The organism is Streptomyces sp. NBC_01384 (assembly GCF_045040035.1).
GTDB lineage: Bacteria > Actinomycetota > Actinomycetes > Streptomycetales > Streptomycetaceae > Streptomyces.
The window spans coordinates 1-461,373 of the sequence record NZ_CP109559.1 but is presented as its reverse complement, the minus strand read 5'-3'; the positions used below and the strand labels follow the sequence as shown (position 1 = coordinate 461,373).

Genomic DNA, 461,373 nt, shown 5'->3' with positions numbered 1-461,373 from the left:
TCCCCGCCGTGGCCCTGAAGGTCGCCCTGGCCGTCTCCGTCGATGTTGAGGCGGCGCACCGTTCGGGGGCCGTCGGCGGGATACTTCCACGCTCCCGTGTGTACCGTCCTGTCGCGCCAGCGCACGTCCTTCGGCTGCCCCACGTTGACTGAGAGCAGGGTTGCCATCTCATCCTCCCGGTACGGCGCCGCCGCACGGCGAAGCTGGTCGCCTGAACATGCTGCTCGAATCGATCGGACGTCTCCCGGCAGAGGGGGAGGACACGACCTCCAGATCATCGAGCTTAGTGGTCTGGCTGATCGGCGCCCGGCTTCGGAATATGAACCTTGGGGAGGCCTGGGCCAGATTCTGCGAATGGTGTGCACCGGGGCGTCGTCGCCATCACGGCGACGCCTTCCGACGCGCTGGTCGCACGATTCCCGGCCGATCTGCGTCGTCGTGGTCTGCCGGTCGTCCATACCGCCGCCCGGCCGCGTCTCACACTCCGGCAGGGGAGGCGAAGGAGCCCACAAAAAGGTACAAAAGTAGTGTGAGTAAGAATCCTGAAACCCCGCAGAGCATGGAGAAATGGGCTGACCGGATCCGGACGGTCTCCTCGACTTCCGATCCTCAGGCCGCCCGTAAGCTGGCCGGCGACATCTACCGTGCCGCACAGGAAGAACTTGATGCCGAACGTGCCCGGGCGGAGTTCGAACGCGAGGAATAAGCCTGGCCGCCCCTGCCGACACCTCACGCCCCACGGTGAAGGGGGCGACCTTCGCCGTGGGGCTACGCCGTCCCGTGGCACACTCCTGAACCGGCGGGAGCTTCGAAGTCCGGCTTCCCTGCTCGGCCGGGTGGTCCGCACGATCACCGTGTCCCCCGAGCGCGCCTCCAGGGTGCGCGACGTGTCGCGGATGCCGATGCGGTGACAGGGGCGCTTGATACGGCTGCGGGCCCCATGCCGGGGCGGAGCGCCGACAGTACGGATCATGACTGCCCCCTGGCGGGCCCGGACGGCACGGTCAGCTCCCGGGCTTTCCGCGTCCAGCCGACCGGCGGGAGCGCTGCAGCCTGGCCCAGGACACAGATGCGGTGACCACGAGCGTGATGCTCATGACGATGCCCCAGTTGAGAACGTAATTCAGCGGCAGCACGGTCGCGTTGGCGGACTTCCCGGCGCGCAGCATCATCGGCAACGCGATCAGCGACAGGCAGCCTGCGCTCAGGAGCCCGCCTCGCAGTACCGCGCGAACGGGCGAGTCGGTGACGAGCAGTCCTACCGCCAGGACCGCGGGGACCAGGAGCCCGTCGTGTATGGCGACGGCACCTGCCAGCCACTCCAGGACCTCGACTGCGTCACCCGGGCCGGGAGCCGTGCGGTCGACGAACTGGAACACCCCGAAGCCGCACAGCCCGAGCCCCAGCAGGACCAGGAGCGTTCGCAGGGCAGTCAGGGATCTCATGTCAGCACCTCCAGCCGGGTGACCCACTTGGTCTGCAGAACGCCAGGCCTGTTCGGCGCGATGACGCGGGCCGGGTAGCCGTGGTCCGGCGCCAGCACATCACCATTGAGGCGCAGCGCGAGCAGGGTGAGGTCATCACGTGTGTAAGGACGGTCCATCTCGCTCACGCCGTAGCCGCCGTGGCGTTGCAGGGACACGATGCGCAGGCGGGCGCCGTCTTCGACGCCGGCGCGGACCAGGAGGTCTTTGATCCTCACCCCTTCCCAGTGCGCCGACTTCGACCACCCCTCCACGCAGGCGATCGGCAATTCCACCCGATGCTGAGGCATCGCCCTCAGCTCGTCCAGGGTCAACGTGTAGGGCCGCGGCCCGTGTACCTCGAGCCTCCAGTTGCTGACAGCGTCGGCCGTGATGCCAGCCGCCTTTGCCGTCCGGTTGACCGGAAGCCCTTGCGGGCCGACGTCGGGATCGCGGGGGGCCAGCAAGTCGGCATCCTTCAGGGGGGTCACGGACTGTCCCGCCGTGACGACGGTGACCGCTCCGACGGCAATGGCCACCCCTCGCAGCAGCGAACGCCGGTCCAGTTCGTCGCGCCCCGCAGCGGCAGTACTCACCGCCTGATGGGGGTGCGGACCAGGCTGCGGCCCCGCGGATCGCCGCCAGTGCTCGGCGATCAGAGGTGCCTTCACCGCGAGGTGGACCAGCAGGGAGCCGACGATGACCCACGCCAGGGCCCAGTGGACCTGGCGGAAGGAGAACGGCCAGACGTACCACTGCAGGGTATTCAGCAGCCCCATGAACACTTCGAGCAGCGTGGCGGAAACCAGCACGGCAATGGACAGCCGTTCCGCGGCGTGGGCCGGGGACTTGACGGGCGGCCACACGAACAGCCGCGGATACACGGTCCACAGCTTCACCAGGAGCAGCGGCACCGCGGCGATTCCGCTGATCACATGCAGTCCCTGGCTGAACCGGTATCCCCAGACGGGACGCGTGGGCAGATGCCCGGACAGCCAGCCCGGGGGCTCTTGCAGGTAGTGACTGAGTACACCCGTCACGAAGCAGACGAAGATGGCCAGGCCCAGCAGGCGCCCGACCACCGTGGCGGTTCTCGGGTCGTGGAGTCTGCCGCCGAAGTGCGGCCGGGGAAGCGCAATACGCATACCCGTATTCCACGGTCATCGCTGCCCCGGGCGGAAGGATTTCCCGCCTTACGAAAGCCTGACGTCCCGGTCCTGGAACGCTTGAACGGCGGATACCGGCCTCCCTGCCGGAGTCCGCGGCACGCAGCCGGTGCTGGGCCGCCTTGGCGCTGTTGCCGCAGCGCTGCGGCGAGCACCATGTGTGGGGTCAAAGGCCGCGCCAGTTCGGCGAGGGTGTCTACAGCGACGTGGCGCCTATGGCCTGCGATCTTCTTGCCCGCGTCGATACCCTGGCCCGTGGCCGGCATGTTCGCGGAGGTCTCGGGAGCGAGCGGACGTACGCGCAGCCTTCGAACGGAACATGACGCCGCCGAGGTCGTGGTTTCCCAGCCGGCGGTGTGGTGCTGCTCCCCAGCCACGGGTCATGGTGCGGCGTCCTCGGGGTGATGTCCGGTGGCGGTCGCCTCAGCGCTCCAGGACCAGGGCCAGGCCCTGCCCGACACCGATGCACAGCGCGGCCAGGCCCGTGCCCGAGCCCGCTTCCGCGAGCTGGTGGGCGACCGCTGCGGTGATGCGAGCACCGGAGGCACCGAGGGGATGACCGATGGCGACGGCGCCGCCCTTCGGGTTCAGGATGCCGGAGTCGAGTTCGGGCAGGGCGGCGAGGCAGCCCAGCGCCTGCGCGGCGTACGCCTCGTTGAGCTCAACGGTGTGCAGGTCGGCGAACGTGCGTCCCGCCTTCGTCAGGGCCTTGCGGATGGCGTCGACCGGGCCGAGGCCGAAGTACTGCGGCTCGATGCCGGTCACAGCACTGGCGCGGATCCTGGCCAGCGGCTCACGGCCCGTCTCGGCCAGCCCGGCCTCGTCGGTCAGCAGCAGGGCTGCCGCGCCGTCGTTGAGGGGCGAGGCGTTGCCGGCCGTGACCGTGCCGCCCTCGCGGAAGACCGGTTTGAGGCGGGCCAGCGCCTCGAGGGAGGTGTTGTCCCGGATCCCCTCGTCGCGGGGCAGGTCCACTCCCTCGACGGGGACCACCTCGGCGTCGTACGCACCGCCCTTCCACGCCCGGGCGGCTTTCTCGTGGCTGGCGAGCGCGAAGGCGTCCTGGGCCTCGCGGGTGATTCCGTACCTGTCGGCGATCAGCTCGGCGCTCTCGCCGAGCGGGATGGTCCACGCATCGGGCATCCGGGGGTTGACCATCCTCCAGCCGAGGGTGGTGGAACACAGCTGCTGGTTACCGACCGGGAAGGCCCGCTCCGGTTTGGGCAGGACCCATGGGGCGCGGCTCATGGACTCCACTCCGCCGGCCACGGCGACGGAGGCGTCGCCGAGCGCCACCGCGCGGGCGGCCTGGATGACCGCCTCCATCCCCGAGCCGCAGAGCCGGTTGACGGTGGTTCCGGGGACCGTCACGGGAAGACCGGCCAGCAGGACGGCCATACGGGCGACATCACGGTTCTCCTCCCCGGCTCCGTTGGCGTTTCCGAAGAACACGTCACCGATGAGGGACGGGTCCAGGGCGGGGTTGCGGTGGAGCAGTTCGCGCAGCACTCCGGCGGCGAGGTCGTCGGGGCGCACCGAGGACAGGGCACCGCCGTAGCGGCCGATCGGTGTGCGGACGGCGTCGACGACGTAGACGTCCCGCGGGCGCTCGTTCATCGGGACTCCTTGTGGTGGGGAGGGAGTTCGGAGGGAGGAAGGTGAGCCCGCCGGTCCGGGTACTGTCCGGGAAACCCGGCCGGCGGGGTTCATGGGGCCGGCCAGGGGCCGGCCGACGGGATGCTGACGCGGGTCAGCCGACGGGGTCCGGCACGCGTACGGGTGCGGCGGTACGGCTGACGACGTCGTCCGTGCTGACGCCGGGCGCGGTCTCGACGAGGACGAGGCCGTCCTCGGTGACGTCCAGGACGCCGAGGTCGGTGATGACGCGGTCGACGCACGCCACGCCGGTGAGGGGCAGGGTGCATGCGGCGACGAGCTTCGGGCTGCCGTCCTTGGCGCAGTGGTCCATCACGACGACCACCCGGCGGGCGCCGTGAATGAGGTCCATCGCACCGCCCATGCCCTTCACCATCTTGCCCGGGATCATCCAGTTGGCGAGGTCTCCGGTGGCGGAGACCTGCATGGCCCCCAGAATGGCGGTGTCGATGTGACCGCCCCGGATCATTCCGAAGGACAGCGCGGAGTCGAAGAAACTCGCACCCGGCAGTACGGTGACCGTCTCCTTGCCCGCGTTGATCAGGTCGGGGTCCACGTCCGCCTCGGCCGGGTACGGCCCGACGCCGAGGACGCCGTTCTCCGACTGGAGCACCACGTGCACTCCTTCGGCCACGTACTCGGGCACCAGTGTGGGCAGTCCGATGCCGAGGTTGACGTAGTCGCCGTCCTGGATCTCCGCCGCCGCGCGCGCGGCCATCTCGTCCCTGGTCCATGGCATCAGTGCCGCACCGTCCCTCGTGCCGGAGGCGCGGAAACAGTGCGCCGTTCGATCTGCTTGTCCGCGGCCTGCTCCGGCGTCAGTTCGACCACGTGCTGGACGAACACGCCGGGGAGATGGATCTCGTCCGGGTCGAGCTCGCCGGGCTCGGCCAACTGCTCGACTTCCGCGATCGTGACGCGGCCGGCCATCGCGGCGAGCGGGTTGAAGTTACGGGCCGAACGGTGGAAGACGAGATTGCCGTGGCGGTCACCTCTGGCGGCCCGCACGAGTGCGAAGTCGGTGGTGATGCCGTGCTCCAGCACATGACGCCGGCCGTCGAACTCGCGCACCTCTTTGGGCGGTGAGGCGACGGCCACGGTGCCGTCGGGTGCGTAGCGCCAGGGCAGGCCGCCCTCGGCGACCTGGGTACCGACACCGGCGGGCGTGAAGAAGGCGGGGATGCCGCATCCGCCGGCGCGCAGACGTTCGGCGAGCGTGCCCTGCGGCGTCAGTTCGACCAGCAGTTCACCGGAGAGGTACTGGCGGGCGAACTCCTTGTTGTCGCCGACGTATGAGCCGGTGACGCGGGCTATACGGCCCGCGGCGAGAAGGATGCCCAGGCCGCCGCCGTCCACGCCGCAGTTGTTGGACACCACGCTCAGTCCGGTCACGCCGGTGGCGTACAGCGCGTGGATCAGCACGTTGGGGACGCCGCTGAGGCCGAAGCCGCCCACGGCCAGGGACGCTCCGTCCGTGACGCCGGTCAGTGCCTCCTCGGCCGTGGCAACCACCTTGTCCATGTGTACTGCGCTCCGTTCCGGTCCGGCAGACTCGCCGCGAGCGGCGTCTGCCCCTGTTCGGGTTTCCGTATGGGTATGGGTATGGGTTGGTGTGTGTTGGTATGCGGGGGCCGCGCCGTGGTCGTCAACGGTGCAGTACGGTCCTCAGGGCTTCGAGCAGCTCGCCGTATGCCGCGGAGTCGGCGTCCGGCGCCGAGGAGGTTCGCCAGGCGATGTGTCCGTCCGGGCGGACGAGCAGGCAGCCGTCCTCGGCCACCTCCGATTTCCGGCGCCATTCGCCGTAGGCGTCGCGGCTGTCCTCGGCGCCGATGCGGACGCACCTCAGGGGAATCCCCAGGGTCTGAGCGCAGTCGGCCGCGGCCGCCTCCCACACGCCACCGGACACCCCGGTGACCAGCGTGAAGGTTCCTTTGCCGACGACGTCCAGCGTGGACAGGCGGTGGCCGCTGCCGTCGACGAGCCAGGCGTGCGGCAGTTTGGCGCCGGGGCGGGTCGTCGGCTGGTGGAACAGCTCCGGATCCCGAGCCCATCCCTCGGCGGCGCCGGTGTCCTGGATGACCGCGGAGGAGTCGTAGCGCTGGTTCATCTCGACGCCGTGGGCGTTGAACTCGTAGTTCTTGAGCTGGATGGCCTCTTCGAGCGCCTGCCGACGCTTGGTGCCGTCGGCCGTCTCGGTGCGGCACGCGGCGAGACCGTCGGCGATGTCCGCCTCCTCGCTGTACTCGTCGAGTCCGAGTGCCTGGAATATCGGGCCGAACTGGTCACGGCTGAGGTTGGCGCGATCGACGATCTGCCGGCCGACCGGTGCCCGCTCCGCGGTGTACGTGTCGAGGAGCTCCGGGCCGGCCTGACCGCGGATGACCATGGCGAGTTTCCAGGCGAGGTTGTACGAGTCCTGGATCGAGGTGTTGGAACCGAGGCCGTTGGACGGCGGGTGCCGGTGCACCGCGTCCCCGGCGCAGAAGACACGCCCGGCCGAGTACGTCGTGGCATAGCTGTGGTTGACCGTCCACAGCGAGCTCGACGTGATCTCTACGGGAATGTCGCGGTCGCCGATGAGGTCGTGGACGATGTCCCGGGCGGTCGCCTCGTCCATGTGGGGCGGGGGCTGGTCGATGTCGTATCCCCACACCAGCAGCCATTCGTTCCACGGCCGCACCATGCGCACCAGCCCCATGCCGATGCCGCCCATGTGGGCGCCGGGACGCATCACCCAGTACAGAACGCTCGGGCGGTGGGCCACGTGCCGGGACAGGTCGGCCTTGAAGACGATGTTCATGCTGCCGGCCTTGCCGCTCTGCCCGGCGATCGGCAGTCCGATCTGCTCCGCCACGCTGCTGCGGCCGCCGTCGGCACCGATCAGGTAGCGGGCCCGCACGGTGAACTCGTCTCCGCGCACCCGGTCCCGGAGCCGGGCGGTGACGCCGTCGGTGTCCTGTTCCAGGCTGAGGAACTCGGTGTCGAAGCGGACCTTGGCTCCCCGCGCCGCGGCGTTCTTCACCAGGATCGGTTCCAGATAGGTCTGGGGAAGGTCGATCATCTGCGCGGGGCTGGCGGCACCGTACTCGGTCGCCGCGTGCGGGCCGGTGCCCCAGCTGCGGATGCGGCCGATCTCCTCGCCGGCCAGGGCCGTGCACAGAACGGTGTCGCCCATGAGCTCGGCGGGGCTTCCGGCCGCGGCGGCCTCGCCGTCCACGCCGAGGTCGCGCAGTACCTCCATGGTGCGCTGGTTGGTGATGTGCGCGCGGGGGGTGTTGGCCAGCCAGCCGTACTTGGTGACGAGCAGGGTGCGAATGCCGTACGTGGCCAGGAGCAGGGCCGCGGATCCACCGGCGGGGCCACTGCCGACCACAAGTACGTCGGTGTCGTAGGTGTGGGTCGAGTCCATGAGACTGCTCCAGGTCACTGTGCGGGGCCGTCGGCCAGGCGGGCGATGCGGAAGGTGAACTGCAGGCTGCGCCACTCCCCGTCGACGGCACGGCCGTCCGGGGTCGGCCCGGCCTGGGGCGTGAAATCCACGACCAGGCCCTCCTTGACGCCGAACACGGTGTCGGAGTCGATGTAGTGGCCGCCCTTCACGAACAGCTGGGTGACCAGTCGCTGGTGGCCGGCGGCGGAGATCATGAAGTGCAGGTGGGGCGCGCGGTAGGGATGACGGTTGACGGCTTGGAGCAGCTGTCCCACCGGTCCGTCGTCCGGGATCGGGTACTCGGCCGGCAGGGTCGTCCAGAAGCGCAGGCGTCCCTGCTCGTCGGTGCGCAGGCGGCCGCGCAGCACCGGTCCGTCGAACTCGGGCAGCTGGACGTCGTAGAACCCGTCCTTGTTGGCCTGCCAGACGTCCGCGACGGCATCCGGTACGGGCCGTCCGTCCGTGTCGGTGATGAGGATGTCGGCCCACAGCGGAGTGCCGGCCACGCCCTGCGAGATGTCGTCGCCCTGCGCGGTCTCCGGCGGACCGTCCGTGTAGAAGGGCCCGAGGACCGCCGACGGCGTGGTCTGCGGGGTGCGCGAATGAGTGAGCAGGTCGACGATGCTGGAGACACCGAGCGTGTCGGACAGCAGCACGAACTCCTGGCGGGTGCTGGTGCAGATCTGCCCGGTACGGGTCAGGAAGTCGATGGCGTGCTGCCACTCGGATTCGGTGACGTCATTGCTTGTCACGAACTGGTGCAGGTGTCGTACGAGGTCGCTGAGCAGCTGCCCGACCCGCGGATCGGGTGCGTCCGCGAAGCTCGCCACCACCTGGGCGGTCAGGCGCTCCACATCCGAAGCCACTTCGTGCGTCGCGGGGGCCGGTGTCCCCGGGGCCCGCGTCGCGGGAGTCGTCGCCGTGGGAACCGTCGGACGGCGGCCCTGCCAGGCATCGCGCAGCAGGCTCTCGATTCCCGGGAGTGACAGCTCCCGGGGGTTGGGGTACGGCGTGGCGACGGCCAGCCGCGCGGCCCGCGGCAGATCCGCTTCCGCCATGCCCAGCTCGCGTAGCGAGGTGGGGCCTCCCAGCGAGGTGATCAGGTCGAACATCCCGCTCGGGGCGTCCGGCACGCCGAGTGCGCCGGCGATGCGGCTCATGACGTCCCGCGCGGCAGGGGCGTTGTAGGCCATCGCGTGCGGCAGGATCACGGTGTGCGTTTCGGCATGCGCCAAGTCGAACGTACCCCCCAGCGTGTGGCACAGCTTGTGATGCAGACCCATACCGACGGAGGCGAGGCAGGTACCAGCCAGCCATGCGGCATGCAGGAGGTCGGCACGTGCCGCGGTGTCGGACGGCTCGGCGACGAGAGCCGGCAGGGCGCGGGCGCTCATCGCGATCGCATCGAGCGCCATGGCGTCGATGACGGGGTTCGCCTGTGGCGCGTACAGGGCTTCCACGGCGTGGGCCATGGCGTTGACCGCGCTGGTGACCGACATGCCGACCGGCAGGCCGCGGGTGAACTCGACGTCGTAGACAACGGTCTCGGGCAGGATCGCGGGCGAGGTCACCGTGGTCTTGCGGCCGTCCTGCGTCTCCCCCAGGACGGGGGTGACTTCGGAGCCGGCGTAGGTGGTGGGAAGGATCAGTTGCGGCAGATCGGTGCGGAACGCGAGTGCCTTGGCCAGGCCCGTGGTGGAACCGCCGCCGACAGCCACCAGGCAGTCGGCGGAGTGCTCCCGAAGGACGTCGAGGGCTTGTTCGGTCACGTCCACCGGAGTGTGCATGGCGGCACCGTCGAACTCCGCCACGATGACGTCACCGAGGACATCACGTACCCGGGCGGCGGCCTTGGCCACCGACAGACTGGACAGCAGGAGGACTCGGGAACAGCCGAGCCGCTCGACTTCGTCGCGGATCTGGCTCACCGTTCCGGTGCCGAAGATGATCCGCGAGGGGTGGGAGGTGTACACGAAATTCCGCATGGGGTCCGCCTTCGCCTGTGCCGTGGGTCCCTGAATTTCTGACACTGAGTGTGGGGACGGCGGGCACCTCGTTTCCTGCACGTTTCACGCGTGTTTCTGCATGATCGGCGCGGCGCCGTGGTCCTTGAGCGGGTATGGCACCGGCGTCCGAGCCGGATGGGAGCGCAGGCGGTGCTTGAGGCGTGGCGAGCGTGCGGTGTTCGACGGGCGGGGGGCGGGCCGCGGAATGCGACGTCAGCCCGCGCGCCGGACCGCGGCGGGGGTCGTGCCGAGCTTGGCGCGCATCACGCGCGTCAGGTGTTCCTGGTGGGAGAATCCGCAGCGGACGGCCACGTCGGGGATGGGCAGGGCCGTGGTGCGCAGCATCCGGCGTGCGTGGTCCAGCCGCAGTTGCAACAGGAACTGGTGGGGAGACTTCCCGGTGCTGGTCCTGAACTGCCGGCTGAACTGGCTCGCGCTCAGACCGGTGGCCGCGGCCAGCTCGGAGACGGGCAGCGGATCGGAGATGCGCTGCTCCATCAGCTCCCGTGCGGACACGAGCTGCTGAGTGGTCAGCCCCGACATCGCGCCGGCCGGGACCGCGGGTCGGCCGGCCGTGTGCGCGTGGGCGAGCTGGGCGGCGAGCATGCCGACGAGGTGATCGACGTAGGTGCGGGCGGAGGGCTCCCACTGCCGCACGACGCCGTCCAGAGCCAGCATGACCTGCTCGATCAGGGGATCCGAGCTGCCCAGTTCCTCGGCGAGTTCCACCGTTTCGCGACCACCGTGCGCTTCCTGGAGGGCTGAGTCGCTGAGATAGAGGTGGACGGTGTCGAGTCCCCCCTGGAGTTCGACATCCAGCGCGCGACCTGCCGGGTGGACAAAGAGCCCCCCTGCCGGAATCCGCTGGGCCCGCATCGAGCGGCCGAACCGACGTCGGACGGTCACCGGCCCGCTCAGGTGAAGGATCAGCAGGTGAGTGGGGGCACCATCGAACGTCGAGTGGTACGGCCTTTCCCACTGGGTGGACACATACGCGTGCTCCCAGCCCAGACCCGAACTGGTCCGGTCCGGGGCCACCCATGCCTGGCGCAGGATGCCACTGGTGTCGTGGAGCCCCAGCTCAGACATCCTTCCCTCCCCGAGCTCGGCGGTGGTGCTCATGCGAGCCTCCCATAGGGTCCGCGATCAGGTGCATATTGTTGAGTGCTAAATCACGGTCGGGTATTCCCGCCGGCCCCAGCGCGGTCCGGCGAGAGCTCATGACGGTGGCTGGTCAGCCTGGAGACCGCACGCGGGGCCTGCGGTGTGCGGGCAGATGCGCGGTGGATACGGCAGCCGTTCGAGTCCTCAACGGTCTGCGGGGCGGGACAAGAGGTCGGTGACCTGTTGGCAGACCACTTCCCAAGCCGTGGAGTGAAGCGCGCCGACAGCCGTACGACGCAGGTCGTCGAGGACCTGTCCGGAGTCGGCATCGCACTCGATGCTCTCAGCGAGCACCTCGTATCCGTCGCGGACGGCGACACGAAGGCGGGTTCCTCCGCCGTCGGCGGCGTGCAGAGCGGCGGCGACGACGAAAGGCGGCGGCCCACCCGCTTCGCCGGTCAGTTTGCGGTATCCACTGGCGATCGGATCATGCCAGCGGAGGCTGAGCAGCAGGTGGCCCTTGGCCAGAACCTCGGCCAGATCGGTCTCGACGATGCTGTCCGGTTCCAGGATCACTGCACGGGCGTCCAGTACGAGTGCTGCGGGCAGCAGGCAGCGCAGCGTGCTGCCGACGAGATTGCCGCCGACGGTGGCCGTCCGGCGCACGGCTCCGGTCCCCACAGTGGCGGCCGCCCGTTGCAGCGCCTTCGGCACGCGGTCGTCGATCCGGTTCAGCACCACGGCCGCGCCGAGCGCCTCGCGCCCGATCACATTGGCCTCCGGCAGGTCGCGCAGCGACATGGCCTGCTCGGGAAAGCCGTCCCGCTGCCAGGTGGCCCACACCAGCGTCGCCCCACCTATCGGCACCGCACCCTCGGCCATGCACTCCTGTGCTTCCGAAACGGACGTGGGCAGACGCAACAGCACGGCAGCCGACCTGCTTTCTGGAGAATTGGCGGCGGGGTACCTGATACCTCAGCCACATGAACGTCGACATGGCGCATTTTCCCCGCGCCCGTGGGGGCGCGTACAGGGCTCACTCCTTCACCCGGTGCGCCCCTCGTTTGCGGGCGCGCACTGCGGAGTCGGCCATGTGCCATGCGCTGACAGCACCGGGCGGGGTCGGTCTCACGTGTGGTGTCCGCCCCTGAGCTGCTGGGCGACGCACTCGCGGTCGCCCGCGCCTCCGAGACGACCCTCCCGGAGGGTATCCGCTTCGAACGCCGCCCCTTTCCACGCGGTGTTCGCGACCACCGACCAGAAGGAAGGCATGAGCGCCTTCATCGACAAGCGCCCGCCCCACATCACCCACCGCTGACCCGCGCGTCATATCCGATCGATGCTCACACCCGGGTGGCCCGTCAGGCAGGACAGTCCCACAGCACATGCAGAGTGGGGGGCTTGCGGAAGACCAGACCGTACGGAGCGGTGGGGTGCTCCGGGTCGAGGCGCAGGGCGGGGAGGCGTTCGAGCAGGCGCTGGAGGGCGATGCGGGTTTCCAGGCGGGCCAGGTGCGCGGCGAGGCAGTGGTGCGGGCCGTGTGCGAAGGCCAGTTGGAGACGCGCGTTCTCGCGGCGGACGTCGAACCGATCGGGGTCGGGGAAGGCGGCCGGGTCACGGTTGGCGCCCGTCAGGGAGACGGTGACCAAGTCACCCCGGCGAATCGTGGCGGGGCCGAGGACGGTGTCACAGGTGGCGTAGCGGTCCACGACCGCTGCGCCGGGTTCGAGGCGCAGCGACTCCTCGATCACGCCGTCCAGCAGATCCGCGTCCGACCGGACAAGGGCGAGTTGATCGGGGTATCGCAGCAGATGCAGCAGCGCGTTGGTGATCATCGCCTCGGTGGTCTCGATGCCTCCGAACATCAGCACCGCGGCATTGGACGCCACCTCGGGCGCTGCCAGCTGCGCGGCGGCGGAGACCAGGAGCGAGGAAGCGTCCCGGTCGGCGACGGTGGCTTCCACGGCGGCCCGTAGCTGTGCGTAGGCCGCGGTGCCGGCGGACCCCGCCGCGTGTCCTGCGGTGATGTCCGAGACGGACCGCACGATGGCGTCGTACCAGGAGAGCACCCTGTCCGCGGTGGTGCCGATCAGTCCCAGCGCCTCGGTCACGACGGCGACCGCGAGCGGTCCGGCGAAGGCACGCCGCAGTTCGACGGCGCCCGCCGGTTCCAGTGCGGTGATGAGCCGGTCGGTCTCCCGCTCGATGAACGAGGCGAAGCCCTCACGCACCGCGCGGGGGCGGAAGGGGGCGGCGAAGGGCTCGCGGTGGCGGGTGTGCCGGTCACCGTCCAGGGAGAGCATGCTCGGCCCGACGACCTGTGCGGTGGAGAACCGGGGGTCGTCGACAGTGAAGGTCGCGGCGTCCCGCATCACGCTCAGCGCGAGGTCGCGACGGGTCACCAGCCAGCCGCCCAGCTCGGGCAGCCAGGACACGGGCTCCCGCGCACGGAGCAGAGCCAGTCGCGGATGCGGATCCCGGGCGAGTTCGGCGAGCGTGGTCGCGGCACCGAGCGGGAAGGAGTCGACGACGCTCATCGCGCACTTTGGCCGCGCAGGGGGAAACCGATCACACCATGGAGGCTAACAATCGCTCCGCAGGCGAGGCGGATGGGGTCTCCGTGCTCCGAGGCGTCGAACTGCGTCCGGTCACCGTTGCCGCCGGGCCGGCCCTGGCCGGTCGTGCCGTCGGCGCCCCACAGGTCGTGCGGGAGCAGGACGAAGGTGCCGCCCAGGGCGACCGTCCGCTTGTACTGGGCCAACGTGGAGTTCCAGCGGGTCCGGTGGTCGGCGAGGCTGGTGGCGTAGCCGCCGCTGTTGAGCTGGGCACCGCCGGCACGCATGTAGTGCCACTTGATGTCCTTGAAGAAGTGGTCCTGCGGCAGCGAGCCGTCCGGGGTCATCCCGTAGATCATGCCCGAGGCGTGGTACGCGGGTGCTCCTCCGGCGGAGGCGAAGTCCACCGTGACGAAGGTGTAGGCGTCGGTCACCTTGGCGGCGCCCGTCAGCGTTGGCGGGGTTGAGCGAGTCGAAGAGCAGGGCGATGAAGCGGGCGCGCGGAGAGGGTGTGGTGCAGGGGAGCGCGAGGCCTGCGACCGCCATGACGTGGGAACGGGGCGCGGTCACCCGCTGCGCCTCGCCCCGCGGGCCAGGAGCTTGCCCAGTTCCCACAGGAGCAGGAGCACGACGGCGGACAGCAGTGCCCAGCCGAACTGGCGCAGGTTGATCTCGGTGGTGTCGAGGATGCGGCGGAACCCGTCCATCTGGGTGACCAGCACCGCGAGTACGAACTGGGCCAGCGCCACCCAGTTCATCTGCTTGCTGTCGAACGTGCTGGTCGTCAGTACCGAATCGGTCTCGCTGCGGCATTCGAACGCGGCCACGATCAGGCAGAGCGCGAAGGCGGTGAACGCCATCGAGCTGCCGATGCGGACGCTGCCGAAGTGGGACCCGCCCAACTTGATCAACCCGAGCAGAATGACGGTGATCGCCAGTCCGGCGAGCCCGACCGTCACCAGCACGGGCCGGGTCAGCACCGACTCCCCTCGGGGACGCGGCCTGCGCCGCATGAGCCCCGGGCTCTCCTGGTCGAAGCCGAGTGCGAAGCCGAACGAGGCGTTGACCACGAAGTGGATCCACAGCACCTGCGGCGGAGTGAAGGGTTCACCGGCCGCGATGTTGAAGACGGTTGCTCCGAGGAAGGTCAGGACGAAGGTGACCAGCAGCAGGAGGACGAACCGGATGTACTTGGTCAGGTTGTCGTAGAGCTTCCGGCCCTGTTCCACGGCGTACACGATGGTGGCGAAGTTGTCGTCGGACAGGATCATCCGCCCCGCGTTCTTCGCCACGTCGGTGCCGCTGCCCATGGCGATACCGATGTCGGCGGACTTGATGGCGGGCGCGTCGTTGACGCCGTCGCCGGTCATCGCCACGACATCGCCCTTCTTCTTGAGCGTGGCGGCGAGCAGCACCTTGTGCTCCGGCGCGACCCGCCCCACCACACCGATGTCGTCGATGCGGGCCACTTGCTCGTGCTCCGGGAGCGCGGCGAAGTCGGCGCCGAGGACGGCTTCACCGGGGATCCCGAGCTGCCGGGCGATGGCGGCACCGGTGGTGACATCGTCCCCGGTCACCATGCGGACCCGGATGTGGGCGTCCTGGGCGCTCGCCACGGCGGCCCGGGACTCCTCGCGCGGTGGATCGACCATGCCGACCAGGCTGGTCATACGCAGATCGGTGACGTAGGCGAGCAGGTCGGCGTCGGGATCGAAGCCGGCCGGGTCCAGATCCCGGGTGGCGGCCGCCATCACCCGGCGTCCCTCACCGCCCATGCGCTCGGCCTGCTCCTGGGCGCGCCGCGTCAGCTCGGCGTCCCACGGGATGGTCCTGCCTGCCGAGAGCGCCGTGGCCGCGCGGGCCGTCACCGCCGGAGCCGCGCCCTTGACGAAGCAGCGCACCACCGGCCGGCCGGAGGCGTCGACGGTGGAGTTGAAGGTGGCCATGAGTTTGTAGCTCGGGTCGAACGGCAGCGTGGCGATGCGGGGCAGCCGCTCGCGCGTGGCTTCGATGTCCAGCCCGGCCTTGTGGGCCAGTACCAGGAACGCGCCCTCGGTGGGATCGCCCACGAGCTCGCCGTCCACCAGCTTGGCGTCGTTCGCGACGAGGTACGGGAGGATCGCGTCCTCGATGCCCGCGGAGGAGCCCGCGGCGTGCTGGATCCTCCCGTCGAGACCGTAGCCCGTGCCCGCGACGGTGTACCGGTCGGTCGGGGTCACGACCTCGACCGCCGTCATCTGGTTCATGGTCAGGGTGCCGGTCTTGTCCGAGTTGATCGCCGACGTGAACGCCAGGGTCTCGACCGACGGCAGCTCCTTCACGATCGCGTTGCGCTTCGCCAGCTTGAGGCTGCCGACGGAGAGGATCGCCTGGGTCACCGTCGGCAGGGCCTCGGGAATGGCGGCGATGGCCAGCGAGACCGCGCTGACGAACAGCACGTCCCATGCCTGGTCGCGGCTGCGCCCGAGGGCGAACATCACGATCATGGTCAGGCCCGCGGCGGCCGTGATCCACAGGGTCAGCCTGTCGAGCTCCTTGGTGAGCGGCGGCTCCTCCTTCTCCGTCGCCGACAGCATCTCCGAGATCTTTCCGAGCTCCGTGTCCTCGCCGGTCGCGGTGATGATGACGACACCGCTGCCGTGCGTGACCGGGGTGTGCATGAACGCCGTGTTCGACTGGTCCCCCGGACCCAGCCGGGTGTCCGGCAGCGTTCCGGCGTCCTTCGCGGCGGGGACGCTCTCGCCGGTGAGGGCCGACTCGTCGATCTGCAGCGCGTGAGCTTCGATGATCCGCCCGTCCGCCGGGACCTGGTCACCGGCGGAGATGAGCACGACATCGCCCACGACCAGCTGTTCCGCCGGGATCTCCGACTCGGCTGCGTCGCGCCTCACCCGGGCCGTCGTCGTCAGCATGGACTTCAGCGCGTTCATCGCGCTCTCGGCCTTGCCCTCCTGGCGCAGGCCCACGATCGCGTTCAGCAGCGTCAGCGCGATGAGCAGGATCGCTGTGCTCCACTGCGCGATCAGCAGTGAGACCACCGCCGCTGCCACGAGGACGATCTGCATATAGCTGCGGTACTGCTCGATGAACCGCCGCCACGCCGGACTCGGCTTCTCCTCCGGCAGCGCGTTCGGTCCGTTCACGGCCAGCAGCTCGGCGACCCGGGCCGCACAGAGCCCGGACGCCGGATCGACATCGAATGCCGACGCGACTTCCTGCGGAGAACGCGCGTACCAAGACACCGGATCGACGGGCCGCTGGGCCGGCCGTTTCGACTGCATCCCCATCTCAAGCCTCCGATCCGGATCAGGTCGTCCCGACGGGCCCTAGGTTTGCATGCCCTTCTTGGTCCGCCGCGCCGCAGCGGACGAATGCTTCCGCTTCGCGCTACGGCCGGTTCGGTACTGTTCTCCGCCGGCTTCGGGCATCGGATGCACGGCCGCATACGGATCGGTCGGCGCGCCCTCAGGGGCCTCGGCCTCCAGCTCTTGCCTGGCGGCCCGGAGGTCCTTGCGCGCCTCCTCGCCGACCACGGGGTAGCGGGGGTCGATGTCCATCAGCGTGTGTGCCAGCACCGCTGCCGTGCAGATACGCGCGAACCACTTCCGGTCCGCCGGCACGACGTACCAGGGCGCCCACGGCGTACTGGTCGCCGAGAGCATCTCGGAGAACGCGCGCTGGTAGTCGTCCCACCGCCGGCGCTCCCGGACATCGGCGGCGGAGAACTTCCAGTTCTTCTCCGGCAGGTCGAGCCGCTTCATGAAACGGGTGCGCTGCTCTTCCTTGGAAAGGTTCAGGAAGACCTTCACCACCTTGAACCCGTTGTCGGTCAGATAGCGCTCCCAGTTGTTGATGTCCCGGTAGCGACGGTCCCAGATGTCCGCCCCTCGCACGTGCTCCGGCAGCCGCTGCCGGTCGAGGACCTCCGGGTGCACCCGCACTACGAGGACCTCCTCGTAGTGCGAACGGTTGAAGATCGCGATGTCGCCGCGCGCGGGCAGCCTGGCGGCGTACCGCCACAGGTAGTCGTGGTCGAGCTCTTCGACGGAGGGTTGCTTGAAGCTGCTCACCTTGACACCTTGCGGGTTCACCCCGCTCATGACATGCCGGATCGTCCCGTCCTTGCCTCCGGCATCGAGCGCCTGCAGACAGAGCAGCACTCCGTACGTGTCCTGGGCGGCCAGACGCTCCTGGTACTCGGCGAGCAGCGACACACCCGTGTGCAGCAGCTCCACACCATCCTTCTTCTTCAGGCCGGCCTTGTAGCGGGGATCGAAGTCCTTGCCCAGGCGCACCCGTGATCCCGGCTTCACCCGCAGTGGCTCGATGAGCTTCGCGATGCGTTCGGCCCTGGCATCCGTCATGACGACCCGCCTCTTTCCTGTCACGCCGAGTGCCACACGGTCACGTGCGCTCACCACGGTCAGGGTCCACGTCCGACGTGTGCGACGGCCGGAGCCTCCCGGGCCACCACCGACTGCGCAGGAGAGAGCGCGTCATGTTCCCGGCCGGTGGCGCCGAGCGGGATCTCATCGCCAAACCGCCCGCGCGCTCGCAAGACCCAGGTCCCAAGGGTCGGAGACTTCATGGCCGATGGCCCCTGGACCCGACACCCCCCCCGTGACAGTCATGCGTCGACTGCGAGGCCGCCACTCTCATTCTCCGGCCCCCCGGTCGAAACCGCCTCACGGACGAGGCCGACGAGGGCGGCATTCGGGTGGCGGGGGATGGGGCGCCATAGCCGTCAAGGCTCCTCTCTGTCGCGCGCGGCGAGGCAGGGGGATTTCTCCGAGGGACAGGGGAGTGTCCAGAGGCATGCGTGTGTCCGTGGCCGGGAAGTGGGGGGCTCAGGGTTGCAACGGGCTGCACAACAGGGCGGCGGGGCCCGCGGTGCTGCCCGCGCGGGTGGTGAAGGCGATACCGGCGGCGTACTCGTTGGCGGAACACTGGCCTTTGTAGGCGCCGTAGGCGAATTCGCCGCCGGCCATGTCGGTGGGACGGTTGTCGGAGCGGTCGAACCAGAGAGTCCGTCCGGTGACGCCCAGAGGGGTGCGGCCGGGCGTGCACAGGGCCGCCGACAAGCGGTCGTCGCGGCGGCTGTAGCCGATGATGAACTGGCCGGCAGGGCATTGGAGTTTGGTGTAGCCGCCGGCCCAGTCACCGCCTGCGGGGACGTAGCGTTCGTCGGTGACGACTGTCTGGGCGTTGCCTGCGGCGCGCAGGTCGCCGGCGGTTGTGTCGGTGCACAGGCCACGGCCGGCGGAGTGGCTGAGGCCGATCAGCCGGAGGCCGTCGGGGCAGGCGGCCTTGTAGGCCCCCGGATCCCAGTCGCCGCCGGCCCGTACCCGCAGAGACTGCACGGAGTCGCCGTGGTCGGTGGTGAGCATGCGCCAGACGGGTACCGGTGCGATGTACCCGGTGCGTGACGGAGAGGTCATGAGGTGATTCCAGGCGGTGCCGCGCCAGTCGCCCTGGTCGAGGATGCCGTACCGTCGCCCCGCGGGGTCGTAGCGCAGCAGGGCCCAGTCGTCGTGCCCCTCCCAGCCGACCAGGGGCCAGTAGGCGAAGTCGGCGTCATGGTCGGCGAAGTAGTCGGTGATGTTGCCGAACCAGGTGCGGGCGGCGGTGCCCGTCTCATTGGCTCCGATGCCGAATTCGCTGATCCATACGGGTGCGGTGTAGTGCTGTCCCTCCGTGGTGACGAAGAAGGCCTGGTCGGCGAGGACCTGGTACAGCTGGTCGCGGGTCAGATCCTGGTAGCGGGCGTCGTGGGTCTCGCCGATTCCGGTGGCGCCGCTGTGCCGGGGGCCGGTGTAGCCGTAGAAGTGGGCGGAGTAGACCAGCTTGTGGGCGTCCACGAGGGTGTGCGAGAGCGTGCGCACGGGTGTGAGGGTGGGGCGGTCGTGCGGCAGCCCGTCGACGGGCACGCCGGTCCAGTTGATGCCCTCGATGACGATGAGGAGATTGGGGTTGGCTTCGGTGAGGATGCGGTCCGCGGCCTGCTGGGCGGCCGCGTACCAGTCGTGGCCGTCGCCCATGCCCCAGTTGGGGTCGTCCAGTACGTCGCGGCGTACCTCGTTGTACAGATCGGCGCCTACGACACGTGAGTCGGTGGCGTAGCGGCGGGCCATGAAGACCCAGTCGTCCGTCCACTGTTGGGTGGACTGACTGCTGTTCCACCGTTCGTTGCCGTCGATGCCACAGCACCAACGGGAGGTGTTCGTATGGTTGTTGAGGATGACCGCGAACCCGCCCTGGGTGAGGGCGGCCACGACGGCGTCGTAGATCTGCAGGGGCGTTCTGTCGCGCAGCTGCGGGTTGGCCGCGACGGCTGCGTCCGGCACGGGCGCCGTGGCGTGGATCATCTCGTTGGAGAACGGCAGCCGGATACTGTTGATGCCGAGTTCGTGGAAGTCGGCGAGCAGTTCGGGCAGAGAGGCGCGGTCCAGGCCGAGGGGGATGCCGTAGGAGTCCTGGCCGGCGTGGTGGTTGGCGGGGTCGGCGATGCTGCCGCTTCCGGTCCATGAGCCCTGTGCGCCGTCCCAGTTGGCCGACTTCAGCCGGAAGCGGTTCCCCTGGGCATCGACGATGAAGCGGCCGTGGGTCGAAAGCGGCGGCTGCCAGGTGTCGGCCGCCGGGGCGGCGGCCTGGGGGAGGGCCTTGGAGGCCTCGGGCGCCGGGACGGCGGCGACCGCCGTCGGCGGCGTGGTCAGCAGCGCGAGAGTCGCTGTGATGAATGTCAGGTACTTGACAAATCTGATGGTCGGCATCCGATCCTCTGCGGGAGTGTTGTGGTGAAGTCGACGAGTCGATGTCGCGAGGGACGGGCGCCAGGGCGAGCGGCACCCTTTCCAGAGTGACATCAATGCCGGACCAGGTCACCGGTCTTGGCACTGGCTGCCAGCGTACGAAGGGAGGGCGGCCCGGTCGACGTCAGTTGTTGCAGCCATCCTTTTCTTGAGCAGATGTCGAGGGCGCCGGGAACTGTCGTCGAATGTCACGCCCGCATCAGCGGCGATGCGCTCGACGTAGGCGGTGATGTCTGTGGAGATGTCGCGGAGGGGCTTGAGGAGCAGGACGATATCGAGAGGGGGGTAGCCCCACAGGGCAGGCGCGGCGACGGAGTCCCAGCCGTGCGGGTCCGGAACCGGGGACTGCGGGCCCTCATGGACGGGACCATGCGGCACTGTGCGGTTCGGGTGAGAGTGGGAAAGCTGGGACGCGAGCGAGGGGAGCGCCGCCCGTGATCTGACGGAAAGTGGTGAGCGCCGTGGCTGGGATCGAAGGGAACGGCGCCGGGCCGGCCATGTCACGGGTCGATCCCATGGGAGATCCCTTTCTGCGCACGCGGTTCGCCCTGCCGACGAGGCCCATCACGTTCCTGCGGCGGGAGCGGCTGGTCAAACATCTCGGCCAGGCTCTCCTGACACCGTTGACGATGATCAACGGAGCGGCCGGGGCGGGTAAGACCCTGCTGGTGGCCGACTGGGCCGCGGGACTGAGGCAGCCGGTCGCCTGGTTCACCGCCGAGGCGGCTCAGCGTCCCGGAATGTTCTGGGCCTACGTGCTCCAGGCCCTGCGGGCCTCGGGTGTGCTGACGCCCAGCGAGCTTCGCTGTCCCGCCGACGCGAACTGGGTGGACCGCAAGCTGCTGGCAGGACTCGCCGCCGAGCTGAGCGGACGCGACCGGCCCGCGATCGTCGTGCTCGACGAATACGACCGCGTGACCGCGCCGGAGATCGCGGAGCAGCTGGAATTCGTCCTGCACCATGCCGGGCCGGGAATGCGCCTCGTCCTCGTCACCCGCACCGAGCCGCTGCTGCCGGTGCACCGTTACCGGGCGGCCGGCGATCTGACGGAGATCCGGAACGCGGAACTGGCTTTCACGCCCGAGGAGGCGGCCGTACTCCTGGAGCTTCACGGCCTGCGCCTTCCCGCGCACGCTGTGCGGGCGCTCGTGGACCGTACCGGGGGATGGGCGGCGGGCCTGCGACTGTGCGCCCTGGCCGCACGGGAGAACCCGGATCCGGAGACCTATCTGAAGGAATTCGAGGCAGGGCGGAGTACGGTCGCCGACTACCTCCTGGCCGAGGTGCTCAAGCGGCGAACGGCCGAGACACAGGACCTCCTGCTGCGCGTCAGCGTCCTGGAGCGCCTCTGCCCCGATCTGGCCAACGCGCTGACGGAGCGCACCGACGCCGAGCCCATTCTGGCCGAGTTGCACCGCGAGAACGCGTTCGTCGAGGACCTCGGACACTCGTGGTACCGCCTCCACCCGCTGTTCAGGGAGATCCTCCGGGCCCATCTGCGGGTGCGCTCTCCTGGACTGGAGCCCGAACTCCACCGGCGGGCCGCCCAGTGGCTGCTGCGCTCCGGATTCCTCCCGGAGACGATCGCCCATGGCGCCGCCGCGGGCGACTGGGAGTTCACCGCCGGTGCCTTCGTCGACGACCTGGCGATCGGGCAGCTCTTCACCGGTCTGCGCCGCGACGACCTGGCCGAGCTGTTCTCCCGGATGGGACCCGAGGCCACGAGCCCGGCAACGGACCTCGTCCGAGCGGCCCGGGACCTGTCCCAGTGCGACCTCGACCGCGGCCTGGCCCGTCTGCACCATGCCGAGGCGAGCCTGGCCACGGAGGTGCTCGACCCGGTCACGGACATGCCCGGCCCGGCCGCGGCACGGCTGAGCTGCGCGCTGCTGGAAGCCCTGGCGGCCCGTATGGCAGGTTCCCCGCACAAGGCGGAAACGGCCGCGGAGGAGGCCGAGGAACTGCAGCAGGCGGTTCCCGCCCACCTCTTGGACCAGCATCCCGAACTCACCGCTCTGCTGCTGACCCATCTGGGCTCGACGCGCCTGTGGGCCGGGCGTTTCGAGGACGCGCGCACCGCGCTGACCGCGGCGGCGGGCTGTTCCGGCGGAGCCTCGACGGCGCTCCCGCGAGAGGAGTCCTTGGGCCATTTGGCACTGATCGACTATCTGAACGGCTGGCTCGGCAGGGCGGAGCGCAAGGCCTTGGCGGCGATGACCGATTCGGAGCGGTTCAGTCTGTGCGGGCCGTCCGGCTCGGACATCGGGCGGGTGGTCCTGGCCGCCGTGGCCGTCGACCGCAACGAACTGGGTCAGGCCCAAGCCCTGCTCGACGAGGCGGTCGGCTCGCGCCCGCCGATGCGGGACCCGGTGATGGCTGCGGGCCGGTCCATCGCGACGGCACGTCTGCTGCTGGCCCGAGGCAAGACCCGAGCCGCCCTCGCGGCAGTGGACCCGGCGCTCTCCACGGACGTGGCGTCACCCTGGGCTCAGGCTCATGCCGCTCTGGTCGCCTCCGCCGCCCACCTGGCCGAGGGCCGGGTGGACCTGGCCGCCGAAGTGCTGCGACAGGTGCCGGACGACCAGCCGGCCTGTGTCGTGGAGGCCGCACGGGCCCAGCTCGCGGCGGGCCGCCCCGCCGCCGCGCTCGACCTGCTCGACCGTCTCCGCACCGAGGGCCCGGCCGGTCCGGCGGTGACCGTGCGGGCCACGCTGGCACGGGCGCAGGCCACACTGGAGGCGGGGGACCCCGCCGCCGCCGGCAAGCTCGTCGGCCAGGCGCTCCTGGAGGCCCGGCGCGAGCGGCTGCGGCGTCCTTTCCTCGAGGCCGGACCGTGGATCCGACGCCTCCTGGGCACGGCGCCGCTGCAGGCACTGGCCGCGGATTGGTTCACGACCGGTGAGCCGCCCCGGCTCGAAGCGCCCGCACCGCTCGTCGTGCAGGAGCTGAGCGAACGCGAGCACGATGTTCTCGAGCGACTGGCCCAGATGATGTCGACGGAAGAGATCGCGGCCGACCTCTGTGTGTCGGTGAACACGGTCAAGACCCACCTCAAGAGCGTCTACCGGAAACTGGCGGTGAACCGGCGCAGCGAAGCGGTGCGCCGGGCGCGCGAGCTGCGGCTGCTGTGAACCCATGTCGGTGAATACCCCATGTCGGTGATTACCCCCGCCACGCTCCCGCCGCGCTGTTCCCACCAGCCCGGGGCAGTGCCCTCCGTTCGGCACCCTCGCCCGTCACGGGTGAGGCGCGGGGCGAGCCGTTCGGACCCGCCACGGCACGCCGCGCCCCGCCCTCAGGCTCGCCGGCCTGGATCCCGCCGCGCGCTACCGGGACGCCGCAACCGGCGCCGTGCACCACGCCTCCGTACTCACCGGATACGGGATCACGCCCGAGCTGCCGGCCGGTGACTGGTCCAGCACGACTCTGCACCTGATCAGGGTCGACGACGTGGCGGCCGACGGCACTAGTCCCCTCTGAGGCTCCGATTTCCTATACGATTTCGGCCCCGATCCGACCTGATGACGGCGGCCGGCGGATCGGCGTGACCGGATTATGGTGCTTCCCCGCACGTCTGATTGCCCGTTGACTGGTGCCTTGAGCTGGCATGTCAGGGTTACCGTCATCGATCGTGCGGTTCAGGGGGTTGACGGGGGACGGTGTCTGGCTGAACATCGCCTTACCGATTTCCTATTTGATTTTGGGGAGTGGTGGAGATGCGTCCCCCGACCCGTTCCGTTCTGTCAGGAGCTGTCGCAGTCGCTGTGCTCATGGCGGGATCGGCGGCCTGCACCATCAAGTCCTCCGGTACCTCTTCCGGCACCCGGTCCCAGGCCCCCGCGTCCGGTAAGTCCGGTACGGGCACCGCCGAGTTGGCCGATGGGTCGGGCACCAAGGTGGCCCTCGTGCCCGGCGGCGCCCATCCGTACTTCCAGCCGTGGAAGGCGGCGGGGGCCGCAGCGAAGAAGAAGTACGGCCTCGGGGACGTGACCTTCGACGAGACCTCCGAGTGGGACCAGCAGAAGCAGGACAACCTGCTCTCCACGCTGGCGGCCCGCGGTTACAACGCGTTCGGGATCTTCGGGGTCTCGCCCACCGACATCAACACCACCTTCGCGGACCTCAGGTCACAGGGTTTCGCCGTGGCTTCGCTCGCTTCCTGCCCGGCCGGCGGCACCGACAAGGCCGACTTCTGCCTTTCCACGGACGTGGAGGTCGCCGCCTACAAGGCGGCCGAGGCTGCGATCGCCGCCATGGGCGGCAAGGGCACGCTCGTCCACCTCACCGGCAACAACGTGGACGCCAACACGCAGCTGCGCATCAAGGGCGTGACCAGGGCGGTACGGGAGACCGGCGGCAAGGTGAAGCTGCTGCAGACCATCACCGACGTCGACAAGGACCTGCAGACCGCGCAGAAGGCGATCTCCGATCTGCTCGCGGCCAAGGGCAACCAGATCCAGGGCATCGTCACCACCGCCTACAACCCCGCCGTCGCCGCCGCCGACGCGGTCAAGACCTCCGGCTCCAAGGCCAAGGTCGTCGCCATCGACGACGACGCCAAGATCCTCAGCGCGATCAAGGACGGCTCCGTCACCGCCACCGTGGTGCAGAACCCCGTGGGACAGGCCGAGGTGGGGACCTGGGCGCTGGCGCTGCTGCAGACGCAGCAGTGCACCATGCGCCACCCGGGCCAGATCATCGACTCCGGCTCGTTCGTGGTCACCAAGGCGAACGTGGGCACCTACGACTCCGCCAGGAAGGCGAAGACCGAGCAGCTCAAGAAGCAGTTCGCAGACACGTTCCTCGTCTGCAAGTGACCGCCGACGGCACTACGGAAAGCGGACCTCGCACGATGACCATCATCACGACCGCCACGGCACTGCTCGCCGACATCGCGGTGGAGAAGGACCGCACGGACGCCGTGCAGGCCTTCGTCAAGCAGGAGACGATCCTCGTCGAGATCACCACCTCGGACGGCCTGCGGGGAACTGGCTACGCCTACACGATCGGCACCGGCGGGTCGTCCGTCCTGGCCTTGCTCCGGGAGCACCTGCTGCCCCTCCTCGTCGGAGCGGACGCCCGCAACGTCGAAGCACTGTGGCAGCGGCTGTTCGCCACGACGCGGGCCACCGCCACCGGAGCCATCACCTCCCTCGCCCTCGCCGCCGTGGACACCGCCCTGTGGGACCTGCGGTGCAAGCGCGCCGGTGAACCGCTGTGGCGGCTGGCCGGCGGCCACCGCCAGGAGGTCCCGCTCTACGACACCGAGGGCGGCTGGCTCCACCTCAGCACCGACGACCTCGTCCGCTCGGCACTGAAGGCACAGAAGGCCGGGTGGGCGGGCGTCAAGATCAAGGTGGGCAAGCCGCACGTGGCCGAGGACGCCGAGCGGCTGCGTGCCGTCCGCGAGGCCGTCGGCCCGTCGATGCACATCATGACCGACGCCAACCAGTCGCAGACCATCTCCTCGGCGCTCCACCTCGCGGCCGCCCTCGAACCCCACGGCCCGTACTGGCTCGAGGAGCCCCTGCCGGCCGACGACGTCATCGGACACGCCCGCCTGGCAGCCGCGACCAGGATTCCCGTCGCCGTCGGCGAGTCCCTGTACTCCGCCATGCAGTTCCGCGCGTACCTGGAGTCGGGCGCCGCCTCCGTCGTCCAGGTCGACGCCGCGCGCGTCGGCGGCATCACCCCGTGGCTGAAGGTCGCGCACACGGCGGAGAGCCACAACGCCATGGTCTGCCCGCACTTCCTGATGGAACTGCACGTCAGCCTGGCCGCCGCGGTGCCCAACGGCATGTTCGTCGAGTACATCCCGCAGCTGAGGGCGGTGACCCGCACCGAACTGACGGTCCGTGACGGACGGGCGGTGGCACCGGACGTGCCGGGCATCGGGATCGACTGGGACATGGACGCCGTCGACAACAGGAGGGTGGCATGAAGGCTCCCGCCACGACACCGGAGAACGACAGCCGGGCCGAGGGGGCCGATGCCGCGCCGCGGCCCGCGCAGCGGCTGCCGTTCTGGGTGAACCAGCGGCTCGGCCTCCTGGTGCTCACCGTCGCTCTCGCCGCGCTGTTCGACGTCCTGCGGCCCGCGTTCCTCGACGAACGGCTCGTGCTGTTCCCGCTGCTGCGGGACATCTCGACACTGACCGTGGTGGCGCTCGCCCAGATGGTGGTCCTCTCCGTGGGCCACATGAACCTCGCCGTCGGCCGGATGGCCGCCTTCGGCGCCCTCTTCGCGGGCCTCGGCTACGACCGGCTCGGTCTGCCGCTTCAACTCGGTCTGCTCCTGTGCCTGTTCGCCGGGGCCGCCATCGGCGCCCTGACCGGCTGGATCATCGCCCGTACCGGCGTGAGCTCCTTCGTGGTCACCCTGGCCATGGACTTCGCCCTGCTGGGACTGGTCTCCCTGCTCTACTCGGCGCTGACCGAGAACGCGGCCTTCACCACGCAGCCGAGCGGGCTCATGGACCTGCGCTCCACCTCGCTCGCCGACATCTGCGTCGGTCCCGTCTGCGGATCCCCGGCCGTCCCGCAGCTGGCCCAGTTCACGGTCCTGGCCCTGGGCGGCCTCGGCTTCCTGTACAGCCGCACCCGCATGGGCCGGGAGCTGCTGCTGACCGGTGCCAACCCGGCGGCGGCGGAGCTGTCGGGCATACCCACGGGCCGCCGCGTGATCCTCGCGCACACCCTCTCCGGACTGCTCGCCGCCCTTGCCGGCTTCATGGCCGCCGTCAGCACCGGCACGTTCCGCGCCTCCATCGGCGAGGACTTCATGCTGCCCTCGTTCCTCGGCGCGGTCCTCGGCGGCACCCTCCTCACCGGCGGCGTCGTCTCCGTACTCGGCGTCCTGCTGGGCACGTCGCTGGTCGGCGTGATCCGCAAGGGCCTGGATCTGCTCGGCGTCGGCCTGGAGAGCCTGAACATCTACCTCGGCTGCGTCCTCCTGCTGGCCCTGTCGGCCGACCGGGTGCGCACCGTCGTGTCCTATCGCAAGGTGGTGCGCTCCACGTGATCACGATCAACGGCCGCGGAGCCCGTACCGGCGCGGCCGCCCTGCGCCGCTTCTCCCGCTCCACGACCATGACACTGCTGTGCGTGACACTGGCCGGATACCTCGCCCTGGGAGTGGCCTCGTCGGGCGAGTTCTTCCAGGGACCGTCGGTACGGACCTTCCTCCAGTACCTGACCACGCCCATCCTCATCGGACTGGCCCAGATGGTCGCTCTGTGCGTCGGACAGCTCAATCTCGCGGTCGGTGCCCTGGGCGGCTTCACGGCCTGTCTGACGGGCGTCCTCATGGCCGACGACGGTGTCCCGGCGCCGATCGCCGTCGTGGCCGGCGTGCTCGCGGCGACGGTGGCCGGTCTGGCGACCGGTGTGTTCATCGTGGCGACGCGGATCAACGGCTTCATCGTCACGCTCGGCACGATGACCATCCTGCTGGGAGCCCAGTACCGGCTGGCCGGCACGCGCACCGTCGACGGCTACTCACCGACCCTCAAGCACCTTGGCCGGGCGGCCCCGCTGAACCTCCCGCTGGTGTTCCTCACGGCGCTCGCCGCGGCGGCCCTGCTGGCCGCGTTCCTGTACCGCGCGACCGCCGGTCGTCGGCTCCTCGCGGCAGGCGGCAACCCGCTGGCGGCGCGACTGTCGGGCATCTCCACCGACCGGCAGATCGTGCTCGCCCACACGCTGTCCGGCCTCCTGGTCGGCGTCGCCGCCGTGACCGCGACGGCGTCGCTGCCCGGCGTCAACCGCAGCGTCGGCGGAGACTGGCTGCTGCCGAGCTTCGCCGCCCCGATCATCGGAGGTGTCGCACTGAACGGCGGATCCGTCGCGGTGTTCGGCACGGTGCTGGCGGCGTTCGTCATGCGGCTCATCGACGCCGCGCGCGCCCAGTTCTCGCTCGACCCGAGCTGGGTGAACTTCCTCATCGGCCTGGTCGTGCTCGGCACGGTGGTCGGCGGCCGCATCCACCAGACACACGTGGAGAAGAAGGGCAAGGGGCGCACCGGGCAAGGCCGTACCCCGCAGGCAACGGTCGGCCGAGGACCGACGGGCGACGCCGCCCTGCCGAACGCGGGAGGTGCCCGATGAGCGACGTCCTTCTCGAAGGCCAGGAGATCGTCAAGGTCTTTCCCGGAGTACGGGCCCTGGACGGCGTCGGCCTGCGCCTGACGGCCGGATCCGTGCACGCGCTGCTGGGCGAGAACGGTGCGGGGAAGTCCACCCTCATCAAGGTCCTGACCGGCGTCCACACGCCCGACGGCGGCCGGCTCACCTGGCGCGGCGAGGAGGTCCACCTGCGCTCGCCGCTGGAGGCCACCCGGACCGGAATCGGCGTCGTCCACCAGGAACGCAACCTCATCCCCGACTTCTCGGTGGCCGAGAACATCACGCTCCAGAACCCTCCCTCGCGCCGCGGGCTCGTCGATCGGGAGGCCATGAACGCGCCCGCCCTGCGCTGTCTGGCGGAGCTGGGTCTGGACCTCGACCCGCTCCGGCCGGTCCGTGAACTGTCCGTGGCCCAGCAGCAGTTGGTGGAGATCGCGAAGGCGCTCCACACCGAGAGCGAGGTGCTGCTGCTCGACGAGCCGACCGCCTCGTTGTCCCCGCAGGAGGCCGAGCGCCTCTTCGACGTCGTCCGGCGGCTGACGGCCCGTGACACGTGCGTCGTCTTCGTGAGCCACAAGCTGGAAGAGGTCTTCGCGATCTGCGACACCGTCACCGTGCTGCGCGACGGCAGGTCCGTGCTGGAGTCCTCACCGCTCGCAGGCCACACGCACGACGACGTCGTGAACCTGATGGTGGGCCGCGCACACACGGCGACCGAGATGCGGCCGCGCACCCCGGACCGCACGGCCGCCCCGGTCCTTGCGCTCGACGGGATCTCCACCGCCGACGGTCACCAGGATGTCTCCCTGGAGGTGCGGCCCGGTGAGATCGTCGGTCTCTACGGACTCGTCGGCGCCGGGCGCAGCGAACTGGTCAAGGCCGTACTGGGCCTCGACCGGGTCACCGGCGGCGAGATCAGGGTGCACGGCAAGCCGGCCCGGATCGCTTCCCCACGCCAGGCGCTGCACGAGTTCGGCATCGGCTACCTGACCGAGAACCGCAAGGAAGAAGGCGTCTTCCTCGAACAGCCCATTCACCGGAACGTCACGGTCACCGTGTGGAAGAAGCTGGCCAAGGCCCTCGGGTTCATCTCCGCCGCCGAGGAACGGAACGTGGCGCAGGACCTGGTCGAACGCCTCGGCATCCGTGTCTCCGGGCTGGAGCAGAATGCCGGTGAACTGTCCGGGGGCAACCAGCAGAAGGTGAGCCTGGCGAAATGGCTCGCGGCCGACACCCGGCTGCTGATCGTCGACGAGCCGACCGTGGGTGTCGACGTACGTACCAAACACGGCTTCCACGAACTCCTCTGGGAGCTGGCCCGCGGAGGCCTGCCGATCCTGCTGATCAGCAGCGACCTCACCGAGATGATCACGCTGGCGGACCGTGTCCTCGTCATGGCCGACCATCGCATCCGCGGCGAGGTCGACAACGACCGCGACTACGACCGGATGAGCGGCCGGATCATCCGCATCATCCACGACCGTGCGCTCTCGGCAGTGGCCGCCGAGGTGGACGAGGTGGACGAGGTGGATGACGTGGACGAGATGGATGAGGTGGACGCGGAATGAGGCGCGTGGCGCAGGTGATCCGGGTCCGCTCCGAGCAGCTGGAGAAGTACCGCGACCTGCACCGCGACGTGCCCCAGCCGGTGCTGGACACACTGCGGGACTGCCACATCAGGAACTACTCGATCCACCTGCTCGGCGACCTGCTGTTCGGCTACTTCGAGTACCACGGTGACGATCTGGCCGCGGACATGGACCGCATGGCCGCCGACGAGGCGACGCAGGCCTGGTGGCGGCTCACCGCACCCTGCCAGCAGCCGGTGGAGGAGGCGGCACCGGGGGAGTGGTGGGCCTCGATGGAGCAGGTGTTCCTCATACCGTGAGATCCGACGGACGGTGTGCGGCGACATACGGCGCCGGGCACGACGCGCTCACGTCCCGTGCACCTGCACGTCCTCGTCGTCGAGGACCGACCGGAGAAGGAGGAGGAAACCGCATGAGCGACACGCCGCTCGTCGATGCCCACCACCATGTGTGGGACCTGGCCGTGCGGGACCAGGCATGGATCACCGGTCCCGAACTCGCGCCGCTGCGCAGGACCTTCTCGCTGTCGGATCTGCGTCCGCTGGCCGAGCGGGCCGGAGTCGGCGCGACCGTGATGGTACAGACCGTGACGGTCCCGGAGGAGACCCCCGAGATGCTGGCGCAGGCGGCCTCCGACCCGCTGGTCGCCGGGGTGGTCGGATGGACCGACCTGACAGCTCCCGATGTGGCGGACACGCTGGCCCGGCTGCGTGAACTGCCCGGTGGCGGCCGGCTGGTGGGCATCCGGCACCAGGTGCAGTCGGAACCCGATCCGCGGTGGCTGGTACGGGAGGATGTCCTGCGGGGGCTGTCCGCGGTGGCCGACGCCGGCCTGGCCTATGACCTCGTCATCCTCCCGCACCAGCTGCCCGCGGCCGCCGCCGCGGCCCGCCGTCTGCCGGGCCTCAGGTTCGTCCTGGATCACGTCGGCAAACCCGCCATCGTGGCGGGCGCGCTCGAACCGTGGGCTTCGGAACTACGGGCCCTGGCGGCCGAACCCAACACCTTCTGCAAGCTGTCCGGCCTTGTCACGGAGGCCGACTGGCACGGATGGACAGTCGACGACCTGCGTCCTTTCGCCGCGACGGTCCTCGGCGCCTTCGGACCGGACCGGGTCATGTACGGCTCCGACTGGCCCGTGTGCACCGTGGCCGCCGACTACACGGAGGTGCTCGATGCCGCCCGTGCTCTGACGGTCGGGCTCAGCGTGGACGAACGGGCCGGCGTTTTCGGCGGCACCGCCGTGAACGCCTACCGGCTGCGCGTGCCCTGAAGCCGCCGACGTCTGCGGCACACAATCCCCCGGAGAGGAATACCAGAGAGGAACAAGAGCATGAAGTTCATGCGTCTCGGAACGGTCGGCGGTGATCAGCCCACCGTCCACTCGGACGGCGGACGCCCGAGGGATTCCACACCGCTGACCACAGACATCACCGCTGAGTCCCTCGCCTCGGACGGCGACCGAGCGCCGCCGGGCAAGGCCCTCACGTCGGTAAACTGCTCTCGTCCCGACACTCCCGGAGCAGCAGGAGGAGGAGAACGGATGCCACCGCGTGACAGTTCCTCTGCCAGGGCCCCGGAGTCCGAAGGAAGAAGCCAATCCGCCGGTCCTGGTCGCCAGGTCCTTTCTGACAGCGTCTACGAGCAGATCAAGGCCATGGTCATGGACCATGAGATCGCCCCTGGCGCACGCGTGGGGATCGAGGCGCTGTCGCGTGCTCTGGGTGTCTCGCCCACGCCCGTCCGCGAGGCGCTGGCCAGGCTCGAGTCCGACGGACTTGTGGTGAAAAGGTCGCTCTCCGGGTACCGGGCGACCGAGTTGCTGACCCGCGAGGGCCTTGAGGAGCTCTTCGAAATGCGACTCCTCCTGGAACCGCGAGCGGCGGCGCTCGCCGCCATCAACGCCACCGAGGAGCAACTCGACTCCGTCGAGCGGCTCGTGGAGGAGATGCAGACTCATCCGGGGCCGACGGGGCGGTACGCGGACTACCGCGACTTCGCCGCTCTCGACCAGCGTTTTCACGACGCGATCGCGATGGCCTCGCAGCGTCCGCTGCTCGCCGATGCGGTGGAGCGGCTCCACTCCCATCTGCATGTCTTTCGACTCAGAAGTGTCAGGAGCGCCGACGACCCGACGCTGGCGGAACACGAGCGCGTCGTACGCGCGATACTGCGCCGCAAGCCCGACCGCGCCGCGGAAGCCATGGCGGAGCACCTCACACGCAGCCTTCAGCGGCAGCTCAGTCAGGACCCGAAGTCCTGACCGGCGTCGCGGAGGCCCTGCACCTGCGCCCCGTCGACGATGCGGCGAACCCGGACAGCGGTGACGCGGCGCTAACGGCGGCCGCAGCCGCCGTGAGCCAGTGCCTGAGGTGCAGAGTCGCAGGGCACGATTCACCCCCCCCTCGCGCGATCGGCGGATTCGGCGGGGGTGGCTGGGCACGCTGAAATAACGTTATCGCGAACGATTGCCGGTGCCCTGCGCGTCCGTCAAGAGGCCAACACGGGGTCATAACCCCTGAACATCAGGCCCGCACCTCGCCGGACCCGCGGACCTTCAAGGTGACCGGGACGATCACGGTCTGCACCGGCCGGCCGGGGTCGGCGATGCGTGCGCGCAGCAACTCGACGGCGGTCTGGCCGATCTTGGAGGTCTCCTGGGCGATCACGGTGAGGGCGGGCTGCAGCAGATCGGCGAGCGGCACCTCGTCGAAGCCGACGACGGCTAGCCGGGAGGCAGCCTGCGGCCCGAGGTGTCGCAGCACCGTGAGCGTGGTGTCCAGGTTGCCGGTGACCAGGGCGGTCGCCGGGTCCGCGCCCCGCAGTGCCGTGTCCAGCGCCGCGGCCACCCGCTCGGCGGTGATCTCGCCGGGGTGCACCAGGCCTTCCACGGCCTCGCCGTGGGCCCGCAGAGCCGCACGGAACGCCGCGGCCCGCTCCCGGCCGGAGAAGACGCGCTCGCTGTCGCCGATGTAGGCGATGCGGCGGTGCCCGTGCTGGTGCAGGTGGTGGAACGCCATGCCGATCCCGGAGGCGTTGTCGGACATGACGCAGTCCACCGAGATCCCGCTCATCGGCCGGTCCATGGCCACCAGCGGCATGCCCGCCTCCAGCTCCGGCTGCAGATAGCCGTGGTTCTCGCCGAACGGCTCGACGATGATGCCGTCGAGGCGCTGCCGGCACATGGATATCAAGATGTCGCGCTCCCTGGCCTCGTCGAAGTCCGTGGACGCGGCCAGGAGGGCCAGCCCCGAGTCGCGGGCCGTCCGCTCGATGGCGGCCAGCGCCGGGTTGACCTCGGCGATCCGCCGGACCGCGGCGCCGATCGTTCCGGTGACGCCGGTACGCAGCTGCCGGGCGCGCTCGTCCGGACGGTAGTTCAGCGCCGCGATCGCGGCCTGGACCTTGGTGACGTACTCCGGGCCCACCGTCGGGTCGTTGTTGACCACCCGCGAGACGGTGCGCAGGGCCACCCCGGCCTCGCGGGCGACGTCGACCATCGTCGGACGCCTGGGTCGTTCCCCGTTCCCGCGCCGTGCTCGGCTCATCCGGTAACTCCTCGTCGAAACATTGGACCGATATCAGACCGGCCCTTGACACATTCCCGCAACGCGCTTCTATCCTCGCGATAACGTTATCTCGAAGGGTGACGCGGCGTCGACCCGCTCCGGTCTGCCCCCATCCATCGGGTCACCTCCATCCATCGGGTCACACCGTCCCTCCAGGAGACTTCATGCGGCACAACCGTCTGACCGCTGCTTGCCTCGCCGCAGGGCTCGCCCTCACCGGATGCTCTGCCGCGTCGACCGGAAGCGCGAAGGGTGGCACCACCCTGACCTACCTCACCTTCGAGACCCCCAGCCTGACCGCGAAGTTCTGGGACACCTCGATCGCCGACGCCAGCAAGAAGGTCCCGGACGTCACGATCAAGAAGATCGTCGCTCCGAGCACGGACCGGGACGCGTACGCCAAGCAGCTTCAGGCCTCCGGGCAGTTCCCGGACCTGCTCCAGTCGATCACCCCGTCGACGTTCGCGACGGCCGGGCTGCTCAAGCCGTACGACCAGAAGTGGGTGAACGCCAACTTCATGCTCCCCATGGGCAACGCCTACAAGGGCAAGGTCTACATCCCGCCCACCAACTCGCAGATCATCCCCGAGGTGTTCTACAACAAGAAGCTGTTCGCCAAGGCGCACATTGCCGCGCCTCCCCGGACGTGGGCGGACTTCATGGCCGTGTGCGCCAAGCTCAAGGCGGCCGGCATCACCCCGGTCGAGCTGGGCGGCGGCGACCCGTTCGCGGCGTCGATGCCGCTGGTCGGCATCCTGTCCGCGGACGTGCTGGGCAAGGACCCGGACTGGCTGAAGAAGCGCTACGCCGGAAAGGTCAAGTTCACCGACACGAACGTCAAGGCGGCGGTGGCCAAGTACCGGACGATGGTCAAGAAGGGCTATTTCGAGGACGGCGCCCTGGGCGTCAAGTACGCCGACTCCATCACGAACTTCACGTCCGGCAGGACCGCGATGTACATGATGGGCAGCTGGTTCCTCGGTTCGGTGCCCAAGGACCACGCCGATGACTTCGGCGCTTTCCTCACCCCCACCGACGACGGGTCGCTCGTCGTGCCGTTCGCGGTGGGCGGCTCCATGGCGATCAGCGCCAAGACGGCCGACCCGGCCAAGGCGACCGCGTTCGCCGAAGCCTGGTCGCTGGGCCCGGCCAACTACAAGGCCCTGATCGAGGGCGACGGCGCGTTCCCGATGCTCAAGGGCAAGACCCTGGCCGACTACGGCGTCGACGTCACCCAGGTCTTCAAGGACTCCTACTCCTATGTCACCAAGCAGAACACGAAGGTCTCGGCGTTCGGCTGGGCGACCAACGACGACTCCATGCCCTCCGGACTGAACAACGCCGTCTACTCGGCCAGTCAGGCGCTCTTCTCGTCGGACGACATCAACGGGCAGCTGGCCAAGCTGGACGCCGCCTGGGACGCGGCGACCAAGTAACCCCCGCACCGGCGCCGGGATTACCGGGTCCGGCGCCGGGCCCGATCCCGCAGACCTCCTCCGAGGGAAGAGCCATGACCACCCGAGTCCGCCCACGCCGTGGCGACCCCGCCCTGGGATCGATCGCGCTTCTCGCGCTGGGCCTGTACGTCCTGTTCATCATCGTCCCTGTGATCATGAGCGGTTGGAAAAGCCTGACGAACGAGAACCCGCTCCTGGCGCGAGCCGACTTCGTCGGCGTCTCCAACTACACGGAGATGACGCACGACAGCGCCCTGGCCGCCAGTCTCGGCTTCACGCTCCTCCTGGCCGGCGCGGTGACGATCGCGGCCAACGTCGTCGGCATCGGGTTCGCGATGCTGCTCGACAAGACGTCGCTGAGCTTCCGGATGATGCGTACCGTCGCGTTCCTGCCGCAGGTGCTGTCCGGCGTCATCGTCGGCTACGTCTGGCGCTACATCCTGGCCCGGGACGGCATCCTCAACAACGTCCTGGTCTCCATGGGGATCATCGGCAAGCCGATCACCTGGCTCGGCGACCCCCACCTGGCCATGTTCTCCGTCGGGCTCGTCGCGGCCTGGGTCCTGACGGGCTTCACCACCGTCGTGCATCTGGCCGCCCTCCAGTCGATCCCCGTCGAGCTGTACCAGGCCGCGATGGTGGACGGAGCAGGGCGCTGGCAGCGGTTCCGGCGGATCACGTTCCCGATGCTGGCCCCTGGCACCACCATCAGCGTCACCATCTCACTGATCACGATACTGAAGCTCTACGACATCATCGCGGTGCTCACCTCGGGCGGCCCGGCCAACTCCACGCAGTCCACCGCTCTGTACGTCATCCAGCTCGCCTTCACGGACGACCGCTACGGCTACGCCTCGGCCGTCGCGATGCTCCTTCTCGTCGTCTCCACCGTCATCGCGCTGTCCGTGACCGCCCTGCTGCGCCGCCGGGAGGTGGACCTGTGACCGCATCGACATCGCACCGGCCGACGCAACGACCGACGTCCCGGAGCCGAACCGCCCCGCAGGCCGCGCCCGCGTCGCGCACCGACCGCCGCGCCTGGGCCGCGAAGGGGCACCTCGTCGTGGCCGGACTGCTCACCCTGGCCTTCGTCAGCCCGATCTACCTCACGATCGTCAACGCCTTCAAGACGCAGGACCAGATCATCCGCGACCCGGCGGCTCCCCCCGCCCCGCCGATGACGCACAACCTGACCGACGCCCTGGCCCGGCCCGACCGGATCGTCCAGATCGGCCTGACCAACTCCGCGGTCACCGTCGTCGCCTCGGTGCTGCTGATCATCCCGCTGGGCGCCGCCCTCAGCTTCTGGCTAACCCGCCGCTCCGCCCGCTTTCGCCGGATCGTCCTGGCGGGCTTCGCCGTCGGCCTGATGATCCCGCCCGCGGTGGTCCTGCTGCCCACCATCCGCGTCCTGACCTTTCTGCACCTGGACCACACCTATCCGGGGCTGATCCTGGCCAACGTCGGCGGCGGCTACCTGTCGTTCGCCGTCTTCGTCTACTCCGGCTTCCTGCGCTCGATCCCCGGGGAGATCATCGAGGCCGCGACCGTGGACGGCGCCGGGACGCTGCGGATCTGGCGGACGATCGTGATGCCGCTGCTGCGCCCGGCCACCGCGACCGTCGCGATCTTCCTGTCGCTGTGGATCTGGAACGACTTCATGAACCCGCAGTTCATCCTCGGTCCGTTGCACGGCCAGACCATCACCACGGGGCTGTATCTGTCGGTCGGCCAGTACTCGACCAACTACGCCCAGCTGTTCGGCGTGATGCTCTTGGCGGCGGTCGTCCCCGTCGCCGGCTACCTCGCGTTGCAGAAGCAGTTCATCGCCGGACTCACCTCGGGAGCCACCAAGTGACCACGAAGACCGCCGCCGGACCCGTGGACATCGGCAAGACCGGCGTCCCTGACCTGGACGATGTCGCGGGGCACTGGGTCGGCCTAGACGAGATCGCGCACCTGCCCTCGCTGCGCAACCAGCAGGGGCAGGGCCACGTCAACCACGACCTGACCTCCCTGTCCTGGCTGGCCGCCCCGCCATTCACCTTCGGCTACCACACCGGCGAGTTGCATGTGGACGGCGCGACCCCGGCCGCGCAGCGCTTCCTGTGGAAGCCGTGGGGCGTGACCCGCGAGCACCGCGGCGACGGGCTGCTGCTGACCACCGACACCCGGATGGCGTTGTCCCGGGATCTGCTCCTGTGGCGCATCGTGGTCACCAACGAGACCGGCGAGGCCAGGACGGTCGAGCTGTCCCAGGACCTGTTCGCGATGGTCGCCTACTCCGAGGTCGGCTACGGCTGGCTGTACGACGGCCCGTGGAACCATGGCCAGTACCACGACTTCATGGCACTGGAGCGCATCCGGGCAACCACCGGCGGACGCGCGAAGTCCTCTCTGCTCTCGCCGGCGTCCCGGCGGCTGCGGCTGGGCAAGCCCCGCATTCCGGGGATCCAACGCGACGAGGACCACGGTCCGATGCTCCTCGACGACGCGCTCCCGGCGCACGTCAGCCACGACAAGGAGCCGCAGCCGCGGATCGGCGTGGCCGCGACCGTACGCGGACTTCGGGTCGAGGCGGCCGACGGCGGCGTGATCCTGCGGGCGGACGAGGCGATCGCGCTGGCGCCGGACGACGAGGCGAATCTGGACGCCTTCGCCCTCGCCCCCGGCCTGACGATCGCCTTCGAGCTGCGACTGGATGCGACGGGCCAGTCCGGGACCGTCCTCACCCACGGCAACCACCCCGACTCCCTCCAGATCGGTGTCGATGACGGCCGGCTGTGGCTCGGCATCACAGGGGAGCGGGAGTTCACCGACACCGAACTCTCTGTCGGGGACTGGCACCGCGTCGACGTGTACATCGACGCCGACCACGTCGTGATGCGACTCGCGGGCGCCGAGATCGTACGTACCCGGCACTGGACCGAGTCGCGCCGTTGGGTGTCCCGCATCGAGGACGGCTCCGTCACCTTCGCGGACTCCCGGTCGCCGGCGCGCGCCGCCTACGCCTTCGCCTGGCCGCCGCCCGAGCTCCGGACCGAGGGCGCCGGCGGCCGCGCGACCTGGACGTGCCGGATCGAGCCCGGTCAGAGCATGACCATCGGGATCACCTGCGCGTACGGAACCGACTTCGACGCCGTCCTTGCAGAGGCCCGCGCCGCCGCGGAGGACCTCGGGACGACGATGCGCGCAGGGGAGGACGGCTGGCGACGGCTCTGGACCAGCATGTTCACCCCGGGCAACCCCGACTTCTCCGGGCACCTGCCGACCTTCACCACCGATGACGCCGGACTCGCGCGCACCTACTACATGGGGGCACTGCAGGCGCTGTACATGCGCAGCATGCGCATTCGGCCCGGCGAGCCGGTCTTCCTCACCGGCGGCCCCCGACTCGGGCCGACCACCACCTACTTCTGGGACCACTGCGAGTGGAGCCGGGTGTACGCCCTGCTGGAACCGGCCGGCCTGCACTCCTGGCTGCTGCGCGTCCTGGCCGGGCCCTACCGTGACTCCTTCGGCGTCGAGGCTCTCAGCGGCGGACCCCTGGGCAACGCCTACAGCGCCAACGACTACGCCCTGTTCCGGCTGATAGAGCACTACGTCTGCGTCACCGGCGACATCGCGTTCCTCGACGAGACGACCGGCGCAGCGACCGTCCTGGAACACCTGGAGCGACTCGGGCTCGGGTGGCGCGACAAGCGCAACCTGGCGACCGGTGGTGTGCTCGCCGACTTCGGTGACGATCCCTGGAGCCTGCTGGAATGCGTTCCCAACTACACCGGGGTCGTCGCCTCCTTCAACGGCGCCTACGTCGGCTCGACGCGCTCGCTGGCGGGACTGTACCGGCGGCTCGGCCGCCAGGGGGACGCCAGTCGGGCGGAGGCCGAAGCCGGCCAACTGGCCGACGCGCTCCTGGATTTGTATGCGGGATCGGGTCGCTGGCAGGTACGCCGCCCGGACGGGACCGACACGATCGGGCACTGCCTGGACTTCGGCCTCGTCGCGGCAGCCCTCCACCGCGACCTCCCGGACGAGACACGGCGGGAGATGGCCGACTTCGTCACCGACCGTCTGCTGGTGGGGGGTTGGATGCGGGCGCTGAGCCCCGACGATCCGATCGCCGCCGCCTCCGACCGCCCCGACCACGGTGCGGCCGGCGCCTTCTGCGCCTGGCCCGGCGTCACCGCCCACGGCCTGGCCCGCCTCGGCTACCGCGACCGGGCGATCGCCCTGCTGGGCGACCTCTCGTCCGCCGCCTCGGGTGGGCTGTGGGGCCAGGCCATGGAGATCGTCACCGGCCCGGACGGACGGTATCGGGCCCGGGTGGCCGAGCGAGGCGTGGCCACGCGCGAGTGCATCGCGGGCGCATCCGGAGCCGAGGCGGTGCTCTCGGCCCTCTTCGGGATCAACCCGACGTTCGCGACCGGCGGGCCCACCGGGCTGCCCGCCACCTTGTCCGTCGAGGGTGTCGGGACGCTCACCGAACTGGGCCGGAGAACTCCGAGTTCCGGAACCCCTCGACACACCTCGGCACACTCGAAGAAGGACTGACATCGCCATGTCGCCCGTTCGTGGCTACGAAGCCGGACCCTGCCACAGCATCACAGGAGAGGTCGGTGTCGGATACCGCAACGCGGTCGCCGGCATCGCGCCAGGGCTGGTCCTCGCCGTCGACGGCCCCATGGCTGTCGACTGGGAGACGGTCTCCGCCGAGATCTGCGACGCGCTGGCCGCCCGCGACATCACGGCGAAGCAGATCGACATCCGCGAGCACTTCGCCGCGTGGCCGGACATCCTCGCCCTCACCGCGTCCGCGGTGCTGGAGGACGACCCGGACTTCGCCCCGTTGTCCCGGGCCGGCCTGGCCGACTTCTTCACCGAGCTGCCGCAGCCCGAGGCCGCTGTGAGCGCCGTCACCGTCGTCTTCGGCCCGGGGGCGGCACTGGTCACGCACGACACGCTCTGGTACGCGGACCTGCCCAAGCGGTATGCCGAGGCCGCGATCACCGGCGGGTCGGGCCGCAATCTGGGGCAGCCGGCCGACACCGGACCGGGGACGACCCGCCGCCTGTTCTACATCGACTGGCCCGTCCTGGACCGGCACCGCGACACCCTCGTCGCCGACCTCGACCTGTGGCTGGACACCCAGGACCCCCAGGCTCCGGCCTGGCTGGAAGGACCCGCGCTGCGCGACGCCCTCGCCGATCTGGCCGCCCGGCCCTTCCGCACCCGACCCACCTTCAACACCACCTCCTGGGGCGGCCACTGGGCCCAGAAGCAGCTCGGCTTCAATCCCACGGCAGCCAACACCGCCCTGGGCTACGAGCTCATCGCGCCGGAGAGCGGAATCCTCGTCGGCACCCCGGACGGCGCGCGCGTCGAGGTCCCGTTGCAGGCACTGGTCGCTCTGCACCCCGAGGAGGTCCTCGGGGGGCCTGTGCACGCGACGTTCGGCACATCGTTCCCGATCCGCTTCGACTACCTCGACACCGTCGGCGGCGGAAACCTGTCCGTCCACTGCCACCCGCAGTCGGACTACATGCAACGGGTCTTCGGCTGGCCCTACACCCAGCACGAGACCTACTACATGATGGTCGGCGGGCCCGACCGGCAGGTGTTTCTGGGCCTGCGCCAGGACGCCGACCTGGAGGCTTTCCGAAGCGAGGCGGACCGAGCGGTCCACGACGGCGTGCCGTTCGACATCGAACGCCACGTCCAGACCTTCCCCGCCGACCGGCACCAGCTCTTCCTCATCCCGGGCGGCACCCCGCACGGCAGCGGCGAGGGCAACGTCGTACTCGAAATCAGCGCGACGCCCTACCTGTACAGCCTCCGCTTCTACGACTGGCTGCGCAAAGACCGTGAAGGCAGGCAACGGCCCGTCCACGTCGGCCACGCGTTCGAGAATCTCGACCCCGCCCGGTCGGGGGAGGCCGTGGCAAGGGACCTGGTCCAGAAACCGCGGACCCTGCGCTCGGGCGACCGCTGGCGCGAGGACGTCATCGGCCGCCTCCCGGAGATGTTCTTCGAGGTCCGACGCCTCGAACTGGACGCGGTCGCCGCTGTGGACGACGACACGGACCACCGGTTCCACGTCATCAACGTCGTGGAGGGCGACGGGATCCAGATTGAGACAAGCGGCGGACACCGCTACGTGCTGGCCTACGCCGAGACGCTGACCGTGCCCGCCTCCGTCGGTGCCTACCGGGTGCGGGCCCTGGGCACGGGCCCGGTCCGCTACGTCAAGGCACTGGTGCGATGAACCCGGGCAACGGGACCGTCGTATCGGTGATGGACGTCGGCGGCACACACGTGACCGCGGCGAGTGTGGACGTCGAGACCCGCAGCCTCCGGTCCGGCCGATCGTTCCGTGAGCCACTGGACGGCGACGGCAGTGCCGAAGAGATCCTGTCGGCCCTCGTCCGGTGCGCCGCTCGCCTGCCCGCGCAGAGCGCAACCCGGTGGGCTGTCGCACTGCCCGGCCCCTTCGACTACGAACGCGGCATCGGATGGTACGAAGGGGTAGGCAAGTTCGACGCGCTGCGTGGCTTCGATCTCCGAGCCGCTCTGACGGCGTCGCTGCCCGACGCCGCCCGCATCAGCTTCTGCAACGACGCGGACGCTTTCGTGCTCGGTGAATGGTGGGCCGGGGCGGCGCGTGGACACCGCTCCGTTGTCGGGATCACCCTCGGAACCGGTGTGGGCTCCTGCTTCCTGCGCGACGGCCGCATCCTGCGGCACGGGCCCGGAGTCCCCCCTGAAGGGCGGCTCCACGCCCTGCGGTACGCGGAGCGGCCCCTGGAGGAGACGGTGTCCAGACGAGCCCTCCGGCGAACCTACGCACAGGCCACGGGCGAAGCGCCGCCCGATGTCCGGGAGATGGCACAGCGAGCGCGACAGGGGGACCGCGCCGCCGCCCGCGTCTTCGCCGAGACGTTCAGGGCCCTGGGAAGAGTACTCGGCCCGCTGCTCGCGGCATTCGAACCGACGGTTCTCGTCGTCGGCGGTTCCATCGCGGGGGCATGGGATCTGATGGCCGGACCACTGCGAGCGGGAATCGCCGAAACCGATCCGGTCGGCACCGCAGGCATCGTCGTCACAGCGGTGCAGCACCCGGCCGAGGCTCCACTGCTCGGCGCGGCGTACCTGGCCACGGCTGCGGTCGCGACGACCGAGACGCATGGTTCTCGACGGCCGACTCCGTGAGTACGGGCCCTCGGCGGCGGATGTCCGGCAGCCGATCCGAGCTGCACCGGCTGCACCGGCCTGGACAAGGACCGGGTCACCGCCTGGACCTCAGGGCACCCGGCGCCCCGACCGCGCGGCCGTACCAGGCCGCCCTGAAACGCCCGCTCACACAAGGGCGGGGCAGCACACCACCGGATGAGACGAAAGGTCACACCGCAGTGAGATCCCAGCTCCGCTACCGGCGGCGCGTCAGTACCCTGATGGCCTCGACCCTCGTGGCCATCGGTCTGACTGCCGTTCAAGGCGGCTCGCCCGCCGCCGCACAGACCGTCAGCGATCCCACCTCGACTCAGGCTCTGCGCACGGTGGCGCAGTTCCAGGGTGAATGGAGTTCCCCGCCCACCACCTTGTCGAACGGCGAGACCGTCGACGCCCCGCTGATGGGCAACGGCGACGTCGGCGTCGCGGTCGGCGGCTCGATCGACGACCAGACGTTCTATCTCGGCAAGAACGACTTCTTCTCCACCGCCACCAACGGCATCGAACCGCTCGGCCGGATCGTGCTGTCCGTTCCGGGCCTGGCCGGCGCCGGCTACCACGCCGTGCAGAACATCGCCCAGGCACAGGTCGAGGGCACCTACAACCTCGGCGGCGAGGAGCTCGCGTCCACGAGCTGGGTCTCGGCGACCGAGAACCTGTTCGTCACCACCCTGCGCCTGTCCGGTTCGCGCTCGCAGGCAGCGACCATCACCCTGCAGGACGGTCTCGGCAAAACCCCGACCACCTCGGCCGGCGGTGGCGTGCTCGACGCCGACGTGCAGGCCGGCACCACCTCCGCCCCCGGGAACCCCCACGCTCGTATCGCGGCGACCGTACTGGGCAGATCCGCGAGTCTGTCGGGCAACCGGATCAGTCTGACCCTCGAACCCGGCGTGACCTACACCGTCGCCGCGGCGATAAAGAGCAGCCACGACACGTCCCGCTACGAGTTTGCCGCCCACCACATGGCTTCCTCGCTGACCGGCGGCTCGCTGGCGGAGCTGCACGCCGCACACGAATCCTGGTGGCGGAACTACTGGTCCCGGTCGTTCGTCCAGATCCCCGACCAAGCCGTCGAGAAGAGCTGGTACGGCTCGCTCTACCTGCTCGGCTCGGTCTCGCGTGCCGGGAAGTACGCCCCGGGCCTGTGGGGCAACTGGATCACCGGGGACATGAACTGGTACGGCGACTATCACGCCAACTACAACTACGAAGCGGCGTTCTACGCGGCACTGTCGACCAACCACATAGCCCAGATGGGCTCCTATGACGACCCCGTTCTGGACTGGATGCCCAGGGGCAAGGCGAAGGCCGCGGCCTACGGCTACAAGGGTGTGCTCTACCCCGTGGGCATCTCACCCAACGGCACCAGCGCCGCCGATGACCTGTACAACCAGAAGTCCGACGCCGTGAACCTGGCCAGCGACATGGTCATGGAATACGAGTACTCGCACAGCGCCTCCTACGCGCGCAAGGTCCTTCCCTACCTCGAACAGGTCGGGCTGTTCTGGCAGGACTACCTGACCTGGGACGAGGCCACCGGCACGTACAACATCCACAACGACGCGCCGCAGGAGGGCGGCGTCTACCCGCAGACCAACAGCATCCTCTCGCTCGGCCTGGTACACCTGCTGTTCCAGGGCCTCATCGACATGAGCAGGGACCTGGGCGTCAACCACTCACTCATCCCCGCCTGGCAGCGCATCGACAGCAAGCTCGCGCCGCTGCCCACGATGACGAGAAACGGACAGACCGTCTTCAGGCAGACCTCCGAAGGCGCCGGCTGGGCCGGCGACGGCAACGACGTCGCCATTCAGGCCGTCTACCCCAGCCTGCAGGTCGGGCTGAACAGCCCGGCAGACCTGCTCCAGACCGCGCAGAACACCATCACGCAGCTCGACAACTGGCACAGCGACAACTCCCCGGCCACCTTGTACGCCGCCGCGGCGATGGTCGGCTACAACCCCAGCACGCTGATGGACGAACTGCACGCCGAGGCCACCGACCACTCCTACCCGAACATGGCGGTGCACCACTACGGCGGCGGCGTCGAGAACCTCAACGTCACCACCTCGGGACTCGACGAGATGCTCCTGCAGTCGTTCCAGCACGACATCAAGGTCTTCCCGAACTGGCCCGCCGACTCGAACGCCAAGTTCGGCGGCCTGCTCGCCTACGGCAACTTCCTGGTCTCCAGCAGCATCCGGAACAACGCCGTCGAATACGTCCGGATCACCAGCCAGTCCGGCGGGAATCTCACGTTCACCAACCCGTGGCCCGGCCGGTCCATCGAGTACTACGCCAACGGCGTCCGCACGGGAACCCTCTCGGGCACCAAGATCAGGCTGAACACCTCCGTCGGTGAGACGATCGACCTCGCCCCGCCCGGAACCAGCCTGGCCACCATCCGCACCGAGCTGGCCCAGCCGGCCAAGCCCTCGACCACCGATTCGTTCTCCACGAGCTTCGAAGCCGGACAGACCCAGCCGACCTGGACCGACACCGTCGACACCGTCGACGCCAAGGGCGCGGGCAACTACGGCGTCACCGGCCTGTGCTGCGGACTCTCGGGCCCCCAGGCAGCCCTGCGCACCGGCGAACGGGCCCACACAGGCGACGCTTCGCTGATGTACTCGGGCTACGCCAACGGCGGGTCCTACGACCACGCGTACATGCAGGTCTACGGCTTCAACGGCTCGCCGCTCACCGTCCGCGGCGACACGACGCTGAGTTACTGGATCTTCCCGCAGTCCGACGCCACCACTCCGTGGGTGGCAGCCGGCTCCGACGACAGTACCTGCGTCGCCATCGACATGATCTTCACCGACGGCAGCAACCTGCGGGACTCCGGCGCCACCGACCAGTCCGGCACCGACATCCATCCGGCCGAGCAGTGCGGCCACCTCAAGCTGGATGAGTGGAACCACGTCACAGTGAACCTCGGCACGGTCAAGGCGGGGCAGGCGGTCAGCAAGATCCTCCTCGGCTACGACCGACCCGGCGCCACCGGCGGCTACCGCGGCTACATCGACGACGTGAGCATCGACTGATGCCGTAGAACCCGGTTGGCCGGCTGCAACCCGCCGCCGGTCAACCGGGTCCGGGCCTCGGGGCCGGTCCGCGCGGCCTTCGCCGGACGAGAGTGAAACACCGAGGCCCGACCCTACTGAGGGCTTCCGGGGATCACCAGGCCGCACTCGTACGCCAGCACCACCGCCTGGGCGCGGCTCCCGAGATCGAGCTTGGTCATCGTGCGGTTGAAGTGGGTCTTCACGGTGGCCTCGCTGATGAAGAGGCGGTCGGCGATCTCGGGGTTGGACATGCCCGTCGCGATGAGCTTCAGCACCTCACGTTCCCGGGCGGTGAGCACCTCCAGGTCCGCCGGAGCGTCCGGGACTGGGCCGGAGGCGTGAAAGTAAGCCTCGATCAGGCGGCGGGTGACGCTCGGGGCGAAGAGCATGTCACCTCCCGCGACGGCCGCGACGGCGGCCAGTAGGCGTTCGGGGCCGGCGTCCTTGAGCAGGAAGCCGGAGGCGCCGGCGCGCAGTGCCTCGTACACGTACTGGTCGAGGTCGAAGGTGGTCAGTACGAGGATCCGGGGCGGCTCGGCGCCGTCCGGGGCGGCGGAGGCGGCGGTCAGGATGCGCTCGGTGGCAGAGATGCCGTCGGTGCCGGGCATCCGGATGTCCATGAGGATCACGTCGGGCCGGACGGAGGCCGCCGCCTCGACGGCCGATTCCCCGTCGGTCGCCTCGCCGACCACCTCGATGCCGGGGGCGGCGCGGAGCAGGGCCACCAAGCCTGCGCGGATGAGGAATTGGTCGTCGACGACGAGCACCCTGATCATCCGCGTCAGTCTTCCCTCCGCTGTACGTCCCGGACCTCACGGGCCGATGTCGGCAAGGTGAGGTGCACGCCGAATCCGCCCTCCGCCCGCGGGCCGATGGTCACGGTCCCGCCGTAGAGCCTGGCCCGCTCTCGCATTCCTATCAAGCCGTGGCCGCCGGTCGGCTGGATTCCGGTCGTCGCGCCCGCCGGTGTGGCCGGATCCGGAGAGCTGCCGTCGTCCGTGACGCTCACCGCCAAGTGGTGCGGCAGGTAGTCGACCAGCACCGTGGCCCGGGCGGCGGGGCTCGTGTGCTTCAGCACATTCGTCAGCGCTTCCTGCACGACGCGGTACGCGCACAGGCCCACGCCCGGCGCGAGCGGTCGCGGTTCGCCGGTGATCCGCAGGTCCACGTCGACGCCCGCGCCCCGGATGCGTTCGACCATCTCCCCCAGCGCCGCGACCGACGGCATCGGGTCGTACGACGCCGAGCCGCCGTCCGGCTCGTCCGCGTCCGCCCTCAGCACCTTGAGCATCCGGCGCATCTCCTGGAGCGCCTCGCGGGTGGTGGCCGTGATGGTCCGCAACGCACCACGCGCGGTGGCCGGGTCGGACGTGAAGACGTAACCGGCCATGCCCGCCTGCACGGAGATCACCGACATGTGATGCGCCACCACGTCGTGCAGCTCCCGGGCTATCCGTCCCTGCTCCTCGACAACAGCCCGGCGGGCCCGGTCTTCCTGCTCGGCACGCAACCGCTCCGCCATGGCTGCCAGTTGATCGGCGCGTTTGGCCGAGACGCGGGCGGCGACGCCGAAGCGGATCATGACTGCGGAGAACAGTATGCTCTGGGCGACGTACGTCACCATCGAGGTCTCTCGTGCGGTCGCTCCTGCGTACCACCACACGGAACTCATGATCAGCGCACAGCCGACCGCAACGCGCAGCGACCGCAGCGACGCCACGGTGTAGAGCGCCAGCAGCGGGGCCAGGCAGTTCACGACCGGCCAGTATCCCGCGTCGACGAACACCGCCCACATCCCGGATACGAAGACGATGACGGTTACCGGGGTCCGGCTGCGGGCGGCGATCGGCAGGTTGACCAGGAGCGTCAGCACATCGCCGTACGCGTTCAGCCCATGCCAGCCGGCGAGCGGCGGCGGCTTCTGCCCCAGCAGCAGGCTCACCGCGGCGAACGCCAGCGCCAGCGCCGCGTCCAGCGCCGGCGGGGGCAGGCGTACGCGCGCCCATCGCATGTTCCGCATCGGCGCAGCGTAAGCCCGACCCGGAAGCCGCGTCGTCCAACGACGGTATTCGCCGTGCGTACCACGGAAGTTGCAGGAACCGGTGTCGTACTGCCGCGGTCACGGCCAAACCTCAACCCGCCACGGGACGACCGGCGCACCGCCGGCCTCGTAACTTCTCAGGGACAGCAACGAGGGCCGGCCATCGGGGGATCGGCTCCGGGAGGGACACGAATCATGTCTGCACGAAAGAGCGCTGCCGCCGCGGTCATGGCTCTCGCCATCGCGGGCGGGGTGGCTGCGGAGACGACGTCGGCATCGGCGAACACCTCGCAGGGGTACATCTCTGCGGGCACGGGGGCCATCACCACCGACTGGGCCGGTGAGGGCAACCTCAGCACGAGTTCTCACGCACACAGCAACGCGACCGCCCTGTGGCAGGCCGTGCTCTGGGCCGACGGCAAGCTGACGAAGGCATCCCAGATCGACTGCCGGTTCGGGCCGACCACGAGGAACGCCACCAAGGCATGGCAGTCGGCGAACGGCCTCGCCAACGACGGGATCGTCGGCAACAAGACGTTCTCGAAGGCGGACAACAAGCTGAAGTTGGACTCCATCTCGAGTAACAGCACCTACGTTGACCACTACCACGGCTCCAAGCACGACGTGTGGTTCAAGGTGGTCGGTTACCGTTACCAGATCCGGGTGAAGACCAGCGTCGGCTACAGGACCGCCTACTACAACTCCGCGTCCGCCTGCGGCTGAGCCGCCAGGACACGGGGAACCAGGGGGCCACGGGGGACGCACGGGGGTACGGGGGAAGACGGGCGGGTCAGCGGCTGAGTGTGGCCGCCGACCCGCCCTTCGTCGCGGCACCCACCGCCGTCAGTACTTTCCGCTCGGCGTCGTCGGCGCCAGTGCGACCATCTCAGAGGGCACATTCAGGATTCCGGGCCGACCTGCAGGTCGGCCATGACGGCGGCCGGTACCTCGTGCTGCTCGGCCTCATCGCAGAGGCCCCGGCCCAAGGAGCACTGAGCGAAGTTGCAGGTGAGGACTGCGTAGTCCCGGAGGGTCCGTACCGTCCGTGAGACGTGTGTGAGACGACGAAGCTCCGCCGGGGCGGGGCTTCGTTGCGCAAGGGGCTACGACGAAGCCCCGGGAGTTCGTCCTCCGACATCCCAGGGCTACGTGCTCTCGACTCTCACCACATTGAGAATTTGCGCAGCCTGGCCGGTCTCTACCTGCTTCCCGGCCCGTCCTCTCGCGTCCGCCGGGCGCGCGGCTGCCCGGTGCATGCGGATCACCGCGTACGTCTCGCCGTCCCTCGGCGGCCGCGTCCATGAACGGGTGATGAATGTGTGCAGCCGCCCGTTCACGATGGCATGACGCGGCAGAGACGCACCGAACTCCCCGGCCACCGCTTCCAGCAGCGACCGTTCCACCTCGGCCCCGTCCTCCAGGGCGCCGAAGAACCGGCTCGGATCCAGCGCCCGCGGTATCTCCCCGCTCTGCCGGATCTCCCCGTCCACGTACGTGCATGCGTACTGCTCGGCACCGTCTCGCGCCACCGAAAGGTGGAAGAACGGCTCCCCGCGCCATGTCCTCAGACCGCTCCACACCACCACCGCACGGGTGCCCTCGCTGGCGGCGGCGGCCGGGGAGACGAACCGCCGCCGGTCGAACGGGGCGGGATCGCCGTCGAAGGCGAAGCTCCAACCGGTGCCGGCCCGGCCGACCGCCATGAGAGCCCTGTCGTCGTAGGACGAGAACTCCCTCTGGCTGTGCAGCGACCTGTGGCGCGCCTCCCAGAGGGTCATGGGTTCGTTCAGCACGGTGCCGTCCCCATCCGCGAGACGTCCGGGCAACTCCTCCGGCTCCACCCCCTCCACCAGGACGAACCGGTAGGACGTGCGGTTGTTGCCCGGGTCCGGCTCCGCGAGCCACGCCGGGTCGCTCGGGTCGAGCCCGGCCGTCGGCCTCGGTGCCTCGCCGGCCTGCCCGCCCCTTGGAGTGGACAGCAGCTCGCGGCCCCGCTCCGGGGTCAGCAGCGGCCCGAGCACGGGGTCGGCCACCCACCCCAGTGGCGCCAGGTGGTCTGGTCCCAGCGGCTCCCACAGGGGCAGAGCGTTCCTCAGCGTCCGCCATGCCCCGTCGGTTTCTCCCCACCGCGCCAGCTCTCGCGCCCGCTCGACCGCTTCCCCGAACGGTCCGGCCGCCGTGTACCGGTACGTGCCGTTCCTCACCTGATCCAGCGTCGCGTAAGCCAGTGACACCAGGTCGTCGTCGGCGCCCCGCAGATGGAACGTCAGCGTGGAGTCGTCCCGGTACGAGTGCGCCGCGTGCTCGGCGACCAGCGATGGCAGCAGCTCGGGAGCGTACTGCGGGTCCGTCGCCAGTCCGTCGAAGTACACCATGTAGGTCTGTCCGAGCAGGCGGCGTATCTGGTCGCCCAGCCCGGCGGCCCGCGGTCTGCCGTACTCCTTGGCCTCGTCCAGCGCCTTCCCGGCCCGTTCCCAGCCGCCGCGCAGCGCCTCCAGCCGGGCCTCCTCCACCAGGGCGTCGAGCTTTCGCGTCGTGTCGTTGGCGAACACCGGCTCCCCGTCGCTCCGGTGCGCCCGAAGGCTGTGGAACTCCCGGTACATGTCCCGCATGAACTCAAGGAAGTTCGCGTGCCGCTCGGGCGGCGCGGCCCGCCAGCTCGCCCACGTGTAGACGGCCCACTCGCCGTCCTCGTCCACGTCCTCGGGATCCATGAGGACGTGGGTGATGTCGGACTCCACGTCGAGCTGCAGCCCGCGCCGCCAGATGTCCGCCTCCCGCCGCTCCTCGGGCCCGGCATCCTCGTCCAGGTACTCTTCGAACATGTCCGCGAGTCCCGACTCGTTGCTGTGCCAGCGCGCGTCCTCGGTCCCCGCCAGCAGCCACACGAAACCGCCCGCGTGCCGCCACCCGTCGCTGACCTTGAGGAACTCCCGGTACGACGGGGGCATCCGTCGGCCGAGACGCTCCTCCATGGCCGCGATCCGCTCCTCCGAAGCGGGTGGAAACCCCAGCCACCGCGCCCGTCGCGCGGCCTCGTCGTCCTCGCCCCGCGTCTCGCCGTCCGGCAGGGAATCTGCCCACTCCCCGCTCCACCTGAGCAGGAAGGGCCGCCAGTCGAATGCCGTGGTGTCCGTCATGCGCCCGATGCTGCCACCCACCACTGACAGCGCTCCGCTGCTTGCTGCGGCCAACGGGACCCTCTCGTACGCGACCGGCCCGGCAGGCTGTGCCGGCGTGCTCGCGCCCTGTTCGGTCGATGGAGAAGTCGGCGAACTCCACGTCGGTGAAGGCGATCCCAAGGCTGTGGGCGCCTCTCCCTCCGTCCCGAAGCAGGCGTGCCCCAGTGCACGGGCGAGGATCACCATCTGCTGCTCGCCCGTGCAGGCGTCCCGGGGCAGTCCGACCCTGACCGACGCCGGGCATGCCGTGACCGCACGGGTGTTTCTCGACGAGCGCGGCGCGCCCGTCGACTTCCACGCCGACCGGTACGCCACGCTGCCGGGCGGCCTGACTCTGGCACGCTGGCGGACACCGGTGACGCGGTGGGACACCGCCCCGGGACGGCGACCGCTGCCCGGCCCGGCACAGGCACTCTGGGACCTGCCCGATGGCCCGTTCCCCTATATAGAGGGCCGATTCCTGCCGGACAGCCTGGCCTGCAACATCCCACCCGGCCATCGAGTCTGAGCCCCATGCCTGACGCTGCGAGTCATGTGACCCTCCCCTACGGCTCCTTTGCTCACGGTTACGGAGCTGAAGGCCACCGCCCGTTCGACGGAACACGTGAGAGGAATAGTCAAGACCTGTGGATCAAGTCAGTCGCGGTGGTGTCGCTGACGGAGTCGGCGACTGGCATCAGCGCGGACGCGTCGGGTTCTTCCGTCCTCGGCGAGCAGGGCGAGAACGGCAGGTGAGGACAGGGTCTCGACGGCCTCACGCTGGAACCAGTCGGAACCGGGCGGACTGCCCGGCGCCGATCCGGTGCACTACCGGCCTGTCATCCCCGACGTGGTCTACACACCAGCAGCAGACCTCAAGGGCGTCGTGCGTCAGGTTGGGGCCCGGCCGGGGTGCGGTGCCGGTCAGGCCCCGACGGCTGCCGTCAGGGGCTGTCCTCGCCGCCCCCTTCCGCCAGCCACTGCGCGTAGTTGACCGCGGCCAGGTAGACCGAGAAGGCGTTCTGCCGGGCCGTGGCAGTGGTGACGGCCGCCGTGCCCGCCGCGGCAGCGAGTCCCGATGCCGGGGTGTACATGGCCTCGTTGAAGACCGATCCGCTGGGCGCGGAGGCCAGCGCGAAGACGGGGTGGGCAGTCCCGCCGGAGAAGGAGGTCGAGATGTAGTCGCCGACCATGGTCCCCTGCGTGGTACTGGCCAGCCAGGAGTGCGTCATCGGCCCGGCCAGCTGGGTCGGTGCCGTCCAGGTGGTGCCGCCGTCGGTGGACGAGACGTACCCGACGTCCAACTGGCAGGTGGTAGCGGTGCAGTTGGCGACCGGGTGGTAGTAGTACGCCAGTGCCAGGTGCGCGGCGCTGCCCGATGTCCCCGGGTCGACCGCGAGGCCGGGGATGAAGTGGTCGACGGTGCTGGTCGTGGCGTCGATCGGGATGCGGGCCACCGACGACCAGGTGGTTCCGTTGGTGGTCGTGGACATCACGATGTCGTTCGAGGTGCAAGAACTCCCGCTGGCCCGGAAGCGGCAGTCCTGCCAGACCACGTAGACCTTGCCCGCCGCGTCGATCTCGGCCGAGGGCAGCGGACCGCTGCGCAGGGAACCGCTCACGGTGTACGAGCTGACGGTGGCGACGGTCGTGGTCGACGTCCAGGAACTGCCGCCGTTGGTGGACCGGAAGGCGAGGATCGACGTCTCTGAGGCGTTGGAGGCGGGCACGATCACGGTGCCGTTGGGCTGCACGACGGGCTGGCCGCCGAGGCCGGTGGCGCTGTTGCCGGTGTTCTTCGGCGTGCCCCAGGTGGCTCCGCCGTCGCTCGACGTGGTCATCTTGAGGCGGTCGCCATCGCCGTTGTTGTCGTACTCGGTGTAGCAGTTGCCGTAATAGACGCTGGTCGAGGTGTTGTCGCAGGCGATCCAGTTCTTGTCGAGGCTGGAGCCGGTCGCGGTGGTCACCGGATTGCTCCAGGTGAGTCCGCCGTCGGTGGAGCGGCTGGTGAAGACGGCGGGCACGGCCACGGACGAGGTGATCGGGATGGTGGAGATCAGCCAGACGTTGTGCTTGGCGTCGTAGGCCACCGACGGGTCGCTGACCCGTGCATACGAGCCGCCACCATAGGTGGTGATGCCTGGCAGGAATCCCTTGGTCCAGGTGGCACCGCCGTCGGTGGAGGTGGAGAAGCCGACGTTGGAGGAACCGCCGTCGGAGAACCGGCCGACCTGGAAGGCGGAGACGATGGTAGAGCCGTAGGAGAAGGTGTCCGGCTCAAGCTCGGTGGCGTGCTGGCTACTGGAGTTGGTGTACGGATCGGCGCTGATCTGGGTGAGTGCGGGTGCGGCGGTGGCGCTGCCGGTCGATACGACCAGCGCGCCGGCGGCCAGGGCCACCGTCACCAGGCCGGGTCTAGCCAGGCGCAGAAGTAGGGACGACAGGGACATGGTCCGTTCCCTTTCTGAGACGGGACACGTCTGGCATGGCGCACTATGCGGTGACGACGGATCAAACCCGGCACACGTACGGGAGGTTGGGGCAGGTAAATCCGGCCGAACCGAACACCGAGCAGGACGTGCGCAAGGACGCTCACCAATATCCCGAGATGGGCATGACCACGTCAATCAAGGGAGGTTCAAGGCTCCCGCACCCGCAGGAAATGGCGCAAGGGGACATCGTGCCTGCGCCCCACCCTCACGCTCATCACCGCGGCCCTGGTCATCCCGTTCCTCGTGCTCTGGAACTCACCCGTCCGCGGATTGGGCACGGCCGCCCCCCACGTCCCTGACCGCTACCGAGGAACCTGCGAGCCCGTGACGATCAACAACCCGGCACCCCCCGTCTGCGGCTTTCCTGAAATCGGCAGCGCCGTTCGCTGAAAGACGGCGATATCCACGTCGACTTTGCCCGCCCGGGCCCGCCCCCGCCCGCACCCGCAGAAAACCCTCCATGCCTGCACGACCGCTGCTTGCCTCTTCACCCGCACCCACTTCTGAGACCGCCATACGCGCCGCGTTCCTCAACGTCAAGGACGCGGCCGCGTACCTCGGCCTCTCGCCGCAGGCCCTCTACGTCTGGCGCCACCGACGGCAGGGCCCGCCGAGCTTCCGCATGGGCCCTCGCGGCCGCGTCATGTACCGGCGGGAAGCCCAGGGCTGATCGTGGTCGACTCCCGACGAGCCGGTGGTGCTGTGCACCTAAACCGTCAACGACCCCTCGGTGCGCCTCGCGGTGAAGCCGGGGTTCACAGAGGTGGAGCGGTTCGAGGAGTACGGCGCTCAGCGGTGGTTCGGCGTGTGGTACTCGTCGTCCGGCTTCAGGACCGGACACGGAACGGGGCGGGCAGGGCGTAGGGCGACGTCACGGGGTATCTACTTCACGGCCGGTTTTCTGGTCGTGGGCCAGGGCGTGGGTGACCGCGGTGGTGCTCTCGTACAGGACCCGGTACTGGGTGAACCGGCGGTCGTAGACACCCGCGGTGGCGGGATCGGGCCGGACCACCGATTCCGCCGGATTCCAGGCCGCGATGTCCGGTCGGCCGATCAGCCCGGCGGCGAGGAAGGCGGCACCGTAGCTGGCACCGATGGTCGTGCGGGCGACGATCTGTTCGAGACCGGTGACATCGCTGACGATCTGAGGCCACAGTCCGCCCCGGGTGCCGCCGCCGACCGCCACGATCCGCCGGATGTCGGCGCCGGCCGCGAGCATCGTCTCGACGTTGTGCCGGACACCGTAGGCGGTGGCCTCCAGCGCCGCCCGCATCAGGTCGGCCCGGGTGTGACCCAGCGTCAGGCCCGCGATCACGCCCCGGGCGTCGGGGTCCATGACGGGTGTCCGTTCCCCGGCGAAGTACGGCAGCATCACCAGGCCGTTCGCACCCGGGGGCGAGGCGGCCGCCTCGTCGAACAGCACGCCGAGGCCGACATCGCCGAAGAGGTGCCCCAGCCAGTCGGTGACGGCTCCGGAGGTGGCCATACCGCCGGCCAGGCAACGGGTGCCGGGCAGGGCGCCGACCGTGGACCACATCGACGGGCTGGTCACGAGCCGGTCGACGGTGTTCACCAGGAACATCGTGGTGCCGTACATCAGCATCAGGTCGCCGACGCCGTGGCCGCCGACGCTGATGGCCTCGCTCCAGGCGTCGATCGTCCCCACGATGACCGGCGTCCCGGCCGGGACGCCCGCGACGGGCGTGCTCACCCGGCCGGCCTCCTCGCCCGGCCAGCGCAGCGGGGGGAGTTCGATGCCGGGTGCGATGTGCTCGGCCCACTCGGGGATCCAGCGTTGCTCGTGGATGTCGAACAGCGGGGTGCACTGGCTGGCGGAATGCAGGTCCAGCACGTAGGCGCCGGTCAGCCGGTGGGCGAGCCACGAGGCAGGCATGAGGAGGCGGCGGGCGCGTGCCCACACCCCGGGCTCCCGCTCTCTGATCCAGGCGAGTTTCGGCCCGACGGCCTGGGACGACAGCGCCGAACCGCACCTGCGGAAGACGGTGTCCGACCCCAACTCCCGGTTCAGCCGGGCGATCTGTTCCTCGGTGCGGGTGTCCACCCCGTACAGCACCGCCGGACGCACCGGCTCTCCCGCGTCATCGACCAGAAGGGTGCACGGGCCCATGCCGCTGACTCCGACGGCGCGGACGGTGACGTCGTCGCGATCGAGCAACTCGGCCGCGAGCGAGACGAACTCGTCCCACCACACATGTGCGTCCATCTCGACGTGCCCCGGCCGGGGACGGTCGACCACGTGACTGCGTACGGCCTCACCCAGGATGCGGCCGGCAGTGTCGACCACCACGCCCTTGGTGCTGGAGGTGCCTACGTCAACTCCGAAGACGACGTCGATCATGTACTGCCTCCCTTGGCGCCGGGTGCGCCACCGTAGGTTGTCGCTCGGTCCGGCGGGCGGCCGCGGTTCAGCCGGACGGCTGCCGGAGATGTCGTCACATCTGTACCTCGGACGAGCGCGGCGGCGTCCCCCCGGGGTCTCCATGGCAGAACCCAAATACCGGATCCGCGCCCAGTACACGGACTTCTTGGTCTGCTGGTGGTACAGAGGTAGCGCATCGCTGACCAGCGCAAAAGACGCCCGTCGAGACTTTGGCAGGATCGCTGGCCCGGAAATGGTCCGGATCTTGACCGATGCGGTCCCTCGGACTGGGTGGCCGCCCGCGGCGCCACGCAGCGGTCGGAGCCGGAAAACGGCGCGGGGCGGTCGGGGCCGCGGCGAACCGGGCGACGGCAGGTGGGGCGGCCGTGGGTGTGTTCCGGGGCATGGTGCTCAGCGGCCCAGGGCCTTGTTCCAGCGGTCGGTGATCGGCTTCCGCTGGTCGACGACGTCCTGGGAGACGGGGACGAGGTAGGTGGTCTTGGCCGGTACGTGTTTGGCCAGTTCGGTCAGGCTCGCGGTGCAGCCGTTCGCGGGCTTGAAGTGGTTCATCGACGCCTCCATGCCCGCCGCGCACATGACCTGCTGGCCGGCGTCGCTGTAGATGTAGTCCAGGAACAGCTGGGCGGAGGCCGGGGAGGCGGCACCGGCGGTCTGGGTGATCACGCGCGGGGTCAGCGGGGTGGCGTCGCTCATGTAGCCGTAGGCGATCAGGCCTTTGTACTGCGGGACGACGGCCTGGGCCAGGCCGCTGGAGAGCCATCCGGCGGAGGCGCCGCCCTGGACCAGGTACTGCAGGCCGTCCAGCCCTTCGTCCAGGGTCTTGGTGTGCGGGCCGTACGTGTTCAGATAGCTGTTGACGGTGTCGGCTCCCAGGATGTGGTTCAGGCCGTAAACCGCCTCGTAGCCCAGTGGGTTGTCGGGCGAGTAGCTGACGAGGGGGTGCCGGGAGGGGGCCTCCCTGACGTCCGCGGAGAGACCCGCGTAACTGGTGGGGATCTGGTTCTTGGACAGCAGCTTGGTGTTCCAGGTGACCAGCACCGGGTCGGGCGACATCACGTACGCTCCGTGCCCCTGGTTGGTGTACGCGGGGAAGTCTGTCAGTCCCTGTGGGGTGACGTTGGCGAAGAGGCCGTTCTGCTCGCCCTGCACCACCTGCTGGATCGAGTCGGAGATCAGCAGGTCCCCGGTGTGGGCGCCCTGGGCGTGCTCGGACTGGTACTTGCTGTAGACCTGGTTGTCCGAGAGCTGCGAGTACGCGGGCTTGATCCAGGGATAGGCCTTGGTGAAGGCCTTGAGCAGCGGCTGGATGACGCCGGCGGGCGTATTGCCGTAGATGATCAGCCCGGTTTCGCCGTGCGCCTTGGACACCAGGTCGGCCACCGCCGCCGGGGCCGCGGGGCTCGCGGAACCGGTGGCGGACGTCTGGCCGGTGCCGGCGGACGAGCAGGCGGCGAGCACCGCGCCGAGCACCATGGCGGCGAGCCCCGCACGGGTGGCTGAGCGGGAGGAACGAGCACGCATGACGACCTCTTTCCGGGCAGGCTATTTGCTATAGCGGACGCGGCGGCGATGCTCCCGAGCGGCCTGCCAGTAGGTGTTTGTGGGGTCGGCACCGGTGTTTCCAGGGGTGTCAGGGCTGCCGGAACCCACCGGTGATCTCTCTCCAACCTGCCCGAAACGACGGCGTGGCGCGAGGGTCGACGGTTAAGCGAATCGAAAGGTTGGCGCTCCTAGCTTCGGCGGGCGTCGCCGGTCTGTCCGTGGATCCGGCCTGTTCTCGGAGGTGGATCTCGTGGAACGCTTCGCCGCGTTCGTCATGCGGCATCGGATAGGGCTGGCCCTGGCCTGGGTCGTCGTGACCGTGGTCGGGGTGCTGATGGCGCCCCATGTGGCCGATCGTCTCAAGAGCGGCACGACGGTCAACACGGCCAGCTACCACGCCAACGCCGCACTGCAGAAGGAGTACGGCGGGGTGAGCGCCAACCCCAGCGTGCTGGTCGTCGACCTGCCGCACGGCACCACCGCCGACAGCCCCGCCGTCAAGGCGGGTCTCGCCGCCGCCGACAAGGTCGCCGCGTCCGTGCCCGGGGTGCACGACCTGTCGTACGCCGGCACCGGCGACCGTGCCCTGGTCGGCACCGGTGGAACCTCGACCCTGGTGATGGTCTACCCGCCGCAGCAGGGCACCGAGGTGGCACCGCCCGTGCTGGACTCGATGAGTTCCGCGATCACCCACGCGGTGCCCGGCACCACCGTGCACCAGACCGGCATCGAGCAGCTCAGTGCGGGCGGTTCCAGCTCCGGGTCGAGCGTGCTGACCGAGATGCTCGTCGGCGTCGGGCTCGCCCTGCTGGTGCTGGCCTGGGTCTTCGGCTCCACGCTCGCCCTGCTTCCGCTGCTGGCCGCCATCGTCTCCGTGCTGACCATGCAGCTGGCCATCTGGGGGCTGACGTATGCCACCAACATCGCCATCAACCCCTCGGTGCAGTTCATCGTCGCCCTGCTGGGACTGGGCCTTTCGGTCGACTACGCGCTGCTGCTGGTCAACCGCTGGCGCGAGGAACGCGACCAGGGCGCCGACAACAAGCAGGCCGTCCTGCGGTCATTGCACCGCGCCGGGCACTCGGTCGCCTTCAGCGCGCTGATCGCTTCCCTCGGCCTTTTCGCGCTGATTGTCGTGCCCGTCTCATTCCTCCAAGGGGTCGGTCTCTCCGGCCTGTTCATCCCCTCCATCGCGGCGCTGGTGGCGCTCACCACCATCCCCCTGTTGCTGTCCACGATCGGGCCGCGCCTGGACAAGGTCCGCCTCCGCCGACGCAAGAGCACCGGACCCGGAACGATGTGGACGCGCACCGCACGCGCCATCGTGGCCAGGCCCAAGACCGCGGCCCTGCTGGGAACCGCGATCCTGGGCACCCTGTGCGCCTTCGGGCTGACCATCAACAGCGCCGCCCCCGCCTCCACCTCGCTGGCCGCGAGCGGCCCGGCGGAACAGGGACTCAAGGCCCTGCAGCACGACGGGTTCCCCACCGGGGCACTGACCTCGATCCCGATCAAGCTCCCGGCGGGAACCGACCCGTCCGCCACCGCCGCGACCCTGCGCGGCCTGCCCGACATGCACGGTGTGCTGGTCGCCGACAGCCCGGCCTGGCACCACACCACCAGCTCGGTCATCATGGCCCTGCCCAAGACCGAGATCGGCACCGCACACCCGGGAACCGCCCTGGCCGAGCTGCGCACGGCGGCCCCGCACAACTCGATGATCGGCGGCGACCTGGTCCAATCCACAGACGTCGCGCACATCATGTCCAGCTGGTTCCCGGTGCTGTTCGCCGTGGTCGCCCTCGTGACCTTTGTGCTACTGGCCCGGGGCATGCGCTCGCTGCTCCTGCCGGCCAAGGCCGTCGTCCTCAACCTGCTGTCGGTCGGCGCCGCCTACGGCGTACTGGTCCTCGTCTGGCAGCACGGCTGGGGCTCCAACACCCTGTGGGGCATTCCCGCGACCGGGTCGATCAGCCCGTTCGTGCCGATGCTGCTGTTCGGGTTTCTTTTCGGGGTCTCGATGGACTACGAGGTGTTCATCCTGGCTCGTATCCGTGAGGCGTACGACCGCACCGGACGTACGAACGACGCCGTGGTCGAAGGGGTCAGCCGCACCGGCCGGCTCGTCACCAGCGCCGCCCTGATCCTGTTCCTCGCCCTGCTCTCGCTGTCCTCGACCCCGGACGTGACCATCAAGATGATGGCCACCGGTATGGCAGCGGGCATCCTGATCGACGCCCTGGTCGTACGCACCCTGCTCACCCCCGCTCTGGTGGTTCTCTTCGGCCGGGCCAACTGGTTCCTGCCCGCCTGGGCCGCCCGTCTGCTGCGGGTCAGGCCCGCCGCCACCGGCGAAAAAGCGGAACACCACGACCGGGACGACGCCGGCACGCCCAGCCCGGCAGGCCCCCATGCCTCCATGCATGCTTGAGTCATGCGTACCGTGATCGAGAACCGCGTGGCCGCGGGTGCGCCGCCTACCTCACGGTCGGCGGCACCGCCCGGCGCCGCGTCGCCCGCGCCGTGGACTGCCGCCCGAGGCCCACCGGACCGGTCACCGCGCACATCACGGACACGCTCGCGGGCCTGCGGGTCCCCACGGGGAAGGCACGGCTGAACATCGCGCCTCCCGACAGCCACGCACCTGTCCTCCAGCTCTCCATCCCGCACACCAACAGCCTGTCCAAGACCGCTGCCGCACCGGCCGGCACCCGCTGCTCCCACACCAAGGCATAACCCCCATGCGTATCCTGGTGATCGAAGACGACGAAGCCCTCGGCGCGTCCCTGACCTGGGGACTGCGGGCCGAGGGCTACGCCGTCCAACTGACCGCCGACGGCTCCGAAGGACTGTGGCAGGCCACCGAACACGACTTCGACCTGATCATCCTCGACGTCATGCTCCCCGGCCTGGACGGCTACCAGATCTGCACACGGCTGCGCGAGGCCGGGAACTGGACGCCGCTCCTCATGCTCACCGCGATGGACGCGGCCCTCGATCAGGCAGAGGGCTTGGACCTGGGCGCTGACGACTACCTCACCAAGCCCTTCGAGTATCCCGTCCTGCTCGCCCACATTCGCTCCCTGCTGCGGCGCGGAGCACCCCCGCGCCCCGCACTGCTGCAAGCCGGCGACCTGACGATGGATCCGGCCACCCGGACCGTACACCGCGACGGCCGGGCCATCGCCTTGACACCCGGCGAACTCGCGGTCCTGGAGTACCTGTTGAGGGCGGAGGGCCGCGCGGTGTCCAAGAGCGAGCTGCTGGAGCACTGCTGGGACGCGGCCTCCCAGGCCGACCCGGCCGTCGTCGAGGTCCGCGTCCATCACCTGCGCCGGAAGATCGACCAGCCGTTCGCCACCCGCACCATCGAAACGGTCCGAGGATCGGGGTACCGCATTGACCCGCAACGCACCTAGACGCGGTTCGCTGCGCCTGCGGCTCACCCTGCTGGCCACCCTCGCCATCACCATGACCGTCGCGATCGTCACGGCCGTCCTCGCGTTCACCCTGGTCACCTCCGTACGGTCCAACGTGACCACCACACTCAACGCCTACGCGGACTCCGTCGGGCAGTCCGCCACCGCCGAGCGCCTGCCGACCACCCTTCCTCCCTCCCCGGGCGATGCGACCGTGTGGGCCCAGGTCGTGGACTCCTCCGGGACCGTGATCGCCTCGACCGCCAACGTCGCGGGCCAGCCCGCCCTCTACACACTCCCCTCCGGCCGCACCACACCCCAGCCCGCGCCGGGTTCGTCGTCCGGCCGCGGGGACGAACGGGTCATCGCGCAGCGCTACGTCACCGGCACCGAACCCGTCGTCGTCTACGCCGGCGGCTCCACCCAACTGCTGGCATACCTGGACCACGACCTCCAAGGACACCTTCTCTACCTTCTGCCTGTGGTCCTTCTGGGTGCCGTCGGCGTCTCCTGGCTGCTGATCGGCCGCACCCTGCGCCCGGTCGAACGCATCCGCGCCGAGGCCGCCGAGATCACCGGCAGCGATCTGCACCGGCGCATCCCCGAACCCGGCAGCGATGACGAGATCGGTCGCCTCACCCGCACCCTGAACGGCATGCTCGACCGTCTCGAGTCGTCCGCCGAGCGCCAACGGCGCTTCGTCGCCGACGCCTCCCACGAACTGCGCACACCCCTCGCCGCCGTACGCACCTCCATGGAGGTCGGGCTCGCCCACCCCGACCAGGCCCCCTGGCCCGAACTGGCCACCCGCGCCGTGACCGAGACCACCCGGCTGCAACGCCTGGTCGAAGCACTCCTGCTGCTGGCCCGCTCCGACGACGACACCCTGCTGCGCCACCGCGTACAGGTCGACCTGGCCACGCTCACCCAGGCCGCCATCGACGCCGCACCGGCCCGCGTCCCCGTCGCAGTCCATGCCGCGGAGAACGTCCGCGTCACCGGCGACCCGGACCAGCTCACCCGCCTGATCCGCAACCTGCTCGACAACGCCGACCGCCACGCCGCGCACACCATCGAGGTGACCCTGACCACTGACGGCCCGGCGACCGCAGTCATCCGGGTCGCCGACGACGGCCCCGGCATCCCGCCCGCCGACCGCGAGCGCGTCTTCGACCGCTTCGTGCGCCTGGAGACGGCCCGTACCCGTCACGCCGGCGAAAGCACCGGAACCGGCCTGGGACTGTCCATCGCCCGCGACATCGTCACCGCTCACGGCGGAACCATCACGGTCACCTCAACGGTGCAGCGACACGACGGGCAAGAACGCGGAGCCACCTTCACGGTCCGCCTGCCCGTCGCCGGCCCACCATCGGAAACCGCGTGACCGGCGCAGCCGAAACCGTCAAGGAATGGTCAGGTTCAGCGGGGCGGAACCGTCAAGCAGCAGAGCTTTCCCGGGGCTTCGCTCCCCGGCGAAGGCGTTGACCGGCGCCTCAGCACAGTTCGGGCAGTTTCATGGCCATCAGCGGGGCGTACTGCTGTCCGGCGTAGCAGTCGCTGTCGCGGAGGTCGCCCTGGATGGTGGGGCGGGGGAGGGAGACCTTCACCGCGAGGGCGAGGGGGTGGTTGACGACGAGGACCTGCTCCTCGTGCGTGCCGAAAAGGCCGGCGAAGAGTTCCCGGTTGAGGAAGCCGGTGTCGACGAGGGCCTGGTAGGTGTGCTCGTCGTGGCACATGAAATCGAAGGTGAGGGTGAAGGGCCCGGCGTTCTTGGAGCGGACCAGGGAGCAGTAGTCGAGCAGGGTGGCCATGGGTTACAGCTCCTCGGTGGTGGTGCGGAAGAGTTCGAAGGGTGTGACGCCGGTGGCGACGTGGTTGAGGGTGAAGCGGTAGAGCGGGCCGCGGTCCATCTCCGGCGGCGAGTACGGGTAGGCCAGGGTGGAGACCAGCCCTTCGTACTCGGGGATGGGCAGATGGCTGCTGGCGTGGGCCACGAAGGTGGAGATGGCGTGTGCGGTCGCCTGGTCCGGGGCGGTGACCGTGATGAGCACGCCGATCTCGGCGGGGTCGAGTTCGTCGGGTTCGTGGTCGGCGAGGACGGCTCCCGCCCCGTAGAGGCGGTAGTTGATGTCGACGGTGCCGGGGTCGACCTGGCCGTCGAAGACGTCGAGGATCTTCTCTTCGAAGTACTTCTCGGCGAACGACAGAAGGTCGGGCAGGCGCTGGATGACGACTGTGTCGCGTACGCCGCCGATGATGACGGTCTGGTAGCCGACGAGCTCGGCGCCTTCCAGCTTGTTGGTGTAGCCGTCCGCCGGCACGTACCGGGCGCCGCGGACGCGGACGGTCTGCTCGTCGACGGCCTCGTAGGTGGCGTGTGTGGTGTCCAGCGCGCCGGACGGCTCCAGGATGTGGAACGGGTCGGCGTTCTCGTACAGGGTGTGGGCGGCGACCGAGCGCGGGGTGAGGCGGCTGCCCTCGGCGAGCGTGGTCACGTCGAAGTGGTCGTCGCGCAGATGCACGAGCAGGCCGTTGGCCGAGGGCGGTATCGCGCATGCGGCGCCGCATTCGACGGTCTTGGCCATGTGCCAGGTCAGGCCCGGCTCCGCACCCTGCATGTGTGGCAGCGCGGCGAACAGCGCGGTGTCGCTGGCCCGTCCGGCGAGGATGACGTCGCACCCGTCGGCCAGGGCCTGCTGGATGGGCTCCACGCCCATCATGGCGACGGTGTGGCTGCGCGCGAAGAGTTCGCGGTCGAGTTCCGGGGCGTTCGGCAGCGGCCGGATGCGGTCCTCGTCGTACAGCTTCTGGAGGCGCTCCGCCGGTTGGTCGCAGTAGATCAAGCCGAGCCTGAAGTGGAGGGCTTCTTCGGCTGCGATGGCGCGCGCGAGCCCCGCGACCCAGTCGACGCCCGCGTCACGGCCGCTGGTGCCGCAGGAGCCGATGATCAGCGGTACCTGGAGCCTGTCACGGGCCTTGAGCAGTAGACGCAGGTCCCGCATGACGGCCTGGGCGGAGAGTTTCGGGGTGCCGGAGCCGAGGGCCGCTGGACCGCTGTCGGTGGATCCGGCGTCGCAGGCGATGACATGCGGGCGGGCTTCGACGCCGCGGTGGAAGGCGTCGGCGTCGAATCCGGCGCCGAGGGCGCCGGTGGGAGTGAGGATGCGGAATTCCATGGGTGCTGTCTCTCTGTGCGTGCGGAAGTGGCCCCGCGCCCGCCTGGATCAGGCGGTCCGCGCGGAGGCGGCTGTGCGGCGGGCGAGGCTGGTGAAGACGGCGAAGGTGATTGCGGCGAACACCGCTGCGTTCAGGAGCATGGAGCGCCAGCCGGTCAGGTCCATGGTGATGCCGAGCAGGGCCGGGCCGAGTGAAATACCCGATGCGGAAGCGATGGTGTACAGGCCCGTGTACGCGCCGAGGACCCGGTCGTTGGGGGCAAGGTTCCACAGGGCGACCAGGGCGACCAGGGCGTTGACGGCGAAGACGGCGTAGCCGACGGAGGAGATCGCCATGGCGGCCGCGGTCATGGACGCGTTGGGCGCGGCGAAGCCGGTGAGCAGGCCGGCGACGAACAAGGCCACGCCGCGGCGGATGGCGCGGACCTGGCCGACGCGGCTGGACAGGTAGGCGATGGGGACGACCGCGATGAGGAAGGCAATGGCGCCGGGGAGAGCGATGGCTCCGGCCTGGCCTCGGGACATCCCCAGTACCTCGATGCCGTACGGGGTGGTCATGGCGCGCAGCGCCGACCACATGCCGGCGAAGCAGAAGATGCCCACCATCAGCAGCCGGGAGCGGCTGGGGTCGCGGACGACATCCTTGATGACCGCCCAGGACGAGGCCGACTCGTCAAGCCCGTGGGCGGCGGCATCGGGCTCCGCCTCGTCCTGGGCGGGCAGGCGGCGACGGGCGTGGTCGCGGCCCGGAAACCAGCTGGCCAGTCCGATGGCGATGAGCATCACCAGCGGTGGGATGGCGAAGGCGGCCTTCAGGCTGTGGTCGACGACCAGCAGGCTGATGAGCGAGGAGACGACGATGGTGAGACTGACACCGGCCTTGATGAACCCCTGCGCTTTGCTGCGGTTGCCCGCGGCGACGTAGTCGGACACCAACGTCTCGGTGACACCCTTGAACGCGTTGGCCGTCAGGCCGAAGCACACGACGCACATCATCAGGGCGGGCAGACTCGTGGCCCACGGAATCAGTGTGAAGGGGATCGCGGCCAGACACGCGCCGGCGACGATGATCGGCCACCGGCCGAAACGATGCCGGGCCCGGAGGTCGGAGAAGCGCCCCATGACTGGCTGGACGAACACACCGAAGGCGGTGTCCATGCCCATGATCAACCCGATCAGGGTCGCGGACGACAGGTACCCACGCAGTTGCGCCGGCACCTGGGCCTCGTAGAAATTCCACACTGATTCCTGCGCGAAGATCGCGATCGCCACCCAGGCGCCGGCGCCGGCGCTCATCCGGGTGGGGGTGATGGCCACCTTGTTCAGGGTGGTCGGCGCTCCGCCTGGGGAGGGCGGACGCGTGTCGTGCATCATGGCGGCTCCTTGCCATATGCTATAGCAATGATGCTGTCGGCCGACCGCCTCCCGCGCGGGACCGGCGAGCGGGGGCCGGGAGGGCGATCAGATGCTGGAGAGCTGGATCAGCGCCTCGCGGTGGTGATGCATGGCGAGCTGCTCGGCTCGTTCTTCATCCCGGTCCAGGAGGGCGTCGAGCAGGTCGCGGTGTTCGCGGTAGCGGCGGCGGAACGCTTCAGCCCGCTCGGGGGCGAGCTTCATGGTCAGGTCCAGACGCTCCTCGTCACTGAAGGCGCGGGCCTGGTGCAATAGCCCCTCCAGGACGGGATTGCCGACGGAGGCTTCCACCTGGTGGTGGAACTGCCGCAGCATCCGGAAGAGGGCGGTGAGCGGGTCGGTCACCGCAGCATCCGCCCCCTGCTGAGCCAGCACCAGCTCCAACTCCGCGACCAAGCCGTCGGCCCGGTCCAGCAACTCGGCCAGCTCGGCGAGTTGGGCATCGGTGGCGTTGCGAGCGGCGAGGCGGGCCATGAGGGCGGAGAGGCGCACTTCGGCCTCCACGACCTCTGAGCGCGCGGCGGGGGGATGGTCCGCGATCCGCAGAGCCCGGGTACCGACCCGCTCCACGACCTTCTCGTGCACCAGCTGGCGCAGCGCTTCGCGCACCGGGGTGGGGCTGACGCCGAGGCGGGCGGCGAGATCGCGCTCGGTGATCTTCTCACCCGGGCGCAAGGTGCCCTCGCGCACCGCGTCACGGAGCCGCTGATAGGCCTGGTCGGCCAGTGACGCGGTCTCCATGGGACCGAGGGGGTTACGCATGGCCGTAAGCGTGGACCCTGCTATAGCAAACAGTCAATAGGTTCGTTGTGAGGTGTTTTCCGGGACGTTGCAAGTGGACCTCCCCGCTTCCCGGGACGAGAGACTCGCCGGCCGGGGTCCCTTTCGCGGGCCCTGGCCGCGCGCACGATCATGGAGACCACCGAGACAACCCCGTTGAGCCCTCGTCGGCATCGGCCCGGACCGCCAGTGCGGTGAACACCCGCTCGCACTGATCCGAACGAAACCGCCGAGGTCCATGCCCGTTCAGCTGGACAGCGACAGGCCGTTGAGGAGCACTTTGGCCACGTTCTCGGCGTAGAGCCGCACGCGCGTCTCCTCTGTCGACGTCAGCTCCGGGTTCATCATCGAGGCGAGCGCGATCTGGCCGTAGAGCGCGGAGCCGCCCGAAGTGAGCAGGAAATAGAAGGTCTCGTAGGGGACTTTCTTGATTCTGCCCTGGTCGTGCGGGAGTTCAAAAACGGGGATGAAGCGCGACCTGATGGGCTCGATGTAATGGTGGTAAAGATAATCCAGACGATCCGTGGCGGCCGCGCCTTCCAACGTGACGAGGCGAGCCAGGTAGGGGCGTGTTGCCGAGTACTCGATGAAATTCCGGATCAGCATTCTCAACCGCACCATAGGGTCGGCTGCTTCGTCGTCCGCGGCCACCGGGTAATCCACCAGAGGGCGAAAGGCCCTGGGAGTCCTTGTCGATCTTCGGTAGCTCCGAAAGCCCGAGCAGCAGGTTGGCCTTGAAGCCCTCGACCACCGTCTCCGGGTACCACGGCGGCTCGACGCCCATGAGGTAACCGACATAGCGCCAGTGATGCATCATCGCTTCCACGTCGGCGTCAGTGGGACGGTAGCCGAGCAGCTTCAGCTGCATCCCGGGGGCGAACGAGCTGAGCAGCAACGTCCCGGTCCGCGCGAACTGGCTGATGGGCATGCCCAGTCGGTCCCGGTCCCACTCGGGGTGCGGTAGCAGGGTGTGACGGATCATCGAGTGCAGGGTGCGCACGAGCACCGCGGAGCGGCGTCCCACGGCACCGGGCTCGGTGGTGTCGGTCCAGAGACGGGAGGTCTCCAGAAACCGGCGAACGCCGATCCGCCGGTGTAGGCGCCGGTCAGCGCGAGCGGCTTGGCGACGGTCTCCAGACCGTACGCGTTGAACGTCGACATGCCGAAGTACGGGTACAGCTCCTTGTACCGCCGGAAGACCTCCGCACCGTGTTCGACCTTGTCCCAGTCCACCCACTCGGGATCGGTGTTGATCTGGTCGAACAGTGCCACCAGCTCCGGGGATGGATCGCTGACACTCTTGATGCCGCTGTGCAGTGCCAGCTCGACGTCCTTTCGGGCGCGGGACCTGCCCTTGGGCGAGGCGAAGGAGGCGTCGATATAGGCGTCGCCCAGCCGGTCACCGGTTGGCCAGTTCGCCGGCCAGATCGCGGGCGACGCGGAGAGCGGCTGCTTCGTCCGCCAGGGATGCGTCGCGGCGCATCAGTGCTGTGGGGAACGCCGCGCCGCGCAGGTCCGGCAGGGGCGGGCCCAGCAGAATGTGGGTGTGCGGACTGCCCTCGCCGAGGGAGTAGGTGTAGACACGTTCCGAGTCGGTCACCCGCGTCACCGCCGCACTCAACCGGTGGAGAAGCGGGCCGAGTTCGCCGGCCTCGGCGTCGTCCAGATCGGCGAGTCCCTCGGTGTGCCGCAGCGTCTGGACAGCGACCCAGCCCGGTGCCGGCATCGCCGGGTGCATGGACACTCCCCAGTGCCCGGTCCGCACCAGCGAGCCGGGATCCGAGTCCGTGAGCGCCGCGGCCCGTCGGCAGAGAACGCATCCGTCGCTCGTCATTCCCCCCCCTGCCGAGTCCCGTCCTGGGGCGGAGCGATCGTGCTCGTCAGCGTGCCGATCCTGGCGAGGGTGACCGACACCACGTCGCCCGCCGTCAGGAATCGCCCGTCCGCGACGCCGGTGCCGCCCGGGGTTCCGGTGAGGAGCACGTCACCGGCTTCCGGGGTCAGGAACGAGCTGACGTACGCCAGGAGTTGAGGGACCGAGAAGATGAGCTCGGCCGTCGAGGAGCGCTGGCGTACGACTCCGTTGACCTCGGTGGTGAGGGCCAGCGCGGCGTGCAGGCGCAGTTCGTCCGTGGTGAGCAGGGCGGGCCCGAGCGGTTTGAAGCCGTCGAAGCCCTTGGCGAGGGCCGGGCTGGCCATCGGCAGCGCCGGATTCTCTCCCGCCTGGACGTCTCGCGCCGAGAGGTCGTTGGCGACCGTCCCGCCCGCGACGAAGTCCCAGGCGTTCGCCTCTGGAATGTCGCGGCCGGTGCGCCCGATCACGACGGCGAGTTCACCTTCGTAGTCGACCCGCTTCGGCGCGGAGTCCGGCAGCCGGACGGCGGTTCCCGGGGAGGTGACGGCGGAGCCGGGTATCAGGTGGAAGCGGGGACGGGCGGGCAGGGGGCTGTCCGTCTCGGCCGCGTGGTCCCGGTAGTTGAGGCCGATGACGACGATCTTGCCGGGACGCCGTACCGGAGTGCGATCGTGGCGTGCTTCCGGCTGATCTCCTTGCGGATCCGCAGGCCTCGCACCTCTGCCAGCCTGCCCGCGACGATGAAGTCCTCCAGAGATCGGCCGGGGGCGTCGAGGAGTTGCAGTGCGTCGGGACCGACCCGTGCGAGGCCGTCGCCGGTCTGTGCGAGCAACATGGTGTGTCTCCGTTCCTCCGTGCTCGGCGGTTGCTCAGCCCTTGGCTGTTCCGCAGTCGCCGGCCGACCGACCCATGACCTGGTCCACGAGGGCGTCGGTGTCCGCCGGGCAGGTGTCACCGCGCCAGGCGACGATGCCGTCGGGGCGTACGAGTGTGATGGCGAATCCGTACGTCCGGCAGGCGCCGTCCGCGCCGATCCACTCCTCGTCGAGGGCTATTCCCCGGGTTCGGAATGCGTGGGCCAGAGCCCCGCTGTCCACGGCGGGGGCGAGGTTCAGCAGGGCGAAGTGCCCGCGGAAGAGGTCGAGGACGGATCTCCCGTCGGCCAGCGCGACATGCGGGGCGCGATGCCCGGGGTGGGCCGTGGGCACGTACTCCTCCGGGTTCTCGGGGAGTTCGGGGAGTTCGGGGTTCCCGTCGGAGACGATGAGGGGCGACTGCGGGTAGTGCACGCCGAGTTGGACGCCGAGGGAGCGCCACTCGGTCTGGCGGGTGGCCACGATCCGCTCGCCGGCCAGGTCGCGCGTCTCCTTCTGGGCCGGGTCGTCCAGTGCCGGGTCGTCCAGTGCCGGGTCGTCCAGTGCCGGGTCGGGCAGGATCGCGTTGTCCGCACGGTAGTTGTGCCAGGCACGGCGGACGATGCGATCCGCACGTCTTCGCCCTTGACGCTCAGCGTGGAGCCGTTGCGGTCGTCGGTCCACGTCAACGCGGGGGTGCTCAGGCGGAGGAGGTCCGTGCCGATCTCGACCTGGGCGAGGGGGCGGATGTACTCCGTGGCGCGCGAGGTGCCGGTCGTCGTGACTAACCTGCCGCTTCCCGTAGGCGCGCCGCTGTCAGATGCGGTGCCGTCCAGGGGTGCCGGAGAAGCGCCATTCTGATGCGATTGATGCAGGTGTCATCGCACCTACTGGTCGGCCTCGCCTGGGCGGCGCCCGTACCGCCGGCGCGGCGGAGGTGGGGAGACCGGTCCGATGGTGTGCCACCGAACTACGCGAAGGCGACTGTGACACGAACGAACTCGTCCACGGCCGGGACAGACGAACTGCAAAGAGGCCACGCGCCGCCTCGGGTGTCCCCGGGGGCTGGTGTGAACATGGATGACTGGATTCGCCACGCGCCCGAACTTCCCGCCGTCTGCGTGCGTTTGGCAGGCCACATCGTCGGTGTCGACGAGGCCGAAGAGTGATTGCCGGGAGCAATGCCTGCCCAAGCACGAAAGCGTCCTCCAGTGCTTCGAGGCGGGGCTGGTGGCGGGTCAGCGAGCGGTGAGGACGTGTGCCCACGGCTCATCGATGTCGGCCAGACCCAGCACGGCGACCACGTTGTCGAGCATTCCGGCGCCGAACCAGCGCCGCACCGCGTCGTCGTCGCCCAGCAGTTGCTGAACGGTGTCTACCTGCTTTGCGTAGCACCGGCGCACGGCCTGTGCCACCAGTGGCTCGCCGGTGGCACAGTTCGCGTGCATGAGGAATCGCAGGATGTTCCGGTCCGCGACGAGCGCGGAGTAGGCGTCGCGCACCGCGTCCAACGCCGCCTCACCCGACGCCGGTGAGTGCGCGGCCAGGGTTTCGGTCATCACGACGGACACATGGTCGACCGCCGCCGCGAACAGTGCCTGCTTGTTCGGGTACAGGCGGTAGAGATACGGCTGGGAGATGCCGACCCACTCGGCGATCTCGTGTGTCGTCGTGCCGTAGAAACCCTTTTGCGCGAAGCAATCGATCGCGGCGGCCATGATGGCCTGACGTCGTTCGTCACTCTTCGTGCTGGTACCGGCGGCGGGCATGGGCGTCAGTCAAACACGGGTACCCCTCAGCCTCCAAAGTTCACGCTGAGGTCAGGGTCGGACGGCACATCGTGGGGTGTGAGCGCCTCGATCGCCACCAGCGGGTTCCAGTAGTCCAGGTAGTGGGTGATGCGCGCGTCGTCATCGGTCCGGACAACGGAGATGCACGTCTGCTCGTACGGCTTGCCGGTCGGCACCGCAGTGCCCGTCGAGCGGAACTCGGCGATCACGAGACTCGGATCGACGGTCTCGTGGAACACCAGGTCGATGAACTCGACGTCAAAGTTCTCGGGGAAGTGACTCATGTGCGCGAACAGTGCATCTCGTCCCGATATCACTTGAGGTACGCCGTCCGGCGCGTACGGGAACTCGAGCACCGCGTCCGGGGCGAACAGTGCCACCCATTCGTCGACGCGTCCTGCGGCGGTGAGGCGCAGATGCTCGGCCACGGCGTGCTGGGCGGCGGCGCGGCGGCGGGCGTCGTCTTCCTCGGCTGTCATATCCACTCCTGCATTAGTGGTCGACCTATAACCTACCATTCCATGGAGACCGTCGCCGGTGGTCGTGGGGGAGTTGGCGCCGGCGGATTCTGGTCCGGATCGCGAAGAGGTCGGCGCCAGAGGGCTGAGCGGGTCGTGGTCCGGTGGGCGGCCGAGATCGAGCGTCCGGCCGGGGCGGACTGCACGCCGGGCCGCCAGGACCGACCCTCGGCAGGCTCGACGCGTGGCGCCCGACTCGTCGGCGCTACTGGGTCGTTGATGGCGTTGCAGTTGGTTGTCGTCGACGTGGCCACCGCGAGCTGGGGCCGCTTAGGTTCGGATCCACAAGCCGCCTATGAGGTCGTCGACCACCTTGTTCGAGGGGCCGGGGCCCAAGGTGGCCTGTCTGTCGTCGAGTGGGCCCTGGCGCTGCTCGCTGTGCCTCGCCATGAGCCTCAACTACCTGGACCATGCCGTCCAGAGGGGCATCCCGGCGACGGCCGAGCCGACCGTGTTCACCAAGTTCCCCAGCTCCTGTCGGGGCCGTCAAAAATGTGCCACTGCCGCCGGGCTCTGTCGGCTGGGAGACGGAACTGGTGGCGGTCGTCTCCCGGACCGCCTATCGCGTCGACGTCGACCGGGCAACGGGACCACGTGGCGGGTCTGACGGCGGGCCGGGACCTCTCCGAACGGCAGTCGGACGGTTCTCGGCAGGCGGACCGTGGCCGAGGTCTGGAGCTCGTCGAAGATGCGGGCTCTACCGGGACATCGACGGCATCGAGGTGCCCGATCACGGTCGCCCACGCACGCTCCAGGTCGGTCAAGTGAGCTTGTTGTCGATGTCGAGCGAGACGACGATCGATCGCAAGCTGGCGATGAGCTCAGCGATGGAGTCGGCGCAGGCATCGGTGTGGTCCTCGGCGCGGCTGATCGCACAGATCCGGATGCATGCGACCGCTTACGCCGATGTCGCCGCCATCGCGCTGTTGGCCACCGATCTCGACGCGGCCGGTGATTTCGTACGACGTGAACTCGGTGAACTCGCAGCCCGCAGTGCATCGATGGAGGCTTTGCGGACCACGCTGTACCACTACATCGGCGCGGAGCGCAGCCTGCTGGATGTCGCGCGGCGCCTGCATGTGGCCAGGGGGACCGTGACGTACCGCGTGAGGCGGGCCCAGGAGGTTCTTGGCCACGGCCTCGACGACCGCCGCTTCGCGCTCCACACCGCCCTGGCACTCGCCGAGGAACTCGGGGACGCGGTCCTCCTGCCGCCCGACATCGAGAGATGAGCCCGGTGGGCCGGTCACGGCCCGGACCGACCCGGCAGGCCAACAGGCGACGCGCTCGGTCGCAGACATGGGCGGACCCGCGCCGCTCCTGACGGAATCGGCGCGGGTCCTGGACCGAAGGCCGAGGATTTCAGACCGGCCCGCGTCAACGCCCGGTCGACGTACGGCTGTCCCTGACCTCACGGGCGTAGGGCGTGGCTTCCCCGGGCGCGGCGCCGACTGAACCTCCGGAGCTGTCCCTGCGTATGAATTCCGCAGGGACAGCTCCGGTCTCTGCCATGGGACGGAAGGAGAGCACCGTGCCCACACCGCCTGCGTCCGACGCACCGGACGACCGCACCGCGCTGGAGCCCATCCACGTGCTGCGCCCGCGCCGCACCGACGCGCTGGCCCAGCTGCTCGACGAAATACGCCAGGACAAGGACTACCGCAGCCACGTAGCCGTGGCCGCACCCGTCCCACACACCCCGACCGACGGCGAGACAGAGGAACTCCCGCCTGTCCCCGGCGGCAAGACGGAGGAACTCCCCGCACCCGACGGCGACACCCGCCTGCCGCGTCCCGTAGACCGCCCGCGCCTGGGGCCCGGACAGCGCCGGGCGGCCGTGGTGATTGCGGTCGTCGCGGCGGCCGTCGTCGGCTTCGGCTGCTCTCTCCTGATCCCCAGCCCTATCAAGGCCACCCCGACCGCTCCCTCGGCGAGCGCGTCGGCTGCCCCGACATCGGCCGCCCCGGGCGCGGTCGGGGTTGCCGACGTCCTGACCAACCCCGGCTTTGAGTCGGGCGGCCTCTCGCCGTGGAGCTGCGCCGGCCACCCGGGCTCGATCGTTTCCTCCCCCGTCCACGCGGGCTCCAAAGCCCTCCAGGGGAGGGTGAGTTCGAGCGATACCGCGCAGTGCAACCAGACCGTCGCGGTACGGCCGAAGACCACCTACTCACTCAGCGGCTGGGTCCGCGGCTCCTACGTCTACCTGGGCGTGAACGGCGGCGTCTCCACCTGGACCACTTCCCCCTTCGGATACAGCCCACTGACCGTCTCCTTCACCACAGGCGCCTCCCAGACCAGCGCGACGATCTACGTGCACGGCTGGTACGCACAGGGCAGCTACTACGCCGACGACATCACCCTGAACGGGCCCGGTGGCGGCGGTCACACGTAGAGCCTGTCATCAAGTGATCCTGCGTGTTGGATCTCACGTCGGTGGACATGTCAACAGTCTGCCGAGATAGACAAGGCTCGTCGCCTCGTTTTCGATGCAGAACCTAACCGGTGGGCCGGGGTGGGGCGACTTCGTAGAGTTGGCCGTCGCGGATCAGGACCCACAGGACGTTGACTCTGCGGCGGGCGAGGGCGATCACGGCCTGGGTATGGCGTTTGCCCTCGGCGCGCTTACGGTCTTAAAACGCCCGGGAGTTGGGGTCGTAGCGCACGCTCATCAGGGCGGACACGTAGAAGATGCGCTGAAGACCCCGGTGGTAGTGGCGCGGCCGGTGGAGGTTGCCGTTCCGCTTCCCGGAATCGTGCGGTGCGGGAGCCAGACCGGCGAACGCCGCGAGCCGGTCCGGACTGGTGAAGTCCGCCAGATCATTGCCCACCGCGGCGAGGAACTCGGCACCCAGCAGCGGACCGATGCCGGGCATGCTGGCCACGATCTCGGCCAGCTCGTGCGTCCGGGACCCGGCCTCGATGAGCCGGTCGACCTCGGCGACCTTCTCGTTCAGGGTCTCGACCTCCTGGGCGAGCGTCCGAACGAGCTGGGCGATCACCGCCTCCCCGGGAACGGAGGTGTGCTGCCGCTCGGCGGCCTCCATGACCTTCTTCGCCAGCCCGTCCGGACTGCGGACGCCGCGGGCACGCAGCCATCGGGTGAGCCACGCGACCCCGAGACGCCGGAGGGCTGCCGGCGTCTGATAGCCGGCCAGCAGGACCAGTGGTCCGTCGCTGGTCAGGACGAGCACGCGTTCCAGCGCAGGGAACATGCCGGTCAAGGCGGAGCGCAGTCGGTTGATGGACCGGGTGCGGTCGCGGACGAGGTCGGTGCGGCGGTTCGTCAGGAGCCGGAATTCGATGGTGGCCTCGTCCTTCATCTTCGTGATGCCTCGTAAGCCTCGCGGATGGCCGCAGGGATACGCCCACGATCATTTACGAGATAGCCGTTGGTGCGTGCCCAGAGGCGTATCGGCTCGTCTTCCGGACGAGGATCGAGCCTACGGGGTCTAGCAGACTTGCCGGGGCCTCTCCAGTCTCCCGAGGAGACCCCTTCCAGCCGGTCCGCTGCCTCTTGGAAGAAAGCGAACAACGAGGCGTATACGCCCTCCTCGGGACCGTATGCTTCAGCCCACGTTCCGATGGTTCCGTTGAGCGTGTCCAGAAACGTCCCGTAGAGACCGTCGCGCTCCGCGGCGATTGGCACCCACTCACGACGCCAGAACGGATAGTCAGGGTCTGCGGACGGCTGCATCTCCTCCAAGGCCATCTGGCTGAGGTAGACCCGCTGAATGTCCGTCAGGCCAAGAAGGAGATGGCCGCCGGGGATGGCTACCTCGCACCCCAGCGCCACCAGACACGATTGGCCATCGGGTTGTCTGCCGGCATCGATGTCGTTCGCCAGCAGCCACTGCCACATCTCCCGAGGCAGCTTCAGAGCCATGCGCAGTTCGGCTTCGCTTATGGCCGCCTGGCTCCCCGGGCCGCCGAGCGCAGCGAGAGCTTCAGGGTCGTTCCGCTCAAGCCACGCGGTTACCCGGCCCCACGCCTCTCGTACGTCTCCTGCCTCGTGCATCGGAGTTTCGCTCACGTGTGATCTCCACCCCGGCAGGATGCGCACATATGCGGAGCACGTCCACCCATATCGCTAGCTCTCAGGGAGCGTTGCCCGGTCTCCCGGACTGTGAAGTTGTCCTCTTGGTGAAGCGACGACCGCTGATGATCCATTGGAGAACCGTATGCGGGACCACTGACAGTGACTGACGCGGAACGCGTTTCTGCAGACCATCTACGGCGCACAGCTGGCCCCGCTGAGCACGCCACCAACTTCTAAAACGCTCACTAGGCGCGTACCGGGGGCAGGTCGTAGCGGCTGACGGCCAGGTACGTCTCAGGCGTCGCCGCTTCGAGGAGACCCGCGTCGCCCTCCAGATCAAGCTCCGGCTCCTGGGGACGGCGCAGCAGGTCGCTCCAGTCGCTCGTTGCACCCCGCTCGTAGGCATCGCGGAGCAGGGGGCGCAACCGGGGGCGGGCTTCCTCCTGCTGCTCGCGGAAGATCTGCCGCTGGGTGATTCGCGGTTCTTCCTGAGCGTCGTCGCTGAGCTCCTGGGTCGGCGATGGTGTCCCGCCAAGTGGTGTAGCAGCGATCACCGCGGAAGTGCAGGTCGTGGGCCAGATGCAGGCAATCGCCGACCGGATAGACATGACGCTGCGTCAGTTTGTAGCGCCCAGGGCGCGGCGCTACCGACTTTGACGCGACCTTCTCCGAGGCCAGGACCATGGGGTGCGCGCCGACCATCTCGGCCAAGCCTCGTACCTGACAAGCAGCCAGGTCAGCAGGGGCGTCGTGCAGGCTGATTGGGCACGTGACCTGCAGCTTCGTCGTGATCGTTGCTACACCACATTGCGGGACACGACCTCCCCAGGCCGCCCGCACATCCACGGCGTGCGAACCATTGTGCCCCGCAGCCCCCGGGGCTGATGCGTTCTCAGTCGGCGAGATGAGCTGATCGCCTGCGTACGCGCCGTCGTGGTCGGTTCGCCCAGTTCGGCAACGAGAGACGCGACCCCTGATGACCAGGGTTCTCGAAGCCTTTGGTCACGAACAGGCCGATTGCCTCGGGCCCTTGGACGAGGAGGCCGAGGCGGAGATGCGGCGCCTGCTTGGCATCGTTCCGATGGGGCGTCAGGTTTGGTCTCGTACTGCCGGCGACTGGGCTTGCGGCGACGCTACGGGCGCCGACCGTGCGGGGCTCCCTGCCGCGCTCTGTCACCGGTGAGCGTCTTGGTGGTCCACCTGCCGTCTGCGCTGCCGGTCCAGGTTGACGCGGCCGTCGGTGGGAAGGGGCCGTCACCTGTGGCAGGGCAAGAACTTGGTCGGCGCGTACGAGCAGCCTGCCGCAGTGCTGTGTGACGCCGACTGTCTCGCCACCCCTGCCCGCCCGTGAACGAACCGAAGCATGTGCTCCAACGTTGTCTTATGGCGCTCAGGTTCCGAACGGACGTCGCGGTGGTTCAAGTGCGTGCTGTGTCGGTTTTCCTAAGCTTCGACGGCAGAGGGAACACCCGGGCTGTTCCTGGACGGATACACACCAAAGACGAGAAACTCGTGAACCAAGAGAATTCCGGCCGCGTGGCCGTCATCGCAGGTACCGGCGCCGACATGGACATCCCCAACGGGGTGATCGGCAGTGTGCGGATCGCAGGCCCGCCGGATCAAGGTGATCGTTTGCCATCGGGTCACCTCGGTGTCCGTCAGCACCAGCAACGCCCACACCAGCAGGGGCGCGTGGCGGGCCTCCGTCCGGACAGCCATGCTCCACTGGAGCCCGCTCGCTGCTGATCAGCCGGTTCCACGCCTTCTGCGCGCCGAGCCCGGACGCGGCTGGGCGACCCACAGGGCTGACGCGAAGACAACCATCCTCACTTTTAGAACCCTTTAGCACATAAGCATAATCAGCTCCTTGATCGTCGAGGAGCTGATTTTCTGAAATCCGGTGGTCGGACAAGGCTGCCGTGGAAAGCGGAGACATGATGGGCAAGAGTCCTTATGACTATGTCGTGGTGGGAGCGGGGACAGCGGGATGCGTGATTGCCTCCCGGCTTTCGGAACGCCCCGGCGTGCGGGTGTTGCTGCTGGAGGCCGGAGCCCGGGACGCAACCGAGACGATGGCATCTCCTTGGGGTTTCCTGGGGTTTGACCCGTCATCCCTCTGGCTGGGCGCCTCGACCGTGCAGGCCGGTACAGGCAGGGCCGCTGACGTGCTGCGCGGCAAGGCGCTCGGCGGATCGTCGAGCATCAACGGCCTCTACCACCTGCGGGGGCACCGCTCCGGCTACGACGAATGGCCCGGCCTCGGTGCTCCAGGCTGGGGTTTCGACGATCTGCTGCCCTATTTCCGCCGCAGCGAGAGCACTCGCAGCCGTAATGCCTCCGTGCGGGGCACGGACGGGCCGGTCGCGGTCGCCCCGGTCCCGGAACCCCATCCCCTGGCCACGGCGGGCGTCGACGCCGCGGTGGAGGCTGGGTTCGCACGCGCCGATGACATCGGCAGCGGACTGGAGACCGGGTTCGGGTGGAGTGACATGAATCTGCCCGGCGGCGCCCGCCAGAGCGCGGCCGACGCCTACATCCGTCCGTTCCTCGACCGGCCGAACCTGGACGTCGTCACGGACGCGACCGTGCAGCGGCTGCGCACCACCGCGGGCCGCTGCACCGGCGTCGAGTACACCATCGGTGGGGAGCACCTGTCCGTCGACAGCGCCGAGGTGGTACTGACCGCGGGAGCCATCGGTTCCGCGCACCTCCTGATGCTGTCAGGGATCGGCCCGGCACAACACCTTGAGGAACACGGTATCGACGTCGTCGCCGACCTGCCGGGAGTGGGCTCCCATCTGCAGGACCATCCGATGGCGGGCGTGGTGTACGAGGCCATCCAGCCCGTACCGTTCATTCCTGCCAACCCGCCGGCCGAAATGATGGGCCTCCTGTACAGCGACCCCGCCGCGGCCCGGCCGGACCTTCAGGTCTACATCGTCGCCGCACCGCTCCCGTCGGCATGGGGCCAGCCGCCGGCCAACGGCTACTCCATCGCTTTCTCCGCGATGGCTCCGCACAGCAGCGGCACCGTGCGCCTGGCGGACGCCAATCCCGGCAGCGCTCCCGTCGTCGACCCCGGCTACCTGAGCGACGACCGTGACCTGGAGATCATGCGCAAGGGCCTGGCCCTGGCACGCCGCATCGGGGAGGCCGACGCGTTCGCCGACTGGCGCAAGCAGGAAGCGGTGCCGGGCTCCGGGACGAGCGGCGAATCCGTGGACGAGTTCATCCGCAAGGCCACCGGCCCCTACTTCCACTTCACCGGCACCTGCCGCATGGGAACCGACGCCGATGCCGTCGTCGACCCTGCGAACCTTCGCGTGCACGGAATAGCCGGACTGCGGGTCGCCGATGCCTCGGTGATGCCGTCCATCCCCTCGGCCAACACCAACGCGACCGTCTACGCCATCGCCGAACGGGCCGCCGAACTGCTCGACTGAGCCTTCTTCAGCGCCCACGGCGCTTCCACAACGCGCTCATCCCCGACGCCTGGATCGCCGGCAGCTGGTCGGAGTCTTCGACCAGCTGCCGGCATCCTGCTTGCCGAACTCAAGGCGGCCGGCGAGCTCGGCGGGTCCAGGCCCTGTGTGGACGGCTGCCACATACGGGCGGAAGTGGGGGGAGCTGACGCCGGTCCGTCGTCGGTCGGCCAGCGGAAGGCGGCTGGCAAACACCACCCAATGGTGAGCCACGGGGCGGTGGATCACCTCTCAGCTCGCCGGGAACCGCCGAGGTCCTGAAACGACCGAGGGCCCCGCGGGCAGCGCCGACGAGGTCACCCAGACCCGCGCCCTCATCGACAACATCCCGCCGCGGTCACATGCTCAGGCCGCCCACAGCGCCGCCCTGCCTTGCTTGGGACACGAGTAGGCGGCATCCGCTGAACTGCGGTCGTACCTTTGGTCACGCGCTTTCGGCCGGCCCGTGGCCCGGCGGGTGCCGGTTCGGCGAGAGCGAGGCTGCTCCGGTCGAGCGGGCGTACTCGGTGGGAGTCTGACCGTAGTGCTTCTTGAAGGTCCGGGTGAAGTGGCTGCTGTCCGCGAACTGCCAGTGTGCGGCGAGTTCCGAGATACTCAGGCGACCTGACGGCTCGGTGAGGGCGAGCCGGGCCTCTTGCAGTCGCCGGTGGCGGATGTAGGTGGCCACCTGCTCTCCCACCGCGGCGAATGCCCGGTGCAGCGTACGGACGGAGACGTTGAGTTCACGCGCAAGCATCGCCGGAGAAAGTTCGGGATCAGCGAGCCGGCGGTCCGCGAGGTCCTTAGCTGCCTGGGTGAGCGCGGGAGCCAGCCTGGGTTCTACGTCGTCGAACCGGCCCTTCGTCACCGCCTTGGCCAGCTCGATCAGGGCGGCGTGGGCGGCTTCCACACCGGCCGGGCCGAGGTCGGCCACGGTTATGTGGATCATGTCCGTGAAGGCCGTCAGCAGGCGTATCTCGGCCGAGTCCGCCGGCCCGGTGATGACCCGGTTCCCGAGCAGGGGTTTGAGCTCGCCGGGGGGCAGGACGAGGAACTTCGCCGTGAGGTGCGCCGTCGTCTCGAAGGCCGTCAGGCGCCCGAGGTGCCGGACGAGGAACTGCCCGGCCGATACGGTCTGGTCGCCGCAACCGGGCGGGCCGCCCAGAGTCCATGCGCCGCGCTGCACTACGTACATCGCCACCAGATCCTGATCGCCGCCCGGGACGTCCGCGGTCCGGGTTGCCGACGCGGCGTGAAGATCGGCGATCGCCGCGCCCTGCACCTTGGCCACGTGGCCCTTGACCCGGAAGTCACCGATCGTGTCCGGACTGAAGGCCGGCAGTTGGAAGACATCGTCGCCGATCTGCGTCTCCCACCCGCGCCGGAAGGCGTCGAGTCCCCGCGGTGCGGCGCCCGGGGCGGTCGAGTCCACTGATAACACCCCGCGCGCGCCGTCGACCTCCGCTCCAGTACTGTTCATCACTCTCCGATCCCTCACATTCATTGCTTCAACGCGGTGCTCGTGTTCCGTACGGACGTCGCCGTGGTTCATGTGGGCGCTGTGCCAATCTTCCTACAGACGGCCCGCATGGCAGCGGTCGAGGGGCACTGCAGGCCCGCACCGCCGGGGCCGGGCACGGCCGCCGTGAGATCCGCCGTCTGAAGGTCTGCACCGTCCGTCCCGGCCTGCTCTTCCCGCACGCTGTCCAGGCCATGCAGATCAAGCGCCGCCGCACCCACCACAAGACCGGCAAGGTCGAGACGAAGACCGTCTACGCGATCACCAGCCTCCCGCCCGAACAGGCCAGCCCGCCACAACTCGCCGAACTCGCGCAGAACCACTGGTCGGTTGAGGCCTTGCACCACATCCGAGACGTCACCTACGACGAGGACGCCTCACGAATACGCACTGGTGCCACACCCCGTGCCATGGCCACCCTGCGCAACCTTGCCATCGGACTCATGCGCCAAGCAGGCTGGACCAACATCGCCGCCGCAGTCGATCACTACCGGGCACGCCCCCAGCACGCGGCCGCCATGCTCCGGCTCACAGCCTGAGAACGCATCGCCCCTGGGCCGGGTGGGGATCTTGACCTCGGTCGAGCGGACCGCGTACCCGCAGTTCAAGCGGCTGGCCATCCCCGTCGGGGTACCGCATAGCACTGGGATACACCCACCAGCGACATCACAGTTGCCCTGAACCGATACCTCGTAGTCGCTGAGCTTCACGCGGTGTTGTCCAGACCGACGAACACCTTAGCGATACGCCACTCGCCTTCGGCATGCTGCAGAGTGAACGTGTAGAAGCCCGTCGCGATCACGGCCGCGCTCCCGCCCGCGTTCGACGTCAGCATCAGGTAGGCCCACACCACTGCCGTGTCGGCGTCCGCACGGCGGAAGACCATGTTGATCAGATTGTGCCTTCGCTGATCGGTTTGCGCTTCCGTTGCATCTCGCACCAGGTCGAGAATCGCCGCGCGTCCGACGAAGGGGCCCTGCTCGACCTCACCGGCGATGTTGACCGTCCAGGTGGCGTCTTCGGTCAGAACGCCCGCCAACGTCACCAGATCTCCGTGATCCAGGGCGAAGGCGTAGCGTGCCAGCGTCTGCTGGACGGCGAGCCGCTCTGCAGGGTCGAGATCCACCTCTCCCGCCGGCGTTGTGTTGAGGTGGCTGCTTCCCCAGCCGAAAGCCGCAGTTGTCGTCATATCAAGCCTCGCTCGTGCTCGGTTGTCGGGTGAAAGATCGGGCGCGCACAGCGACAGCGGCCATCTGGTGTGCGCCGGGAGGGCGCAGGACGTGACATGAGCGGTGCGCCGCCTTGCGACCGACCGCTCCACCGTCAGGGCGCCGGACCGCTGCCGCCGGCGACGGTGATGTGCCGGCCAGTGATGTCGCCCTTCCGCCGGCATCAGGAATGCGACCGTCTCGGCGATCTCCTGCGGCGAACCGAGCCGACCCGTGCGGTCGGCTCGGTTCGCCGTTGCGAGCATCGTGGCCGCGTGGTCGCCAGGATGCGCCCCAAGTTCTCCGCGTCGGCGTCTCGATGGCCGCCGGTGCCCCGCGGACGGGCGCCGGACGCGTCGGTGAAACGGCTCGTTCCTAAGCGACCGTGAGCACGATCTTGCCCTGGATGTGCCCTCGGGCGGCGCGTTCGTGCGCGGCTCGGGCATCCGCGAGCGCAAACGTGCTGTCGATCGCGACGTGGATTGTGCCCGCGTCGAGCAGGCGCCCCAGTTCAGCGAGTTGCGCGCCGTTCGAGCGGACCTGGGCGCTCGAGACCGTGACGCCCAGCTTCGCGGTCTCTTCTTCGTCGAAGTCCCCTGGAAGTACGGGGAACTGGACGCCGCCGCGCTTAAGCGTGCGCAGGAAGCGTTTGCTGTCGGGGCCGCCGACGGTGTCGAGCACGAGGTCGACGTCGTGCACGAGTTCCTCGGGACGACTCTTGGTGTAATCGATGAACTGGTCGGCGCCGAGTTCGCTCAGGAACGATTCATGCGCGCCCGATGCCACCGCGATGACACGTGCGCCCTTCCATTTCGCCAGCTGTAGTGCGAAGTGCCCCACGCCGCCCGCGGCGCCGTTGATGAGCACCGTCGTGTCGGCGTCGAGTGCCGTCGGGCGATGCCGTGCCTCCTGGAAGGGCGAGGGGTGATCGTGTCCGACCTCGATCAGGAACTGCCACGCGGTGAGCCCGGCCATGGGAGCCCCGGCGGCGTGTACGTGGTCGATGCCGGCCGGCTTGCGTGCGAGGTCCGACGCGGGCGCGGCCACGTACTCGGCGTATGCGCTGCCGTTGAAGCTGGGAAAACGCAGAAGACCGAAGACTTCATCACCTACGGCGAGGCCGTCCACGTCCGCGGCGACGGCCTCGACGACGCCCGACATGTCCGTCCCCGGAATCACCGGCAGGCTGACCGTCGATTTCGTCTCCCCGGGCATCCTGGTCAGCCCGCCGCGCAGGTACCAATCCGGAGGATTGATGCCGACCGCGTGAACCCGAACGAGCACTTCGCCCGGCCCCGGCTCGGGAATCGGCACCTCGTCGTAACGCAGAACTTCAGGGCCGCCGTGCTCATGGAGCCGGACCGCCCTCATCGTGTGTGTCGGCATCGTTTTCTCCTGCCCGCGCTGCGAGATAGTCTTATTCGGATCAGTGATCCATATAAATGGACCACTGATCCGAATATATGGACCACTGATCCGGATAGTCAAGGGGGACAGATGCGGGCCGACGCCAGGAAGAACCGCGACCACCTGCTCGCAGTAGCGGGCACCGCCATCACCGAGCAAGGCGTCGACGTGTCACTGCGCGACATCGCGCGCAGGGCCGATGTCGGGCTCGCGACGCTGCTGCGTCACTTCCCGACGCGCGAGGCGCTGCTCGATGCCCTGCTCCGCACGAGCTTCGACGAGCTGGCGGCACAGGCGGCCGAGCTCGAAACGTTGAGCTCACCCGAAGATGCTCTCGTTTCATGGCTACGCGACTGCGTCGCGTGGACAACCGAGTACCGGGGCGTGACCGTGCTGATGGCAGCCGCCATCGAGGACACCGAATCCGCACTCCACGCTTCGTGCGTCACTCTGCGCGCGGCCGGTGCGCGGCTCCTCACCCGTGCCCAGGCCGCGGGCATGGCGCGGAGCGATATCGATGGCGCCGATTTGTTTGCGCTGGTGGCCATGCTCGCTTGGCTCGGCGATCAACCCTCGCTCGCGCCACGCGCCGACCACCTCTTCGAGGTTGTCGCGAGCGCGATTCTGACGAGCGCAGGGAGCAGCGATGCCGAGGAGGAACGCCGCCCTCGGGCCCGTAGCTGAAATCGTCGCGCAAGCGGACCAGTACACGAGAGGCGTGCTCCACGTCGGCGCCAAGTCCAGTCGTTCAAGGGGAGGCGGTACTTCACTCTTCCGAAGGGAGGGAAGACCCGCGTCGTCGATATGCCCTCCTCGGTGGCCGAGGAGCTGAAGCACCATATCGAGGCGTTTCCGCCTGTGGAGGTGGAGCTCCCGTGGGAGAAGCCGGAGGGACAGCGGAGGAAGTACTCCCTGCTGCTCACTACACGACTCGGCAACGCCATTGCGGTCGTTGGGTGGAACACCAACACCTGGAAGCCTGCGCCGGCCGAGGCCGGCATCATTCCACCGCGCCCAAAAGGGGCAAAACCTTGGCAGTGGCAGGCGGCGCCGAGGGACGGGTTTCATGTGCTGCGGCACACCTACGCCTCGATCATGCTGGAGGCGGGGGAGTCCGTGGTGACGCTGGCGCGATGGCTCGGGCACTCTTCGCCCACTGTCACGCTTGGTTACTATGCCCACTTCATGCCGGAGGCTGGGAGTAAGGGGCGCACCGTCATTGACGGACTGCTCGGGAGGCAGGGGGATCGGCCTGCCAGTCGAAACTCCCCAGATTCTCCCCAGGGCTGATCGTGGTGGACTCCCGACGCTGTGCGCCGGGCACGCGAGCTGCTATTGCTATGACCTGTTCACGGCTCCGCCGGTCCGTGGTCATGGCCGCGCGGTAGCAGGCTCGCCCGTGGCGGGTGAGGCGCCGGACGGGCTTCTGAGCTGGGATGGAGGGGGCGGCCGGTCGGCGGCGGTCGCTGCCCGGGTGACGCCCACCGGCGTCCCGGGCCGACTCGGCGAGGTGGACACGGTGGCACACTGGCGGGCTCTGATCGTCCTGGGGACGGCCCAGTTCCTGATGGTTTTGGACACGTCCGTCATGAACGTCTCCATCAGCCAACTGGTCGCGGACTTCGACACCGAGGTCACCACCATTCAGGCCGTCATCACGCTCTATGCCCTGGTCATGGCGGCGTTCATGATGATCGGCGGCAGGCTCGGGGACATCCTGGGCCGTCGTCGTCTGTTCGTCCTCGGACTCGTCGTTTACGGCATCGGGTCGGCCCTGACCGCCATCGCTCCCACCGTGTGGGTCCTCGCGCTGGGCTGGTCGGTCATCGAGGGACTCGGCGCCGCGATGGTGCTTCCGGCCATGGCGGCCCTCGTCGCGGAGTCCTACCACGGACGGGAGCGGGCCGTCGCGTACGGAGTCATCGGCGGACTCGCCGGAGCGGGGATCGCGGTCGGCCCCCTGCTGGGCGGCTGGGTGACGACGTACCTCACCTGGCGCCTGGTCTTCGCCGGTGAGGTCGTGGTCGTCGCGGCCATCCTCTGCTTCCACCGGGTGGTCGCGGAATCCGTCCGGGCCGACCCGCGGCCCCGGCTGGACGGTGTGGGTGCCGTACTCTCGGCGGCCGGACTCGGGCTGGGCGTGCTCGGTGTACTGCAGAGCAGCTCCTGGGGATGGGTGAAGCCCCAGAACCCGCCCTTCACCGTGCTGGGTTTCGCCCCGACGCTGTTCGTCATCGGTGCGGGGGCGGTCGTCCTGGACCTCTTCGTCCACTGGGAACGGAGGCGGGATGCCCACGGCGCCGATCCGTTGGTGTGCCTGCCCCTGCTGAGCAGACCCCCACTGCGGGCCGGCCTGATGACGCTGCTGAGCCAGAACCTCATCCTGCTGGGGCTGTTCTTCACCATCCCGCTGTACTTGCAGGTCGTGCAGGGTTTCGACGCGTTTCAGACGGGGCTGAGACTGCTCCCGGTGTCCATCACCATGCTCATCACCTCCATGGGCGCTGCCAGGCTGGGACGGGTGGCGGGACCGCGCCGGGTGGTCCGACTGGCCCTGGTGATCCTGGCGGCGGCCATCGTGTGGCTGCTGGCCACCATCGATCCGGTCATCGACGACAATCAGTTCGCCGGAGCCATGGCCCTGCTCGGCGTGGGCATGGGCCTGCTCGCCTCGCAGCTGGGGAACGTCGTTCAGTCCAGCGCCGACGACGAGGAACGCAGTGAGGTCGGAGGGCTCCAGTTCACCGCCCAGAATCTGGGCTCCGCGCTGGGTACCGCGCTCATCGGATCGCTGCTGATCGGCGCCCTGGCCCAGGCCTTCTCCACACAGGTGGAGCAGCACCCGTCCCTGTCGAACGAAGCCCGGCAGCAGACCGCGGTCGCTCTCGAAGCGGGGGTCGAATTCGTCCCCACCGACCAGGTGCGCTCGGCGGCCGAGCGTGCCGGGCTGCCGCCGTCCGAGGTCGACGCCCTCACGGATTCGTACGCATCGGCGCAGCTGGGCGGCCTGAGGGCGGCGATCCTCGCCACCGGCGGAGTCACGCTCGCCAGTTTTCTGGTCACCACGCACCTGCCGACCGGGCGGGCGAGCCGTCCGAAGCATCCCGAATCCGGCGATTCGGCCGATGCCCTCGGTCCGGTGCACTGAGTCGGAGGGAAGGCCCTGATGTCCCGTACCGAACCCGCCGCGGCCTCAGCGGCCGACGCCGAGCACCGGGCCCATGCCGACTACACCGGTGGTGTCTACGGGTCCATGCTCGCCGCGTCCGTGGTGATCGGCGCCGGCACACTGGGCTCGTTCCCACGCCTGGAGCTGGCGGTGCTGCTGCTCGGCACCGGCGTGGCGTTCTGGATCGCGCACGTGCACGCCCAGCTGTTCGGGGCGCGTCTGGCGCGGCAGCCCTTGGGCTGGCGGGCCGTTATGGAGGTGTGCCGTGCCGAGTGGCCGATCGTCAAGGCCGCCGTCCCGCCGACCGTTGCCGTGGGCGTCAGCCAACTCCTGGGCCTCGACCTGAAGGGCACCTTCTGGCTGGCGCTCGCCGTCGCCGTGGCCGGGCAGGTGGGCTGGTCGGCGGCCGCGGCACGCCGTGCCGGAGCCTCCTGGCGCCTCACGGCCGCCACTGCCTTGGTCAACCTGCTGCTCGGCCTGCTGATCATCTCGTTCAAGGTCGTCCTGACGCATTGAATCGTCCTGAAGCGTCGACCCGGATGGTCGGCGTTGCCGGGCGATGGATCACCTGTTCGGGGTGAGGGCGGACGACGCGCCGAGACGGAGGATCGTAGGGAAGGGCGCCGTTCGCCTGCCCCGGCCGCCCGCGGGAGCAGCTCATGCGCTACGAGATCCGTGTCGACGGACACATGACGGAGACGCTGACCAAAGCCTTTCCGGAGATGGATCACGTGGTGATGTCCGGCCAGACCGTCCTGTTCGGCCCCGTTGTGGACGAGGCGCACCTGTACGGGCTGTTGGCCCGCTGCCAGTCGCTGGGACTGCACGTCGTGGAGATGCGCCGACTACCGGAGTGACCGGCCGTACGCCGCCCCTGTGCCCGTGCCCGTGCCCGTGCGCAAGGCTCCGCGTCGGTCTGGTGGGCGCCGTCAGAGGCGCTCCGCGGCGATCCGGCCGTGACAAGGACGGCTCGGGCAAGGGCCGCGGCCGGCGCCCACCGACCATCTTGCGTCTCTTCGTTCTGTCTGTTCCGTCAGTTCTGTCGTCAGTTCCCTCTGCCCCGCCGGGAATCGGAGAAGGCGTCCCGCTCCACCTCATCGCCCCGGCGGTATGGACGATCACCCGCCGGGGGTGACCCGGCAGCCGACGGCGCGCGGGACGCTGGCCCGGTGAGGTCCCCGCGCACCGTCCCGTCGGCGGTCCGGCGACGACCCGCTCGAGCGCGTGAGGAGGAGCCATGACCGAATCGCGTGGTCCGGCGCCGCGTACCGGACCGGGGTCCATGCCCGACGGGGCGGCCTCCGTTCCACCCGCCGACCCCGAGGAACTGCTGGCGGGGCTCGGCCGCTCATGGACCTGGATCCTGGGTTCGGCGATCTCGACGCTGGTGCCCGGCGTCCTGGTACTGGTGTGGCCGGACGAGACTCTGCACGTCCTGGCGGTTCTCATCGGTCTGTACCTGATCGCGACCGGGGTGTTCCGCTTCGTGGCGGTCTTCGGTCGGGAGGAACACGGCGAGCGACTCCCCGGGCTGCTGCTTTCGGTGCTGTTCGTCCTGGCCGGGGTGCTGTGCCTGAGGAATCCGCTGCAGACCATCGCCGCGCTCTCGCTGATCGTCGGCGTCGTCTGGCTCGTGTCCGGGATGCTGACCGCCTACACGGCCATCGCCGTGAAGGACCTCCCGCACCGCGGCGTCGTCTTCTGCGCCGCGGCGCTCGGCATCGTCGCGGGGATCGTGGTGCTGGCCCTGCCGACCGAGTCCGCCCGCGCTCTGACCCGGCTGCTCGGCCTGTGGCTCGTGCTGCTCGGCCTGGTCGAGCTCGTCCTCGCCTTCGCCTGGCGGGCCGCGCTCCGCCGGTCACGTGCCGCGGACCCGTATGGACCCGCCTCGTCGCTCTGAGACGCCGCGCGGACGATCACACCTTGCCGCGCGTGCCGGCCGTTTGGGTGCTCGTGGGCACCTCGCCGCTCGTGGCTCGGAGCCACTGGAGCGGCTGTCATGTGTCCGGTCCGGGCCGATCACCGCGCTGTCGGTGGCTGCCCCGGGGCAGACCCGCCGCGAAGCGGTCGCATGCTCCCGGCGTCGGCCGAGGGCAGCACGTGGCACGCATGTTCACCCGCCTCGGGTGAGGCCGCACGACCCTTGCCGTGCGCATGCTGAAGGGGGAGGAAACGACTGCCGGGCCGGCGCCCGGGATGGAGGAGTGGCATGAGCACGCAGATGTACCTCGCGTACGACTATCCGCTGCTGAGCGTCTTCTGGAGCATGTTGTGGTTCTTCCTGTGGATCATGTGGTTCATCCTGCTCTTCCGGATCATCGCCGACATCTTCCGTGATGACTCCCTCGGCGGTTGGGGCAAGACCGGCTGGCTGGTGCTCGTCATCGTCGTGCCCTTCCTGGGTGTCCTCATCTACGTGATCGCCCGCGGCAAGGACATGGGCCGCCGGGAGATACATCAGGCCCGTGCGCAGCAGCAGGCCTTCGACGCCTACATCCGCGAGACCGCGGGCGGCACCGCCACCACCGGCAGCGTCGACGAACTCGCCAAGCTGTCCGAGATCCGCGCCCGCGGCGACATCACGGACGAGGAGTTCCGCAGGGCGAAGGAACTGGTCCTGAGTGGTCACGGTTCGTCCGGCGGCTCAGGCACGGCGACCTCCGGTCGCTGAGCGCCGGACGACACGTGTCCGCTCACAGTCTGAGGGTGAACCAGGTGGTCTTGCCGTCGTCGGTGGGGCGTACGCCCCAGCTGTTGGCGAGCGCGCGGACGAGGATCAGCCCGCGCCCGGATTCGTCGTCGTCGGCCGCGAAGCGGGGCTGGGGCAACTGCGGACTGTGGTCACCGACTTCGACAGTGAGGTCCGTGGTGGTTCGGCACAGGTGCAGTTCGATGGGGCCCTGGGCGTGTTGGACGGCGTTGGTGAGGACTTCGGACAGCAGCAGCCGTGCGTCGTCCGCCTTCGTGGTGCAGCCCCAGGAGGTGAGGGCCTTGCTGAGGAAGGCTCGGCCCTCGGGGACGGAGTCGGGGACTGCCGGGAGGTCGAGGGTGACGGCGGCCAGCGGCGCGTCGGGCAGCCGAGTCAGCAGCAGGGTGACATCGTCGTTGTGGCCTTCGGCGTCGGGCAGCAGGGTGGTCAGGACATGGTCGGCGGCCACTTCCAGGTCGGGAGCGGTGGTGAACAGGTCGCTCAGAGTGTCGGTGAGCTGGGAGAGCTGGTCCTCGATGTCGCTGCCGGGGGTTTCGATCAGGCCGTCGGTGTAGAGCACGAGGGTGGCGCCGGGCGGGATGACCGCGCTGGACTGCTGGTAGAGGACATTGCCCACGCCGAGGGGCGCGTTGACGGGTGCGGGCAGCGCACGGGCGCCGTCGCCCGGGGTGGCGACCAGGGTGGGCAGATGTCCGGCCGAGCAGATCGTCACCTCACCCGCGTCGGCGGCGATCACCAGATAGCAGCAGGTGACCAGTTGGTCTGGGACGTCGAGGTCGGCGACGGCGGCGTCGAGGGCCTGCATGAGCTGGCGGGGCTGCATGCCGGTCTTGGCCAGGGCGTGCGCGGCGGAACGCAACTGGCCCATGACGGCGGCGGCTTCCAGCCCGCGTCCCATCACGTCGCCGATCAGGATGCCGACGCGGCCGGCGCCCAGCGGGATCAGGTCGAACCAGTCGCCGCCCACCCCGGCCCCCTGGGTGGCGGGCCGGTAGCGGCTGGCGGTCGCGAGACCGGGGATGGCGGGCGGAGTGCCCATCAGACTGCGCTGCAAGGTCAGGGCGATGTGCCGCTGTTGTTCGTACAGGACGGTCAGCTCCGCTTCGGCCCGCTTGCGGTCGCTGATGTCGCGGACGATGGCACACGCGCCGATGACCTCGCCGTCCGGGGTACGGGTCGGCCACAGTGTGATGTCGACGTCGAGCAAGTCGCCGCGGCGCGTGACCCGCAGTGTCTCGAAGTGCTCGATCCTTTTCCCGTTGCGCAACTGGTCCATCAGGACGTCGATCTCGTTGCCGCAGTCGGGCGGGGCCAGCAGGGACACGTGTCGGCCCATGACCTGGGACCGGGTGTACCCGTAGAGACGCTGGGCTGCGGCGTTCCAGTAGGTGATGTGGCCGTCGAGGGTCTTGGCGAGGATCGCGTCCTGGGAGGACTCCACGAGCGCGGCCAGCTCGTTGATGCGTGCTTCGGCCCGCTTGCGGTCGCTGACGTCGCGGACGGCGGCGGAGACGAGGAGGCCGTCGGTGGTCTCCAGGGGGCTGAGGCTGATCTCGACGGGGAACTCGGTGCCGTCCTTGCGTAGTCCGTAGAGTTCGAGCCCGGCGCCCATCGGACGCACTTGACGATTGGCGGCGTAGCCGGCGCGGTGCAGTGAGTGGTGGGCTCGGAAGCGGCCTGGGACCAGCAAGTCCACTGAACGGTCGAGGAGTTCCTCACGGCCGTAGCCGAAGAGCGCTTCGGTCTGAGCGTTGACAAGTCTGATCGTCCCGGTGTCGTCCACGATGATCATGGCGTCCGGTGCCGCCTCCAGCAGCCCCCGAAATCGATCCTCGGCGGCCTTGCGGTCGCTGACGTCGCGGACGGCGGCGGAGACGAGGAGGCCGTCGGTGGTCTCCAGGGGGCTGAGGCTGATCTCGACGGGGAACTCGGTGCCGTCCTTGCGTAGTCCGTAGAGTTCGAGCCCGGCGCCCATCGGACGCACTTGACGATTGGCGGCGTAGCCGGCGCGGTGCAGTGAGTGGTGGGCTCGGAAGCGGCCTGGGACCAGCAAGTCCACTGAACGGTCGAGGAGTTCCTCACGGCCGTAGCCGAAGAGCGCTTCGGTCTGAGCGTTGACAAGTCTGATCGTCCCGGTGTCGTCCACGATGATCATGGCGTCCGGTGCCGCCTCCAGCAGCCCCCGAAATCGATCCTCGGCGCCTCCCGAACCGGCACCGCACTCCCCGGCGCAGCACGCAAAGGCCGTACAGCCGGCCGCTGGGTCCGGTGCGGCCGAAGGTGTACTGATCGTCTCTCTCACGTTTGCCCCCCCACGGACCCGTCACATGGGGTCGCTTGGGTCATCTCAGCGCACTCGGGCCGCGATCACCTGGGCATGTTTCATTCTGGCCGCACCGCGGTCGATCGTGTCCGCCGTGAGCGCGGGCAACGTCCGTCTGCAGACACGTTCCGTCGTGTGTCGGCCCCCGCGGGCGTGAGAGCAGGATGCGGTCCGTGCATTTCCGGAGTGGGGCGAGGCCCGCAACGGCTGGGAGTCAGGGCGCGCGGGCCGCGACTCGGTCCGCTCCGAGGTGTGCTGTCGCACCGCGCCCATCAAGGCGCCAGTTGGGCGCGGCGCGGCGAGCCGGTGTCCAGTGCCTCGGAGGTGTCGTCCGTCCGGTGGCTCAGCTGTTCGGTGACGTCCACCACTCCGTCCACGCCTCGGCACAGCCGCACGGCGACGGGAATGAGGGATTTCCGTTCGACGATTCCGCTCAAGGCGACCCGGCCGTCCACGACATGCACGGTCACCGAGTCGGGGGCGATGCCCAGCGTGCGGATCAGTACGTCCCTGGAGATCTCCTCGCGGATGGCACGGTCACCGCGCAGGAACACCCTCAGCAGGTCGGCGCGGCTGATCACGCCGACCAGCCGCTCGGCCTCGTCCACCACCGGCAGCCGCTTGACGCGGTAGCGGTCCATCACCTGGGCGGCCTCCACCACCGTCCATTGCGGCCGGGCCGTGATGGCCGGGCTGTTCATCAGGCCTTCGGCGGTGGTCGCCTCCTGCTTGGTCCGGTCGGCGGGGCGCGGGTGCAGGACCGGCAGCAGCCCCGCAGGGTCCAGCCGGCCGGCCTCCTTGCGGAGCAGATCCGCCTCGGAGACCACGCCCACGGGCCGGTCGTCGTCGTCCACGACCGGTACCGCCGTGATGTCGTACTCGGCGAGCAGCTTGGCGATCTCCTTGAAGCCGGCGTCCTTCCCCACTCGTACGACCGGCGTCGTCATCAGATCGCTCACCATCCGGTGCTGCATGACTCCCGCCTCCTTCGTCACGTGCGTTCCCTTCCACTGTGCGCTGCTCGGGGCCGTCGCCCCAGGGGCCGGTCGGCCCCGGCTCCGGCCGACCGGCCCGGAGGGTGCAAAACATTTCGTACGTCCGCGGCGGGGAACTCTGTCACTCCAGTGCCCGGTGCAGGAGTGAGGTGCGTGGACCGTGGGCTGTCGCGACGAGCAGGACGTACTCGGGCGTCTGTCCGGGCCGGAGCCGGGCGCGGTGCGTCGGTCATGGCTCGCCGTGCGCTGAGGTCACGCAGGGGGAGGTGCTCGAAGGCGTCCTGCGGCCCCACTGCCGTGGACCGGACGGCGGCGTCCTCGACCCCGTCCCGGTTCGGCCGGCGACGGCTGTCGGTGCCGCGTTTTGGGCCGGCGTGGTGGGTCGCGTTACGTGTTCGCGTCCTTCATGGCGGATTGCTCTGTGACGAGGGGTGCGGCATCCGAGCCGTCGGAGAGGTCGCACTTGACATCGACCACACCCTCGACGGCCCGCACCAGGCGGGCGGCCACGGGTGCCAGCGAGGGGTCGTCGGTCGTCCCGGTGAGTGTCACGACGCCGTCACTCACCCGCACCCGTACCGGTTCGGCCGGATCGGGGAAGACGTACGCGACCACCTCGTGTCGGACCTCTTCGGCGATCTCTTCGTCCGAGCGCAGGAAGACCTTCAGCAGATCGCCCCGGCTGACGATGCCCTTGAGCATGCCCTCGCTGTCGATGACCGGCAGTCGTTTGACCTTGCGCCGGGCCATGATGCGGGCGGCCTCGGAGAGAGTGGCGTCGGCGTGGACGGTGACGGCGGGGGCGGCCATCAGCTCCGCGGCGGTCACGGCTCCCGCCTTTGCGAGGTCGGTCAGGAGACTCAGCCGGGCGGCCGGGGGGCCCTCGGCCGCCCCGAGCCGAGACTGGGGGAGGCCCGGGGCGCTGTCACGGAACTCTTCCTTGGGCAGCAGATCGGCCTCGGAGACGACGCCGATCACCCGGCCGTCGCCCTCCAGCACCGGCACGGCGCTGACCCTCCACTCCTCCATGGCCTCGACGATCTTCTTGAACGGGGCGTCGCGGCTGACGGCGACGACGGTGCGGGTCATCACATCGCTCACGGTGTGGGGGCTGCCGTGCATGGTCTCCTCCTCGGGACGTCATGTGCGGACGATGGTGAGATCGAGGAAGCGGCGGGAACAGGAGACGCACGGATCGTGTCGGCGGATGACCCGCTCGCACAGATGCGTAAACGCCTCGTCACCGTCTTGAGTGTGCGTACTGGGGGCTGGTAGCCCCCACCATGGGCGCACGGCAGCGGCGGCACCACGGGCCGCCCGGTCCCGAAGCGGGGTCGTTCGGCCCCACCGCGCGCCGCACGCCCTTACGCGGGTACTCGGTGCCGTACCCCTGTATCTCGTTCGGCCGTACTCACCAGCCGGGCGCAGGCGGATCGGCAGGTCCGGTCAGCTGCACGATGTCGTCGGAGGCGACGTCGTGCAGCCGGATGGCCAGATCCTCCAAGGCGCGGCTGGCGGCGAGCTCGTCGCCGATCTCCGGGATGGGGCGATCGATCGGGTTGCGCCGGGCCACGCCTCTGCCGGTGACTGTCGATGTGTCCGGGGTGGTGAGGACGGCGCGGGCATGGGTGTCGTCGTCCTCCTCGGAGATATAGATCTGAACGGACCACTGCTTGACTTCCATCGTGATCACTCCTGCGTGGAGGAGATGGGCGGGGCGGATGTACGTCGGGTGGGGGCGCTGCCCCGCTGAGCCGCCCCGGCCGGGCGATGTGTCATCCCTCGCCCATTCCTCAGCGTGCGCCGGACCGCGCCGCCGGTCCAGTGCGAAGGGGCCGTGCTCCGGCACGAGCACCGGTTCAGGCCGTCCCCCGCCGGAGCCGGAGCCGGAGCCGGAGCCGGAGCCGGAGCCGGAGCCGCAGTCGCGGCCGCGGCCGCGGCCGCGGCACGGTGGAGAGGTGGGGAAGAGACGGACGTCGCGGCAAGCCGGTGGACCTGCTGCGGAGGGAGGGGCCAGGACCATGAACTCGCCGTCCGAGACGTGCGGTTCGAGTTCGCCGGGGCCGGCTGGTCCATCTGGTCACGGACGTCCCGCCGCGAGGGCCGGTCGGCCCTCGCGGCGGGACGTCCGTGGGGCGATGCTGAAAGGGGTGACGAAGGGAGCCCGATGTCCGAGCGCCCAGACGTGGCCGCCGAGGAAGGCCGACGCGGTCTCGTGCGGCCGTCGGCCCCTGGTCTCGCCGTACTGGCCGGCTACCGCCGCTCGTGGCTGCGTGGCGACCTGCTGGCCGGAGTGACCGTCGCGGCGTACCTTGTTCCGCAGGTCATGGCCTATGCGGGCCTCGCGGGACTGCCGCCGGTCGCGGGGTTGTGGGCGATCCTCCCCGCCCTGCTGCTGTACACGCTGCTGGGTTCCTCGCGGCTGCTGTCCGTCGGGCCCGAGTCGACCACCGCACTGATGACGGCCACCGTGGTGGGGCCGCTCGCCGCGGGCGACCCGGACCGCTACGCCGTGCTCGCCGCCGGACTCGCGGTCGTGGTCGGGTTGATGTTCCTGGTGGCGTGGATGGCGCGGCTGGGCTTCCTCGCCGACCTCCTGTCGCGGCCGATCCTGGTCGGCTACATGACGGGCGTGGCGCTCATCATGATCGTCGACCAGCTGCCCAAACTGACCGGTGTCCGCACCTCGGGATCCGAGTTCTTTCCTCAACTGCTTTCCTTCATGAGGAACCTGGGAGAAGCGCATCCCGCCACGGTGATCTTCTCCGCGGCGGCGATCGTGTTCCTCTTCGCGGTTGCACGGTTCTTCCCCCATGTCCCGGGTCCGCTGCTGGCCCTGGTGCTCGGCACGGCGGCCGTCGCGGTCTTCGGGCTGGAGGACCACGGCATCGCCGTCATCGGCGCGGTACCGGCCGGGCTGCCGAGCCCCGGCCTGCCGACGCCGGGCGACCTGCCGCAACTGGTACTGCCGGCGATCGGCGTGCTCCTCGTCGGATACACCGATGTCATCCTCACCGCGCGCGCCTTCGCGGTCCGGGGCGATGAATTCGACCCCAACCAGGAACTGTTGGCCCTGGGGGCCGCGAACCTGGGCGCGGGCGTGCTGCACGGCTTCCCGGTGAGCAGCAGCGCCAGTCGCACCGCGCTCGCGCACTCGGCCGGGGGCCGCACCCAGGCGTACTCTCTCGTAGCCGGTGCCGCGGTCCTGGCCGTCCTGCTGTTCCTCAGCCCGCTCCTCGCGCACACGCCGTCGACCGTGCTGGGCGCCCTGGTCGTCTACGCCGCCGTCCACATGATGGATCTGGCCGGGTTCCGGCGGCTGGCCGCCTTCCGGCGCCGGGAGTTGCTGCTGGCCCTGGGCTGCCTGGCCGGAGTGCTGGCCCTGGACATCCTGTACGGCGTGCTCGTCGCGGTCGGGCTCTCGGTCGTGGAGCTGCTCACCCGGGTGGCCCGCCCGCACGACGCGATCGAGGGCATGGTCCCGGGCCTGGCCGGGATGCACGACGTGGACGACTATCCGCAGGCCCACACGGTCCCCGGTGTGCTCGTCTACCGCTACGACTCACCCCTGTTCTTCGCCAACGCCGAGAACTTCAAGCGGCGAGCGCTCGCGGCGGTCGACCAACACGAAGGTCCCGTCGACTGGTTCGTCCTCAACACCGAAGCCATCGTCGAGGTGGACATCACCGCGCTCGACGCGGTCGACGCCCTGCGTCAGGAATTCGAGCGGCGCCACGTCGTCTTCGCGCTCGCCCGCGTCAAGCAGGACCTGCGCGATGACCTCGACGCCTACGGGCTGACCGAGGCCATCGGCACCGACCGGATCTTCCCGACCCTGCCCACGGCCATGTCCGGCTACCTGGAGTGGCTCCGACGCGGGGGCGATTACGGGGCGAAAGAGAAGTAGTTCTCTTCCTCCTGAGTGAAATGCAGGTGCAGCACGCTGTACGGGCCGTACAGACAGGCGCGCAGGTCGTTCAGTTGTTCGGGGTGGTGGTCTCGGGGCCGCCGAGCGAGGAGGCGAGGGCCGGGTGGAGCTGGTGCTCTCCGGCGTACTCGTGCGGAAGGAGCCGCTCGGTGAGAAGCCGGTGCACCTCACCCACGTACCGATGCGAGGGCTGAGGGCCTCGGTGGTGGGCTCCGGAGACGGCCGCCCTTCCGGTCGACGCACAGGGCGCGCAGCGCGCTGAGGTTGAGGATGACGGCGACGTCGATGCCCTCCTGGAGCAGGGCACCGGGGGGCCGGAGGCGGCAGGCCGCAGGCGGCCACCGCCATCGCGGCGAGCGACATCAGCATGCCGCCGAGCGCGCTCTGCACCGCGCTGCGCCGGGCCCGTACGGCCATGGTGACGGCGTCGCGCGAGGCGGTCCACCCGGTCGGTGGGGCGGTGGTCAGCACGATGTCCGCGGCTTCCGAGGAGGTGCTGGAGCCGCGGGCTCCCATGGCGACGCCCCGGGGCCGGAGGCGGGTGCCCCGGGGTGCCACCTCCGCCCGCAGTGCCACGGACATCCCGGTCGACAAGCCCAACAGGCCTCGCAGATAGGGCCGTTCAGCCCCACCGTTACGGCCCTTCGGCATCCGGCACCAGCTGTCCCCCACCACCAGAGTGGTTGCTGTCGGGCACCGGTCCGACACTCTCCGATTCCCCGAAAGGATCACCACCATGGCCGTGCACGAGCACCCTCACCGGAGCCCGGGGTTCCACCTGCCGTCCTTCCGCAGGAACCGGACCGCGTCCACCTCTGGGTCCGCCGTGTCGGCGAGCACCGACACGCACACCCTGCGGGCCTACTCCTTCGCGTCGCTGCGCCTGCTGACCGGGTTCGTGTTCCTGTGGGCGTTCCTCGACAAGACCTTCGGGTTCGGCTACGCCACCCCGTCCGGCAAGGGCTGGATCGACGGTGGCTCGCCGACCAAGGGCTTCCTCAGCGGTGTCGCCGCCGGACCGATGGAGTCCACCTTCCACTCCTGGGCCGGGGACACCTGGGCGGACTGGCTCTTCATGGCCGGACTGCTCGGCATCGGGCTCGCCCTGATCGGCGGGATCGCCCTGCGGCTCGCCGCGGTCGCGGGCACCGCGATGATGGCGCTGATGTGGGTAGCCGAGTGGCCTCCGGCCCAGCACCTGTCCGACGGGTCGGCGAGCATGTCCACCAACCCGTTCGTGGACTACCACCTCGTCTACGCCGTCGTCCTCATCGCCCTGGCACTGGCCGCGGCGGGCGACACCCTGGGCGTCGGAAAGCTCTGGGCCAAGCTGCCGTTCGTCCGAGACCACGGATGGCTGCGCTGACCACGGAGTGGAGGGCGGCAGCCGGACAGGGGCCGCCCTCCCACGCCGGCCACGGGTCCATAGGGCCGATCGGCCCCCGCCGGGGACCTGCGGCCCCTGCACCACGAACCCCCACGACACGACGCTGGAATCGGGATCGAGCGATCCTGATTCAGGAGGTGGAGATCATGCCCCGCACCGTCACCGTAGGCCTCGACGGCTCGGCCGAGAGCCGTGCCGCCGCCGCATGGGCGGCTCGGGAGGCGAAGCTCCGCGGGCTGCCGCTGAAGCTGGTCAATGTCTGGGAGCCCGCCCTGGACCCCATCGCCCAGGCCCCGCTGCTCGGCCCCGAGACGCACCAGCACTGGACTGAACGCATACCGCGTGAGGCGGCCGAGGGACTGCGGGCGGACCACCCGGAGGTCGACGTGCTCGTGGAGCAGGTCACCGGGCGGCCGGCCGAGGTGCTGTCCGGCGCCGCGCGGGACGCCGAACTGCTGGTGCTCGGATCCCGTGGGCTGAGCGGGGTGGGCGGTTTCGCGGTCGGCTCCGTGGGCCTGGCCGTCGTGGCGCACGCCGAGCGCCCCGTTGTCCTCGTACGGACCGGAGAAGACATCTCAGGCACCGACTCCGCCGTCCCGCCCTCCCGCCCCGTCGTGCTCGGGCTCGACACCACGACCCCCGACGACACCCTGATCGGCTTCGCCTTCGAGGAGGCCCTCCTGCGCGGCACCTCCCTGCGCGTCGTCCACGCCTGGAACGAGCCGCCCTACATCGCGTACGGCATGCCCCCGGACCTGGAACTCAACGCCCAGCTCGGCGCGGAGGAGGCCGCCTCCGTGAGTGAGGCGCTGCGGCCGTGGCGGCAGAAGTTCCCGACGGTGGACGTCGCTGAGGACTCGCTGTCCGGGAAGGCGGCCAACCACCTGGTGGACGCCTCCCGAGAGGCCTCCCTGGTCGTCGTCGGCCGCCGTATCCGCCGTTCTTCGCTCGGCGCCCACATCGGGCCCGTCACCCACGCCGTACTGCACCACGCCACCGCCCCCGTCGCCGTCGTCCCGCACGACTGACCACCCGCCACGACGGATCACCCGCCACGACGGATCACCCGTCACGACGGATCACCCGAGGAGAGACACCCATGAAAGCGGCAGTCGTACGAGCGTTCGGTGAGCCCCTGGTCATCGAGGAGCGCTCCGACCCCGAGCCGGGCCCCGGCCAGGTCCGCATCCGGGTGGAGGCGTCCGGGCTGTGCCACACCGACATCCACGCCGCGCACGGCGACTGGCCGGTCAAGCCGAACCCGCCGTTCGTCCCCGGCCACGAGGGCGTCGGCCTCGTCGAGGCACTCGGCGACGGCGTCACGCACCTCGCGCTCGGCCAGCGGGTCGCGGTGCCCTGGCTCGGCTCGGCCTGCGGACGGTGCGAGCACTGCCTGTCCGGCTGGGAGACGCTCTGCGAGCAGCAGGTCAACACCGGGTACGGGTGCGACGGCGGCTACGCCGAGAAGATGCTCGCCCGGGCCGACTTCGCCCAGCCCGTGCCCGACGGGATCTCCCCGCTCGACGCGGCCCCGCTCACCTGCGCCGGGGTCACGACGTACAAGGCGCTCAAGGTCGCCGGCGTCGGGCCCGCTCAGCTCGTCGCCATCTCGGGCGTCGGCGGACTGGGCCATCTGGCCGTCCAGTACGCGAAGATCGCCGGGGCGACGGTGGCGGCGATCGACGTGACCGACGAGAAGCTCGAACTCGCCTCGGAACTCGGCGCCGACCTCGTCATCGACGCCCGCAAGCACGACCCGGCCGAGGTGCTCAAGCGGTTCGGCGGCGCACACGCCGCGATCGCGCTCGCGGTGAACGAGTCCGCGTTCTCCGCCGTGTACGGGGGACTGCGGCGCGGCGGGAAGCTCGTGATGGTGGCGTTGCCCGCGCACGGGACGATCCAGGTCCCGATCTTCGACACGGTGCTGAACGGCACGTCGGTGATCGGTTCCATCGTGGGTACCCGGCAGGATCTGGCAGAGGTCTTCGAACTGCACGCGGCGGGCCGCACCCGGGTCATCCGGGAGTCCCGGCCCCTGGTCTCCGTCAACGAGTCCATCGACGAGGTGCTGCGCGGTCAGATCAAGGCCAGGATCGTCTTCGACTTCGGTGAAGGACGGTGAGGACGGTGGAGCTGCCCCTGGTCGTGGGCGTCGACGGCTCGGAGCCCAGCCTGCGTGCCGTGGACTGGGCGACGGACGAGGCCGCGCTGCGCGGTGCACCGCTGCGCCTGGTGTACGCCTCGCTGTGGGAGCGCTACGAGGGCGCCGCGCTCGCTGAGGGCCTCGGCAGGTCCTCGGAGCAGGTGATGGCGGACAACATCGTGGAGGCCGCCGCGCGGCGCGCCCACCGCCGCGCCCCCGAAGTGAAGATCAGCACCGACGTCCTGCCCGACGACGCGGTGAGCATGCTGCTGAACGAGGCGCATCTCGCCGCCGCGGTGGTCGTCGGGTCGCACGGCCGCAGTGGCCTTGCCGAACTGCTGCTGGGCTCGGTGAGCCTCGCGGTCGCCGCCCGCGCCGCCTGCCCGGTGATCGTGCTGCGCGGCAGCCATGACAACCGGGCAAGGGCGGGGACACACGGGCGGGTGGTCCTCGGAGTCGGGGAGGAGCCGCACGATACGGCGGCCACCCGGTTCGCCTTCGAGGAGGCCGAGGTCCGCGAGGCGGCCCTGGACGCCGTACGGGCCTGGCGCTGCCCGGCGTACGAGAGCACCGACCACCCCCTGCTCGCGGGCGAACCGGCCCGTTTGCACGAGCAGCGGGCCGCGGAGATCCTGGACTCGGCGCTGAGCACGGCCGCGTCCCAGCATCCGGCCGTCGAACTGCGCCGCAGGACCGTCGAAGGCACCACCCGCCGGGTCCTGCTGGACGCCTCGGCCGACGCCGACCTGCTCGTCGTCGGAGCCCAGCGGCGGCACCACGGACATACCGGGCTCCAGCTCGGCAGGGTCGCCCACGCGGCCCTGCACCACTCCGCCTGCCCGGTCGCCGTCGTGCCGCAACAGGGATGAGCGGCTCAGAGGGTCGCCGCATGGTCGGGGACGTACGTCTGCAGATCGCGCGGCGGGCGCACATAGCCCGTCGACGGCGGCCGGGGCGGCAGTTCGAGGACCGGCGGCGACACCTCGTGGTACGGAACGGAGCCGAGCAGGTGGGCGATCATGTTCAGCCGGGCCCGGCGCTTGTCGTCGCTCTCCACGATGAACCAGGGCGCCTCCGAGACGTCCGTGTGGACCAGCATCTCGTCCTTGGCGCGGGAGTACGCCTCCCAGCGGGTGATCGACTCCAGGTCCATCGGGGAGAGCTTCCAGCGCCGCGTCGGGTCCTTCAGCCGACGCCGGAACCGCTTCTGCTGCTCCGCGTCGCTCACCGAGAACCAGTACTTGCGCAGCAGGATCCCCTCCTCGACCAGCATCCGTTCGAAGATCGGGCACTGGCGGAGGAAGAGCTGGTGCTCCTCCTTCGTGCAGAAGCCCATGACCTGCTCGACGCCGGCGCGGTTGTACCAGCTCCGGTCGAACAGCACGATCTCACCGGCGGCGGGCAGATGCTCGACATACCGCTGGAAGTACCACTGGGTGCGCTCACGCTCGGTCGGCGTGGGCAGCGCCACGGTCCGTGCGACGCGCGGATTGAGGAGCTCCGACACCCGTTTGATCGTGCCGCCCTTGCCCGCCGCGTCCCGGCCCTCGAAGACCACCACGAGCCGGGCGCCCTCGGTGCGCACCCACTCCTGAAGCTTCACCAGCTCCGTCTGCAGGCGCAGCAGTTCCCGCTCGTACACCTCAAGCGGCACCTTCGCCGTCTTCTCGTCGGCCATGCCGTCTCCTCCGCTCGATCACGCACACCGATGCCACGCCCGGCGACACACCTCGTGACGCACCTCGATGACTTACGGAGTCACCATGCCCAAGGTCGAACCGCCCAAGGTCGAACACCAGGACAGCACCGTACTGACCACCGACGAACTGCGCACCCTGGACGCCCACTGGCGCGCCGCCAACTACCTTGCCGTGGGGCAGATCTACCTGCTCGCCAACCCGCTGCTGACCGAGCCTCTGACCCCGGCGCACATCAAGCCGCGGCTGCTCGGCCACTGGGGCACCTCACCCGGCCTCAACCTGGTGCACACGCACCTCAACCGGGTGATCAAGGCCCGTGGTCTGGACGCGCTGTGCGTGTGGGGCCCCGGTCACGGCGGCCCCGCGGTCCTCGCCAACTCCTGGCTGGAGGGGACCTACAGCGAGACGTACCCGAGCGTCTCGCGGGACGCGCCCGGCATGGAGAAGCTGTTCCGGCAGTTCTCGTTCCCCGGCGGGGTACCCAGCCACGTCGCGCCCGAGACACCCGGCTCGATCCACGAGGGCGGTGAGCTGGGCTACTCGCTGGCGCACGCGTACGGCGCCGCCTTCGACAACCCGGACCTGCTGGTCGCCTGCGTGATCGGCGACGGCGAGGCGGAGACCGGGCCGCTGGCCGCGTCCTGGCACTCCAACAAGTTCCTCGACCCGGTCCACGACGGCGCCGTACTGCCGATCCTGCACCTCAACGGCTACAAGATCGCCAACCCGACCGTCCTGTCCCGGATCCCGGAGGCCGAACTCGACGAGCTGCTGCGCGGCTACGGCCACGACCCGATCCACGTCACCGGCGACGACCCGCACCAGGTCCACCGCGCGATGGCGGACGCCTTCGACCGGGCCCTGGACCGCATCGCGCTCATGCAGCGCACCGCCCGCGAGGACGGCGTGGCCGAGCGGGTGCGCTGGCCCATGATCGTGCTGCGCACCCCGAAGGGCTGGACGGGACCGGCGGAGGTCGACGGCGTGCCCGTCGAGGGCACCTGGCGCGCCCACCAGGTGCCGCTGGCCGCGGTACGTGAAAACCCCGAGCACCTGAGGCAGTTGGAGGCCTGGCTGCGCTCGTACCGGCCCGAGGAGCTCTTCGACGCCCAGGGACGGCCCGTCGCCGACGTCCTCGCCTGCGTGCCCGCCGGCTCGAAGCGCCTCGGCGCCACCCCGCACGCCAACGGCGGTCTGCTCGTCCGCGATCTGCCGATCCCCTCCCTCGACCGCTACGCCGTGCCCGTCGACAAGCCGGGCGCCACCCTGCACGAGCCCACCCGGGTCCTCGGCGACCTCCTCGAACAGGTCATGAAGGACACCTCCCACCGCCGGGACTTCCGGCTGGTGGGGCCCGACGAGACCGCCTCCAACCGGCTGGGAGCCGTCTTCGGCGCCACCGGCAAGGCCTGGCAGGCGGGGACCCTCCAGGTGGACGAGCACCTGGACCGGCACGGCCGGGTGATGGAGATCCTCTCCGAGCACCTCTGCCAGGGCTGGCTGGAGGGCTACACGCTGACCGGCCGGCACGGACTGTTCTCCTGCTACGAGGCGTTCGTGCACATCGTCGACTCGATGGTCAACCAGCACATCAAATGGCTGAAGACCTCGCGGGAGTTGGCGTGGCGAGCCCCGATCGCCTCCCTCAACTACCTGCTCACCTCGCACGTCTGGCGCCAGGACCACAACGGCTTCTCGCACCAGGACCCCGGTTTCGTCGACCACGTCCTCAACAAGAGCCCCGAGGTCGTCCGGGTCTACCTGCCGCCGGACGCCAACACCCTGCTCTCCGTGGCGGACCACGTGCTGCGCAGCCGCGACTACGTCAACGTCGTCGTCGCGGGCAAGCAGCCCTGCTTCGACTGGCTCTCCATGGACCAGGCCCGCGCCCACTGCGCCCGCGGCGCCGGCATCTGGGAGTGGGCGGGCTCCGCGGGCGGGGACCGCGAACCGGATGTCGTCCTCGCCTGCGCGGGCGACGTCCCCACCCAGGAGATCCTGGCCGCCTCCGACCTGCTCCGCCGCCATCTGCCCGAACTCGCCGTCCGGGTCGTCAACGTCGTCGACATGACCCGGCTGCTGCCGCGCGAGGAACACCCGCACGGGATGGGCGACTTCGAGTACGACGGACTGTTCACCAGCGACAAGCCGGTCATCTTCGCGTACCACGGCTACCCCTGGCTGATCCACCGGCTCGCCTACCGCCGCACCGGCCACGCCAACCTGCATGTACGCGGCTACAAGGAGATGGGTACCACCACGACCCCGTTCGACATGGTCGTCCGCAACGACATGGACCGCTACCGCCTCGTCATGGACGTGATCGACCGTGTCCCCGGCCTCGGCGTGCGCGCCGCCGCCGTCCGCCAGCAGATGGCCGACGCCCGCACCCGCCACCACGCCTGGATCCGCGAACACGGCACCGACCTGCCCGAGGTCGCCGACTGGACCTGGACCGGCTGAAATCCCCCCGGCACGGGCTGAAATCCCTCACCCGCAAAGGAGTTCACCCCCCATGACCGTAGGCGTCGGCATCAACGGCCCCGCCGCCCGGGGCCACCCCAACCGGCTCCTCGACCTGGCCGCACCGGCGGCCGACGGCCGATGAGCACGGAGCGCAACGGCACGGCCCGCGTACCCCGTGTGCTGCGGGGGACGCAGGCCGTTGTCCTCGACACCGACGGCGTCATCACGGACTCCGCGCGGGTGCACGCCGCCGCGTGGAAGACGGCCTTCGACGCCTTTCTGCGCCCACGCGGCGAGCGCCCCTTCGACCCGCACGAGGACTATCTGCGGTACGTCGACGGCAAGTCGCGCCTCGACGGGGCCGCCGCCCTCCTCGAAGCCCGCGGGCTGCGGCCCTCCGAGGCCGAGGTCCGGGCCGTCGCCGCCCACAAGGAACAGCTGTTCACCGAGAGGCTGCGCGCCGAGGGCGTCGACGCCTATCCGGGCACGGTCCGCCTGCTGCGAGCCCTGCGGACCGCAGGGATCCCGCTGGCCGCCGCCTCCGCCTCCCGGCACGCCGGTGAACTCCTCGACCACGCGGGAGTGCGCGGCCTCTTCGACGCTCTGGTGGACGGCGGAGAGGCAGCCCGGCTGGGCCTGCCCGGCAAACCCGACCCCGCCCTCTTCCTGGAGGCGACCCGCCGCCTCGGCGTCCCCGCCGAACGCGCCGCCGTCGTCGAGGATGCCCTCGCCGGAGTCGAGGCCGGGCGGCGCGGCGGATTCGGTCTCGTCGTGGGCGTCGACCGCGCCCGCACCCCGGCCACCCGGACCGCACTGCTGAAGCACGGCGCGGACCTGGTGGTCGACGACCTCGCGGAGCTACTCGCACAGGAGGACTGAGGATGCCCGACTGGACCTGGGCGTACGAAGGCTACGACCCGGCGCAGGAGCAGCTGCGCGAAGCGCTGTGCACCCTCGGCAACGGCTACTTCGCCACCCGTGGCGCGGCCCCCGAGTGCGCGGCGGACTCCGTCCACTACCCGGGCACGTACGCGGCGGGCTGCTACAACCGCCTCACCTCGGACGTGGCGGGACGCCGGGTCGAGAACGAGGACATGGTCAACCTCCCCAACTGGCTGCCGCTGCGCCTGCGTACCGCCTCCGGGACCTGGCTCTCGCCCGACACCCACAAGCTCCTCGACCACCGCCAGAACCTGGACCTGCGCGCCGGCACCCTGGAACGGACGCTGCGCTACGAATACGTCGAGGACGGTGTCGGCCGGTGCCTCGCCGTACGGCAGCTGCGACTGGTCCACATGGCCGACCCCCATCTGGCCCTGCTGCGCACGGAGTTGACGGCGGAGGGCTGGTCCGGACAGATCGAGGTCGAGTCGGCGCTCGACGGGACGGTCGCCAACACCGGAGTGGAGCGCTACCGCTCCCTCGCCTCCCGGCACCTCACGGACGTCCGCACCGGCACCGCGGCGCCGGACACGATCTGGCTGGAGTGCCGGACCAGTGCCTCCGACATCAGGATCGGCCTGGCGGCCCGCACTGTCGCCGTGACCGGCGCGGACGCCGTCGACGCGCACGAGGAGGCCGCCGTCGTCGAGACCGCCGACGCGCACGAGGACGCGCGGGCCGCTCAGCTGCTGCGGCTCTCCCTGACCGACGGCCGGACCGTCACGGTCGACAAGACGGTCGCCCTGCACACCTCCCACGACCCGGCCATCAAGGACCCGGCGTACGCGGCCCTCGACCGGGTCGGCCGCGCCCCGGATTTCGGGACGCTGCTGGAATCCCACCGCACGGCCTGGCAACAGCTCTGGCGCAACGCCGAGTTGGACGTGCCGAACAGTACGGGCCCGGTGCTGCGCCTGCACCTGTTCCATCTGCTTCAGACGCTTTCTCCGCACACCGCCGAGCTGGACGTGGGCGTCCCGGCGCGCGGTCTGCACGGTGAGGCCTACCGGGGGCACGTCTTCTGGGACGAGCTGTTCGTCCTGCCGTACCTCAACCTGCACTTCCCCGAGGTCTCCCGCGCCCTGCTCGGCTACCGCCACCGCCGCCTTGAGCAGGCCTGCCGGGCGGCCCGCGACGCCGGGTGCACCGGTGCGATGTACCCGTGGCAGAGCGGCAGCGACGGCCGGGAGGAGACCCAGCAACTGCATCTCAACCCGCGCTCCGGGCGCTGGCTGCCCGACCATTCACGGCTCCAGCACCACGTCGGCTCGGCGATCGCGTACAACGTGTGGCAGTACTGCGAGGCGAGCGGCGACACCGAGTTCCTGCACACCAAGGGCATCGAGATGCTCGTGCAGATCGCCCGCTTCTGGGCCGGCCTCGCGGCGTACGACGGGACGCTCGGCCGGTACCGGATCCGCGGCGTCGTCGGCCCCGACGAGTACCACGACGGCTACCCCGGCGCGGAGCGGCCCGGGCTCGACGACAACGCGTACACCAACGTCACCGCCGCCTGGGTGCTCACCCGCACTCTCGACGTCCTGTACGACCTGCCCGAACTGGCGCGCAGAGACCTCTGCGAGCGCACCGGCCTCGACGCGGCCGAACTCGACGGCTGGCAGGACGTCTCCCGGAAGCTGTACGTGCCCTTCCACGCCGGAGTGATCAGCCAGTTCGAGGGCTACGGCGCACTGGAGGAGCTCGACTGGGACGGCTACCGCGCACGGTACGGCGACATCCGGCGGCTCGACCGGATCCTGGAGGCCGAGGGCGACACCGTCAACCGCTACCAGGCGTCCAAACAGGCGGACGTCCTGATGATGGGCTACCTCTTCTCGCCCACCGAACTCGGCGGCCTGTTCCGCAGGCTCGGGCACGAGGTGGACGACACCGTCTGGCGGCGCACCGTCGACCACTACCTGCGCCGCACGAGTCACGGCTCGACGCTCAGCAGCCTGGTGCACGGGTGGGTGCTGGCCCGGGCGCGGCGCGCGGAGGCGTGGGCGTTCGTGCACGAGGCCCTGGCCGGGGACATCGCCGATCTGCAGGGCGGCACCACGGGGGAGGGCATCCACCTCGGTGCCATGGCGGGCACCCTCGATCTCGTCCAGCGCTGCCTCACCGGTCTGGAGACCCGGGGCGGCGCACTGCGGTTCGATCCGGTGCCGCTGCCGGAGCTGTCCGAGTACGGCTTCTCGATCCGCTACCGCGGCCATCGCGGGATACAACTGCGTCTGACCGCCGACCAGTTGATGATGGCGGTGCCCGAGTCCGACCAGGACCCGATCGACCTCGCCCTCGCGGACCGCACCGTGTCCGTGGCGCCCGGAGAATCCTGTGCCCTCACCCTGCCGGACCGGTGACCGGGTGGGGCACCGTCAGCGCGGAACCACGGCCACCGGGCACTCGGTGTGCTCCAGCACGGCATCCAGCGTGGGACCGAGCGTCCGGCCCGCGCGGCCGACCACCAGGAGCCCCGCCGAGGCCGACGCATGAACCAGGGCGGCCGGCGGGCTCTGCAGGCGCACGTCCTCGTAGACGTCCGCCCGCGGATACTTCTCCCGCCACGGCCGCAGCGCGTCCGAGAGCAGTTGCACCTCCTGGTCCTCCCACGCTCCCCGGTCCTCCTCCGGCATCGCGTACGGCATCCACCGCTCGGCGAGGGAGGGCAGCCGCCACGCGTGCACGGCGTGCAGCCGGGCACCGCGGCGCCGCGCCGCGTCGAACGCGAAGTCCATGACGGCGCTGACCGGGTCGCGGGCATCCATGCCCAGAGCCACCTGGTCCGTATGCCACTCGCCGTCCGTACGGCCGAGGCCGCCGCCCGGCACCAGCACCACCGGCCGGTCCGAGCGGGCTGCCACCTCACGGGCCACGGAACCCACGGCCGACCCCGGAACGCCGCCCGCGCCGCGCAGTCCGAGGACGGTGCAGGAGGCCCGCGAGCCCAGCGAGAGCAACGCCGCGGCGACCCCTTCGGTCGGGTCGGCCCCTTCGATGTGCACGACCCGCAGTGGCAGTCCGCGCAGCTCCGCGTCACCCGCCGCCCACTCGGCCGCGGCCCTGCTGGGCGCGGAGGCGTCGACCCCGACAACGATCGGATGGGTCATGGCAGTTCGTCCCTCCATGCGTACGGGAGCCCAGAGTGTCCACCATCCGCCGCGGACCGGCCCGCGAGACAGGGGCCGACCGGCCCATGCGGTGCACCCGATCAGCCCCTGGGGCGGGCCCGTGGATCGCCGGATGCTCGAACTGTCGAGAGTTTTTCGAGGAGGCCCCAGATGACGGACGACGAGCGCGACCGCCCCACCGTGCACGCCCTGCTCGCGGACGGCACCACTGTGTGCATACGTTCCGTGCGGCCCGGTGACCACGAGCAGCTACGAGGGCTTTACGAGGAGATGTCACCGGAGAACCTGCGGCTGCGGTTCTTCGCCGCGAGCCGCCGCTCCGCCGATCTGGCCGCCGACCGGGCCTCGGCGCCGACGCGCCCCGGCTACCGGGCACTGCTCGCCGAGATACAGGGCCAGGTGATCGGCCTGGCCGAGTACGAGACCGGCGACGACGCGGACACGGCCGAGATGTCGATCGCCGTGGCCGACGGACTGCACCACCGGGGCGTCGGCACCCTCCTCGTCGAACACCTCGTCTCCGCCGCCCGCGCGGACGGCGTCACCACGTTCACCGCCGACGCGCTCAGCGAGAACTACGAAGTACTCCGGCTCTTCACCGACCTGGGCCTGCACGCCGGACGCCGATTCGAGGGCCCGGAGGTGCGATGCACCATCGCGCTCGACGAGGACGACACCTACCTGTCGGCCGTCGAAGCCCGTGGCCGGGCCGCCGACGTCGCCAGCCTGGAACCGCTGCTGCGCCCCGAAGCGATCGCCGTGGTCGGTGCCGGGCGCAGGCCTGGATCGGTGGGGCGGGCCCTCCTGCACCATCTGCACGAGGGCGGCTTCACCCGCCGGCTCTTCGCGGTGAACCCCCACGTCTCGTCGATCCTCGGCGTGCCGTCCTATCCGTCGGTCAGCGCGCTGCCCAAGGTCCCCGATCTCGCGGTCCTCGCGATACCGGCCGACGCCCTGCCCGCCACGGCCGAAGAGTGCGGCAAGGCCGGCGTACGGGCGCTGCTCGTGGTGTCGGCCGGGCTCGACAGCGACCAGGCGCAGGCGCTCATGGCCGCGTGCCGCACGTACGGCATGCGGCTGGTCGGCCCCAACTGCCTCGGCATCTCCAACACCGACCCGAGGCTCCGCCTCGACGCCACCTTCGCCGCCGACCACCCACGCCCCGGCACGGCGGGCGTCGCCGTGCAGTCCGGCGGCGTGGGCATCGCCGTGCTCGACGGGCTGTCCCGGCTCGGTATCGGCGTCTCGTCCTTCGCGTCGCTCGGTGACAAGTACGACGTCAGCGGCAATGACATGCTCCAGTGGTGGGAGAGCGACGGCCGCACCGACCTCGCCCTGCTGCACCTGGAGTCCTTCGGCAACCCGCGGGCGTTCTCCCGCACCGCCCGGCGTGTGACCCGTCGGATGCCCGTCCTGACGGTCGACGCGGGCCGTACCGAGCCCGGTCGCCGTGCCGCCGCCTCGCACACCGCGGCCGCCGCGACCCGGACCATGACCCGGCAGGCGCTGTTCACCCAGGCGGGCGTCACCGCCACCCGCTCGGTGGGCGAACTCCTCGAAACCGCCGCCCTGTTGCACTCCCAGCCGCTCCCGGCCGGGACCCGCGTGGCGATCGTCACCAACGCGGGCGGCGCGGGTGTCCTCGCGGCGGACGCGTGTGCCGAGGCCGGACTGTCCCTGCCTCCCCTCACCCCCGAACTGATCGACGACCTGCTCGCCGTGCTGCCCGAGGGCGCCGCCGTGGGCAACCCCGTCGACGCCACCGCCGCCGTCACGGAGGACCAGCTCAGGGACTGCGTGGACCGGCTCCTGCGGTACCCGGGCATCGACACCGTGCTGCTGGCCCTCGTCCCCACCGCCGTCGCCGTGGCGACCGGCGACGACCTCGTCCGGGCCCTCACCGACGGACCCGGGCGCCGGGCACGGCCGGTCGCCGTCGTACGCCTGGAGCAGGATCTGCCGGTCAAGCTGCTGCCCGCGCGGGAAGGCGGCACCGTCCCGTCGTACGCCGAACCGGGCGCGGCGGCACGGGCCTTGGCACACGCCGCCCGTCGCGCGGCCTGGCTGAACCGGCCGGCCGGCACGGTCCCGGAGCTCGCGGAGGTCGACACGGCCCGGGCGCACGCGGTCGCCGAGACCTACCTGGCCGCCCATCCGGACGGCGGCTGGCTCGACCCGCGCACCTGTGCCGACCTCCTCGCCTGCTACGGCATTCCACAACTGTCCTGGGCCTGGGCCGAGACCGAGGACGACGCCGTCATCGCCGCCGAACGGCTGCGCGGTGCCGACGGCCGCGTGGTCATGAAGGCCCACTGGCCCGGCCTCGTCCACAAGACCGAACAGCACGCGGTCCACCTCGACCTCCAGGGCGACGCCCAAGTACGCGCCGCCTTCCGGGACTTCGAGACCCGCTTCGCCGGACTCATGACCGGAGTGGTCGTCCAGCCACTGGCCGCGCGCGGCACCGAGCTGTTCGCGGGGGTGGCGCAGGACGAGGTCTTCGGCCCGCTGGTGCTGTTCGGTCTCGGCGGTACGGCGACCGAGGTGCTGGCCGACCACGCCGCCCGCCTGGCCCCGCTGACCGACCACGACGTCCACGATCTGATCACCGCACCGCGCTGCGCGCCGCTGCTCCTCGGCACGCACGGCAGCCGGCCGGCCGATCTCCAGGGCCTCGAACAGCTTCTGCTGCGGCTGTCCCGCATGGCGGGCGACCTGCCGCAGCTCGCCGAGGCCGACTTCAACCCCGTCCTCGCGACACCCGCCGCGGTCACCGTGCTCGACGCCCGCGTCCGCCTGCTGCCGCGCCGGGCCCAGGACCCCTATCTGCGCCGACTGCGCTGAGGAGGAACAGACATGAGGCAGAACAAGGTCGGATCGGTGATGGCGACGGAGGTCGTCACGGCCCGGTACGGCTCCCCGTTCAAGGAAGTGGCACGGCTGCTTGCCGAGCACCGCATCAGCGGGCTGCCGGTGGTCGACGAGGACGAGAAGGTCCTCGGTGTGATCTCCGAGACCGACCTCATGGTCCGGCAGGCGGACATCCCCGACCCCTACGAGACGAAGCCCCGCTTCCGGCTCGCCGGGCTGACCCGCGATGCCCGGCGGCAGGCCGCGAAGGCACACGCCCGGACCGCCGGACAGCTGATGTCCGTGCCACCGGTCACCGTGCACGCCGACGACACCATCGCCGAGGCCGCCCGGACCATGGCACACCACCGCGTGGAGCGGTTGCCGGTGGTGGACGAGGAGGACCGGGTCGTCGGCATCGTCACCCGCCGCGACCTGATCCAGGTCTTCCTGCAGCCGGACGACGTGATCCGCCGCGAGGTGATCGAGGAGGTGCTGGTCCGCACACTGTGGCTGACCCCCTCGACCGTCGAGGTCGACGTGTACGAGGGGGTCGTCACCCTCGTCGGCCATGTGGAGCGCAGGAGCGAGGCGGAGATCGCCGTCTCCATGACCGACCGGATAGACGGCGTGGTCGCGGTGGTCGACAAGCTCACCTATCGGCTGGACGACTCGCACCTGCGGCCCGACGAGCCGGCCGTGCACGGTGTCGCCGAGGAATGGCTGCGCAAGCTGTGAATCAGGTCCTGAGAGGAGGCGTACCGCCATGCTGAGCAAAGTGCTCGTCGCCTACGGGACGACGAACGGATCGACCGCGCGGATCGCCGAGACCATCGCGGAAGTCCTGCGCAAGGAGGGCGTGCCGACCGAGGCGGTGCCCGCTCGCTCTGTGACGGACGTCGAGTCGTACGACGCCGTGGTCGTGGGCGGCGGACTGTACGCGGGGCGCTGGCACAAGGACGCCCGACGCTTCGTCCGGCGTCACGGACGCGTGCTCGCCGGGCGTCCGCTGTGGTTCTTCAGCAGCGGTCCGCTCGACGCCTCGGCCACGGAGAAGGACCTCCCGCCCGTCCCCGGCGTGCGGCGGGCCATGACCCGGCTCGACGTCCGTGGGCACGTCACGTTCGGGGGCTGCCTGGAGGACGGGGCCAGGGGGGTGATCGCCCGGAAGATCGTTTCCTCCGGGAAGGGCGGGGACTTCCGTGACTTCGAGCAGATCGAGGCGTGGGCCGCGCGCATCGGCACCGAACTGGCGTCCGGAGAACAGAGGGGCTGAACCCTGTGCCGCTAGCGGATCGGGCGCAACCGGGACCCTTCCGGTTGCGCCCCGATGCCGACCCGAAGCCCGGTGTGATCCGACCGGGCCCCGGCGATGCACGGATTGCTTGAACTGCGTTCGGGATTCCTGTGATCGGAGCAGTGCGTGGTGATGCCGCGGCCTTCCAGGCAGTACGGTGGGGGCAGGCGAACCGGTGCGCGGTCTCTTGTCCGCCGAATCGGCCGGAGGAAGCGATGGGCGCGGACTCACGCGCGGGATCCGAGCAGCATGTGCCCAAGCTTCGGCTCGACGAGCTGCTGGGCGAACTACAGGTACGCATCGACGCCGTCCGCGGCACCCGGGACCGCCTGCACAGTCTGCTGGAGGCCGTCCTGTCCGTCGGACGGGAGCTGGACCTGCCGCAGGTGCTGCGCAGCATCGTCGAGGCCGCGGTGGTCCTGGTGGACGCCGAGTACGGGGCCCTGGGCGTGATCGGCGCCGACCGGACACTGTCCGCGTTCATCACCGTCGGCATCGACGAGGAGCGACGGGCCGAGATCGGGGAGCTGCCCAGCGGGCACGGGCTCCTCGGCGAGCTGATCCGGCACCCGGTGCCCCTGAGGCTGCCGGAGCTCTCCGAGCACCCCGAGTCGTACGGCTTCCCGGCCCACCACCCGCCGATGCACTCCTTCCTCGGCGTACCGATCCGGGTGCGCGACGAGGTGTTCGGGAACCTGTACCTGACCGAGAAGCGCAGCGGCAAGGAGTTCGACGCGGAGGACGAGTCCGTCCTGTCGACGCTGGCGGTGGCCGCCGGGGTCGCCATCGAGAACGCGCGACTGTACGAGGAGACCAGGCTCCGCGAGCGCTGGCAGCGGGCCAGCGGGAAGGTCACGAGTGTCCTGCTGACCGGCGCGCCGGGCGCGGAGGTGCTGGAGCTGATCGTCGTCGAGGCCCGGAAGATCGTCTCCGCGGACATGGGGCTGATCGCGGAGCGCGTACCGGGCGAGGAGGCGCTGCGGCCGGCGCTCGCCGTCGGGCTCGGCGCGCAGGAGCGCGGTGGACTGGTGATGCCGGCCCGGGACGGCCTCGTCGGAGCCGCGCTGAGCTCCGCGGAGCCCGTGGTCAGCGCCGACATCGAACACGATGCCCGCGTGGGCGAGGGCGAAGCCCAGTGGGCCGGGCTCGGACCCGTGGTCGCGGTGCCGCTCGGCACCAGCGGGAAGGCGCGGGGCGTGCTGTTGCTCGGGAGGGTGCAGGGCGGTACACCGTTCGGCGACGCCGACACCGGACCGCTGCTCGGGTTCGCCGACCAGGCCGCGCTGGCGCTGGAGCTGGCCGAGCGGCGGCGGGACGCGGAACAGATCGCACTGCTCCAGGACCGCGACCGTATCGCCCGTGACCTGCACGACCTCGCCATCCAGCGGCTCTTCGCGGCCGGCATGACACTGCAGAGCGCCCAGCGCTTCATGGAACACCCCGAAGGCATGGAGCGCCTGACGCGGACCGTCGACGACCTCGACGACACCATCAAGATCATTCGCTCCACGATCTTCGGCCTGCGGACGCACGGCGGGGGCGGCAGGGAGGGCAACGGTCTGCGCGGCCGGGTCTCCGAGGTGGTCACGGCCTCGGCCATATCGTTCGGTTTCCCGCCCGCGCTGCGCATCGAGGGGCTCGTCGAGACCAATGTCCCCGGCGACATCGCCGACCACGCCGTCGCTGTGCTCGGTGAGGCGCTGAGCAACGCGGCACGGCACTCCGGGGCACAGGCCGTGGACGTCCGAGTTCAGTGCACCGGGGGCGAGTTGACGCTCACGGTGACGGACGACGGCTGTGGGATGTCGGGCGACGTGCACCGCAGCGGGCTGAAGAACATGGAGGAGCGGGCCGTTGCTCTCGGGGGCGCGCTGACGCTCGGCGAACGGTCCGAGGGTGGTGGCACTCGGTTGGTGTGGCGGGTGCCGTTGGGCTCACCCGATGCATCGCCGGGTGGCGTACCGGCGAACGGCTGAGACCGTCGGCGCCCTGTATGTCCGGGGGTTCTTCGTGTCCGGGGTTCTTCGGCTGCGGCTGGGTGGGGGCGGGCCGCGCGGTTCCCCGCGCCCCCAGCGGGGCATGGGTCAGCGTGCGGGGCGGTCGGCGGTGTCGGGGTTCTCCGGCCGGCCGGCACCGCCGCCTGGATGCTGCGCTGGACTCCGAGTTCGGCCGGCAGCCGGGAGATGTGGCTCGGGAGCGAGGGCCGGGCCCTCGGTGGGGTCCGCGCGCAGCGACCTCATCGGCCGGGCGGTCGTCGTGGGGTCCAGCTCCGGCCGTGATCGCGTCGAGCAGGGCCTCCTCGTCGTCGAACGACGTCAGCATCGGACAGGCGGGCTCCGGCTCCCGTCGCCGTCCGGCAGACGTACGTCCAGGACCGCCACGTGCGGGCGCGGCGCCGACCCGCGCACCGGCGCGTGCTCGACGCCGCCCGCGTCGCCGACCACCGAGATGTCCGGCTCGGCGGCCAGGAGATCGGTCGGACCGTGGCGCGCACCAACTCGTGGTCGTCCAGCAGGAGGACCCGGACGGGGTTCTGTTCCGTGAACGTGGGCGCCTCGGCCGATCATCACGCTCCGGGGCCGATCGCACCGGGGCCGACCGGCCCGACCAGAGCGCAGTTGTCCGTTCGGCCACCGGTCACGGCTACGGGTGGCGGGGTGGGCCCGTGATCTCGAACTCCACGTCCACCACGCCTTCGACGGCCCGTACCAGGCGCGCGGCCACGGGCACCAACGAGGTGTCCCGGACCTGTCCGGCGAGTGTGACGACGCCGTCCCGCACCCGTACGCGAACAGGGGACAAGGGTGCATGGAACAGGTACGACACGACCTCCCTGTGGACCTCCTCGGCGATGTCCGCGTCGGCCCGCAGAAACACCTTGAGAAGATCGCCGCGGCTGACGACGCCTTCGAGTTTGCCCAGCTCATCGACGACGGGGAGCCGCTTGACCTTGGCGTGCGCCATGGTCCGGGCGGCCTGTGCCAGGGTCGCGTTCGCCTGGACGGTGACCGCCGGGGACGTCATCAGCTCCCCGGCGGTCACCGCGCCGGCCTTGGTGAGGTCCGAAAGGCGCCGCAGTTGTGTGTACCGGTCCGGGTCACCGTCCCGGAACTCCTCCTTGTGCAGCAGATCGGCCTCGGAGACGACGCCGATCACGCGATCCTCGCCCTCCAGGACCGGAAGGGCACTGACCTGCCACTGCTCCATCAACTGCACGATCTCCTTGAAGCCGGCCCCACGGCCGACGGCGGCGACAGTGTGGGTCATGACATCGCTCACGATGTGCGGGCTCCCATGCACGGTGACTCCTTGGTGGATTCCGACGCGGTCAACGGAGACTTCCGCTGCCGTAGGGCGCGTACAGGTCCAGCAGCCGGGTCCTGGCCGTCCGCAGGCGGCGGGCGACGGTGTCTCCCACCCACTGGCTCACGACCATGCCCAGCGCGGGATCGGCCTGGCACATGGCCCGTACCACCTCGGCGTCGAACTCGTACGCGCGCACCGGGCTCGTGGCCTCGGCACCCAGATGCCAGGTGTGCGGTGCGAACAGCCAGGACCAGCCGACGAGTTCGTTGTGCCCGAGGGTCTCGATGACGGCCGCGCGGCGGCCGGGCACACGCATGTCGAGGGCCACCGTGCCGGTACGGATGATCCAGAACCGGTCCGCGCGCCGTCCCTCCTCGAACAGGCGGGCTCCCTGCGGGAACGACACCTCCCGGGCGATGTGCATCAGTTGCTCGGCGTGCTCGGTGGGCAACGCCCGCAGCATGCTGGAAGTGGGAGAAGCGTTCATGATCCTGTCCTCTTCCTGGTGCGCGATTCTGCCACCTCCAATCTCTCCTCGAAGCCACGCTTTCACCATGGGCCGACCGGCCCCGAGGCCGGGCCGCACGGCGTGGCGGTGGGACGCCACTTGGGCCGAAGGGCCCCTCGGTAGGGCCTGCCCGGCCCCTGCACCCGGGCTCACCCCGGTATCAGGCTCGACGGGAGAAAGGGAATCCATCGACATGCAAGCAGGAGGTGCGGATCATGCTTCGACACGTCGCCGCGGGGATCGACGGTTCTCCCGAAGGCCTGGCCGCCGCGCACTGGGCGGCCAGGGAAGCCATGCGCCGAGGCATGGCACTGCGCCTGGTGCACGCCTGGCAGTGGCAGCCGCGGCCGACCCCGACCGTGCCCGCGGACATGTCGCAGCGCTCCTGGGCCGAGGACATGCTGGCGGAGGCATCGGACAGTATGCGCGCCGCGCACAGCGGCCTGCAGGTCATCAGCCACTCGGTGGCCGACTCGCCGGTCGGGGCCCTGCTGGCCGCGGCCGAGGAGGCCGATCTGCTGGTCCTCGGCTCCCGTGGAATCGGCGGCGTCGCGGGGTTCCTGACCGGGTCGGTGTCGCAGCGGGTCGTAGCCAGGTCACCGCGCCCTGTGGTGCTGGTGCGGGCAGGAGAGTGCACCGCCGACGAGCACCTCTCCGCGGTGGACGGGATCTCCCCCGAGGAGATACCCGAGACCCCGTACCGCGATGTCGTTCTCGGCCTCGACACCGACCGGCCCTGTGACGAACTGATCGAGTTCGCCTTCGACGCCGCCCGTCGCCGTGCCGCCCCGCTCCGCGTGATCCATGCCTTCAGCGGCCCGCCCGCCTACGCGGCGGTCGACAGGCTCGCTCCGGTGAACGGCCCCGAACTGCTCGCCGAGCACGAGCACGCCGTGGTCGCGACGCTGCGCCCCTGGTGCGAGAAGTTCCCCGAGGTCGCCGTGACCGAGATCGTCACCGAAAGGCGCGCGTCCGGCGAGTTGATCCGGGCCTCGGCCGGCGCGGCCCTCCTCGTGGTGGGACGCCGGGTGCGGGAAGCCAGTCTCGGCACCCACCTCGGCTCCGTCGCGCACGCCGTGATGCACCACGCCCCGTGCCCCGTCGTCGTCGTCCCGCACGCCTGAACAGACCGGGAGGAGTGGAGAGATGATCCGGCTGGGACTGCCGGTACCGCTCGGGTTCACCGTCACCGTCACCGCCGACGCCTGCCGGGAGTACCTGGCCACCGGCGAGGAACCAAGGGGAGGGACAGACATGACCACCCGTCATGTGACCGTCGGCGTGGACGGCTCGCTCATCGCCGTACGGGCGCTGGACCGGGCCGCCGAGGAAGCGGTGCTGCGCGGCGCCCCGCTGGACATCGTGTACGCCGTGCCCGACCTCGACGAGGCCGGTCCGGTACTGGCGTCCGCGACCGCACGGGTACGCGAACGGCACCCCGGCCTGCCCGTCACGGCCTGCGCCTTCGAGGGCGGACCGGTCCAGGCGCTGGCTCGGCACGGTCGGGACGCGGCGCTCACCGTGGTCGGCACGCGAGGGCTCGGTGGCTTCGCCGGCTTACTGTTCGGCTCGGTGAGCCTGCGGCTGGCCGCGCACACGTGCGGTCCGCTGCTCGTCGTACGGGGGAACCACCGATCCGCGGGGCACGGCGAGGTGCTGCTCGGCCTGGAAAGCGACGCCGACGCGGATGCCACGGCGTTCGCCTTCGCCGAGGCGGAGCGTCGCGGGGTCCGACTGCGCGTGTGGCACGCCGCGGTCCCTCGGCTCCGGACGCCCGCACCACCGGCCCTGATCCCCGCGGATCGGGTGCGGGACGACGCTGTTGCGCAGGCACTGATTGAACAGGCTGCACCGCGCCGCGTGGTGGCCGGGCTACGACAGCGATATCCCCAGGTCGAGGTGGCGACCCTCACGTTCGACTCCGGCCGGATGCACGCACTGCTGGAGGCGACCCGCGAAGCCGCCGTCGTGGTCGTCGGTGCCCACGGCCATCCCCACCGCATCGGCCCGCAACCGGGCCCGGTCGCCATCGCCCTGCTGCACCACTCCCACTGTCCGGTCGCGATCGTCTGAACGGTCCCTCGGACAACGACCTTCGGCGCCACCGCCCCCGGATCCGGAAGCTCTCCCAACTCCCATGTCTGCGCCGGGGCCTGGGACAGACGGTACGCGGTTGTCGGCCGATGTGACCGAGAGGCCTGGACCGGCGTTCCCGCGGCAACGCGGGGACGCCCCTCTCATGTGCGCGAATCCGCTCGGTCCGTCGCTCACACATGCCTCAACGGGGCTGCGGCACCGAGGACTTGTGCCTTCGTATCGGCGCTGCCTTCCGCGTACGTGGGGCGCGTGCCGCATGGGCCGGTCGGCCCCGGGCCGGGACCTGTGGCCCCTGCTGACGCGGGCTTCCCGCCCGGAGACTGAGTGGCATCCCCTTGAGGAGGTCCGCACATGTCCCCCAACGTCACCGTCGGTCTGGACGGTTCGCCCGAGAGCACCGCCGCCGCAGACTGGGCTGCCCGCGAGGCGCTGTCGCGCGACGCGACCCTGCGCCTCGTGCACGCCTGGCAATGGCAGCCCTACACGTACTCCCCGTTGGCGGGCGCCTCCGTGCCGCCCGTGGACGACCCGCGGGGCGAGTGGGCCGAGCGCCTGCCGCGGGAGACCGCGGCCAGGCTTGCCGAACGTCACCCCCGTCTGCACATCATCGCCGAGCGGATCCCGGAGCAGCCCGTCACCGCCCTGCTGGCGGTCGCCGAGGATGCCGACCTCCTGGTGCTCGGGTCCCGGGGCCTGGGCGGAGTCACCGGGTTCCTGGTCGGCTCCGTGGCACTCGCCGTCGTGGCCAGGACCGAGCGGCCGGTCGTCCTCGTACGGGCCGGCGAACGCGTCGAGGACGACCACCTGACGGGCGATGTCGTGCTCGGCCTCGACCTGGAGAATCCGGACGATTCCGTGATCGGGTTCGCGTTCGAAGCCGCTTCTCGGCGCGGGCGGAACCTTCGTGTCGTCCACGGATGGAGCCTGCCGTCCTCCTACGGCTACGGTGGCGCCTTCGACCTCGAGCTCAACGCGGAACTGCGCGCGCAGGTACAGCACAAGCTGACCGAGGTACTGCGGCCGTGGAGGCAGAAGTTCGCCGGCGTCGAGGTGAACGAGCAAGCGGTGGTCGGCAGCGCGGGCTCCCACTTGGTCGACGCCTCCCGGGACGCGGCACTGGTCGTGGTCGGGCGTCGCAGCCGTCGTACGCAGGTCGGCGCACACATCGGACCGGTGACGCAAGCCGTACTGCACCACGCCGCCGCCCCGGTCGCCGTGGTCCCGCACGATTGACCGAGCAGCGGACCAGGGCCGCAACACGCTCTCGGGAAAGTGCTCGTCGGCTCACCGGAGCCTCCCTTCGCGAGTCGGCGAAACCTTGGGCGGGGCCCGCTCCTCGGTCGGTGCGGGACCTTCGCGGTGGACTGCCCGCCGGGAGAAGCGGCAGTCCGTGCCCGGTCACTGATCGGGCGGACTGATGCGACGCCCCGTGAGGTGTGTGGGCCGGATCGACACCCACATATCGCGTTCGCCTCCCGCCCATGGCCTGCTGTGGGCGTGATCAGCCAGCCGTCGCACCGCGTCGGGCTCGGTGACCACCCGGGCGGGGCCGACGGCCAGCACACTCCAGCCCTGGCTCATGGCCTCGTCCACATGGTCGACCTCGAAGGCGACATCCGTTTCCCCGGCCGCGGCCGGGGCCGAGTTCGGCCTGGTTCGGAAGACGATCGCGTCGTCGACGACCTCGTAGTTCACCGGGATGACTGCCGGGCCGTCGGCGGTCGACACCGCGACGCGCCCCAAGCCATGCGTGGAGAGCAGAGCGCGGCATTCATCCGGGCCGAGGTCCCGCAGCTGGGGGTTGAGGAGTCCCTGGCCCTGGCCGGGCGGCAGATCGATTCCGCCGCCGCGCAGGGCGGCGACGGAGGTGCCCAGCGCGGCGGCCAGTCTCATGAGGGTTGCCAGGCCCGGGTCGGCCGACCGCTCTTCGAGGTACGCCAGGTACTGCGGCGCCATTCTGGCGCGGCGGGCAGTCTCTGCCCGGGTCAGTCCCTGTCGCCGACGTTCGGCAGCCACGCGTCGGCCGATGTCACCTGGGTGGCACCCCCCGCCCGGCGGGGGCGTGCCGGACCCGGCACCCGCCTGCGGACGTGCCTCGTCCGTGCTCAGCCGGGAAAGCTGGTCAGGGCTCCCTCCTGACCCGTGCTCGAGGTGACGGATGTGCGCGTCGGGCCCGGGGAACACGAGTGTCACCTCGTCCGTGTCCGACCAGTGCACGTCGTAGGGAGGGGTTCCGTCCTCGTGGTGGAGGCCGACAATCTCGCCGTCGCGCCTGGTGGCGCCGGTGGTCCGGCTTTCGACAACGAGTTGATCGCCGAGGTGAGCTCGCATGATCGCCGCCCCTTCCTCAGAATGGTGCTGTACCCAACGTGCCACGCGCGGAGTACCGCCGCATGGCCCGGGCAGCCCCGACCGGGGGAGCCGAACGGACCCTTCTCCGGCCGACCGGGCCCCCAACAGGTGTCGGGGGCGCCGCACCTGCGGGCGGCCGGTTCCTGACCCGGTTGAGCTTCATCACCGGGCGGCCGTCGTACTGGACCATCTTGTAGGCGGAGTCCAGGAACGGGGCATCGGCCGAGACTCCGACGCGGGTGCCGACGGCGTGGATGTCGAGCGGTGCCGCGGAGCGCACCAGGTCGTCCACGGCGTACTCGTCGAGACCGCCGCCGACGACGATGCGCACGTCCGGCAGTTCGACGGCGCCGAGGATGGCGCGGGCCCGTACCGCCAGGACTCCGAGGGCGCCGACCATCGGGTGTCCGGCGGCGGCACGACGAGTTGGGCCCCGGGTCCCCACCACGGTCGAACGGCGGCGGACCCCGGTCATAGGGCCGAAGGACCTCGGCGGGCGGCCATTCGGGCCACCCGGGTCACGCAGCGACGGGGTCTGCCCCCGGCCGGGTCGGCCGTCATGTCTGCGGAACGAACGTGACCGGACACGGCGCCCTCGGAGGGCCGTCGAGGACCTCCTCCCCGGGCCGGCCTCCGCGCCGGTCCGAGCCCTGTCGCACCGGAGTCCGCATGCGCCGCAAGCGGATTTCGGGTACTCCTCGGATAGGAAGCAACCGTGCCCGAGCGGCGGCGCAGACGAACGCGCATCGAATGCTCCTTGCCGTCGCCCGCACGGCCACCGACGGGGCGTGGGACGGACAGCAGTCCGGACAATCGGACTCGCTCACCGCCCTTCCGGTTTCTTACAAGACGGAGGCAGCCGCCATGGAGTCAGTGGTCACCGTGGGTCTCGACGGCTCACCCGAGAGCCTTGCCGCCGCCCATTGGGCCGCCGACGAAGCCGAGCGGCGGAAGTTCACGCTGCGCCTGCTGCACGCGTGGCCCCTGCTGGTGCCGGAACCGACCCGTATCCCCGCCGAGGTGGATCAGAACTACTGGGCGAAACGGATCGTGCACAACGCGCGGGCGGAACTCCAGGCGCGCCATCCAGGCCTCTCCATCGTCGGCAATCTCGTAGCCGACGACGCCCAGAACGCACTGCTGCAAGCGGCATCGGAGTCCGACATGACCGTGCTCGGTTCGCGAGGGCTGGGGGCTGTCGGAAGTTATTTCCTGGGAGACATCAGCATGCCCGTTGTAGCACGGGCCGAGCGGCCGGTGGTCCTGGTGCGTGCCGAAACCCGCGAAGCGGGGCCACCGTCCGGACCGCATACGGCACGCGGCGTAGTGGTGGCACTGAAACTGCACGGCCCGTGCGACGATCTGCTTGAATTCGCCTTCGGCACCGCCGCGGCGCGGGGCGTGCCCCTGCGGGCCGTCCACGGCCGGAGCCTGCCGCTCCACGCGCGCGTTCCCTGGGGCACGGACCACGCCATCGCCGAAGAGATCACGCAGGACGCACAGAAGCACCTGAGCCAGGCCCTCCGCCCCTGGCGAGAGAAGTTTCCAGGCGTGGAGGTGGTCGAGAGCATCGCACTCGAAAGTCCCGCCAAGGCCGTCATCCAGGCCGCCGACGGCGCCGGGCTGCTGGTCGTCGGCCGGCGCACGCACCGTCCCGGCCCGGCACCACGCCTGGGCCCCGTGGCCCAAGCCGCAGCCCACCACGCGCGCTGCCCTGTCGCCGTAGTCCCCCATGTCTGAGCCGAGCCGCCCGCGTGCAGAGGTGCACGAGACCCATACCTCCGTGGTGTTCTTTGTCGGGGACCGCGCCTACAAGGTCAAGAAACCGGTCGACCTCGGGTTCCTGGACCACACCACTGTGGCGGCGCGCCGGGCCACCTGCGAGCGAGAAGTCGCCCTCAACCGTCGCTTCGCCCCCGACGTCTACCTCGGCCTGGGGGAATTCCACAGCCCCGACAGGGACACGCCCGAACCCTTCGTCGTGATGCGCCGCATGCCCGCGGAGCGCCGCCTCTCCCGCCTGGTGAGAGAAGGCGCGGCCGTCGACGATGTCCTGCGCGCGGTCGCCCGGCTGCTCGCCACCCGTCACGCGGACGCTTCCCGCAGCCGGGACGTGGACGAGCAGGGGACGCGGGACGCTCTGTCGGCGCGCTGGGAAGCGAGCTTCGCACAGGTCCGTGCGCTGGCCGACGACGGCCTCGCGCTCGACGGCGTGGAGGAGGTCGAGCGACTGGTGCGCCGCTATCTGTCCGGCCGCAGGCAACTGTTCGACACGCGCATCGAACAGGGGCGGGTGGTCGACGGCCACGGCGACCTGCTCGCCGAGGACATCTTCTGTCTCGACGACGGCCCCCGCGTCCTGGACTGTCTGGAGTTCGACGACCGGCTGCGCCATGTCGACGGCCTCGACGACGCCGCCTTCCTCGCCATGGACCTGGAACAGCTGGGTGCCCCGGAGGCCGCGGCGTTCTTCCTCGCCGAGTACAGCGAGTACTCCGGCGACCCGGCACCGCCCTCCCTCCGGCACCACTACGTCGCCTACCGCGCGTTCGTCCGGGCCAAGGTCGCGTTGATCCAGGCACGCCAGGGCGCGCCCGGCGCGGAGGGGGTGGCAGGCCGGCTGATCACGACGGCCCTGCGGCACCTCCGTACGTCCGCTGTCGGTGTGACGCTCGTCGGCGGGCTCCCGGGGAGCGGGAAGTCCACGCTCGCCGGCGCACTGGCAGACCGTCTGGGAGTCACACTGCTCAGCAGCGACCGCCTCCGTAAGGAGCTGGCGGGCATCCCGGCCGAGGAGCCCGCGGCCGCCAGGTATGGCGAAGGCCTGTACTCGCCGGAGTGGACCGACAAGACCTACGCGGCCCTGCTCGACCGCGCATCCGCCCTGCTGTCCAGTGGAGAGTCCGTCGTCCTGGACGCCACCTGGTCCGGTGCGGGACAGCGTGCAGCCGCCCTGCGCGTGGCCGAACGAACCAGCGCCGACCTGGTGGCCCTGCACTGCCAGGTTCCGGGCGATGTGGCGGCGGCCCGCCTGACCACCCGTACGGCCGGAGCATCCGACGCCGGCCTCGACGTGGCCACCACCATGGCGGCCACGGAACCGCCCTGGCCGGAAGCCGTCATGGTCGACACGAGCGGCCCCTTGGAGGCTGCGGTCGTCCGGGCGCTGGCGGCCGTACGTCCTTACGGCGTCCGCCAGGCCCAGGTCTTCCGCCGCCCCTACATGGAGCCGGATTAGGAGGCGAGCCGCGACGACGCAGCCGACGACCTGTGTGCCGGAACGGACGGTCTGTTCAGAGGGCCCGGATGACCTGAGCGGCCGCCCCCCTTGAGGGGCCCGACGGTCTCTGTTGCCCCGAAGTCCTTCGCGGGCGACGGTGGAAGGCGGCAGCTGAGGGAGCACCATGCGAGCACTCGTCCACCACGGCCCCGAACGGACCTCCTGGGACACGGTCACGGTCCGGCGATCGAGGACCCGGCCGACGTCATCGTGCGGGTCGACGCCACGACTGTCTGTGGTACCGATCGGCACATCGTGCGCGGCGAGCTCCCCGAGGTGAAGCCAGGGACGGTGCTCGGCCATCCGGAGCCTTTGACCTCCTCGGCCGGTGGCCGGCGCGGCACCGATGAGGGCCAGGACGGACAGGAGCGGGCTGCCGAGAGCGCCCCGGCAGCCGTTCGTCCGGAAATGAGGACAGCGACACACGCACTATTGCCGGTGCATGGTCTCCAGCGCGCTTGCCAGTACGTGAGGATCGTGGTGGCCGTGGTAGACTTCGGGCGGCCGCTTGTCGAGCTTGAGGAGCTGGGCCACCGCCGTCCAGGCGGTGCGTACGGAGTACTCCACGGTGAAGACGACGTCGTCGGGCACATCGGCGAACTGCCCGATGAAGGCGAGGTTCACCGATCCCTCGGGCACCACCTTGGGCCGGTCGTCGCCGCGGCGGACCAGGAACTGGCTGGTGATGTAGGGCATCAGACAGGGGACGACGGTGGACGTCTCAAGGACGCGAGCCGCCACCGGCTCCTCGAAGCCGAGATGGTGCAGGAGCTCCTCGAGAATTTCGCGGCCGGAGCACATCGTCATCGGCTTCGCGGTGTGGTTGCCCGCCCGCCCGGGGAACAGTCCGTAACCCCACCAGACCGACACCCCCTCGGGCTGGTCGCGGTAGACGGGCTGGCGGTTGGCGACGATGGAGAGCAGCCAGTTGGAGTCGGTGAAGGTCATCAGGCCGCCCTTGCCTGTCTCGCGGCCGCTGAAATCCTCCAGCGCGTCGAGGAAAGCCGGGTCCTTGGAGGTGACGGTGAACGACTCCCACCGGGACTCCTCGACGTGCTTGTCGAAGACGTCCGGGTTGCCGAAGTCCTCACGTCCCCTGGCCAGCCGGTGCCAGAGCAGCCAGGCGTCGGAGGACCGGGGAGGCGCCGGCGGTGCGGAGGTGTGCGAGCCGAGGCTGGAGGCGTCGGTCATGGAGCCGTTGGTGACCAGGACGAGGTCCTCGGGGGTCACGTCGATCTGCTCGTGGTGTCCCTCGTGGGACACGTAGATGAGGTTGACCGAGGTGCCCTGGTCCCCCGGCACGAACCCGAGGTCGGTGACGCGGTATCCGGTGTGGACGACGACGCCGCGTTCGAGCAGCCAGTCCGTCAGCGGCCGCACGATGGAGTCGTACTGGTTGTAGCGGGTCCGGTATATGCCCGACATGGATGAGAACTCGGGAAAGAGATGGATGAAGCGCCTGAGGTAGCGGCGGAACTCGATGGCGCTGTGCCAGGGCTGGAAGGCGAAGGTCGTGCACCACATGAACCAGAAGTTCGTGGTGAAGAAGTGCTCTCCAAAGCAGTCGGTGATCCGCTTTCCGTCCAGGTGCTTCTCGGGGCTCGCCATGCACCGGACCAGGTCCAGTCGGTCCCGTTCGGAAAACCCCATCGATCGGGTGTCCACGATCTTTCCACTCCCGTCGACGAGGCGGGAGATGTCGTCCCAGGCGAAGTCCTCGTGTCCGGCGAGGATCTCCTGCGTCACCGACACCGAAGGGTCGTCGAGCGAGGGAATGCCGGACAACAGGTCGTACGTGCAGCGGAACTCCGCCTCGAACATCCGCCCGCCGCGCATGCTGTAGCCGGTGCCGACCGTGCCGCCCGCGTCCAGGCTGCCGCCGATCTGTCGCTGCTCCTCGAAGAGATGGATGTCCGATCCGTCGAGACCGCCGTCGCGGATCAGGAACGCGGCCGCGGCCAGCGCCGCGATACCACTGCCCACCAGATATGCCTTCGCCATCACTCAACTCCTCGTTGTCACGGGTCGATCGGGAACCACGCACCCCACGGTTCCCTGCGGCGGTGGCCGCTGTCAGGGGGCCGATGGTCATCGGTGTGGTCCGGTCGGCCCCAAAGGCCTTGCGCACTGCCCCCATGCGGGTGCGTGCAGGGCGGCGGCGCGGCCGGTGGACCGTCACCGGCCGGGCATGGCCCGGTCGGCCCCGGCCGGGGACCCGGTGGCCCCTCCCCGTACGGGCGCCCTGCCGGGGACGCTGGTCATGAGGAACCGATCGAGTGCTGGAGGTGTGCGTCATGCTGTCGCCCGTGATCGCCGGAGCCGATGGATCCGCGGAGAGTCTGGCCGCCGTGGAGTGGGCGGCCCGTGAGGCCGAGCGCCGCGAACGGCCGCTGCTGGTGGTACATGCTTGGAACTGGAGCCCGCCTTCCGCCGACGGCGAGTCGGCGCACGCGGCTGAACGATATCTGGCCCGACGTGCCCTGAGGCAGGCCGAGGAACGAGTCCGCGAAACGTGCCCCGGCGTGCGCGTCGACGACGAGCAGGTCGAGGGGCCCGCGACACGGGCCCTGCTCGATGCGGCCGACCGGGCCGACCTGCTGGTACTGGGATCGCGAGGGCTGAGCGGCTTCACCGGATTCCTGGTGGGCTCGGTCGCACTGGGCGTGGTGGCGCGGGCCCTGCGTCCCGTCGTCCTCGTACGGGCCGGGGAAGAGGCGGAGGACGAGCATCTGCCGGCGGCGGACGGGAGCGCGTCCGCCCGTACCGGGTACCGGGACGTGGTGCTGGGTCTCGACGTCGCCGACGCATGCGACGAGGTGACGGCGTTCGCCTTCGAGGCCGCCCGGCTGCGCCGGGCGCGTCTGAGGGTCGTCCACGCTTGGCATGCGCCGTCCCCGTTCGGCCTGGGCCCTGGTGAGGTCGGCCTGCTGAACGACCGGCAGCGCGCGGAGGAGTGGCAGGGGGCCCTCTCCGCAGTGCTCCAGCCGTGGAAGGACAAGTACCCCGAGGTCGACGTCGTCGAGTCGGTGCCGGAGGGCAAGGCGTCGAGCGCGCTGATCCGGGCCGCATCCGGAGCGAGCCTGCTCGTCGTCGGCCACCGCATCACCGAGCGCCCGGTGGGCGGGCGTACCGGCCCCGTCACCCGCGCCGCCGTCCACCACGCGAGCTGCCCGGTCGCCGTGGTCCCGCACGACTGAGGCGACGCGTCGCAGTCGTGCTCATGCCGACCCGAAGCCGAAGGAAGTGACCCGCCATGTACGGGAACCGCTACGGCATGAACGGATGGGACTGGTTCGCGATGTCGACCGGCACGGTCCTGATCTGGGCCGTGCTCATCACCGTCGCCGTCCTGGTCTTCCGCGCCCTGAACCGGGCCCCCGCGCGGGGGCGGCAGCCGCACACCCCCGCCGCGCCCTCGGCCGAACAGCTGCTCGCCGACCGGTTCGCCCGAGGGGAGATCGACGAGGAGGAGTACCGCCGCCGCCTGGCGGTACTGCGCGAGGACAGCGCCGACCTCACCGAACACTGACCACCGCGGTCAGTGCTGCACGATGTCGCCGGAGGCGACGTCGTGCAGCTCACGGCGAGGTCCTCCGAGGCGCGGCTCGCGGCCAGTTCGTCGCCGTCCTCGGTGAGGTAGATCTGAACTGTCCACCACTTGGTCTTCCTGGTGTCCATCATGATCACTCCTGTACGGAGGACGCGGGCCCGGAGATTCCGGCGGAGCCGCGCGGGCCCGCGCCCGCGTCCCCACCTCCTGGCCTGCGCCGGTGACCATGGCCGGTCCAGGGCCCAACGACTTAACCCCGGGTGTCACACCGGCGGGATGCGGAGCCCGGTGCGGTGGCTGGCGTGGGGCACAGGGATCCCGCTACTGGTGCGCCGATCAGGACCGGTCCTCCTGGGAATCAGGTTCGGAGCCGCCCATGTCCAGGCGGAAGGGCGGGTAGGTGTCCGTCATCAGGGCGGCGTACGCGGCGACCCTGAGCGCCCACCGGTTGAGGCCGAGGATCAGGTCGTACAGGGCCTTTGGATATTTCTCGGTGAAGGCCATGATCACGGCGGCGATGATCGTCAGGACCAGGATGAGTCCGCCGTACCACATGCCGAGGCGGACGCCTCCGAGGAAGAAGCCGATGACGATGTACTGCGGGATGGCCAGCAGCCACCACTTCACCAGCACCAGACCGCGGGAGAGGCGCTCCGGGTAGGCGATGTCCAGCCGCGCCGGGTACTGCGGTTCCTCGCCCAGGCTGAACGGCGGGTACTGGTCGGTGCCCAGGGCGCCGTACGAGTAGTAGGCGACCCGCCAGGTCCAACGCAGCACTCCCAGGTTGAAGTCGAACAGCGTGCGCGGATAGCGCTCGGTGAAGAGGATGGTGAAGAACGCGATCACGCTCACCAGGGTGAACGCGATCCAGAGGAAGAACAGCACCAGGTAGTGGGGGATGGCGAGGATCCACTTCACCAGCCACAGCCACCGGGACAGCGGCGCGTCCAGACGTGCGTTCACCCGGACTGGGCTGTCCGGGAATCCCACCAGGGTCGTCATGGCGATCAGCTCCTTCACTCCGGCGCGTGAGGCGCCGGGTTGGGCTGCTGACCAGCTTGACCGCTGCCCGCGCGGCGTCGCGAGGGCCGTGTGGGCCCGACCGGAAGGCCTGGCGGCCCACGCTTTCGCCGGGCTCGGGGGAGGCGCACGTGACGACGGGGCGACCAGGTCGAGGTCGCCCCGCACACTTGCCCCGGCCTGGACGTGTTCCCGGCCAGGGGGTCGGCGTTCTCGTGCGCTCGTTCGATCTCACGTGGTCTTGCGCCGCCACTGCGGTCCGACCTCGCCCCACTCACGGCCCCACTGGTCGTAGCGCCGCTGGTCGAGCCGCCACCGTGCGGCGCGCCCGGCGGCGAACGTCAGGCCGCCGAAGGCGAGCGCGGCTCCGGTGCCGAGCGCGGCTGCCTCGACGTCGGCCGCCGAGGCGGTCGGCGGCTCCGTGGTGAGCTGCTCCTTGCTGTTCAGCCAGACGGCGACCTTCGATCCGGCCTGGTGCCCGGAGTCCACCAAGGCCCGGCCGGTATGGGTGGAGCCGTCCGTCGCCGTCCAGCGGACCGTCGCCCGGACGCGGTCGTAGGGCGTGCCTGCCCCGATCGCCACGGTCTGGGCCGTGCTCTCGACGAGGACGGCCTGGACCGAGTGCCGCTCGCGGCGAACCTGCGCGAAGGACTCGTCGGCGGCATGGGCCGTCACCACGCCGGTCAGGGTGCCGCCGATCGCGGTGACCGTCCAGACGGCCAGGACGATCCAGGCCTCGACGACGTCGTCGCGCCGTCGCAGGGGATTGCTCCGCCACCGCCACAGTCGCTGCCTCACACGCTTGGTCCTGCGCATCTGACCGCACCTCCTCGTCGTCGTCATGGACAGGACGGTGGCATCCGGGAATGCCCGGCGGCAGGGGCCGACCAGGCGGCATCGCGGGGCCGTCCGGTGCTCACCGGCGTCCGGCGTGGGGCCGTTCGGCCCCTGCCTGCGAGCGAGGACGACACCGGGTGCGTACGCGAGGCGGTCGCTCGACCCGATGGGCCTCGCCCGGTCCCGCAATGGGGACCGACCGGCCCAAGCGGACAGCAACCGTCACGCCCAGGATGGATATATGTGGTCAATCCGTGCGCGAGGAGATCGTCGAGGAGTGTCCCACCACCGTCGGAGTCGACGACTTCGACGGGAAGCGGTGGTCGCACGCCAGGTGGCGCCTCGCCGTCGGCCCCCGCAACCGGCGTCCGCCAGACCCAGGAAGGGATCGTCATGAAAGCACTCGTATTCCACGGTTCCGGAAAGTCCGCGTGGGAGGACGTCGCGGACCCCGGAATCCAGGATGCCACCGACGCGATCGTCCGCGTCGACACCGTCACCATCTGCGGGACCGACCTGCACATCCTCAAGGGCGACATACCGGAGGTACGCCCCGGCACGGTGCTCGGACACGAAGCCGTCGGGGAGATCGTCGACGTGGGGAACGACGTCCGCACCGTCCGCCCCGGCGACCGTGTCCTGGTTTCGTGCATCACAGCGTGCGGCCGCTGCCGCTTCTGCCGGGAAGGCACCTACGGGCAGTGCCGCGCCGGCGGGGGCTGGATCCTCGGCCACTTGATCAACGGCACGCAGGCCGAGTACGTCCGCGTACCGTACGCGGACCTCTCCACGTATCCGCTGCCCGGTGCGGTCGACAGCAAGGACGCCGTGCTGCTGGCCGACATCTTCCCCACCGCCTATGAGGTGGGCGTGCTCAACGGGCGGGTACGGCCCGCGGACACCGTCGTGGTGGTCGGAGCGGGGCCCGTAGGGCTCGCCGCCATCGCCACGGCACGGCTTTTCACGCCCGAGCGGATCATCGCCGTGGACCTGGCGGAGGCCCGGCTGGACGCGGCCAAGCACCTCGGCGCCGATGCCGTCGCCGTGGGTGGTGAGGAGGCCGAGGCGCTGGTCGCCGACCTCACCGAGGGCCTCGGGGCCGACGTGGTCATCGAGGCGGTGGGGGTGCCGGAGAGCTTCGAGGCATGTACGCGCATGGTGCGGCCCGGTGGGCATGTGGCCAACGTCGGCGTGCACGGCCGGCCCGCGACACTGCACCTCGAAGACCTGTGGATCAAGAACGTGACGATCACCACCGGCCTGGTCGACACGTACTCCACTCCCACCCTGCTGCGCATGATGGCCGCCGGGCAGTTGCCCACGTCGTCACTGGTCACCCACGTCTTCCCGCTGGACGCGATGGAGGAGGCGTACGACGTCTTCTCGCGGGCCACCGACACCGGCGCGCTCAAGGTCGTCCTCGGCGGGCCGCAGCACGACGTCCTGACGGTCAGGACGCCTTGACACGAGGAAGTGAACGGCCATGTCCGAACAGACACCGCCGAACGCGGTGTCCGCCACCGCGGACAGTGCACGGGGCGACATCGGGCGTCGCATCGCCAGGCGACGCGAGGAACTCGGGCTGACCCGGGAGGAGGCGGCCTCCCGGGCGGGCACGGCTCCTGGCTACGTCCAGTACCTGGAGGAAAAGTCCACCGCCACGCCGGGCATCGGCGTTCTCATCCGGCTTGCGGACGCGTTGGAGACGAGCGTGGCGGCCCTGCGCGGCGGCGACGCCGATCTGCCACCCGGCTGGGGTCGGGCCGCCCGCCATCCCGAGCTGATCGAACTGAGTGCCGAGGAATGCCGGGCCCGGCTTTCGAGGCACGGTGTCGGAAGGCTCGCGATGGACACGCCGGACGGGCCGATCATCATCCCCCTCAACTACAACGTCATCGACGGTGTGGTCACCTTCAGGACGGCACCTGACGCCCTGCCCGCGACAGCCGTCGAGGCGCACGTCGCCTTCGAGGTCGACCACATCGACGAGGCGCTCAGCGAGGGCTGGAGCGTGCTCATACGCGGCTTCGCCCGGGCCGTGACGGAGCCCGACGCCGTGCGTCGGCTGACGGCGCTCGCGTACAGCGGTCCATGGGCGGGCGGCGAGCGCGACGTATGGGTGCGCATCGAGCCTGTGACCACCACCGGACGCCGGATCGCGGTGCGCTGACCTCCTGGTCAGGAGCAGGCTTCGAAGGGCGGCCACTCTCCGGCCGCCCTGGACCGAACGGCTCTCGCCCCTGTCCCTCGCCGCCCCACAGGATGAAACATGTACCGCCGTACCCCGTGAAAGTTGAACCCGGTGATGAATCCCAACGACGGCTTCCGTGAACTCGACCGCCAGGAGTGCCTGCGCCTGCTGGAGCGGGCACCGATCGGCCGTGTCGTCCACACGCGCCACGCCCTGCCCGCCGTCCTGCCGGTCAACTTCTGCCTGGACACCGATTCCGCGGTACTGATGCGCACCGCGGCCGACTCGGAACTGGCCGCCGCGATCGACGGTGTGGTGATCGCTTTCGAAGTGGACGAGGTGGATGCGGCGGCGCACTCCGGCTGGAGTGTCGTGGTCACCGGCCGCGCCACGGTGGTGACCGATCCCGTCGAGCACGGCCGGCTGACCCGGACCGGCCCGCGCTCATGGGTGGCCTCGCCCGAGGAGGTCTTCATCCGCATCGAGCCCGAGCTGGTGACCGGCCGTCAACTCGTCGCAGGACGCACGGTCTACGGGATCGACCTGACCTCCTGACCGGCTCCGCCGCACGCACTCGCCCAGCGGGATCGGACGGCTTCGGACGGCTACTGACAAGTGACGGCCCCCGGTTCGGCTGCGCAAGGGCCCTTCAGACCTGAGGTCGAGCCGCTCGGCTCATGTGTCCTGTCCCGTATCGGAGTTGGATGAGGTGTGGGACACGACACCGACTCGAAGGGAGTTGAGGACAGTGGGTACAAGCCTCACACCGCAGTTCTGGGAGATGTTCGCCGTGCTGCTGGTTGCCGCCATGGGCGTGACGTTCGTCGCCACGGCTGCGTTCGACGCGATCGCCGTCCGGCTGCTGCGGCGTCACGCACACGAGCCGGCGGCGGCAGCGCCGTCCCGGTCGGCGACGTCGGACCACCGTATGCCTGTCGGCCACTGACGTATGTGTACCGAGCCCGAAGCCCGGAATGCCGAGCGTCCTGAGTCCTGGCCCAAGGCGGCGGCACCGTAGGGACCTGATGCCGCCGTTCGTCGGCCGACACCAAGCGGCCGACTGCCTCCGGGCCACGCTCCGCGTCCGCCACCCTGACCACCGTACCGGCGACAACCCGATCGGGCAGACGGGTGAGCAGATGGCGCATCGGCGCGGGATCGAGCGAGGCTGCGGCCGATGCCCTCAACGGTCGGCCAACCGCAGAAGATGCCGTTGAGGCGGGGATCGCCGCACCGACTGTGATCACGGGCGGTGGCGGGGCGTCGAGCTGGGGCTTCACGGTTCGTTGCGTGGCCTCCCGGGGCCACGTGCCCTCGTCCGGCAGGGACGCGTCAGTCTCGGTGCGACGCCCCCTCCGCGCCGCCCGCCGACCTGGGGTGCCGGTAAGAACCGTGTCACCAGCCGCAAACGACGGTCTTGCCCCGTCGCCTGTGCAGGTCGGGGCAGTTCAGCGTGGCCGTCGCTGCGGTGAGCGCGGGCGGCGTCTATTATCTAGGGCTCCCGGAGAGCGTCAGGCGCGTGAGGCAAGTAGCCGTTCTCGTACTTGCCTCACAAGTATCCGAGGGTTCGTCAGGCACGTTGGGTGACCGCCCGCCGGGCCTCCCTGTTGCCAGCAGTCTTGACGGCAACTGGCGACGCATGGTTGGGTCGAACCATTTCCGATGTCCCCGGCCGTCGGGACCAGTCGCGCAGTCAGTATCGATGAGATTGATCTTGGCCTTGGAAGCTGGCCAGGGCCCGGCATCGCGCCTTCGGTTCTACGGTCGTACGGCCAGACACTCTCGGCCGATACCCGAAGAACGTGCCGTTCGGCTGTGGGGACCAGTGGTGCAGCCGATATCGGCTGCACCACTGGTCCCCACAGCCGGTCCCACTTGTCTCACGTGCCTGAAGCCGCAGTATCCGGCCTTGACCTGCGCGCAGTGGGTTCGAACCCTAGATAAAGCCGGCAGCCCAGGTATACCCCGAGGTCGTCGAGCGGGCTCACGCCGACTTTGCCGCCCTCCAGGCCCAGGAGGTTCCTCACCCCTGCCCGGCCGAAGTGCTCCAGCCCGCGAGCGAGAAGCGTTGAGCAGGGGGTACCGGCTACGGCTTGTACACGTACGGGGTCGTGGTGCTCAGAGCGGCGAAGCCGAGCCGCTGCAGGATCGGGCGGCTCTGGTCGGAGGCGTCCACCTGCAGGTAGCGGTAGCCGTGCTCGGCGGCGATCTTGGCGCGGTGCGCAACCAGCGCCCGGTAGATCCCCTGGCCGCGCCAGGCGGGTACGGTGCCGCCGCCCCAGAGGCTGGCGAACTCGGTGCCCGGGTGTAGTTCCATCCGTGCCCCGCAGACCGGCATGTCGTCGGCCATCGCGACGACCATGCTGACCGTCCCCGGGCTCTCGGCCAGCATGTCGAGCAGGCTCGGCCGCAGCCAGTCCGCAGTCGTCTCGAACGCCCCCTCGTGCGCGGACAGCATGAGCTCCACGTCGGCCGGGGTGGTCACCGGGTGCAGCCGGACACCCTCGGGCAGTCCGCCGCCATCGGGCAGGTCGGCGATCCGGGCGATCATCAGGGCCTCGTCGGGCTCAGCCTCGAACCCGGCCGCCAGCAGCAGCTCGCCGAGATCCTCCGGCTGGTCGTGCGAGTAGAGCTTCCACTCGAACTCACGGCCCAGCTCGGTGAAGTACTGCACCTGCTCGGCGATAGCTGGCCGCGCCGTGGCCTGGTCCAGGCCGGACCAGACGACCGCGCTCCAGCCGCCCTCGACGCCGAGCTGCCGCACCACCTTGCCGACCCGCTCGACCCGGGCGCCGGGCGCGTCGGCGAGGGTATCCCGCCGCATCTGACGGTCGAAGAGGGCGAGTACTTCAGAAGTATCCATCCGCGCATTTCAGCACGGTCGAGAGGGCTCACCAAGCGGATTTCCGCCCACCTGGAGGGGGAGCCGGATCAGCGGCCGCAAAAACAACGGATATCGCTGACCTGGGGCGATGCCGTGGTTACTTTGCCGACTGCGCTGGGCGGGGTAGTGTGGCTGCCCCTGTCGGCTCGGCGAGCGCGAGTCGTCCGCCCTTCAGCTCGGGCACGTACTTGTAGATCGTGTTGCGGGAGACGCCGAGGAACTTGGCGATCGAGGAGACGGTGTTCTCCGGGCGAGTGAGCAGGTCGCGGGCGTGGCGTACCTGTTCCTCGATCATGGCCGGCGGGCGGCCGAGTCGGGCGCCGCGGGCGCGGGCGGCGTCCAGGCCCTCGTTAGTGCCCTGCACGATGAGTTCGCGGATGAACTCGGCGAGGGCGGCGAAGACGTGGAAGACCAGGCGTCCGCCGGGCGTGGTGGTGTCGAGCGCCTCGTGGAGTGAGGTGAAGCCGATGCCGCGCTTGCGCAGGCCGGAGACGATGCCGATGAGGTCCTGGATGGAACGGCCAAGCCGGTCGAGCGACGGGACGACGAGGGTGTCCCCGGGCCGGAGGTAGTCGAGCGCGGCCCGCAGTTCTTCGCGTTCGGCGTTCTTGCCGGACTTCTTGTCGGCGAAGATCCGGAGGCATCCCGCTTCGGCGAGTGCGTGGATCTGTCGGTCGAGCAACTGCCCCTTTGTGGACACACGTGCGTATCCCACAAGGTCACCGGTCCGTTGGGCCGGGACGGGGGCGAGAAGGTCGGCGGTGCCGTCGTCCAGAGGCTGTCGCACCTCCGAGATCGTACAGAAAAGGGCAGTCCTCAAGTTCTTGAGCACGCCAACTTTTTGACACCGTTTTACGGGCATGATCCGACGTCGGTCGGGCGGTGAACCCGCATCTGCGGATCTTGCTCATCAATCGGTCGATTCATGAACACCCATCCCCGCCTCCCTCCGCCAGCCAGCGAGATGGCCACGCACGTCCAGGGTGTAGGGGTGGAATAGCCCTAGTACCCGCACTAGATCTGTCACCAGTTCCTCCAACCCGGCGACAGCACCGGCCGCATCCCCCGCCATACCCCGCAAGTGGGCGAGGTCCCTGCGGGTGTCCAGGGTGTGGGGGTGGTCCTCGCCCAGCACCTCCACTGCGTCCGTCACCAGTTCCTCCAACCCGGCGACAGCACCGGCCGCATCCCCCGCCTCCCCCCGCCAGCAGGCGAGGTTGGTGCGGGTGATCAGGGTGTTGGGGTGGTCCTCGCCTAGTACCCGCACCAGGTCTGTCGCCAGTTCCTCCAACTCGGCGACGACACTGGACGGGTCACCCGCACTACCCCGCCGCTTGATGAGGTTGCCACGCGCGATCAGGGTGTGGGGGTGGTCCTTGCCCAGTACCCGTGCCAGGTCCGTCACCAGTTCCTCGAAGGCGTCGACGGCACCGGCCGCATCCCCCGCCTCCCCCCGCCAGCAGACGAGGTGGCCACGCGCGGCCAGGGTGTTGAGGTGGTCGGGGCCGAGGTAGCGGGTTGCGGTTTCGGTCAGCCGGTGGAAATGGGCGGTTGCGGCGGTGGCCTGGCCTCCTTCGCCGAGGCTGCGGCCGGTGCGGTACAGCACCCAATGGATATCGGGCTGGTGCAGGGCGTCTTCGGCGTGGGCGGTGAGGACGGCGGTGTTGGCGCGCAGGGTCTGGGCGAGGGCGGGGTCGCGTTCGATGCCGGGCCAGGCGGTGGTGAGGGCATCGGCGGCAGTGTGGGCGAGCTGGTCGTGCCGGTCGAGGGTGAGAGTGTCGCGGGCGGTGCGTTGGACAAGCTGGTGGACGCGGATCGCCCGGTGCGGGCTGCTGGGGGCGTCGTCGATCAGGCTCAGGGAGTGCAGCGCCTCCAGCGCCCCTACTGCGTCCTCTGTGGTGACCTCTTGCTCTTGCGCCCGATCCTGTCCGGCGCCAGCACGAGAGCGGTGCTGGGTGAGGTAGTTGAGGGCGGGTGGGCTGGTCAGGACCGCGTCGGGGATGCCGTTGGGGTCAAGCATCGCGGCGAGCTGGAGCATGGGGCGGGCCAAGCCCACCGGGCGAAGCTCGTCAGCATGATGAGCTGCTCGGTGACCTTCTTCTCCGCTCGCGCCCCGATCCGGTGCACTGTGGAGATCAGCAGCTCCACCAGCGTGTCGGCGATCTCCCGCTCCCGCTCGTGCAGGAGCGCGGCCAGCAAGGTCACCCGTAGCGGTACCGGGTGCGTCCGTAGATGGGAAGGCGACTCCACTGCGGCTCGCGCCCGCCAGCCGGCCACGACCTTCGGCGCGACGACGATGAACAGATCCCGTGGCAGACCGATCGCCCGCACCGCCAGGAGCTTGTCGATCTCGGTGAGCATCGTCGCCAGGCTCACGTTGCCCGGCGCTTCCTTGACCTTCGCCAGCACCGGCGGCGCGTCCTCGCCCTCCGTGCCGCCGCCCGCGGGTCCGGCGTCGTCCTGGTCGGCGCTGGCCACCAGAGCCACGATCCGCTCGATGCTCTCCACGGTCAGCCGCGAGGAGATCAGGGCAGTCAGTGACTCCTCGGCCGCCCGCAGGGCAGCCGCCACGATCCGGTCGCACCGGCCCGACGTGGGCGGCTCGACGCTCTCCGTGCGGCAGCGCGCCAGCAGCTCCACCCGGACCTGCTCGGGCCTGCGTTCCTTGTGCGCTACGTGCTCGGCCAGATACGCGGTCAGCTTCTCCGCGTCCGCGACGCTGCACTCGCGGAAGCCGAGATACTCCCGGATCTGCGCACGGTGATACTTGACGGTTCGGCCCGTCCAGTCGTAGGACTCCAGCTCCAAGGCAGGAACCTGCACCTGCCGGGCGATGAATTCCACGGCCTCACCGGGCAGCTCTGTCCGGTTCCGGGGAAACCGGCCGTACTGCGTGTAGAACTTCAGCAGCACGGCGAAGCCCAGTCGCGTTGCACCACGCTTGCCGGACACGAGCGCCTGCTCGTCCTTCAGCAACGTCCAGTGCTCGACGAGTTCATCCAGGTCCAGCGGAGTACGGGCCACGATCGACGATGGTCCTCGCAGAGCTTCACCCACCGCAGCCGTACAGCCCAGGACTCACCCACACGGGTGACGCCCTCCCAAGATCACCGCCGTTTGCGGCTGATGACACGGTTCTTACCGGCATCCCGACCTGCGGGCGCGCGCTAGGAGAGATACAAGTGAGGAAAGGAGCCGACGCGACGGGATGCGATGTTTCGCCGCCTTGCGGCCTCGGCTGTGTCTCCCCAGGGCCCGAGAGTCTGGGGGCAGGATGGGCGATGAATGGACATGGAGAATGTCGGCCCCCTTGGAAACGGCGTCGGTCAGCTTCCGGATCCGACGGCTTCGGCCACGGCAGTCGTCGACGCGCGGGGGACCGTGACGGGGTGGAGTGCCGGCGCACAGCGGTTGCTCGGGTATCCGCACGAAGACGTCGTAGGGCGTCCCGCGACGCGTCTGCTCGGCTGGAACGCCGACGCCGTGGCGGATTTCTCCGCGGTTCTCGAGCGACGGGGCGAGACGGCCCCGCTGCGACACCGGGACGGCCACCACATCGAAGCCGAGCTGCAGGCGTACGCGTCACTCGACCGCGAGGGCAACGCACAGTGGCTCATCGTGGCCACGCTCCAACAGCAGCCCCGTCTGCGTCAGGACCCACCTTCACGTAAGGGCGAGGCGACGACAGAGGAAGCCTTCGCGCAGAACTACCTGCCTGTGATGATCTACGACGCCGAGTTGCGGGCCCTGCGGGGGAGTGCCGGCGCGGTCCGCGAACTGGGTCTCACGGAGGGGCAGATGCGCGGTCGGCGTGTCACCGACATCCTGCCTCCCCATATCTGCACCACGGTCGAAGAGGGGATGAGCCGGGTGTTCGAGACGGGAGAACCGGAGCGGTTTCACGTGCACGGCCGACCACGGCGCGGAGCCCACGACAGGTTCTGGGCCGTCACCGTGTCCCCCCTCAGGAATCCGGCAGGGGAGGTGCGGCATGTGCAGCTCATCGCGCTCGACGTCACCGAACAGTACCGGGCCCGAGAGCGGCTCGCCCTGCTGAACGACGTCAGCGCACAGGTGGGCAGCACCCTCGACGTCACGCACACGGCCCAGGAGATGGCCGATGTGGCAGTGGGGCGGCTCGCCGACTTCATCACTGTCGACCTTCTGGACTCGCTGTTCCGCGGCTTCGAGCCCAGTCCCCCCACCGAGGGTTCCATCGGACTGCGTCGCGCCGCGCAGCAGTCCGTCCTTCCCGGCGTCCCCGAGTCGGTGATCCGGCCGGGAGACGTGGACTATTATCCGGAAGCCTCGCCCCCCGCCCGCTGCCTGGTCACGGGTCTGTCCTCGCTGCACCGCACCCCGGACGAAGCCGTCGAGAGCTGGCAGACGGCCGACCCCGAGCGCGCGGTGAAGGTCCGCACCTTCCGAATGCACTCGATCATGGTCATCCCGCTGTGCGCCCGAGGCATCACGCTCGGGGTGGCCGTGCTCGTCCGCCACCGGCGCCAGGAGCCCTTCGACGAGGACGATCTGCTCCTCGCGGAGGAGATCGCAGCCCGCGCCGCCGTGGCCGTGGACAACGCCCGCCGCTTCACCCGCGAGCGGACCACCGCCCTGGCCCTGCAACGAAGTCTGCTTCCCCAGCGGCTCGCTGCCCAGGATGCCGTGGAGGTGGCCCACCGCTACCTCCCGGCTCGTTCCCGGGCCGGGCTGGGTGGTGACTGGTTCGATGTGATCCCCCTGTCGGGCGCCCGGGTCGCCCTGGTCGTCGGAGACGTGGTGGGCCACGGTCTGCGCGCCTCCGCCACCATGGGGCGGCTGCGGACCGCGGTACGCACTCTGGCGGACGTCGACCTGCCTCCCGAGGAGCTCCTCGTCCATCTCGATGACTTGGTCACCCACCTCAGGGCGGAGGAGGGCACGGCCACGGATTCGGAGCTCGAAGTCGTCACCGATCTCATCGCCACATGCCTGTACGTGGTCTACGACCCGGTTTCGCGCCGCTGCACCGCGGCGGGGGCAGGCCATCCCCCGCCCGCCGTGGTGACGCCCGACGGCACGGCGGAGTTCATCGACCTGCCTGTCGGCCCTCCGCTGGGAGTGGGCGGACTGCCTTTCGAGGCGGTCGAATGGGAAGTGCCCAGAGGCAGCCTTCTCGCGCTGTACACGGACGGCCTCGTCGAGGTCCCCGAACACGACCTCGGCAAGGGCATGGCGCTGCTGCGCCAGTGCCTGGAGCGGCCCGCTCGCTCGCTGGAGGCCATCTGCGACGACCTGATCCAGACCCTGCTCCCCGCACAACCGTCGGACGACGTCGCCCTGCTCGTCGCGCGCACCCGGGCCCTCGACACCGGCCAGGTCGCCACCTGGGATCTGCCTCCCGACCCGGCCGCCGTGGCGGGCGCACGGAGCGAGGTCTCCCGTCGCCTGGCGGACTGGGGACTGCACGAGCTCGCCTTCACCGCCGAGCTCGTGGTGAGCGAGCTGGTCACCAACGCGATCCGCTACGGCGACCCTCCCATCCAACTGCGCCTGATCCGCGACACCGTGCTCATCTGCGAGGTCTCCGACGGCAGCAGCACCGCCCCGCACATGCGGCGGGCTCGCACCTTCGACGAAGGCGGGCGCGGGCTGTTGCTCGTCGCCCAGTTCGCCGAGCGTTGGGGCACGCGCCACCTGGCCGGAGGGAAGTCCATCTGGGCGGAGATCGGCATTGAGAACGAGCGATAGTGACGGCGCCCGAACGCCTGCGCTCGCCGTCCGTCCATCCGGCCGTACGGCCCCCCCGCCACCCCGCCCGGAGCGGCCCTGGCACTCGGCCCAGGCATCTGCGCCCCCGTGCACGTGCCACTCGAGAGAACGTCACGCACGAAGCCGGCCGGAGCACGACGAGACCGCAGGGCCCGGCACGGAGCCTGTGGTGCCCTGCGATCCCTTCCGGAGATCCGCGTGTGGGCCTGCCGAAGCGGGGTCAGTCGAAGGAGACCGTGACGTCGGGTGGCAGTCGCAGGGTGTTGTGCACGGTGCAGTGGTCGACCCCCGCGCGCAGCCCCTCGCGTCGAGTGGGGCTCAGTTCGACGGGCAGCAGGATCCGTATGCGGATGGACGCGACGCGGGCGGGCCGGTCGTCGGCCATGCTGAAGTCCGCCCTGACTCGTAGGTGTTCGTAGGGCAGGTGGGGGCGGCGAAGACGTCTCCGGCCGGCAGTGTCTGCACGGTGGGGCCTGCCTCACCGGTGGGAGGCGGCCCGTGGCCACTGTCGCCTTCCGGCGTCAGAACGGGAGTTCCGGTTCTCATCCTCGGGCACCCTGTCTGTGTCGCGTCCGGGGCACCGGGTCGCCCCCGCTGCCACTTGCGTCGGTTCACGTGCCATACGAAGAACTGTTCTCCGACGGTGGGCCCGGTGGCTCCTCGAGGACACTCCAGGCAACGGGCCCGAGAAGGTCGCCCAGTCGTTGGAAGACGTCGAGGAGGAGGTCGTCCACCGTCAGCATTCCCACAGGGCGGTGTCCGTAGAGGACCGGCAGGCGGCGCATACCGGACCGGCGGAAGGTGCGATACGCCGTGTGCACGTCGTCGGACACGTCCACGGTGACGACCTGCGGTGACATCACCTCTTCCACCCGCGCCTGCGCGTCCAGGCCTCGGCCCAGCCCACGCACCGCGAGGTCGCGGTCGGTGACGATGCCGCGCAGCGCCCCGCTCTCGACGACGAGCACGGAACCGACCCCGTGCTCATCCATCTGCCGTGCCGCCTCGGCCAAGGCGGTCTGCGGGGTGACGACAACCGCTGGAGCGCTCATCGCTTCGGAAACTTTCATACGGCGGCTCCCCAGAGTGGGCCGGAGCACGAGTCGTCGTCGGCGACGGGGACCACCGAGACGTCCTTGTTCCGCAAAAACCAGGCGACCTGTTCGAAGGACGAGCCTGGGTGTGCCGTGACGACACGGTGTGTCATGACTTCAGTGACAGTCCGGTGCCGCATACTCCGTACTCCTTCCGTGCGTACTCCGCACCGGGTCCGCGAGCCTGGACATCCCTCTGCCCGCCAGGGCGGGTCGACTACGGATCACAGGGTCTGCTGGGCCCCGCCTGTGGCTCCGACACGTCCAGTCCATCGCGTCGTCCTCGCCCGCGCTGGGGTCGAACAGTCCGCCGGGGAGGTCCGAAGGTCCCTCATTGCGACTCCCGGACGCCGGTCGGCGGACGCCAACACGGCCCCTTCTGGAATCGCCAACACTGCCTCTTCTGGAATAGTCATCGCCTGTTTGTAACGGATCGGGACGAATATTTCCGAAAAGGGCCGAACTGCCCCTCGCGTAGCCCCCTGGTGGGCGCGACCGTGGCAGTAGGCCCGTGCTGGTGCAGGTATGCGAAGCCGGACGAAAGGCGGTGGGGGCCATGGAACTGCCCCTGGTCGTAGGCGTGGACGGATCGGAATCCAGCCTCCTGGCGCTGGATTGGGCGATCGACGAGGCGGCCCGGCACGGCCTGCCGCTGCGGCTCGTGTACGCGTCCCGGTGGGAACGTTACGAGGGCGTCATGCCCTCGGGCAGTCCGCAGCGCCCGTCACACCAGGTGATGGCGGACGACATCGTCGCGACCGCGACGGAGCGCGCACGGCGCCGCAATCCGGACGTGCAGGTCACCGGCGACGTCCTGCCCGAGGACCCGGTGTACGCACTCCTGCGCGAAGGCGACAACGCCAGGGCCGTGGTGACGGGATCTCGTGGCCGTGGTGAGCTGAAGGGGCTGCTCCTCGGCTCGGTCAGCCTCGCTGTGGCCGGCCGCGCTTCCGGGCCGGTGATCGTGGTCCGCGGCGACAAGGCAGGGCTGGAGGGCACACATGAGCGGATCGTGCTCGGCGCCGGAGAAGCCGGCACGAGCGGCACGGCCCTGCGGTTCGCCCTCCGTGAGGCGGCGGCGCGGCACTGCCTCCTGGACGTGGTCCGCACCTGGCGCCGCCCCAGGCACGAGCCCGTCGAGCACCCCCTGCTTGCCGGAGATCCGGCGCACTATGACGAGGAGCGGGCATCCACACTGATCGACGCTCTGCTGCTCGACGCCGTGGCGGACCACCCGGATGTCCGGGTGATTCGGTCCACGGTCGAAGGGCCCGCCCACAGGGTTCTCGTGCACCGCTCGGCCGCCGCGGACCTCGTGGTCATCGGCGTGCGCCGCGGCCGCGGCTCGGGAGGACTCCCATGGGGCCGGGTGGGACACGCGCTGCTGCATCACGCCGAGTGCCCGGTGGCAGTCGTACCGGAAGTGCCGTGAGTCGTTGAGTACAGCTGATTCCACTACGTCGGCTGCCTCGTACCCCTGGTTCCGTGCGATCGACGTGCTGATGCCGTGTCCGAGGGGCCATGGAACGCCGTGTCCGAGGGACCATGGAATGAGGAGGCCGGTGTCGTGCAAGCGGAACCGCAGTGGTGTCGGCCGCTCTCCGCGCACCCGGGAAGTGACCCGCGAGGGAGTTCCCCTGTCATCGTCCCGCAGGGTCCCGCAGGTCCCGCGCCGCCCGGCGATGTGTGGGCGTATGACGTCGGCCTTGTCGGAGGAGGCGGTGCGTTGTGATCACGCGAACGCGGATGCCGCACCTGCATCTCACACCACCGCCGGCCAAGTCCGGGCCGCCGAGGGAGCCGCCGAAGCCGCCCACGCAACAGCGGCCGCGGTCGGGTCGGCCGTGGTGGATCTTTCCGTTGCTCTGGGTGGTCTTCCTCGGTGTCCTCCTGCTCGTGCGCGCCCCGTCGGGGACCCCACAGGCGCACCTGTCCTACAGTGACTTCGTCGCCAAGGTCGGCGTGGGCCAGGTGAAGACCGTCGACATCAACGACAAGGGCGCGGTCAGCGGCGCTCTGAAGAACGGCACGAAGTTCACCACCCAGATCCCGACCGCGCTGGGTACCGGGCCGCTCCAGCAGCAACTCCAGGCCGAGCACGTGCAGATCAGCGCCTCCCAGAGCAAGAGCGGCACCCCTGCGTTCGTGTCCGTCGCGGTCGCCTTCCTGCCGGTGCTGCTCCTCATCGGTCTCTTCTGGTGGTTCGGACGCCGCGCCGCAGGTGCAGTGACCGGCGGGCTCAGCGCCATCGGCCGTTCCCGAGCGAAGATCATCGAGGCGGAGCGGCCCACCACCAGGTTCGACGACGTTGCCGGATACGAGGGGGTCAAGCAGGAGATCAGCGAGGTCGTGGACTTCCTGCGCAACCCGGCGCGGTACGCGGCTGCGGGTGCCAAGGGACCACGCGGAGTGATCATGGTGGGGCCGCCCGGCACCGGCAAGACTCTCTTCGCCCGGGCCGTCGCCGGGGAGGCGGACGTGCCGTTCCTGTCGGTCACCGGGTCGGCCTTCGTCGAGATGTTCGTCGGGGTGGGCGCGTCCCGCGTGCGGGACCTGTTCGACGAGGCCCGTAAACGCGCGCCCTCCATCATCTTCATCGACGAGATCGACGCCGTCGGTGCCCGTCGCGCGGTCGGCGGGCGGGCCGGCGGCAATGACGAGCGTGAACAGACCCTCAACCAGCTGCTGGCCGAGATGGACGGCTTCGACCAGTCCACCGGCATCGTCGTACTCGCCGCCACCAACCGGCCCGAAGCCCTCGACCCCGCCCTCCTGCGTCCCGGACGCTTCGATCGCCAGGTCACCGTCCCGCTGCCCAGCCAGGCCGAGCGCGCCGCCATCCTCCAGGTCCACGCCCGCGGAAAGTTCCTCGCCCCCGACGTCGACCTCGACATCGTCGCCCGCGCGACTCCGGGCTTCTCGGGTGCGGACCTCGCCAACCTGGTGAACGAGGCCGCCATCAACGCCGTCCGTGCCGACCGCACCCTGATCGAGGCGCATGACCTGGACGCCGCCCGCGACCGCATCCTGCTCGGCCGCCGCGAGGCGTCCAACGCCCTGCTGCCCGAGGAGCGCCACGCGGTCGCCGTCCACGAATCGGGCCATGCCCTGGTCGCCGCACTGTCCGAGCACGCCGACCCCGTCGCCAAAGTCACCGTCCTGCCGTCGGGCATGACGCTCGGGGTGACCGAGCAGCTTCCCGAGGCCGAACGCCACCTGTACAGCGAGGGCTACCTGACCGACCTGCTGGCTGTCCGGCTCGGCGGCCGGGCCGCGGAACTCCTGGTCTTCGGCGAGGGATCCAGCGGCGCCGCCAACGACCTGGCCGGGGCCACCCACATCGCCACGCGGATGGTCCGCGACTTCGGCCTGTCCCCGGCCCTCGGCCCCGTCGGCTACGCCCCGGCCGGCCCGCGCCATCTGGGCGAGAGCGCCGAGGAACCCGTTTTGCAGCCGTACTCGGAACAGACCCAGAGGGTCATCGACGAAGAAGCCGCACGCCTGCTGCGCGAGGCCGAGGAGCGGGCCACGGTTCTGCTGCGCGACCACCGCAGGGCCCTGGATCGTCTCACCGACCTGCTGGTCACCCGTGAGACCGTCGACGGCTCCGCCGTCCTCGATGTGCTCCGGCAGGAGCGGCGGGAGGGAGGCCCGGGCACTCCGGCCCGCGACGCCGCCGGCCCGCGGCCGGTGCCCCCGCGGGCCCGCCCTTCCGGCGCGGAAATCCGGTCGGTCGGCTCGGCGGCGGACCGAGAGGAGTCCGGCAGGGTCGGCGGCGGACCGGACGGGGCGCCCTGACGAGAACGGCGCGGCCGTCGTCGCGCGGAGTTGTCCAGCCGGGGTCGGGGCACCAGGAGGACCATCACATGGGGGAGCAGGCGGTCAGGAGGCAGGCGGTCGATCTCGCGCTGCCCGACTCACGCGAGCGTATGCGGCACCGCGATGACGGGACAGCGGGCGTAACGCAGCACGCCCTGGCTCACCGAGCCCAGCAGCATGCCGGCGAAGCCGCCGTGTCCCCGGGTCCCCACCACCAGGCCCAGCGCGTGCGCGGACGCCTCGGTCAGCACCTTCACGGGATGGCCACTGACAAGCTCGTGGTGCAGCTCCACGTCCGGGTACGCCGCGCCGCGGCCGGCGACGGTCTCGGCGAGCACACGTCGGCACTCCTGCTGCGGCGCGTACTCGTCGAATATCCCGAGCGGCCCTGGTTGCCACACGTACAGCGCGCGCAGGGCGGCGCCCCGCAGCGCGGCCTCCTCGAAGGCGAGGTCGACGGCCGCGGCGCAGCGCGCACTGCCGTCCACGCCGACGACGAAGTACGCGGGCTGCTGGGTGATGTGTTCCGGCTCGGGCACGACGACCACCGGGCAGGGGGCGTGCGCCATGACGGGCAGGGCGACCGAGAGGGCGCCGAAGACCTCCTTGACCCGGCTCAGATGCCGCGACCCCAATACGACGGCCCTGGCGTCATGGCTCTGGTCCCGCAGGATCCACGCCGGGTCGCCCTCCGCCAGTAGCCCGGACACCTCGACCTGCGGTTGCCGGGCCTCCGCGAAGGACACCGCCGCCTTGAGCACCTGCTCCCCGGCAACGTGCAGTACCTGGTCCAACTCCTCCCAGGACGGCGGCATCTCCCCTCGCCGGAACTTCACGGTCGGCATGCCCTCTGCGTGGACCACACGCAGGGGTACCCGGCGCCGTGCCGCCTCATCGGCAGCCCATGCCAGAGCCATGCGCTTCGCGGGATCGGGGTCGACACCGACCACGATCGGCCGGTGGTCATGGGGTGGGGTCATCGTGACCTCCAGGAGTTCGTTCCCGACGCGTCGACGAACCCTCATGAACCGTGTTCATCGGGTGTCGGTTCACCGGGTGCCGGGGGTATCCGCCAGGTGCAGTACAGCGTCACCCGTCCCGTGTCCGCCCGGCGCACGTCGTACGGCGGACTGCCGTCCGGGTGGTGCACACCGGCGACCTCGCCCTCCGGGCGATGACGCCGATGGCGATACCGCGCACGACGATCTCGTCGCCGACGTGGGCACGCATGCCGTTGCCCGTCGCTTCCGTTTTCATGAAAGGCCCGACAGTGTGGAGTATCCCAGGGGCCGTCCGTCCCGGCCCGGGGTCCGGTCGGCCCTACCGGCCGTGGTCCGCGGGAGGCCGCGGACCACGGCGCAGCGTGCCGTCGACGTCGGCGTCGTCGTAGAACGGTTGGGCCGGGCGGTGTTTCGGCGAGCCGCGTTCGTCGGCGTTCATCGGCACCGGGCGAAGTGGACGGTCACTTCGTACAGATCCGTGGTGGTGGCATCGGACATGGTGATCGCCACTGACGGTGCTCGGGGAGGCCCGGCGTGGTGCGCGTATGTCGATCGTTCGCAAAAACCTCATGTGTGGACGGATCGAACGGAAGGGACTTCCGGGACCCCGAGGATGGGCCGTTCGGCCTCAGCGGGGAGGCGGCGCGCGCGGTGGACTGGGGGGTGTCAAAGCCGCAACCACAACCACAACCAAGGAGACACGGCGATGACCACACTCACACGCAGGCAGAAGTTCCCGTTCCCGGAGCTTCCCGAGTGGTTCGAGACGTTCCCCGCGCGCTTTGCGATGCCCACGATGGGCGACCTCTACACGATCCGCATCGAGGACTACATGGAGGACGACCGGTACGTCATGCGGGCGGAGCTTCCGGGGATCTCACTCGAGGACATCGACGTCGTCATCAGCGACGGGGTGCTGACTGTCAGGGCCGAGCGCACCGAACGCGATGTCGACAAGAACCGCAGCGAGATCCGTTACGGCTCCATGAGTCGCAGCGTGACCCTGCCGCCGGGCGCCAATGAGGACGACGTCAAGGCCGACTTCACCGACGGGATACTCACCGTCAGTGTGGGCCGCGCAAGCGAGAAGGCCGAGGAGAAGCACATCGACGTCAAGCACGGTGCGTGACCTCCCTACCCGCATGGGTCCCGGACGGGCGGCCCCACGCCCGCCCGAGCCCGCAGGTTGACGCCCGGCCCCTGGTGCGCGGGGACGGCGTGGTACGGCTCAGTCCCACCGCTCCCGAGCGGGCTCGCACGGGATGGGCCGTATCGCCGCTCCACCAGGGCCGTTCGGCTCTTGGCCTGCGGCGGTGGAGCGCAAGACTGGGACGGTAGGCAGTCCGACGGAGTCCGGAGGCCGTCGTGAACAAGCGTGAGAACTATTCCTCGGGCGCCGACGCCCGCGGTGCCGTGCCGTCGCACGCCTGGCGTCCCAGCGAGGAATCGAGGCAGGACCTGTTCCTGCGCTACCTGGGTGCCGTCGCCACGGTCTCGGCCGAACAGGCGAGCGCCGAGCGGCAGACCGCGCCGGCCCCGTCCGGCACCACGAGACGCCCAAGCCCGGCAGCGGGAGCCGAGCCAGGCCCGTTCCCGAAGGCGGAGCAGGAACAGAGGACCGGCGGCTCTGCTGAGGAGAGGCTCCCGGAGCCGTCAGCAGAACCCTCGGCCCCGCTGGTGCGGGACGTGATGGACGTACCCGCCGTGTCCATGCAAGACGACCTGCCGTACCGCGAGATCGCACGGCTGCTGGCGCGCGAACGCGTCGGCGCGGTCCCCGTGGTGGATGCCGACGACCAGGTGGTCGGTGTGGTGTCGGAATCCGACCTGCTGGCAAAGGCGGCGTTCGAAGCCTCTGGCCACCGGCCCGGACGCATCGGCAGGCTGCGGGAACGGCGACTGTACGAAAAAGCCCGGGGCGAGACGGCGGCGGACCTGATGACCAGCCCCGCGATCACGGTGCTGCCAGGTGCGACCGTCGCGGAGGCCGCCTGGCTCGCGGCGCTGTCGCGTCTGAAGCGGCTCCCCGTCACCGACCACGACGGCCGCCTGGTCGGCGTGGTCCGCCGTGACGCCCTGCTGCAAGCCCTCGTCAGGGACGACGCCGGAATCCGGCAGGAGATCGAGGCGAAGATCAACGCCTTTTGCTCCCCGGCCGACCGTGACACCGTCGAGGTGTACGTGCGCGACGGCGTGGTGGAACTGACGGGCCGGATGTCGGAGGCCTCGGTGTCCCGGCTGATGGCGGAGGTGCAGCACATCGAGGACGTGGTCGAGGTCAACAACCGCCTCACCGCGTCACCGGCCGCGCCACGGCGGTGACCGATCCCGTCGAGCACGGCCGGCTGACCCGGACCGGCCCGCGCTCATGGGTGGCCTCGCCCGAGGAGGTCTTCATCCGCATCGAGCCCGAGCCGGTGACCGGCCGTCAACTCGTCGCAGGACGCACGGTCTACGGGATCGACCGCACCTCCTGACGAACCCCGCGGCACGCAACGGCCCCGTGCTCCGTTTCCCCGGCCACCGGAGAGGCGGAGCACGGGGCCGTTCGGGGACGTTCCGAACGGGACCAACGGCCCCGGCGGGGGACGGGTGGCCACTGACCACGATCGCGGCCGCCGAGAAGGATCGTCCACGGATCGGCTCACCGCCTGCGTCCCCAGCGACCCGCACAAGGAGCACTTTCATGTCCAGGACCTCCAGGACCCCAAGAAGCGGCGAAAGGCCGGGCCCCGCGGCGGCACTCGGCCTCCCCTCGGCGACCGCGCTCGTGATCGGCAGCATCATCGGCACCGGAGTCTTCGCGCTCCCCTCGGCCCTCGCACCGTACGGGCCCATCTCGCTCGTGGCGTTCGGAGCCGTCACGCTCGGCGCGCTCGCGCTGGCGGTGACCTTCGGGGCGCTGTCGAAGCGCGTTCCGGCGAGCGGCGGCCCCTACGTCTACGCCCGCGAAGCCTTCGGTGAGTTCGCCGGGTTCCTCAACGCCTGGTCGTACTGGATCACCGCGTGGGCCGGGAACGCCGCGATCGTGGTGGCCTGGGTCGGCTATGTCGAGGTGTTCGTCAACACCGGCCACCGCATCGCGGTCTCGGTGCTCATCGCACTGATCGGGCTGTGGATCCCGGCCGCGATCAACCTCACCGGCGTACGGAACATCGGTGCCTTCCAAGTGATCACCACCGTACTGAAGTTCATCCCGCTGGTCTTCATGGCCACGATCGGGCTGCTGTTCATCGACCCGCACAATTTCGGTACCTTCAACGCCAGCGGCCAGTCGGCGCTGGGCGCGATCTCGGCCGCCGCGGCCATCGCCCTGTTCAGCTACCTCGGTCTGGAGGCCGCCTCGGTGGTCGCCGGCCGGGTCCGCGAGCCGGGCCGCAACGTGCCGCGCGCCACCGTGTACGGCACCCTCGCCTGCGCCGTCATCTACATCCTGGGCACCCTCGCCGTCTTCGGCACCGTCTCGCACGGCGAACTCGGCGCCTCCTCCGCGCCGTTCACCGACGCCGCGAACAACATCTTCGGCGGCAGCTGGGCCGGCGACACGGTCGCGGTGGCCGCCATCATCTCCGGCATCGGCGCCCTCAACGGCTGGACCATGCTGTGCGCCGAGATGCCGTACGCGGCCGCCCGCGACGGACTCTTCCCCGGGGCCTTCGCGAAGCTGCGCGGCGACAACGGCGTCCCGGTCTTCGGCATCGTCGCCTCCACCGTCCTCGCCTCGCTGATCACCGTGTTCAGCTACACCCGCTTCGACGACGTCTTCACCAAGATCGTGCTGTTGAGCGTGCTGACCGCCGTGATCCCGTACCTCTTCTCCGCCGCCGCCCAGCTGTACTGGCTGCTGGTCCGCGGACGCGAGAGCCTCAGCCCCGGGCGGCTGGCCCGGGACGTCACCGTCTCCGCGCTGGCGATGGCCTTCTCGTACTGGTCGATCCAGGGCAGCGGCTACCAGACCGTGTACTACGGGCTGTTCGTCCTGCTGCTCGGCCTGCCGGTGTACGTGTGGCTGAAGCGCGACCGCGGGGAGTACGGCGAGGCGGGCGCCCCGCAGCTCGCGGTCGAACTCGGCGAGGCGCGGGCGCCGGAGACTCCCGTGACCGACGAGCGACTCTCCCGCGGCCCGCGCACGAGCCGAACCGGCGGCTTCCGGAAGAACCCCCTCAACCACCACGACTGATCTCACTGCCTCGCCCCGCCGGCACCCGCCCGACCACAGGAGCAGCCCCGCCATGAACACCTTCCACGTCGACTCCGAAGTCGGCCGCCTCCGCCAGGTGATCCTGCACCGCCCCGGACTCGAACTCTCCCGGCTGACCCCGCGCAACGTCGACGCCCTGCTCTTCGACGACATCCTGTGGGCCAAGAGGGCCCGCGAGGAGCACGACGCCTTCGCCCAGGTACTGCGCGACCACGGAGCCCGCGTGCACTACTTCGCCGACCTGCTGGCCCAGACCCTCGACGTCCCGGAGGCCCGCGACTGGCTCCTGGACCGGGTCGTCACCCCCGCGACCGTCGGCCCCGCCCTGCAGGACCCGGTGCGCGAGCGGTGCGCCGAGCTGGACGGCGAGACCCTCGCGGGGTACCTGATCGGCGGCATCCTCAAGAACGACCTGCCGCTCGCCAGCCCGCACAGCCTGGTCTGGAACGCGCTGGACGCCGAGGCCTTCGCGCTCGCCCCGCTGCCCAACCACCTCTTCCCACGCGACAACTCCTGCTGGATGTACGACCGGTTGTCGGTCAACCCGATGGCCAAGCACGCCCGGCGGCGCGAGAGCCTGCACGCCGAGGCCATCTACCGGTTCCACCCCATGTTCGCCGCCACCGCGCCCGCACCGATCCTCGACGGGCCCGTGGGCACCCTCGAAGGCGGCGACGTGCACGTCCTCGGCAACGGCGCCGTCATGGTCGGCATGGGGGAGCGGACCACCGCCCAGGCCATCGAGAACCTCGCCGCCCGGCTCTTCGCCGACGGCACGGCCACCCGGGTGATCGCCGTCCAACTCCCCGCCACTCGCGCGTACATGCACCTCGACACCGTGCTGACCATGCTCGACCGCGACACCTTCGCCATCTACCCGGGCCTCGCCGACGCCCTGCGCTCGTGGACCCTGCGGCCCAGCGACGCCCACGGGACCGGCTTCGACGTCACCCCCAACTCCGACCTGGCGACCGCGCTCGCCGAGGCACTCGACCTGGACAAGGTCCGGATGCTCTCCGCGCCGCAGGACCTCGCGGGCGCCGAGCGCGAGCAATGGGACGACGGCAGTAACTTCCTCGCCCTCGCACCCGGAGTCGTCGTCGGCTACGAGCGCAACGTCACCACCAACACCTATCTCCGCAAGCAGGGCATCGAGATCGTCACCATCGCCGGCGCCGAACTCGGCCGCGGCCGGGGCGGCCCACGCTGCATGAGCTGCCCGATCGAACGCGACCCGGCCGACTGAGCGATGCCGTCGCCGACACGGCCGTACGCCACGACGGCACCCAAGCACCCGTCCGCACCAGCGAGGAACCCCATGACCACAGACCTGCGAGGCCGCTCCTACCTGAGCGAACTCGACTTCACCGCCGCCGAGATCCACCACCTCCTCGACCTGGCCGCACACCTCAAGGCGGCCAAGCGCTCCGGCACCGAACAGCCCCGCCTGACCGGCAAGCACCTCGCGCTGATCTTCGAGAAGACCTCCACCCGCACCCGCTGCGCCTTCGAGGTCGCCGCCGCCGACCAGGGCGCCGCCACCACCTATCTCGGCCCCGGTGACACGCACGTCGGCAGCAAGGAGTCCATCGCCGACACCGCCCGCGTCCTCGGCCGGATGTTCGACGGCATCGAGTACCGCGGCTCCGCCCAGTCGATCGTCACCGAACTCGCCGCCCGCTCCGGCGTCCCCGTCTACAACGGTCTGACCGACACCGCGCACCCCACCCAGAGCCTGTGCGACGTCCTCACCATGCGCGAGCACAGCCCCAAGACACTGCCGGAGATCAGCTACTGCTACCTCGGCGACGCCCGCAACAACATGGGCAACTCGCTGCTGTCGATGGGCGCCCTGCTCGGCATGGACGTACGGATCGCCGCGCCCAAGGCGCTGTGGCCCGGGCCCGAGCTGGTCGCCGCCTGCCGGGCGGTCGGCGAAGGCAGCGGGGCCCGGATCACCCTCACCGAGGACGTTGAGACCGCCGTACGCGGCGCGGACTTCCTGCACACCGACGTCTGGGTCTCCATGGGCGAAGCGGCCGACACCTGGCGCGAGCGCATCGAACTGCTGCTGCCTTACCAGGTCAACGACAAGACGCTCGCCCTCACCGGCAACCCGGACGTCAAGTTCATGCACTGCCTGCCCGCCCTGCACGACCACCGCACCCGCCTCGGCCGCGAACTGCTCGACACCTACGGCCTCGACGGCCTCGAAGTCACCGACGAGGTCTTCTCCTCGCCCGCCTCCGTCGTCTTCGACCAGGCGGAGAACCGGCTGCACACCATCAAGGCCGTACTCGTGGCCACCCTGGAGGACTGAGCCATGCGTATCGTCATCGCCCTCGGCGGCAACGCCCTGCTGCACCGCGGTGAACGCCCCGACGCGGCCGTCCAGGAGGCGAACATCGACCGGGTGACCACCGCGATCGCCGCCCTGGCCCACGAGCACGAGATCGTCATCACCCACGGCAACGGCCCCCAGATCGGGCTGCTCGCCGTGGAGAGCGCCGCCGACCCCGCGCTGAGCGCCCCCTACCCGCTGGACCTGCTCGGCGCCCAGACCCAGGGCATGATCGGTTCCCTGCTGGCCCGCACCCTGCACGACGCCCTGCCCGGACGCCGGATCGCCGCGCTGGTCACCCACACCCTCGTCCGGGCCGACGACCCGGCCTTCGACCACCCCACCAAGTTCGTCGGCCAGGTCTACCCCTACGAACTGGCGTCGACGCTCGCCCGTAAACGCGGCTGGCACATCGCCGCCGACACCACCGGCTGGCGCCGCGTCGTCCCCTCCCCGGCACCCGAACGCATCCTGGAGACCGAGACCGTTCACGAACTGCTGAACAGCGGCACGCTCGTCATCTGCGCCGGCGGCGGAGGCGTCCCCGTCACCGCCGACCACGACACCGGCGCGCTGACCGGAGCGGAAGCGGTCATCGACAAGGACCTGACCGCGGCGCTGCTCGCCGAGGACCTGAAGGCCGACTTCCTGCTCATCCTCACCGACGTGCCCTGCGTCTACGCCGGCTACGGCACCCCCGACGAGCGGCCCGTCCTCGGCGCCACCCCCGCCGAGCTGCGCCGCGGCGGCTTCCCGGACGGCTCGATGGGCCCCAAGACAGAGGCCGCCGCCCGGTTCGTCGAACGCACCGGGGGACTGGCCGCGATCGGCGCCCTGGACGCGGCGTACGAGATCGTCCACGGCAGGTCGGGCACGCTCGTCCGGCCGGACCTGACGGTCGGGTGAGAGCCCCCGAGCGGAGACCGAGGCCGAACGGCCCCCGGCCGGGGGCCGGACGGCGGCGTCCCGGGCCCTGCCCGGCCCTCCCGGCGGCCGTCGCGCCGCACGAGCATCGAAACGAAGGCATTCCAGTGCGCAGCAAGGGAGAGCACCGGCGATGACAACAACGGTGACAGTGACAGCCGGAACACGCGTGCCCGAGGCATGGCGCGGGTTCGCCGGTACACAGTGGCGCGAGGGCGTCGACGTACGCGACTTCATCCAGGCCAACTACAGCCCCTACGAGGGCGACGCGGCCTTCCTGACCGGCCCGACGGACCGGACCCGGACCGTGTGGGAGAAGGTCAGTGCCCTCTTCCCGGAGGAGCGGCGCAGGGGAATCCTCGACGTCGACACCGCGACCCCGTCGACGATCACCTCGCACGCGCCCGGGTACATCGACCGCGAGCGCGAGCTGATCGTCGGTCTGCAGACCGACGCCCCGCTGAAGCGCGCGATCATGCCCAACGGCGGCCTGCGGATGGTCGAGAACGGCCTGAAGGCGTACGGCTACGAGCCCGACCCGTTCGTCAGCCGCGTCTTCGGGACCTACCGCAAGACCCACAACGACGGTGTCTTCGACGCCTACACCCCCGAGATGCGCGCCGCCCGCAAGGCCGGGATCATCACCGGACTGCCCGACGCCTACGGCCGAGGCCGGATCATCGGCGACTACCGGCGGGTGGCGCTGTACGGCACCGCCCGGCTGATCGAGGCCAAGCGGGCCGAGCGCGCCCTGCTGGACGCACGGCCGTCCACGTCCGACGTCATCCGCGACCGAGAGGAACTGGCCGAGCAGACAAGGGCGTTGGACGAACTGACGCGGATGGCGGCCTCGTACGGCTGCGACGTCACCCGGCCTGCTGCCACCGCACATGAGGCCGTGCAGTGGCTCTACCTCGGCTATCTCGCCGCCGTGAAGGAGCAGAACGGCGCCGCGATGTCGCTCGGCCGCACCTCCACCTTCCTGGACGTGTACCTGCAACGGGACTTGGCGGAGGGGATTCTCGACGAGACCCGCGCCCAGGAGCTGGTCGACGACTTCGTGATCAAGCTGCGGATCGTACGGTTCCTGCGCACCCCCGAGTACGACGCGCTGTTCTCCGGCGACCCGACGTGGGTGACGGAGTCCATCGGCGGCATCGGTACGGACGGCCGTCCGCTGGTCACCCGCACCTCCTTCCGCTTCCTGCAGACCCTGTACAACCTCGGCCCGGCCCCCGAACCCAACCTGACCGTGCTCTGGTCGCCCCGACTGCCCACGGGTTTCAAGGAGTTCTGCGCCAAGGTCTCCATCGACACCAGCGCCGTCCAGTACGAGTCCGACGAGCAGATGCGTCCGCGCACCGGGGACGACACGGCGATCGCCTGCTGCGTCTCGGCGATGGCGGTCGGCAAGCAGATGCAGTTCTTCGGCGCACGCGTCAACCTGGCCAAGGCGCTGCTGTACGCGATCAACGGTGGCCGGGACGAGATGACCGGCGAGCGGATCGCCCCCGAGGCACCGGCGCTGACCGGGGAGTACCTGGAGTACGAGGAGCTGTCCGCGGCCTACGACCACATGCTCGACTGGCTGGCGGCCACGTACGTCAACACGCTCAACGTCATTCACTACATGCACGACAAGTACGCCTACGAGCGCATCGAGATGGCGCTGCACGACCACCCCGTGCACCGCTTCATGGCCTGCGGCATCGCCGGACTGTCGGTCGCCGCCGACAGCCTGTCCGCCGTCAGGTACGCCCGGGTGAAGGTGATCCGGGACGACACCGGGCTCGCCGTCGACTTCGAAACAGAGGGAGACTGGCCGGCGTACGGGAACAACGACGACCGCGCCGACGCACTCGCGGTCGGCCTGGTCGAGTCCTTCATGGCGAAGGTGCGCAAGCACCCCACCTACCGGGGCGCCGAGCACACCCAGTCCGTCCTGACGATCACCTCGAACGTCGTCTACGGCAAGCACACCGGCAACACCCCCGACGGCCGGCGCGCCGGACAGCCCTTCGCGCCCGGCGCCAACCCCATGAACGGCCGTGACCGGCACGGCGTGGCCGCCTCCGCGCTCTCGGTCGCCAAACTGCCGTACGAGCAGGCCCGCGACGGCATCTCACTGACGACGACGATCACCCCGGAGGGACTGGGACACGCGCCCGGCGAGCGCGCCGGCCATCTGGTCGGCATCCTCGACGCCTACACGGCCTCCGGCGGCTTCCACATGAACGTCAACGTCCTGGACCGGGCCACGCTGGAGGACGCGATGGAACACCCCGAGAAATACCCGGAGTTGACCATCCGTGTCTCCGGGTACGCCGTCAACTTCGTCCGCCTGACCCGCGAGCAGCAGCTCGACGTGATCAGCCGCACCTTCCACGGATCGCTGTGACAACCACGGCGACCGGCCGGATCCATTCCTGGGACCTGTCCACCGGCGTGGACGGTCCCGGGACCCGATTCGCCTGGATGTTCCGTTCGAGGAGACCCTGGCTCGGCATGCCACCGAGCCGATCGCCGGCGCGATCGGCGCGGAGGCGCTGCGTGAGTGGTACCGGCCGCTGGACCTTGCTGGCGAGGTTGTCGAAACCGGCATCGCATCGGCCACTGACAACTCCTGCCGGGGTGGCGGGCGGCCCGTGCCGTGTCCCGATCCGGCGGTTCTCAGAATCGGGGCTGGACTGCCGCCCGCACGGATCGCGGCGAGGCAGTCGGCCCCCGCGTGTTGATCGAGGTCCTGCTGCCGGCGAGGTGGCGGGAACACGAAGGCTGACGCGGTACTGATGGCAGCTGCCCCGGGGCGCATCGGGCAGACGGTCTCGCTCATCTTCACCGGCCTGGCAACGCCCGTTCGTCCCGTCCGGCCGGTCAGGCGGGCGCGCCGGCCAGGACCTCCACCTTGCCGGTATCGAGCGAGTAGTAGCCGCCGACCACGGCAAGGGCGCCCTTTCTCACGAGGGGGGCCAGGTCCTGATTGGAGCGCAGGTCGGCAGCGGTCAGCGTGACCTGTGCGCGGGCCATGGACTCGACCGGGTCGGCACCGCCTTCACGGACTGCCTGCTCGTACGCCGGCCGCAGAGCCTTGGCGATCGCCTGCAGATTGCCGGGCAGTGGTTTGCCGTCACGGAGGGACTTGTACGCCGCCTCGACGGCACCGCAACGCTGATGCCCGAGGACCACGATGAGCGGAGTGCCACTCGTCATGGGCCCGTACTCCACGGAACCCGTGACCACCGGGCCGACCGCCTCCCCGCCCGTGCGCATCACGTAAAGGTCACCCAGCCCGGTGTCGAAGAGGAGTTCAGGCGGTACCCGCGAGTCGATGCACGCGAGGATCGCCCCGAAAGGTTTCTGCTTCTGGGCTACGAACTGGCGCCGGTTCGGATCCCGGTCGGGATGCCGAAGATCTCCGCTCACCCAGCGCTCGTTGCCTTCCATCAGCCTTGCGAACGCCGCGGCGGGCGTGGTCGGCCGCGCTTCCGGCGAAGCGCTGTTCGTCGATGGGGCGGCGCTCGTCGGTGAACACCCAGCAAGCGCGGCCGTGGCTACCACAAGTCCGCCGGCGAGCAGAGCTCTGCGATCCGGATGTCCCGCTCTGTCCATCGGTCCTGACCCCTCAGTCCGCTGAGACGTCTCTGTACGTCTTGACCAGGGTGATTGTGCAGTGCGGTGGTGGAGCTGGACGGCAGGCACGAGCGGCGTGGGTTGCTTTGCCACCGATGGCCCACAGAATCGGCTCAGGCGGCGGGGTGGCCGGGGCGGCGGTAGTGGCCGGATACCGGCGGACCTGGTAGTGGTCGAGGCCGGCCTCATTCTTGGCGGTCGGGACGCGTTCCTCAATCGCCCAGCGGGCTCCCGCGGCCTGGAGGATCTCCGCCGGCGGGGTGCCGGCCGGCGCGTGCGGCAACCCATTGCGCGTGGGTCGTGCCTCCGCACCGCGCCTGGACCGCCGAACCCGCCGGCCAAAGGTTGTCCCGCTATCGGTCGGGGTACTGGTTGGACGGCGTCAGCGGCCACCTGAGAATGTGCGATGACACCGCGACGGACAGGACAGATTCCGTTCCAACACCTGGTGACGGACCACTACTCCGCCGCGCGGACAGCGATCGCGACGGTCGTCAGAGACCAGGAGACCAGGAACGGTCTGTGGCGGAGCGTCACAGCCGACAGGATGCCTCCGCCGCGGTCGCCCGACTTCCGTGTGGAGATCGTTAGCCAGGGATCCCTGCGGTCGCCGAACGCCTCATGGCGGGCCGGGCGTCGGGTGGGGCCGGGCGCAGCGAGAGGGCACGTCCGCGCGGTGGACGACGTACTCTCGCCCCGGACCGCCCGGCGGGACAGCACGGTGCTCCGACGAGGACATCGGCGGAAGTGGCCCGACTCACATGGCACAACAGGGGCGTCACCGACAGCATGGTCCTCGTCACCGGCAGGCCGAAGGGATCCAGGATGTTCCGCAAGGTGCTGGTCGCCAACCGCGGCGAGATTGCGATTCGCGCGTTCCGCGCTGGCTATGAACTGGGCGCGCGAACCGTGGCCGTCTTCCCCCACGAGGACCGCAACTCGCTGCACCGGCTGAAGGCCGACGAGGCCTACGAGATCGGCGAGCCGGGGCACCCGGTGCGGGCCTATCTCTCCGTGGAGGAGGTCGTCCGTGCCGCGCGCAAGGCGGGTGCGGACGCCGTCTACCCGGGCTACGGGTTCCTGTCCGAGAACCCGGAACTGGCGCGCGCCTGCGAAGAGGCGGGCATCACGTTCGTCGGCCCGGACGCCGCCACTCTCGAGCTGACGGGAAACAAGGCCCGCGCGGTGGCGGCCGCCCGGGCGGCCGGTGTGCCGGTCCTCGGCTCCTCGGCGCCCTCCAACGACGTCGACGAACTGGTCCGTGCCGCCGAGGACGTCGGTTTTCCCGTGTTCGTCAAGGCGGTCGCGGGCGGCGGAGGGCGTGGCATGCGGCGGGTCGAGGACCCGGCCGCGCTGCGGGAGTCCATCGAGGCGGCCTCCCGCGAGGCGGCCTCCGCGTTCGGCGACCCCACCGTCTTCCTGGAGAAGGCCGTCGTCGACCCGCGCCACATCGAGGTGCAGATCCTCGCCGACGGACAGGGCAACGTCATCCACCTGTTCGAGCGTGACTGCTCGCTGCAGCGCCGCCACCAGAAGGTGATCGAGCTGGCGCCCGCGCCGAACCTCGATCCGGCGCTGCGGGACCGGATGTGCGCCGACGCGGTGCGGTTCGCCCGCGAGATCGGCTACCGCAACGCGGGCACCGTGGAGTTCCTGCTCGACCGGGACGGCAACCACGTCTTCATCGAGATGAACCCGCGTATCCAGGTGGAGCACACGGTGACGGAGGAGGTCACCGACGTCGACCTGGTGCAGGCTCAGCTGCGCATCGCCGCCGGCGAGTCGCTGGCGGATCTCGGGCTCTCCCAGGAAACGGTCACCCTGCGCGGTGCCGCTCTGCAGTGCCGTATCACGACCGAGGATCCGGCCAACGGCTTCCGCCCGGACACCGGCCGGATCAGCGCCTACCGTTCGCCGGGCGGCTCCGGTATCCGCCTGGACGGCGGTACCACCCACGCGGGTACGGAGATCAGCGCGCACTTCGACTCGATGCTCGTCAAGCTCACCTGCCGGGGCCGGGACTTCAAAGCCGCGATCGGCCGGGCCCGGCGTGCCGTGGCCGAGTTCCGCATCCGGGGCGTCGCCACGAACATCCCGTTCCTCCAAGCCGTACTGGACGACCCCGACTTCCAGGCCGGACGGGTCACGACGTCGTTCATCGAGCAGCGGCCGCACCTGCTCACCTCCCGCCACTCCGCCGACCGCGGCACCAAGCTGCTCACCTACCTCGCCGACGTCACGGTGAACAAGCCCCACGGCGAACGCCCCGAGCTGATCGACCCGGCCACCAAGCTGCCCCCGCTGCCCGCCGGTGAGCCGCCCGCGGGTTCCCGGCAGCGCCTTGTCGAGCTCGGCCCCGAAGGCTTCGCCCGCCGGCTGCGCGAGTCGCCGACCATCGGCGTCACCGACACCACCTTCCGTGACGCCCACCAGTCCCTGCTCGCCACCCGGGTGCGCACCAAGGACCTGCTCGCCGTCGCCCCGGCCGTGGCCCGGACCCTGCCCGAGCTGCTGTCCCTGGAATGCTGGGGCGGCGCCACCTACGACGTCGCCCTGCGCTTCCTCGCCGAGGACCCCTGGGAACGCCTCGCGGCCCTACGTGAGGCCGTGCCCAACATCTGCCTCCAGATGCTGCTGCGTGGCCGCAACACCGTCGGCTACACGCCGTACCCGACCGAGGTGACCGACGCCTTCGTCCAGGAGGCCGCGGCCACCGGCATCGACATCTTCCGCATCTTCGACGCGCTCAACGACGTCGGCCAGATGCGGCCGGCCATCGACGCCGTACGGGAGACCGGGACGGCGATCGCCGAGGTCGCCCTGTGCTACACCTCCGACCTGTCCGATCCGTCGGAGCGGCTGTACACCCTGGACTACTACCTCCGCCTCGCCGAGCAGATCGTGGCAGCCGGCGCGCACGTCCTGGCCGTCAAGGACATGGCCGGTCTGCTGCGGGCGCCCGCGGCGGCCACGCTCGTGTCGGCGCTGCGCCGCGAGTTCGACCTGCCGGTGCACCTGCACACCCACGACACCGCGGGCGGCCAGCTCGCCACCTACCTCGCCGCGATCCAGGCCGGCGCCGACGCGGTGGACGGCGCGGTCGCCTCCATGGCGGGCACCACCTCGCAGCCGTCACTGTCGGCGATCGTCGCCGCCACCGACCACTCCGACCGTCCCACCGGCCTGGACCTGGGGGCCGTCGGCGACCTGGAGCCGTACTGGGAGAGCGTCCGCAGGATCTACGCGCCCTTCGAGGCGGGTCTGGCCTCGCCGACCGGACGCGTGTACCACCACGAGATCCCCGGCGGCCAGCTGTCCAACCTGCGCACCCAGGCGGTCGCCCTCGGCCTCGGTGACCGCTTCGAGGAGATCGAGGCGATGTACGCCGCCGCCGACCGCATCCTGGGCCGCCTGGTCAAGGTCACTCCCTCCTCCAAGGTCGTCGGCGACCTCGCCCTGCACCTGGTGGGTGCCGGGGTGGAGCCGGAGGACTTCGAGGCGACACCGGACAGGTTCGACATCCCCGACTCCGTCATCGGCTTCCTGCGCGGCGAGCTGGGCACCCCGCCCGGCGGCTGGCCGGAGCCGTTCCGCACCAAGGCGCTCCAGGGCCGCGCAGACGCCAAGCCCGTACAGGAGCTGACCGCCGAGGACCGCACGGGCCTGGAGAAGTCCCGGCGCTCGACACTCAACCGGCTGCTGTTCCCCGGGCCGACGCGTGACTTCGAGACCCGCCGCCAGGCCTACGGCGACACCAGCGTGCTGGACAGCAAGGACTTCTTCTACGGGCTGCGCCCCGCCAAGGAGTACGCCGTCGACCTCGAGCCCGGCGTGCGGCTGCTCATCGAGCTCCAGGCCATCGGCGAGGCGGACGAACGCGGCATGCGCACCGTGATGTCCTCCCTGAACGGCCAACTGCGGCCGATCCAGGTCCGTGACCAAGCGGCGGCTTCCGACGTACCGGTGACCGAGAAGGCCGACCGGGCCAACCCTGGGCACGTGGCGGCTCCGTTCGCCGGTGTGGTGACGCTCGCGGTCGCCGAGGGCGACGAGGTGGCGGCCGGTGCGACCGTGGCCACCATCGAGGCGATGAAGATGGAAGCCTCCATCACCGCCCCGACGGCCGGCCGGGTGACCAGGCTGGCCATCAACCGGATCCAGCAGGTGGAAGGCGGCGACCTGCTCATCGAGGTGGGGTGAGGCCCCTCGTCGGGGCTGAGACCTGGCCCCGCCCCCGACGGTGAGGGGACGGGGCCAGGCCGAGGCGGGTTGCCACGGTCACGACGTCACGCCGGAGGGGGCGCTGGTCGGTCTTCGCGTCCATGACGACGCCTGCGTCACGGCGTTTGTGCAGAAGCCCGACTACGGGGTGACGACCAACGGCCCGTTTCCGCAGACCGGGTGCTTCGAGCCGCCCTACGGCCACGGACCAGCCCCCCTCCGGCAAGACTCGCAGACGGCTCGGGATCCCCTTCCGCAGGCGCTGTCACCCGACGGGGCCGACTGCGACTCTTACGTCCTCGCCGGTACCGGCCGCCGGAGCAGGTAGACGGCCGAGGTCGAGACCAGGACGGCCATGCACGCGATGAACACCAGCCCTGCGCCCTCCAGACCGATCGGACCCGCCAGTACCCCCACACCGATCACCGGCACCGAGATGCCCGCGTAGGCCACCACGAACAGCGTCGAGATCACCGCCGCGCGCCGGTCCGCGGGAGATGCCTCGGCCACTGCGGACAGCGCCCCGCGGAACGCCAGCCCCTGCCCGCCCCCGCCGACGATCGCGCTCAGCACCACCAGCGGCAACAGGTCCCACCGCAGCGCGCCCGCGAGCAGCGCCAACCCGGCGAGGAGTCCGGCGCAGCCCAGTGGCAGCGATCGCCCCACCCCGACCCGCCCGACGGCAAGCTGCCCAGCGGTCGAGGCGAAGAAGGCCAGCGCGACGACCAGCCCGCTCACGGCGTGGTTGTGCACGTTCAGGGACTGTGCGAGGAACGCCGGGCTGACCGACGTGAACACCCCGAACAACGCGAACCCCACGAACGAGGCGATCGCCGCCGGCCCGAACACCGTCCGTACCTGCGTGGGCAGGCCGGGCCGCTGTGGCCGTACGGTGCTCAGCGACCGCCGCTCCCGTACGGTCTCCGGAAGCCGCAGCAGGACGGCGGCCGAGCAGGCCACCAGGGCGAGGTGTACGGCGAACGGCAGGTACAGCGGCCAGGCAGCGTACTGCGCGAGCACTCCGGCGAGCAGCGGACCGCAGCCCAGCCCGCCCATGTTGGCCGCTGTCGCCACGAGCGTGGCCCGGGAGGCGCCGCCGTACGGTGCCAACTCCATCACGTACGCCGTGGCAGCCCCGGTGAACAGACCGGCGGACAGTCCCGACAGCAGCCGCCCCACGTACAGCCAGTCCAGCCCGGTGGCGCACAGGAAGCAGACGGCGCTCGCCGCCGCGAATCCCAGGCCCCACAGCAGCACCGGACGCCTGCCCACGGCGTCCGAGGCGTTGCCCGCCAGCAGCAGTACGCCGATGACCCCGAAGGCGTACACGGCGTACACAACGGTGACCGTCAGCTCGGAGAACCCGAACTTCTCCTGGTAGAGGCCGTAGAGGGGAGTCGGCAGCGTGGTGCCGGCCATGCACACGGCGAACACCGCCCCGCCGAGCAAACACTGACGCCACCCTCGGTGATCTCCGTCCATGCCGCCGACGCTAACCCCGCACGGCGCCCCGGCAGGGTGGGCGGCGCGCCCGATCACGGGGGGACCGGACGCGGCGGTTGTACGTCAACGGGGTACAGGAGGCCGCTGCGCAGGGGCCGGATGAGCTGCCCTGCGTCGTGGTTCCGCAGGCCCTGGACACCGCCGAACGGCCCACGCGAGGGAGCCGTTCGGCACCTGTCCGCACCGACCCGTGCCGTACGACCCTGGAAGTGCCCAAGACGTGGGCGTGCGGCTGCCAGGGTGCGGGCCAGGGCTGTCGTCCCGCCCTCCGTGCTCGTGCGCTGAGGAAGTGAACTGCCATGTACTGGAACCACGACATGAACGGATGGGGCTGGTTCGCGATGTCGACCGGCACGGTCCTGTTCTGGGCCCTGCTCATCACCGTCGGCGTCCTGCTCTTCCGCACGCTGAACCGCACCCCGGATCGCCCGCGCACCCCCGGCGCGTCATCTCCCGAGGGGTTGCTGGCCGACCGGTTCGCCCGAGGCGAGATCGACGAGGAGGAGTACCGGCGCCGCCTGGCCGTCCTGCGCGAAGACGGCCCCAGTCTCACCAAACAGTGACCGCGGGCGGTCGGCTGCGCAGGCCCGGCCTGAGCACGAAAGAGCCCGCCCACGGCCTGCCCGAGATCACGGTCGCCGCCGTGGCGGCCGCTGCGGGCCGAGGTGTCCCGCGTGGTCGGACGGCACACGTGCACGCGTGCCGTCACCCTCCTCGGCGGCAACAAGACAGGGCGCCGCAGGGCCGGGCCCATCTCCCCGAGGGGAGGTGCGCGTCTCACCGACATCGAAGCGGCACGCGGAGGCACTGCTGGGTGGCCCCGCGACGTCGAAGGGTGCGACACCCCGCACCCCGAGCGATTCGGGGAATTACGGCAGCGGACCCGCATCGGTGCAGAGAACGCTTCGCCGGCCCGCGCGGGCGGCCGTGGGACCTGCGCAGGGTGCCGAGGGGACCGAACGGTCCGATTCGGGGGACCTACGGCCCATGACCGGACGGAGCGGGGCGGCGACCTTGGAGTCAGGAGAAAGTTCGAGAAGGGCGGCACCGATCATGTCCGTGTTCTGCGGGCGCCCGGGCCACGCGGCGAACTATCTCGTCCGCGCCGCCGTCACCGCACCCTCGCTGCACCACACGCAGTCCTGGACCTTCGTCGAGGAGAGCGGCGACCGTGGCATCGAGGTGCACGCGGATGCCACCCGGCGTCTCCTCCTCACCGATCCGTACGGCCGGGAGATGGTCATCGGCTGCGGCGCGGCCCTCTTCAACATCCGTCTCGCCATGCGGCACCTCGGTTTCAACCCGGTGGTCGAACCCTTCCCGCACACGGGGGACCCGGCCTTCCTCGCGCGGGCGAGCTGGGGAGCGTATGGTCGGCCCACGCATGACGAAGAACGCATGTACGGCGCGCTGAGCCGACGGCACACCGTCCGCGGGCCGTTCCGCCCCGATCCCCTCCCGACCTCGCTGATCGACGCCCTGCGCGAGCACGCCTCCGACGAGGGCGCCACGTTGCACTACATCGACGCCGATGACGAGCGGCAGCGCCTCGCCGAACTGGTCAGGGCTGCCGAGGACGTACACGGGACCGATCCGGGACATGTCGCCGAACAGGTCCGGTGGACATGGCGGGGCGCCCGGCCAGGCGGGGTGCTCGCCGACGCGGTGGTCACCCATCCGGACCGCACGACCTACGCCGGCCGTGACTACACCGACCTCACCGGGACATTCCCCTTGCCGCACCGCCAGAGGCCCTCACGGACCGGGCTCGTGGCCGTGTTGTGCACGGACCGCGACGACCGAGTGGACTGGCTCCGGGCCGGCCAGGCTCTCGAACGGATCCTGCTGTACGCGGCCGCCCACGGGGTCATGGCGGCCTTTCACACCCAGCCCCTCGAACTTCCCCGTTCGAGGGCTCGCATCCGGGAGTCCTTCACCGCGGGAGCATTCCCGCAGATGATTCTGCGCCTGGGCTACGCGTCGTCCGTCCGTCCCCTTCCACGGCGCCCCGTTGCGGACGTGTACCTGGCGAACGACGACCGAGCCGACGGCGTTGCCCACTGACCGCTCGAGAGCACGCCGTCCGTGTGCTGGGTGGCCTCCCGACTCCTCAGGTCGCGGTGTCCGTCCGGCTGTCGATCGCCGACGCCCAGGTGCCGGCGTGTGTCGCGGACCGCTCTCAGCGGACGGCGTGCCACGCCTTCCTCGATGCGGGCGACACCCCCGTGGTCCCCTCGCTCGACCGCTACGGGCCGATCTCCTCCAGTGGCAGCCCCAGGTGCTTGGCGGCACCGATGAACGCCGGCCGCTCGACCGCATTCTCGCCGTGCACCCAGTACCCGGCCGCGGTCCGCGCGGCCGGCAGCAGCCCGGCGCCGTCATAGAAGCGCAGGGTGACGGTGTCCGTGAGCGCCGACCGCCGGGCGACCTTGCGTCAGGCCACCGATAAGGCGGTCATCACAGACCGCCGTTGCCGGGGTTCCCGTACAGGTCGAGCAGCCGCGTGCGCGCCGCGTGCAGCCGGTGAGCCAGCACCCGGCCGACCCAGTGTTCGACCGCCCGGCCGAACTGCGGATCGTCCTCGCACATCAGCCGCACGGCGACGGCGTCGAACTCGTACGCGCGCAGCGGGGTCACGGTCTCGGCGCTCAACTGCCAGACGTGCGGCTCGAACAGCCAGGACCAGCCGACGAGGTCGCCGACGCCGAGGGTCTCGACGACCGGCGGGCGGTGGCCGGGCACGTGCATGTCGAGGGCGACCGTGCCCTCGCGGACGATCCAGAAGCGGTCGGCGCGTCGGCCCTCCTCGAAGATCCGGGCGCCCTGCCGGACGTCGACCTCGCGGGCGATCCGCAGCAGCCGGTCCCGGTGCGCGACGGGCAGGGCGTGCGTCATGCGCAGCGTGATGGACGGGTTCATCGTTGCGTCTCCGTTTCGTGTGCGGCACGCGGTGTGGCGACTTGCTCCGTGACGGCGATGCCGGCCGGGCACCAGGCGCCGCGCCGCGCACAGCCGACGCGCCCGCAGGTGCCGAACTGACCGCGCCAGGCGAAGAGTTCGGCGATCCACTGCCGGTGGCGGCGGTGCGTGAGCGCGGCACCGTCCTCGCGGGGGACCAGCCGGTAGCGTCCGGTGTCCAGCCCGTCGGGGTCGAGCACGGCCCGGGCTCCGGGGGGCTGCCACGTTGATCCTCCTTGTCCGGGGCGGCTGGCTCCTCCACCGCCAGGGTCGAGCGGCGGCGCGGTCTGCGGCAGGGGCCGTACGGACCTGTCGGCCGGCCGATAGGGCAGTGGCATGGGACGAGGGGTCTCGAACGGGCCCTCTCCAGTGGCCGGCGGGCTCGGTTCTGCGGGTGATACGGGGGTACGGCCTTCCGGTGGTCCTGGGTACTGTCCCTCCGGTGGCTCCGGGCCGGCCTCCGGGTGCCTCGGGGCAGCGGCTCACCCAACTCCTCCTCCGCCGTGCCCGTCATCGCCCGCAGCACGCCGAGCGGCCGCGCCTCCGCCTCGTCGACCTGGGAGTGCGGCGAGGCGTCGGTCAGTCAGCCCGTGGGATCGGGAACCTGTACAGAGCGGGGTGGTGGCGGGAGAGGCGGATAAGCAAGACAGCGTGCCGGCAGGCGAGGACGCCGTAGGCGACGATCTCCACGCGTTTCCGCCTCCGTTCACGGTGCCGTCCGGCGTATGCGGCGGGTGCCCATGGTGACGGTGGCGGGGCAAGGGATCATACGGTGGGTTCGGGATCCCGCCGCTTCACGTCGCCGTCCTCCGGCTGCCCTGCACCGCATGCGGCGCGCGGCGGAGTGCGGCCGGACCTGGGTAGACCCAAGGAAGGGACAGCGACCGCGTCACAGTGTCCGGGGGTCGACCGGCGCTCCGTGCGATGCGCTGTCCATCTCGGCCTTGCTCTGCGCGATGATCTCCTGCACACGCCGCTCGATCTCCTCCGGGTTGAGACCGAGCGTCTTTCCTATGTGCACCGACCATACTTCCGAGCGCAGATTGGTCTCGAAGTCCAGATCGGCGCGTACGTTTTCGCGTGCTGCCTGGCGGTTCTGGCTCACCATGACGAATGTCGACAGGAAGATCGCCTCCAGGCTCACGATCATGGTGAGCAGCCCGAAAGGATAGGGGTCGAACACCCCTACCTTCCCGAACAGGCCCTCGTTCAGCACGATCCACACCGTGAACCAGACGGCGTGCAGGTAGACGAACTGCATCGTCCCCGCGAACGAGGTGATCGCGTCCGCGACGCGGTCCTGCGAGCTGCGCGTCCGGGAAAAGACGACTTGCTCACGGGGAAGGCGGGCCAAGGCGTGGCGGGGCTGATGGCTGCCGGTCTGACCGGCGGATTCCGAACTCATGCCGCACATCCTGTCCCGCCCGGGAACGCCTTTCAGGCGGTAGCCTACCCCATGGGAAATGCGGGACCGCGGTGCTGCCAGGGGGCCGGTTCCGCCGACCGGGACCAGACGGACCGGCCCCGAGACCGGAGCGAACGGCGCTCACTCCCAGGCTCTTCGGTGCCCGCGGTGTCGCCGGGACGGGCGCAGCACGTGGCATGTCACGGGGCCCCCGGCAGCCCAACGGGGCTTGCGGAGAGGGCAGATGAGCCCCGTGCGAATGGGCCTTCGGCATTCCGGTACGGCCCGTCCCACGCCGCCAGAGCGGGCGGCGTCATGCACCGACCGGCATCCTCCGATTCCCCGAAGGGACCACTTCGATGGCGCTGCACGAGCACCCTCACCGGCGCACGGGGTTCCACCTGCACGGGGTTCCACCCGCCCTCCCGGCGTGGGCATGGGACCGCATCCACCCCTGAGACCGCCGTGCCGACGAGCGGCGAAGGCCCGCACTCCGTGCGGGCCTTCGCCTTCGCGTCGTCGAACTCCGCCTCCCGTTGAACTCCGCGGCCGGGCGGCGTCGACTGCCCGGCGACGTGCCTCGCCGTGTCACCCCGGCGGGCACGGACTCGTGTCGCGCCTCCCAGAGAGGCGCGAGTCCCGCGAACGAACCCCCAGAAGTTCCGGTCTGACGCCGTGGCACATCTCGCGGCTGTTCAGTCGTCGGCATCAGGGCCCGCGATGACGGGCCGAAGGTCCCGCGATCCACCCCCGTACGGCCCACGTCCCACCCGGTTCGGATTTCGCAGGCTGGTCCCACACCAGTGACCGATCGGGAGGACAACGGACATGACCGTGCGGGTAGGAATCAACGGCTTCGGGCGCATCGGACGCAACTACCTGCGCTGTGTCCTGGAACGCGCCGAGGCCGGGGCCGGTACACCGGTCGAGGTGGTGGCGGTCAACGACCTCACCTCCCCGGCGGCGCTGGCCCATCTGCTGGAGTACGACTCGACCTACGGGCGGCTGCACCGCACCGTCGAGCACGATGACACCTCCCTCACCGTCGACGGACACCGCATCACGGTGACCGCCGAACGCGACCCCGCCGCGCTGGCCTGGGGCGAACTCGGCGTCGACATCGTCATCGAGTCGACCGGCCGGTTCCGCAGCCGCGAGGACGCCGGACTGCACCTGAAGAGCGGCGCGCGCAAGGTACTGCTGTCCGTCCCCGGCAAGGGAGTCGACGCCACCGTCGTGATGGGCGTCAACGAGAGCACGTATGACCCGGACAACGACCACGTCGTCTCCAACGCCTCGTGCACCACCAACTGCGTGGCACCGATGGTGAAGGTCCTCGACGAGGCCTTCGGTATCGAAAAGGGCCTGATGACCACCATTCACGGCTACACCAACGACCAGGTGGTGCTGGACGGCCCGCACAAGGATCCGCGCCGCGGGCGCACCGCGGCGGTCAACATCATCCCGACCAGCACCGGAGCCGCCCGTGCCGTCGGCCTCGTACTGCCGGAGATGGCGGGTACCCTCGACGGCCTCGCCGTCCGCGTCCCCGTCGAGGACGGCTCGCTCACCGATCTCACCCTGGTGCTCGACCGGTCCGTCACCGTCGACGAGGTCAACGCCGCCTTCCGCGGGGCCGCCGACGGGCCGCTGAAGGGCATCCTGCGGGTGTCCCACGCCCCGATCGTCTCCCGCGACGTCGTCGGCGACCCCGCCTCCTGCGTCTTCGACGCCCCGCTGACCCAGACCCACGGCAACCTCGTGAAGGTCTTCGGCTGGTACGACAACGAGTGGGGCTACACCAACCGGCTCCTCGACCTCACCGAGTACGTCGCCGCCCGGCTCCCGGCGCACTGAGACTTCAACGGTCACCGCCACGCGGTGAATGGCCGCCGCCCCGGATCGACAAGACGGGTCGGCGGCCACTTGCGCTCCTCCCCGGTTGTCAACGAAATCGGCTTGGCGGGCGGGCTGGAGGACAATCCGGCTTGGCGGCCCACCAGTTCACGGCTGACCGTCCAGCCTTCCTTCGATGGACACATGGTGGCGGTGGGTGAGGCGCGCCCCTCAGACGCGCCCGCCCGGTGTGAGACCTTGAGCGCCTCTGCGGCGGACAGGGCAGGGCCGTTGACTGAGTGGGCCGTCCTCGTGGGGATCACCGCCGCGGGCGCCCTGGCTCACCGAACGGCTCACACGGCCACCGAACGCCTCACCCGGGCCGCGGACCCGACAGCGAGAAACGGCCGACCTCGCCGTCCGGTCCTCCGGCGCCGCGGCCCCCGACGCCCAGTCCGTGGCCGGCGGCGCCGCACTGGACGGCCGCCCGTACATGATCGGCGGCTGCGGCAGCACCTGCGGCGTGACCACCACCCAGGCCTACGACCCCGCCACCGACAGCTGGCGGACGCCGGCACCCGACCCTCTGCCCATCTCCTACCTGGCCTGCGGCGGCGTCGACGGCCACATCATCCGCGCGGCGCGGCGGCGGGCCCGTACAAGGCCGGCGTCGGCGGCACCGACATCGCCTGGCTGACCGAGAGCACCATCACGGTCACGGTCCGACCGCACTCATCGGTGACCATCCAGGTCACGCTGAACGCCACGCGCCCGGAAACCAGTCCCTTCGCGGTATCAGCGCGGGGACGGGCAGCCGTGCCGACATCGGCTGCCCGCGCCGCGCGGGCGGAAGCGCGGGAGAATCGGAAGGTGAGGTTCCGTGGCGGCCGGGCAATCTCCTGGCGAGGGCGGACCGTATATATGGGTATGTCGAGGTTCCGGTTCCCCGTGGGCCGTCTCCCGGACGAGGCTCTGCTGTCCGGGCTGGCTACCGGCGATCCGGAGCTGGCCGTCACCTTCGTACGGAGGTTCCAGCACACGGTCTTCGGTGTCGCCGTCGCCGTCACCGGGGACCCGCAACTTGCCGAGGACATCGCCCAGCAGACGTTCGAACGTGCCTGGCGGCATGCGCAGATCTACGACTCGCGGCGCGGTTCGGTGACGACCTGGCTGGCGACCATCGCACACAACCTCGCCATCGACGCCGTCCGCGCGCGGCGGCCGGAACCGGTGGCCCCCGAAGACCTCGACGCGATCCTGGGAGTCGTCAGTGACACCCCCGAACAGCACGTACTGGACGACGAGGCGTCCTCCCGGCTACGGGCCGCGGTGGCGGAACTGCCCCGGGAACAGGGTCGTGCACTGGTGATGGCGAGCATCTACGGCATGACGGCCCAGCAGATCGCCGACTGGGAGAACATCCCACTGGGCACCGCGAAGACGCGCATCAGGACGGCGATGGCAAAGCTGCGCACCACGCTCGCGTCCCCGAAGCGAGGCGACCATGTCCAGTGACATGACCTGCGTGAAAGTGAGGGAGATCGGCGCCGAGCTCGCCCTCGGCGTACTGCCGGGACGGGAGCGGGCCGGAGCCGTCGCCCACCTCGACCGATGTGCGGACTGCCGCGAGTACGTCGAGCAGCTGACACTGGTCGGCGACCGGCTGATCGGACTGCTGCCGGGCAGTGAGCCGCCGGTCGGTTTCGAGACCCGGGTGGCGCAGGCGCTGACCCAGGGGACGCCGACCCGGGAGGGCCGGGCGCGTGCCCATGGGGCGGGCGTCCGGCACAGGGGCTTCGGAGGCCGGGTCCGGCTCCGGCTCGCCTCCGTGGTGGCCGCACTCGTCCTCGCCGTCGGATTCGGCGGCTGGGCGGTCGGAACGGCGATCGAAAGCGCGCTGGCCGGTGCCCCCCGGTCCACCGGGGAGGAGGCCATGCTGCGAGGCGAGCTGACCCCGGCCGCGGTCCCCAGGCAATCGGCCGGCGAAATATACGCCCACCCCGGCTCCCCAGGCTGGATCTACATGACCGTCGACCTCGCCGGCGCGCCCACTCCGTACAACGGCACGGTCTCCTGCCTGCTGGAGCGCGGCGACGGCAGCACGGTCCGGGTGGGCACCTTCACCCTTCACCAGGGCCGCGGCTTCTGGGGAGGCCCGGTGTCCGTCGCTCCCTCGGCCCTGTCCGGCGCCCGGTTGACGACGCCCGACGGCACCGTGCTCGCCTCCGCCGACTTCACGAGGGCCGCCGAAGCGTAGCGACGTCCTCGGTTCTCGGGTTCTCGGCTGCGGGCGTGTGGGGCCCGTTCCCCGGGAGGGTCGCGCCGAGGGACGCGGCCAACTCGGTGACCGTTGGCCGATCCGAGGGGGTCCATGCCACGTCGGCGGCGGCCGTCAGCGGTCCGCCGCGCGCCTGCGCGGGGGCGAGGTAGCAGAACGTGCCCACCCCGGCCGGCGCGGGCCCGGGCGGCCGCGCCACGCTGAGGTCGAGCACCTTAGCGTGGCCGCAGTCCACCACCACGTTGGACGGCTTGAGGTCCAGGTGCAGCAGGCGGTAGTGGCGTTACCAGTCGAGTAGCCAGGGGCGGTTCGAGCCGGGGTTGATCTGGGCGAGTTGCTTCGCGCGCTGCTCGGCGCGTTGGGGGGGCTTTGCCTAGGCTGTCCTTGCGGCGGAGGTTGGCCATGTGCCGCCCGACGGGCACGAGTTCGTCCCCAGCGTCGCCCCGGGTGCTGTCCCGCCGGGGCGCGAGGTGGCCGTAGGCCCGCCAGTCGGAGCGCAGCGCGGCGAGCTTGTTCCCCCAGGCCTTTTCGCCGGATTCCCCCACCATGCAGGTCTGCCGGAGCAGCGCGACGACGCGCTGGTCGTCCGCCCGGACCATGGTCGACGTGCACGTCGCTCATTGGCTCGAGGGCGGCGTGGTGAGTGTGGTGGGTCCGTCGGTCGCGGCGTTGGCGTAGCGGCGGGCCAGATGCGCGAAGGCGGCGGGATGCGCAACGTTGCCAGTTGTGACGTGGAGAAGCAGATCACCGTACTCAGGGCGCATCCGTCTAAGAACGCGGCGTTCGCCTGGGTGCTGGGGATCCGGCCTTCCGATGTTCCCGGCTATCTGCGAGCCCTTACTCCGGTGCAGCTCCGAGCGGATACCCGGGTCACCAACCACGGTTACCGCAACGGTTCCGCCACCGGTTATCAGTCCGTGCTGCAGGCGGGGACCGCGGTCCTGGTCGATGACCGCGGGGTGCCGCGGGTGCGTTGCGCCTGCGGGAACCCGCTGACACCGCCGGCCGCCCAGAAGGGCACGTTCAGGAAGGTGGGCCGTGCGTGGTCCGGCTACCGGCCGACGGGTGTCGTCGTTGTCGCGCCTGCGCCTCATCCGGTGAAGAAGTTCGTGATGGCGGGTCCGCAGAAGGGGGACTGGTTCACCCGGGACCCGGGCGATCACCGGGGCACGCACGACAGGAAGACGGCCGCGCCGGTGCAGAAGCCGCCCGTGCCGGGCAAGGAGTCGACACCGGCGACGGACGGCTCCTCGCCGGGACCGGGCAAGCCGTCCTCGCCGAAGGAGTCGAAGCCATCGGAGTCGGGGTCACCGTCTGTGCCGGGCAAGGAGTCGACGCCGTCGGACGGCAGGTCTTCGCGGGAGCCGGGCAAGCCGTCCCCCTCCTCTTCCCCCTCCTCGTCTTCCTCGTCCGGGCCGTCGTCTCCCTCCTCGTCCTCGTCGTCTGAGCCGTCCTCGCCCGGGGTGTCCTCGTCGTCGGCGCAGACGTCGCCGTCGTCGTCCGGGGGTCCTCGCAGCCGGAATCCCCGTCTTCCGCCCAGCCCAGCCTCGTCGTCCACGGGCGTTCCGACGCCACCCTGAACAGGATGAGCGTCCGGCTCGGAAGCGCCGAGTCCGCATCCACCGTCTCTTCGTCTATCTGGATCCGGACTACGCCGGAAAGGACACCGCCCGCTACCCGTGGCTCGCCGATCAGATGAAGTGACACGGGCGGTGTGTTCTCTCCGGTCGTGCTGTCTCAGCCGGCCGACCCCGTGGACGTGCGCTCGGCGTCGCGGGCGGCGACCAGGGCGGCGTGGGTCGGCGCGTCGGGCACGGTGGCCGGCCGGTTCTTGGCGAACTCCTTCCGCAGGACGGGCACGACCTCTTCGCCGAGGATGTCGAGCTGCTCCAGGACGGTCTTCAACGGCACCCCGATGCCGTCCACGTTGAACAGCTGGCGCTGGTAGTCGCCGAAGTTCTCACGGAAGGTCAGCGTCTTCTCGATGACCTGCTGAGGGCTGCCGACGGTCAGCGGTGTCTCGTCCATGTACTGCTCCAGCGAGGGTCCGCCGCCCATCTGCGGTGAGCCGTCGAAGTAGGGGCGGAATTCGCGTACGGCGTCCTGGGAGTTGTGGCGCATGTAGATGTGGCCGCCGACGCCGACGATGGCCTGTTCAGCCGTCCCGTGGCCGTAGTGCGCATAGCGCTCGCGGTAGAGGTTGATCAGCTTCTGGAAGTGTTCCTTGGGCCAGAAGATGTTGTTGGCGAAGAAGCCGTCGCCGTAGTAGGCGGCCTGCTCGGCGATCTCGGGGGAGCGGATGGAGCCGTGCCAGACGAACGGCGGTACGCCGTCCAGCGGGCGGGGGGTGGAGGTGAAGGACTGAAGCGGCGTACGGAACCTGCCTTCCCAGTCGACGACGTCCTGGCGCCAGAGCTGGTGCAGGAGGGCGTAGTTCTCGATGGCGAGCGGGATGCCCTGGCGGATGTCCTTGCCGAACCAGGGGTAGACCGGGCCGGTGTTGCCGCGGCCCATCATGAGGTCGACGCGCCCGTCGGCGAGGTGCTGGAGCATGGCGTAGTCCTCGGCGATCTTCACCGGGTCGTTGGTGGTGATCAGCGTGGTGGCCGTGGAGAGGATGATGCGGTTGGTACGGGCCGCGATCCAGCCGAGCATGGTGGTGGGGGAGGAGGGCACGAAGGGCCGGTTGTGGTGCTCGCCGGTCGCGAAGACGTCCAGGCCGACCTCCTCGGCCTTCTGCGCGATGGTGACCATCGCCTTGATCCGCTCGCGCTCGGTCGGCGTACGGCCCGTGGTGGGGTCCTGTGTCACATCGCCGACGGTGAAGATCCCGAACTGCATCGCACCCAGCTCCATATGGTTGATCTATCAACTACATTGTCAACGTGACGTCGGGCGTCGATATTTCCGTCGTTCGGCGGGCGTGCCTCAACTCCATCCCCGGTGTGGGGTCGCGTCGCCGTGACGATTGAACGTTGACGGGTCAACTATAGAGGATTGGTTGAATGGTGAACATCGATCGACTGGTGACATGCTGGTTGATGAGTCAACGAACCCGAGTCCAGGGTCTCGGTTGATCAGTCAACCAAGCCTGCGTCTTCTGTGAATCGGCGTGGGCGGAGTGGAGAGACCCCCGTGTACGTTGCCGCGGCCATCCTCACGACCCTCGTCGGGGTGGCGCCGTTCGACTATCTGTCCGGAGCCCACCTCGTCGCCCTTGTCCGAGCGGGAGCCCGCTTCGAACGTGGCCGGCTCATCGAACGTTCTGAAATGATCGCAGCGTGATATCGAACACTGACGGGCCGGCTGTCTTGGCTCCGCGCGAAGTCTGCATACCTGTCCCCGCTGGCGGTCGGCTGTGGGTCGAGCGCAGCGGTCATGGCAGCCCGGTGGTGCTGCTGCACGGCGCTGGCATGGACTCTCGTCTGTGGGACGCCGTTGTTCCCGAGCTGGCTCGTCACCGCGACGTGATCCGCTACGACGCCCGGGGGCTGGGACGCTCCACGCCGCCGGGTGAGCCGTTCAGCGACATCGACGATCTGCGCGCCGTTCTTGACCACTTCGGTCTGCGTCAGGCTGCCCTGGTCGGGTTGAGCATGGGTGGGGAGACCTCGCTGGACTTCGCCCTCACCCACCCGGAGCGGGTCACCGCACTGGCCTTGATCGGCGCCTCGGTCAGTGGTCACGTCTGGCCGCGAAGTCCCGAGTTGTCGGCCTACGCCACGGCGCGCCGGGAGCAGGACACGGCAGCCCTGGCAGAGCTGGAACTGTCGATCTGGGCAGCGATGGGCCACACGGCTCCTGGAGGAGAGCTCATCGAGGCGATGGTGATCCAGAACGCCAAGCGGCGCGTCGTGAGCGAACAGCACTCCAGCGCGGGCCCCCATGCCGAAGCGCGCCTCGGGGACATCGCAGCACCAACGCTGGTAGTCCACGGCGACCGCGACCACCCGGAGATCGGTGTGATCGCCGAACGGCTCGTCACCAGCATCCCCGACGCCCGCGGCGAGATGATTCCGAACGCCGACCACTATCTGCCGCTCCGCACACCCGAATCCCTCACCAGACTACTGCTGGCACACCTGCCCTGACACAAGCTCCGTCAACGGCCGCACCCACAACTATTGGCAATTGCTGCACTGACCACCGTCGTGGGTGCGTGCGCAGCTTGTCTTGACGCCCCCTCGCTGACTGATCGGTCAGTCCGGCTGCTTCTCCATGTGTTCGAGGACGCGGTTCGAGATCCGGGCGAACGTGCTGAGCTCTTCCGGGGTGAGGGCGTCGATGAACAGTCGGCGGACGTGCTCGACGTTCAAGGGGGCGGCGTCCTCGATCGCCTTGTAGCCGGCGGGGGTGGCGACGACGAACGCTCCGCGTCCGTCGTCTGGGCACTCTTCCCTGGTCACCAGCCCGCGCTTCACCATCCGGGTGACTTGGTGGGACATCCGGCTCTTCTCCCACTCCACCAGCTTCGCCAGGTCCAGGAAGCGCAACCGTCCGCCGCCTTCTTCGGTGAGATTGGCGAGCACGATGAAGTCCGCGGCGGACATACGGGAGTCGGCCTGGACTCGGCGCGACAGTCGCCCGATGAGCCTCTCCTGCATGCGGATGAAACTGTCCCAGGCGGCCTTCTCTTCCGGGTCGAGCCAGCGCGGCGTTGCGTTCATGGACGCAGTGTAGCTAGGTTGTTGACGTTTCATCTACCCGCGTTGAGGCGGTATGGGACACGCTCGGAGTCTGGTGGCTCGAAGAGGGTTTCGCCCCGGGGCAGTGGGCGGCCCCGGCCGGTGGGTTCACCGACCGGGCAGGTCGGGCCGTCCTCGGATGATCTGCGGCTTCGTACGTCCGTCGTGCGCGCGTAGTCGACGCCGCGGACCGAATTCGATGTTCTGTAATTGCTTTTGAAGCTCGCCGGGAATGGCAGTGGTCAGCAGCTCCGCCCTCAAGCGGATCTACCGCCACCGGCTGCGGGCCGCGGCTCCCGGGATCGTCTTCGCCCATCTCGCCGGCGACCGAGCCTTGATCGAGCAGCGGATGTCCGAGCGCCAGGGCCATTTCATGCCCGCCGCGCCGCTCGACTCCCAGTTCGCCGCCCTGCAGCCGCTGGGGGCGGACGAGACGGGCGTGGTCGTCGGCGTAGCGGGCAGCCCGGAGGAGATCACCGGGCGCGCCCTCGCCGCACAGGGCGGGAACGGCCGCTCGCTGCCGGAGATGAGCAGCACCTTGTCGCCGACGGAGAAGGCGCCGCCGAGTGTCGCCACCCTTGGGAGGTGTGTCGACTCCGCGTGAGTACCCCACCGGTGCTGCGCCCGGAGCGGCGCCGACCCGTTTGCAGTGCGAATAAGTTGATGCGTCAACCGAATGGGGTTAGTCTGGCGGCCTGGCCGACCGGACTTCCGCGGAGTCGCGCGGGATCAGGTCCAACGGGATCGGGATCAAGAGGAGGACAAATGGCGGTCGAAGTGACCGACGTGCCCGGAACGAAGCGCTACGAGGCCCGCGTCGACGGAGGGTCCGAGGTCGCGGGCGTCGCGGAGTACATCCGTACGACGGAACTCATTGCGTTCGTACACACCGAGGTCGCACCGGAGTATGAGGGCAGGGGAGTCGGGTCCGCGCTGGTCCGCACCGCCCTTGACGAGGCACGCGCCTCGGGTCTGCGCGTGTTGGCCACCTGCTCCTTCTTCGCGGGCTGGATCGCTCGACACCCCGAGTACCAGGATCTGCTGTACCAGTCCCGCAGCAAGGTCAGCGACTGAACAGCCGGACACGACAGTGACGGAGGCCGGTATGAGCGGCAGATCCGAGAAGAAGGCGTACGACGGGCAGTCGATCACCGTGACCTTCGAGGCCAGGCGCTGCCTGCACGCCGCCGAATGCGTCCGTGGTCTGCCCGAGGTTTTCGATACGGCGCAGCATCCGTGGATCCAGCCGGACGGTGCCACGGCCGATCTCCTGGCCGAAGTGGTGCGGCGCTGTCCTTCGGGCGCGCTGCAGTACGAACGCGTGGACGGCGGTACGGAGACCCCGGACCGGCCCACGCGGATCACTCGCAGCTCCGCCGGGCAGTTGACCCTGCGCGGAGAGCTGCTGGTGGACACGCCGGAAGGCCCGCGCGCCGAGACCAGGGTCATGCTGTGCGGCTGCGGGCAAAGCCGCCTCCAGCCGTACTGCGACCATGCGGGCCCCTGCGGTCAGTGATGCCGCCGTGCCCGCACCCACATCAGTAATTCCCCAGTAATTCCCCGCAAGAGCTTGGAGCGAGCAGATGTCCCTTGCAGTGCAGTTCTCCGAGTACGGCAACACCGACGTCCTGCGCGTCGTGGATGTCCCGCCGCCCACCCCGGGCCCCGGCCAGGTACGGCTTGCGGTGCGGGCCGCAGGTGTCAATCCGATCGACTGGAAGATCCTGCATGGCTACATGAGCCAGATGATGCCCCTCGACCTTCCCGCAGGCCTCGGGGCGGATGTGGCCGGTGTGGTCGACCAGGTCGGCGAGGGCGTGACCGCGTTCAGCGTGGGTGACGAAGTGCTGGGAGCCTCCGTCACCCCGTCCTACGCCCAGTCCGCGCTCGCCGACCCCGCCGCGTTGGTCGCCAGGCCGGCCTCCGTCCCGTGGGAGGTGGCGGGGACCCTGGCAGGCACGGGCATCACCGCCTGGGTGGCGCTCGACAAACTCAAGGTCACCGAGGGGGAGACCCTGCTGGTTCATGCCGCCGCCGGTGGAGTGGGTACGTTCGCCGTGCAGCTCGCCGTGGCTCGTGGCGCACGTGTGATCGGCACCGCGAGCGAGCCCAACCACGAGCAGCTGCGCTCGCTCGGTGCGGAACCTGTCACGTACGGCGAGGGGCTCGTCGACCGCGTACGGGCGATCGCCCCGCAGGGTGTCGACGCGGTGCTCGACGCCTCGGGCCGTGGCGAGATCCCGGCTTCGATCGAACTCGCGGGTGGCCCGTCCCGTGTCCTCACTCTCGTGGCCTTCGACGCCGCCGACACGGGCATCCAGGTCCACACGACGGTGCCGGGCGAGGGCGGCCCCCAGGCCCTGCAGGACATCCTCGCCCTCATGGAGGAGGGGCGGCTGCGGGTGCCGATCTTCCGCACCTTCCCCCTGGAGGAGGCGGCGGCCGCGTTGCAGGTGAGCCAGTCGGGGCACCTGGGAGGCAAGATCGTGCTGCTCCCGGCGTAAGGGCATACCCTCCCGCGACGAAGAGCAGGGCCCGTCCGGGTGCTGAGGACCGCACCCGGGCGCTGAGGACCGCAGACCTCGCCAGGGCACATCAATCAAGAGCCGGACGGTAGCCCCACGCCGTGTCCGAGCTGCCGCACTGTCGGCGACTCGGGTGCCTGCGCTCCCTGCGCTCCCTGCGCTTCCGGCGGTCTCGGAAGGCGGCCGTGCACTCTGGGACGTCCCTACCGTCGGGTGGATGTCCGCCTTGCGCCCGTCGCGAGGGACTCATGGGTTGGCGCGTCGGGCACCTCGGCCGGGCGCCCCTTGGCGAACTCCTCGCGCAGCACGGGCACGACCTCCTCGCCGAGTGGGCCGTCCCTGGAGGACAACGTGGACCAGCCGCCGCTGACCGTCGGCTCGCCCCAGCAGGTCATCGAGAAGACACCACCGCGATCGCCTGGGCCGAGAATCCTCAAGCGCCACGCCACCAACCCGGCCCCGCACGGCCTCGTGCTGACCCGCCAGGGCGTACCGACGTACACGCGTAACGAGGACGCGGAGAAGGGCGGTTACGTCCTGAAGGACTCCTTGACCGAGACCCCGAAGGTGGTCCTCATGACCACCGGCTCCGAGGTCCAGCTCGCCGTAGCAGCTCGCGAGTTGCTGGAGGCCGCGGAGATCGGCACGCGCGTGGTGTCGATGCCGTCCGTGGAGTGGTTCGAGGAGCAGCCACGCGAGTACCGCGACCGTGTTCTGCCCCGGTCCGTCAAGGCGCGTGTCGCGGTCGAGGCCGGAATCGGCCTGACCTGGCACCGCTTCGTCGGTGACGCGGGACGCATCGTCTCCCTCGAATACCTGGTGGCCAGACTCGCCGAGCGCCGCGTGGTGAACTTCGATGACTGAGGCACCGCTGGGCCTGCCGGCCGAGGTCACCCACCGCTACCCCCCGGCACTGCCCGTACTGTTCCAGCCCGCTCGAACTCGTCCCGCGTTCGGCCGAGTTGACTACCGAGCAGTGGTGCGACGTGCTCACGCAGGCTCGTGAACCGGGCGTCGTGCAGATGCAATTCTCCGGCGGCGGGCCACTGGCCCGCCCCGATCTGCCCGACCTGGTGCTCCATGCCCGAGGCCCTGGGTGCGTACGTCAACCTGCCGCCCGGTGAACGTTCTCTCCCCGCCGTACGCGGGCCGCCGCTACGTCTTGCCCGGCGTCCACCGCGTGTTGTTGCGCGCCCCGATGGGCAGCTCACTGCGGCCGGGATGAAGAAATGTCTTGGTCGGTGCACCTCAGGCGACTGGGCGAGCGGCAAGTTCAATGCCGTCAGCACGGTCCAGGTCCGTGAGGAGACGCTCCACGTCCGTCATGAGGGATCCATAGTGGTGCCATGCCTCCGGCTTGGCCAATGTGCCTCGGCCGACCAAGTCGGTCATGGTGCCGTGCCAGGCCATGGCCCGATCAATCGCCTCCTGGAGCCGTTCGCGGGCATCGATTTCTTCGAGGCCGACGAACTCCTCGACCGCCCGCCCTGACCACTCCAGGGTCTCGGCGTACCGGTCGAGGAACTGCTGCCCGAGCCGGTGGTCGGTCCGGGCGTCGTGCGCATTGTCAGCGAGCGTCCGGGCTATTCCGCGAACCTGGAACGACACTCTGTGCAGCGACTGGAACGCCTCACCGTAAGTCACGGGACGCCGCTGCTTGTGCACGGAGCAGCGTGTGTTCCAGCGGAGGCTCTCCTCCGCCTGCTCGAGGTATTCCCGTGCGTCCGCGAAACGCCGCTCCAGATCGCGACCTTTCTCCAGCCACACATACGCGCGGCCCGCCTGTTGCCGTTCCCGCAGACCTCGCCCCATGTCGCGCAGCAACGTCCCCATGTCCTGTGCGAGCCCCCGGATGGCGGCCTCCGACGTCTCCAGGTGGACTGGGGGCAGAACCAATGCGTTCACCGCTGTGCCCACCACAACACCGGTGAGCGTCGCCCCGACCAGCGAGATGACGCTCCCCATGGGGGCCACAGCCGCAGCGGTCAGGCTGACTATCGCCGTAGAAGCGACTTGAAGTCGATCATCGGACATACGGCGTCCGCCCATGACGAGAGCGACTCCGAGGATTGCCACGATGCTTCCGAGGGTCGATCCCATGAGCCAGGCAGCACCCAGGGCCAAAGACACTCCCAAGACGCGGGTGACCACGCGGTGCAGCGCATCGGTGACAGACCGGTACACCGTCTCGGCATTGACCATCAGTAAAGCCGTGGCCACGGCCAGATACTGCGGCGGCCCCGCAGCCCAGAGTCCGGCCACCGCCCAGGTGGTCACCGCCGCGATGACGTTCTTGACGCTGCGTGCTGTGGCGCTACCACTCCATCGGGAGTCGGACGCACAGGTGAACCATCCGCCCACTAGCCCCACCTTCCGCAACGACGGCGTCCATCCGTGCCGAGGTATGATCGTTGATTGCACAATGCATCATGATGACACCTTTAGTCCGATTTATTGGAGTGTCGTCACTCACACACGTGCCTCCGCCCCCTGGCGGGGGTCATCGCCTTGATGGGGGCGTACGCCATCGGAGGGGCCGCCTCGCACCAGCAGGGGCGATCCGCTCGTATGACCAGCAGGGGGCAAGCTGTGGGTCGGCGCCGCCCCGGCCGGTCGACGGGCCATCTGGTGAGCGGACTCGCCGGCCGCGATGCCGCGGGACATCTCCTTGCGCCGCCGTCGGCCGGATACCGGTCCGACTGCCGCTGGGAGGCCGAACGCCATCACCAGGACCCAACGCTCCTTCTCAGGGGTACTGGTCCATGGCATCGCAAGGGTTGGTCCCAGGCTGAGCGCGGTGGATCTCCAGGGACAGGCGCCTGATCAGTGCCGCCAGGAACTGGGTCTCCGCTTCCGACAGTCCGGACAGCAGGTCGGCCTCGATCGCTGCCACACGTTTTTCAAAGGAGGTGAGCAGCCGGATCCCGTCGTCGGTGGCCACAATCTTGCGCACCCTGCGGTCGGCCGGATCCGGCACGCGTTCGACCAGGCGGGCTTCGGCGAGCGTGTCGAGCAGATACGTCAGAACCGTTCTGTCGATGGCCAGATGCACACCCAGTGCCTGCTGGTTCGACGGATCGTGGTGCACTACGGCTGAGAGGATCTGATAGCCACGGACACCCGCCGGAAGGTCGGCGACTGCCTCCTCGAAGCGGCGCTGATACCCCCGCAGGATCATTCCCAGATGCCACCCGAGATCCCCCGGCACGCCCAAGGCGCCGATGCCGGGCGTCGTGTGCGCGCTCTCGACCATGTCAGTACTTTACCCTGGCACTCTCGGTGAGGAATATATTCTTTCCGGCAACATATATCGGGTGCCGCTCGCCTCGTCAGCCGTCACCGTGACGCGACCGGCACGCGGGGGAGCCCTCAGGCAGCCCCATGCAGCAGCCGCGACAGTTCGGCGTCGAAATCGAGACCATCGGTCTCCCGGCCCATGGGCACCAGCCGGTACGTCCTGTCCAGCCACTGTGTTACTACCGCGAGTGGGGCCGTCAATCGGGCGGCTCCGTGCGGTGAGGACAGCGCGAGGTTCAGTACGGCATCCGGACCCTCCCCGGTCGGCCAGACCTGCACGTCGCCCTGCCCACTCGGCCGGAGCACTCCCCGCGCCAGTAGGTCGCGGGCGAAGAACCACGGGACCGAGCCATTGACGTCGGTATGGAAGACGACGCTCACGGCAAATGGATCGTGCGGGTCGTACCGCAGACGGGTCAACACCGTGACCCCCCGCTCCTCCGGCGTGAGCACAAGCTCCATGTACAGCACTTGATCTACGTAACGGGTCATGGGTCGGCTTGCTCCTGGAGCCTGGGTTGATGGGTACACCGCCGGGCTACGGCAGCGGTGGGCTCAGGGACGGGCTCCGGCTCATGGAGCGGCTCATGCCATGAGCCGGAGCCTGCCTTTTCCCCGATGATCAGCGGAAGACGCCCCGGTCGAAACCGTGCGCGTTGTCGGTCACGACGTTCCATCCGTCGTGGTTCCAGTGGTAGAACCGGCGTTCGTCGTAGCGGTACCGCTGGCCGTGGTCGTCGCAGTACCACTTATTGCCGCTGCGCTGCCAGCTGCGGTAGCCGTCCCAACGGCTGTCCCGGCTGTCCCGGCTGTCCCGGCTGTCGTGGTGGCGGTCGCTCCGCTCGTCACCGCCGCGGTCACGGGGGCGGTCACCTCGCTGGTCGCCACCACGGTCGCCGTAGGCGGTGGTCGAGGAACGGGAGACGGACGTCGCGTGACCGACTGCCGGGTTCGACGCCGCTGAGGCGGTGCCGCCCGCGGCCAGGAATGCGCCCGCCGCGACAGCAAGCGTGGCGGCCACGGTGGCGGCGCGCCGTCCGAAGATGTGATTCATGATCGTTCTCCTTGATGAACCCCGGAACCCTTGGGTGGAAGGCCTCGGGCTGCGCCCCGGATGATTGGGGCAGAAACGACATTAGCGCGAGCTAGTTTAATTTTTGACATTCTCCGGAGTGACATATTCCACGCGGATGGGCTGCTTTGTGACCTGTGTCAGAGCTGTAGGCGTCACGGGACCGTTCCGGGGTGTCGAGAGTCTCGTGTCGGCCGGGCCTCGCGCACCTCGACCCCCTTCGCCGGAGGGCGAAGGCCCTGCTGGCGGTGCAGGTTGACCGATTGGTCGAGCGGAGCGGCGATGCCTCCAATGGCATCAAGATCGCGCCCGCGTTGGGCCGTCGGGCGATCTTTCAGGCTGACTGCCCGCCTCGCGAGGAGTCCCCATATGTGATGCCAGATAGAAGGTCTTGCTGACAGCCTAATGAGATGGGGGACGTCTTTGTCCTGGCTCAACCGCCCACTCATTTAGGGCCTGTCTGGAGTCGTGATCAGTGCGGTCTGTTTCGGACCCGAGGGTCACGCCGAGCTGGTAGAGCCCTCCGGTGACGCGACGTGAACTGAGCGATGATGAGTGGGAACTGATAGAGCCGTTCCTGCCGATCGGGCGGTACGGCCCCTTCCCGCAGCACCTGCGCACACAGTTCGAGGGCGTCATCCGGCGGTTCCGCACTGGCAGCCAATGGCGAGAGATGCCCGAAGAGTTCGGGGCCTGGCAGACGGTCTACGACCGCTTTACCCAGTGGCGCAACGTCGGCATGTTCGCCACGCTGATGGACGGGATGATCGCCGAGGCCGCTCGGCGCGGCCAGGCCGACATGTCCCTGGTCAGCGTGGACTCCACGGTGGCCCGCGCCCATCACGACGCGGCCGGGATGGTGGTGGAACCGGAGGCCCTGGCGGCGCTGGAAGAGGCCGCGGCGCAGGAAAAGGGGCCACGAAAACCGGGCAAATCGCCCCAGCGACGGTCGACTCGCCGGTCCGGGAGTCCGAGCGGGCCGAGCGCCGACGGCTGCGTCGGCGCCGCCGGGCCCGGCTCAAGGCGGCGGCGCTGGGTCGCTCACGTGGTGGGCTGACGAGCAAGGTCCACCTTGCGGCAGACTGGCGCTGCCGCCCGCTGGCGTTCGTGCTCACGCCCGGGCGGGCCGCCGACAGCCCGCGGTTCGTCGCGGTGTTGGAGAAGGTCAAGGTACGCGGACCGGTGGGCCGTCCGCGCACCAGACCGGACGTGGTAGCTGCCGATAAGGCGTACTCCTCGCGGGTGAACCGCGCCTACCTGCGCAGACGCGGGATCAAGGCGGTCATCCCGGAGAAGGCCGATCAGGCCGCGAACCGCAAGAAGCGCGGCAGGGACGGAGGTCGACCAGTGGCCCATGACGCTGAGCAGTACAAGGAGCGCAACACGGTGGAACGCTGCATCAACAAGATCCGGGCATGGCGGGGCCTGGCCACGCGCTACGACAAGACGCCCGCGAGGTACATGGCGGGGCTCCAACTACGCGGATCCATCATCTGGATGCGCAGCCTCAACCCGGGGCCGCGGTCGCGGCGTCCGGCTGGCAAGCCGGACGCCGCAACCGCTCACGTCAGGCCGACGCGGTGACCGCTCCGCCGAAGTGCCGGGCGAAGAATCGGATCGCGCTGTCGACCTCGAACCGAGGCAGCTCCTTGTGCTTGCCGGAGTTCACGTGCAACGACTTCTCCTTCGAGGCGAAGGCGTCGAACAGTGCGAGACCCTCCTCGCGCGAGATGTGCTCGTCGTCCCACTGCATGTCGAACTCGATCGGGATGGTGATCTGCTTCGCCTTCTCGGCCAGGACATCGGGCCAGTGCTGACCGAAGACCGCGGCGGTGATCCTGGGTTCGATCGCCACGAACGGTACGCCGATCGCGGTGCCCATGTTGATGCCCCAGAAGCCGACCAGCCCGTCGGTGCCGATCTCCGGGAGTTCCTGGAGGGCATCCAGGGTCGCCTGGTACTCGGGCACGGCGAGCTCCGCCAGGTGGTCGTTGTAGCGCACGACGATCGGGCCTTCCGGCTCGCCCGCCGCCCTCGCCCGGAACAGCTCGGCGATTTCCGCCTCGTCGTGCGCCGTGCGCGGCCGGTCGCCGTGACCGGGCGCGTCGATGACGGCGACGTGGAAGCCGCAGCCGGTCACGAGGCGCTGGGCGCGGCCGGACATCGCCGGGTGCTTCTTGTGGTTGCCGCCGCCGTGGGCCATCAGGATCAGGGGCGCGCGATCGGCCGCATTGGAGGCCGACGACCAGAGGGCGCCGGGGATGCCGCCCACGGTGAAGTCGCGTTCGAGTATGCCGTTCGACGACGACTCGGCGGTGAACTGCAGAGAGTGCATAGGTGTTGCCTTTCGGGAGTGCCTTGTTGTCGAGGCGCTCCCGGCGACACCTACGTCAATCGCCGGCCGTGACGGCAAGGGGGAGCACCCACATGGATACAGCGTTCATGGGTCTCACCTCCTCGGGCGGTGTCACGGTCGACTGGAAGCTCTCAGAACGATCATCATCCCTCCAACCCTTTTCCCCGCCATGTGATCACAACTCCAGACAGGCCCTAGGGCGGGTCATGCCGCCTCAAGCAAGGGTCTGCGGCGTGGCGGGCGTTGGTGATGGCGATTCTTGAAAATGACCACTGCCGCTCTTCGCTCCACTCCGTTGGTTGTTGAAGGGCCTGGGGATAGTGGGGAGTGAGGAGCACGTGCGTGGGGCCGCCGACCGTTAGGACGGCGGGCCCAGCGATCAGTGACGGTCAGTGGACGGTCACGGGGTCCTTCGCAGCGGAACGATGTCGGGGCTTGCCGGCGGTTTCTTCCGTACAGAGGACGTGGGGGGATACGAAAGTCGGGGGTCGGGTTCCTCGTCCAGGGCGACGATCGGCGCGGAGTGCCGGAACAGACTGCTTGGGCGACGTCAAAGGACGTCGGTACCCCCATAGCCAAGGAGTTCTGCCATGCGCGTTGCCGGAACGATCCTGCTCGGAATCCTGGGACTCGCCGTGCTCGCCGGAGTCGGTCTCTGGTTCAGCATCAGACACGTCGCGAGCGACATCACCTCGCACATGATCACCACGGCCCAGTTCAAGGGCGTTCACGTCGGCGAGAACCGGGACGCCGTGCGCGACCGCCTCGGCGAGCCCGGCGGTCTCCAGCCGCAGGACAAGCCGAAGCCGCCGGCCGGCATCACCTGCGACTACTACCTGCAGAAGCACGTGTCCCTGGAGAAGAAGCAGACGTTTCAGATCTGCTACCGGGACGGGAAGGTCACCGCCACCCAGACCCTGCCGTCCGCCGAGGACGAGGCCGCCCAGGACAACGACAAGAGCAGCGAGAACGCCAAGCCCTGAGCCGATCGGTCTCACGCCGGCCCACCGGGGCACGCTCCGTCCCGGCGGGTGGCGGCCACTGTGCGCCGGTCGGCGGCGGTTCCCGGAACGATCATCCGAAGGGTCCTTTACCGTGGCACGCGTGTCCGTTTCCTCTGCGCCGACCGCGGTGGCGGCTCGCCCTGCCCGGATCCAGTGGCCCTCCGAGCCGATCGCCTGGGTGCTGGCGGGGCTGATCGCCTCTGGAGGACTCCTGTCGGCCGCCGCACCGCGATCCCTGTTGCCCCTGCCGCTCGCTGTCTCCGCCGTCCTGGAGTGCGCCACCGGGCTCCTGCTGGCCTGGCGGCGCGACCGGCCCACTCTGGTGGCGGCCGTGGTCGCCGGAGCGAGCCTGCTGACCGTTCAGCCGGCCCTGCCGTTCGCGATGTACTCGCTGGCCAAACGGCGGGCAGCGAGCCCCCTGCGGTACGGCGTCTACGCCGCCGCGGTGCTCAGCCAGTTCACCATGGGCGCCCCGGTGGTGGGCGTCATGGCGGCAGCCCTGCTGGTGGGCGCGCCCGCCTGGCGCGGCACGGTGATCCGGTACCGGCACGCCAGGCTGGAGCATCTGGCCGAGCGCGCCGAGCGGGCCGAGCGGGAGGCGCTGCTGATCGCCCGCCGGGTCCGTGCGGAGGAGCGGGCCGCGCTGGCGCGTGAGATGCACGACGTGGTGGCTCACGAGGTGAGCCTGATCACGCTGCACGCGGGCGCGCTGAGTGTGGACCCGCAGGAGTCGGAGCGAGCCCGCGAGACCGGCGAGCTGATCAGAGTCACCGGCAGGCGCGCGCTGACTCAGCTGCGCCAGATCCTCGATGTGCTGCGCGACCCGGAGACCGTCGAGAGTTCCTTCCAGCCCGGCCCGGCACTGCGGGATCTGCCCCAGTTGCTGGCCGACTCGGCGGCGGCGGGCGTGCCCGTGGACTGGGCGCCGTGGTCCGCGACGGTGACGGAAGTCCGGGCCGGCGCACGGCCGTTGCCGCCGGCGGTGGAGCACACGGTCTACCGTATCGTTCAGGAGGCGCTGACCAACATCCGCAAACACGCCCACGGCGCCCGCGCCACGCTGGGGCTGCGGGTGAACGGGGAGAACCTGAAGTGCGAGGTGACCAACCCGGTGACCGGCCTGCCCGGCGAGGCGGCCGGCGAGGGCGCGGGCCTGGGCCTGCACGGTCTGGGGGAGCGGGCCGCGCTCCTCGGCGGCACCCTGGACACCGAGAACCGGGACGGCGTGTTCCGGGTCCGGCTCCGGCTGCCCGTCGCGCCGCCCGCACCGAACCGGGAGCAGGAGACGATGAGGGCAGAACCCGCCGGGGAGGCTCAGTGATCCGGGTCCTGCTCGCCGACGACGAGGCCCTGGTCCGCACCGGGTTGCGTCTGCTGCTGCAGACGGCCCCCGACATCACGGTGGTAGCCGAGGCCGACGACGGGCGGGCCGCGGTCGAGGCCTGCGCCCGTGTGACCCCTGACGTGGTGCTGCTGGACGTGCAGATGCCCGGCCTGGACGGTGTGGGCGCCGCCAGGGAACTGTCCGCGTTGCCCGCACCGCCGCGGATCCTGATGCTGACCACGTTCGACGCCGAAACCTATCTGCTGCCGGCGCTTCGGGCCGGCGCCCATGGCTTTTTGCTCAAGGACGCCCAGCCGGGCCAGGTCCTCGACGCGGTACGGAACACCGCGGCCGGCCTCCACGCCCTCGCCCCCGAGGCGGTGAACCACCTGGTGGCCCGGGCGGCCGCCGAGCCACCGCCGGCCGTGCCGCCCCGGCTGCCCTCGCTCACACCACGCGAGCGGGAGGTGCTGGTGGCGATAGCGGACGGGCTGAGCAACGCCCAGATCGGCCGGCGGCTGGGCCTGCGCGTGCCGACCGTGAAGGCCCATGTCTCGCGGATCATGGAGAAACTGCACTGCGAGAGCCGGGTACAGGCCGGGCTGCTCGCCATGCGCGCAGGGCTGAGCGGAGAGGCGAGTCCCACGGACGAGGTGTGACCTCGCGGCCGGGGAGGCCCGTTGTGGCTCTGTCCGGGATGCGCGTGGGCGTCGCCGGACAGTATCCGCCCGCGCCCACAGGACTACCAGATCAACTCTGACTCCACTGCTGGTTGGTCCCGCCGTTGCAGGTCCACGGCACCAGCGACGTCCCGTTGCGCGTCGCCGCGTTGCACGCGTCCAGGCACAACCCGGCGTTGACGTTCGTGATGGTCCCGTCCGAGTTGATGTTCCACTTCTGGTTGTTCTGCCCGTTGCAGTCCCAGATCAGGACCTTGGTGCCGTTGATGGTGCCCAGGTTGCACGCGTCCAGGCACTTGTTGCCGTACACCACGAACTCCTTGCGGGACGTGTAAGTCCAGGCCTGGTTCTGGCCGTCGTTGCAGTCCCAGATCTCCGCCTGGGTGCCGTTGGTGATGGTGTTGTTGTAGACGTCGGTACAGCGGCTGGACGCCCCGCCCACAAGGAGCGTGCCGTTGGTTCCGGGTATCGGCTCACCGTGATCGAACCGAGCGTCGGGAGCGAACTGTGGCTCTCGCAGGCTCTCCACGACACTCCCGAGCCAACTCGACACGCCGGAGAAGATCACGCAAAGAGACCGCACAAGGTCACACGAAGGGTGAGGAGATCTCTGAAGTGGGTCTCGGTCGGGTTGGCTCAGGGCGAGTTGGTCAGGGCGGGGCGCAAATTGACCTGGTGCTTCTTCGGTCACTGGTGGATCTGTTTGCTCTTGTGTACGACTCTGCATGGTCGTGATGCGGGGGAACGTTGCTTGGCTGCTGGTCGTCTGCTGTCGGGCTGCAGGCGTCAGTGTCCCTGGTTTTCGGGGGTGGGTGGGTGGGTGGTTGGGGGGGGGGGGAGGGTTTGTTCGGTCCAGACGGTTTTGCCGGTGGGGGTGTGTCGGGTGCCCCAGCGGTGGGTGAGTTGGGCGATGAGGAGGAGGCCGCGTCCTCCTTCGTCGTAGGTGTGGGTGCGTCGCATGTGGGGGGTGGTGTTGCTGGAGTCGGTGACTTCGGTGGTGAGGGTGGTTTGTTGGTGGATGGGGCGGAGTTGGATGGGGGGTTGGCCGTAGCGGGTGGCGTTGGTGAGGAGTTCGCTGACGGTGAGTTGGGTGGTGTAGGCGGCGTCGTCGAGGTGCCAGGTGGTGAGTTGGTTGGTGGCGTTTTGGCGGGCTTGGGCGACGATGGTGGGGTCGGGGGGGAGGTTCCAGGTGGCGACGTGGTCGGTGTGCAGGGCGTGGGTGCGGGCGATGAGGAGGGCGGTGTCGTCGTCGGGGTGGTGGGTGAGCATGGTGGTGAGGATTCTGTCGCGGAGGGTGTCCAGGGTGGGGGCGGGGCGGGCGAGGGTGGTGAACATGGTGTCGAGGGCTTCGTCGATGTCGTGGTCGCGGGTGGCGAGATGGCCGTTGGTGTAGAGGGCGAGGATGCTGCCTTCGGGTAGCTGGGTTTCGGTGGTTTCGAAGGGCAGGCCGCCCAGGCCGAGGGGTGGGCCGGGGGGGGATGTCGAGGAAGCGGACGGTGCCGTCGGGGGTGACGGTGGCGGGTGGGGGGTGGCCGGCGCGGGCGAGGGTGCAGTGGCGGGAGATGGGGTCGTAGACGGCGTAGAGGCAGGTGGTGCCGATGCCGGCGGCGTTTTCGGTGGCGGCGTTTGTGCCGCTTTCGTCGGCGGACAGGTGCAGGACGAGGTCGTCGAGGTGGGTGAGGAGTTCGTCGGGGGGCAGGTCGACGTCGGCGAGGGTGCGTACGGCGGTGCGTAGGCGGCCCATGGTGGCGGAGGCGCGGATGCCGTGGCCGACCACGTCGCCCACGACGAGGGCGACTCGTGCGCCGGACAGGGGGATGACGTCGAACCAGTCGCCGCCGATGCCGGCCTGGGTTGCGGCGGGCAGGTAGCGGGTGGCGATGTCCAGGGCTTTCTGGTCGGGCAGGGTCTGGGGGAGCAGGCTGCGCTGGAGGGTCATGGTGGTGGTGTGCCGGCGGGTGTGCTGGCGGGTGTGGTGGATGCTGAGGGCGGCTTTGGCGGTGAGTTCCTCGGCCAGCCACAGGTCGTCGGCCTCGAAGGGTTCGGGGCGTTGGTGGCGGCTGAAGAGGGCGACGCCGAGTGTGGTGTTGTGGGCGCGTATCGGTACCACCATCACCGAGTGTGTTCCCGGGGTGCGGATCCAGGCGGCCTGGGGGTCCTTGGCTGCCCACCGGGCGAGGGCGGGGTCGTTTGCCCGGTAGAGGGTGCCGTGGCCCTTGGCCAGGCACTCGGCCACGGGTGAGAGGGCCGGGTAGGCGGTGGTGTTGTCCGCCGGGGCGGGCGGGGCGGGGCCCGGGGCCGCCGGGCGCACGGCGGTGCGGCGCAGGATGAGGGGCTGCGCGGGTGCTTCGGCCGGTGCGGCGGCACCGTACCGTACCGGGCCGGGCTGTGCGGGGCCGGGCTGTGCGGGGCCGGACTGTACCGGGCCGGGCTGTGCGGGGCCGGGCTGTGCGGGGCTGGGGTGTGCGGGGGTGGGGTGTGCGGGGTCGGGGCGGGGGGTGTCGAGCAGTTCGACGGCGGTGAAGTCGGCGAGGCGGGGGACGGCGGTGTCGGCCAGTTCCTGTGCGGTGCGTGTGGCGTCGGGGGTGGTGCCGATGCGGGTGCCGGCGTCGCTGAGCAGCAGCATCCGCTGCCGGGCGAGGTGCTCGCGCAGGCTGTGGTGCGCCGTCAGGCACACAGCGCGCACCTGGCCGGCGGGGTTTTTCAGCGGGGTCAGCGAGGCGGGCCAGTCGTGTTGCGGGCCGGGGTCTTGGGGCGGGAGGCAGACGTCCGTGTGCTGTGGCTCGCCGGTCTTGAGTGTCCGGCGGATCTGCTGCTGGGCCTGCTCGTTCGCCGGATGCGGTGCGATCTCCGGCAGGCGCAGCCCGCGCATTTGTTCCTCGGTGAGGGCCAGGGTGTGTTCCAGGCCGGCGCTGGCCCGTACCAGCCGCAGGTCCGGGCCGAAGACGGCCAGGATGCCGGGGGACTGGCGAAACGCCCATTCCCCCAGTGCCTGGCTGCCGGGCGGGTGTGTGGTGGCTGCCGCGGCGGACACCACGAGCCACTCGGCGTCCGCACCGTCCGGCGTCCGGCGGTGTGCGAGCAGTGCCTGGACAAGCAGGTGGCCGTCGCGGTGCCGCAGTGCCAGGGTGCCGCTCCACCGCTGCCGCCCGGCCGCATCCCGCCGCCCCGCCCCGCCGCCCCCGCCGCCGGCGGTGCCGGCGGTGCCGGCGGTGTCAGCGGTGCCGGCGCCGGCGGCGGGGGCGAAGGTGGTGGGGTCGGCGAGCAGGCGGGCGGCGGGCTGTCCGACGATCTCTGCGGGCGGGTAGCCCAGCAGCCGGCGGGCGCCTTCGCTCCATTGCGTCACGATGCCCTGCTCGCTGACGGTGGCCGTGGCCGTGTACGGCGCATCGGGGAGGGCGTCCGACTCGTGTGGCCGCTCATCCGCAGGGGTGGGAAGTCGCTCCATCGCCGCTCATCTCGCCCTTCGGGAACCTGTACGGCCGGGGCCCTCCTGACAAGCATGATCCCGGGGGGCACGGAGCACCAGCCCGGCACGGTCGCCGCCGGGGGCCCGTCCTTGTGTCCGTGTGCCCTGTGACAGGCCTGTGACAGCCGGCGCACACCGTCATGACGTCGCCCGGCCAGACTTTTCCGAAAGGGGACAAAAAGAAATATTCGGTCATTTGTCCTTTGCTTTCGAGGGTGTGAGCGGGGATGACCGGCCTGATCTGCCGGAGGAAATCCCATGAGCCTCGCACTCACCGCGCCGTACGGCGAAGCCCCTGTGCCGGTGCTGGCGCCGCGTGAGCGGGAGACGCTGCGGCATATCGCCGCCGGGCGCACCTATCTGCAGACGGCCCGCTGCATGGGGCTGTCCAGGCATACGGTCGACGCCTATCTCCGCCGTATCCGGGCCAAGCTCAACATCAGCAGCACGGCCGAACTCACCCGGCTGGCCGTCTCCTTGGGCCTGTGACGCCCGCCTTTGGGCGCCGGGCTGCCGGGAGGGCCGCGGTGTCACCGAGGTGGAACCCGAAGGGACCCGCACCATCGGCCCCGGGCCTGTCGCCGGCCCCCTGGCTCCGTCGCCGCCTCCTTGGCTCCGTCGCCGCCTCCTTGGCTCCGTCGCCGGCCCCGGCCCCGGCCCGGGCCCTGTCACCGCCCCGGGCTCTGTCACCGGTCTTGGTTCTGTCACCGGTCCTGGGCCTGTTGCCGGTCTTGGTTCTGTCACCGGTCTTGGTTCTGTTGCCGGTCTTGGTTCTGTCACCGGTCTTGGGTCCGGGCTTGCCGGCGGGAGCCGGTCCTGGGCTGTTGCGGTCTCACCGGCCGGTACGGAGGTCTTCGCGTTCCATGCTGTACATCACCTGCGGGGCGTCCCACTCCACGAAACTGCCGGCGGCACGCATGCCGATGGCTTCGAGGAGGCGGCGTGAGCGGCTGTTGTCGCGCTGGGTGAGCGCGATGACCGTCGGACCGTCCGAGGGGATGTGGTCGAAGGCCCAGCCGACCGCGGCCGTCACGGCTTCGCGGGCGTAGCCGTGTCCCCAGTGTTGCGGCAGGAAGGTGAAGGACACCTCCCGCCGGCCCTCGAACCGGGATGCCGGATCGAGGGACACACAGCCCAGCACCACCGCGCCGGTCTGTGCGGTCACGGTGAACAGATGGGGGCGGCTCGTGAAATGCCGCTGGTAGAGGGGGAGCAGGTCCCCGGCAACCGGCCCGCCGAGGAAGCGCCGGACCTCGGGATCGGTCCACAGCCGGGTGAACTCGCCCGCGTCGTCGGGTGCTGCGGGCCGCAGCACCAGCCTGGCGGTCGTGATGACGGCGGGCCAGGACTGCGCGGCAGGCAGCGGTGACGGCATGGCGGCGATCATCGCACCGGAGGCGTGTGCCCGTCGCACCGGGGCGTGTTCTCATCGCAGGGGGGTGTGTGTTCATCGCGCCGGCCGGGCGGACCGTGGCAGGGCGGGGCCCTGCCGCGGCGGACTGCCCGCGCGCCGCGGTGAGCTGCTGGTGGCGGGAGCCGGGATGCCTTGGGGATGCCCTCTGGCATGGTGAGCGTCATGGGCGGGCCGGCGGACCGTGTGGATGAGCGGGACCGTGTGCTGGGCGTGGTGGACCGGGAGGAGGCCGTTTGCGGAAGGCGGCTGCACCGTGTGGCGGCCGTCGTGTGCCGTGACGGGCGGGGCGGCTGCTGGTCCGCCGGCGGCCGGAGCGCGCATCCCGTTTCCCGGGCCGGTGCAACTGGCTGCTGGGCGGGGGGCGTCGGGGCCAGGGTGTCCTAGAAGGATGCCGCCGGGCGGGAACTGGAGGAGGAGACGGGGGTTCGGGCACCGGTCGGGTTCGTCTTGTACGTTTTTGTGCCGCGGTGTCCTGGGCCCGTACGGGCTTGTGGTGCATGAGGCCGTGATCGAGCGTGAGGTGGCAGCGGAAGCGTCGGAGATCGCATGGCGCGGATGGCTGCCCGAACCGGCGTTGCGGGAGGCGCTGGAGCGGTGGCCGTCCGTCCCCGGCCGCCGGGAAGCCTACGGGCGTTGCACCGCGCTGCCCGCCCGGTGACGGGGCGTTTCCCTCTGCTGCCGGACCGGACGGCTCTGCCCGCCCGGCCAGTTGCGCCACCCCGCGCACGGCACCGGGCCGGACCCGCCCCTGTGTTCCGCCCCCGCGTTTTGGTTCTGCGTCCCGGCGGGGGCATCCTCCCGGCCGGCCCGCTGTCCGCCGCAGGCGGTGGGGCAGGGGTGCTCCTATGCTGGTGGTGCAGGGGCCTGCGGCCCGTGTCCGGCGGCGGGGTGGTGGCCTTTGGCGGTCACGTAATTCCCGTAATTCCCCACCAGGAGCACCAACTTCCCCGCCCGCATGTTCGGACGAGGCCGATGTCTCCTGCGGCTGGTGATCCGCGGAGGGTTCGCTCCGGTCGGCTCGGCTGATAAGAGCTGGCTCGCGCCCCGTCTCGTGCCTCAGAATTCTCGGCGTGACAGACACGGAACCCACCGAAGAAGAGACGTCGGACGGGCTGCTGGGCTGGTGTCTGGTGGCCAGCGTGGCGCGGGAGACCGCGCATGGCGAGGGCGGCCTCGACATCCAGCACGGCACGAAGCACTTCCGTGCAGGTGCCCTGCTGTGGCTCCCGCCCGTCCGGTGGGACCCTGGCCACTGGCGCTGGCCTGCGGTGGGCCGGCACCGGGGCAACGGCCGCCGGTACGTCAACATGATCGTACGCGCGGATGATCTGGAGAACTTCCGGGTCAAGGGTGTCTACAGCGAAGCTCTGGTGCGCAGCCTCAACGGTTACGAGCACGACCCGGCCGCCCCGCGGACCCTGCAGAACCCGTGGTCCCGCGAGCGGGCCCAGAGCTGGGCGGACGGCCGGAACCGCCACCGGGAGCCTCTCTTCATCGAAGGCCACCCCTACGCCCACCCGCGGATCTCCGTTCCCAACCCTCCGCCGGCGGAGATCCAGATCGACGGTGAGACCCTCCACCTCGCCCGCTACGGCACCGGAGGAGCCCACTACAGCCGCATGCCCCCTCCCGTGGAATGGATCCCCGAGCCGTGATCCGCACGTTCGAACGATAGGGCGGGGAAGTTGGCGTCACGGGTGGGGAATTACGGAATTCCGTGACGTTCCACAGCTGGATCGGGCACAACGGCTTGCTGCCGGGCTAGGAGTCCCTGACCGTCTGTCTCCCCGCGGCCCGGGCGACCCTCGTGGTCCTGCGGAACACCGGCATCAGCCATGGCGGCGCGCAGCCCGGCATCCTGTTCGGCGAGGCGATCACGAAGATTGTCGCGCCGGGCCGTGTCTTCAGCCTGTCCGCCCGGCCCGCGGCCCGGTGACCCGTGCACGGCCGCGGCCCGGGCGTGTACCCCCTGCCCTCCCGCGCGCGGGAGGGACCGCGTCGCCGGAGTCCGGGCCGCCGCCTCTCGCCGCCGCTCTCGGCGACAGTCTTCCCCGGGCGGTTCGGGGAAGTCACCGGCGTCCTTGGCGTACCGGCCCGCCGTCTTTCTTTGCGTACCCCCGGCCCGCGGCCGCCCCTGACCCGTCCCGGGAGCGCGGCGCCGTGCCCGCCGTCCGCGAGCGCATGGCCCAGGACGCCGGCAAAACCGCCTGAGCCCCCGTGCGGGAAGGCCCGGGCCGGCCGGGATGAGCCGGCCGCTCTCCTCGTCCGGGGCCAAAAACGCGGCGTACCCGGACCTGCCGGCCGCGGCGGCCCGGCCCGGTGTCCGCGGGCCGGGTGTCCGCGGGTCCGGCGTTCCCGGCAGCCGGGCATCCGCCGGAGGTCCGCGTGCAAAGGGGCACGGTCTGCAGCGGGAGTGACGGATACCCCGGTGGGAGTGCGTGTTGTGGGCCGGTGTCCGCCCGTAGGGCGGCGTAGGGCGGTGAGGAGCTGTTTCCGCCGGCGCCGCTTTGCCGGCTGTGCTGCCCGCCGGGCTGCCTCCGCTTCCTGCTCCTCACGCGGCCGGCGGGCGGATGCCCCAGCGGTCCCCCATGCCTGGCACAGCACAGCCGCAAGCGGCCGGTGGTGCAGTCGGGCTGATCCACGGTGTCCGGGGTTTTCGGGGAGCTGCTCCCCGGGGGGCTCGGCCGGCACGGCGACTTCACCGGGTGATGCGGTGCCCGCACGTCACACCGCCCCGCACCACCCGTCCCGTCCCGTCCCGTCCCGTCCCGTCCTGTTCAAGCGGAAAGCGGAAAGCGGAAAGAGGAGATCGAGCCATGGCTGCCCCTGTACCGAGGGAAGGGCGGACCGGCGGGTTGCGGCGGGCCGTTTGGCACCGGCCGCTGCCGCTGCCGCTGCCGCTGCTGCTGTTGCTGCGGACAGCGGTCCCGGTGCCGGGCGGCCCCAGGGGTGCGCGGGCCGGCGGCGATGGCCGCGTCCGGCTCCTTCAGTGACGGTCGGCGTGCCGGCCCGGCCGGCACGCCGGCGGTGTCGGAGGCGGGGGACACGGCGTGGTCCGGTGTCGTCGGCATTTCTGTCCCCGGACCGCCGAGCACGGGTTCCCGGCGTTTGCCCGGCGTTGTGTGAAAGCCGGGCGTGCAACGAGGCATGCACAGTACGCGCGCAGTTGGATACAGAAAGTCGGTAGGCGGCATATGACCATTCAGATGACGGATGCCCTGCTCACCCACGACCGGACGGCCACCTCTCACCCTGCAGCCGGTCATCGGCATGCGCACGGCGGCCGGCCGCTGTCTGCGGCCGGCCGCCGCACGTACACCGCCCACATCAACCCCGACCGGCGTATCGTCGCGGCCGAGCCGGATTTCTCCCGTCAGTTCGGGCGGACCTCGGCCGACACCTGCGGCCGCAGCCTCTACGAGCTGCTCCATCCGAGTTCCCCGTCCTATCTCGACCGGCACTTCGCCCGTCTGTCGGAAGGGCGGTGCAACCGCTTCGACGAGCGGATGGTCGGCCTCGGCGGCTCGGGCCGGGTGTTCTCCGCCGGCCTGACCGGTATCGCGGTCCACGACACCACCGGCGGCCTGGCCGGCATCGTCGTTCAGGTGCGACCCGACCAGGAAGCCGTCTGCGCGGCCGCGGAGGAGCCGGCCGCACATCCCCGGGAGCGGCTGCTGAGCAAGCTGGACGCGCAGGTCCTGGAGGGCGTCGCCAGCGGTGCCTCCACCGTGCAGCTCGCCGCGCGCCTCTACCTCAGCCGGCAGGGCGTCGAGTACCACGTCGGGCTCATGCTCCGCAAGCTCAAGGCTCCCAACCGGGCCGCCCTCGTCGCCCGCGCCCACTCCCTGGGCATGCTGACCGTGGGGCAGTGGCCCCCTCGCGTGGCACCGGAGTTCATCAAGTAGGACGTCTGACGGCCGCCCCGGCCCGCCCCGCCCCGATCGCCCCGGCTGCCCCGCCCCGGCCCGATCGCCCCGGCCGGGCGGGTGGGCGGGTGGGCCCGCGTCCGCCGTTCCCGGCGCACGGGCCCGGTCCCGGACGGCCGGTCCCGGACGGCTGGTCCCGCTGAGGCTGGTCCCGCCGCGGCTGGTCCCGCTGCGGCTGGTCGTGGGCCGTGGCCGCGGCGGCGTCTTTGTGCGGCGGCTTTGTGCGGGGCCGGCCGGGAGACGTCCGTGCGCACCGGCAGGGTGTTCAGGATTCCCTTTCCCTGCGGCCCGTGCGGGGGCACTGCGGCCGCCGGAGGCGGACGCGCCCGGGGCTGGGGGCGGCCGGCCGTCCTAACCGGGCTTTAGCACCGGAGCCCATGGTGACGGCCCGCAGCACGCCCGCGACGGCGCCGGGCCTTTCGGAGGGCAGAGTCGATGGACCAGGTCAGGACGGGCGAATCCGGCCAGCCCATGGAGCCGGTCTGCGGGCCGGATGCCCTGCAGGGCTGGGATCCGGCGGTGCAGCTGGGCGGGCCCGGCGTGTATCCCTTCACCCGTGGTGTGTACCGGTCGATGTATGCCGGGCGGCCGTGGACGATGCGCCAGACCGCCGGGTTCGCCACGGCTGTCGAGTCCGGCGCCCGTTACCGGCAGCTGATCGCCGACGGCATGACGGGGCTGTCGGTCGCCTTCGACCTGCCCACGCAGATGGGCCACGACTCCGACGCCCCGGCCGCGCACGGCGAGGTCGGGAAGGCGGGGGTGGCCATCGACTCGGTCGACGACATGCGGGTGCTGTTCGCCGGGATCCCGCTGGAGGAGGTGTCGACGTCGCTGACGATCAACGCGCCGGCGGCCGTGCTGCTCCTGCTCTACCAGCTGGTCGCCGAGGAACGGGGCGTACGCGCCGACCGGCTGACCGGCACCCTTCACAACGACGTGCTGGAGGAGTACATCGCGCGCGGCAGGTACATCTTCCCGCCGAAGCCGTCGCTGCGGCTGACGGCGGACATCTTCCGCTACTGCCGTGCCCGGATGCCGAGGTGGAACACCATCTCGGTCTGCGGCTACCACATGGCCGAAGCGGGCGCCTCCGCAGTGCAGGAGATCGCCTTCACCCTGGCCGACGGCATCGAGTACGTGCGCACGGCCATCGCGGCCGGCCTGGACGTCGACGACTTCGCGCCGCGGCTGTCGTTCTTCTTCACCGCACGGACCACGATCCTTCAGGAGGTCGCCAAGTTCCGTGCGGCACGCCGCATCTGGGCGCGGGTGATGCGCGAGGAGTTCGGCGCGCGTCACCCGAAGTCGCAGATGCTGCGCTTTCACACGCAGACCGCGGGGGTGCAGCTCACCGCGCAGCAGCCGGAGGTGAACCTGGTGCGCGTGGCCGTCCAGGGCCTGGCCGCGGTCCTGGGCGGCACCCAGTCCCTGCACACCGGCCTTTTCGACGAGGCCGTCGCACTGCCCGCCGGCAAGAGCGCCCGGCTCGCCCTGCGCACCCAGCAGGTCCTGGCCCACGAGACGGATGTCACCGCCACCGCCGACCCGTTCGCGGGCAGTTACGCCGTCGAGAAGATGACCGACGACATCGAGGCCGCCGTGCTGGAACTGATGGCGAAGGTGGAGAAGCTGGGCGGCGCGGTCGGTGCCATCGAACACGGCTTCCAGAAGGCCGAGATCGAACGCAACGCCCACCGCGTCGCCCGGCAGACCGGCTCCGGCGAGCGCGTCGTGGTCGGCGTCAACCGCTACCGGCTCGACGAGGAGGAACCCCGCGAGCCGCTGCGCGCCGGCCCCGCCGCCGAACGGCGCCAGGGCGAACGACTGGCCAAACTGCGCGCCTGGCGGTGTTCCGACCGGGTCGACGACGCGCTCGTCGCGGTACGCAAGGCCGCCGGGGGCAGCGACAACGTCCTCTACCCGATGAAGGAGGCACTGGCCTGCGGAGCCACCGTCGGCGAGGTCTGCGACACCCTGCGCAAGGCATGGGGCACCCACGTTCCCTCCGGCACGTACTGACACCGCGACACCTGCCGGCACCGGCCCGCGCACGGCGCGGCCCGCGCAGCGAATTCCCCCTCAATTCCCCCCGATTCTCTCTGATTCCCCCTCAAGCCGCCTAATTTCCGGGGCCGGCCGCCAGGAACGGCCCGAACCGTATGGAGGACCCGTGCTCCCATCCGCACTCCCGCTCCGGGTCGTGGTGGCCAAGCCCGGCCTGGACGGGCACGACCGGGGTGCGAAGGTGGTCGCCCGCGCCCTGCGGGACGCCGGTGTCGAGGTCATCTACACCGGACTGCACCAGAGCCCGCGGCAGATCGCCGACGTGGCCGTCCAGGAGGACGCCGACGGCATCGGCCTGTCCGTGCTGTCCGGGGCCCACATGACCCTGTTCGCCGCACTGCTGGAGGACCTCAGGCAGCGGCAGGCCGACGACATCACCGTGTTCGGCGGCGGCATCATCCCCGACGCCGACGTCCCGCAGCTGCTCGGCCTCGGCGTCGCCGCCGTCTTCACCCCCGGGACACCGACCCGCGACATCGTCGACTGGGTGACCACCCGCCTCGCCGCCGCGCGCCGGCCCCTGCCGCACCCGCCGCGACGACGGGGGACAGGCCCCCGCCCGCCCGGCGGACGAAGCAGCACGCTCCGCCTGAGCTTGGCGTTTAACCTCGCTGCTGTTTCAAGCGGACATGTTCGGTGAGGGTTTCGGCTCGTTTCACGGTCTTCCCGGGTTCGTGGTGCGGGGCTGGCCTGCGGTTTTTCGAGCCGGGTGGGCGTCCGGGGCCGGGCCGGGAGGGTTGGGGCACACCTGCGGGACGGGCGGTCTTCACGCGGAGGTGGCGGAACCCCCGGCGGACCCGGGCAGGGGTGAGACGGCGGGGCTCGGCCGGCCGTTCCCAGGGACGGCGGAGGTCCTCGGCGGGGGGGCGGGCGAGGCGGAGCTGGGTGTGCGCGACGACGATCAGCCAGGTCCACAGGCCGGCGGTGTGCGGGTCCCGGACCTTCGGCACGGTCCAGCCCAGTGTCTGCTTGAACAGCCGGAACGTGTGCTCCAGGTCGAATCTGCGCAGGAACGCCTGCCAGCGCAGGTCGAGGTCTTCGCCCGTCATCGCGGTGCGCGAGGACCACAGCCAGACCGGCTTCGGGTCGCGGTCGCCGGGCAGGTGCTCGACCTTCAGCCGGATCAACGTGCCGTGGATCAGGGGAAGTTCACCGCAGTGGTCGAGCCAGGGACCACGGGCCGTCAGACGCGGGTGCATCCGGTCCCAGGCGAACGCTTCGGCCCGGCCGTAGCGGGTGGTGTCGCAGGTGGTGGCCTGGTCGGGGGTGTGCCAGGAGTCCGGTTTGGCGAAGGTGAGGACTCCGCCGTGCTTGCGGGGCTGCCCGCCGCGCGGGGTGGAACGCCGTGGGCCGGCGTCGCGGAGCATGACCCGGTCCGAGCGCAGCCTTCCGACCAGTTCGACCGGCAGGTCCGCCAGGACGTAGGCGAGGCGGGTGACGTCGTAGCCGGCGTCCATGACGATGAGGATGTCCGCGTCGCCGGGCTTCCACTGCCTGGCGTGCACGAGCCTGGTGAAGACGTCGCGGAGTTGAGCGGCGGTCACTGCGGTGGCGTCGTCGGCCGGCCCCAGCCGGATCGCATCCAGGACCGCGGTCCATGATGTGCGTCCCGTCTCCAGGGCGGCGACGAACGAGTAGGGCCAGCCCGGGATGAACTGATCGGCGCTGCGGCCCCGGCCGTAGACGTGACAGAACAGCAGGTCCGGACTGGTCGGCGCGTCGGGGCGCAGCCAGTTGCTCACATCCACCGCGAGGACGATCCGCCCATCGGCAGCACGCGGCAGCGGTGTGGAGGCAAGCAGCCTGCGCAGGCGGCGCGGCTCCAGCCAGCCGTGGTTGACCGCGTCGTACATCGCCCCGTGCCCGCGCTGATGCTCGGCGGTAAGCGTGAGCTCGGCCAACGACGTCACCGGACCGTCCGTGCACAGCACCGCGTCGGCCAGCTCGAAGAGCGCATCCGGCCGCTTGTAGAGGCAGTCGTAGAACTCGACACGAAAGTGGGACAGCACGCTCATCGCGGCGTCAGCGGGACCTGCAGGAGCCAGACTCTTCACAGCGGCCGTTCCTTCACGCGACGTTGCTCGACACCTCGAAGCGTGAAGAACGGCCGTCCTGCTGTCTCAGGAAGACGCCAAGATCAGCAGGTCAGGTGACCCGGCGAGGTTAAAAAAAGCTGAGAAGCTGTGTCTGATCCCTGCATGACAAGTTGAGCAGGGCTTCGATACACGTCAGGGCCGTGTCGCTTCGGGGCTCCGCCCGCTGACTTCAATGAGATCAGCGGATGGCCGCCGACTACGAGGCAAGCGCGGACGCCTCGGCGATTCTGAGGCGACAGCCCTGGCCGGGTTCTTCCCGCGACGCAGCCGCCGCGCCAGCCTCCAGGGCGGCGTCGCGCTCCACATGGCAACAGCGTGGGCGAGTTGCTGGCGCGCTTCGTCCAGTGCTGCGCGAGTCTCGACCTTCTTCCGCTGCTGGTCGGCCAGGCCCTTGTGGAAGGCATGACGCCTGTTCGAGGACGGCAGCAGTACGTCGGCCACTTCCCGAGCGAGTTCGTCTGGCAACTCCCGAGCGTCGAACAGGTCTGTGGCCACGATGGCCTTGCGTACTGGGGCGGGGTCGGGATCTTCGCCACTGTCCTGCTGGGCGTAGTACCTCTCAAGGGCGTCACGCGCCGCAATATCGAGCGCAGGCCGCTCCATCCCGTTGTATTGGCCTTCGTCTTCGAGCTGCCGAATTTCGGCTTCGGCGCGGCTGGCATTGGTGTGCAAGCTGTCGAGGAGTTGGAAGTAGGGATGATCGCGTCGCCAGCGGTCGGCGTCCGCGCGGCCGAAGTCGGCTGCGGCCTTGATGACGTCGTTGGCAGGGCCGAGGACATGCGGGCCCGACGAAACGCACGGGACTACGAATTACTCCGAGCTCGGAGTAAATTCGTAGTCCGGCGGGTTGCCTCCACGGGTGCGAAGGTAACCCACACACGAGCGCGATGCGCGCCGCGTATCAGCAGCAGGGGGCTACCCAGTCACCGTAGCCCCCTTCGAACCGTCAAGCCCGGATCATCGAGTCAATGCACCGCGAGCCGTTGATCTCGACGACTGCGGCCGGGCCTGCGCCTTGGGGCAGCTTCGTGTCGTCCAGGTCGCAGAGCAGACGCTCCACGTCGACGACGAGCGATCCATAGACATGCCACGCATCAGGCGCGCCGACTGCTCCCCGGTCGATGAGATCGGTCATCCCGGCATGCCAGGTACGCATACGCTCGATCACTGTGTGCAAGTGCCTTTGGGCATCGACTTCAGTCGAGCCGGCCGCCGCTCCGATTCCGGCATAGCTCATGAACACCTGCCCTGCCAGATCGAGAGCTTCGGCGTATCGAACAGCGAAGCCGCCGTTCAAGCCGGGGTGCGCGCCTTGAACGAGGCTGTCGGCCAGCGTCCTGGCGATGCCGCGCACCTGAAACGACGCCGTGTGCAGCACCTCCAAGGCACCCTCATAGATCTGGATCATGTGTTGCCTTCGAGCCCCGGCTCGGACGTTCCAGCGCAGACTTTCCGCCGATGTTTGTACCTCCTCCCTTGCTTCCGAGAGCTGCTGCTCCAGGTCGCGTGCCCGCTCCAGCCAGATGGAGGCGTGGCTCAGGGGCCGTTCCCCCTCCAGCCCTCGGCTCATGTCCTGCAGCAGCGTGCCGGTGCAGCGGGCCAGACGCCGGACAGCAGCGTCGGACTGGGCGAGGTGCGTCGATGGAAGGATCAAGGCGTTGACCACGACTCCCACCACGGCGCCGGTAAGGGTGGAGACCACGGGGGAGACCACGTGTCCGACCGGAGCCGCGGCAGCAGCTGTCAGGGTGATCAACGCAGTCGATGCGATTTGGAGCCGGTCCTCGCCGTTGCCCCGTCTGCCGGTGAGCAGCACCGTCGTCAGGACGGCCAGGATGCCTCCTGCGGTGGCCCCCAGCAGCCAGGCGGCGGCGACAGCCAGGAACACTCCCAATACCTGGATCCCCACTCGGCGCACGGCATGGACGACCGAGCTGTACACCGTAGGCGCGTTTGCCATGAACAGTGCAGTGGCCACACCCAGGAACTGCTGCTGTCCCGGTAGCCACAGGGCGATGAGCTGCCACGTAAGCACCGCCGCGATCAGGCTCTTTACACCGTGCAGGACGTACTCGCTCCGGCCCGAGCCGATCGTCCTGATCTGGCCCAGCAGCGCCACCAAGGCCTGCGGTGTCGCCGTCGAGCCACCACGGCACCGATCAGTGGGAGAAAAACGCATGCCGAGCAGAATGTCTGATGTTTTCTATTTGTCCAATGATGTGGCTCACTTTGGCCCCGCGCCGCGGGAACCCCACGCGGTCGGGGACGAGCGTGTGGCACACACGGCCGGGCTGTTTTGTGGGGGACGCGCCATGACCGATACGCAGGACGTCTGCCCGATTGCGCTTCTGTAATGCGTCCCGAGGTCCCCGATGAATTGATCACGCTGGAACGAACCGCCGAGGCGGAACGCGCGAAGCTCGCCAGCCTCTCCCGGAGGCGTCGCCACGACGCTCTTCCGAACGGTGCCGTCAGCAACCCCTGCAAGCCTCACCGTTCTGACCTGCGCAAAGAGGATGTGAAACAGCTTCTGAGCGGGGAGACGGCCGGGGAGCCGGTACCGCGCCCTCCGCCCGGCCGCGCCCTCCACCCGGCCGCGGGCCCCGCAACGGCCACAGGCCCCGCGGCTGTTCACCCTCACCCTCGCCCACGCCGTCCCCCTCGCCCTCGCCGTCGCTCACGCTGTCCGCAGGTGCGCCCCGCCGTGCCCCGGCGTGCCCCGGCGGGCTTTGTCCGGCGGGCACTTCCTGCCGTGCAGCCAGTGCCCGCCGCGGCAGGCACTCGCGGTGGCATATGCCTTCCTAGACTGCGCGAACGGGGAGAATACGACCGGGAGGGCGGGCCCATGGTGCTCCTGCATCGCGACGACGAGTGCGCACGGCTGGACAAGGCCCTGCGTGCCTGCACCGACGGCACGGCCCAGCTGGTCCTGGTGGAAGGGGCACCCGGCTGCGGCAAGACGCGGCTGGTGCAGTACGCCGCCGACGCCGCGGCCGAGCGCGGGCTCACCGTGCTGCACGCGGCCGCCGACCCCGCCGCCCGCCGCCAGGACCACGCCCTGCTGCGCCGGCTCGCCGACGGCCTCACCGCGGGCCCCTCCCGGCCGGCCCCGGCACCGGATACGACCGGCACCCCTTTCGCCTCCCTGCTGCGCGCGGCCTGCGCCCGCGGCCCGGTGGCCCTGTGCATCGACGACCTGCAGTACGCCGACCGCGCCTCACTCGCCGAACTGCTGCGCCTGACCCACGCCCTGCGCCACGCCCCCCTGCTGACGGTGCTCGCCCAGTCCCCGTACCACCGCAGCGACGGCTCAGGCCTGCATACCGAACTGCTGCGCCACCACAGCTTCGTGCGTATCCCCCTCGCCCGCCTGGATGCCCGCAGCACCGCGGAACTGGCCCGCTTCTGGGGCACCCCGGTGCCGGCGGGCGCCACCGCGCAACTCCATCGCCTCAGCGGCGGCAACCCGCTGCTGCTGCGCGCCCTGCTGGCCGAGACGGGCCCCGCCGACGGCCGCCGGCCCGGGTGGCCGCAGCCCGGGCTGGGCGGCCCCTTCGCCGAGGCGTTCGCGATCTGTGTGCAGCGCTGCGGCTCTGCCGCCCGCCGGCTCGCCCTGGCCCTGGCCGTCCTCGGCGAGCAGGCCGACCTGCGCAGCGCCGCCCCGCTCGCCCGGCTGAGCCCCGACGCCGCCGCCCGGGCCCACCACGCACTCGACGCCGCGGGACTCGCCGCCGGTGCCCGGCTGCTCCACCCCACGGCCGAGTCCGCCGTGCTCGCAACGCTCCCGCCCGCACAGCGCCGGTCGCTGCACCGCGACGCCGCCCGCGTCCTGCACCACGCCCTGGCCGAACCGGCCGTCGTGGCACGCCGGCTGCTCGCCGCCCAGGCCGCCGCACACGACTGGGAGATCCAGGCCCTGCGGGACGCCGCCCGGCAGGAACCGTTCTCCCGCAGCGACCCCGACCAGGCCCAGGCCTGTCTGCGCCTGGCCCGTTCCGGCTGCCGCGACGTCCCCACACGGCTGCGGATCACCCTCCAGCTCGCCGCCCACACCTGGCGGCTGCACCCGGCCGCGGCCCACCGTCTCCTCGACGAACCCCAGGCCGCCCTGCGCGCGGGGAAACTGCCGCCCGCCGACGCGGGGTGGCTGGCCCGGCTGCTGGCGGCCCAGGGCCGCGTCGAGGAGGCCGACGAGGCCCTCGGCCGGGCCGCCCAGGGCGCCCGCCCGGCGGCCGCCCACCCCCCGCTGCGCGACCAGCACCCGGCCCCCCAGGTCCCGGCCTCCCAGCTCCCGGCCCCCCAGGTCCCGGCCTCCCAGCTCCCGGCCTCCCGGGTCCCGGCCCCGCCGTCCGTCCGCGCCGCCGCGCTGTGGCTGCCCCCCCACGCCCCGGACGGCGTAGCGGCCGCCGAACGGCTGCTGGCCGGCACGCCGCTGACCCAGGCCGCCTTCGAGCTGATCGACCGCGCCCTGCGCACCCTGGTCGAGCACCGGCCGCACAGCGCCATCGCCTGGTGCCGCCGTCTGGGCGAGCAGGCCCCGGCCCGGGAAGCCCCCGGCTGGCAGGCCGCCTTCGCCACGGCACACGCCCAGTCCCTGCTGCACCTCGGCGACCTCGCGGGCGCCCGGCGGGAGGCGACCTCCGCGCTCGGCCACCTCGCCGGCCGCGGCGGCCCGTATCTCCTCGCCCCGCTCGCCCTGCTGGTCCAGGCACTCACCGAACAGGGCGAGTACGCCAAGGCCGCCCTGTATCTGCATCCCACCCTGCCCGGCGAGCCGTACTCCACCGTGCACGCCCTCGCCTTCCTCGGCGCGCGCGGCCGCTACTACCTGGCCACCGCCCGCCCCCGGGAGGCCCTGGAGGAGTTCCTGGAAGCGGGCAGCATCGCCGGCCGCTGGGGAGTGGACCAGCCCGCTCTGCTGCCCTGGCGCACCGGCGCCGCCCAGGCGCTGCTGCATCTCGGGCGCCCGGCCCAGGCACAGGCCCTGCTCGCGGACCAGCTCGCCCGTGCGGCGGTGGGCGGGGCGCGGGTGCGCGGGGTGGCGCTCCGGCTGAGCGCGGCCACCGCGGAGCCCCGGCGCCGCGTCGAGCTGCTGAGCGGCGCGGTCGACGAACTGCGCGACTACGGGGACCGCCTCGAACTCGCCCGCTCCCTGGCCGACCTGGGCTCCGCGCTGCGGCTGAGCGGCGAGGGAACCCGGGCGGGGACGATCACCCGGCGGGCCTGGCAGCTGGCGGGCGAGTGCGGCGCGTTGCCGCTGTGCGAGCAGATACGTCCCGCCCCCGGCCCCCAGCGCGCCGCGCGCCCCGCCGCCGGCCGGGACGCCGGCCGGCTCAGCGGCGCGGAGGAACGGGTGGCCACCCTCGCCGCCCAGGGCCACACCAACCGGGAGATCGCGGCCAAGCTCTACGTCAGCGCCAGCACGGTCGAGCGCCACCTCACCTGCGCCTACCGCAAACTCGGCATCTCCCGCCGCCAGGACCTGCCCCTGGACCTGCGCACCCGCACACCCGAACAGGCCGGTCACTGACCCGACCGACCGGCCGGCCGACCGGCCGGCCGGGACCATGCCGGTGCCGCGCCGGGGGAGTTCACGCCGCCGGACGCCCGCCGGACGCCCGCCCGCCTGCCGTCGCCGTCGCCATCGCTGCCGTCGTCGCCGTCGTTGTGTGTTCAGCCGGCGCAGGGTGCCAGGCGCCACACCCCGGGCCGGACCTCCGACCAGCCCGGGGGCCGGTGGCCGGTGCCGTGCACCCGGTCGAGCCAGCGGCGGGCGTAGGACTCCAGGCGCGCATCGCGCAGTGCCGTCGCCAGGTTCAGGCAGTCGGCGAAGTGCGCCTCGGCCGCATCCGGCCCGGCGCTCTGCAGTGCCAGCAGGCCCAGCACCCGGTGCGCCTCGTAGCGGCCCCTCGGGTCGTCGGCGACCGCGTCGAGCGCGGGCGAGAGCAGGGCTGCCGCCTCCTCCAGTCCGCCCGCGTCCAGTTGCAGGTCGGCCAGGCCGACCAGGGCCCGGCCGCGTTCGGCGGCCGCCGGCGCGGCGTCGGCGGTCAGCAGCGCCCGCTCGTAGAACTCGCCGGCCGCCGTGAAGTGCCGCCGCTGCCAGGCCAGGTCGCCCAGCGACCGCAGCAGCCGGGCTTCGGCGGCGAGGTCCTCCTGGTGCCGCGCCGCGTCCAGCGCCAGGGTGTGACAGGTCTCCCAGGCCTCCCAGGCCGCCCGGGCCTCCAGGAAACCGGTCATGGCATCCGCGAGGTCGGCCGTCTGCGCCCACAGGCCGGCCGCATGACACCGGCGTACGACGTCCACCAGCCCCTCCTGCCGCCGGCTGAACCACTCCAGCGGATGCGTCCCGCGCCGGGCGGCGGGGCCGTCGGCCGCGCGGAGCTGCGCGGTGAACTCGGCCGCCAGCCTGGCGGTGGCCGCCCGCGCCTGGGCGGCCGGGCTCTCGGCGGCCAGGCACTCCAGGGCCAGCAGCCGCCACAGCGGGTGCAGCCGGTGGTGCGTGCCGTGGTGGGGGCCGCCCGCCACCCGGCGCAGCAGCCGCGCCTGGACCAGTGCGCTCAGCAGGTCCCCGGTCTTGGCCACGTCCTCGCCGAGGACCGCGGCCGCCGTTGCGGGCCCGAAGGGCCCCGCGGGCAGGAGTCCCAGCAGGCGGAAGGCGTGCCGCAGCACCGGCTCGGTCTCCTCGTAGGAGGAGCGCAGCCGGTCGTGGAAGCCGGGGGCCGCGGCGCTCAGTTCCGCCAGCCGCCGCTGCTCGCCGCGCAGCCGGGCGGCCAGCATGTCCAGGCCCCAGTGCGGGCGTGAGGCCAGCCGCGCCGCCGCCGCCCGCAGGGCCAGCGGCAGTCCCTCGCACAGCGCGGCGATCTCCCGTACCGACGCCTCGTTGCAGGCTTGCGGTATCAGACGGCCCGCCGCCGCGGTGAACAGCCGCCGGGCCTCGTCCTGGGGCAGGACGTCCAGCTCCAGCACCCGGTCGGTCAGCCCGTCCGGCACGCGCCGGCAGGTGATCAGCGCGGTGCTGCCCGGGGTGTCCGGCAGCAGCGACCGCACCAGCGCCGGGGACGCGGCCCCGTCCAGGATCAGCAGCATCCGCCGGCCCTCGGTCAGCCGGTGCAGGATGCGGCGCAGCCCGGCCCGATCGGACGGCAGCGGCCCCTGCACCCCGAACCGGCGCAGCAGACGCGTCAGTGAGCCGGCCGCCTCCGCCTGCGCCTGCTGCCCGGCGCCCAGTTCGAGGAAGACCCGGCCGTCGGGGAAGAGGTCGGCCAGCTCGTGGCCGGCGGCGACGGCGAGCGCGGTCTTGCCGGTGCCGGCCGCTCCGGCGATCGCCGCACAGCCGCCGGCCGGGACGTCGCGCAGCAGGGAGTCGAGCCGGTCCAGTTCCTCGGCGCGGCCGATGAACACCGGGTCGCGTGCGGGCAGCCGGTCCAGGGCCTGGCCGGGCAACTGGACCTGCGCCGCACCCGCCGCCTCCTCCGGCACCCTGCCGCCCGCCTCCTCCGGCACCCTGCCGCCCGCCTCCTCCGGCGCTCTCCCGTCCGCCGCCTCCTCCGGCACCCTGCCGCCCGCCGCCGCCTCCGGCGCCCTCCCGTCCGCCTCCTCCTGCTGTGCCCTGCCGCCCGCCGCCGTCTGCTGTGCCCTGCCGCCCGGTGCGGTCTTCTGCGGTGTCGTGCCCGCTGTGGTCTCCTGCGGTGTCCGGCGGGCGGGCGCCGGGTGCAGCAGTTCCGGATCGCCGGCCAGGATCCGCTGGTGGAGCCGCTGGAGCTGCTGCCCCGGTTCGATGGCCAGTTCCGCCATGAGGGCCCGGCGCAGCTGTGCGAAGACCTGTAACGCGTCCGCCTGCCGGCCCGCGCAGTACAGGGCCGTCATCAGCAGCATGTGGAACTCCTCCCGCATCGGCATCTCGGCCACGACGGACTGGAGTTCACCGACCAGGCTCTGGTGGTGGCCGAGCTGGAGCTCGGCGCGGATGCGCTGTTCCAGGGCGGCGGCCCGCACCTCGGCCAGCCGCACCGCGGTCCGCGCGAGCAGCGCGCCGTGCGGGGTGTCGCAGGCCAGCGGCGCACGCCACAGCCTGAGCGCGCGGCGCTGCAGATCCGCCGCGGCGGCGTGGTCGCCGCGCAGCAGCGCCGCCCGGCCCATCTGGTGCAGTTCCTCGAACACCGTCAGGTCGAGCTGCGCCGGGTCCAGGTACAGCGCGTATCCGGGCGGGCGCGTGACCAGCGCGTCCCGGCCGTACTCGGGGTCGGCGGCCTGCAGCAGCTTGCGCAGCTGCGAGACGTAGACCTGAAGGGTGGTCCGCGCGGTGCGCGGAGGGTTCTCCCCCCACAGCTCGTCGACGAGGCCGTCCACCGAGACGATCTCGTTGGCCCGCACCAGCAGGGTGGCGAGCACCGCGCGGATCTTGGCCGCCCGGGGCGTGACCGGTTCGGCCGCCGCGGACGAGGTGACTTCCAACGGACCCAGAATCCGAAAACGCATGCCCCCACCTTCTTCTCGGTCGCGCCGGCCGGCGGGCGACAAGGACACGGCCGGTGCCCCCGGGCCCCGTACCCCAGGCCCCGCCCCTCCCGCAGCCCCGGTCTCCCGGTCTCCCGGCCTTCCGGTCTCCCGGCCTTCCGGTCTCCCGGTTCGCCTGCAGACAACGGGATTCGGCCAGAGCGCCGCTCGCCGGTACCCGGGGCCCCGCCCGGACAGCGGGTGGCCGGCACCCCGGGGGGATGCCGCCCCGCCCGCTGTCCGGGCGGGGCGTACACGTCCGGCGCCAGATTCGTGCTGTCGTCACTGTAGGCGGCCGCCACTCCCCAGAATCGGACAGGCGTACCCCTGATTTCTGCGGCGCGGGAGCGCATCGCAAGCGGCGCTTTAGCCCGCGATCTCACGATGGGCGCGCTTCGGCGGCAGAAGGGGCCTCCTGTGCCCCGCCTCGAATGCGCCACGAGGGGGCTGACGTTGACCGCTGCTTTCACCACCTTCACCGAACTGATCCGGGAGCGGGCCGCCGACCTCGGCGCCGCCGACGCCCAGGTGTTCCTGCGTCACGCCGGCGGCGCCGAACATCTCAGCTACGCCGCTCTCGACCGCCGCGCCCGCGCACTGGCGGTGCGCCTGCGCGCCTACGGCGTCCAGGGCCAGCCCGTGCTGCTGCTCTACCCGCCCGGCCCCGGCTTCCTCGTCGCGTTCGTGGGATGCCTGTACGCCGGTGCCATCGCCGTACCCGCCCCGCTGCCCGCCGGCGGGGGCGAGCGGCTGCAGCGGGTGTCGGGCATCCTCAAGGACACCCGCAGCCGGCTGGTGCTGACCGATACCGAGCACGCGGCGGACACCTCGCTGTGGCTGGCCGTGTCCGGCCGCGGAGAAACGGTTTGCCTCGCCACCGACCTCGACGACCGCGACGGCCTCGGCGGCCTCGATGGCCTCGGCGGCCTCGATGGCCTCGCGGCCGACGCGGATGCCTGGCGGGCCCCCCGGACGGGCCCCGACGACCTCGCCTTCCTGCAGTACACCTCCGGTTCGACCAGCAGGCCGCGCGGTGTGATGGTCACCCACCGCAACCTGCTGGCCAACCAGGAGGCGCTGCAGCGCCTGCTGGGCACCACCGCCGCCGACCGCTTCAGCAGCTGGCTGCCGCACTACCACGACATGGGCCTCATCGCCCATGTGCTGCACCCCCTGTGGCTGGGCACCGTATCCGTCCAGCTGCCGCCGGTCTCCTTCATCAAACGGCCCGTCAGCTGGCTGCGCTCGATCGGTGAGTGGGGCCTGAGTGTGGGCGGCGGCCCCAACTTCGCCTACGACCTGTGCACCCGCCGTGTCAGCGACGAGGCGCTGGCCGGGCTCGACCTGTCCAGCTGGCGCCTGGCCCTGTGCGGCGCCGAACCGGTACGGGCCAAGACCCTGGACGCCTTCGCCCGCCGCTTCGCCCCGGCCGGCCTGCGCGCCGGCAGCCTCTACCCCGGCTACGGGCTCGCCGAGGCCACCCTGGTGGTCTCCGGCGGCCGGCCGGGCGCCTTCGCCCGCCGCCTGGCGGTGGACGCGGCCGCCCTGGAACACGACGAACTGCGCGCCCCGGCCCCGGGCCGACCCGCCCGTACCCTGGTCGGCGCCGGGCGGGTGCACGACTTCGACCTGCGCATCGTCGACCCGCTGGCGGGCCGGGAGGTGCCCCCCGGACATATCGGGGAGGTCTGGCTGCGCGGCGACAGCGTCGCCCAGGGCTACTGGCGCCAGCCGCTGGAGACCGCCCGCACCTTCAACGCCGCGCTCGGCGAGAGCGGCGGCTTCCTGCGCACCGGCGACCTGGGCGCCGTCGACGACGGCGAGCTGTACATCACCGGGCGCCTGAAGGAGGTCATCATCCTCAACGGGCGCAACCTCTACCCCCAGGACGTGGAGTGGGCGATCCGCGAGATCGGCCCCGCCTTCGGCGCCGGCCACGGCGCGGTGTTCACCGTCGGCGCCGAGCGCGAGCAGCTCGTCGTGATCCACGAGGTACGGGCCCCGCGCGCGGGCACCGAACGCCTGCGCGCCCTGGCCCGCAGTGTCCAGGCCCTGGTCGGACGGAGCTTCGACGTGCCCGCCGGCAATGTGATCCTCGTGCGCCCCGGCACCCTGCGCCGCACCACCAGCGGCAAGATCCAGCGGACCCTGATGCGCACGCTGTTCCTGCAAGGAGAGCTCTCCCCGCTCTACGAAGTCCTCGACCCGGCCGTCCAGGCCCTGCTCCCGCGGCCCGCGGCGCCCGGCGGCACGCCGGCCGGCTCGGCGGCCGGCGGCGGGGCGGGCGGCACGGTGGCGGGCGGCTCGTGGTGAGCTCCGCGCCGCCGTCGGCGCTGCTGACCCAGCCGCCGCCCGGCCTGCCCGCCGGCGAGGCCCCGGCCCGGGTGGCACGGCTGGAGGGGATGCTGGGCGACCCGGCCTTTGGGGCCAACCCGGTCGGCTACCGGGCGCTGCTGCACGCCGACCGGCGTGCCGTGCTGCTCGCCGAGGCCGAGGGGCTGCTCGACGACTTCGGCATGAACCGCGAGTTCGTGCCGAAGGAACTGGGCGGGCGGTTCGACTCCGCCGAGACCCTGCTGCGGGTGATGCGCCCGGTCTTCCGCCGGGATGTCGCCCTGGGGGCCGGCTACGGCATGACCACCTTCATGGCCGCCTCCGACGTGTGGATGCAAGGCAGCGCCGGCCAGCGGTCCTGGCTGGCGGGGTTGCTGCTGGCGGGTTCCAAGGCGGCCATCGCCCAGCACGAGACCGCCCACACCAACGACTTCGTGCGCAGCCAGGTGCGGGCGCAGGTACGCGCCGACGGCCTGGCCGTCACCGGCGGCAAACCGGTCATCAACAACCTGCACCGCGCCGACGCCCTGGTGCTGTTCTGCCGCACCGAACCGCAGCCGGGCACCACCGGCTGCCACTCGGTGCTCCTGCTCGACCCGCACACCCTGCCCGCCGGCCGCTACCGGGTCACCCGCCGGCCCGCCGCTCTGGGCCTGCGCGGCTGCTACTTCGCCGGAGTGGACCTCGACAGCTGTCTCGTCCCCCGCGACACCCTGCTGGGGCCGCTGGGCAGCGGCGTGCCGACCGCGCTGCGCTCCTTCCAGGTCAGCCGCACCCTCATGGCCTCCCTGGTGTCCGCCGCGGTGGACACCGGTCTGCGCACCGCCGTCCTGGTGGACCGCACCCAGGGACCCGGCCGCTCGGGGCTGGACCCCGCCGACCCGCAGCACACCGCGGGCACCCTCGCCTCAGCCTTCGTCAACCTGCTGCTCTACGACTGCCTGGCCGTGGTCGCCACCCGGGCGCTGCACCTGCTGCCCGCCGAGACCAGCATCTACTCCGCGGCGGTCAAGCTGCTGCTGCCCCGCGTCCTGAGCGAGACCATGTACGGCCTGGCGACCGTGCTCGGCTCGCAGATCTACACCCGCGAGGGCACCGTCGGCATCTTCCAGAAACACATCCGGGACGTGCCGGTGGTCAGCCTCGGCCACGCGGGCACCGTCGCCTGCCAGGCCACGATCATCCCGCAGCTGCGGGCCCTGGCCGAGGAGTCCTGGTTCAGCGGCGCCGAGGCGCCCGCCGCGCTGTTCCGCCCGGGCGCCGAGCTGCCGCCGTTCGACTACAACCCGCTGTCCCTGGCCTGCGGACGCGACAGCGTCAGCGCCACCCTGCTGGCCACCGCCGCGTCCCTGCCCGGCGCCGGCCCGATCGAGCGCACGCTGCGCGAGCTGGCCGGGCAGATGACCGTCGAGCTGCACGAACTGCGCAGCCGGGTGCTCGCCCTGCCGCCCCTGGATGCCGCCCGTCCGGTGGGCCCCTCCTGGTTCGCCCTGACCGACCGCTACGTGCTGGTGCTCGCCGCCGCCTGCGTCCTGGGCGTGTGGCGTCACAACCAGGGCGGCCCCGACCCCTTCCTGGCCGACCCCGCCTGGGCCGCCGCCGCCCTGCACCGCATCGCCCAGCGGCTGGGGATCCCCGCCGCCGACCTGCCCGCCGAGGCCACCGCACGCGTCCACCAGGAAGTCCTGGCCCGCTACGGGGACCGGCGCAGCTTCGACCTGTACAACACACCGCTTCCGGGCTGAGCACGGGCCCCCAGCATCAGAACAAGGAGCCTTCAGGGATGACTCCCTCCCCGCCGTGGCACACCGAGGCCCCGCTGTACCAGTGGCTGACCACGCACCTCGCGGTCTACCTGGACCGGCTGCCCGAGAGCATCGACCCGACGGTGCCACTGGCCGAGTACGGCATGGACTCGGTGTGCGCGCTGAGCCTGTGCGGCGACATCGAGGACGACTTCGCCATCGCCGTCGAGCCGCTGCTCGTCTGGGACCACCCCACGGTCGCCCTGCTGGCGGCCCATCTGACGGCGCGCGGCGCGGACGCCGACGGGGGGCTGCTGTGAACGCGGTGGCGGTGGTCGGCCTGGACTGCGTCTTCCCCGCGGCCCACGGCATCGAGGCCTACTGGGAACTGCTGATGCGCGGGGGCGACGCGATCGGCCCGCTGCCCGCCGGCCGCGGCGGCGAGGGCTTCGACGACACCGTCCGGGGCGGCTTCGTGGCGGACGCCGACGTCTTCGACAACGACTTCTTCACCATCGCGCCCCGCGAGGCGGCCGCCATGGACCCGCAGCAGCGGCTCCTGCTGCAGTGCGCCTGGCGGGCCCTGGAGGACTCGGGCCGTTCCCCCCGCGCACTGGCCGGCAGCGACACCGGTGTCTTCGTCGGCGTGATGGGCAGCGAATGGGCCCAGCTGCACATGGGCGACCTGGCGCGCATCACCCCGCAGCTCGGCGCCGGCAGCAGCACGGGCATGACGGCCAACCGGATCTCCTACCACCTCGACCTCAAGGGCCCCAGCCTCGCGGTGGACACCGCCTGCTCCTCCTCGCTGGTCGCCGTGCACCTCGCCGTCAACGCGCTGCTGTCCGGCGAGTGCTCCACCGCGCTGGCCGCCGGCGTCAACCTCGTGCTCACCCCCGCGCTCGGCATGGTCTACCAGCAGATGGGCCTCAAGGCCCCCGACGGCCGGTGCAAGCCGTTCAGCGCGGACGCCGACGGCATCGGCCGCAGCGACGGCGCCGGCGTGGTGGTGCTGCGCCGCCTTCAGGACGCGCTCGCCGACGGCCAGCGCGTCTACGCCGTCATCCGCGGCACCGCCGTCAACCAGGACGGCCGCAGCAACGGCGTCACCGCGCCCAGCCGCTGGTCCCAGCAGGCCGTGGTGGCCGCCGCCCACCGCAGGGCCGGCGTCGGCGCGGACCAGGTCCGCTTCCTCGAGGCGCACGGCACCGGCACCGCGCTCGGCGACATCATCGAGTGCGCGGCCCTCGGCGAGGTGTACGCGGGGCCCCGCGACACCCCGTGCGCGCTCGGCTCGGTCAAGGGCAACATCGGCCACACCGAGGGGGCCGCGGGCATCGCCGGCCTGATCAAGACGGCACTGGCCCTGCACCACCGCATCGTGCCCGCCAGCCCCTTCGCCGCCCGCGAGAACCCCCGCCTGCGCCTCGCCGAGCGGGGCCTGGCCCTGCTCAAGGCCCCCCTGCGGCTGCCGCCCGGCGAGGTGCTGGCCGGCGTCAGCAGCTTCGGCATGGGCGGCACCAACGCCCACGCCGTCCTGGCCTCCGCCCCCCGCCCGCCGCACGCCGCGACCCGCGCTGCGCACGCCGCCGGGGTGTTCACGCTCTCCGCCGACACCCCCGAGGCACTGCGCCGCAATCTCGCCGCCCAGGCCGAGGCACTGGCCCGCCGCCCGCGCGGGGACGCGGCCCCGGTGTGCTGGACCAGCAACCAGACCAAGACCGGCCTGCCCTACCGGGCCGCCTTCACCGCCCGCGACACCGCCCAACTCGCCGACGCCCTGCGCACCGCCGCCGACGACGAGCAGACACGCGCCCGCGTCAGCGACCGCGCCCTGCGCCCCGCGGCCGTCGCCTTCCTCTACCCGGGACAGGGCTGCCAGCAGCCGGGCATGACGGCCGCCCTCTACCGCGAGTCCGCCGCCTACCGGCGCCACCTGGACGACGCCGACGACGCCCTGCGCCCCCACACCGGCGCTTCGGTACGCGACCTGATCCTTACCGAGGACCCCGCCGTCAACCGCGCCCGGTGGGCGACACCCGCCCTGTTCGCCGTCGCCCACGCCCTCACCCAGACCCTGGCCGACCTGGGCGTGGTACCCGACGCCGTCCTGGGCCACGGCACCGGCGAGTACGCCGCCGCCGTCGCCGCGGGCGTGCTCTCCCTGCCCGACGCCGCCCGCCTGACCGCCGCCCACGCCGCCGCGGCCGAGCAGCTGCCGGGCGGCGCCCTGCTCGCCGTACGCGGCGGCGAGGAAGAGATCGCCGACGTGCTCGCCGCCCACCCCGGGCTGCTCCTGGCCGCCGTGGACGGCCCGCACGACACCGTCGTCTCGGGCACCGCGGACGTACTGGAACACGCCGCGAAGCAACTGGCCGCCCGCGGCCTGCACACCCGCCGGCTCCCCGGCCCGCACCCCTGCCCGGCCCCCGCCGCCCCCGCCGCCGCGGCCGGCCCGGTGACGGCCGGGCCGGCCCGGATCGCCTGGGCCTCGGCCCGCCTGGGCCGGATGCTCGGCGAGGAGATCGTGGACGCCGCGTACTGGGCGCAGCCGGCCAAGGCGCCGGTGCGGTTCGCCGACGCACTGTCCGCCCTGGTCGCCGAGACCGCCCCGACCTGCCTGGTCGAGCTCGGCCCCACCGGGCACCTGCTGCGCCTGGCCCAGCGGGCCGGCCTGCCGGCCGGCATCCGGCTGCTGCACCCGGCCCCCGGCCCGGCCGCCACCGCCACCGACCTGGCCGAAGCGGTCGCCGGGCTCTACCTCAGCGGCGTCGAGCCGCGCTGGGAGGCCCTCTACGAGCCGGCCCACCGCCGCACCGAACGCCTCGCCCCCTACGTCTTCTCCCGCGCACGCCGCTTCCCGCAGACCGCCCCCGCCCATACCCCCGCCCATACCCCCGCCCATACCCCCGCCCAGGCCTCCGGCCAGATCCCCGCCCAGGCCCCCGGCCCGGCAGCCGGGCCGGCCGTACCGGACGCGGCCGGGCCGAGCGACGCCCCCGCCGCCCGCCCGCACCCCTCCCACGGGCCCGGCGAGACGGCGGCCGGCCGGCACGATGCCGCGCTGTGCGCGGTCATCGACGCGGTCGTGGAAGTCGGTGCCTACCCGCGCGAACAGGTCGACGCCGCGGCCCGGATCTACGAGGACCTCGGCTTCGACTCGGTGATGATCATGCAGCTGAAGGACCGGATCGAACAGCGGCTGCCGCAGGCCGCGGGCATCACCATGCAGCAACTGCTGCCCGCACTGCGCTCCGTGGGCACACTCGCCGTTCTCGTACGCGAGCTGACCGGCACGGGGGTCACCGTATGACCGCCGGCCCCGTCCTCCTGCACCTCGCCGGCACGGGCAGCGCACTGCCCGCCGACCCCGTCGACAACGCGGCCCTGAGCGGCATCTTCGGGATCAGCGAGGACTGGATCGACCTCTTCGTGGGCACCCGCACCCGCCACTTCGGCTGGGACCCGGCCACGGGTAAGGAAACCCACACCCTCGCCGACCTGTGCGCCGAGGCGGCCGGCCGGGCGCTGGCCGCCGCCGGACTGGCCGCCGCGGACCTGGACTTCCTGGTGCTGTCCACCGCGACGCCCGACGCTCTGCTGCCCACCACCGCCAACCAGACCGCGGACCGCCTCGGTCTCAACCACCTGCCCACCTACCAGCTCCAGGCCGGCTGCTCGGGCGCCGTCCAGGCCCTGGACGTGGCCCGCGCCCTGCTGGCCGGCGGCCACCGCGCCGGCCTCGTCGTCGCCGGCGACGTCACCGCCCGCTTCCTCCAGGCCGGCCGGGACGCCTCCGCGCTGGCCACCCAGGAACTGGTCAACTACGTCCTGTTCGGCGACGCAGCCGCCGCCGCGGTGGTCACCGCCGACCCGCACGGCGAGGCCGTCGCGGTACGCGGCCTGCTGCACCGCTTCGCGGGCCTTGGACGAGCGCCGGGACAGATCGTCGACTGGCACGGAGCCGCCGACCCCGACCCGAACCGCCAGATGCTCTTCGAGGACTACAAGACCATCGAGGAACAGGTCCCCGTCCTGGCCGGCGAGATCGTGTGGGAACTGCTGTCCACGGCCGGCTGGAGTGCGCAGCAGGTCGGCTTCGTCCTGCCGCCCCAGCTCTCGGGCCACATGACCGACCGGATCGTCGCCGGGCTCGGCCTGCCGCCCGGCTGCCGCGAGGTGTCCTGCGTGCGCGACACCGGCAACACCGGCAACGCCCTGCCGCTGCTCCAGCTCGACCGCCTCCTGGCCCAGCTGGAGCCGGGGCAGCGCGCCCTGTCCGTCGTCGTCGAGTCCAGCAAATGGATCAAGGCGGGCCTCGCGCTGGAGAGGCCCGCCCGCCCCGTACCGGCAGGGCGCGGCCGATGACCACCGCCCTGGACGAACTGCGCACCCTGCACCACGCCGGCCGGCTGGCCGCCGCCTACCCCGAGGTGGCCGTGCTGCTGGCCCGCCTCACCGACGCCGCCGACCGCTCCGAGGAGCAGATCGCCGACGAACTGGCACGCTGCGGAAGCCTGCTGGCACGGCTCGACCCCCAGGACGTCCTCGCCCACCACCCGCACACCCCCGCCGTCACCGTGGCCGTCACCGGACACTCCGCCACCGCGGCGCTGACCGACCCGCTTCTCGCCGAACTCGCCCGGCACGGCCTGCTGGCCCGCCCGGTCACCGGCGACCACGGGGCCTACCTGCGCGACCTCACCGACCCAGGCAGCGAACTGCGCCGGGCCCGCCCGGAGCTGACCCTGTGCGTCCTTGGGGCCGACGCGGTCTTAGAACAGCTTCCGCTGCCGTGGACGGTCGCCGACGCCGAACAGGCCTGCGCCCGGCTCCTTGAGCGCCTGGAAACCGTCGCCGCCGCCCACACCGCGCACGCAACAGGGGTCCTGGTCCTCAACACGCTGCCGCTGCCCCGCCGCCTCACCCACCAGATCATCGACCAGCAGCAGCGCGCGCTGCTCGGCGCGGTGTGGCGGGAGTTCAACGCCCGCCTGCTGCGGCTGCCCGCCGCCCACCCCGCCCTGGCCGTCGTCGACCTCGACCCGCTCATCGCGTCCACGGGAGCGGCCACCGACGAACGGCTGGCCCTCTACACCCGCAGCGCCTTCAGCGCCGCCGTCTTCGCCGCGCTGGCCCGCGAAGCCGTGCACGTGCTGCGCGCCCGCCGCGGCATGACCAGGAAATGCCTCGTCCTCGACCTCGACCACACCCTGTGGGACGGGGTTTTGGGGGAGGACGGAGCTGACGGCATCGACTGCGGGCCCACCCTGCGCGGCGAGCCGTACGCCGCCCTCCAGCGGGTGGTCAAACAGCTCGCCGCCCAGGGCGTGCTCCTCGCCGTCAGCAGCAAGAACGACCCCGGCCCGGTCAACGACGTGCTGCAGAGCCACCCCGACATGACCCTGCGCGCCCAGGACTTCGTCAGCGTGCGGGCCGGCTGGGACCCCAAGGACACCGCCCTGGCCGCCATCGCCGGCGAACTGGGCATCGCCACCGACGCCCTGGTGTTCGCCGACGACAGCCCGGCCGAACGCGCCCTGGTCCGCCACCGCCTGCCCGGCGCCGCCGTCATCCCGCTGGGCACCGAGCCCGCCTGGCACGTCACCCGGCTGCTGGCCGACGGCTGGTTCGACACCCCGCACGTCACCGACGACGACCGGGGCCGCACCGGCCAGTACCGGGCCGCCGCCGAACGCGCCCGGCTGCGCGGGAGCGCCGGCTCCCACGAGGAGTACCTGCGCGAACTGGGCACCGTCGTGCGCATCTCCCCGCCCCGGCCCCACGAACTGCCCCGCATGGCCCAGCTCTCCCTGCGCACCAACCAGTTCAACCTCACCGGCGAACGCATCGCAGCGGAGCGGATCTCGCCACCGGGCGCCGGAGCCGGCCTGCGCCCGCTGGCGGTGCGCGTGAGCGACGCCTACGGCGACAGCGGCCTGGTCGGCGCGCTCTTCGTACGGGAGACACCCGACGGCCTCCACATCGACAACATGCTGCTCAGCTGCCGGGTCCTGGCCCGCGGCATCGAGCACGGCTGCCTGAGCGCCGTACTGTCCCACGCCCGCGGCCGCGGCCTGCCCGCGGTCCGCGCCCGCTACCGCGCCACCCGCGCCAACACCCGCTCCCGCGGCTTCTACCCCTCGCTCGGCTTCGTGGCCGAGAGGACGGACGACGGCGCACAGACGCTCTTTCGCCACGACCTCGCCGCCATCCCCGCAGCGCCCTCCCACCTGACCGTTCAGGCCGACTTCGAAGGAGACACCGATGAGCCCTGAGCGCACCGCCGGCCTCGCCGGCTTCCTCGACGCGGTGCGCGACGGGCTCGGCCTGGACCTCACCGAGGAACAGGCCGCCGCCGACTTCGACCTGCTGCCCGACTGGGACTCGGTACACCTGCTGCGCCTGGTGATGCTCCTGGAACGCGAGACGGGCCGCAGCATCCCGGTCAGCCGCGTGCTGCAGGCCCGCAGCCTGCACGCCATCCACCAACTGGTCACGACCGACGGGAGGGACACCCGATGAACGCGGCAGGCGGGGACCTGATCGGCGTGAGCGCGCAGGACACCGACTGGTCGCAGGTCCGCGAGGACCTGCGGCGCTACGGCACGGCAGTGGTCCACGGCCGGCTCGCCGACTGGCGCCCGCAGGCCGCGGACGGCCCCGCACTGCGGGCGGTGCTGGGCCGTGACTGGTCGCGCTACCGCGACATCGCCCACCCCGAGATCCGGGGACGGTACGCGGCCTCGCGCCGGCTGCTCAAACACGCGGCCGCGGCCGCGCTGCGGGCCGAGGCGATCGACCTGGAACTGGCCTACGGACCGACCGGACGCCCCTACCTGCGCGGCTGCGACCAGATCGACATCAGCCTCAGCCACACCGACGACCTGCTGCTGGTCGGCCTGACCAGCCGCGGCCTGATCGGAGTGGACGCCGAACGCGCGGACCGCAGCATCTACGCCCGGGGCCTGGCCCGGCACATCTGCACCCCGCACGAGCAGCGGATGCTCGCCGGGCTGCCGGAAAGGGAGCGCAATCCGAGCCTGGTGCGGCTGTGGACGCTCAAGGAGGCCTACAGCAAGGCGATCGGCCAGGGCATCCAGTTCCGTTTCAGCGAGTTCGGCTTCGGCCCGGACAGCCGGCCCACCCAGGTCAACCGGCCGGACGGCACCGCGGGAACGGGCGAGGAGTGGACCCTGCGCACCCTCACCCTGGACAGCGGCCCCACCGCGTTCGTCGTCAGCATCGCGGTGTACGACGCCGGCATGGGCCGCACCCTGGACACGGAGATCACCACGATGCTCGACGCCGAGGCCGCGCTCGCCATCCAGGAGGCGCTGGACGCCGAGCGGCGGGAGTGGTCACAGATCCTCGACGACTGACACCACCGCCTCCGTCACCGCCCGCCCGGCCTGGGTCAGGGTCAGGGCCAGCGCCACCAGCGGCCGGCCCAGGCCGTCCTGGCGGGCCGGCTGCGCCACAGCGGCACACCGCAGCGGCAGGTCGGGCTCGGCATGGCCGCGGAAGTGCGTGTGCAGCGCGATGAGCGCGCAGTGCCGCGGGTCCAGGCCGTGCAGCCGGTGGGCGCTCAGCAGCGCCGTCTGGCGCAGCACTTCGAGCAGCAGCGCGGACGCCGGGGCCCCGTCCGGCCGGGCCAGCCCGGCCGGCCAGGTGCACGGCGGGCGTACCGCCGCGGACAGCCGGTGTCCCTCGACGCTCACCGGGGAGTGCAGCAGGACGTTGGCGGCGCTGGCCCGCCCCACCTCCGCGGGGCCGGGGCCCGGCGCCCCGCCCGCGCCCTTTGCGCCGTCGGCGTGCCCGGCGTGCCGGCCCGCCACGGCGAGCACGGCGTGCCGGGAGTACTCGCGGTGGCTGCGGTGCGCCATCGGGGCGACGAAGAGCAGGTTCGCCGACCCGGTGCCCGCCGCGACGCCGTCGATCTCCAGCCGCGTGTCGAACTCCAGCGCCCGCGGGATCCCGGAGATCACCTTGTCCGGCCTGACCTGCATGGTCACCGTCAGCGTGCCCGCCCCGCCCGGGTGGCGGCGCCAGGCGCCCACGTCGCTGCTCTCCAGGCCGAACCGGTAGAAGACCGCGACCCGGTCGGCCGGGACGCCGAAGTGGGCCTGCCCGATCCCCCCGCTGACCTGGCTGACCATCGCCATGGCCGCCTGCGGGTCGTGGAAGCGGTCGTGGCCGTCGTTGAACAGCGGGTGGGCGGTGGGCAGTTCACCGGTGAGAACGAATTCCTGCCCCCGGTCGTCGGGGCCGGGCGGCGGCTGCGGGCCGAAGTACCGCGGCCGGTGCACCAGATGGCGGCTGCCGTGTCCGTGCCCCGCTCGCGCGGGCCGGGAAATCTCCAACGGCCAACCCTCCTCGGCTGTGTTCCGGTTCCGTGCGACCGGACCGAACCAGACTGCCGCGCACCGCGCCCGGCCGGCCACGCCCGCCGGATGGCAGGTTGTGGCCTGGCAGACACTGCCCAGCGGGCCTACTCCAGGTCCCCCAGCCCCGTCAGCGCGATCTGCACACCGGCCTGGAAACGGCTGGTGGCATCCACACTCAGCATGATCTGGGAGATGTACCGGCGGCAGGTGCGCACCGACATGCCCAGCCGGCGGGCCACGAGTTCGTCCTTGTAGCCCTGCGCCATCAGCTTGATGATCGACCGTTTCAGGTCGTCGGTGATCTCGCTGCTGTCCTCGGTCCCGGGCACGAACTGGGTGGCCCCGGCCCACAGATGCTCATAGACCCGGCAGATGAAGGCCACCAGCGTCGGCTCGCGCACCACCACCGCCCCCGGCTCCCGGCCGTCCACGTGCTGCTCGGGAAGGAAGGCCACCTCCCGGTCGTAGATGACGATCCGGTCGATCAGTTCGTCGGTGGTGCGCACCTCCGCTCCGTGCGCGGTCACCGCCTGCACGTAGGAGGTGGTGGCGAGGTCGCTGCGCGCGGTGTGCTGGTAGAGGTGACGGATCCGCACCCCGCGCTCCAGCCGCTGAAGGGCCCTGGGCCGGGCGTTGGCCAGCAGGCTGGAGGGGCGGGCACCGCCGGGCTGGGCGGTGAGCATCTCGGTGCGGCAGCGCTCGCCCTGCTCGTCCAGCACGGCCTGCAGCGCGTTGATGTCGCTGATCACGTCGAAGGCCTCGGTCTGGTTGCGCTGCTGACGGCTCTCGAAGTACGTCGCGCGCAGCGCGCCCATCTGGTCACGGATCTCGGAGACCTCCCGCTGCAGGTCCCGTATGCGGCTCTCGGCCGGCCCCACGAGATCGGCCACCGCCGTGTCGGGGCTCACCGGCACCAGCAGCTCCGGCTCGCCGGGCATCGGACGCAGCAGGCTCAGCGCCGACAGACGCTGCTCGACTTGTGCCGCCTTTTCGAGGGAGACACCGAGGGCGGTCGCCATCTCCTCGCGGACAAAGCGGCCCAGCAGTACTGCATTGCGGTACGCCCTCGCCTCGGCCTCATCCAGCGTGGCTAATGCGCCAGCCGGGAGAGCGCTTTCGGTCATTGCAGGCCCACACTCCAGTGTGACGGAACTTCTTGTCAGGCAACTTTACGACACCAGGAATGGGTTGGGCGGAAAACCTCGGTGCGGAAGTCTTGCTCATGCACCGCACGCCAACTGTCAAACGTGGGGGTAGACATGAGTAAGGCTGTGTTGCGAATCATGACAGCTGGACTTCTGACGGCAGTCGGAGTCATCTGCTCGCTCGGGGCAGGCATTACCGCCCCCGCCATTGCCCACGGCCTGGTCGCGGTGTCCCCGGCGTCCGGGCCGGTGCATTCCGGGGCGGCGGCCGTCCCGGACGACGACCAATGGGGCTGACGAACCGGCGCGGACACCGACGGGCGGACCGGATGAACCCGGTCCGCCCGTCGGCGTTTGCGCCGGGCGCGCCCCGCTCCCGCCCGCGGGGCCCGGCGGCGGCCGGCGAGCGGGAGCGGGGCGCCGTGCGGGGCCGGGCAGGCGCGCGGCTGCCGCACGGGTTCCCGCCCCGGGGCCCGCAGGCGTGCTGCACCCCGCCGTGGAACACCGGCGCCGGCACGCCCCCCGCACGTCGCCGGCCGGCACGGGGCGGGCACATCCTCCGGCCGGCCGAGCGCCGCCGGTGGCTTCGGCGGCCCACGGCCGCCCCGCCCCGCCCCGCCCCGCCCCGTCCCGTCCCGTCCCGTCCTGCTCCCGGGAGTCCCCGGGAGCAGGACAACGGCAGCACCGCCTGCCGGACGGCCCGTCCGGCTGCCGTCCCCACCTGGTACGACAGCCACCCGGCGGCCTCGCGCAGGCCGGCCGGCACACCTGCCGCCGCAGCCGCAGCCGTTCTGCGGGCCGCAGCGGCCCCGCCACCGGTTTTGCGGACCTGCCGCGGCCGGACCTGGTGAGCGGGCGGCGGCCGCAGGCCTTCTCCCGGTCCGGCGCGGCCCCCCGCGCCCCGCAGCGCGTGATCACCGCCCCCCGCGTCCAGGTCCGCGGGCACCGGCCGGCCGCCTGCGCGGCACCGGCCGCTCCCGCCGCACGCCCCCGCACACGGCCCGCGGCGCTCCGGGCTGTGCGGGGGTGTGCGGGGGTGTGCGGGGGGCGTGCGGGGCCGGCCCGGCCGTGGCCGCCGCACCGGCACACGCCGCCCCCCCGGCAGTGTCACCGCACCGGCAGGACCGGTGCGGTGACACTGCACCGGCCACGGCCTGGCCCGGCAGCCATGCGCCCGGCGCACGGCGCAGGGCCCCGGGCACCGCCCGGTCCGGCCGGCCCGCCCGGTGCGAGGGCCGTCCCGGCACGGCCCACGCGGGTGCACGGGCGCCTCGGACACGGCCCGGCGGCCTTCCCCCGCCCGGGCCGCGCCGCTCCCAGGTGAACGGCAGAAGAACGGCGCCGCGGCTCGTTCAGGAATTCCTCCCGGCCACCGGATCGGCAGAGAGGAGAAAAACGACCTGCGCCCGGGACCGCGCCCCCAGTTTTTTGAAGATACGCCCCATATAGGTTTCGACGGTTTTGATGCTGATGTCCATCCGGGCCGCAATCTGCTGATTCGTGAGACCCGGACCGATAAGCATCGCGATTTCCCGCTCGCGCGCACTCAGCGGGACACAGCGGTCACTTTCCGAATTCTTTTGTGCGGCCCGCTCGACGGATTCAAGGAAATCCTGCGCGGCGGCTGCCGAATCGTATGCCGTGAGACGGTCGAATTCCGCGGCCGCGAAACGCGCGTGAGCGGACGCGGCGGCCGGGTCACCGGATTCCAGACACGCCCCGGCCAGCCCCCGTGCGAGCGGCCCCAGCAAATGCCCCTGCCCGTGGTGCAGGGCGAGGTCGAAACCGCGCTGGAAAAACCGCCGGGCCCGCCGCCCGTCACCGCCCGCCGAGGCCTCGCCCAGCCAGCGCCACGCCTCCACCACCGGCGCCGCCCCCTCCCGGCCGAGCCCGGACAGCAAAGGCCCGGCCTCCCCGGCCACCTCCCGGGCCGTGCCGGCGGCCCCCTGCGCGGCATGGGCGGCGGCCAGCAGAGCCAGGGCGTGGCCGTGCGCGGCCACGTCGCTCGGCGGCACGCAGCGCACCGCACGGCGGGCGGCGGTGAGCGCGGCGCCCCGCGCCGGCCGCCCCGACTCCAGCAGCAGCGCGGCCAGTTCGGCCTGCGCCGCCGGGATGGCGGCACGGCCCTCGGCGGGCACCGCCCGCAGCACGCGCCTGGCCTGCGCCCGGGCCCCCAGCAGCCGCAGCGCCCGGGCCCGCCACACCGCGGCCTCGGCCCACACCGCGGCCTGCGCCAAGGCCTGGTCCGTCTCCTGCCGCGGCCACAGCCGCGCGTACTCGGCCAGCGCCTCGGCGGGCCGTCCGGACAGCACCAGCGCCTGGCACAGCAGCAGACGCACACCGGGCGGGGCGCCGGGACACTCCGCCGCCCGGCGCGCCGCCCGCGCCGCGCGGGCCGGCTGCGCGAACACCGTGGCACGCGCCTGCGCCTCCAGGAACTCCGCCTCCCGGGCCGTCGGCGGCGCCGCCGACTCCAGCAGCGCGGTGAGCACCGCCGTGGCGGTGCCCGTGTGCGCCGCCGCGTCCGGCGCCCGCTTTCGCGCCGCACGCAGCGCGGCCGCCCCCGCCGTCTGGTACACCAGGGCCCGCACCGCCGGGCGGCAGAAACGGAACCATCCCGCCCTGGGGCCGGGCTGGACGATGCCCTCGCTGTGCAGTTCGTCCACCGCGCGCAGGGCCTCCTCCACGGACAGCAGGGCCGTGCCCGCCACCTCCTCCGGGGTGAAGGGATCACCGGCCGCCGCGGCCGCGGCCACCGCGCGCCGGGCGAGCGGGGACAGCACGCCCAGATCCAGCGCCTGCGCGGTGGGCGGCAGCGGAGAGGGGCCGCAGGCCAGTTCAAGGCTGCTGTGGGGCACACCCCCGGCGTCGGGCGCCGCACCGTCGGACAGCGCCCGCAGCAGCCCCGGCACCCCCGCCCCGTCCCGCAGGATCAGCTCCCGGTGCAACGGGCCGAGCCCGGCGGGCAGCAGCGCCGCGGCCGCCTCCCGCGGCAGCGGCCGCAGCGCGAGGTGACGGACGGCGCCGTCCGCGTGCGCGAGCGAGGCCAGCCTGCGGGCGGCCGGCCCGCCGCCGCGGTGGACGAGCACCGTGAGCACGGGCGCGTCCGGCGGGCGGCGCAGCAGGTGTTCGGTGAACTCGGCCACCTCCGCTCCCGCGCGGTGCGCGTCGTCCAGCACGAGCAGGAGCCCGCGCCGGCCGGCCAGTTGTTCCAGCACCGCCCGCACCGCCCGTGCGACCGCGTGGACGTCGATGTCCCCCAGGCCGGCGGGGGGCATGCCGCCCAGCGCCGGGAAGACCTGGGCCAGCACGCGCAGGCGGACGGCCCCCAGCCTGCCCAGAACGGCGGGGTCCGCCGCGGCGAGCCGGTCGTCGAGTGCGTCCACCAGCGCGTGGAAGGGCCGCCCGCCGCCGCCCCGGGCCGCCCGGCCGCAGGCCACGGTCCACCCCTGGTGCGCCGCCGCCCGGGCCAGCCGGAGCGCCAGACGGGTCTTGCCGACCCACGGTTCACCGGTCAGCCGCACGCATCCGGCCGACGTACGGGCACGTTCCAACTCCTCCATCAGTACAGCCAGTTCGTATGCGTGTGCGCCCTGCCAGGCGGTGTGTCCAGGCTGTCCGGCGTGCCCGTGCGGCACCAGTCCTCCTTCGTCGCTGCGGCTGACGGGCAGGCTGGCGCATCGCCCGGCGCGTTCCAAGCACATGCCGCTGGCCGGTGTGTGCATGGCAGGAAGTGCAGGTGGGGGTGGGTGGGATGAGCAGGTGTCGGGGAATTCCCTGACAGGTGGCGAAGTATCCGAATGCACAAAGCGGCGGCAAGGCGAGAACGAAGTGGTCAAAAATTGCCAGACACGGTCCGGTATTTCCACTTCCTATCGAGGAGATCCCGACCCGGTCTCAAGCACGCTCGGCTCTTCCGCCGGCACGGGCCACCCGGCTTTCGGACAAGGCCCGTTGAGGTCCGCGAGACGGTTCGCGACAAGACGGCGGGACAGCCCCCGACAGGGAAATCACCGGCCGGCGTCCGGCCCGCGGCACCGATGACCGGACATGCTCTCGCCCGATTCGCCGGGCACCGGGAGAAGCGGCGGTGGCCCGTGGCCCGCGTGTGCACGTATTCGGCTTGGCTTTGCCAGTGGATCCGCTGTGACCGGCGTCTTCACCACCCTGCCCGGACTGCTCCCCCCGGGCGTCTCGCGACACCTTCGCGACACCTTCGGCGACCCTTCACCGGTGCCTTCACCGATGCCCGGGGCGGAGCGCCGGTACGGTGTGCCGGCGGAGCCGGGCAATGGCGAACGCGTGTGCCTTTGTTCGCTGGTTGGGGTGGCCGCGACCGAAGGGGGGCGGGTGTGCGGGTGTCGTCCGCGGCCCGTGCGGGGCTGCCGGCGGAGTGGGACCGGTGCCGGTGGGTCTGGAAGGAGTGCGTGGCCCGCTCCAGGAAGGCCCACGCCGACGGGGAGAAGTGCGGCCCCGCCCTGCCGGACAGGATGCTGACCCGGGCCCGCGCGGTGGTGCCGTGGCCGGCCGAGGGCTCCTCGGTGCCGCAGCAGCAGCTCATCGGGGACTTCGGCACGTCCCGCGCGAAGGCCCTGAAGGACACCGGGCAGCGGCTGGCGGTGCACCGCCGGGCCGGGATGCCGAAGCACAAGAAGAAACGCGAGGCGCTGCCCACGCCGAACTGCACCCGGCGCGGTTTCCGGCTGAAGGACGGGCGCCTGCACCTGGCGGGCGGGATCGTCCTGGCCGTGGTGTGGTCCCGCGAACTGCCCGCCGGGCCCTCCTCGGCGGGTGTGCACCGGGACAGCACCGGGCACTGGTACGCCTCGTTCGTCGTCCCCGTCCTGACCGGGCCGTTGCTGCGGACCGGTCGGGCCTGGTGCATCCCGCGCACACCATCATGGACTGCGGATCGTGCGGAGCGAGAACCAGGCACGCACTGCCGCTGTCGCAACGCACCTGCACCTGCACCTGTACCTGCACCCTGTGCAAAGCGGTGTCCCCCAGGGACAAGAACTCCGCGCGTGTGATGCTCCTCCGGGCTGCTCCGGCCCCGGCTGGTGCCGAGGGCGTAAGACCTCCTGGAGCGCCGCTCCAGGAGGCGGCCTGAGCCAGGAATCCCCTCCCAGGGAGGGGATTCGTCAACGCGGGAAGATCTTCTTGAAGGTGCCCGAGCGGTACAGCGAGACCTGTGTGATGAGCTGGAGGAAGATCCACGTGGCCGCGTACAGCGCTCCGTCGAGTGCGGGCACGGTGTCGACCGGCAGGGTGTAGGCCATGACCAGGCGCAGCAGCGCGTCCGCGATGAGCCCCACGCCCCACACGACGGTCAGGATGCGCCAGATCCGGCGGAACGCAAAGTCCTGCTCCCACAGGTTGTCCAGCGCGTCGGCCCGGCCCGGGAGGAGCGCCTTGAGGGCCTGGTAGGTGAACGGCCTGGCCGTGAAGAGGGTGACCAGCAGCCACACGCCGGCGAGGGCGGTGAACAGGCTGTTGCGTGCGAGTACGACGCGCGGGCTCGCGGTCAGCAGCGAGGCGACGGCGCTGACGACGAGCAGTACGACGGTGAAGACGCCGATGGCATCGAGCTTGCGGTGGCGGGCGGCCGAGTACAGCGAGTGCAGGGCGGGTGCGGATCCGCTGACCAGCAGCGAGGTGATCTCGCCGGAGCCGGCGGCGCGCAGCACGTAGTAGAGGCCGACCGGCAGGACGATGTCGCAGGCCACGGTGATGACGAGGCCCCATGACGGGCGCGGGGCCTTCGGCGGTGCGGGGGCCTCGTCCCCGCCCCCGGCTGTCGGGGGCACCGGGGCGCCGGAAGCGGCAGCGGAGGCGGCAGCAGAAGCGGAGGGGGAGGCGGGGGAGGTGGGGGGAGTCATGAGGACACTCCTAGCGTGCGGCCGGTGTCCGTGCCGGCCGGTGGACCCGGGTCGGTGCGCTGGTCTGCGTGCGGGGGCCGAAGGTGTCCGCCCGGGCCCGCGTACCCCGTGGGGGTCCGGTGCGGCGCCGGCCGGGCGGGGCCGCGGACGGGTGCCGGCCGCCCCGGCGGCGGAGCCGGGAGGGGGGAAAGCCGCCCGCGCGCCGGCCCTGTTGGAGCAGCTCGGCGAGGCGGTTTCAAGAACGGCACGCTCCTTTCGGTGTCTTCCCTTTTCCTGCCGGATGCGGGGGCGGTGTCTTCGGACCGTCACGCCGCAGGGACGTCATCGGCCGGGAGAAGAGGGAACGTGCCGGTGCTGTTCTGTTCTGCTGTCTTGGCGGTCATCGTCGACGGGTACGCGCACGGCCAGTTTGTCAATCATGTCGACCAGGTCCATGGCCGCCACCGCGGAGCGGCGCTTTTCGGCCTCTTCGGCGCTGCTGCCCGCGCCGCCGCGCCGCACCGCGGCGGCGAACTCGGCGAGGCAGGTGCGCAGCTGGTCGGCGGGCGGCAGCGTGAACCGCTCCTCGTGGTCCTGTTCTTCCAGCACGAGCACGGGCTGGTGCGCGGGCGGCGGGGTGAAGGCGCGCGTCACCGACAGGCGTGCGGTGTCGCCCCACAGCGTGTACGCCGAGGCGTACGCGTGCTCGAAGCCGAACGTCACGTCCGCGAGGACACCGGACGGCGAGACCAGCAGCGCCTGGCCCGACAGGTCCAGCCCGTCCAGGGCGCGGGTGCGCAGCACGGCCCCGGCCACCCGCAGTCCCGTTCCCAGGAGCAGCTGGGCGGCGCGCAGCGGATACACCCCGACGTCCAGCAGTGCTCCGCCGCCCATGCCGGGCGTGTAGCGGATGTCGTCGGCGGGCAGCGGCGGAATGCAGAACGCGGCCTGCATCGTGCTGAGCCGGCCCAGCCGTCCCCGCTCCACCAGGTCCGCGGCGAAGGCGTGCTGCGGATGGTGCAGGAACATGAAGTTCTCCCGGAGCACCAGCCCCCGCTCCTGCGCCAGCGCCGCCAGCTCGCGCGCCTCGCGGGCGTTCACCCCGACCGGCTTCTCCACCAGTACGTGCTTGCCCGCCCGCAGGGCCCGCGCCGCCCAGGTGTGGTGCAGCGCGGTCGGCGTGGAGATGTACACCGCCTCCACGTCCTCGCGCTCCAGCAGCGATGCGAAGTCCGCCTGGGCCGCGCAGCCGAACTGCTGGGCGAAATGGGCCGTCTTGCTCGCCGAGCGGCCCGCGACGGCGACGAGCTCCACCTCCTCGGCGGCCACCGCCGTGGGCAGCACACGGCGCCGCGCGATGGACGACGTCCCCAGCGCGCCCAGCCGCAACGGCCGGCTCCCGGCGGCGCTCAAAGCGTCCTCAGTGCCGCGACCAGTGTCCTGGCCTGCACGTTCACGTGGTGGCTGTAGCACAGCAGTTCATCCAGCTGACGGGGTGTCACCCAGCGGAACTCGTCCGAGACGGCGGGAAAGTCACCGTCCGTCTCGATGATCATGTAGTGGCTCTGTGCGTGCCTGAACCGGCCGCCCTCCTCCGACAGCACCACGTCGTAGCGGGCCTCGCCGCGGCGTGCCAGCACTTCGGCGAGATAGGGCGGGTGGTCCGGCTCGGGCAGATGCGCGTAGTTCCGCGGCACGCACTGCACCGTCGGGCCCAGTTCCACCACGTCCAGGAAGCCCGGCTCGGCGCGTGAGCGCAGCAGGGCGTGCAGCTCCCCGTCGACCTGTTTCACGAACAGCGCCGCGATGCCCATGCCGTGCGGCTGAAGCAGCGGCTGCGACCAGGCGGGCACCTCACGCCGGTGCGAGGACACGTCCACCGCGACGATGTCGAAGTACAGGCCCCTGCGGTGCGTCACCGCCTCCGGCGTACGCAGCCAGCCCTCCGTCCTGGCCAGCGGCAGCGGGGTGGCACTGACCTCGTGCTCGGCCCGCCGCCGGGTGAGCCAGGCGCGGATCTCCCGGTCCGTGCGCGGCGCCCGCCCGGCGTCCCCGCCCGCCGCTTTGCCCGTCTCTCCGCTCGTCTGCGGGGTGCTGCAGCGCCACTCCGGCAGGCACGACAGGACCGTCCGGGCGTCCATGTTCACCAGGTTGTCGTGGCCCAGCAGCAGGTTGACCTGCCCCAGTGTCAGCCAGGCGAAGTCCTCGCCGGCCTCCGCCTGAGGGCCCACCTCCACGATCATGTTCCGGTTGCGTTTGTGCAGGAACCACGACCCCTGCTCCGACTGCAGGACGTCCGCCACGACCCGGCCCGGCTCGGGCCTGCGGAAGAAGTCCAGGTAGGGCACCGCCGAACCGCCGTGCACCCGCATGTAGTTGCTCTTCGTCGCCTGCACCGTCGGCGACAGCTGCACGCCGTTGACGTTGCCCGGCTCCGACTTCGCCTGCATCAGCAGGTGCGGCACGCCGTCGAAGTCCCGCAGCGCGATGCCGAGGATGCCGATCTCCGGCTGGTGGATGATCGGCTGCGCCCACGTCCGTACCGGCCCGAAGTCCGAGCGCACCGCCAGCCCGTGCACCGAGAAGAACCGCCCGCTGTCGTGGCGCAGGTCGCCGGTGCGGGCTTCGAAGCGCCAGCCGCGCAGCGCCGCGAACGGCACCCGCTCGACCTGCTGGCGCTGCTCGTGCCGGCGCTCGTCGAGCCAGGCGGAGAACTCCGCGTTGCTCATCACCCCGCCCTCGACCGCCGCCGCTGACGCCGCCAGCCGGGACACGATGCCAGAGCCCGCGTTGCGTGCCGGCAGCACCAGGCTTGTCGCGGTCATGGAATCCGCCTCTTCTCCTTCAGGAACACATCCACGAACACATCTGTCCACGATCACGAACGCATCTGTCCACGAACGCATCTGTCCATGAACACATCTGTCCAGGAGCACATCGGCAGACCCGCGCGCACGACGCTGGTGGACACACGGGGCAGACCTCGCGGCAGTCGGCTGCCGCCCCTCGAGCGTGCCGTGCCAAGTTCGGGCATACGCCTAGAGTTGCTCCTCTTGCCCGGCCCCCGCCCTCCTCGCTATGGGGCAGGCCCAGGGCCCGCGGGCGCCTTTGTCCCGGCGTGCGGGCACCGCTTAGGAGTTCCCCTAGAGCACCTGGCAGGAGCGCTGAGCGCGCCTGAGGCCGTGCAACCGTGAGGGCTGCCCCCGACCCTGTCGCCCTGGTGTTTGGAGTGCCATCCATGAACGAGCCGGTACCCGCGGACGCCCGCACCACCACTTCGGCCCACGAGCCCGTGGCTGTGGTCGGCCTTGCGTGCCGGCTGCCCGGAGCCCCTGACCCGGACGCCTACTGGAACCTGATCGCCCAGGGCCGCAGCGCCATCACCGACACCCCCCCGGACCGTCGTACCGGCGCACCCCACGACGACACCCTCACCACCGGCCGGGGCACCACCGTCCCCTACCGCGGCGGGTTCATCGACACCCCCGGCGACTTCGACGCGGCCTTCTTCGGCATCTCGCCCCGCGAGGCCGAGGCCATGGACCCGCAGGCCAGGCTCATCCTCGAACTGGGCTGGGAGGCACTGGAGAACGCCGGATGCGACGCGGCCCGGGCACCGCGCGCCACCGGCGTCTTCGTCGGCGCCGACGTCAGCGACTACGCCGAACTCGTCCACCGGCAGGGCACCGAGGGCGTGGGCCACCACACCCTCACCGGACTCAACCGCGGCCTCATCGCGAACCGCCTCTCCTACGCCCTGGGCGTCGGCGGCCCCAGCCTCACCGTCGACAGCGCCCAGTCCTCCTCCCTCGTCGCCGTCCAGCTCGCCTGCGACAGCCTGCGCGCCGGCGACTGCGAACTCGCCCTCGCCGGCGGCGTCCACCTCAACCTCGTCCCCGGCAGCACCCAGGCCCTCGCCGAGTTCGGCGGACTCAGCCCCGACGGCCTGTGCCACACCTTCGACGCCCGCGCCAACGGATTCGTCCGCGGCGAGGGCGCCGGCCTCGTCGTCCTCAAACCCCTCTCCCGGGCCCTGGCCGACGGCGACCGCATCCACGCCGTCATCCGCGGCGGAGCCGTCAACAACGACGGCACCGGCGCCACCCTCACCACCCCCGACGCCGCCGCCCAGGAAGCCGTCCTGCGCAGCGCCTGCGCCCGCGCCGGCGTCGCCCCGGCCGGCATCGACTACGTCGAACTCCACGGCACCGGCACCCGCGTCGGCGACCCCGTCGAGGCCGCCGCCCTCGGCGCCGCCCTCGGCACCGACCCCGCCCGCAGCACCCCGCTGGCCGTCGGCTCGGTCAAGACGAACATCGGCCACCTGGAAGGCGCGGCCGGCATCGCGGGCCTGCTCAAGGTCATCCTGTGCCTGTCCCACGGACAGCTCGTGCCCAGCCTCAACCACACCACCCCCAACCCGGCCATCGACCTCGACGGACTGGGCCTGCGCGTCCAACTGGAGACCACCCGGTGGAGCGCACCGGATCCCGCCCGGCCCCTCCTCGCCGGCGTCTCCTCCTTCGGCATGGGCGGCACCAACGCCCACCTCGTCCTCGAACAGGCACCGCCGCCCACCCCGGCCGCCGCCCGGCCCGCCCACGCCGAACCGCCCGTGGTGCCCTGGCTGCTGTCCGCCCGCAGCCCCGAAGCCCTGCGCGCCCAGACCGAACGCCTCGCCGCCCACCCCGCCGCCCACGCCGACCCCGTGGACGTCGGCTGGTCCCTGCTCACCACCCGCACCCCCTTCGCCTACCGGGCCGTCGCCGCCGGCGCCGACTCCGCCACCCTCCTGCACCGCCTCACCACCGCCCTGCCCCCCGGCCCCACGCCCACGCCCGCGGCCGTCGACCGGCCCGTCTTCGTCTTCCCCGGCCAGGGCAGCCAGTGGGCGGGCATGGCCGCCCAGCTCCTGACCACCGCACCCGCCTTCGCCGACCAACTCGCCCAGTGCGAGGCCGCACTCGCCCCGCACGTCGACTTCTCGCTCTTCGCCGTCCTGCGCGGCGACGCCGACGCACCGGCCATGGACCGCTCCGAAGTCGTCCAGCCCGTCCTGTGGGCCGTCATGGTCTCCCTGGCCGCCCTGTGGCGCGCACACGGCGTACAGCCCGCGGCGGTCGTCGGACACTCCCAGGGCGAGATCGCCGCCGCCTGCGTCGCGGGCGCACTGAGCCTTCAGGACGGCGCCCTGGCCGTCGCCCTGCGCAGCAAGGCACTCCTGCCCCTCAAAGGCCTCAGCGGCATGATGTCCCTGGCCCTGCCCGAGGCACCGGCACGCCGCCTCCTCGCCCCCTGGGACGAGCGCATCACCGTCGCCGCCGTCAACGGCCCCTCCTCGGTCGTCGTCTCCGGCGACACCGCCTGCCTCGACGAACTGACCGCCGAAGCCGAACGCCAGGGCGTCCGCACCCGCCGCATCGACGTCGACTACGCCTCCCACTGCGCCCACGTCGAACCGGTCCGCGACCATGTCCTGCGCCTCCTCGCCCCCATCACCCCGCGCACCCCCGACATCCCCTTCCTGTCCACCGTCACCGGCGACTGGCTCCAGGGCCCCGCGACCGACGCCGCCTACTGGTACGCCAACCTGCGCCGGCCCGTACTCCTCGAACCCGCCGTACGGGCGCTGGCCGCCGCCGGACACACCACGTTCATCGAGGTCAGCCCGCACCCCGTGCTGACCGTCCCGGTCAGGGAGACCGCCGAGGCCACCACCCACGGCGAGCCCGCCGTCGTCACCGGAACCCTGCGGCGCCACGACGGCGGGCTCGCCCGCTTCTACACCTCCCTCGCGGAACTCTGGACACGCGGCGCCGACGTCGACTGGACACCGGCCTTCACCGGCCACCACCCCCGCACCATCGACCTGCCGACCTACGCCTTCCAGCGCAGCCGCCACTGGATCGACACCACCCCCGGCACCCCCGCACACCCCCACACGCTCCCGGCCACGCCCGCACCGCACCCCCCGGCGCCCACCACCCCCACCACCCCCACGGCTCCCACGGGCCCCGGCCCCGGCCCCGGCGACAGCCTCCGGCTGGTGCGCGAGCACGCGGCCGTCGTCCTCGGCCACTTCGGCGCCGAGGCCATCGACCCCGCCCGCACCTTCAAAGACCTCGGCTTCGACTCGGTCACCGCCGTCGAACTGTGCGAGCGCCTGGGCCAGGCCACCGGCCTGCACCTGCCCGTCACCGCCGTCTACGAACACCCCTCCCCGGCCCGCCTGGCCCGCCACCTCGACGAGCAACGCGACGGCACCCAAACCCACACCGCCGCGGCGACCACACACCGCGCGGACGACGAACCGATCGCGATCGTGTCGATGGGATGCCGCTACCCCGGAGGAGTCCGCACGCCCGAGGACCTGTGGCAGCTGGTGCGCGACGAAGCGGACGTCCACTGCGCGTTCCCCGCCGACCGCGGCTGGGACATGACCACCCTCTTCACCACCGACCCCGACCGGCCCGGCACCAGCTACGTCCGCGAAGGCGGCTTCCTGCACGACGCCGCCGAGTTCGACGCCGCGTTCTTCGGCATCTCGCCGCGCGAGGCGACCGCCATGGACCCCCAGCAGCGACTCCTGCTGGAGACCGCCTGGGAAGCCGCAGAACGCGCCGGCCTCGACCCGCGCCGCCTGCAGTCCACCGCCACCGGCGTCTTCCTCGGCATCACCGCCCCGGAGTACGGGCCGCGCCTGCACGAAGCGGGCGAAGCGATCGAAGGCCATGTCCTCACCGGCACCGCCGCCAGCGTGGCCTCCGGCCGCATCGCCTACACCCTGGGCCTCGAAGGCCCCGCGGTCACCATCGACACGGCCTGCTCCTCCTCCCTCGTCGCCCTCCACATGGCCGTCCAGTCACTGCGCACCGGCGAGTGCTCACTCGCCTTCGCCGGCGGCGCCACCGTCATGTCCGGCCCCGGCATGTTCGTGGAGTTCAGCCGCCAGCGGGGACTCGCGGCGGACGGACGGTGCAAGCCGTTCGCGGAGAGCGCGGACGGCACCGGCTGGGGCGAGGGCGTCGGTGTCCTGCTCCTGGAGCGGCTCTCCGACGCACGCCGCCACAACCACCCGGTGCTGGCCGTGGTCCGCGGTACGGCGATCAACCAGGACGGTGCCTCCAACGGCCTCACCGCCCCCAACGGCCTCTCCCAGCAACGCGTGATCCAAGCCGCACTGGCGAACGCCGGCCTGACGACGGCGGACGTCGACGTCGTCGAGGCACACGGCACCGGCACCAAGCTCGGCGACCCGATCGAGGCACAGGCCCTGCTGGCGACCTACGGCCAGGACCGGCCCGCCGACCGGCCGTTGTGGCTCGGCTCCCTCAAAGCCAACATCGGCCACACCCAGGCCGCCGCCGGCGTCGCCGGCATCATCAAGATGGTCCTCGCCATCCGCGAAGGCCTGCTGCCCAAGTCCCTGCACGGCGAGACACCGACCTCCTTCGTCGACTGGTCCACCGGCGCCGTGGAACTCCTGGCCCAGGCACGGCCCTGGGACGAACTCGGCCGCCCCCGCCGCGCCGGCGTCTCCTCCTTCGGCATCAGCGGCACCAACGCCCACGTCATCATCGAGCAGCCCGAACCGGTGCCCGCCGAACCCGCCGGCATCCCGGCCGACGACGTGACCGTGCCCGTCCTCCTCTCGGCACGCACCCCCGAAGCCCTCCGGGAACAGGCCGCCCGGCTCGGCGAACTGCTCTCCACGACCCAGACCGACACGCCGGCCGCCGCCGGCGCCCTCGCCACCGACGTCGCCTGGTCCCTGCTGACCGGCCGCTCCGTCTTCGAACACCGCGCCTTCGCCCTCGGCTCCCGCGACCTCCCCGCCCTGACCCAGGCACTCGGCGACCCGACCGTCTCCGGCACCGCCTCCGCCCATGCCGACTCCCCGGTGTTCGTGTTTCCGGGGCAGGGGGCGCAGTGGGTGGGGATGGCGGTGGAGTTGCTGGACTCCTCGCCGGTGTTCGCGGCGCGGTTCGGTGAGTGTGCGGCGGCGCTGGACGCTTTTGTGGACTGGTCGTTGGTGGATGTGGTGCGGGGTGTGGAGGGTGCTGCGGGGTTCGAGCGGGTGGATGTGGTGCAGCCGGTGCTGTGGGCGGTGATGGTGTCGCTGGCGGCGTTGTGGGAGTCGTTCGGGGTGCGTCCGGCCGCGGTGGTGGGCCACTCGCAGGGTGAGATCGCCGCTGCGGTGGTGTCCGGTGCGCTGAGCCTGGCGGACGGCGCGCGGGTGGTGGCGTTGCGGAGCCGGGCGATCATCGCTCTGGCGGGGCGTGGCGGGATGGTGTCGGTGGCCCTTCCGCGTGAGCAGGCCCAGGAGCTGATCGCGGGCTGGGACGGCCGGGTGTCGGTCGCCGCCGTGAACGGCCCCACGTCGGTGGTGGTCTCCGGCGACGCGGACGCACTGGATGAACTGATGGAGCTTGCGGGCACGCGGGAGATACGGGTGCGGCGGGTCGAGGTGGATTACGCCTCGCACTCGGCGCATGTGGAGTCGATCCGTGACGAGCTGCTGGAGGTTCTTGGTCCGGTGGTGGCGCGGGTGCCGGTGGTGCCGTTCTTCTCGACGGTGACGGGTGAGTGGGTCGAGTCGGCGGTGACGGATGCCGGGTACTGGTACACCAACCTCCGCCGGACCGTGGAGCTGGAGTCCGCGGTGCGGGAGTTGGTGAGTGCCGGGCATGGCGCGTTCCTGGAGATGAGCCCGCACCCGGTGCTGACGGTCCCGGTCGCGGAGACCGTCGAAGCAGCGGGCGCCGACGTTCTGGTGACGGGCACGCTGCGTCGTGGTCAGGGGGGTCTGGCCCGGTTCTACACGTCGTTGGGTGAGGCGTGGGTGCGGGGTGTGGGCGTGGACTGGAGCCCGGCTTTCGCTCCGTATACGCCGCGTCGGGTGGAGTTGCCGACGTATGCCTTCCAGCGGCAGCGTTACTGGCTGGAGTTGCCGAAGACCTCGGCCGGGGTGGTGGATCCGGTGGGGGAGCGGTTCTGGAAGACCGTCGAGGACGGCGACCTGGAAGAGTTCGCCCGCACTCTCGGCCTTAACGACCCGTCGGTGCTGGGCGAGGTGGTCCCGGCCCTGTCGTCCTGGCACCGGGGCCGGCAGGACCGCTCCACACTCGACAGCTGGCGCTACCGCATCACCTGGCGGCCCCTGGCCGGCCGCACGCCGTCCGGCGCGTCCCTGGACGGCACCTGGCTCCTCGTCGTCCCCGAGGCGTTCGACGACGACCCGCTGTCCCAGGCCGCCCTCACCGTTCTCACGCAACGAGCGGAAGACGTACGCGTCCTGACGGTCGCTGCGGCGGATGCCGACCGTCAGCGGCTGAGCGGCCGGCTCCGGGCCGAGGCCGCTGCCGTCAGCGGCGTGCTCTCCCTGGCCGGCCTCGACGAGCGTCCGCACCCCGACCACGCGTCCGTGCCTGAGGGCCTGGCCGTGAGCCTCGCGCTCGTCCAGGCCCTGGGCGACGCCGGCATCGAGGCACCGCTGTGGTGCGTCACCCGCGGAGCCGTCGCCACGGCGGATGACCGGGCACCCGCCGCCCCCCTCCAGGCAGGCGTCTGGGGACTCGGCCGGGTCGCCGCCCTGGAGCACCCGGGGCGCTGGGGCGGCCTGATCGACCTCCCCGAGGCAGCCGGCGAACCCACCCTGAACCTGCTCGCCGACCTCCTCACCGGCGAGGCAACCGAGGACCAGATCGCCGTACGGGGCGGCAAGGCGCTCGGCCGCCGGCTGGTCCGGGCACCGCACGGCGACGCCCCCGCAGCCCGCTCCTTCAAGCCGCGCGGCACCGTCCTCGTCACGGGCGGCACCGGCGCCCTCGGCGTCCGCATGGCACGCTGGCTCGCCCGCAACGGCGCCGGACACCTCGTCCTGACCGGACGCCGCGGCGCCGACACACCCGGTATCGCCGACCTCCGCCAGGAACTCCAGGAGCAGGGCACCCCGGTCACCGTCGCCGCCTGCGACATGGCGGACCCGGACTCCGTCGCCGCACTGATCCGGCAGCTGGAGCAGGAAGGCGTGCCACCCGTCCGCACCGTCCTGCACGCCGCGGGCATCAGCGCCCTTGGATCACTCGCCGACACCGGCATCACCGACCTCGTCTCGACCCTGTCCGGCAAGGTGCAAGGCGCCGACCACCTCGACGCCGCACTCGACCCGGCCGCCCTCGACGCCGTCGTCTACTTCTCCTCCATCTCCGGCACATGGGGCGTCGCCGACCACGGCGCCTACGCCGCCGCCAACGCCATCCTCGACGCGCGTGCCGAGCAGCGCCGCGCGGACGGCGTGCCCGTCCTCTCGGTCGCCTGGGGCCCCTGGGCCGGCGGCGGCATGATCGCCGAGAGCATCCAGGACGTCCTCCGCCGCCGCGGCGTGCCCGTCATCGACCCGGACACCGCCGTCACCGGCCTCAAGCAGGCACTGGATCACGACGAGACACTCGTCGCGATCGCCGACGTCGACTGGCCGCGCTTCGCGGGCGTGTTCACCTCGGTACGCCCCAGCCCCCTGCTCGCCGAACTGCCCGACGCACAGCCCGCCGACGACGAGGACACGACGTCCCAGGAGCAGCCCGCCCTGCTCCAGCACCTCGCCGGGCTCGATTCGGCGCGGCGCCAAACGGCCCTGAAGGACCTGGTGAGCCGACAGGTCGCCACCGTGCTCGGGCACGCCGACGCGGACGCCGTCGACACCGAACTGGCCTTCAAGGACCTCGGCTTCGACTCGCTCACCGCCGTCGAACTGCGCAACCGCCTCGGCCGTACCACCGGTCTGCCGCTGCCCACCACGGTCGTCTTCGACCACCCCAGCATCACCGTCCTGGCCGACTACCTCGCAGAGCAGGCCTTCGGCTCCCGGCAGACCGCCGCCGAGACCACGCTCGTCCCCGCCGCACGCGATGCCGCGGACGACGAACCGATCGCGATCGTGTCGATGGGATGCCGCTACCCCGGGGGAGCGCGCACGCCCGAAGACCTGTGGCGGCTGGTGCGCGACGAGGTCGACGCCATCTCGGAGTTCCCCGCCGACCGCGGCTGGGACCTCGACGCCCTCTACGACCCGGACCCCGACCGGACCGCGACCAGCTATGTCCGCGAGAGCGGCTTCCTGCACGACGCCGCCGAGTTCGACGCCGCGTTCTTCGGCATCTCGCCGCGCGAGGCCCTCGCCATGGACCCCCAGCAGCGCCTCCTGCTGGAGACCGCCTGGGAGGCGCTGGAACGCGCCGGCATCGCCCCGAAGACCCTGCGCGGCAGCAGCACCGGCGTATACGTGGGCCTGACCGACCAGGAGTACGCCGCCCAACTGCGCGCCGCCGCCGGGGAAACCGAGGGCTACCTCGCCACCGGCGCCGCGGCCAGCGTGGCCTCCGGCCGCATCGCCTACACCCTGGGCCTCGAAGGCCCCGCGGTCACCATCGACACGGCCTGCTCCTCCTCGCTCGTCGCCCTCCACATGGCCGTACGCGCCCTGCGGGCCGGCGAGTGTGAACTCGCCCTGGCGGGCGCCGTCGCCGTGATGTCCGGGCCCAGCCCCTTCATCGCCTTCAGCCGGCAGCGCGCCCTCGCGGCGGACGGCCGCTGCAAGCCCTTCTCCGCCGACGCCGACGGCTTCGCCCTGTCGGAGGGCGTCGGTGTCCTGCTCCTGGAGCGGCTCTCCGACGCGCGCCGCCACAACCACCCGGTGCTGGCCGTGGTCCGCGGTACGGCGATCAACCAGGACGGTGCCTCCAACGGCCTCACCGCCCCCAACGGTCCCTCCCAGCAGCGCGTGATCCGCGCCGCGCTGGCGAACGCGGGCCTGTCGACGACCGACGTGGACGTCATCGAGGCGCACGGCACCGGCACCAAGCTGGGCGACCCGATCGAGGCACAGGCGCTGCTGGCGGTCTACGGCCAGGACCGGCCCGCCGACCGGCCCCTGTGGCTGGGCTCGGTGAAGTCCAACATCGGCCACACCCAGGCCGCCTCGGGCATGGCCGGCGTCATCAAGATGGTGCAGGCCATGCACGAGGGCGTCCTGCCCAGGTCCCTGTACGGTGAGGCGCCCACGCCCATGGTCGACTGGTCGGCCGGCGCGATCGGGATCCTCTCCCAGGCGCGGCCCTGGAAGGAGTACGACCGCCCCCGCACGGCGGCCGTCTCGTCCTTCGGCATCAGCGGCACCAACGCCCACGTCATCATCGAGCACGTTCCCCGCGCCGCCGAACCCGCCCGCACGGACCTGCCGGCCGCACAGGCGACCGTCGTCCCCCTGACGGTCTCGGCCCGCTCGGAGGCCGCGCTCAAGAACCAGGCCGACCGCCTCCTGTCCCACCTGCGCGAGACCGACGCACACCCCGTCGACGTGGCCTGGTCCCTGCTCAACCACCGCTCCCAGTTCGAACACCGGGCACTGCTGATCGGCTCGCAGCTCGTCACCTCCGGCACCGCCTCCGCCAATGCCGACTCCCCGGTGTTCGTGTTTCCGGGGCAGGGGGCGCAGTGGGTGGGGATGGCGGTGGAGTTGCTGGACTCCTCGCCGGTGTTCGCGGCGCGGTTCGGTGAGTGTGCGGTGGCGCTGGACGCTTTTGTGGACTGGTCGTTGGTGGATGTGGTGCGGGGTGTGGAGGGTGCTGCGGGGTTCGAGCGGGTGGATGTGGTGCAGCCGGTGCTGTGGGCGGTGATGGTGTCGCTGGCGGCGTTGTGGGAGTCGTTCGGGGTGCGTCCGGCCGCGGTGGTGGGGCACTCGCAGGGTGAGATCGCCGCCGCGGTGGTGTCCGGTGCGCTGAGCCTGGCGGACGGCGCGCGGGTGGTGGCGTTGCGGAGCCGGGCGATCATCGCTCTGGCGGGGCGTGGCGGGATGGTGTCGGTGGCCCTTCCGCGTGAGCAGGTCCAGGAGCTGATCGGGGGCTGGGACGGCCGGGTGTCGGTCGCCGCCGTGAACGGCCCCACGTCGGTGGTGGTCTCCGGCGACGCGGACGCACTCGATGAACTGATGGACCTTGCGGGCACGCGGGAGATACGGGTGCGGCGGGTCGAGGTGGATTACGCCTCGCACTCGGCGCATGTGGAGTCGATCCGTGACGAGCTGCTGGAGGTTCTTGGTCCGGTGGTGGCGCGGGTGCCGGTGGTGCCGTTCTTCTCGACGGTGACGGGTGAGTGGGTCGAGTCGGCGGTGACGGATGCCGGGTACTGGTACACCAACCTCCGCCGGACCGTGGAGCTGGAGTCCGCGGTGCGGGAGTTGGTGAGTGCCGGGCATGGCGCGTTCCTGGAGATGAGTCCGCACCCGGTGCTGACGGTCCCGGTCGCGGAGACCGTCGAGGCAGCGGGCGCCGACGTTCTGGTGACGGGCACGCTGCGTCGTGGTCAGGGGGGTCTGGCCCGGTTCTACACGTCGTTGGGTGAGGCGTGGGTGCGGGGTGTGGGCGTGGACTGGAGCCCGGTGTTCGAGGGCCTCGCGCCGCGTCGGGTGGAGTTGCCGACGTATGCCTTCCAGCGGCAGCGTTACTGGCTGGAGTTGCCGAAGACCTCGGCCGGGGTGGTGGATCCGGTGGGGGAGCGGTTCTGGAAGACCGTCGAGGACGGCGACCTGGAAGAGTTCGCCCGCACTCTCGGCCTTAACGACCCGTCGGTGCTGGGCGAGGTGGTCCCGGCCCTGTCGTCCTGGCACCGCGGCCGGCAGGACCGCTCCACACTCGACAGCTGGCGCTACCGCATCACCTGGCGGCCCAAGCCCGCCGCCACGCCTGCCACCGCAGCCCTGGACGGCACCTGGCTCCTCGCCGTCCCCGAGAAGCACCGGGACCACGACCTCGTCGCGGCCACGGCCGGCGCCCTGCACGCCGCCGGTGCCCGGACCCTCGAGTTCACCGTGCCCGACTCGGCCCAGCGCACCGAACTGGCCGAGCGGCTGCTCGCGGACCTTCCCGCGGGCGTCTCACCGGCCGGCGTCCTGTCGCTGCTGGCCCTCAACGACGCGGAGAGCAAGCAGAGCGCGGGCGTCTCGCACGGGCTGCTCGCAACGGTGGCGCTCGTCCAGGCGCTCGACGACGCCGCTGTCCCCGGCCGGCTGTGGTGCCTCACCCAAGGTGCGGTGTCGACCGGCGAACGCGACGGCGCTCCCGACCCGGCGCAGGCGGCCGTGTGGGGACTCGCACGGGTGATCGGCCTCGACGACCCCGACCGCTGCGGCGGCCTCGTCGATCTGCCCGCCGCCGACACCGAGTCCGCACTGCACCGCCTCCCTGCCCTGCTCGCCCAAGCGGCCCCGGAAGACGGCGGCCGGGAAACCGAGTTCGCGCTGCGCGCAGGAGGCGTCAGCGTCCGGCGCATGATCCGTACGCCGCTCCACGCGTCCAACGCCATCGCCGACGCCGACGCCGACGCCTGGCGCCCCCGCGGCACCGTCCTGGTCACCGGCGGCACAGGAGCCCTCGGCTCGCACGTCGCGCGGTCCCTGGCACAGGACGGGGCCGAGCACCTGATCCTGACCAGCAGGCGCGGCCCCGACGCCCCCGGCGCCGCCGGACTGTGCGACGAACTCACCGCCCTAGGCTGCCGCGTGACCCTCGCCGCCTGCGACATCGCCGACCGCGACGCGCTCTGCGCACTGCTCGACGCCGTACCCGAGGAGCTCCCGCTCACCGCGGTCGTCCACACGGCGGGCGCCGTCGAGGCGGCACGCCCGCTGGGCGAGCTCACCCTCGACGACACCGCCGGCGTGATGCACGCCAAGGTAGTCGGCGCGCAGAACCTGGAGGAGCTGCTGGCCGGACACCCGCTGGACGCCTTCGTCCTCTTCTCCTCCGGCGCCGGCGTCTGGGGCAACGGAGGACAGGCCCCGTACGCCGCCGCCAACGCCCACCTCGACGCCCTCGCCGAACGGCGCCGCGCCCAGGGACTGCCCGCCACCTCGATCGCCTGGGGCGCCTGGGCGGGCGGCGGCATGGTCGACGAGGAGACCGGCGAGCAGCTGCTGCGCCGCGGTGTCCCGGCGATGGCTCCCGAACGCGCCGTCCGCGCCCTGCGCGAGGCCGCCGCCGGGCACGAGACCACGCTCGTGGTCGCCGACATCCGCTGGGACCGTTTCGTCCCCGCCTACTGCGCCCACGGACACCGTCCGCTCATCGACGAGGTACCCGAAGTACAGGAACTCCTCGCCGCCCGCAGCGCCACGCAGCCCGAGGCACAGCACGACGAAGCCACCGCGGCCGCCGCTCTGCTGGCCGAACTCGGCGCACTGCCCGCACCCAAGCGCCGCCGCCGGCTCGTCGACCTGATCCGCCGCCACGTGGGCGCGGTCCTGGGCCACGGCCCGTCCGACACCGTCAAACCGGGACGCGCCTTCCGCGACATGGGCTTCGACTCCCTGACCGCGGTGGAACTGCGCAACCGGCTCAGCGCGGTCCTCGGCACCCGGCTCTCGGCGACCATCGTCTTCGACCACCCGACGCCGAACGCCCTCGCCGACCACCTGGACGCCCAACTGCTGCCCGCCGCGGGCGGAGGGGCCGGTGACGTGCCCGCCGGCCTGGAACAGGTGGAAGCCGCCTACCGGCAGGCGTCCGACCCCGCCGCACGCCAGGCCCTCACCGAAGCACTGCGCACCTTGCTGGACAGCTGGGCGGCATCCGAAGAACCGCAGGAGGCGACCGTCGACGAGGAACTGATCGCCGCTTCCGACGAGGACATGTTCGACCTGATCGACAGGGAACTCGGGATCTCCTGAGCGGAACCCCGTCATGGCTCCCGATTCTCGAAGGGCTGACTTTGCCATGGACAACAACGAGGACAAGCTCCGCGACTACCTCAAGCGGGTCACCACGGACCTGCGGCAGACCCGCCGCAGGCTCGCCGAGTTCGAGACCCGCGAACACGAGCCCGTCGCCATCGTGGCCACGGCCTGCCGCATGCCCGGCGGAGCCCGCACCCCCGAGGACCTCTGGAAGCTGGTGACCGAGGGCACCGACACCGTCGCGGCCATGCCCACGGACCGCGGCTGGGACCTCGACGCCCTCTACGACCCGGACCCCGACCGGACCGGCACCAGCTATGTGCGCGAGGGGGCCTTCCTCTACGACGCCGCCGAGTTCGACGCCGCGTTCTTCGGCATCTCGCCGCGCGAGGCCCTCGCCATGGACCCCCAGCAGCGCCTCCTGCTGGAGACCACCTGGGAGGTCTTCGAGCGGGCCGGTATCGACCCGAACACCCTGCGCGGCAGCAGCACCGGCGTCTTCATCGGCTCCAGCAACCAGGGCTACGCCCTCGACGGCAGCAACGCGCCCGACGACGTCGAGGGCCACCTGCTGACCGGCGGCTCCGCCGCCGTCCTCTCCGGCCGGCTCTCCTACAGCTTCGGCCTCGAAGGACCCGCCGTCAGCCTCGACACCATGTGCTCCTCGTCCCTCGTGGCCCTGCACCTCGCCGTGCAGGCCCTGCGCACCGGCGAGTGCTCCATGGCCGTCACCGGCGGCGCCACCGTCATGGCCACCACCCGCAACTTCGTGGAGTTCAGCCGCCAGCGGGGGCTCGCGGTGGACGGCCGGTGCAAGCCGTTCGCGGAGGGCGCGGACGGCACGGGCTGGGGTGAGGGCGTCGGTGTCCTGCTCCTGGAGCGGCTCTCGGACGCGCGCCGCAACAACCACCAGGTGCTGGCCGTGGTCCGCGGTACGGCGATCAACCAGGACGGTGCCTCCAACGGCCTCACCGCCCCCAACGGTCCCTCCCAGCAGCGCGTGATCCGCGCCGCGCTGGCGAACGCGGGCCTGTCGACGACCGACGTGGACGTCATCGAGGCGCACGGCACCGGCACCAAGCTGGGCGACCCGATCGAGGCACAGGCGCTGCTGGCGGTCTACGGCCAGGACCGGCCCGCCGACCGGCCCCTGTGGCTGGGCTCGGTGAAGTCCAACATCGGCCACACCCAGGCCGCCTCGGGCGTCGCCGCCGTGATCAAGACGGTCGAGTCCCTGCGCCACGGCCTCCTCCCCAAGAGCCTGCACGTCGACGAGCCGACCTCCCACGTCGACTGGTCCGCCGGCCCCCTCACGCTCCTGACGGAAGCCGTCGACTGGCCCGAGACCGGCCGGCCCCGCCGCGCCGGCGTCTCCTCCTTCGGCGGCAGCGGCACCAACGCCCACGTCATCATCGAGCAGGCACCGCAGGACGAGGCACCGCAGGAGGCCCCGGCCCAACCCGCCGCCCCGGCCGAACCCGCCGCCCCGGCCGCCCTTCCCTGGCTGCTGTCCGCCCGCTCGGACACGGCCCTCAAGGCCCAGGCCGAACAGTTCGCCGCCCGCATCGAGACCGGCGGCCTGGCCGCCGTCGACGTAGCGCACTCCCTGGCGACCGGGCGCGCCGCACTGGAGGAGCGCGCCGTCGTCGTCGGCACCGACCGCGACGAACTGCTCACCGCCCTGCGGGCCACCGCACACGGCGACCAGCCCGCCACCGTGGCCCGAGGCCTCGCCGAAAACCCCGGCGAGGACATCGACTCGGTGTTCGTGTTTCCGGGGCAGGGGGCGCAGTGGGTGGGGATGGCGGTGGAGTTGCTGGACTCCTCGCCGGTGTTCGCGGCGCGGTTCGGTGAGTGTGCGGTGGCGCTGGACGCTTTTGTGGACTGGTCGTTGGTGGATGTGGTGCGGGGTGTGGAGGGTGCTGCGGGGTTCGAGCGGGTGGATGTGGTGCAGCCGGTGCTGTGGGCGGTGATGGTGTCGCTGGCGGCGTTGTGGGAGTCGTTCGGGGTGCGTCCGGCCGCGGTGGTGGGGCATTCGCAGGGTGAGATCGCCGCTGCGGTGGTGTCCGGTGCGCTGAGCCTGGCGGACGGCGCGCGGGTGGTGGCGTTGCGGAGCCGGGCGATCATCGCTCTGGCGGGGCGTGGCGGGATGGTGTCGGTGGCCCTTCCGCGTGAGCAGGTCCAGGAGCTGATCGGGGGCTGGGACGGCCGGGTGTCGGTCGCCGCCGTGAACGGCCCCACGTCGGTGGTGGTCTCCGGCGACGCGGACGCACTGGATGAACTGATGGAGCTTGCGGGCACGCGGGAGATACGGGTGCGGCGGGTCGAGGTGGATTACGCCTCGCACTCGGCGCATGTGGAGTCGATCCGTGACGAGCTGCTGGAGGTTCTTGGTCCGGTGGTGGCGCGGGTGCCGGTGGTGCCGTTCTTCTCGACGGTGACGGGTGAGTGGGTCGAGTCGGCGGTGACGGATGCCGGGTACTGGTACACCAACCTCCGCCGGACCGTGGAGCTGGAGTCCGCGGTGCGGGAGTTGGTGAGTGCCGGGCATGGCGCGTTCCTGGAGATGAGTCCGCATCCGGTGCTGACGGTCCCGGTCGCGGAGACCGTCGAGGCAGCGGGCGCCGACGTTCTGGTGACGGGCACGCTGCGTCGTGGTCAGGGTGGTCTGGCCCGGTTCTACACGTCGTTGGGTGAGGCGTGGGTGCGGGGTGTGGGCGTGGACTGGAGCCCGGTGTTCGAGGGCCTCGCGCCGCGTCGGGTGGAGTTGCCGACGTATGCCTTCCAGCGGCAGCGTTACTGGCTGGAGTTGCCGAAGACCTCGGCCGGGGTGGTGGATCCGGTGGGGGAGCGGTTCTGGAAGACCGTCGAGGACGGCGACCTGGAAGAGTTCGCCCGCACTCTCGGCCTTAACGACCCGTCGGTGCTGGGCGAGGTGGTCCCGGCCCTGTCGTCCTGGCACCGGGGCCGGCAGGACCGCTCCACACTCGACAGCTGGCGCTACCGCATCACCTGGCGGCCCAAGCCCGCCGCCACGCCTGCCACCGCAGCCCTGGACGGCACCTGGCTCGTGATCGTCCCCGAGACCCACCAGGACGACACGATCGTCCAGGCCGTGTCCCGCCTCCTCGTCGAGGCCGGGGCCGCGACCGTCCCCCTGGTGATGAGCGAGACGGACCTCGACCGGGCCGCCGTCGCGGAACAGCTGACCGACATCGTCGCCGCCGACACCTCCACACCCGTACGCGGAGTGGTGTCCCTCCTCTCCCTCGACGAACGCCCCGCGCCCGGCCACGACGGTCCCACCGTCGGCCTCACCCAGTCGCTCTCCCTCGTCCAGGGTCTCCTCGACGCCGGGACCGACACCCGGCTGTGGCTGCTGACCACCGAGTCGGCCACCACCGGCGTCGGCGGCGACACCGTGCAGCACCCCCTCCAGGCCGCCGTCTGGGGACTCGGCCGGGTCCTCGCCCTCGAACAGCCCAAACTGTGGGGCGGCCTGATCGACCTGCCCGCCCACCTCGACCCGCGCACCGGAGCCGCACTCGTGGCCACCCTCGCCGCCGCAGGCGACGAGGACCAGATCGCGCTGCGCCCCTCCGGCACCTACATCCGCCGCCTGGTCCGCGCCCCGCTGTCCGGCCGCCCCGGTGCCCGGACCTGGCGCACCAGCGGCAGCGCCCTGGTCACCGGCGGCACCGGAGGGCTCGGCGGCCACGCCGCCCGCCTCCTCGCCCGAAACGGCGCCGAACACCTGGTACTCACCAGCCGGCACGGCCTCGACGCCCCCGGCGCCGCCGAACTGCGCGACGAACTCACCGCCCTCGGCTGCCGCGTGACCATCGCCGCCTGCGACGTCGCCGACCGCGACGCCCTGACCCGGCTCGTCCAGCAGGTCGAGGCCGACGGCCCCGCCATCCGCTCCGTCGTGCACACCGCCGGCGTCGGCATGCTGGCGCCGCTCGCCGACACCGACATGGACTTCTTCGCCGAGGGCCTGCGCGCCAAGCTCCTGGGAGCGGCGAACCTCGACGCCGTCTTCGACCACGACCGCCTCGACGCGTTCGTGCTGTACTCCTCGGTCGCGGGCACCTGGGGCAGCGGCGACCACGGCGCCTACTCCGCCTCCAACGCCTACGTCGACGCGCTCGCCGACCACCGCCGCGCCCGCGGCCTGACCGGTACCTCCCTCGCATGGGGCATCTGGAGCCCCGAGGGCGGCGGAATGGCGGTCAACATCGTCCGGGAACAGCTGCGCTGGCGCGGCATCCCCTTCATGGACCCGCAGCTGGCCGTCGACGGACTGCAGCAGGCACTCGACCACGACGACACCTTCCTCGCCGTCGCCGACATCGACTGGGAGCGGTTCGTCCCCGTCTTCACCGCCGCACACCCGCGACCGCTCCTGCACGAGGTGCCGGAGGTCGCCGAGGCGATGAAGGCCGACGAGGCCGTCGCCGGACACGCGGACAGCCGCGCCGACACCCTCCGCGCGGAACTGGCCGGCATGTCCGCCGCCGAGCGCGACCGGGCCCTGTCCGAACTGGTCCGCAGCGAGGTGGCCGGGGTCCTCGGCTTCGCGGACAGCGCGGAGATCGCCGTCACCCGTGCCTTCCGCGACATGGGCTTCGACTCCCTCACCGCGGTCGAACTGCGCAACCGGCTCAACTCCGCCACCGGCCTGGGCCTTCCGGCGACGATCGTCTTCGACCACCCCAACGTGCGCGACCTCGTCCGCCTCCTGCGCACCCGCCTCGCCCCCGAGGACACGGCCGCCGATTCCCTGCCCGCCGCCGTCACCCGCGCGGCCGCCGCGCCCGACGACGAACCCATCGCCATCGTGTCCATGGGCTGCCGCTTCCCCGGCGGCGTCACCTCGCCCGACGAGCTGTGGCGGCTGGTCCAGGACGAGACCGACGCGGTGTCCCTGCTGCCCACCGACCGCGGCTGGGACGTCGACAACCTCTACGACCCCGACCCGGACCGGGCCGGTACGACCTACACCCGCGAAGGCGGCTTCCTGCACGACGCGGCCGACTTCGACGCCGCCTTCTTCGAGATCTCGCCGCGCGAGGCGACCGCCATGGACCCCCAGCAGCGCCTCCTCCTGGAGACCGCCTGGGAGGTCCTGGAGCGGGCCGGCATCGCCCCGGACAGCCTCCACGGCAGCCCCACCGGCGTCTTCGTCGGCGCCTCCCACCAGGGCTACGGCTCCCGCTCCCAGGCACCGGAGGGCTTCGAGGGCCACCTGATCACCGGGACCGTCACCAGCATCGCCTCCGGCCGCATCTCGTACACCCTCGGCCTCGAGGGCCCGGCCGTCACCATGGACACCGGCTGCTCCTCCGCCCTGGTCGCCCTGCACATGGCCGTCCAGTCGCTGCGCTCCGGCGAGTGCTCGCTCGCGCTCACCGGCGGCGCCGCCGTCATGGGCGAGCCCATCGGCCTCGTCGGCTTCAGCCGGCAGCGCGGACTCGCGGCGGACGGCCGCTGCAAGCCCTTCTCCGCCGACGCCGACGGCATGGGCATGGCCGAAGGCGTCGGCATGGTGCTCCTGGAGCGGCTCTCCGACGCACGCCGCCACGGCCACCCGGTGCTGGCCGTGGTCCGCGGTACGGCGATCAACCAGGACGGTGCCTCCAACGGCCTCACCGCCCCCAACGGCCTCTCCCAGCAACGCGTGATCCAAGCCGCACTGGCGAACGCCGGCCTGACGACGGCGGACGTCGACGTCGTCGAGGCACACGGCACCGGCACCAAGCTCGGCGACCCGATCGAGGCACAGGCCCTGCTGGCGACCTACGGCCAGGACCGGCCCGCCGGCCGGCCCCTGTGGCTGGGCTCGGTGAAGTCGAACATCGGCCACGCCCAGGCCGCCTCGGGCATGGCCGGTGTCATCAAGATGGTGCAGGCCATCCGGTACGGCACGATGCCCAAGTCCCTGCACGCCGACGAGGTGTCACCGTTCGTGGACTGGACGGCCGGCGCCGTCGAGGTCCTCTCCCAGGCACGGCCCTGGGACGAACTCGGCCGCCCCCGCCGCGCCGGCGTCTCCTCCTTCGGCGTCAGCGGCACCAACGCCCACATCATCATCGAGCAGCCGGAGCCCGAAGCCGCGCCGCGGCCCGCCCCCACGGCGGACGACCCGGTCCTCCCCTGGCTCGTCACGGCCCGCTCGGACACGGCCCTCAAGGCCCAGGCCGGCCGGCTCGCGTCCGCCATCGAGACCGGCGACCTCGACGCCGTCGACGTCGCCCACTCCCTGGCGACCGGACGCGCCGCACTGGAAGAGCGCGCCGTCGTCGTCGGCACCGACCGCGACCAACTCCTGACCGCCCTCACCTCCCTCACCGACGGCGAGGCGACCCCCGCACTCGTCCGCGGCACCACCCACAACCCCGGCGAGGACACCGACTCGGTGTTCGTGTTTCCGGGGCAGGGGGCGCAGTGGGTGGGGATGGCGGTGGAGTTGCTGGACTCCTCGCCGGTGTTCGCGGCGCGGTTCGGTGAGTGTGCGGCGGCGCTGGACGCTTTTGTGGACTGGTCGTTGGTGGATGTGGTGCGGGGTGTGGAGGGTGCTGCGGGGTTCGAGCGGGTGGATGTGGTGCAGCCGGTGCTGTGGGCGGTGATGGTGTCGCTGGCGGCGTTGTGGGAGTCGTTCGGGGTGCGTCCGGCCGCGGTGGTGGGGCACTCGCAGGGTGAGATCGCCGCCGCGGTGGTCTCCGGTGCGCTGAGCCTGGCGGACGGCGCCCGGGTGGTGGCGTTGCGGAGCCGGGCGATCATCGCTCTGGCGGGGCGTGGCGGGATGGTGTCGGTGGCCCTTCCGCGTGAGCAGGTCCAGGAGCTGATCGCGGGCTGGGACGGCCGGGTGTCGGTCGCCGCCGTGAACGGCCCCACGTCGGTGGTGGTCTCCGGCGACGCGGACGCACTCGATGAACTGATGGACCTTGCGGGCACGCGGGAGATACGGGTGCGGCGGGTCGAGGTGGATTACGCCTCGCACTCGGCGCATGTGGAGTCGATCCGTGACGAGCTGCTGGAGGTTCTTGGTCCGGTGGTGGCGCGGGTGCCGGTGGTGCCGTTCTTCTCGACGGTGACGGGTGAGTGGGTCGAGTCGGCGGTGACGGATGCCGGGTACTGGTACACCAACCTCCGCCGGACCGTGGAGCTGGAGTCCGCGGTGCGGGAGTTGGTGAGTGCCGGGCATGGCGCGTTCCTGGAGATGAGTCCGCATCCGGTGCTGACGGTCCCGGTCGCGGAGACCGTCGAAGCAGCGGGCGGCGAGGCTCTGGTGACGGGCACGCTGCGTCGTGGTCAGGGGGGTCTGGCCCGGTTCTACACGTCGTTGGGTGAGGCGTGGGTGCGGGGTGTGGGCGTGGACTGGAGCCCGGTGTTCGAGGGCCTCGCGCCGCGTCGGGTGGAGTTGCCGACGTATGCCTTCCAGCGCCGGCGCTACTGGCTGGAGTTGCCCGAACAAGCCGGACCCCTCGCCGATCCCATCACGTTCGGCGGCATCGACCTGGCCGACGACAGCTTCTGGGCGTCGGTCGAGGACGGCGACGTCGAAACCCTCGCCCAGACCCTCGGCCTCGACGACGCACAGTCCCTGGGAGAAGTCGTCCCGGCCCTGTCGTCCTGGCGCCGCAGCCGGCAGGAACTCTCCACACTGGACAGCTGGCGCTACCGCATCACCTGGCGGCCCAAGCCCGAACGGGGCACGTTTGCCGCGGCACTCGACGGCACCTGGCTCCTCGTCGTCCCCGAGGAACACCAGGACAGCGAACTCGTACGCGGCGTGACGAAGGCGGTGGGGGAGCGGGCCGCCGGCCTGCGCACCCTCGTCATCGGCGCCCGCGAGGCCGAACGCGAGCGCCTCGCCGACCTCCTGCGGGAGGAGGCCGCCCACCAGCCCGTACGCGGTGTCCTGTCCCTGCTGGCTCTCGACGAACGCCCCTGGGCCGACGAGAGCGTCCTGCCCACCGGCCTCGTCCTGATGACCACCCTGCTCCAGGCGCTCGGCGACGCGTCACTCGACGCGCCCCTGTGGTGCGCCACCCGCGGCGCGGTCTCCGTACACCGCAACGACCGGCTGGAGAACCCGCTGCAGGCCATGAGCTGGGGCCTGGGCCGGATCGCCTCGCTGGAGTACCCGCAGCGCTGGGGCGGCCTGATCGACCTGCCCGAGACCGTGGACGAGCGGGCCGGCCGCCGCCTGGCCGCCGCCCTGTCCGGACACCTCGACGAGGACCACATCGCCCTGCGCCCCTCGGGCCTGTTCGCCCGCAGGCTCGTCCGGGCCGGCGACGGCCCGCGCCCGGGCGGACCGGCCTGGACACCCAGCGGCACCGTCCTGGTCACCGGAGCCACCGGCGGCCTCGGCCGGCACATCTCCCGCTGGCTGGCCCGCAGCGGAGCCGAGCACCTGGTGCTGGTCAGCCGCCGCGGCCCCGAAGCCCCCGGCGCCGCCGAACTCGTCGCCGAACTCGCCGAGCTGGGCACCCCGGCCAGCGTCGTCGCCTGCGACGTCGCCGACCGCGAGGCCGTCTGCCGACTCGTCGACGACCTGCCCGGCGGCGGCACCCTGACCGCCGTCGTCCACACCGCCGGCATCATCGACGACGGTGTCATCGACGCACTCACCCCGCAGCGCGCCTACGGCGTCCTGCGGCCCAAGGCGGACGCCGCGCTGGCCCTGCACGAGGCGACCCGTCACCTCGACCTCTCCGCGTTCGTCCTGTTCTCCTCCATGGCCGGCACGCTCGGCGGATCCGGCCAGGGCAGCTACGCCGCCGCCAACGCCTTCCTCGACGCCTTCGCCGCCCGGCGGCGCGCCGACGGCCTGCCGACGACCTCCGTGGCCTGGGGCACCTGGGCCGGGGGCGGCATGGTCAGCGAGGAGGCCGCCGAGCGGCTGCGCCGCGACGGCGTGCCGCCCATGGACCCGGAGCTGGCGGTGTCCGCCCTCCAAAAGGCCCTCGACCAGGACGAGGAGTTCCTCGTCGTCGCCGACGTCGACTGGAAACTGATCACCGCCCGCGCCTTCGCCGCGCTGCGCGAGTTCCCCGAGGCCCGCAGGGCCGCCGCCGCCGGCGAGCACGCCGAGAAGGACACCACGGCCAAGGACGGGCCGCCGCTGGTGGCACGGCTGCGCGGACTGGCCCCGGCCGAACGCCGCGCGGCACTCCTGCTGGAGGTCCGCCGGCAGGCCGCGGCCGTCCTCGGCCACACCGACCTCGAAGCCGTGCCCGAGGACCGGGCCATCCACGGCCTCGACTCGCTGACCGCCGTCGAACTGCGCAACCGCTTCGCCGAGGCGACCGGGCTGCGCCTGCCGGTCACCATGGCCTTCGACCACCCCTCGGCCGCGGCACTCACCGCCTACCTCGACGCGGAACTGTTCGGCGACGACAGCGCCGCCGCGGCGGACGGTCTGCCCGCCCTCCCGCACACCGCCGTCGACGACGACCCCATCGTCATCGTCGGCATGGGCTGCCGCTTCCCCGGCGGCGTCCGCTCGCCCGAGGAACTGTGGCGCCTGGTCGCCGACGGCACGGACGCCATCGCACCGTTCCCCGACAACCGCGGCTGGGACGTGGAGAGCCTCTACGACCCCGACCCCGACAAGCCCGGCCACTCCTACGCCCGCCACGGCGGATTCCTCTACGACGCCGACCAGTTCGACCCCGCCTTCTTCGGGATCTCACCCCGTGAGGCCGTCGCCGTCGACCCGCAGCACCGGCTGCTGCTGGAGACGTCGTGGGAGGCCTTCGAACGGGCCGGGATCGACCCCGCACGCGTCCGCGGCACCCAGGCCGGCGTCTTCATCGGCTCCAACTACAACGACTACGGCAGCCGGGCCCGCCGGGCACCCGACGGCCTGGAAGGATATCTGGCCACGGGCAGCGCGAGCAGCGTCGCCTCCGGCCGCATCGCCTACACCTTCGGACTGGAAGGCCCGGCGGTCACCGTCGACACCGCCTGCTCCTCCTCGCTGGTCGCCCTGCACCTCGCCGTGCAGGCACTGCGCTCGGGGGAGTGCGAGCTCGCCCTCGCGGGCGGCGTCACCGTGATCTCCACACCGGACACCTTCATCGAGTTCAGCCGGCAGCGCGCCCTGTCGCCCGACGGCCGCTGCAAGGCGTTCTCCGCCGACGCGGACGGCGCGGGCTGGGCCGAGGGCGTCGGCCTGCTGCTCCTGGAGCGCCTGTCCGACGCGCGCCGAGGCGGCCACACCGTCCTGGCGACCATCGCCGGCACGGCCGTCAACCAGGACGGCGCCTCCAACGGGCTCACCGCCCCCAACGGGCCCGCGCAGCAGCGGGTCATCCGCCAGGCCCTCGCCTCCGCGGGCCTTACCCCGTCCGAGGTGGACGCCGTCGAGGCGCACGGCACCGGCACCAGGCTCGGCGACCCGATCGAGGCGCAGGCGCTGCTGGCGGTCTACGGGCAGGACCGGCCCGCCGAGCGGCCGCTGTGGCTGGGCGCGCTGAAGTCCAACATCGGCCACACCCAGGCCGCTTCGGGTGTCGCCGGCATCATCAAAATGGTGATGGCGATGCGGCACGGCGTCCTGCCCCGCACCCTGCACGCCGAGAACCCCTCACCGCACATCGACTGGTCCTCGGGCGCGGTACGCCTGCTCGACCAGGAGCGCGCATGGGCCCCGGGCGAGGGTCCGCGCCGCGCCGGCGTCTCCGCCTTCGGCGTCAGCGGCACCAACGCCCACGTCATCCTCCAGGAACCCGAACCCCAGCCCGCGCCCGCGCCCGAGTCCGCGCCCGAGTCAGGGGCCGGGTCCGGGTCCGGGTCCGGGCGTGTCGCCGGGACCGCGGCCCTGCCCGCGGGCAGGCTGCCGTCCGCCGGGAACGACGCGGACGCGGCGGACACCCCGGCCGCACCGGCCTCCGCCTCCGCCTCCGCCTCCGCCTCCGCCGCGCCCGTCGTCCCGTGGCTGCTGTCGGCCCGCGGCACGGCCGCCCTGCGCGAACAGGCGGCACGCCTGCTCGGCCACCTCGCCCCGCCCCACAGTGCGAGCCCGGCCGACATCGCCCTGTCCCTGGCCACCTCACGGGCCGCGTTCGAGGACCGCGCCGCCATCGTCGCCGGCGACCTCGGCTCCTTCACCGAGGCCCTGACCGCACTCGCCGAGGGCCGGCAGCACCCGCGCCTGACGGTGGAGCGGGCACGCTCCGGCAAGGTGGCGTTCCTCTTCTCCGGACAGGGCGCCCAGCAGCCCGAGACCGGACGCAGGCTCTACGCCGCGCACGACGCGTTCGCCGACGCCCTCGACGCGGTCTGCGCACACATGGACACCCACCTCGAACGCCCCCTGCGCGACGTCCTGTTCGCACCGGCCGGCACCCCCGAGGCCGCACTCCTCGACCAGACCGCCTACACCCAGGCAGGCCTGTTCGCCGTCGAGGTCGCCCTGTTCCGGCTCGTGGAGAGTCTGGGTCTGAAGCCCGACGCCGTCCTTGGCCACTCCGCCGGCGAGATCGCCGCCGCACACGTCGCCGGGATGCTCTCCCTTCAGGACGCCTGCCTGCTGGTCGCCACCCGCGGCCGGCTCATGCAGGCCCTCCCGGCGGGCGGCGCCATGATCTCCGTACAGGCATCCGAGGAAGAGGTGCTGGCGCTGCTCGCCGGCCACGAGGGCAAGGCCGCGATCGCCGCCCTCAACGGCCCCCTGGCGACCGTCGTCTCCGGCGACCAGGACGCGGTGACCGCCGTCGCCGACGCACTGGCCGCCCAGGGCCGCAAGACCCGGCGCCTGAACGTCAGCCACGCCTTCCACTCGCCCCGCATGGACGCCATGCTCGACGAATTCGCCGCGCTCACCGCACACCTCGACCACCGCCCGCCCACCCTGCCCGTCGTCTCCGCCGTCACCGGCCGCCCCCTGGGCGAGCACGAGACCGAGCCCGCCCACTGGGTGCGCCAGGTCCGCGAAGCCGTCCGCTTCCACGACGGCGTACGCACCCTGGAGGACCAGGGCATCACCACCTACGTCGAGATCGGCCCCGGCGGCGTACTGACCGCGATGGCCGGCGACTGCGTCACCGGCGAGGCCGCCCTCGTCCCGCTGCTGCGCCGCGACACCGACGAGACCGAATCCCTCACCACCGCACTCGCCCGGCTGCACACCCGCGGCCACGCGCCCGACTGGGCCGCGCTGCTCGCCCCGCTGGGCGCACGCCGCACCGACCTGCCGACCTACCCCTTCCAACGCAGCCGGTACTGGCTGGAGGCCACCACCGGCACCCGCGACGTCGCCCGCGCCGGACTGGAGGCGGCAGGGCACCCGCTGCTCGACATCGCCGTACCGCTGGCCGGCTCGGACGGGGTGCTGCTCACCGGCACCGTGTCCGTGGAACGCCAGCCCTGGCTGCGCGACCACGCACTCGGCGACGTGGTCCTCTTCCCGGGCACCGCGTTCCTCGAACTCGCCCTCCAGGCCTGCGAACGGGCCGGCGCGGCACAGATCGCCGACCTCACCCTGCAGGCGCCGCTCGTCCTGCCGGCCACCGGGGCCGTCCAGCTCCAGGTCACCGTCGCCCCCTCCGACGGCTCCGGCACCCGCACCCTGAGCGTGCACGCACGGCCCGGCGGCGCGGACGACGCGACGGCCCGGCCCTGGGTCCGGCACGCCGAGGGCACGCTCAGCGACGAGAACCCCGGCCGGCCCGGCCACCTCGATACGGCTGTGTGGCCGCCGGCCGGCGCCGAACCGCTCGACGTGTCCGGGCTGTACACCCGCATCGCCGAGAACGGCTTCGCCTACGGCCCCGCCTTCCGCGGCCTGCGCGCCGCCTGGCGCCTGGGCGAGGAGGTGTACGCGGAGATCGTCCCGCAGGACGGCGCACCTCTGGAGCGCGCCGAGGACTTCACCGTCCACCCCGCGCTCCTGGACGCCGCCCTGCACACCGTGGCACTCGCCGCCGACGCCGAGGGGCCCACGCTCCTGCCGTTCACCTTCACCGGCGTGTCGGTGACCGCGGCCGGGCCCGCCGCGCTGCGCGTGCGCCTCGCCCCGCAGGGCGAGCACCGGTACGCGGTCCAGGTCGCCGACGCCACGGGTGCACCCGTCGCCGAGGTCGCCGGACTCGTCCTGCGCCCCCTCGACAGCAGCCGGCTCACACCGTCCGCCGGCGCGGGCGACCTCTACCGCGTGCGGTGGGTGCCCGCCGAGACGCACTCCGCCACCGCCCCGGCAGCGGTCCTGGCCGGCGCCGGCGACACCCTGGCAGCCTGGGCCGACGCCCATGCCGGCCGGGTGACCCGCCACGACAGCCTCGAGGCCCTGCGCGCCGCCGTCGCCGCCGGCCTGCCGATGCCGCAGACGGTGGTGGCCGCCCTGCCCGCGACCGCTGATGCCGCCGACCGCGCCGACGCCGTCCGGCAGACCACCCACCGGGCCCTCGAACTGGCCGGCGCCTGGCTGCGGGAGGAGATATTCGCCCCGGCACGGCTGGTGTTCGCCACCCGCCACGCCGTGGCCACCACCGCGGCCGACGCCGCGGCCACCGACCCGGCGCAGGCCGCCGTATGGGGCCTGATCCGCGCCGCCAAGGCCGAGAACCCGGGCCGCTTCGGCCTCCTCGACCACGACGGCTCTGCCGCCTGTCTCGACCTGCTGCCCGCGGCCTTGGCCGGCGGCGAACCGGAGACGGCCCTGCGCGGCACTGCCGCACTCGCCCCGCGCCTGACCCGCGCCCAGGACGTGCCCGCCCAGAACGTCACCGGCCTCGCCGGCTGGGGCACGGTCCTGCTCACCGGGGCGTCCGGAGTGCTCGCCCGGCAGGTGGCCCGCCACCTCGTCACCGCGCACGAGGTCCGCTCCCTGCTCCTGGTCAGCCGCCGCGGAGCCGACGCCGAGGGCATGGACGCACTCACCGAGGAACTGCGCGGCCACGGCGCCGAGGTGACTCTCGCCGCCTGCGACGTCGCCGACCGCGACGCCCTCGCCGCACTCCTCGCCGCCGTCCCCGCCGACCGCCCGCTGACCGCCGTCGTGCACACCGCCGGTGTCCTCGACGACGGCATCGTCGAAGCACTCACCCCCGAGCGGCTGGACACCGTACTGCGGGCCAAGGCCGACGCCGCCCTGCACCTCGACGAACTCACCCGCGACAGCGGCCTCGTCGCGTTCGTCCTGTTCTCCTCGCTCGCCGGCACCTTCGGCGGCGTCGGACAGGGCAACTACTCGGCGGCCAACGCCTTCCTCGACGCCCTCGCCGCCCGGCGCAGCGCCGAGGGACGCCCGGCACAGTCCCTGGCCTGGGGGCTGTGGGCCGAACGCAGCGGCATGACCGGCAAGCTCGGCGAGGCCGATCTGCGCCGCGTCGAACGCGGCGGCGTCCAGCCCATGGACAGCCCCGACGCCCTCGCCCTGCTGGATGCCGCCCTGCGCGCACCGGACGCCTTCCTCGCCCCGGCCGCCCTCGACCCGGCCGCCCTGCGCGCCCTGGGTGCAGAGGTGCCGCACCTGCTGCGCGACCTCCTCACCCCCCGCACCCCGCGGGTGGCCCGCGCCGGCCACCCGGCCGCCGCCGGCACGGCACCGGAATCCGGCGACGGCCTGCGCGAGCGCCTCGCGGCCCTGCCGGAACACGAGCACAGCAACGCCGTCCTGGACACGGTGCTCGCCCAGGCGGCCCTCGTCCTGGGCTACGACACGCCCGACACCATCGACCCCGAACAGGGCTTCCTGCAACTGGGCTACGACTCCCTGACCGCCGTCGAACTGCGCAACCGGCTCGGCTCCCTCACCGGCGTCCGGCTCCCGGCCACCCTGCTGTTCGACTACCCGACCCCCACCGGACTCGCCGACCACCTGCTGACCAAGATGGCCCCCGCCCCCGCCCCCGCACCCGGCACAACCCCGGCCGCCGGCGGCTCCGTGCTGGAGCGACTCGACCAGATGGAAGGAGAGTTCCCGCAGCTGCCGGCCGACGCCGCACTGCACGACGGACTCCGCAGCCGGCTCCAGCGGCTGCTCGACCAGCTCGACGCCGCCGCACCCTCCGTACGGGAGGCGGCGGGCGCCGGCCACCCCGACGAGGTGTCGGACGACGAACTGCGCCGGTTCCTGGAGAGCGAACTCGGCGGCGCCTGACCGGTGGGCGGCCGGCGCCACGGACACCGGCCGCCCGCCCCCGACACTTCACCCCCGACCCCCCCGGGGGCGGCCGTCCTTCCGGGCGGCCGCCCCACCCCACACGGCCGAGTGGACGCCCCGGCGGCCACCGGCCGGCCAACCCTCGTCACCTGGATGGAACTGTGAAGGCTCTCGTGCTCGCGGGGGGATCCGGTACGCGACTGCGGCCGATCACCCACACGTCCAGCAAGCAACTGGTCCCGGTCGCCAACAAACCGATCCTCTTCTACGGCCTCGAAGCCATCGCCGCAGCCGGCATCACCGACGTCGGCATCATCGTCGGAGACACCGCCGAGGAGATCAGGGCCGCCGTCGGCGACGGCTCCGCCTTCGGCCTGGACGTCACCTACATCCCGCAGAGCGAACCCCTCGGGCTCGCCCACGCCGTCCTCATCGCCCGGCCCTTCCTCGGCGACGACGACTTCGTCATGTACCTCGGCGACAACTTCGTCCTCGACGGGATCACCGACGTCGTCGACGAGTTCCGCAAGGACCGCTGCGACGCACAGATCCTGCTCACCCGCGTCCCCGACCCCACCGCCTTCGGCGTCGCCGTCATCGACGACCGCGGCAACGTCCTCGATCTGGAGGAGAAGCCCGAACACCCCAGGAGCGACCTCGCCGTCGCCGGCGTCTACCTCTTCACCCCCCGCGTCCACGACGCCGTCCGCGCCATCACCCCCTCCCCGCGCGGCGAACTGGAGATCACCGACGCCCTCCGGTGGCTGATCGGCCAGCGGCTCACCGTCCGCTCCACCGTCATCACCGGCTACTGGAAGGACACCGGCAACGTCACCGACATGCTGGAGGTCAACCGCACCCTCCTGGAACGCCTGGAGACCCGCATCGACGGCTACGTCGACGAGAGCAGCGAGATCATCGGACGCGTCCGCATCGAGGCCGGCACCGAGGTCCGCGGCTCGCGCATCGTCGGCCCCGCCGTCATCGGCGCCGGCAGCGTCATCACCGACTCCTACATCGGCCCCTCCACCTCCGTCGCCGAGAACTGCCGCATCACCGGCAGCGAGATCGAGTTCTCCATCGTGCTGCGGGACTCCACCTTCGACCGCATCCGCCGCGTCGAAGCCTCCCTCATCGGCCGCAACGTCCAGGTGACCCTCGCACCACGGCTGCCCGCCACCCACCGGTTCGTCATCGGCGACCACGGCCGCGTACAGATCTCCTCATGACCCCCGTCCGGCTGCTCGTGGTGACCGCCGTCACCGCGGAACGCGAGGCCGCCGCCCGGGGCCTGGACCCCGCCGCGGCCCCCACCGAACACGCCCTGCCCGGCCACCTCGTGCGGCGCACCGGCGACGGCTTCGCCCCCGGCCCGCTGCGCGCCGACCTGCTCGCCGCGGGCGTCGGCCCGGCCGCCGCCGCGGCCGCCACCGGCGCCGCCCTCACCGCCGCGGCCCTGCGGGAGGATCCCTACCACCTCGTCGTCGCCGCCGGCATCGGCGGCGGCTTCGGACCGCACACACCCGTCGGTGCCGTCGTCGTCGCCGACCGCATCGTCGCCGCCGACCTCGGCGCCGACTCCCCGGAGGGCTTCCTGCCCCTCGACACCCTCGGCTTCGGCAGGACCGTCCACCACAGCCCGCCCCGCCTCGCCACGGCCGTGGCCAGCGCCCTCGGCGCCGCCCACGCACCCGTCCTCACCGTCTCCACCGCCACCGGCACCGCCGAACGCGCCCGCACCCTAGCCCACGCCCACCCCGACGCCCGGGCCGAGGCCATGGAGGGCTTCGGCGTCGCCGAGGCCGCCGCCGCCCACGACACCCCCGTACTGGAGATCCGCACCGTCTCCAACACCGTCGGCCCCCGCGACCGCTCGGCCTGGCGCATCGGCGAGGCACTCACCGCACTCCAGGAGGCCTTCGCCGCCCTGCGCACCGTCCTGGAGAAGGGCGCCCCACCGCCGTACAACTGAGGCCCCGCCACCACCCGACCACCCGCACCCGTCCACCCGCACCCACCCGGGCCCGTACGCCCCCGGACACCACCCCCGAAGGCCGCCCCGTGGGCGGCCTTCGGCCTTCGCCACCCCACCCGCCGCCCGCCCGCGGCAGCGGCCCGCGACCACCGCCCCGGCCTGCGGCGATGATTTCCAAGGGTTTCCCCAGACAACCCGGCCAGGCCCGTAAAACGGCCCGGCCGCACGACATGCTGTCCAAGCCGCACGAGGTGAACAGCACGGGCCCGGTGCCCGCCGGCTCTTCCGGCCACCGGCCCAGGCCCCCTCGCGGTGCGACCGTTCCGTCACCACAACAGCATGGGGGCGTCCATGACGAATGAAGCGCGGCTTCGGGACTACCTCAAGCGGCTCACCGTAGACCTGCACGAAACCCGGCGCAGGCTGCGCCAGTTGGAGTCCAGGGACAACGAGCCCATCGCCATCGTCGGCATGAGCTGCCGCCTGCCCGGCGGCGTCCGCTCACCCGAGGACTTCTGGGACCTGCTCGTCTCCAAAACCGACGCGATCACGGACTGGCCCGCCGACCGCGGCTGGGACCCCGCCGCCGACCCGGCCACCGGCGGCGACCGCCGCCAGGGCGGCTTCGTCTTCGACGCCGACCGCTTCGACCCCGCCTTCTTCGGCATCTCGCCCCGCGAAGCCCTCGCCATGGACCCCCAGCAGCGCCTGCTGCTGGAAGCGACCTGGGAAGCCCTCGAACGCGCGGGCATCGACCCCGCCACCCTGCGCGGCAGCCGCTCCGGCGTCTTCGTCGGATGCAGCGACCAGGGCTACAGCAGCGGACTGCGCGAGGTCCCCGACGACGTCCGCGGCCACCTGCTGACCGGCAACTCCATGTCCGTCGTCTCCGGCCGCGTCGCCTACGCGCTGGGCCTCGAAGGCCCCGCCGTCACCGTCGACACCGCCTGCTCCTCCTCCCTCGTCGCCCTCCACCTGGCCGCACAGTCACTGCGCTCCGGCGAATGCTCCCTCGCCGTCGTCGGCGGCGTCACCGTCATGTCCAGCCCCGGCGCCTTCATCGAGTTCGGCCAGCAGGGCGGCCTCGCCTCCGACGGCCGCTGCAAGGCCTTCTCCGAGGACGCGGACGGCACCGGCTGGGCCGAGGGCGTCGGCATGATCGTCGTCGAGCGCCTGGCCGACGCCCGCCGCAATGGCCACCGCGTCCTCGCCGTCGTGCGCGGCTCCGCCGTCAACCAGGACGGCGCCTCCAACGGACTGACCGCCCCCAACGGCCCCTCCCAGCAACGCGTCATCCTCGCCGCCCTGGCCAATGCCGGCGTCCCCGCCACCGAGATCGACGCAGTCGAGGCCCACGGCACCGGCACCGCCCTCGGCGACCCCATCGAAGCCCAGGCCCTGCTGGCCACCTACGGCCAGGGCCGCGAGGCCGACCACCCCCTGTGGCTCGGCTCCGCCAAGTCCAACATCGGCCACACCCAGGCCGCCGCCGGCGTCGTCGGCGTCATCAAGACCGTCCTGGCACTGCGCCACGGCGTCCTGCCGCCCACCCTCCACGTCGAGCAGCCCTCCTCGCACGTCGACTGGAGCGCCGGGAACGTCAGGCTCCTGGCCGAGTCCGTCGACTGGCCGCAGGCCGACCGCCCCCGCCGCGCCGCCGTCTCCGCCTTCGGCGTCTCCGGCACCAACGCCCACGCCGTCATCGAACAGGCCCCCGCCGTCGAACCGGCCGCCGACGGCGAACCGGCCGCCGAAGCCCCCGCCCGCGCCGAACTGCCCCTGCTGCCCTGGGTCCTCTCCGGCCGCGACGAGGACACCCTGCGCGAACAGGCCGCCCGCCTCGCCGCCCACCTCACCGACCACCCCGACACGGACCTCTACGACCTCGCCTTCTCCCTCGCCACCACCCGCTCCGCGCTCCCGCAGCGCGCCGCCCTCCTCGGCACCCACCGCACCGACCTGCTGACCGGCCTCGCCGCCCTCGCCGAGGGCAGGGCCACCGACCGCGTCCTCACCGGCCAGGCGAAGAGCGACGGCAGACTCGCCTTCCTCTTCTCCGGCCAGGGTGCGCAGCGCCTCGGTATGGGCCGTGAACTGTACGAGTCCTTCCCGGTGTTCGCCGAGGCCTTCGACACCGTATGCGCACACCTGGACGCCGAGTCGGACCGTCCCCTGCGGGATGTGGTCTTCGGTACGGATGCGGAGGTGCTGAACCGCACGGAGTGGGCGCAGCCGGCGCTGTTCGCGATCGAAGTGGCCCTGTTCCGTCTCGTCGAGTCGTGGGGCGTGCGCCCCGACTTCCTGGTGGGCCACTCGATCGGTGAGCTGGCGGCCGCGCATGTGGCGGGTGTGCTGTCGCTGGAGGACGCGTGCCGTCTGGTGTCGGCGCGGGGCCGTCTGATGCAGCAACTGCCCGCCGGTGGAGCGATGTTCGCCGTCGAGGCGTCCGAGGACGAGGTCACGCCGCTGCTGGAGGGCCGTGGGGCGGAGGTGTCCATCGCGGCGGTCAACGGGCCCCGGTCGGTGGTGATCTCGGGTGCGGACGCTGTGGTGTCGTCTCTGGCCGAGGAGTTGTCCGCGTCCGGCCGTCGCACGTCACGCCTGCGCGTCAGCCACGCCTTCCACTCACCGCTGATGGAGCCGATGCTGGAGGAGTTCCGTACGGTCGCGGAGAGCGTCACCTACGGCGAGCCGCGTATCCCAGTGGTGTCGAATGTGACCGGACAGGCTGCTGCCGCAGGGGAGTTGGAGTCCGCGGAGTACTGGGTGCGGCACGTCCGGGAAGCCGTACGGTTCGCCGACGGGATCGAGTGGCTGGCCGGGCACGGTGTCACACGCTTCGTGGAGATCGGCCCCGACGGCACCCTCACCGCCCTCGCCCAGTCCGGAGTCACCCGCAGCGACGAGATGCTCTTCGTCCCCACCCTCCGCAAGGACCGCGACGAGGCCGAGGCCCTGACCTCCGCCGTCGGCCGCCTCCACATACACGGCCGGACACCCCAGTGGCCGGCCCTCCTCCCCGGCGCCCGGCCCCTCGACCTGCCCACCTACGCCTTCCGGCGCGACCGCTACTGGATCGAACGCTCCTACCGGACCGACGGCTCCGCACCGACCGCCACCGAAGGCGACCACCGCTACCAGGTGACCTGGCGCCCCGTGGCCGGACTGCCCGGCGAGGCGCGCCTGACCGGCCGCTGGCTGCTCGTCACCCCGGCCGCCCTCGGCCACGACGGCTGGCACGGCGCCCTGACCGAGGCCCTGGCCGCACGCGGCGCCGACCTCGTCACCGTGCCCCACACCGCCGGCGCCGACCGCACGACACTCGCCTCCCTGCTGGCCTCCGCCGCCGCAGACGCGCCCGTCAGCGGCGTCGTGTCGACCCTGGCCCTGTCCCCGGAAGAACGCGAGGCAACCCCGGAAGGCGTCCTGGCCACCGCCCTCCTCGTCCAGGCCCTCGGCGACACCGGCATCACCGCACCCCTGTGGACCCTCACCCGGCAAGCGGTCACCACCGGCCGCACCGACCCCCCGCCACGCCTCGACCAGGCCGCCGTCTGGGGCCTGGGCCGCGTGGCGGCACTCGAACACCCCGACCGCTGGGGCGGTCTCATCGACCTCCCGGAAGAACTGGACCGCCGCGCCGCCTCCCGGCTGGCCGCACTGCTGTCCGCCACCGCCACCGCCACGGCCGCCGGAGTCGGCGAGGACCAGGCCGCCGTCCGCGCCGGCGGCGTCCTCGCCCGCCGCCTGGCCCCCCTCACCCAGGAACCCGAAGCCCCCTGGACACCCGGCGGCACGCTCCTCATCACCGGCGGCACCGGCGCGCTCGGCGCCCGCGTGGCCCGCTGGGCCGCCGGACAGGGCGCCGCCCACCTCGTCCTCACCAGCAGGCGCGGACCCGAGGCACCCGGCGCCGCCGAACTGCAGGCCGACCTCTCGGCCCTGGGCGCCCGAGTCTCCCTGATCGCCTGCGACATGACGGACCGTCAGGCCGTACGGCAGCTGCTGGAGAACCACCCGGTGGACGCCGTCGTCCACACCGCCGGTGTCCTCGGTGACGGCGTCCTCGACAGCCTCACCCCCGAGCAGTTCGACATCGTCGTCCGCTCCAAGGTCGACGCCGCCGTCCACCTGGACGAACTGACCCGCGGCCGCGACCTGACGGCGTTCGTCCTCTTCTCCTCCTTCGCCGGCACCGTCGGCTCCGCCGGACAGGCCAACTACGCCGCCGCCAACGCCATGCTGGACGCGCTCGCCGAGCGCCGCCGTGCCGAGGGGCTGCCCGCCACCTCCCTCGCCTGGGGCCCGTGGGCCGGCGGCGGCATGGCCGCCGACGCCTTGGCCGAGAACCGCCAGCGCCGCGGGGGAGTGAACCTCCTGGCCCCGGCGAGGGGCCTCGACGCCCTCGCCGCCTGCGCCGCCTCGCCGACCGCGGTACCGTTCGTCGCCGACATCGACTGGACCCGCTTCGGGCCCGCCTTCACCGCCGTCCGCACCAGCCCGCTCCTCGGCGACCTGTACGCCGCCCCCAAGACCCCGGCCGGACAGCGCGGCCCCGCGACCGCCCTGCGCGAACGGCTCACCGGCCTGACCGCGCAGGCACAGCACGGCGAACTCCTCGACACCGTCCGTGCCCGCGCGGCGGCGGTCCTCGGTCACTTCGGCCCGGAGGCCGTTCCCGCCGACCGCGCCTTCCGCGACCTGGGGGTCGACTCGCTGATCGCGGTCGAGCTGCGCAATGCCCTGGGTGCGGAGTGCGGTCTGTCCCTGCCGGCCACCGTGGTGTTCGACTATCCGACTCCGGTTGCTCTGGCGGAGTTCCTGTACGGCGAGTTGAGCGGTGTGGTCACGGAGGTGTCCTCGGCGACCGCGGTGGCGGTGTCGGGCGACCCGGTCGTCATCGTCGGGATGGCGTGCCGCTTCCCGGGCGGAGTGGACTCCCCGGAGGCGTTCTGGAACCTGCTGTCCGAGGGGCGCGAGGGCATCGCCGACTTCCCCGACGACCGCGGCTGGGACCTCGACGCCCTCCACGCACCGAACGGCCCCTACACCAGCCACACCCGCCGCGGCGGGTTCCTGGCGGGTGTGGGTGGTTTCGACGCGGGTTTCTTCGGTGTGTCGCCGCGTGAGGCGTTGGCGATGGATCCGCAGCAGCGTTTGTTGCTGGAGTCGTCGTGGGAGGCGGTGGAGCGGGCGGGTATCGATCCTCGTTCGTTGCGGGGCAGTCGGACGGGTGTGTTCGCGGGGACGAACGGTCAGGACTATCCGGCGTTGCTGGCGGCGTCGGATGCGGATTTCGGCGGGTACATCGGGACGGGGAACGCGGCGAGTGTGTTCTCGGGGCGTGTGTCGTATGTGCTGGGCCTGGAGGGGCCCGCCGTGACCGTCGACACCGCGTGTTCGTCGTCGTTGGTGGCTCTGCATCTGGCTGTCTCGGCGTTGCGGTCGGGTGAGTGTGATCTCGCGTTGGCCGGTGGGGTGACGGTGATGTCGACGCCGGGTGCGTTTGTGGAGTTCAGCCGTCAGGGCGGGCTTGCAACTGATGGCCGGTGCAAGGCTTTTGCGGAGGGTGCGGACGGGACGGGGTGGGGTGAGGGTGTCGGTGTGCTGCTGGTGGAGCGGTTGTCGGACGCGCGCCGTAACGGTCACCCGGTCCTGGCTGTGGTGCGGGGCTCTGCCGTCAACCAGGACGGCGCGTCCAACGGTCTGACCGCGCCGAACGGCCCCTCGCAGCAGCGGGTCATCCGGGCCGCCCTCAGCAGTGCCGGTCTCTCCGCCAGGGATGTGGACGCGGTCGAGGCGCATGGCACGGGTACCGCGCTGGGTGATCCGATCGAGGCGCAGGCGCTGCTGGCGACGTACGGCAAGGAACGGCCGGGGGAGCGGCCGTTGTGGCTGGGGTCGGTGAAGTCGAACATCGGTCACACCCAGGCCGCCGCGGGGGTGGCGGGTGTGATCAAGATGGTGGAGGCGATGCGGCATGGTGTGCTGCCGGCCACCCTCCATGTCGATGAGCCCTCCTCGCATGTGGACTGGGCCGCGGGTGAGGTGCGGCTGCTGACGGAGCCGACCGCGTGGCCGGAGTCGGGGCGTCCCCGGCGTGCGGGTGTGTCCTCGTTCGGCCTGAGTGGCACGAACGCCCATGTCGTACTGGAGCAGGTGCCGGACCCGGTCGCCGAGGAAGCCGCGACCGAGGTCTTCCAGCCGCTGCCCGTCACCCCCTGGGTTGTATCCGGACAGGGCGCCGACGCACTGCGGGGCCAGGCCGCTCAACTGCTGGCCCATATGCAGGCCCACCCGGAACTGGACACCGCCGATGTGGCGCTGTCGCTCACGCGGACCCGCTCCGCCTTCGAGCACCGCGCGGTGGTGCGCGGCACCGGCCGCGAAGAACTGCTCGCCGGTCTGACCGCCCTCGCCGACGGCGAGACCCTGCCGGGCGTGGCACAGGGCGTCGCCTCCGAGGGCAAGGCCGCCTTCCTGTTCTCCGGCCAGGGTGCGCAGCGCCTCGGTATGGGCCGTGAACTGTACGAGTCCTTCCCGGTGTTCGCCGAGGCCTTCGACACCGTATGCGCACACCTGGACGCCGAGTCGGACCGTCCCCTGCGGGATGTGGTCTTCGGTACGGATGCGGAGGTGCTGAACCGCACGGAGTGGGCGCAGCCGGCGCTGTTCGCGATCGAAGTGGCCCTGTTCCGTCTCGTCGAGTCGTGGGGCGTGCGCCCCGACTTCCTGGTGGGCCACTCCATCGGTGAGCTGGCTGCCGCGCATGTGGCGGGGGTGCTGTCCCTCGAAGATGCCTGCCGTCTGGTGTCGGCGCGGGGCCGTCTGATGCAGCAACTGCCCGCCGGTGGCGCGATGTTCGCCGTCGAGGCGTCCGAGGACGAGGTCACGCCGCTGCTGGAGGACCGTGGGCCGGAGGTGTCCATCGCGGCGGTCAACGGGCCCCGGTCGGTGGTGATCTCGGGTGCGGACGCTGTGGTGTCGTCTCTGGCCGAGGAGTTGTCCGCGTCCGGCCGTCGCACGTCACGCCTGCGCGTCAGCCATGCCTTCCACTCACCGCTGATGGAGCCGATGCTGGAGGAGTTCCGTACGGTCGCGGAGAGCGTCACCTACGGCGAGCCGCGTATCCCGGTGGTGTCGAATGTGACCGGACAGGCGGCTGCCGCGGGGGAGTTGGAGTCCGCGGAGTACTGGGTGCGGCACGTCCGGGAAGCCGTACGGTTCGCCGACGGGATCGAGTGGCTGGCCGGGCACGGGGTGACACGGTTCGTGGAGATCGGCCCGGACGGCACCCTCACCGCCATGGCGCGTGCCTGCCTGAGCGACACGCCGGAGCACCTGTGCGTTCCCGTTCTGCGCAGGGACCGGCCTGAGGCGGACACCGCCGTGGCCGCTCTGTCGACCGTGTTCGCGCACGGTGTCCGTGTCGACTGGGCGGCCCTCTTCGCCGGCTCCGGTGCCCGGTCCGTCGCGCTGCCGACGTACGCCTTCCAGCACGAGCGGTACTGGCCCGAGCCCGCGCGGCGCGCGGCCGTGTCCGCCGGCGTGAACCCGCTGGACGCGGGCTTCTGGGAGGCCGTGGAGCGCGGCGACGCGCAGAACCTCGCCGATGTCCTGGGCGTGGGTGAGGCGGAGTTGGACGCCGTCGTGCCGGCGCTGTCCGCATGGCGGCGTGGTGCGGCCGAGCGATCCGTCGTGGACGGCTGGCGCTACCGCGTCGGCTGGGAGCGTCTGAGCGCACCGCCGGCCTCCGTCGGCGTACCGGGACGATGGCTCCTGCTGCAGCCGCCGGGGGCGGACGCGCTCGACGGCATCGAGGAGTTCCTGCCCGGAGCCGAACGCCTCATCTGCCCGCCGCGGGCGGACCGCGCCGAGCTCGCGCGGCTCCTCGCCTCCGCCGCCACGGCGGACGGGCCCGCCGCGGGTGTCCTGTCGTGCCTGGACGGTACGACGGCCGCCCTGGAACTCGTCCAGGCCCTGGGCGACGCGGGAGTGACCGCACCGCTGTGGCTGCTCACGCGTGGCGCCGTCGCCGTCGGCGCCCCCTCCGAAGGCGTCGTCGATCCCGGACAGGCCGCCGTGTGGGGCCTCGGCCGGGTCGCCGCCCTGGAACACCCCGAGCGGTGGGGCGGTCTCGTCGACGTACCGGCCCGCCCGGACCGCCGTGTCCTGGCCGCGCTGGCCGCCGTCGTGACCGACGGCAGCGAGGACCAGGTCGCCGTGCGCGCGGCGGCCGTGTTCGCCCGCCGGCTCACCCACGCCACCGCGCCGGCCGGCACCGGCGCGCAGTGGAGCGCGCCCGGCCGGGTGCTGCTCACCGGCGGCACCGGAGCCCTCGGCGCGCGGGTGGCACGCTGGCTTGTCGGGCGCGGCGCAGGGGAGCTCGTTCTCACCAGCCGCAGCGGCATGGACGCCCCCGGCGCGGCCGAACTCCGTGGCGAACTCGAAGGACTCGGCGCCCACGTCGTCGTCGAGGCGTGCGACATGGCCGACCGCGCGGCCGTCGAGAGCCTGCTGTCCCGCCACCCCGTCGACGCGGTCTTCCACGCCGCGGGCGTCCTCGACGACGACGTGATCGACGCGACGACCCCCGAGCGGCTGGCCGCCGTCCTGCGCGCCAAGGCCGTGGCCGCCGACCTCCTCGACGAACTGACCCGGGACGCGGGCCTGTCGGCGTTCGTGGTGTTCTCCTCGATCGCCGGGGTGTGGGGCAGCGGCGGCCAGGCGGCCTACGCCGCCGCCAACGCCCACCTGGACGCCCTCATCGAGCGGCGCCGGGCCCGCGGGCTCGCCGGTACCGCCGTCGCCTGGGGCCCCTGGGACGGGAGCGGCATGGCCGCCGACGCCGGCGCGCAGGAGCTGCTGCGCCGCCGCGGACTGCTCCCGCTGGAGCCCGGTGCCGCGCTGCGCGCCCTCTCCCGCGCCCTCGAACTCGGCGACACAGCCGTGGTCGTGGCCGACGTGGACTGGGACCGCTTCGCTCCCGCGTTCACCACCGGCCGCCCCAGCCCGCTGCTGTCCGGCCTGCCGGAGGCCGCCGACGCGCTGCGCGGCGCCGGGTCCGCCGCGGCCGGCGCCGCGAGCGCCGGCGCCGCCCTGCGCGAGCGGCTCGCCGCCCTGCCGGCCGAGGACCGCGACGCGGAACTCCTCGCTCTGGTCCGGGGGCGTGCCGCCGCTGTCCTCGCGCACACCGATCTCGCCGCGGTCGCCCCCGGGCGGGCCTTCCGCGAGATGGGCTTCGACTCCCTGACCGCCGTCGAACTGCGCAACGAACTCACCGCCGCCACCGGGGTGGCGCTGCCGTCCACGCTCGTCTTCGACCACCCGACGCCGCTGGCCGTCGTGGCCCGGCTGCGCGAGGAACTCTTCACCGCCGCCGACGACGACCGCACCCCGCGGCTCCCGGTGGCCGCCGCGCCCGACACCGATCCCGTCGTCATCGTCGGCATGGGATGCCGTCTGCCGGGCGGAGTGGCGGGTCCCGAGGACCTGTGGCGGATCGTCTTCGGCGGCCTGGACACGGTCTCCGCCTTCCCCGAGGACCGCGGCTGGGACCTGGAGACCCTGCTCGCGGCCAGCGACACCCGCTCGGGCGGCTTCCTTCAGGAGGCGTCCGGCTTCGACGCGCCGTTCTTCGGGATCAGCCCCCGCGAGGCCCTCGCGATCGACCCGCAGCAGCGGCTGATCCTGGAGACGTCCTGGGAGGCCCTGGAGCGCGGCGGCATCGCCCCGGCCGGCCTCAAGGGCAGCCGGACCGGTGTCTTCGTCGGCGCCTCGAGCTCCGGCTACGGCTCCGGCCTGACGGAGGTTCCCGAAGGCCTCGGCGGACACCTGCTGACCGGTGGCGCCGGAAGCGTCGTCTCCGGCCGTGTCGCCTACGCCCTCGGCCTGGAGGGCCCCGCGGTCACCGTCGACACCGCCTGCTCCTCCTCGCTCGTGGCCCTGCACCTGGCCGTGCAGTCCCTGCGCAGCGGCGAGTGCGACCTCGCGCTGGCCGGCGGCGTCAGCGTCATGGCCAACCCCGGCGCCTTCGTCGAGTTCAGCCTGCAGGGCGGCCTGGCCCCCGACGGCCGCTGCAAGGCCTTCTCCGACGGCGCCGACGGAACGGGCTGGTCGGAAGGCGTCGGCGTGCTCGTCGTCGAGCGCCTTTCCGACGCCCGCCGTCACGGCCACCCCGTGCTCGCCGTCGTGCGCGGCACGGCCGTCAACCAGGACGGCGCCTCCAACGGACTGACCGCACCCAACGGTCCCGCGCAGCAGCGGGTCATCCGGGCCGCCCTGGCCTCCGCGGGCCTTGCCCCGTCCGAGGTGGACGCCGTCGAGGCGCACGGCACCGGTACCGTCCTCGGCGACCCCATCGAGGCGCAGGCGCTGCTGGCCACCTACGGCCAGGACCGGCCCGACGGGCGGCCGCTGTGGCTGGGCTCGGTGAAGTCCAACATCGGCCACACCCAGGCCGCCGCCGGCGCCGCCGGCATCATCAAGATGGTCCTCGCCCTCGACAAGGGCGTCCTGCCGCGGACCCTGCACGCCGACGAGCCCTCCTCGCGCGTCGACTGGTCCGCCGGAGCGGTCCGGCTCCTGGGCGAGCAGGCCGCCTGGCCCGAGACCGGCCGCCCGCGCCGCGCCGGTGTCTCCGCCTTCGGCGTGTCCGGCACCAACGCCCACGTCGTCATCGAACAGGCCCCGCAGACCGAGTCCCCGTCCAAGTCCGGGGCCGGGGCCGAGTCCGGGGCCGCGCCTGCGGCGCCCGCCCGCCGGCCGGCCGCCGCAGCGGTGACGCCGTGGATCGTGTCGGCCCGCAGCGCCGCCGCCCTGCGCGGCCAGGCCGCCCGGCTGATCACCCACGTCGAGGAGCACCCCGAACTCGACACCGCCGACATCGCCCGCGCCCTGGTGACCACCCGGTCCCCCTTCGAACACCGGGCCGTGGTCAGCGGAGCCGGGCGCGCCCAGCTCCTGCGCGGCCTCGCGGCCGTCGCCGCGGGCGGACCGTCCGCCGACGCCGTCACCGGCGACACCCTGACCGAGGGCGCCACCGCGTTCCTGTTCGCCGGCCAGGGCACCCAGCGGCCCGGCATGGGCCGCGGACTCTACGACGCCTTCCCCGTCTACGCGGACGCCTTCGACGCCGTATGCGCGCATTTCGAGGGCCAGTTGGAGCAGCCGCTGCGTGAGGTCGTCTTCGCAGACGACGCCGAGGTCCTCGACCGCACCGCGTACGCGCAGCCCGCCCTGTTCGCCGTCGAGGTCGCCCTCTACCGCCTCGTCGAGTCCTGGGGCGTACGGCCCGCCCACCTGCTGGGCCACTCCGTCGGTGAACTGGCCGCCGCGCACGTCGCGGGTGTCCTCGCGCTGCCCGACGCGTGCCGGCTGGTCGCCGCCCGGGGCCGGCTGATGCAGGCCCTGCCCGAGGGCGGCGCCATGGCCGCGCTCCAGGCCGCGGAGGACGAGGTACTGCCCCTGCTGGCCGGCCGCGAGGACGAGGTCGGCCTCGCCGCCCTCAACGGCCCCCGGTCCGTGGTGATCGCGGGTGACGAGGACGCCGTACTGGAGGTGGCCGCGCACTTCGCGGGCCAGGGACGCAAGACCACCCGGCTGCGCGTCAGCCACGCCTTCCACTCGCCCCGCATGGAACCGATGCTCGCCGACTTCAGGGCCGTCGCCCAGAGCGTCGGCTACGGCGAGCCGCGCATCCCCATCGTCTCCAACATCACCGGCCGACCGGTCACCGCCGCGGAACTCTGCTCGCCCGAGTACTGGGTGCGCCACGTCCGCCAGGCGGTCCGCTTCGCCGACGGGATCGCCTGGCTGGAACGGGCCGGCGTCGAGCACTACCTCGAACTCGGCCCCGACGCCACCCTCACCGCCCTCGCCCAGGGCTGCTGGCAGACGCCCGGCCACCTCGCCGTGCCCGCGCTGCGCGAGGACCGCCCCGAACCGGCCGTCCTCGTCACCGCCCTGGGCGCCCTGTTCACCCGCGGCGTCCCCGTCGACTGGCCGTCCTGCCTGGACACGCTCGCCCCCGGCGGCCGGCCCGTACACCTGCCCACCTACGCCTTCCAGCACCAGAGGTACTGGCTCGACGTACCGGCGGGATCCGGCGACCCGTCCGCCGCGGGACTCCTCGCGGCCGGCCACCCGATGCTGGCCGCCGTCGTCCCGCCGGCCGCGGGCAACACCGTCGTCCTCACCGGACGCCTCTCGGCGCGCTCACAGCCCTGGCTCGCCGCCCACCGCGTCAGCGGATCCCTCGTGGTGCCGTCCGCCGCGTTCCTCGAACTCGCCCTGCGCGCCGGTGCCCACACCGGCTGCGGGCACGTCCGCGACCTCGTCCTGCACGCCCCGCTCGTCCTGCCCGAGCAGGGCGGCGTCCACCTCCAGGTCCGCGTGGAGGAACCCGACGCGCTGGGCTCCCGCGCCTTCGGCGTCTTCGGCCGGGCCGAGGCCCCGGACACCGACGGCCCGTGGACCCGGCACGCCGACGGCGTCCTGAGCGCCCGGCAACCGGACGGCGCCCCCGCGTTCGACTTCACCGTCTGGCCGCCCGCCGGCGCCGAACCCCTCGATGTCGACGGCGTCTACGAGCGCCTCGCCGCGGCCGGACTCGACTACGGCCCCGTCTTCCAGGGCCTCAAGGCCGCCTGGCGCGGCAGCGAGGACGTGTACGCCGAAGTCGCCCTGCCCGAGGGCACCGACACGGAGGCCGGACGCTTCGACCTGCACCCGGCGCTGCTGGACGCGGCCCTGCACCCGCTCGGCCTGGGCATCTTCGACGGATTCGGCGACGGCCGCGTCCTGTTCTCCCTCGGCGACACCTCGCTGCAGGCCACCGGCGCCACCACCCTGCGCGTCCGCCTCTCCCGCCGCGGCCCCGACACCCTGTCCCTTCAGGCCGCCGACGCGATCGGCGAGCCCGTCATCACCGTCGCCTCCCTGCTGATGCGCACCCTCGCCCCGCAGACCACGACAACCCCCGAGACGACAACCCCCGAGACCACGACAACCCCCGAGACCACAACGAACTCAGCCCCGGCCCCGGTCCCGGCCGTCGAGCAGCCGGCCCCGGCGCGCACCCCGGCACCCGCCCGCCGCGCCGCGGCCCGCGCGCAGCAGCCCGGCAGCCTGCTTCAGCGGCTGGCCGGCCGGCCCGAGGCCGAACGCGCCCGCACCCTGCTCGCCACCGTCCGCGCCCGGGTCGCGGACGTCCTGGGCTACGACGGCCCCGCCGACGTCGAGGCGGCCCGCTCCTTCGCCGACCTCGGCTTCACCTCGATCACCGCCGTCGAACTGCGCAACCAGCTCTCCGACGCGCTCGGCGTGGCCCTCCCGGCCACCCTGGTCTTCGACCACCCCACCCCGAACGCGCTCGCCCAGCACCTCGGCGCCGACCTGTTCGGCGCAGCCGCGGGCGACGCCGCCGCGCACCGCCCGGCGCCCGTCGACGACGACCCGATCGCCATCGTCGGCATGGCCTGCCGCTACCCCGGCGGCGTCCGCAGCCCCGAAGACCTGTGGGACCTCGTCGCCGCCGGCGCCGACGGCATCTCGCCGCTGCCCACCGACCGCGACTGGCACCCGGAGACCCTCTACCACCCGGACCCCGACCACCCCGGCACCGTCTACACCCGTGAGGGCGGATTCCTCCACGACGCCAGCCAGTTCGACCCGTCGTTCTTCGCCATCAGCCCCCGCGAGGCCCTCGCCATGGACCCGCAGCAGCGCCTGCTGCTGGAGACGTCCTGGGAGGCGCTGGAGCGCGCCGGCATCGACCCCACCACCGCGCGCGGCAGCCGCACCGGTGTCTTCGCCGGCGTCACCTACCAGGACTACGTCACGATCCTGGCCGCCGCCGACGACAACTTCGAGGGCTACGTCGGCACCGGCAACTCGCCCAGCGTGCTGTCCGGCCGCATCTCCTACGCCCTGGGCCTGGAGGGCCCCGCGGTGTCCGTCGACACCGCCTGCTCCTCCAGCCTCGTCGCCCTCCACCTCGCCGCCCAGGCGCTGCGCCAGGGCGAGTGCTCCCTCGCGCTCGCCGGCGGGGTGACCGTGATGTCCACGCCCGGCTCCCTCATCGAGTTCAGCCGCCAGCGCGCGCTCGCCCCCGACGGCCGCTGCAAGCCGTTCTCCGCGGACGCCGACGGCGCCAGCTGGGCCGAGGGCGTCGGCATGATCGTCCTCGAACGGCTCTCCGACGCCCGCCGTCACGGCCACCCGGTGCTGTCCGTGCTCCGCGGCAGCGCCCTCAACCAGGACGGCGCCTCCAACGGCCTGACCGCACCCAACGGCCCCTCGCAGCAGCGGGTGATCCGCCAGGCCCTCGCCTCCGCGGGCCTTGCCCCGGCCGAGGTGGACGCCGTCGAGGCGCACGGCACCGGCACCACCCTCGGCGACCCCATCGAGGCCCAGGCGCTCATCGCGGCCTACGGCCAGGACCGGCCCGACGGGCGGCCGCTGTGGCTGGGCTCCCTGAAGTCCAACATCGGCCACAGCCAGGCCGCCGCGGGCGTCGGCGGCGTCATCAAAATGGTCATGGCGATCCGCGAGGGCGTCCTGCCGCGCACCCTGTACGCCGACACCCCCACCCCGCACGTCGACTGGAGCGCGGGCGACGTCCAACTGCTCACCGAGCAGCGGGAGTGGCCGAAGACCGGGCGCCCGCGCCGTGCCGGCATCTCCGCGTTCGGCATGAGCGGCACCAACGCCCACGTCATCGTCGAACAGGCCCCCGACAGCGAACCGGCCCCCGCCCCCGCCGAACCGGCGGCCCCCACCGGCCCGGACGCTCCCGCGGCCCCGGGCGCCCGTGTCTTCACCGGCGCCCTGCCCCTCGTACCCACCCTGCTGTCCGGCCGCACCGAGGCCGCCCTGCGCGGCCAGGCCGCACGCCTGCGCACCCACCTGCTCGCCCACCCCGGCCAGGACCTCGCCGACCTCGCCTACTCCCAGGCCACCACCCGCCCGGCCTTCGAGTACCGGGCCGCCGTCCTCGCCAGTGGCCGCGACACCCTCGACGAGGCGCTCGCCGCCCTCGCCGCGCCCGGCCCGGCCGCCGCGCCGGGCATCGTCTGCGCCACCGCCCCCAGCGCCGCCGAGCCCGTCCTGGTCTTCCCCGGACAGGGCGCGCAGTGGACCGGCATGGCCCGCGAACTCCTCGCCGCCTCACCCGTGTTCGCCTCCCTCGCCGCCGACTGCGAACGCGCGCTCGCCCCCTACACCGACTGGTCCCTGACCGCGGTCCTGCGCGGCGAGAAGGGCGCCGCCGACCTCGGCCGGGTCGACGTCGTCCAGCCCGCCCTGTGGGCCGTCATGGTCTGCCTGGCCGGCCTGTGGCGCTCCCTGGGCGTCACCCCCGCAGCCGTCGTCGGCCACTCCCAGGGCGAGATCGCCGCCGCCTGCGTCGCCGGGGCCCTGTCCCTCGACGACGGCGCCCGCATCGTCGCCCTGCGCAGCCGGGCCATCATCTCCATCGCCGGCAGCGGCGGCATGATGTCCGTGCCGCTGAGCGCCGACGAGACCCGTACGCGCATGAGCCCCTGGGCCGGCCGCCTCGCCGTCGCCGCCGTCAACGGACCCGCCTCCGTCGTGGTGTCCGGCGAAGCCGCCGCGCTCGACGAACTGTTCACCGCCCTCACCGAGGACGGCGTACGCGCCCGCAAGGTCGCCGTCGACTACGGCTCCCACTCGCCGCAGGTCGAGCCGATCCGCGCGAGCGTGCTCGACGCCCTCGACGGCATCGAGCCGCGGGAGGCCGACATCCCCTTCCGCTCCTCCCTCACCGGCCAGTGGCAGGACACCACCACCCTCGGCCCCGAGTACTGGTACACCAGCCTGCGCGAGACCGTCCGCTTCGAGGAGGCCGTCCGCGGCCTGATCGCCGAGGGCCACCGCACCTTCCTCGAGGTCGGCCCGCACCCCGTGCTCGCCGTCGGCCTGCGCGAGACGCTGGAGGACACCGGCACCGAGGGCGCCGTACTCGGCTCCCTGCGCCGCGACAAGGGCGGACTCGACCAGTTCCTCACCGCCGTCGCCCAGGCCCACGTCCACGGCATCGCCCTCGACTGGAGCGCCGTCTTCGCCCACACCGGCGCCCACCGCGTCGACGTGCCGACCTACCCCTTCCAGCACCAGCGGTACTGGCCCAACGTGCGGGAGGCGGCCGCCGCCGACGCCGCCGCGTCCGGCTCCCTCACCGCCGACTCCGTCGAGTCCCGCTTCTGGGAGACCGTCGACCAGGAGAACCTCCAAGCGCTCGCCGACGCCCTCGACGTCCCCGCCGACGCCCCGCTGAGCACCTTCCTGCCGGCCCTGTCCACCTGGCGCCGCACCAGCCGCGAACGCTCCACCACCGACTCCTGGCGCTACGGCGTCGGATGGTCCCCGCTGACCGAGAACCCCGCGGGCACCCTGTCCGGCACCTGGCTCGTGATCGCCCCCGCCGACGCGGCCGGCCACCACGAACTCCTCGCCGCCGCCCGCCGGGCCCTGACCGCAGGCGGCGCCCGCGACACCCGCCTGGTCACCGTCCCCGACGGCGGCAGTGACCGCGCCGGCCTCGCCGCCCTGATCACCGCCGCCCTCGGCACCGAAGACACCGAAGACACCGACACCACCGCGGCCCCGGCCGCCCCGGCGGTGGCGGGCGTACTGTCCCTGCTCGCCCTCGACGAACGCCCGCACCCCGCCCACCCGGCCGTCCCGCACGGCCTCGCCGACACCCTCGCGCTCCTGCAGGCCCTCGGCGACACCCACACCGACGCCCCGCTGTGGTGCGCCACCCGCGGCGCCGTCGCCACCGGATCGGAAACCGTCACCGGCCCCGCCCAGGCGCTCGTCTGGGGCCTGGGCCGGGTCGCCGCCCTGGAACACTCCGAACGCTGGGGCGGCCTGATCGACCTGCCCGCCGTACTCGACACCCGCGCCGGTACCCGCCTGTGCGCCGTCCTCGCCGCCCCGGGCGGCGAGGACCAGATCGCGATCAGGCCCTCCGGCACCTTCGGCCGCCGCCTGGTCCACGCCGCCGCCCCCCTCACCGACCCCCGGACCTGGCGCCCGCGCGGCACCGTCCTGGTCACCGGCGGCACCGGCGCCCTCGGCGGCCACCTCGCCCGCTGGCTCGTCACCCGCGGCGCCACCCACCTGATCCTCACCAGCCGCCGCGGCGCCGACGCCCCCGGCGCGGCCGCACTGCGCGACGAACTCACCGCACTCGGCGCCGACGTCACCCTCGCCGCCTGCGACGCCGCCGACCGGGACGCCCTGCGCACCCTGCTCGACTCCATCCCCGCCGACCGCCCCCTTAACGCCGTGTTCCACGCCGCCGGCTCCCTCGACGACGGCGTCATCGACTCCCTGACCCCCGACCGCATGGACCCCGTCCTGCGCGGCAAGGCCACCGCCGCGCTCCACCTCCACGAACTGACCCGGGACCTGGACCTGTCGGCCTTCGTCCTGTTCTCCTCCACCGCGGGCGTCATCGGCGGCGCAGGCCTTGGCAACTACGCCCCCGGCAACGCCTTCCTGGACGCCCTCGCCCAGCACCGCCGCGCACAGAACCTGCCCGCCACCGCCGTCTCCTGGGGCCTGTGGGCCGAGGGCGGCATGGTCGGCGACACCGCCGGCGAGCGCATGCGCCGCTACGGCGTCCACCCCATGGACACCCGGTCCGCCTGCGACGCCCTGGGCCGGGCCCTCGACGGCGACGACACCACCGTCACCGTCACCGACCTGCGCTGGGACACCTACGCCCCCGCCTTCACCGGACCGCGCCCCAGCCACCTCCTCGACAACCTGCCCGCGGCACGCCGCGCCCTGGACACCGCCCGCGCCGAGAAGACCGATGCCCCCGCGGCCGACTCCTCCTCCCTGCGCGCCCACCTGGCCCAACTGCCCGGCTACGACCGCGCCGACGCCGTCCTCGACGTCGTCCGCTCCTACGTCGCGAACGTCCTGGGCTACCCGTCCGCCGAAGCGGTCGAACCCGGCCGCGCCTTCACCGACCTGGGCATCGACTCCCTCAGCGCCGTCGAACTGCGCAACGGCATGAACCGCATCACCGGCCTGCGCCTGCCCGCCACCCTCGTCTTCGACCACCCGACCTGCTCCGCACTCGCCGCCCACCTCCTTACGGAACTGGCCGGAGAGGAACAGCCGGCCACCACCGGCACCGCCCCGCTCCCCGCACCCCTGCCGGACGACGAGCCGATCGCCATCGTCGCCATGGGCTGCCGCTTCCCGGGCGACGTCAGCACCCCCGAACAGCTGTGGCGCATGCTGCTCGACGGAGCGGAAGGACTCGTGCCCTTCCCCGAGGACCGCGGCTGGGACCTGGACGCCCTCTACGACCCCGAACCCGGAAAACCCGGCCGCATCTCCACCCGCACCGGCGGCTTCCTGAACGACGCCAGCGGCTTCGACCCGGCCTTCTTCAACATCTCGCCGCGTGAGGCCGTCGCGATGGACCCGCAGCAGCGCCTGCTGCTGGAGGTCTCCTGGGAGGCGTTCGAACGCGCCGGCATCGACCCCAAGGCCCTGCGCGGCAGCCGCACCGGCGTCTTCGCCGGCACCAACGGCCAGGACTACACCGGCATGCTGGCCGCCTCCCAGGAGGACTTCGAGGGCTACATGCTGACGGGCAACGCCGCCAGCGTCGTCTCCGGCCGCCTCTCCTACACCTTCGGCCTGGAGGGCCCGGCGGTCACCGTCGACACCGCCTGCTCGGCCTCCCTGGTCGCCCTGCACCTGGCCGTACGATCCCTGCGCACCGGCGAGTGCGACATGGCCCTGGCCGGCGGCGTCACCGTCATGGCCTCGCCCGGCCTGTTCGTGGACTTCAGCCGGCAGCGCGGCCTGGCCTCCGACGGCCGGTGCAAGGCGTTCGCCGACGCGGCCGACGGCACCGGCTTCTCCGAGGGCGGCGGCATGCTCCTGGTGGAGCGCCTCTCCGACGCCCGCCGCAATCACCACCCCGTCCTCGCCGTCGTCCGCGGCAGCGCGGTCAACCAGGACGGTGCGTCCAACGGCCTCAGTGCCCCCAACGGTCCCTCGCAGCAGCGGGTGATCCGCGCGGCCCTCGCGGACGCGGGCGTCGCCGCCGCGGAGGTGGACGTGGTCGAGGCGCACGGCACCGGCACCACCCTCGGCGACCCGATCGAAGCGCAGGCCGTCCTCGCCACCTACGGTCAGGACCGGCCCGCCGGGCGTCCGCTGTGGCTGGGGTCGGTGAAGTCCAACATCGGCCACACGCAGGCCGGTGCGGGGGTGGCGGGTGTCATCAAGATGGTCCTGGCCCTGCAGAACGGTGTTCTGCCGCCGACCCTGCACGTCGACCGGCCCTCCACCCACGTCGACTGGGAGGCGGGCGAGGTGCGTCTGCTGACCGAGGCCGTCGACTGGCCCGCCGCCGGGGCCGGACACCCGCGCCGCGCCGGCATCTCGTCCTTCGGCATCAGCGGCACCAACGCCCACATCATCATCGAAGCCGCCACCGAGGAGGACACCGCACCGGCCGACACCGAACCGGCCCCCACCCACGGCATGCTGCCGTGGGCCGTGACCGCACGCAGCCGCACCGCCCTGCGCGCACAGGCCGCCCAGCTCCTCACCCACCTCCTGCGGCAGCCCGGGGCGGACGCCGCCGACGTGGGCCTGTCCCTCGCGGCGCACCGCTCGGTCTTCGAACACCGCGCGGTCGTCCTCGGCGCCGACCGCGACACGCTCATGGCCGGCCTCCAGGCGCTGGCCGAGGACGAGAGCGACCCCTCCACGGTCACGGGCTCCGCCCGCGGCGAAGGCAAACTCGCCTTCCTCTTCTCCGGCCAGGGCGCGCAGCGCCTCGGTATGGGCCGTGAACTGTATGAGTCCTTCCCGGTGTTCGCCGAGGCCTTCGACGCCGTCTGCGCACACCTGGACGACGGCCTGCGAGGCGTGGTCTTCGGCACGGACGCGGAGCTGCTGAACCGCACGGAGTGGGCGCAGCCCGCGCTGTTCGCGATCGAAGTGGCCCTGTTCCGTCTCGTCGAGTCGTGGGGTGCGCCCGGACTTCGTGGTGGGTCACTCGATCGGTGAGCTGGCGGCCGCGCATGTGGCGGGGGTGCTGTCGCTCGAAGATGCCTGCCGTCTGGTGTCGGCGCGGGGCCGTCTGATGCAGCAACTGCCCGCCGGTGGCGCGATGTTCGCCGTCGAGGCATCGGAGGACGAGGTCACGCCGCTGCTGGAGGGCCGTGGGGCGGACGTGTCGGTCGCGGCGGTGAACGGGCCGCGGTCGGTGGTGCTTTCGGGTGTGGAGTCGGTGGCCGAGGTGGTCGCGGGGGAGGTGGCGGCTATGGGGCGCCGTACCTCACGCCTGCGCGTCAGCCACGCCTTCCACTCACCGCTGATGGAACCGATGCTCGATGAATTCCGTACGGTCGCCGAGAGTGTGACCTATGCGCCGGCGCAGCTGGCCGTGGTGTCGAATGTGACCGGACAGGCCGCTGCCGCAGGGGAGTTGGAGTCCGCGGAGTACTGGGTGCGGCACGTCCGGGAAGCCGTGCGGTTCGCCGACGGTGTGCGGTGGCTGGAGGAGCGGGGGGTCCGCCGGTTCATCGAGATCGGCCCCGACGGCACCCTCACCGCCCTCGCCCAGTCCGGAGTCACCCGCGGCGACGAGATGCTCTTCGTACCCACCCTGCGCAAGGACCGCGACGAACGCGAGGCCCTGCTCTCCGGCCTGGCCCAGGCATTCGTCAAGGGCGTCGCAGTCGAGTGGGCCCACGCCTTCGACACCACCGGCGCCCAGGCCGTGGCCCTGCCGACGTACGCCTTCCAGCGCCAGCGGTTCTGGCCCAGGCCGCCCGTCCTGCTGGGCGACGTGAGCTCGGCGGGGCTCGGCTCCGCGGCACACCCGCTGCTCGGCGCGGCGGTCGAACTCGCCGGCGGCGACGCCTTCCTGTTCACCGGACGCCTGTCGCTGCGCAGCCACGCCTGGCTCGCGGACCACGCGCTGACCAGCACGGCCCTGTTCCCGGCCACCGGCTTCCTCGACCTGGCCCTGCACGCCGCCGAACACGCCGGCTGCGACCGGGTGGAGGAACTGACGATCCTCACCCCGCTCACCCTGCCCGAGCGCGGCGCCGTGCGCGTACAACTGCGTGTGGAGGCGCCCGACGCCTCCGGCGCCCGCGCCCTGAGCGTGCACTCCAGGGCCGAGGACGCGGACGCCGGCCGGCCGTGGACGCTGCACGCCGAGGGCCTGCTCACCACCGGCGGCGCGGCCGCGCCCGAAGCGCCGTACGACTTCGCCGTCTGGCCGCCGAAGGACGCCGACGAGGTGCCGCTCGACGGTTTCTACGAGCGCTTCGCCGAACGCGGCCACCTGTACGGGCCGCTCTTCCAGGGCCTGAAGGCGGTGTGGATGCGCGGCGAGGAGGTGTTCGCCGAGGTCGCGCTGCCCGAGGCCGCCGACCCGGCCGCCGGGGCGTTCGACCTGCACCCGGCGCTGCTGGACGCCGCCCTGCACGCCGTGATGTTCGTGCCCATGAAGGACGCGGGACGGCTGCCCTTCTCCTGGAACGGGGTCCGTCTGGAGGCCGTGGGCGCCGGCGCGCTGCGGGTGCGCATGGTGCAGGAAGGCCCGGAGTCCATCAGCCTGACGCTCGCCGACCCGGCGGGACGGGCGGTCGCCTCGGTCGGCTCGCTCACCCTGCGCGAACTCACCGGAGACCTCGCCGGCTCCACCGTCGGCGCACCGCGCCAGGAAGGCCTGTACGAGCTGGACTGGGTGCCCGTGCCCACCGGCACACCGGCGCCGGGACCGGACTGGAGCCTGGTCGGCGGCACCGAAGCCCGGGCGCTGGCCGCGGAGTGGGAGAGCGCGGGCTCGCGGGTGCGGGTCTTCGCCGATCTGGCCGCGCTCGCCGCGTCCGACACCGACATACCGGAGACGGTGCTGCTGGCGCTGCCCGCGCCCGACACCGCCGTCGACGACTTGGCCGGCAGTGCCGCCGACGACCTGGCCGCCGCCGCCCGCGCCACGGCGCACACGACGCTCGGCCTCGTCCAGCAGTGGCTCGACGAGCCCCGCTTCGCGCACGCCCGGCTCGCCGTCGTCACCCGCGACGCCGTGCGGGTCGGACCGCGGCCCGCCGACCCGGCCCGGGCCACCGCCTGGGGCCTGGTCCGCTCGGCCCGCTCCGAGAACCCCGGCCGCTTCGTCCTCGTGGACATCGACGCGGCCCCCGCCTCGGCGGCCGCGCTGCCCGCCGCCCTCGCCTCCGGCTGCCTCGAACTGGCCGTCCGGGACGGCGCGGTGACCACCCCGCGGATCATTCCCCTGGCCGCCGAGCGCGCGCTCACCGCGCCGGCCGGAGCCGTCGCCTGGCGGCTCGGCATCGAGGAGAAGGGCACCCTGGAGAGCCTGCGGCTGACCGAGTGCCCCGAGGTGATGGGACCGCTCGCGCCGCGCGAGGTCCGTATCTCGATGCGCGCCGCGGGCGTCAACTTCCGCGACGTCCTCACCGCGCTGGGCATGTACCCCGGCGACGCCACGGCGATCGGCCTGGAGGGCGCCGGCGTGGTGACCGAGGTCGGCGCGGAGGTCACCCGACTCGCCGCCGGCGACCGGGTGATGGGCATGTTCGCCGGAGCCTTCGGCCCGGTGGCCGTCGCCGACGAACGCATGGTCGCGCCCATCCCGCGCGGCTGGAGCTTCGCGCAGGCCGCCACCGTGCCCATCGTCTACCTGACCGCGTACTACGGCCTCGTCGACCTCGGCGGGCTGCGCCCCGGCCAGTCCGTGCTCGTGCACGCCGCCGCCGGCGGGGTCGGCACGGCCGCCGTCCACCTCGCCCGCCACCTGGGCGCCGAGGTGTTCGGCACCGCGAGCCCCGGCAAGTGGGACGCGCTGCGCGCCGCGGGGCTCGACGACGCCCACCTCGCCTCCTCCCGCGACCTCGGCTTCGAGAAGCTGTTCCTGGAGAGCACCGAGGGCCGCGGCGTGGACGTCGTCCTGGACTCGCTGGCACGGGAGTTCGTGGACGCCTCACTGCGCCTGCTGCCGCGCGGCGGACACTTCCTGGAGATGGGCAAGACCGACGTCCGCGACGCGGGGCAGGTCGCCGGGGACCACCCGGGCGTCGCCTACCGGGCCTTCGACCTCGTCGAGGCCGGGCCCGACCGCATCGGCGAGATCCTGCGGGAACTGGTGGCCCTCTTCGAGGACGGGGCGCTGGTGCCGCTGCCGATGACCACCTGGGACGTACGCAGGGCCCCCGACGCGTTCCGCTTCCTCAGCCAGGCCCGGCACATCGGCAAGGTCGTCCTGACCGTGCCCCGTGCCCCCGACCCCGACGGCACGGTGCTGCTCACCGGCGGCACCGGCGGACTGGGCCGGGTCACGGCCCGTCACCTGGTCGCCGACCTCGGCGTGCGCCACCTGGTGCTGGCCGGCCGGCAGGGACCCAACGCGCCCGGCGCGGCCGGACTGCGGGAGGAACTGGCCGCCCTGGGAGCCGACGTCTCCGTGGTCGCCTGCGACACCGGCGACCGCGACGCGCTGGCCGCGCTCCTGACCTCCCTGCCCGCCGCCCACCCGCTGACCGCGGTGATCCACACCGCGGGCGTCCTGGCGGACGGGGTCATCTCCTCCATGACCCCCGAGCGCATCGACCAGTCGATGCGGCCGAAGGCCGACGCCGTGGTCAACCTGCACGAACTGACCCGCGGCATGGACCTCGCACGGTTCGTGGTGTTCTCCTCCGTGGCCGGTACGTTCGGCGGCGCCGGACAGGCCAACTACTCGGCCGCCAACGCCTTCCTGGACGCGATGGCCCACCACCGGCACGATGCGGGCCTGCCGGCGACCTCCCTGGCCTGGGGCACCTGGCTGCCCGAAGCGGGCATGACCGGCGAACTGAGCGAGGCCGACCGCTCCCGGCACGCCCGGACCGGCATGGTCCCGCTCGGCGCGGAGCTGGGCATGCGGCTGCTCGACGCCGGCCCGGACACCGACCGTGCGGTGCTCCTGCCGATGGACCTCGACCCGGCCGCCTTGCGCGAACACGCCGACGTCCTGCCGCCGCTGCTGCGCGGCATGGTCAAGGCACCCGCCCGCCGCCGGGCCGAGACGGCCGCCCCGAGCACCGCAAGCAGCACGCGGACCCTCGGCGAGCGGCTGGCCCCGCTGTCCGCCGCCGACCGTGAGCAGCTGCTGCTCGACGTGGTCGCCGAGCAGGCCGCGGCCGTCCTCGGCCACTCCTCGGCCGCCGGGATCGAGCCCGAGCAGACGTTCAAGGAACTCGGCTTCGACTCGCTCACCGCGGTCGAACTGCGCAACCGCCTGGGCGCCGTCACCGGCCTCAGGCTGCCGGCCACCCTCGTCTTCGACTACCCGACGCCCGCCGTCCAGGTCCGCCACCTGCTGACCGAACTGGACCTGCCCGACGCCCCCGGCGGCGCGCAGGCCCTGCTGGGCGAGATGGACCGCCTGGAAGCCGCGCTGAACGGCACCGACGTCGACGACGCCCAGGACCGCGCCCGGGTCAGTGACCGGCTGCGGGAGCTGCTGGCCCGCTGGTCGGGCGTCCCGGTGACCCTCGCCGCCGCCGGGCAGCCGGGCGACGCCCAGGACGGCGAACTGGAATCGGCCGGGACCGCCGACGAGTTGTTCGACCTCATCGACAGGGAGCTGGGCACGACGTGACAACCGCAGCGGACGCCCGCGCCGCGGGTCCCCGCACCACAGCGCTGGATCTCCGCACAACGGACACCGCCCGGCTCGGTTCAAGGAAGTGACACACGTGGCTGACGACGACAAGTACGTGGAATACCTCAAGCGGGTGACGGCAGAACTGCGACAGACCCGCCGTCAGCTCCGCGAGGTGGAGGACAAGAACCGCGAGCCCATCGCCATCGTCGCGATGAGCTGCCGCTTCCCCGGCGCCATCGCCACCCCGGAGGACCTGTGGCGGCTCGTCGACGAGGGCGGCGACGCCATCGGAACGCTGCCCGCGGACCGCGGCTGGGACATCGAGGACCGCTTCGACCCCGACCCCGACAAGCCGGGCACCTTCTCCACCCGCGAGGGCGGCTTCCTCAGCGACGCCGCCGCGTTCGACGCCGGCTTCTTCGGCATGAGCCCCCGCGAGGCCCTCGCCACCGACCCCCAGCAGCGGCTGCTGCTGGAGGCGTCCTGGGAACTCCTGGAGCGGGCCGGCATCCCGCCCGCCACCCTCCGCTCCAGCGCCACCGGCGTCTTCGTCGGCGCCGCCTCCTCCGGCTACGGCCAGGGCCCGGTGGAGGTGCCCGAGGACGTCCACGGGCTGATGCTCGCGGGCAACGCCACCTCCGTCGCCTCCGGCCGCATCTCCTACGTCCTGGGCCTGGAGGGCCCGACCGTCACCGTCGACACCGCCTGCTCCTCCTCCCTGGTCGCCCTGCACTGGGCGGTGCAGGCCCTCAGGTCGGGGGAGTGCGACCTTGCGATGGCCGGCGGCGTCGCCGTCATGGCCACCCCCGGGCTGCTCTTCGAGTTCAGCCGGCAGCGCGGGCTCGCCCCCGACGGCCGCTGCAAGGCGTTCTCCGACGACGCCGACGGCACCGGATGGTCCGAGGGCGTCGGCATGCTCCTCGTGGAACGGCTCTCCGACGCCCGCCGCAACGGCCACCAGGTCCTCGCCGTCGTCCGCGGCTCCGCCGTCAACTCCGACGGCGCCTCCAACGGCCTGACCGCCCCCAACGGCCCCTCCCAGCAGCGCGTCATCGAACAGGCCCTCGCCGGCGCCGGGCTGACCGCGGCCGACATCGACGCCGTGGACGCCCACGGCACCGGCACCTCACTGGGCGACCCGATCGAGGCAGGGGCCCTGCTGGCCACCTACGGCCGCGCCAAGGACGAGACGAACCCGCTGCTGCTCGGCTCCCTCAAGTCCAACCTCGGCCACACCCAGGCCGCCGCCGGTGTCGCCAGCGTCATCAAGATGGTCATGGCCCTGCGCCACGGCCGCCTCCCGCGCACCCTGCACATCACCGAGCCCTCGACCCACGTCGACTGGTCCGCCGGCCACGTCCGCCTGCTGACCGAGCCCGCCGCCTGGCCGGACACCGCCGAGCGGCCGCGCCGCGCCGCCGTGTCGTCCTTCGGCATCAGCGGCACCAACGCCCACACCATCCTGGAGGCCGCACCCGCCGAGACCCCCGCCGAGACCCCCGCCGAAGCCCCCGCCGCGGACGCCGGGGTCCCGGCCGAGGACGGCGCCGCCGGGCAGGGCGCGGCGCCCGCCGCCGCGCTGCCGGCCGTGCCGTGGATCGTCTCCGCGCGCAGCGCCGCCGCCCTGCGCGGCCAGGCCGCCCGGCTCCTCGACCGCGTCACCGGCGAGGACGACGCCAAACTGCCCGCAATCGCCCGCGCCCTCGTGACGACCCGCCAGCTGTTCGAGCACCGCGCCGTCGTCCTCGCCGAGGACCACGCCGCCGCCCTGCGCGGCCTGTCACAGCTCGCCGACGCCGACGGCGAGGACGCTGCCGCGCCCGCCGCGCCGCACGTCGTCACCGGCCGCGCCCTGCGCGGCGCCACCGCCTTCCTCTTCTCCGGACAGGGCTCCCAGCGCCTCGGCATGGGCCGTGAGCTGTACGCGGCGTTCCCCGCGTTCGCCGAGGCCTTCGACGCGGTCTGCGGCCACCTCGACGCCGTGCTGGGCCGCTCCCTGAAGGCCATCGTCTTCGAGGGGGCCGAGGGCCCGGACGCCCTGGACCGCACCGACCTCACCCAGCCCGCCCTGTTCGCCGTCGAGGTCGCCCTGTTCCGTCTCCTGCAGTCCTGGGGCGTGAAGCCCAAGTACCTGCTGGGACACTCGCTGGGCGAACTGGCCGCCGCGCACGTCGCGGGCGTCTGGTCGCTGGCCGACGCCTGCCGGCTGGTCGCCGCCCGCGGCCGCGTCATGCAGGCCCTCCCGCCGGGCGGCGCCATGATCTCCGCCGAGGCCGCCGAGGACGAGGTCGCCCCGCTGCTCGCCGCACACGGCGGCGCCGTGAGCATCGCCGCCGTCAACGGCCCTGGGGCCACCGTCATCTCCGGCGACGAGAGCGCCGTCGAGGAGGTCGCCGGGCGGCTGCACGCGAAGGGCCGCCGCACCCGGCGCCTGCGCGTCGGCCACGCCTTCCACTCCGCCCGCATGGACGCCGCCCTCGGCGAGTTCCGCACCGTCGCCGAGAGCGTCACCTCCCACGCCCCGCGGATCACGGTCGTCTCCAACGTGACCGGCGAACCCGCCACCGCCGAGGAGCTGCGCTCGCCCGACTACTGGGTGCGCCACCTGAGGCAGGCCGTGCGCTTCGCCGACGGCATCACCTGGCTCGCCGGGCACGGCGGCGTCAGCCGGTTCCTCGAACTCGGCCCCGACACCACACTGACCGCGCTCGCCCGCACCGGCCTGCCCGACGACACCACCGAGCGGGCCTGCTTCGCCTCCCTGCGCAAGGACCGGCCCGAGGCCCCTACGCTGCTGGCGGCCGTGGCCGGACTGTTCACACACGGCGCCGCCGTCGACTGGGAACACCTCCTCGGCACCGACACCGACACCGGCGACCCCGCCGGCCGCGTAGAGCTGCCCACGTACGCCTTCCAGCGCGAGAGGTACTGGCTGCGCATGAGCGCCCGGGGCGCCGGCGACCTCACGGGCGCGGGACTCGGCGCCGCCGCGCATCCGCTGCTGAGCGCCGTCGTCCGCGTCGCCGACGACGGCCGGGTCCTGCTCACCGGCCTGCTCTCGGCGCGCTCCCAGCCCTGGCTCGCCGACCACACCGTCTCCGGCACCGTCCTGCTGCCCGGCACGGCCTTCGCCGAACTCGCCCTGCGCGCGGGCGACGAGGTCGGCTGCGACCTGCTGGAGGAACTGACCCTCGAAGCCCCGCTCGTCCTGGCGGAGAAGGGCGCGGCACAGCTCCAGCTCGTCATCGCCGCCCCCGACGCCTCCGGCCGCCGCCCGCTGAGCGTGTACGCGCGCCCCGAGCCCGCCGCGGGTGACGGCGACGGCGCCGAGTGGACCCGACACGCCTCCGCGACCCTGGCCGCCGGGGCCGCCGAGCCGTCCTTCGACCTGACCGCCTGGCCGCCGCCCGGCGCCACGCCGGTCTCCCTCGACGGGTTCTACGCCGCCCTCGCGGACACCGGCTACCACTACGGCCCCGTGTTCCAGGGCCTCAAGGCCGTCTGGCGCGCGGGCGGCGCCTGGTACGCCGAGGTCGCGCTGCCCGAGGACCAGCACAAGGAGGCGGCCCGCTACGGACTGCACCCGGCGCTGCTGGACGCCGCCCTGCACGCCCAGCTCACCGGCCCGGCGGGGGAGGGGAGTTCCGCCGGGGTCGGCCTGCCGTTCTCGTTCAGCGGTGTGCGCCTGCACGCGGTCGGCGCGGCGAGCCTGCGGGTGCGGATCGAACCGGCGGGCGCGAGCGGTGTCGCCCTGCGCATCGCCGACGCCGCCGGCCGGCCCGTCGCCACCGTCGACACCCTCGTCTCCCGGCCCGTGTCCGCGGACAGCCTGCGCGGCGCCGCCACCCCGGTGGCCGGCGCCCTGCACCGCCTGCGGTGGAACCCCGTCGAGAACACCCCGCCCGCACCGGGCGCTTCCCTGTCCGGCCGCTGGTACGTGTCCGGGGGCGACGACACCGGTCTCGACGCCGGCTGGCCCCGCGTGGCCGGCCCCGCCGACGTCCCCGAGGACGCCGAGGCGGTGCTGCTGCCGTGCCCGGCCGCCGGATTCGACGACATCACCACCGTGGCCGCGCACGTGCTGAACACCGTGCAGAGCTGGCTCGCCGCCGGCCCCGCCGACGCCCGCCTCGTCGTCCTCACCCGCGGGGCTGTTGCCGCCCGCGACGGCGAGGACGTACCGCACCCGGCCGCCGCCGCGGCCTGGGGCCTGGTCCGCTCCGCCCAGACGGAGAACCCGGGCCGCCTCGTCCTGCTCGACCTCGACCTCGACACCGGCACCGGCCTCGACACCGGCACCGGCCTCGGCCTTGACACCGGCGCGCTGCCCGCCGCGGCCCTCACCGCCGCTCTCGCCGCCGGCGAGCCCCAACTCGCCCTGCGCGAGGGGCAGCTCCTCGCCCCGCGGCTCGCCCGCGTCAGCGCCCCCCGCCCCGCCACGGACACCGACGACGGCCCCGCGGCGGCGCCCTGGGACCCCGAAGGCACCGTCCTGATCACCGGCGGCACCGGCTTCCTGGGCGCCCTCGTCGCCCGCCACCTCGTCGCCCGCCACGGCGTGCGCAGCCTCGTCCTCGCCTCCCGGCGGGGCCCCGACGCCCCCGGCGCCGCCGACCTCGTGGCCGAACTCGCCGCACAGGGCGTCCAGGTGACCGCGGCAGCCTGCGACACCGCCGATCCCGACGACCTCGCGCGCCTGCTCGCCCGCATCCCCGCCGAGCGGCCGCTGCGCGGCGTCGTGCACACCGCCGGCCTCCTCGACGACGGCATCCTCGCCTCCCTCACCCCCGAGCGCCTGGATGCCGTGCTGCGCGCCAAGGCCGCCTCCGCCCTCGCCCTGCACCACGCCACCCTGGACGCCGACCTGACGGCGTTCGTCCTGTTCTCCTCCGCCGCGGGCCTCCTCGGCGGCGCCGGACAGGCCAACTACGCGGCCGCCAACACCGTGCTCGACGCCCTCGCCCAGCACCGGCGCGCCCACGGTCTGCCCGCGGCCTCCCTCGCCTGGACCCTGTGGGAAGGCACCGGCGGCATGACCGGAGGCCTCAGCGAGGACGACGTCCGGCGCATCGCCGCCTCCGGCCTGCCCGCGATCACCGCCGAAGGGGGCCTCGGCCTCTTCGATGCCGCGCTGGCGAGCGGTGAGGCACTGCTCGCCCCGCTCCGGCTGGATGCCGCCGCCCTGCGCGCCGCTGCCACCGCCGGCCGGCTGCCCGTACTGCTGCGCGGCCTCGTACCGGCCCCGGCCCGCCGCACCGTCGAGGCCACCGCCGGCGGCGCACCCCGGCTGGCCGCACGGCTGGCCGGCCTCGATGCGGCCGAGCAGGAACGGCTGCTGCTCGACCTGGTCCGCCGGCACGCCGCCACCGCCCTCGGCCACGACGCGGCCGGCGCCATCGGCGCCGACCAGTCCTTCCGCGACCTCGGCTTCGACTCGCTCACCTCGGTCGAACTGCGCAACCGCCTCAATGCCGAAACCGGCCTCAGGCTGCCCGCCACCCTCGTCTTCGACCACCCCCGCCCCGCCGCCCTCGCCCGCCACCTGCGCGAGGAACTCGGCGGCACCACCACCCACACGGCCGCCGCCACGGTGGCCGCCCGCGACGACGACCCCGTCGTCATCGTCGGCATGGCCTGCCAGTACCCCGGCGGCGTCACCTCCCCCGAGGACCTGTGGCGGTTCGTCGCCGAGGGCGGCGACGCCATCTCCGCCTTCCCCGCCGACCGCGGCTGGGACCTCGAGCGCCTGCCCGGCCTCGAAGCCGGATTCCTCTACGGAGCCACCCACTTCGACGCCTCCCTCTTCGGCATCTCACCCCGCGAGGCCCTCGCGATGGACCCCCAGCAGCGGCTCCTGCTGGAGTCCTCCTGGGAGGTCTTCGAACGCGCCGGCATCGACCCGCTGTCCCTGCGCGGCAGCCGCACCGGCGTGTTCGTCGGCGCCATGGGCTCCGGATACGCCTCCGGCCTCGCCGACATCCCCGAAGGCATGGAGGGCTACATCGGCCTCGGTGTCTCCGGGAGCGTCATCTCCGGCCGCGTCGCCTACACCTTCGGCCTCGAAGGCCCCACCATGACCGTCGACACCGCCTGCTCCTCGGCGCTGGTCGCCCTCCACCTGGCCGCCCACGCGCTGCGCCAGGGCGAATGCGGCATGGCGCTGGCCGGCGGCGTCACCGTGATGGCCACCCCCGGCACCTACACGGAGTTCACCGCGCAGAACGGCCTGGCCGCCGACGGCCGCTGCAAGGCCTTCGCCGCCTCGGCCGACGGCACCAGCTTCTCCGAGGGCGTCGGCGTCCTGCTGCTGGAGCGCCTCTCGGACGCGCGCCGCAACGGCCACCCCGTGCTGGCCGTGGTGCGCGGCTCCGCGACCAACCAGGACGGCGCCTCCAACGGCCTGACCGCCCCCAGCGGCCCCTCCCAGCAGCACGTCATCCGCCAGGCCCTCGCCTCCGCGGGCCTGGCGGCGGCCGAGGTGGACGCCGTCGAGGCGCACGGCACCGGCACCACCCTCGGCGACCCCATCGAGGCCCAGGCCCTGCTGGCCACCTACGGCCAGGACCGGCCCGACGGGCGGCCGCTGTGGCTGGGCTCCGCCAAGTCCAACTTCGGCCACACCCAGGCCGCGGCGGGCGCCGCCGGCATCATCAAGATGGTCATGGCCATGCGCCACGGCGAACTGCCCCGCACCCTCCACGTCGACGCGCCCTCCCCGCACATCGACTGGTCCAGCGGCGCCATCGAACTGCTCACCGAACCCCGGACCTGGCCGGCCCACACCGGGCGGCCCCGCCGGGCCGGCGTCTCCTCCTTCGGCATCAGCGGCAGCAACGCGCACGTCATCCTGGAGGAACCGCCCGCCCCCCACCCCGCCGCAGACCGGCCCGAACCCGCCGCCCAGCCGCGCGCGTTCGCCCTCGCCGGGCACACCCCGCAGGCCCTGCGCGCCCAGGCCGCCCGGCTGCGCACCCATCTCCTCGCCCACCCCGACACCGACCTGCGCGACCTCGCGCACTCCCTGTCCACCACCCGGCACGCCCTCGACCACCGCGCCGTCGCCGTCGCCGAGACCCACGCGGAACTGCTCACCGCACTCGCCGCCGCCGCACAGGGCGAAAACACCCCCGACCTCGCCACCGGCGTCGCCCACACCGGCGCCAAGACCGCGTTCCTCTTCAGCGGCCAGGGCGCCCAGCGCCCGGGCATGGGCCGCGACCTGTACGACGCCCATCCCGTCTACGCCGACACGTTCGACGCGGTCTGCGCCGAACTCGACCGGCACCTCGACGGCCCGCCGCTGCGCCCGGTGGTCTTCTGCGAAGAAGGCTCGCCCGAGGCCGCACTCCTCGGCCAGACCGCCTACACCCAGGCCGCGCTGTTCGCCGTCGGCACCGCCGCGCACGCCCTGGCCCTCTCCTGGGGCGAGCGCCCCGACGCCCTCATGGGCCACTCCATCGGCGAACTGACGGCCGCCCACGCCGCGGGCATCCTCACCCTCCCCGACGCCTGCGCCCTGGTGGCCGCCCGCGGCCGCCTGATGCAGGCCCTGCCCGAGGGCGGCGCGATGATCGCCGTCGAGGCCACCGAGGAGGAGATACGACCCCTCCTCGACGGCCCCGACGGCGTCGGCGACCGTGTCTCCACCGCCGCCCTCAACGGCCCCGCCTCACTCGTCCTGTCCGGAGACGCGGATGACGTGGCGCGGATCGCCGCCCAGTTCGCGGACCGCGGCCGAAAGACCAGGCGTTTGCGGGTCAGCCACGCGTTTCACTCACCCCGTATGGACGCGATGCTCGCGCAGTTCGAACAGGTCGCGGCGCAGGTCGACTACGCCGTGCCGGTGCTGCCCGTCGTCTCCAACGTCACCGGCCGCCTCGCCGCCGGCGACGACCTGCGCTCGGCGGCCTACTGGAGCAGGCACGTGCGCGAGGCGGTCCGCTTCTGCGACGGCGTGCGCACCCTGGAGGCCGAGGGCGTCACCACCTACCTCGAACTGGGCCCCGACGCCACGCTGACGACGATGGTCCTCGACAGCGCCGCCGACCCCGCGGCCGCCGCCGCCGTACCGCTGATGCGGCGCGAGGGCCCCGAGCGCCGCAGCGCCCTGCTCGCCGCGAGCCTGCTGTACGCCCGCGGCGGCGAGGCGGACCTGACCCGGCTGCACAGCCGGGACGCGCGCCGCACCGAACTGCCCACCTACGCCTTCCAGCGCGAGCGCTACTGGCTTCAGTCCTCCGCACCGCCCGCCGCGCCCGCCGAGGACACCCCGTTCTGGGACCTCGTCGAGCAGGCCGACCCGCAACAGCTGGCGGCCCGCCTCGACCTCGACGGGGACGCCCCGCTCAGTGCCGTCCTGCCCGCGCTCGCGTCCTGGCGCCGCGAGGCCAAGCAGGCCTCGCGGGAGGAGAGCTGGGAGCACCGCATCGTCTGGAAGCCCGCCTCCGACGAGGCCGCCGCCCTCACGGGCACCTGGCTGCTGCCCGTCCCCGCACACCTGGCGGACGGCGCCTGGGCCGCCTCCGTCGCCGCCGCCCTCGGCGCGCACGGCGCCCGCGCCGTGACCGTCCCCGTCGACTGCGCCACGGCCGACCGCACCACCCTGGCCGGACAGTTGGCCACGGCCACGGCCGCCGACGCGGCCGGCGGCCTGGAGGTCCGCGGCGTGCTCTCCCTGCTGGCCGCCGACGTGACGCCGCTGCCCGGCCACCCGTCCACACCGGGGGGCCTCACCGCCACCGCCGCCCTCGTGCAGGCACTCTCCGAGGGCGCCGAGGGCGTGGCCGCACTCTCCGCGGTGCCCCTGTGGTGCCTGACCGCGGGCGCCGTCGGCGTCCACGCCCAGGAGGCGCCCGAGGCGCCCGAACAGGCCGCCGTCTGGGGCCTGGGCCGCTGCGCGGCCCTGGAATACCCGCGGAGCTGGGGCGGCCTGGTCGACCTCCCCGCCGGCACCGGCACGCCTCTCGCCCAGGACGTCGCCCGCCGCCTGTGCACGGTCCTCGCCGGACGCGACGGCGAGGACCAGGTCGCGGTGCGCGGCTCCGGAACCTTCCTGCGCCGCCTCGTACGCGTGGAAGGCCCCGCCCGTCCCGCCGCCGAACCGTCCTGGAAGGGCACCGTCCTGCTGACCGGCGGCACCGGCGCCCTCGGCGTGCGCACCGCCGCCTGGCTCGCCGAGCAGGGCGCGAGCCGCGTGCTGGCCGTCAGCCGCTCCGGCGGCGGCGCCGAGGGCGCGGCCGCCCTGAAGGCCGCACTGGACGGCACCGCCACCGAACTCGTGATCGCCGCCTGCGACGTCGCCGACCGCGACGCGCTGGCCGCCCTCCTGGCCGAACATCCGGTGGACGCCGTGGTGCACACCGCGGGCGTCCTCGACGACCGGCTCATCGACACCCTCTCGCCCCAGAGCCTGGAGAGGGTGCTGCGCCCCAAGCTGGCCGCCGCCCGCAACCTCCACGACCTCACCCAGGGCCGCGACCTGTCCGCCTTCGTCCTGTTCTCCTCGGTGTCCGGCACCCTCGGCACCCTCGGCCAGGCCAACTACGCCGCCGCCAACGCCTACCTGGACGCCCTGGCCCACCGGCGCAGGGCCGCGGGACTGCCCGCCACCTCCCTGGCCTGGGGCCCGTGGGCCGGCGGCGGCATGGCCGCGGAGAACACCCAGGCCGAAGGGCGCATGCGGCGCAGCGGCATGAACCCGCTGGACCCCGAGCGCGCTCCGCGGGCCCTCGGGCGGGCCGTGGCCCGCCCGGACGCGGCCCTGGCCGTCGCCGACGTGGACTGGGCACGCTTCGTGCCCGGCTTCGCCTCGGCCCGGCGCAGCCCGCTCCTGTCCGACCTGCCCCAGGTGCGCGACCTGGCGGCCGCCCGCCCGGCGGACGCGGGGCAGGACGACGCCGCCCGGACGCTGCGCGCCCGGCTGGCCGGGCAGTCCGCCGCCGAGCAGGAGAGGACGCTCGTGACCCTGGTGCGCACCCAGGTCGCCGGCGTTCTCGGACACGCCTCCACCGACAGGGTCGGCGCCACCCGGGCCTTCAACGCCCTCGGCTTCGACTCGCTGATGGCCGTCGAGCTGCGCAACCGGCTCGGCACCGTCACCGGCCTCGCGCTGCCCGCCACGCTGCTGTTCGACCAGCCCAACGCCTCGGCCCTCGCCGTCTACCTGCGCGGCAGGCTCACCGACGGCGTGGACGGCGCGGGCCAGGTGCTCACCGAACTCGACCGTCTGGAGGCCGCGTTGACCGGCCTGCCGGACGACGACGCGAAGCGGGAGCGCATCGGCGTACGGCTGCGGTCGCTCCTCGCCCGCTTCGGCGGCGCGGACGGGACCGCGGCACCCGCCGCCGTCACGGCGACGGACGACGTGAGCGACCGGATCAACTCCGCCGCGGCGGACGAGATCTTCGACTTCATCGAGAACGATCTTGGAATCTCCTGAGCGGGGTGCTGCGGCACCGGCGCACGGATACGGGACCGGGGAACGGGTGAATGACGCATGAGCGATGAGGAGAAGATCCTCGGCTACCTGAGGAAGGTCACGGCCGATCTTCACCAGACGCGGCAGCGACTGCGCGAGGCGGAGGCACGGGGCCGGGAACCCGTCGCGATCGTCGCCATGGGCTGCCGCTTCCCGGGAGGCGTGAGCGACCCCGAGGGCCTGTGGGGGCTGCTGCGGTCGGGCGCCGACGCCATGACCGAGTGGCCCCCGGACCGCGGCTGGGACACCGACGCGCTGTACGACCCCGAGCCCGGGGTGCCCGGCAAGAGCTACACGCGCAGGGGCGGATTCATCGACCGCGTGGGGGACTTCGACGCCGGCTTCTTCGGCATCTCGCCCCGCGAGGCCGTCGGCACCGACCCGCAGCAGCGGCTCCTGCTGGAGATCTGCTGGGAGGCCCTGGAACGCGCCGGCATCGACCCGGTGGCGCTGCGCGGCAGCCGTACCGGCGTGTTCGCCGGCACCAACCTGCAGGACTACACCACCCTGCTGAGCCTGTCGGACAACGCGGGCGACGACGGCGTCGGCAACTCCTCCAGCGTCCTGTCCGGCCGCATCTCCTACACCCTCGGGCTGGAAGGCCCCGCGGTGTCCCTCGACACCGCGTGCTCGTCCTCGCTGGTGACTCTGCACCTGGCCGTGCAGGCGCTGCGCGCCGGCGAGTGCGACCTCGCGCTCGCCGGCGGCGTCACCGTCATGTCGACGCCCACGGTCTTCCTGGAGTTCAGCCGGCAGCGCGGGCTCTCCCGCGACGGCCGCTGCCGTGCCTTCGCCGACGCCGCCGACGGCACCGCCTGGGGCGAGGGCGCCGGCGTCCTCGTCGTCGAGCGCCTGGCCGACGCCCGCCGCAACAACCACCCCGTCCTCGCCGTCGTGCGCGGCTCCGCCGTCAACCAGGACGGCGCCTCCAACGGCCTGACCGCCCCCAACGGCCCCTCCCAGGAACGCGTCATCTGGCAGGCGCTCGCCTCCGCGGGCCTGGCCCCGGCGGACGTGGACGCCGTCGAGGCGCACGGCACCGGTACCGTCCTCGGCGACCCCATCGAGGCGCAGGCGCTGCTGGCCACCTACGGCCAGGACCGGCCCGACGGGCGGCCGCTGTGGCTGGGCTCGGTGAAGTCCAACATCGGCCACACCCAGGCCGCCGCCGGCGTCGCCGGCATCATCAAGATGGTCCTCGCCCTGCGCGAGCGGCACCTGCCCGCCACCCTGCACGTCGACGAGCCCTCCACCCACGTCGACTGGTCCGCCGGAAGGGTCGAACTGCTCACCGCCGCCCGGCCCTGGCCGGCCGCCGACCGGCCGCTGCGCTGCGCCGTCTCCTCCTTCGGCGTCAGCGGCACCAACGCCCACGTCATCCTCGAACAGCCCCCGGCGCCCGAGGAGTCGCAGCAGCCCGGCCCCGACGGCCCGCAGCCGGCCGCCCCCGCCACCGGCTCGTCCGTGTCCAGCCCCTCCGCCACCAGCCCCTCCGCCACCGGGTCGTCCGCCACCGGACCCTTCGCCTTCCCGGTGTCCGGCCGCACGCACACCGCACTGCGCGCCCAGGCCCAGCGCCTGGCCGAGCACCTGCGCACGGGCGACGGACGCACCCAGCAGCCCGCCGACATCGCCTGGTCCCTGGCCGCCACCCGGCCCGCCCTGGAACACCGCGCCGTCGTCGTCGCCCACGACCACGACGAACTCCTGGCCGGCCTGGACGCCGTCACCGAGGGCACCCCCGCACCCCGCGTCGTCCGCGGCGCCGCCGACACCGAGGGCGGAGCTGTCTTCCTCTTCCCCGGACACGGCCCGCAGTGGGAGGAGATGGCCACCCAACTCCTCGACGGCGACGAACGATTCCGCACCCACTTCACCGAGGTGGCCGCCGCCGTCGAGGCGCTCACCGACTGGAAGGTCCTCGACGTCCTGCGCCGCACCGAGGGCGCCCCGCCGCTGGAACGCCTCGACATCGTCCAGCCCACCCTGTTCGTGGTGTGCGTGGCGCTCGCCCGCCTGTGGCAGTCCTGCGGCGTCCACCCCGTCGCCGTCGCCGGCCAGAGCCAGGGCGAGATCGCCGCCGCCCACATCGCCGGCGCCCTCACCCTGCAGGACGCCGCCCAGGTCGTCGTCGCCCGCGCCCGCGCCCTGCGCCCGCTCGCCGGCCGCGGCGGCCTGCTCTTCGTACCGCTGCCGCTCGCCGACGTGGAACGCCACCTGGCCCGCTGGGAGGACAGGCTGTCCGTCGGCGGCATCAACGGCCCCCGCGCGGTCGTCGTCTCCGGCGACGAGGAGGCGCTCACCGCGCTCCACGCCCACCTCACCGACGAGGGCGTACGGGCGCGCCGCGTCGCCATCGACTACGCCTCGCACTCCGCCCGGATCGAAGAGGTGCGCGACGCCCTCCTCGCCGGGTTCGCGCCCATCGTCCCGCGCCAGGCCGACATACCGTTCTACTCCACCGTCACCGGCGGCCGGATCGAGGACACCACCGCACTGGACGCGGACTACTGGTACCGCAACGTCCGCCAGGCCGTCCGCCTGGAGGACACCGTCAAGGCGCTGGCCGCCGCGGACCACCGCGTCTTCGTCGAGGTCGGCCCCCACCCGGTGATGACCACCACCGTCGGCGACATCCTGGACACCCTCTCCGTCACCGGCACCGCCGTCACCGGCACCCTGCGCCGCGGCGAGGGCGGCCCGGACCGCTTCCTGCTCGCCCTCGCCGAACTCGCCGTGCGCGGCTGCCAGGTCGACTTCAGCGCCGCCCAGGCCGGCCCCGCCCGCCGCGTCGACCTGCCGGTCTACGCCTTCCAACGCCGCCGCTACTGGCCCGAGTTCACCCGGGCCGCCGCCTTGGCCTCCGCCTCCGCCGCACCCGTCACCGCCGACGCACCGTTCTGGGAGGCCGTCGAACAGGGCGACCACGCGATACTCACCGCCGCCCTCGGCCTCGACGAGGACGCCGTCTCCTGCCTCCTGCCGGCGCTGGCGCACTACCGCCGGCGCAGCACCGAGGGAGCCGTCGCCGACTCCTGGCGCTACCGCATCGCCTGGCACCCCCTCCAGGACGCGCCCGCGCCCGCCCTCACCGGCACCTGGCCCCTCGTCGTCCCCGCCGGCCGCGAGGACCAAGCAGAGGCCACCGCCCTCGCCGCCGCCCTCAAGCGTGCCGGCGCGAGCCCCGTCACCGTCGCGGTGGACTGCGCCGCCGACCGCGCCGCCCTCGCCGCCCAGCTCACCGACGCCGTCACCGGCGCGGCCGGAATCGTCAGCCTGCTCGCCCTCGACGAAGACCCCCTGCCCGCGTTTCCCGCCGTGCCCCGGGGCTTCGCCGGGACCGTCACCCTCGTCCAGGCACTGGACGACCTCGCCGCGCACGTCCCGGTGTGGTTCACCACCAGGGGCGCCGTCGCGACCGCCCCGCACACCGGGACCGACGCCCCCGCCCAGTCGCTGGTGTGGGGATTCGGACGCGTCGTCGCCCTCGAACAGGCCGACTCCTGGGGCGGTCTCGTCGATCTGCCCGCCACCCTCGACGACCGGGCCGCCGACCGGTTCACCGGGGTGCTCGCCGGCCGCGACCACGAGGACCAGGTCGCGATCCGCACCACCGGCGTCCTCGGCCGCCGGCTGCTGCACGCCGCCACCGGGTCACTGCCCGCCGGCCGCCGCTGGACCCCGGAAGGCACCGTCCTGGTCACCGGCGGCACCGGCGCCCTCGGCCGCCACGTCGCCCGCTGGCTCGCCCGCTCCGGCGCCCGTGACCTGCTGCTCGTCAGCCGCTCAGGACCCGAAGCGCCCGGCGCCCAGGAGTTCGCCGCCGAACTCGCCGCCCTCGGCACCCGCACCGAACTCGTCCGCTGCGACATCGCCGACCCCGACGACCTCGCGCGCCTGCTCGCCGCCATACCGGCCCAGCGGCCCCTGACCGCCGTGTTCCACACCGCCGCCGTCCTCGACGACGGCGTCATCACCTCCCTCACCCCCGAACGCCTCTCCCAGGTCCTGCGCGTGAAGGCGGGCGGCGCCCTCAACCTCGACGCCGCCACCGCCGGCATGAACCTGTCGGCCTTCGTCCTGTTCTCCTCGTCCTCCGGCGTCTTCGGCAGCCCCGGCCACGGCAACTACGCCCCCGGCAACGCCTTCCTCGACGCCCTCGCCGAGGACCGGCGCTCCCGCGGCCTGCCCGCCACCGCCGTCGCCTGGAGCGGCTGGGCGTTCGGCGGCATGGCCTCCGGCAGCATCGGCGAACGCCTGGAGCGCCACGGCGTACGCCTCATGGACCCCGCCACCGCCGTCACCGCGCTGCAGCACGCCCTCGACCACGACGACACCACGCTCGTCGTCACCGACACCGACTGGGAGCTGTTCGGCGCCGAACTCCTCAAGGGCCGCCCGCGCCGCCTCTACGCCGCCCTGCCCGAACTGCGCCAGACCCTGACCGCCGCCCCCCGCCCCGGACCCGACCAGGAGCACGCGGACGCGGGCGGCCTCGCCGAACAGCTCGCCCCGCTCGGCGAGAGCGACCGCAGGCACGCCCTGCTCACCCTCGTCCGCGCCCACATCGCCTACGTGCTCAACCACCCGAGCCCCGACGACGTCGAACCCACCCGGGCCTTCCGCGAACTCGGCTTCGACTCGCTCACCGCCGTCGAACTGCGCAACACCCTGGGCGAGGCCACCGGCATGCGACTGCCGACCACCCTCGTCTACGACTACCCCACGCCCGCCGCCCTCGCCGACCACCTCAGCGCCGCCTTCGCCCCCACCGCCCCCGCCGCCTCCGCGCCGGCCACCACGGCCACCACGGCGCTCGCGGCACGGGGCACGGACACCGAGGACGACCCGGTCGTCATCGTCGGCATGGCCTGCCGCTTCCCCCGCGAGGCGAACACGCCCGAGGAGTTCTGGCAGCTGCTCGCCGACGGCACCGACGCGATCACCGCCTTCCCCGACGACCGCGACTGGGACCTGGACGCCCTCTACGACCCCGAACCCGGACAGCCCGGCCGCGTCTCCACCCGCGCCGGCGGATTCCTCTCCTCCTTCGCCGACTTCGACCCGGCCTTCTTCAACATCTCGCCGCGTGAGGCCGTCGCGATGGACCCGCAGCAGCGCCTGCTGCTGGAGGTCTCCTGGGAGGCGTTCGAACGCGCCGGCATCGACCCCAAGACCCTGCGCGGCAGCCGCACCGGCGTCTTCGCCGGCACCAACTACCAGGACTACACCTCCCGCCCGCTGGCCCACGACGAGGACGCCGGCGCCCATCTCGGCACCGGCAACTCCGCCAGCGTCCTGTCCGGCCGCCTCTCCTACACCTTCGGCCTGGAAGGCCCGGCGGTCACCGTCGACACCGCCTGCTCGGCCTCCCTGGTCGCCCTGCACCTGGCCGTACGATCCCTGCGCACCGGCGAGTGCGACATGGCCCTGGCCGGCGGCGTCACCGTCATGTCGACCCCCGGCCTGTTCGTGGACTTCAGCCGGCAGCGCGGCCTGGCCTCCGACGGCCGGTGCAAGGCGTTCGCCGACGCGGCCGACGGCACCGGCTTCTCCGAGGGCGGCGGCATGCTCCTGGTGGAGCGCCTCTCCGACGCCCGCCGCAATCACCACCCCGTGCTGGCCGTCGTCCGCGGCAGCGCGGTCAACCAGGACGGTGCGTCCAACGGCCTCAGCGCCCCCAACGGTCCCTCGCAGCAGCGGGTGATCCGCGCCGCCCTCGCGGACGCGGGCGTCGCCGCCGCGGAGGTGGACGTGGTCGAGGCGCACGGCACCGGCACCACCCTCGGCGACCCGATCGAAGCCCAGGCCGTCCTCGCCACCTACGGGCAGGACCGGCCCGCCGGGCGGCCGCTGTGGCTGGGGTCGGTGAAGTCCAACATCGGCCACACGCAGGCCGGTGCGGGGGTGGCGGGTGTCATCAAGATGGTCCTGGCCCTGCAGAACGAAATCCTGCCGCCCACTCTGCACGTCGACCGGCCCTCCACCCACGTCGACTGGGAGGCGGGCGAGGTGCGTCTGCTGACCGAGGCCGTCGACTGGCCCGCCGCCGGGGCCGGACACCCGCGCCGCGCCGGCATCTCGTCCTTCGGCATCAGCGGCACCAACGCCCACATCATCATCGAAGCCGCCCCGCCCGCCGAGACGGCGCAGCAGACCGGCACCGGCCGCGGCGGATCCGTCACCCCCTGGGTGCTCACCGGCCGCAGCGCCGCCGCCCTGCGCGACCAGGCGAGCCGCCTGCTCGCCCACCTCGCCGACCGGCCGGACGCGGACCCCCGCGACGTGGGCCTGTCCCTCGCGGCCACCCGTACCGCCTTCGAGCACCGGGCCGTCGTCCTGGGCACCGACCGGACCGAACTCACCGCAGGCCTCACCGCCCTGGCCGCCGGGCGCAGCGGACCGCAGACACCGTCCGGCATCGCGCGCGGCGGCGGCAGGACCGCGTTCCTCTTCACCGGCCAGGGCGCCCAGCGCCCCGGCATGGGACGCGAACTCCACCAGGAGTTCCCCGCCTTCGCCGAGGCCTTCGACGCGGCCTGCGCCCACCTGCCCGGGCTGCGCGACCTCGTCCTCGGAGACGAAGCCGACGCCGAGGTCCTTGGCCGCACCGAGCACGCCCAGCCCGCCCTGTTCGCCTTCGAGGTCGCCCTCTACCGCCTGCTGGAATCCTGGGGCGTCGTGCCCGACCAGGTCACCGGCCACTCCGTCGGCGAAATCGCCGCGGCGCACGTCGCCGGCGTGCTCTCCCTCAAGGACGCCTGCACGCTCGTCGCCGCCCGCGGCCGGCTCATGCAGCAACTGCCCGCGGGCGGCGCGATGGTCTCCCTGCAGGCCTCCGAGGCGGAGGTGCTGCCGCTGCTCGCCGGGCGGGAGACACAGATCGCCGTCGCCGCCCTCAACGGGCCCCTCGCCACGGTCGTCTCCGGCACCGAGGACGCCGTCACCGCCGTCGCCGGCCAGGTGGCCGCGATGGGCCGCAAAACCTCCCGGCTGCGCGTCAGCCACGCCTTCCACTCACCGCTGATGGAACCGATGCTCGACGCCTTCCGGGCCGTCGCCGCCCAGCTCACCTACACCGCGCCGCGCCTGACCGTCGTCTCCGGCCTGACCGGTGAACCGGCCGGTGCCCAGCAGCTGACCGACCCCGAGTACTGGGTGCGCCACGTCCGCGAGCCCGTCCGCTTCCACGACGCCGTCCGCCGCACCCGCGACGACCTGGGCGCCACCCGCTTCCTGGAGATCGGCCCCGACGCCACGCTCACCGCCATGGCCCAGGCGGCCCTGGAGGACCCCGACCGCGCCGAGGCCCTGCTCGCCCCGGCCGTCCGCAAGGACGTCCCCGAGGTCCGCGGCGTCCTGACCGCACTGGGCCGGCTGTTCACGAACGGCACCGAACCCGACTGGCGCGCCCTGTTCACCGGCGCCCGGCCCGTCCCCCTGCCCACCTACGCCTTCCAGCGGGAGCGCTACTGGCTGCCCAGCGCGCCGTGGACCGGCGACCTTCAGGGCGCAGGCCTGGAGACGGCCGCGCATCCGTTCCTGGGCGCCGCCGTCCGCCCCGCCGGCTCCGACACCCTCCTGCTCACCGGACGCCTGTCGCTGCGCACCCACCCCTGGCTCGCCGACCACGCCGTGCTCGGCGAGGTCATCCTGCCCGCGACCGGCTATCTCGACCTCGCCGTCCACGCCGGCGACCACGCCGGCTGCGGCCACCTCACCGAACTCACCCTGCACAGCCCCCTGGTGATCCCCCGCGAGGGCGCCGTCCAGCTCCAGGTCGCCGTCGAGGCGCCCGACGAGCGGGGCCGGCGTACCTTCGGCGTGTACGCACGCCCCGCGGGCGCCGGCACCCCCTGGGAGCGGCATGCCCAGGGCACCCTCGCCCCCGAGACACCGGCCGCCCCCGCCACCGACCTGACCCTCTGGCCCCCGCAGGGCGCGGACATCGTGGCCACGGGCGAACACTACGAGCGCTTCGCCGCCGCCGGGTTCGCCTACGGGCCCAGCTTCCAGGGCCTGGGCACCGTGTGGCGGCGCGGCGAGGAGGTGTTCGCCGAGGTCGCGCTGCCCGAGGAGTACCGCGCCGACGCCGCACGCTTCGGCCTGCACCCCGCCCTGCTCGACGCGGCCACGCATGCGCTCCTCGTCGAACTCCCGGGCACGACCGGCGAGAAGGACGCCGGGGAGGCGATGCTGCCCTTCGCGTGGAGCGGCCTGACCCTGCACGCCGAGGGCGCCACCGCTCTGCGGGTACGGCTGGCACCGGCCGGTCACGACCACGGCTTCTCCGTCCTCGCCTGCGACACCGCCGGCCGCCCCGTCGCCTCCGCCGAGTCCGTCACCCTGCGCGCCGTCCCCGCCGCACGGCTGCCCGAACACGACGGCCGGGCGCCCGGACTGCTGCGCCTGGCCTGGAGCCCCGCGCAGCCCGCCCCCACCGCGCCCCGTCCCGAATCGGTCCGCTGGATCATCCTCGGCGAGGGCGACGACCGGGTGGCCCAGACCATCGACGCCGCGGGCGTCCACCTGGAGACCTACGCCGATCTCGACGCGCTCGGCAAGGCCGTGGACACCGGTATGACCCTGCCGGACGTCGTGCTGATCGCCCCGGAGGGCCACCGCACCCAGGGACACGGCGTCCCCGGCGCCGTCCGCTCGGTGCTCACACCGGCCCACGACCACATCCGCGGCTGGCTCGCCGACGAGCGCTTCGCCGCCTCCCGCCTGGTGTTCGTCACCCGGTCCGCCGTGGCCGCGTACGCCGACGCCGATGCCGCCGACGACGGCGTCGGTGTCGGTGTCGGTGTCGGTGTCCAGGACCCGGCCGCCGCCGCCCTGTGGGGCATGGTCCGCTCCGCGCAGAGCGAACACCCCGGCCGCTTCCAGCTCGTGGACCTGCCCGACACCAACGACACAGACAACACAGACAACACAGACAACACGGGCGACACGGGCGGCGTGTCCGGCGGGGCGGACGACCGTGCCTTCCTCGCCGCCGTCGCCGCCGGCCTCCCGCAGAGCGCGGTGCGCGCCGGCCAGGTCCTGCTGCCGGGGCTGGCCCCGGTCGGCCCCGGCAGCGCCGCACCCGACCTGGCGTCCGGCACCGTCCTGGTCACCGGCGCCACCGGCGCCCTGGGCAGCACGGTCGCCCGGCACCTCGTCACCGCCCACGGCGTGCGCAGCCTGCTGCTCACCAGCCGCGGCGGCCCGGCGGCACCGGGCGCGGACGACCTTGTGGACGATCTGCGTGAACTGGGCGCCCGCGTCACCCTCGTCGCCTGCGACACCGCCGAACGCGCCGAGGTCGAAGAACTCCTCGCCCACGTCCCCGCCGAGGTGCCGCTGACCGGTGTGGTGCACGCCGCCGGCGTCCTGGACGACGGAGCGGTCACCGCCCTGGACGCCGAGCGCTTCGAGCGGGTCCTGCGCCCGAAGGCCGACGGCGGCTGGCTGCTGCACGAACTCACCGCGGGCCTGGGCCTGTCCGCGTTCGTGCTGTTCTCCTCCGCCGCGGGCACCTTCGGCTCCCCGGGCCAGGCGAACTACGCCGCCGCCAACGCCTTCCTCGACGCGCTCGCCTCCCACCGCCGGGCCCTCGGCCTGCCCGCGTCCTCCCTCGCGTGGGGAGTGTGGGAGGGCAGCAGTGCCATGACGTCCGGCCTCTCCGAGACCGACCGGCGCCGCATGGCCCGCGGCGGCATGCGGCCGCTGTCCGCCAAGGACGGCCTCCTCCTGCTCGACACCGCGCTCACCACCGACCACCCCGCACTCATCGCCATGGACACCACCGCGGGACACGGCGCCCTGCAGGCCCTGCTGCGGCCCGCGGAGCGGCCCGCCGCCCGCCGCACCGCGGCGGGCGCCCCGGCGGCGGTGAGCGCGTCCGCACGGCTGGCGGGACTCGCCCCCGCCGAGCGCCGCACCGCGCTGGTCGGCCTGGTCCGCGAACTGGCCGCGGCGGTCCTCGGACATGCGTCCGCCGAGGCGGTGGAGGCCGACCGGCTCTTCACCGAACAGGGCTTCGACTCCCTGACCGCCGTCGAGCTGCGCAACCACCTCGCCACCGCGACCGCCCTGAAACTGCCGCCGACCCTGCTGTTCGACCACGCCACCCCGGAACTGCTCGCCGCCCACCTCGACGAACGGCTGCTGGATGCGCCGCAGACGGCGCCGGCGGGCGGCGCCGCCGCGCCGCCGGCCGACGCTCCCGCCCCGCGCGCCGAGGACACGCTCAGCGGCCTGTTCAAGCGGGCCTGCCGGAGCGGCCGGGTCGACGAGGGGTTCGCCCTGCTGCAGGCCGCCGCCGAACTGCGGCCGACCTTCGCCTCCCCGCGGGAGCTGACCGCGGTGCCCGGGCCGGTCAGGCTCTCCAAGGGCGAGGCCGGCACGCCGTTCGTCTGCTTCAGCTCCTACGTGGCCCTGGCGGGCGTGCACCAGTACGCGCGGTTCGCCTCCGCCTTCCGCGGCCGGCGCGACGTGTGGGCGCTGCCCACGCAGGGCTTCGGCACCGGTGAGGCGCTGCCCGCCTCGTTCGACGCCGTCGCCGCGCTCCAGGCCGAGACGGTCACCCAGGCGGCCGGTGAGGGCCCCGTCGTCCTCGTCGGCTCCTCCTCGGGCGGCATCCTCGCGCTGGCCGCCGCCCGCCACCTCCACGAGCAGGGCAGGCCCCCGGCGGCCGTGGTCCTGCTCGACACCTACATGCCGCGCGCGGACTCGCCGTTCCTGCGGTTCTCCCAGCAGATGCTGGGCGGCATGTTCGACCGCGAGTCGATGTTCGCCCACATGGACACCGACCGGCTGACCGCCATGAGCTGGTACGCCGCCATGATCGGCGAATGGGAGCCCGGTCCCCTCGACAGCCCGGTCCTGCTGGTGCGCTCCAGCGAGCCCCCGGTGCCGGCCGACGCGAGGGGCCCTCTGGAGCTCCACGAGTGGCAGGCGTCCTGGGAGCGGGCGCACACCGTGGTCGACGTCCCCGGCAACCACTTCACGATGATGGAGGCCCACGCCCGCACCACGGCGGCCGCCGCCGACGACTGGCTGAAGCGGCTGGCGCACTGAGACGCACCCCAGAACCGCAGAACCGCAGGACCCCATCGGGTCCTGCGGTTCTGCGGTTCCTGCTGAGGGGGAGGGTGCGGTTCAGTGCGCCCAGTGCGGGGTGTCGGTAATGGTGAGCACGGCCGCGCTGCAGATCCAGCCCGGTCCCTGGGAGACCAGCAGGACGTGGTCGCCCGGGACCACCTCGCGGGTGCGCACCAGGTGCTCCAGGGTGATGAACACATCGGCGCCGCCCACGTGTCCCACCGCCCTGCCGAAGTCCCAGCTGCAGCGCGACATCGGCAGGCCCAGCGGCATCATGATCGAGTACTCGATCATCCTGCCGTCCATGTTGATCGGCACCACCTTGGCGAGGTCGGAGGCGTTCAGGCCGGCGTCCACCAGCGACCGGTGGATGATGTCCAGGTCGAAGAGGGTCAGCTTCTCCATCGTCTCCGACAGGGGCATCCGGTCGGTGAACTGCTGGGCCCGCTCGACCATGTCGGACACCGCCCCGGTGCCCTCGCGCAGCAGCAGCGGACCGTTGCCGCGGTGCCAGCGCTCCAGCTCGTGCAGCACACCCGAGTTGAGGGAGCGCACCGCGGCGAAGCCGTCCTCGTCGCTCACCAGCGCCGCCGCCGCACCGTCGCCCAGGATGTAGGCCTGGCCGAAGCCCTTCCAGCGGTCGGTGTCCGGCGAGGAGAAGTTCTCACCCGTGGTCAGCAGGACCGCCCCCGCCTCGGCGGCTCCCGTGAGCTTGCCGATCGCCACCTCCAGGGCGCTGAGCATGCCGTCGCAGCCCTGCTGGAGGTAGAGCGCGGGAATCGTGCCCAGGCCGAGCTCCCGCAGGATGTAGCCGGGCGGATAGGCGCCGTCGGGCCCCTGGTAGTGGACGGCGCTGTGGATGTGCGCCCCCAGGTCCTCGGGGTCGATCTTCGAGCGGTCCAGCGCGGTCCGGGCGGCCTGCACGGCCATGTCCATGGCCGGGACGTCACCGGCGACATGAGTGCCCGTCAGCCCGTTCGCCGCCTGGATCTCGGCGTCCAGCTTTCCCTCGGCCACGGCCTGCTGGGCGTCGGCCCACTCGTGCAGCACGACTCCCAGCGATTCGATGTGAACGTTCTCGACCCTCATCGGTCCTCTCCTGTCAGCTTTCGGCGTCATGACGGCGCCGGGCGGCGCGGCACCGTCCGGTACCGCGCCGCCCGGCAGGAACTGCCGCGTCAGCGGGCGAGCAGCTCCTTCTTCAGATGGCGGGCGAGCCCGGCGGGCGTGGCGAAGTCGAACACCACGGCCGCGGGCAGCGACAGCCCGGTGGCCTCGGCCAGCGCGTTGCGTGCGGTCAGCGCCGTCAGCGAGTCGAAGCCGAGGTTGCGCGTCTCGTCGTCGGGCGGCACCTGGGCGCCGCCGGTGAGCCCGAGGGACGCGGCGAAGTGAGCGCGTACCAGGTCCAGGACGGCCTCCTCCTGCTCCGGGTCCGACAGGGCCGCCAGCTGCCGGCGCAGTCCGGACGGATCGGCGAGCGCGTCCCGGGCGGTGCGGCGGACGGCGGCGCGCACCAGGCCCCGCCGCAGCGCGGCGGAGCCGGTGAGCGGGCCGGGGGAGGGGACGCCGTCCAGGGCGGGGCGCGCGGCGATCACCGTGGCCCGCCCCAGTGAGCGCGCCACGTCGAACAGGTCCCGGGCCTCCCGCGCGTGCGGGTCGGCCCCGCGCACCGACACGGCGGGCACACCCGTGGCGCGCAGGTGCGTCGCCCACGCGTCGAGGAACGCGCCGACCGCCTCGGCGACGAGCCCGGGGGCGGCCGGGGCGGTGGCGGGGGAGCTGAGCACGAACGCGGACACGTCCCCGGGCGCGAGCCCGTCGCCGAGGGCGAGCGCGGTGTCGACGACGGGCCGCAGCACCGTGTCGACGTTGCCGTCCGGCCCTTCGGAGGCGATGGCCGCGGTGTCGACGGACACCGTGAACAGCACGGCCGACGGCCCGGCCTGCCGGAGGGCGCGTACGGACGCCGCCGGGTCGTCCGTGTCCCACGCGGCCAGGGACACGTGCGCTCCCTGCGCGCGCAGCTGTGCCGCGTCGTCCGCGACGGCCGGCCCGGCCAGCAGCACGTCACGCACGCCGTGTTCGCCAACCAGGTGCCGGGCCAGCGCCGTTGCCGCGGTGCCCGCGACGAGCAGCGGGCCGACGCCGCCCGGCGCGGACACCTGGGTGCCGTCGCCGGGCAGGAGGCGTTCGGTGCGCGGCACGCGCGCGGCCCGGCCGCGCAGGGCAAGGCGGGGCTCGCCCGAGGCCACGGCGTCCGGCAGGACGCGCCAGGCACGCTTGGAGGCGTCGGTGTCCACCAGCACGAAGCGTCCGGGCGCCCGGTCCTGCGCCGCGCCGACCAGTCCCCACACGGCGGCGCCGGGCAGGTCCGGCGAGCAGGACTCGTCCCAGGCCGGCACGGCGTCTCGGGTCAGCACGACCAGACGGGTGTCCGCGAACAGCGGATCGGCCCACCGGCGCGCCCAGTCCAGGCCCTCGCGTACGGCACGGCGCACCGCGCCCGCGGTGTCCGCGCCGGCCCCGGCCCCGGTGGTGGTGCGGGAGACGATCACCACGTCGGGGGGTGCGGCGCCGCCCGCGACGGCCTTCGCCAGGGCGTCGAGGTCCGGATGGGTCTCCGAGTAGCGTCCGGCGGCCATCAAACCCGCACGGGCGCGCAGCGGATCGTCACCGACGACCACCCACCGCTCGTCCTTGCGCTCGTCCTTCTCAGCGGCCGGCGCGAGGTGCACGTCGTCCCACACCTGCGCGAACAGACCGTCCTGCTGGGCGGCCGACGCCCGGGCCAGGGCGGTGCGCGTCAGGCGGCCGGAGGTCACGGACTCCACGCTCAGCACCGGCTCGCCGGCCGCGTCGGCGGCCTCCAGGCAGAATCCGCCGTCGGGCCGCGGCCGCAGGCGTACGCGCAGCACGGACGCCCCCGAGGCGTGCAGGGCCACCCCGTGCCAGGAGTCCGGCCACCACAGGCCCTCGCCGTCCGGTGCGGACTCCCGGGCGGCCGGATCCACCGCGGCGCGCAGCAGCGCGGGCCGCAGCACGGCGTCCAGCAGCGCCGGATGCAGCCCGTACCGGGCGCCCTGCTCGCGGCTCTCGTCGGGCAGCGCGACCTCGGCGAACAGATCGCCGTCGTGCCGCCACACCGAGCGCAGCTCCCGCGGCAGGCCGCTACCGGAACCGGCCGCGCCGGTGTCCGTGTCGCCGCCGTCCGCCGGCAGTTCCTCCAGCGGGACGCGCCGGGAGCCCGCCGGAGGCCACACGGCCGGCTCCCGGGCGGGCGAGGGACCGGTGCCGGGTGCGAGCGTGCCGGACGCGTGGCAGGTCCACGGCCGTCCGGCCGCGCCGCCGCCGTCCCGGCGCGCGTGCACGGCCACCGTACGCACCCCCTGCGCACCGGCCGCGCCGACGGCCACCCGCAGTTGGACGCCGTCCCGTTCGGGCAGCACCAGCGGCTCGTCGGTGCTCAGTTCCAGCAGCCGTCCGCAGCCGGCGTACCCCCCGGCGTGCAGGGCCAGTTCGGTGAGCACCGCGGGCGCCACGACGGCGGTGCCGGCCACCGTGCGCGACAGCAGCGGGTCGCGTTCCGTGCCCGACAGACGGCCGCAGAACAGCACACCGTCGGTGTCCGGGAGCTCGACGGTGGCCTCCAGCAGCGGGTGTGCGGCGCCCAGCAGGCCCAGTTCCAGGGCCCCTTCGTAGCGGCGTGAAGCCTGCGCCGACGTCGGGGACCTGCGCCACAGCAGCCGGCCCGACAGGCCGCCCAGGCGCTTGCGGGCGATCTTCCCGGCGGGGTTGCGGGGGACGGCGTCGATCTCGTGGAGTTCCTCGGGCACCTTGAAGTACGACAGGTGTGCCCGGCACGCGGCCAGCACCGCGTCCGGGTCGATGCCGCCGGGCCCGGGCACCAGATACGCCACCGGTACCTCGCCGAGCGCCTCGTGCGGCTTCGCGCCCACGGCCGCGTCCGCGACACCCTCCACCTGGGCGAGGACCTTCTCGACCTCGCCCGGGTGGATGTTCTCGCCGCCGCGGATGATGAGTTCCTTCAGACGGCCGGTGATGGTGACATACCCGGCGTCGTCCTGGCGGGCGAGGTCACCGGTGCGGTACCAGCCGTCGGACAGCACGGCCGCGGTCGCCTCGGGCTGCCCGTGGTAGCCGAGCATCAGCGCGGGACTGGACACCCATATTTCGCCCTCGTCGCCGTCGGGGACCTCGGCGCCGGTGCGCGGGTTGGTCAGACGCAGCGTCAGTCCCGGCACGGGCAGCCCGCAGGAGCCCGGCACGTAGGGGCCCTGGGGAAGGTTGGTGGTGATCGCACCGCCGGTCTCGGTACTGCCGTAGCTGTCCAGCAGGGCGATGCCGAACGCGGCGCGGAAGCCCTCGTGCAGGCTCACCGGGCACGAGGAGCCCGCGACCATGCACACCCGCAGGTGGGGCGCGTCGAAGTCGCCGGAGCGCACCTGTTCGACCATGTGGTGGTACATCGTCGGCACCCCGACCAGGAACGTGGACCGCTCCTCGCGGGCCGTGCGCAGGATCTCGTCCGCCGCCAGCCCGTCGGTGATCCGGGCCGTTGCGCCGACCGCCAGCACCCCCAGCACCCCCACGTTGTGCGCGACGGCGTGGAACAGCGGCATCGGCCACAGCACCCGGTCCTCGGGCGACAGCCCCAGGACCGGAGCGTTGCACGCGCCGGTCGCCCACAGCGACGAACGCTGCGTGGAGAGGACCCCCTTGGGCCGGCCCGTGGTGCCGGAGGTGTAGAGCATCCACGCGGGCTCGTCCAGGCCCAGGTCGTCGCGCGGCGGATCGCGCAGCGACCAGGTCGTCGCCAGCGTCTCGTACCGCGGCAGGTCCTCGTCCTCCCCCTCGGGGAAGTCCGAGACGGCCACGACCGAGATGCCCGGGCGCTCGGCCAGGACCCGGCGCACCTGGGACAGCTGCGCGGCCCCGGTGATCACCACCCGGGCCGCGCAGTCGTCCAGCAGATAGGCCAGTTCCGCGTCGGTCGAGCGCGGATTGAGCGGAACGCCGACCGCGCTCGCCCGCGTGATGGCGAGGTAACTCTCCACCGTCTCCACGCGGTTGGGCAGATAGATCACGGCGCGTGCGCCGCGTTCCAGGCCCAGCCCCACGAGATGGCCGGCCACCCGGGCGGTGCGGCGGTCGAGTTCGGCGTACGTCACCGAGCGGAGCCCGTCGCAGAACGCGGTCTGCTGGGGCCGCCGCGCGGCGTGTCCGGCGAGCAGTTCGTGCAGCGGCCGGATCAGATCGGCGCGGAACATCTCACTCACCCTCCTTCAACTCCCCACGGTCAGCCGGCGGACGAGCGGTAGCGGCGCACCGCCAGCGTCCGGCACACCAGCGCGATCAGGACCGACCAGACGACGGACACGAGCAGGGCGTGGTGTGCGGGCCAGGCGTTCGACACGCTCAGCCCGGGGTTGCCGAACAGTTCACGGGTCGCCTGCACCGTCGCGCTGATCGGGTTCCACTCCGCCACCCACCGCAGCAGGGCCGGCAGGGTGGACGGCGCGACGAACGCGTTGGACAGGAACGTCAGCGGGAACAGCCACAGGAAGTTGCCGGTCGCGGCGGCCTCCGGTGCGCGCACCGACAGACCGATGACCACCCCCACCCACGACAGGGCGTAGCCCATGAGCAGCAGCAGTGCGAAGGCCGCGCCCGCGCGCAGGAATCCGTGGTGGATGCGCCAGCCGACGATCAGCGCGCAGCCGACCATGACCACGATCACGAAGACGTTCTGCACCATGTCGGCCACGGTGCGGCCGGTCAGCAGCGCGCCGCGGGCCATCGGCAGCGAGCGGAACCGGTCGATCATGCCGCTCTGCAGGTCGTTGGCCATGCTCACGCTGCTGTTGCTGGCGGTGGCGAAGGCGATGGTCTGGGCGAAGAAGCCCGGCATCATGTACTCCCGGTAGGCCGCCGTGCCGCCCGCGCCGGGCAGGCTGAAGGAGCCCGCGAAGATGTACGCGAAGAGCAGCACGAACACGATGGGCTGCACGAGGCCGAGGATGAGCACCTCGGGGATGCGGATCATCCTGGTCAGGTTGCGGCGTGCGACCACCGCCACGTCACGGACCGCCTTCACCGCGGTTTTGGGGCGCAGCAGCTCCGCGGGGCCGGACTGTACCGTCACCGACACGGTCATCACTCCTTCTCGCCGGACGCGCTGGACGCGCCGGCGGCGGCCATCGCGGGCTCGGGGGTGTCGGCGCGGGCCGGCGCGGTGAGGGCCAGGAAGACCTCGTCGAGCGTCGGGCGGCGCAGGCTGATGTCGCTGATCTCGATCCCGGCGCTGTCCAGGGCGTGGATGACCTCGCTCAGCAGGCGGACGCCGCCCTCCACCGGCGCGGAGACCAGGGATCTGGCCCGGTCCATGTCCGGCTTGCGGGTGCCGAAGCGGCCGATGAGGGCGGCGGCGGCGTGGATCTGTTCGCCGCGTTCCACGGTCACCTCGATCTGCTGCCCGCTGGTGCGCGTCTTGAGTTCGCGCGGTGTGCCGCGGGCGATGATCCGGCCGTGGTCGACGACGGCGATGTCCTGGGCGAGCCGGTCGGCCTCCTCCAGGTACTGCGTGGTCAGCAGCAGCGTGGTGCCCGCGTCGACCAGGCGGTCGATGGCGTCCCACAGCATGAGGCGGCTGGTGGGGTCGAGTCCCACCGACGGCTCGTCGAGGAACATCACCGACGGCCGGACCACCAGTGCGGCGGCCAGGTCGAGGCGCCGGCGCATACCGCCGGAGTAGGTGGAGGACATGCGGCCGGCGGCGCCGGTCAGGTCGAACTGGGCGAGCAGTTCGTCCGTCCGCTGCCGGGCCGCCCGGGTCCGCATGCCGTACAACTCGGCGATCATGCGGAGGTTCTCACGGCCTGTCAGCCGGTCGTCGACGGCGGCGGACTGCCCCGACAGGCCGATCGACAGGCGTACCTGGTCCGGTGCGCGGACCACGTCGTGGCCCGCGACCGTCGCGGTGCCCGCGTCGGGGCGCAGCAGTGTGGTCAGGACACGGACGATGGTGCTCTTGCCTGCTCCGTTGGGGCCCAGGAGCCCCAGAACGCTGCCTTGCGGGACCTCGAGGTCGACTCCGTCGAGGGCCCGGAGCTTACCGAAGGTCTTGACGAGGCCCTCGGCGTGAATGGCGCCCGTCATGGGCTTCTCCATCCTGTCTGTGCGTCTGGTGGTGTGCCGGCCGCTCGGCGCCCGAGCCTTGGCACAACGGCCCCGGGCGTGCCGCTTCAGTTCGCGGAGATCAGCTTCAGCTCGGGGTGGGCGGTGCCGCCCTCGAGGGCCGTGGACGAGATGTGCGAGACGATCCGGTCGTCGACGGGGTCGTTGGCCGGGTCGTCGTTGACCACGAGGTGCTCGTACGTCGTGGCCCGCTGCGCGGGCACCCGGCCGGCCCCGCGGATCAGGTCCAGGATCTCCGCCAGGTTGGAGCGGTGCCTGGCACCCGCGGAGGAGACCACGTTCTCCTCCAGCATCACGGAGCCCAGGTCGTCGGCGCCGTAGTGCAGGGACAGCTGCCCGGCCTCCTTGCCGGTGGTCAGCCAGGAGCCCTGGATGTGGGCGACGTTGTCCATGAACAGCCGGGCGATCGCGATCATCCGCAGGTACTCGAAGAGCGTCGCCTGCGTGCGGCCCTTGAGGTGGTTGTTCTCGGGCTGGTAGGTGTACGGGATGAACGCGCGGAAGCCGCCCGTGCGGTCCTGGACGTCACGGATCATCCGCATGTGCTCGATGCGCTCGGCGTTGGTCTCGCCGGTGCCCATGAGCATGGTGGACGTCGACTCGACGCCCAGCCCGTGCGCGGTCTCCATGATCTCCAGCCAGCGCTCGCCGGACTCCTTCAGCGGGGCGATCGCCTTGCGCGGCCGCTCGGGAAGCAGTTCGGCGCCCGCGCCCGCGAAGGAGTCGAGGCCGGCGGTGTGGATACGCTGGATGGCCTCCTCCACGCTCACCTTGGAGATACGGGCCATGTGCTCGACCTCGGACGCACCGAGGGAGTGGATGACCAGCTGCGGGTACGCGGCCTTGATCGCGGCGAAGTGCTTCTCGTAGTACTCGACGCCGTAGTCCGGGTGGTGTCCGCCCTGGAACATGATCTGCGTACCGCCGAGCTCGACGGTCTCCGCGCAGCGGCGCAGGATGTCGTCGAGGTCGCGGGTCCAGCCCTTGGCGGTGTCCTTGGGAGCCGCGTAGAAGGCGCAGAACTTGCACGCCGTGACACACACGTTCGTGTAGTTGATGTTGCGCTCGATGATGTACGTGGCGATGTGCTCGGTGCCCGCGTACCGGCGGCGGCGTACCGTGTCGGCGGCCGCGCCCAGCGCGTGCAGCGGGGCGTCGCGGTAGAGGACGAGCGCCTCTTCGGGGGTGATCCGCCCGCCCGCGGCGGCACGGTCGAGGACGGACTGCAGCGGGGACGGGGTAGGTCGGGGCATGGTGCCGGCCTTTCCGGGGCTCTGGAGGGTGTTCTGGGTCATGGCGGAACGGCGGATGGGCGGGATGTCACTCGGCGGCGGAGGCGTCCAGCAGGCGTACGGCCACATCGGGCCCGAAGCCCTCGGCCCCGCCGCCGACCCGGCGGGCGAACTCCTCGATGCCGGCGAGCTGGCGCGCACCGAGACTGAAGTCGAGCGCCGTCGTGTAGTACCGCTCGAGCGTCACGGCGTCGAACTCCACCCACTGGGAGGCCTGTTCGCTCACCTTGGTCACCTCGGCCAGCGAGAGGTCCCGGGAGTCCAGCAGGGCGGCGTGGACCTGACGCACCAGAGCGCCTTCGCGGGCGAGGAACTCACGGCGCGCGGCGAACACGGCGAACACGAACGGGAGTCCGGTCCACTCCTTCCACATCCGGCCCAGGTCGTGGACCTGGAGGCCGAGCCGGGGAGCCTCGTACAGCGAGGCGCGCAGCGCGGCGTCGCCGATGATGACCGCCGCCCGCGCCTTCGACATCATCGTCTGCAGGTCGGGCTCACAGACGAAGTACTCGGGCTGCACGCCCACCTTCTCCGCGAGGAGCAGCTGGGCCAGCCGCACCGAGGTCCGGCTCGTCGAGCCGAGCGCGACGGGCTCGCCGTCCAGCTGGTCCAGCGGCACCTGGCTGAGGATCAGACAGGACATGACGTCGCCGTCGCTGCCGACCGCGATGTCCGGCAGGACCACCAGGTCGTCGGCGTGCCGCAGGAACTCGACCAGGCTGATCGGCCCGATGTCGAGATCGCCCGCGGCCAGCGCGTCGTTGAGGCCGTCCGGGTTGTCCGTGCGCAGGTCCAGGTCGAGCAGGCTGCCGGTGCGGGCGAGCCCCCAGAACAGCGGCAGGCAGTTGAGGAACTGGATGTGCCCGACCCTGGGCCGGCGGCGCGTGAGGCGCAGGGCCTGCGACGGCTCTGCGACGAGTTGTTCGGTCATCTGTGGACAGCTCCCGGAACGGATCGAAGACGGGGGCGGCGGGGCGGACTCGGTGCCCGGCGCACGGAAGGAGAAGGGGAGGTGGATGCGGTGCGAGGGGGGAAGCCCCCGGCCCGCCGAACGCGTGCGGCCCCTGCGCCGGGGCTCCCGCCGGGCCCTACGCCCTGCGGGAGGGTGCCGCGGCGAAGTGCTCGGTGAGGACGGCGAGAACGTCCGCCGACCGGTCGGAGAGGTAGAAGTGCCCGCCGGGGAAGATGCGCAGCTCGCTGCCGCCGAGCGTGTGCCCGCCCCAGGCACGCGCCTCCTCCAGCGAGGTCTTGGGGTCACTGTCGCCGACCAGGACCGTCACCGGGCAGCGCACGGTGTCGCCCGGCGCCGCCAGATACGTCTCGACGGCCGTGTAGTCGCTGCGGATCGCCGGCAGGACCATGCGCAGCAGCTCCTCGTCCTCCAGGAACCGGGCATCGGTGCCGCTGAGCGCACGCAGCTCGGCGACCAGGCCGTCGTCGCCGAGGGTGTGCACCGTCTCGTCACGGGTGCGCGACGGCGCCCGCCGGCCCGACGCGAACAGCCGCACCGGACCGCTGCCGGCCCGCTCCATGCGGCGGGCGACCTCGAAGGCCACCACCGCTCCCATGCTGTGCCCGAAGAAGGTCAGCGGCCGGTCGTCCCAGCTCCCCAGCGCCTCGGCGACCCGGTCGGCGAGTTCGGCCACCGAGGTCAGCCCCGGCTCCAGACGCCGGTCCTGCCGGCCCGGGTACTGCACGGCGACCACGTCGACGCCGGGCGCGAGCGCGGCGGCGACCGGCACATAGAAACTGGCGGAGCCGCCCGCATGCGGGAAGCACACCAGGCGCTCAGAGGCTTCGGGAGCGGGGCGGAACCTGCGGATCCACAGATCGTCCGAGGGGCTTGAACTCATGGGACGCGGATGTCCTTCCAACGGATCGGCGCACCTGGCCGACGAGAGGATGCGGGAGGGGCCCGGCGCGGCCGAGGCATGCGGTTTTCGGCGGTACGCAACGGCGGTACGGAAACGGAGGGCGACTACACCCGCCACGGTGCGGCGGCAGGCTCAGTCGCTGTCCGCGTCCGGCCCGTACACCTCGACGGAGTCCTCGACGCGGCGCACGTGGATGCACTCGCCGGGGCACTCCTTGGCCGAGTCGGCGACGTCCCGCAGCAGTTGCAGGGGCACCCGTGTGCTCGCGCGGGGCTCCTGGAGGAGCTCGTCGTCCTGGTCCTTCACATAGGCGATGCCGTCGATGTCCAGCTCGAACACCTCGGGCGCGTACTGGGCACAGATACCGTCGCCTGTGCACAGTTCATGGTCGATCCAGACCTCGAAGGCCTGCCCGTTGGTCGTCTGCGAAGACATTTCCACCTGCCTGCCGATTCTCTTTGTGGGAAGTGCACCGCGGTGCACGGGGAAGGAGAGGAGGACGACCGCGGCGTCAGACGCGCATCGGCTGCGGCGCGTCGCGCCGCGCCGGGTCCGGGCCCTCGTACTCGCGGATGATCTCGTAGCGGGTGTTGCGCTCGGCAGGCCGGAACCCGGCGTCGCGGATCAGGTCGAGCAGATCCTCACGGGTCAGCTTGTTCGGCGTGCCGAAGTTGTCCGCGTCATGTGTGATCTTGTACTCGACGACCGAGCCGTCCATGTCGTCCGCGCCGTGCTGCAGCGCGAGCTGCGCGGTCTGGACGCCGTGCATGACCCAGAAGACCTTGACGTGCGGCACGTTGTCGAACAGCAGCCGGGACACCGCGAACGTCTTCAGCGCCTCGGCACCCGTCGCCATGCTGGTGCGCGCCTGGAGCTTGTTGCGGACCTTGCCGTCCTTCATGTCCACGAAGTCGTGCTGGTAGCGCAGCGGGATGAACACCTGGAACCCGCCGGTCTCGTCCTGCAGCTCCCGCAGCCGCAGCACATGGTCCACCCGGTGGCGGTACTCCTCGATGTGCCCGTACAGCATCGTGCACGGCGTCTTGAGGCCCTTGGAATGCGCGAGGCGGTGGATGCGCGACCAGTCCTCCCAGTGCGTGCGGTGGTCCACGATGTGCTGGCGGACCTCCCAGTCGAAGATCTCCGCGCCGCCACCGGTCAGCGACTCCAGACCGGCGTCGATCAGCTCGTCCAGGACGTCCGAGGCGGGCAGCCCGGAAATCGTCTCGAAGTGATGGATCTCCGTCGCCGTGAACGCCTTCAGCGACACGTTCGGCAGCGCCTTCTTCAGCTCCCGCAGCGAGCGCGGGTAGTAGCGCCAAGGCAGCGTCGGATGCAGGCCGTTGACGATGTGCAGCTCCGAGAGGTGCTCGTTCTCCATCGCCTTGGCCAGGCGCACGGCCTCCTCGATGCGCATCGTGTACGCGTCCATCTCGCCCGGCTTGCGCTGGAACGAGCAGTACGCGCACGACGCGGTGCACACGTTCGTCATGTTGAGATGGCGGTTCACGTTGAAGTGGACCAGGTCGCCGTTCTTGACGGTGCGCACATGGTGCGCGAGGCCGCCGAGCCAGGCCAGTTCGTCCGACTCGTACAACGCGATGCCGTCCTCGCGGGACAGCCGCTCACCGGAGAAGACCTTCTCCTCCAACTCACGCTTGAGCCCAGCGTCCATTACCCGGGAACCTCCTCGGTCAGTGCCTGGCGGCACACGTGATGAGTGTGAGCACGCGGCGTGGCACGTGACTCGTCCGCATGCCCCGGGGACCGCCGGCCCGCCCGTTCCCGGACAGACCCGAACCCCCTTGAAACGAACGGCACGTGGACCGTTCCCGACCGGAACACAGGCGATCCGGCCACATCGGGTGAGGCGCTCTCATACTCGCGGAGGGCAGTCTGGGGAAAACCCCACACCCACTCCCGGTTTCCTGGAGAGGGGGCGTGCGAGCGCCGTCACCGGACCCACCCACGGCAGAGAAAGAGGCGGCCGCATGACCTCACGACTGACCCTGGCGCACTCCCCGTGCCCCAACGACACGTTCGTCTTCCACGCCTGGACGCACGGCCTGCTCCCCGGCACACCCGAAGTCGACCTGCGGTTCGCCGACATCGACATCACCAACGGCCTCGCCGAGGAAGGCGCCCTGGACGTCCTCAAGGTCTCCTACGGCGTGCTGCCCCACATCCTCGACACCTACGCCCTGCTGCCGTGCGGCGGCGCCGTCGGCCGCGGCTGCGGACCACTCGTCCTGCGCAGGGAACCCGGCACCGCGGACACCCTCACCGGCGCCCGCGTCGCCGTCCCCAGCACCCGCTCCACGGCCTACCTCCTCTTCCGCCTCTGGGCCGCCCGCGCCGTCCCCGGCGGCGTCGGCGAGATCGTCGTCCTGCCCTTCCACCAGATCATGCCCGCCGTCCGCGACGGCCTCGTCGACGCGGGCCTGGTCATCCACGAGGCCCGCTTCACCTACGGCACCTACGGCCTGCACCGCGCCGCCGACCTGGGCGAGGAGTGGGAGAAACAGACCGCACTGCCCATCCCGCTCGGCGCCATCGTCGCCCGCCGCACCCTCGGCGAACGCCGCCTCGGCGAACTCGCCCAGGCCATCCGCGCCTCCGTACGCTCCGCCTGGAACACCCCCGAAGCCTCCCGCACCTACGTCCTCCAGCACGCCCAGGAGATGAAGCCGGACGTCGTCGACCAGCACATCGACCTGTACGTCAACACCTTCACCGCGGACCTCGGCGACGAAGGCCACGCCGCCGTACGCGAACTCCTCGCCCGCTCCGCCCGACAGGGCCTGCTGCCCGCCGTACCCGACAGCGCCCTCACCTTCCCCGCCGAGCCGTAGGCCCCGCCGGCGGCCCAACGCTAAGGGCTTGCGGGGAATCAAGGTGTTGCTTCCCGTCCTGAAGCTCGTTGGTGTGGTATGCGCATCCCGGACGAGACTCGTGACCAACTCGCCGTGAAGTTAGCGGTGTTGCTCCCACATCTGGACGAGCGGCAGCGACGGCTGTTGATGGCTGCGGAGGCCCAGGGCCTGGGGCACGGCGGTGTCCGGGCCGTGGCACAGGCCGCCGCGGTCAGCGAGACGACCGTCCGCAAGGGCGTGTTCGAACTCCAGGCCGGGACGACCACATCGTTGCGGTTGCCCGGCCAGGCGTCGCCGACCGCGACGATGCGGCGGTCGCGGGCCCGGCAGACGATCTGCACATTCACACTGCGCCGGTAGTTCTTCGACTTCTTCGTCTTCTTCTGGTGGTGCACCGGAATGAGGGTGCCGTCCACCAGCCACAGTTCCCGCCGGTCGGTGGGCGGCGGGCCGAGCAGGGCGGCGAGGTGCGGCGCGAGGTCGGCGGTGACCCGGTGCACGGTGGAGTCCGTGGTGGCGAACAGCGCGGCCGGCTGCTTCATGGTGAGGTTCGTTCGGTAGCCCAGAACGACCAGCAGCACCCGGTCGCCGAAGTCAAGTGACCAGGGCCGGCCGCACCCGCTGTCCGGGCGGCGCCGCCACAAACGGGTGATCAGGGCATGCAGCTGCGGCCCGGACAGCCCCGTCCACGCCTTCAACTGAGCTGAACGGCAGGTGGCGAGACGAAGTTCCATATGCCTGACGCTGACGCTGGTCGGGAGAGAGGGAGGGAGTGGGAGAGCGTGGCGAGTCGGTCACCGGCTGCTCCTGGGCCGGGGCGGCGGTTTCGGGGGCCGAACCGGGGTGAGGTGTGGCGGCGGGCGAAGGACGCGCCGGTGTCGGTGATCCGGCTGCCGCTGGTCGTCGACGATGCGGATGTCCGCCGCCGGGTCGAGCAGTTGTTTTCGGCGATGTGGCAGGTCAAACGCGCTCTGCAGCGTGATGCGCGGAATGTGGTCGACGCCTACTGGGCCGGTGACGTGCGGCGCGAGAGCGACGTGAAGGCCTGGCGGGCTGAACTGGGCCTGTCCCGCACCGGGCTGGAGCACCGCGCGTATCAGCATCTGGAGCGCTCGGGGTGGCTGAGCGATCATGTGTCGAAGGCATTGGTGATGCACCAGGCCGACGAGGTCTTCACCGGCGTGGCCCGGCACCTGCACCCGGACGCATCGGGGCGTCGGGCCGGGCGCCCGAAGACCGGGACCTGGTGGGAGTACACCCGCATCCCGGGTCGGGCCCGTTCGCACACCACCGACCGCAAGTGGGAGACCTTCCGCCTGCACGGCACCCTCGCCGGACACCTGGACGCCTTCCGGCATCCCGCGCTGCCGCCACCGCTCACCACCCCCGCCCAGGCCGCTGAACTCCCGCCGGGTATGCGGGTGCTGGCCCAGCCGCGCCGTCTGCCCGCGCCCGCCCGGCCCACCGCAGGCATCCCCACCGGGACCACCGACGCCCGGGGGCGCCCGCGCAGCAGGGCGGCGACCTGGTTCGACCACACCGGGCCGCTGACTGTCGTCTTCGCCGGAGGGCCCACCGGACGCGGGGAAATCATCCTGCCGGTGCGGCTGCCGCAGGGCGCCGGCCGCTGGCCCTGTCTGCTGCACTACCTGAACGACCCGAGCCTGTGGCACAAGATCGACCTGGTGCGGCGGCGGGATCCGGCCGCCCCGGGCGGCTGGGCCTATGAGGCCCATCTGATGGTCCTTTCCCCCGGCTACGCCTCCACCGCCACCCGTACCCGGCGCCGGCAGGCCGCCGCCCTGCAGCGCGTCGGCGGGGTGGACGGCAACGTCTCCAACCTCGCCGTCGTCTCCTTCCCCACCACCGGTGACGCGGGTGACGGGCCGGTACGCTCCTCCCGGATCACCCTGACCGATCAGGAGCAACACGCCCTGGCCAAAGCGCGCAAGAAGGCCCGAGGGCGCCAGCGCGCCCTTGACCGCTCGCGGCGCGCCACCAACCCCCAGCAGTACCAGCACTCCCGCCGCCAACAGGCCCGAGGCGAACGCCGGCAGGCAGCGAACCTGCCCCCGAAGACCGTCGTCCCGACCGGCCCCCGGCGCACCACCGCGACCGGAAAACCCCAACAGGCCTACCGCCGCGACACGGTCAGCACCAGCTACCGCGATCTGCGGGCCCGCCACAGTGCCGCGGCCGCGAGCGCGGCCGAGGCCTCCCACCACCGCGCGAAGAAGACCGCCGCAGCTCTGGTCGCCGCCCACGGCCCGAACCTGACCATCGAGGACTGCGACATCCGCACCTGGTTCCGCCTCTGGGGCCGCGCCTGCTCCGCCACCACCCCCGGACGGCTGATCACCGCACTCGCCACCGAGTGCACCGCCACCGGCGGACGACTCCTGCGCGCCTCGACCTTCACCACCGCCCTGTCCCAGCACTGCCTGTGCGGCCGACGCGTGACCAAGTCCCTGCGCCAGCGCACCCATTACTGTGACCCAGCCGAAGGCGGCTGCGGGCTGAAAGGCGACCGCGACATGGTCTCCGCTGCCCTGGCCGCCTTCACGACCCTCACCGACCCCGACGACCCCGCCACCGCCCGCCTGGACCACCCCCGCGCCCGGGCCGCCCAGATCCTCTTCGCCCAAGGGCTGCAAGAAGCCCTGACCGAGTCAACCGCACCGAAGTCCGCGCCCTCGGGCCGGACCCGCGCGGCAGCCGAACCCCGCGGGAACACCCTTCCCCGGCAACGGACGGCCTCTGCTCGGCGAAATGCCGGACCCTGCACCGTGGCAACCCCGGATGAGACCCGACCCGCCCCCGAGCGGCCCAAGGCCCACGCCGGAACGACACGACCGCACACCGGCCGCCCCCGTACGCACATACGGGATAAGTCTTAGAAGTTCTCTTAGAGCCGCTCAGGGCAGATCCGGGGGGCCCGTGCCCGTCCCCATAATCGGCCCAAGGGCATGCTCCCCACCCGACGTCCGGTACGCCGGACCCGCCCGGGGAAACCGCCGCCGCGCCGCTCGCCAGGCTCCACCCCCTCACCTCGTTCCGTCCCGCCCGCACCCGTCCGGGACGGCCACTGCCCGTGCCACCACCGGCGAGACCATGGGCCCGCTGTCGAAGGGAACCGATCCGTGAGCGAGGACAGGCTTCGCGAGCTCCGCGATTTCCTGAAGCGCGTCACCGCAGACCTCCAACGCACGCGCAGCCGCCTGCGCCAGGTCGAGTCGAAGGCCACGGAACCCATCGCCATCGTCTCCATGAGCTGCCGCTACCCGGGCGGAGTCCGCACCCCGGAAGACCTCTGGCAGCTCGTCGACACCGGCACCGACGGCATCTCCGCCTTCCCCGAGGACCGCGGCTGGGCCGTCGACACCCTCTACGACCCCGACCCCGACCGCCCCGGAACCTGCTACACCCGCGAAGGCGGCTTCCTGCACGACGCCGTCGACTTCGACGCCGGCTTCTTCGGCATGTCACCCCGCGAGGCCCTCGCCACCGACCCCCAGCAACGCCTGCTCCTCGAAGTCACCTGGGAGGCCCTGGAGCGCGCCGGACTGCGCCCCGCCGACCTGAAGGGCACCGCCACCGGCGTCTTCGCCGGCGTCATGTACAACGACTACGGCTCCCGGTTCCCCGAACCGCCCGAAGGACTCGACGGATACATCGGCAACGGCAGCGCCGCCAGCATCGCCTCCGGCCGTATCTCCTACACCTTCGGCTTCGAGGGCCCCGCCATCACCGTGGACACGGCCTGCTCCTCCTCCCTGGTCGCCCTGCACCTGGCCGTCCAGGCACTGCGGGCGGACGAGTGCGACCTCGCGCTCGCCGGCGGTGTCGCCGTGATGTCCACCCCGGTCACCTTCCTGGAGTTCAGCCGCCAGCGCGGCCTCGCCGCCGACGGCCGCTGCAAGTCCTTCGCGGACGCCGCCGACGGCACCGGCTGGGGCGAGGGTGTCGGCATGCTCCTCCTGGAGCGCCTCTCGGACGCCCGCCGAAGCGGACACGAAGTCCTCGCCGTCATCCGCGGCTCTGCCGTCAACCAGGACGGCGCCAGCAGCGGCCTCACCGCCCCGAACGGGCCCTCGCAGCAGCGGGTCATCCGCGCCGCACTCGCCGCGGCCGGCCTGCGGGCGAGCGAGGTCGACGCCGTCGAGGCGCACGGCACCGGCACCACCCTCGGCGACCCCATCGAGGCCCAGGCCCTGCTCGCCACCTACGGCCAGGACCGGCCCGACGGGCGGCCGCTGTGGCTCGGCTCGCTCAAATCGAACATCGGCCACACCCAGGCCGCCGCGGGTGTCGGCGGCATCATCAAGATGGTGCAGGCGCTCCGCCACCAGCGGCTGCCCCGCACCCTCCACGTCGACCGGCCCTCCACCACCGTCGACTGGACAGAAGGCAACGTCCGTCTCCTGACATCGCCGGTCGAGTGGACCGACCCCGGCAGGCCGCGACGCGCGGGCGTCTCCGCATTCGGCGTCAGCGGCACCAACGCCCACGTCATCGTGGAACAGGCACCCCCAGCCGAACCCGAGGACGAGCAGAACGACGGACAGAACAACGGGCAGAACACCGGGACGAGCGGGGACCACACCCGCACCGAGGCCACGACGCACCCCGACGCCGCCGCCCCGCCGGTTGTGCCCTGGCTGCTGTCCGCGCAGACCCCGGAGGCCCTGCAGGCCCAGGCCCACACCCTCCTCACCCACCTCGAAACCCACCCCGGCGACAGCGACCACGCCGTCGCCCACGCCCTGGCCACCACACGCTCCGCGTTCGAACACCGGGCCGTCGTCCTCGGCGGCGACCACGACGCCCTGATCCGCGGCCTCAAGGCCCTGGCCGCCGGCGAGCCCACCCCCGAGGTCCTCGCGGACACGGCCCGCCGCGCCAACGGCAGACTCGCCTTCCTCTTCTCCGGCCAGGGCGCGCAGCGCCTCGGTATGGGCCGTGAACTGTACGAGTCCTTCCCGGTGTTCGCCGAGGCCTTCGACGCCGTCTGCGCACACCTGGACGACGGCCTGCGAGGCGTGGTCTTCGGCACGGATGCCGACCTGCTGAACAACACCGCGTGGACGCAGCCCGCCCTGTTCGCGATCGAAGTGGCCCTGTTCCGCCTCGTCGAATCGTGGGGCGTACGCCCCGACTTCGTGGTGGGCCACTCGATCGGTGAGCTGGCTGCCGCGCATGTGGCCGGGGTGCTGTACCTCGAAGATGCCTGCCGTCTGGTGTCGGCACGCGGGCATCTGATGCAGCAACTGCCGCCCGGTGGTGCGATGTTCGCCGTCGAGGCGTCCGAGGATGAGGTTGTTCCGCTGCTGGAGGGCCATGAGACCGAGGTGTCGGTCGCGGCGGTGAACGGGCCGCGGTCGGTGGTGCTTTCGGGTGTCCAGGCGGTGGCCGAGGCGGTCGCGGGGGAGGTGGCGGCTATGGGCCGCCGTACCTCACGCCTGCGCGTCAGCCATGCCTTCCACTCGCCGCTGATGGAGCCGATGCTGGAGGAGTTCCGCAGGGTCGCGGAGAGCGTCACCTATGCGCCGGCGCAGCTGGCCGTGGTGTCGAACGTGACCGGACAGGTGGCTGCCGCTGGTGAGTTGGAGTCCGCGGAGTACTGGGTGCGGCACGTCCGGGAAGCCGTGCGGTTCGCCGACGGTGTGCGCTGGCTGGAGGAGCGGGGGGTCCGCCGGTTCATCGAGATCGGCCCCGACGCCACCCTCACCGCCCTCGCCCAGTCCGGAGTCACCCGCGGCGACGAGATGCTCTTCGTGCCCACCCTGCGCAAGGACCGCGACGAGCCGATCGCGGCGCTCGGCGCGCTCGCCGCCCTGCACGCGCGCGGCACCGCCGTCGACTGGTCCGCCGTCATCCCGGGCGACGACCGCCCGCCGGTCGGCCTGCCCACCTACGCCTTCCAGCGCCGCCGCTACTGGCTCGACCCGGTGGCCCAGGGCACCGTCAGGACGACGGCACACCCGCTGCTGGGCGCGACCGTCGCGCTCGCCGAGTCGACCGCCGTCGTCTCCACCGGCCGCATCTCGCGTCGGACCCAGCCATGGCTCGCGGACCACACCGCCTTCGGCACGGCGCTCGTGCCCGCCGGGGTCTTCACGGACCTCGCCCTGCACGCCGGCGCCCTGCTCGACAGCCCCCACCTGGCCGAACTCGTCGTGGAACCGCCCCTCGCCCTGCCCGAGACAGGCGAGAGCGAGATCCAGACCGTGGTCGAGGAGACCGACGCGGAGGGCCGCTGGACATTCACCGCCTACTCCCGCCCCGCCGCCCCCGCCGACGACGGAGCGGACCGCCCCTGGCAGCGGCACGCCCACGGCATCCTCGTACGGCAGCCGGAGCACGAGACAACCACCAAGCACCAGGAGCCCGGCGCGTGGCCGCCCGTCGGTGGTGCCCCCATCGACATCGGCGAGCTGTACCGCACCCTCGAAGACCAGGACACCGTCCCCGGCGCCGTCCTGCGCACCCTGACGGCCGCCTGGCGGCTCGGCGACGAGGTGTACGCCGAAGCCGTCCTGCCCGAGTCGCAGCGCGCCGAAGCCGGCCGCTTCGCCCTGCACCCGGCCCTCATCGAAGGCGCTCTCCTCGCCCTCTCCGCGACCGGACACCCCGCACCCCACGCCCTGTCCTGGTCCGGCCTCACCCTGCACGCCGCAGCCGCCGAAGCCGTACGCATCCACATCCGCCCCCGCCAGGACGGCACCGTCGAGCTCGGCCTCTTCGACCCCGCCGGCGCACCCGTCCTCAGCGCGGACGAACTGACCGCGCGCACGCTGGCCCCGGCGGACCTGCCGGCCCCGGCCGCCGCCGAGAGCGACGACCTCTTCGGCCTCGCCTGGACCGCCTCGCGGGGACCGGTGCTGCCGACCGCCCCCGAACTCGCCGTCCACACCGGCCTCGACACCCTCCTCGCCGCCGCTGCCGACGGCCCCGTGCCCCCGGTCGTCGCCCTGCCCTGGCGCACCCCCCACAGTGACCGAGGGGTGAGTGCCGAGGCCGTCCACGCGGCCATCGGCGCCGCCCTCACCCTGCTGCAGACCTGGCTGGCGGACGAGCGCTTCACCGGCTCCCGCCTGCTGATCCTGACCTCCGATGCGGTCGCCGCGGCCGACGGCGAGACGGTCACCGACCTGCCCGCCGCGGCCGTCCGCGGACTGGTGCGCTCCGCCCAGGCGGAGAACCCCGGCCGCTTCCTGCTCATGGACACCGCCACCGCCGAGCCCGCCCCGCAGGACATCGCCGAGATCCTCCGCCACGACGAGGCCGACGTCTGCGTCCGCGACGGCCGGGTCCTGGTGCCCCGCCTCGCCCCCGCCGGAGCCGGAGCCGGAGCCGGTGCCGAACAGCCCGCGCGGGCGATCGGCTTCGACCCGCGGCGCACGGTCCTGGTGACCGGAGGCACCGGCACCGTCGGCGCCGCCACCGTCCGCCACCTGGTGACCGAGCACGGCGTACGCCACCTGCTCCTCGCCGGACGCAGGGGCGCGGATGCCCCCGGCGCCCTCCCACTTGTCTCCGAGATGGCCGAGGCGGGCGCCGAGGTCACCGTGGCCGCCTGCGACACCGCCGACCGCGACGCCCTGGCCGAACTGCTGGCGACCGTCCCGCAGGACCACCCGCTGGGCGCCGTCGTGCACGCCGCCGGCGTAGTCGACGACGCCGTCGTCACCTCCCTCACCCCCGAACGCCTCGACGCCGTACTGCGCCCCAAGGTGGACGCCGCGGTCCACCTTCATGAGCTGACCCGCGGCCTCGACCTGACGGCCTTCGTCCTGTTCTCCTCGGCCGCCGCCACGCTCGGCAGCCCCGGCCAGGGCAACTACGTCGCGGCCAACTCCTTCCTGGACGCCTTCGCAGGACACCTCCGCGCCGCAGGACACCCCGCCCTCGCCATCGGCTGGGGACTGTGGGCCCAGGACAGCACCATGACCAGTGACCTGGACACCTCGCAGCGCAGCCGCATCGGCCGCAGCGGCATCGGCGCCCTGCCCACCCAGGAGGCCCTGGCCCTCTTCGACCGCTGCCTGTCCCACACCGGCGCGACCCCGCTGCCCCTGCGCATCGACCTGCCCGCGCTGCGCCGGAACGCGGCCGGCCTGCCCCCCGTCCTGCGCTCCCTGGCCGGCCGCGCACCGCTGCGGCAGGCCGCCGGCGCCGGGGCGGGCACCGCGGCGCCGGCGGGCGCCGCTCTCGCCGCGCTGCCCGAACAGCAGCGGCGCACGGCCGTCCTCGCCCTGGTCCGTACGACCGTCGCAGGCGTCCTCGGCCACAGCAGCGACGCGTCGGTCGGCCTCGACCGCCCCTTCACGGAGCTGGGCTTCGACTCCCTCACCGCCCTGGAACTCCGCAACGCCTTCACCCACGCGACCGGCCTCACCCTGCCCGCGACCCTGGTCTTCGACCACCCCACCCCCGCCGCCGTCGCCGACCTCCTCCTCGCCCAACTCGCCCCCACCCGGACGGGGTCGGCACAGTCCGCACAGCGGATTCCCGGAACACCGGCGGACCTCGCCGACGACCCGGTCGCGATCATCGGCATGGGCTGCCGCTTCCCCGGCGGGGTCGAGAACCCCGAGCAGCTGTGGGACATGCTCCTCAAGGGCGACGACGGCATCACCGACTTCCCGGGCGACCGCGGATGGGACGTGGCCGCCCTCTACGACCCGGACCCCGAGTCCCGGCGCAGGGGGACGACGTACACCCGCCGCGGCGGTTTCCTCAAGGACGTCGGCTCGTTCGACGCGGGCTTCTTCGGCGTCTCCCCCCGCGAGGCGTTGGCGATGGACCCCCAGCAGCGCCTGCTGCTGGAGACGTCGTGGGAGGCCGTGGAACGGGCGGGCATCGACCCCCGTTCCCTGCACGGCAGCCGTACCGGCGTCTTCACCGGCACCAACGGCCAGGACTACGCACACGTCCTGAGCACGGCGGACGCCGACACCGAGGGCTACCTCGGCACCGGCAACGCCGCGAGCGTCGTCTCCGGCCGGGTCTCCTACGTCCTGGGCCTCGAAGGCCCCGCGGTCACCGTCGACACGGCCTGCTCGGCGTCCCTCGTCGCCCTGCACTGGGCAATACGCGCGCTCACCTCGGGGGAGTGCTCGATGGCACTCGTCGGCGGCGTCACCGTCATGTCGACCCCGGCGGCGTTCGTGGAGTTCAGCCGTCAGCGCGGCCTCGCGGCGGACGGCCGGTGCAAGGCGTTCGCGGAGGGTGCGGACGGGACGGGGTGGGGTGAGGGTGTCGGTGTGCTGCTGGTGGAGCGGTTGTCGGACGCGCGCCGCAACAACCACCCCGTCCTGGCTGTGGTGCGGGGTTCCGCCGTCAACCAGGACGGTGCGTCGAATGGTCTGACCGCGCCGAACGGTCCGTCGCAGCAGCGGGTGATCCGGGCCGCCCTCAGCAGTGCCGGTCTCTCCGCCAGGGATGTGGATGCGGTCGAGGCGCATGGCACGGGTACGTCTCTGGGTGATCCGATCGAGGCGCAGGCGCTGCTGGCGACGTACGGCAAGGAACGGCCGGGGGAGCGGCCGTTGTGGCTGGGTTCGGTGAAGTCGAACATCGGTCACACCCAGGCCGCCGCGGGGGTGGCGGGTGTCATCAAGATGGTGGAGGCCATACGGCACGGCGTGCTGCCCGCCACCCTCCACGTCGACGAGCCCTCCTCGCACGTCGACTGGGCCGCGGGCAACGTCAGGCTCCTGGCCGAGTCCGTCGACTGGCCAAAGACGGCGCATCCCCGCCGGGCCGGAGTCTCGGCCTTCGGATTCAGCGGCACCAACGCCCATGTCGTACTGGAACAGGCGCCGGACCCGGTCGCCGAAGAAACCGCGACCGAGGTCTCCCAGCAGCTCCCCGTCACCCCCTGGGTCGTATCCGGCCGTGGTTCCGAGGCACTGCGGGGCCAGGCCGCTCAACTGCTGGCCCATATACAGGCCCACCCGGAACTGGACACCGCCGATGTGGCGCTGGCACTCACGCAGACCCGCTCCGCCTTCGAGCACCGCGCGGTAATCCGCGGCACCGACCGCGAAGAACTGCTCGCGGGACTCTCCGCCGTCGCCCGCGGCGAGAACCTCCCCACCGTCGCCGAAGGCGCCGCGTCCGACGGCAGGCTGGCGTTCCTGTTCTCCGGCCAGGGTGCGCAGCGCCTCGGTATGGGCCGTGAACTGTACGAGTCCTTCCCGGTGTTCGCCGATGCCTTCGACGCCGTGTGCGCGCACCTGGACGACGGCCTGCGAGGCGTGGTCTTCGGCACGGACGCGGAGGTGCTGAACCGCACGGAGTGGGCGCAGCCGGCGCTGTTCGCGATCGAAGTGGCCCTGTTCCGTCTCGTCGAGTCGTGGGGCGTGCGCCCGGACTTCGTGGTGGGTCACTCGATCGGTGAGCTGGCGGCCGCGCATGTGGCGGGGGTGCTGTCCCTCGAAGATGCCTGCCGTCTGGTGTCGGCGCGGGGCCGTCTGATGCAGCAACTGCCCGCCGGTGGTGCGATGTTCGCCGTCGAGGCGTCCGAGGACGAGGTTGTTCCGCTGCTGGAGGGCCGTGGGGCGGACGTGTCGGTCGCGGCGGTGAACGGGCCGCGGTCGGTGGTGCTTTCGGGTGTGGAGTCGGTGGCCGAGGCGGTCGCGGGGGAGGTGGCGGCTATGGGCCGCCGTACCTCACGCCTGCGCGTCAGCCACGCCTTCCACTCACCGCTGATGGAACCGATGCTCGATGAATTCCGTACGGTCGCGGAGAGTGTGACCTATGCGCCGGCGCAGCTGGCCGTGGTGTCGAACGTGACCGGACAGGCCGCTGCCGTAGGCGAGTTGGAGTCCGCGGAGTACTGGGTGCGGCACGTCCGGGAAGCCGTACGGTTCGCCGACGGGATCGAGTGGCTGGCCGGGCACGGGGTCACACGCTTCGTGGAGATCGGGCCCGACGCCACGCTCACGGCCCTGGCCCAGTCCTGTGTGCCCGGTGACGAGGGCACGCTGTTCACGGCCACGCTCCGCAAGGACCGCGCCGAGAGCGACACAGTGCTCGCGGCCGTGTCGAAGGCCTTCGTGCACGGGGTGTACGTCGACTGGCCCGCCTTCTTCGCCGGCCCCGGCGCCCGGCCCGTCGCGCTGCCGACGTACGCCTTCCAGCGGGAGCGGTTCTGGCCGGAGCCGGCCGCCTCGCCGGCCGGGACCGCCTCGGTCGACCCGGTGGACGCGGCGTTCTGGGAAGCCGTGGAGCGAGGAGACGCGCGGAGCCTGGCCGATGTACTGGGCGTGGGCGAGGCGGAGTTGGACGCCGTCGTGCCGGCCCTGTCCGCCTGGCGGCGCGGTGCGGTCGAGCGGTCCGTCCTGGACGGCTGGCGCTACCGCGTCGACTGGGAGCCGATGCCCGTACTGTCCCCACTCGTGCCGCTGCCGGGCCGCTGGCTTCTGCTGCAGCCCCCCGGCGAGGACGTACTCGCGGGCATCGAGGAATTCGTCCCCGGGATCGACCGGTTCACCTGCCCGGCGGAAGCGGCGGACCGTGCCGCGCTGGCGCGGGTCCTGACGAACGCCGCCGAATGCGGACTCATCGCGGGCGTGCTGTCGTACCTCGCCCCCTCCGGTGGCGTGGGGGCGACACTGGCGCTCGTCCAGGCGCTGGGCGACGCCGACCTCGCGGTTCCGCTGTGGACGGTGACGCACGGCGCGGTGTCGACGGGCGCGGTGCCGGCCGGCGGCCCGGCCGCGGAGCCCGCCGACCCGTCCCAGGCCGCGGTCTGGGGCCTCGGCCGCGTCGCCGCGCTGGAACACCCCGACCGCTGGGGCGGCCTGGTCGACATCCCGGCCCAGCAGACCGACCGGCACGCCCTCGCCGGGATCGCGTCCGCTCTCGTCTCCGGTGAGGACCAGATCGCCGTACGCGGATCCGAACTGCTCGTCCGCCGTCTCGCCCACGCCCCGTCCGCCCCAGCCCCGGCCGCGTCCTGGACCCCGCACGGCCGCGTCCTGGTGACCGGCGCAACCGGTGCCCTCGGCGGCCGCCTCGCACGCTGGCTGGTGCAGCGCGGCGCGCGGGACCTCGTCCTGACCAGCCGCCGCGGAGCGGACGCGCCGGGCGCCGCCGATCTCGCCGACCAACTGCGGACCCTGGGCGCCCACGTCGCGCTGGAAGCCTGCGACATGGCGGATCGCGCCGCGGTCGAAACGCTTCTGGACCGGCACCCGGTCGACGCGGTGTTCCACGCCGCGGGCAGGGGCGATGCCACACCGCTCGGCGAGGTCAGTGACCAGTACCTCGCCGACGTATGGGGCGCGAAGGCCGCCGGTGCGACCCACCTGGACGCCGTCCTGGGAGACAGGGACCTGTCCGCCTTCGTCGTGTTCTCCTCGATCGCCGGCGTGTGGGGCAGCGGCGGCCAGGCCGCCTACTCCGCCGCCAACGCCCACCTCGACGCCCTGGTCGAACGCCGCCGGGCCCGGGGCCTCGCCGGTACGGCCGTGGCCTGGGGGCCGTGGGGCGGCGGCGGCATGGTCACGGACGAAGGAGCCGTCGAACTCGGTCGCCGGGGCCTGCGCGTGATGGACCCCGACCGTGCGCTGAGCGGACTGGGACGTGCCCTGGACCTCGGGGACAGCACGGTCGTGGTGGCCGACGTGGACTGGGAGAGGTTCCTTCCCACGTTCACCAGCAGCCGCCCCAGCCCGCTCCTGTCCGCTCTCCCGGAGGCGGCCACCACCACCGGTACGGACGGCACGCCGACCGAGACGGGGACCGGGGGCACGGACCTGGTGAACCGGCTCTCCGCGCTCTCCGCGACCGACCGCAAGCGCGCGCTGCGCGACCTCGTCCGCACCCACGCCGCCTCGGTCCTCGGCCGCGCGAGCGGCGAAAGCGTGGAACTCGCCCGGGCGTTCCGCGATGTCGGCTTCGACTCCCTGACCGCCGTCGAACTGCGCAACCAGCTCAACCGCGACACCGGTCTGCGCCTGCCCACCACCCTCGTCTTCGACTACCCGACCCCCGAACACCTGGCCGATCACCTCTGTGCCGAGCTCTTCCCCGACACCCCGGACGCGGACGCCCTGGCCGACGGCCTCGCCGACCCGTCCGGCACCACCGCCGCCGACGAGGCCGCGCTGCGCAGGAAGCTGACGACCGTCCCGCTGGCCCGGCTGAAGGAGAGCGGCCTGCTGGCCGCGGTGATGGCCCTCGCCGAGCCGGAGGAAACGGACCCGAGCGCCACCAGGGCCGACGCGCAGGACAACGAGCTGATCCACACGATGGACGTCGACGACCTCATACAACTGGCCCTCGGCGACTCGGCCCACTGACCCTCCGACCCGCCTCCCTCTCCTCGTCCGCCGAAGCCCGAAGCGTCCGCCGAAGCCCGAAGCAAGAACAGTGGAGCTGAGTATGCCCACCTCCGAGGAACGCGTTGTCGCGGCCCTGCGCGCATCGCTGCTCGAGAACGAGCGACTGCGCAAACAGAACGATCACCTCGCGCGCGCGGCGACCGAGCCCATCGCCATCGTCGGCATGGCCTGCCGCTACCCGGGAGACGTCCGCTCGCCCGACGACCTGTGGCAGCTGCTGGCCGACGGCCGGGACGCGATGGACGAGTTCCCGCAGGACCGCGGCTGGGACCTGACCGGAGCCGGCACCGACGCGGCGGCCCTGCGCGGCGGATTCGTGAAGTCCGCCACGGAGTTCGACGCCGACTTCTTCGGCATCTCGCCCCGCGAGGCCCTCGCCATGGATCCGCAGCAGCGCCTCACCCTGGAGGCCTCCTGGGAGGCGCTGGAGCGGGCGGGCCTCGACGCGGCCACCGTACGCGGCAGCCGCACCGGCGTCTTCGTCGGATGCAGCAACCAGAACTACGGCTCCGCCAACGGCCACGACCTGCCCGAGGGCATCGAGGGCCACCTGCTCACCGGCAACGCCGCGAGCGTCGTCTCCGGCCGGGTCTCCTACGTCCTGGGCCTGGAGGGGCCCGCCGTGACCGTCGACACCGCGTGCTCCTCGTCCCTGGTGGCCCTGCACCTGGCCGTCCAGGCGCTGCGGTCCGGCGAATGCGACCTCGCGCTGGCCGGCGGGGTGACGGTGATGTCGACACCGGACGTGTTCGCCGAGTTCGACCGCCAAGGCGGGCTTGCGAGCGACGGCCGGTGCAAGGCTTTTGCGGAGGGTGCGGACGGGACGGGGTGGGGTGAGGGTGTCGGTGTGCTGCTGGTGGAGCGGTTGTCGGACGCGCGCCGAGGCGGCCACCCGGTCCTGGCTGTGGTGCGGGGCTCGGCCGTCAACCAGGACGGCGCCTCCAACGGCCTCACCGCACCGAACGGCCCCTCCCAGCAGCGAGTCATCCGCGCCGCCCTCACCAATGCCGGCCTCTCCGCCAAGGACGTCGACGCCGTCGAGGCCCACGGCACGGGCACCGCGCTGGGCGACCCGATCGAGGCCAACGCCCTGCTGGCGACCTACGGCAAGGACCGGCCCGAGGGGCGGCCGCTGTGGCTGGGGTCGGTGAAGTCGAACATCGGTCACACCCAGGCCGCCGCAGGGGTCGCGGGTGTCATCAAGATGGTGGAGGCCATGCGCCACGGCGTGCTGCCCGCCACCCTCCACGTCGACCAACCCTCGGCCCAAGTGGACTGGGAGGCGGGCGAGGTCCGCCTCCTCACCGGACCACGCGCCTGGCCCGAGACCGGCCGACCCCGCACCGGCGCCGTCTCCGCCTTCGGCGTCAGCGGCACCAACGCCCACGTCGTCCTCGAACAGGGAACCACGGTCCTGGCACAGGGAACCACGGCACAGGAACCGGCCCCGGACCACGACGCCTCCCCGGTGACGCCCGCCGTTACGCTGCCCGCCGTCACACCGCCGGTCCTCCCGTGGACCCTCTCCGGCCGGACACCCGAGGCCCTGCGCGCGCAGGCCCGCACACTGTCGGCCTTCCTGACCGAACACCCCGGCCACGCACCGCTGAACGTCGGCTGGTCACTGCTGACCACCCGGTCGACGTTCGACCATCGCGCCGTGCTGCTGGGCGAAAACCGCGAAGACCTTCTCAGCGGCCTGCGGAGCCTCGCCGACGACGAGAACACCGCGCAGGTCGTGACCGGCCGGAACCGCGGCGACGGCAGACTCGCCTTCCTCTTCTCCGGCCAGGGTGCGCAGCGCCTCGGTATGGGGCGTGAGCTGTACGAGTCCTTCCCGGTGTTCGCCGAGGCCTTCGACGCCGTCTGCGCGCACCTGGACGACGGCCTGCGAGGCGTGGTCTTCGGCACGGACGCGGAGGTGCTGAACCGCACGGAGTGGGCGCAGCCGGCGCTGTTCGCGATCGAAGTGGCCCTGTTCCGTCTCGTCGAGTCGTGGGGCGTGCGCCCCGACTTCGTGGTGGGTCACTCGATCGGTGAGCTGGCGGCCGCGCATGTGGCCGGGGTGCTGTCCCTCGAAGATGCCTGCCGTCTGGTGTCGGCGCGGGGCCGTCTGATGCAGCAACTGCCCGCCGGTGGCGCGATGTTCGCCGTCGAGGCGTCCGAGGACGAGGTTGTTCCGCTGCTGGAGGGCCGTGGGGCGGACGTGTCGGTCGCGGCGGTGAACGGGCCGCGGTCGGTGGTGCTTTCGGGTGTGGAGTCGGTGGCCGAGGCGGTCGCGGGGGAGGTGGCGGCTATGGGGCGCCGTACCTCACGCCTGCGCGTCAGCCACGCCTTCCACTCACCGCTGATGGAACCGATGCTCGATGAATTCCGTACGGTCGCGGAAAGCGTCACCTACGCGTCGGCTCGTATTCCGGTCGTGTCGAATGTGACCGGACAGGCCGCTGCCGCAGGGGAGTTGGAGTCCGCGGAGTACTGGGTGCGGCACGTCCGGGAGGCCGTACGGTTCGCCGACGGTGTGGAGTGGCTGGCCGGGCACGGGGTCACACACTTCGTGGAGATCGGCCCCGACGGCACCCTCACCGCCCTCGCCCAGTCCTGCCTGAGCGACGCGCGGGAGTACGTGTGCGTCCCCGTCCTGCACAAGAACCGGTCCGAGCCGGCTTCCGTCCTGCGCGGGCTGGGCCGGTTGCACGTGGACGGCGCCTTCGTCGACTGGAGGGCGCTCTTCGCCGGGACCGGCGCCGCCGCCGTGGAACTCCCGACGTACGCCTTCCAACGCCGGCGCTTCTGGCTCGACCCGTCCGCGCCGGGGCCGAAGCCCGGCACGGACCCGGCGTTCGCCTCGGCCCTCGTCGACACGGAGTTCTGGGAGGCGGTCGAGCGGCAGGACATCGACACCCTTGCCGAAGATCTCGCCCTGGCTCCCGACGCCCTGGACGCGGTCGTCCCGGCGCTCTCGCGCTGGTACCGGAAGCGCAGCGACCGGCACGTCACCGACTCCTGGCGCTACAGCGTCACGTGGAAACCCCTGGCGCAGGCCACCGGCGCCGGGAGCGCACCGCCGCCGGGCCGCTGGCTGGTGGTCGTCCCGCAAGCGCGCGATGAGCGGGCCGACGCCACGATCCGCGCCGTACTCGGTGAGCTGGAGGCGCAGGGGGCCGAGCTGCGGCAGATCGAGGTCGCGGACTTGGCCTCCGGTACGGAACGTACAGACCGTACAGGCCATGCCGACCGTGCCGTCCTGGCCGATCAACTCAAGGACACACAGGACGAGTTCGGTCCCGTCACGGCTGTGGTGTCCCTGCTCCCGCTGGCTCAGGACCGGGCGGCGACGGCAGCGGCCACGGCCACGCTGGTCCAGGCGCTCACGGACATCGGCCTCGGCGGTCCGGCGGGTCCGGTGGCTCCGGTGTGGTCGCTGACGCGCGGGGCCGTCTCCGTCGGCCGCAGCGACGCGGTCACCTCGCCCGAGCAGGCCGCGGTATGGGGCCTCGGCCGGGTGGCGGCGCTCGAACACCCCGATCTGTGGGGCGGACTCGTCGACCTGCCGGACGACCTCGACCAACGGGCGCTCGGACGGCTCGCCGCCGTCCTCACCGCGCCGCCCGGCGAGGAGGACCAGGTGGCGGTCCGCGGCACCGGTGTCTTCGGCCGCAGGCTGTCGAGGACCCGGCCCACCCCGCCACAGCCGTGGCAGCCGCGGGGAACCGTCCTGATCACCGGCGGCACGGGCGCCATCGGCGCCCGCGTGGCACGCTGGGCGGTCGAGCGCGGCGCCGAGGACATCGTTCTGGTGAGCAGGCGCGGACCCAAGGCGCCCGGAGCCGCGGAACTCGAAACCGAGCTCTCCGCGATGGGCGCCCGCGTCACCGTCGCCGCCGTGGACGTGTCCGTCAGGGAAGAGGTCGCCGAACTCCTCGCGCACCACCGCGTCGACGCCGTCTTCCACACCGCGGGCGTACTCGACGACGGTGTCCTGCGCGGGACCGACCCCCAGCGCATACGGCACGTCATGCGGGCCAAGGCCGAAGCCGCCCTGCACCTCGACGAACTGACACGAGGCCAGGACCTGTCGGCCTTCGTGACGTTCTCGTCGCTCGCCGGTGTCCTGGGCAGCGCCGGACAGAGCGCGTACGCCGCCGCCAACGCCGTTCTCGACGCGCTCGCCGAGCGCCGCCGTGCCGAGGGGCTGCCCGCCACCTCCCTCGCCTGGGGCCCGTGGGCCGGCGGCGGCATGGCCGCCGAGGCCACCGGCGGCCGACGTCGCAGCCGGGGCGCTGTGGCACCGCTGGACCCCGACCTGGCCCTGGCCGCCCTCGCGACGGCCCTGGACTCGGGCGTGGCCGGCGAGTTCGTCGCGGACATCGACTGGAGCCGGTTCGCACCGGCCTTCACCGCGACCCGGCCGAGCGCACTCCTGGCGGAGCTGCCCGAGGCAGCCCCGTCCCGTCCCGCCCGTCCGGTGCCGCCGACGGACCGCACCGACAGCCTGGGCTCCCTGCCGCGCGAGGCGGGCACCCAGGCCGCTCTGGACCTGGTCCGTGCCCGCGCGGCGGCGGTCCTCGGTCACTCCGGCCCGGAGTCGGTTCCCGCCGACTCCGCCTTCCGTGACCTGGGGGTCGACTCGCTGATCGCGGTCGAGCTGCGCAATGCCCTGGGTGCGGAGTGTGGTCTGTCCCTGCCGGCCACCGTGGTGTTCGACTATCCGACTCCGGTCGCTCTGGCGGAGTTCCTGTACGGCGAGTTGAGTGGCGTGGTCACGGAGGTGTCCTCGGGGGCCGCGGTGGCGGTGTCGGGCGACCCGGTCGTGATTGTGGGGATGGCGTGCCGCTTCCCAGGTGGGGTGGACTCCCCGGAGGCGTTCTGGAACCTGCTGTCCGAGGGGCGCGAGGGCATCGCCGACTTCCCCGACGACCGCGGCTGGGACGGCCTCGGTTCGCTCTATGGCCTGGATGCCGAGTCCCGGCGTCAGGGCACGGCGTACACCCGCCGCGGCGGCTTCCTCAAGGACGTCGGCTCGTTCGATGCGGGTTTCTTCGGTGTGTCGCCGCGTGAGGCGTTGGCGATGGATCCGCAGCAGCGTTTGTTGCTGGAGTCGTCGTGGGAGGCGGTGGAGCGGGCGGGTATCGATCCTCGTTCGTTGCGGGGCAGTCGGACGGGTGTGTTCGCGGGGACGAACGGTCAGGACTATCCGGCGTTGCTGGCGGCGTCGGATGCGGATTTCGGCGGGTACATCGGGACGGGGAACGCGGCGAGTGTGTTCTCGGGGCGTGTGTCGTATGTGCTGGGCCTGGAGGGGCCCGCCGTGACCGTCGACACCGCGTGTTCGTCGTCGTTGGTGGCTCTGCATCTGGCTGTCTCGGCGTTGCGGTCGGGTGAGTGTGATCTCGCGTTGGCCGGTGGGGTGACGGTGATGTCGACGCCGGGTGCGTTTGTGGAGTTCAGCCGTCAGGGCGGGCTTGCAACTGATGGCCGGTGCAAGGCTTTTGCGGAGGGTGCGGACGGGACGGGGTGGGGTGAGGGTGTCGGTGTGCTGCTGGTGGAGCGGTTGTCGGACGCGCGCCGTAACGGTCACCCGGTCCTGGCTGTGGTGCGGGGCTCTGCCGTCAACCAGGACGGCGCGTCCAACGGTCTGACCGCGCCGAACGGCCCCTCGCAGCAGCGGGTCATCCGGGCCGCCCTCAGCAGTGCCGGTCTCTCCGCCAGGGATGTGGACGCGGTCGAGGCGCATGGCACGGGTACCGCGCTGGGTGATCCGATCGAGGCGCAGGCGCTGCTGGCGACGTACGGGAAGGACCGGCCGGGGGAGCGGCCGTTGTGGCTGGGTTCGGTGAAGTCGAACATCGGTCACACCCAGGCCGCCGCGGGGGTGGCGGGTGTGATCAAGATGGTGGAGGCGATGCGGCATGGTGTGCTGCCGGCGACCCTCCATGTCGATGAGCCTTCCTCGCATGTGGACTGGGCCGCGGGTGAGGTGCGGCTGCTGACGGAGCCGACCGCGTGGCCGGAGTCGGGGCGTCCCCGGCGTGCGGGTGTGTCCTCGTTCGGCCTGAGTGGCACGAACGCGCATGTGGTGCTGGAGCAGGTGCCGGACCCGGTGGTCGAAGAAGCCGCGACCGAGGTGCCCCGGCTGCCGCTCCCCGTCGCCCCCTGGATCGTGTCGGGCCGTGGTTCCGAGGCACTCCGTGCGCAGGCCGCTCGGCTGCTGGCCCACATCGAGGCGCAGCCTGATCTCGACCCCGCTGACGTGGGTCTGTCCCTGGCAGTGAGCCGTTCGACGTTCGAGCAGCGCGCGGTGGTGCTCGGCCACGACCACGACGAACTGGTCGCGCACCTGCGGGCCTTGGCGGATGGCCAAACGGATCCCCTCACGGTGACGGGAACGTCCCACGGCGACGGCAAGCTCGCCTTCCTCTTCTCCGGCCAGGGCGCGCAGCGCCTCGGTATGGGCCGTGAACTGTACGAGTCCTTGCCCGTGTTCGCTGATGCCTTCGACGTCGTCTGCGCGCATCTGGACGCCGAGTTGGACCGTCCCCTGCGGGAGGTGGTCTTCGGCGCGGATGCCGAGCTGCTGAACAACACCGCGTGGACCCAGCCCGCCCTGTTCGCGATCGAAGTGGCCCTGTTCCGCCTCGTCGAGTCATGGGGTGTGCGCCCCGACTTCGTGGTGGGTCACTCCATCGGTGAGCTGGCTGCCGCGCATGTGGCCGGGGTGCTGTCCCTCGAAGACGCGTGCCGTCTGGTGTCGGCACGCGGGCGTCTGATGCAGCAACTGCCGCCCGGTGGTGCGATGTTCGCGGTGGAGGCTTCCGAGGACGAGGTCACGCCGCTGCTGGAGGGCCGTGGGGCGGAGGTGTCGATTGCGGCGGTGAACGGGCCGCGGTCGGTGGTGATTTCGGGTGTGGAGTCGGTGGTGTCGGCGGTCGCGGAGGAGCTGTCCGCGTCCGGCCGCCGTACCTCACGCCTGCGCGTCAGCCACGCCTTCCACTCGCCGCTGATGGAACCGATGCTGGAGGAGTTCCGCAGGGTCGCGGAGAGCGTGGCCTATGCGCCGGCGCATCTGGCCGTGGTGTCGAATGTGACCGGACAGGCGGCTGCCGCAGGAGAGTTGGAGTCCCCGGAGTACTGGGTGCGGCATGTGCGTGAGGCCGTCCGGTTCGCCGACGGGATCGAGTGGCTGGCCGGGCACGGTGGTGTGACGCGGTTCGTGGAGGTCGGCCCGGACGGCACCCTCACCGCCATGGCGCGTGCCTGTCTGAGCGACACGCAGGACCACCTGTGTGTTCCCGTTCTGCGTAAGGACCGGCCGGAGGCGGATACGGCCGTGTCGGCCGTGTCGGCCGTGTTCGTGCACGGGGTTCCCGTCGACTGGCCCGCCCTGTTCGCCGGTTGCGGTGCCCGGTTTGTCGCGCTGCCGACGTATGCCTTCCAGCACGAGTGGTACTGGCCCGAGCCGGGCGCTCCCGTCGCGGTCATCCCGTCCGCCGACCCCGTGGACGCGAGCTTCTGGGAGGCCGTGGAGCGCGGCGACGCGCAGGGTCTGGCCGATGTCCTGGGTGTGGGCGAGGCGGAGTTGGACGCCGTCGTGCCGGCGCTGTCCGCATGGCGGCGTGGTGCGGCCGAGCGATCCGTCGTGGACGGCTGGCGCTACCGCGTCGGCTGGGAGCGTCTGAGCGCACCGCCGGCCTCCGTCGGCGTACCGGGACGCTGGCTCCTGCTGCAGCCGCCGGGGACCGACTCGCTCGACGGCATCGAGGAGTTCGTTCCCGGGATCGAGCGGGTGACGTATGCGCCTCAGGTGGATCGGGCGGGGCTGGCCCGTGCCCTGTCGGACGCCGCCATGGGCGAACCGGTCGCCGGTGTGCTGTCCCGCCTGCCCGGTACGGCCGCCGCGCTGACCCTCGTACAAGCGCTGGGCGACGCGGGGCTGACCGCTCCGCTGTGGCTGCTCACATGTGGTGCGGTCGCGGTCGGACATGACGGCGACGCGACCCTCGAACCGGCACAGGCCGCCCTGTGGGGCTTCGGCCGGGTCGCCGCCCTTGAGCACCCCGCCCGGTGGGGCGGCCTCCTCGACCTGCCGAGCCGCGCGGGCCGGAGCATTCTGGCGGGCCTCGCGTCCGTGCTGGACTCGGGCGAGGACCAGATCGCGGTACGGGAATCCGGGCTCTTCGCCCGCCGCCTCTCCCACGCTCCCGTTCCCGTTTCCGTTCCTGTCCCCGGCAGTCCATCGGAGTTCGGGCCGTCGGCCGTCGGCTGGCGTGCTCCGGACTGCGTGCTGGTGACGGGCGGTACCGGCGCGCTCGGCGGGCGCCTCGCCCGCTGGCTGGTGCGGCGCGGTGCCAAGGACCTCGTCCTGACCAGCCGTCGCGGCCCGGACGCACCAGGTGCGTCCGAACTCGTCGACGAGATCGGGGACATGGGCGCGCGCGTCGTCGTCGAGACCTGCGACACCGCCGACGCCGACGCCCTCGCCCGCGTCGTGGAGCGGCACCCGGTGCGGGCCGTGTTCCATGCCGCGGGCGTCCTCGACGACGACGTGATCGACGCGATGACACCGGAACGCGTCGCGTCCGTCCTGAAGGCCAAGGCCGTCGGTGCCGACCATCTCGACGCCCTCACCCGGGACAGGACAGGGCACAGGGCCCTGTCGGCGTTCGTGGTGTTCTCCTCGATCGCCGGTGTGTGGGGCAGCGGTGGCCAGGCGGCCTACGCCGCGGCCAACGCCCACCTGGACGCCCTCGTCGAGCGCCGCCGGGCGAGCGGGCTCGCCGGTACCGCCGTCGCCTGGGGCCCCTGGGGCGGGGGAGGCATGGTGTCCGACGAGGGCGCCGTCGCACTGGGCCGGCGGGGCCTGCGGGTGATGGACCCCGACCGTGCGCTGAGCGGACTGGGACGTGCCCTGGACCTCGGGGACAGCACGGTGGTGGTGGCCGACGTGGACTGGGAGAGGTTCCTTCCCGCGTTCACCAGCAGCCGGCCCAGCCCGCTGTTGTCCGCCCTTCCGGAGGCGCGGACCGCGGATGCGGCCGACGCGTCGCCGGGGGAGCGGGGCACCTCGTACGCCTTGGTGGAGGAACTGGCCGCCGCGCCCGCCGACGAGCGGGTCCGGCTGCTCCAGGACCATGTGCGGTCCGTCGCCGCCGCGGCCCTCGGGTTCACCGGGGTGGCGGGCATCGAACCCGCCAGGGCCTTCCGTGAGATGGGCTTCGACTCCCTGACCGCGGTCGAGCTGCGCGACCGGCTGAACAGCGACACCGGCCTGCGGCTGGCGACCACCCTCGTCTTCGACCACCCCACGCCCGCCGACCTCGCCCGCCACCTGGCCGGTGAACTCTTCGGGGACGGGCAGGAGTCCGCCGCGGTGCTGCTGGCGGAGGTCGACAGCACGGTCGCGAAGATCATGAAGGGCGGGCCCGACCGCGACATCAGGACCCTCCTCAAGACGCGGCTCAGGGCGCTCCTTTCGGAGGTCGAGAACGCGGACGAGAGTGCGGGGTTCGCCCCGGACGCGGGGGCGTCCGTGGCCGACCAGCTGGACGACGCCACGGACGAGGAGCTGTTCGACTTCATCAGCCGGCAACTGGACCAGCCGTAACGGGAAGATCGTTCGTGACGGCGGGGAAGACCGGCCGTATCGGGAAGACCGGCCGTCACGCGAAAGGGGCCACGGGCGGCACCAGCGCCGCCCGTGGCCCCTTTCGGCGGCCCGGTCACTCACCCACGGGCGCGGGTTTCCCGTGAAGCGTGCCGTAGGCGTGCAGCCGCTCCAGCCACGCCGGACTCCTCACCGCGGCCGCGTGCTCCTGTGCCAGGCACAGATAGACGTCCCGGCCCCCGTCCTCGGCGGGCGTCGGCGCGATGTGCACGGTCGGCACCGGGAGGTCGGGGAACTCGTACCAGAACGGTGTGCCGGCGCCCAGGTCGATGCGGTAGAGCGGGAACTGCGACCAGTTGTTGATCGAGACCGCCGTCTCGAAGACGTCCGGGGCGCGTACCGACATGACGTGCCGTGACACGCCCGCCCTGCGGTAGGAGTTGAGGAAGGCGATCTCGTCGCGGAGCTTGTCGGCGGTGTTGGCGTCCAGACAGGCCCGTACGTCCTGGGCGAGCCGGCCGAGCGGACGGGTGCGCAGCGCCGCTGCCGAGGTCCGCGTCCAGCTGTTGCTGACACAGTTGCCCCAGTACTCGGCGGGCAGCGCGGCACCGAGCCGGGACTGCGCTCCGATGATCATCCCGAGCCATTCGGCGGCGTCGTCGGGGCGGGCGCGCAGCTCGCCGAGGACCTGCCAGATGTGCGCGGTCAGGACGTCGTTGGTGGACACCCAGGAGCCCGTGTCGGTCAGCTGCTTTTGCGCGGTCCGTTTCATGGCGGCGAGTTCGGCGGCCTCGAAGCGGGTGGCGACGGTCGCGAGCTTGTTCAGGCCGACCTTGATGTTCGTGGTCAGCAGGCGCAGCCGGGAGACGCCGACGAACGCGCGCGCGTCCACGATCGCGGGGTCGGCGGACTCCTGGCCCAGCGCGTCGAGCAGGCTCCGGTCGTGGCACGGTTCGGGGTACGGCAACCCGCGGTGCTCGCGCGACCAGCTCTCCAGGAACGCGAGGGTGTTCGCGCCGTCCGCGAGACTGTGGTTGATCATCACGCCGAGGACGGAGCCGCCGCCGCGCATCTGTGTCAGCCGGATCTTCAGCAGCGGGGTGTCCCGGTCGATGACGCGGAACGCGCTGACCTCGCGCAGCAGATGGCCGATCACCGGCTCGGTGCGCAGCTGGGGCCCGTACTCCCGCATGGGCTCTGGTGACACCGCCTCGATGAAGCGGACCCCCGCGTCGTTGCACAGGGCGCTCAGCCCGCCGTCCCGGTCCCGGACGAGACGGCCGGCCAGTGGCGGGTAGCGGCGCAGCGTGCGCGCCAGCGAGGCGCGCAGCTGAGCCCCGTCCAGCGTCTCGCGGTAGAAGAAGGTCAGCGGTGTGTACCAGGGGCCGGTCAGCAGGTCGTAGCCGCTGAGCCGGACACGGGCGTTGTCGGCCCGTCCGGCCCGTCCGGCCCGGCCGGCGCGGACCAGGAAGGACCGCTCCTCCCGGCTCTCCACGACGCGCCGGAATGTTGTCACGGTCGTTCTCCTCAGGTTTTCAGGTCCTCGGATCGTCACGGTCGTGGTCGTTGCCCCGGCCGGTCAGTCCCAGGCGACGAGCAGCCGGTCGACCCCGTAGTGCACGGCACGGTCGCGCAGCGGCACCTCGTCCGCGGGAACCGCCAGCCGCAGCGTCGGGAACCGCTCGAACAGCTTGCGCAGACCGGTCCTGAGGGTGGCGCGGGCCAGGTGCTGGCCCAGGCACTGGTGCGCGCCGAAGCCGAGCGCCAGGTGCTTGCGCGGGATGCGGGTGACGTCGAGCTTGTCGGGGTCGGCGAAGACCGCGGGGTCGCGGTTGGCGGCAGGCAGCGACAGCACGACGGTCTGCCCGGCCTTGACGGTGACGCCGCCGATCTCGACGTTCTCCAGCGCGCAACGGCTCGACCCCAGCTGCGAGATCGTCAGATAGCGCATCAGCTCGTCGACGGCCCCGGCCTCGTACAGCTCCGGGCGGCTGCGCAGCAGGGCCAGCTGCTCGGGCTGCTCCAGCAGCGCGAACGTGCTCAGGCACAGCATGTTGGGCGTCGTGTCGAGGGAGCCGCCCAGGGTGAGGACGGAGAGGTTGACCAGCTCCTCCTCGGTGAGTTCCCCGGTGGCCGCCAGCTGTCCGAAGAAGTCGTCGCCCTTCTCCGCCAGCCGCTCGCGGACCATGGGCCGCACCGCCGCGTCCAGCGACTCGATGCAGTGGATGAACTCCTCGAGGGTGTACGTCAGTTTCATCATCGTGGCGAAGTGCTCCGAGACCTCTGCCATCAGCTCGGCGGAGACACCCATCAGGGCGCACACCGAGCGGACGCTGATGACCTCGGCGAAGTCCGTCACCAGGTCGGCCGGCGAGCCCTTCGCCTCCATCTCGTCGAGGACCTGGTCGATGATGCGGGCCAGCTCGGGCTCGAAGTGCTGGATGCGGCGGACGGTGAAGTGCCCGGCCAGCAGACGCCGGTACTTGGAGTGCTCGGGCGCGTCCGTCTTCGCGAACGAGCCGGGCGGGGAGGGCTGGGGCGCGTACTCGGTCATCGGGAACGGCGGTGCGACCACATGGGCGAGCAGCTCGTTGCGGTGGCTGAAGCGGTCGTCGGCCAGGATCTGCCGTACCAGGTCGTGGCGGGTGACCAGCCAGCCCGTCGGGTCCTTGGGGGCGACCTGGAAGGTGAGGGGGCTGACCGGGGCCTCCTCGCGCAGCCGGGCGTACGCCGCGGGCGGGTCGAAGGGGCACTTGCCGCGGTCCGTCGGGATCACGGGTGCGTCGGGCCTGGTCTTCATCGTCACTCCGTTGGTGTGCCGGCGGCGCCGTGGGTGCCGTGGGCGAAGGCTGTTGACTGGTGGGATCAGGCGCGCTTGACGACCAGCGGCAGGTGCCGCGCGCCGAAGACGTTGGTGCCGTGGTAGGTCAGCCGGGCATCGGGGTCGACCTCGATCCGTGCGAACCGGTCGAGGAGCGCGTTCAGGGCGATGCGCCCCTCCAGGCGTGCCAGCGGTGCCCCGATGCAGTAGTGGATGCCGTGGCCGAAGGCCGCCTGGCGGGCGTTGGTGCGCTCCGGGCGAAAGGCGGCCGCGTCCTTGAAGACCCGCTCGTCGAGGTTGGCCGACAGCAGCCACAGGTGCACCAGGGTGCCGGGGGCGATGCTGGTTCCGGCGAGTTCGGTGGCGGCCGTGGTGACGCGCTCGATCCGGGTGAACGGCGGGCGCAGCCGCAGGGTCTCCTCGATCACGGCGGGCACCAGCGAGCGGTCCTCGCGGACCCGCTCGAACAGCTGCGGATCCTGGTCCAGGCACATCAGCGTGTTGCCCAGCAGCACCGAGGTGGTGATGTGCCCGGCGAGCAGCAGCAGGGTGGCGAAGCTCGCGATGTCCTCGTCGTCGAGGCGCTCGTCGTCGAGTTCCGCGCCCACCAGGGTGCCCAGCAGGTCGTCCTGCGGCTTTCCGCGCCGGTCGTCGATGAAGTTCTGCAGGTACGCCGAGATGGTGTGGCCGGTCTCCTCCATGCGCCGGACGCTCTCGGGGTCCTCCGGGTTTGTCGACAGCAGCTGGTCCGCCCAGCCCTGGAACAGGTCCCGGTCGGCCGTGGGCACGCCGAGCATCCGCGCGATGACCGTGACCGGCAGCGGGTTGGCGAGCGTGTCCACCAGGTCGAAGCGGTCAAAGCCGGCCGCGTCCAGCAGGTCGGCGGTCAGGCCGGTGATCCACGGTTCGAGACCGGAGATCAGCCCCGGTGTGAAGGCGCGGCTGACCAGGCGGCGCATCTTGCCGTGCAGGGGCGGGTCCAGCAGCAGCAGGGTGCCGCGCGGGGCCTGGCGTTCACCGCCCGAGAGGCGGCCCACGGTGTCGGAGGAGAAGGTCGCCGGGTCGGCGAGGATCCGCTGGACGTCCTCGTGCCGGAAGACGTGCACGTTGCCCGTCTCGTCCCGCCACACCGGGCATGCGTCCCGCATCCGCGCGGTCCAGGCGAGCAGCGTCGCCCCGCCGTCCGGCTCCACCGTCGGAATGCTGCCGGAGCCGGGCCCCGGCACACCGGGCCCCGGCGCATCGGACACCGGCGGATCCGCCGCTCCCCGCGGCGCGTCGGGAACGTCGGAGGTGCCTTGCTCCGCCACCAGTGATTCCCCTTTCGTGCGGCCCGGCCGCGACCGCGGCCCGCGGCCCACCGCGTGGGACCGGCACCCCGGCGGGGCCCGGCACTCGCGCCACTCCAGCACGGGGCGTGCGCGGGGGGCCAGAGACGGCGGCGCAGTCTAGGGATTCACCGAGTACCGCCCGCCGCAGGCCGGTGCGAGGTCACGGCGGCGGGCCGAAATCTCTGGAGGAAATCCCAGACAGCGGCGGCCGGGGACCCGGGCGGGCCCGCACCCGGCCCAAGATGGGCACGCGCCCCGGCAGCGGGGCACGCACCGTACCGCCCACGACCCGTACCGCCCACGACCCGTACCGCCCACGACGCAGAAGGCCGGCATGGACATCGCGATCGACCACGACAAGTGCATGGGAGCGGGCCAGTGCGTGCTGATCGCACCCGAGGTCTTCGACCAGGACGAGGAGGACGGCCGCGCCCTGCTCCTGATCGAGCAGCCGGGAAGCGGCCACCACGAGGCGATCCGCGAAGCCCACGACTCCTGCCCGCTGGGTGCCATCACCCTCCGGGAGGACTGATCCGGGAGGACTGACACCTCAACGCGGCCCGGCCGCGGACCTCCCCCGAACGAGAGGATGCCATGCGCGTTCTGTTCGCCGGCCTGTCGGAGAAGTCTCACCTGTACACCATGGTGCCGCTGGCCTGGGCCTTTGTGACGGCCGGTCACGACGTTCTGGTGGCCGGCTCCCCGTCGATGACCCCCGCCGTCACCGCGGCCGGCCTGGTGGCCGCCCCCGTGGGCAGCGACCACGCCCTGCACGCGGACATGGCGGGTTCCCGCGACTCCCAGGACGCCGACGTCGCCAACTGGAGCCGTCTGGGCCCCGGCCAGGTCGACTGGCCCACCCTGCGCGAGCGCTACGAGATCAGCGTGCCCTGGGGCTTCGCCCGCTACAACGAGCCCGTCATGGACGACATGGTGGCCCTCGCCCGCGACTGGCGGCCCGACCTCGTCATCCGCGACCCCCTCGCCTACGCCGGCGCGGTCGCCGCACGCGTCTGCGGCGCGGCCCACGCCCGCCTGCTGTGGTGCGCCGACGTCTACGGGCAGGCGCGGCGCACCTTCGTCGAACTCGCCCGCGACGTCCCCGAGACCGAACGCGTCGACCCGCTCGCCGAGTGGATCGACGACCGTGCCCGCTCCTACGGCGTGGCCTGCGACGAGGAACTCCTCAACGGCCAGTTCACCATCGACACCCTGCCCCCGAGCCTGCGCCCGCCGAGCGCCCTGCACCAGCTGTCCATGCGGTACCTCCCCTACAACGGTGCCGCCGTGCAGTGGGACTGGCTGCGCGAGGAGCCCAAGCAGCCCCGGGTCTGCGTCACGCTCGGCAGCACCAACACCGAGGCCTACGGCGGCGACTACGTCCCCGTCGACGACATCCTGCGCGCCCTGGGCGGACTCGACATCGACGTCGTCGCCGCGCTCATGCCCGAACAGGCCGAACAGCTCGGGGACGACCTGCCCCCCAACGTGCGGGCGGTCAGCGGAATAGCCCTGAAGACCCTGCTGCCCACCTGCAGCGCCGTCGTCCACCACGGCGGCTGGGGCTCCTTCTCCACCGCCCTCGTCAACGGCGTCCCGCAACTCGCCCTGTCGACGAACGTCGCCGACCAGGAACTGCGCGGACGCTCGCTGGAAAAGGCCGGCGCCGGGATCTTCGTCCACCACAGCGACGTCGACGCCGGGCAGGTCCTCGCCGACACCCGCCTGCTCCTTCAGGAGCCGGCGTTCGCGGCCGCCGCACGACGGCTGCGGGACGAGTCCGCCGCCATGCCCAGCCCCCACGCCCTGGTCGCGCACATGGAGCGCCTGGTCGCGGACGCCGTAAGCACTCCGCGTACACCGGCACACCGGCCGGACCCCTGCAACACACCGCACACACGAGGAAGGAGGACGGCGCCCCCCACGACCCCGCCGGGGTACCGGGCGCCGCAATCCCGATGAGTCAGACGCGCATCCTGGTGACCGGCGGTGCCGGCTTCATCGGCTCCCATTACGTCCGCACCCTCCTCGGACCCCTCGGCCTGGACGACGTATCGGTGACCGTCCTGGACGCCTTCACCTACGCCGCCAACCCGGCCAGCCTCGACGAGGTCCGCCACTCGCCCCGTTTCCGGCTCGTCGCCGGCGACATCTGCGACCCGGCGGTCGTCGGCCGCCTCATGGCCGAGCACGATGAGGTCGTCCACTTCGCGGCCGAGTCGCACGTCGACCGGTCGCTGTCCAGCTCCGCCGAGTTCGTCCGCACCAACGTCATGGGCACCCAGGTGCTCCTGGACGCCGCGCTGCAGCACGGCATCCAGACCTTCGTGCACGTCTCCACCGACGAGGTCTACGGATCCATCCCGGCCGGCTCCTGCTCCGAGGAGCAGTCCGTGAACCCCAACTCGCCCTACGCCGCCTCGAAGGCGTCCAGCGACCTGCTCGCGCTGGTCTACCACCGCTCCCACGGCCTGGACGTCCGGGTGACCCGCTGCTCCAACAACTACGGGCACCACCAGTTCCCCGAGAAGATCATCCCGCTGTTCGTCACCCGCCTCCTGGAAGGCAAGACGGTCCCGCTGTACGGCGACGGGATGAACGTGCGCGACTGGCTGCACATCGACGACCACGTCCAGGGCATCGAACTGGTCCGCACCCAGGGCCGCCCCGGCGAGATCTACAACATCGGCGGCGGCACCGAGCTCAACAACCGCGAGCTCACCACCCTGCTGCTGGAGGCGTGCGGCGCCTCCTGGGACCAGGTCGAGTACGTCACCGACCGCAAGGGCCACGACCGCCGTTACTCGGTCGACTGGCACAAGGCCCACACCGAGCTGGGCTACAAGCCGCAGAAGGACTTCACCGAGGGCCTCGCCGAGACCGTCGCCTGGTACCGCGAGCACCGCGACTGGTGGGAGCTCCCGGACCGGACACCGCACACCGCCGCCCCCCGGGCCGTGCAGGCCGTCCCCCGGGCCGTGGAGGCCACGACCGGGATTCCCGCATGCTGACCTGGCGCAGCCTCGGGCTCCTGGAGGTGACCTTGGACGGGCGGCCCGCCACGCCGACCGCTCCCAAGGTCCGCCAGGTGCTGGCCCTGCTGCTGGCCCGGCGCAACACCCTGGTGTCGATGCCCACCATCGTCGCCGAACTGTGGGACCACCACCCCCCGCGCAGCGCCACGGCCACCGTCCAGACGTACGTCTACCAGCTGCGCAAGTTCCTGCAGAGCGACGGCGAGACGGCCGCCGGCACGGGGCCGCTCGTCACCCGGTCCACCGGGTACATGCTGCGGGTGGCCCCCGGGGACTACGACGCCGAGGAGTTCGAACGGCTCACCGTCCAGGCACGGGCCGCACTCGAGGACGGTGACGCCCGCACGGCCACCGACCGGATCGCCGCCGCACTGGCAGGGTGGGCCGGCCGGCCGTTCGCCGACGTCACCCAGGGCCCCTACCTCCAGGCGTACGCGCTGCGCCTGGAGGAGCTCCACATGCACGCCCTGGAGCTGCGCATCAGCGCAGGTCTCGGGCTCGGCCTGCACCGCGAACTCGTCGCGGAACTCAAGGAGCTGGCCAGCACCCATCCGCTGCACGAGTGGTTCCAGGGCGGCCTCATCATCGCGCTGCAGCGCTGCGGCCGCCGCAGCGAGGCCCTCCACGTCTACCAGCGGCTGCGTGAACTGCTCCGCGACGAACTGGGCCTCGACCCCTCCCCGGGGCTGCAGCAGATCCGCCAGCACGTGCTCACCGACCGCGTCAGCGCCGCCGACCTCAGCCTGCTGCCGGGCTGATGCCGTATCCCGCCGGGCAGTCCCCGCGGATGCCGCGGGCCGGGCGGCTCAGCCGTCGCTGCCCGCCGCCGCGTTCCACAGGTCCCGTACGGTCTCCTCAAGGCTGCGGCGGGGCGACCAGCCGAGCAGTTCACGCGCCGCGGTGACGTCCACGCGCATCCAGTCCGCGTCCGCGGCGGGCCGCACGGTACCGCCCGTGTCCTCCACCAGCCGCACCCTCCTGCCGCTCGCCGCGATCAGAAGGTCGACCATCACCCGCACATGCTGCGACGTGCCGCTGCCGATGTTCAGCACCCGGCCCCGCGCCCGCGGTGTCCGCATCGCGGCCACGATCGCCTCGGACGCGTCCTTGGCGTCGACGAAGTCCCGGCTGCTGCGCAGCGGGGACAGCCGTATCGTGACCGGCCCGCCCGGGGCGGCCGGGGCGAGCAGCTGCTGCGCCACGCGGCCCAGCAGGCTGCTGGGCGGGGTCCCGGCGCCGATCACGTTCGACAGCCGCAGCACCACCGCGTCCGTCCGGCCCTCGGCGGCGGACTGCAGGACCGCCCGGCTGCCGAGCAGCTTGGAGTGCCCGTAGTCCGTCACCGGGCGGGTGGGGGAGTCCTCGGCGAGATCCACCCCCGCGCTCTGCGGCGCGTACTCGTGCACGGAGCCCAGATGCACCAGGCGCGGCCGCCACGAGGCGGCGTCGAGCGCCGCCAGCAGCCGGTCCACCAGCAGCTGGTTGCCCTGCCGCATGACGCCCGGCGACGACGACCAGGCCACGCCGGCCGCGTTGACGACGGCCACCGGATGCTTCGCGTCGATCAGCTCCGTCAGCGCGCCCGGCCCGTCCTTGACCAGGTCCATCGGGTGAAAGCGCCACGCGGCCGGCGTCTTGACGGCCTGCCGTGCGACGGCGAGCACCTCGTGACCGGCCGCCCGGAGGGCCGCGCCCGCGTGCCGGCCGACGAATCCGGTAGCGCCGAGGACGACCACCCGGCCGGACGGTCCGTCCGGCCGTCCGGGCTGTCCCTGCCTACCGACCAGCGCCATGCCGCTCTCCTCCCGGGCCGGGTGCCGGGCACCCCTACGTCGTCCTGCTGTGCCACCGCACCGGGTGCCGTGGCTCCAGGCAGCCACGGTGGCACCCCGCGATCGAGACCCCCTCCAGAACGGTTCGATTCGACCGGCCCCCGTACGGCCCTTGACCGGTCCTCGAACGGCGCGCCATACCGTGGCGTCACCATGAAGGTTCGACAGACGGCTGTGCCGGACGCTTTCCACATCACGCCGCACAAGATCGGCGACGTGCGGGGCAACTTCTACGAGTCGTTCCGCCACGACAGACTGGCCGAGGAGATCGGCCGGCCGGTGCCCGTGGCGCAGGTGAACTACTCGGTCTCCCGTCGGAGCACCCTGCGCGGGCTGCACGGCACCCTGCTGCCGCCGGGCCAGGCGAAGGTCGTCTGCGTCGTGCGGGGCGCGGTCCTCGACATCGTCGTCGACCTGCGCCTCGGCTCGCCCACCTTCGGCGTGCACGAGGTGAACTGGCTGAACGCCGAGTCGGGCGAGACCCTCTTCGTCGCCGAAGGGCTCGTGCACGGCTTCCTCGCCCTCACCGACGACACCTGCGTCTCCTACCTGTGCTCCACGGAGTTCGTCCCCGGCACCCAGGTCGACATCGACCCCTTCGACGCCGAGCTGAACCTGCCCTGGGATCTGTCGGAGACCCCGCTGATGTCGGCCAAGGACTCCCGCGCCGTCTCCGTCGCCACCGCCCGCGAGGCGGGCCTGCTGCCCCGCTACGAGGACTGCCTCGCCCACTACGCGGCGCTGCGCGGCGCACGCTGAGCCCCTCGCAGCGGGCCCACGTCGTTCTCCCCGGTGCCGCCGCGAGCGCACAGCCCAAGGCCACCGCCGCATTCGAAGGAACAGCCGATGCCGTACCGCACCGAAGCACGCCCGCTCCACTGCGCCGTCCTGCCCTTCGCGGACTTCGGGCACGTCGCTCCGAGCCTCGGCCTCGCCCGCGAGCTCATCGCACGCGGCCACCGCGTGACCTACGTCGTGGACGAGCGGTTCGCCGCGCCGGTCGAGGAAGCGGGCGCCCGCGCCGTCACCTACACCTCCGCGCGCGGCGACTTCTACCGTGCCGCCGACCCGAGCCCCGGCCAACTGGCGAGGGACGGCTACGAGCTGATGGTGGACACCGTGCGCACCGTCTTCCCCGCGGCCCTGTCCGCCCTTGCCCCCGACGCCCCGGACCTGGTGCTGTACGACTTCGAGAACGTGGCCGCCGGACGGGTGGCCGCCCGGGTCCTGGACGCGGTGTCGGTACAGCTCTTCCCGAGCCACGCGGCGAACGAGACCTTCTCCCTGCGCGCCCAGATGTGGGACCCGCAGGACCCCGTCATGCGCAAGGGCGCGGAGCTCGTCATCGGCTTCATGGGCGAACACGGCATCGGCCTGGAGGAGATGGGCCGCTACGGCACCGAGTGGGACGAGCACAACCTTGTCTTCCTGCCCCGCGCCTTCCAGATCGAGGGCGACACCTTCGACGACCGCTTCGCGTTCGTGGGCCCCATGGTCACCGAGGCCGGCCCCGGCCTCTGGTCGCCGCCGGCGGACGGCCGCCGTACCGCGCTGGTGTCCCTGGGCACCGAGTCCGGCGACCGCGGCGACTTCTTCCGTATCTGCGCCGAGGCGTTCGACCCGGCCGCCTGGCACGTCGTCATGACGCTCGGGCGCGGCGCCGACCGCGCACAGCTGGAGCCCCTGCCGGCACATGTCGAGGTCCACGAGTGGCTGCCCCATCCGGCCGTGCTGCCGCACGCCGACGTCGTCGTCTGCCACGCCGGCATGGGCAGCCTCATGGAGGCCCTGTACTTCGCCGTGCCCGTGGTGGCGATCCCGCGCGCCCACGAACTCGACCTCAGCGGCCGGCGGCTTCAGGAGTGCGGCGTCGGGCGCACGCTGTCCCGGGCGGACCTGGACGCCGGCGTCCTCGCGGGCGCCGTGACCGAGCTGCTGGCCGACCCCGAAACCCCCGGGAGCCTGGCGCGGATGCGGGCCGCCGTCCACGGCGCCGGCGGCGCGGCGCGCGCCGCCGACCTTCTCCAGACCTGGGCCGCGGCGCGCCCGCACAGCCCGGTCCCCGCCTGACCGGCCGGGGACGGGCGTCCCGGCCCGAGCGGGCCGGGACACGGCCGGCGCACCACGGTCCGCCGGGGCGCGAACACGGTTTCAGTGGGGCAGGGTGACGAACTCGCTCACCGTCGCGATGCTGTGGTCGATCATCTCGTCCGTGAGGCCCGGGTAGACGCCGATCCAGAACGTGCGCTCGGTGGTGATGTCGCTGTTGGTCAGCGGACCGCTGACCCTGAACTCCCGCTGCGCGTAGGCCGGGTGGCGCGTGAGGTTGCCGGCGAAGAAGCGGCGGGTGGCCACCTTGCTGTATTCCAGGTGGTCGATGAGCGCGTGCGGCGCGAACGGGGCGCCCGGGCTGACGGTGATCGCGAAACCGAACCAGCTGGGATCGCTTCCCGGCGTCGCCTGCGGCAGCATCAGGTGCGGCAGACCGTCCAGACCCTCCCGCAGCCGCGCCCAGTTGTGGCGCCTGGCCCGGCCGAAGTCGTCGATGTGCGAGAGCTGCTGCAGGCCGAGCGCCGCCTGCACGTCGGTCGACTTCAGGTTGTAGCCCACGTGGGAGAAGATGTACTTGTGGTCGTAGCCGGCCGGCAGCGTCCCCATCTGCTGCTCGAACCGCTTGAAGCAGCGGTTGTCCTCGCCGGGCTCGCACCAGCAGTCGCGGCCCCAGTCGCGCATGGACTCCACGATGCGCGCCAGCGCCAGGTTGTCGGTGAGGACCACACCGCCCTCGCCCATCGTGATGTGGTGGGCCGGGTAGAAGCTCTCGGTCGCCAGGTCGCCGAACGTACCGGTCTTGCGGCCTTTGTAGGTGCTGCCCAGCGCGTCGCAGTTGTCCTCGATGAGGAACAGGCCGCGGTCCTCGGCGATCTGCGCGATCTCCTCGACCGCGAACGGGTTGCCCAGGGCGTGCGCCACCATGATCGCCCGCGTGCGGGGGCCGATCGCCTGCTCGATCCGCTCCGGCGTCGGGTTGTACGTGCCGATCTCGATGTCGGTGAAGACCGGCACGAGACCGTTCTGGATGATCGGGTTGACGGTCGTCGGGAAGCCGGCCGCCACGGTGACGACCTCGTCGCCGGGCACCAGGCGGCTGTCCTCCAGCTGCGGCGAGGTGAGTGAGCTGAGCGCCAGCAGGTTCGCCGACGAGCCGGAGTTCGTCAGGTGCGCCTTGCGCAGACCGAAGTACCTGGCCAGCGCGCGTTCCAGCTTGCGGGAGCTGGGCCCCGCGGCGATCCGCAGGTCCAGGGCCGCCTCGACCAGCGCGACGCGGTCCTCCTCGTCGAGGACGGCACCGGAGGCCATGACGGGCGTGACACCGGGGACGAATCCCGATGCGGCGCCGTTGCGGTGGTACTCGCGTACCAGGTCGAGGATCTCTTTCTTGTCATTGCCCATCGGCTGGTGGCCTCCTGTGTCTGCCGGCGGGGACGGGAGCCGTCACCTCGGCGGCAGGAAGTGCGAGTGGGTCCCCGCGCCCGGATCTGCCGGTCGGGATGCCCAGCCCAGCACGTGGCGCACCGGTGTGCCCAGCACTGCCGGACAAGTCCAGGGGATCCACCAAAACCGCTCCCGCCCGCAGCCGCCCGGCCCGCACGGAGCCGGTTGTCTAGGGGTTTCCTCGCTTCGGACGAGGAACGCTGGGAGTGCCCGGGCAACTGCCGTGCCCCGTCAGCCGATCTCAGTGAGGCAGGATGAACCTCCGCTCAGCGTCCCCCCGGACACACCGCCACACCGTCACCGTGCGGGCCGGTGAGGCGACCGGCGAGCGGGTGCGGCTGGGTGTCTACGACCTCATGACCGGTACGTTCGCGACCCTGCGCACCTTCTACTACCGCCAGGCCCTGGACGCCGAGGCCCTCCGGGCGTCCCTCGCCGCGACCCTGGCGCACTATCCGCTCCTGACGGGGCGGCTGGTGCGGGACGCCGACCGCGGGCTCAGCGTCGTCTGCAACGACGCGGGTGCCTTGTTCACCGAGAGCCACTGCGACCGGCCCATGCCCGAGTACGGACCCGACCGGTCGGCCAAGCCGGACCTGCGCTCCTACATCCACGGGGTCAACCCCTTCCGGATTGTCGGGCACGACACGCCGCTGCTGACCGTGCGGATCACCCACATGCGCGGCGGCGGTTCGGTCCTGGGCATCGCGATCAACCACAGCATCGTCGACGGCTCGGGCTATCTCGACTTCCTCCGGCACTGGTCGAGCGTCCACCACGGCCTGGAGCACCGCGCGGCACCGTACGCGCGCACCCTCCTCGACGGCGTGGCCGACGGCGCCGCCCCCGGGACCCAGGAGCACAGCACCCAGTACGTCCTGGTGCCCGGCCGGAAGAAGTTCGGCTTCATCTGGCGCGTCAACACCCGCTCGCGCCGCGTGCGCACCATCACCCTGCGCTTCGCCGCCGACGAGGTGCGCGCACTCAAGGAACACGCCCTCGCCGGGCTCGCCGGCCGGGGCCTTGTGCCCTCCACCGGTGACGCCCTGAGCGCCCACCTGTGGAAGGTGCTCGCCGAACTGCGGGCCCGGCCCGACCACAGCATCGAGCGGCTCGGGATGGTCGTGGGCCTGCGCTCCGTACTGCGCGAGAGGATCCCCGACGGATTCTGGGGCAACGCCGTCACGAACGTCACCCCGGCGCTGCCGGCGGGAGACCTGCGCGGCGCTCCCCTTTCCGACACCGTCGCGGCCGTGCGCGAGGCCGTCAGCAGCGTCACCGTGGACCGTGTGCGCGACGAGGTCGCCTTCCTGGAGGCCCAGCGCCGCGCCCGCCGCGCCCACCGCGTCCTGAGCCGTATGAGCCTGGACGCCTTCGAGGGGACCATCGCGCTGAACAACGTCAGCCGGCTGCCCGTCTACGAGATCGACCTCGGCGCGGGCCGGCCGTTCTGGTTCGAGTACCCCGCCAGCACCGTCCCGTGGACGCTCCTGGTCACTCCCACGCCCGTGGCCGACGGCAGCCGCGACGTGCACTTCAGCGTCCCGCGCGAGATCGCGGAGGCGCTCGTCACGCCGGAGTGGACCAAACGCCTGCACGCCTACGCGCCCCGCGGCTGAGCGGCGCGATCACCGGGGCCCGGCACCCCCGCGGGGGTGCCGGGCCCCGGTGATCGCGGGGCAGGATCCCGAAGCCGGGGAGGCCCTAGAGACCGACGGCCGTGCGCAGGGCGTCGACGCGGTCGGTGCGCTCCCACGTGAAGTCGGGCAGCTCGCGGCCGAAGTGGCCGTAGGCGGCGGTCTGGGAGTAGATCGGGCGCAGCAGGTCGAGGTCGCGGATGATCGCGGCCGGGCGCAGGTCGAAGACCTCGGCGATGGCGGTCTCGATCTTCTCGGCGTCGACCTTGGCGGTGCCGAAGGTCTCCACGAACAGGCCGACCGGCTGGGCCTTGCCGATGGCGTAGGCGACCTGGACCTCGCAGCGCGAGGCAAGACCCGCGGCGACGACGTTCTTGGCGACCCAGCGCATCGCGTAGGCCGCCGAACGGTCGACCTTGGAGGGGTCCTTGCCGGAGAAGGCGCCGCCGCCGTGGCGGGCCATGCCCCCGTACGTGTCGATGATGATCTTGCGGCCGGTCAGGCCGGCGTCGCCCATCGGGCCGCCGATCTCGAAGCGGCCGGTGGGGTTGACCAGCAGGCGGTAGCCCTCGGTCTCCAGCTTGATGCCGTCGTCCAGCAGCGCCTTCAGCTCCGGCTCCACCACGAACTCCCGGATGTCCGGGGCCAGCAGGGAGTCCAGGTCGATGTCCGAGGCGTGCTGGGAGGAGACGACGACCGTGTCCAGGCGGACCGCCTGGTCGCCGTCGTACTCGATGGTGACCTGCGTCTTGCCGTCGGGCCGCAGATAGGGAACCGTCCCGTTCTTGCGGACCTTCGACAGCCGGTGGGACAGCCGGTGCGCCAGCGAGATCGGCAGCGGCATCAGCTCCGGCGTCTCGTCCGTCGCGTAACCGAACATCAGGCCCTGGTCACCGGCACCCTGCCGGTCCAGGTCGTCGCTCTGCCCGCCCGCGGCATCCCCGCTCCGGTTCTCGTACGCCGAGTCGACACCCTGGGCGATGTCCGGGGACTGCGCACCGATCGACACGGACACCGCGCAGGACAGGCCGTCGAAGCCCTTCGCGGAGGAGTCGTAGCCGATCTCCAGGATCTTTTCGCGCACGAGCTGGGCGATCGGCACATAGGCCTTGGTGGTGACCTCGCCGGCCACATGCACCAGGCCGGTGGTGATCAGCGTCTCCACGGCGACCCGGGACGTGGGGTCCTCGCGCAGCAGCGCGTCGAGAATGGTGTCGCTGATCTGGTCGGCGATCTTGTCGGGGTGGCCCTCGGTCACGGACTCCGAGGTGAACAGGCGATGAGACACAACGCTCCCTGGGGGTGCGGCGGCTGCCGGCGACGAGGTCTTACGAGGCTTGGGGCGCGGGCAGCGGGTGGACGGTGGACGGAACGGTTGTGCGCGGACGGGCAGCGGACGCCCGCCTGCGCAGCCGCGGGCGGCGCGGGGCGAGGTGGTCCTCGACCCAGGCGGCAAGGATCTCGGCGGCGTGGTCCACGGCCTCGGGCCAGGCGGTGCGGGCGCCCTCGTCGGCCTGGTCGCTCACGAACTTGACGAGCCGTACGGGGATACCGAGGCGCTGTGCCACGGCCGCGACGGCGTACCCCTCCATGTCGACGAGGTCGGCCTCGCGGGCCAGCCGCTCGCGGACGGCCGGGTCCGTGACGAAGGTGTCCCCGGTCGCCAGGGTCGGCCCGGGGCCCGCGGCCACGGTGAGGGGAGCGCCGTAGACGCGGCCGCTGATCTGGTGCAGGAGGGCCGTGTCGAGGTCGTGCTGGAGGACCCGGGAGACCTCGTGCAGGCCCAGGAGGTTCTCCTTCAGCGCCCCGGCCGTGCCCAGGTTGACGATCTCGCAGGGCCGCTCGCTCCGGGACAGGGTGAGGGCGAGGGCCGCCGTCGCGTTGACCTTCCCCATCCCGGTGATGAGGACGGGCAGGCGGCCGTCGAGGTGGGCCGTCTCCTCCTCGACGGCCGCGACGACCAGCGGCCGGCCGGACCGGATCTCGCCGAGGAGACGCAGGGGGGAGTCGTGGTCGGTGACCGGGGCAGTGGACACGGCGCTTCCTGTCTTTCGCAGTCGTCTCAAGCGGTGCTGAGCGCGAGAAGTCCCGCGATCACAGCGGCCAGCAGAAGGGCCGCCGGGGCCGGCGTGCCCTTGTAGTCCCCGGCGCGCCCGTGGAAGACCAGCGCTCCGGCGAAGTACAGCACCACGCCCCCCGCGGCCGCGACGCCCAGCGGGCGCCAGGCGAAGCCGGCGCACAGACCGACGGCTCCGGCCATCTCCAGCAGGGCCAGCCGGGGCAGCCAGCCGTCCGGCACACCGGCCGCACGCAGACTGGCAACCGTCCTTTCCTGCCGGGTGAGTTTGGCCCAGGCCGAGCCGATGAGGCCGAGGGACAGGACGACGGTGAGCGTGATGTAGTTGCCGGTCATGACACTCCAGTGCGGGATGTGGTGGGGGAGCGGTTCCTCCCCACGACCCCGGCGCACCACCGTGCGGGCGGGGGGAGACAGCGCTGACTCGCACGCCGCCCGGGACACCGCGGAACGGAACCCGGCCAGGCCCGGTGCGTGCTCTGGCATCCCATGCTCGCCCCCGCCGGACCAGGAGTTCCCTAGAGTTCCCGCGCCTTCTTGCCGCTGCCGTCCGGGAGCCGGCGGGCCCCGCCGCGGTGGCGGCCCTGCGGCGGGTACGCGAAGGCGCCACCGCCCCCGTGGGATCGGTGGGGACCGGTCACCGGGACGTCGTTGTCCACGGTGACCGGACGCATCACGTCCGCCGGCCTCCGGTCAGCCGACCGGTCCGTCGTGCGGTGGGCCGTCCGGTGCGGCGCGCCCGGGAAGGGGGGAACCGGGGCGGGCCGCACCGGACGCCGTCTCAGGCCGTCGCGGTCGCGGCCTCGTCGGACAGCGAGCCGGCGACGGTGGTGTGGGCACTCGCGAACAGCAGCGGGTGCGCCTGCCGGATCCCGCCGACCACCAGGTCGTAGGGGACGTCGTCGAAGGTGCCGTGTTCGTGGATGAACTCCATGTGCTGCCGGCCCGTCTCGTCGAACGGGTGGTACAGGCTGTCGGTCCGGCCGTCGAAGTCCAGCGGCTTGATCTTGTAGAGCCGGCAGAGCAGTTTGTTGAAGACCGGGGTCGCCTTCACCCAGGTGTTGTCGAGGTGAACAGACGTCAGGCTGTGGAAGCGGAAGACGTCTCCGCCGACCAGCTCCCGCAGCCGCGGCGAGGCGAGGTGGTTGCGCACATCGCCGTAGTAGACCCGGCTGGGGATGCCCACGGCGCGCAGGGCGGCCGCGTACAGGATGGACTTGTGGACGCAGAACCCGAAGCCCTTCTCCAGCACGCCGGTCGCGCTCAGGCCGTGCCGGGTCAGGTCCGCGCCGTACACCTCGTAGCTGATGCCGTCCCGGACGGCGTAGTAGAGGGCGATGGCCTTCTGGGTGTCGGTGTCGGTGTCGGCCGCGCCGGAGAGGGTCTTGTCGACGAACGCGCGGACGGCCGGCGACTCGTGGTCCAGGAACTCGGTCGCGGCCAGCGTGGCCGGTGCGGCGGCGGTGGCCGCGGGGTCGGCGGCACCGGTGTTCTCTGCCATGTTCTCGGGATTCCTTCCAGGTCCAGGGCGGGGCTGGGCGGGTCTAGGCGGTTTTGGCCGGACGGTTGAGACCCATCAGGGTGGCCAGGCGCTGGCGCTGGATCTCCGAGGTGCCGGAGTAGATCCGCCCGCCGACCGCGTCCCGCAGGTCCTTCTCGACCCCGTACTCGCTGACGTAGCCGTAACCGCCGAAGACCTGGACCGCGTTCAGCGCGGAGCGCACGTTGGCCTCGCTCACCACCAGCTTGGTCATCGCGACGTCAGCGGAGACGTCGGCCTTGGACTGCAGCTTCTCGGCGGTGTCGTAGATCCACTTCTGCGAGGTCTCCAGGTCGATCCGCATCTCGACGATCATGTTGGCGACCGACTGGTTCGAGCCGATGGCCGCGCCGAACTGGGTACGGGTGCGGGCGTACTCCACGCACCGCTCCAGCCGTCGGCGCATCTCCCCGACGATGATCCCGAAGCCGCACAGGATCTCCCACTTCATGACGTGGTCGAGGATGAGGAACCCGGCGCCCCGGCCGCCGATCACATGGTCCCGGGGCACCCGGACGCCGTCCAGGAAGACCTCGGCCAGCGGCGAGGTGCGCAGGCCCATCTTCGGGATGGGACGGCCGACCGACACTCCCGGCGAGTCCCGGCGCACCAGGAAGACGGTGATCCCGGCGAGATCCCCCGGGGCGCCGGTACGGGCGTAGACGACGAGCAGGTCGGCGATGGAGCCGTTGCTGATGAACGCCTTGCTTCCGTTGAGGACGAAGTCGTCGCCGTCCAGGACGGCGGTGGTGCGCATCCCCATCACGTCCGAACCGCCGGAGGGTTCGGTGATGGCATGCGCGCCGATCATCGTGCCGGCGCAGATCTCCGGCAGGTAGCGGGCCTTCAGCGCCGACGAACCGAATCGCTGGAGCGGGACACCGGTGCTCACCATGTGGGTGGACACCGAGAAGTTCAGTCCGGAGTCCTGGCACCCGTAGCCGAGCTGTTCCAGCACATGGACGGTGGTCAGCAGGTCCTTGCCGAGCCCCCCGTGCTGTGGGTCGAACGGCAGCGCGAACAGGCCGATGTCCTTGAGCCGTTGCCAGCCGTCCCGGTCGAAGGTGCCGGTCGGGTCGCGTTCGAGGTGGTCGGCGCCGAGCTTCGCGGCGACGGCGCCGATCGCCGCACGCAGTTCCTGCTGTTCCTCGCTCCAGCGAATCATGGCGGTGGACTTCCGATCCTCAGTACTGGGAGAAGGCGTCCTGGCTCAGCGTGTGGCTCTCGTCGCCCCTCAGCGGCGGGTTGAAGACGCTGACCAGTTCCAGGTCCTCGTCGGGGGAGGCGATCAGGAAGTGGGCGTCGTGCTCGTCGAGGGCGTACAGCACACCGGGGTACAGGTCCTGCCCGAGGCTGCCGTCGGCGGCCTCGACGCGGCCCGAGCCGGAGATGCAGTAGCACGCCTCCAGATGGCGCCGGTACTGCAGCCTCGACTTCGTGCCCGCCCGGACGACGGTGTGGCAGATGCCGAAGCCCATGTTGTCCGCCTCGACCAGCAGCCGGTGGCTCGGGCCGCTGCCCCATTCGACCGGCGTGACCTGCGACTTCTCACGAATGAACATGTTCTTGTTTCTTTCTCCTGGGTGGGGATGGCGGTGAGGATGATGGGAGGAGCTGGGGAGTGGGGGAAATGGGCGAGTGGGGGAGCTGGGGGGCTACTCGGGGGCGGTGGTGCCCGCGAAGCGCTGGACGGCCTTCTCGATGGCCGAGACGGACCGGAAGTCGTCCGGGGAGATCTCCAGGTCCTCGAACGGGATGCCGGTCCGGTCGCTCAGCCACCCGATCAGCCGCAGCAGGTCCAGGCTGCTGATCACCCCGTTCGCCAGCAGGTCGTAGGACGGGTCCAGTTCCGAGGCGGGGGTGCCGGGCAGGTACTCCGCCGCGATGTGCGCGGTGATGTCGTGTTTGACGGTCATTCGATCTTCTCCATGAGGAGGCGACGGCTCACCTTGCCGGTGGGTCCGATCGGCAGCGGGTCGGTCATCAGGTGGAAGGCGGCGGGAATGGCCGCCCGGTTGACCTTGGCGGCGCAGTAGCTGCGCAGCTGCAGTCCGGTCACCGCGTCGTCGCTCCGCCGGACGAACGCGTGCAGTGCGTTTCCCGCGGCGGGGTGCGGCACGGCCACCACGGCCGCCTCGGCGACGCCTTCATGGCTCTGCAGGACCCGCTCGACCTCCTCCGGGTTGATCCGCACGCCGCGGACCTTGACCTGCAGGTCGGTGCGGCCCACCAGGGCCAGTTCACCGCTGCCGGAGCGGGCGACCACGTCGCCGGTGCGGTACCAGGTGCGGTCGCCGCGGACGGTGAACTTCTCCTCCGCCCCGCTCTCGCCGAGGTATCCGGAGCTCTGGAACGGTGTCGAGACGAGGAGTTCGCCGGTGCCGGCGCCCCGCAGGACCTCGCCGCCGGCCAGTACCTCGACCAGGACACCCGGCAGCGGGCTCCCCAGCGGCAGCACGTCCCGGTCGGCCGCCTCGCCGGCGGTGAAGGTGTGCAGCATGCTGTCGTTCGTCTCGGTGCAGCCGTACACGTTGTGAAACCGCGCCGCCGGGAAGAGCCCGGACAGCCCGGCCCTGACCGACCGGTGCACGTGGTCACCGGTCAGCAGCACGTCGCGCACACTCGGGAAGTCGGACCCGGCGTTCGACTCGGTCAGCAGGCGGAAGAACATCGGCACCGCCTGCACGACGTGCGGCCGGGTGGCGGCCAGCAGCCCGAGCAGATACGCCGGATCCACGAACCGGTCGTGGTCCACCGGTACGACCGTGCCGCCGTGCCGCAGCGTCGCCCAGATGTCCAGCAGGGTGAGGTCGAAGTTGAGCGGGGCGAAGTTGAGCACCCGCACCCCGGCGGCGAGCGAGAACGCGCTCCCCGCCCAGGAGGTGAAGGCGTCGACGCCGTCGCCGCCCAGCGGAACGAGCTTGGGGGTGCCGGTGGAGCCGGAGGTGGTGAGCAGCAGGCTGGTGTCCGGCGGCAGCAGCGGGGCCGCCCCCGGCCCGCCGGGGGCCGGACGGTGCGTCAGAGCGCCGTCGGCGAGACCCAGTACGGCCTGGCAGCCGCTGCGCCCGACCAGATCGGCCAGGAGTTGCGGGCCGAGATCCGTGGAGGCGAGCAGCAGGGGCCGTCCGGCGTGCATACAGGCCAGCACGGTGGCGATCGCCGCAGGTGACTTGGCCGCCTGGAGCGCGAGCGGCCGGCGGGTGTCGGGATACCGGGCGGCCAGTTCCGCGCCGATCCGGTCCGCCGTTTTGGCCAGTTCGGCGTACGTGACGACCTGGTCCCCCGCGCCGCCGAGCACCAGTGCCCCAGCGTCCGGGCTCTGCTGCGCACGCGCTATGACGTCCCCTGCCAGCGATCTGGACATAGCTCCCCATTGATCGAGCATCGGAGGACCTACGTTTTTGTGTCCACCGACCGGATGAACCGTCATGAACAGTCTGTAGCCCAAGTCCTGTGAATTTCTTCGGACCAGCGGCGGGGTTTGGTACCCGTTCCTTGGACCTGTATTCCGGGACACCGACCGTTAATTCACGACAGGCGTTCGAGGGGAATTGCTGCTGTCGCCGCGGTCCGGGAAAACGAAAAGCCCCGCCGGGGCGGTGCGGGCCGGAAAGCAATTCCCGGCCCGCACCGCCCCGGCGGGGCCCGTGACAACGTTGTTCGAGAAGTTCTCCGGCCGTCAGAACCGCTAGAAGGCTCCGCCCTGCCGGCCGGAGAGAACACCTTGGTCCCATGCCCAGACAATCGCCTGGGCGCGATTGCGCACGCCGAGCTTGCGCAGCAGATTGGACACGTGGAATTTCACGGTCTTCTCACTCAGCACCAGGGCCCGGGCGACCTCGTTGTTGGACATGCCCGCCGCGATCAGATCGAAGATCTCCCGTTCCCGTGACGTCAGGGTCGACACCCGGGGCGGGGCGGCCTGCGCGGGGACGCGCCGCACCAGGAGGTCCACGAGCCGGCGGGTGAGCGGCGGGGGAAGGACGGCGTGGCCGGCCGAGGCCGCCCGGATCGCGGCGGCGATCTCGCTCAGCGCCGCGTCGTGCGGCACGAGCCCGTCCGCCCCGGCCCACAGGTACTCCAGCGCGGCGTCGTCCACGCCCTGGCCGATGAGCACGACCACCGCGATCCTGCGGGAGGTGTGCCCGAGGACCGCACGCAGTATGTCGACGGTCTCCCAGCCGGGATCGGAGTCGTCGATCAGCACGACCTGCGGCTCCGTGGCGTCCAGCAGACGCAGCAACTGCGCACGGGAGCCGGCCTCCCCGGCCGCCTCCAGCTCCGGCTCCCCGGCCAGGACCGTGCGCAGTGCCGTGACGAGCAGCGGCCGGCCGGCCAGGACGGCGACCCGGATCGAGCGTGTGGCGGGATCGGCTGCGGGCATCTGTGACATCAACATCAACCTCCATACTTCCGAAAGGGGGCGCCCAGGCGCCTCCGCCTTCCGGGAGAGCTCCGGCGAAGCCCCCTCCACGGCATCCGGACCGGTGTCACCGACGGCCGGGGTGCGCCGTCATGGAGGTGCCCGATGACGCGTCGGCTCAGGGGGCGCGGCCGGCCTCACCCGCGGGTCCTGCCTCCGCGATCCCCACGGTCCCCAAGGCGGTCGCGGCCGTCGTGGCCGTCGCGAGCACCGGCTCGGGCCCGGGAACGGCCGGGCCCCGCCGCCACCGCAACCGCGCCGTTCGCAGCTGGTTCTCGCCGAGCAGGATGCTCACCACGATCAGCACCCCGCCGATGGGCACGTTCCAGTTGATGGTCTCGCCGAGGAAGACCGCGCTGATGAGCAGACTGATGAACGGGACAAGGTAGTTGACCGCGGAGGCGCCGACCGCCCCGATGTCGGCGATGAGCCGGTTGTAGAGCACATAGGCGAGCCCGGTGCCGAACACCCCCAGCAGCACGATGCTGACGGAGACCGACCAGGTGAACGACGGGGTACGCCAGCCCAGAAACGGCAGCAGCGCCGCCTGGATGACCATCGCGACCAGCGTCTGCGCGCCGGCCGAGGCCGTCGGGGGGATGCCCCGGTCGGAGAGGAACTTGCGCACGAACACCGCGTGAGCGGCGTAGATCCCGGCGACCGCCAGGCAGGCCAGCTCGCCGCCCACGGTGCCCGTCGCGCCCTTCCACGGCGCGATGACCAGGACGATTCCCGCGAAGCCGAGCGCAAGCCCCGCACTGCGGCGCGTTGTTGCCCGCTCACTGCGCAGCTGCACGGTGGCCAGCGCCAGCGTCAGCAGCGGAGTGGCGCCGGTGAGCACACCGGCCATGGCGGCACTGGTGTGCTGCTCGCCCCAGGCGAGGAGAAGGAACGGGGCGACCATGCCCAGAACGGTCGTGATGGTGATGTGCACCCAGACGAATCCGAACGGTGGCAGCCTGACCCCGGTCGCCAGGCCGATGGCGACCAGGACCACCGACCCGAGGACCAGTCTGGCCAGCACCAGCTGGCCCGGGTTCAGCCCTTCGCCGGAGACCTTGATCAGGGGATAACTGGAACCCCAGATGATCCCCAGGGCCACGAACTGCAGGGCGCTGAGACGCTTCACGGGATCGACCCGTCCCTTCTGTCGAACTCACGGTTCCCGGCGCGGCGCGCCGCGTCAGCCGTTCACCAGCTTGGGAATGCTGTCCAGTCCCAGTTCGAGGGCGCTGGGGTCGATGCTGTCATCGGCGAGGGAGCCGGCCAGATAACGGTCGTAGGCGCTCAGGTCGAAGTTCCCGTGACCGGACAGGCCGAACAGGATGGTCTGGCCCACACCCTCCTCACGGCACCGGATCGCCTCGTTGATCGCGCCGCGGATCGCGTGGGTCGACTCGGGGGCCGGCACGATGCCCTCACTGCGGGCGAACAGCACACCGGCCTCGAAGCAGTCGCGCTGGCGCACCGCGACCGCCTCCATCAGCCCCTCCTCCACGACCCGGCTGACCAGCGGGGCGATGTTGTGCGCCCGCAGGCCGCCGGCGTGCACGGACGGCGGCACGAACTGGTGGCCCAGCGTGTGGGTGCGGGTCAGCGAGGTGAGCCCGGCGGTGTCCGAGTAGTCGTAGGCGATCCGGCCCTGGGTGAGCGTCGGGCAGGCGGCCGGCTCGACGGCGATCAGCCGGACGCTGGGCCCGCCGTGGAGCTGGGACCGCAGGAACGGGAACGCCAGGCCGCCCAGGTTGCTGCCGCCGCCGGCGCAGCCGACCACGATGTCCGGATAGTCCCCGGCCATCTCCATCTGCAGGATGGCCTCCTGGCCGATCACCGTCTGGTGCGCGCACACGTGGTTGAGCGCGCTGCCGCGGGTGTAGCCCCAGCGCGGGTCGGAGAAGGCGACCTGCAGCGCCTCCGACTTGGCGATGCCCAGGCTTCCCGGGTGGTCCGGGTTCTCCTTGAGGACCGCCCGCCCGGCCTCGGTCTCCATGCTCGGGCTCGGCGTGCAGCTCGCGCCGAAGGTCTCCATCAGCGCCCGGCGGTACGGCTTCTGCTGGAAGCTCACGTTGACCATGAACACCTTGGCGTCCATGCCGAACAGGGCCGCCGCGAAGGCGATCGCGCTGCCCCACTGCCCCGCGCCGGTCTCGGCGATCAGGCCGGTGCGGCCCGCCCGCTTGTTGTAGTAGGCCTGCGGGATGGCGGTGTTCGGCTTGAAGCTGCCGGTCGGTGCCACACCCTCGTACTTGAAGTAGATCCGCGCCGGCGTGTCCAGGGCCTGCTCCAGGCCGCGGGCGCGCAGCAGCGGTGCCGGCCGCCAGCGGGCGTAGAACTGCCGTACCTCTTCGGGGATCTCGAACTCGGCCTCCCTGCTCAGTTCCTGGTCGACCAGCGCCTCCGGCATGGTGCGGGTCATCTCGTCACGAGTGACCGGCTTACCGGTCGCCGGGCTCAACACCGGCGCCACATAGTCGAGGTCGGCGGCGATGTTGTACCAGGTCTCAGGAATGTCCCGGGCGCTGAGCTCGAACCGTACCGGCTCTATCATGGCTGCCTCTCTGCGCGTTGAATCGTTCTATCGGCCACCGCGACGGTCGGGCTGGCCTCCAGACAACGCATTCTGGCCACCGGACACACCGACTGGATACCTCGCCCGACAGGTCGTAGGGAAAACAATGGAAAATCCAGAGAATGCCGGACGGCGGCCGCCGGGGCCTTCTTTTCCCTGCCGGGAATTGGTACGCACGAACCACACCACCGGCCTCTCTCTTTACCCTCCCCACTCTCCCGCGGGAAGTCCCAGACGCCGAAGACTGGACATTCCACCAGTTCCCCTCCGGCCGGACGGATGGCATCTGCATACGTGTGCGAACCTCAGCCCGCAGGGCCGCCGGACGCCGTTCGGCCTGTGCACCGGCGCACCTGGTGCACCTGGTGCACCGAACGACTGGATCAGGGGATGGCAGACATGATTCGCCCAGTTACCGCCGAAGACGTCACACTGCTCCACACCATGGTCCACGGGATGGCCGAGGACGAGGAGGCGACACCGCAGATCAGCACCGACGAGGACGAACTGCGCCGCGCTCTGTTCGGCCCCGACCCGGTGGCCTTCGCCCACTTCGCCGTCGACGACGAGACCGGCGAGATCGTCGGCTACACCCTGTGGTGCCTCGTCTACAGCACCTGGCGCGGCACCGCCATCCACATCGACGACATCTACGTCCGTGAGGACGCGGTCGGGCGCGGCTTCGACACCGCCCTGCTGAGCACGCTGGCCGGCCTGTGCACCGAGCGCGGCTACCGCCACATGCAGTGGTGGGGACGGGTCACCAACGAACCGACCGCCGCCTTCTACCGGTCGCTCGGCGCGGAGATCCCCTCGGTCCAGGGCAAGGAACTGACCGTCTTCCGCCTCTCCGGCAAACCACTGGCAGACCTCGCCCCGCAGACCGTGTGACGTCTCGACGCGGCTGCGGTACCGGCCTGTTGCCTACCCGGGGCGCCACAGCAGAAGCGCGACAACTGCCCGCCCCCGGCCCGACGGCTGTACGGGCTGCGGCCGGCGGGACTGCACCATGACCCCCGTCAGTACGCGACGCCTGTCCCGCGGCATGCACCGTCCCGCGCTGCACCGGGGCGCCCCGCGCGTCTGCTCCGCCCACCCGGCGACAGTCCGCTTGAACCGGCTGCGACCGCCCCGCCCCGGCACGGGGGCGGCGCGGTCGCACGACCGGCCGAGCAGGTACTAGCCGAGCCGCTGAAGGATCCACTGGGGCCCGCCGTCCTGGCTGACGACGGCACGGTAGCCCTGCGTGGTCAGGTAGCCCCACTCGCCCCGGCCGAGGGCGATCGCGACCGGCTCGTCGGCCGGCCCCCGGATCGTCCACCGGTCGGGCTGGCGGCCGCACTCGTCGACCCACACGGGCGGCGGGTAGATGTGGACCGGTGAGAGCGCCAGGCAGCGGCCCCCGCGCGCCTCGACGATCTGGGCCATGCCGTCGTCCTGGTTGCGGATCTCCCACACGGTGGCGGGGTTGCAGGGTTCGAGGCGGCCGCCCAGCGGCCCTTCACCGCCCGCCAGGCACGCTCCGGTGCGTGCGTCACGGATGAAGTAGGCGCCGTCGTCGGCGGCCTGGGCGGGGGTGGCCAGCGCCGCCACGGCAACGGCGGACGCGGCCAGCGACAGGATCGAGCGAATACGCACGGGACTCCTCAAGCGGTAGAGAAACAGGAGGAATGCGCGGGCCGACCGGCCCGCGCTGCCAAGATCCACGCTAGGGGCGCCACGGCGCCCCTGAGCCGGCACGGATGCCAAACCGCCCGTGCGGGGGGGAGCGGAGGCGTGGCAGCCGGCCGCCTGGTGCGCCCGGCGCCGAGCACACAGCGCCGTGGGCGCTGCAGCCGAAGGGGGCCTTTGCCGGGGAAGTCCCTAGACCCGGCCCGGTAGTTGAAGCACGGAATGTGCGCGGGGGGGATAGTGAGGTTCCAGGGACAGATGGTCGCCGCCCCCGCCATTCCGGTGGTGACCACAGTGCTGCCCGCTCGGTGACCGCAGCGCTGCCCGCTCCCACAAGCCGGTACGAAGGAAGGGACGAGCAACCCTCCATGACATTGCCTCGACGCGCATGCCCGGCACCGCTGATGTGTCCGCCGGCATCGGCCCCACTGCCCGCCGGCCGGGGCCCCGGTGCCCCCGGCCACTGTCCGGGGAACAGCCGATGACCCAGGACGCCACCGCCCCCGGCACCCCGCAGCGCCCCCCGTCCACCGAGCCCGCCGCGACACCCCCGTTCTTCGTACTGCTCGGCCCGGACTATGCGGGAAAGTCCTCGGTACTGGCCGAGCTCGCCGACCGCGAAACCGCCTGGCGGATCGTCTCCGCCGACGACGAGTTCCTCGAGCCGGGCCACTCCCTCATCGCCCGGCTCCGCCGCGACCTGGTCGGCGATGTGCTGCGGGGCCTGCACCGGGACTACTCGCCGGACTTCATGGTCACCGTGCTGCAGACGGCCGTGCTCCATCTGCGCGACAGCATCGAGCGCAGCGCGGGCAAAGCGCCGGTCCTGGTGGACTCCTACTACTACAAGATTCTCGCCAAGTGCCGTCTGACCGGGATCGACGAGCACCCGATGTTCGACTGGTGGCGGACCTTCCCGCAGCCGCGCCGGGTGATCTTCCTCGATGTGTCGGCCGAGACCGCCTGGCGGCGCTGCGGGTCCGGCAGCCAGGCGAACCCCCTGGAGTACTACGGCGACCAGCCGCAACAGGCGTTCTTCGCGAGCTTCCAGTCCGATCTGCGCAAGGTCATGCGGGAGGAGGTCCGGCACCTGCCGGTCACCGTCATTAAGGAACGTGACCGTGTCACCCGGACCGCGCAGGAGATACGAGAAGTGATAGCCCGTGAACTCGGCTGACTCGCGGCCCGAGGGGACCGGCCCCGATGACTCGGGGAGCGAGGGGAGCGAGGGGAGCGACCCGAACCGCGTACGCCGCTACCGGGAACGGGTCTTCGGCGAACGCGACGGCCTGCGCGCCGCCCTCGGGGACGCGGCCGGCCACCAGCGCCGGGTCCTGGCCGAGCTGCTGGAACACAACGCGGACACCGCATACGGCCGCGCCCACGGCTTCGGCTCGATCCGGTCGCTGGACGACTTCCGCAAGGCCGTACCGATCAACGACTACGCGGCGCTGGCACCGTGGATCGAGCGGATGGCCGCGGGCGAGAGCAACCTGCTCAGCGCCGACGACCCGGCCGTGTACTTCACCAGCAGCGGCACCACCGGCGCCCACAAGAAGATCCCGGTCACGGCGAGCTTCATGCGCCGGACGTTCTTCCCGTTCTACTACGCCGCCTGGGCCCCGCTGATCGAGCACCACCCCGACGTGCTCGCCCGGCCCGACGCGGTGCTGAACCTCAAGCACGACCCGATCGCCGCCCCGCCGACCACCGCCTCCGGCCATCCCCATGTGGGCGCCAGCCAGGTCGACTTCGGCGCCAGGTTCGGCGAGCCGCTGTCCGCGGAGCCCGGTACCGCGGCGCCGTGGGGCACGCTGCCGGTGCCCGTCGCCCAGGACGATCACCTGGAGAAGACCTATCTGCGGCTGCGGCTGGCGGCGGAGAGCGACGTCCGCTGTGTGATCGGGATCAACCCGGCGATGGTCGCGGCCGTGCCGTACCAGCTGAACCTGTGGTGGCCCCGGCTGGTCAAGGAGATCCGCGACGGAACGCTCGGCGGTGTCCCGCACACCAGCCCCAACCCCGCCCGGGCCGCCGAACTGGAGCGCCTCGCCGACCACTTCGGGACGCTCCGCCCCGCCCACGTCTGGCCGCACATGCGGGCGCTGTTCTGCTGGACCACCGGCATGGCCACGCTCTACCTGCCGCGGCTGCGCGAGGAGTTCGGGGTGGGGGTGGCCGCGCTGCCCGCGCCGGCCGCCGCCTCCGAGGGCCCCACGGCAGTCGCCCTCGACCGGCACGGGTCGGCGGGTTCACTGGTCGTCACCGCCGCGGTCTATGAGTTCCTGGACGCCGAGACCGACGTCCGGCCCGACGCGCCGACCCTGAGCCTCCAGGAGCTGGAGCCGGGCCGCGACTACCACGTGGTGTTCAGCCACATCGGCGGCCTGTACCGCTACGCGGTGGGCGATGTCGTACGAGTCGTCGACCGGGTCGGCGGTGTGCCCAGGGTGGAGTACGCGGGCCGCGGCACCCGCTGCGACGCAGCGGGCGAGCGGCTGCGCGACGCCCAGGTCGTCCGGGCCCTCGCGGCGGCCGCCCGGTCCACCGGACTGGACGTACGCAACGCCGCCTGCCGGGTGAACCCGCCGCCGGACGCCGCGGCGCAGGGCGGCGCGGCGCACTACGAGTTCGCGGTCGCGGCCCACGACGAGTGGAACGCGCTGGAGAGTGACCACTTCGCCGAACTGCTGGACGCCGCGATCGGCCGCGAGTCTCCCGGCTACCGGGCGGCGCGCCGTGCCGGCCGGCTGGGACCACTGACCCTGCGGCGCCTCGACGGCGAGGCCTTCCTGCGCGCCTGGCACACCACCGTCGCCTCCGGAGTCCGGCCGCCACAGGTCAAGGACCGGCTGTTTCGGCAGGACACCGCGCTCTGGGAACAACTGACCGGCGCCCCCGCGACCGGCCGAGGAGGACAGGCATGACCGACACCACGACGGACACCACGACCGACACCACGACCGGGACACTGGACGCCGTCGAGCGCACCGCGCTGCTGACCGCCGCGCTGCGAGCGGCCGAGAGCAGCCGGCCGGACCGGCTCTTCAACGACCCCTACGCCGCCCTCCTGGCCGGCGGCATCGGCCAGGAGCTGCTCGGCGAGATACGCCGGGTCACCTTCCCGAAGGACGCCGAGCGCACCGTGCCCAGCACACCCGACTACAACGCCATCCGCACCCGGTTCTTCGACGACTTCCTCCAGCAGGCGGCCCAGGACGCGGACATGACCCAGATCGTGCTGGCGCCCGCCGGGATGGACTCGCGTGCCCACCGGCTCGACTGGCCCGACCACATCCGCTACTTCGAGGTGGACCGTCCGGCCGTACTGGACTTCAAGCAGGAGCGGCTGCCCGGAATCCGGCCCCGGGTCGCCCACCGCACGGTCCCCGTCGACCTCACCTCACCCGACTGGGAGGACGAGCTGGCGGCCGCCGGCTACGACCCCGGCCTGCCGTCCACCTGGCTGCTGGAGGGACTGCTCTACTACATCCCCGGCGACGACGTCCACCGCATCCTCGACCGGGTGGCCGCCATCATGGCGCCGGGCAGCCTGATCGCCGCCGACATCGTCAACGCCGCCGCGCTCACCCTGCCCTCCATGCGCCCGCTGCTGGAGGTGTTCTCCGGCTGGGGCTGCCCCTGGCTGTTCGGCACCGACGAGCCGGAGGCACTGTTCGACGCCCACGGCTTCACCGTGGAGGCCCTCCAGCCGGGCGATCCGGCCGCCGACTACCACCGATGGCCCGAGCCGGTAGCGCCGCGCGCCGAGGCCGAGGTGAGGCGGGTCTTCTTCGTCCACGGCAGGCGGTACTGAGATGGCGGACGCAGTCGTCGCCGGCGCGAGCATCGCCGGCCTGGCCGCCGCGCTCGCCCTGGCCGGCACGGGACACCGCGTACGGGTGCTGGAACGCTCCGCCCCACCGCCCGACGGCCCCATCGAGCAGGCCGCGAGCAGCTGGCACCGGCCGACCGTGCCGCAGGCGATCCACTCGCACACCCTCACCTCGGTCGGCGTACAGGTGCTGCGCACCCGGGCGCCCCGGGTCCTTCAGGCCGCACTGGCCGCCGGGGCCGAACTCCTCGACCTCACCGAGGCGCTGCCACCGCTGGTCGAGGACCGCACCCGGCAGGTGGACGACGACCAGCTGGCCGCACTCGCCTGCCGCCGAAGCGTCCTGGAACTGGTGCTGTACCGGGCGGTGCGTGCCCTGCCACAGGTGCGGATCGACCACGGGATCACCGTGCGCGGACTGGCCCTGGACCCCTCGCTGCGACGGGTCCGCGCGGTGCTCACCTCCGGCGGCGAGCGGCTGCCGGCCGGCCTGGTCGTCGATGCCACCGGCCGGCGCGCCGACTCCCGCGACTGGCTCGCCGCCGCAGGCGTCCCCCTGGCCGAGGACCTCACCCACCCCAGCGCCATCACCGGCTACAGCCGCCAGTACCGGTTGCGCGGCACAACCCGTCCAGGCCCCCTCAACCGCGGCAACGCGGCCGGCGGGGTGTGGGACCACTACGCCGCCGCCCTGCATCCCGGGGACAACCACACCTTCGCCGTCGCGGTCATGATGCCCCCCGGCGACCGGCAGACGGCGGGACTGCGCGAGGCGGAGGGCTTCACCGCCGCCGCCCGTGCCACCCCCGGCATCGGCGCCTGGCTCGCCCCGTCCGTCGCCGAACCGCTGACCCCGGTGAACATCATCGGCTGCCCGCCCAACCGGCTGTCCGGCCACGCGACCACCCGGCAGCGGCCGGTCGCCGGCCTCTTCCCGGTCGGCGACGCCGCCTGCGTCACCAACCCGCTCTACGGGCGGGGGATGTCGCTCGCCCTGGACCATGCCTTCCGCCTCGCCGACCTGGCGGCCGGCGCCGAGGCGGACTCGGACCTCGGCCACGCCGCCGCCCGCCTCGCCGAAGAACTCTTCACCCCCTGGTACGAGTTCGCGGTCCAGGAGGACCGGCAGCGGGCCGCCCGGTGGAGCGCGGCGACGGGCACCGGACATCCCGCGGCACCGCGGCAGAAGGCCTCCGGCGAGCAGGCCGGACCGAACCAGGTGCAGGCCGCGACGCTGACCGACCCACTGGTCTGGCGCTCGGTCACCCGGGTGCTCATGGGCTTGAGCACACCCGCCGAGGTCTTCGGCGACGACAAGTTCCTCGCCCGAGTGCGGCAGGCACCGCCGCTCGACCCCGCGCTGCTGCCGCCGGCGCCCAGCCGGCACGAACTGGTCCAAGCCGTCAAGACGACGGAAGGAGGGTAGCCGGTGCCTGCCCTCCGAACGACCGAGACACTCACCCACCGCGCCACCCCGGTACACGGCGCCACCCACCCCGGGACCACGGACACACCCGCCCGCTCTGCCCGGCGCCGAGTGCTGCTCGCCCCGATCACCGTCACCCCGTCCAAGCCACTGACCCCCAGCCACCTCAAGGGGCTGCTGTGGACCGACGCGATGTACCGGGCCACCGCCCGGCTCGCCGACGCCGACGTCACCTACCGCTACAGCCCGACCACCTACCACCCCACCGAACAGACCCTCGGCTTCTGGGAGTACCTGGACCGCACCCGCGGCGACACGGACTACGCGGCACTGTCCGAGGAACAGATCGGCGAGCTGTACGTCGGCTACCGGGCCGAGGAGACACGGGCCGGCGCCGCGGTCCTGCGACCGTACGCCGACGCGGTCGAGCACCACGGCTGGGTGCACCCGGCCAGTTCCCGGGTGCTGGAACTGTGGGCGGCGCACTACGCCCGCCTGGGCATGCACGACCCCGGCCTGCTCGCCCACCAGCCGCCCGAACTGGGCCTGGAGGAGATGCTCGAGAAGCTCGCCGGCCTCGGCATGTGCCTGGACCTGCGCGCCTACGGCAGCCCGGTCTTCCTCGACGCCACACGCCACGGCCTGCCGCTGCGCCAGATCGTCGACCGGGAGGGCCGCCCGAACTACCTCGCCTGCGCGCTGCGCGAACTGCTCCCGCTGGCCCCGCGGTTCGACGAGATCGTCCTCCTGTACGACCGTGAACTGGAGGCCGACTACCGGCTGCTGGAGCGCACCCTGTCCGCGTTCGGCGCCACCGTCTGCCGGGTCACCCTCGGCCGGGTCCCCATCGACGGGACCATCCGCTCCGCGCGCCACGGCGACTGGCACGACCATACGGCCGGCGCCCTGCTGGGCCGGGCCGCCGCGGAGTACGACGACCCGGTGCTGCGCCTGGGCATGCGGCTGTACTTCATCGCGGTGCTGGGGCCCGGCCAGCAGCAGTCCTTCCGCCACGAGGTGCTGCGGCAGAGCCTGACCCGTGCCGCCCGGTTGCTGTCGGGCGGCCGGGAGACCGACCCGGCCCCGCTGCCCGAAGTGCTCGCACGCCACCGTGGCGACCGCCTCCACGTCAACCCCTACCGGGTGACCTCCAGCCTGCTCGCCCGACACCGCCCGGCCCCCAGCCGTGAACTGCTCACGGCGGTGTACCTGTGAGCGTCTCCCAGGAATTCCTGCGCACCGAGGTCGCCGGGCGCATCCGTGCCGCCCGGCCGGACCTGGCCGCGCGCTTCGACCTGCCGACCCCCGACGGGCTGCTGGCCGCCCAGCGGGAGATCACCCGCGCGGCCCAGGACGCCCAGGTGCTGGCGGTGTGCGTGCTGCGCGGCTTCGACCTGCCCAGATGGCTGCGCGACACCTGCGCATTCGCCCACGGCATCGATCCCGCAGCGGCCGCCGCCTGGCGCCGCGACTTCACCCGCACCGTCTTCCTGGCCGGCAACCCGGACAACCTCGACGAGCGATTCACCTTCGGCCATACCGCCGCCGACGGCTCGGCCGCCTGGCTCGGCCCGGCACCGGCCGAGGACACCGCCGCCCTGCGCCGGCTGCTCAAGCTCTTCGACGGGACGGCCGAACTGCCCACCCGCCCTCCCGCTGTGGTGCGGGTCCTGGAGGACCAGGACCCCGCAGGACGCACGCCCCTCCGGCGCGAACTGCATGTCGCCACCGCCCAAGTGACCGTCGCCGACTGCCTGGTCCACCTCAACCACCTGCTCGTGGAGGCCGTCCTCGACGGGATCATCGGCCCCGGCGACCAACTGACCCTCCGCCAGGCACCCGCACTGCCCGGACTGCCCGGACCGTTCGCGGCCCTGCGCGCCACCGGCCTGCCGGACCGCCCCCACCAGCTGCGCGCCTACGCCGCTCTCACCGAGGAGGCACACGATGTCTGACCCCGCCACCGGCCCCATCCGCCTCGGCTACCCCAGCTCCCCGCAGACCGCGCTGGACATCCTCGCCTCCGCGGGCCTCACCGGGGATCAGGCGGTGCTGGCACCCTACGACCTCGCCGACCCGTTCTCGGCGCTGCGCGGCGGCGAACTGGACGTGCTCGTGGTCAAGTTCGGCCCCCAGGAGAGCGACCTGGCCACGAGCACGGTGCTGGGCCTCGAGCCGCGCGCCGCCGTGGTGGGCGCGGGCCATCCGCTCGCCGGCCGCGACTCGGTCTCCCTCGAGGAGCTCGCCGACTACGAGGCCTTCGAACGCCCCGGAGCCTTCCCCGAGTACCTGTGGGACCAGATCGTGCCGCGCCGCACCCCGCGGGGCCGCACGATCCACCGCGGCCACCGGGTGGACACCATCGCGGAGATGATGGCGCTGGTCATGAACGCCGGCGCGGTGCACATCTCGGTGGCCTCACTGGCCGATGTGGCGCCGCCGGCCATCCGGATCATTCCGATCCACGACCTGCCGCCCACCCAGGTCCGCCTGGCCTGGCGCCGCGGCGCCGGGCTGCCCCCGCAGGTGGCGGGATTCATCGCGGCGGCCCAGGCCGCGGCAGCGGCACCGGTGGCCGCCGGGCGGTGAGCCGGGGCCCAGCCGGGCCGGGTCACCCGCTCATTCCCGCGTCGATGGTCCGTGATGCCCGGGCGCCGAGGGCTCAACGGGCGCGTGACAGACGACGAGAGCGGCCGTGTCGTCCTGGAGACGGCCGGCGCTGTAGTCGAGGAGATCGTGATGGAGACGGTCGAGGAGCTCCCGGGGCGGGAGGAGACCCCAGGAGCGGACCCGCTGAACGAGGGGATAGAAAGAGCCGTCCCGGGCGCGTGTTTCGGTGACGCCGTCGGTGTACAGCAGGAGCTGGTCGCCGGGGCGGAAGGCATGTTCATCGACGTGGTAGGGCTCCCCGACGAGCACGCCGAGGTTGAGGGGCGGTGAGGACTGGGCGGTTTCCAGTTCGGTGACTTCGGCGGCGCTGATGAGCAAGGGCGGCGGGTGGCCGCAGTTGACGATCCGCACGACACGGTCGGGGGCCACGATTTCCGCGAAGACCGCGGTGACGAAGCGCTCACCCATGTCGCTCCCGGGCAGGGCGGCACGCCGGGTCATGCTGGTCTCCACCCGGCCGGCCAGGGCGGCGAGGTCGGGTTCGTCGTGGGCGGCTTCGCGGAAGGCGCCGAGCAGGGCGGCGGCGGTCTCCACGGCGAGAAGGCCCTTGCCCCGGACGTCGCCGATCAGAAGCCGGATGCCGTGCACGGTGGGCACGGCCTCGTAGAGGTCGCCCCCGATGTGCGCCTCCGCGTCGGCGGAGAGGTAGAAGCTCTCCACCAGAATGTCACCGATACGGTGAGGAAGCGGCCTGAGCAGCACACGCTGGGCGATCTCGGCCACGAAGCGCACGGTGGCCAGCGTGCGTTCCCGCCGTGTCCGGCTGACAGCCAGGATGGTTCCCAGGGCGCCGATCAAGGCGGTGCAGAAATAGGCGGCCACGTAATGGCGGTCCCACAGATAGCCGACGGAACGTCCCGCACAGCACGCGGTGCCGGCCAGCACCGCCTCGAACGCGACAGCGAACACGGTGACGCCGATGACGTCGATGGGGCCGTGGGCGAACGCGGCCACCAGCGGAAGAGCGATCAGCATGAAGCTCACCGGCCACTGCACCGGCGTGATGGGCTCGAGCGCCAGGACAGCCGCGACGTAGAAAAGAGGCAGCCAGCGCATCCACACGGCCGGTGCCGGCAGCGGGCGGCCCGCACCGCCCGGCTGCGGCCTGCGGCCCGGCCACCTCACAGCACCCTACGACGCCGCGCGAGCAACAGGACCACGGACGCCGCCCGAGCAGGGGAGCGGACCGAGGGCAGGCATGCGAGCGGACGACACGACTGACGGCTCGTTCGATGCGGCCTGTACACACGGAACTCCTGGCACCCGATTCCGGCAAGACGCCCAGCCTCCTGCGCCTCGCTACGCCATACCACTCATTGCTCCACTCAACGGCATGTCAAGAACCCGAGCATGACGCCGGCGCCCCCGCGCTCACCCCTCGACGGCCCTTGAGCCCGCGCAGGACAGGCTCGTCGCCGGTGAGCCGGAAAGCCGGCTGCCCGGGCGACGGCCGTACTCGGGGCGTTTCCCGTCTCGACGCGCAGCAGTACCCGCCTTGCGCCCAGCCGGCGAGAGACGCAGTCCGCCATCACCCGGACGGCTCACGAGGCCGGCCCCTGCCGCCGGCGGTCCCTGCCGATGCCGTGAGCGAGCCCGACGTCCCGCGAGATGGTCTCCGGCACACCCTGAGATGGCGTAGAGTTGCAAACACAACGACGCGGGGTGGAGCAGCTCGGTAGCTCGCTGGGCTCATAACCCAGAGGTCGCAGGTTCAAATCCTGTCCCCGCTACCAATGAAGAGGGCCCGGATCAGATCCACATGATCCGGGCCCTCTTCCATTCCTGGGGCCGATCCCTGCCTCGGGCTGCTGACCGGCATCCGCCCCGGCCACCGGACGACTCCCCCTCGACCCTGTGGGCTCCCCGACGACGCACCAGGCTCGGACGACGGCGGGATGATGGCCGGTATGCGTATCCGTATCGACGCCGTCGACCTGCCCGGCCTCACCTGTCCGGCCCCCTCCGACCGCGATGTCCCCGCGTACGGCAACATCCATGTCGCGGTGCAACGCCGCGACCGTCCGGCCGAACTCCTCGGGCCGCAGCCCGGCGACGCCACGTCCGCAACCTGGACCCTGGAGTGCACGACGGTCGCCTCGCCCACGGGTACCGAGGTGAAAGGCCCCTATGTACAGGACCGTCTGGGCCGCCGGTTCATCTACCTGTCGTGGGGCACGGTCGACGAGGCGGGCGTCTTCTCCATGTTCCGCCGCGCCAAGCTCATGCTCGACGCCGTCCCCGCCGAGGTGCTCGCCGCCGCCCGGGAGGGTCTGCTGGTCGCACGCCTCGGCCTGACCGACGCACGCGGCAACCCCCTGTGCGCGCGGGTCGTGCCCCCGCACATCACCTGGACCGCCGAACCGGCGAGCTAGCGGTCGCTCAGGGCGTCGACGCCCTGAGCGACCGGACGGCGGTGCGGGCCAGGTGACCGTCAGCCGGGGCCCGCACCGGACGTGAGAGGCACCACGGGCAGGAGCGGGCGGTCCGGGAGAGCCCGCGGAACGCGCTCCAGGATGCCGCCCGCGAACACGTCGTACAGCGGCAGGGTCTCCAGGTGCACATATCCGATGTGGCAGTCGCACACCGGGCGGGGGCAGGCCCGCGGTGGCGGCGCAGCCGGTGCTGCTGGGCGAGGACACCGGCCGCGCGGAACATGCCCCCGGCTCCCAGGGCGGTGATGGTGCCGTCGTCGTGGAGACGGGCGGCCCCGGCACTGAGCAGGGTGTTCAGCCCCCAGTCCACGCCGAGCGCGACCGTGTGCCCCATGCGGGCGGTCTTGGGAACGGCGTGGGTGTAGGCGAGATCCGCTCGCACGCGCCCCTCGCGGACGCGCAGGGTGGGCAGGTGCAGCACCGCCGAGGGAAACACGTGAGCGTTGGAGACCCTTGATCAGGAAGCCGAGCAGATTCTCCGCGCCGTAAACGGCCGGCCACCCAGGGGGACCCGCTCCGCCCCGTACAGCCCAGCGTTGACGCGGCCGGCGGGTATGAACGGACACGGTACTGGGGCCAAGTGACTGTGATCCACTTTCGGGTGACGGTCCGGGCGAGTGCGGCACGGTGCGCCCTGGTGAGCATCCGGCGGGGACCTGTGCCTGCAAGGGCACGGAGCCTGACAGACCACCAAGCTGGTGCGTTCAATTCATAAATGGACAGTGCAGGCGAGTGTCACAACGATGTCGGCAATTCGCAACACGGGTCGCATATCACCCAGATCGCTATGAACTGGGGGCAATGTGTGGGCATCGGCCAGCCGGCCGCACACCCGCACCCGCATCCCGTGCACGGACCGAGTCGGCCGTCCACGGGATGCCGGCACCCTCAGGAGGACTTTGTGCCCGCTTCTGCGTCTGTGACCGCCCGTCGTCTCGCCGCCGCCATGCTGACGGTGGCGGCGGTGGCAGGGTCGGCCGCGCTGCCGGCTTTTGCGGCCGACCACTCCTCACGCCGTGGGGCCGTGGAGATCAGCAACGTCCAGTACAACTTCCCGGGCCGTGACATCCGCTCCAACCAGTCGCTGAACAGAGAGTGGGCGGAGGTCACCAACACCGCCCGCCGCGCGGTGAACCTGGACCGCTGGACGCTGTCGGACCGCGACGGCCACACCTACACCTTCCGCCACTACCGGCTGGACGGAGGCTCCACCGTCCGCGTCCACACCGGCATCGGCCACGACGCCCTCGGCGACGTCTACCAGGACCGCCGCACCCGTGTGTGGGACGACCGCGCCGACACCGCCACCCTGCGCGACGAGGACGGCCGACTCGTCGACGAAGTCTCCTGGGGCGGCCGCCGCCACGGCGACCACGACGGTGATCACCAAAGTGACCGTGGCGGCCGTCTCGGCGGTGACCACCGGGATGGACGCGGCGACCGTCACGGCGACGAGCGCGGCGACCGTTACGACGACGGTGCCGGCCGTCACGACGGCCGTCACTGACTCACTTCTTCCGGTGACCGTCCAGCCGGACACCGGAAGTGGCCGGACAGCGGAAAGATGACTGCCTGGCGGCGCGCGGCGGCCCACCCGATCGCGGCGCGCCGCCCGCTGATTTCGGGCGCTTGCAGCTGCGCTATCATTGATCTTGAGCTTCCCGCCCGGACTTCCGGCGGTGAGCCCGGCGTTGGTGGTCCAAGGAAAGACGTCCCGCTTCCTGCGGGGAGATGCAGGTGCAAGGCCTGCCCGGCGCTCCACACAGGCCCGCCTCCGGAATACCGGAGGCGGGTTTTTCGTGCGATCACGGGATCAAGCGGTGGCGGCGGTAACGGACGCGGGAGCAGCTTGGTTCCGCCGTCGGCGGTGAGTTCATCCCCGGGCGGAGGCGTGGCCCCGGCAGTCCTTTGACGGTATGCCGCAGGCGTGACGAAACGCGCGGCCGAAGCCGGCGGCTCACGGGAAGTCGGCACGCCGCCGCTGCTTCGTCGCCCCCTGCCCGGGGCCGAGACGCTCCCGTACTCCTGTCGCCCGCGACGACCTGCCTACGAGCTCGTCGGCGCCGCCTGCTGCACGACCTCGAAGGACCACAGCGTGGACCCGCTCGCCGCCGGCTTGGGACGCTCGCCGCTCTGCGCGTCACCACCCTGGTGGGCCGCCTTCATGGGGCCCTCCATCCAGGCCTGGAAGGACTCCTCGTCACGCCACCGCGTGTAGACGAGGTAGCTGTCGGTGCCTTCGACGGGGCGGAGCAGTTCGAACCACTCGAACCCGTCGGAGCTCTCCACGGCATGGGCACGGGAGGCGAAGCGCTTCTCCAGCGTCTCCCGCTGCTCGGTGGGGACGGCCAGTACGTTGATCTTGACTACGCTCATGACCCCATCCTGCCGCACAGCGGTCGGCAGACGAGGAGCGGCTCGTACATCAGGCGTCTGCGCGGCGCGCCGCCCGGAGCGGCCCCGCCGGAAGTCTCCGGCCGACGTGGTCACCCGGTCTTGGCCACCTCGACGTTGACCCGGCGCCCCGTGGAGTTCCTCCAGGACCGACTCCGGTGTGCGGTCGTCGTCGATGACAAGGCCGAAGTCGGTGAGCGGGGCCAGGGCGTGCAGGGCGCGGCGTTCGGATTTGGTGTGGCCGACGTAGCGGAGCCGCGTGCTCGTCACACGCCCCTGCCCGCTGCCGGCCGACAGCTCCTGCGAGTCGCGGCAGGCACTGACGCCGTAAGCCGCCGCCACGTCGTGACCAGGAGACGGCGGCGGTATGACGCCATGGCGTCATGACGCCGGGAGAGCTCGTGCGCTGCGATCCGGTCGTTTTGGGCAACGGCCCCTCGCCGACGCGCGACCTGCGGCATTCTCGGAACGCAGAGTGCACGGGCGCTCCGGGCGATGCCCGGCCGCCGTCTTCGTCCAACGGCAGGGAGGATGCGGGAACAGTGGGATGGAGGACGGAGGAGTTCGGGGAGTCCCATGAGGGCATCGCGGGAGCGGTCCTCGCCGATGGCAGTGAACCCGGGCCCGTGTACCTGGACGTGGGCAGCGGCAGTGCGGGACACACCACGAGCGAGTGGTGGGCGTACAACGGCCGGTTGCGCCGTCCGCGAGCGGCCGCGTACCGGGCGGCCTGCGCGTGCGGCTGGCGCGGCACGTGCTACCCGATCGACCGGGACCTGATGGAAGACGACCGCCTGGAGGACCTGGACACCTCCGGCCCGTACGACGACTGGTGGGAGCACATCAGCGCCGTCGAACGCCAGACAGTGCCGCTGCCCGCCGGACTCACCGAGGTGATGGACCGGCTGGAGGACCGGTTGGTCGCGCTCGCCGAACAGGCCCCGGTTGCCGCACTCCTGGCGGTGGCCCGGCTGGAGCGCCTTGCCGAATCCGTCGGCCGCGAGGCCGCCTACGGGGCCGAGGCAGACGAGCTGTCGAGCGAGACGATCGGCAAGGCGCTCGGACTCAGCCCGGACAAAGCCCGCTCCCGCCTCACCCGCTACCTCCTGCGCCGTTGAATCCTTCCTGCGAACCAGCTGCGCACCACCCGCCCGGTGCACGCGATGATCCGCTGTCAGTGCCGGGTGCGATCGTGCAGGTCATGGATGAGCTGGAGTTCATGCGGGGCCGTGTCTACGGGGCCGACCACGACGACGCCGGCCCCCGGCCGGGGCGCGTGTACGCGCAACTGGTGGGTGGCCCGTTGGACGGCCTGCTCCTGGACGTCACCGGCTGGAGCGACCAGCAGCGTGCCGACGGCGCCGCCCTGCCGACAGAGATAGGCCGCTACGGTCCCGGAGGCCGCGCCCTGTACGCGCAACGCCCCGGGGAGCGGCGGCACTTCGACTGGGAGGGCGACACCACGTAACCCGGGCCCGGCCCGAACCCGACGCCAATGACACACCAGCCCCCGGTCAGAGGTGGGAAGAGGCTCAGTAGCAGTCGAAAAAGGGTTCTTGCGTGCGCATGTCCGATCACCGGGTGTCAGCCTCGAAGATGCTCAGCCGGTGCCTCGGGTGTACGCATACGGTGCGGTTACGCGGCGGGACAGGCGTTGTCGGCCCCGCCGCGCAGCCGATAACCAAGGGGAGGCGCTATGGCGAGTGTGGAAGTGTCACTGAAGGAAATGATGACCGCGGTCGAGGGGGCGGTGGGGGCGGCCGTCGTCGACTACACCAGCGGCATGGCGCTGGGCACGCTGGGCGGGGGCAAGGACCTGGACCTCACGATCGCCTCCGCCGGCAATACGGATGTCGTCCGCGCGAAGGTGCGCACCATGGAGCAGCTGGGTCTCAAGAGCCGGATCGAGGACATCCTGATCACCCTCAATTCTCAGTACCACCTCCTGCGACTGGTCACCGGACGCAACGGCAATGGCCTGTTCCTCTACCTCGTGCTCGACAAGGCGCGTTCGAACCTGGCGATGGCCCGCCACCAACTCAAGCGTGTCGAGGAGCAGCTGGAAATCTAGGCCGGCCGGAGCCTTCGGCTGACGCGCGCCCATGATGTGAAGACTTCTTCAAGTCACCACATCAGCATGATTCCAATAGGTGGATGCGCGTGGCCGCGGGCGAGAAGGATCGGTACCGACGGACACATCCTGCGGCGGCGCCTTCCGGGCGTCGCCGCACCGTGACGACCATCCCCACGCGGCAGGGAGCGAGCACCGATGCGGGTCCCCCTCTACCAGGCCAAGGCGGAGTTCTTCCGCATGCTCGGACACCCCGTGCGCATCAGGGTCCTGGAACTGCTGCAGCATGGCCCCGTTCCGGTGCGGGACCTGCTCGCCGACATCGAGATCGAGCCGTCCAGCCTGTCGCAGCAACTGGCCGTCCTGCGTCGTTCCGGCATCGTGGTGTCCATCCGGGAGGGCTCCACCGTCAGCTACGCGCTGGCCGGCGGTGACGTCGCAGAGCTCCTGTGCTCGGCCCGCCGCATTCTCACCGAGCTGCTGGCCGGGCAGAACGAACTGCTGGTCGAACTGCGGCAGAACGACACGTCTTTGCCGCCGGTGCCCTCCAACGGCTGAAGGCTGCCGTACGCGGGGTCCATGGCGGCCGGCGCATTCGCCCGGCCGGGCCGCCCGCGCCCGGAACGCCTGACGTTTTACGGGCGGGTTGGTCCGTCGGCAAGCCCAACCGGCTTGACGAACCTCCCCGGCCTTCACGCCGGGGAGGAGTCACCTGACTACTCCGCAGTCGCTCACTTGTCGCTCGAAACTCAAACGGTCACCCTCGCTTGCACAGCTTGCTCATGTCGAACCCCCGGCGGGCCTTTTGGCGGACGGAGAGGAACGTCGTCCGGCTGCCGCTCACCTACGCCCGCAGCGCCACCCTGGCGACGTGCCCGCTTCCGATCCGATCGATAACCAGGCAGGAACAACGGACAGTTGAAAACCCTCTCCATTGATCTCGTCGGCCCGCGGTCCGGTCGGCAACTGAGGCACGGGCCGCGCCGGGGCGACGTCTGCAGGCCACTTCACATGGTCAGCCTGCGGCCGCCGGGGTATGGGTAGCACCGCACGGCGCGAGCCCGGACGCGCTGCGCGAACCGGGCTCTCCACTGGATCCGGGCGAGGACGGTGGGACCCAGATCCATCGCGGTCATCGTCTTTTCCTTCGCTCAGGATCTGCCTGCAAGCCGGTACCGGGCGGCCGTGGGGCAGTCGCCTGATGGCAGGACAAGCGACGTGATGACGTCAGCCGATGGCGAGCTGGCCACCACGGGCTTCAAGGACGGTGCCGGTGACGTAGCTGGCCCGGGAGGAAACAAGGAAGAGGACTGCCTCGGCGATCTCTTCGGGCTCCGCGGCGCGTCCCAAGACGGTGGTCCGCCCAATCATCTGGAGGGCCTCCTCGCCCATGTCCGCGCTCCCGGGGGTACGGACGGGGCCGCAGGCCACAGCGTTCACGCGGACGCCCTGCGCGCCGAACTCCGCGGCCCACACGCGAGTCAGAAGTTCGAGGGCTGCTTTGGAAGCCCCGTAGGCCGCTGCGCCCTGAGCCGGAGTGGTGGCCGCCAACGTGCTCAGATTGATGATGACGCCATGTCCCCGTGCGGTCATCCCCGGGGCGAGCGCGCCGACCAGCAGTAGTGGAGCCCGTGTGTTGATGGCCATATGGGTGTCGAACATCCCGGCTGTGGTGTTCGGGGTGCTGGCGAACTGATAGATGCCCGCGTTGTTGACCAGAACATCCACCTCGCCGGCTTCAGCGGCGAGGCGCAGCACGTCGTCGGGATCGGCCAGGTCGGCGGCGACGAACCGGGCGGTTCCGCCCGCGGCGGCGATGGTGCCCACCGTCTCGGCTCCGCGGTGCTCGTCCCGCCCGTGGACGATGACCGTGGCACCCAGCGTGGCCAGGCGGCCGGCGATGGCCTGGCCGATGCCGGCGGTGGCGCCGGTGACGAGGGCGGTGGATCCCGACAGTTCCGCGCTCACAGAGGCTCCTTGTGTCGGTCAGGACGTGCGGCGGTGCCGGCGCCGTCCTTCTTGTGATGCGACACCGGCGGACGGCCCCTGATGCCCGGTCGGCCCGCTGCGGCCGAGCCGGCCACCGTCCGTGTTCGATGTGTATCTCATCTCCCTGGCCTTGGACGCGGGGCTCGCCGTCATGAGGCCGAAAGGGCGTCTTCGTCGCGCGGCCGCGGGAGGACCGGCGTGCGCGTGAGGGCCGATGCCTGATCAACGCACCGGCAGGCTCCTGTGAGGGAGGACGCGGTGGAGTCCGCCCCGGCTCCGGCTGCCCAGCACGGTCCGTTGCGTGAACAGCCGTCGGTCGAGGGCCAGTTGCTCGGCCTCCCAAGCCGCCGGCACGTCGTTGATGCGACCCCGATGCCAGGTCGGTTCCCGTCCGAGGGCGATGGCGTTGCAGGCGGCCTGGGAGGTGGTGCTGGTTGTCGCAGGGGGAGTGGGACAGAAGGTGGCATCTCCCGTCAGGCCCGTGCGCCCGAACATCATGCGGTCCACCAAGAGGGCGCTCAGGTCGTGTCCGGCCGATCATGTGATGCCGCGGTCCTCACGTAACGCGAGGCATGCGGATGTTGCCGTACTTCGGGTTCGGCTCCTCGCGCACCACCTGGGCCAGCGCGGGTCCGCTGATCTCTCCTGGGCATCCCTGCGGCGGGTGGCCAGGTATGTCGCGGACCTTGTAGTAGACGCACACCAGCCGGTATTCGCCCGGCCCCCAGGATCCGCCGCCGTACGGCACCATCTGCTTATTGCAGACCGGGCACCGCGTCTGCGGCCGCACCAGCACCCTGGGTTCGCTGAAGACGTGCGGCAGGCGCTGGTCGGTGATGGCCTGCCGCGGCAGGGACAGACCATAGTACTCGCCCATGATCCGGTACACGTCCGACATCGTCACATCGTCGGACTCATCGTCTCTGTGGACGCGGTCGGAGAGCACGACGAATCCGCCCTCGGCGACCAAGCGGCGGGTGAGCGGGTGGTCTGTCTCGTTGGTGTTGTACTCCCAGAACATCCAATCGTGCTTCCCGTCCACGCTGACGCTGATGATCGGCGGGTCCATGGTGCTGTCCCAGATACTGACGACGGTGTGCTTCGACCACATGTCCCTGCCCGGGGCGAGCCGGTCTACGCGGTCACGGGCCTCGGGAGACTCGACCGCGAACGCCCAGCCGTTGCCGGTTTCGCCCAGCATCGCGTAGTCGGGCAGGTCCCACGGTCCAGGGGAGAGCTTCAGCATTTCGTGGGCGGTGTCCGGGTCCATGACGGTGCCGGGCTGCGCGCCCAGGTAGACGGCCAGTTCCTCCTGGCCGATCCCTTTCACCATCGTGAGGGAGAAGCCTCCACGGCCCAGCTCGTCGTCTATCCACTCGATTCCGTCACTCATGATCGCGACCCTAGCGGGCAGGTGTGACAGCGGCCCCGGATGTTCTTCACTGCCGAGCCCAGCGGACCGCGCCATCACCCAACCAAGCCAACGAGCAGAGGAGTTGAGCGGGGGAGATGACGGCAACCGGGTGAGCGTGAGCGTCGGCTGCGGGGTTGTTCAAGCTGCCTTCGCCCTACCCGAGCTCGGCGATGTCCTCCGTGCTCAACCTCAGCGCGCCAGCGGCGATGTTCTCCTCCAAGTGGTCCAGCGAGCCTGTGCCGGGGATAAGAAGGATGTTCGGAGACCGGGCCAGCAGCCAAGCCAGCGCCACCTGCGGCACGGTCACGCGGTGCCGGGCCGCGACGGTGTCCAGGTGCTCGGCCGTGATCGGCTGGAAACCGCCGACTGGGAAGAAGGGGACATAGGCAATGCCGGCCTCCGCGCAGGCGTCGATGAGCAGGTCGTCATCGCGCCGGGACACGTTGTAGAGGTTCTGGACACAGGCGATCGGCGCGATCTTGCGGGCCTCGGTGAACTCGGCGGCTGTGACGTTGGAGATGCCCAGATGGCGGATCAGGCCCTCCTCGCGCAGCGCGAGCAGGGTCTCCAGGGGCGCGGCCAAGGGTGTCCCGGTCCGGTCGAGGTCGCCCAACCGCAGGTTCACCACATCCAGGCGGTCCAGGCCGAGCGAGCGCAGGTTCGCCTCGATGCCACGGCGCAGGTTGTCAGGGGTGAGACCGGTCTTTTCCGCCGCCGGCAGGGCGATATCAGAGCCCTCGACCAGCGCGCCAACCTTGGTCGCGATCACCAGGTCGTCCGGGTAGGGGTGCAGCGCCTCCTGGATCAGCTCGTTGGCCGCCACCCCGTCACGCGAGTAGTAGTGCGAGGTATCGATGTGGTTCACCCCGAGTTCCACGGCCCGGCGCAGGATAGCCAGTGCCGTTTCCCGGCTGGGCCGGTCGCCCCTCGGCCAACCGGTCAGCTTCATCGCGCCGTACCCGATCCTCGCGACGCTCAAGTCGCCGCCCAGTGCACATCGTTCTGTCGTCACGATCAGCACCCTAGGGCGCGTATCTGGTTTTGATCAAGGGGTGGCCCGCGCGAGCTCCTTGATCCAGATCATCGAGCCGCGCAGGTGGACTCCGGCGAGGTAGCTCTTGGGTGTCTTGTCGTAGCGGGTGGCGATGCCTCTCCACGCCTTGAGCTTGTTGATCAGACGCTCGACTGTGTTCCGCTCTTTGTAGAGCGCGGTGTCGTGGCTGACGGGCCGGCCGCCCCGGCTGCCCTTCTTCTTGCGGTTGGCGGCCTGGTCCTTCTTCTCCGGGATGACCGCCTTGATGCGTCGTTTGCGCAGGTAGGAGCGATTGCCGCGGGACGAGTAGGCCTTGTCGCCGGCAGCAGCGTCGGGCCGGGTCCGGGGGCGGCCGACCGGCCCGGGCACCCGGACTTTCTTGAGTACCGGGATGAACTGCGGGCTGTCCGCCGCCTGGCCGGCGGTCAGGACGAAGACCAGCGGGCGGCACTTGCGGTCGGCGGCGACGTGGATCTTGCTGGTCTGCCCGCCCCTCGAGCGTCCGAGCAGGGCTGCTTTCAGGCGGGCCTTGTGCCGGCGCCGGATACGTCGCCGTTCCTCCCGCTCGGGATCAGCTAAAGCACCCTGCCCGTCTTGTCCTTCCGGACTGCCCCCTTTTGGCGGGCATTCTCCTCCTCGGCGGCCGCCTTCTCCAAGGCGGCCATGACCTCTTGGCCGAGGTGCATCCCGGCAGCGTCGTGGTGAGCCCGGGCGGTGGTGGAATCCACACTGACCAGGGACAAGTCCACCTCACCCCGCTTCGCGGCCTCCGCGATCATCCCCTCCAGAAGCGCCTCGAAGACCCCGGCGTCCCGCCACTGCCGGAACCGGTTGGACACAGTCGTCCAGGCGCCGAACTCACTCGGCACCTCACGCCACTGCGCACCCGCCCTGAACCGCCAGATCACTCCCTCGAACTGCTGCCGCAGCCGCTCCGGGTACGGACCCCGCTCGCCGACCGGCAGGTACGGCTCGATCAACGCCCACTCGGCATCAGTCAGTTGCGCACGCGTCATACACGACGATCTACCGGATCCACCCCACCGCGCGGGCCAGATCCGGCAGATTGATCGAAACCAGATACGCGCCCTAGTGCCGAGATCTTGCCGGCAGGGCCTGGCCCGGGAACGCGTACGGCAACCGTTGACGATCGTGGTGCCAGCCTGGATGACATCACCAAGCCCGCCGACTGGGATCGCACCATCGCCGAGGGCCGCCGCGTCAGGCAGCGCCTGGTCGATCTGGAGATGCCCATCATCGCGGCGGTCAACGGCTCTGCCTCTGCGCACAGTGAGTACGTACTGCTGTCCGACATCGTCATCGCCGCGGACACCGCGGTCTTCACCGATTTCCCGCACCTGACCTTCGGGATCGTTCCGGGCTGAGGTCCCCCGAGATGCGAAGAGAGCTGACAGCGGGTCAGATGAGACTCATCAGTGGAGCTGACCGGTCTCGCCGCGCTCGCGGTCGCGGAGTTGGTTCGCCGGGGTGGAGTTGCCTGTGGTTCTTGTCGGACGAGATCCTGCTCGGCTTCGGGCGGACCAGGCATCCACCCGCACCGCCGGCTGACTGTTCGCGGCCCGTCGCCGCTCGGATGCCGCCGTCGCGGTGCGGAGGGTCTTCAACTGTTGGGTGTTTGGCTTGAGCGGGCTGGTTGATGCTATTTCGTGTCATCGGTGCGGATCCTCAGGATCTGCCACTGCTTTCATCCTGGCTGGTTAGGGTTTCCGTCGACTTTGAGAGACGCGGGTGTTCACCGTCTTGTCCTCGTCGGATGCCGACGATCGTGGTCTTCCCGCACTTTCCCGGCCTTCCCGGACCCTGAGGGTGCGGGAAGGCCGTGTCTTTGTGTGATGGTCGGTCGTTAGGCCGATCGGAGTGCCGGGATGCGGCCGCTGCTGAAGATGGCCGGACGCGTGCGGGAAAGCGGGGTGGCGGGCATGGCCAGGCTGATGGCGACGACCACGTGCACCGCCTTCTCCGGTGTGCTGGAGGGCAGTGGTGAGCGGGTCGGGCAGCGGGTCCTGCTGGAACGGGTGGGTTTTCTCGCGGAGTTGAGCCAGACGCTGGCCGGTGCTCTGGTGGCCGCCCGGTGGGATGAGGATTCCCTGGATGTGCTGGCCGCCGGGGTGGATGAGCGGGGCGAGGCGCTGCCGTCCAAGGGGTGGATGGCGCTGCGCCGCCTGAACTGGCCGCAGACTGTCACGCCCCCGGCGGGGGTGTACGTCTCGGACCGGGTGCGCCGGGGCGTGGAGGAGTACGCGGCGCGCACGCTGCGGCTGGCCCTGCACCGGCGCACCATCGTGGCCGCGGTCCTGGCCACCTGGCCGGATGATCCGCGGCGGCGCACGGAGGCGGAGTGGACAGCACTGCGTGCGGTGTTGCCCGCCCACGTGAGTGGTGCGGAGATCCGCAACCGCACCCGGCAGATCGGCGCGTATGTAACCGAGCACGGGCAGTTGCCCGCCGGGCTGTGCGCCCTGGAGGGCCCGCCCCGGGTGGCCGGGCAGGTGTTGCTGGCGGCGATGGACCGCCAACAGGTCACCCTGGCCCGGGTGGACGAGGTCACCGCCCGGCTGCGGGTCAAACTCCCCCTGCGCGCCGCCCCGGCCACGGGGCGGGACTGGGCCTGGCACGTGATCGACATCCGGCTGCCCGGCACCATCACACCCGACGCGGTGCTGCACACCCCGACCCTGCGCACCACCCGCACGGGCCGGATCGCCGTCGACCTGCCACACTCCTGGCCCGCCCCAGCCACCAAGACGAGCAGGCATACCGTGGCACTCGGCTTCGACTGGGGTGTCAACACCCTGCTCACCGGCATCCTGGGCCGCCTGACCGGCCAGGGCCCGGCCAGGCGGGTGGTCACCGACGGCCGTCCTGGTCTTCGACGCCACCACGGTCAGTGCCGCCCTGCACCGGCTGCGCGGCCACCGCGAGCACCTCGCCGCCAAGCGCGACCACTACCAGGCCCTCGCGGACGGGCTCGGCTCCCCGCACCCGGCCTGGGGCGAACACCTCAACCGGGCCCGGGTACTGGAGGTGGAGCACGGCCGGGTGTGTGCCCGCATCCGGCACCTGAATGATGCGCTGGCCTGGGCGGCGGCCCGCTGGGCCGTCGACCAGGCGACCGCCCTCGGCGCGAGCGTCATCTACCTCGAAGACCTCACCACCCTGGAAGCCCGCGGCCACCGGCGCGGCAACGCCCGCCTGTCCGGGCAGGTCCGCGGCACGGTCGCCGAGGCGATGCGGCACCTGGGAGCCAAGGCGGGGATCGCGGTGGTCACCGTCCCGGCCCGGGGCACCTCCACACTGTGCCCCGGCTGCCTCGACAAGCTCACCCACCACCCCGCCCCCGACCGACTCGCCGAACGCGGCTGGAAGTGGGCACACTGCACCGGGTGTGGACTGTCGACGGACCGGGACCACGCCGCCGCCCGCCGGATCGTCTCCCGCGGCCTGCTCGCCCAGACCCACACCCTCACCGACCGCGCCACCAACACCCGGACCATCCGCACCACGATCGAGGGCACCGTGCGCCTGGTGAGGCGTCCGAAGAAGACCACCCGCCGCCTGCGCCGACTGCGAATGTGAAGCCCTCGCCGAGTTCGTCCCGTACGGCGCGCAGCTCCGACTTGTCGAGGGCGATGCCGATGACACTGGTGCCCGTGGCGACGAGCGCGGCGCAGAGCGCGCGCCCGAAGCCGCGGCTGGCACCCGTGACGACGGCGGTCTGGAAGGGAAGGGACATCGGACACTCCGAAGTGGTGGTCGGGTTCGGTCCGTATCTAGACCAGTCGGCGCGGGAAAATCCGTCGCCGATTCCGAAACCGGGTGCGTTGTGGAGTCACCCGTGCCGCAACGCAGACGCGGGCCCGTTCGGCGGCGGGGCTTCGGCGAACCTGCTTCCGTCCGGGTGGGCCCACGCTCCCGGTCGGCGTCCGTTCGTGCGCTCGCGGTACTGCTCGACGGTGAACGTGGGCGGGAGGCAGCCGTCGTTCTCGATGAGCGGGAAGCGCGGGTCGATGATGTGCAGGTGCGCGTCGAAGACCGGGCGCTCAGGAACGGGCTTGCTCATGCCGACGCTCCCGAAGCCGCAGTGCGGGCGGACAGTTCCGCCTCGGCTTCGCCTCGAACCGGTCCAGGCCGACCACCCCGCGCCGGTGGGTACCGCGGCAGACCACCGCGGCCTCGTCACGGCGGTGACCTCGAACGGCAGGCGACGCCCGTCCACCTCGGTCAGCCGACGTCGATCGTCAGGGTCTCGCCGGGCGGGGTGGGGGCCTCATGGCTGAGGTCGACATGTACGCCCAGGGTGCGCTCGCCCTCGTCGAGGTGCCCTTTTGGGGCCTGCATGCGGGTCCACTCGACCAGCCCGACGAGGTGGCCGGTGGCCAGGACCCGGGGCGGCGCAGGGACAGCTCGCCGAGGCCGTTGCGCAAGGCGTAGCCGTAGGCCGCTTCCAGCAGTGACCTGCCCCGTCGCCTGTGGCGCATCACGCGGACCCTGCCGCGATGAACACTCAAGAGTGGCCGACCCGAATGCTCGGACTGGCCAACAGAACGGTTCTGACCGCGACTGCGTGATGGGCACGTCCACATCGGCGGTGTTCCAGTGGTCGGTCAGCAGGGCGGCGACCATACCGGACACCAGATCAGCAGCCCGCCCCGCCCGCTCCACCAGCACACCAGCGGACAGGACTTCACCCGTCTCCTCCTCCACGCCCCCACGCAGCAGCCCACGGACACAGGCAGTGCGGGCCGTCCCCCTGGGCGAGCGGCAGGTTCCGGCTCACCACCGCCTCCCTCCCCGCCCACGATGCTGTCATCCGATCAACGACACCCCCTCGAAAAGCTCGCGCAGTCGACCCTCGCACCCGCATACGACACCCGCGCCGGACAGACGGCATGACGCCAGGGGGTGACGAATCACCGTGGATGCCCAAGGAAAGGCGTGAGCCTTGGCCACGGGCCGCGCATGTCCTGTGTCGATCTGAGTCCGTCCGTCGTGGAGAATCGGGCCATGAGTGAGAATGTCTATTTCCAGGTTTCGGCGGGCGGCAAGGACCTCGGCCGGATCGTCTTCAGGCTGTTCGACGATGTCGTGCCGAAGACCGCCCGCAACTTCCGCGAGCTGGCCACCGGCCAGAACGGCTTCGGCTACAAGGGCTCGCCCTTCCATCGGGTCATCCCCGAGTTCATGCTGCAGGGCGGTGACTTCACCAACGGCAACGGCACCGGCGGCAAGAGCATCTACGGCGAGACCTTCGCCGACGAGAACTTCCGGCTCAAGCACGACCGGCCGTTCCTGCTGAGCATGGCCAACGCGGGGCCGGGCACCAACGGCTCGCAGTTCTTCGTCACGACCGTGACGACCCCCTGGCTCGACGGCAAGCATGTCGTCTTCGGCGAGGTCGTCGAGGGCGCGGACATCGTTCAGGCGATCGAGGCCCTCGGCAGCCGCTCCGGCGCCACCGCCAAGAAGATCGTCATCGAGGAGTCCGGCGTCGTCACCTGATCGTCGCCTGATCCACGTCCTGCACTTGAGGTGGCGCTGCTGGGGGAGGAGCCGCTGCGCACGTTGGGCGGCGCGGGAGTCCGAGGAGAGCGGCAAGGACTGGGCGGGGGCCCCGCGAGCCGTACGACGAAGGGATGCCCGTGCCTGAGCGGAGCGAGCTTCCCGGCGGCAGGGCGACCCGCCACTGCCTCGGGACCGACCAGCCCAGGTGCGATGCGCGCGGTGCGGCACCGACGGGCCGATGCGGTACTTCTTCTTCCCCGCCGCGAAGGGCACGCCACTCGCGGTGTGCCGGTGGTGCCACCAGGACGAGCGCCTGCGCCCGGTCCTGGTGGCACCATGTGCCCGTCGACCAGTGGCCGTGGCGCACCCCCGCCTGAAGCTCCACCTGGGTGGTGACGACGGGCTCCTCACGCTCGCCAACGGCCGAGCCCGCCGGCAGGTCACGATCCACCGCTGGACCCACGGGATCGACGACGAAACGGCACGCATCTGCCGGCCGCCGAACTCTCGGCAGCGCTCGGAGAGTTGTGCCTTACTCGGCCCAGGGCGTGAAGCCGGTGTGCAGGACGGCTTCGAGGGATGCGCGCAGTCGGGCTGCGTCGTCAGCGCCGAAGTTGTCCTCGAACTGCGTTTGTACGGCTTTCCACAGTGGCAGCGCCGCCTTCATCCGGGAGAGGCCGTCCGGTGTGATCGTGACGACCCGTGCGCGGCGGTCGGCTGCTGACGGCTCGACGGTCACCAGGCCCTCCCGTGCGAGCGGCTTGAGGTTGGAGGCCATCGTCGTGCGGTCCATAGCGATCATGTCGGCGAGGCTGGTGATCGTCATTTCTCCGTGAGCGCTGAGCTTTTGCAGGATGCTGAACTGCGTCGCACGAAGACCGACCGGGGCCAGGGCCTTGTCGTAAGTCGCGCCGAGGTACCGGGCCGCCTTGCGAAGTGCCAGGTTGTTGCACGGGTCGGCGAGGTTCGTCGGCGTAGGGGTCATGGTCTCCTCCAGGGCTTCTCCACCCATGATAGGAGCATGTGCTCGCACATGCGAAAGGGTCGCCCGGGGCCGGTGATCGGTGGCGGGTCGGCGGGTTCGTCCTGAGGGGTGCACCTTGCCGTCAGATGAATAGGAGCATATGCTCTTATTGGTGGTGGCGCACGCCAGGGCCACGATCGGCCGGCGGAGCGGAAGCCGAAGCGGTCGCCGTGACGCAGCCGACCGGTAAGAACCATCGCTCGCGGCCGAGGACGACGCATCGGCCCGGACTTTGTCCAGCAGCCGGCACCACAGCCGTGCGCAGGGTACGGCTGTGGTGCAAGAAAGGAATTACTCATGTCCATCAAGAGCAAGGTGTTCGCCGCCGCGGCGACGCTGACCTTGGTCGGCGGCGTCAGCACGGTGGGGACGCTCTCCGCGAGCGCGGCCACCCCGCAGTGCGGCCAGCACTGCATTGACATCTACAACAAAAAGTTCGGCACGGCGGACAGCCCCCGCTTCGTCGAGACCGTGTACAAGGGGGTGGCGAAGGTCGGCCGGCCGACGATCCTGCACCGCGCCAGCAGCTCCAACCCGGCTGAGGACTTCCTCCCCCGCGCCGGCAAGGTGTCCGACTTCTACAAGGCCGGCCTGGTCTCCTCCAAGGTGAACCGTCACTACGGCAACCTGCGCGCGGCAGAGATCGAGTACGCGCCCTCCGGCAAGGCCAGCGGCCTGTGCGTGGGCCTGGCCGCCACCGCGTACCAGAACGAAGGACTCACCCTGCAGCCGTGCGACCTTCCGGGCAAGACCGTGTGGATCGTCGACACCACGGATTCGCCCGCGACCGCGGCCAACGGGTACTTCCCGCTGGTCAACGGCTCAACCAAGGACTTCGCCCACCCGTTTGCGATGACCTACCCGAGCCACGCCCGCTGGGGCCACGCCCACTCGAACGAGCACCGGTCTTCGCAGATCCGGGTACGCAGGCTGATGGGCGACCCGACGCACGTACCCGACAGCCAGCTCTGGGGTACGAACCTCGGCGTCGTGAAGTAGACCACCGTTCCTAAGGACTGAGCGGGAGTGAGTCCTGTTGCCAGGATCCAGGCTCAGCCGTGTGCCCCGAACGGTGTTGGGCACACTGGTCGCCCGCGTTCGCTCCGCGTCCGGGCGGCACGGATCGTGTCCGTGGTCCGGGAATGCGGGGGCGGGTTCCCTCACGCCCGGGGATGTCCGGTCGGGCCTGGACGGTCCGATGCCCCGCACGATCGCTCTGGTCGTGTGGGGGCGGTGCCGTCCGTCGCCGGATCGGGTGTCCCTGGGCGCGCCTTCCGATCGCCACCGCTGCCGCGTCGTGGCGAGTCGTCTTACGGTTGTTGCTGGTGAGGGGCTTCTGCCAGTGCTGGGCGCCCCACTTGGAGGTGTAGGCGGGGTCCACGGCGATGATGGCGATGCCGGTGTGGTCGGCCATCGAGGTGAGCCGGGCGCGGAGCCTGCCGGTGGGCATGCCGGAGATGAGCCGGCGGAACCGTTTCCTGCGTCCGTGTTTCTCGCGGGTCTTCTCCGCCGTGAAGTCCAGGTCCTCGATGGCGATCGCCTTCACGCCGCAGGTGGTGGCCCAGTGCAGTAGCCGGGTGAGGGCGTGGCGGACCTGGGCGTCGCGGTGGTCTGCGCTGCCGGTCAGGTCGTAGAAGAAGCGGCGCGGGGGGCCGGTCGGGTTGCCGTGGACGTCCAGGCGCCAGGCGGCGAGGTGGTCGGCGTTCATGTCCACGCCGATCACGCCCTCGGCGAGCGCGGCACGGATGGGGATGGTCTGGGTGGGCCGGATCTGCCAGGAGGCGGTCAGGTACCAGCGGTCCCGGCCCACGTCCAGGTGGATGCGGTAGGCCACCGCCCGGTTGGCCTCGACGCGGTCGGCCCACTCGGTGCCCCGGTGCGGGAATCTGACGCGGCAGGCGAGGACGTACCGGCCGTGCCCGGCGTTCGCCAGATGCGCGAGCGGAGCGGGCAGCTTGATGCTCACCTCGCCCCCGGGGCTGACGCGGATCGTCTCGTTGCCGTACCGCTTGCCGGACTCTCCGTCGGCCTGGCAGAACCAGCGTTCGGCCTCCCACCGCTGACGCCAGTCGGGCTTGGTGAGCCGGGCGGCATCCAGGTGGTGCCGGGTGCGAGCCAGCCGTTTGCCGCCGCGTACGACATGCACGAGCCCGGCTTCGCGGTCGGCCCGCCCGGCGGCCAGCCGGTCCTCCAGCACGTGCAGGCGACGGGCCTTGGCATGCCACTCCTGCCGCGACCGGTAGCCGCCCGGCGTCCCCTTCGAGCCCTTCTGCCCGACGGGCAGGGACAGCCGGTGCGCGAGGGTCCTGATGCCTGCTTCCAGGTTCTGGACGTGGGTGAGCTGACAGCGGCGTGCCAGTGCCCACTGGTCGTGCGACGCCTTGGTGATGCTGCCTGCCCAGCGTGACGACGAGAGGGTCGTCAGCTCGCGCTTGCGGGCCGCCCACGTGTCGGCGGAGTGTTCCAGGCCGTCCCGGCAGCGCGTCTTGAGGTCACGGGAGGCCAGCGTGCCCAGGTGCGCGCCGACCAGCCGCAGCACCTCCTCATCCCCGGGCGTCAGGTGCCCCAGCCGGGTACGGACCGCCACACCGGTCGGACCGGACACGACGAACGACTCCGCCACCCCCCTCAGCCCGCCCACCCCGTCACCCCCGCCCGGCCCCACCCGAAGATCTTGTCACCGCACCCAACGAGCACCACCCGCAAAGGTCACCCATTCGACACAAGAACGTCAGTTCCCGCCTGGCGCTAGGCACGACACAGACCACCGGCACTCACTCCCGCTCACCAGAACACGCTTGAGCGCACTCCAGCGGCAGCAGCTCCAGACCCCTCGTTCATGCCTGAGTGACCCGACGGTGGCTCGCCAACGTCGAAGGCCGGCTGTGACGGAGTGATCGGCCCCACCTTGGACGGCTCGACCTGGCTCCACTCTCGTGTTCGAGGACGGCCTGCTGTGGCCCCACTTTCCCCTGTTCGGCCTGGTGAGAGGTGGGCCGGACCAATACAGGGGTAGTCCGATTCGGGTGGGTCCACCTCAGGCCGTCCGAGGCGGCGCCAACTGCACCGTCACAGCCACGAAGGCAGCCGCCATCGTCGTATTCGGCATCTCTCAACAGATCACAGCTCATACGCGGATGAGCGCTGAGGCTCCCTTGCTGTTGCGCCCTTGATCGGCTGCTGGTCGAACGATCGCCACTTGCCGCTCAATGGCGGAACCGATCCAGAACACCACCAGGAGGCACACCATGCGCAAGATCAATTTCCGCTGCCTGATCCCGGTCACCGGCGTGGCCGCAGCAATCCTCGTCGGCGCCCCGCCGGCGTCGGCTGACACCAGCAGCACACACGTCACGCACCGGCGCACGGAAATCATCCAGCTGGTCGCCAGGCAGACCCAGACCGCATCCCTCGATCTGGGCAAGAAGGGACACAGCCTCGGTGACGAGCTCATCGTTGCCGAAGACCTGTACCGCGACGGCAAGAAGATCGGTGACCACAGCGTGGTGTGTGCCTACGTGCATACCAGTCCGGACGAGCTGCAGTGCCTGGGCACCTTCGCCCTGCCTCAGGGGCAGATCACCGGGCAGGCGCTGCTCCACCTGCCCGCCGCCTCCGCGGTCGACATCGCCATCACCGGCGGCACGGGCGCCTATGGTGCGGCTGGGGGCTATGTCCACACCGTCCCCGCCGGTGCGACGGAGAGGCACCTCACCTTCCATGTCACCCGGTGACCATCGATCGGGAAGCCAGGCCCTGGCTGCCGAACGCGCCGGGGGCGATGCCGGTGAGGCTGTGCAGGCGGGGGCAGGTGAACGCGTGCCCGGCGCGGCGCGGCCCTGCCGACGGCGTCCTTCACGCCGGACAGCTCCCACGCCGTGCAGTCATTGCAGGTGCCTGCAACCAGCCGGCTCAGGACGATGGCGAGCCGGGGTCGGCGTCGATGACAGCCGTGTCGCCGGTCGAGTACCAGTGACTCCGTGACCGCTCGGCGACCGTGTGGGTTACGCACGGGACCAAGCACCGTCCACGATCAGCGGATGTCTCTGCAGACCCTCTTGGCACGGCTGCAGCAGCATCCGGCCTCCCGCCGCAGGCTCCACGGCCGGCCCGTACACGCCAGGTCGACACCTTCGCGTCGCAACGCGGTGACGGGCACGCGCAATTGACGGACTCAGCCTGGTGAACAGGGCCGACCGGGGTGGCTTCGCCCCCTCATAGACCGGCACAGATGCTGCAGATGCCGCAATCGACAGATTCAAGCACGGCCTACGCCGTGACGTCGAAGGCGGCGGCCGAATACAATTCGAGTAGATATGTCTGCTATTACAGGCAATTGGGAGGTTATGCCATGGAGGGTATTGCCGATATGGGGGGCACCCCGGGATGGGGTCCCGTTCATCCGCCGAGGCGTGATGAACCGGTCTTCGAGGAGCCCTGGCAGCGCCGGGCATTCGCGCTGGCGCTTCTCTCCAGCCGCGTTGCGTGCGGCGGCGTCAACCCGGATGCCTTCCGGCACGCGCACGAGCGCCTGGACCGAGCCGCCTACCTGGACGACGGCTACTACGGGCGCTGGCTCAACGGCGCGGAGCTGATGCTCACCGAAAGTGCCATCCTGGCGCCGGGCGCGATCGACGCCCGCGCCCGCAACCTGCGCGGCGAACACGTCGAGGAACCACCGATCCCCGAGCCCGCCAGGCCCGACTACGCGCCGACCGCCGAGGGCTCGCTGCGCACCGTGGACACCGCACCGGCCTTCGCCGTCGGCGAGCGCGTGCGCGCCAAGGACATCTCGGTACCCGGGCACACCAGGCTGCCGGGCTATGTGCGGGGACACATCGGTGTCGTCGAGGTAATCCAGCCCGCTGCCGTGCTGCCGGACACCAACGCGCACTTCCAGGGCGAGAACCCGCAGCACGTCTACTCGGTGCGGTTCGACTCACGCGAGCTGTGGGGCGCCGACGCCGAACCCTTCGCGCTCACCGCAGAGCTGTTCGAGAGCTACCTGGAGACAAACTCATGACCACTACCGGCGGACCGGGCGAGCGCCTTCCTGCGGCCCTGCGCACCGAGGCGCTCGAGCAACTGCTCACCGAGCGGGGCCTGATCGACCCGAAGGTGATGGACGGGATCATCACCGAATACGAGACCAACGTGGGCCCGCTCAACGGCGCCAAGGTTGTCGCCAAGGCGTGGACCGACCCGCAGTACCGGCGACGGCTGCTCGACGAAGGCACCGCTGCCATCAAGGAGTTGGGCTTCGCGGGGCCGCAGGGCGAGCACATCGTCGTGGTGGAGAATACTGCGACCACCCACAACGTGGTGGTGTGCACGCTGTGCTCGTGCTATCCGTGGCCGGTGCTGGGCCTGCCGCCGAGTTGGTACAAGGATCCCGCCTACCGTTCGCGTGTGGTCAAGGAGCCGCGCACGGTGCTGTCCGAGATGGGACTCGAACTCGCCGACGATGTGCAGATCACCGTCCGCGACTCCACCAGTGAGGTGCGCTGGCTGGTGCTGCCCGAGCGTCCGGCCGGCACCGAGCACCTGTCCGAGGAACAGCTCGTGCCGCTGGTGACTCGGGACGCGATGGTCGGCGTGGCCAAGGTCAAGGCGCCATGACCGCGCCGCTGGACATCGAGGGCCCGGCCGCACCGCCCCGCTCCAACGGCGAGCTGGTGTTCGCCGAGCCGTGGGAGAGCCGCGCTTTCGGCATGGCCGTCACCCTGTACGAGGCGGGCGCGTTCACCTGGCCGCAATTCCAGGCCGCACTGATCGCCCGGATCGCGGCCTGGGAGACCGCACCGGCCCAGGACGAGCCGTGGAACTACTACCAGCTCTGGCTGGCCGCCCTGGAGGACGTGCTCGTCGGCCAGGGCGCCGTGTCCACGGACGAGGTCACCACACGCACCCAAGCCCTGGCACAACGCCCCCCAGGCCACGACCACCGTGACCACCCCGACGACCACGACCACCCGCACTGACCCGCAACGCCCTCGCGGCATGCTCCACCGCGAACCCGCCGGCGCTCTTCCTCATGCGCCATGGCTCCCGGACGCCACCATGGACGTTCAACGTGGCCTTCTCAGCCGTCTCCTGCACACGGCTTCGCCAGTCGACTCCGGGGCTCGCACCCCTGATGGATACGAACCTGCTGTGCCCAACACCGTTCGGGGCACACGGCTGAGCACGGGTCCTGGCAACAGGACTCACTCCCGCTCAGTCCTTAGGAACGGTTGCATCGCATCGTCCTGCTCGTCTCCTCAGCAGTTTGGTGACGGCTCCCGGTCGGTTGCGGCCCGGCACGGCCAACGAAGGCCGGCCTCCCAGCCGGAGCGGCTCAGCCCAGGTAGAAGTCCCTGCGAGCGGCCACGAACGCCTCGATCGTTTGGGCAGGTACGCCCGTCACGCGTTCGACGTCGTCGGACGCGCGGTCGTAGCGGTTCTCGCGGTGCAGTCGGGCCATGGTGGCGATGTGCTGTTCGGTGTGCGGCGGCAGGCCCACCTTCGCGAGCACCTCGGCCCGCCACCGGTCCAGCGGCACGTCCACATAGGACACCGGACGCCCCAACGCCCGCGAGAACTCCTCGGCCATCTCGGTCATGTCGACCGTACGTGGCCCGGTCAGTTCATAGACGTGCCCGACGTGCGCAGCCGGGTCACGGAGCACGATGGCGACCACCCGGGCGACGTCGTCCACGGCGACCGGCGACGTGCGCCCGGTACCGAAAGGCAGCGCGATCGTGCCGTTCTCCCGGATCGACCGCGCCGCCAGCGTGGTGAACAGCGGGTTGTCCAGGAACGATGTCGGCCGGATGTGTACCACCGGCAGGCCCGACCAGTTCAGTACCTGCTCCGCCAGCCAGTGCAGCCGCTGCTGGTGCGACTCCGCGGTGCTGGTGGCGGTCATTTGCGACACCGTCATCTGTGACATGCCCACCAGGCAGTCCAGTTTCCCGTGCTCGCGCGCCACGGTGGCCACCACGGTCGTCGCCAGGAGATGGTCCGGTGACACGGGCATCGCGAAGTACATCCGTCCGACACCCTCCAGTGCGGCCGCGACGCTCTCGGGTCGGGTCAGATCGCCGACGACGACCTCCACGCCGAGCGCACGCAACTCAGCCGCACGATCGTCGTCGCGGCGGACCATCGCGCGCACCGGCACGTCCTGCGCGCGCAGTTGGCCGAGGACTGTGCGGCCCACGCCACCGGCGCCGGCGATGAGAACAAGATTCCTGGCAACCATCGGTCGATCTCCTTCTGAGTGGCTGAGCAGCTGAGCGGTGGTGTGATCACACGTGTGTGTGACGTGTGAAGGCTTTCCGGGACGTGCGGCCGAGTGGCGGGGCCGGCTCCGTGGGACACGTTGGACGCGGGAACTGGGCGGCGGGTGTGGTGAGCAGAGGGTTGTACAGGAACACCGGTCAGGCGGCGGCCGCGGCACGCCGCCGCATCAGGCGGGGGCGCAGGCCGACCAGGAGCGCGGCGATGACAGCCCACAGCGCGAGCGTGATCACAGGGCCTGCTGCGTGCGCGCCGTCGAAGTAGCTGAGGTCGGTGATGGCGCGGACGGCCGCGCCGGGTGGCAGCAGTGCGGAGATGGCTCGGGCCGCGGCGGGCAGCAGATCAGCGCCGATGGTGGCACCGCTGGTGGCGTTGCCGACGGTGAGGAGCAGAAGGGTGGCAACCGGGACTCCGACGGGGCCGAGGCAGGTGCCGAGCGGTTTGGTGGTGAAAGCGGCCGCAGCCGCCAGGAGGGTGAGAGTGAAGACCAGCGGGATGACCGGGGCCGGGACCGCTCCCAGAATGGGGCCGGCGATGATCGCTGCGACGGTGCCGATGGCCACGGAGGTGCCGGCCAGCAGCCAGAACCGGTGGCGCAGCCGCAGGAGACTGGTGAGGCCGAGAGCGTTCGAGGCGAGGACGAAACCGGCCAGGGTCACGCTGAAGGCCATGTAGAAGCCGGCCAGTCCCCGGGCGTCGAAGTGGGTCAGGGGGACGACATCCTCGGTGGTGACGTGCTTGCCCGCACCGTTGGCGTAGGCGCCGACGAGGTTCTTCACGGCCGATGTGGTGGACGTGCCGTCTGCCCCTGCGATCTCCAGGCGCAGCCGGCCCGGGCCGTCGGTGCTGAGCGCGGCGACGACGTCGTGGTGCTCCAGTGCGTGGCGCGCGGCCTCGGCGTCGGCCGCCGGGTGGACCTCGACGCTGTTGCCGAGGGCCTGGCGTATCTGGCCCGGCAGGTCCGGTGCGGTGACAGAGATGGGGACCTGATGGGGCTGGGGGTTGCGCTGCAGGCCCACGTAGCAGCCGATGAAGGCCGCCACGACGATCAGGGCGATAAGAGTCGGCTGGAGCCAGGCCCTCACCGGCGGCCGGCGGCGGGCGGCCTGGTTCGGCCCGGGGGAGAACTCGGCCGCTGCGGAGGGCGTCTGCTCACGCTCGGGAGCGGAACCGGTGGGCGTTTCCATGGCAGGGCTTTCTGGTGGAAGGAGCATGAGGCGCGGGGACATGCACCACTGCCAGTTAGGAGCATATGCTCGCATTTCTGGGACGGCAAGGCCGGGTCTCCGGGGACGACCGCGAGCACGTAACGAGTGACTCGCCGGTCAATCCTGACCATCAGGACGAGGCACTTCGTGGCTTCCGGCACGGGATGTCCGCGCAGTGCGCTGACGGTTTCGGCGCTGCCTTCCGGTTCATGGTCAATGAGTTCGTACGCGGTTGCAGTGCGGTCGAGCAGGCTGATCAGACGCTCGTAGGTGCCGTTGTTCGGCATGGGGTCTCCTCGTTCTCGATGGTGCGGTGGGCGCGTTCGATGGCCTGTCCCCAGTACGTCGCGGCGACCATGAGCGCCGCGCCGAGGGCGGCGAGGACGGTGAACTGTTCGCCGCCGAGGCCGATGCCGGCCGCGACGGCCCAGACCGGTTCGGTGCCCAGGAGGAGACTGGCCCGGCTGGCAGAGCTGTGCTGCACCGCCCAGGTCTGGGCGAGGAAGGCGAACACGCTGCAGAACAGGGCGAGATGGACGAGTTGGGCCCAGACAGAGGCATCGATCTGGCCCAGTGCCGGCAGGCCGCCCGCGGCGGGCACCGCGAACAGCGCGGAGCCGACAACCGTCTGGACGGCCGTGAGCTGCAGCGGTCGCACAGCGCGGCGGTTCGTGAGCCGCCCCACGAGCGTGACGTGTGCCGCGCGCACCAGCGCGGCGGCAAGCATCAGAAGGTCGCCGATCCGGGGAGTGTGGAAACCACTGCCGGACATCAGCAGTCCGACGGCCAACAGGCACACGCCCGCGGCGGCGAAGAAGCGCGGGGGCAGCCGGCCATTGCCTGCCGTGCGGTCCAGCAGTGGGGTGAGCACGATGGTGAGGCTGATGATCAGGCCGGCGTTGGCGGCGCTGGTGTGCGCGACGCCATAGGTCTCCAGAACCAGGACGGCAGCCTGTGTGACCCCCAGCAAAGCCCCGACACGGACCTCATCTCGCGTGCAGCGCCCCTTCCGGCGGCGGGCGGCGACGAGGGCGAGGCAGACGATCGCGGAGAGCGCGTACCGCGCGAACAGCACCACCAGGACCGGGAGGGCGTAGGTGGCCGTCTTCGCGGTCAGGTAGCTGGAGCCCCAGACGATGGCGACAAGGAGAAGCACTGCGTCAGTGCGGCGGGCTTGGAACACCCCCCTACGCTGCACCACCCCCGATGTGAAGCCAAGAACAAGCTTCTTCAAGAACCCTTAAGCATCACTACACTCAAAGAATGAACGAACGGCAGCTGCAGATCTTGCGGGAGCTCGGCGAGCTGGGAAGCGTCACCGCGACCGCCGAGGCGCTGTTGATGACACCCTCGGCAATCTCCCAACAACTACGGCTGCTGCAACGCTCGATTCCCGTCCCGCTCACCGAACGCGACGGCCGACGGCTGGTGCTGACCGATGCCGGGCAGGCCCTGGCCGGTGCCGCAGTCGAGGTGGAGACCGCGCTGGCCAGGGCACGGCACACCATCGATGAGTTCGTCGACCAGCCGGACGCAGGCGTGTCAGTAGCGGCCTTCCACAGCGCGGCCTCGGCATTCTTCCCCCTGCTGCTGCGCGGCCAGGCCGGTCCCGGGCGCCCGCGGCTCTCGCTCGCCGACGAGGACGTCGCACAGGACCACTTCCCGCGGCTGACCCGGGACTACGACCTCGTACTCGCCCACCACCTCGGCCACGCGCCACCGTGGCCGGCCGCTGTCACCGCCAGTACGCTGCTGCGCGAACCGCTCGACGTCGCCCTGCCGGCCGACCACCCCTTGACCGCCAAACGGCGCCTCACCCCGCAAGACGTCGCGGACCAACCCTGGATCACCGTTCACGACGGCTTCCCGCTGATGGCCACCATCGACGCCATCGCGGCCGCCGCGAACCGACGGCTCGACATCGTCCATCGCATCAACGAATTCGCGGTGGTCGCCGAAGCCGTCGCCGCCGGAGGCGGCCTGGCCCTGATGCCCCGCTGGACCACACGTCCGCATCCCGCACTGATCCTCAGACCTCTCAGCGGCGTGCACACCCGACGCCACATCGATGTGCTCCATCGCCCCGAACGTGCCGCACGGCGAGCCGTCCGGACGGTGCTCACCGAACTGCACCGTGCAGCCGCAACGATCCAGAGCCGGGACAGCAGCGTGGATTCCGGCGCGAATGCGACCCTCGCTACCGGTCCCTGAACCAACGGATTTCCTTCTGAAAGACCGGTCTCGAACGACCGCGCACGTCACAGACCGTCCGAGCACCTCTCAGGTCGGTGAAGCCAAGCGCCGTACGCTGCCAACGTCCACCGACGTCGCACCGGCGCAGAGGCGACCACATCCCGCGCACTGCGAGGGCCGGGCACCATCGCTGCCTTCGCCAGGTCCTGACGGCTGTTCATATCCAGCTCGAACCGATCGTAGGAGGTTGACGTGCGTCCACAACAGCGGGGCAGTGCCTGCCCGCGCCTTGCGTGGCCTGGGGGCTGTCACTCCGCGCTGCGGCTCTCTCATCAGCTCGGCGTTGGCGTAAATCAGGTCGCGAAGCGGGGAGCTGATCACTACGGTGTGACGCCACACGCGTTCGAACCCGCAGCATGATGGCTGTCACGGAGTTGCCATGCCCCCGCAGATGAAGCTAACGGCGATCACACTCGACTGCGCCGATCCCGAGGCGCTGGCCGCGTTCTATCGGCAGGCCACCGGGCTCGAGCTTCACCCCAAGTCCGACAGTGACTTCGCCGGCCTCACCCGCGAGGACGGGCTCTCTATCGGCTTCCAACGGGTCGATGACTACCAGGCTCCGCGCTGGCCCGGCCAGACCTTGCCGCAACAAGTCCACCTCGACTTCGTGGTCGATGACCTCGACGAGGCCGAGGCCCTGCTATTGAAGTCGGGCGCGACCAAGCCGGTGCACCAACCGGGCGGAGACAGGTGGCGGATCTTCACCGACCCGGCCGGGCATCCCTTCTGCCTGACCAGAGGTTGACGTCAAGAACACTGCTCGCAGTCGCGTCAAGGGCTCCTGTCGCTTCGGCTGAACGGGTGTGCTGGGGACGGAACCGGGACTCGTGATCGAGCTGGTCAGAGACGCTCGGCCGCAGTCGCCCAAGGCGACCCGTCGGCGTTCGAAGCGGCCGGGGAAATCCTCCCGTTCCTCGGCGGTCGGAGTCCGGTATTCATTGCTGGGGCGGGTGGTACGGCGGCGGGCGGACCCCGCCACCAGGCCCCCGCCACGCAGACGTCAGTGGCTCCGATCACCTGGTCCCTGACGACCAGCACGGATGTGGTTCTTGGCACCCACATGTCACCGGCTCTTCACCCGGGACCAGTTGCCATGGCAGGTCGCATATGCCGAGGATCTGGTTCATGAGCGATGTCGAACAACCCTCGAGCCGGCACCACGGATACGTCCGGGAAATAGTCGAAAAGATCAGCGAGCACCACGACCGTGCTGTGCGGCAGCGCGAGGAAGAGGAACTGGCTGAGGCGGCCGGTGAGGCCGCTTTCGACCTGGGTGCCGACATCGGGCTTCCGGCGGTGCCGCACCGGGCAGTCGGCTACGACGTCGACGCTGATCTCGGGATCGACAAGGAGCCGCCGCAGCTGCGCGCATAGCGGCACACCGGTTCTCGCGGCTGCGGCGGCTGCGCGGTTCGATGGAGCTCGCAGAACCGGCGATGGAACGGTACCGATCCGTGTGCACCTTCGGCGCATGTCCACCGCAGCCGCAGCGGTGGACATGGACGAGAGCGCGACAGCAGTCCGCCCGCGCACGCCTCAACCCGCCGCGAGGCCGACCCCCGAATGCCGGGCGATCCACTCACGCCGCGTCCCGGTCAACCCGCCCCGTACGCCGTGCCTTTCCCTCATGCCGAGCGCGAACCGCTTGTACTGCTCACCAACCGAGCATGTCCGGTACACGCCGCGCGCCTCGTACCCGGCCACCGCAAGCGGACGAGATCGGCACCGCCGGCGGCATCTCGCGCAACCGCGTGAACGCGGCGCGGTGCTGAGGTGCAAGGCCTGGGTGGACGCATACGGTGGACGCGTGGAGGCCGGCGGTCGCCACGCGTCATCGCCGAGGAGGTGAGCGTTCGATGGCCGATGCACCGATCTTGGTGCTCGGAGCGACTGGCGGTCAGGGCGGCGCTGTGACCGAGGCGTTGTTGAGCCGTGGGGCACGGGTGCGGGCGCTGGTGCGCGACCCGAATCGGGGGTCTGCGCGCCGATGGGCAGACCGGGGTGTCGAGGTGGTCGCCGGGTCGCTGGACGATCGCAGCTCGCTGGCCGCCGCAATGGCGGGGGTGGCCGGAGTCTTCGTGCTCACCACACCCTTTGAGGCCGGCGTGGACGCCGAGATGGCCCAGGGGCGGGCAATCCTTGCAGCCGCCGACGCGGCGCGAGTGCCGTATCTGCTGTTCAGCTCGGTGGCCGGGGCCGACCAGAGAAGCGGTGTGCCGCACTTCGACAGCAAGGCGCGTATCGAAAAGGAACTGGCTGCCGGTGAGATCCCCTACTCGATCCTGGGGCCGACGTACTTCTTCGACAATGCCCTTGGCGGGGCCGACCGCATCCAGAGCGGCGTGCTCGACCTGCCGCTGCCGTCCGATCGGCCGCTGCAGCAGCTCGCCCGCACTGACCACGGTGCCTTCGCCGCGCAGGTGCTGCTCGACCCCGCCCCTTACCTCGGGCGCCGCATCGAGCTGGCCAGCGACGCCCCTACCCCGGCCCAGATGGCCGCCGCGCTGAGCGCGGCTCTGGGGCGGGAAGTGCGCCATGAGCGGGTGCCGCTGGCCGAGATCCGCAATCCGGACATGCACGCGATGTGGACGTTTTTGAATGGGCGTGGCTACCGCGTCGATATTGCCGCGCTGCACGCCGCCCACTCCGAAATCGCTTGGACCAGTTTCGCCGAGTGGGCGCGCCGGACGTTCGGAGCCACCCCGTGAGCACCCCGGCGGCCCACTCGGCACTGCGTGAAAGCTCTCGTGTGGGGCCGTTGCCCCAGGTCGATTGGACCAGGGTCTCCAACGCTGCTTGCCGGTACGTGTCGATCACACCGACCAGCCGGGCGAGGAGGCGGAGAGTACGAGGCAACTACGCGACGGCGCAGCCGGGGACGGTGCCGTTTCCAGCGAGGGGTCTGAGGTTCTTCGGCCACGTCAGGGTGGAGGCCGCCCAGGTGAACCCGGCGCCGAAGCAGGCCATGAGGACTCGGTTTCCCGCCGTCAGTTGGCCTTGGGCCGCGGCGTGTGTGAGCAGCAGGGGGATGGAGGCCGCGGAGGTGTTGGCGACATGGGCGATGTTGGACGGCACACGCTCCGGCGGGATGCCCAGGGCGTCGGCTACCGCTGCACCGATACGTGCGTTGGCTTGGTGGACGATGAGCCGGTCGATGTCTTTGGGGCCCCATCCGGTGGCCGAGGCCGCGTCCTTTGCCACCTGACTCATGCGGCGCACCGCGTGGCGAAACACCTCGTTACCCCGCATATGGACATACCGGCCATTGTCGTTGGCTGTCGGTCTGGGTGAGGGACGACGGGAGCCTCCGTCCGGGATGCAGAGGGCTTCGGTGTGCGCTCCGTCGCTGCCCCATGCGACCGGTCCCAGTGCCCCCGCATCCTCTGCCCGGCCCGCCGTCACAACGACTGCTCCCGCGCCGTCGCCGAAGATCGGTGCCGTGGTTCTGTCGGTGGGGTTGGTGATGGCTGACATTTTTTCCGCACCGATGACCAAGACGGTCCGGGCAGCGGCGGCGTGGATGAGTCCAGCGGCGACCGTGGTTGCGTAGAGGAAACCGGAACAGCCGGCGCCGACGTCGAAGGCCGGGACGCAGGGCAGACCAAGGCGGTGGGCCACAACCGGCGCGGTGCTGGGCACAGGGTGGTCGGGTGTGGCGGTGGCCAGCACCACGGCGTCGACGTGGGCCACTTCTGCGGATTTCATCGCAAGAGCCCCGGCCTCTACGGCCATGTCGCTGGTGGCTGTGTCACGGTCGGCCCTACGCCGGGTGGCAATGCCGATACGCGTTCGGATCCACTCGTCCGAGGTGTCCAGGGCGAGGGACAGGTCGGCATTGGTGACGACCCGGGACGGCAGCCAGGACCCCAGCCCGATCAGCCGCGCCGCTACACGTGACGATGGGCCGTCGCGTCGACCGGGTACGGTATTTGGTCCGTCATATGTCATACCGTCATAGGTCGTCATGCCGTCATACGTCATAGGTGCGTCCTCTCGGTCGTTCCACCGCCGTCTCGGGGTCGCCCGCGAGCCCGTGCCCCTGGCCGCTACGCCTGGCTGGGCCGGGCTGCCGGGCCTGGTCTGTCGGCGCTCACCGGTTGCGCGGTCCTCAGCGGATTCATGGGGCGGCGCGTTGGACAACGAAATCAACGAGAGCGGCGACCGTGGGCCTTTGCGCGAGCTCGCGTTCGGCGATGGCAAGGCCGAGGCGGTCCTCGAGGGTCATGGAGAGCACGGTGATGGCCATGGAGTCGATGCCCGCCTGCGCCTGTGTCGCCTCAGGAGTGATGGGCGTCGGGGGCAGGCCGGCCTGATCGACGAGGATGTTCTTGATGTAGGGGAAGCCGATGACGACGGGGGCTCCGCCGTCAGCCGCCGTGGGCGACGCGGGGACATCGTGCCTGCCGGGTGCCGTCGGCCGGTCGGGGGAGAGGTGGGTCTGCGCGCCGCCCGGCCGGGCGGCGAGCTCTTGCACTGCCTCTTCGAACAGGGAGGGGAGCTGGTGCAGGCCGGGGGCGGCCGCGTCGGTGATGAAACAGACGCTGGTGGTGCCGTTGTAACTGCAGGCGACGATGGATGCGGGCTGGTTACGGGGGAGCCAGTTGAACGGCTGGATACGGGTGACGGGGTCGTCCCGGTAGGCCAGTGGCCGGTGGACGGCGACGTAGGAGGTGGTGATGGCTGCCCTGTCCGGGGTGGTGAGCCGGGTGGCCAAGGAGTGAAGGATCCGCGCCGGGGTGCGGTCCATCAGCACGCGCATGGCGGCTCGCCGTGAAGGGTCTTTGACGGCTTTGGTGGCGGCGATGACGCGCTGGAGGCGGATGTCGACTGCTGACTCGTGGCAGGGCAGCGGCGCGGGCGCGAACGTGAACAGATTGCCGGGCCGGTCGCGTTCTGCCGGTCGACGCAGATTGACCATCGTGGTGGCCGGCAGCGGTTTGCCGGCACCCCGTGGCCAGTGTTCGGAGCACCAGGTACGCAGGGCTCCGCTCAGGGCGGTGAGGAAGGCGTCGTTGGTGTCGCCGCCGTGGGGGACGGCTGCGGTACGCAGCTGCTGGGTGGGTACGTGTGACCAGCTGGTGATGCGCTTGCCGGTGAAGGGGTGCGTGGGATCGTTCCAGATACCGTGAGCGGCGCAGGCGGCCAGTGTGTCGCGCATGGTGTCCAGGCAGGCGCGGGCTTCGGGGCGCGGTTCGGGTTCGGCGGTGAGCGAAGGGGCTGTGCCGAACAGGGTGTGGAGGGTGTTGACGAGGCCCATGCCGTCCTGGGTGCTGTGGTGTGCGCGACAGCAGATGGCGTAGCGGCCGGGTGAGTAGCCGGTGATCAGGGAAACGTCCCACAGCGGGCCGTGGGTGGGCAGCGGCTGGGTCACGAGTTCCTGAAGGACCGCGTCGAGGGTTTCGTCACCGGGCGGGATGGCACGTTCCCTGACGCGGGTGTGCAGGTCGGGAGCAGGGTCGTGCTGCCATCGGGCCTTGAGCCCTGGTCCGTGGAGGTAATGCGTGAGGCGGGGCAGACGGTGCAGGTTCGCCTGAAGGTGGCCGAGGAGTTCCCTGACGGGTGGGGGCGTGCCTTCAAGATGCAGCACGACTCCGATGGTCTGGGCGATCGAGGGATGGACTTGGGCCATGTGGTGCATGGTCAGGTCCATCGGCGTGGGGCGTGAAGGCACGGTGTTCTCCAAGCGGGCGCGGGGTGGGAGGGGAGGGCTTTCGGCAGGCCGGATCAGCCGGGGTGGCCGTTCATTCCGGGACGAGCCGGAAGATCCGCAGCTGCCGTCCGGATCGCCTGGCGTAGCTCTCGTAGGGCGGCCAGATGTCCACCAGTCGCCTCCATGCCGTGTCGCGCTCGGATCCGTGCAGGGGTGTGGCGATGACATCGACGGTGCGGCCGGTGTCGGTGACGGTCGCGCGGGGGACGGCGAGCAGGTTGTGGGACCAGGCAGGGTGCTGCGGCCTGCCGAAATTGCTGGCGACAACGAGATAGCTACCGTCGGTTTCGCGATGGCACAGCAGCGGCGTCCGGTGTGTTCGTCCACTGAGCCGGCCGGTGGTGGTGAGCATCAGGGAGGGGAGCAGCGCGGCCATGAGGAAGGTCCGGCCGCCGGTGAGACGGTGGGCGGCGCGGTCGATGCTCGGAGCGACGTCAGCCATGATACGCACGAAGAGGGTGTTGGCCCCGGCCTTCTTCAGCATGTACAGGGCGGTGCTGTCGCGGCCGGCGCTGGAGTGCTGGGCCGTGGCCCGCTTGGCTGCACGAGGCGGCGGGAGGGGGATCGCGTAGTCGCGGCGGCCGCTTCCGCCCAGGGCGGCTGCCTTGCGGGTGAGTTCGGGGAGCATGGCGTACGCGCGGTAGAACGGGGGCAGATAGCCGGGGATGTCCACGGCCGGTTCCTGGCGCCTGATTGCTTCGACGACAGCGGTGGCGACGTTCTCCGCAGACGTGGGCGGCAGGAAGTCGGCGAGGCGTGGCATGCGGGCCGATGGCACGTGGATCTTCCAGAAGTCGGTGCCGGCGACGGTGGCGGGCCGGACCAGGGTGACACCGATACCCGATCCCGCCAGTTCCACGCGCAGCATCTCGGTGTAAGCCTCGATGGCTGCCTTCGTGGCGGCGTAGGAGGCTGCCGGGCCCTTGACGAAGATCCGTCCGGCTGCCGAGCCCATCGCGACGATGTGCCCGCCACCGCCTGACCGCATCAGCGGAAGAGCGGTCTTGGCCCCGTATACCAACGCGTCATAGCCGGTACGCATGGCCAGTTGGGCCTGCTCGACGCTCATGTCCTCGACATCGGCCCAGTGCACATACGCGGCATTGTGGATCAGTACGTCGATACGTCCGCGTGCCCGATGCGTGCTGGTGATCCAGTCCTCGACAGCGGCGCGGTCGCATACGTCCGCCTTGGTGAACGTCACCGGCGTCATGCCGGACTGCCGGGCGAGCACATCCGCGGCACGGTCCAGATTGGCCTGAGAGTTGTCGCATGCGTGTACGTGGGCGCCGGCCGCGGCCAGTGCCTGGGTCAGGGCGAAGCCGATACCGGCCGCACCGCCCGTGACAAGGCAGGTGCACCCCGCCAGCGATACCCGAGGCCGCCTGCGGTGGGAGAGCAACATCATGGGGTCCTTCCGAGGTGCGATGAACTGCGGTGCTGCCTGGAACGGCAGACTCCTCAAGGAGTGATGCGGCGGGTGAGGTGCGCCAACGAGAGGAGGGGGAAGGCGTCGGAGAGGACGGGAACGTGGTAGGGGAGCGGCCTGGGCCCGACCATGTCAGGCGGCGCGTCGATCGTGCCGTCGGAATACTGCTGCGAGAGCAGATACTCCGCAGCCCGGACGGCCGGACGGTGGTCGGGCAGACCGGCTGCCACGATCAGTCCGTATGCGGTGCTGATGGCGTCGCTCGGCGCGCCGTCCCCCTTGCCCCAGCCCCCGTCGTCGTTCTGGATCGAGCGCACCAGCCGAACGATTCGTTCACGCACAACCGGGGCCCCGCCCACGATGAAGGGTCTGGTGGCCAGATGGGCGCGGAAGAGCGTGTGGAGCCGGCTGTCGCTCCAGCCCGGAGGGAAGGAACCGTCGGGCTGCTGATCGCCGGCAAGGAACGTCATGGCCTCGTCGATGACGCGCTGGTACCGGGTGCCCTGCGTCGCCAGCGCGTTGATCACCGCGGCGGTCATGCATGCTTCTGAAGGAGTGCCGGCGTAGGTGGGGAACCCGCCGTCCCCGCCGCGCACGGAGAGCAGGGCCTGGATGCCGCGCTGGACCGGGGTGCGGTAGGCGTGCGGATCCGACTCGTGCAGGAATTCCAGGGCGACCGTGGTGCAGTCGGTATCGGCCAGCCGGGCGCAGTCCGTGTAGGACCAGCCCCCGCTCGGGTGCTGCAGCCGCAGCACGTGCCGGGCGATCCGGTCGAGGGAGCCACGCGGGGCGCCGGCGGTACGCAGAGCAAGGCCGGCGGTTACGGCGGTCCACGTGTCGGTGTCCGTGACGAACGGGATGCCGCCGTCATCACGCTGATGCAGCAGCGCAGTTCGGATGCCGTCCCTCACGGTGGTGACGTTGCCCGGCAGGCGAGACAGCGCGTGCAGGACAAGGAGGTGGATGAGCAGATTGCCCTCCCACACCTCACCGGGACGCTGCGTGGACAGCAACAGGGCTGCATCTTCGCTGCCGATCATGTCCGACCGGGCCGCTGCGTCGGCGAGGACCACCTTGGCCGCAGTGGCCTGTATCGACGCCCACGGATGCAGACCGCGGGGTGGGAACAGCTCACATCCACCAGAGGGAGGTTCGGAGCCCAGCATGACGAGAATGGCCTGGAACAGCAGGCGCTTCCGCGGCCCGGTGAACCGCGGTGCCCGCGCGACGAAATCATCGGCGGCCCGATCGGCTGACGCGGCCCGCGTCCGCTTCCTCAGTACGGTCGCGGTGAATGTCTCGTCCCACGAGCTGCCATGAGGGTGCGGCTGACGCAGGTAGCACACGAGTCGGCTGCGCGCTGATCGAAAGTCGCGGGACCGCCCGGTTCGGTCCAAAAGGGCCAGGAGCAAGGCGGATTCGAGTACTCGGCTCCCGCAGGGGTCGCGCAGGGCACCGTCCGGCCCGATGCGCCGCAGCAGGCGGTCCGTCAGACGGCCCCGGGCGGTGCCGAGACCGGGTGGGAACAGCCCGGCCGGCCAGTCGGGCAGGACGTGCCCGGCTTCAGGAGGTCTCATGTGATGTCCGTCGTCCCTCTCCAGCCCAGGGCTGGGATGACACAGCGTGCGGTGGAAGCCATCGGGCGTCGAACCGCCCGGTTCGGTCGAGCCAGTACAAAGACGCATTCACCAAGTCGCAGACGGCGGCGGTGTAGGCGGCAACGCAAGCGCGTGCTGCCGAGGGCAGGCCTCGCCCGTCCGAAAGCCTCAGGGCGAGACTGCGGAAGTCCCGCAGCCTGGCGTCCCGCATGCTCACGACCGCCGTACGCGACTCGGCAGACGAGCAGCCTCGCTCATGTTCCATCACTGTCAGCAGGTTGTTCTGACCCCGTCTGCGGTCGGCTTCGGCGGAGGCCAGGTCGTTGGTCCAGCCGACGACATCGGCGCCGGCGCACCGCAACGCCCGCAGCCGCGTTCCTTCAGCACACTGCTCGAACAGTTCAGGTGAATCAGGCAGAGAGGCTGCGGCCGTGCACTCCACGATGTCCGTCATCGGAAGCACCGTGATGGTCCGCCGGCGCAGCGCCATGTAGGTATCCAGGGGCAGTTGATGACGCCGCTCGCGGTGGACGGCTTCCTCGCACGTGGCTCGGCCGAAGTCGGTGTAGTCGGCGATGAACCGATCACGCCACCGTGGCGACATCCGCGGAGCTGTACGTCGCCACAGGTCGGCCAACGCCACCTCGGGACCTGTGCTGTCCGGCTGCGGTTCCTCCCCGGCGAGTACGCTGAGCAAGCGCTGCAGGACGGACTCGGCCCGCGAAGCCAACGTTCCCCGCAGGTCACGGTCGAAGTAGTCGTCGACCAGGCAGATGAACGCAGACCACTGCGCCGTCAACGCCACATCCCGCTCGTCTGCCGTCGGCACCATACGCATCGCGAGCACATCCAGCCCCATGGCAGCCAGCCGCTGCTGCTCCGAAGTGCTGCTGGCCAGCCCTACCTGTTGCGCCCAGCGCAGGAGCTGCCCCACACAGCTCGGTCGGCTGCCTTCAGAGGGCCCGGGGAACGAAGGACCGCCGGTCACGAGTCGTTCCCCCCGCTAGTCCAGCATCGACGACGCGTCAACGCGTCCGGCGATCGTGGCCAGGGGAGAGCCGACCGGCACCGGTGCCGAACCGAACGCCTTCGTGAACACAGCGGCGCCCTGTTCGGTGAGGAGCGTGTCGAAGGGTCGCGCCTCGACGGCTCCGGCTGAGGCGGGTGTGGGCGGGCTGACAGTGACTTCGGCCATGTCGACGGTGAAGGTCGTTACCTCGATACTCCGGGGAGCTTCTCCGCCGGCGGCTGCCTGCGCTGCCACCCTGCGGTCTGCAAGCTCACCGTGCGCATGGGTGAGTTGGAGGATGCGGCTGTCCCCTGACCGGGTGAACGAGATCCCACCGTCCAAGGTCCAGGCACCGGATGAAAGATCGAGACTGATTTTGCCTCGCATCGGCCATCGCACACAGGGCGTCCGCCCGGACGTGTCCAGGGTCGCCGGAGCAACAGCCGACAGTGCGATTTCGGCCGCCGCGAACTCCTGTGCAGCGGCGGAAGACAGACACCACGTGACCTGGCCCCCGACGGGAACCTGAACGTCCGCGGCCACGGCAACGGACACGGCTGCGGCCAAAGACGACACGCAGGCCACGGCCGCGACAGACATAGCACGATGACGCATGGAGAGCCCTTCCTCGACAATCCAACATCATGATGTGTCGCCATCTATCCGTATCACCCGCATATGACTGTTACATGAAGAAACCACCCATGGGAGTGCACCGTGATCGTGGGTTCGAGACAACCCGCAGACACGCCGGCGAACGATCGCGGACCATGACCAAGTTCTGTCGAATCGTGGAGACCTTCCTGTGCAGCCGGCCCCTCGCTGAGGCCGGCGTCGAGTGTCGGAGAGGTCGGTGATCCAGGTCGCGATCCGGATGCGGGCCTCGGCACGGGGGTCGAAGGGCGCGCCGGGTGGACGTACTCGACCTTCAGGACGCTGTTGAACGCCTTGCTGACGGCGTTGATGCCCCTATGGATGTCAAGCGGCGTCTCGGGCCGGTCCTGTGCAGTCTGCCGCGGTGTTTGCGGGGACGACGAGCCGGTAGATCTCTCGTGCGACGTACCGTTTGAGGCAGCGGATGATCTCGCGTTTGGTCTTGCCCTCCGCGAGGCGTCGCCGCACGTAGTCCTGGGAACGGCCCTCCCAGCGCAGGCGGCTGAGGACGATCCGGTAGAGGGCGGCGTTGGCCTGGAGGTCGCCGCCTTGGTTGAGTCTGCGGCGCTGGGTCTTGCCCCCCTGCCCGTCTCGCTCTCCGTCAGGTCCCCGCACCACAACAGGTCGGGCTCTTCCGCGGTGAAGTCCCGCCGCACGAGATCCGGGACGGCCGGCCGCTTGCCCGGCCGCCTCAACCTGATCCAGATCTTCGGACCCGGGATACCCAGCTCGCCGGCGTGGTCTCGTGGATCCCCAGGTTCGTCGCGGCCTCCGCGGCCTCCGCGACCGACTCGGCACCGCCCCTGGCACGTACCGCTGCACGCCGGCTGGGCTCCGCACGCTGACGTTCAGGACCGGGCCGCCACCGGACCGCGGCCTGGTGGCGGTGCCAGGGACTCCTGCGGATGCTCAGCCGGCTACTGCCTCCTGCTGCGGCTCGGCCGCAGCAGGCTCCGAGGCTGCCGCCGCGGTGTAGAAGACCGACGAGCCCTGCTTGGTGCGCTGAGCATGGCTCTTGGCGACCAGCCCTTCGAGGGTGGTACGCACGACAGTGGTCTTCACAGTGCGGTCGGGGTGGGCCTGCGTGAGCGCGGCGGCGATCTCGGCAGCGGAACGCGGCTCGCTCTGCTGCTCCAGGTGGCCGCGGATCAGGTCGACGAGGGTTGGCTTGGCGGCTGTTGCGGACGCCTTCACGGATGAGACCTGGGCGGCGGGCTTCTTGGCTGCCGTCTTCTTCGCGCTCGTGGCGGCCGCCTTCTTCGGCTTGCTCTGCTTGGGTTCGGCGGAGGCCTGGTGAGGCACGGACGGCGCAGCTGTGGTGTCTGCCTCGGCGGCGGGGTTTGCACCGCCGAGCGCCTGCTGCATGGTCACCAGCACGGTGTGGTCGTGCTGCAGGGCGTGCAACTGCTCCTGCAGGGATTCGATGTCCTTACCGATACGTTCCTGTTCCTTGGCATTGCGCTCAAGGTCGCCGGTCACCTGGGCGATGTACTGCGACGTCAGTCCTGTGGCGTGGGCCTTGATTTCGGACATGGCATGGGCCTTTCTGCAGTCCGCGGGCACGGCGGTGAAAACAGGAGCCATGTGCGCGATCGGATGGAGGTAGGTGTCCCGTCCGAGCGACCGGATCACCCGCAGGACACAACTGCCACAGCTCGCAGCAGTCTAGAGATAGTACGCACGACGGGAACCGGACGTTTCTGTCGAGTGATGTCTCACCCTCCCCTGCAGTGAGCAGATGCGGGGCACCTCGCGCGGAGGCTGACGAGTGTGCTGTCACTGCCGAACCGCCATGCGACCCGCCCCGACCTGGAGAGACAGACGCCGGCCGACTTCGTTCGTATCCCGGATCCCGGCGGTAGTGCCAGGCAGTCAGCGAGCGCGAAGTCAGCAGCCGGTCGAGGAGTTTCTCGGTCTGGTGGGGTGAGTGGCTGCACAGGTGTGCGATCGTCTCCATGTCGGTACTGTCGGCCTCGCCCGGTGTGTAGGTGGCCGTCTACTCCGGTGCCGTCGCGGCCATGGGGGCCGCACAGCTCGCGCTGACGGTCGCGGTGTGGAAGCGCCCGTGGCTGGGCAGCGCGGCGCTGTCCGATCCCGTCGCGCGCAACGATGTGGCCGATCTGGCGTCGACGGTAGTGGTCTTCGCCGTCGCCGTGCCCCTCGCCTTCATCTCCCCGACCGGCGCGAAGCTGCGGTGGGCGGTACTGATCCCGGTCAAGTCGGTGACGGGCAAGCCGGCCAAGCGCCTGCGCGCGTCCGCCGAGCAGCTCGGCATCTAGGGCGCGTGTCGAATGTGCTGGTCACAGCCGCTCGTTGACGGCCGCGACGAGGACGGTCGCTTCGTAGCGGACGGCGAGCCTGTCGTACCTCGTGGCCACGGCCCGGTGCCTTTTGGGGCAGTTGATGCCGCACTCGACGGCGTGCCGCTCGCGGTGGTCAACCGGGTCGAACTTCGGCGGCCGGCACGGCGGTCGGCCGGGCTTCTTGCCCATGGGCAACGGCGGCCCCGGCGCCGCCCGTTGCTCGTCCGTCAGATCTCCATGCGCGGCGAGGGGCGGCGCGATTTCTTCGGGGTGTCCGAGGCCCGAAGGCCCGGGGCCGAGCCTGTGCGGCAGGCAGCCGGCCCCTGGGCCCTGTGCTCGCGATCAGCCGAACTGGCCCGGCTGGTAGTCACCGGCCGGCTGCTGGATGATGACGTTCATGCGGTTGTAAGCGTTGATCAGGGCGATGAGGGACACCAACGCGGCCAGCTGGTCCTCGTCATAGTGTTTGGCCGCGTTCGCCCAGGCCTCGTCCGTGACACCACCGGCCGCGTCGGCGATGCGCGTGCCCTGTTCCGTCAGTTCCAGGGCCGCCCGCTCGGCGTCGGTGAACACCTTGGCCTCACGCCAGGCCGCGATCAGGTTGAGACGTACCGAGGTCTCCCCGGCGTGCGTGGCGTCCTTGGTGTGCATGTCGGTGCAGAAGCCGCAGCCGTTGATCTGGCTGGCCCGGATCTTCACCAGCTCCTGCGTCGCGGCCGGCAGAGCGGAGTCCGCGACGACCTTGCCCGCCGAGTTGATGTACTTCGCGAACTTGGTCGCGACGGAGTTGCCGTAGAAGTTGAGACGGGCGTCCATGGTGATCTCCTCGCTGCGTTGACGGTTACACAGCATTGACGGAACCGCCCGACGGAATGTGACACGCCGGCGAGCCGGATGGATGTGACCTGCGCCTCTCCCGGCCCGCAGGGTGGTCCCGCCGGCCGGGCGTGAGCAGGAGCCGATCGCGGCGCGCCAGGCTCGACCTCGGCGCCACGGTCCCGCCTCGCGCGGAGCTGGTGACCTGAGTCAACGACTGGCTGCGACCAGCACATTCGATCCACGTCACCTGCCCGCACACCGCACCCCAGGCATGCGCCCCTGGCTTACGGGGTGCCTCTGAGGGGTCGCAGTACGGCGGCGCCGACGCGCATGAGCGCGGAGACAGGTGGTCCCACCCATCGGGTCAGTTCGCGCGGCAAGGCAGGGTCGAGTTCGATGGTTACCCGGACGTATCGGGTGTGCAGCTGAGTGACCTTGACGGGACGGGGTGCGGTGGCGTCCGGTCCGCGCTGCAATGCGGCTCGGTAGGTGTCCTTGCGCTGGTTCACGTCTTGTCCTGACGTTTGATGAGTTCGTCTGCGAGGTCCATGTACGCCGAGCCCTTGACCTCGACCGGGCTGCCGAACGACTGGGCGTACAAGTCGAGCCGCGGAATATGGGTGGACAGCACGTCGAAGCCCCGTTCGGTGAGAGCTTCGCGGGCGTCGGCATCGGGACCGGTGCGCGTGGCGTCGGGGCGGTTGGTGCGGTTCAGCAGGACAGCGGCGCGGGCCGGCCGGGCGCGCAGGGACTGGACGTCGCTCATCTCGCTGCCGATGGGTGCCATGCGATCCAGCTCGATGGGGGCCGGGGTCAGTGGCACGATCCACTCGCTCGCGTACCTCATGATGCTCCGGGCGATGTGGGCGTGGTCCTCCAACTGCGGGGCGTCGAACACCACGGCCTGCCGGTTGCCGAGGAAGTCGTTCACGCGCCGGTGCACGTCGCCCACCGGAAAGGCGATGACGGGAAACGGGAAGCCCCCCGCCAATTCGCTCCAACGCAGCGCGGAGGAGGCGGGGTCACTGTCCACCAGCAGCGGTGAGATGCCCGACTCGTGCAGTGCGTGAGCCAACCAGACTGCGCTCGTCGTCTTTCCCACTCCGGGTTTTAGATTCACAAAGGCATAGCTCATCGACACAGGAGTCAACGCTAATGGTCGCGAACGGCCGGCTGCCGTCGGCGCGGCACACACACGCCGCTCGTTCACCCCGCGGCGCCGGTGAATCATTCGTAGGGGCTAATGCGGAAGTCGCCCGGCCACGAAGGGGACCTTGCGTGACGGCGGGGATCGGCGCGAGGACCCAGTCCATGGGCACGTGGTCGCGGCGGGCGGTGACCAAGGCGTGCCGCCGCCGGCGGGTGACCGGTTCCCCGCCGGTCCACCGTGCGGCCGGGGCCGTGTCGAGGGGAAGGCCGGCCATGAAGCGGGCGATGTCGGCGTAGCAGGTGTCATCGCCCAAGCAGCCGGGCCCGGAGCCCGGAGCCCGGAGCCCGGCCTGGTGGGACCTGCTGCCGCGTGGTGCGGGGCACCACCGCCGCGCATCGCCCTCACTTCTTCGCGGGCGGGACACCGACCAGCTTCGTCAGGAACCGGTCGACCTGCTCGTCCAGTGGGGGCCACGGCAGCTCGGGCTGGTTGACGCGCAGCGACACCGCGCCGTGGACGGCCGTCCGCAGATCCAGGGAGACGGTCTCGGCGTCGCCCGGCGTCGCCAGCCCGGCGTCCATGCAGCGGCGGATCGCCGCGGTCGTGCGCTCGGCCATCTCCTCCTTGAAGGGCATGTCCGTACGCCGGTTGAGCGTGCTCTCGTGCAGCACCTTGTACAGCCCCGGGTGCTCGCGGGACCATGCGCCGAGCAGCGCCGTGCGGGCGCGCAGCGCGGCCACCGGGTCGGTGGCGCCCGACTCCGCCTCGTCCACCGCACGCAGCAGGTCCGCGTGGCAGCGCTCCAGCGCGGCCAGCACCAGCGCGTCGCGGTCGGCGAAGTGGATGTAGACGGACGTCGCGGCGATGCCCACCTCGCGGGCGACGGCGCGCAGCGACAGCGCCTGGTCGTCGGCGAGTTCGTCCAGCAGCCGCAGCGCCGCGTCGACGATCTCGGCGCGCAGCCGCTCGCCCTGGCCTCGCGGGTTGCGGCCGCGCGAGGTGGCCCGTGCGGCCTTTCGGGCCGGGGTGGTCGCATCCATGATCCGGCATTGTATGGGACGGCTCGTAGGGCTACAGTAGTAGCACTACAGCTGTTTATCTAGGGGGTTCCCATGACACTGCCGACCCGGAGCACGATCGACGAGCTGGACCCGGTGTTCGCGGAAATGGCTGCCGCGAGCTTCCGGCTCGCCGGGGCGGGCCCGGAGTTGACGCCACGTGAGCGCATCCTGCTCAGTCTCGTCGCCGACGTGTGCGAACAGGTCCTCGGAATGCCCTACGAGCTGCACGTGCGAGCCGCCCTGGACAACGGCATCGACGCCGACGACCTGCGCGAGCTGCTCCGCTTCATCTCCTACGACAGCGGATACCCCGCGGCGCTGGCAGCTCTGGAGCGGCTGGCCGAGATCGAGCGCGAGCACGGCCTGCCCGGACCGACCGGCCAGGGCCACGAGGTGAACGCGGACGGCACGGGCAGCCCGCTTCCCGCGGCGATGCGCGACCAGGTGCGCGCCCTCGACCCGGGCCTGGCCGACTACATGGACCTGCAATCGCGGATCCGCGCCGGCATGTCCCGCATCAGCGTCCGCGAGCGGGCGTTCGCCACGATGACGGTGGACGTCCTCTATCAGACCCTCCAGGAAAGCTTCCGCGCCCACGTCGGCCGCGCGCTGGGCGCGGGGGCGACGCCGGACGAGGTCCGCGCCGCCGTCCGCGTCACCGCGCCGTTCGGAATGACCCGGACCTGGCGCGCCTTGAACGTCCTCGACATGCTGCTCGCCGAGTGGGAAGAACGGGAGGGCAAGCGGACGGCCGGGGCCGCCTGACCGCCCGTCACCCGCACACGACCCCGTCCGGCGACGGGATGCCGCCGGCTGCCTGGCGCACCGGCGGCATCGCGTACGAGGGCGATGAGCGCGGATCGCCGCCGTCCACCCACGCCCACTCGTTCGGATCATGGCCGTTGCTCTCTGGTGGGGACCGGTTTCGCGGTGTAGCGTCGCTGGTAGATGTCGTGGTTCGCAGTACTTGCCCGCGCTCCGGCGTGGGCGCTTTGCTGTGCAGTGCGGGACCAGGGCGATCACCTCCGGGCCCGCGCGGTGCGGGTCCGATATCGACTGGAAGGCACCAGCATGGCCAGCGGAACCGTTAAGTGGTTCAACGCCGAAAAGGGCTTCGGCTTCATCTCCCAGGACGGCGGCGGGCCGGACGTCTTCGCGCACTACTCCAACATCAACGCCTCCGGCTTCCGTGAGCTGCAGGAAGGCCAGGCCGTCACGTTCGACGTCACCCAGGGCCAGAAGGGCCCGCAGGCGGAGAACATCACGCCCGCCTGACTCGCGGCCAGGACGTGCGCCAGGGCCCCGGAGCACACGCTTCGGGGCCCTGGCGCATCCCGCGACGCCAGGCCCGGCCAGATGCCCAGGGCCTTCCTGCCGTGGCGGTGCCGCGGTCGTGAGGTGCCCGTCGGGACACGCCGCTCCTTGGGCTGCTGGTGGGGCCGACCGGGTCGGGGAAGACCACGTACGCGAAGCGGCGGCTGGAGCCGACCGGCGCGGTGCGGCTGTCGGTGGACGAGCTGGTGCACGCCCGCCATGACTCGCAGCTGCTGGTCTCCGCCCGCACCTGGATGGAGCGCGACCGCCGTACCGAGGCGGCTGCGGCGGCGCTCCACATCCACCCCAACACCCTTGCCTACCGGCGGCGCCGCTTCGGCGCTCTCGCCGACCGTGATCCGACGTCGACGGGGGCCCTGGCGGAGGTCTGGCTGGCGATCCAGGCAGCGGGGGCGCTCGGCCTCACCGACTGAGCAGGTTCGTGGCAGGCCGGGGGAGGAGCCGGGGCGTGCCGGGGGATGTCACCCGGCGGGGGTCATGCCACCCGCACGATCGAGGATTTTGGGGACCAGGTGCTGCTGGCCGGTCCGCTCTTCGTATGCCGCTTCGCGCAGCTGCGCCGCCGGTGTCCTGCCGCGCCGCCGCCGAAGGCCGCTGCGGTCACTGTGGACGCCCGGTTGCAGGGGGAAGCCGCCCGGGGTCACCTGCGGCACACCCAAGCAGCCGAAAGGTGCGGACCGCCACGGGGTTTTGTCGGCACCGGCGGTTTCGATCCTGCGGACCGTGCGGAGGAAACGGTGTCAGGGCGTGGACGCGTGGTCCCGGTGGTCCGTCGGTCCGGTAGTGGCAGCTGCCCGGCGGGGGCTGCTGCCGGACGGTGTACTTGGCCTGCGGGCCGGCTCCCACCACGACCGCCCGCTCCGGGCCCCGCCCCGGCCCGTGCACCCGTAGCCGACGGCCCGTGGCCGCAGTCCCGCTCGCGGGCACGTCCGGCCCTCCCGCCGACGCAGGGGAACAACTCGTCAAGAACAGCGCCGCGGACAGCACGGACAGCACGGGAACAGCCACGGACAGCGCGAACAGCACGGACGACGCGGTACGGAGACAGTCACCGACTGGACCACGGCCCTCAGCGCCCTCGGTGCCGGCCGGCACGACGCGAGCGGGTCTTTCGGTGGTCCCGCCCGCGGGGCTCACGGCACGCTGGGGGCCGACTGGATTCATAGTGAGAAGACGGAGCATGAAGCCGTGCGGCTATGGGACGGTACGGGAGAACTGTGGCGCGAGCACCGATCGACTACGAGGGGCTGTTTGCCGCGACGCCCAGCCCGTATCTGGTGCTGGGCCCTGACCTGGTGATCGTCGCCGTCAATCAGGCGTATCTGACGGCGACCGGCTTCGGCCGGGAGGATCTGGTGGGCCGGTACCTGTTCGACGCGTTTCCCGACAACCCTGAGGACCCGCAGGCCGACGGGGTGCGGAATCTGGCTGCTTCTCTGCACTGGGTGCTGCGTTCGAAGGAACCGGACACCATGGCGGTGCAGAAGTACGACATCCCCGTCGTGGGCCGGCCAGGGGTGTTCGAGGAGCGGTGGTGGTCCCCGATCAACACTCCCGTCCCCGGGCCGGGCGGGCAGGTGGCGTGGATCATCCACCGGGTGGAGGACGTGACCGACTTCGTGCTCTCCCGCCCTTCGCGCCCGCGGCCGGGAAGGGTGCTCAGTGAGCGGGAGGCGACCGAGGCCGAGCTGTACGCGCGGGCCCGTGAGCTGCAGCGGCTGAACGAGGAACTGCGCCGGGCCCACGCCCGGGAACGCCAGGTGGCCGTCACTCTGCAGGAGGCCATGCTCCACTCGCCCGACCTGGCGCGGCACCCGGACATCGCCGTGCGCTATCTGCCCGCCGCCGGATCACTGAACGTGTGCGGCGACTGGTACGACGTGGCCGACCTGCCCGATGACGGCTTCTCGGTCGCGGTCGGCGATGTCGTCGGCCACGGCCTGGAGGCCGCCGCGGTCATGGGGATGCTCCGCAGCGCCCTGTCCGCCGTCGTCCGGGCTCTGCACGAGCCCGCCAGAGCACTGGAAGTCCTGGGCCTGTACGCCCGCTCGGTGGACGGTGCACTGGCCACCACCGTGGTGAAAGTCGTCATCGACACCCATGCCCACCGGATCACCTACAGCAGCGCGGGCCATCCCCCGCCGGTCCTGGTCCACCCCGACGGCACCTTCGACCTGCTCGACCAGGCCACCGACCCACCGCTGGGCGCCCGCCTCCACCACATGCCCCGACTGCAGGCCGAGCTGCTCTACGCCCCCGGCGACACCCTCGTGCTCTATACGGATGGCCTCATCGAACGACGCGGTGAGGACATCGATGCCGGCCTGCACCGTCTCACCGATGTCCTCACCCACCGCCGCCTGGCCCCCGAACCCCTCGCCGACACGGTCCTCGTGCACCTCGGCGTCAGCAGCGGCGGCCGCGATGACATCGCCCTGGTCATCGTGGCGCTGTAGACCACGAGCCGGAACCTGGGCATGCCCGGCTCCGGGCGTGATGCTCCCGATGGCTGACCGGAACATCGCCGACAGGACATGGCGCATGAGGCCTCCGTCGATGACGGAACCGCACGGCAGACATCAGCGTCCATCCGAGCGTCCGCAAGATCATGAACGCTGATGGAGGACCTCGCGCATGACGGGAACAGCCCCTCGCTACCTTTACCTCGCGCGGCACGGCGAGGCTTCACCGGATGAAAGCAAGCTGACGGACAACGGCCGCCGTCAGGCCTTACTGCTTGGTGAACGGCTTCAGCGCAGCCCTCTCTCAGCGGTCCACCACGGCCCACTTCCGCGAGCGGAGCAGACCGCACAGCTGATCTGCGACCAACTCGACGACGTTCCCTTGCAGTCCTCGGAACTGACCGGCGACTACATCCCCTACTTGCCACAGAGACAGGAGCTGCCGTCGGAGTCGGCCGATGCCATGCTCGGCCACCTGGCCCAGTTCCCGGCCGAGGAGCGCGAAAAAGGTCCGGAGCTGGCTCAAAGAGCACGCGCGCAGTTCACCGGACCAGTCGACGGTGACGAGCCTCGTCACGAGCTGATCGTCACCCACAACTTCCTCATCGGCTGGCTCGTCCGGGACGCCCTCGACGCGCCGAAGTGGCGCTGGATGGGACTGAACCACGCCAACGCCGCGCTGACCGTCATCCGATACGCACCCGGCCGGCCCGCTTCCGTCCTCTTCTACAACGACATGGCGCACCTTCCCACAGAGCTTCGCTGGACTGGCTTCCCGCCCGAACTGCATATCTGAGAGCAGCGAACGACCGACCGCCGCACAGGATGGAGGCGGTTCTCAGGCGGACATCTTTCAGCACCACGCTTGCCGGGGAGCGGCCCTGCACCGTCAAGGTCACCGTCACGTCGTCCACGGCAATACCGTCATTCTTCTGCGCCCAGGAATCGACACTCTCTCTAGGACGCGGAGGTTCAACACTTCGGCTGTTGCCCCGCACCAGAAAGGCACGGCAGTCAGGCTCGCCGTCCGGAGGGGTGAGCTGCACATCCAGTGTGAAGGGCAGCTCCTTGCCCTTGACGGCACGCTGCACACCGGACTTGACCATGTCGACAACCATGGTGGCGATGGCCGCAAGAAGAGCAGCAGAGAAAGCGGCCACCAGCGCTCTCCAATGGCGACGCCACCAGGGAGCGCCGGCCGACGCTCCCTGGCCCGGCTCGGAGGACGGGCTGCTGTCCATTCCCTCTCGCTTCCGCACTCCACCAGCGGCTCAGGGCCAGTCGGCTTCACCACGCGGCCCGGGACATACGCCACTGCACACAGGCTGCCTCGATGCCCGGCCCATTCTCTCCGGCGGCCCCAGGAGGGCCTGACAGGCGCGCGGGGGCCGCACTCGCGTGGTCCGCCCCGAGTGAATGAAGCGAGTCGCGGCGCGAGGAGGTCGGCCAGGCGGGCACACCCGGCGAGTGCCCGTACCGTCTGCCACCGCTCGCGCAGCGCCCGCACCAGCCAGCCGGCCACCTGGCCGACGACCGAGCCGACGGTGCCGGGCAGCAGCATCATCGGCGCGACGTCCGCGAGCGCGGACCGCGTCTGCTGCGGCAGGGCCTGCCCGAACCGGGCCGCGAGTCCACCGCGGTTCTCGGCGGGATGCAGCGGCCGGGCGGGGGTCTGGGCATCGCAGACACGTGCCGCACTCCTGCCGCGCCGCTACCGATTGCCGCCCTCTTCGTCATCGCGGGCGCGCGCGGAATCCGGCTGTGGTCCGACGGGATGCAAGGAGACGGCGACTGGCTTCGATGAGAGCGGACAACTTCGGGAGTCGTTTCGCAGCGGCAGGAAAGGTCAAGGTCAGTGACCTTTGATGGCACTCTCGCCCGGACGAGAGCCGAGGGAGCAGATCGGTTGCCGCCCGGGCATGCCTGAGAGCCAACTTGTCCCGGCGGGGCGCCACCGGTGTCGAGAGGCAAAGTCCCCGCAGAGCCCGGCTGTCAGTGCCGGATGCAAGACTGCCCGGCATGATCGAACCGAACCCGAAAGCGGACCTTCTCCACTACCTGCAAGCTGCTCGTGAAGCCCTGCTGTGGAAGCTCGAAGGGCTCTCGGAATACGACATCCGCCGCCCTCTGACGCCCACCGGTACCAACCTGTTGGGGCTGGTCAAGCACATCGCCGGCGTGGAGTTGGGGTACTTCGGCGACGCGTTCGGACGGCCGTTCTTCGACGAGGAGCCGCCGCCTTGGTGGTACACGCAGGACGCCGAACCCAACGCGGACATGTGGGCCACCGCGGACGAGTCACGCGAAGAGATCGTCGGGCTGTATCACCAGGCGTGGGAGCACTCGGACAGCACGTTCGCGACGCTGGCGCTCGACGCGATCGGTCACGTCCCGTGGTGGCCGCAGGAGCGACGGGAGACGACACTGCACCACGTCCTGGTGCGTGTGATTGCCGATACCCACCGGCACGCCGGCCACGCCGATATCGTGCGAGAGCTCATCGACGGGACTGTCGGGTGGGAGAAGGGGAAGGACAACATGCCACCGGGCGATCAGGCATGGTGGGAGGCCCACCGGCGGCGACTGGAGCGCGTGGCGCGGGAGGCCGGTAGCGGCTGATCCCGAGCCGGCCTGATCCGCGTCGATGGGCTGGGCCGCCTCGAACTCGACCGCCGCGGCGCGGAGATGCTCTTCCAGGTCCTGACCGAACGCCCGAGCTCGCCCATTGTGGCCTGTAGGGCACCGGCACCAGATTTCGATGGGCACCGGATCGAAGACGGGCGGGCTTCGGCATTTCGGCCGTGAGGGTGACGAGCGCGTCGACCTCCGGCCGCCGGTGCCCGGAGTTCGGACGGGCCATGAAGAGGACGTCGTCGAAGACGGATCCAAGGCCGCAGGTGCCCCCACGACCCAGCACCAGGACGGTGAGCCGCACCGGCAGCGGATCTGCGCGACGGGGGTCGTCGGGAATAGCGTCTCTGATTAGCTAAGCGATCCTATGCCGGACGTGGTGTCTGGCATGGGTTCTGCCCACCGTGGAGGGGTGGCGTGGGCGTGCAGGTGGAATCCTGCGCCCTGTGCTGCTCCTCGTGGCTGGTGCCGGTTGGTGGGTGTGCTGATCGTTGTCACGCCCTGGTGCCGGTGGGCTGCGCGGGGCAGCCGGGTCCGGTCCGTGTGAGCGTGTCCCTCCGGACGCTTGCCCGCCGGACCCTGGGGGCCGGTGGGGGAGGGTGTCCGGCGTCGCCTGGGCGTCGGACGTGTGGTGCGGTGCCGGGTGGGTCCGGTTTTGGACCGGTCCCGGCTGGTCTTCGGCGCGGGCGGGGTGATGACCGCGCCCGCTTCGAGTCGGTCGATCACCGACCGGATCGTCATGGCCCCGCTGGCGTGGTCGGTCACGGTCGTGGCCTGGTGGGTGAGGCCGCGTGCGGCGATGCGCCGCCAGGCGCCTTGGTCGCGGTCGCCCTGCCAGCCGCAGGAGCCACACCGGGCCCATTTCCAGCCCGGTGTGGTGGGCCGGTCGGGGGCCTTGCGGTGTTGCAGCGGAACCAGGCACTGCGGGCAGCACCTGGAGGTGCCCCGGGCCGGGACGGTGACGACGGCGATGCCGGCCTCGGCGGCCAGGTGCCGCATCCGCTCCATGATCCGGCCGCGCACGGCTTGGGACATGCGGGTGTTGTGGGTGCGGCCCATGCCGCGGGCTTCCATCGAGCGGAGGTCTTCGACGTAGATGACGCTCGCCCCGGCGGTGATGGCCTGGTCGACGGCCCAGCGGGCCCCAGCCCACGCCAGGGCGTCGTTGAGGTTCGACCGACGGTCGGAGACGTGCCGGATCTCGTCGCCCAGGACCGCGTGCCTGCCGGTCAGGTGGTGGTGTCCGGTCCCGCCGGTAAGCCGCTGGTAGTGGTCGGCCTTGGTGTGCAGGTGCTCGGACAGGCGGCGCAGCCGGTGCTGTTTCGCAAGGACCCCGGCCGCGCGGAACATGCCACCGGCTCCGAGGGCGGTGATGGTGCCGTCGTCGTGGAGCCGGGCAGCCCCGGCGGACAGCAGGGTGTTCAGACCCCAGTCCACCCCCAGCGCCACCGCATGCCCGCTCCGCCGCGTCTTCGGGACAGCGTGGGTGTAGGCGAGATCGGCCCGCACCCTGCCCCGGTCGATGCGTAAAGTGGGCAGATGCACCACCGCGTTCGCGGGGATCGTCGGCGGCAGCACAATCGGGCAGGCCACCCACGCCCAGTCTCCATAGGACCGCGGATCAGGGCGGGTGGGCAGTTGCACGCGCAGCAGGGCGCGGCCCGGATCGTCGGCGCGTTCAAGAGTGGCCTGCTGCCCGTCACAGGCGGACAACAACAGCATCCGCGCGATCCGGGGCGCGGCCTCCGCCTCGAACACATCGACCGGCATCCGGCCGTGCTTCTTCCCGAACGCGGCGATCTGCCGGGTACGGGAGTTGATGACACTGGACGGCACAGACCGCCCGCCGGGCACCGCCGCACGCACCGCGTCCCACTCCTGCGCGGTGCGCCTGGCCTGGTCGGCGGGCCAGGTCGCGAGCACACCAGAGGTCAGGTCGGCGCGCCACTTCGCCGAGCGCAGCGTCCGCCCTACCGTCTCCTGCGCCATCCGCACGATCCGGTCATTGACACGGATGCCCTCGGCCGGGCCGACGGTCCAGCCCAGGCGGCGCAGCGCCATCCACGCGTTCGACGGCAGTGCGCGGCCTCCCGCGTCCTCACCGCAGGCCAGCACGTCCACATCGGCGGTGTTCCAGTGGTCGGTCAACAGTGCGGCGACCATGCCGGACACCAGATCAGCAGCCCACCCCACCCGCTCCACCAGCACACCAGAGAGCAGGACTTCACCCGTCTTCTCCTCCACGCCCGTACGCAGCAGGCCCCGGGCGCAGGCGGTGCGGGCCGTCTCCCCGGCGGCGAGCGGCAGCTTCCGGCCCACCACCGCCTCCCTCCCCGCCCATGATGCTGTCATCCGATCAACGACAACCCCTCGAAAAGGTCACGCAATCGATCCTCGCACTGACACACGACACCAGCACCGGACGCACGGCCTGACCCCAGGAGATGACGAATTACTATGGATGCCTAAGGAAAGGCGTGAGCCTGGAGAAGAGCGGCACCGGGACGGGACGGACCCCCCGATGCATTCCCTTCGCCGTGGGGGGCGCGAAACAGGGAGGACGAGCCGTGCCCTGGAATCTGAACGGCACGTACCTGGAGAGCTGCAACTGCGACGTGGTGTGCCCCTGCACCACCTCGGGCTTCGCCGCACCGGCCGACCACGAGCGCTGCCAGGTGACCTTCGCGTTCCACGTGGACAGCGGGAACGTGGACGGCGTGGATGTCTCCGACCGCAGCGTCGCCGTCTTCATCGACGGGCCCCGGGTGATGGCCGAGGGCGGCTGGCAGGTGGCGCTGTACGTCGACGCCGCGGCCGACGAAGGCCAGGCGGAGGCGCTGGGTAAGGTCTTCTCCGGCCAGGCCGGCGGGCCGATGGCGGCCCTCACTCCGCTCATCGGCGAGGTCCTCGGCGCGGAGCGCGTCCCCATCGACTACCGCGACGACGGCCGCCGCCACGCCGCGCGGGTGGGCGACGCCATCGACATCGAGATCGAGGACCAGGTCGCCCCACAGTTCGGCGAGGACGGTCCGGTGATGGGCCTGACCGGCATGTTCCACCCGGCGAACAGCACGCTGACGATCGCCCGGTCCACCCGGGCGACGGGCGACGGCGTGTACGGCCGGTCCTGGGACTTCACCGGCGGCAACGGACACTCGGCGCCCTTCGCATGGTCCGCGTGACCGGCGGGCCGGTCACCGTCCGCCGCAGGGCGGGCCCCGCCGGGCTGCTGCTGGTCGCGGCGGCCGCCGCCTGGGTCTGGGCGGTGACGCGCTGGGGCGGCACGCAGGCGATGCCCGGCACCATGGGCCTGGGCCTGCCCGCTTTCCTGGCCATGTGGACACTGATGATGGCCGCGATGATGCTGCCCGCGACGACGCCCGTCGCCGCGCTGTACGCACGCACCATCACTGTGCACCGGGCGCCGCGCATGATCGTTTTCACGGTCGCCTACCTGCTCGTCTGGGCCGCGGCCGGGCTGCCGGCGTACGCGCTGGCCGCCGGCCTGGGCCGGGCGGCGAGCCTTCCGGCCGCGGCGGGGACCGCAGTGGCCGCGGCCGTGTTCGCGGTCAGCGGCGTCTACCAGCTCACGCCCCTCAAAGACCGCTGCCTGGCGAGGTGCCGCTCGCCGATCGGGCTGATGCTGCGCTACGCCTCGTACCCGGGGCCCTCGCGCGATCTGCGTGCCGGAGCCCGGCACGGGGCCTTCTGCCTGGGCTGCTGCTGGTCGCTGATGGTGCTGCTGGCGGCGATCGGTGTAATGAACCTGTGGGCCATGGTGGTCCTGGCCGCCGTGATCACCGCCGAGAAGCTCGCTCCGGCCGGCCGCCTGGTGGCCCGTGCCGTGGGGATCGCCTCGATCGCCCTGGCCGTCGCCGTCTTCTGGGTCCCGGCGCTGGCTCCGGGCCTCACCGGTGGCGGTATGGCCGGGATGTGAGGACGGGCCGTGCCCGCCGGGCGATCGCACGCCGGGCGGGCACCGGAGGATATGCCTCACGGGGCTGTTGGAGATCGGTGGCCGGCTCGTCGAGGAGGGCCACGAAGCCGGCCGGGCCCTCGACGGTGAGGGGTACGCAGCCGTCCGGGGACCGCTCGGAACCTGATGCCGTATCCAGTGCCGTGAACGAATCACCGCCCGACGGCGAAGACGCAGGCCGGACCCCTGTACCGCGGCTCCGCCCGCATGCCGGCACCTCTCTGTCCACGCCTGCTGCGTCAGCGGCAGGCCAGAGGTCTTCCCTCCCATGATGGTCTTCCTGGGCGGTACGCCGCTGGGCGCGCGCCGGTCGTCGGCTGGATCACCAACACCTACGGCGTCCAGGCCGGCTTCGCCGTCGGCGGTGTCATCTCGGCCGCCCGCCGTCACCCTCAGCCTGGTGCGGCGTGAAATTACGCCTGCCGATGACGTGCTCCGCGTGTCGTTGATCTTTGTAGTTGCTGTCACATGAGATGACTTCTACCGGTTTGTCCCGCAGTGGGGCCCGTACTGGAACAGGAGTAATCCGCATGGCATCACAGGCATCGGCCCGTAGACCCCGTCCCAGCCTGCGGCGGCTGACCGCGGTCACGCTCGCCCTGGGCACGTTCGGCGCGCTCGTCGCCGCGGCGCCGCCCGGGGCCGGGGACGCGCCGCGCACGGCCGATCACGGCTTCCGGGAGCGCGATCTCGTGTCCGACATCCCGGGCCGGGCGGAGAAGACCGACCCGAACCTGGTCAACCCCTGGGGTCTGGCCCGCACGCACGCCGGCGAGATCTTCGTCTCGGACAACGGCTCGGACAGCGCCACGACGTACTCGGGCGCCCGGGACAACAAGCCGGTCAACATCCTCCCCCGAGTCGTGTCGATCCCCGAGGGCGGCGCCCCGACCGGGGTCGTGCGCAACGACACCGACGCCTTCCGCTTCACCGACTCCGGGTCCGGGAGGTCCGGGGTCGCCCGCTTCCTCTTCGCGGGGGAGGACGGTGACGTCTTCGCCTTCAACCCGGACGTGAACCCGACGAACGCCGTCCGGGTCGCGCACGAGGACAGTGACGGCGAGACCGCCGTCTTCAAGGGCCTGACGATCGTGCCGGGCGAGAAGGAGCACGGTGAGGTCAAGGGGCATGGGAAGGACTGCAAGAAGGGCGGCAAGTGCCACGAGCCGCGCCTGCTGGTCGCGAACTTCCGTGACGCCCGTATCGACAGCTTCGACACGAACTTCGACCTCCTGCCGCCGGACGGCCGGTTCCAGGACCCGAAAATCAAGAGCGGCTTCGCCCCGTTCGACGTCAAGCTGATCGGCGACAAGGTCTTCGTGACCTACGCCAAGCAGGACGCCGACAAGCACGACGACGTCGCCGGCCCCCACAACGGCTTCATCGACGTGTTCAGCACGGAGGGCAGGCTGCTCAGGCGCTTCGCGAGCCGCGGCGTGCTCAACTCGCCCTGGGGCCTTGAGACGGCGCCCGAGAAGTTCGGGAAGTTCTCCGGTGACCTGCTCGTCGGCAACTTCGGAGACGGCAGGATCAACGCCTTCGACCTGAGGACCGGCCGGTTCGAGGGAACCCTGCGGGACCGCAACGGGAACCCGATCGCGATCCCCGGGCTGTGGGGCCTCCAGCGCGGCACCGACAAGTCGGGCGGCAAGGACAGCGTCTGGTTCGCGGCGGGAATCAACGGCGAGAGCGACGGGCTTCTCGGCACCCTGCGCGCCGAGAAGTGATCCGTCGCCGCACCCCGGGTGCTCGCCGGGCGGCTGAACCCGCCGGGCGAGCACCTGCCCCGGCCGCGGCTGCTCGCCCTCGCCGACCGTGAAAGCGTCTCTGGAACTCTTGAGGATCGATCCTGGGTTGTCGCGTGGCCCCGAGGGGCGGAAGCGGTAACGAGCGCGGACGAGTCCGGGCCGGTCCTTGGGCAGAGCCCGCATGCGGCGTCACCGGCGGTGACACACTGCCGACATCTGGACTGCGTCTGGCCCTTGCGGGTCGGGCGCACCCTGTTGCCCGCCGACGACGGCATCGACGATGCCCTCGACGCAGGACAAGCCGTAGGCGGAGCAGAACCGTTCCAGGCGGTGACGGCGGTCGGGCGGTTACGGGAAGCGCGGCCGGCGGATGCACTCGGCATCGTCCCGGAACGGGGCGATGTACTGCGGTGCGTAGGCCACATCATGCAGACGCGCCGCCGGGCGGGCGAAGTCCCAGTCGATGATTCCCACAGGCCGGTATCCCTGCCGCGCCACGTTCCACGGACCGAAGCCGCCATGGCGGATGACGTCACCGGCGGCGGGCACTGCCGGACCGGTTGCCCAGGCCGCTCCGTCCGGCGGGCGGAAGTCCGCGGTCGCGTCGTGGGAGTCGCGCAGCAGCCCGGCGAAGGAGGCCAAGCCCTCGTCCTCCACGACCCCGGGCCGGCCCACCAGCCCTGAAGCGCCGTCGATACAGGTCAGAACCTCGCAGCCCTTCTCGTCAAACCACAGAACCCCAGTAGGGCTTGGTCGGCCTCACTCGTGGGTGGCGTGTCTTCCTGCATGTCGCGACCATGCGGTGAACCGGTCCCGATGAAGGCGTCGCCACCAAGCACGTGCCCGACGCTGCCACTGCATACGGCGCGGGCACACGTTTGTGGGACAGCTTCTCCAAGTCCGTCCCGCAGCCGCCGTGCCCCCGCTACGCCCCCGACCGCCAGGCGATTGACCCGGAGGAATGCAGAAGTCCGGGTGGAGTACCGGGCGCCGCCGTAAAGGTTTTTTTGGAGACCGAAAGCGATCTCCAGCACCTTTCTGGAACCGTTACCTGTTTGCCCGGTTGACACCCCGCACCCCCCCTCTTAGTGTCACGCCAACGTTCCGAACGTGTGACGACATTTCGAACGGTTGAAAGGCAACTGCCTTGCGCATCACCGGAGTCGGCACACGCGCGGCCGTAACGCCGTGGCGCAACCTGACGTGCGTTCAGGTGCGCACCGGCAAAGGGAGCACGAGACTCGGCAAGACCCGGATGCCGTGCCACACCGACGCACCGATCGGACGATCTGCGAGACACCGAGGCTCCTGAGCGTCAACCCCGGTAATGTGCTGATGACCTGACAATCGGTCACCTCGCCAGAACCACAGGCAGTTCATTCCCATGGAGATGTGCACCAAGACCCCCGACGACCTCGGGGGCTACGTGCGGATCTACGAGGTTGCCGAGCGGATCCGCCGCAGCGCACCGCTCCGCCTGGGGTTCGGGCTGTCCAGGGCACTCCGGGATCTACCCGTTACGGCACCCATCTGCGGGACCTGATCCTGGACACGACGCGGCCGACTCGCTCTCGACCTGCTCGCCGGCTGCCCGGCCCGCTCCACCGCCTTCCCATAGACATCTGATACGCCGTCATCTCTCTCAACGACGAGAAGAACAAGGAACGATCACCATGCGCAACCGCAGAGCCGCCCTCGCCGCCATTGCCGGAGCTGCCTCCCTCGCCCTTACCCTGTCCGCCTGCGGCCAGGACAGCAAGGGCAGCTCCAAGGGCGGCACGATCGGCATCGCCATGCCGACCCAGGCCTCCGAGCGCTGGATCACCGACGGCAACAACGTCGTCAAGGACCTGCAGGCCAAGGGGTACAAGACCAAGCTGGTCTACGGCGAGAACGACCCGCAAACCCAGGTCTCACAGATCGAGAACCTGATCACGCAGGGCGTCAGTGCGCTGATCGTCGCGGCCATCGACAACAAGTCGCTGAACAACGTGCTCCAGCAGGCCGCCGCCGCGCACATCCCGGTGATCTCCTACGACCGGCTCATCCTCGGCACCAAGAACGTCGACTACTACGCCTCCTTCGACAACGAGCAGGTCGGCCGGCTCCAGGCCCGCTACATCATCGACAAGCTCGGACTGGATGACGGCAAGGGCCCGTTCAACATCGAGCTGTTCGCCGGCTCCGACGACGACAACAACACCAAATACTTCTTCAACGGCGCGATGCACCTCCTGCAGCCGTACCTGGACAGCAAGCAGCTGGTCGTCCAGTCCGGCCAGACCGCGCTCAACCAGGTCACCACCCTGCGCTGGGACGGCGCCACCGCGCAGAAGCGCATGGACGGCGTCCTCGCCAAGTCGTACCAGGGCAGGAAGGTCGACGCGGTCCTGTCACCGTACGACGGCATCTCCATCGGCATCCTGTCTGCGCTGAAGTTGCACGACTACGGCTCCGTCGGCAAGCCCCTCCCGGTCGTCACGGGACAGGACGCCGAACTGGCCTCGGTGAAGTCAATCATCGCGGGTCAGCAGACGCAGACCATCTACAAGGACCTCCGCCAGCTCGCCGACGTCGCCTCGAGCATGATCGACGACATACTCAACGACAAGCAGCCACAGGTCAACGACACCAGGACCTATAACAACGGCGCCAAGGTCGTGCCCGCCTACTTGCTGCAGCCGACGAGCGTCGACAAGACCAACTACGAGAACGTTCTGGTCGCGGGCGGCTACTACACCGACGCCGAGCTCAAGTAGGCGCACGGCCATGGCGGAACCCCTCCCGCCCCGAACGTGATCCCGCTGGTCAGCCTGCTGACTCACACGCGGACGTCGGCCCGCGGGTACGCGACCGTTCTCGTCAGCGGCTGAACTGCGCGGTCGTGAGCGAACTCGCCCGCACCGGCGGAACAGTACGAGAAGAGCGCCGCTCACGCGGCGGCACACTGACCGGACACACGCCGGTCATGGGCGCCAGGGGCTGCCGAGCCACCCTTCGTCGCGGCCCGGCACGGCTCGCCGTACGCCCGGCCCGCGCCGGCCGACGAGGAGTACCTCGGCGTGATCAAGGGCCTGCTGCGCGGCGGGCCGCTCGATCACCGGGGCCGCTGTTCCGGGTGGACCGGCTCTGAGCGACCCGATCGACGTGCGGCAACCAACATCACGGCGAGCCCGATCAGGACGATGGCGGCGCCGACATACAGCGGAGCGGTATAGCCCAGGCCGACGCTGATGGCGAAGCCGCCGAGCCAGGCGCCCAGGGCGTTTGCGATGTTGGAGGCGGATACGTTGGCGCTGGCGGCGAGCGGCACCCCGCGAGCGTGGTCGGTGACACGGGTGATCAAGCCCGGAACACTCGCGAACCCGAACAGCCCCTTCTCCCGCCGGGTGGTGGCCTGGGAGACCTCCGCCCGCGCGGACGCCGACCTGGTGCTGTCCACCCCCCCCAAAGGCGCTGACCACAGCCGGCACAGCCGCAGCGACCTCGACAGATCACAGTCACAACCTAGAGCCTCGATCAAACCCGGAACGGTTCACAGCCGTTTCCGGGCGGACTCAGGCCGACGACAAGACGTCGCCGCGCGGCCACGAAAGGAAGACGGACCGGGGCGATGCCGCCGAGCGCGACCACGGGCTGACGTACGAACCCGACGTCTTCGTCCCCTTGGGGCACGCAGAGATGACAATGTCGCGACGCACCCTTCCTCGCCCGTTCCAGGATCGTTGCTACGGTTCACCGGTGTCTGACTCTTCACGCGATACCGCCGAAGGCGCCGGCTGGGGCACCCTGGAACACGGCGAGTACAAGCACCTCATGCCGCACCAGGTCGAGAAGCTCTCATGGCTCAGCCCGAAGACCCTGTGGGCCGCGCGCAACGGCGTGCTGGCTTCCTGGTTCGGGGATCCTACGGGCCACACACGCAGTCGCTGGGTGGCACAGCGGACGGCCGCCGGAGCGCCCGCCGCCAAGGTGATCCGGCGTGACGATCCAGACCGGTTCTCCTTCATGGTCGTCGGAGACACCGGCGAGGGGGACGATCCCCAATACGCCGTCGTTCCCGGCTTCCTGAAGGTCAGCCAGGGAACGAAATTCGCCGTCATCGCCAGCGACGTGATCTACCCCGTCGGCAGTGCGGACGACTACGGCACGAAGTTCTTCCGCCCGTACCAGGACTACCAGGCACCCATATACGCGATACCCGGCAACCATGACTGGTACGAAGACCTCGGCGGCTTCATGCGCGTCTTCTGCGACGACGCCCCGCCACTCGCTCCTCAGCCCGCGCCGCGCCCCCTCTCGCGGGCCTGGCTGCGGTCGCTGCTGTGGCACCAGCCACGCCCGTCGGACGGGCAACACCTCACCGAAGCACGGCAGTTGAGGTCCTCGCCAGCCCAACAGGCCGTCCAGCCCGGCCCCTACTGGGCCATCGACGCCGGGCCGGTGCGGATCATCGGCATCGACACGGGACTGCTGGGAACCATCGACGCCGAGCAGGGCGCATGGCTGCGCGACGTGTCCAAGGGACCCCTCCCCAAGATCCTCGTCACCGGTTCACCCTTGTACGTGGACGGCGAACACCACCCCTGCCCCATCGAAGGCGGCGGCACCGTCGACGACCTCGTCCGCGACCCCAACCACCGCTACCTCGCGGCAATAGGCGGCGACATCCACAACTACCAGCGCTACCCGGTGCAGGTGGACGGCCGCACCATCCAGTACGTGGTGTCGGGCGGCGGCGGCGCCTTCATGCACGCCACGCACACCATTCCCCGCGTCTCCGTCGCGAACGTCACCGAGCAGGATTTCCGCTGCTACCCGCTGCGCGGCGACTCCCTCGCGTTCTACAGCAGGCTCTACGGACGCCGACTCCGCCTGCGCCGCTTGTTCACCCTCACCGAGGCCGAGGCGTCGGCCATTGTCGCCGAGCGCCTCGGCATCCAGCCGATTCGCACCCAGGGTCCGCCCGTCCCCATCACCTGGCGCACCCGTCTGATCGCGAGCTTGCTGGGTGCGGGCGGCCGCCCCGACCGCACCTCGCGCTTCCGCCTCCCCGTGCGGAAGATCTACACCCAGCTCTTCTCGCCGAGCTCGGCAACCTACAGCCCGCCATTTTTCAAGTGCTTCCTGCGCCTGGACGTCACCCCGGAGGCGGTCCGGCTGCGCTGCTTCGCGGCCACCGGGAACCGCGCACAGGAGCTCGATCCGCCGGTCGAGGACGAAGTCACCATTCCGCTGGTGTGAGCGCCCGAGGACCCAGACGGTGCCAGGAATGGCAGTTGTCCGGTTCCTTCGCCGCCGCATGATGGGGGGCTGTGGCTGCGTTATCATTGATCTTGAGCTTCCCGCCCGGACTTCCGGCGGTGAGCCTGGCGTTGGTGGTCCAAGGAAAGACGTCCCGCTTCCTGCGGGGAGACGCAGGTGCAAGGCCTGCCCGGCGCTCCACACAGCCCCGCCTCCGATACTCCGGAGGCGGGGCTTGCTTCCTTTTCACCCCGCTGCCCGCGCCTGCCGTGCGTGATCCCTGCATGGGTCTCGCCTGTTGGTTGGTCCACGCTTGTGTGCAGCACCGGCGACGAAGACTGCGGCGTCGCCAGGAGACGCGCACGGGGCCGGACGGCGGCGCTCACGTAAGACGCCGGCGTTCGGACACGCACTGGCGTTTCACCTCAGCCCGGCAGACCCTGTATGAGGCGCGCCTGGCCGGCTGGCCCCAGCCGTGGACCGATGACCCGATCCTGTCGAGGCACCGGTTCACCAACTGCCACCGCGCTGCCGACCTCGTCAGCCAGACCCTGATCGGCGACGTGATCCACCAGGAATCCCGGGACTGGGATGAAGTCTTCTTCCACGGCTTGGCGGAGAGGCGGAGGGCCGACCGCTCGGAGTGGCCTGTTGGAAAGCGGCTCAGTTTCGGTGGCAGGCGGCGGGGAGGAGCCGGATCTGGCTGGCGGTCGGGAGGCAGGTGATCGCGTGCTTCAGGTGCATGAGCGGGACCTTGCCGGCGACGGTGATGGTCGAGTAGTGCAGCAGTTCGCTGATTCTGCAGCCGACGAAGGTCACTCCGAGGAGGACCTCCGGGTTGAGGTCGACGTCCATCCGGGCGTGGCTCTGGTAGTTGTCGGCGCGGAGGCTGGTGCCCTGGGCGGGGTTGAAGTCGAGGTCGACGGTCTTGTGCGGTGGCCGGTGCGGGCCGTCTGCTCGGCGGTCGGGCCCACCGCGCCCGCCGGCGCCAGAATGCCCGTGTTGCGGCTGTGTGGGCAGTTGGGCTGCTGGCTACCAGCTACCGGCTGCACTGCTGCCTCTTACGGCCAGGTACTGATCGCGGTCGGTGTGTCCGGGCACACATACCGGGACTGGCAGGACTTCGACGGGAAGCGGCTGGTGCCGGACTTCTCCTGGCGCACGGGACCGGCCTGCGGCGACGCGGCGGGATCCGGCTGCTCATCCCGGCTGGGTGACCGGTGGTTCTTCTGGGCGGAGAGCTCCGGCTGGGTGCCGATCGTCGAAGACGCGGCCGGAGGCTGCCGGGACGTGCAGCGCACAGAGCCCGTTCTCCCGACCTCGATGTGTGACTCGCTGGCTCCGCTTTCCCTCTCGCTGCATCCGAGTTACCGTCCGCCGTCCGCCTCCTGGGCCCCGCGACCAGCACGGCAAATGATCCACAAGGGATTGTTGGCGAACCCTTGCCGCCGTCTTACTGATCACGCCTCTTCCACCGCGTACGGTTCCCGTAGCGGGGTGTCCCGTCGATGATCTTCGGGCAAGGGGAATGGATGACACCCAGTCGCCGGGCAGTGCTGGCGGCCATGGCGGGAGGCGTGCTCGCCGGCTGTGCTGGCCCCAAGAGCGCGGCCAACGGCAGCGCGTCCGTCACCGGTTCATCCTCCGCACCCGCAGCGATCGCAACCGGCACGAGCATCCCGGGCTCCAGCCCGTCGGCCACCGCGCCCACCGCGTCACGAGTGGTCACCCGCGCCGACATCGTGGCCCGCTACGGGCACGCAGTGCCGCACACCTGGGGCTTCGACGCACCCACCGTGGTCCACGCGCTGCCGACCGCCAGTCGCGTGATCGCGCTGACCTTCGACGCCTGCGGCGGCCCGGGCGGCAGCGACTACGACCGTACGTTGATCGACTTCTTGCGTAAACGGGAGATACCGGCGACCTTGTTCATCAACTCCCGCTGGATCGACGCCAACCCGGCCATCTTCCGCCGGCTGGCCGCCGAGCCGCTGTTCGAGATCGCCAACCACGGCACCCGGCACCGCCCGCTGTCGGTCACAGGGCGCCCCGCCTACGGCATCCCCGGCACCCGCAGCGCCGCCGAGGTCTACGACGAGATCACCGGCAATCAAACCAAGCTCACCCGGCTGCTGGGCACACCGCCACGCTTCTTCCGGTCCGGCACCGCCTACTGCGACGACGTTGCGGCACGGATCGTCACCGCCTTGGGAGAACGCTTCGTCAGCTTTTCGGTCAACGGCGACGGCGGCGCCACCTTCACCCCCGGACAGGTCCGTACCACCGTCGCTGCCGCCCCCGGCGGATCCATCGTCATCTGCCACATGAACCACCCCCGGGGCGGCACTGCCCGGGGCATCGCCGCCGCTGTCCCCCAGCTGCTGGCCACCGGCCACAGCTTCACCCGCCTCTCGGACGCACTCCACTGACGAGGGAGTGCCATGAATCAGGTGTGTACTTCCCCGAAGGAGTCACCTGATGAGTACGACGACGGATCACCTGATTGAGGCCGCTGACGGTGTGTCGCTTGCCGTGGCCGGTGAGAGCGCCGAGGGTGCCGACGTGAAGTCGATGCCTGTGTCGCAGAACGGTCTGTCCAGCGAGTTGCTGGAGGAGCTGGCCGCGCCGGCGGCCGAGAAGGTGCGCCCCCCCTGTGGAGGCTGCGTGACTACACCGGCGACAGCCGGTGGGAGGCAGCAGATGCGGAGTCCGGCGATCTCGAGGTCATTGCCTCCGCCGTCCTCGGCCGTTGCGGACGCACGGGCTACAGCGCCGCGTTCGAGAAGGCGGTCGCACATCCCGTCGGTGATTTGCTGATCCTCGACCGTGTCAGTCTCGACTCGGCGTGGAGGGGCTTCGGGCTGGGCCCGGTGCTGGCCGCTGAGGCGATCCGCCGCCTGTCCGGGGGCTGTTGCGCGGTAGCGGTGTTCCCCGCCATGGGCGAGTACCCCGAGGACCGCGAGCAGGTCACCGAGGCCTATCGCCGCCAGGCGAAGAAGAAGATCGCCGCGCTGCGGGAGAGCATCGGCTTCCAGCCGTTTTGCTGCGGGGTGTGGCTCCTGGACACCGCCCTGCGCTCGCCGGAGGAACTACTGCTGGCCCGCCGCGCTGAACTGCACGCGCTCGGCGCAGCCTTCCAGCGGTCGGGGCTGTCCGGGAGCGGCCCGGCGGACGCCGCGGCTGTCGCAGATGACGGCACGGAGGTGTCGGTGGTGCCGCGTACGATCTGACTCCTCCTGCGGGCGCTGCGGCGCGGTCGGGCAGGAACACCGAAGCGTGGAGCGGGGGAGCGGGCATCGTGGGGGAACGGGAGCCGGCGGACGGGGACACCCAGGATGCGCTGGACTGGGGACGGCGGCGTCTGGAGGAGATGGGCGTCTTCGCAGCGCAGGACGGGCTGCGGTGGGCAGCCGCTCATGGGCTGGTCCGGTCCGTGTGGCGCAACGGCCCGATTGAGGACGCGCATGCCTCCCGGCCGACCGGCCGGCGCAAGGCATTGCACGACGGGACGATGTTCGCCCGCAACACCTGGCTCACCCGGCAGGCGTTCGATGTCTTGGGTTCCGACGACCAGTTCCGTCTCTATGCGCTGGAGGACCTGGTCCTGGACCGGGACATGGTCTGGCCGGGCTGCGAGGGGACTCTGACGGACTTCGGCTGGGGATTCCTCGGAGAGATCAAGAAGCATGTGAAGCAGCGCATCGACATGTTCGGGCACTTCGAGCAGAGACTGTTGCCGGATGATTTCCTTGTCTTCGCCGGCGCTCCTTGGCTCGGGGCCCGCGACGACCACTACGGGATGCCGAGATGGCCTGCCTGCGTGGAAGCGGCGATGCGCCGGCTGCGCGGCGAGGACGAGGAGTTCTGGCACGCGCGGGGCGACTTGATGACCCGTATTGGTCCCGCTCCGGCTGCCGTCACCGCGGACCTGGAGGCAACCCGGAAACGGTTGCTGGAGTCCCCGTGGGAACTGGGCGCCGGGAACCTGGGCTGGTTCGCCTGGAACCCGATCCTGCAGTCACCGGGCACGACACCCTAGGCGTGGGTGGGCAGCAGTTGCCACGGCCGCGCATGCGGTTTGGCTGGGACGGGGACGGTCCCAGACCGCGCAGCCCCCGCCCACAGCGCCCTGACGACCCTTGACTGCCTCTTAAGATGCATCGGCTGCCGGGTGCGTACGCCGCCCCCAGGGCCGTGTCCTTCGAGCGCGGCCAGCGCGAGAGCTGGTAACCGGCCAGCGACGCGAACCAGGTTGCTGTCCGGTCCGCCTCCGCGTAGCGGGCGTGGATCTGGTGATCGCCGGACACCGGCTGTCTCTGTGTGTCACCTTGCGATTGCGTTATGAGGCCGCACCCGCCCTTTTGAGGAGCATCATGCCCGCACCCACCGCCGAGCAGAGCGGCGCCGTCGACGCCTTCCGGCGTGGGGATCACCTGGTCCTGCAGGCCGGCGCCGGAACCGGCAAGACGACCACTCTGTCGATGATCGCCGCCGGTACCGGCAAGCGGGGCCGGTACATCGCCTTCAACAAGGCCATCGCTACCGAGGCTTCCCGTAAGTTCCCCGGCAACGTGCTGTGCAAGACGATGCACGCGCTCGCGTACGCCGCCCTCGGGCACCGCTTCAAGAACCGGATGGACGCGCCCCGCGTCCCGGGGTGGAAGACCGGCGCGGCCCTGGGCATCGGCATCAACATGCGTGTGCGGATCGGCGAGCGCAATGTCACGAACAAGGCCCTCTCCTACACCGTGCTGCGGACTGTCACCCGCTTCTGCCAGTCCGCGGATCTGGCCATCCAGCGCTACCACGTCCCGCGTCTGCGCGGTATCGAGGCCGAACATCTCCACGCCCAGCTCGTCGACCTCGTCCTGCCGTACGCGGACCGGGCATGGAAGGACCTGCAGAACCCCGAGGAAGGAGTCGTCCGGTTCGACCACGACCACTACCTCAAGCACTGGGCCCTTACCCAGCCGCGCATCGACGCTGACTTCTTGCTCCTGGACGAGGCCCAGGACACCAACCCCGTGGTCGAGAAGGTCTTCAACGACCAGCGGGGCCACGCCCAGTTGGTGATGGTCGGCGACTCAGCCCAGGCGATCTACGGCTGGCGCGGCGCGCGGGACGTGATGAGCAGCTTCGAGGGCACCGAGCGCGCGCTGTCCCAGTCGTTCCGCTTCGGCCCCGCGCTCGCTGAGGAGGCCAACCGGTGGCTGGGCATCGTGGATGCCCCGATCCGCCTGGCCGGCACGGACGCGATCAACACCCGGCTGGAGCGCGTCGAGCAGCCGGACGCGATCCTGTGCCGCTCCAACGTCGGCGCGATGCTCGAAGTCATGAGCCTGCTCGATGAGGGCCGCCGCGTCGCCCTGGTTGGCGGCGGGGAATCCCTGCGGGCCCTCGCGAGAGCCGCCCGTGACCTGAAGGCCGGCAAACGCAGCACCCACCCTGAACTGATCCTTTTTGACTCCTGGGGCGAACTCCAGGAGTACGCCGAATACGACCCTTCCGGACGGGATCTGCTGCCGCTGGTCGATCTCGTCGACGAACACGGCGTCGACGTCATCCTGGGCGCGGTGGACAAGCTTGCCGTCGAGCAGGGCGCCGAAATCGTCGTCTCCACCGCTCACAAGGCCAAGGGGCGCGAATGGGCCTCCGTCCGCATCGGCGAGGACTTCACCGAACCCGTGGACCAGGAAGAGACCGACGAGAACGGGGACCCGCTGCCCGGCGGCATCGACGAAGCCGAGGCCCGCCTCGCCTACGTCGCCGTCACCCGCGCCCGCCACCAGCTCGACCTCGGTGGCCTGTCCTGGATCAACCAGCACCCCGACGGCAATCCCGGTGGCAAGCGCCCGTCCCAGAACCCCAGATCACCGTCGCCCTGGGACCTGCTGGGCCCCTCGCCGAACTGACAGCCGGTCTGTCGTGTATGGCCGGTCATTGTGTGCCGCGTGCCAAGGCCCACATACAGGAACGCACCCGCCCGCCCTGCTGGCGGCATCCGCCGGGTGGGCACGGGCGGCTCACGGTTCAGCCGAGTTGGGCTGTTGCGGCGTTGATTTCTTTGAGGGTGATGTTCTCGCTGCCGGTGCGGATCGCGACGGCGGCGGTGGAGATGACGTAGGTGAGGGCTTTGAAGTAGCCGCCGGTGCGCCGGTGCAGTTCGACAGCGTGTTTGGTCAGAGCGTGTTCCTCGAGCCGGTGCAGGCGCAGGTCGGCTTCGAAGCCTGCCAGTACTTTCCGGAAGGTCTCTGGGTCCTCGGTATCCAGGGGGAGGGGGTGCAGCCAGGTGACGGGCAGCAGGGCGGTGGGCGAGGGCGAGGCGGTCGCCGTCGGACGGCCCGCCTGTGCCAGGCGTACCCGGTCCTCTTCGCTGATGCGGGTCAGGTCCCGGGCCAGGATGCGGGCCTGGTGCATCAGGTGGCTGGCGCCGGTGCCGCAGAAGATGAGCGAGACGCCGAGTTTGTCGCGCAGGTAGTCGAAGTAGGGCAGCACGTTTGCCAGTTGCTGCGGGGAGGCGCGGTTGATGTCGTCGATGAGCAGCAGGCGGGTCTGTGTCGTCTCCAGGATGTAGTTGACCGGCAAGGTCAGGTCCGGGTGCCGGCGCATGTCCAGGACTTCGGCGATGCTCTTCGGCTCGGGTTGGAGACCCAGGTAGGAGGCGATCTCCCAGATCCAGTTCACCTTGGACTCGGGGTCCGCGGGGGTGGTGATGTGCACCACGGGGATCTGGTTGGGCGCTCTGCCGTTCGCGGCGGCTTCGATCTCCTTCTGGGCGGTGCGCCCGATCGCCCGCAGCAGGCAGGTCTTTCCGGTTCCCGCGGGTCCGTCGATGACATGGTCCATCAGGCCGTCACGGCGCCCGCTGTTGAGGTGGACCGCCTCGACGACCATGTTCTGCACGTGGGTCATCGCGTCGGTGGGCACCATCCGCAGATGCCGGTGATAGGCGATGGCCTGTTCGTCCTTGCGCCTGTCCGCAGAGGGAGGGCTGTCCGCCGCCAGCACTGGTGGCTCCACTTGCTCGTCGACGAAGTGGTTCCAGCCGGTGAGCTGGAACAGCGGCAGCGGACGCATCGGGGTGTCCTTCAACTGCTGGCGCAGGCGTGCCTCGCGCCTGTCGCGCAGCTCCACGGATGCCTTCATCGCTCTTCTCGCTCGTCACGGTCCTCGCCCCGCCCTTCTTCCGGCAGGCCGGTTCCTGGGCGGAAACGTGCCCGCCCCCTCCGGCCTGCGACTGTGTCGTTCACGGACCTCTGTCCCCGGGCATGTACGAGTCCCATCCGTCGCCTGCGTCCTCCACGCCGTCCGGATCGAAGTCGTCGAGGAGTTCCGCCTCGACGACCTCGTCCGCCTCGACGACATCGCCGGAAGCCGGCGGTGTCCCGGCCGCCAAGACCTCCGACGGACTGTTGCCGCCGGCGGGGAAGAGCGCTGCGAGCGGGTGCGGCGCCCACTCGCTGTCCGGCGGCTCTTCCGCGCTGTCTGCGCTGGGCGGCGCCGGCAGGACGGGCAAGGGCGGGGGAGCCAGGGGAGAGATGGGCAGCGCCGGGTAGGGCCGCAGTGTCGACAGGTCGAACGCTTCGAGACCGGCGTAGGGATCTTCGGCCGGCTGTTCGGTCTCCAACTCCAGTCCCTGGAATGGTGGTGGGGTTCCGGTGCGCTTCGGTGGGGGTTGGCCGGAGCGTCGCCGCCTGCCCCGTTGCGCCAGGGACAGGGTGATCGTCTCCTCGTCCTGCTCGTTGCCGCCGGCCGCTTGGTGCTGCTCGGCGTGCTCTTGCCACATGTCCGCGGTCCAGGGGTCGCCCAGTAGGTGCCGCAGCCGGAAGTCGCAGGTCACCCAGGTGCCCGCCGTGTGGTCATAGAGCCACACCCGCTCGGGACGGTAGGGGTTGAAGCGGCATTCCCACTTGTCCCCTCGGCCGGGCAGTTTCGAGCCGCCGCGCAGGAGGATCTCGCGGTAGTGTCCGGCGTCCTGCCTGGTGGGCTGGTAGGTCCGGTGGTTGATCATGAAGCCGCTCTTGCCGGGGGTGACCCACCGCGCCAGCAGGAAGAAGCGGCTTCGGGCGGGGGAGAGGGGCACGGGCCGGTAGCCGCTGCGGGCCACCTGCACGGCGTACATGTCGTTGGGGGACAACGCGATGCTGGGCCTGAACGGGTCACGCAGCCCCGCATCGGGGGTCTGCTGGTAGTCCAGAGCTACCCATTCCTGTGCCATCTGCTGGAGTTCGGCGATGGTGTACAGCGGCATGCGGTCGATGGCGCGCCCGCGTCTTTTGTGGCTGCGGCCCTGCCAGCCGTGCCGCACGTACTGGCTGAAGCGGTGCGCGAGGGTGATGAAGAAGTGCTCGGCGAGCGGCTTGTCGGCCGGGGTTTTCTTGCGTGCCGGGCGGCGGGCGATGCGCAGCCGGTCGCAGACCTCGGTGAAATGATCGCTCGCATAAGGGCTGCCCTGGTCGTAGACGATCAACTCGGGACGGATGACCGGGCGGGCGGCCGTGGCGTTCGTGAACCGCTCGTCCGCCGCCTTGAGCGCCCCGAACGGCAGGCTGGAGGCGGCGGCCGCGCTGAGCGGGTCCCAGCCGGGCATCACCGGCCAGGGCGCGAAGGCCTGCGCCAGCATCAGGGTCAGGTCGAGTCCCCGCATCGCCCGGCCCACCCGTCCGCTCTCGGCGCCCCCGGCACGGCTGGGCGTGATCATCAGCGCGCACATGCTGTGGCTGGCCACGTCGATCAGCACGGTCATCTCCGTGGAGACGGGCTCGCCGTCGTCGCCGCAGGCAAGGATCCGCAGGGGCGTGGTGTCGGCCTGGGTGACCTGCCCCGGCCGCAGCACGGCTTCGCGCCCGCCGTGGGGGAGGGGCGGGGTGGAGGCCAGCGCGGCGCGGGCCCGCGCCGGCCCGGCCAGGACGTCGGCCAGGCCGGACTCTTTCATCCGCAGGTAGAAGGTGGAGCGGGAGGGCAGCAGGGCCGCCGCGGCAGCCGGGTCGTCGAACTCGTCGCCGTACCGCGAGCGCAGGAGGTCCTCCACCTCCTCGCGGATCAGCTCGATGGTCACGTCCGACTACTCGCGTGCGCGCCGGGTCACCACCTCCTGCATGGCGGCCAGGCACCGCGGGTCGATAAAGCCCCCCGGCCGTCTGTCCCGCTGCCCGGGCAGCAGGACGACGGGGTTCTCTCCGGCCGCTTTCCACTTGCGCCGCTTGTCGGCGAGCGTGTGGGCGGAGCAGCGGATGCCGTCGGCGGCCAGCCGCGCCGACATCGCGGCACACCGCTGGGCCAGCGTCGTCCCCGGCCCGAATCCCCGCGCATGCTCGCTTCGGCCCGGGGCCAGACCGGTGTCGATCTCCACCATGCGCGCCTGCCACAGTGCTGCCTCCTCCCGCCCCTCCTGCCCTTCCCACCCGCGCAGAACTGCGCCGCCCACGGCCGGAGCACGGCCGGTGTCGAGGACGGCGAAATCCTCCCCGCACACCAGCCACCGGTACGACACCGCCCGGGGCGCCTCCGCTTCCTCGCCGTTTTGCGGCACCAGCGTGACCTGCGGCCCCTGCCACGCCACCACCTCCCACTCGCACTCCTGCCAGCGCACCCGCGCCCCGATGGACAGCGGCTCTTCAAGCCGGCCCCACGTGTTTCCGCCATGCGCGCCCCTTCGTGTCCTTCAGGCCGTCCAGACCGTGGCGTCGGGCAGCAGCGGCCGGCAGGCGTCGAACAGCAACCGCCGCTGCCAGAGCATCCGGTAGGCGAGGTCCAGGCCTGTCAGCGCGGGCAGGCCGCTCGCCGCCACGCCCGCCCGCAGGCCCGTCGGCTCTCTGAACGCCTCCAGCAGCGCCTGCCCCCGGCCGTCCTCGTCGCCCACACCGAACCGGTAACCGGCCAGCCATCCCAGATTCCGCCCGCGCACACCCGACGGCTCACGCACCTGCCGCACCCGCCACCCGGCCGCCCGTGCCACCGCGTTAAGGACCTGAAGTCTCGCCGCGGGCAGGCTCTCCCCGCCAGGCGGCTTCAGTACCAGCACCAGGCGCACGCCGCCGGACGTGCGCGCCACGAAGTCCGGGCGCCAGCGGTGCGCCCGGCCTCCTGCCCGCCACCGCAGCTCCACCGGGCTGGCACTGAAGGCCACCCAGGCCGGCTCGAAGTCCAGCTCCACCGCGAGGCGCCACTGCCGCAGGCTGGCGCACACCACCGTCTGCTCCCTGCTCACCACCGGCCAATAGGTGATGACGCCCTTGCGGCCCCGATAGGGCACCGGCTCGCTGACCGCCCGAACTCCTCCAGCGCAAGCCCCCGCAGCCCCACCGCACCGCACGCGCGCACCGGCCCGTACGGCTCGCGGTACAGGGCCACGACATCCTGCTCTGTGCCCCCCGCCGCCTCGTCTTCCAGAAGGCCGCCGGGATCCTCCACCGTGCTCATGCCTCCCGTCCCGTGCCGCGGCGCCGCACTGCTGCGCACGTCTGTCCGGCCAGAACACCACCGCCTGTTCCGGGTTCTGTCGTAAGGGCGCCTTGCGCAGGCGGCAGTGTCCTGCCGCCGGGCGTCACATCTCGCATGCCGGCTGTCCCAGCCGCCAGGGCAGGCACGACGCCGCCGCGAGAACCTCGGTGGGCTGCGCCGCCCGTTCATGCCCGGGCGACAGCCGCAGCTCTCGCGGCACCCCGGCCGTCCCGCAGGCGGTATCCGGTGCCGGGCCGGCGGGGGTGCTGTGCCGCTGCAGCCAGTCCATCAACGCCAGCCGGCCGACCGAGAAGTCGACGCCCCACAGGTCCATCTCGCCCCGCAGCTCCTCCATCCACCGCGTACGGGCCTGCCCGTCCCGCCTGCCCGCGTGTTCGAAAGCGGCCAGCCGGGCCGCCACGGCCGCAGCCTCCGGCATCAGCACGAGCGGCGCCATGGGCACCGCCTCAGCCTCCAGGCCCGGCGCACCCACCGTGCGGTGTCCGGAAGGTGCGTCCCAGCGGTCCGCGCTGATCATCCATGCCGTCTCCCGCACCCCGCAGGCGGCGGCGCACGTCCCGCACAGCGGCACCAGGTGTCCCTCGCGCGGCAGCCACGGCCACTTCCACACCGCTTTGGTGGTCTCGGTCTGCTGCAGCAGATGCGCGGCCGCCGTGCTCGGCAGGACCTCCTGCAGCGCCGACGCGGTGCTCCCGCACAGCACCGCCAGATACTCAAGCCCCCGCTGGTTGACGTACATCTCGGTGGTGGAGGGATAGGCCCGCACCCGCACCGGATCCCGGGACGCCTGACCGAAGCCCACGCGCTCCAGCAGCTCTTCCAACTCCAGTCCCTGGCCGTGCGCCAGCCGGTTGACGAAACTGCCCGTCGACTCGCCCCGCAACGGTGCTACCCGCACCGGCAGCGGCCTGCGGGGCCCGAACAGCCAAGAAGCTCCCGCTACTTGTCCGTCCACCTCCGCTGCCCCCAACTCCGGCGATGAACGCTGCCGCAGCAGCCCGGCATTTCCCCATGCTGCTGTGTACCGCGCCGCGAGAACCTCCCCGCCCGCCGGATATCCCCGAAAGGGTGAACCAGCCGGCGAAAGCAAGACCAGACACCCCCTCGTGTGCCGACCATGAGGTCCCAGGCACACGATCACAAGGGGGAAGCCGGTGCCCGGGACCGTATCCGAAGACCAGCTCGCCACGGCGCTGCGTGGCCACCAGGCCGTCGCCGTCGACAACAGCGTCTCAGCCTTCCTCGATCACCACGCCCGCGTCAGCGTCGTGATGGCCACCGGCACCGGCAAGACCCTCGTCGCACTCCACGTCGCCCACCGCATCGCCCCCCTCGGCAACGTGGTGCTCTTCGCCCCCAACATCCAGCTGCTCTACCAGACCGCGCAGGTCTGGCACCGCGAAGGCCGCCGGGGCCTCTACCTCACCATCTGCCACGAGGACGCTCGCGGCGTGCTGCCCGGCGGCGTCCTGCGCATCGGCTCGGCCGAGGAACTCGCCCACCACGCTGCCGGGGCCGCGGCCTTCGGACCTTTGAACGTCTTCTGCACCTACCAGTCACAGGAGAAGGTCGAACAGGCCCACCGCGACCACCACCTCGCCCGCTGGGACCTCATCATCTGCGACTTTACCAACCGTCACGTGGGTGTGTGTGACGTTCGCGTGGAGTGGTCTGCGGGAGTGGGGGAGGGGTGTGGACTCGGGAGCGAGGGCGCCGCCGGTGGGGCGGTCCTTGGTCTGAGGGGGCGGCACGCGGGTGGGTGGTCGGTTGGTGGTGGGTGAGTTACGCGTGCAGGAGATCGTCCGTGGGGACGGGCGGGTTTCCTACACGGTTGTGGACACGGACTGTTCGGTGGTGGCGGAGGCGGACGGGTTCCTGCGTACCTGCGCGGCGGGTACGGACCGTACATACGCGTATGTGCTGGTGGATCATCTGCGGTGGCTGCGGTTCGCGGGCCTGGACGTAGGAGCAGTGTCGCTTGGGGATCTGCGGCATTACATGGCGGCTTTGGGAGCGGATTATCCGGGGCCGTTCGGGCTGCCGTGGCGGGAGAACAAACGCCCGTACGGGCACAGCGCGTTGAAGGGCGCGGCGGCCTGTGTGAAGGGCTTCTACCTTCACCTGGGCACCCACGGCGTGAACTCCGCACTGGCGGAGGCGCTGCGTGTGACCCGGCTGCCGACGCGGGCGGATAGGCGGCGGGCGATGCTCGGGCACGTCCTGCACAGCATGCCGGCCAACCCGCTCGCGCCCGCCGAACAGATGCGTCGGCACCCGAAGATGCTGCCGGAAGGCGCCCGGGATCTGCTGCTGGGGGCGGTGTCGTGCGCGCGGGACCGGATGGTGGTCACGTGGCTGGCCGACGGCGGTTTCCGGATCGGTGAGCTGTGCGGGCTGCGTCTGGTCGACCTGCACCTGCGCGAGCAGGCCGCGTGCGGTCAATGCCGGGGGCCGCACGTGCACATCTGCCACCGTGAGGACAACGCCAACCGGGCCCGGGCCAAGACCAAGACGCCCTGGACCTGGCAGGACAACGCTGTGTGCGGCGGGACGGTGCGCCGGGCGAGCCCGGCGATGATCCACACTTACTTCGAGTACATCACCACCCAGTACCCCGCCCAGTCCGTTCACGGCATGCTCCTGGTCAGCCTGCACGGCCCCTCCCGCAGCCAGCCGTGGACCACGGCCGCAGCCCGGGGCATGCTGCGCCGGGCCGCGGCCCGTGGTCAGATGGGCCGGGTGGTCCCGCACGCCTTCCGGCACAGCTTCGCCACCGCGGTGCTGGACGCCGCACGGGGCAACGCTGTGATCGCGCGGGATGCCGGCGGCTGGGCCTCGGCCACGACTGTCGAGCAGGTCTACGGCCACGTGGACGTCCACGACCCGGTCTTCACCGCAGCGCTGGAGCAGGTGTGGGGGACACAGCCATGATCCAGCTGACGCTGCTGCCCGGCCGCACCGACACCACCCGCGTCGGCCGCGACCGGCTCGAACTGCTCACGGCCCTCATCACTGCTCCCGCATTCGACCCGCTCTTCCGCGACACGCTGATCTTCATCCCGCCTCAACACCCGGTCTACGCCTGGCAGTGCGCCGTTGACGGCTGCAAGCGCATCCGCCGGGTCAGCCACAACCTGTGCAACACGCACAACCTGGAGTGGGAGCAGGCCGAGCGGACGGGGCAGACCAAGCGCGCCTTCATGGACGCAGCCACCGCTCTGCCCGCCGCGCGGGGAGTGGACTACGGCCGGTGCCTGATCTGCCCCGACCGCCCGGCGATCAGCCCCACCACCCGGCTGTGCCAGCAGCACCAGACCAGGTGGCAGTACGGCGAGGCCGCCGGCATGGATCAAGACCGGTTCGAGCCCTGGGCCCGTACACAGCACCCGCTTCCCGGCTACGGCCTGTGCACGGCGCGGTGCCCGTTTTTGGCCTGCACCTCACTGGGGCTGTGCCTGCAGCACCTGAACCGGTACAACATCGACAACCGCTCTGGAGACGCCCGGTCGCACAACTCACGCGGCCCCCTCAAGGACGGCCGGCCGCTCCCGGTGACCTACGGCGACGAGGAGGCATTCCGTGCCTGGTGCGCCACTGCGGAGCCGGTCACGCAGCCAGGGCTGGTCAACCTCCACTGCCTGCCTCCGCTGCTGCGGGCCGAGATCCAGTGGGGCCTGCATGCCCATGCCCAGTCCGCACAGCACTCCGAGTGGACCACCAACGGCATCAGGAATCTCGTCAGACACTGTTGGCGAGGCAGCATCACGTCCCTGATGGACCTGCACGACGGAGGCTACAAAGACCTGACGCGCAAGCAGATGGACTCCGAGGTCCGCAAGATCATCTGGGAAGTCGTCAACGGCCTGCGCTGCGTCTACTACAGCCCCTCGGACACCAAGGACGCCGGCTTCCTGGAGACCGATCACTTCGGACGACGCTTCAAGAACGCCCAGAGCCTCTTCGACATCACCACCGTTCCCCAGCGGTGGCTGCGCGACCTGCTCTGGGACCATCTCGCCGAGTGGCTCCGTTCCCCGCAGTGCCCCCGCACCCGGGGCCCCTTCGACCAGATGCGCCGCGCCGCCGTCGAACTAGGGCGCGTATCTGGTTTCGATCAATCTGCCGGATCTGGCCCGCGCGGTGGGGTGGATCCGGTAGATCGTCGTGTATGACGCGTGCGCAACTGACTGATGCCGAGTGGGCGTTGATCGAGCCGTACCTGCCGGTCGGCGAGCGGGGTCCGTACCCGGAGCGGCTGCGGCAGCAGTTCGAGGGAGTGATCTGGCGGTTCAGGGCGGGTGCGCAGTGGCGTGAGGTGCCGAGTGAGTTCGGCGCCTGGACGACTGTGTCCAACCGGTTCCGGCAGTGGCGGGACGCCGGGGTCTTCGAGGCGCTTCTGGAGGGGATGATCGCGGAGGCCGCGAAGCGGGGTGAGGTGGACTTGTCCCTGGTCAGTGTGGATTCCACCACCGCCCGGGCTCACCACGACGCTGCCGGGATGCACCTCGGTCAAGAGGTCATGGCCGCCTTGGAGAAGGCGGCCGCCGAGGAGGAGAATGCCCGCCAAAAGGTGGCAGTCCGGAAGGACAAGACGGGCAGGGTGCTTTAGCTGATCCCGAGCGGGAGGAACGGCGACGTATCCGGCGCCGGCACAAGGCCCGCCTGAAAGCAGCCCTGCTCGGACGCTCGAGGGGCGGGCAGACCGGCAAGATCCACGTCGCCGCCGACCGCAAGTGCCGCCCGCTGGTCTTCGTCCTGACCGCCGGCCAGGCGGCGGACAGCCCGCAGTTCATCCCGGTACTCAAGAAAGTCCGGGTGCCCGGGCCGGTCGGCCGCCCCCGGACCCGGCCCGACGCTGCTGCCGGCGACAAGGCCTACTCGTCCCGCGGCAATCGCTCCTACCTGCGCAAACGACGCATCAAGGCGGTCATCCCGGAGAAGAAGGACCAGGCCGCCAACCGCAAGAAGAAGGGCAGCCGGGGCGGCCGGCCCGTCAGCCACGACACCGCGCTCTACAAAGAGCGGAACACAGTCGAGCGTCTGATCAACAAGCTCAAGGCGTGGAGAGGCATCGCCACCCGCTACGACAAGACACCCAAGAGCTACCTCGCCGGAGTCCACCTGCGCGGCTCGATGATCTGGATCAAGGAGCTCGCGCGGGCCACCCCTTGATCAAAACCAGATACGCGCCCTAGGCGTCTTCCTCCAAGCCGACGCCCCCGACGCCGGCCACGACCCCACCGTGCTGCGCCGTGAGCACGCCGAGCGGTTCGTTGCCGACCAGCGCCACCGCGCCCGCCACGGCCTGCCATCCCTGGGCATGGTCCTGGTCGACGGACGATCCCCTACCGTCACGGACCTGAGCTGCCAATTCGTCTTCAATCAAGCCCGCAAGCTGCTGTACAGCGCCATCACCGCCGGCCACGCTGAACGCCTCGGCATCGACACCGGCTTCCTGACCGCCATCCCCTTCGGCGGCACCGGCCTCAAACAGCGCTCCCGCAACCCCTTCAGCGACGACGTCGCCCGCGCGCTGACCGACGAGACCAACCTGCGCCGCCTGGAGGAACTCGACCTCAACGACCGGGGCCTGCGGGACATCTGGGAGACCATCGTCGCCACCGGGCGCCGCTGCAGCGAGGTCGTCGGACTGCGGCTGGACTGCATCGGCCGCTACCGCGGTCTGGCCATGCTGTGGCACGACCAGACCAAGGTCGGCAACTACAACGAGGGCATCCGCATCCCCGAGCCCGTCTACCACCGCCTCGATGCCCGCCGCACCAAGACACTCCAGCTCTTCGAAAAGCGCTACGGCCGCACCCCAGCAGCCGCCGAACGCCCCGGCCTGGCCCTGTTCCCCTCCCGCGTCCGCAACCCCAACGGCCGGCAGCCGATCTCCTACGGCCATTTCAACCAGCGCTTCAAGACCTGGATCGTCGGCCTCGACCTCGGCGGCGCGTACGTCGCCCACCAGGCCCGCCACACCCTGGCCACCAACCTGCTGCGCGCCGGCGCCACACTCACCCACATCCGCCGCTACCTCGGCCAGCTCTCCGAACGCATGGCCGAGCACTACGTAAAGATCACCAACAGCGACCTCGAAGACGTCCTGAACACCGTCTGGGTGGCCGGGCCCGGCGCCCCCAACCCAGGCGAACTCCTTTCCGGCGACACCACCCCCATGGACCGCGAGACAGCCCTCGCCCTGGCCCTGGACCTCTCCCGCCGCAGCACCCCCGCCGACGGGGGATTCTGCACCTACCAACCCGTCGTCGACGGCGGATCCTGCCCCTGGAAACTCGACTGCGAGAACTGCGACAACTTCGTCCTCTCCGGCGCAGACCTCCTCTACTGGCGACGCAAAGCCGAACAGTGGCGCTCCATCGCCGAGAACGCCCCCGACGACGCCACCGCCGACTACCTCCACACCGTCTTCGAACCCACCGCCAAGGCCATCAGAGGACTCGAGCACGCCCTGGCCGCCCTCGGCATCCTCGACGAAGCCCTCACCCTCGACCTGCGGCGCCCCCAGGACTACTTCCACCGCACCTGGAGCACTGCCTTCCGCGCCCGAGACCTTGCCGCACTGCAGGCCCCCGACCCGGATGCCACAGGGCAGCCATGAGCACCCGCACCGACGCGGCCGTCCGAGCCCGCCGCCAAACCACCCAGGAGATGCTCGAACGCCTCCAGACCGCCCTGGCAGCCACGGCACGCGACCATACGCCCGTCACCGTCGCAGCCCTCGCCCGAACCGCCCGCGTCTCACGCACCTTCCTCTACCAAAACCAGCAGGCCAGAGCCCTGATCGAGCAGGCCACCCGCGCAGACAGACCCCATCCCGCAGTCTCCAAAAGCGGCAGTCGCACCCAGCCCGCCTGGAGAGAACGTGCGCTCAACGCCGAAGACGCACTCGCCCAGGCCCAGCGTGAAATCCGCACCCAACGCACGCACATCGCAGAACTCCTCGGCAAGATCCGCGACCTCGAACACGATCTCCCCGAAGGCTCACTTCAGCGGATCGTCACCGAGAACACCAGCCTGAAGCAGCACGTACGACAGCTCACACAGGACAACCAGCGCCACCAAGAACGTCTGGCCAGCGCCCGCCAGAACAATCGCTTCCTGGACAAACGCGTCGCAGATCTTGAAGCTCAACTCGCGCCGTATCTCACCGCCCCACCTCCGCCACCATGATCCCGCCTCGACGCATCGACAGATGAGGACGGCACGCCTCATCGTTCGCCATCAGGCCCATCCGACGCCCAGTTCGGCGAGGGCGGCACGCTGCGCATCCGAGAGTTTGTCGCGGCGGGCCTTGGTGTTGGAGACCCATACACCCAGCTTGACGATCACCGGCTCTGTCTCGCCATCGACCGCGATCTCTTCGCTGTGGCCGCGCGGCACAGCCCGATGGCCTTCCCGTTCCACCCACTGCGCGAGGGCCGCAAGTCCGCGCTGGAACGCCTGCTGCGCCTTGCTCGGGCCCTTCGTCGCACCCGCGGCTACCGGGGCCGGGGCGGGCTGTTCAGTGGGCTTCACCCCCAGTGCGGAGAGCCGCTCTTGCTGCTCGCTCGACAGGAGCTTCCAGGTGCCCGGTTGGGTCTGCCGTTCCAGCCACCGTCCGATGTCGTCGCCGTCCATCAGCACTCCGGGGGCGATGTCGGGGAGGCTGCCGTCGGCGTCGACGAGGTCGGCGAGGACGCGGTAGTGGCGTTGCCAGTCCAGCGGCCAGGGGCAGTTCCAGTCCGGGTCGATCGCGGCCAGTTGCTGCGCGCGTTCCGCCGCCCGTTCCGCGTCCTTCCCCAGGCCGCCCTTCCGGCGGAGATTGGCCGTGTGCTGGCCGACCGGCACCATCGCCTCGCCCTCGCCCCACACCGCGTCCTGACGCGGAGCGAGGTGCCCGGTGGCCCGGTGGTAGGACCGCAGCGCGGCGAGCTTGGCCTCCCACGCCTCTTCGCCCGGCTCCCACACCATCCCGGCCTCCGGCGCGTCCAGCAGGGTCTTGCGCCGCTCTTCGAGCTCGCCTGCCCGCAGTGCCTTCCGCTGCTGGTGCACCCACCTGCCCAGCGGGAAGTCCTTCGTGACGCCCACCGTCGTCTCGGTGTCATAGGGGACGGCGTACAGACCGGTGATCTTGTTCTCCTTCCGCCAGCGCAGCAGAGCCTGGTAGCCCTCGAGCCACACCAGGCTCTCCGGCCGGTAGACCCGTGTGCGGAGGAAGGCCGCGATGGTCGCCGTGTCCCGGGGAGAGGAGAAGTGGAGCAGGGCCGACTCGGCAGCGGCGTTGGTGCCGTCCTGCTCCTGGTCCGCGCCGTCCTCGCCGCCGGCCCCGATGATCCGCCCGTCCTCATCGCGTCGGACGTGGACCTTGCGCTTCCCGCTGCTGAGGGCGCGGGAGGCGAGTTGCTCGACGAGTCGTTCATCGTGCGAGCGCAGGCCTTGGAGCACGGCGACGAGGGGGCGGAAGCTGGCGGAGGCGACCATGTCGGCCGGGTCTTCGCCGGGTTGAAGGAAGATGGGCACGATGATGCGGGCGATCTTCGTGCTGCCGTCCCGGTTGAGCCGGAGCGCCCGGCCGATGTTCTGGACGATCTCCACTTGGGAGCCGCGGGTGTCGGCGAAGCAGACGGCCTCCACGCCGCGCTCGCCGGTGATGTCGACGCCTTCTCCGAGCACGCGACAGCTTGCGAGGAACGCCCGGTGTACGCGCCGGTGGTTGGCGTCGATGCCGCCTGCGAACTGCCGCAGTACTTCGCGTCGTTCGGAGACGAGGTGGTCGCCGCACAGCCATGCTGACCACACGCGGTCCGGGGGTACGTGGCGGCCGGCTTCCAACTCGTACAACTTTGCGTCGATGGACGACTTCGGCAGCCGGTCGGCCTGGGCCAGGTCCTCGTCGGAAGCGTCGTTGATGTACAGCTCCGCAGCCGTCTGGGGCAGCTTCTCCGCGAACGCCGCCGCCTCCTCCACCTTCTGATGGAAAGTCATCACGGTGCGCAGGTTGTACGCCGCCGCGTGCTCCAGGAGCGCCGTCTGCAGAAGCGCCAGGCGCCGGCCTCGCTGCGCTTCCTCCGATTCCCCGAGGACGGGGGAGGGGTCGCGGATTTCCAGGACGTCGACCTCGAACCCGGCGAGGATTTCTCGCTCGATCGCCTCCGAGAGCCCGAGCTCGGCCAGCCATGGCCCGTAGGTTTCCGAGTCCTGGCCCATTGACGCGATTTCCAGCTCCTGGCCGTCCGCGCCTTTCTGGGGCCGGGGGGAGGCGAGGATGCGTGGGGTGGCTGTGAGGTAGAGCCGGAAGTCGGCGGGGATGCGGGCGTTGTCGTGGATCGCTGCCCACGGCCTTCCAAGATCACCTGCGGTTGAGTGGGCTTCGTCGACGATGGCGAGCGTGAAATCGTCCATCTGCTGTCCGTACAGGCGCTCTCCACCCGCCAGAGCGGCCTCCAGCGGCCCGCGAACCTTCCCCTGACCCGCCGGGTCCTCGAAGTCCTCGCGGTCCACGAGAGAAGCGTAGGTGGCGAACACGATGGCCGGCCCGTGCCCGGCCCACAGGGCGAGCTGGATCGGGTTGGTGGTGGTGCGCACCCCCAGCTCGTTGAGCACCAGGTCGTTCTCCAGCGAGCACACCGCGACCATGGGGGAGCGATGACCCACTGCCCGCCATGCCTGGGCGGTCTGCACGAGCAGGTCCAGGGTCGGCACGGTCACGAGGATCCGGCCTTCGGGGAAGCACTCCAGCGCGCACGCGGCAGCCATGATCGTTTTCCCTGACCCGGTCGCTGACACGATCGTGCCACGGGCACCCTGAGGGGGAACAGATGACCTTGCAGGGAATCCGACCCACTTACGGAAACTCGACTTCTGGTCAACCTGATGTTTCTTGAGCGGAATCCTGCTCATCGCCCGTCCCTCTCGCCCGTGTCGTACAGCCAGCTGTCCTGAAGCCTTTCCAGCGCCATTTGATCCTGGCCTTGATCCTCCCAGACCCCTTCGAGCCAGAGCGGGGCTTCGTCAATCCTCTCGCACAGCACGAAGCACCCGGGCAGGCCGATCAGAACGACCTCGCCCGCGAACATGCCGCCGGGCCCGCAGCGGCGCCACAACCGCTCCAGCCGCGCCCGGCGCTCGCGCAGGTACGCCTCCAGCGCCTGCGGGTAGGTCACCCGCTCCGCCAGGCGCACGGTCCGCAGCGCGATGCCCACGACCTCCCGGGCCGATTCCCTGTCCCACTGCTCGGAGTTGGTGCCAGTCACGGCCGCGTAGTGCTGCTCGCAGACGGCCAGGACCCGCTCGATGAGCTCCGCCGGGGCCTCGTTTCCCTCGTCGTCGCGGGCGGCCTCCTGCCGCCGCACCTCGCTGGACGGCCCCTCCTCGGTCACCTCCACCACCCGGTACAGGCCCTTGTCCCCGTACAGGCCGCCCGGCTTCTCATTCGCCTTGCGGACCCTCGCCACGGCCTCTTCCACCGATCGCGCGTAGGTGTAGCTCGTCAGCGTGGACGCCCCCGGGTACTCATCCTGGGTCGGCGCAGCTACGACACGGAAGCGCGTCAGGCCGGCCCCCGCCGACTCCGCAGACGGCTCGCCAGCAGCCGGAACCCGACCGAGATCCTCAAGGAGGTCCCGCCGCAAGGCGGTTGCAGCCAGCCCGACCCACTGCGCCACGTCCGCGACCCGGCCGTACTGGGCAAGCAGGACGTCACCGTGGATGGTGAAGCTGTGCGGCTCACGGTCCATTTCATCCGTCAGGGAAGAGAACATCCCCAGCACGCCGATAAGAGAATCGAAACTGGCCTCTTCCGGAGCGGGAAGAGAATTACCGTCCTGATCAAACAGAGCGTCACTCATTAACCCCTCCTTGAGGTTCACGCCCCAGTCCGGGTGGTTGGAGGGTGTCCCGTGTTTCTACCAACAATACATGCTGCATCAATCTGATGCAGCATGTACACTAGAACCCGACACGAACGAGCGACCCTCCATCCCTCGTAGCCAGCCTGGCCCGCGCCAGCGGGCCCCAAGGTTCTGGAGGCGCAGCCGGAAGGACCGTCAGGCGGGGGAGCGCAGCGGACCCGCCCAGGAGTGCGAAGCACTCCCCAACTCCCGTACAAAAAAACCGAGTAGCCGCACCTGACACACCGTCAAACCCCGGGCAGCGCGCAGCGCAGCCCGCCGGACGCGAAGCGGCCGGCCCCCCTCAACTCCCGAAGCGCAGCGAAGGGAGTTGCCCGGCGAAGCCGGGGCGCGGTGAGCGAAGCGAACCGCTTCGCTTGCATATCGCGCAGCGATATGG

Annotated in this window: 323 protein-coding genes, 2 tRNA genes and 30 pseudogenes (1 of these 355 only partly in view); 187 read left to right on the top strand and 168 right to left on the bottom strand. The window is 71.4% G+C overall.

Annotation, left to right across the window (positions count from 1 at the left end; genetic code table 11):
* A protein-coding gene (locus OG747_RS01775; RefSeq protein WP_405877106.1) for an MOSC domain-containing protein crosses the window boundary here: on the bottom strand, window positions 1-167 show its 5' portion. The gene continues 1,564 nt to the left of window position 1, outside the view; only the first 167 of its 1,731 coding nucleotides appear in the window; it begins with the start codon at window positions 165-167; its stop codon lies beyond the left edge, outside the window.
* Between the two features lie 362 nt (window positions 168-529).
* Between OG747_RS01775 and OG747_RS01770 the strand changes: the two genes are divergently transcribed.
* Window positions 530-706, top strand: a complete 177-nt coding sequence (locus OG747_RS01770; protein WP_405877104.1) for a hypothetical protein — start codon at window positions 530-532, stop codon at window positions 704-706.
* A 298-nt stretch (window positions 707-1,004) separates the two neighbouring features.
* Here OG747_RS01770 and OG747_RS01765 read toward each other — a convergent pair whose 3' ends face one another.
* The 11 genes and pseudogenes from OG747_RS01765 to OG747_RS01715 all read right to left on the bottom strand — a co-directional run bounded on the left by OG747_RS01765 (window position 1,005) and on the right by OG747_RS01715 (window position 11,749).
* Entirely contained in the window at window positions 1,005-1,445 is a 441-nt protein-coding gene (locus OG747_RS01765) for a hypothetical protein (RefSeq protein WP_405877102.1), read from the bottom strand.
* Entirely contained in the window at window positions 1,442-2,608 is a 1,167-nt protein-coding gene (locus OG747_RS01760; RefSeq protein ID WP_405877100.1) for a molybdopterin-dependent oxidoreductase, read from the bottom strand. Before OG747_RS01760 ends, OG747_RS01765 begins: the two co-directional genes overlap by 4 nt.
* Before the next feature lie 124 nt (window positions 2,609-2,732).
* Window positions 2,733-2,786 (bottom strand): annotated as a pseudogene (locus OG747_RS01755) (CGNR zinc finger domain-containing protein); the annotation flags it as partial.
* 22 nt (window positions 2,787-2,808) lie between these two features.
* A pseudogene (locus tag OG747_RS01750) lies at window positions 2,809-2,910 on the bottom strand (IS5/IS1182 family transposase); the annotation flags it as partial.
* Window positions 2,911-3,052: 142 nt separating this feature from the next.
* Window positions 3,053-4,243 (bottom strand): thiolase family protein, encoded by a 1,191-nt coding sequence (locus OG747_RS01745; RefSeq protein WP_405877098.1) that lies wholly within the window; start codon window positions 4,241-4,243, stop codon window positions 3,053-3,055.
* Between the two features lie 133 nt (window positions 4,244-4,376).
* On the bottom strand, window positions 4,377-5,021 hold the full coding sequence (locus tag OG747_RS01740) for a CoA transferase subunit B (protein ID WP_405877096.1): 645 nt from the start codon (window positions 5,019-5,021) through the stop codon (window positions 4,377-4,379).
* Entirely contained in the window at window positions 5,021-5,803 is a 783-nt protein-coding gene (locus tag OG747_RS01735) for a CoA transferase subunit A (protein ID WP_405877094.1), read from the bottom strand. The genes OG747_RS01740 and OG747_RS01735 overlap by 1 nt, the downstream gene beginning before the upstream one ends.
* A 124-nt stretch (window positions 5,804-5,927) precedes the next feature.
* The gene (locus tag OG747_RS01730) at window positions 5,928-7,691 is read right to left on the bottom strand and encodes an FAD-dependent oxidoreductase (protein ID WP_405877092.1); all 1,764 of its coding nucleotides are present in this window, start codon (window positions 7,689-7,691) and stop codon (window positions 5,928-5,930) included.
* Between the two features lie 14 nt (window positions 7,692-7,705).
* Window positions 7,706-9,697, bottom strand: coding sequence for a maleylacetate reductase and hydroxyquinol 1,2-dioxygenase domain-containing protein (locus OG747_RS01725; protein WP_405877090.1), 1,992 nt, complete (start codon window positions 9,695-9,697; stop codon window positions 7,706-7,708).
* 234 nt (window positions 9,698-9,931) lie between these two features.
* Entirely contained in the window at window positions 9,932-10,807 is an 876-nt protein-coding gene (locus OG747_RS01720) for a helix-turn-helix domain-containing protein (RefSeq protein ID WP_405877088.1), read from the bottom strand.
* A gap of 219 nt (window positions 10,808-11,026) precedes the next feature.
* Window positions 11,027-11,749 carry an FAD binding domain-containing protein gene (locus OG747_RS01715; protein WP_405877086.1) on the bottom strand — a complete coding sequence of 241 codons (723 nt, stop codon included), beginning with the start codon at window positions 11,747-11,749 and terminating at the stop codon, window positions 11,027-11,029.
* Between the two features lie 186 nt (window positions 11,750-11,935).
* Between OG747_RS01715 and OG747_RS01710 the strand changes: the two are divergent.
* A pseudogene (locus OG747_RS01710) lies at window positions 11,936-12,140 on the top strand (enoyl-CoA hydratase); the annotation flags it as partial.
* A 43-nt stretch (window positions 12,141-12,183) separates the two neighbouring features.
* Here OG747_RS01710 and OG747_RS01705 read toward each other — a convergent pair.
* The 5 genes from OG747_RS01705 to OG747_RS01685 all read right to left on the bottom strand — a co-directional run bounded on the left by OG747_RS01705 (window position 12,184) and on the right by OG747_RS01685 (window position 20,147).
* Window positions 12,184-13,359: a cytochrome P450 gene (locus OG747_RS01705; RefSeq protein WP_405877084.1), complete on the bottom strand. Its 1,176-nt coding sequence runs from the start codon at window positions 13,357-13,359 to the stop codon at window positions 12,184-12,186.
* Window positions 13,356-13,811 carry a hypothetical protein gene (locus OG747_RS01700; RefSeq protein WP_405877082.1) on the bottom strand — a complete coding sequence of 152 codons (456 nt, stop codon included), beginning with the start codon at window positions 13,809-13,811 and terminating at the stop codon, window positions 13,356-13,358. The genes OG747_RS01705 and OG747_RS01700 overlap by 4 nt, the downstream gene beginning before the upstream one ends.
* Before the next feature lie 132 nt (window positions 13,812-13,943).
* Window positions 13,944-16,658 carry a cation-translocating P-type ATPase gene (locus tag OG747_RS01695; protein WP_405877080.1) on the bottom strand — a complete coding sequence of 905 codons (2,715 nt, stop codon included), beginning with the start codon at window positions 16,656-16,658 and terminating at the stop codon, window positions 13,944-13,946.
* A gap of 45 nt (window positions 16,659-16,703) precedes the next feature.
* The gene (locus OG747_RS01690) at window positions 16,704-17,741 is read right to left on the bottom strand and encodes a polyphosphate kinase 2 family protein (RefSeq protein WP_405877078.1); all 1,038 of its coding nucleotides are present in this window, start codon (window positions 17,739-17,741) and stop codon (window positions 16,704-16,706) included.
* A gap of 483 nt (window positions 17,742-18,224) precedes the next feature.
* A complete protein-coding gene (locus OG747_RS01685) occupies window positions 18,225-20,147 on the bottom strand; it encodes a glycoside hydrolase family 5 protein (RefSeq protein ID WP_405877076.1) in 1,923 nt (640 codons plus the stop codon).
* Between the two features lie 536 nt (window positions 20,148-20,683).
* Here OG747_RS01685 and OG747_RS01680 point away from each other — a divergent pair.
* The 10 genes and pseudogenes from OG747_RS01680 (at window position 20,684) to OG747_RS01635 (ending at window position 32,161) form a co-directional block, all read left to right on the top strand.
* The gene (locus OG747_RS01680) at window positions 20,684-23,317 is read left to right on the top strand and encodes a LuxR C-terminal-related transcriptional regulator (RefSeq protein ID WP_405885411.1); all 2,634 of its coding nucleotides are present in this window, start codon (window positions 20,684-20,686) and stop codon (window positions 23,315-23,317) included.
* 145 nt (window positions 23,318-23,462) lie between these two features.
* Window positions 23,463-23,666 (top strand): annotated as a pseudogene (locus OG747_RS01675) (GH36 C-terminal domain-containing protein); the annotation flags it as partial.
* Window positions 23,667-23,902: 236 nt separating this feature from the next.
* Window positions 23,903-25,003, top strand: coding sequence for a substrate-binding domain-containing protein (locus OG747_RS01670; RefSeq protein ID WP_405877074.1), 1,101 nt, complete (start codon window positions 23,903-23,905; stop codon window positions 25,001-25,003).
* 35 nt (window positions 25,004-25,038) lie between these two features.
* Window positions 25,039-26,127, top strand: a complete 1,089-nt coding sequence (locus tag OG747_RS01665) for a mandelate racemase/muconate lactonizing enzyme family protein (RefSeq protein WP_405877072.1) — start codon at window positions 25,039-25,041, stop codon at window positions 26,125-26,127.
* The gene (locus tag OG747_RS01660; RefSeq protein ID WP_405877070.1) at window positions 26,124-27,206 is read left to right on the top strand and encodes an ABC transporter permease; all 1,083 of its coding nucleotides are present in this window, start codon (window positions 26,124-26,126) and stop codon (window positions 27,204-27,206) included. Before OG747_RS01665 ends, OG747_RS01660 begins: the two co-directional genes overlap by 4 nt.
* A complete protein-coding gene (locus tag OG747_RS01655; protein ID WP_405885410.1) occupies window positions 27,206-28,291 on the top strand; it encodes an ABC transporter permease in 1,086 nt (361 codons plus the stop codon). The genes OG747_RS01660 and OG747_RS01655 overlap by 1 nt, the downstream gene beginning before the upstream one ends.
* The gene (locus tag OG747_RS01650) at window positions 28,288-29,877 is read left to right on the top strand and encodes a sugar ABC transporter ATP-binding protein (protein WP_405877068.1); all 1,590 of its coding nucleotides are present in this window, start codon (window positions 28,288-28,290) and stop codon (window positions 29,875-29,877) included. The genes OG747_RS01655 and OG747_RS01650 overlap by 4 nt, the downstream gene beginning before the upstream one ends.
* Complete coding sequence (locus OG747_RS01645; RefSeq protein ID WP_405877065.1) at window positions 29,874-30,197, top strand: L-rhamnose mutarotase; 324 nt, start codon at window positions 29,874-29,876, stop codon at window positions 30,195-30,197. Before OG747_RS01650 ends, OG747_RS01645 begins: the two co-directional genes overlap by 4 nt.
* Before the next feature lie 113 nt (window positions 30,198-30,310).
* Window positions 30,311-31,171: an amidohydrolase family protein gene (locus OG747_RS01640; protein WP_405877063.1), complete on the top strand. Its 861-nt coding sequence runs from the start codon at window positions 30,311-30,313 to the stop codon at window positions 31,169-31,171.
* A gap of 270 nt (window positions 31,172-31,441) precedes the next feature.
* Window positions 31,442-32,161: a GntR family transcriptional regulator gene (locus OG747_RS01635; RefSeq protein ID WP_405877061.1), complete on the top strand. Its 720-nt coding sequence runs from the start codon at window positions 31,442-31,444 to the stop codon at window positions 32,159-32,161.
* Window positions 32,162-32,423: 262 nt separating this feature from the next.
* Here the strand turns inward: OG747_RS01635 and OG747_RS01630 are convergent, their stop codons facing one another.
* A complete protein-coding gene (locus OG747_RS01630; protein WP_405877059.1) occupies window positions 32,424-33,446 on the bottom strand; it encodes a LacI family DNA-binding transcriptional regulator in 1,023 nt (340 codons plus the stop codon).
* 185 nt (window positions 33,447-33,631) lie between these two features.
* Here OG747_RS01630 and OG747_RS01625 point away from each other — a divergent pair, with 185 nt between their 5' ends.
* The 7 genes from OG747_RS01625 (at window position 33,632) to OG747_RS01595 (ending at window position 45,204) form a co-directional block, all read left to right on the top strand.
* On the top strand, window positions 33,632-34,903 hold the full coding sequence (locus OG747_RS01625; protein ID WP_405877057.1) for an ABC transporter substrate-binding protein: 1,272 nt from the start codon (window positions 33,632-33,634) through the stop codon (window positions 34,901-34,903).
* A gap of 74 nt (window positions 34,904-34,977) precedes the next feature.
* Window positions 34,978-35,868, top strand: a complete 891-nt coding sequence (locus tag OG747_RS01620; protein ID WP_405877055.1) for a carbohydrate ABC transporter permease — start codon at window positions 34,978-34,980, stop codon at window positions 35,866-35,868.
* Window positions 35,865-36,782, top strand: a complete 918-nt coding sequence (locus tag OG747_RS01615; RefSeq protein ID WP_405877053.1) for a carbohydrate ABC transporter permease — start codon at window positions 35,865-35,867, stop codon at window positions 36,780-36,782. Before OG747_RS01620 ends, OG747_RS01615 begins: the two co-directional genes overlap by 4 nt.
* Complete coding sequence (locus OG747_RS01610; RefSeq protein WP_405877051.1) at window positions 36,779-39,478, top strand: hypothetical protein; 2,700 nt, start codon at window positions 36,779-36,781, stop codon at window positions 39,476-39,478. Before OG747_RS01615 ends, OG747_RS01610 begins: the two co-directional genes overlap by 4 nt.
* Before the next feature lie 7 nt (window positions 39,479-39,485).
* Window positions 39,486-41,189, top strand: coding sequence for a class I mannose-6-phosphate isomerase (locus OG747_RS01605; protein WP_405877049.1), 1,704 nt, complete (start codon window positions 39,486-39,488; stop codon window positions 41,187-41,189).
* Window positions 41,186-42,133: an ROK family protein gene (locus OG747_RS01600; RefSeq protein ID WP_405877047.1), complete on the top strand. Its 948-nt coding sequence runs from the start codon at window positions 41,186-41,188 to the stop codon at window positions 42,131-42,133. The genes OG747_RS01605 and OG747_RS01600 overlap by 4 nt, the downstream gene beginning before the upstream one ends.
* Window positions 42,134-42,333: 200 nt before the next feature.
* Window positions 42,334-45,204: a glycosyl hydrolase family 95 catalytic domain-containing protein gene (locus tag OG747_RS01595; RefSeq protein WP_405877045.1), complete on the top strand. Its 2,871-nt coding sequence runs from the start codon at window positions 42,334-42,336 to the stop codon at window positions 45,202-45,204.
* 113 nt (window positions 45,205-45,317) lie between these two features.
* Here OG747_RS01595 and OG747_RS01590 read toward each other — a convergent pair whose 3' ends face one another.
* Both OG747_RS01590 and OG747_RS01585 read right to left on the bottom strand, forming a co-directional pair.
* Window positions 45,318-46,001 (bottom strand): response regulator, encoded by a 684-nt coding sequence (locus OG747_RS01590; protein WP_405877043.1) that lies wholly within the window; start codon window positions 45,999-46,001, stop codon window positions 45,318-45,320.
* A 5-nt stretch (window positions 46,002-46,006) separates the two neighbouring features.
* Entirely contained in the window at window positions 46,007-47,245 is a 1,239-nt protein-coding gene (locus tag OG747_RS01585; protein ID WP_405877041.1) for a sensor histidine kinase, read from the bottom strand.
* Window positions 47,246-47,461: 216 nt separating this feature from the next.
* On the opposite strand from OG747_RS01585, the gene OG747_RS01580 reads away from it, so the two are divergent.
* Window positions 47,462-47,989: a peptidoglycan-binding protein gene (locus tag OG747_RS01580; RefSeq protein WP_405877039.1), complete on the top strand. Its 528-nt coding sequence runs from the start codon at window positions 47,462-47,464 to the stop codon at window positions 47,987-47,989.
* 422 nt (window positions 47,990-48,411) lie between these two features.
* Here OG747_RS01580 and OG747_RS01575 read toward each other — a convergent pair whose 3' ends face one another.
* The gene (locus OG747_RS01575; protein WP_405877037.1) at window positions 48,412-50,406 is read right to left on the bottom strand and encodes an SMI1/KNR4 family protein; all 1,995 of its coding nucleotides are present in this window, start codon (window positions 50,404-50,406) and stop codon (window positions 48,412-48,414) included.
* Here OG747_RS01575 and OG747_RS01570 point away from each other — a divergent pair.
* The gene (locus OG747_RS01570) at window positions 50,405-50,956 is read left to right on the top strand and encodes a DUF6544 family protein (protein WP_405877035.1); all 552 of its coding nucleotides are present in this window, start codon (window positions 50,405-50,407) and stop codon (window positions 50,954-50,956) included. The genes OG747_RS01575 and OG747_RS01570 overlap by 2 nt on opposite strands.
* Before the next feature lie 415 nt (window positions 50,957-51,371).
* Here OG747_RS01570 and OG747_RS01565 read toward each other — a convergent pair whose 3' ends face one another.
* Entirely contained in the window at window positions 51,372-52,877 is a 1,506-nt protein-coding gene (locus OG747_RS01565) for an exo-alpha-sialidase (protein ID WP_405877034.1), read from the bottom strand.
* A 502-nt stretch (window positions 52,878-53,379) separates the two neighbouring features.
* Here OG747_RS01565 and OG747_RS01560 point away from each other — a divergent pair.
* Together OG747_RS01560 and OG747_RS01555 are read left to right on the top strand one after the other, a co-directional pair.
* Entirely contained in the window at window positions 53,380-53,589 is a 210-nt protein-coding gene (locus OG747_RS01560) for a helix-turn-helix transcriptional regulator (RefSeq protein WP_405877032.1), read from the top strand.
* A 12-nt stretch (window positions 53,590-53,601) separates the two neighbouring features.
* Window positions 53,602-53,730: pseudogene (locus tag OG747_RS01555) on the top strand (GNAT family N-acetyltransferase); the annotation flags it as partial.
* Between the two features lie 60 nt (window positions 53,731-53,790).
* Here OG747_RS01555 and OG747_RS01550 read toward each other — a convergent pair.
* Both OG747_RS01550 and OG747_RS01545 read right to left on the bottom strand, forming a co-directional pair.
* Complete coding sequence (locus tag OG747_RS01550) at window positions 53,791-55,278, bottom strand: FGGY-family carbohydrate kinase (protein ID WP_405877030.1); 1,488 nt, start codon at window positions 55,276-55,278, stop codon at window positions 53,791-53,793.
* A 432-nt stretch (window positions 55,279-55,710) separates the two neighbouring features.
* Window positions 55,711-56,841 carry an ABC transporter substrate-binding protein gene (locus OG747_RS01545; RefSeq protein WP_405877028.1) on the bottom strand — a complete coding sequence of 377 codons (1,131 nt, stop codon included), beginning with the start codon at window positions 56,839-56,841 and terminating at the stop codon, window positions 55,711-55,713.
* A gap of 271 nt (window positions 56,842-57,112) precedes the next feature.
* Between OG747_RS01545 and OG747_RS01540 the strand changes: the two genes are divergently transcribed.
* The 4 genes from OG747_RS01540 to OG747_RS01525 are packed head-to-tail and all read left to right on the top strand — an operon-like array spanning window position 57,113 to window position 61,665.
* Window positions 57,113-59,293: an MMPL family transporter gene (locus OG747_RS01540; protein WP_405877026.1), complete on the top strand. Its 2,181-nt coding sequence runs from the start codon at window positions 57,113-57,115 to the stop codon at window positions 59,291-59,293.
* Window positions 59,290-59,598, top strand: coding sequence for a hypothetical protein (locus OG747_RS01535; protein WP_405877024.1), 309 nt, complete (start codon window positions 59,290-59,292; stop codon window positions 59,596-59,598). The genes OG747_RS01540 and OG747_RS01535 overlap by 4 nt, the downstream gene beginning before the upstream one ends.
* Before the next feature lie 5 nt (window positions 59,599-59,603).
* Window positions 59,604-60,281 (top strand): response regulator transcription factor, encoded by a 678-nt coding sequence (locus tag OG747_RS01530; RefSeq protein WP_405877022.1) that lies wholly within the window; start codon window positions 59,604-59,606, stop codon window positions 60,279-60,281.
* On the top strand, window positions 60,262-61,665 hold the full coding sequence (locus tag OG747_RS01525; protein WP_405877020.1) for a sensor histidine kinase: 1,404 nt from the start codon (window positions 60,262-60,264) through the stop codon (window positions 61,663-61,665). Before OG747_RS01530 ends, OG747_RS01525 begins: the two co-directional genes overlap by 20 nt.
* A 109-nt stretch (window positions 61,666-61,774) precedes the next feature.
* On the opposite strand, the gene OG747_RS01520 is transcribed toward OG747_RS01525, so the two are convergent.
* From OG747_RS01520 to OG747_RS01460, 13 genes and pseudogenes are all read right to left on the bottom strand, one after another.
* Window positions 61,775-62,092, bottom strand: a complete 318-nt coding sequence (locus OG747_RS01520) for a DUF4387 domain-containing protein (protein ID WP_405877018.1) — start codon at window positions 62,090-62,092, stop codon at window positions 61,775-61,777.
* Window positions 62,093-62,095: 3 nt separating this feature from the next.
* Window positions 62,096-63,457 (bottom strand): acyclic terpene utilization AtuA family protein, encoded by a 1,362-nt coding sequence (locus tag OG747_RS01515; RefSeq protein WP_405877016.1) that lies wholly within the window; start codon window positions 63,455-63,457, stop codon window positions 62,096-62,098.
* Between the two features lie 48 nt (window positions 63,458-63,505).
* Window positions 63,506-64,831, bottom strand: coding sequence for an MFS transporter (locus OG747_RS01510; protein WP_405877014.1), 1,326 nt, complete (start codon window positions 64,829-64,831; stop codon window positions 63,506-63,508).
* An 87-nt stretch (window positions 64,832-64,918) separates the two neighbouring features.
* Window positions 64,919-65,632: a GntR family transcriptional regulator gene (locus tag OG747_RS01505; protein WP_405877012.1), complete on the bottom strand. Its 714-nt coding sequence runs from the start codon at window positions 65,630-65,632 to the stop codon at window positions 64,919-64,921.
* 264 nt (window positions 65,633-65,896) lie between these two features.
* Window positions 65,897-66,301 carry a hypothetical protein gene (locus OG747_RS01500; protein ID WP_405886069.1) on the bottom strand — a complete coding sequence of 135 codons (405 nt, stop codon included), beginning with the start codon at window positions 66,299-66,301 and terminating at the stop codon, window positions 65,897-65,899.
* Window positions 66,302-66,452: 151 nt separating this feature from the next.
* Window positions 66,453-66,719 (bottom strand): annotated as a pseudogene (locus OG747_RS01495) (hypothetical protein); the annotation flags it as partial.
* Window positions 66,629-66,922, bottom strand: a complete 294-nt coding sequence (locus OG747_RS01490; RefSeq protein WP_405886067.1) for a hypothetical protein — start codon at window positions 66,920-66,922, stop codon at window positions 66,629-66,631. The pseudogene OG747_RS01495 and the gene OG747_RS01490, both read right to left, overlap by 91 nt.
* Window positions 66,923-67,049: 127 nt before the next feature.
* Window positions 67,050-67,484 carry an HIT family protein gene (locus OG747_RS01485; protein WP_405877010.1) on the bottom strand — a complete coding sequence of 145 codons (435 nt, stop codon included), beginning with the start codon at window positions 67,482-67,484 and terminating at the stop codon, window positions 67,050-67,052.
* Window positions 67,481-68,092 carry a fumarylacetoacetate hydrolase family protein gene (locus OG747_RS01480; RefSeq protein ID WP_405885409.1) on the bottom strand — a complete coding sequence of 204 codons (612 nt, stop codon included), beginning with the start codon at window positions 68,090-68,092 and terminating at the stop codon, window positions 67,481-67,483. The genes OG747_RS01485 and OG747_RS01480 overlap by 4 nt, the downstream gene beginning before the upstream one ends.
* Window positions 68,065-68,340 carry a hypothetical protein gene (locus OG747_RS01475; protein WP_405877008.1) on the bottom strand — a complete coding sequence of 92 codons (276 nt, stop codon included), beginning with the start codon at window positions 68,338-68,340 and terminating at the stop codon, window positions 68,065-68,067. Before OG747_RS01475 ends, OG747_RS01480 begins: the two co-directional genes overlap by 28 nt.
* 34 nt (window positions 68,341-68,374) lie before the next feature.
* The gene (locus OG747_RS01470; RefSeq protein WP_405877006.1) at window positions 68,375-69,043 is read right to left on the bottom strand and encodes a hypothetical protein; all 669 of its coding nucleotides are present in this window, start codon (window positions 69,041-69,043) and stop codon (window positions 68,375-68,377) included.
* A 554-nt stretch (window positions 69,044-69,597) separates the two neighbouring features.
* The gene (locus OG747_RS01465) at window positions 69,598-70,128 is read right to left on the bottom strand and encodes a TetR/AcrR family transcriptional regulator (RefSeq protein WP_405877004.1); all 531 of its coding nucleotides are present in this window, start codon (window positions 70,126-70,128) and stop codon (window positions 69,598-69,600) included.
* Window positions 70,129-70,154: 26 nt separating this feature from the next.
* On the bottom strand, window positions 70,155-70,628 hold the full coding sequence (locus tag OG747_RS01460; protein WP_405877002.1) for a nuclear transport factor 2 family protein: 474 nt from the start codon (window positions 70,626-70,628) through the stop codon (window positions 70,155-70,157).
* An 818-nt stretch (window positions 70,629-71,446) separates the two neighbouring features.
* On the opposite strand from OG747_RS01460, the gene OG747_RS01455 reads away from it, so the two are divergent.
* Window positions 71,447-71,899, top strand: coding sequence for a helix-turn-helix domain-containing protein (locus OG747_RS01455; protein ID WP_405877000.1), 453 nt, complete (start codon window positions 71,447-71,449; stop codon window positions 71,897-71,899).
* A 749-nt stretch (window positions 71,900-72,648) separates the two neighbouring features.
* Window positions 72,649-73,050, top strand: a pseudogene (locus OG747_RS01450) (carbohydrate binding domain-containing protein); the annotation flags it as partial.
* Window positions 73,051-73,162: 112 nt separating this feature from the next.
* On the opposite strand, the pseudogene OG747_RS01445 reads toward OG747_RS01450, so the two are convergent.
* The 3 genes and pseudogenes from OG747_RS01445 to OG747_RS01435 all read right to left on the bottom strand — a co-directional run.
* Window positions 73,163-74,002 (bottom strand): annotated as a pseudogene (locus tag OG747_RS01445) (IS110 family transposase); the annotation flags it as partial.
* Entirely contained in the window at window positions 73,984-74,361 is a 378-nt protein-coding gene (locus OG747_RS01440; protein ID WP_405885408.1) for a histone-like nucleoid-structuring protein Lsr2, read from the bottom strand. The pseudogene OG747_RS01445 and the gene OG747_RS01440, both read right to left, overlap by 19 nt.
* 587 nt (window positions 74,362-74,948) lie before the next feature.
* The gene (locus OG747_RS01435; RefSeq protein ID WP_405876998.1) at window positions 74,949-75,257 is read right to left on the bottom strand and encodes a hypothetical protein; all 309 of its coding nucleotides are present in this window, start codon (window positions 75,255-75,257) and stop codon (window positions 74,949-74,951) included.
* A 1,365-nt stretch (window positions 75,258-76,622) separates the two neighbouring features.
* Here OG747_RS01435 and OG747_RS01430 point away from each other — a divergent pair.
* The gene (locus OG747_RS01430; protein ID WP_405876996.1) at window positions 76,623-78,146 is read left to right on the top strand and encodes a GMC family oxidoreductase; all 1,524 of its coding nucleotides are present in this window, start codon (window positions 76,623-76,625) and stop codon (window positions 78,144-78,146) included.
* A 463-nt stretch (window positions 78,147-78,609) separates the two neighbouring features.
* On the opposite strand, the gene OG747_RS01425 is transcribed toward OG747_RS01430, so the two are convergent.
* A complete protein-coding gene (locus tag OG747_RS01425; RefSeq protein WP_405876994.1) occupies window positions 78,610-79,644 on the bottom strand; it encodes a helix-turn-helix domain-containing protein in 1,035 nt (344 codons plus the stop codon).
* 233 nt (window positions 79,645-79,877) lie between these two features.
* On the opposite strand from OG747_RS01425, the gene OG747_RS01420 reads away from it, so the two are divergent.
* Window positions 79,878-80,222, top strand: a complete 345-nt coding sequence (locus tag OG747_RS01420; RefSeq protein ID WP_405876992.1) for a transposase — start codon at window positions 79,878-79,880, stop codon at window positions 80,220-80,222.
* Window positions 80,223-80,389: 167 nt separating this feature from the next.
* Here OG747_RS01420 and OG747_RS01415 read toward each other — a convergent pair whose 3' ends face one another.
* The gene (locus OG747_RS01415) at window positions 80,390-81,157 is read right to left on the bottom strand and encodes a nuclear transport factor 2 family protein (RefSeq protein ID WP_405876990.1); all 768 of its coding nucleotides are present in this window, start codon (window positions 81,155-81,157) and stop codon (window positions 80,390-80,392) included.
* A gap of 109 nt (window positions 81,158-81,266) precedes the next feature.
* Window positions 81,267-82,277, bottom strand: coding sequence for an NADP-dependent oxidoreductase (locus OG747_RS01410; protein ID WP_405876988.1), 1,011 nt, complete (start codon window positions 82,275-82,277; stop codon window positions 81,267-81,269).
* A gap of 111 nt (window positions 82,278-82,388) precedes the next feature.
* Between OG747_RS01410 and OG747_RS01405 the strand changes: the two genes are divergently transcribed.
* The 7 genes from OG747_RS01405 to OG747_RS01375 all read left to right on the top strand — a co-directional run bounded on the left by OG747_RS01405 (window position 82,389) and on the right by OG747_RS01375 (window position 88,138).
* Window positions 82,389-82,982: a TetR/AcrR family transcriptional regulator gene (locus tag OG747_RS01405; protein ID WP_405876986.1), complete on the top strand. Its 594-nt coding sequence runs from the start codon at window positions 82,389-82,391 to the stop codon at window positions 82,980-82,982.
* A 132-nt stretch (window positions 82,983-83,114) separates the two neighbouring features.
* A complete protein-coding gene (locus tag OG747_RS01400; RefSeq protein ID WP_405876984.1) occupies window positions 83,115-83,588 on the top strand; it encodes a tyrosine-type recombinase/integrase in 474 nt (157 codons plus the stop codon).
* Between the two features lie 229 nt (window positions 83,589-83,817).
* A complete protein-coding gene (locus tag OG747_RS01395) occupies window positions 83,818-85,446 on the top strand; it encodes an MFS transporter (RefSeq protein ID WP_405885407.1) in 1,629 nt (542 codons plus the stop codon).
* An 18-nt stretch (window positions 85,447-85,464) separates the two neighbouring features.
* On the top strand, window positions 85,465-85,983 hold the full coding sequence (locus OG747_RS01390; protein WP_405876982.1) for a hypothetical protein: 519 nt from the start codon (window positions 85,465-85,467) through the stop codon (window positions 85,981-85,983).
* A 143-nt stretch (window positions 85,984-86,126) separates the two neighbouring features.
* On the top strand, window positions 86,127-86,324 hold the full coding sequence (locus OG747_RS01385; protein WP_405876980.1) for a hypothetical protein: 198 nt from the start codon (window positions 86,127-86,129) through the stop codon (window positions 86,322-86,324).
* Between the two features lie 380 nt (window positions 86,325-86,704).
* Window positions 86,705-87,367, top strand: a complete 663-nt coding sequence (locus OG747_RS01380; RefSeq protein WP_405876978.1) for an HdeD family acid-resistance protein — start codon at window positions 86,705-86,707, stop codon at window positions 87,365-87,367.
* Between the two features lie 309 nt (window positions 87,368-87,676).
* Window positions 87,677-88,138: an SHOCT domain-containing protein gene (locus tag OG747_RS01375; RefSeq protein WP_405876976.1), complete on the top strand. Its 462-nt coding sequence runs from the start codon at window positions 87,677-87,679 to the stop codon at window positions 88,136-88,138.
* Window positions 88,139-88,160: 22 nt separating this feature from the next.
* Here OG747_RS01375 and OG747_RS01370 read toward each other — a convergent pair whose 3' ends face one another.
* The 4 genes from OG747_RS01370 to OG747_RS01355 form a co-directional block, all read right to left on the bottom strand.
* Entirely contained in the window at window positions 88,161-90,332 is a 2,172-nt protein-coding gene (locus OG747_RS01370) for a PAS domain S-box protein (protein ID WP_405876974.1), read from the bottom strand.
* Between the two features lie 440 nt (window positions 90,333-90,772).
* The gene (locus OG747_RS01365; RefSeq protein ID WP_405885406.1) at window positions 90,773-91,474 is read right to left on the bottom strand and encodes a CBS domain-containing protein; all 702 of its coding nucleotides are present in this window, start codon (window positions 91,472-91,474) and stop codon (window positions 90,773-90,775) included.
* A 408-nt stretch (window positions 91,475-91,882) separates the two neighbouring features.
* Window positions 91,883-92,617: a CBS domain-containing protein gene (locus OG747_RS01360; protein ID WP_405876972.1), complete on the bottom strand. Its 735-nt coding sequence runs from the start codon at window positions 92,615-92,617 to the stop codon at window positions 91,883-91,885.
* A 289-nt stretch (window positions 92,618-92,906) separates the two neighbouring features.
* Window positions 92,907-93,179 (bottom strand): DUF1876 domain-containing protein, encoded by a 273-nt coding sequence (locus OG747_RS01355; protein ID WP_405876970.1) that lies wholly within the window; start codon window positions 93,177-93,179, stop codon window positions 92,907-92,909.
* Window positions 93,180-93,662: 483 nt separating this feature from the next.
* Here OG747_RS01355 and OG747_RS01350 point away from each other — a divergent pair, with 483 nt between their 5' ends.
* Window positions 93,663-95,402 carry a SulP family inorganic anion transporter gene (locus OG747_RS01350; RefSeq protein WP_405876968.1) on the top strand — a complete coding sequence of 580 codons (1,740 nt, stop codon included), beginning with the start codon at window positions 93,663-93,665 and terminating at the stop codon, window positions 95,400-95,402.
* Here OG747_RS01350 and OG747_RS01345 read toward each other — a convergent pair.
* Window positions 95,381-95,948: pseudogene (locus OG747_RS01345) on the bottom strand (heavy metal translocating P-type ATPase); the annotation flags it as partial. The gene OG747_RS01350 and the pseudogene OG747_RS01345 sit on opposite strands and share 22 nt — an antisense overlap.
* A 211-nt stretch (window positions 95,949-96,159) precedes the next feature.
* Here OG747_RS01345 and OG747_RS01340 point away from each other — a divergent pair.
* The 4 genes from OG747_RS01340 (at window position 96,160) to OG747_RS01325 (ending at window position 99,822) form a co-directional block, all read left to right on the top strand.
* Window positions 96,160-96,789 (top strand): hypothetical protein, encoded by a 630-nt coding sequence (locus OG747_RS01340; protein WP_405876966.1) that lies wholly within the window; start codon window positions 96,160-96,162, stop codon window positions 96,787-96,789.
* 167 nt (window positions 96,790-96,956) lie between these two features.
* Window positions 96,957-97,838: a universal stress protein gene (locus OG747_RS01335; protein WP_405876964.1), complete on the top strand. Its 882-nt coding sequence runs from the start codon at window positions 96,957-96,959 to the stop codon at window positions 97,836-97,838.
* 71 nt (window positions 97,839-97,909) lie between these two features.
* The gene (locus tag OG747_RS01330; protein ID WP_405876962.1) at window positions 97,910-98,932 is read left to right on the top strand and encodes a zinc-dependent alcohol dehydrogenase; all 1,023 of its coding nucleotides are present in this window, start codon (window positions 97,910-97,912) and stop codon (window positions 98,930-98,932) included.
* A gap of 5 nt (window positions 98,933-98,937) precedes the next feature.
* Window positions 98,938-99,822 carry a universal stress protein gene (locus OG747_RS01325; RefSeq protein ID WP_405876960.1) on the top strand — a complete coding sequence of 295 codons (885 nt, stop codon included), beginning with the start codon at window positions 98,938-98,940 and terminating at the stop codon, window positions 99,820-99,822.
* Window positions 99,823-99,827: 5 nt separating this feature from the next.
* On the opposite strand, the gene ppk2 is transcribed toward OG747_RS01325, so the two are convergent.
* Complete coding sequence (gene ppk2, locus OG747_RS01320) at window positions 99,828-100,631, bottom strand: polyphosphate kinase 2 (RefSeq protein ID WP_405876958.1); 804 nt, start codon at window positions 100,629-100,631, stop codon at window positions 99,828-99,830.
* Between the two features lie 85 nt (window positions 100,632-100,716).
* Between ppk2 and OG747_RS01315 the strand changes: the two genes are divergently transcribed.
* The 3 genes from OG747_RS01315 to OG747_RS01305 all read left to right on the top strand — a co-directional run bounded on the left by OG747_RS01315 (window position 100,717) and on the right by OG747_RS01305 (window position 106,424).
* On the top strand, window positions 100,717-103,116 hold the full coding sequence (locus OG747_RS01315; RefSeq protein WP_405876956.1) for a phosphoketolase: 2,400 nt from the start codon (window positions 100,717-100,719) through the stop codon (window positions 103,114-103,116).
* Window positions 103,117-103,257: 141 nt separating this feature from the next.
* The gene (locus tag OG747_RS01310; protein ID WP_405876954.1) at window positions 103,258-103,998 is read left to right on the top strand and encodes an HAD family hydrolase; all 741 of its coding nucleotides are present in this window, start codon (window positions 103,258-103,260) and stop codon (window positions 103,996-103,998) included.
* Window positions 103,999-104,000: 2 nt separating this feature from the next.
* Window positions 104,001-106,424 (top strand): glycoside hydrolase family 65 protein, encoded by a 2,424-nt coding sequence (locus tag OG747_RS01305; RefSeq protein WP_405876952.1) that lies wholly within the window; start codon window positions 104,001-104,003, stop codon window positions 106,422-106,424.
* Window positions 106,425-106,439: 15 nt separating this feature from the next.
* Here OG747_RS01305 and OG747_RS01300 read toward each other — a convergent pair whose 3' ends face one another.
* Complete coding sequence (locus tag OG747_RS01300; RefSeq protein ID WP_405876950.1) at window positions 106,440-107,171, bottom strand: universal stress protein; 732 nt, start codon at window positions 107,169-107,171, stop codon at window positions 106,440-106,442.
* Between the two features lie 171 nt (window positions 107,172-107,342).
* Here OG747_RS01300 and OG747_RS01295 point away from each other — a divergent pair, with 171 nt between their 5' ends.
* The 4 genes from OG747_RS01295 (at window position 107,343) to OG747_RS01280 (ending at window position 113,315) form a co-directional block, all read left to right on the top strand.
* Window positions 107,343-110,036, top strand: a complete 2,694-nt coding sequence (locus OG747_RS01295; protein WP_405876948.1) for a GNAT family N-acetyltransferase — start codon at window positions 107,343-107,345, stop codon at window positions 110,034-110,036.
* 12 nt (window positions 110,037-110,048) lie between these two features.
* Window positions 110,049-110,780 (top strand): CBS domain-containing protein, encoded by a 732-nt coding sequence (locus OG747_RS01290; protein WP_405876946.1) that lies wholly within the window; start codon window positions 110,049-110,051, stop codon window positions 110,778-110,780.
* Between the two features lie 28 nt (window positions 110,781-110,808).
* Window positions 110,809-111,318: a flavodoxin domain-containing protein gene (locus OG747_RS01285; protein ID WP_405876944.1), complete on the top strand. Its 510-nt coding sequence runs from the start codon at window positions 110,809-110,811 to the stop codon at window positions 111,316-111,318.
* Window positions 111,319-111,554: 236 nt separating this feature from the next.
* A complete protein-coding gene (locus OG747_RS01280; protein ID WP_405876942.1) occupies window positions 111,555-113,315 on the top strand; it encodes a GAF domain-containing protein in 1,761 nt (586 codons plus the stop codon).
* Window positions 113,316-113,423: 108 nt separating this feature from the next.
* On the opposite strand, the pseudogene OG747_RS01275 reads toward OG747_RS01280, so the two are convergent.
* The 3 genes and pseudogenes from OG747_RS01275 to OG747_RS01265 form a co-directional block, all read right to left on the bottom strand.
* A pseudogene (locus OG747_RS01275) lies at window positions 113,424-113,854 on the bottom strand (hypothetical protein).
* 128 nt (window positions 113,855-113,982) lie between these two features.
* The gene (locus OG747_RS01270; RefSeq protein WP_405876940.1) at window positions 113,983-114,639 is read right to left on the bottom strand and encodes a CBS domain-containing protein; all 657 of its coding nucleotides are present in this window, start codon (window positions 114,637-114,639) and stop codon (window positions 113,983-113,985) included.
* Window positions 114,640-114,667: 28 nt separating this feature from the next.
* A complete protein-coding gene (locus OG747_RS01265) occupies window positions 114,668-115,132 on the bottom strand; it encodes a cyclic nucleotide-binding domain-containing protein (RefSeq protein WP_405876938.1) in 465 nt (154 codons plus the stop codon).
* Window positions 115,133-115,368: 236 nt separating this feature from the next.
* On the opposite strand from OG747_RS01265, the gene OG747_RS01260 reads away from it, so the two are divergent.
* The 3 genes from OG747_RS01260 to OG747_RS01250 all read left to right on the top strand — a co-directional run bounded on the left by OG747_RS01260 (window position 115,369) and on the right by OG747_RS01250 (window position 118,483).
* On the top strand, window positions 115,369-116,277 hold the full coding sequence (locus OG747_RS01260; protein ID WP_405876936.1) for a universal stress protein: 909 nt from the start codon (window positions 115,369-115,371) through the stop codon (window positions 116,275-116,277).
* Window positions 116,278-116,407: 130 nt separating this feature from the next.
* Window positions 116,408-117,226 (top strand): universal stress protein, encoded by an 819-nt coding sequence (locus OG747_RS01255; RefSeq protein ID WP_405885405.1) that lies wholly within the window; start codon window positions 116,408-116,410, stop codon window positions 117,224-117,226.
* 375 nt (window positions 117,227-117,601) lie between these two features.
* Window positions 117,602-118,483, top strand: coding sequence for a universal stress protein (locus tag OG747_RS01250; RefSeq protein WP_405876934.1), 882 nt, complete (start codon window positions 117,602-117,604; stop codon window positions 118,481-118,483).
* 165 nt (window positions 118,484-118,648) lie between these two features.
* Here the strand turns inward: OG747_RS01250 and OG747_RS01245 are convergent, their stop codons facing one another.
* Both OG747_RS01245 and OG747_RS01240 read right to left on the bottom strand, forming a co-directional pair.
* Window positions 118,649-119,581: a pyridoxamine 5'-phosphate oxidase family protein gene (locus OG747_RS01245; RefSeq protein WP_405876932.1), complete on the bottom strand. Its 933-nt coding sequence runs from the start codon at window positions 119,579-119,581 to the stop codon at window positions 118,649-118,651.
* A gap of 16 nt (window positions 119,582-119,597) precedes the next feature.
* Window positions 119,598-120,077 carry a hypothetical protein gene (locus tag OG747_RS01240; protein ID WP_405876930.1) on the bottom strand — a complete coding sequence of 160 codons (480 nt, stop codon included), beginning with the start codon at window positions 120,075-120,077 and terminating at the stop codon, window positions 119,598-119,600.
* A 389-nt stretch (window positions 120,078-120,466) separates the two neighbouring features.
* Here OG747_RS01240 and OG747_RS01235 point away from each other — a divergent pair, with 389 nt between their 5' ends.
* From OG747_RS01235 to OG747_RS01225, 3 genes and pseudogenes are all read left to right on the top strand, one after another.
* Complete coding sequence (locus tag OG747_RS01235) at window positions 120,467-121,342, top strand: universal stress protein (protein WP_405885404.1); 876 nt, start codon at window positions 120,467-120,469, stop codon at window positions 121,340-121,342.
* Between the two features lie 22 nt (window positions 121,343-121,364).
* A complete protein-coding gene (locus OG747_RS01230; protein ID WP_405876928.1) occupies window positions 121,365-122,840 on the top strand; it encodes an AAA family ATPase in 1,476 nt (491 codons plus the stop codon).
* Between the two features lie 166 nt (window positions 122,841-123,006).
* Window positions 123,007-123,185, top strand: a pseudogene (locus OG747_RS01225) (alcohol dehydrogenase catalytic domain-containing protein); the annotation flags it as partial.
* A gap of 126 nt (window positions 123,186-123,311) precedes the next feature.
* Here OG747_RS01225 and OG747_RS01220 read toward each other — a convergent pair.
* Window positions 123,312-124,883: an oleate hydratase gene (locus OG747_RS01220; RefSeq protein ID WP_405876926.1), complete on the bottom strand. Its 1,572-nt coding sequence runs from the start codon at window positions 124,881-124,883 to the stop codon at window positions 123,312-123,314.
* Between the two features lie 293 nt (window positions 124,884-125,176).
* Here OG747_RS01220 and OG747_RS01215 point away from each other — a divergent pair, with 293 nt between their 5' ends.
* Together OG747_RS01215 and OG747_RS01210 are read left to right on the top strand one after the other, a co-directional pair.
* The gene (locus OG747_RS01215) at window positions 125,177-126,079 is read left to right on the top strand and encodes a universal stress protein (protein WP_405876924.1); all 903 of its coding nucleotides are present in this window, start codon (window positions 125,177-125,179) and stop codon (window positions 126,077-126,079) included.
* Window positions 126,080-126,135: 56 nt separating this feature from the next.
* Window positions 126,136-126,411: an SHOCT domain-containing protein gene (locus OG747_RS01210; protein WP_405876922.1), complete on the top strand. Its 276-nt coding sequence runs from the start codon at window positions 126,136-126,138 to the stop codon at window positions 126,409-126,411.
* A 357-nt stretch (window positions 126,412-126,768) separates the two neighbouring features.
* Here the strand turns inward: OG747_RS01210 and OG747_RS01205 are convergent, their stop codons facing one another.
* On the bottom strand, window positions 126,769-127,434 hold the full coding sequence (locus OG747_RS01205) for a DUF4389 domain-containing protein (protein WP_405876920.1): 666 nt from the start codon (window positions 127,432-127,434) through the stop codon (window positions 126,769-126,771).
* 249 nt (window positions 127,435-127,683) lie between these two features.
* Window positions 127,684-128,268, bottom strand: a complete 585-nt coding sequence (locus OG747_RS01200; protein ID WP_405876918.1) for a hypothetical protein — start codon at window positions 128,266-128,268, stop codon at window positions 127,684-127,686.
* A 414-nt stretch (window positions 128,269-128,682) separates the two neighbouring features.
* On the opposite strand from OG747_RS01200, the gene OG747_RS01195 reads away from it, so the two are divergent.
* The 4 genes from OG747_RS01195 to OG747_RS01180 all read left to right on the top strand — a co-directional run bounded on the left by OG747_RS01195 (window position 128,683) and on the right by OG747_RS01180 (window position 131,426).
* Window positions 128,683-129,753 (top strand): alcohol dehydrogenase catalytic domain-containing protein, encoded by a 1,071-nt coding sequence (locus OG747_RS01195; protein WP_405876916.1) that lies wholly within the window; start codon window positions 128,683-128,685, stop codon window positions 129,751-129,753.
* Between the two features lie 19 nt (window positions 129,754-129,772).
* Entirely contained in the window at window positions 129,773-130,459 is a 687-nt protein-coding gene (locus OG747_RS01190; protein WP_405876914.1) for a helix-turn-helix domain-containing protein, read from the top strand.
* A gap of 135 nt (window positions 130,460-130,594) precedes the next feature.
* Window positions 130,595-131,035, top strand: a complete 441-nt coding sequence (locus OG747_RS01185) for a pyridoxamine 5'-phosphate oxidase family protein (protein WP_405885403.1) — start codon at window positions 130,595-130,597, stop codon at window positions 131,033-131,035.
* Between the two features lie 193 nt (window positions 131,036-131,228).
* Window positions 131,229-131,426 (top strand): hypothetical protein, encoded by a 198-nt coding sequence (locus tag OG747_RS01180; protein ID WP_405876912.1) that lies wholly within the window; start codon window positions 131,229-131,231, stop codon window positions 131,424-131,426.
* A gap of 1,140 nt (window positions 131,427-132,566) precedes the next feature.
* On the opposite strand, the gene OG747_RS01175 is transcribed toward OG747_RS01180, so the two are convergent.
* The 4 genes from OG747_RS01175 to OG747_RS01160 form a co-directional block, all read right to left on the bottom strand.
* Complete coding sequence (locus OG747_RS01175; RefSeq protein ID WP_405876910.1) at window positions 132,567-133,343, bottom strand: GNAT family N-acetyltransferase; 777 nt, start codon at window positions 133,341-133,343, stop codon at window positions 132,567-132,569.
* Window positions 133,344-133,461: 118 nt separating this feature from the next.
* Complete coding sequence (locus OG747_RS01170; protein WP_405876908.1) at window positions 133,462-134,151, bottom strand: recombinase family protein; 690 nt, start codon at window positions 134,149-134,151, stop codon at window positions 133,462-133,464.
* Window positions 134,152-134,274: 123 nt separating this feature from the next.
* Window positions 134,275-135,402: a tetratricopeptide repeat protein gene (locus OG747_RS01165; protein WP_405876906.1), complete on the bottom strand. Its 1,128-nt coding sequence runs from the start codon at window positions 135,400-135,402 to the stop codon at window positions 134,275-134,277.
* Complete coding sequence (locus OG747_RS01160) at window positions 135,348-136,388, bottom strand: DUF4158 domain-containing protein (RefSeq protein ID WP_405876904.1); 1,041 nt, start codon at window positions 136,386-136,388, stop codon at window positions 135,348-135,350. The genes OG747_RS01165 and OG747_RS01160 overlap by 55 nt, the downstream gene beginning before the upstream one ends.
* Window positions 136,389-136,649: 261 nt before the next feature.
* Here OG747_RS01160 and OG747_RS01155 point away from each other — a divergent pair, with 261 nt between their 5' ends.
* Window positions 136,650-139,094 carry a SpoIIE family protein phosphatase gene (locus OG747_RS01155; RefSeq protein ID WP_405876902.1) on the top strand — a complete coding sequence of 815 codons (2,445 nt, stop codon included), beginning with the start codon at window positions 136,650-136,652 and terminating at the stop codon, window positions 139,092-139,094.
* A 241-nt stretch (window positions 139,095-139,335) separates the two neighbouring features.
* Here the strand turns inward: OG747_RS01155 and OG747_RS01150 are convergent, their stop codons facing one another.
* The 3 genes from OG747_RS01150 to OG747_RS01140 all read right to left on the bottom strand — a co-directional run bounded on the left by OG747_RS01150 (window position 139,336) and on the right by OG747_RS01140 (window position 140,322).
* Entirely contained in the window at window positions 139,336-139,500 is a 165-nt protein-coding gene (locus tag OG747_RS01150; RefSeq protein WP_405876900.1) for an OsmC family protein, read from the bottom strand.
* A gap of 226 nt (window positions 139,501-139,726) precedes the next feature.
* A complete protein-coding gene (locus OG747_RS01145; protein WP_405876898.1) occupies window positions 139,727-140,185 on the bottom strand; it encodes a CBS domain-containing protein in 459 nt (152 codons plus the stop codon).
* Window positions 140,182-140,322 (bottom strand): hypothetical protein, encoded by a 141-nt coding sequence (locus tag OG747_RS01140; protein WP_405876896.1) that lies wholly within the window; start codon window positions 140,320-140,322, stop codon window positions 140,182-140,184. Before OG747_RS01140 ends, OG747_RS01145 begins: the two co-directional genes overlap by 4 nt.
* 443 nt (window positions 140,323-140,765) lie before the next feature.
* Here OG747_RS01140 and OG747_RS01135 point away from each other — a divergent pair, with 443 nt between their 5' ends.
* Together OG747_RS01135 and ftsH are read left to right on the top strand one after the other, a co-directional pair.
* Entirely contained in the window at window positions 140,766-141,641 is an 876-nt protein-coding gene (locus tag OG747_RS01135) for a universal stress protein (RefSeq protein ID WP_405876894.1), read from the top strand.
* A gap of 437 nt (window positions 141,642-142,078) precedes the next feature.
* Window positions 142,079-144,007 (top strand): ATP-dependent zinc metalloprotease FtsH, encoded by a 1,929-nt coding sequence (ftsH, locus tag OG747_RS01130; RefSeq protein ID WP_405885402.1) that lies wholly within the window; start codon window positions 142,079-142,081, stop codon window positions 144,005-144,007.
* A 119-nt stretch (window positions 144,008-144,126) separates the two neighbouring features.
* Here the strand turns inward: ftsH and OG747_RS01125 are convergent, their stop codons facing one another.
* The 4 genes from OG747_RS01125 to OG747_RS01110 all read right to left on the bottom strand — a co-directional run bounded on the left by OG747_RS01125 (window position 144,127) and on the right by OG747_RS01110 (window position 145,474).
* The gene (locus tag OG747_RS01125) at window positions 144,127-145,008 is read right to left on the bottom strand and encodes a universal stress protein (protein ID WP_405876892.1); all 882 of its coding nucleotides are present in this window, start codon (window positions 145,006-145,008) and stop codon (window positions 144,127-144,129) included.
* Window positions 145,009-145,049: 41 nt separating this feature from the next.
* Complete coding sequence (locus OG747_RS01120) at window positions 145,050-145,178, bottom strand: hypothetical protein (protein ID WP_405876890.1); 129 nt, start codon at window positions 145,176-145,178, stop codon at window positions 145,050-145,052.
* Window positions 145,118-145,285 (bottom strand): hypothetical protein, encoded by a 168-nt coding sequence (locus tag OG747_RS01115; protein WP_405886066.1) that lies wholly within the window; start codon window positions 145,283-145,285, stop codon window positions 145,118-145,120. Before OG747_RS01115 ends, OG747_RS01120 begins: the two co-directional genes overlap by 61 nt.
* A gap of 63 nt (window positions 145,286-145,348) precedes the next feature.
* Window positions 145,349-145,474, bottom strand: coding sequence for a hypothetical protein (locus OG747_RS01110; protein WP_405876888.1), 126 nt, complete (start codon window positions 145,472-145,474; stop codon window positions 145,349-145,351).
* Between the two features lie 261 nt (window positions 145,475-145,735).
* On the opposite strand from OG747_RS01110, the gene OG747_RS01105 reads away from it, so the two are divergent.
* The 9 genes and pseudogenes from OG747_RS01105 to OG747_RS01065 all read left to right on the top strand — a co-directional run.
* Window positions 145,736-146,158, top strand: a complete 423-nt coding sequence (locus tag OG747_RS01105; protein WP_405876886.1) for an Hsp20/alpha crystallin family protein — start codon at window positions 145,736-145,738, stop codon at window positions 146,156-146,158.
* A gap of 236 nt (window positions 146,159-146,394) precedes the next feature.
* The gene (locus OG747_RS01100; protein WP_405876884.1) at window positions 146,395-147,351 is read left to right on the top strand and encodes a CBS domain-containing protein; all 957 of its coding nucleotides are present in this window, start codon (window positions 146,395-146,397) and stop codon (window positions 147,349-147,351) included.
* Entirely contained in the window at window positions 147,348-147,506 is a 159-nt protein-coding gene (locus OG747_RS01095) for a hypothetical protein (protein ID WP_405876882.1), read from the top strand. The genes OG747_RS01100 and OG747_RS01095 overlap by 4 nt, the downstream gene beginning before the upstream one ends.
* 293 nt (window positions 147,507-147,799) lie before the next feature.
* Entirely contained in the window at window positions 147,800-149,209 is a 1,410-nt protein-coding gene (locus OG747_RS01090) for an amino acid permease (RefSeq protein WP_405885401.1), read from the top strand.
* A 52-nt stretch (window positions 149,210-149,261) separates the two neighbouring features.
* Complete coding sequence (locus OG747_RS01085) at window positions 149,262-150,476, top strand: arginine deiminase (RefSeq protein ID WP_405876880.1); 1,215 nt, start codon at window positions 149,262-149,264, stop codon at window positions 150,474-150,476.
* Window positions 150,477-150,548: 72 nt separating this feature from the next.
* Window positions 150,549-151,550 (top strand): ornithine carbamoyltransferase, encoded by a 1,002-nt coding sequence (argF, locus tag OG747_RS01080; protein WP_405876878.1) that lies wholly within the window; start codon window positions 150,549-150,551, stop codon window positions 151,548-151,550.
* Window positions 151,551-151,553: 3 nt separating this feature from the next.
* On the top strand, window positions 151,554-152,477 hold the full coding sequence (locus OG747_RS01075; protein ID WP_405876876.1) for a carbamate kinase: 924 nt from the start codon (window positions 151,554-151,556) through the stop codon (window positions 152,475-152,477).
* Window positions 152,478-152,628: 151 nt separating this feature from the next.
* Window positions 152,629-154,893, top strand: coding sequence for a formate C-acetyltransferase (gene pflB / locus OG747_RS01070; protein ID WP_405876874.1), 2,265 nt, complete (start codon window positions 152,629-152,631; stop codon window positions 154,891-154,893).
* Window positions 154,884-154,964, top strand: a pseudogene (locus OG747_RS01065) (pyruvate formate-lyase 1-activating enzyme); the annotation flags it as partial. The gene pflB and the pseudogene OG747_RS01065, both read left to right, overlap by 10 nt.
* 405 nt (window positions 154,965-155,369) lie before the next feature.
* Here OG747_RS01065 and OG747_RS01060 read toward each other — a convergent pair.
* A complete protein-coding gene (locus OG747_RS01060; protein WP_405876872.1) occupies window positions 155,370-155,918 on the bottom strand; it encodes a carbonic anhydrase in 549 nt (182 codons plus the stop codon).
* Window positions 155,919-156,950: 1,032 nt separating this feature from the next.
* Here OG747_RS01060 and OG747_RS01055 point away from each other — a divergent pair.
* Window positions 156,951-160,325: a pyruvate carboxylase gene (locus OG747_RS01055; RefSeq protein ID WP_405885400.1), complete on the top strand. Its 3,375-nt coding sequence runs from the start codon at window positions 156,951-156,953 to the stop codon at window positions 160,323-160,325.
* 312 nt (window positions 160,326-160,637) lie between these two features.
* On the opposite strand, the gene OG747_RS01050 is transcribed toward OG747_RS01055, so the two are convergent.
* Window positions 160,638-161,828 (bottom strand): MFS transporter, encoded by a 1,191-nt coding sequence (locus tag OG747_RS01050; protein WP_405876870.1) that lies wholly within the window; start codon window positions 161,826-161,828, stop codon window positions 160,638-160,640.
* A 320-nt stretch (window positions 161,829-162,148) separates the two neighbouring features.
* On the opposite strand from OG747_RS01050, the gene OG747_RS01045 reads away from it, so the two are divergent.
* Both OG747_RS01045 and OG747_RS01040 read left to right on the top strand, forming a co-directional pair.
* Window positions 162,149-162,412, top strand: coding sequence for an SHOCT domain-containing protein (locus OG747_RS01045; RefSeq protein ID WP_405876868.1), 264 nt, complete (start codon window positions 162,149-162,151; stop codon window positions 162,410-162,412).
* A gap of 490 nt (window positions 162,413-162,902) precedes the next feature.
* The gene (locus OG747_RS01040; RefSeq protein WP_405876866.1) at window positions 162,903-163,913 is read left to right on the top strand and encodes an Acg family FMN-binding oxidoreductase; all 1,011 of its coding nucleotides are present in this window, start codon (window positions 162,903-162,905) and stop codon (window positions 163,911-163,913) included.
* Between the two features lie 181 nt (window positions 163,914-164,094).
* Here OG747_RS01040 and OG747_RS01035 read toward each other — a convergent pair whose 3' ends face one another.
* The 4 genes from OG747_RS01035 to OG747_RS01020 form a co-directional block, all read right to left on the bottom strand.
* On the bottom strand, window positions 164,095-164,214 hold the full coding sequence (locus OG747_RS01035) for a hypothetical protein (RefSeq protein ID WP_405885399.1): 120 nt from the start codon (window positions 164,212-164,214) through the stop codon (window positions 164,095-164,097).
* Window positions 164,215-164,306: 92 nt separating this feature from the next.
* Entirely contained in the window at window positions 164,307-164,768 is a 462-nt protein-coding gene (locus OG747_RS01030; RefSeq protein ID WP_405876864.1) for a Crp/Fnr family transcriptional regulator, read from the bottom strand.
* On the bottom strand, window positions 164,765-165,007 hold the full coding sequence (locus OG747_RS01025; protein WP_405876862.1) for a hypothetical protein: 243 nt from the start codon (window positions 165,005-165,007) through the stop codon (window positions 164,765-164,767). The genes OG747_RS01030 and OG747_RS01025 overlap by 4 nt, the downstream gene beginning before the upstream one ends.
* Before the next feature lie 689 nt (window positions 165,008-165,696).
* The gene (locus OG747_RS01020) at window positions 165,697-166,212 is read right to left on the bottom strand and encodes a DUF1003 domain-containing protein (RefSeq protein ID WP_405876860.1); all 516 of its coding nucleotides are present in this window, start codon (window positions 166,210-166,212) and stop codon (window positions 165,697-165,699) included.
* Between the two features lie 828 nt (window positions 166,213-167,040).
* On the opposite strand from OG747_RS01020, the gene gap reads away from it, so the two are divergent.
* The 5 genes and pseudogenes from gap to OG747_RS00995 form a co-directional block, all read left to right on the top strand.
* A complete protein-coding gene (gene gap, locus OG747_RS01015) occupies window positions 167,041-168,069 on the top strand; it encodes a type I glyceraldehyde-3-phosphate dehydrogenase (protein WP_405876858.1) in 1,029 nt (342 codons plus the stop codon).
* A gap of 436 nt (window positions 168,070-168,505) precedes the next feature.
* Window positions 168,506-168,745 carry a hypothetical protein gene (locus tag OG747_RS01010; RefSeq protein WP_405876856.1) on the top strand — a complete coding sequence of 80 codons (240 nt, stop codon included), beginning with the start codon at window positions 168,506-168,508 and terminating at the stop codon, window positions 168,743-168,745.
* 230 nt (window positions 168,746-168,975) lie between these two features.
* Complete coding sequence (locus OG747_RS01005; protein WP_405876854.1) at window positions 168,976-169,563, top strand: RNA polymerase sigma factor; 588 nt, start codon at window positions 168,976-168,978, stop codon at window positions 169,561-169,563.
* Window positions 169,553-170,305, top strand: a complete 753-nt coding sequence (locus OG747_RS01000; protein ID WP_405876852.1) for a hypothetical protein — start codon at window positions 169,553-169,555, stop codon at window positions 170,303-170,305. The genes OG747_RS01005 and OG747_RS01000 overlap by 11 nt, the downstream gene beginning before the upstream one ends.
* 710 nt (window positions 170,306-171,015) lie before the next feature.
* Window positions 171,016-171,468, top strand: a pseudogene (locus OG747_RS00995) (DUF6777 domain-containing protein); the annotation flags it as partial.
* A gap of 17 nt (window positions 171,469-171,485) precedes the next feature.
* Here OG747_RS00995 and OG747_RS00990 read toward each other — a convergent pair.
* Together OG747_RS00990 and OG747_RS00985 are read right to left on the bottom strand one after the other, a co-directional pair.
* Entirely contained in the window at window positions 171,486-171,884 is a 399-nt protein-coding gene (locus OG747_RS00990; protein WP_405886064.1) for a hypothetical protein, read from the bottom strand.
* A 179-nt stretch (window positions 171,885-172,063) separates the two neighbouring features.
* Window positions 172,064-173,167, bottom strand: coding sequence for an LLM class flavin-dependent oxidoreductase (locus tag OG747_RS00985; RefSeq protein ID WP_405876850.1), 1,104 nt, complete (start codon window positions 173,165-173,167; stop codon window positions 172,064-172,066).
* Between the two features lie 294 nt (window positions 173,168-173,461).
* On the opposite strand from OG747_RS00985, the gene OG747_RS00980 reads away from it, so the two are divergent.
* The gene (locus OG747_RS00980) at window positions 173,462-173,611 is read left to right on the top strand and encodes a hypothetical protein (protein WP_405876848.1); all 150 of its coding nucleotides are present in this window, start codon (window positions 173,462-173,464) and stop codon (window positions 173,609-173,611) included.
* Window positions 173,608-174,417, top strand: a complete 810-nt coding sequence (locus OG747_RS00975) for an alpha/beta fold hydrolase (protein WP_405876846.1) — start codon at window positions 173,608-173,610, stop codon at window positions 174,415-174,417. The genes OG747_RS00980 and OG747_RS00975 overlap by 4 nt, the downstream gene beginning before the upstream one ends.
* 108 nt (window positions 174,418-174,525) lie before the next feature.
* Here OG747_RS00975 and OG747_RS00970 read toward each other — a convergent pair whose 3' ends face one another.
* Complete coding sequence (locus OG747_RS00970) at window positions 174,526-174,993, bottom strand: MarR family winged helix-turn-helix transcriptional regulator (protein WP_405876844.1); 468 nt, start codon at window positions 174,991-174,993, stop codon at window positions 174,526-174,528.
* A 256-nt stretch (window positions 174,994-175,249) separates the two neighbouring features.
* Between OG747_RS00970 and OG747_RS00965 the strand changes: the two are divergent.
* The 4 genes and pseudogenes from OG747_RS00965 to OG747_RS00950 all read left to right on the top strand — a co-directional run.
* Window positions 175,250-175,615: pseudogene (locus OG747_RS00965) on the top strand (gluconokinase); the annotation flags it as partial.
* A gap of 161 nt (window positions 175,616-175,776) precedes the next feature.
* Window positions 175,777-176,085, top strand: a complete 309-nt coding sequence (locus OG747_RS00960) for a GNAT family N-acetyltransferase (RefSeq protein ID WP_405876842.1) — start codon at window positions 175,777-175,779, stop codon at window positions 176,083-176,085.
* 31 nt (window positions 176,086-176,116) lie between these two features.
* The gene (locus OG747_RS00955) at window positions 176,117-176,527 is read left to right on the top strand and encodes a (4Fe-4S)-binding protein (protein WP_405876840.1); all 411 of its coding nucleotides are present in this window, start codon (window positions 176,117-176,119) and stop codon (window positions 176,525-176,527) included.
* 67 nt (window positions 176,528-176,594) lie between these two features.
* Window positions 176,595-177,515, top strand: a complete 921-nt coding sequence (locus tag OG747_RS00950; RefSeq protein WP_405876838.1) for an NADP-dependent oxidoreductase — start codon at window positions 176,595-176,597, stop codon at window positions 177,513-177,515.
* Between the two features lie 224 nt (window positions 177,516-177,739).
* Here the strand turns inward: OG747_RS00950 and OG747_RS00945 are convergent.
* A pseudogene (locus OG747_RS00945) lies at window positions 177,740-177,865 on the bottom strand (5,10-methylene tetrahydromethanopterin reductase); the annotation flags it as partial.
* 78 nt (window positions 177,866-177,943) lie between these two features.
* Here OG747_RS00945 and OG747_RS00940 point away from each other — a divergent pair.
* Window positions 177,944-178,361 (top strand): annotated as a pseudogene (locus OG747_RS00940) (transketolase-like TK C-terminal-containing protein); the annotation flags it as partial.
* A 423-nt stretch (window positions 178,362-178,784) separates the two neighbouring features.
* Here the strand turns inward: OG747_RS00940 and OG747_RS00935 are convergent.
* The 4 genes from OG747_RS00935 to OG747_RS00920 form a co-directional block, all read right to left on the bottom strand.
* Entirely contained in the window at window positions 178,785-179,897 is a 1,113-nt protein-coding gene (locus OG747_RS00935) for an FUSC family protein (protein WP_405876836.1), read from the bottom strand.
* Between the two features lie 385 nt (window positions 179,898-180,282).
* Entirely contained in the window at window positions 180,283-180,789 is a 507-nt protein-coding gene (locus tag OG747_RS00930) for a MarR family winged helix-turn-helix transcriptional regulator (RefSeq protein WP_405876834.1), read from the bottom strand.
* A gap of 116 nt (window positions 180,790-180,905) precedes the next feature.
* On the bottom strand, window positions 180,906-181,325 hold the full coding sequence (locus tag OG747_RS00925; protein ID WP_405876832.1) for an SsgA family sporulation/cell division regulator: 420 nt from the start codon (window positions 181,323-181,325) through the stop codon (window positions 180,906-180,908).
* A gap of 130 nt (window positions 181,326-181,455) precedes the next feature.
* Window positions 181,456-181,887 (bottom strand): hypothetical protein, encoded by a 432-nt coding sequence (locus OG747_RS00920; RefSeq protein WP_405876830.1) that lies wholly within the window; start codon window positions 181,885-181,887, stop codon window positions 181,456-181,458.
* Between the two features lie 544 nt (window positions 181,888-182,431).
* On the opposite strand from OG747_RS00920, the pseudogene OG747_RS00915 reads away from it, so the two are divergent.
* A pseudogene (locus tag OG747_RS00915) lies at window positions 182,432-183,414 on the top strand (IS5 family transposase); the annotation flags it as partial.
* Window positions 183,415-183,472: 58 nt separating this feature from the next.
* Here OG747_RS00915 and OG747_RS00910 read toward each other — a convergent pair.
* Entirely contained in the window at window positions 183,473-184,240 is a 768-nt protein-coding gene (locus OG747_RS00910; RefSeq protein ID WP_405876828.1) for an alpha/beta hydrolase, read from the bottom strand.
* Window positions 184,241-184,851: 611 nt separating this feature from the next.
* On the opposite strand from OG747_RS00910, the gene OG747_RS00905 reads away from it, so the two are divergent.
* The 3 genes from OG747_RS00905 to OG747_RS00895 all read left to right on the top strand — a co-directional run bounded on the left by OG747_RS00905 (window position 184,852) and on the right by OG747_RS00895 (window position 187,248).
* On the top strand, window positions 184,852-185,244 hold the full coding sequence (locus OG747_RS00905; protein ID WP_405876826.1) for a hypothetical protein: 393 nt from the start codon (window positions 184,852-184,854) through the stop codon (window positions 185,242-185,244).
* Between the two features lie 121 nt (window positions 185,245-185,365).
* Window positions 185,366-186,586: a sensor histidine kinase gene (locus OG747_RS00900; protein ID WP_405876824.1), complete on the top strand. Its 1,221-nt coding sequence runs from the start codon at window positions 185,366-185,368 to the stop codon at window positions 186,584-186,586.
* Entirely contained in the window at window positions 186,583-187,248 is a 666-nt protein-coding gene (locus OG747_RS00895; RefSeq protein WP_405876822.1) for a response regulator, read from the top strand. The genes OG747_RS00900 and OG747_RS00895 overlap by 4 nt, the downstream gene beginning before the upstream one ends.
* A 91-nt stretch (window positions 187,249-187,339) precedes the next feature.
* Here OG747_RS00895 and OG747_RS00890 read toward each other — a convergent pair whose 3' ends face one another.
* The 3 genes and pseudogenes from OG747_RS00890 to OG747_RS00880 all read right to left on the bottom strand — a co-directional run.
* Window positions 187,340-187,798 (bottom strand): RICIN domain-containing protein, encoded by a 459-nt coding sequence (locus OG747_RS00890; RefSeq protein WP_405885398.1) that lies wholly within the window; start codon window positions 187,796-187,798, stop codon window positions 187,340-187,342.
* 257 nt (window positions 187,799-188,055) lie between these two features.
* Window positions 188,056-188,715, bottom strand: a complete 660-nt coding sequence (locus OG747_RS00885) for an ATP-binding protein (RefSeq protein ID WP_405885397.1) — start codon at window positions 188,713-188,715, stop codon at window positions 188,056-188,058.
* A 106-nt stretch (window positions 188,716-188,821) separates the two neighbouring features.
* Window positions 188,822-190,717 (bottom strand): annotated as a pseudogene (locus tag OG747_RS00880) (PAS domain-containing protein); the annotation flags it as partial.
* 279 nt (window positions 190,718-190,996) lie between these two features.
* On the opposite strand from OG747_RS00880, the gene OG747_RS00875 reads away from it, so the two are divergent.
* Entirely contained in the window at window positions 190,997-191,227 is a 231-nt protein-coding gene (locus OG747_RS00875; RefSeq protein WP_405876820.1) for a response regulator transcription factor, read from the top strand.
* Window positions 191,228-191,570: 343 nt separating this feature from the next.
* Here OG747_RS00875 and OG747_RS00870 read toward each other — a convergent pair whose 3' ends face one another.
* On the bottom strand, window positions 191,571-192,113 hold the full coding sequence (locus tag OG747_RS00870) for a GNAT family N-acetyltransferase (protein ID WP_405876818.1): 543 nt from the start codon (window positions 192,111-192,113) through the stop codon (window positions 191,571-191,573).
* A 544-nt stretch (window positions 192,114-192,657) separates the two neighbouring features.
* Between OG747_RS00870 and OG747_RS00865 the strand changes: the two genes are divergently transcribed.
* The 7 genes and pseudogenes from OG747_RS00865 to OG747_RS00835 form a co-directional block, all read left to right on the top strand.
* Complete coding sequence (locus OG747_RS00865) at window positions 192,658-192,810, top strand: hypothetical protein (protein ID WP_405876816.1); 153 nt, start codon at window positions 192,658-192,660, stop codon at window positions 192,808-192,810.
* Window positions 192,811-193,222: 412 nt separating this feature from the next.
* The gene (locus OG747_RS00860) at window positions 193,223-193,807 is read left to right on the top strand and encodes a hypothetical protein (RefSeq protein WP_405876814.1); all 585 of its coding nucleotides are present in this window, start codon (window positions 193,223-193,225) and stop codon (window positions 193,805-193,807) included.
* Between the two features lie 152 nt (window positions 193,808-193,959).
* Entirely contained in the window at window positions 193,960-194,088 is a 129-nt protein-coding gene (locus OG747_RS00855; RefSeq protein ID WP_405876812.1) for a hypothetical protein, read from the top strand.
* Between the two features lie 880 nt (window positions 194,089-194,968).
* Complete coding sequence (locus tag OG747_RS00850) at window positions 194,969-195,145, top strand: hypothetical protein (RefSeq protein WP_405876810.1); 177 nt, start codon at window positions 194,969-194,971, stop codon at window positions 195,143-195,145.
* Between the two features lie 213 nt (window positions 195,146-195,358).
* Window positions 195,359-196,057: a LuxR C-terminal-related transcriptional regulator gene (locus OG747_RS00845; protein ID WP_405876808.1), complete on the top strand. Its 699-nt coding sequence runs from the start codon at window positions 195,359-195,361 to the stop codon at window positions 196,055-196,057.
* Between the two features lie 456 nt (window positions 196,058-196,513).
* Window positions 196,514-198,100 carry a methylmalonyl-CoA mutase gene (locus OG747_RS00840; protein WP_405876806.1) on the top strand — a complete coding sequence of 529 codons (1,587 nt, stop codon included), beginning with the start codon at window positions 196,514-196,516 and terminating at the stop codon, window positions 198,098-198,100.
* A 151-nt stretch (window positions 198,101-198,251) separates the two neighbouring features.
* Window positions 198,252-198,653 (top strand): annotated as a pseudogene (locus OG747_RS00835) (cobalamin B12-binding domain-containing protein); the annotation flags it as partial.
* 94 nt (window positions 198,654-198,747) lie between these two features.
* Here OG747_RS00835 and OG747_RS00830 read toward each other — a convergent pair.
* The 3 genes from OG747_RS00830 to OG747_RS00820 form a co-directional block, all read right to left on the bottom strand.
* Entirely contained in the window at window positions 198,748-200,160 is a 1,413-nt protein-coding gene (locus OG747_RS00830; protein WP_405876804.1) for an NF041680 family putative transposase, read from the bottom strand.
* A gap of 213 nt (window positions 200,161-200,373) precedes the next feature.
* Window positions 200,374-200,913 carry a hypothetical protein gene (locus tag OG747_RS00825; RefSeq protein ID WP_405876802.1) on the bottom strand — a complete coding sequence of 180 codons (540 nt, stop codon included), beginning with the start codon at window positions 200,911-200,913 and terminating at the stop codon, window positions 200,374-200,376.
* Window positions 200,914-201,187: 274 nt separating this feature from the next.
* On the bottom strand, window positions 201,188-202,420 hold the full coding sequence (locus tag OG747_RS00820) for a hypothetical protein (protein WP_405876800.1): 1,233 nt from the start codon (window positions 202,418-202,420) through the stop codon (window positions 201,188-201,190).
* A 666-nt stretch (window positions 202,421-203,086) separates the two neighbouring features.
* Between OG747_RS00820 and OG747_RS00815 the strand changes: the two genes are divergently transcribed.
* Window positions 203,087-205,771 carry an AAA family ATPase gene (locus OG747_RS00815; RefSeq protein ID WP_405876798.1) on the top strand — a complete coding sequence of 895 codons (2,685 nt, stop codon included), beginning with the start codon at window positions 203,087-203,089 and terminating at the stop codon, window positions 205,769-205,771.
* Window positions 205,772-205,914: 143 nt separating this feature from the next.
* Here the strand turns inward: OG747_RS00815 and OG747_RS00810 are convergent, their stop codons facing one another.
* The gene (locus OG747_RS00810; RefSeq protein WP_405876796.1) at window positions 205,915-208,719 is read right to left on the bottom strand and encodes a BTAD domain-containing putative transcriptional regulator; all 2,805 of its coding nucleotides are present in this window, start codon (window positions 208,717-208,719) and stop codon (window positions 205,915-205,917) included.
* A gap of 471 nt (window positions 208,720-209,190) precedes the next feature.
* Between OG747_RS00810 and OG747_RS00805 the strand changes: the two genes are divergently transcribed.
* Genes OG747_RS00805 through OG747_RS00770 form a run of 8 tightly spaced genes read left to right on the top strand, consistent with a single transcriptional unit; the run spans window position 209,191 to window position 220,198 of the window.
* Complete coding sequence (locus OG747_RS00805) at window positions 209,191-211,050, top strand: fatty acyl-AMP ligase (RefSeq protein WP_405876794.1); 1,860 nt, start codon at window positions 209,191-209,193, stop codon at window positions 211,048-211,050.
* Window positions 211,044-212,816, top strand: a complete 1,773-nt coding sequence (locus OG747_RS00800; RefSeq protein ID WP_405876792.1) for an acyl-CoA dehydrogenase — start codon at window positions 211,044-211,046, stop codon at window positions 212,814-212,816. The genes OG747_RS00805 and OG747_RS00800 overlap by 7 nt, the downstream gene beginning before the upstream one ends.
* Window positions 212,817-212,854: 38 nt before the next feature.
* Window positions 212,855-213,136: an acyl carrier protein gene (locus tag OG747_RS00795; RefSeq protein WP_405876790.1), complete on the top strand. Its 282-nt coding sequence runs from the start codon at window positions 212,855-212,857 to the stop codon at window positions 213,134-213,136.
* A complete protein-coding gene (locus tag OG747_RS00790) occupies window positions 213,133-216,129 on the top strand; it encodes a type I polyketide synthase (protein WP_405876788.1) in 2,997 nt (998 codons plus the stop codon). The genes OG747_RS00795 and OG747_RS00790 overlap by 4 nt, the downstream gene beginning before the upstream one ends.
* Window positions 216,126-217,184, top strand: coding sequence for a 3-oxoacyl-[acyl-carrier-protein] synthase III C-terminal domain-containing protein (locus OG747_RS00785; protein WP_405876786.1), 1,059 nt, complete (start codon window positions 216,126-216,128; stop codon window positions 217,182-217,184). Before OG747_RS00790 ends, OG747_RS00785 begins: the two co-directional genes overlap by 4 nt.
* The gene (locus OG747_RS00780; protein WP_405876784.1) at window positions 217,181-219,094 is read left to right on the top strand and encodes an HAD-IIIC family phosphatase; all 1,914 of its coding nucleotides are present in this window, start codon (window positions 217,181-217,183) and stop codon (window positions 219,092-219,094) included. The genes OG747_RS00785 and OG747_RS00780 overlap by 4 nt, the downstream gene beginning before the upstream one ends.
* Window positions 219,084-219,341: an acyl carrier protein gene (locus OG747_RS00775; RefSeq protein WP_405876782.1), complete on the top strand. Its 258-nt coding sequence runs from the start codon at window positions 219,084-219,086 to the stop codon at window positions 219,339-219,341. Before OG747_RS00780 ends, OG747_RS00775 begins: the two co-directional genes overlap by 11 nt.
* Complete coding sequence (locus OG747_RS00770; protein ID WP_405876780.1) at window positions 219,338-220,198, top strand: 4'-phosphopantetheinyl transferase family protein; 861 nt, start codon at window positions 219,338-219,340, stop codon at window positions 220,196-220,198. The genes OG747_RS00775 and OG747_RS00770 overlap by 4 nt, the downstream gene beginning before the upstream one ends.
* On the opposite strand, the gene OG747_RS00765 is transcribed toward OG747_RS00770, so the two are convergent.
* A complete protein-coding gene (locus tag OG747_RS00765) occupies window positions 220,178-221,179 on the bottom strand; it encodes an AfsA-related hotdog domain-containing protein (protein WP_405876778.1) in 1,002 nt (333 codons plus the stop codon). The genes OG747_RS00770 and OG747_RS00765 overlap by 21 nt on opposite strands.
* 128 nt (window positions 221,180-221,307) lie before the next feature.
* Window positions 221,308-222,327: a hypothetical protein gene (locus OG747_RS00760; RefSeq protein WP_405876776.1), complete on the bottom strand. Its 1,020-nt coding sequence runs from the start codon at window positions 222,325-222,327 to the stop codon at window positions 221,308-221,310.
* 159 nt (window positions 222,328-222,486) lie between these two features.
* On the opposite strand from OG747_RS00760, the gene OG747_RS00755 reads away from it, so the two are divergent.
* A complete protein-coding gene (locus OG747_RS00755) occupies window positions 222,487-222,645 on the top strand; it encodes a hypothetical protein (RefSeq protein ID WP_405876774.1) in 159 nt (52 codons plus the stop codon).
* A 1,055-nt stretch (window positions 222,646-223,700) separates the two neighbouring features.
* Here OG747_RS00755 and OG747_RS00750 read toward each other — a convergent pair.
* Window positions 223,701-225,986 (bottom strand): LuxR C-terminal-related transcriptional regulator, encoded by a 2,286-nt coding sequence (locus tag OG747_RS00750; protein ID WP_405876772.1) that lies wholly within the window; start codon window positions 225,984-225,986, stop codon window positions 223,701-223,703.
* 672 nt (window positions 225,987-226,658) lie between these two features.
* On the opposite strand from OG747_RS00750, the pseudogene OG747_RS00745 reads away from it, so the two are divergent.
* Window positions 226,659-227,458 (top strand): annotated as a pseudogene (locus OG747_RS00745) (hypothetical protein).
* A 31-nt stretch (window positions 227,459-227,489) separates the two neighbouring features.
* Here the strand turns inward: OG747_RS00745 and OG747_RS00740 are convergent.
* The 3 genes from OG747_RS00740 to OG747_RS00730 all read right to left on the bottom strand — a co-directional run bounded on the left by OG747_RS00740 (window position 227,490) and on the right by OG747_RS00730 (window position 231,031).
* A complete protein-coding gene (locus OG747_RS00740) occupies window positions 227,490-228,227 on the bottom strand; it encodes a VC0807 family protein (RefSeq protein ID WP_405876770.1) in 738 nt (245 codons plus the stop codon).
* Between the two features lie 321 nt (window positions 228,228-228,548).
* Window positions 228,549-229,619: a Gfo/Idh/MocA family protein gene (locus OG747_RS00735; protein ID WP_405876768.1), complete on the bottom strand. Its 1,071-nt coding sequence runs from the start codon at window positions 229,617-229,619 to the stop codon at window positions 228,549-228,551.
* On the bottom strand, window positions 229,616-231,031 hold the full coding sequence (locus OG747_RS00730) for an NDP-hexose 2,3-dehydratase family protein (RefSeq protein ID WP_405876766.1): 1,416 nt from the start codon (window positions 231,029-231,031) through the stop codon (window positions 229,616-229,618). Before OG747_RS00730 ends, OG747_RS00735 begins: the two co-directional genes overlap by 4 nt.
* 413 nt (window positions 231,032-231,444) lie before the next feature.
* Here OG747_RS00730 and OG747_RS00725 point away from each other — a divergent pair, with 413 nt between their 5' ends.
* The 9 genes and pseudogenes from OG747_RS00725 to OG747_RS00685 all read left to right on the top strand — a co-directional run bounded on the left by OG747_RS00725 (window position 231,445) and on the right by OG747_RS00685 (window position 307,261).
* On the top strand, window positions 231,445-243,930 hold the full coding sequence (locus OG747_RS00725) for a type I polyketide synthase (protein ID WP_405876764.1): 12,486 nt from the start codon (window positions 231,445-231,447) through the stop codon (window positions 243,928-243,930).
* A gap of 46 nt (window positions 243,931-243,976) precedes the next feature.
* Complete coding sequence (locus tag OG747_RS00720; protein ID WP_405876762.1) at window positions 243,977-259,051, top strand: type I polyketide synthase; 15,075 nt, start codon at window positions 243,977-243,979, stop codon at window positions 259,049-259,051.
* A 164-nt stretch (window positions 259,052-259,215) separates the two neighbouring features.
* Window positions 259,216-260,283, top strand: coding sequence for a glucose-1-phosphate thymidylyltransferase (locus OG747_RS00715; RefSeq protein WP_405876760.1), 1,068 nt, complete (start codon window positions 259,216-259,218; stop codon window positions 260,281-260,283).
* On the top strand, window positions 260,280-261,026 hold the full coding sequence (locus OG747_RS00710) for a futalosine hydrolase (protein ID WP_405876758.1): 747 nt from the start codon (window positions 260,280-260,282) through the stop codon (window positions 261,024-261,026). The genes OG747_RS00715 and OG747_RS00710 overlap by 4 nt, the downstream gene beginning before the upstream one ends.
* Before the next feature lie 354 nt (window positions 261,027-261,380).
* Window positions 261,381-280,745: pseudogene (locus tag OG747_RS00705) on the top strand (type I polyketide synthase); the annotation flags it as partial.
* A gap of 9 nt (window positions 280,746-280,754) precedes the next feature.
* Window positions 280,755-283,281, top strand: a pseudogene (locus OG747_RS00700) (acyltransferase domain-containing protein); the annotation flags it as partial.
* A 177-nt stretch (window positions 283,282-283,458) separates the two neighbouring features.
* On the top strand, window positions 283,459-285,714 hold the full coding sequence (locus tag OG747_RS00695; RefSeq protein ID WP_405885396.1) for a type I polyketide synthase: 2,256 nt from the start codon (window positions 283,459-283,461) through the stop codon (window positions 285,712-285,714).
* Between the two features lie 97 nt (window positions 285,715-285,811).
* Complete coding sequence (locus OG747_RS00690) at window positions 285,812-296,158, top strand: type I polyketide synthase (RefSeq protein ID WP_405876756.1); 10,347 nt, start codon at window positions 285,812-285,814, stop codon at window positions 296,156-296,158.
* 57 nt (window positions 296,159-296,215) lie between these two features.
* On the top strand, window positions 296,216-307,261 hold the full coding sequence (locus OG747_RS00685; RefSeq protein ID WP_405876754.1) for a type I polyketide synthase: 11,046 nt from the start codon (window positions 296,216-296,218) through the stop codon (window positions 307,259-307,261).
* Window positions 307,262-307,342: 81 nt separating this feature from the next.
* Here OG747_RS00685 and OG747_RS00680 read toward each other — a convergent pair whose 3' ends face one another.
* From OG747_RS00680 to mqnE, 9 genes are all read right to left on the bottom strand, one after another.
* On the bottom strand, window positions 307,343-308,374 hold the full coding sequence (locus tag OG747_RS00680) for a ketoacyl-ACP synthase III family protein (RefSeq protein WP_405876752.1): 1,032 nt from the start codon (window positions 308,372-308,374) through the stop codon (window positions 307,343-307,345).
* Between the two features lie 89 nt (window positions 308,375-308,463).
* Window positions 308,464-312,573 carry an AMP-binding protein gene (locus OG747_RS00675; protein ID WP_405885395.1) on the bottom strand — a complete coding sequence of 1,370 codons (4,110 nt, stop codon included), beginning with the start codon at window positions 312,571-312,573 and terminating at the stop codon, window positions 308,464-308,466.
* A gap of 29 nt (window positions 312,574-312,602) precedes the next feature.
* Window positions 312,603-313,460 (bottom strand): ABC transporter permease, encoded by an 858-nt coding sequence (locus tag OG747_RS00670; RefSeq protein ID WP_405876750.1) that lies wholly within the window; start codon window positions 313,458-313,460, stop codon window positions 312,603-312,605.
* Window positions 313,460-314,461, bottom strand: coding sequence for an ATP-binding cassette domain-containing protein (locus OG747_RS00665; RefSeq protein WP_405876748.1), 1,002 nt, complete (start codon window positions 314,459-314,461; stop codon window positions 313,460-313,462). The genes OG747_RS00670 and OG747_RS00665 overlap by 1 nt, the downstream gene beginning before the upstream one ends.
* A gap of 86 nt (window positions 314,462-314,547) precedes the next feature.
* Entirely contained in the window at window positions 314,548-315,753 is a 1,206-nt protein-coding gene (mqnC, locus tag OG747_RS00660; protein ID WP_405885394.1) for a cyclic dehypoxanthinyl futalosine synthase, read from the bottom strand.
* Between the two features lie 67 nt (window positions 315,754-315,820).
* The gene (locus OG747_RS00655) at window positions 315,821-316,723 is read right to left on the bottom strand and encodes a menaquinone biosynthetic enzyme MqnA/MqnD family protein (RefSeq protein WP_405876746.1); all 903 of its coding nucleotides are present in this window, start codon (window positions 316,721-316,723) and stop codon (window positions 315,821-315,823) included.
* Between the two features lie 157 nt (window positions 316,724-316,880).
* Entirely contained in the window at window positions 316,881-317,645 is a 765-nt protein-coding gene (locus tag OG747_RS00650; RefSeq protein ID WP_405876744.1) for a thioesterase II family protein, read from the bottom strand.
* Window positions 317,646-317,798: 153 nt separating this feature from the next.
* Window positions 317,799-318,101 carry a ferredoxin gene (locus tag OG747_RS00645; protein WP_405876742.1) on the bottom strand — a complete coding sequence of 101 codons (303 nt, stop codon included), beginning with the start codon at window positions 318,099-318,101 and terminating at the stop codon, window positions 317,799-317,801.
* Window positions 318,102-318,177: 76 nt separating this feature from the next.
* Window positions 318,178-319,341: an aminofutalosine synthase MqnE gene (gene mqnE / locus OG747_RS00640; RefSeq protein ID WP_405876740.1), complete on the bottom strand. Its 1,164-nt coding sequence runs from the start codon at window positions 319,339-319,341 to the stop codon at window positions 318,178-318,180.
* Window positions 319,342-319,657: 316 nt separating this feature from the next.
* Here mqnE and OG747_RS00635 point away from each other — a divergent pair, with 316 nt between their 5' ends.
* Both OG747_RS00635 and OG747_RS00630 read left to right on the top strand, forming a co-directional pair.
* The gene (locus OG747_RS00635) at window positions 319,658-320,518 is read left to right on the top strand and encodes a 1,4-dihydroxy-6-naphthoate synthase (protein WP_405876738.1); all 861 of its coding nucleotides are present in this window, start codon (window positions 319,658-319,660) and stop codon (window positions 320,516-320,518) included.
* 78 nt (window positions 320,519-320,596) lie between these two features.
* Window positions 320,597-320,797: pseudogene (locus OG747_RS00630) on the top strand (ISAzo13 family transposase); the annotation flags it as partial.
* 65 nt (window positions 320,798-320,862) lie between these two features.
* Here OG747_RS00630 and OG747_RS00625 read toward each other — a convergent pair.
* A pseudogene (locus OG747_RS00625) lies at window positions 320,863-321,081 on the bottom strand (transposase); the annotation flags it as partial.
* Window positions 321,082-321,414: 333 nt separating this feature from the next.
* Here OG747_RS00625 and OG747_RS00620 point away from each other — a divergent pair.
* From OG747_RS00620 to OG747_RS00605, 4 genes and pseudogenes are all read left to right on the top strand, one after another.
* The gene (locus tag OG747_RS00620; protein WP_405876736.1) at window positions 321,415-323,436 is read left to right on the top strand and encodes a transposase; all 2,022 of its coding nucleotides are present in this window, start codon (window positions 321,415-321,417) and stop codon (window positions 323,434-323,436) included.
* A 243-nt stretch (window positions 323,437-323,679) separates the two neighbouring features.
* Entirely contained in the window at window positions 323,680-333,852 is a 10,173-nt protein-coding gene (locus OG747_RS00615; RefSeq protein WP_405876734.1) for a type I polyketide synthase, read from the top strand.
* Window positions 333,853-333,934: 82 nt separating this feature from the next.
* Window positions 333,935-333,985 (top strand): annotated as a pseudogene (locus OG747_RS00610) (hypothetical protein); the annotation flags it as partial.
* A 12-nt stretch (window positions 333,986-333,997) separates the two neighbouring features.
* A complete protein-coding gene (locus OG747_RS00605) occupies window positions 333,998-343,498 on the top strand; it encodes a type I polyketide synthase (RefSeq protein ID WP_405885393.1) in 9,501 nt (3,166 codons plus the stop codon).
* Window positions 343,499-343,613: 115 nt separating this feature from the next.
* Here OG747_RS00605 and OG747_RS00600 read toward each other — a convergent pair whose 3' ends face one another.
* The 3 genes from OG747_RS00600 to OG747_RS00590 form a co-directional block, all read right to left on the bottom strand.
* Entirely contained in the window at window positions 343,614-345,014 is a 1,401-nt protein-coding gene (locus tag OG747_RS00600; protein WP_405876732.1) for an acyltransferase, read from the bottom strand.
* Between the two features lie 63 nt (window positions 345,015-345,077).
* Complete coding sequence (locus tag OG747_RS00595; RefSeq protein ID WP_405876730.1) at window positions 345,078-346,298, bottom strand: cytochrome P450; 1,221 nt, start codon at window positions 346,296-346,298, stop codon at window positions 345,078-345,080.
* A gap of 65 nt (window positions 346,299-346,363) precedes the next feature.
* Window positions 346,364-347,629 carry a cytochrome P450 gene (locus OG747_RS00590; RefSeq protein WP_405876728.1) on the bottom strand — a complete coding sequence of 422 codons (1,266 nt, stop codon included), beginning with the start codon at window positions 347,627-347,629 and terminating at the stop codon, window positions 346,364-346,366.
* Window positions 347,630-347,984: 355 nt separating this feature from the next.
* Here OG747_RS00590 and OG747_RS00585 point away from each other — a divergent pair, with 355 nt between their 5' ends.
* The 4 genes from OG747_RS00585 (at window position 347,985) to OG747_RS00570 (ending at window position 351,443) form a co-directional block, all read left to right on the top strand.
* A complete protein-coding gene (locus OG747_RS00585) occupies window positions 347,985-348,182 on the top strand; it encodes a ferredoxin (RefSeq protein WP_405876726.1) in 198 nt (65 codons plus the stop codon).
* A gap of 62 nt (window positions 348,183-348,244) precedes the next feature.
* Complete coding sequence (locus OG747_RS00580) at window positions 348,245-349,612, top strand: activator-dependent family glycosyltransferase (protein WP_405876724.1); 1,368 nt, start codon at window positions 348,245-348,247, stop codon at window positions 349,610-349,612.
* Complete coding sequence (gene rfbB, locus OG747_RS00575; RefSeq protein ID WP_405876722.1) at window positions 349,609-350,661, top strand: dTDP-glucose 4,6-dehydratase; 1,053 nt, start codon at window positions 349,609-349,611, stop codon at window positions 350,659-350,661. Before OG747_RS00580 ends, rfbB begins: the two co-directional genes overlap by 4 nt.
* Window positions 350,655-351,443, top strand: coding sequence for a BTAD domain-containing putative transcriptional regulator (locus OG747_RS00570; protein ID WP_405876720.1), 789 nt, complete (start codon window positions 350,655-350,657; stop codon window positions 351,441-351,443). The genes rfbB and OG747_RS00570 overlap by 7 nt, the downstream gene beginning before the upstream one ends.
* A gap of 48 nt (window positions 351,444-351,491) precedes the next feature.
* Here OG747_RS00570 and OG747_RS00565 read toward each other — a convergent pair whose 3' ends face one another.
* Window positions 351,492-352,478 (bottom strand): NAD-dependent epimerase/dehydratase family protein, encoded by a 987-nt coding sequence (locus OG747_RS00565; RefSeq protein ID WP_405876718.1) that lies wholly within the window; start codon window positions 352,476-352,478, stop codon window positions 351,492-351,494.
* 192 nt (window positions 352,479-352,670) lie between these two features.
* On the opposite strand from OG747_RS00565, the gene OG747_RS00560 reads away from it, so the two are divergent.
* Together OG747_RS00560 and OG747_RS00555 are read left to right on the top strand one after the other, a co-directional pair.
* On the top strand, window positions 352,671-353,276 hold the full coding sequence (locus tag OG747_RS00560; RefSeq protein ID WP_405876716.1) for a dTDP-4-dehydrorhamnose 3,5-epimerase family protein: 606 nt from the start codon (window positions 352,671-352,673) through the stop codon (window positions 353,274-353,276).
* A gap of 87 nt (window positions 353,277-353,363) precedes the next feature.
* Window positions 353,364-354,587: a macrolide family glycosyltransferase gene (locus OG747_RS00555; protein ID WP_405876714.1), complete on the top strand. Its 1,224-nt coding sequence runs from the start codon at window positions 353,364-353,366 to the stop codon at window positions 354,585-354,587.
* An 81-nt stretch (window positions 354,588-354,668) separates the two neighbouring features.
* On the opposite strand, the gene rfbH is transcribed toward OG747_RS00555, so the two are convergent.
* The gene (gene rfbH, locus OG747_RS00550) at window positions 354,669-355,970 is read right to left on the bottom strand and encodes a lipopolysaccharide biosynthesis protein RfbH (RefSeq protein WP_405876712.1); all 1,302 of its coding nucleotides are present in this window, start codon (window positions 355,968-355,970) and stop codon (window positions 354,669-354,671) included.
* Window positions 355,971-356,266: 296 nt separating this feature from the next.
* Between rfbH and OG747_RS00545 the strand changes: the two genes are divergently transcribed.
* The gene (locus OG747_RS00545; RefSeq protein WP_405876710.1) at window positions 356,267-357,631 is read left to right on the top strand and encodes an acyltransferase; all 1,365 of its coding nucleotides are present in this window, start codon (window positions 356,267-356,269) and stop codon (window positions 357,629-357,631) included.
* Between the two features lie 85 nt (window positions 357,632-357,716).
* Here OG747_RS00545 and metK read toward each other — a convergent pair whose 3' ends face one another.
* From metK to OG747_RS00485, 12 genes are all read right to left on the bottom strand, one after another.
* A complete protein-coding gene (metK, locus tag OG747_RS00540) occupies window positions 357,717-358,937 on the bottom strand; it encodes a methionine adenosyltransferase (RefSeq protein WP_405876708.1) in 1,221 nt (406 codons plus the stop codon).
* A 40-nt stretch (window positions 358,938-358,977) separates the two neighbouring features.
* Window positions 358,978-359,685, bottom strand: coding sequence for a nucleosidase (locus OG747_RS00535; protein ID WP_405876706.1), 708 nt, complete (start codon window positions 359,683-359,685; stop codon window positions 358,978-358,980).
* A 26-nt stretch (window positions 359,686-359,711) separates the two neighbouring features.
* A complete protein-coding gene (locus tag OG747_RS00530; protein WP_405876704.1) occupies window positions 359,712-360,062 on the bottom strand; it encodes a DoxX family protein in 351 nt (116 codons plus the stop codon).
* Window positions 360,063-360,244: 182 nt separating this feature from the next.
* Window positions 360,245-360,403 (bottom strand): hypothetical protein, encoded by a 159-nt coding sequence (locus tag OG747_RS00525; protein ID WP_405876702.1) that lies wholly within the window; start codon window positions 360,401-360,403, stop codon window positions 360,245-360,247.
* A gap of 104 nt (window positions 360,404-360,507) precedes the next feature.
* The gene (locus OG747_RS00520) at window positions 360,508-361,227 is read right to left on the bottom strand and encodes a transglutaminase family protein (protein WP_405876700.1); all 720 of its coding nucleotides are present in this window, start codon (window positions 361,225-361,227) and stop codon (window positions 360,508-360,510) included.
* Between the two features lie 43 nt (window positions 361,228-361,270).
* Entirely contained in the window at window positions 361,271-362,431 is a 1,161-nt protein-coding gene (locus tag OG747_RS00515; protein WP_405876698.1) for an acyl-CoA dehydrogenase family protein, read from the bottom strand.
* Between the two features lie 19 nt (window positions 362,432-362,450).
* Window positions 362,451-362,828 carry an ectoine synthase gene (locus tag OG747_RS00510; RefSeq protein WP_405876696.1) on the bottom strand — a complete coding sequence of 126 codons (378 nt, stop codon included), beginning with the start codon at window positions 362,826-362,828 and terminating at the stop codon, window positions 362,451-362,453.
* 93 nt (window positions 362,829-362,921) lie between these two features.
* Window positions 362,922-363,182, bottom strand: coding sequence for an acyl carrier protein (locus OG747_RS00505; protein ID WP_405876694.1), 261 nt, complete (start codon window positions 363,180-363,182; stop codon window positions 362,922-362,924).
* The gene (locus OG747_RS00500; RefSeq protein WP_405876692.1) at window positions 363,179-364,630 is read right to left on the bottom strand and encodes an AMP-binding protein; all 1,452 of its coding nucleotides are present in this window, start codon (window positions 364,628-364,630) and stop codon (window positions 363,179-363,181) included. The genes OG747_RS00505 and OG747_RS00500 overlap by 4 nt, the downstream gene beginning before the upstream one ends.
* Before the next feature lie 324 nt (window positions 364,631-364,954).
* Window positions 364,955-365,659, bottom strand: a complete 705-nt coding sequence (locus OG747_RS00495; RefSeq protein ID WP_405876690.1) for a LuxR C-terminal-related transcriptional regulator — start codon at window positions 365,657-365,659, stop codon at window positions 364,955-364,957.
* Between the two features lie 148 nt (window positions 365,660-365,807).
* Entirely contained in the window at window positions 365,808-366,818 is a 1,011-nt protein-coding gene (locus tag OG747_RS00490) for a DMT family transporter (RefSeq protein WP_405876688.1), read from the bottom strand.
* 54 nt (window positions 366,819-366,872) lie between these two features.
* Window positions 366,873-368,237: a TrpB-like pyridoxal phosphate-dependent enzyme gene (locus OG747_RS00485; protein ID WP_405876686.1), complete on the bottom strand. Its 1,365-nt coding sequence runs from the start codon at window positions 368,235-368,237 to the stop codon at window positions 366,873-366,875.
* 420 nt (window positions 368,238-368,657) lie between these two features.
* On the opposite strand from OG747_RS00485, the gene OG747_RS00480 reads away from it, so the two are divergent.
* Entirely contained in the window at window positions 368,658-369,149 is a 492-nt protein-coding gene (locus tag OG747_RS00480; RefSeq protein WP_405876684.1) for a GNAT family N-acetyltransferase, read from the top strand.
* A 288-nt stretch (window positions 369,150-369,437) separates the two neighbouring features.
* On the opposite strand, the gene OG747_RS00475 is transcribed toward OG747_RS00480, so the two are convergent.
* Window positions 369,438-369,896 (bottom strand): hypothetical protein, encoded by a 459-nt coding sequence (locus OG747_RS00475; protein ID WP_405876682.1) that lies wholly within the window; start codon window positions 369,894-369,896, stop codon window positions 369,438-369,440.
* A gap of 514 nt (window positions 369,897-370,410) precedes the next feature.
* Here OG747_RS00475 and OG747_RS00470 point away from each other — a divergent pair.
* The 7 genes from OG747_RS00470 to OG747_RS00440 are packed head-to-tail and all read left to right on the top strand — an operon-like array spanning window position 370,411 to window position 377,779.
* The gene (locus tag OG747_RS00470) at window positions 370,411-371,106 is read left to right on the top strand and encodes a dTMP kinase (RefSeq protein WP_405876680.1); all 696 of its coding nucleotides are present in this window, start codon (window positions 370,411-370,413) and stop codon (window positions 371,104-371,106) included.
* Entirely contained in the window at window positions 371,093-372,856 is a 1,764-nt protein-coding gene (locus OG747_RS00465) for a GH3 auxin-responsive promoter family protein (RefSeq protein WP_405876678.1), read from the top strand. Before OG747_RS00470 ends, OG747_RS00465 begins: the two co-directional genes overlap by 14 nt.
* Entirely contained in the window at window positions 372,853-373,746 is an 894-nt protein-coding gene (locus OG747_RS00460) for a class I SAM-dependent methyltransferase (RefSeq protein WP_405876676.1), read from the top strand. The genes OG747_RS00465 and OG747_RS00460 overlap by 4 nt, the downstream gene beginning before the upstream one ends.
* Window position 373,747: 1 nt before the next feature.
* Entirely contained in the window at window positions 373,748-375,190 is a 1,443-nt protein-coding gene (locus OG747_RS00455; protein ID WP_405876674.1) for an NAD(P)/FAD-dependent oxidoreductase, read from the top strand.
* Window positions 375,191-375,193: 3 nt separating this feature from the next.
* Window positions 375,194-376,405: a hypothetical protein gene (locus OG747_RS00450; RefSeq protein ID WP_405876672.1), complete on the top strand. Its 1,212-nt coding sequence runs from the start codon at window positions 375,194-375,196 to the stop codon at window positions 376,403-376,405.
* The gene (locus OG747_RS00445; RefSeq protein ID WP_405876670.1) at window positions 376,402-377,145 is read left to right on the top strand and encodes a DUF6182 family protein; all 744 of its coding nucleotides are present in this window, start codon (window positions 376,402-376,404) and stop codon (window positions 377,143-377,145) included. Before OG747_RS00450 ends, OG747_RS00445 begins: the two co-directional genes overlap by 4 nt.
* A complete protein-coding gene (locus OG747_RS00440) occupies window positions 377,138-377,779 on the top strand; it encodes a LysR substrate-binding domain-containing protein (RefSeq protein WP_405876668.1) in 642 nt (213 codons plus the stop codon). The genes OG747_RS00445 and OG747_RS00440 overlap by 8 nt, the downstream gene beginning before the upstream one ends.
* Before the next feature lie 30 nt (window positions 377,780-377,809).
* Here the strand turns inward: OG747_RS00440 and OG747_RS00435 are convergent, their stop codons facing one another.
* Window positions 377,810-378,916 carry a PP2C family protein-serine/threonine phosphatase gene (locus tag OG747_RS00435; protein ID WP_405885392.1) on the bottom strand — a complete coding sequence of 369 codons (1,107 nt, stop codon included), beginning with the start codon at window positions 378,914-378,916 and terminating at the stop codon, window positions 377,810-377,812.
* 600 nt (window positions 378,917-379,516) lie between these two features.
* Here OG747_RS00435 and OG747_RS00430 point away from each other — a divergent pair.
* Together OG747_RS00430 and OG747_RS00425 are read left to right on the top strand one after the other, a co-directional pair.
* A tRNA-Met gene (locus OG747_RS00430) sits at window positions 379,517-379,593 on the top strand.
* A 174-nt stretch (window positions 379,594-379,767) separates the two neighbouring features.
* On the top strand, window positions 379,768-380,232 hold the full coding sequence (locus OG747_RS00425; protein ID WP_405876666.1) for a DUF5990 family protein: 465 nt from the start codon (window positions 379,768-379,770) through the stop codon (window positions 380,230-380,232).
* A gap of 59 nt (window positions 380,233-380,291) precedes the next feature.
* Here the strand turns inward: OG747_RS00425 and OG747_RS00420 are convergent.
* Window positions 380,292-380,477, bottom strand: a pseudogene (locus OG747_RS00420) (radical SAM protein); the annotation flags it as partial.
* Between the two features lie 716 nt (window positions 380,478-381,193).
* On the opposite strand from OG747_RS00420, the gene OG747_RS00415 reads away from it, so the two are divergent.
* Entirely contained in the window at window positions 381,194-381,799 is a 606-nt protein-coding gene (locus OG747_RS00415) for a lamin tail domain-containing protein (protein ID WP_405876664.1), read from the top strand.
* A gap of 539 nt (window positions 381,800-382,338) precedes the next feature.
* Here OG747_RS00415 and OG747_RS00410 read toward each other — a convergent pair.
* Window positions 382,339-382,668 carry an antibiotic biosynthesis monooxygenase family protein gene (locus tag OG747_RS00410; RefSeq protein ID WP_405885391.1) on the bottom strand — a complete coding sequence of 110 codons (330 nt, stop codon included), beginning with the start codon at window positions 382,666-382,668 and terminating at the stop codon, window positions 382,339-382,341.
* A gap of 560 nt (window positions 382,669-383,228) precedes the next feature.
* On the opposite strand from OG747_RS00410, the gene OG747_RS00405 reads away from it, so the two are divergent.
* The 4 genes from OG747_RS00405 to OG747_RS00390 all read left to right on the top strand — a co-directional run bounded on the left by OG747_RS00405 (window position 383,229) and on the right by OG747_RS00390 (window position 385,315).
* On the top strand, window positions 383,229-383,804 hold the full coding sequence (locus OG747_RS00405) for a hypothetical protein (RefSeq protein WP_405876662.1): 576 nt from the start codon (window positions 383,229-383,231) through the stop codon (window positions 383,802-383,804).
* An 83-nt stretch (window positions 383,805-383,887) separates the two neighbouring features.
* Window positions 383,888-384,154, top strand: coding sequence for a hypothetical protein (locus OG747_RS00400; protein WP_405876660.1), 267 nt, complete (start codon window positions 383,888-383,890; stop codon window positions 384,152-384,154).
* A 228-nt stretch (window positions 384,155-384,382) separates the two neighbouring features.
* Complete coding sequence (locus OG747_RS00395; protein WP_405876658.1) at window positions 384,383-384,757, top strand: hypothetical protein; 375 nt, start codon at window positions 384,383-384,385, stop codon at window positions 384,755-384,757.
* A 198-nt stretch (window positions 384,758-384,955) separates the two neighbouring features.
* Window positions 384,956-385,315, top strand: coding sequence for an ArsR/SmtB family transcription factor (locus OG747_RS00390; protein WP_405876656.1), 360 nt, complete (start codon window positions 384,956-384,958; stop codon window positions 385,313-385,315).
* Window positions 385,316-385,764: 449 nt separating this feature from the next.
* Here the strand turns inward: OG747_RS00390 and OG747_RS00385 are convergent, their stop codons facing one another.
* The 5 genes and pseudogenes from OG747_RS00385 to OG747_RS00365 all read right to left on the bottom strand — a co-directional run bounded on the left by OG747_RS00385 (window position 385,765) and on the right by OG747_RS00365 (window position 390,209).
* Entirely contained in the window at window positions 385,765-385,893 is a 129-nt protein-coding gene (locus OG747_RS00385) for a hypothetical protein (protein WP_405876654.1), read from the bottom strand.
* 91 nt (window positions 385,894-385,984) lie between these two features.
* Entirely contained in the window at window positions 385,985-386,725 is a 741-nt protein-coding gene (locus OG747_RS00380; RefSeq protein ID WP_405876652.1) for an SDR family NAD(P)-dependent oxidoreductase, read from the bottom strand.
* Between the two features lie 577 nt (window positions 386,726-387,302).
* The gene (locus OG747_RS00375) at window positions 387,303-388,139 is read right to left on the bottom strand and encodes a hypothetical protein (protein ID WP_405876650.1); all 837 of its coding nucleotides are present in this window, start codon (window positions 388,137-388,139) and stop codon (window positions 387,303-387,305) included.
* A 175-nt stretch (window positions 388,140-388,314) separates the two neighbouring features.
* Window positions 388,315-389,172 (bottom strand): oxidoreductase, encoded by an 858-nt coding sequence (locus tag OG747_RS00370; protein ID WP_405876648.1) that lies wholly within the window; start codon window positions 389,170-389,172, stop codon window positions 388,315-388,317.
* A 33-nt stretch (window positions 389,173-389,205) separates the two neighbouring features.
* Window positions 389,206-390,209 (bottom strand): annotated as a pseudogene (locus OG747_RS00365) (IS5 family transposase).
* Between the two features lie 87 nt (window positions 390,210-390,296).
* Here OG747_RS00365 and OG747_RS00360 point away from each other — a divergent pair.
* From OG747_RS00360 to OG747_RS00350, 3 genes are all read left to right on the top strand, one after another.
* Window positions 390,297-390,578: an enoyl-CoA hydratase-related protein gene (locus OG747_RS00360; protein WP_405876646.1), complete on the top strand. Its 282-nt coding sequence runs from the start codon at window positions 390,297-390,299 to the stop codon at window positions 390,576-390,578.
* A gap of 501 nt (window positions 390,579-391,079) precedes the next feature.
* On the top strand, window positions 391,080-392,282 hold the full coding sequence (locus OG747_RS00355; RefSeq protein ID WP_405876644.1) for a hypothetical protein: 1,203 nt from the start codon (window positions 391,080-391,082) through the stop codon (window positions 392,280-392,282).
* Window positions 392,254-392,790 carry a zinc ribbon domain-containing protein gene (locus tag OG747_RS00350; RefSeq protein WP_405876642.1) on the top strand — a complete coding sequence of 179 codons (537 nt, stop codon included), beginning with the start codon at window positions 392,254-392,256 and terminating at the stop codon, window positions 392,788-392,790. Before OG747_RS00355 ends, OG747_RS00350 begins: the two co-directional genes overlap by 29 nt.
* On the opposite strand, the gene OG747_RS00345 is transcribed toward OG747_RS00350, so the two are convergent.
* The 3 genes from OG747_RS00345 to OG747_RS00335 all read right to left on the bottom strand — a co-directional run bounded on the left by OG747_RS00345 (window position 392,678) and on the right by OG747_RS00335 (window position 393,552).
* Window positions 392,678-392,947 (bottom strand): SDR family NAD(P)-dependent oxidoreductase, encoded by a 270-nt coding sequence (locus tag OG747_RS00345; protein WP_405876640.1) that lies wholly within the window; start codon window positions 392,945-392,947, stop codon window positions 392,678-392,680. The genes OG747_RS00350 and OG747_RS00345 overlap by 113 nt on opposite strands.
* Window positions 392,948-393,043: 96 nt before the next feature.
* A complete protein-coding gene (locus OG747_RS00340; RefSeq protein ID WP_405876638.1) occupies window positions 393,044-393,274 on the bottom strand; it encodes a hypothetical protein in 231 nt (76 codons plus the stop codon).
* Between the two features lie 161 nt (window positions 393,275-393,435).
* Window positions 393,436-393,552, bottom strand: a complete 117-nt coding sequence (locus OG747_RS00335; protein ID WP_405876636.1) for a thioesterase, FlK family — start codon at window positions 393,550-393,552, stop codon at window positions 393,436-393,438.
* 666 nt (window positions 393,553-394,218) lie between these two features.
* Between OG747_RS00335 and OG747_RS00330 the strand changes: the two genes are divergently transcribed.
* Window positions 394,219-394,713, top strand: coding sequence for a peptidylprolyl isomerase (locus tag OG747_RS00330; RefSeq protein WP_405876634.1), 495 nt, complete (start codon window positions 394,219-394,221; stop codon window positions 394,711-394,713).
* A gap of 535 nt (window positions 394,714-395,248) precedes the next feature.
* Here the strand turns inward: OG747_RS00330 and OG747_RS00325 are convergent.
* Complete coding sequence (locus OG747_RS00325; protein ID WP_405876632.1) at window positions 395,249-395,728, bottom strand: MarR family winged helix-turn-helix transcriptional regulator; 480 nt, start codon at window positions 395,726-395,728, stop codon at window positions 395,249-395,251.
* Window positions 395,729-396,037: 309 nt separating this feature from the next.
* On the opposite strand from OG747_RS00325, the gene OG747_RS00320 reads away from it, so the two are divergent.
* Complete coding sequence (locus OG747_RS00320; RefSeq protein WP_405876630.1) at window positions 396,038-396,739, top strand: hypothetical protein; 702 nt, start codon at window positions 396,038-396,040, stop codon at window positions 396,737-396,739.
* 10 nt (window positions 396,740-396,749) lie between these two features.
* Here the strand turns inward: OG747_RS00320 and OG747_RS00315 are convergent.
* Window positions 396,750-398,381: pseudogene (locus OG747_RS00315) on the bottom strand (IS200/IS605 family accessory protein TnpB-related protein).
* A 607-nt stretch (window positions 398,382-398,988) separates the two neighbouring features.
* Here OG747_RS00315 and OG747_RS00310 point away from each other — a divergent pair.
* The 4 genes from OG747_RS00310 (at window position 398,989) to OG747_RS00295 (ending at window position 401,721) form a co-directional block, all read left to right on the top strand.
* The gene (locus OG747_RS00310; RefSeq protein ID WP_405876628.1) at window positions 398,989-399,474 is read left to right on the top strand and encodes an allene oxide cyclase barrel-like domain-containing protein; all 486 of its coding nucleotides are present in this window, start codon (window positions 398,989-398,991) and stop codon (window positions 399,472-399,474) included.
* A gap of 617 nt (window positions 399,475-400,091) precedes the next feature.
* Window positions 400,092-400,763 carry a nitrile hydratase subunit beta gene (gene nthB, locus OG747_RS00305; RefSeq protein ID WP_405876626.1) on the top strand — a complete coding sequence of 224 codons (672 nt, stop codon included), beginning with the start codon at window positions 400,092-400,094 and terminating at the stop codon, window positions 400,761-400,763.
* Window positions 400,760-401,359 (top strand): nitrile hydratase subunit alpha, encoded by a 600-nt coding sequence (nthA, locus tag OG747_RS00300; protein WP_405876624.1) that lies wholly within the window; start codon window positions 400,760-400,762, stop codon window positions 401,357-401,359. The genes nthB and nthA overlap by 4 nt, the downstream gene beginning before the upstream one ends.
* On the top strand, window positions 401,356-401,721 hold the full coding sequence (locus OG747_RS00295) for a nitrile hydratase accessory protein (protein ID WP_405876622.1): 366 nt from the start codon (window positions 401,356-401,358) through the stop codon (window positions 401,719-401,721). Before nthA ends, OG747_RS00295 begins: the two co-directional genes overlap by 4 nt.
* Before the next feature lie 356 nt (window positions 401,722-402,077).
* On the opposite strand, the gene OG747_RS00290 is transcribed toward OG747_RS00295, so the two are convergent.
* From OG747_RS00290 to OG747_RS00280, 3 genes are all read right to left on the bottom strand, one after another.
* Window positions 402,078-402,983: an NAD(P)H-binding protein gene (locus OG747_RS00290; RefSeq protein ID WP_405876620.1), complete on the bottom strand. Its 906-nt coding sequence runs from the start codon at window positions 402,981-402,983 to the stop codon at window positions 402,078-402,080.
* Between the two features lie 178 nt (window positions 402,984-403,161).
* Entirely contained in the window at window positions 403,162-404,208 is a 1,047-nt protein-coding gene (locus tag OG747_RS00285; protein ID WP_405876618.1) for a hypothetical protein, read from the bottom strand.
* A gap of 277 nt (window positions 404,209-404,485) precedes the next feature.
* Window positions 404,486-405,412, bottom strand: a complete 927-nt coding sequence (locus OG747_RS00280; RefSeq protein ID WP_405876616.1) for a DMT family transporter — start codon at window positions 405,410-405,412, stop codon at window positions 404,486-404,488.
* An 80-nt stretch (window positions 405,413-405,492) separates the two neighbouring features.
* Here OG747_RS00280 and OG747_RS00275 point away from each other — a divergent pair, with 80 nt between their 5' ends.
* The 4 genes from OG747_RS00275 (at window position 405,493) to OG747_RS00260 (ending at window position 409,193) form a co-directional block, all read left to right on the top strand.
* Window positions 405,493-406,440 (top strand): LysR family transcriptional regulator, encoded by a 948-nt coding sequence (locus tag OG747_RS00275; protein WP_405876614.1) that lies wholly within the window; start codon window positions 405,493-405,495, stop codon window positions 406,438-406,440.
* Window positions 406,441-406,861: 421 nt separating this feature from the next.
* A complete protein-coding gene (locus OG747_RS00270) occupies window positions 406,862-407,230 on the top strand; it encodes a VOC family protein (RefSeq protein ID WP_405876612.1) in 369 nt (122 codons plus the stop codon).
* A gap of 380 nt (window positions 407,231-407,610) precedes the next feature.
* Window positions 407,611-407,859: a hypothetical protein gene (locus OG747_RS00265; RefSeq protein WP_405876610.1), complete on the top strand. Its 249-nt coding sequence runs from the start codon at window positions 407,611-407,613 to the stop codon at window positions 407,857-407,859.
* A gap of 482 nt (window positions 407,860-408,341) precedes the next feature.
* A complete protein-coding gene (locus tag OG747_RS00260) occupies window positions 408,342-409,193 on the top strand; it encodes an NmrA family NAD(P)-binding protein (protein ID WP_405876608.1) in 852 nt (283 codons plus the stop codon).
* Window positions 409,194-409,341: 148 nt separating this feature from the next.
* Here the strand turns inward: OG747_RS00260 and OG747_RS00255 are convergent, their stop codons facing one another.
* The 8 genes from OG747_RS00255 to OG747_RS00220 all read right to left on the bottom strand — a co-directional run bounded on the left by OG747_RS00255 (window position 409,342) and on the right by OG747_RS00220 (window position 418,418).
* Window positions 409,342-410,433, bottom strand: a complete 1,092-nt coding sequence (locus OG747_RS00255) for a beta-ketoacyl-ACP synthase III (RefSeq protein ID WP_405885390.1) — start codon at window positions 410,431-410,433, stop codon at window positions 409,342-409,344.
* A 169-nt stretch (window positions 410,434-410,602) separates the two neighbouring features.
* On the bottom strand, window positions 410,603-412,156 hold the full coding sequence (locus OG747_RS00250; protein ID WP_405876606.1) for a wax ester/triacylglycerol synthase domain-containing protein: 1,554 nt from the start codon (window positions 412,154-412,156) through the stop codon (window positions 410,603-410,605).
* 70 nt (window positions 412,157-412,226) lie between these two features.
* Entirely contained in the window at window positions 412,227-413,603 is a 1,377-nt protein-coding gene (locus tag OG747_RS00245) for an SDR family NAD(P)-dependent oxidoreductase (RefSeq protein ID WP_405876604.1), read from the bottom strand.
* Window positions 413,604-413,656: 53 nt separating this feature from the next.
* Window positions 413,657-415,201: a prenyltransferase/squalene oxidase repeat-containing protein gene (locus OG747_RS00240; protein WP_405876602.1), complete on the bottom strand. Its 1,545-nt coding sequence runs from the start codon at window positions 415,199-415,201 to the stop codon at window positions 413,657-413,659.
* A complete protein-coding gene (locus tag OG747_RS00235) occupies window positions 415,188-416,156 on the bottom strand; it encodes a terpene synthase family protein (RefSeq protein ID WP_405876600.1) in 969 nt (322 codons plus the stop codon). The genes OG747_RS00240 and OG747_RS00235 overlap by 14 nt, the downstream gene beginning before the upstream one ends.
* A 69-nt stretch (window positions 416,157-416,225) precedes the next feature.
* Window positions 416,226-416,417: a hypothetical protein gene (locus tag OG747_RS00230; protein WP_405876598.1), complete on the bottom strand. Its 192-nt coding sequence runs from the start codon at window positions 416,415-416,417 to the stop codon at window positions 416,226-416,228.
* 792 nt (window positions 416,418-417,209) lie between these two features.
* Complete coding sequence (locus OG747_RS00225) at window positions 417,210-417,503, bottom strand: hypothetical protein (RefSeq protein WP_405876596.1); 294 nt, start codon at window positions 417,501-417,503, stop codon at window positions 417,210-417,212.
* 291 nt (window positions 417,504-417,794) lie between these two features.
* A complete protein-coding gene (locus OG747_RS00220) occupies window positions 417,795-418,418 on the bottom strand; it encodes a hypothetical protein (RefSeq protein WP_405876594.1) in 624 nt (207 codons plus the stop codon).
* A gap of 455 nt (window positions 418,419-418,873) precedes the next feature.
* Here OG747_RS00220 and OG747_RS00215 point away from each other — a divergent pair, with 455 nt between their 5' ends.
* Window positions 418,874-419,164 carry a hypothetical protein gene (locus tag OG747_RS00215; protein ID WP_405876592.1) on the top strand — a complete coding sequence of 97 codons (291 nt, stop codon included), beginning with the start codon at window positions 418,874-418,876 and terminating at the stop codon, window positions 419,162-419,164.
* A gap of 21 nt (window positions 419,165-419,185) precedes the next feature.
* On the opposite strand, the gene OG747_RS00210 is transcribed toward OG747_RS00215, so the two are convergent.
* The 5 genes from OG747_RS00210 to OG747_RS00190 all read right to left on the bottom strand — a co-directional run bounded on the left by OG747_RS00210 (window position 419,186) and on the right by OG747_RS00190 (window position 422,197).
* Window positions 419,186-419,377, bottom strand: coding sequence for a hypothetical protein (locus OG747_RS00210; RefSeq protein WP_405876590.1), 192 nt, complete (start codon window positions 419,375-419,377; stop codon window positions 419,186-419,188).
* Between the two features lie 153 nt (window positions 419,378-419,530).
* Window positions 419,531-420,004 (bottom strand): carboxymuconolactone decarboxylase family protein, encoded by a 474-nt coding sequence (locus tag OG747_RS00205; RefSeq protein WP_405876588.1) that lies wholly within the window; start codon window positions 420,002-420,004, stop codon window positions 419,531-419,533.
* Between the two features lie 287 nt (window positions 420,005-420,291).
* On the bottom strand, window positions 420,292-420,516 hold the full coding sequence (locus tag OG747_RS00200; protein ID WP_405876586.1) for a hypothetical protein: 225 nt from the start codon (window positions 420,514-420,516) through the stop codon (window positions 420,292-420,294).
* Window positions 420,513-421,142 (bottom strand): AAA family ATPase, encoded by a 630-nt coding sequence (locus OG747_RS00195; RefSeq protein ID WP_405885389.1) that lies wholly within the window; start codon window positions 421,140-421,142, stop codon window positions 420,513-420,515. Before OG747_RS00195 ends, OG747_RS00200 begins: the two co-directional genes overlap by 4 nt.
* Before the next feature lie 416 nt (window positions 421,143-421,558).
* Window positions 421,559-422,197, bottom strand: a complete 639-nt coding sequence (locus tag OG747_RS00190) for a TetR/AcrR family transcriptional regulator (RefSeq protein ID WP_405876584.1) — start codon at window positions 422,195-422,197, stop codon at window positions 421,559-421,561.
* 72 nt (window positions 422,198-422,269) lie between these two features.
* Between OG747_RS00190 and OG747_RS00185 the strand changes: the two genes are divergently transcribed.
* The 6 genes from OG747_RS00185 to OG747_RS00160 all read left to right on the top strand — a co-directional run bounded on the left by OG747_RS00185 (window position 422,270) and on the right by OG747_RS00160 (window position 428,634).
* Window positions 422,270-422,983 carry a carboxymuconolactone decarboxylase family protein gene (locus tag OG747_RS00185; protein ID WP_405876582.1) on the top strand — a complete coding sequence of 238 codons (714 nt, stop codon included), beginning with the start codon at window positions 422,270-422,272 and terminating at the stop codon, window positions 422,981-422,983.
* Between the two features lie 306 nt (window positions 422,984-423,289).
* Window positions 423,290-423,493 (top strand): cold-shock protein, encoded by a 204-nt coding sequence (locus tag OG747_RS00180; protein ID WP_060899524.1) that lies wholly within the window; start codon window positions 423,290-423,292, stop codon window positions 423,491-423,493.
* A 158-nt stretch (window positions 423,494-423,651) separates the two neighbouring features.
* On the top strand, window positions 423,652-423,966 hold the full coding sequence (locus OG747_RS00175; protein ID WP_405876579.1) for a helix-turn-helix domain-containing protein: 315 nt from the start codon (window positions 423,652-423,654) through the stop codon (window positions 423,964-423,966).
* Between the two features lie 804 nt (window positions 423,967-424,770).
* Window positions 424,771-426,009 carry a PP2C family protein-serine/threonine phosphatase gene (locus OG747_RS00170; RefSeq protein WP_405876577.1) on the top strand — a complete coding sequence of 413 codons (1,239 nt, stop codon included), beginning with the start codon at window positions 424,771-424,773 and terminating at the stop codon, window positions 426,007-426,009.
* A gap of 178 nt (window positions 426,010-426,187) precedes the next feature.
* Window positions 426,188-426,811: a histidine phosphatase family protein gene (locus OG747_RS00165; RefSeq protein WP_405876575.1), complete on the top strand. Its 624-nt coding sequence runs from the start codon at window positions 426,188-426,190 to the stop codon at window positions 426,809-426,811.
* A gap of 1,223 nt (window positions 426,812-428,034) precedes the next feature.
* Window positions 428,035-428,634 carry a DinB family protein gene (locus tag OG747_RS00160; RefSeq protein ID WP_405876573.1) on the top strand — a complete coding sequence of 200 codons (600 nt, stop codon included), beginning with the start codon at window positions 428,035-428,037 and terminating at the stop codon, window positions 428,632-428,634.
* Between the two features lie 363 nt (window positions 428,635-428,997).
* Here OG747_RS00160 and OG747_RS00155 read toward each other — a convergent pair whose 3' ends face one another.
* Window positions 428,998-430,998 carry a zinc ribbon domain-containing protein gene (locus OG747_RS00155; protein ID WP_405876571.1) on the bottom strand — a complete coding sequence of 667 codons (2,001 nt, stop codon included), beginning with the start codon at window positions 430,996-430,998 and terminating at the stop codon, window positions 428,998-429,000.
* 215 nt (window positions 430,999-431,213) lie between these two features.
* Here OG747_RS00155 and OG747_RS00150 point away from each other — a divergent pair, with 215 nt between their 5' ends.
* The 3 genes from OG747_RS00150 to OG747_RS00140 all read left to right on the top strand — a co-directional run bounded on the left by OG747_RS00150 (window position 431,214) and on the right by OG747_RS00140 (window position 434,349).
* Window positions 431,214-431,828, top strand: coding sequence for a DUF1326 domain-containing protein (locus tag OG747_RS00150; protein ID WP_405876569.1), 615 nt, complete (start codon window positions 431,214-431,216; stop codon window positions 431,826-431,828).
* Window positions 431,825-432,583, top strand: a complete 759-nt coding sequence (locus tag OG747_RS00145) for a DUF2182 domain-containing protein (protein ID WP_405876567.1) — start codon at window positions 431,825-431,827, stop codon at window positions 432,581-432,583. The genes OG747_RS00150 and OG747_RS00145 overlap by 4 nt, the downstream gene beginning before the upstream one ends.
* A gap of 569 nt (window positions 432,584-433,152) precedes the next feature.
* Entirely contained in the window at window positions 433,153-434,349 is a 1,197-nt protein-coding gene (locus OG747_RS00140; RefSeq protein ID WP_405876565.1) for a TIGR03118 family protein, read from the top strand.
* A 369-nt stretch (window positions 434,350-434,718) separates the two neighbouring features.
* Here the strand turns inward: OG747_RS00140 and OG747_RS00135 are convergent, their stop codons facing one another.
* On the bottom strand, window positions 434,719-435,012 hold the full coding sequence (locus OG747_RS00135; RefSeq protein ID WP_405876563.1) for a phosphotransferase: 294 nt from the start codon (window positions 435,010-435,012) through the stop codon (window positions 434,719-434,721).
* A 739-nt stretch (window positions 435,013-435,751) separates the two neighbouring features.
* Here OG747_RS00135 and OG747_RS00130 point away from each other — a divergent pair.
* Both OG747_RS00130 and chvE read left to right on the top strand, forming a co-directional pair.
* Window positions 435,752-435,955 (top strand): annotated as a pseudogene (locus OG747_RS00130) (hypothetical protein); the annotation flags it as partial.
* An 88-nt stretch (window positions 435,956-436,043) separates the two neighbouring features.
* On the top strand, window positions 436,044-437,129 hold the full coding sequence (chvE, locus tag OG747_RS00125) for a multiple monosaccharide ABC transporter substrate-binding protein (protein WP_405876561.1): 1,086 nt from the start codon (window positions 436,044-436,046) through the stop codon (window positions 437,127-437,129).
* A 207-nt stretch (window positions 437,130-437,336) separates the two neighbouring features.
* On the opposite strand, the gene OG747_RS00120 is transcribed toward chvE, so the two are convergent.
* On the bottom strand, window positions 437,337-437,471 hold the full coding sequence (locus tag OG747_RS00120) for a hypothetical protein (protein ID WP_405876559.1): 135 nt from the start codon (window positions 437,469-437,471) through the stop codon (window positions 437,337-437,339).
* Complete coding sequence (locus OG747_RS00115; protein WP_405876557.1) at window positions 437,468-437,812, bottom strand: hypothetical protein; 345 nt, start codon at window positions 437,810-437,812, stop codon at window positions 437,468-437,470. The genes OG747_RS00120 and OG747_RS00115 overlap by 4 nt, the downstream gene beginning before the upstream one ends.
* Before the next feature lie 299 nt (window positions 437,813-438,111).
* Between OG747_RS00115 and OG747_RS00110 the strand changes: the two genes are divergently transcribed.
* The 3 genes from OG747_RS00110 (at window position 438,112) to OG747_RS00100 (ending at window position 440,339) form a co-directional block, all read left to right on the top strand.
* The gene (locus OG747_RS00110) at window positions 438,112-439,614 is read left to right on the top strand and encodes a metallophosphoesterase family protein (protein ID WP_405876555.1); all 1,503 of its coding nucleotides are present in this window, start codon (window positions 438,112-438,114) and stop codon (window positions 439,612-439,614) included.
* Window positions 439,615-439,742: 128 nt separating this feature from the next.
* Window positions 439,743-439,815, top strand: a tRNA-Arg gene (locus OG747_RS00105).
* Window positions 439,816-439,898: 83 nt separating this feature from the next.
* On the top strand, window positions 439,899-440,339 hold the full coding sequence (locus tag OG747_RS00100) for a nucleotide kinase domain-containing protein (RefSeq protein WP_405876553.1): 441 nt from the start codon (window positions 439,899-439,901) through the stop codon (window positions 440,337-440,339).
* On the opposite strand, the gene OG747_RS00095 is transcribed toward OG747_RS00100, so the two are convergent.
* Complete coding sequence (locus OG747_RS00095; protein ID WP_405876551.1) at window positions 440,278-440,469, bottom strand: hypothetical protein; 192 nt, start codon at window positions 440,467-440,469, stop codon at window positions 440,278-440,280. The genes OG747_RS00100 and OG747_RS00095 overlap by 62 nt on opposite strands.
* Window positions 440,470-440,675: 206 nt before the next feature.
* Window positions 440,676-440,915, bottom strand: coding sequence for a hypothetical protein (locus tag OG747_RS00090; protein WP_405876549.1), 240 nt, complete (start codon window positions 440,913-440,915; stop codon window positions 440,676-440,678).
* 231 nt (window positions 440,916-441,146) lie between these two features.
* On the opposite strand from OG747_RS00090, the gene OG747_RS00085 reads away from it, so the two are divergent.
* From OG747_RS00085 to OG747_RS00070, 4 genes are all read left to right on the top strand, one after another.
* The gene (locus OG747_RS00085) at window positions 441,147-442,043 is read left to right on the top strand and encodes a polysaccharide deacetylase family protein (protein ID WP_405876547.1); all 897 of its coding nucleotides are present in this window, start codon (window positions 441,147-441,149) and stop codon (window positions 442,041-442,043) included.
* Between the two features lie 381 nt (window positions 442,044-442,424).
* Complete coding sequence (locus tag OG747_RS00080) at window positions 442,425-442,844, top strand: hypothetical protein (protein WP_405876545.1); 420 nt, start codon at window positions 442,425-442,427, stop codon at window positions 442,842-442,844.
* Between the two features lie 68 nt (window positions 442,845-442,912).
* Window positions 442,913-443,653: a hypothetical protein gene (locus tag OG747_RS00075; protein ID WP_405876543.1), complete on the top strand. Its 741-nt coding sequence runs from the start codon at window positions 442,913-442,915 to the stop codon at window positions 443,651-443,653.
* A 334-nt stretch (window positions 443,654-443,987) separates the two neighbouring features.
* A complete protein-coding gene (locus tag OG747_RS00070; RefSeq protein ID WP_405876541.1) occupies window positions 443,988-445,526 on the top strand; it encodes a UvrD-helicase domain-containing protein in 1,539 nt (512 codons plus the stop codon).
* A 118-nt stretch (window positions 445,527-445,644) separates the two neighbouring features.
* Here the strand turns inward: OG747_RS00070 and OG747_RS00065 are convergent, their stop codons facing one another.
* The 5 genes from OG747_RS00065 to OG747_RS00045 all read right to left on the bottom strand — a co-directional run bounded on the left by OG747_RS00065 (window position 445,645) and on the right by OG747_RS00045 (window position 450,976).
* Window positions 445,645-446,760: an AAA family ATPase gene (locus OG747_RS00065; RefSeq protein WP_405876539.1), complete on the bottom strand. Its 1,116-nt coding sequence runs from the start codon at window positions 446,758-446,760 to the stop codon at window positions 445,645-445,647.
* A gap of 100 nt (window positions 446,761-446,860) precedes the next feature.
* Window positions 446,861-448,672 (bottom strand): transposase, encoded by a 1,812-nt coding sequence (locus OG747_RS00060; RefSeq protein ID WP_405876537.1) that lies wholly within the window; start codon window positions 448,670-448,672, stop codon window positions 446,861-446,863.
* A gap of 6 nt (window positions 448,673-448,678) precedes the next feature.
* Entirely contained in the window at window positions 448,679-449,206 is a 528-nt protein-coding gene (locus OG747_RS00055) for a hypothetical protein (protein WP_405876535.1), read from the bottom strand.
* A gap of 72 nt (window positions 449,207-449,278) precedes the next feature.
* Window positions 449,279-449,869, bottom strand: coding sequence for a hypothetical protein (locus OG747_RS00050; RefSeq protein WP_405876533.1), 591 nt, complete (start codon window positions 449,867-449,869; stop codon window positions 449,279-449,281).
* A gap of 291 nt (window positions 449,870-450,160) precedes the next feature.
* Window positions 450,161-450,976, bottom strand: coding sequence for a TniQ family protein (locus tag OG747_RS00045; RefSeq protein ID WP_405876531.1), 816 nt, complete (start codon window positions 450,974-450,976; stop codon window positions 450,161-450,163).
* 256 nt (window positions 450,977-451,232) lie between these two features.
* Between OG747_RS00045 and OG747_RS00040 the strand changes: the two genes are divergently transcribed.
* From OG747_RS00040 to OG747_RS00015, 6 genes and pseudogenes are all read left to right on the top strand, one after another.
* The gene (locus OG747_RS00040) at window positions 451,233-451,859 is read left to right on the top strand and encodes a DEAD/DEAH box helicase (RefSeq protein ID WP_405876529.1); all 627 of its coding nucleotides are present in this window, start codon (window positions 451,233-451,235) and stop codon (window positions 451,857-451,859) included.
* Between the two features lie 7 nt (window positions 451,860-451,866).
* Window positions 451,867-453,009 carry a tyrosine-type recombinase/integrase gene (locus OG747_RS00035; protein WP_405876526.1) on the top strand — a complete coding sequence of 381 codons (1,143 nt, stop codon included), beginning with the start codon at window positions 451,867-451,869 and terminating at the stop codon, window positions 453,007-453,009.
* Window positions 453,006-454,250 carry a hypothetical protein gene (locus OG747_RS00030; RefSeq protein WP_405876524.1) on the top strand — a complete coding sequence of 415 codons (1,245 nt, stop codon included), beginning with the start codon at window positions 453,006-453,008 and terminating at the stop codon, window positions 454,248-454,250. The genes OG747_RS00035 and OG747_RS00030 overlap by 4 nt, the downstream gene beginning before the upstream one ends.
* Window positions 454,247-455,250 (top strand): annotated as a pseudogene (locus OG747_RS00025) (IS5 family transposase). The gene OG747_RS00030 and the pseudogene OG747_RS00025 overlap by 4 nt, the downstream one beginning before the upstream one ends.
* 70 nt (window positions 455,251-455,320) lie before the next feature.
* Window positions 455,321-456,703, top strand: coding sequence for a tyrosine-type recombinase/integrase (locus OG747_RS00020; RefSeq protein ID WP_405876522.1), 1,383 nt, complete (start codon window positions 455,321-455,323; stop codon window positions 456,701-456,703).
* The gene (locus tag OG747_RS00015; RefSeq protein WP_405876520.1) at window positions 456,700-457,275 is read left to right on the top strand and encodes a DUF6262 family protein; all 576 of its coding nucleotides are present in this window, start codon (window positions 456,700-456,702) and stop codon (window positions 457,273-457,275) included. Before OG747_RS00020 ends, OG747_RS00015 begins: the two co-directional genes overlap by 4 nt.
* A 51-nt stretch (window positions 457,276-457,326) precedes the next feature.
* On the opposite strand, the gene OG747_RS00010 is transcribed toward OG747_RS00015, so the two are convergent.
* On the bottom strand, window positions 457,327-459,984 hold the full coding sequence (locus OG747_RS00010) for a Helicase associated domain protein (protein ID WP_405876518.1): 2,658 nt from the start codon (window positions 459,982-459,984) through the stop codon (window positions 457,327-457,329).
* Window positions 459,981-460,952, bottom strand: a complete 972-nt coding sequence (locus tag OG747_RS00005; RefSeq protein WP_405876516.1) for a hypothetical protein — start codon at window positions 460,950-460,952, stop codon at window positions 459,981-459,983. The genes OG747_RS00010 and OG747_RS00005 overlap by 4 nt, the downstream gene beginning before the upstream one ends.
* Window positions 460,953-461,373 lie beyond the last annotated feature (421 nt).

Excerpts from the sequence above, each read along its gene's own strand:
- OG747_RS01745 (WP_405877098.1), bottom strand. The coding sequence starts at position 4,243 with ATGAACGAGCGCCCGCGGGACGTCTACGTCGTCGACGCCGTCCGCACA.
- OG747_RS01335 (WP_405876964.1), top strand. The coding sequence starts at position 96,957 with ATGCCCCGCACCGTCACCGTAGGCCTCGACGGCTCGGCCGAGAGCCGT.
- OG747_RS00165 (WP_405876575.1), top strand. The coding sequence starts at position 426,188 with ATGACGGGAACAGCCCCTCGCTACCTTTACCTCGCGCGGCACGGCGAG.
- OG747_RS00395 (WP_405876658.1), top strand. The coding sequence starts at position 384,383 with ATGGCGAGTGTGGAAGTGTCACTGAAGGAAATGATGACCGCGGTCGAG.
- OG747_RS00330 (WP_405876634.1), top strand. The coding sequence starts at position 394,219 with ATGAGTGAGAATGTCTATTTCCAGGTTTCGGCGGGCGGCAAGGACCTC.
- OG747_RS01565 (WP_405877034.1), bottom strand. The coding sequence starts at position 52,877 with ATGTCCCTGTCGTCCCTACTTCTGCGCCTGGCTAGACCCGGCCTGGTG.
- OG747_RS01135 (WP_405876894.1), top strand. The coding sequence starts at position 140,766 with ATGGAACTGCCCCTGGTCGTAGGCGTGGACGGATCGGAATCCAGCCTC.
- OG747_RS00095 (WP_405876551.1), bottom strand. The coding sequence starts at position 440,469 with ATGGACGTCGACCTCAACCCGGAGGTCCTCCTCGGAGTGACCTTCGTC.
- OG747_RS01285 (WP_405876944.1), top strand. The coding sequence starts at position 110,809 with ATGCTGAGCAAAGTGCTCGTCGCCTACGGGACGACGAACGGATCGACC.
- OG747_RS00455 (WP_405876674.1), top strand. The coding sequence starts at position 373,748 with ATGGCGGACGCAGTCGTCGCCGGCGCGAGCATCGCCGGCCTGGCCGCC.
- OG747_RS00675 (WP_405885395.1), bottom strand. The coding sequence starts at position 312,573 with ATGTTCCGCGCCGATCTGATCCGGCCGCTGCACGAACTGCTCGCCGGA.
- OG747_RS00730 (WP_405876766.1), bottom strand. The coding sequence starts at position 231,031 with ATGACCGCGACAAGCCTGGTGCTGCCGGCACGCAACGCGGGCTCTGGC.
- OG747_RS00910 (WP_405876828.1), bottom strand. The coding sequence starts at position 184,240 with ATGCACTCTCTGCAGTTCACCGCCGAGTCGTCGTCGAACGGCATACTC.
- OG747_RS01680 (WP_405885411.1), top strand. The coding sequence starts at position 20,684 with ATGTCACGGGTCGATCCCATGGGAGATCCCTTTCTGCGCACGCGGTTC.
- OG747_RS01650 (WP_405877068.1), top strand. The coding sequence starts at position 28,288 with ATGAGCGACGTCCTTCTCGAAGGCCAGGAGATCGTCAAGGTCTTTCCC.
- OG747_RS01280 (WP_405876942.1), top strand. The coding sequence starts at position 111,555 with ATGGGCGCGGACTCACGCGCGGGATCCGAGCAGCATGTGCCCAAGCTT.
- OG747_RS01405 (WP_405876986.1), top strand. The coding sequence starts at position 82,389 with ATGCGGGCCGACGCCAGGAAGAACCGCGACCACCTGCTCGCAGTAGCG.
- OG747_RS01425 (WP_405876994.1), bottom strand. The coding sequence starts at position 79,644 with ATGAACAGTACTGGAGCGGAGGTCGACGGCGCGCGCGGGGTGTTATCA.
- OG747_RS01210 (WP_405876922.1), top strand. The coding sequence starts at position 126,136 with ATGTACGGGAACCGCTACGGCATGAACGGATGGGACTGGTTCGCGATG.
- OG747_RS01380 (WP_405876978.1), top strand. The coding sequence starts at position 86,705 with ATGACCGAATCGCGTGGTCCGGCGCCGCGTACCGGACCGGGGTCCATG.
- OG747_RS00555 (WP_405876714.1), top strand. The coding sequence starts at position 353,364 with ATGCCGTACCGCACCGAAGCACGCCCGCTCCACTGCGCCGTCCTGCCC.
- OG747_RS01645 (WP_405877065.1), top strand. The coding sequence starts at position 29,874 with ATGAGGCGCGTGGCGCAGGTGATCCGGGTCCGCTCCGAGCAGCTGGAG.
- OG747_RS00185 (WP_405876582.1), top strand. The coding sequence starts at position 422,270 with ATGACACTGCCGACCCGGAGCACGATCGACGAGCTGGACCCGGTGTTC.
- OG747_RS01550 (WP_405877030.1), bottom strand. The coding sequence starts at position 55,278 with ATGATCGACGTCGTCTTCGGAGTTGACGTAGGCACCTCCAGCACCAAG.
- OG747_RS01415 (WP_405876990.1), bottom strand. The coding sequence starts at position 81,157 with ATGCTCGCAACGGCGAACCGAGCCGACCGCACGGGTCGGCTCGGTTCG.
- OG747_RS01385 (WP_405876980.1), top strand. The coding sequence starts at position 86,127 with ATGCGCTACGAGATCCGTGTCGACGGACACATGACGGAGACGCTGACC.
- OG747_RS00645 (WP_405876742.1), bottom strand. The coding sequence starts at position 318,101 with ATGTCTTCGCAGACGACCAACGGGCAGGCCTTCGAGGTCTGGATCGAC.
- OG747_RS01350 (WP_405876968.1), top strand. The coding sequence starts at position 93,663 with ATGTCCGAGCGCCCAGACGTGGCCGCCGAGGAAGGCCGACGCGGTCTC.
- OG747_RS00960 (WP_405876842.1), top strand. The coding sequence starts at position 175,777 with ATGGCGGTCGAAGTGACCGACGTGCCCGGAACGAAGCGCTACGAGGCC.
- ppk2 (WP_405876958.1), bottom strand. The coding sequence starts at position 100,631 with ATGGCCGACGAGAAGACGGCGAAGGTGCCGCTTGAGGTGTACGAGCGG.
- OG747_RS00905 (WP_405876826.1), top strand. The coding sequence starts at position 184,852 with ATGCGCGTTGCCGGAACGATCCTGCTCGGAATCCTGGGACTCGCCGTG.
- OG747_RS00220 (WP_405876594.1), bottom strand. The coding sequence starts at position 418,418 with ATGTCCGAAATCAAGGCCCACGCCACAGGACTGACGTCGCAGTACATC.
- OG747_RS01475 (WP_405877008.1), bottom strand. The coding sequence starts at position 68,340 with ATGTTGCTCGCACAGACCGGCGACGGCCTCGCACGGGTCGGTCCCGAC.
- OG747_RS01000 (WP_405876852.1), top strand. The coding sequence starts at position 169,553 with ATGTCCAGTGACATGACCTGCGTGAAAGTGAGGGAGATCGGCGCCGAG.
- OG747_RS01730 (WP_405877092.1), bottom strand. The coding sequence starts at position 7,691 with ATGGACTCGACCCACACCTACGACACCGACGTACTTGTGGTCGGCAGT.
- OG747_RS01050 (WP_405876870.1), bottom strand. The coding sequence starts at position 161,828 with ATGGACGGAGATCACCGAGGGTGGCGTCAGTGTTTGCTCGGCGGGGCG.
- OG747_RS01255 (WP_405885405.1), top strand. The coding sequence starts at position 116,408 with ATGACCACCCGTCATGTGACCGTCGGCGTGGACGGCTCGCTCATCGCC.
- OG747_RS00530 (WP_405876704.1), bottom strand. The coding sequence starts at position 360,062 with ATGACCGGCAACTACATCACGCTCACCGTCGTCCTGTCCCTCGGCCTC.
- OG747_RS00695 (WP_405885396.1), top strand. The coding sequence starts at position 283,459 with ATGGGACCGCTCGCGCCGCGCGAGGTCCGTATCTCGATGCGCGCCGCG.
- OG747_RS01485 (WP_405877010.1), bottom strand. The coding sequence starts at position 67,484 with ATGACGAGCGACGGATGCGTTCTCTGCCGACGGGCCGCGGCGCTCACG.
- OG747_RS01045 (WP_405876868.1), top strand. The coding sequence starts at position 162,149 with ATGTACTGGAACCACGACATGAACGGATGGGGCTGGTTCGCGATGTCG.
- OG747_RS01150 (WP_405876900.1), bottom strand. The coding sequence starts at position 139,500 with ATGGCCGACGACCGGCCCGCCCGCGTCGCGTCCATCCGCATACGGATC.
- OG747_RS01250 (WP_405876934.1), top strand. The coding sequence starts at position 117,602 with ATGTCCCCCAACGTCACCGTCGGTCTGGACGGTTCGCCCGAGAGCACC.
- OG747_RS01140 (WP_405876896.1), bottom strand. The coding sequence starts at position 140,322 with ATGACACACCGTGTCGTCACGGCACACCCAGGCTCGTCCTTCGAACAG.
- OG747_RS00390 (WP_405876656.1), top strand. The coding sequence starts at position 384,956 with ATGCGGGTCCCCCTCTACCAGGCCAAGGCGGAGTTCTTCCGCATGCTC.
- OG747_RS00375 (WP_405876650.1), bottom strand. The coding sequence starts at position 388,139 with ATGAGTGACGGAATCGAGTGGATAGACGACGAGCTGGGCCGTGGAGGC.
- OG747_RS00385 (WP_405876654.1), bottom strand. The coding sequence starts at position 385,893 with ATGACCGCGATGGATCTGGGTCCCACCGTCCTCGCCCGGATCCAGTGG.
- OG747_RS00085 (WP_405876547.1), top strand. The coding sequence starts at position 441,147 with ATGACACCCAGTCGCCGGGCAGTGCTGGCGGCCATGGCGGGAGGCGTG.
- gap (WP_405876858.1), top strand. The coding sequence starts at position 167,041 with ATGACCGTGCGGGTAGGAATCAACGGCTTCGGGCGCATCGGACGCAAC.
- OG747_RS00310 (WP_405876628.1), top strand. The coding sequence starts at position 398,989 with ATGCGCAAGATCAATTTCCGCTGCCTGATCCCGGTCACCGGCGTGGCC.
- OG747_RS01295 (WP_405876948.1), top strand. The coding sequence starts at position 107,343 with ATGACGGACGACGAGCGCGACCGCCCCACCGTGCACGCCCTGCTCGCG.
- OG747_RS00240 (WP_405876602.1), bottom strand. The coding sequence starts at position 415,201 with ATGAGACCTCCTGAAGCCGGGCACGTCCTGCCCGACTGGCCGGCCGGG.
- OG747_RS01635 (WP_405877061.1), top strand. The coding sequence starts at position 31,442 with ATGCCACCGCGTGACAGTTCCTCTGCCAGGGCCCCGGAGTCCGAAGGA.
- OG747_RS01660 (WP_405877070.1), top strand. The coding sequence starts at position 26,124 with ATGAAGGCTCCCGCCACGACACCGGAGAACGACAGCCGGGCCGAGGGG.
- OG747_RS01185 (WP_405885403.1), top strand. The coding sequence starts at position 130,595 with ATGAATCCCAACGACGGCTTCCGTGAACTCGACCGCCAGGAGTGCCTG.
- OG747_RS00920 (WP_405876830.1), bottom strand. The coding sequence starts at position 181,887 with ATGAATCACATCTTCGGACGGCGCGCCGCCACCGTGGCCGCCACGCTT.
- OG747_RS01630 (WP_405877059.1), bottom strand. The coding sequence starts at position 33,446 with ATGAGCCGAGCACGGCGCGGGAACGGGGAACGACCCAGGCGTCCGACG.
- rfbH (WP_405876712.1), bottom strand. The coding sequence starts at position 355,970 with ATGGGCAATGACAAGAAAGAGATCCTCGACCTGGTACGCGAGTACCAC.
- OG747_RS01300 (WP_405876950.1), bottom strand. The coding sequence starts at position 107,171 with ATGACCCATCCGATCGTTGTCGGGGTCGACGCCTCCGCGCCCAGCAGG.
- OG747_RS00190 (WP_405876584.1), bottom strand. The coding sequence starts at position 422,197 with ATGGATGCGACCACCCCGGCCCGAAAGGCCGCACGGGCCACCTCGCGC.
- OG747_RS00775 (WP_405876782.1), top strand. The coding sequence starts at position 219,084 with ATGAGCCCTGAGCGCACCGCCGGCCTCGCCGGCTTCCTCGACGCGGTG.
- OG747_RS00580 (WP_405876724.1), top strand. The coding sequence starts at position 348,245 with ATGCGCGTTCTGTTCGCCGGCCTGTCGGAGAAGTCTCACCTGTACACC.
- OG747_RS01245 (WP_405876932.1), bottom strand. The coding sequence starts at position 119,581 with ATGCGAGCTCACCTCGGCGATCAACTCGTTGTCGAAAGCCGGACCACC.
- OG747_RS01670 (WP_405877074.1), top strand. The coding sequence starts at position 23,903 with ATGCGTCCCCCGACCCGTTCCGTTCTGTCAGGAGCTGTCGCAGTCGCT.
- OG747_RS01190 (WP_405876914.1), top strand. The coding sequence starts at position 129,773 with ATGTCCGAACAGACACCGCCGAACGCGGTGTCCGCCACCGCGGACAGT.
- OG747_RS01165 (WP_405876906.1), bottom strand. The coding sequence starts at position 135,402 with ATGCTCCAGCTCGCCGCGATGCTTGACCCCAACGGCATCCCCGACGCG.
- OG747_RS01560 (WP_405877032.1), top strand. The coding sequence starts at position 53,380 with ATGCCTGCACGACCGCTGCTTGCCTCTTCACCCGCACCCACTTCTGAG.
- OG747_RS01005 (WP_405876854.1), top strand. The coding sequence starts at position 168,976 with ATGTCGAGGTTCCGGTTCCCCGTGGGCCGTCTCCCGGACGAGGCTCTG.
- OG747_RS00780 (WP_405876784.1), top strand. The coding sequence starts at position 217,181 with ATGACCACCGCCCTGGACGAACTGCGCACCCTGCACCACGCCGGCCGG.
- OG747_RS00840 (WP_405876806.1), top strand. The coding sequence starts at position 196,514 with ATGGACCAGGTCAGGACGGGCGAATCCGGCCAGCCCATGGAGCCGGTC.
- OG747_RS01420 (WP_405876992.1), top strand. The coding sequence starts at position 79,878 with ATGCAGATCAAGCGCCGCCGCACCCACCACAAGACCGGCAAGGTCGAG.
- OG747_RS01055 (WP_405885400.1), top strand. The coding sequence starts at position 156,951 with ATGTTCCGCAAGGTGCTGGTCGCCAACCGCGGCGAGATTGCGATTCGC.
- OG747_RS00015 (WP_405876520.1), top strand. The coding sequence starts at position 456,700 with ATGAGCACCCGCACCGACGCGGCCGTCCGAGCCCGCCGCCAAACCACC.
- OG747_RS00480 (WP_405876684.1), top strand. The coding sequence starts at position 368,658 with ATGATTCGCCCAGTTACCGCCGAAGACGTCACACTGCTCCACACCATG.
- argF (WP_405876878.1), top strand. The coding sequence starts at position 150,549 with ATGACCACAGACCTGCGAGGCCGCTCCTACCTGAGCGAACTCGACTTC.
- OG747_RS00565 (WP_405876718.1), bottom strand. The coding sequence starts at position 352,478 with ATGGCGCTGGTCGGTAGGCAGGGACAGCCCGGACGGCCGGACGGACCG.
- OG747_RS01760 (WP_405877100.1), bottom strand. The coding sequence starts at position 2,608 with ATGCGTATTGCGCTTCCCCGGCCGCACTTCGGCGGCAGACTCCACGAC.
- OG747_RS00485 (WP_405876686.1), bottom strand. The coding sequence starts at position 368,237 with ATGATAGAGCCGGTACGGTTCGAGCTCAGCGCCCGGGACATTCCTGAG.
- OG747_RS00520 (WP_405876700.1), bottom strand. The coding sequence starts at position 361,227 with ATGGCAGAGAACACCGGTGCCGCCGACCCCGCGGCCACCGCCGCCGCA.
- OG747_RS00160 (WP_405876573.1), top strand. The coding sequence starts at position 428,035 with ATGATCGAACCGAACCCGAAAGCGGACCTTCTCCACTACCTGCAAGCT.
- OG747_RS00140 (WP_405876565.1), top strand. The coding sequence starts at position 433,153 with ATGGCATCACAGGCATCGGCCCGTAGACCCCGTCCCAGCCTGCGGCGG.
- OG747_RS01440 (WP_405885408.1), bottom strand. The coding sequence starts at position 74,361 with ATGCAGCCGTCCGCAGACCCTGACTATCCGTTCTGGCGTCGTGAGTGG.
- OG747_RS01515 (WP_405877016.1), bottom strand. The coding sequence starts at position 63,457 with ATGGAATTCCGCATCCTCACTCCCACCGGCGCCCTCGGCGCCGGATTC.
- OG747_RS00950 (WP_405876838.1), top strand. The coding sequence starts at position 176,595 with ATGTCCCTTGCAGTGCAGTTCTCCGAGTACGGCAACACCGACGTCCTG.
- OG747_RS01360 (WP_405876972.1), bottom strand. The coding sequence starts at position 92,617 with ATGCACGGCAGCCCCCACACCGTGAGCGATGTGATGACCCGCACCGTC.
- OG747_RS00205 (WP_405876588.1), bottom strand. The coding sequence starts at position 420,004 with ATGGACGCCCGTCTCAACTTCTACGGCAACTCCGTCGCGACCAAGTTC.
- OG747_RS01105 (WP_405876886.1), top strand. The coding sequence starts at position 145,736 with ATGACCACACTCACACGCAGGCAGAAGTTCCCGTTCCCGGAGCTTCCC.
- OG747_RS01460 (WP_405877002.1), bottom strand. The coding sequence starts at position 70,628 with ATGACAGCCGAGGAAGACGACGCCCGCCGCCGCGCCGCCGCCCAGCAC.
- OG747_RS01505 (WP_405877012.1), bottom strand. The coding sequence starts at position 65,632 with ATGCGTAACCCCCTCGGTCCCATGGAGACCGCGTCACTGGCCGACCAG.
- OG747_RS01695 (WP_405877080.1), bottom strand. The coding sequence starts at position 16,658 with ATGCAGTCGAAACGGCCGGCCCAGCGGCCCGTCGATCCGGTGTCTTGG.
- OG747_RS00545 (WP_405876710.1), top strand. The coding sequence starts at position 356,267 with ATGAACCTCCGCTCAGCGTCCCCCCGGACACACCGCCACACCGTCACC.
- OG747_RS00515 (WP_405876698.1), bottom strand. The coding sequence starts at position 362,431 with ATGATTCGCTGGAGCGAGGAACAGCAGGAACTGCGTGCGGCGATCGGC.
- OG747_RS01465 (WP_405877004.1), bottom strand. The coding sequence starts at position 70,128 with ATGCCCGCCGCCGGTACCAGCACGAAGAGTGACGAACGACGTCAGGCC.
- OG747_RS01590 (WP_405877043.1), bottom strand. The coding sequence starts at position 46,001 with ATGATCAGGGTGCTCGTCGTCGACGACCAATTCCTCATCCGCGCAGGC.
- OG747_RS01625 (WP_405877057.1), top strand. The coding sequence starts at position 33,632 with ATGCGGCACAACCGTCTGACCGCTGCTTGCCTCGCCGCAGGGCTCGCC.
- OG747_RS01600 (WP_405877047.1), top strand. The coding sequence starts at position 41,186 with ATGAACCCGGGCAACGGGACCGTCGTATCGGTGATGGACGTCGGCGGC.
- OG747_RS00100 (WP_405876553.1), top strand. The coding sequence starts at position 439,899 with ATGGGTCTCGCCTGTTGGTTGGTCCACGCTTGTGTGCAGCACCGGCGA.
- OG747_RS01205 (WP_405876920.1), bottom strand. The coding sequence starts at position 127,434 with ATGACGACCCTGGTGGGATTCCCGGACAGCCCAGTCCGGGTGAACGCA.
- OG747_RS01290 (WP_405876946.1), top strand. The coding sequence starts at position 110,049 with ATGAGGCAGAACAAGGTCGGATCGGTGATGGCGACGGAGGTCGTCACG.
- nthB (WP_405876626.1), top strand. The coding sequence starts at position 400,092 with ATGGAGGGTATTGCCGATATGGGGGGCACCCCGGGATGGGGTCCCGTT.
- OG747_RS00260 (WP_405876608.1), top strand. The coding sequence starts at position 408,342 with ATGGCCGATGCACCGATCTTGGTGCTCGGAGCGACTGGCGGTCAGGGC.
- OG747_RS00970 (WP_405876844.1), bottom strand. The coding sequence starts at position 174,993 with ATGAACGCAACGCCGCGCTGGCTCGACCCGGAAGAGAAGGCCGCCTGG.
- OG747_RS01585 (WP_405877041.1), bottom strand. The coding sequence starts at position 47,245 with ATGCGGAACATGCGATGGGCGCGCGTACGCCTGCCCCCGCCGGCGCTG.
- OG747_RS00795 (WP_405876790.1), top strand. The coding sequence starts at position 212,855 with ATGACTCCCTCCCCGCCGTGGCACACCGAGGCCCCGCTGTACCAGTGG.
- OG747_RS00785 (WP_405876786.1), top strand. The coding sequence starts at position 216,126 with ATGACCGCCGGCCCCGTCCTCCTGCACCTCGCCGGCACGGGCAGCGCA.
- chvE (WP_405876561.1), top strand. The coding sequence starts at position 436,044 with ATGCGCAACCGCAGAGCCGCCCTCGCCGCCATTGCCGGAGCTGCCTCC.
- OG747_RS00195 (WP_405885389.1), bottom strand. The coding sequence starts at position 421,142 with ATGAGCTATGCCTTTGTGAATCTAAAACCCGGAGTGGGAAAGACGACG.
- OG747_RS01735 (WP_405877094.1), bottom strand. The coding sequence starts at position 5,803 with ATGGACAAGGTGGTTGCCACGGCCGAGGAGGCACTGACCGGCGTCACG.
- OG747_RS00320 (WP_405876630.1), top strand. The coding sequence starts at position 396,038 with ATGTCCATCAAGAGCAAGGTGTTCGCCGCCGCGGCGACGCTGACCTTG.
- OG747_RS00495 (WP_405876690.1), bottom strand. The coding sequence starts at position 365,659 with ATGTCACAGATGCCCGCAGCCGATCCCGCCACACGCTCGATCCGGGTC.
- OG747_RS00595 (WP_405876730.1), bottom strand. The coding sequence starts at position 346,298 with ATGAAGACCAGGCCCGACGCACCCGTGATCCCGACGGACCGCGGCAAG.
- OG747_RS00210 (WP_405876590.1), bottom strand. The coding sequence starts at position 419,377 with ATGGGCAAGAAGCCCGGCCGACCGCCGTGCCGGCCGCCGAAGTTCGAC.
- OG747_RS01580 (WP_405877039.1), top strand. The coding sequence starts at position 47,462 with ATGTCTGCACGAAAGAGCGCTGCCGCCGCGGTCATGGCTCTCGCCATC.
- OG747_RS00650 (WP_405876744.1), bottom strand. The coding sequence starts at position 317,645 with ATGAGTTCAAGCCCCTCGGACGATCTGTGGATCCGCAGGTTCCGCCCC.
- OG747_RS00355 (WP_405876644.1), top strand. The coding sequence starts at position 391,080 with ATGCGGCCGCTGCTGAAGATGGCCGGACGCGTGCGGGAAAGCGGGGTG.
- OG747_RS01200 (WP_405876918.1), bottom strand. The coding sequence starts at position 128,268 with ATGCGCAGGACCAAGCGTGTGAGGCAGCGACTGTGGCGGTGGCGGAGC.
- OG747_RS00845 (WP_405876808.1), top strand. The coding sequence starts at position 195,359 with ATGACGGATGCCCTGCTCACCCACGACCGGACGGCCACCTCTCACCCT.
- OG747_RS01040 (WP_405876866.1), top strand. The coding sequence starts at position 162,903 with ATGTCCGTGTTCTGCGGGCGCCCGGGCCACGCGGCGAACTATCTCGTC.
- OG747_RS00295 (WP_405876622.1), top strand. The coding sequence starts at position 401,356 with ATGACCGCGCCGCTGGACATCGAGGGCCCGGCCGCACCGCCCCGCTCC.
- OG747_RS01330 (WP_405876962.1), top strand. The coding sequence starts at position 97,910 with ATGAAAGCGGCAGTCGTACGAGCGTTCGGTGAGCCCCTGGTCATCGAG.
- OG747_RS00815 (WP_405876798.1), top strand. The coding sequence starts at position 203,087 with ATGGTGCTCCTGCATCGCGACGACGAGTGCGCACGGCTGGACAAGGCC.
- OG747_RS00740 (WP_405876770.1), bottom strand. The coding sequence starts at position 228,227 with ATGACTCCCCCCACCTCCCCCGCCTCCCCCTCCGCTTCTGCTGCCGCC.
- OG747_RS01340 (WP_405876966.1), top strand. The coding sequence starts at position 96,160 with ATGGCCGTGCACGAGCACCCTCACCGGAGCCCGGGGTTCCACCTGCCG.
- OG747_RS00760 (WP_405876776.1), bottom strand. The coding sequence starts at position 222,327 with ATGACCGAAAGCGCTCTCCCGGCTGGCGCATTAGCCACGCTGGATGAG.
- OG747_RS00685 (WP_405876754.1), top strand. The coding sequence starts at position 296,216 with ATGAGCGATGAGGAGAAGATCCTCGGCTACCTGAGGAAGGTCACGGCC.
- OG747_RS01570 (WP_405877035.1), top strand. The coding sequence starts at position 50,405 with ATGCGCCCGATGCTGCCACCCACCACTGACAGCGCTCCGCTGCTTGCT.
- OG747_RS00410 (WP_405885391.1), bottom strand. The coding sequence starts at position 382,668 with ATGAGCGTAGTCAAGATCAACGTACTGGCCGTCCCCACCGAGCAGCGG.
- OG747_RS01725 (WP_405877090.1), bottom strand. The coding sequence starts at position 9,697 with ATGCGGAATTTCGTGTACACCTCCCACCCCTCGCGGATCATCTTCGGC.
- OG747_RS01355 (WP_405876970.1), bottom strand. The coding sequence starts at position 93,179 with ATGGAAGTCAAGCAGTGGTCCGTTCAGATCTATATCTCCGAGGAGGAC.
- OG747_RS00510 (WP_405876696.1), bottom strand. The coding sequence starts at position 362,828 with ATGTTCATTCGTGAGAAGTCGCAGGTCACGCCGGTCGAATGGGGCAGC.
- OG747_RS00870 (WP_405876818.1), bottom strand. The coding sequence starts at position 192,113 with ATGCCGTCACCGCTGCCTGCCGCGCAGTCCTGGCCCGCCGTCATCACG.
- OG747_RS00755 (WP_405876774.1), top strand. The coding sequence starts at position 222,487 with ATGACAGCTGGACTTCTGACGGCAGTCGGAGTCATCTGCTCGCTCGGG.
- OG747_RS00725 (WP_405876764.1), top strand. The coding sequence starts at position 231,445 with ATGAACGAGCCGGTACCCGCGGACGCCCGCACCACCACTTCGGCCCAC.
- OG747_RS01640 (WP_405877063.1), top strand. The coding sequence starts at position 30,311 with ATGAGCGACACGCCGCTCGTCGATGCCCACCACCATGTGTGGGACCTG.
- mqnE (WP_405876740.1), bottom strand. The coding sequence starts at position 319,341 with ATGGACGCTGGGCTCAAGCGTGAGTTGGAGGAGAAGGTCTTCTCCGGT.
- OG747_RS01265 (WP_405876938.1), bottom strand. The coding sequence starts at position 115,132 with ATGAACGCTTCTCCCACTTCCAGCATGCTGCGGGCGTTGCCCACCGAG.
- OG747_RS00285 (WP_405876618.1), bottom strand. The coding sequence starts at position 404,208 with ATGGAAACGCCCACCGGTTCCGCTCCCGAGCGTGAGCAGACGCCCTCC.
- OG747_RS01220 (WP_405876926.1), bottom strand. The coding sequence starts at position 124,883 with ATGGCGAAGGCATATCTGGTGGGCAGTGGTATCGCGGCGCTGGCCGCG.
- OG747_RS01455 (WP_405877000.1), top strand. The coding sequence starts at position 71,447 with ATGTCGAGCGAGACGACGATCGATCGCAAGCTGGCGATGAGCTCAGCG.
- OG747_RS00345 (WP_405876640.1), bottom strand. The coding sequence starts at position 392,947 with ATGTCCCTTCCCTTCCAGACCGCCGTCGTCACGGGTGCCAGCCGCGGC.
- OG747_RS00470 (WP_405876680.1), top strand. The coding sequence starts at position 370,411 with ATGACCCAGGACGCCACCGCCCCCGGCACCCCGCAGCGCCCCCCGTCC.
- OG747_RS00810 (WP_405876796.1), bottom strand. The coding sequence starts at position 208,719 with ATGCGTTTTCGGATTCTGGGTCCGTTGGAAGTCACCTCGTCCGCGGCG.
- OG747_RS01075 (WP_405876876.1), top strand. The coding sequence starts at position 151,554 with ATGCGTATCGTCATCGCCCTCGGCGGCAACGCCCTGCTGCACCGCGGT.
- OG747_RS00460 (WP_405876676.1), top strand. The coding sequence starts at position 372,853 with ATGACCGACACCACGACGGACACCACGACCGACACCACGACCGGGACA.
- OG747_RS00340 (WP_405876638.1), bottom strand. The coding sequence starts at position 393,274 with ATGAGCAAGCCCGTTCCTGAGCGCCCGGTCTTCGACGCGCACCTGCAC.
- OG747_RS00505 (WP_405876694.1), bottom strand. The coding sequence starts at position 363,182 with ATGACCGTCAAACACGACATCACCGCGCACATCGCGGCGGAGTACCTG.
- OG747_RS00720 (WP_405876762.1), top strand. The coding sequence starts at position 243,977 with ATGGACAACAACGAGGACAAGCTCCGCGACTACCTCAAGCGGGTCACC.
- OG747_RS00255 (WP_405885390.1), bottom strand. The coding sequence starts at position 410,433 with ATGACATATGACGGACCAAATACCGTACCCGGTCGACGCGACGGCCCA.
- OG747_RS01260 (WP_405876936.1), top strand. The coding sequence starts at position 115,369 with ATGCTTCGACACGTCGCCGCGGGGATCGACGGTTCTCCCGAAGGCCTG.
- OG747_RS01310 (WP_405876954.1), top strand. The coding sequence starts at position 103,258 with ATGAGCACGGAGCGCAACGGCACGGCCCGCGTACCCCGTGTGCTGCGG.
- OG747_RS00570 (WP_405876720.1), top strand. The coding sequence starts at position 350,655 with ATGCTGACCTGGCGCAGCCTCGGGCTCCTGGAGGTGACCTTGGACGGG.
- OG747_RS01765 (WP_405877102.1), bottom strand. The coding sequence starts at position 1,445 with ATGAGATCCCTGACTGCCCTGCGAACGCTCCTGGTCCTGCTGGGGCTC.
- OG747_RS00635 (WP_405876738.1), top strand. The coding sequence starts at position 319,658 with ATGACCTCACGACTGACCCTGGCGCACTCCCCGTGCCCCAACGACACG.
- OG747_RS01085 (WP_405876880.1), top strand. The coding sequence starts at position 149,262 with ATGAACACCTTCCACGTCGACTCCGAAGTCGGCCGCCTCCGCCAGGTG.
- OG747_RS00670 (WP_405876750.1), bottom strand. The coding sequence starts at position 313,460 with ATGACCGTGTCGGTGACGGTACAGTCCGGCCCCGCGGAGCTGCTGCGC.
- nthA (WP_405876624.1), top strand. The coding sequence starts at position 400,760 with ATGACCACTACCGGCGGACCGGGCGAGCGCCTTCCTGCGGCCCTGCGC.
- OG747_RS01365 (WP_405885406.1), bottom strand. The coding sequence starts at position 91,474 with ATGCAGCACCGGATGGTGAGCGATCTGATGACGACGCCGGTCGTACGA.
- OG747_RS00265 (WP_405876610.1), top strand. The coding sequence starts at position 407,611 with ATGAGCGATGTCGAACAACCCTCGAGCCGGCACCACGGATACGTCCGG.
- OG747_RS00850 (WP_405876810.1), top strand. The coding sequence starts at position 194,969 with ATGGCTGCCCCTGTACCGAGGGAAGGGCGGACCGGCGGGTTGCGGCGG.
- OG747_RS01510 (WP_405877014.1), bottom strand. The coding sequence starts at position 64,831 with ATGATGCACGACACGCGTCCGCCCTCCCCAGGCGGAGCGCCGACCACC.
- OG747_RS00440 (WP_405876668.1), top strand. The coding sequence starts at position 377,138 with ATGTCTGACCCCGCCACCGGCCCCATCCGCCTCGGCTACCCCAGCTCC.
- OG747_RS00335 (WP_405876636.1), bottom strand. The coding sequence starts at position 393,552 with ATGCAGGCCCCAAAAGGGCACCTCGACGAGGGCGAGCGCACCCTGGGC.
- OG747_RS01685 (WP_405877076.1), bottom strand. The coding sequence starts at position 20,147 with ATGCCGACCATCAGATTTGTCAAGTACCTGACATTCATCACAGCGACT.
- OG747_RS00275 (WP_405876614.1), top strand. The coding sequence starts at position 405,493 with ATGAACGAACGGCAGCTGCAGATCTTGCGGGAGCTCGGCGAGCTGGGA.
- OG747_RS00400 (WP_405876660.1), top strand. The coding sequence starts at position 383,888 with ATGGATGAGCTGGAGTTCATGCGGGGCCGTGTCTACGGGGCCGACCAC.
- OG747_RS00435 (WP_405885392.1), bottom strand. The coding sequence starts at position 378,916 with ATGCGCTGGCTGCCTCTTTTCTACGTCGCGGCTGTCCTGGCGCTCGAG.
- OG747_RS01390 (WP_405876982.1), top strand. The coding sequence starts at position 85,465 with ATGTCCCGTACCGAACCCGCCGCGGCCTCAGCGGCCGACGCCGAGCAC.
- OG747_RS01155 (WP_405876902.1), top strand. The coding sequence starts at position 136,650 with ATGGACATGGAGAATGTCGGCCCCCTTGGAAACGGCGTCGGTCAGCTT.
- OG747_RS01740 (WP_405877096.1), bottom strand. The coding sequence starts at position 5,021 with ATGCCATGGACCAGGGACGAGATGGCCGCGCGCGCGGCGGCGGAGATC.
- OG747_RS01115 (WP_405886066.1), bottom strand. The coding sequence starts at position 145,285 with ATGAAAACGGAAGCGACGGGCAACGGCATGCGTGCCCACGTCGGCGAC.
- OG747_RS01545 (WP_405877028.1), bottom strand. The coding sequence starts at position 56,841 with ATGCGTGCTCGTTCCTCCCGCTCAGCCACCCGTGCGGGGCTCGCCGCC.
- OG747_RS01215 (WP_405876924.1), top strand. The coding sequence starts at position 125,177 with ATGCTGTCGCCCGTGATCGCCGGAGCCGATGGATCCGCGGAGAGTCTG.
- OG747_RS00710 (WP_405876758.1), top strand. The coding sequence starts at position 260,280 with ATGACCCCCGTCCGGCTGCTCGTGGTGACCGCCGTCACCGCGGAACGC.
- OG747_RS01235 (WP_405885404.1), top strand. The coding sequence starts at position 120,467 with ATGGAGTCAGTGGTCACCGTGGGTCTCGACGGCTCACCCGAGAGCCTT.
- OG747_RS01410 (WP_405876988.1), bottom strand. The coding sequence starts at position 82,277 with ATGCCGACACACACGATGAGGGCGGTCCGGCTCCATGAGCACGGCGGC.
- OG747_RS00820 (WP_405876800.1), bottom strand. The coding sequence starts at position 202,420 with ATGCGTTTTTCTCCCACTGATCGGTGCCGTGGTGGCTCGACGGCGACA.
- OG747_RS00925 (WP_405876832.1), bottom strand. The coding sequence starts at position 181,325 with ATGACCCGTTACGTAGATCAAGTGCTGTACATGGAGCTTGTGCTCACG.
- OG747_RS01315 (WP_405876956.1), top strand. The coding sequence starts at position 100,717 with ATGCCCAAGGTCGAACCGCCCAAGGTCGAACACCAGGACAGCACCGTA.
- OG747_RS01370 (WP_405876974.1), bottom strand. The coding sequence starts at position 90,332 with ATGATCATCGTGGACGACACCGGGACGATCAGACTTGTCAACGCTCAG.
- OG747_RS00030 (WP_405876524.1), top strand. The coding sequence starts at position 453,006 with ATGATCCAGCTGACGCTGCTGCCCGGCCGCACCGACACCACCCGCGTC.
- OG747_RS01520 (WP_405877018.1), bottom strand. The coding sequence starts at position 62,092 with ATGGCCACCCTGCTCGACTACTGCTCCCTGGTCCGCTCCAAGAACGCC.
- OG747_RS00875 (WP_405876820.1), top strand. The coding sequence starts at position 190,997 with ATGAGCCTCGCACTCACCGCGCCGTACGGCGAAGCCCCTGTGCCGGTG.
- OG747_RS01665 (WP_405877072.1), top strand. The coding sequence starts at position 25,039 with ATGACCATCATCACGACCGCCACGGCACTGCTCGCCGACATCGCGGTG.
- OG747_RS00070 (WP_405876541.1), top strand. The coding sequence starts at position 443,988 with ATGCCCGCACCCACCGCCGAGCAGAGCGGCGCCGTCGACGCCTTCCGG.
- OG747_RS01530 (WP_405877022.1), top strand. The coding sequence starts at position 59,604 with ATGCGTATCCTGGTGATCGAAGACGACGAAGCCCTCGGCGCGTCCCTG.
- OG747_RS00500 (WP_405876692.1), bottom strand. The coding sequence starts at position 364,630 with ATGTCCAGATCGCTGGCAGGGGACGTCATAGCGCGTGCGCAGCAGAGC.
- OG747_RS00325 (WP_405876632.1), bottom strand. The coding sequence starts at position 395,728 with ATGGGTGGAGAAGCCCTGGAGGAGACCATGACCCCTACGCCGACGAAC.
- rfbB (WP_405876722.1), top strand. The coding sequence starts at position 349,609 with ATGAGTCAGACGCGCATCCTGGTGACCGGCGGTGCCGGCTTCATCGGC.
- OG747_RS00930 (WP_405876834.1), bottom strand. The coding sequence starts at position 180,789 with ATGGTCGAGAGCGCGCACACGACGCCCGGCATCGGCGCCTTGGGCGTG.
- pflB (WP_405876874.1), top strand. The coding sequence starts at position 152,629 with ATGACAACAACGGTGACAGTGACAGCCGGAACACGCGTGCCCGAGGCA.
- OG747_RS00770 (WP_405876780.1), top strand. The coding sequence starts at position 219,338 with ATGAACGCGGCAGGCGGGGACCTGATCGGCGTGAGCGCGCAGGACACC.
- OG747_RS00180 (WP_060899524.1), top strand. The coding sequence starts at position 423,290 with ATGGCCAGCGGAACCGTTAAGTGGTTCAACGCCGAAAAGGGCTTCGGC.
- OG747_RS01030 (WP_405876864.1), bottom strand. The coding sequence starts at position 164,768 with ATGAACCCGTCCATCACGCTGCGCATGACGCACGCCCTGCCCGTCGCG.
- OG747_RS00830 (WP_405876804.1), bottom strand. The coding sequence starts at position 200,160 with ATGAGCGTGCTGTCCCACTTTCGTGTCGAGTTCTACGACTGCCTCTAC.
- OG747_RS00065 (WP_405876539.1), bottom strand. The coding sequence starts at position 446,760 with ATGAAGGCATCCGTGGAGCTGCGCGACAGGCGCGAGGCACGCCTGCGC.
- OG747_RS00655 (WP_405876746.1), bottom strand. The coding sequence starts at position 316,723 with ATGACCGAACAACTCGTCGCAGAGCCGTCGCAGGCCCTGCGCCTCACG.
- OG747_RS00270 (WP_405876612.1), top strand. The coding sequence starts at position 406,862 with ATGCCCCCGCAGATGAAGCTAACGGCGATCACACTCGACTGCGCCGAT.
- mqnC (WP_405885394.1), bottom strand. The coding sequence starts at position 315,753 with ATGCCCCGACCTACCCCGTCCCCGCTGCAGTCCGTCCTCGACCGTGCC.
- OG747_RS00245 (WP_405876604.1), bottom strand. The coding sequence starts at position 413,603 with ATGATGTTGCTCTCCCACCGCAGGCGGCCTCGGGTATCGCTGGCGGGG.
- OG747_RS01240 (WP_405876930.1), bottom strand. The coding sequence starts at position 120,077 with ATGACCGGGGTCCGCCGCCGTTCGACCGTGGTGGGGACCCGGGGCCCA.
- OG747_RS01375 (WP_405876976.1), top strand. The coding sequence starts at position 87,677 with ATGAGCACGCAGATGTACCTCGCGTACGACTATCCGCTGCTGAGCGTC.
- OG747_RS01195 (WP_405876916.1), top strand. The coding sequence starts at position 128,683 with ATGAAAGCACTCGTATTCCACGGTTCCGGAAAGTCCGCGTGGGAGGAC.
- OG747_RS00010 (WP_405876518.1), bottom strand. The coding sequence starts at position 459,984 with ATGAGCAGGATTCCGCTCAAGAAACATCAGGTTGACCAGAAGTCGAGT.
- OG747_RS01705 (WP_405877084.1), bottom strand. The coding sequence starts at position 13,359 with ATGAGCGTCGTCGACTCCTTCCCGCTCGGTGCCGCGACCACGCTCGCC.
- OG747_RS01145 (WP_405876898.1), bottom strand. The coding sequence starts at position 140,185 with ATGAAAGTTTCCGAAGCGATGAGCGCTCCAGCGGTTGTCGTCACCCCG.
- OG747_RS01620 (WP_405877055.1), top strand. The coding sequence starts at position 34,978 with ATGACCACCCGAGTCCGCCCACGCCGTGGCGACCCCGCCCTGGGATCG.
- OG747_RS01690 (WP_405877078.1), bottom strand. The coding sequence starts at position 17,741 with ATGACGGATGCCAGGGCCGAACGCATCGCGAAGCTCATCGAGCCACTG.
- OG747_RS00985 (WP_405876850.1), bottom strand. The coding sequence starts at position 173,167 with ATGCAGTTCGGGATCTTCACCGTCGGCGATGTGACACAGGACCCCACC.
- OG747_RS00425 (WP_405876666.1), top strand. The coding sequence starts at position 379,768 with ATGCGTATCCGTATCGACGCCGTCGACCTGCCCGGCCTCACCTGTCCG.
- OG747_RS00560 (WP_405876716.1), top strand. The coding sequence starts at position 352,671 with ATGAAGGTTCGACAGACGGCTGTGCCGGACGCTTTCCACATCACGCCG.
- OG747_RS00155 (WP_405876571.1), bottom strand. The coding sequence starts at position 430,998 with ATGACAGCATCATGGGCGGGGAGGGAGGCGGTGGTGGGCCGGAAGCTG.
- OG747_RS00585 (WP_405876726.1), top strand. The coding sequence starts at position 347,985 with ATGGACATCGCGATCGACCACGACAAGTGCATGGGAGCGGGCCAGTGC.
- OG747_RS01305 (WP_405876952.1), top strand. The coding sequence starts at position 104,001 with ATGCCCGACTGGACCTGGGCGTACGAAGGCTACGACCCGGCGCAGGAG.
- OG747_RS00680 (WP_405876752.1), bottom strand. The coding sequence starts at position 308,374 with ATGAGGGTCGAGAACGTTCACATCGAATCGCTGGGAGTCGTGCTGCAC.
- OG747_RS01605 (WP_405877049.1), top strand. The coding sequence starts at position 39,486 with ATGTCGCCCGTTCGTGGCTACGAAGCCGGACCCTGCCACAGCATCACA.
- OG747_RS00665 (WP_405876748.1), bottom strand. The coding sequence starts at position 314,461 with ATGACGGGCGCCATTCACGCCGAGGGCCTCGTCAAGACCTTCGGTAAG.
- OG747_RS00290 (WP_405876620.1), bottom strand. The coding sequence starts at position 402,983 with ATGGTTGCCAGGAATCTTGTTCTCATCGCCGGCGCCGGTGGCGTGGGC.
- OG747_RS01020 (WP_405876860.1), bottom strand. The coding sequence starts at position 166,212 with ATGAGTTCGGAATCCGCCGGTCAGACCGGCAGCCATCAGCCCCGCCAC.
- OG747_RS01175 (WP_405876910.1), bottom strand. The coding sequence starts at position 133,343 with ATGGATACTTCTGAAGTACTCGCCCTCTTCGACCGTCAGATGCGGCGG.
- OG747_RS01575 (WP_405877037.1), bottom strand. The coding sequence starts at position 50,406 with ATGACGGACACCACGGCATTCGACTGGCGGCCCTTCCTGCTCAGGTGG.
- OG747_RS01125 (WP_405876892.1), bottom strand. The coding sequence starts at position 145,008 with ATGACCCCACCCCATGACCACCGGCCGATCGTGGTCGGTGTCGACCCC.
- OG747_RS00955 (WP_405876840.1), top strand. The coding sequence starts at position 176,117 with ATGAGCGGCAGATCCGAGAAGAAGGCGTACGACGGGCAGTCGATCACC.
- OG747_RS01720 (WP_405877088.1), bottom strand. The coding sequence starts at position 10,807 with ATGTCTGAGCTGGGGCTCCACGACACCAGTGGCATCCTGCGCCAGGCA.
- OG747_RS00230 (WP_405876598.1), bottom strand. The coding sequence starts at position 416,417 with ATGGCCGAAGTCACTGTCAGCCCGCCCACACCCGCCTCAGCCGGAGCC.